Source organism: Micromonospora sp. WMMD975 (assembly GCF_029581215.1).
Classification (GTDB): Bacteria; Actinomycetota; Actinomycetes; order Mycobacteriales; family Micromonosporaceae; genus Micromonospora.
Window position 1 is genome coordinate 1 of the sequence record NZ_CP120739.1, and the last position, 456,176, is coordinate 456,176.

Below are 456,176 nucleotides of genomic sequence, written 5' to 3' on the forward strand. Positions count from 1 at the left end.
CTCAGTTGCCGCTGCGCCACCTGGACCAGGGCGGCGTAGGCGAGCGTCACGCAGACGCCGAGGAAACTCGCGGCGAGGATCGGGACGGTGATCTCGCGCAGGTTGGCCGGGGTGGATATCGGCGGCGTCGGCACGCTTGCGGCGACGAACGCGGCCACCGCGCCAGGCAGGGCGAACGCGGCGCCGCCGGCGGCCCAGGCGCAGACCGTGTCCGTCGCGGCGGCGGCGAGGCGGACCCGGGGCGCGAGCGAGACCAACGCCCCGGCCAGGAAGAGCAGGGTCAGCGCGGCGGCGGTGAGCGCGGGCCGGGCCAGCGCGGCCCCGGCCCCGGCCAGCCCCAGCACGGCCGCGGTCACCGCGTGCGCCACGGCGGCGCGTTCCGTGCCGGTGCTGAGCCCGAGCACCCCGATCGCGACGGCGGTCAGCAGCATCGGCCAGCAGGCCGCCGCCCAGCCCAGCCCGAGGGAGGCCGGCACGGCGAGCGCGGTGAGCGCCGCGCCGACCACCGCGAACTCGCGTCGGATCTCGGGGGGCAGCGCGACCACGGCGGCGACAGTGAGCAGCAGGGCGCTGGCGGCGAGCTGCCAGCCGGTCGACCCGACCGCCCGGGCCAGCTCGGCGTGCCACCCGCTCAGGTCCGCCGACCAGGCCGGCAGCGCCGCCCGGACCGGCGCCAGCCCGGCGCGCAGCGCGCCGCCGGCGACCACCAGGCCGCTCACCGTCAACGCCACCGCGGAGGCGAGCTGCGGGCCCCGGCGGGTCACCTCCGGCATGCCCCGCACGGCGACGCCGGTGAGCGCGATGACGGCGGCGATCAACAGCAGGGACCGGCCGGGCAGGGCCACCGAGGCCACCCGGCCGAGCGCGCCGATGACCGCGAGGGTGACGATGCCGGCGCCCAGGTCCGGCAGGGGCGGCCGGCGCAGCACGAGCGTGCCGGCCAGCGCGGTCAGCGCGGCCAGCAGCAGCACCGTGCCCGCGCCGGCGGCGGCTGCGACGGTGGAGGCGCGCAGCAGGGCGGTGACCGCGTACGCCAGGGCGAGCGCGACCGCCACGCCGTGCAGCAGCCAGGTCGCCTCGCGCAACCACGGCACCGGACGGGCCGGCGCGGCGCTGGCGCCGGCGGGCGGGTCGCCGCCGAGCACCTCGGCGGACTCCTCCGGCGCCGACTCGGGCCGGTCGTCGTCGGCGCCCTGACGACGCGGGACCGTGGCCCTCGGCGTGGTGGGGGGCAGGTCCGACCGGACCGGCCGTTCCAGCATCACCGCGGACCGCGCCAGCGCCAGGTCCAGCACGGCCACCACGGTGAGCACCAGGGCCCAACCGGCGGGGCCGGTGATCCGCTCGTACGCCAGCAGCGGCAGCACCGGTTGGGCGGCGAGCACGGTGGCGAAGCGGGGCGCGCGCAGCCCGGTGCCGTACGCGTACCCGACCGCGACCACGGTGGTGACCAGGAAGATCGCTCCGGCGAACGCGGCGCCGGACGTACCGCCCCCGATCCGGTCGACGGTCCAGGCCGCGTACCCGGCGAGCGGCACCAGCAGCAGCCCGACGGCGGCGATGGTCTCGGCGGTCGAGGTCAGCCCGCGGCGGGCCAGCACCGGCGGGGCGAGCAGCATCAGCACGGTCGCGACGAGCAGCACGGCGAGCCGGGCCAGCGCGTCCATCGAGCTGGTGGCGACCGCCGCGAAGACGACCGCCGCGACGCCGAGCAGCAGCCCGGCGAGCCCGAGCGGGATGTTCTGCACCTCGCGGGAGGACGCCTCGGGCGGGTGCTCCGGGTCGTCCGCGTCGAGCCACTGCGGGCGACCGCGGGGCGGCGACGGGGGAAGGTCCTCCGGAGTGGGCGGCGTGCCCTGCCGGGGCACCCGGGGCGGCGCGCCGGTCGCGGCGGTGGGCGGCCGGCGCCCGGGACGCTTGCGCAGCACCTTACGCGGCCGGGTGGCCTGTTTGATCCGCTCCTCGCCGGCGTGCGCCAGGATGTCGCGCTGGAAGAGCGCGGCCTGCATCTTGGCGGCGATCTGGCGCTGCTCACGGGCGATCTCGGCGTCACGTGCCTTCATCTCGGCGATCGAGCGCTCGATGTCGGCCAGGTGTTCGGCCCACTGGGGCTGCTCCGCGCCGCAGTGCGGGCAGACGGCGGCGGGCTTGATCTCCCGCCCGCACGACGCGCACCTGAAGCTCTCCACGGCAGTCTCCCGTCCGCCCACGCCCCGCACTGTGGACCTCTCAGTGGCAGCATGCCCTGACCGGGCCGGGATTTCGACAGTTGCGGGCGCGTTCCGGACAACAAAAAGAGCCGGCCGGCCGGGTACCTGGTCCCCGGCCGGCCGGCCCGACGTCGATCGGTCAGGGGCGGCCCAGGCCGCGGTACTCCCAGCCGGCCTGCGTCCACAGTGTGGAGTCGAGGCAGTTGCGCCCGTCGACGACCTTGCGACCGTTGGCCAGCTCACCCAGCGCCACCGGGTCGGCGTTGCGGAACTCGGCCCACTCGGTCAGCACGCAGACCAGGTCGGCGCCCTGGACGGCGTCGGTCATGGTCTCCTCGTAGGCCAGGTGGGGCACCGCGCGGCGCGCGTTCTCGATCCCCTGCGGATCGAAGACGTGCACGTCGGCGCCGGCCTTGCCGAGCAGCGCGGCCACCGCGAGGGCGGGCGCGTCGCGTACGTCGTCGGTGTTGGGCTTGAAGGTGGCGCCCAGCACCGCGATCCGGGTGCCGGAGAGGTCCGGGCCGGCAGGCCCGGAGCGGCGGCCGAGCAGTTCGGCGGCGAGCTGCACCACCCGGGTACGCCGGCGCAGGTTGATCAGGTCGACCTCGTGCAGGAAACGCAGCGCCTCACCGGCGCCCAGCTCCTGGGCGCGGGCCTGGAAGGCGCGGATGTCCTTGGGCAGGCACGCGCCGCCGAAGCCGAGCCCGGCCTGGAGGAAGCGGTTGCCGATCCGCGGGTCGTACCCGATGGAACGGGCGAGTTGGGTGACGTCGCCGCCGGCGGCCTCGCAGACCTCGGCCATCGCGTTGATGAAGGAGATCTTGGTGGCCAGGAACGCGTTCGCGGCGACCTTGACCAGCTCGGCGGTGGCGAAGTCGGTGACCACGAGCGGCACCTCGCGGTCCTCGGTCGCGGCCAGGTCGAAGACGCCCTTGTGGGCGGCGAAGAGCATGCCGTTGGCCCACTCGCTCTTGACCCCGACCACGATCCGGTTGGGCCGCAGCACGTCGTCGACGGCGAAGCCCTCCTGGAGGAACTCCGGGCTCCAGGCCACCTCGACCCCGAGGTCGTCCGGGCTGTGCTTGCCGACCAGCTGCTCCACCCACTCGGCGGTGCCCACCGGAACGGTGGACTTGCCGACGATCAGCGCCTTGCGGGTCAGGTGCTGGGCCAGGCTGGTCACCGACGCCTCGACGTACGACAGGTCGGCGCCCATGCCGTCGGCCCGCTGCGGGGTGCCGACGCAGATGAAGTGCACGTCGCCGAAGTCGGCGGTCTCCTGCATGTCGGTGCTGAACCGCAGCCGGCCGGCGGCCAGGTTGCGCCGCAGCAGCTCGTCCAGGCCGGGCTCGTGGATCGGCACCTCACCGGCGTTCAGCTTGGCGATCTTGTCGGCGTCGACGTCGAAGCCGAGCACCTCGTAGCCCAGCTCGGCGTAGCAGATGGCGTACGTCGCACCGAGGTAACCGGTGCCGAGGAAGGTCACCCGGGGTCGGGCCGCGCCGGAGGGCGGGGTCACCGCGGCGATGGCGGGCATCGGCTGGGAGTTCGGGTACGGGATCGTCACGCCTGTCTTCTCCGCTCGCACTGGCGGCGCATCCTCGCGTCGCATTCTGCTGGGGCGCCTGGGCCGGGCACCGAGGGGAACTGATTCTGGTGTGAGGGTAGTGGGTCGGGTGGGCGACGCTCGGGCGCGATCCTACCCGCCGGTAGCTCCGGTCGAAGCCCGGTCGCTATCCTTCAGTCTGCGGCAGTCGGCGGCCCCCGGGCAGCACAGACTGCGCATGATAGCCGTGAAAGGGGGCCGATGTGGCCGCAGAGCAGTCGTTCGACGTCTACCGGTTGCCGGAGGAGCACGAGGCGATCCGGGATGCGGTCCGTGAGGTCTGTGCGGCCAAGGTGGCCCCGCACGCCGCGGAGGCGGACGAGACAAGCGAGTTTCCCAAGGCGTCCTACGACGCCCTGCGCGCGGCCGACTTCCACGCACCGCACGTCCCGGTCGAGTACGGCGGCGCCGGCGCGGACGCGCTTGCCACGGCCATCGTGATCGAGGAGGTGGCCCGCGCCTGCGCCTCGTCGTCGCTGATCCCGGCGGTGAACAAGCTGGGCACCATGCCGCTGCTGCTGGCCGGCTCCGAGGAGCTGAAGCGCAGATACCTGACCCCGGTGGCGGCCGGCGACGCGATGTTCTCCTACTGCCTCTCCGAGCCGGAGGCGGGCAGCGACGCGGCCTCGATGACCACCAGGGCGGTACGCGACGGCGACCACTGGGTGCTCAACGGCGTGAAACGGTGGATCACCAACGCGGGCGTCTCGGAGTACTACACCGTCTTCGCTGTGACCGACCCCACAGCCCGCTCGAAGGGCATCTCCGCCTTCGTGGTGGAGAAGTCCGACCCGGGCGTGAGCTTCGGCGCGCCGGAGAAGAAGCTCGGCATCAAGGGCTCCCCGACCCGCGAGGTCTACCTCGACAACGTCCGCATCCCGGCCGACCGCATCATCGGCGCCGAGGGCAGCGGCTTCGCCACCGCCATGCGGACGCTCGACCACACCCGGGTCACCATCGCCGCCCAGGCGATCGGCATCGCCCAGGGCGCGCTCGACTACGCCAAGGGGTACGTCCAGGAGCGCAAGCAGTTCGGCAAGGCGATCGCCGATTTCCAGGGCATCCAGTTCATGCTCGCCGACATGGGCATGAAGCTGGAGGCGGCGCGGCAGCTCACGTACGCCGCCGCCGGCAAGTCCGAGCGGGGCGACGCGGACCTGACCTACTTCGGCGCGGCGGCCAAGTGCTTCGCCTCGGACGCCGCCATGGAGATCACCACCGACGCGGTCCAACTGCTCGGCGGCTACGGCTACACCCGTGACTACCCGCTCGAGCGGATGATGCGGGACGCCAAGATCACCCAGATCTACGAGGGTACGAACCAGGTGCAGCGGATCGTGATGGCCCGGCAGTTGCTGAAGGGCTGACCGGGCTGTTTTGGGCGGGCGGGCCGGGATTCCCCCGCCCGCCCGGTCGGTTTGTTATGGCGGGCGGGCTGGGATCCCCCCGCCCGCCCGCGCCGGTCAACGAGGGTCGGTGGGGCCGTCCGCTCGGGCGCCGCCGCGCGGGGGAGCGGACCACGGCGACTCGCCGCCGGTCCGGCGAGGCAGGGGTTCGGTGGGGGTGTCCGGATAGGCGAGCGTGAGCGGGGCCGTGTCCGGATCCCTCGGCGGCGCCGGCGGCGGGGACCAGTCGCTTGACGCGGGCGTCGGCTCGACCGGCGCAACGGCCGGGGTCAGCTCCGCCCCGTCCGGCTGCGCTACGGGTCGACTCCGCCACCGCTGGCCGCTGAACACGGCCATCAGCAACAGCATGCCGATCAGGAACAGCGTGCCGTTGTCGAGTGGCTGGCGCAGCGGCAACGGATCACCGAGCAGCTTCAGGTCGCCGGGCACCCGGTCCCGCACGGTGAAGGGCGCGACGAACAGCCAGAGGTAGGGGACCGCGAGCAGCAGCCCCGCCACGAGCGGGCCGAGCGGCGAGAAGCGCAGCGTGCCGAGCAGGCCGAGCAGGATGCCGGCCACGCCGAGATAGACGGCCGGCTCGATCAGGTTAGGGGTGCTGTACGTACCGATCTCCACCCAGCGGTTGACGGTCCGCCCAGATCCGTCCTGACCGAGGGTGACGAGCACCCAGGTGACCGGCGCCACCACCAACCCGGCGAGGAAGCTCCAGAGATGTCGCATCCGCGCACCGTACCGTTTCCGGCATGACAGATCATCCCGCGGTCCCGTCGGGTAAGCCGACCTCGTACTCCCGCGTCACGCTGAGTCGCATCATGACTGCTGTCGATGTCAATCTGTACGGGACCGTGCACGGTGGGGTGCTGATGAAGTTCGTCGACGACGTGGCCGGCGCGTCGGCCGCCCGGCACAGCGGCGGCACCGCGGTCACCGCGTCCATCGACGAGATCGTCTTCTCCGAGCCGGTCCGGGTGGGCGAATTGGTGCACGCACACGCCCAGGTCAACTGGACCGGCAACACGTCGATGGAGGTCGGGGTGCGGGTGGTCGCCGAGCGCTGGGACTCGGCCGAGGACGAGCCGGTGCGGGTCGCCACCGCGTACCTCGTCTTCGTGGGTGTGGACGTCGGTGGCGCGCCCCGCGCGGTGCGCCCGGTGCTGCCGGAGTCACCGGACGACGAGCGCCGCTTCCGGGAGGCGGAGATCCGGCGCGCCCACCGGCTGGCCCGCCGCCGCGCCATCCAGGCCCACCGCGCCGCCTGAGGTGTAAGGCGGGGCCCCCGCCTTACACCCACATGGGGAGGGGGTGGGGGGTGTGGGGTGGGCACGCCCCGCAGGCGGGGGCCGGTGCGGAGAATGGCGGCACCGGGTAGGGCAAGATGGCGCCACGGCCCATGCACAGTGTCGTGCCGGGCCTCAGGGGAGGTTGGAACAGTGGGTGACGTGCTGTGGACGCCGACGGCGGACGTGCGCGAACGGTCCCGGATCGGTGACTATCTGCGCTGGCTGGCCGCGCACCGGGGGCTGGAGTTCGCCGACTACGACGCGCTGTGGCAGTGGTCGGTCACCGACCTGGACGGGTTCTGGTCCTCGATCTGGGACTACTTCCAGGTGCTCGCACACACGCCCCCGACCGCAACGCTGGCCGGGAGGTCCATGCCCGGCGCCCGCTGGTTCCCCGGCGCGACGCTCAACTACGCCGAGAACGTGCTGCGCATGCCGGGTCTCGGCGACGACGACCCGGCGGTGATCGCGCACGGGCAGACCCGCGCGCCGGAGACGCTCACCGCGGCGCAGCTGCGCGAGCGGGTCCGCCGGGTGGCCGCCGGCCTGCGCCGGCTCGGCGTCGGCCCGGGCGACCGGGTCGCCGCGTACGCGCCGAACATCCCGGAGACGTACGTCCTGCTGCTCGCCACCGCCAGCCTGGGCGCGATCTTCTCCTCCTGCGCGCCGGAGTTCGGCACCCGCAGCGTCACCGACCGCTGGCAGCAGATCGAGCCGACGGTGCTGGTCGCGGTCGACGGCTACCGCTACGGTGACAAGCCGGTCGACAGGCGCGCCGAGGTGGCCGCCATCCGGGCCGCGCTGCCGTCGCTGCGGCACACCGTCGGCATCGCGTACCTCGATCCGGACGGCCCGGCCCCCGACGGCGCGCTCGCCTGGGCGGACCTGGCGGCGGAGACCGACGAGCCGTTGGCCTTCACGCCGGTGCCGTTCGACCACCCGCTGTACGTGCTCTACTCCTCCGGCACCACCGGCCTACCGAAGCCGATCGTGCACGGCCACGGCGGCATCCTGCTCGAACACCTGAAGATGCTGGCGTTGCACCACGACCTGGGGCCGGCGGACCGGTTCTTCTGGTTCACCACCACCGGCTGGATGATGTGGAACTTCCTGGTCTCCGGGCCGGCGGTGGGCGCGGCGATCGTGCTGTTCGACGGCAACCCGGGCCACCCGGACCTGGGCGCGTTGTGGCGGCTGGCGGCGGAGACCGGCACCACCTATTTCGGCACGTCGGCCCCGTTCCTGCTGGCGTGCCGCAAGGCCGGGCTGGTGCCGCGGGAGTTCGCCGACCTGTCCGCGCTGCGCGGTCTCGGCTCGACCGGCGCGCCGCTGCCCGCCGAGGGCTTCACCTGGGTGTACGGGAACGTCGGCGACCGTCTCCAACTCCAGTCGCTCTCCGGCGGCACGGATGTCTGCACCGGGTTCGTCGGTGGGGTGCCGCTGCTGCCGGTGCACGCCGGTGAGATCGCCTGCCGGGCGCTGGGCGCGAAGGTGGAGGCCCGCGCCGCCGACGGTTCGGCGGTCATCGGCCAGCTCGGCGAGCTGGTGATCACCGAGCCGATGCCGAGCATGCCGGTGGGGTTCTGGAACGACCCGGACGGCGCCCGCTACCGGGAGGCGTACTTCGAGGTCTATCCCGGGGTGTGGCGGCACGGCGACTGGATCACGGTGAACGAGCGCGGCGGCTGCGTCATCACCGGCCGGTCCGACGCCACGCTGAACCGGGGTGGGGTGCGGCTCGGCACCGCCGAGTTCTACTCCGTGGTGGAGGGCCTCGACGAGGTGGTCGACTCGGTGGTGGTGCACCTGGAGGACGACGAGGGCGGCGCGGGGGAGCTGCTGCTGTTCGTGGTGCTCGCCGACGGCCTGGAGCTGGACGACGAGATGCGGAAGAAGATCTGCCGCGAGCTGCGTACCGCCCTGTCGCCCCGGCACGTGCCGGACGAGATCCACCAGGTCCGCGCCGTGCCGCGCACGCTGAGCGCGAAGAAGCTGGAGGTGCCGGTCAAGAAGATCCTCACCGGCACCCCGGTCGACCGCGCCGCCGCGAAGGGCGCCCTGGCCAACCCGGAGTCCCTCACGGCCTTCGCCACGTTCGCCGAGCGCCGCGCCGCCCCCTGACCTAGGCCAGGGTGTGGGTGGCCTTCTCGGTCGCGGCGCGGGCGTCCAGTCGGGCGCGGTCGAGGTGGGCGCAGGGGACGACGCTGGCGGCGGCGGTCAGTGGGGTCAACAGCCAGTCGACCGGGTCGGGGTGCCGGGTCACGTCGACCAGGAGGCGGTCGCCGGCGGTGAGACCCAGCTCCGCGGCGCGGGCCTCCGCGCGGGCCAGCAGCGCCGCGTCCGCCGCACCACCCGAGGGGTACGGGGTGAAGTGGTCGCCGTGCCCGCGTACCGCCGCGACGAAGTCGGTGCAGCCGGCCGGCACCTGCCGCATCGGCAGCGCGAACGGGTCGAGCGCCAGGGCGTACCGCTCGCCGGCCGGCCACCGGCTCGCCTCGTCGACCCGGTCGACGGCGGTGAACAGCACCTCCACCGGGCCCGGGGTGTCGATCATGGTCAGTTTCGCCGACCAGCAGCCGAGCAGCACCGCGGCGGTCTGCCAGTGCGGCGGCAGCAGCACCCCGGCCGGGTCGCCGGGCGCACAGCCGGCCTCGTCGACGAGCAGATTGGCGGTCTTGGCGACCCAGTTCGCAAGCGTCGCGCCGGAAAGTTCGGTGCGTTCGCCGGTGGCGTCGTCGTACCAGGTCAGCAGCGGTCGGGTGGGGTCGGTCGCGATCGCGTCGGCGAACACCCGGGCAATGTTGTCGGCCATCGGCGCGAACGATACGCGCCCCGGGTACGTACTCGATGACAACGACAAGTCGGCGTACCGTCGGGTCGCAGTCAGCGTGGGACACCCCGTCCGGCGTAGGCTTGCCGACAGTGTTGTTCCCCACAAACGCGCCACCTGAGGAGTCGCCCCGTGACCGCCGGTCGCCCGCCCCGCGTTCTCATCGACGCCACGAGTGTCCCCGCCGATCGCGGCGGCGTCGGTAGATACGTCGACGGCCTGCTCGGCGCGCTCGGCCGGGTCTGCGGCGACGGCGTCGACCTGGCCGTGGTGAGCCTCCGCACCGACCTGGAGCGCTACACCCGGATGCTGCCCGGCGCCGAGATCATCCCCGCGCCGGCGGCGGTGGCGCACCGACCGGCCCGGCTCGCCTGGGAGCAGACCGGCCTGCCGCTGCTGGCCCAGCAGGTCAACGCGGAGGTGCTGCACTCGCCGTTCTACACCTGCCCACTGCGGGCCGGGTGTCCGGTGACGGTCACCGTGCACGACGCGACGTTCTTCACCGAGCCGGAGCACTACGACAAGTCGCGCCGGACGTTCTTCCGCAGCGCGATCAAGACCTCGCTGCGTCGCGCGGCCCGGGTGATCGTGCCGAGCAAGGCCACCCGGGACGAGCTGATCCGGCTGCTGGACGCCGACCCGACCCGGATCGACGTGGCCTATCACGGCGTCGACCAGGCAGCCTTCCACGCGCCGGGCGACGAGGAGAAGGCCCGCGTCCGGGCCCGGCTGGGGCTCGGCGACAACAGCTACGTCGCGTTCCTCGGGGCCAAGGAGCCGCGCAAGAACGTGCCCAACCTGATCCGCGGCTGGGCCCGGGCGGTGGCCGACCGGCCGAACCCGCCGGTGCTCGTGGTGGCCGGCGGCCAGGGGCACGACGACGACATCGATCGCGCGGTGGCCGAGGTCCCGTCGCACCTGCGGCTGCTCCGCCCGGGCTACCTGCGCTACGCCGACCTGCCCGGCTTCCTCGGCGGTGCGCTCGTCGCCGCCTACCCGTCGTACGGCGAGGGCTTCGGGCTGCCGATCCTGGAGGCGATGGCGTGCGCCGCGCCGGTGCTCACCACGCCCCGGCTCTCCCTGCCCGAGGTGGGTGGCGACGCGGTGGCGTACACAAGCGAGGACCCGGACCAGATCGCCACCGACCTGGGCGCCCTGCTCGACGACGAGCAGCGACGGCTCTCCCTGGCGAAGGCCGGGTTCGACCGGGCCAAGGAGTTCACCTGGGAGTCCAGCGCGGAAGTGCACATCGCCGCCTGGCGGCGGGCGCGTTCCTGAGCGTCCGCTGCGGATCCCCGGCGACGGCCGTGGCGGCTCGCCCGCTTCGGGCATGATGTGCTGATGTTCTACGCCGTCATCCCGGCGGGCGGCAGCGGCACAAGGTTGTGGCCGCTGTCCCGCGCGGGCCATCCCAAGTTTCTCCACCCGCTGACCGGCACCACCGCCTCGCTGTTGCAGGCCACGGTCGACCGGTTGGCGCCGTTGACCACACCGGAGCGCACGCTCGTGGTCACCGGGGCCGCGCACGCCGCGGCGGTGGCCCGGCAACTGGCTGGCCTGCCGGAGGAGAACGTCCTGGTGGAGCCGTCGCCGCGGGATTCCTGCGCGGCCATCGCGCTGGCAGCCGCGGTGATCGCCCAGCGTGCCCCGGCCGGGGTGATGGGCTCGTTCGCCGCCGACCACCTGATCGGTGACCCGACCCGTTGGGCCGAGGTGGTGCGGCAGGCGATCCGCGGCGCCGAGCAGGGGCTGCTGATGACGGTGGGCATCACCCCGACCCGGCCGGAGACCGGCTACGGCTACCTGGAGACCGGCGACCCGGTGGACGGCGGGCCGCTGCGTCCGGTACGCGAGTTCAAGGAGAAGCCCGCCGCCGAGGTGGCGGAGGTCTACGTCCGCTCCGGCCGGCATCTCTGGAACGCCGGCATGTTCGTGTGGCGGGTGGACGTCTTCCTGGCCGAGCTGGCCCGTCAGCAACCGGCACTGCACGCCGGGATCACCGCCATCGCGGCGGCCTGGGGCACCCCGGAACAGGACGACGTGCTCGGCACGGTGTGGCCGACGCTGCCGAAGATCTCGGTCGACTACGCGGTGATGGAGGGCGCGGCGACCGCCGGCCGGGTGGCCACCGTGCCGGGCGACTTCGGCTGGAACGACGTCGGCGACTTCCACACCCTCGGTGAGGTGCTGCCGACCGACGACGACGGCAACGTGGTGCTCGGCGGCGACGCGAAGCCGGGCGTGCTGCTGCACGACACCTCCGGGACGGTGGTGGTGCCGCACTCCGGCCGCCTCGTCGCCACGGTCGGCGTGCACGACCTGATCGTGGTGGACACTCCGGATGCCGTGTTCGTCTGTCCCCGGGACCGGGCGCAGGACGTGAAGAAGATCGTCGATCAGCTCAAGGAGCGCGGCGAGGAGGGCCTGATCTGAGGGCCGGTTTCGGCCCGTCGGCCGCCGGTGTGCGACTCAGCCGGCGGCCCGGCGGGCCAGGGCGGACAACGCCGGTGCCACCAGCTGGGCGGTCGCGTCGGCGAGCGGCTCGGGCAGCTCGTCCGGCGGGAACCAACCAAGCGCCTCGGACTCGTCACTGACCCGCTCCGTCGCTCCCGCCGGGGCGAAGACCGCGTACCGGACGTCGTAGTGCAGCGAGCCGCCCTGGCAGGCGACCGGATGGATGTCGACGTCGATCGGGTCGGGATCGAGCGTCAGGCCGGCGATCCCGGACTCCTCGGTGGCCTCGCGCAAGGCGGCTGCCGCAAGCGTCCGGTCGCCGGGCTCGCAGTGCCCGCCGAGCTGCACCCATCGCCGGAACTTGCCGTGCAGGCAGAGCAGCACCCGGTCGCCTGTGGAATCGAGGACCAGCGCGCTCGCGGTGACGTGCCCCGGCCGGTGCGCGCGGCCCATCGCCATCGGCCCGGCGGCCAGCAGCGTCAGGGTCCGGTCCCGGTGCGCGGCGGCGGCCGGGCTGGTCGCCGTCCAGCGGCTCAGCGCCGCGACGGCGTCGGCGTGCAGGTCGGCGTACGCGGTGAGATCAGACACCCCGACACTGTACGAGCGTCGTCTCCGTACCCTGACCCGGTGACCCTGCGACTCGTCGAGTTCCTGGTGGCTGGCAACGAGGCAAGTGACCTGCTGCCGGTCCGTTCGCCGGCGTTGCTGCGGGCCTACGGCGCGCGGCGTGGGTTCTGGACCGTGCTGGACGAGGGGCCGGTGGAGCAGTGCCTGGCGCTGCTGCTGGAGCGCGACGACGGCGAGTGGCTGGAGTACCACGTGCCGGCCGACGCGGGCCGGGAGAACGGCCGCACCGAGGACGGCGAGGCGCTCGCCCACCACGACGGCTGGGTGTACGTCTTCGGCTCGCACTTCGGGTCGAAGGCCGGGCCGCTGCGGCCCCGTCGCGCCTTCGTGGCCCGGTTCCGGGAGGACGACGCGGTGGCCGGGTCGCTCGCCGTGCATGTGGTCCGCAACCGCTTCCGGCTGCACCGGGCGATCAACGACGCGCTCGTCGCCGCCCCGCTGACCCCGCTGCCGCCCGGCGACCGGGTCCGGCAACGGTTCGTGGTGGAGACCGTGGCCCGGGGCGTCGCGCGGGCCAAGGGTTGGGTGAGCCGGCTGGCGGAGGACGACCTGCCCCTCAACGTCGAGGCGGCGGCGTTCACCCCGGCCGGGACGGTGCTGCTCGGGCTGCGTTTCCCGGTGACCGCCGCGGGCGAGCCGATCTACGTCGAGCTGGCCGGGGTGGCGGGGATGTTCGACGACGCCGACGTGGCGAGCTGGCCGCGGGCGCTCGGGGCGTACGCGCTGACCGGGGTGACGCCGGCCGGCGCGTTGGCCGGGTTCCGCGCGATCACGCCGACCGACGACGGCGGCTACGCGGCCGTGATCGGTTCGATCGACGCGCTGGGCAAGGGTTCGGTGCTGCTCGACGACCACCCGCACGGCGGTGAGGTGACGTCCCGGCACGTGCGGTTCCGGCACAGCTGGGGCGCGGACGCCCGGGTGGGCGCCGAGCTGGTGGCGGAGTTGGCGCCGTTCCATCACGTGGAAGGGCTGGCCGAGGTGGCGGGACGCTGCTATTACGTGACCGACGATGACCACCGGGTGGCGCTCTGGATCGGATGAGCGACGGCCGGACGGCACCCCTGCGGAGCGATCCGCAGACCCTCGTGGTGCCGTCCGGCCACGCCCGTCGACCGGCGACCGGGTCGGCATCGCGCCCCGGCGTCGGCGGGCAAGGGAGAGTTTGCCGAACCGGTACGCCCAACGTCGAGGTCTTTCACGTCTCGCTTAAAAATGGAGATTAGTGCCGGCGGGTAAAGTGCGAGGGGTGGCGGGCACCTCCGCCGTCCACCCGGGAGCGATCCATGTTGAAGATCATTTTCTCGCGCGAGGACATCCTGCGGACCCGGGTCGCCCCGGCCGCGGACCCGCTGTGGGAACTGGTTCTCAGCCTGCACCTGCTCCAGGGGCGCAGCCGTGACCCGCTGTCCACGACGTGGCGACGCGGCGTGGCGCGCGGTCTGCGGACCGACACCGGGGCCGAACGCTACCGGCTGCTCCTCGCGCTCAACCCGCCCCGTGGCTACTTTCCCGACTTCCTCACCCCGTCCGCCAGCCGGGACGGTTTCGAGGCCGGGCTGGAAGCGGTCCGCGGCACCCCGCTCGGCATGCTGCGCCGCGACCTGACCGTCCTGGCCGGAGAGACCTCGCTGCCGTCCTCGGCGACCGCGCTCGCCCGGGGTGAGCCCGAGGCGTTGCAGGACCTCACCGACACCATGGCGCGCTACCAGGCGCTCGCGGTCACCCCGTACTGGGCGCGGGTCCAGGCCGCCGTCGAGGCGGACCGGTCACGGCGCGCGCGGGCCATGCTCGACGGTGGCGCCGAGGGGCTGTTGGCCAGCCTGCGACCCACCATGCGGTGGGCCGACGGCGTGCTCGAGGTGCTCGACTACCCGGACACCCGGGAGCTGCACCTGGACGGCCGGGGCCTGCTGCTCGTACCGTCATTCTTCTGCACCGGCAACCCGGTGGCGCTGCTCGACCCGAGCCTGCCCCCGGTGCTGGTCTACCCGGTCGACCGGCTCGGCGGCCTCACCTCCGACACCGGCGGCAGCCGGGACGACGCCGCCGCCCAGCGCGAGGCGCTCGCCGCGCTGCTGGGTCGCACCCGCGCGGCGGTGCTCCAGGTCGCCGACGAGGGCTGCACGACCGGCGAGATGGCCCGGCGGCTGCGCATCTCCGCCGCCGCGGCCAGCCAACACACCTCGGTGCTGCGCAACGCCGGGCTGCTGGTCAGCCACCGGGACCGCAACACCGTGCTGCACACGCTGACGCCGCTGGGCCGCGCCGTCCTCGACGCCTGACCGACGCCGCTCGGCGGGTCACGCGGTCCGGGCGGTTCGCGCTCGGGCGGTCAGAGCGCCAGCGTGGCGCTGGCCGTGCTTCCCGCCGGGGGCGGCAGCAGGACCGACCCGACGCCCTCGGCGGCCAGCGCGGTGCGCAGGCGTTGCAGGTCGGCGCCGAACCGGACCAGGTCCGCCCGGTCGACCGGGGTCGGCGCCGCACCGAGCACCAGGCCGGTGGCGGTGGCCGGCCAGCCGGACACGGTGGCGGTGAATCCGGCGCGTACCTCCTCGTCGGTGACGTGGGTGAAGACGGTGCCGGGGGCGACCGCGTCGGCGACCACGGCGATCGCCCGGTCCACCGCGGCCGGGTCGGCCGGGGCCGGACCGGTCACGTCCGGCAGGGTGGCCGCCGCCCGCAGGCCGGCGGCCCGCGCCTCGGCCGTGCCGAGCGAGAAGAGGTCAAGCGAAGCGTCCCGCACGAGGGTCCGGGCGCCCTCGTCGTCGTCCCGGGTCGCGGTGAGGTAACCACGGACGACGGCGACCGGCACCTGATCGCACTTGCCCTTGATCAGCTCGCCGGCGCCGGCGAGTTCGTCGACCACGGCCATCTGGGTGAGATGGAGCTCGTTGCCGTACGGGTCGACCTCGCCTCGGTGGTCGCGGATCGCCGGCATCCCGGCCACCCCGAGCGCCACGTCGGTGAGCCCGTTGCGCCACGGGCGGCCCATGGTGTCGCTGACGACGACTGCGACGTCGAGGCCGTACCGCTCGCGCAGTGCCGCCCGCAACGCGCGGGCCGAGGCGTCCGGATCCACCGGGAGCAGCACCAGCCGGGTCTTGTCCACGTTCGAGGCGTCGATGCCGGCGGAGGCCATCACGAACCCGTGGTGGGTCTGCACGATCCGGGTCCCGCCCCGGGTGGCGACCACCCGGGCGGTCTCGGTGGCCAGCACGCGGTCCCGCTCGGCGAGGCGTTCCGGGCCGTCCGCCGGCACGTCCACCAGCCGGCCCTCCGCCTTGGAGACGATCTTGCTGGTGACCACCAGCACGTCGCCGTCGCGCAGCCAGGGCGCCGCACCGGCGATCAGCGCCGCCAGATCGTCGCCCTCGGTCACGTGGCCGATGCCCGGCACCGGCAGGATCTCCAGCTTCACATCAACTCCAGCGCGGCGCGCACCATCGCGGCGGTCGCCGCCTCGTCGGTCATCCGCAGCGGCGCCGAGCGGACCACCACGCCCGGCACCGCGGCGCCCTCGTCCTCCTCGGCGACCAGCCAGCCGTCGAGCAGGCCCCCGGCGGAGCGGGCGCCGTAGAGGCCACCCACGCCGGTCGCGCTGCACTCGACCCCGAGCACGGCCAGGCAACGGTCGGCCATCCCGCGTACCGGCGCGCCGCCGATGATCGGCGACACCCCGATCACCGGCGCGGGGCCGCCGACCACCGCGTCACGCAGGCCCGGCACGGCCAGTACCGGCGCGACGCTCACCACCGGGTTGCTCGGCGCGATCAGCACCACGTCCGCGGCGGCGAGCGCCTCGACCACGCCCGGCGCCGGCTTCGCCGCCTCCGCGCCCACGAACACGAACCGCTGCGTCGGTACGTCGGCGCGGTGGCGCACCCACCACTCCTGGAAGTGGATCGCCCGCTGCCCCTGCCCGTCGGAGATGACGGCGTGGGTCTCCAGGCGCTCGTCGGTCGCCGGCAGCAGGCGTACGCCCGGCTGCCAGCGGCTGGCCAGCGCCTCGGTGACCTGGGACAGCGGGTAGCCGGCGTTGAGCATCGTGGTGCGGACCAGATGGGTGGCGAGATCCTTGTCGCCGAGGCCGAACCAGCTCGGCTCCGCGCCGTACGCGGCCAGCTCGGCCTTGACCGTCCAGGTCTCACCCGCCCGGCCCCAGCCACGCTCCGGGTCGGCGCCGCCACCGAGCGTGTAGAGCACACTGTCCAGATCCGGGCAGACCTTCAACCCGTGCAGCAGGAGATCGTCGCCCACGTTGACCACGGCGGTCACCTCGGCGCCCACCTCCCGGGCGTACGCCCGGACGCCGAGCAGGAAGCGGGCGCCCCCGATGCCGCCGGTCAGTACCACGATGCGCATGCCGTCCATCCTTCCGCACGTGCCGCCGTCGATCGCCCGGTGGCCGGAGAGACTAGGCTCACTTCGCCAACTGTCCGCTTTCGTCCCCTGGGGGAGTCCGTGACCAGCCCCGCCGAGCCCGCGTCCGGTGACGCCGCGCAGGCCAGCCAACTGACCAAGCCACTGCGCGAACTGGCCGCGCTCGTCCTGCTCGGCGCGAACGCCGTGCTGCTCTTCGTCGGTCTGCTGCGCCTGCTGGTGCCGGTCGACGACTACAGCACGTTCGGCAGCCGGGCCGGCAGCACCTTCTACGCCTTCGTCGGCCTGGAGGCGACGGTCCTGCCGCTGCTCGCCGTCCTCCTCGCCACGCACATTCGCCCGACGCTGGCGAAGGCGAAACTGATCACCCTGGTGGCGCTGATCGAGTACGGCGTATCCGCCGTGTTCGGGGTGCTGACGTTCCTGATCTGGCTCCTCGGCCGGCTCGCCGACGGTGAGGTGCTCGATGCGTTCCTCGGGCTGCTCACCCGGGCGGCCTGGCTGGCGATCTTCGCGGTCGCCGCGTACGTGGTGTTCAAACTCTGGCGCACGCTCTACTACGTGCCGAAGCCCAAGCCGCAGCCCGGCGTCTACGGCCAGGCCCAGCCCGGGTGGCCGCAGCAGCCCGGCGGCTACCCGGCTCCGGGCGGGTACCCGCCGGCCGGTGTGCCAGCGCAGCCCGGTCACCCGTCGGCGGGCTACCCGCAGGCGGGCGCGCCGCCGCAGCCCGGTTGGCCGCAGGCAGGCCCATACGGCCAGTCGCAGTCGGCGCCGCCGTTCAACACCGCCCCGCCGCACGCCCCGCAGTCGGCCCCGCCGTTCGGCGGTCCGCAGCCCGGTCCGCAGTTCGGCGGCCCGCAGGCCGGTCCGCAGTTCGGCGGTCCGCAGCCCGGTCCGCAGTTCGGCGGCCCGCAGCCCGGCTCGCCGTTCGACGGTCCGCAGTCCGGTGCCCCGTCGGCCGGGTCCCAGCCCGGCAGCCCGTCGGCGGGGTCCCAGCCCGGCTCGACGCCGCCGGCGCCGCCGTTCGGCCAGCCGCCGTCGGCCGACCCGACCCAGGCGATCCCGCGCCAGCCCGGGGAACCGGGCCAGTCGGCGTCCCCGGCCGACGACGAGCGCACCCAGCGCTTCGACCGCGAGGACCCGAACCAGCCCCGATGAGCCGGAGCGAGCGGCGGGCGGCGGCCTTCCCGCCGCTCGCCCGCTGCTGCGCCGTGCGGGGTGTTAAGCGGGGGTCCCTCCTCTACCGAATGCGTTAACAAGGGCCCCCTCCTTACACCTGAGCGGGGTGCATAGGCTGGGGGGATGGGTGATCACGGTGGGCGCGTTCCGAACGGGGCCGAGGTCCGGCGGGCGCTCGGCCGCGCCGCCACCGGGCGGGCGCTCGACATGGGTGAGGCGGCCGCGCTGCTCACCGCGCGGGGCACGGCGCTTGACGAGTTGCTCCGCGTCGCCGGTGACATCCGCGACGCCGGGCTGCGGGAGGCCGGCCGGCCCGGCGTGGTTACCTACTCCAAGAAGGTCTTCGTGCCGCTGACCCGGCTCTGCCGGGACCGCTGCCACTACTGCACGTTCGCCACCGTGCCGCACCGGCTGCCCGCCGCCTACCTAGAACGCGACGAGGTGCTGGCGATCGCCCGCGAGGGCGCCGCGCAGGGCTGCAAGGAGGCGCTGTTCACGCTTGGCGACCGGCCGGAGGAGCGGTGGCCGGCGGCCCGGCGGTGGCTGGACGAGCGGGGGTACGACTCGACGCTCGACTACCTGCGCGCCTGCGCGGTGGCGGTGCTGGAGGAGACCGGCCTGTTGCCGCACCTGAACCCGGGTGTGCTCTCCTGGTCGGAGTTGCAGCGGCTCAAGCCGGTCGCGCCGAGCATGGGCATGATGCTGGAGACCACCGCGACCCGGCTCTGGTCGGAGCCGGGCGGCCCGCACTTCGGCTCACCGGACAAGGAGCCCGCGGTCCGGCTGCGGGTGCTCGACGACGCCGGCCGGGTCGGCGTGCCGTTCACCACAGGCATCCTGATCGGCATCGGCGAGAACCTCACCGAGCGGGTCGACGCGCTCTTCGCGATCCGCCGCGCGATGCGGGAGTACGGCCACCTCCAGGAGGTGATCGTGCAGAACTTCCGCGCCAAGCCGGACACCGCGATGCGCGGCATGCCGGACGCGGAGCTGCACGACCTGGCCGCCACCGTGGCGGTGGCCCGGCTGCTGCTCGGCCCGAAGGCCCGTATCCAGGCGCCGCCGAACCTCATCGCGGGCGAGTACGACCTGCTGCTGCGCGCCGGCATCGACGACTGGGGCGGGGTCTCACCGGTCACGCCCGACCACGTCAACCCGGAGCGACCCTGGCCGCAGTTGGACGAGTTGGCCGCGCGTACCGCGAGCGCCGGGTTCACGCTGCGCGAGCGGTTGACCGTCTACCCGGAGTACGTGCGGGCCGGCGAGCCGTGGCTGGACCCGCGGCTGTTGCCGCACGTCACCGCGCTCGCCGACCCGGCCACCGGGCTGGCGGTGGAGGAGGCCCGTCCGGTGGGGCGGCCCTGGCAGGAGCCGGAGGAGGTCTTCGGCGGCCGGACCGACCTGCACGCCACCATCGACGTCACCGGGCGCACCGAGGACCGGCGGGGCGACTTCGACAGCGTCTACGGCGACTGGTCCGAGGTGGCCAACAAGATCACACGCCCGGTCGGCGTACCCGGAAACGACGGCGCGGACGGCGACCTGCGCGCGGGCCTGCGGCTGGCGGCGGACGACCCGGCCGCGTTGCTGGCGCCGGCGCACGAGGCGAAGGCGCTGGCGTTGTTCGGCGCGGACGGGCCGGCGCTCGACGAGCTGTGCCGGATCGCCGACGACGCGCGCCGGGACGCGGTCGGCGACGACGTGACGTACGTGGTGAACCGGAACATCAACTTCACGAACGTCTGCTACGTGGGCTGCCGGTTCTGTGCGTTCGCGCAGCGGGAGAGCGACGCGGACGCGTTCCGGCTCTCCCTGGAGCAGGTGGCCGACCGGGCGGAGGAGGCGTGGGCGGGCGGCGCCACCGAGGTCTGCCTCCAGGGCGGCATCGATCCGAAGATGCCTGTCACCGGCTACGCCGACATCGTCCGCGCGATCAAGGCACGGGTGCCGGGGATGCACGTGCACGCGTTCTCCCCGATGGAGATCGTCACCGCCGCGGCCAAGGCGGGCGTGCCGGTGCGGGAGTGGCTGAGCCGCCTGCGCGAGGCCGGTCTGGACACCATCCCGGGCACCGCCGCCGAGATCCTCGACGACGACGTGCGCTGGGTGCTCACCAAGGGCAAACTGCCGGCCTCCGCCTGGGTCGAGGTGGTCAGCACGGCCCACGAGCTGGGCATCCGGTCCAGCTCCACGATGATGTACGGCCACGTCGACCATCCCGGCCAGTGGCTGGCCCACTTCCGGGTGCTGGCCGGGGTGCAGGACCGCACCGGTGGTTTCACCGAGTTCGTGGCGCTGCCCTTCGTGCACACCAACGCGCCGATCTACCTGGCCGGGATCGCCCGTCCGGGGCCGACCTGGCGGGAGAACCGGGTGGTGCACGCGATGGCCCGGTTGCTGCTGCACGGCCGGATCGACAACATCCAGTGCTCGTGGGTGAAGCTCGGCGACGCCGGCACGGTGGAGATGTTGCGGTGCGGCTGCAACGACCTCGGCGGCACGCTGATGGAGGAGACCATCTCCCGGATGGCCGGCTCGGGCAACGGTTCGGCGCGTACCGAGGAGCAGTTGCGGGGGATCGCCACGGCGGCCGGGCGGCCGTTCCGCAAGCGGACGACCGCGTACGGTCACGTCGACGCCTGACGTCGAACCTTTTTCCGCCCCGCGCCGTACCTGTGGATGCCGGCGGCGGTTGCGGCGAGGACCGCCGCCGGTGACCCCAGCCCGGGGATCCGGCGGCGTCCGGGTGCCCGGCCCCCGCGGCGCTACGGCGCCGGTCCGGAAAGGTTGCCGATGAGCACTGACGAGACCACCGACGCGCCCAAGCGGCGGACCTGGCCGCGGTTGACGCGCCGGCAGACGCTTACCGCCGCCGCGAGCGCCACGCTCGGCGCGGCTGCCCTCACCGTGCCGGGCCTGTCCGCCGCCCAGAACTCCCCGTCCGCGAGCCGGCGGGACGAGCCGATCGTGGTCCATCTCCGGGACGCCGCCACCGGCACGATGGACGTCTTCGTCGGCACGACCCGGGTCCAGGTACGCGACCGCGGCCTGGCCGACCGTCTGGTGCGCGCCGCCCGTCGCTGATCCCGCTCCCTCCCGGCGCGGGCTCCCGGCGCCGGTCCGACTCACGTCCCCCGACGAAGGTTTGGTCCGCCATGTCCTCTCACCGCGAGGCCCCGGAAATCGCCAAGGATCCGGTCGCCGACAGCTCCGACCTGTACGCGTTCGTCAGCCCGAGCCGACCCGACACGGTCACGTTGATCGCCAACTACGTGCCGGTTCAGCTTCCGTCCGGCGGTCCCAACTTCTTCGAGTTCGGCGACGACGTGCGGTACGAGATCCACGTCGACAACGACGGCGACGGCTACCCGGACGTCACGTACCGCTTCGAGTTCACCACCGAGATCACGAACCAGAACAGCTTTCTCTACAACACCGGCCCGATCGAGTCGCTCGACAGCAAGAACTGGAACCGGCGGCAGTTCTACAAGCTGACCCGGGTGGCGGACGGCCGCGAGCACGTGCTGGCGAACAAGTTGCCCTGCCCGCCGTGCAACGTCGGCCCGCTGTCCACGCCGAACTACCAGAACCTGGTGCGGCAGGCCACGTTCAAGCTGTCCACCGGGGAGAAGGTCTTCGCCGGCCAGCGGGCCGACGGCTTCTTCGTCGACCTGGGCGCGGTGTTCGACCTGGGCACGCTGCGGCCGTTCCAGCAGTTGCACGTGGCCGGCAAGAAGCTGTTCAAGACCGAGGGTGAGCCGGTCAACGCGCTGGACCGGTTGAACGTGCACAGCATCGCCGTCCAGGTGCCGTTGAGCAAGGTCCGCCGCAAGGCCAGCCGGTACGGCTACGCCGACCGCGCGTCCACCATCGGCGTCTGGACCAGCGCGTCCCGCCAGCAGGTCCGGGTGCTCGGGGACCGGGTGTCGGCGGACACCGCCACCGGCCCCTTCGTCCAGGTGTCACGCCTCGGCAACCCGTTGTTCAACGAGGTCATCGTGCCGATGTCCAAGAAGGACCTGTGGAACACGCTGCCGCCGTCGGACGACAAGCGGTTCGCCGGGTTCGTCGAGCGGCCGGAGCTGGCCGCATTGCTGCCGGTGCTCTACCCGGGGGTGTTTCCGAACCTGGAAAAGCTGAACAAGGCGAAGAAGCCGCGTGCCGATCTGGTGGCGATCCTGCTGACCGGCGTACCGGCCGGGCTGATCAACGGCTTCGCCAACACCACCGGCGACACGCAGGCCGACGTGCTGCGGTTGAACACGGCGATCCGACCCAGCGCCAAGCCGGACCGGTTCGGGGTGCTCGGCGGCGACCTGGCCGGTTTCCCGAACGGCCGGCGGGTCGGTGACGACGTGGTGACGATCGCGCTGCGGGCGATCGCCGGACTCACCGTGCCGCTTGTGGACAAGACGTTCAAGCCGGACGCGGCGGCGGCGGCCGTCACGCCGGGTCTGGACGCCACCGACGTGACCGCGCCGTTCCTCGCCGACTTCCCGTTCCTCGGTACGCCGTACGACGGGTTCAACAACCCGCCGGCGAAGAAGTCCTGACGGGGCGCGGGATGCACAACCACCGGCACCACGACCTCGGGCCGTCGTTCAGTGGCAGCGTCATGCTGGACCTCGGTGGCGACTCCGGCGCGCTGATCATCCACACCGGGCGGGACCTGCACGGGCGCGAGATCGAGATCAGCCGTGCGGACCGGGACGGCCCGCGTACCCACTCCGCCGTGCGGGAACGGCATGTCCAGGACGGCGTGTTCCACAGTGCGGTCTACCCGGACCTGGAAGCGGGCGTTTATACCGTCTGGTGGGACGAGGACACGCCGGCCGGCACGATTTCCGTCCCCGGCGGGTCGATCGCCGAGTTCGTCTGGCCGACCAGCTCACCGACCAGAAACGACTGATCGACCGCTCCGTCCACCCTACGCGCCCCGTCCACATGTTGGACGGGGCGCGGTCGACGTTGGCCGGCTCGACGAGCGATACCCGGTCGAGCGCGTTACCCTTTCCCCCACCATTGGTGATCTTGGGGCGACGGCCGGCGGGGGCGCCCGGTCGGCCCGCCGGTGTCGCGCCACGGCAGAAAACTTGGGGCAACTCGCCGGCAGGGGCGTTACTCGTCCGGGGTCTGAATCGATAGGGCAGGTTGCGAGGCTACGGGCGACCGCAGCGGTCGTCCCGGTCGTGTCGGGAGGGCGACTCCATTATCAAGTTTGGCTTGACGGCGCACGCATTACACGCGTGTAATTTGAATGGGGTTGTTCGCACGGAACGCATCAAATCGTGCCCGTACGGACACGCACGCCTTTCGCGTGGGGGGTTGCAGCGGCGAATGACGCCGGTGCGCGACAAGGAGGCAATTGATGGACGGCCAGCTCGAGGTGGCCGACCTGCTCGGGAACGCGCCGGAGTGGCAGGAGCGGGCGCTCTGCTCGCAGACCGACCCGGAGGCGTTCTTTCCCGAGAAGGGCGGCTCGACCCGCGAGGCGAAGCGCATCTGCTCGCGGTGTGAAGTCAAGACGGAATGTCTGGAGTACGCGCTCGGCCACGACGAGCGGTTCGGGATCTGGGGCGGCCTCTCCGAACGGGAGCGGCGCAAGCTCAAGCGGCGCGTCGCCGCCTGACCCGCGTACGGGCCGGGGCGGTGGGGGCCGCCCGGCCCGTGGGTCGACGTGGGTCAGGCCAACTCGTCGGGGTCGACCCCGAGCAGGTTCGCCACCTGCTCGATGATCACGTCGTGCACGAGATCCGCCAGGTCCTCCCGGTCCATCGCGCGGAACTCCAGTGGCCGCCGGTAGAGCACGATGCGCGGCGGCACCTCCTGCCGGCCGGGGCGGCCCGGCAGGAGCCGGGCGAGCGGCACCTCGCCGTCCTCCAGCACGTCCGAGTCGTAGACGTTCAAATCCGGCGGCACGTCCTCGACGGCGAACTCCACCCCGGCCAGCTCCTTGGCGAACCGGCGTTCGAGCGTCTCCACCGTGTCGAGCACCAGGTCGTCGAAGACCTCGGCCTTGGTCCGGGCCAGCGGCACGGTGGCCGGCACCAGCCGCCCGCGCAGCCCTCGACCGTGCCGGTCGCGATGGGTGCGCCGGCCGGAGCCGGGGCGGCGGTTCTGCGGGCTCGTCATGACCGACAGGGTAGCCCGGTGAGCGGGCCCGTTCGCCGTCGCGCGGCCCGCCCGGCGTGCCGGTGCGCCGAGGCGGACAGATTGTGATCACCATGACGGGCGTGTCGTAACGCGAAGCGGTGCGCCGAACCCGGTAATGGGGATACCCTGCCGCACGTGAGGTCACCACGGCGCTGCTCCCGTAACGGCTGCCCCCGGCAAGCGGTCGCCACATTGACCTATGTCTACAACGAGTCGACGGCGGTGGTGGGCCCGCTCGCGGCGTTCGCCGAGCCGCACACGTACGACCTGTGTGAGCAGCACGCCCGCAGCCTGACCGCGCCGCGCGGATGGGACGTGGTGCGGCACGAGGGCGAGTTCGAGCCGCCGCCGCCCACCACTGACGACCTCGTCGCGCTGGCCGAGGCGGTCCGGGAGGCCGCCCGCCCGGCCCCACCCCGTCCGCCCGAGGACGACAAGTCCAAGCCCCCGACCCCCCAGCAGGGCCGCCGGGGCCATCTCCGGGTGATCCCGCCCAACCACTGACGCCCGAGACTTCAGGCCACTTGCGGGGTGGGTCATCCGGGGCTGAGGATGTGGACATGATCCCGCCGACCGTCGACGCGGCCCTCGGGCGGATCCATCTACGTGACCTGTCGACGGATCCGGACCCCGCGCTGCTGCGGCGGGCATACCAGGAGGTTCTCGAGCCCAGCTTCCCGTCTGACCAGCTGGTGAGCTTCGACTCCATCGCCACGTGCGACGCGACGTGGGCCGCCGTCGCCCTGCACGACGGCTCTCCCGTCGGCGTCATCGTGACCGACACCTTCGAGCGGGTGCTGCTGCTGAGCTATCTGGCCGTCCGCCCCGGCCTGCGGGGCAGCGGGGTCGGTGCGGTCCTGCTCGACCACGTGTTGCCGGCCTGGCGGCGGCGCGCCGAAGCCGAGGTGGTGCTCGCCGAGGTCGAGGACCCCCGCGCGCACGCCGCCGGTGACTTCGGCGACCCCGCCGCCCGGCTGCGCTTCTACCAGCGCGCCGGCTTCGGCCTGCTGCCCGTCCCCTTCGTCCAACCACGGGTACGCGACGACGAGCCCCGGGAACGCGGCATGTTCCTCGCCGCCCGTCCCGGCGACGCGGCGGTCCCGCAGGACCTCGTCCGGTCGTTCGTCGTCGACTACTACGAAGACGCCGAAGGGCCGGACGTCCACGACGACCCCGAATTCGCCGCCCTGCTGGCGGCCGTCGAACGGCAGCCGGCCGCGTTCACCCCGCTGCCCCCCGACCGGTACGCGGAGATACCGACCCTCGACGTGGCGACCGAACTGCTCCGCCGGGACTACCCGGCGACCGCCGCCGCGCTCGACCTGTTCGCCACCGACGACCGTGCCGGGGCCGTGCTCGACGCCGTCTGGGCGCGCGTGCTGGCCCGGCTCGCCGCCGGCGAACGGCTGCCCCGACCACGGGTCGCCGTGCTGACCGCGCTGCTCGACGCGTTGTCGGACGACGGGCTGCTCTTCGTCTCGGCGGATCCGGCCGACGAGGGCGTGCTCCAGTGGTGGTTCGCCGGCGAGGACGACCCGTGGGCCGGGTGGTGGCGCACCGACCCGCCGGAGTGGACCGACGACATGCCGCTGACGCACCTGGTCGCGCAGGCCGTCCGGCGGCTGCCCCCGCTGCCACGGGTCGCCCTCGTCCTGGCCGACGTGCTCGGCGTCGCGCCCGCCGAGGCGGCCCCCCTCGTCGGGCGCGACGAACAGGAATACCAGGAACTGGTCGGCGCCGCCCGCGCCGAGGTGGTCGCGCTCATCGACAAGCGACTCGACGGGGAGGAACAGGATGGACGCCTTCCTGCGCTGTGACCGGGTGGTGACACTCACCGCCCGGCTGGCCGACGGCACCATGGCCGCGGACTCGCGGGAACTTGTGGAGATGCATCTGCTGACCTGCCCCTCCTGCCTTCAGCACGTCCGCAAGGCACAACTGGTCCGGAGCAGCCTCGCCGCGCTTCCCGGCCGGCACGTCCCGGAGCACCTGGCCGCCCCGACGCCCGAAGGCACCCCGTCGTGACGTACTACAAGTTTCTCGGCGCGGGCCGGGTCGGGCCCTTCTCCGGCCACGTCTGGTCCACCGACTGGCTGGAGACGACCGAGGTCTCACCGTGCCACCGCGGGCTGTACGCCTGCCGGGTCACGGACCTGCCCTACTGGCTCCACGACGAACTGTGGTCGATCGAGTTCGACGGGCCGGTCACCGTGGTGGGCCGCAAGGTCGTCGGGCGACGTGCCCGACTGTCGGCTCGCGTGTCCGAATGGAACCCCGACACGTCGGCCGCGTTCGCCCGGGCATGCGTGGGCCGGACGGCCGGGCACGCCGCCGCCGAGTGCGGCGACCTCGACGACGGTCACCTGGCCGAGGCGGCCGAACGGCTGCTGGCGTCACCGGCCGGCGGGTCACCCCCCGGCCCCGGCCCGCTCACCGGCCTGCGGGAGCTGGCGCTGCGCCGGCAGGAGACGGCGGCGCGGGCCGGTCGACAACCGGCCGCCCTGGTGTGCGGTTACCTCGCCGACGCGGTCGAGATGGCCAGCACCTACCCGGCCCCCGCGCTCGGTTATGTCGCGGCACGGGCAGCGCAGGCCCGCCGCCCCGAACCGGGCGGTGACCGCCACGACGAGGAACGACGCTGGCAGGCCGACTGGCTGGTGGACCGCCTCCGGCTGACCACAGGCGACTGATCAGCCCCGCAGTGCCTCGGTGAGCCGGTCGATGGTGTCGAGCTCGACCCCGGCGTCCAGGTCCAGCCGTTCCACCACGTCCCCCCAGTAGTCGGTGAAGGGCCCCCTGCGCTGGTACAGCTCATTCGGCCGGGGCCCACGCGGAAAGAGCGCGGCGGCCAGCGCCGGACCGTCCGCGTCGAGGCGCACGACGTCCGGCGCCTCGCCCGCGGTCGGCTCGACCAGAGCCGCCAGAATGTCCGGGAAGGAGCCGTGCCCCGCCCACCCGGGCACCCGGCCCGCCGCCCGGGTCGTCATCTCCTCGTAGAACTGGCTGGTGTACTCGTCCGGAGCGCTGACCACGGGATCGAGCGAGTTGGCCATGCGATGGAACACGAAGGCCCGCTTGACCGCCTGCCCGTACTCCCGCGCGGCGGCGACCGGATCGGCGTCGTGCAACAGGTCGGCAAGCAGCCGGTGCACATACGCCAGCAACTCCGAGTCGACCTCACCCGCCTCCGCCACCCGGCGGATCATCCCGCTCGACAGGCGGCACCGGGCCGCGGCCGACCCGCGGTCACCCGCCGCGTACGCGACCTCCGCCCACTCGAAGTAGAGCCAGGCGACCATCCAGTCGTCGTCGAGGTCGGCGAACTCCGACTCCAACTGCCGGTAGGCCCGCTCGGCGTCGGCGAACCGATTGTCGTACCAGAACGTGTGGGCGATGAACAGCCGCAGGTAGAGCCACGCCCGACGGTAGACCCCCTCGGCTTCCGGCGACCGGCCCGGAGCCTGCCAGCCGTGGCGGACCCCGCAGAGCTCTCCCACCGTACGCAGGGCGTGCCGGGCCTCCGTCCAATGCTCACCCGCCGGCTTGTCCGGACCGGTCGGATAGTTCGCGTGGAAGCGGCGGATCTCGTCGAGCAGATCCCGGTCCATGTCGTTCTGCGCCGCCCGCTGCCAGCTCTCCAGCAGTTGGTGGCAGAACGCGAAGTCGACGTACAGGCCCCACCACCAGAACGCCTCCAGGAACAGCACGACGAACTGCGCCCGGGTCAGGTCCCGATCGCCGGACAACTGGGCGGAGTGGTACATCCATTCGGTCTCGTGCATCTGCCACACGGCGTCCTCGTACTTGAACCAGGACCCGTACGCCGTTTCCGTCTTCGACTCGATCTCGGTGATCTGGCGGTAGTAGTAACCGGCCGCCCGGCTGTGGATGCGCGTCCACCGGTCCGGCGTGAACCGCCGGACCGCCTCGGACATCGCCGGCCGGATGAAGTCGTGCAGGCGGAACCGACCGGCGACCGACAGCGGATCGAGCAGACCGAGCCGCTCGATCTGTCGTACCGCGTTGCTCACCTGCTCCGGACCGGCCGGGGGATCCTCGCTGCCGAGCAGGTCGACGAGCATCGGCACGTCGAAGCTGTTCAACAGCGACGCCACCTCGGCCACCCGCCACACGCTCGGGTTCCGGTCGGGTTGGATCACCTCGCGGACCAGCCGGTCGAGCTGCGGGTCACCGCCGTCGGAGAGGTCGATCAACATCTCCCGCAGGCGGCCCGGGACCAGCGCCTCGTCGAGATGGGCGGTGATGAACTGCCGGACGAGCCGGAGGCCGTACGGATGACCGCCGGTGAACTTCGTGACCGCCTGCGCCAGGCGGATCCCGGCCCGGTCGCCGAAATGGTACGTCAGGTAGGAGTGCGCCTCGGCCACCGTGAACCGCGGAAGTTCCTCGATGAGGTCCGGATCCAGGACCCGGCGGCCGTGCTCGGCATACTCGCGCGGCACCAGCGACAGCACCACCGCGGTGTCCGGCAGGCGTCGGGCGAGCCGTACGAACCACTGTCCCACCGCGTCGTCGATGAGCGTCTCGAATCCGTCGAGAATGAGGATCGCCCGCCGGCCGGCCAGGAAGGCGCGCCAGTCGGCGAGGAAGGCGTCGTCGACGCGTCGCTGGGCCCGACTCAGCCGTTCGATGGCGCTCTCCGCCGGACCCTTCACGTTGACGTCGACCTGGGCGTTGGAGATGGCGCCCCAGGACTTCGCGACGAACGTGTTGTTCATCGTGACGTTCGACGCGCGCGGCACCCCCTCCTTCGCGACGACGAAGGTGCCGAACTGTCCGACCACGTCCTGCACCAGGTCGCCGAGGAACTGCGCCGACTTGTCCAGGAGCAGGGCGGCGACGGCCGGGGTGACCGCGGACCCGTACTGGCCGCTGTAGGCGTCGCTGAGCCCGTACAACTCCGGCGACTCCTGCGGTCGCATCGGCATCAGCACCGCGTCCGGGAACTCCCGGCGGACGGCGTCGCGCAGCAGGGACAGGAACGAGCTCTTGCCCATGCCGTGCCCGCCGACCACCGCGAAGGTCCCCCGGCCGGATTCGCGGATGCCACCCAGCACCGCACGCAACTGATCGCCGCGGTCGATCAGACCGTCGACCACCCGGATGACGGGTTCGGTGGCGACGGCGTCGTCCCGCGCCGGGGCGGGCTCGGGAAGCGCCGTCGACGTGACAGGCGTCCCGGTCGCCCGGATGTCCTCGATCACACCGCCACTCGTGGCGTGGAATGTGCTGTCGCCCTCACCGGAGAGGGCCACCCGGCGGATCCGTCCGCCGAGGCTCGCCGTGAAGCGGTGCCCCAGCCGACGGGGGAGCTGGCCGCCGGTGCCGGCGGAGAGCGACGCGACGGCCGCCACGAAGCTACCGACACCGGCCAGCCAACTGGTCACCTCCACGCCACGCAGACCCCAGACGATCGCGACGATCGCGAGACCGAGCGCCGAAGCGGCGGCGGCCAGGGTACGCAGCTTTCGAGATCTCGAAGAGGGCATGCCGACACTGTGGGACAGGACAACCAGGAAACTCGATCCTGTACTCGGCCCTTTTCCGTCGGGGAAACGGTCAATTGCTGGTCGAAGGCAATGTCCTGTCAGCTATCCGATACACCGCCGGCCGCCCATCACCGGATCACGCCCGGTGGTGGGAGCAATTCGCGACGAGGCGCAGCGGTTCGGTGGTCTCGGTGAGCGAGTTGGGCTCGACGACCAGGCGCGCGGTGACGCTGGCCGGCCCGCCCCGGAAGGCGCCCTGGTCGGCGGGAATGGTCGACGTCCAGGTGCCGGCGGTGCGCTCGTCGGTGCAGGCGCCGATCACGCCGAAGCCGAAGCCGGTGACCGAGGCACGGCGTACCCGCTGGCCGAGGTGGACCTCGATGTACGCCAGGCCGCGCTCGTCGCCGCAGTCGAACCGTCCGCCCACCGTGGCGGTGTGCGCGCGGACGTCGGCGGTGCCGAGCCAGTTGACCGAGATCGTGGGTTCCGAGGCGGCGACGGCGGCACCCGGCGCGAGCCCGACGGTGGCGGCGGTGACGAGCGCGACGAACATACGGGGACTCCTGTCGAGAGGTGGGATTCCGGTCCGGTGCGGGTGCCTCAGCATCCCATCGGCGCACCGGACGCGAGCTGCAAGATCTCGGACAGATCACACTCGTCGCTCTCCGTGTACATCGGTCCGGTGGAATGAACGGTCCGGCCCTCCCATCCGTACCAGGCATCGAACGACACCGACGACGGGAGAGAACGTGAAGGTGCAGCGCAAGCATGTGCTGGCGGCGACCATGGCGGTGGCCGCCAGCGTGGTCGTCTCGGTGGGCACGGGGATGGGTTTCGCGCAGACCGCGCCGGCCGGGCGAGCGGTCTGCGCCGGGTCGGTCACCTTCTCGGCCGAGGGCGGCCCGCCCGCGGCGACAAGTGACAGGTTCCCGGTGGGCACCCGACTGCGGGTGACGAACCTGGACAACGACAAGGCCACGACCGTGACGGTGACCGGGCCGTCGGGCAGTTGCGTGCTGCTCAACGCCGCCGCCATGGACCTGGTACGCGAGCCGGGCAAGAACGTCATCCGCCGCAACGTGGTGGAACGTCTCGACGGCACCGCTCCGGTTCCCGGTGAGGCGCAGCCGGTCGAGACCCGCCCGGGCAACGCCCAGCCGGTCGGCGGCAGCGCCTGCACCGGGGCGATCACGTTCTCCGCCGAGGGCGGGGCCCCGGCCGCCACCAGCGGTCAGTTCCCGGTGGGTACCCGGCTGCGGGTGACCAACCTGGACAACAACCGGGTGGTGACCGTGACGATCACCGGGCCCTCGGGCAGTTGCGTCCTGCTCAACGCGGCGGCCATGGACGCGATCCGCGAGCCGGGCAAGAATCTGGTCCGCCGCAACCTGGTGCAGTTGCTGCGCTGAGACCCGCGCCGGTCGGGGTGAGCCGCTGAAGCCCGCGGCTCACCAGGTGCCGTCGTCGCGCACCCGGGCGGGGGCACGGCCGAGCAGCAGCGTGGTGAGTGCGGCGTCGATGTCGGTGCCGAGGAACCACTCGCCGGCCTGGTCGAGCGCGAAGACCCGGCCCTGCTCGTCGACGGCGAGGATGCTCTCCTGACGCTCGCTGCCCAGCGGGAAGAGGCGGGTGCCCAGGACCGCGCCGAAGTCGGCAAGGGTGTCGGCGCTGTGCGCGACCTTTCGCGGTCGAACTTCGAAACGCGAGATCCAAACCGCCTCACCTGGACCTTGCCGGGCGCTCACCAGCCCGGGAAAGGCGGTGAGCGTCGCGAGGGCGGCCGGGAAGGAAACATGGTCGTGCTGCGTGCCACTGACTTCGGTGACCTTCCGGATCGAGGTGGCAGCCGACACCTCATCCCCGAAGTGCGGTCGCCAGCCGGCGATCACGAGCGCGTCCGCGACCTCGGTGGGGAACCGGTCGCGATCGGGGGGTGTCTGCGGATCCGGGCGCCATTCCTCGGCGTAGGCCAGCTCGGGCCAGGGCAGCACGTCGAAATGCACGAGGAACCGGATGCACGACTCGCAGCGCAGGTCGGACGGACCGCCGGCGGGATCACCCGATTCGCGGACGCGGAAGCACTCGAGTCGGCCCGTGGCCAACAGGCGGCGGGCATCCTCGTCGGACAGCGGCGGGAGCCCTTCGGCGGCGCGGCGGTGGTCGTGTTCGTGCAGCGCGTCGGAGACGACGATCATCTCGGCGTGCCGCTCACCGCCCCGGACCAGGTGGCCGGCGGGTAGAGCGTCCAGGTAGGACCGCACGAGCGGATGGTGCCGCAACTCGACGTCGCCCTTGGCGCCCTGCGCGACGTGCCGCCGGCCGTTCAGGGTGAGGTGTGCCGCGGCGCCGGGGGTGGGCAGCCGGGTCAGCTCGCGGAGCAGTTGCCCGGCCGGATCGACGGTGCGGGGGGCGCGCGGCTCGGTCGGCCGGCGTTGGCGGTACATCTGCTCGACCGCGTCCGCCGGCACCCGGGGCCAGGTGGACACCTCGCCGGTCTCCTTGTCGATGACCGTGGTCGGCAGGTCGCCGGGCAGGGCACGAGCCTCGGTGGACACCGTGGACACGATCACGTAGCCCAGGTCGAACTCCTCGATCACCGCAGTGCAGGGAAAGCCGAGGCGGTCGGAGTCCCGCCGCGCCCACACCGAGGCGATCTGCTCGGCCTGCTGTCGCTCGATCACCACCTGAAATTACCGGACCCCACGGAGTTCGTGGCACCCGGTATGGTCGGCCCTACCCACGGTGACGGGAGGGGTGCGGTGGTGGCCGAGAGTGTGGATCGGGATGCGAACCGTGCACTTCGGGCGCGGTTCGACGAGGTGTACGGGCAATACCAGCGACTCCGGTCCGGTCTGGACGAACTCCAGCGTGAGCTGACCGAGTTGCGGGTGACCGAACGCTCCGCCGACGGTCAGGTCACCGCGGTGGTCGGGGCGCGGGGCGAGCTGATCAGCGTCGAGGTGAGCCCCGGTGTGTTCCACGACCGGGACGCCCGGGCGTTGAGCCGGAAGATCACCGAAACCGTGCTGCGCGCGTCCTCCGCCGCGTCCGACGCCACCCGTGAGCTTGTCTCCGGCTATCTGCCACCCGGCTCGTCGTCGGTCGACTTCCTGCGTACCCATGACTTCGGTGCGTTGCTCGGCCGGGCCGACGCCGTCGCCGCGCGCGGCGAGTGACAGGTGGCCCGGGAGGAGATCTGGCTGGACGCGGACCGGGCCCGGCGCGGTGGCGCCGACCTGGCAGCGACCGGGAGGGCGGTGACCGCGGCCCGGCGCGAGACCGGAGATCCGATCGCCGCGGCGGGCGCGCGGCGCCCGTGGGGACGCGACGACATCGGCGCCGCGTTCGACAAGCAATACCAGGGGTACGCCGAGACGCTGCTGCGGGCGTGGGAACTGCTCGGCCGGTCGCTCGACGGGATCGGCTCCGACGTGGTCCGTTCGGTCACCGCGACCGTGGAGACGGACCTGAGCGCCGCCCGCGATCTCGGGAAGCTCCCGCACCAACGGCACAACCCGCATCGGCCCTGGCGCTGACCGGAGGACCCGCGCGTGAGCATGCTGCCCAGCCCGATCCCACATCCGCTCGACTACTGCCCCTGGGACGTGCCCGGCTGGATCTACGAGGCACTCGACTGGGTGGTCGGCGTGGAGTGGCCGGAGGGCGACGAGCGCGCCGTCTGGGACCTGGCCGACCGGTGGTACGGCGTGGCCGGCGTCCTGGCCGGCCCACGCGACGACGCCACCGCGGCGGCCGGCGAGGTGAAGAGCGGGTACGGCGGGGTCGGGCTGGTGGCCCACGCGTTCGACACGGCCTGGGACAAGGTCGCCGGGGGCGAGGACGCCCCGCTGCACGTCCTCGTGGCCGCCACCGACGAGTTGGGGCGGCTGGTCGACTCCTGCGGTTGCGACATCGAGGGCGCGAAGCTGGAAGCCTGGATCGAGCTGGGCATCCTGGTCGTGGAGCTGCTGTCCCTCGCGGTGGTCACGGCGCTCACACTGGGCGCGGCGTCGCCGGCGGCCGGCGCCGCGGTCGCCGCCACCCGGGTCGCCGTGCAGCAGATCTTCAAACGGCTTGTCGCTCAACTGGCTCGCAAGGCGATCAGGGAAGGGCTGAAAGAGGCGGGCGAACGGGCCGCGAAGGAGGTCGTCAAGAGCGGCGCCCGGGGGCTCGCCCGTAAGGCGGTGCTCGGTGGTCTGATGGAAGCCGGGCAGGAGGCGGGCACCAGTCTGGCGACCCAGGCGTACCAGAACTCCACCGGTCGCCGGGACGGCCTGGACCTGACCGACGTGGGCGCGTCGGGCCTGGGCGGATTCGCCGGTGGCGCCGCCGCGCCCCTCGCCGGCCTGGGGCGGCATGCGAGCGGGCGGTTCGCGCAGATCGGGGAGCGTTTCGGGCGGGAGATGGCAGGCGAGAGCCTCGCCGAGACTGCGGCGGGCCTCGCCACCGGCCAGGGCCCGTCGGTGGAGGATCTGGCCCGCGCCGCCGCCTCCGGGGTGAGCGGATCCGCCACCGGGCAGGCCGACACGGCGCTGCACCACCGGCTCGACGGAAAGCTGGGCGGCCTCACCGCTCCGCCGGTCGGCCTGGACGTGCCGCCCGGCATCGAGGCGGCCGGACTCGCCCCGGCGCAAGTGTCCACCGGACCGTCCCCCGCCCACCCCGGCGATCCGGCCGTCGGTCACCCCCTGGCCGTCACCTCGCCACCGGTGGCCCTGCCGACGGCCGATACCGCGACGCACCACCCCGCCCCGGCCGACCCGACGCGACCGGACCCGGAGGTGATTACCCCAGCGCCGACTGCTGCGGGGGACGCAGGGCCGAGCATCGCGACGGCCAGTCCGGTGCACCTGTCCAACACCGCGAGTCCGACCCTGTCCTCGGTAGCCACCGACGTGCCCGCCGCCGGCACCTCGCTGGCCGGTCCGGCCGACACCCGGGGCGGCTCGGTGACCACGTCCGTCGTGCCCGACACCGGCTCTCCACACCAGTCGGCGTCGGTGCAGGCGCCCGCGGCTCCGACCTCGTCCAGCACATCGGCCGCCGAGGCTTCGCATGCGGCGGCGCCCCCGTCTCCGGACCGGGCTTCGCCGATGACCGGTCCCGTGCAGCCCGGGCCGGTGACCGCCCCATCGGTCCCCGCACCAGTTCCGCCGGGGCCGGCGGTGTCCCCTGATGTACGGAACTTGCCGAATGCTCGCTTCCCGCTTCTGGAGACGTTGGCCCCACAGCACTCGACACCTGCACTACCGGGCGTCTCCAGCCCACTCGACTCGACGCCCCCGAGCTCTCATGCCCAGCAGGAGAGGGCAGCGCGCCTGGCGGCCGACCGGGAAGCCTTCGATCGGCGTCGCTATCGAGGTTATCTGCGATCTCAACGGGACTGGTTCGAGGACCGTCGGCGTCAGACGAGGGCGGACTGGCTCCACGAACGCGCTGCTTATCACGAGGAGCGGGCCAGCGACTGGGCGGCACAGGCTACGGAACTCCGCCGAGCGGGACGCACCCTGGCAGCCGAGCGTTGGCACCGAGAGGCGCATGAGGCCGGCATCGAGGCGTCTGAGTTGCGTGAAGAGGCACGGCACGTCCTCGCCGGGAAGCAGGCACCCGAGCGGGTGATGGTCGAGGACGATCTCGACTTCTATCGGATCAACGACGACGTGGCAGACCTGGCCCTCGGCGCGGTGGAGACGGCCGACCACTCCGCGCTCACCGGCCACGGCCACCCACCGCCGGTCGACCGGTCCCGTCCCTACGGTCGGCGTGGTGGCCTTCGGCCTCCCCTCGCCCTGCACCAGACCGACCTCGAACGGCAGATGCCCCGCAACCCGGACGGCACCGTGCTCCGGACCGCCGACCCCCGGCGCGGTGGGTGGTTCCGACTGGCGAACGACGGCGGGCCGACCGCCGACGCCACCCGGGGCATCAACTGCCTCGACTGCACGCTCTCGCTCTACGACACGTGGATGCACGGCCGGCCGCGGGTTGCCGCGCCGCGTACCTTCGATGGTTACCTGGCGGGCGACGTCCATCGGCCGGTCGGCGGCGAGTTGGACGGACCGCTGCGGGTCGAGGAGACGACCGGCGGGCGTTTCCAGGACCTGTGCGGGCCCGATCGCCCCGGCCGGGACCCGCGGATCCTTGTCGAGAGCGGCTATCGCGACCTGCACGCGCAACTGGCGGCGGGCGGTCACGGCAGCTACGCCTTTCTCATCACCAGCTTCGAGGGCGGCGGTTCGCACGCCTGGGTGGCGCTCAACCAGAACGGCACGGTCCTCTACCTCGATCCGCAGACGGGGGTGGTGGCGGGCCAACCGCTCTACCGCCACCGCGGCGTTCCGCTCGACAGCAACGTGGTGGGCATCGACGCGCTGGTCCTCGGGCCGGACGGCCGGCCGATGCCGCTCGCCGGTCGACCGCCCGGCGCCTACAACGTGCTGCCCGAGCCGCGGCACCGCGCGGCACCGCCACGTCCTCCGGACCCGCTGCCGTACGACGGCGGGCCGCCGCCGGACTTCAACCGTGTCCACCTGCTCGGCGAGTCCACCACTTTCCACCGCCCGGCGGGCATCTCGCCTTCCGGCAGTGCTTCCCCGGGGAGCGTCCCTCCGGGCAGTGTGTCGCCTGGCGGCGTGTCGCCGGGCGAGCCGGAGCCGGATCGGGTCCGCCGGTCGCACCGGGAGGCGCACGCGGCCCGGATCGCCGCCGGGCTCTATGTCCGGGACGCGTTGGCGACGAGTGGCAGCCTGGAGGACGCCTTCGCCGCCGGGGTGACGCCCGTCGAGTTGGCGCAGCACGCCGACGGGCCGACGCTCCGACGGCTCGTACCGGGTTTGGACGAGACCGCCGCCGGTGAGCTGACCGGCCTGCTCGCCGACCCGCGCGTCCAGCGGATGCTCGACCAGAGTTGGGAGGCACCGCCACGGCGGGAGGAACTGCTGGCCGAGACGCTGGTAGGGCAGCTCGCGGAGCGGCCCGACCTGGTCCGGATGATGCTGGCAACTCCGGAACTCGCGAACTCGCTGACCGCCAGGCCGGTGACCCTGCACCACCTGGCCAGCCACCAGAGAGCGATTTCCGTCCTGGAAGACGTCCTGTGCGAGATTCGCGAGCGTGGTGCCGAAGCCATCGTTGCGGCTACCGCGCCTCCTGTCGATCCGACCCCGCTTACCTCAGGACAGGTCAGTGTCAGCAGACGCTTCGAAGGCGAGCGTCCCGAGGCGGTGCAGCCAGGCTTTGAGGCGGCCAGGTCCGCCGACGCTTCGTATCGGCGGCAGTACTTGGACCAGCTTTACCAGCATGCCGCGAAGGCGCAGCGCGAGCTGGACCTGCTCGGACGTGAACTGGCTGAACGGACGTTGAACGGGGCGGATTACGAGCCAAGACCGGGACCGAAGGACCGCGTGAGAGCCGAGGACAAGGTGGCGAAATACGACGGAGATGCTTCCTTACTGAAGGATCTCGCCGCCGGTCGCGTTTCCTACCGCACGTTGGACGACCTCTACACGGGGCTAGCCAGCCTCAGCGCAAACCCGCATGTCGAGGTGGTTGGTTTCGATGACAGGTTCCGTGTCCCACAAGGTAGCGGTTATCGAGACGTGCAGCTCTTGCTGCGGACCTCCACCGGACACATCGGCGAGTTCCGGCTGCATCTGGCCGCTCTCGACCAGGTAGCGGAATGGGAGCACTCCCTGTTCGAAGTGCGGCGCGACCTGGAGGCGATTCCCAAGGGGCAGGGGCGTAGCCTTTCTGTCGAGGAGTCAGCGATTCGGGAGGGCATCGTCCGGCGCCAGCGCGAGTACTTCTGGGCGGCACTTCAATCGGCTCTGAGCGGGGGAGAGACATGACGGAAGTGGCCGACGAGTCCGGCCTCGCCGGCTATTACGACTACTACCGCAACCCCGTGAAGATCGTGCCCACTGCTGAGGGCGGCCTGACCGCATGGCGGCTCGACCGGATGACCGGCGGTTGGCGAGCGGCGAACGACATCATTGACGAGATCATCTTTGCTGTCGGCGGTGAGGTCTTCGTGCGGTCGGCCGATCGGTTTGTCCAGCGTGTCGAACAGGTGCGAGGACGGTATCTGAGGGGCGACGGGCCGGTGTTCGCGCTCTACGAGACCGTGCGGGCCATCGAGGAGCAGGCCGTCGCCGAGCGGCGTGCGTTCACCCCGGAGGAGGCGGCGCTCGTGACTGGCATACGGCGGCGCACCTTCGTGATGTTCGAGGAGCAGCTCCAGCGGGCCGGCGACCCGGGAGCCGACCCCAGCATCGCGACCGCCGTCCCCGGCAGCGACACCGAGCGCGCGTAACGCTCCCGCCTACTCGGGGCACTCGACCCGCCGCACCGACAGGGATGCACCTCCCATCTGACAGGAAAAGCGGAAATCTAGTCAGGAAAGTTTCCTTTTGGGTTCATTTGCTATCAAGTAGCCCGGTCCTCCGAGCCGCTGCGGCGGCGAAAGAGCGGGGCGGCCAGGGCAAGGCACGATTGCTTCCGGTCAGACACTCAGTCGTCCATCTGGTGGGAAGATGCTCCCGATAGGCAGGAACTTTCGCTTGATCGACTTCATTCCGCCGAGGTGGTGGGGTTGAGCGCTTGGGATACCGCCATCTCGCCGAAGTGGAGTCGATCAAGACCTTGGCCACCATCTCGATCATTCGGGGAGTGGTTCCCCGCTGCTGGGCCGGTCGCCCGCTTGAATCTCGGTAGGCAGGCGCCCTCGGCCGGCGGCTGCGTACCAGGTAACCCACCACTATGGAGGCGTGAAAATGGTGCGAACAGGGGCAAGGTGCATCTGTTTGCCCGGTCAGATCTCGAAGCGCCAACGCCAACGCCATCGCCGGCGTGGGACGGCGTGGAACGCGAGGGCGAGCGGGCCACCTGGGCTGACTCCGGTTGGGTGTCGCGGGACACATGTCGAGGGCTCGATGGGCGGGTGTTCGGGAGACCCGGTAGTAACCTGACCGGCGGATCTTCGTCCGGGACGGGAACGGTGAGGTGGAGATGTCGGCGAGGCGGCACGCGGCGCGTTGGGCCACGGTCGGCGTGATGCTGGGCGGCCTGGTGGCCGCCCCGGCGTCCCCGGCGATGGCCGAGGGCGACCGGGTCAGCCTGCGCTCGGCCGGCAAGTTCACCGCCGGCGGTTCGGCGGGCGCGGTGACGATCGGGGTACGCAAGCGCACCGAGGGTTGCGTGCTGCTGCGTACCGCGCTCGGGTTGAGGTTGGACGGCCTGCGGGCGGATCAGGTCCGGGTGGAGGTGGCGACCGGCGGACGCTGGGTGGCGGTGTCGGTCGCCGGGGGTGGTGGCGCCGTCTCGACCGCCCAGGTGGCGCCGGTCGACCGGCCGCTGTGCAAGGGGCGGTCCGCCAACGTGCGCTACCGGGTGACGTTCCTGGCCGGCGCCATCGGCGGACGGCTGGAGCTGGCCGGCGAGGCGAGCGCCGCGAACGGTCAGGTGCTCGGTCGGGCCGGCGGCTCGGCCCGGTTGGTGGGTGCGAAGCGTCCGCCGAGCCCGAGCCCGAGCCCGAGCCCGACCCGCAAGCCCACGCCCAGCGCCGCCGCGTCCACGCCGGCCGAGACGGCCGGTACGTCGGCGGTGGTCGCCGCCGTCGGCCCGGCCACCGACGCCACCGACGCCGCTGCCGACGAATCGTCCTTCGGAGGTTCCCTCATCATGTGGTTCGGTATCGCGCTTGTCGTCGTCGGCGCCGCACTGATCGTCCTGCTGGTGCGTCGCAGCCGGGCGGACCGGACGGACGGCGGCCCGGCCGCCGACGAGTCTCCGGTCCCGCTGCCGCGCGGCAGCACCACCTACCGTTCCGGGACGCCCGGGCCGGCCCCGACGGTGTACGGCGGCGCGACGCCGCCCCGTCCGGCCGGCAACGTGTACGGTGCGCCTCCGGCCCCGCCGGCCGGGGACGCCACGAGCGTCCTGCCCCGGCTGCCGGACTGAGCCGGAACCCGACCGGGGGCGGGGTTACCGTGACCGTGGGTGGTGACGGTGTGACCCGGCCGTCGGGCCGGTCGGCAGGTGTCGAACACATTCCGGTGCCGGGGCCGGTTCGCCGTTAAGATCGCGTGCGCCGGACGGCACCGCCGACCGGTGAGACCGCATACGTGGAAGGAGCCGCGCCGTGGCCCTGGACCCGCAGTTGCTCGAGATCCTCGCCTGCCCGGACACGCACCACGCCCCGCTCGACTACGACCCGCAGGCGCAGACGCTCACCTGCACCGAGTGCGGTCGCGTCTTCGAGGTGCGGGACGACGTCCCGGTGCTGCTCCTGGACGAGGCGCGTGGTGGCCCCGGCGCCGACGACGCGCGCGGCGGGTCGTCCCGGTGATGGACGGTACGGCCGGGGTCAGTGGACACCGGCACGCGGACGAGGCGTTGCTGGACAATCCGGCGCTGCTGGCCGAGCGCGACCCGGGCGGGATGCTGCGGTTCACCGCCTCCGCCGGCGCGCAGGTACGCGAGTCGGCGGCGTTGGCCGCCGAGGCGAACCTGGGCGTGCTCGGTGACGACGGTCGACCGCGGGCGGTGGTCATCGCCGGCATCGGCACCGCCGGGCGTACCGGGGACGTGCTGGCCACGGTCGCCGGACCGCGCTGCCCGGTGCCGGTGATCCCGCACCGCAGCGCCGGCGTGCCGGGCTGGGTGGGTGCGGCCGACGTGGTCATCGCGGTGAGCGCCTCCGGCCGCAGTCCCGAGGCGCTGGGGGCGGCTGAGGCGGCGCACCGGCGTGGGGCCCGGCTGGTCGCGGTCGGCGCGCCGGACTCGCAGCTCCAGTCGGTGGCCGAGCGGGCCCGGGCGCCGTTCGTCCCGGTGCCCCGGCGTGCCCCGGCCCGGGCCAGTCTCTGGGCGCTGACCGTGCCCGTCCTGCTCGCGGCCCGGGCGCTCGGGCTGGTGAAGGTCAACGAGGCGGATCTGGCGGAGACCGCGGCCCGGTTGGACGCCGACGCCGACAGGTGCCGGTCGACCGCCGAGTCCTTCGTCAACCCGGCGAAGTCCCTCGCGCTGGGCCTGGCCGGTTCGGTCCCGATCGTCTGGGGGTCGTCCCCGTTGGCCACCGTCGCGGCCCGCCGGTTCGGTGACACGCTGTCGGCGAACGCCCGCTACCCGGTGGTCAGCGGTGCGCTCGGTGAGGCCGGCCGGGGCCGGGTGGGTCTGCTCGACGGCGTCTTCGGCGGACTGGCGGAGGGCGAGCGGGACATCTTCGCCGATCCGGACGACTCCGACTCCGACTCCGGCGGCATCCGGCTGCGGCTGGTGCTGTTGCGCGACGGCGGGCTCAACGCCGACGACGACACCGACGAGCCGCTGGCGGTGGAGGAGCGCCGCGCGGACGCGGTGCAGACGCTCGCCGAACGGCGCGGGGTGCGCTGCGACGTGGTGACCGCCGAGGGCGGCTCCGCGCTGGAGCGGCTCGCGTCGCTGGTGGCGGTCCCCGACTTCGCCTCGGTCTACCTCGCCCTGGCACACGGGCTGGACCCGATGGCGGTTCCGGCCATCACGGAAATGAAGGAGCTGGCAAACCAGTGAACACGTGCGGCATCGAGCGAGGCGGAGAATGAGCGCCAACGGGGGCACAAAGGCGATCATCGCCGCCCTGGCGGCGAATCTCGGCATCGCCGTCACCAAGTTCGTCGCGTTCCTGCTCACCGGTTCGTCGTCGATGCTGGCCGAGTCGATCCACTCGGTGGCCGACTCCGGCAACCAGGGCCTGCTGCTGATCGGCGGCCGGCGGGCCAAGCGGGAGGCCACCCCGCAGCACCCGTTCGGGTACGGACGGGAGCGCTACATCTACGCGTTCATCGTGTCGATCGTGCTGTTCAGCCTCGGCGGCCTGTTCGCGCTCTACGAGGCATACCACAAGGCGTCCGATCCGCACCCGATCGAGAGTTGGCAGTGGGTGCCGGTGGTGGTGCTGCTCGCCGCGATCGTGATGGAGGGCTTCTCCTTCCGCACCGCCATCCAGGAGTCCAACCAGATCCGGGGCAACCAGACCTGGATCCGGTTCATCCGCCGGGCCAAGGCCCCGGAGCTGCCGGTGGTGCTGTTGGAGGACTTCGGCGCCCTGATCGGTCTGGTCTTCGCGCTCTTCGGTGTGGGCATGACGCTCGTGACCGGCAACGGCATGTGGGATGCCGCCGGCACCGCGATGATCGGTGTGCTGCTGGTGGTCATCGCGATCACGCTGGCGATCGAGACGAAGAGCCTGCTGCTCGGTGAGGGCGCCGAGCGGAGCGAGCTGGCCAAGATCGAGCGGGCGGTCACCGGCGGCCCGGAGGTCGAGCGGATCATCCACATGAAGACGCTCTATCTCGGTCCGGAGGAGCTGATGGTGGCCGCGAAGATCGCGGTGCCGCCCTGCGAGAGCGCCGAGGAGTTGGCCCGGGGCATCAACGCGGTCGAGGCGCGGATCCGCCGCGAGGTGCCGATCGCCCGGGTGATCTATCTGGAGCCGGACATCTACAGCGTGGCGGCGGAGCGGGCGGGCACCGGGCAGGCGGCCGACACCGCCGTGCCGGAGGGTGCGGTCGACGACGCCGGCGCGACCACGCCGCAGGCCGCGGCCGTCGACGAGGTGGCCGGACGGTCCGGTAGCTGAGCGATGGAGTTGCTGCAGGGTCGGATCCGGGACTACGCCTGGGGATCGCATACCGCGATCGCCGAGTTGCAGGGCCGGCCGGCGCCGAGCGACGGGCCGGAGGCCGAGCTGTGGCTGGGGGCCCACCCGGGCGCACCGGCCACGGTCGACCGGGACGGTCGACCGGTGAGCCTCACCGATCTGCTGGTGGCCGAGCCGGAGCACTGGCTGGGCGAGCGGCTGGTGGGCCGGTTCGGCACCCGGCTGCCGTTCCTGCTGAAGGTGCTGGCGGCGGACGCGCCACTGAGCCTTCAGGCGCATCCGGACGCCGAGCAGGCCCGCACCGGGCACGCGGCCGACGCCGGGCAGGTCAACTACGTCGACCCCTATCACAAGCCGGAACTGCTCGTGGCGCTCTCGGAGTTCGACGCGCTCTGCGGCTTCCGCGACCCGGCCGACTCGGCGGCGGCGATCGCCGCGTTCGGCGTACCCGCGTTGGAGCCGGTGGTGGCGGCGTTGCGCACCGGGCCGGCGGGGCTGCGGGAGGCCGTGCGCGCGTTGTTGAGCTGGCCCGCGGCGGAGCGCGCGGGGCTGGTGGCGGCCGTGCTGGCGGGTGCGGTCGCTGGCCCGGCGTCGCCGGACGCCGCGCTGGTGCGCACGCTTGCGGCCGGGTATCCGGCCGATCCGGGCGTGGTGGTGGCGCTGCTGCTGCACCGCGTCCGGCTGTCGCCCGGCGAGGGCATCTGGATGCCGGCCGGGAACCTGCACGCCTACCTGCACGGCACCGGTGTGGAGATCATGGCGGCCAGCGACAACGTGCTGCGCGGCGGGCTGACCCCGAAGCGCGTCGACGTGGACGAACTGCTGCGGGTGTTGCGGTTCGAGGTGCTGGCCGACCCGGTGGTACGGCCGGAGCCGGTGGCGCCCGGGGTGCTGACCTGGCCGGTGCCGGTGGAGGATTTCGCGCTGCACCACGTCACGGTGAGCGCCGGTGCGACGGGGACGCGGCTGACGTTGCCCGGCCCGCGGGTGGTGCTCTGCCGGGCCGGCCGGCTGACCGTGGCCGACGGGGTCGGCGAGGTGACGCTGGACGCGGGGCAGTCGGCGGTCGGTACGGCGGCGGGTGCCGCGCTCACGCTCGCCGGGGACGGTGCGGCGTTCGTGGCCACCTGCGGCCTGCGCTGATCCGCTGATTTAGCGGAAACAACCCGACGCGGCGAGCACTCACTGTTACCTTATGGGTGCGCAGCGTTGTCGCGACGAAGGTCCGGGAACGCGCGGGGAACCAAACCGGGGGGATGCACGGGGCGGCCGAGCCGTGGGCGGAAAGTCCGTTCACGACCGACCGCCCCGTGCGCTGTCGTCTGTCGGCCCGGCCGACCGGGCCCGGGTGAGCCGTCCCACGCGCGTAAGGTGAAAAGCTGCGCAGCACTTCCTTCGACAGGAGCTTCCATGACCAGCACGCTTCCGGCGGCCCCCAGCGGCGCCCGGCCGAGCACCCTCGCCGAGGGCGACTACAAGGTGGCGGATCTGTCGCTCGCCGAGTTCGGGCGCAAGGAGATCCGGCTCGCGGAGCACGAGATGCCGGGCCTGATGGCGATCCGGCGCGAGTTCGCCGAGGCCCAGCCGCTCGCCGGCGCCCGCATCACCGGCTCGCTGCACATGACCGTCCAGACCGCCGTCCTGATCGAGACCCTGATCGCGCTCGGCGCGCAGGTCCGCTGGGCGTCCTGCAACATCTTCTCCACCCAGGACCACGCCGCCGCGGCGATCGTGGTCGGCCCGGAGGGCACCCCGGAGGCCCCGGCCGGCGTTCCGGTCTACGCCTGGAAGGGCGAGACGCTGCCGGAATACTGGTGGTGCACCGAGCAGGTGCTGGCCTGGCCGGACGGGGCGGGCCCCAACATGATCCTCGACGACGGTGGCGACGCCACGCTGCTCGTCCACAAGGGCGCGGAGTTCGAGAAGGCCGGGGCCGTGCCGCCGGTCGAGTCCGCCGACTCCGAGGAGTACGCGGTCATCCTCGACCTGCTGCACCGCTCGCTCGGCGAGGACGACCAGCGCTGGACCCGGATCGCCGCCGGCATCAAGGGCGTCACCGAGGAGACCACCACCGGCGTGCACCGCCTCTACGAGATGCACCGCGCCGGCACGCTGCTCTTCCCGGCCATCAACGTCAACGACTCGGTGACCAAGAGCAAGTTCGACAACAAGTACGGCTGCCGCCACTCGCTCATCGACGGCATCAACCGGGCCACCGACGTGCTGATCGGCGGCAAGATGGCAGTCGTCATGGGCTACGGCGACGTGGGCAAGGGCTGCGCCGAGTCGCTGCGCGGCCAGGGCGCCCGGGTCGTGGTGACCGAGGTCGACCCGATCTGCGCGCTCCAGGCGGCGATGGACGGCTACCAGGTCGCCACGCTGGACGACGTGGTCGAGCAGGCCGACATCTTCATCACCGCGACCGGCTGCTTCGACGTCATCACCAACGAGCACATGGCCCGGATGAAGCACCAGGCCATCGTCGGCAACATCGGCCACTTCGACAACGAGATCGACATGGCCGGCCTGGCGAAGCGCTCCGACGTCACCCGGGAGAACATCAAGCCGCAGGTCGACGTGTGGCGGTTCGACGACGGCCACGCCATCATCGTGCTCTCCGAGGGCCGCCTGCTCAACCTGGGCAACGCCACCGGCCACCCGAGCTTCGTGATGTCGAACTCGTTCGCCAACCAGACCATCGCCCAGATCGAGCTGTTCACCAAGACCGACCAGTACCCCACCGGCGTCTACGTGCTGCCCAAGCACCTGGACGAGAAGGTCGCCCGGCTGCACCTGGGCGCGCTCGGCGCCAAGCTGACCACGCTCACCAAGGAGCAGGCCGCCTACCTGGGCGTCTCCCCGGAGGGCCCGTTCAAGGCCGAGCACTACCGCTACTGAGTTCGCGCTCCCGGGAGGGACCGGGGTCGGCCGCCGCGCGGTCGTCCCGGTCCCTTTCGCGTACGCGGGCCCGACGACGCCGGGTCTCGACGGTGCGGAGGGTGACGTTGCCATGAACAACTTGACGTGGTGGAGGAACGGGAGCAAGGTATGGCTGTCCTAAGTTAACTGAGGCATCCCTCACCTACTGCGGAGTAACCGATGTTCGCCACGTACCTGATCGGCCTGCGGGAGGGCCTGGAAGCGACCCTGGTGGTCAGCATCCTGGTCGCCTTCCTGGTGAAGTCGCAGCGACGTGATCGGCTGCCGCAGGTCTGGGCCGGCGTCGGCCTGGCCGTGGCGCTCTCCGTCGGCTTCGGCTCGCTGATCCAGTACACCTCGACCTCGCTGCTGCGGACCTCCGAGTCGCGCGAGTTCTTCGAGGCGGTCACGTCCGTCGCCGCCGTGGTGTTCGTGACCTGGATGATCTTCTGGATGCGCAAGGCGGCCCGGTCGATCGCGGGCGAGCTGCGCGGCAAGCTCACCGAGGCGCTCGCCGTGGGTTCCCTGGCGGTCGCCGGGATGGCCTTCCTCGCGGTGGTCCGGGAGGGTCTGGAGACCGCGCTGATCTTCTACGCCGCCGCCGAGAGCGTGGCCGGCGGCACCGGGCTGAACTCGCTGCTCGCCCTGGCCGGCGGCATCGTCACCGCCGTGGCGATCGGCTTCGGGCTCTACCGCAGCGCCCTCAAGATCAACCTGAGCCGCTTCTTCACCTGGACCGGCGCGCTGCTGATCCTGGTCGCCGCCGGCATCCTCAAGTACGGGGTGCACGACTTCCAGGAGGCCGGCGTGCTGCCCGGCCTGAACAACCAGGCCTTCGACATCTCCGCCACGCTGGACCCGAACGCCTGGTACGGCGCGCTGCTCGCCGGCATGTTCAACATCACCGCCGCGCCGACCGTGCTGGAGCTGATCGCCTGGGTCGCGTACGCGGTGCCGGTGCTCGTGCTCTTCCTGCGCAAGCCGGCCAAGCCCGCTGCGCCTCCGGCCAAGCCCGCCGTGGCCCCGGAGTCCGCGACGCCGGCCGAGCCCACCGAGGCCGCGGCCACCCCGACCGGGCCGGCCGCCGAGCCCGCCGCCCCGGCCGGGAACGCCTCGGCCGAGCGGTCGCAGCCGGCCGCCACCGCCCCGTCCCCGCGCGCCTGACCCGCCCGTCTCCGAGGAGATTTCGCACCGATGCGTACCACTCGAATCGTCGCGCCCGCCGCCGCCGGGTTGCTGGCCGTCGCCGGACTGGCCGGTTGCGGCGGCGGTGACGACGCCGACGCCACCGCCGGCGGACCGATCGCCGTCACGGCCACCGACAGCGCCTGCGAGGTCGGCAGCACCGAGATCGACGCCGGTCAGGTGACGTTCAAGGTGACGAACAACGGTTCCAAGGTCAACGAGTTCTACGTCTACGCCGCGGGCGACCGGGTGATGGGCGAGGTGGAGAACATCGCCCCCGGGCTCAGCCGTGAGCTGCGGGTCGAGCTGCCCGCCGGGACCTACGAGACCGCCTGCAAGCCGGGGATGAGCGGCCGGGGCATCCGGGGGGCGCTGAAGGTCAGCGGCACCGCCGAGAGCGTCGCGCCCGACGCCGCGCTGACCGAGGCCACCGCCAGCTACCAGCGCTACGTGCGGAGCCAGACCGCCGCGCTGCTGACGAAGACCGAGGAGTTCGTGGCCGCGGTCAAGGCCAACGACGTGGCGAAGGCCAAGGCGCTCTATCCGGTGGCCCGCACCTACTGGGAGCGGATCGAGCCGGTCGCGGAGAGCTTCGGCGACCTCGACCCGAAGATCGACGGTCGCGAGGAGGTGGTCGAGGAGGGCATGGAGTTCACCGGCTTCCACCGGATCGAGAAGGACCTCTGGACCAGCGGCGACGTCAGCAAGGACGGGCCGATCGCCGACCGGCTGCTGGTGGACGTCAAGGCGATCGTGGCCAAGGCCAACGAGGAGAAGCTCACCCCGCTCCAACTCGCCAACGGCGCCAAGGCGCTCCTCGACGAGGTCGCCAGCGGCAAGATCACCGGCGAGGAGGAGCGTTACTCGCACACCGACCTCTGGGACTTCAACGCCAACCTGGAAGGCTCCAAGGCGGCCGTCGGCGCGTTGCGTCCGGCTCTGGAGCAGCGCGCGCCCGACCTGGTCAAGCAGCTCGACAGCGAGTTCGCCGACGTGGAGGCCGCGCTCGGCAAGCACCGGGCCGGCGACGGGTGGAAGCTGCACACCCAGCTCAGCGAGACCGAGCTGAAGGAGCTGTCGGACCGGATCAACGCGCTTGCCGAGCCGGTCAGCAAGATCGCGGCGGCCGTCGCGCGATGACCACCGCGGCCGGCGGTGACGCGACGAGCGAGCCGAGCAACTCCCGGGCCGATCGCCGGGTCTCCCGGCGGCACGCGATGACGCTCGCCGGCGTCGGCGTGGCCGGTGTCGCCGGAGTGGCGACCGGCGCGGGCGCGCTGCTCGCCGGCGACGATCAGGCGTCGGCCACCGGTGCGGCGGCGGGCGCGGTGCCGTTCCTCGGCGAGCACCAGGCCGGCATCACCACCGCAGCCCAGGACCGGCTGCACTTCGTCGCGTTCGACGTGGTCACCAAGGATCGGGACCGGCTGGTCGCGATGCTCCAGGAGTGGACCGCCGCGGCGGCCCGGATGACCGCGGGTAAGGACGCCGGGGTGATCGGCGCGGTCGGTGGCATGCCGGAGGCCCCGCCGGACGACACCGGCGAAGCGCTCGGGCTGCCCCCGTCGCAGCTGACCGTGACCGTGGGCTTCGGCCCGTCGCTGTTCCGCGACGCCCAGGGCCGGGACCGGTTCGGCATCGCCGACCGCCGCCCCGCCGCGCTGGCCGACCTGCCGCACTTCGCCGGTGACGCGCTCAAGCCGGAGCTGTCCGGCGGCGACATCTGCGTCCAGGCCTGCGCCAACGACCCGCAGGTGGCGGTGCACGCCATCCGCAACCTGGCCCGGATCGGCATGGGCGTGGTGAGTGTCCGTTGGTCGCAGCTCGGGTTCGGGCGTACCTCGTCGACGTCGCGGGACCAGGCCACGCCGCGCAACCTGTTCGGCTTCAAGGACGGCACCGCCAACCTCAAGGCGGAGGACGCCGGCCTGCTCCGGGAGCAGCTCTGGGTGCAGCCCGGCGACGGCCCGGACTGGATGACCGGCGGCTCGTACCTGGTCACCCGGAAGATCCGCATGTTGATCGAGACCTGGGACCGCAGCCCGCTGGCCGAGCAGGAGATGATCGTCGGCCGGACCAAGGGGAGCGGCGCCCCGCTGGGCCGGCGCGACGAGTTCGACGAGCCGGACTTCGCCGCGACGGGCGACGACGGCGAGCCGGCCATCGCGGAGAGCGCGCACGTGCGGCTCGCCCACCCGGACCAGAACGGCGGCGCCCGCCTGCTGCGGCGCGGCTACAACTTCGTGGACGGCTCGGACGGGCTGGGCCGGCTCGACGCCGGGCTGTTCTTCATCGCCTACCAGCGGGACCCGCGCAAGCAGTTCGTCCCGATCCAGACGCGGCTGGCCCGCAACGACGCGATGAACGAATACCTGCGGCACGTCTCCAGCGGCCTGTTCGCCTGCCCGCCGGGCGTGCGGGACGCGGCCGACTGGTGGGGGCGCGACCTGTTCTCCTGATCCGGCGGGGGAGAGGGCCGGTCAGAGGTGGCGGGTGGGGCGACCACCGGGGGATCATGGGGGACGACGGGTCCGCAACCGGTGGATCCGTCCGCCGCGGCACGCCACGCTTGTCGGCCACGCCGTCGGCGGTGGTGCGGGGGCGCGCTCGGCGTTACCGTGCCGTGAAGACTCCGACCTCCGAATGAACGGGGATGGAACGATAAACCCCATGAGAGCCCGCGTACTCGTGGTCGACGACGACCCCGCCCTTGCCGAGATGCTCGGCATCGTGTTGCGCAGCGAGGGCTTCGTGCCGTCCTTCGTCGCCGACGGAGAACGGGCATTGGCCGCGTTCCGGGACAGCCGGCCCGATATCGTCCTGCTCGACCTGATGCTGCCCGGCATGAGCGGCATCGACGTGGCCCGCGCGATCCGGGCCGAGTCCGGCATACCCATCGTGATGCTGACCGCCAAGAGCGACACCGTTGACGTGGTGCTGGGGCTGGAGTCCGGCGCCGACGACTACGTGGTCAAGCCGTTCAAGCCCAAGGAGCTGGTGGCCCGGATGCGGGCCCGGCTGCGCCGCGGCGAGGACGTCGCGCCGGAGCTGCTCACCATCGGTCCGCCCGGCAACCAGATCACCATCGACGTGCCGGCGCACACGGTCAGCCGGGACGACGAGGAGGTGAAACTGACCCCACTCGAGTTCGACCTCCTCGTCGCGCTCGCCCGCAAGCCGCGCCAGGTCTTCACCCGCGAGGTGCTGCTGGAGCAGGTCTGGGGCTACCGGCACGCGGCCGACACCCGACTCGTGAACGTGCACGTGCAGCGGTTGCGCGCCAAGATCGAGCCGGACCCGGAGCGACCCGAAATCATCCTCACCGTGCGAGGCGTGGGCTACAAGGCGGGCACCGGATAACCTGGGCAGCACTGTGGTGACCGCCCCGCTGCCCGACCCGCCGACCGCCGAGTCCCGCCGGCTTCCCGCCGCGCGGGCGCTCTGGCGCGCGCTGGCCGGTCGCTCGACGCGGTTCGCCGCCGGCGTACGCCTGGCCTGGCGGCGCTCGCTCCAGGTGCGTGTGGTCACCATCACACTCGTGGCATCGAGCCTGCTCGTGGGCGGATTCGCCTACCTGATCGCCGACAAGATCACCAACATCCTGCTGGAGAACGCCGAGACCGACGTGCGGCTGCGGCTGAACAACGGCAGCGACTACGCGGCCAAGCAGTTCAACCTCTACAGCCAGCCGCAGGAGGCCCAGCTCCAGGACACCATCGACGGCACGGTCAACTACCTGGCCGGAGGGGACCCGGCGCAGACCAGCGGCGTGGTGGTGGCGATCACCGCCGACAACTTCACCGCGTTCATCGAGCCACGGGTGTCCCCGGACGTGCCGGTGCGCCAGGTGATCGGCGACGAGCTGCGGGCCACCGTGGCGTCCGGCAAGGTCGCCCACCAGATCCGCACCGGCACGCTGAACGACGACCGCACCAAATACCTGGTCTACGGCTCGCCGGTGCCCACCAAATTCGGGCAGGTGGAGCTCTACTACCTCGTACCCCTGGCCCGGCAGGACGCCACGGCGGCCGACGCCCGGGCCACCGTGGTCGCCACCGGCGTCGCGCTCGTGCTCCTGCTCGGCCTGCTGGCCGCCCTGGTCACCCGCCTCGTGGTGACCCCGGTCCGGGTCGCCGCGCGCACCGCCCAGCGGCTCTCCGCCGGCCTGCTCGACCAGCGCATGGTCGTCTCCGGCGAGGACGACCTGGCTCTGCTCGCCGCCTCGTTCAACCAGATGGCGACCAATCTGCAACGGCAGATCCTCCGGCTGGAGGAGATGTCCCGGCTGCAACGCCGGTTCACCTCGGACGTCTCGCACGAACTGCGGACGCCGCTGACCACGGTCCGGATGGCGGCCGATCTGATCTTCGCCGAGCGCGACGAGTTCGATCCGGCGGTGGCCCGCAGCGCCGAGCTGCTCCAGGCCGAGCTGGACCGGTTCGAGGAGCTGCTCACCGACCTGCTGGAGATCAGCCGGTTCGACGCCGGCTTCGCGGTGCTGGACAGCGAACCGACCGACCTGGTGCCGGTGGTGCACCGGGTGACCGAGCGGCTGTCCGGGTTGGCCGAGCGGGTCGGCGTGGCCATCGAGCTGGACCTGCCGGGCACCCCGGTGATCGCCGAGGTCGACCCGCGTCGGGTCGAACGGGTGCTGCGCAACCTGGTCGGCAACGCGGTCGAGCACGGTGAGGCCAAGCCGGTGCGGATCAGCCTGGGCATGGACCAGAGCGCGGTGGCGATCACGGTGCGGGACCACGGCGTCGGCCTCAAGCCCGGCGAGGAGAAGCTGGTCTTCAACCGGTTCTGGCGGGCCGACCCGTCCCGGGCCCGGCAGACCGGCGGCACCGGCCTGGGCCTGTCGATCAGCCTGGAGGACGCCCGGTTGCACGGCGGTTGGCTGGAGGCGTGGGGCGCGCCCGGGCAGGGCGCGCAGTTCCGGCTCACCCTGCCGGCCCGGGCCGGCGACCGGCTGACCACCTCGCCGCTGCGGCTCGTGCCGGCCGACGCCGCGCTGCCGTTCGGCCGCCCGCGTGCCGGCGGCCCGCTCGCCATCGGCCCGGGCAGCGGTGCGGGGGCGCTGGCCATCGGCCCGGCCGACGGCCCGGAGCGGGTGGAGGTGGGCCCGTGAGCGCGTGGTGTGCGCGGCGCCGGCTGCTGGCGGTGCTGCTGGCCGGGGTGCTGCTCCCCGCCGGGCTGGCCGGGTGCGGCATCCCCGCCGAGACCGGCGTGCAGATCGACGGCTCGGTGCCCGCCGGCGAGGCCGGTTCGCTCAACGGCCCCCCGGCTTCGCCGCCCGCGCCCACCGACAGCGACGAGCCGGTGCCGTTCATCGAGAACTACCTGCGGGCCGCCGCCGCCGGGGAGCGCGACGACGCGTACACCCGGGCCCGGAGCTTCCTCGCCGCCGAAGCCCGGAACCTGCTGCCCGGCAAGCCACAGACCAGCGAGGTCGAGCTGACCGTGGTCCGACTGCGGGCCAAGCCGGAGAGCACCCCGGCGAACCCCCAGGGCATCTTCACCGTGCGGATCAAGGTGCAGCAGGTCGGTGTGCTGCGCGCCGACGGCTCGCTGGGCCCGCCGGGGGCCACCGAGACCGAGTACGTGTTCCAACTGCGCCGGGCCGAACCGACCGGGACCGGGCTGCTCATCACCAACCTGCCGAACGTGCTGTTGACGAGTGACGCGGCGCTGCGGGAATACTACCGATCGCGCACCGTCTACTTCTGGAACTCGGACCAGACCCGCCTGGTGCCCGACCTGCGCTACCTCCCGTCCTCGGTGTCGGCCGAACGGCGCGTCACCGAGGTGGTGAAGTGGCTGACCGGCGGCCCCTCCGACTGGCTGGCGTTCGGTGTCACCGGGCTGCCGGACGGCACCCGGCCGATCAACAACGCCACCGGCGCGGACTCCCAGTGGGAGGTCAACCTGAGCATGTCCGGGGCCACCGAGGCGCGGCTGGCCCGGCTCGGCACCCAGTTGGCGTGGTCGCTGCCGGAGCTGACCGGCCAGCTCGATCTGAAGATCCAGAACCAGAAACGGTTGACCGTCGACCTGGAGCGGGAACGCGACACGGATCCGGCGTACCCGCGCGGTGCGAACCCCAGCCGGTTCAGCGTCTATGACGGCGTCGTCCACCCGCTCGCCATCGGCACCGAGCGGCGGGACCCGGTGCCGCTGCCGGCGGCCGAGAACCGCAACGTGGTCTCCGCGTCGCTCGCCCGCGCCGACGAACAGGTGCTGGCCGCCATGGTGGTGACCGGGCCGGACCGGAAGGTCCAGCTCAAGGTGGGCACCGGCTCGGCGCCGGTGGCGGTGTTCACCCGCAGCGACCGCACCTACCAGTCGATGAGCCGGCCCACCTGGTTGCGTTCCCTGGACGGCAACCATTCGGCGGGGCTGGTGGCGGCTGACGGCAAGCTCTACCGGTTCGACGGGACGGCCGAGATGAACCTCGTTCCGCTCAACGTCTCCGGGAGCGTGGTGGCGGTCGCCGGCTCCCTCGACGGCCACCGGATCGCGCTCGTCGCCGGTGGGGCCGTCTACGTCGCACCGGTGAGCGTCGAGGGCGGCGTGGTCAGCCTCGGTCCACCCCGCCGGCTGCCGACGCTGCTGACCGGCGTGACGGCGGTCGACTGGATCACGGAGGACCAACTGGTCCTGGCCGGGAACGATGCGGAGCGTCGCTCGGCCATCCATCAGCTCACCATCGACGGCGCCTGGGAATCCACGCTGAAGTCCGAGATCGGTGCGCCGGTGACCCAGCTCGCGGCGTATCCCGGAGGTGGGGACCGGGGGCTGCCGGCGTTCTCCTACATGTGGGAGACGAACGGTGGGGCCTGGCGGAACAACCCGTTCGACTTCGTCACGCCCGAGCAGGTGCTGGACCTGCCGGCGGGCAGCCGGACGGCCAACCCGACCGCGCCCTTCTTCCTCTACTGAGGTCCCCGGTGCCGGGCCTGGGGGGACTCTGGTCCGACCTGAGCGATCTGGTGCTGCCCACCGGCTGTGCCGGCTGCGCGGCGCGCGGCCCGGCCCTGCGGCAGGGCTTCTGCCCGCGCTGCGTCGACGAGTTGGAGTCGCTGCGTCCCGCGCCGACCACGCCGGATCCGGTCCCGCCCGGCCTGCCGCCGTGCGTCGCGCTCGGGCCGTACGGCGGAGCGTTGCGCGAGGGGTTGCTGGCGTACAAGGAACGGGGCCGGCACGGGCTGGCCCGGCCGTTGGGCGCGTTGCTGGCCGAGGTGGTGGCGACGGCGGTGGGGCAACCCGGCCCGGTGACGCTCGTCGCGGTGCCGGACACCGCCCGGGCCGCCCGGTCCCGTTACGGCGACCACCTGGAGCGGCTGGTCCGTCCCGCCGCGGCCCGGCTGCGCGCGGCCGGTTGGCCGGTACGGGTGCTGCGGCCGTTGCGGGCACTGCCCCGGCCGGACTCGGTGGCGTTGGACAGCGTCGGGCGGGCCGCCGCGGCGGAGGCGGCGTTCCGGCTGCGCCGTCCGGCTCCGGCGCCATCGGCCGGGACCGTGGTGCTGCTCGACGACATCGTCACCACCGGCGCCACCCTGGCGGCGGTGAGCCGTAAATTGCGCCGCGCGGGAATGACGCCAAAGGTCGCGGCGGTGCTCGCGGCAACGCAAAAGCGGCGCCGACGGTAACGCTTCGTGTATCCCTTTCACCCCAAGGTGTATGAGCTGTTAAATTTCGCGACCACCTTCGGGCACGGGGGGTGACTGACGACCGAACAGGAGTTAGCGTTTCGGTGTCGGGGGTAGTGAGGATGCACACCTTCCCCGGCATCGGAAGGAGGCGTAGCCGAACACCACCGGTCGACGCCGAGCGGGGCTCACCCCGGGCGCGTCGACCGGAAGATCCGGACCGAACGACCGTCCGAACAAGGGAGGTCACGTGGACATCGTGGTCAAGGGCCGTAACGTCGAAGTGCCGGACCATTACCGGGTGCACGTAGCCGAAAAGCTCGCGAAGATCGAACGCTACGACCACAAGCTCATTCGCGTGGATGTCGAGTTGTTCCACGAGCGCAATCCGCGCCAGGTCGACCACTGCCAGCGGGTGGAGATCACCTGCGTCACGCGGGGCCCGGTGATCCGGGCCGAGGCCTGCACGAACGACTTCTACAGCGCGCTCGACGCCGCCATCGCCAAGCTGGACACCCGCTTCCGCCGGGCGGCCGACCGCCGCCGGGTGCACCGTGGGCGGCACGCTCCGCTCTCGGTGGCCGCCGCGACCGCCGGCCTGCCGGTGGCCGACCTCGACGGGCCCGGCCTCGCGGCGCGCAACGGTCACGGCACGGCCACCGCCGTCGCCGACCGTCCCGACGAGAGCGCCCATGAGGAACCCGACGACCAGCCGTGGCACATCGCCCGGGCGAAGGTCCACCCCGCCGATCCGATGACCGTCGACGACGCGCTGTTCCAGATGGAGCTGGTCGGCCACGACTTCTACCTGTTCCTCGACAAGGAGTCCGGCCGCCCCAGCGTGGTCTACCGCCGGCGCGCGTACGACTACGGCATTCTCACGCTCGACACCTGACCCCTGACCGACGATCCGGGGCCCCCGCGTGCTCGCGGGGGCCCCGCTCAGTCCGGGTCCGAGGCCAGCCGGCCGAAGACCACCGCGTCGGTGCGGGTGCCGGCCGGCCCGGGCATGCGCCCGCGCAGCAGCCCTTCGCGCCGGAAGCCGGCCCGTTCCAGCACCCGCTGTGAGGCGACGTTCTCCAACCGGGTGCCGGCCCAGAGCCGGGCCACCCCGACGCCGAACGCCCAACCGGCGACGAGCCGGACCGCCCGGGTGGCCAGTCCCCGGCCGCGGGTCTCGGGCAGCAGGCTGAAGCCCAGCGTGGCCTGGCCGCCGGCCGGCTCGTCGTACCCCAGGGCGCAGCCGCCGACGAAGGTGCCGGTGACCGCGTCGAGGATCGCCAGGTCGGCGGCGTCACCCACCAGCCAGTATCCGGCCGCGAGCCGGCAGCGGCGCGCGATCGACTCCCGGTCGGGGGCCACCGGCGGCACCCGGTTCGCCACCACCTCCGGCAGCGTGTGCATCCGGTGAAGCGCATCGGCGTCCGCCGGCGCCAGGCAGCGCAGCGTCACCACGCCGTCGGTGAGCCGGCCGCCGGGCAGGTCCGGCAGCAGCCGGGGGGTCGCCCCGGCCGGGTCGCCGGCTACGCGCACCCAGGCCATCAGGTCGTGGCGTACGCCGTCGCGCGGTGTGCTCGCCGCCCGGCGTACCCCCTCGTACCGGTAGCCGCAGGCCAGCGCGACCCGCTGGCTCGGCACGTTCTCCCGGTGGGTGAGCAGTTCCAGCCGGGCCGCGCCGGCGGCGAAGGCCCGCTCGCCCAGCAGCCGGGTGGCCGCGGTGGCCACGCCCTGGCCGCGCGCCGACGGCCCCACCCAGTAGCCGATCTCGTAATGCGCACGGTCCCGCGCGCGCGGGGTCAGCCCGACGCTGCCGAGCATCCGGTCGGTGTCCGGGTCGGCGATCGTGTACGCCGAGCCACCCGCCGCCCAGGCGGCCGGCGCGCCCTCGGTGATCCACCATCTGGCGCTGTCCACGTTGTACGGGTCCGGCAGGTCCGGGAGGAACCGGCGGGTCTCCGGATCGGCGCAGCCGGTCACCATCTCGGGGGCGTCCGCCGGACGGCACGGGCGCAGGCGCACCCCGTACCCCTCGATCGTCTCCGGCGTCATTGCAGGTCCTGCGGCAGCAGGCCGCCGATCCACACGTCCGGGCGCTCGCCGCGGTGCGGGACGCCGCCGCGCAGCGTGCCCTCGACGGTGAAGCCGGCCTTCTCGGCGGCCCGGCGGGAGGCGGTGTTGCCCACGTTTGCCCGCCACTCGACCCGGGCCAGGCCGAGCGTGGTGAAGCCCCAGGCGCAGAGCGCGGCCAGCGCGGCCGGCAGGTAGCCCCGGCCGCGGGCGTGCGGGGCGGTCATGAAGCCGACGTCGGCGACCACCGGGTCGGAGGGAAGGATGCGCAGGTCGATCGAGGCGACGTAGCGGTCGTCCGGGTCGGCCACGGCGAACATCGCGGCGGTACCCCGGGCCCAGGCCGGCCGCACCAGGTCGCGCAGGTAGCCCACGGCATGCTCGCGGTGGTACGGGTGCGGCACCGTGGTCCAGCGGACGGTGTCCTCGTCCCGGCAGGTGGTGACGATCGCGTCGAGGTCGCGTTCCTCGAGCGCGCGCAGCCGCAGCTCGGTGTCGCCCGCGGTGGCGAACAGGACGGGCTGCGGCCGGCCGAAGACCGCCGCGCGGCGGGCCTGGAGCGTGGCCGGGCCGCACGGGACCGGTTCGCCCGGCGCGGCCAGGTCGGCCGGGATCAGCGAGCCGATCCATGCCTCCGGCCGGCCCTCCTCGGACGGGTGGGCCAGGCGCAGCTCTCCGTCGACCCGGAAGCCGGCCCGCAGCGCGACCAGCCGGGAGGCGTGGTTGCCGATCTCGGCCTGCCAGGTGATCCGACGCAGCTTGAGCGCGTCGAACGCCCAGCGGGCGACCGCCCGGGTGGCGCGCACCGCGACGCCCCGCCCGCGGGCCCACGGCGCGGTCCAGTAGCCCACCTCGGCCGAGTCGAGCGCCCGGTCGACGGAGACCAGGCCGCAGGAGCCGAGCAGCTCGCCGGTGCCGGCGTCGCAGACCGCGACCGGCGCCCCGGTGCCGTCCGCCCAGGCGGTCGCGCTGACCGTGGTCACGAACGCGAGGGCGTGTTCGGGCAGGTATGGGCGAGGTACGGTGGTCCAACGCTGGATGTCCGGGTCCTGGCAGGCGCGGTGCACCGCGTCGGCGTCCGCCGCCCGCCAGGGGCGCAGCATCAGCCCGTCCTCGACGATCTCCACAGGCTCCATCCGAGCCATGGTGCCGGATCGTTCGCGGACGGCGTAACCCGATTTGCCGCCGCCGCCCGCGCGGTCGCGGCATTATGTCGGGTTCGCGGGTCCGGACCGCCGCCACCAGTGACCATCACCGCGCCGAAGCGCCTACGATGGTTCGAGACCGTCTAGGGGAGCGTTGATCCGTGTCGATTCTGGAAAAGGTCCTTCGCGCCGGCGAAGGCCGCATGGTGCGTCGGCTGAAGGCCATCGCGGCCGCCGTCAACTCGATCGAGGACGACTACGTCAACCTCGACGACGACGAGCTGCGCGGCATGACCGACCAGTTCAGGGAACGGCTCGCCGACGGCGAGACGCTCGACGACCTGCTGCCCGAGGCGTTCGCGGTGTGCCGCGAGGCCGCCTCCCGGGTGCTCGGCCAGCGGCCCTACGACGTCCAGGTGATGGGCGGCGCGGCGCTGCACTTCGGCAACATCGCCGAGATGAAGACCGGTGAGGGCAAGACGCTCACCTCGGTCATGCCGGTCTACCTGAACGCGCTCGCCGGCAAGGGCGTGCACGTGATCACGGTGAACGACTACCTGGCCGAGCGGGACGCCGCCTGGATGGGCCGGGTGCACGACTTCCTCGGGCTCACCGTCGGGGTGGTGCTGCCCAACCGGCCCGCCACCGAGCACCGCGCGGCCTACGAGTGCGACATCACCTACGGCACCAACAACGAGTTCGGCTTCGACTACCTGCGCGACAACATGGCCTGGTCGAAGGAGGAGCTGGTCCAGCGCGGCCACTTCTTCGCGGTGGTCGACGAGGTCGACTCGATCCTCATCGACGAGGCGCGGACCCCGCTGATCATCTCCGGCCCGGCCGAGCACTCCGCCCGGTGGTACCAGGAGTTCGCGACCGTGGTGGCCCGCCTCCAGCCCGGCACCGACGGCGAGGGCGACTACGAGGTCGACCACGCCAAGCGCACCATCGCGGTCACCGAGCGCGGGGTCGCCCGGGTCGAGGACCGACTCGGCATCGACAACCTCTACGAGTCGGTCAACACGCCGCTTGTCGGTTACCTGAACAACGCGATCAAGGCCAAGGAGCTCTACAAGCGCGACAAGGACTACATCGTCAGCGACGGCGAGGTCCTGATCGTCGACGAGTTCACCGGTCGCATCCTGCACGGCCGCCGCTACAACGAGGGCATGCACCAGGCGATCGAGGCCAAGGAGGGGGTGGAGATCAAGCAGGAGAACCAGACCCTGGCCACCATCACCCTCCAGAACTACTTCCGCCTCTACGAGAAGCTCTCCGGCATGACCGGCACCGCCCAGACCGAGGCGGGCGAGTTCAACAAGGTCTACAAGGTCGGCGTCGTGACCATCCCGACGCACCGGCCGATGGTCCGGATGGACCGGCCCGACGTCATCTACAAGACCGAGAAGGCCAAGTTCAACGCCGTCGTCGAGGACATCGCCGAGCGGCACGAGCAGGGCCAGCCGGTGCTCGTCGGCACCGTCTCGGTGGAAAACTCCGAAATCCTGTCGCACATGCTGCGCCGCCGGGGCATCCCGCACGCCGTGTTGAACGCGAAGTTCCACGCCAAGGAAGCGGAGATCGTCGCCCAGGCCGGGCGCAAGGGCGGGGTCACGGTCGCCACCAACATGGCCGGCCGGGGCACGGACATCCTGCTCGGCGGCAACCCCGAGTTCCTCGCCGCCAACGAGCTCCGCCAGCGCGGCCTCGACCCGGTCGAGCAGCCGGAAGAGTACGCCAAGGCGCTCGAGGAGATCCTGCCGACCTGGAAGCAGGCGTGCGACGCCGAGGCGGAGGAGGTCGCCGCCGTCGGTGGGCTCTACGTGCTCGGCACCGAGCGGCACGAGTCCCGCCGGATCGACAACCAGCTGCGCGGTCGCGCCGGCCGGCAGGGCGACCCGGGCGAGTCCCGCTTCTACCTGTCCCTCCAGGACGAGCTGATGAAGCGCTTCCGGGCCGGCGCGGTCGAGGCCGTGATGGACCGCTTCAACATCCCGGAGGACGTGCCCATCGAGTCGAAGATGGTCACCCGCCAGATCAAGAGCGCCCAGGCCCAGATCGAGGGTCAGAACGCCGAGATCCGGAAGAACGTCCTCAAGTACGACGAGGTGCTCAACAAGCAGCGCCAGGTGGTCTACGCCGAGCGCCTCCGGGTGCTCAACGGCGAGGACCTGTCCGACCAGGTCCGCAACATGATCGACGACGTGGTCGGCGCGTACGTGGTGGGCGCGACGAGCGACGGCTACGCGGAGGACTGGGACCTCGACCAGCTCTGGTCCAGCCTGAAGCAGCTCTACCCGGTCGCCGTCACGGTCGAGGAGTTGGAGGAGGAGGTCGGCTCCCGGGCCGGCCTCGACCAGGACTTCCTGCTCGCCCGCCTCAAGGAGGACGCGAACGCCGCGTACGACCGGCGGGAGGAGCAGCTCGGCGAGGAGGCGGTCCGCCAGCTCGAGCGGATGGTCCTGCTCCAGGTGATCGACCGCAAGTGGCGCGAGCACCTGTACGAGATGGACTACCTCCAGGAGGGCATCAGCCTGCGGGCGTACGCCCAGCGCGACCCGGTGATCGAATACCAGCGCGAGGGCTTCGACATGTTCGCCACCATGATGGACGGCATCAAGGAGGAGACGGTCGGGTTCCTCTACAACCTGGACGTGCAGGTCGAGGAGGCCGAGCCGGAGGCGGAGGAGGTGCAGCTGCTGGACAAGCCGGTGGAGATCCGCGCCAAGGGTCTCAACCGCGCACCGCAGCAGCAGGGCCTGCAATACTCCGCGCCGGCGGTCGACGGGGAGGCCGGTCGTGGCGCCCCGGTGATCGAGCGGGTCGAGCAGCAGGCACCGGCGCTTGGCATCGGCCAGGCCACGCCGGAGCGTCCCGCCGCCTCGACGCCACGCCGGACCCGGGCCGGCGCGGGCGGGTCGAGTGGCCAGGCGGTCGCCGCGGGCACCGCCAGGCGGTCCGCCTCGCCCCAGGTCGACGGCGGCGAGGGCCCGTCCCGTAACGCGCCCTGCCCGTGCGGCTCGGGCCGGAAGTACAAGCGCTGCCACGGTTCACCCAACGGCGGCAACTGACCTTCAGGTACAGCTCGATGGGCCCCGGCTACGGCCGGGGCCCATCGCGCTCCGCGCTCCGCGCTCCGCGCTCCGCGCTCCGCGCCGCTTGTGCGTTGATCAAGGAGTTTGCGTCACCCGCCGCTCACATCCTGACGCAAACTCCTTGATCAACGGAGCGGGGGCGGCCGGTTCCAGTGGTGATCATGAAGTTGGCGGCGGTGTTGATCTCGGATTCCGCCGCCAACCTCATGATCGGCGCGCTCAGGCCTGCTCAGGCGCGCTCAGGCGCGCTCAGGCCTGCTCAGGTCGGCAGTGCTCAGAGGACGTTTAGGACCAGGCAGAACCAGTTGCCCCGGTGGCGCTCCAGGCGCACGGCGACCGCCCAACTGGCGCCGCCGACGCCGACGAACACGGCGGTGGCCTCGACCGCGCCCGCCCGGGGCTCGCAGACCCGCAGACGGCGCAGGTGCAGGGCCGGCCGGGCGGTGCGGCGGCGGACCGGGGTCACCCGGCGCGCCGCCCGGGTCAGCTCGACCGACACCGCGCCGACGGCCTCGGGCAGGCAGAGCGGCCGTAGCTGCCCGGGCGGCCGGAAGCCGTTGACGATCTCCAGGAAGGTGCGGATGAACCGGTGCGCCGCCCGCGCGGCCTCGGGCGTGGCGGCGGGCCCGCCGGGCACCGCCTGAAACGCGGCCTCGGGCGTGGCGGCGGGCCCGCCGGGCACCGCCTGAAACGCGGCCTCGGGCGTGGCGGCGGGCCCGCCGGGCACCGCCTGACCGTGGTGCCGCGGTCCAACCGCGCCGCGGGGGGAGCCGGCAGCGGGTGACGTGCCGGGGAAGCCGGTAGTGGGCGGGGTGCCGCTGGGGGAACCGGTAGTGGGCGGGGTGCCGCCGGGGGAGCCGGTAGTGGGCGGGGTGCCGCCGGGGGAGCAGGTAGGGGACGAGGTGCCGCCGGGTAAGCCGGTAGTAGGTGAGGCGCCGCCGCCGGCGGAACCGGTTGCGGGTGGGGCGGTGCGGGCACCCGGCGGGCCGACGGCGGACCAGCGGGGCCAGCCGGGAGCGCGGTCGGGTGCCCGGTTGGCGGGCCGGTCGGGCTCCCGCCAGCGGGGGTCGACCAGGTCGAGGGCGAGTTGGCCGGCATGGCTCCAGGCGGGCTCGTCGTCGGTGCAGGGCGGGTCGAGCGGCGGGGCGGGCCGGAGGCGGACCGGTGGACGCGGTGCCCGGGGACGGCGGGTGTCAACCATGTCAGCCCTCGAATCCTTGCGTTTGCCTTTGTTTGCCTGCGACAGATGCTCATTTTCGGGCACGACAACTGCGCGAGTCAATGGCCCACGGTCAGCGTGAGGTCACTCCATGTCGCGCTCGCCAAGCGGATTTCCGCGTACCCACTCGGCGGTCTCGGCGTACTTGCGCTCGATGTACTCCTCCAGACGCGCGCGCTCGACCCGCCACTGACCCCGGCCGCCGATCTTGATGGCGGGCAGCTCGCCGCTGCGCACCATGTGGTAGACCTGCGAGTCCGACACGTTCAGCTCGGCAGCGACGTCGGACAGCAGCAGGAACCTCGACTCCACGGTGACTCCCGGGGTTGGTTTCGTTTGCCTCAGTTTGCCACCAGCCGGTGACACCTCCTAAGCCCACTTCGGCGGACACACCGGCGGAACGCTTCTCCTTCCGCGGGGGTCGGTGTATGACGGTCACGGCGTACGGCATGATCGGCGCCCGGAGCCGGCACCCGCCGGCGCGTGGCGGAGAGTGCGGGGAGAGACCGGTGACCGACGAGCTTGTCCGGGTGTACCTGCCGGCGACCGTTCCGATGCTCGCCCGGCTGCGCGACGAGGGCCTGAGCGTCGAGGCGGCGCACGCGGTCACCCCGGAGCTGCGCGAGTGGTACGCCGAGGGTGACGAGGAGGAGTTGGAGTACGTGGCCTTCACCCGGGCCGCCCAGGACGCGCTGCTCCTGCTGCGGGGCGATCCCGCCGCGTCCCGTCGGCGGGTGGTGGTCTCGGCCGACCTGCCCACCCGGGCGATCGGCCGCAACGGCGGCGAACTGGGTTCCAGCGTGGTGCGTCCGGCCGGGCCGGTCTCGGTGACGTCCGTCGCCGCGATCCACGTGGACGGCGCGGAGGCGGCCGAGGACGTGGCCGCCGCCGTCGAGGTGGTGGCCGAGGCGCAGGCCGGTGACCCGGACGCCCAGTTCACCGTGGACGGCGTCGAGGACCACGAGCTGGAGTGGTACGACGTGACCGAGCTGGACCTGCTGCTGCGCGAGGTCGGCTGATGCGGACGCCGGGGACTCAGGCGGCCGGCACGTCCTCGTCCTCGTCGGTGACGGCGCGTGGCCCGAGCGTGCGCCCGAAGGCGATGAGCGTGGTGAGCGCGCCCACGAAGAGCACCCAGATCCCGTTGTCCACCCGGGAGGTGCCGAGGGCGGTCTGCGCCACCTGGTCGGCCTCGCTGAGCGCGGCGGCCAGGTCGAGCAGACCGCGCCCACCGACGCGGATGATCACCTCCGTGAGCAGCAGGAGCAGGCCGGCTCCGGCGCCGGCCACCAGATACGCCGGCCAGCGCAGCGGCGACGCGGCACCGTCCCGGCGTTCCGCCCGGCGGTGCGACCAGGCGAGGTAGAGGTAGGCCACCAGGCCGGCGAGCAACCCGGCGAGCAGCGACTCCGTCCGGGACACCCACTTGGCGGCGTCGAGCACCGACTGCTGGGTGTCGCCGGCTCCGAACAGCTCGGAGAGCGGGTCCCGGGCCTGGCTGAACACCACCACGAAGACCTGCGCGGCGAGCGTGGCGGCGGCGAGACCGGCCACCACCCGCGCCTGGCGCGCGCCGGCCATCGCCCCGCCGATGATCGCGGCCGCCGCCGTGGTGCCGGCGATCGTGTTGGTGGTGGCGTTGTCGGCGTACGTCAGGTTGATCGCCACCGCGGCGGCGAGCCCGGCGAGCAGGCCGGCGCCGACGGTGGCCAGGAAACGCAGCGAGACCCGGCCCAACCGGTTGGTGGCCGCCAGGGCGATCGCGGCGCCGGTGACGAGCGCCGCGGTGATCACGCCGGGGAGCGCGTACGCGGAGAGGCTGATCGCGGTGACCCCGGCCGCGGTCGAGGTGATCGCTTCCCGGGTGGACCAGAGCATGGCCGCCAGCCAGGCGATCGACAGCAGGGCCAGCGGCAACGCGGCCGGCGCGTACTCCGGTCGGCCGACCGACGGCGCGCCCTCGGCCACGGCCTGGTCGCCGTCGGCGGGCGCCGCGACGGCCTCGGGCTGGTCCGGCTCCGCGGCCGTGGAGCTGCCGGGCTGGTTGCTCATCGTCTCCCTTTCGACGGACGCCGGATCTCCCCGCGCCGGGCCGGGCAGGTCACCGGCCACCCAGCGTACGCGGCGCGGCGCGCTCACCCGGGCTGGCGGCCCACCCGCAGCCGCGCCGGGCGGGTGGCAGCAGGGTGCCGAGGGATCGCTCGTCGGGTTGTCCTGTCGCCGAAGTTTCGTCGGTCGTGAAGTGGTTCAGCCGAGGGTCCGGAGACGGGGGTGGCGTCTGTCGTGCGGTGCCGAGCCCGGGGCGCGCGGGCCGCGTGAAACAATTGGCGCAGGTCCCGCCGCCGCGACCGGTCCGCCGCGCGGTGTCCGGGCACCCGGCCGCCCGGCCGGTGCCCGCGGGTCCGGTTTCGCCATCGCCGTCGAGATCGCACAGGAGCCTGTGATGGACGCCGTGTTCTCCGTCCCCGAGCCGCGCAACGAGCCGGTACACACCTACGAGCCCGGCAGCGCCGACCGGGAGCGGCTCCAACGGCGGCTGGCCGAGTTGGCCGCCGAGCGGATCGAGCTGCCGATGACCATCGCCGGCGAGCAGCGGATGGCCGGTGGCGCGTCGATCGACGTGGTTCAGCCGCACAAGCACGCCCACGTGCTCGGCGTCACCGGACACGCCACCCACGACGACGCCCGCGCCGCGGTCGTGGCGGCCAAAGACGCCGCGGCGATGTGGCGGGCGCTGCCGTTCGAGGAGCGGGCCGCGATCTTCCTGCGCGCCGCCGACCTGCTCTCCGGCCCCTGGCGGGACACGCTCAACGCGGCGACCATGCTCGGCCAGTCCAAGACCGCGGTCCAGGCCGAGATCGACGCCGCCTGCGAGTTGATCGACTTCCTCCGGTTCAACGTCCACTTCGCCCGCCGGCTCCTGGCCGAGCAGCCGCTGTCCTCGCCGGGCGTGTGGAACCGCTTCGACCACCGGCCGCTGGAGGGCTTCGTCTACGCGGTCACCCCGTTCAACTTCACCGCGATCGCCGGCAACCTGCCGTCCGCGCCGGCCCTGCTCGGCAACACCGTGGTCTGGAAGCCGGGCCCGACCCAGCAGTTCGCAGCGCACTTCACCATGCGACTGTTCGAGGCAGCCGGCCTGCCCCCCGGCGTGATCAACATGGTCACCGGGCGCGGCGAGAAGGTCTCCGACGTCGTGCTCGCCGACCCGGACCTGGCCGGCATCCACTTCACCGGCTCCACGAAGGTCTTCCAGCAGCTCTGGCGGACCGTCGGCGACAACATCGCCCGCTACCGGGGCTATCCCCGGCTGGTCGGCGAGACCGGCGGCAAGGACTTCGTGGTCGCGCACTCGAGCGCCGACGTGGACGCGCTGCACACCGCGCTGCTGCGGGGCGCCTACGAATACCAGGGGCAGAAGTGCTCGGCCGCCTCGCGGGCGTACGTGCCGCGGTCGATCTGGGAGGGTGGGCTGCGGGACCGGCTCGCCGCGTCCGCGGACGCGCTCACCTACGGCGACGTGACCGACTTCAGCAACTTCGGCGGCGCGGTGATCGACGACCGGGCGTTCGGCCGGCACACCGCCGCGCTGGAGCTGATCAGGGGCGACGACTCCTGCCGGGTCCTGGCCGGCGGCACCGCCGACGACTCGGTCGGATACTTCGTCCGGCCCACGCTCTTCGAGTGCTCGGACGCCGCGCACGAGACGTTCACCACCGAATACTTCGGCCCGATCCTCGGCGTGCACGTCTTCGACGACGCCCGGTTCGACGAGGTGGTCGCCCAGGCCGAGTCGATCGCGCCGTACGCGCTGACCGGGTCGATCTTCGCGACCGACCGCCGGGTGGTCGACCAGGTGGCGGAGAGGATGCGGTACGCGGCCGGCAACTTCTACATCAACGACAAGCCGACCGGCGCGGTGGTCGGGCAGCAGCCGTTCGGCGGCGCCCGGGCCAGCGGCACCAACGACAAGGCGGGCTCCTGGCACAACCTGGTCCGCTGGACGTCGCCGCGGACGATCAAGGAGACGTTCGTGCCGCCCACTGACCACACCTACCCCCACATGGGCTGAGATGTTAGGCGGGGGCCCTTCTTAACAGACGTCTGTTAAGAAGGGCCCCCGCCTTACATCTGTCGTCGGTGCACGGTGCACTTCGGACCGCCTGGGAGTGGCGAAAACGGCAAAACGTGGACGCAGGAGTCGACAAAGTGGCAGCTTAGAGGGCATGGCGGAATCCGGAGTCAACCCGACGGCGGCAGCCCTGCTCGGTCTGCTGCACGACGGCCCGATGACTGGCGGCCAGTTGATGGCCGCTGCCGAGCGCCGGCTGGCGCCGTACTGGTCGATGACCCGCAGCCAGGTCTACCGGGAGCTTCCGGTCCTGGCCGAGAAGGGTCTGGTGCGGCTCGGGAAGCCCGGGCCGCGGATGAGCCAGCCGTACGCGCTCACGGCGGCCGGGAAACGGACATTTTCCCGCTGGTTGGCGGAGAATCCCGGCAAGGACACCATCCGAAACCCGATCGCGTTGCGGATGGCGTTCGGCAGCCTGCACTCGTCCAGCCAGCTCAAGAACCTGTTCGCCTCGGCGAACGAATATCACACCGAGGCGCTGGCGGCGGTCCGGGAGCAGGTCAAGAACGCGAAGAAGGAGGGCGACAACTACGATGCCAGCGCGTTGGAGTTCGCCGTCGCCTACCACCGGGCGGCACTGTCCTGGCTGAAGACCGCGCCGACCGGCTGACCACCTGCGACAAGCCGACGGACGGACGCAGTAGTCTTGTCTGTCGTGACCGCTGCCGATTACGCCGAACAGCTCAAGGAACTCGACGCCACGCTGCGCAACATCGAGGCCGTGCTCGACCTCGACAAGCTGCGCGAGCAGAAGGCCCGCCTGGAGCAGGAGGCCTCCGCGCCCGACCTGTGGGACGACCAGGCCAAGGCGCAGCAGGTGACGTCGCAGCTGTCGTACGTCAACGGCGAGATCAGCAAGCTGGGCGACCTGCGCTCCCGGCTCGACGACGCCGGGGTGCTGCTGGAGCTCGCCCAGGCGGAGTCCGACCCGGGTGCGCTGACCGAGGTCGAGTCGGAGATCACCGGGCTGACCAAGGCCATCCAGGAGATGGAGGTCCGCACGCTGCTCTCCGGCGAGTACGACTCCCGGGAGGCGCTCGTCGCCATCCGGGCCGGCGCCGGTGGCGTGGACGCCGCGGACTTCGCCGAGATGCTGCTGCGGATGTACCTGCGGTGGGCGGAGCGTCACGGCTACCCGACGGAGGTCTACGAGACCTCGTACGCCGAGGAGGCGGGCCTGAAGTCGGCCACCTTCACGGTGAAGGTGCCCTACGCCTTCGGCACGCTGAGCGTGGAGTCCGGCACTCACCGGCTGGTGCGGATCAGCCCGTTCGACAACCAGGGGCGCCGGCAGACCAGTTTCGCCGGCGTCGAGGTGCTGCCGGTGGTGGAGCAGACCGACCACATCGACATTCCCGAGAACGAGATGCGGATCGACGTCTACCGGTCCTCCGGGCCGGGTGGGCAGAGCGTCAACACCACCGACTCGGCGGTCCGGATCACCCACATCCCGACCGGCATCGTGGTCACCTGCCAGAACGAGAAGTCCCAGCTCCAGAACAAGGCGTCCGCGCTGCGGGTGCTCCAGGCCCGGCTGCTGGAGCGCAAGCGGCAGGAGGAGCAGGCCAAGATGGCCGGCCTGAAGACCGACGCCGCCGGCTCGTGGGGCGACCAGATGCGGTCGTACGTGCTGCATCCTTATCAGATGGTGAAGGATCTGCGTACCGAGCAGGAGACGGGCAATCCGTCCTCGGTCTTCGACGGTGAGCTGGACAGTTTCATCGAGGCGGGTATCCGCTGGCGGAAGCAGCAGCAGCTCAGCGCTGACGGTGCGTGATCACGGCCGGACGGAGTGCGTCATCGATCTCGGTCTGACCCGGTAAATCGATGACGCGCGCCGCAACTGGGGGGCGTGGGGCTTGGCTCTGCGGTTACACCGCGTAGACTCTCGACCCGTGATTCAGCTTGAGCAAGTGACGAAGACGTACCCGAAGGCGTCCCGGCCTTCGCTCGACAACGTGTCCGTCTCGATCGAGAAGGGCGAGTTCGTCTTCTTCATCGGTCCATCCGGCTCCGGCAAGTCCACCATCATCAAGTTGCTGCTGCACGAGGTGACGCCCAACAAGGGTCGCGTCGTCGTCAACGGCAAGGACGTCACGTCGATGCGTTCGTGGAAGCGCCCCCACTTCCGGCGTTCCATCGGCTGCGTCTTCCAGGACTTCCGGCTGCTGCCGAACCGCACCGCGTACGAGAACGTGGCGTTCGCGCTCGAGGTGATCGGCAAGACGAAGGCGGTCGCCCGCCGGGTCGTGCCGGAGGTGCTGGAACTGGTCGGTCTCGGCGGCAAGGAGCACCGCTACCCGCACGAGCTCTCCGGTGGCGAGCAGCAGCGCGTCGCGGTGGCGCGGGCGTTCGTGAACCGGCCGCTCATCCTGCTGGCCGACGAGCCGACCGGAAACCTGGACCCGGACACCTCGATCGAGATCATGCGCCTGCTGGACCGGATCAACCGCACCGGCACGACCGTCGTGATGGTCACGCACGACTCCAACATCGTGAACCAGATGCGGCGCCGGGTGATCGAGATCGAGAGCGGCCGCATCGTGCGCGACCAGGCCCGCGGCGTCTACGGCTGAGCCGACCAGGCGACCCGTTGATCCCGACGACGAACACCTCACGCCGGAGAGCCGGAGGAATATCCCGATGCGGATGAAGTACGTCCTGTCCGAGGTACTGGTCGGACTGTGGCGCAACGTCACCATGACGATCGCCATGATCATCACCATGGCGGTGTCGCTGTTCATGCTGGGCGGCAGCGGCCTTCTGTACCAGAAGGTCGGCGACATGAAGGATCTCTACTACGAGAACGTCCAGGTCTCGATCTTCCTGAAGACCGACGTCCAGGAGCAGCAGCGCGCCGACCTGGAAACCAAGCTCAACGCCGACCCGCTGGTCAAGGACGTCACATACGTCAACAAGGACGAGGCGTACAAGCGCTTCCAGCAGATGTACGCCGACGCGCCGGACCTGGTGAACGCCGTCAAGCCCGACCAGCTCCCGGAGTCGTTCCGGCTCACGCTCAACGACCCGCAGCAGTACAAGCAGATCTACGACCAGTACAAGGCCACCGAGGGCATCGACACGATCGTCGACCAGAGCAAGCTGCTCGACAAGGTCTTCGGTGTGCTCACCGGCATCCAGAACGGCGCGCTGGCGCTGGCGATCGTGATGGCCGCCGCCGCGCTGCTGCTGGTGGCGAACACCATCCAGGTGGCCGCGTACAGCAAGCGGCGTGAGGTCGCGGTCATGAAGCTGGTCGGCGCGTCCAACTGGTTCATCCAGGCGCCGTTCGTGCTGGAGGCGGTGGTGGCCGGTCTGATCGGCTCCATCCTCGGTCTGGTCGCGCTGATCGGCGTGAAGACGCTGGCGGCCGGCAGTTCGATGGCGGCCCTGGAGGGGCTGATCACCCCGATCTCCTGGTCCGAGATCTTCCTGACCTTCCCGCTGATGGCCGCCGTCGGTGGCCTGGTCAGCGCGATCACCGCGTGGGTCACGCTCCGCTTCTACCTGCGGGTCTAGTTACCCGTACGGCTCTCCGCAGGCCCTCCCGCGCCGGAATAAACGGCGCGGGAGGGCTCTTGTGGTTCCGGTAGCATGATCTTCGCTCGCCGGTGGTCCGCCGGCGAGTCGATCGGAGAAGGGGGTGGCGCCGGTGCCACGGGAAAAGGGTCGCAAGGTGGTCGCCTCCAACAAGAAGGCGCGTCACGACTACGCCATCCTCGACACGTACGAGGCGGGCATGGCGTTGACCGGCACCGAGGTCAAGTCGCTGCGGGCCGGGCGAGCGTCGCTCGTCGACGCGTTCGCCCAGGAGCGTGACGGCGAGCTCTACCTGCACGGCATGCACGTCCCGGAGTACGCCCAGGGCACCTGGACCAATCATGAGCCCCGGCGTACCCGCAAGCTCCTGCTCAACCGGCTGGAGATCAACCGGCTGCTGGGCAAGCTCAAGGAGAGCGGCCTGACGTTGGTGCCGTTGCAGGTCTACTTCTCCGACGGCTGGGCGAAGGTGGAGATCGGCCTGGCCCGGGGTAAGAAGTCGTACGACAAGCGGCAGGACCTCGCCAAGCGGGACGCCGACCGGGAGATCGCCCGAGCGGCGGGTCGGCGCGGCAAGGGGATGGATGACTGAAAAGTCCGGTTCGTCCGGTTGTCGGCTCGCCGGGCCGGCCTCGGGATGAATTCGGTTGCGGCAGGCGTTAGGCTTGGTGGTGCTGCCGACAGGGGCAGCCCGTCGAGGGGGTGACTGGTTTCGACTTCGTACGCAGCGACAGGGGAAGCGAGCCGAGGAAGCCGACGTCGTCTCGAGAATCGGTCGTCGGAAACCAATAAGCGCCAAGAACAATCGCGCTGACTTCGCTCTCGCCGCCTGAGGCGAGTAGCAAGTCTGTCGGCCTGGGAGCGCCTTCGACCCAGTTAGCCGGCATCAGCTAGAAGGCTGGCCAATCGGACCCGGTCGCGGGGTCCGTGCGGCGAGATCAATCAGCGACTGGGCCCGTCACACCAACTTGCTCGCGTGAGCGGTGGGGCCGAGTAGAGGCATAGCGAGCTGCGCTCGGAGAAGCCCTGACAAACCGGCGAAGGACCCGGGTTCGATTCCCGGCACCTCCACCACCCTGTGCGCCCCGGTCCCTGAGGACCGGGGCGCACAGTCATTCCCACCCGCCCCACGCGCCCCGCTGTCCCCGCGCCTCAGGGCGGGCGGGGCGGGCGAGGGTGGGAACCGGGGCGGGGGGTGGGGCGTCCAATCCGCATGCGCCGATCTGTTGCCCTGTTCGGGCTTCCGCTGCTGGTCCTCTGCGGTTGCGCCGCGCCCGGCGCCGGCACCGCGCCGCCCGCCGGCCCGGAGCAGCCCGCCGCGTTCACCCAACGGGCCGAGGAGGTGGCCGGGCGCTGGCAGCCCGGGCAGCAGTGGCACGACGGGTACGTCCCGCTCCAGGACGCCACCGTGCTCACCGGCGACCCGGGCTTCACCGGCGACACGAAGGTGGCGTTCAGCGCCGGCTGGTATCGGGACCAGGTGAAGATGCCGGCCGCCGTCCCGCCGGACGGGTCTATCCGGTTCCCCGACGGTGAGCTGCGGGTGCCGCTGATCAGCGCCGCCGACGCGTACGCCCAACTGGACCAGGGAGATCCGCCGCCGTGTGACGGCCGGCCCGCTGGACCGCGGATGTCCGGGCCCGGATCGCCGGAGCCGGGCGGGCCGACCGTCGAGCCCGGCCCGGAGGGCCCGGTGTCGACCAGCGCGCCGACGCCCTGCGTCCCGCTCACCGTGACCGCGGTGCGGCTGGGCAGCGCGCCGGTGTGGACCAGCCGGGGTCGGGCCGAGGTGCCGGCGTGGCTGTTCACCGTGGACGAGATGGCCGTACCGGTGGCTCGGCTCGCGGTCGCGCCGCGCGCGGTGGGCGCGGCGCCGAGCGGCGCGGCGGACGGCAAGCCGCTGCCGGGCGGCCTGGTCGCCGCGGAGGGGCTGCGGGCGGTGGCGGGCGACCGCCTCGACTACACCGTCGGTGTCGGGGCCTGCGACAGCGAGCCCACCCCGCTGGTGCTGGAACGACCGGACGTGGTGGTGGTCGGCGCCTCGGTGGTCCGGCCCACCGGTGTCTGCACCCTGCAGCTGAAGATGGCACCGGTGAGCGTCACGCTCGACGCCCCGCTCGGCGACCGCACCGTGCTCGACGTCGGCAGCGGCCTCCCGCTGACCGTCCGCCCCGGCTGAGCCGACCAGGCTGGGCCGCCCGGCTGAGCCGACCAGGCCGGGCTGCCCCGGCTGGGCCGACCAGGCCGGGCCGCCCCGGCTGAGCCGACCAGGCTGAGCCGACCAGGCTGGGCCGCCCCGGCTGAGCCGCATCCGGCTGGACCGCCCCGGGCCGGGTCACAGGATCCGGGGGACCTCGGTGCTGATCGGCGCCGCCAGCACCGTGGGCCGGTCCGCGGCCAGCGCGTCGGCGAGCGCCGTGCCCAGCCGGTCCGGTGACACCACCTCGGCGGCGCAGCCGTAGCCGCGTGCCACCGCGGTCACGTCCAGCCCGGGCAGGTCCAGCGCCGGCACGCCCGGCGTGTGCTTCAGCTCGGCGAACGCCTTGAGGATCGCGTACTGCTGGTTCACCGGGACCACGACGGGCAGCGGCAACCGCAGCCGCGCCGCGGTCCACAGCGCCTGCACCGAGTAGTGGAAGGAGCCGTCGCCGATCACCGCGACCACCGGCCGACCGCGCCCGGTGTCCCGCTCGGCGAGCGCCAGGCCCACCGCCGCCGGCAACCCGAAGCCCAGGCCGCCGCTGGCCATCGTGAAGTACGAACGCGGCCGGTCGATCCGCAGCCGGCGGCGCAACGCGGACAGGTTGGACGGTGACTCCTGCACCAGCACCCCGTCCGCCGGCCAGGCGGCGGCGAGCGCCCCGAAGAGCGTGTCCGCGCTGGGCGGGTCCGTCAGCTCCGGCTCCGGCGGAGGCTCGCGGGGCGGCGGCGTGGGTCGGTCGCTCGGCGGCAGCAGCTCCCGCAGCGCGGCCATGGTCAGCCCGGCGTCACCGAGCAGGCTCTCCCCGACCGGCGCCCGGCCCGCCTCGTCGGGGTCGTCGGTGACGTGCAGCAGCCGGGTGCCCTCGGGTAGAAAGTCGCCCGGCACGTGCGGGTAGTAGCGGAACACCGGCGCGCCGACCACGAGCACGGTGTCGTGTCCGCGCAGCGCCTCCGACAGCGGCCCGATCGCGTACGGCAGGACGCCGCGGAACAGCGGGTGGCGCTCGGGGAAGACGGCCCGCTCCGGCGCCGGGGCGGCCCACACCGGTGCGGCCAGCCGCTCGGCCAGCGTGACGGCCGCCGGCCATGCGCCGGCCCGGTCCACGGCCGCGCCGAGCACCAGCGCCGGGGCGCGGGAAGCGGCGAGCGCGGTGGCGAAGCCGCGCAGCCGGTCCGGGTCCGGCCCGAACCGGGTGGCGACGGTACGCACCTGCGGCGGCGGGCCGGCGACGCGGTCCCAGTCGTCCATCGGCAGGGAGAGGAAGACCGGCCCGGCGGGCGGCTGCACCGCCGTGGCGTACGCCCGCATGAAGGCCGCCGGGATGTCCTGCGCGCGGGTCGGCTCGTGGGCCCACTTGACGTACGGCTGGGGCAGCTCGACCGCCCGGGGGCTGGCCAGGCGGGGCTCGATCAGCAGCATCTCGCGGGTCTGCTGGCCGGCGCTGACGATCAGCGGGGTCCGGTTGTGCCAGGCGGTGACGAGGTTGCCCATGCCGTTGCCGACGCCCGGCGCGGTGTGCAGGTTGACGTGTGCGGGTCGGCCGGTGCCCTGCGCGTAGCCGTCGGCCATGGCGACCGCCGACGCCTCCTGAAGCGCGTGCACGTAGCGGAAGTCGGTCGGGAAGTCGGCGAGGAACGGCTCCTCGGTCGAGCCGGGGTTGCCGAAGACGGTGGTCAGCCCGAGCGCGCGCAGCAGGTCGTGGGTGGCCTCGCGCACCGTCGCCATCGCCGGCTGCCTCCGTCCCGGGCCGCGGTGCCGGAGACGGCTCGGTGCGCCGGCCCCCGACCCACCGAATCTAGCGGGCCGAGGCGGACTTTTCGGGCGCTTCGCTCACGGCAGGGGGAACGGCAGCGTGATGCCGTCCAACGCGGCGTCGCAGCGGCAGTCCCGCTCGGTGGGCAGCGCGGCGACCGCGTCGAGCAGCAGCCCGCGCAGCCGGTCGGTGTTCTCGGCGAAGACGCCGAACACCTCCTCCTGGGTGACCTCCTCGCCCGCCTCGACACCCACGTCCAGGTCGGTGACGAGCGCGATCGAGGTGTAACAGAGCGCCAACTCGCGGGCGAGCACCGCCTCCGGGTGCCCGGTCATGTTGACGACCGTGCCGCCGATCGAGGCGAACCAGCGCGACTCCGCCCGGGTCGAGAAGCGCGGCCCCTCGACCACCACCACCGTCCCGCCGTCCACCGCCGGCACGCCCCGGCCGGCCGCCGCCGACAGCAGCGTCCGCCGCCCGGCCGGGCAGTACGGGTCGGCGAAGGACACGTGCACCGCGCCCCGGTCGTAGTAGGTCTGCGCCCGCCCGCTGGTGCGGTCGATCAACTGGTCCGGCACCACGAACGTGCCCGGCCCCAACTCCGGCCGGAGACCGCCGACCGCGCACGGCGCCAGCACCTGGCGTACGCCGAGGGCGCGCAACGCCCAGAGGTTGGCCCGGTAGGGGATCCGGTGCGGCGGATACCTGTGGTCGCGGCCGTGTCGCGGCAGGAACGCCACCCGTCGCCCGCCCACCTCGGCGACCGTGATCGGATCCGACGGCGCGCCGTACGGAGTGTCCACCACGTGCTCCACGCCGTCGAGCAGGGCGTAGAGACCCGACCCGCCGATCACCGCCAGTTCGGCCTCCGTCGCCATCCGATCCTCCCTCGATCCGTTGCGATCACCCGCCGGTCAGACCTTAGCCAGCGGGCGGGACGCAAGCTATGGTGCGAGACATGGCGTTGACAGCGTGGACGGTCGACGGCGTCAGGCCCGCACGGGCGCACGGCTGACGGGTGTCGGACATGCAGGGTGAGGGGCAGGCGATCGGTGGCCGAGCCATGGAGTCGATGACCGGACGGCTGCTGGTCGCGACCCCCGTGCTCAAGGACCCGAACTTCGACCGTACGGTCGTGCTTCTGGTCGCGCACGAGCCCGGCGGCGCCCTCGGCGTGGTCCTCAACCGGGCCACCGAGGTCGCGGTGGCCGACGTCCTCGGCGACTGGAGCGACCTGGCGCGCGACCCCGCGGTGCTCTTCGAGGGCGGCCCGGTGCAGCCCGACTCCGCCATCTGCCTGGCCCGGATGCGCCACCCGGTCAAACCGGTCCGGGGCTTCCACCGGGTCTCCGGCGCGGTCGGCACCATCGACCTCTCGGTCGACCCGGAGAAGCTGCGGGACGCCGTCGGTGGGATCCGGGTGTTCGCCGGCTACTCCGGCTGGGGTGCCGGGCAGTTGGAGCGGGAGATCGAGGAAGGGTCCTGGTTCGTGCTTGACGCGCTCCCCGGCGACGCCTTCGTCGACCGGCCGGATGATCTCTGGCCGATGGTGCTGCGCCGGCAGGGCGGCATGATGGCGGCGGTGGCCCACTTCCCGCCGGACGTGGCGCTCAACTGACCCGTCGCGGGGGACCCCCGCCAGATGACCATGCCGAGCGGCGTGTGTATAGTTCTTCCCGTGCCCGGGCGACCGGGCCGACCGCAGGGGGCCGTGGCGCAGCTGGTAGCGCACCACACTGGCAGTGTGGGGGTCAGGGGTTCGAGTCCCCTCGGCTCCACCTCGCGTTTATGCAGGTGAACAGGCATCAGTCAGTGACTGGTGCCTGTTTCTTGTGATCTCGTGGTCACGGCCGTGGTCACCCAGCGCCCGACACTGCACTTCGCGCCGGTTGTCAGGGTTCGAGCAAGCAGAGCGGGATCACCGCGATTCCGTCAGCGCGGCGGTACGCCTCAGGCCCGGTGGTGATGACCGCCGCATCGAGTAGATCGTCGCCGAGTTGTCCACGCAGCCAGGTGAGGTGACGGACGTCGTCGTCGCTCACCGACGGAGACAGCTTGACCTCGAGCGCCACGATTCGTTGATCCGCGCGCTGGATGATGAGGTCCACCTCACGCCGGCTGTCCCAGGTGCGTAGGTGATGAACCGTGGCTTCAGCTGCCTGCGCGTAGACCCGCACGCTCAGCGTCACCAGCGACTCGAACAAGGCGCCCAGCAGGGGACCGGGCCGGCGGACGGGCGTGTCCGGCGCTGAATCGTCGAGCAGGGCGGGTACGTCCACACCGAGGAGTCGGGCGGCGAGGGCCGGGTCGGCGAGGTGGTGTTTCGGTGCGGCGCCGAGTCTGCTGAAGGCGCTGCGGCTGGGCAGCCAGCCGGGCACGGGATCGAGCAGCCACAGTTGCGACAGCACGTCGCGGTACACGGTCGTTGTCGTCTTGGCGGGCTTGTTGGTCTCGCCCGGGGTGGCCGCGTCCAGGATGGCGTTGTAGGAACTGGTGGTTGCCGTCGCGGCGGCGTACGCGGCCAGCCACCCGCGCAGGGTGCCGGGGCGGCGTACCAGATGGCCTTGCTCGGGGAAGTCTCGTTCGACGATACGGTTCAGGTAGCCGTCGAGCTGTGCCCTGCGAGCGCGTGGTGGCAGTTGACGGATGGCGGGGAATCCGGATCGCGCGATCTCCTCGGCGTAGTCGACCAGGCTCAGCGCAGTGCCCCCGCTCACGGCCAGCCGCCGTCCGGTAAGCAACTCCCGAAGGCTGACCGTCGGCTCGACCAGGGCCCGCTCGGCAAGGCTCATCGGTCGCATCCGGAGCTGGACGATGCGCCCGGCTCCGGAATGTGTCGGCGCGGAGGTCGGGGTGGCGCTGCCGGTCAACAGGAACCGGGCCGGTGCGGGGTTACGGTCGACGCTGCGCCGCACAAAGTCCCAGACCGCCGGTTCGCGCTGCCACTCGTCGATGAGGACCGGCGCCAGGGCTCGGTCGAGGCGCTGCGGATCGGCGGTGAGCAGTTCCCGCTGTGTCGCGTCGTCCATGGCGAAGACGGTGGCGGCGCGACGCTGGGCCGTCGCAGTCTTCCCGACGCCCTTCGGCCCCTCGAGACTGATGGCAGGCAAACCGCCGAGCAGCTCATCCAGCTCTTGATCGACGGCCCGTAGCTGATATGACAGCATGGCGTAACGCTACCGTAGAAGCATCCCGAAGGCTACCGTTCACACATCTCCTATGCTCCCGTACAGGCACGACTCCGAGACTCCCGACGGCGGGGCCGGCGCCGCCCGGTAGTCGAGGGCTTCGAAGGCTACGTACCAGTCCGCGGCGGTGCTCGGCATTGTGCCGGAGAGAGGTACGATGTTCCGGTGGGTGATAGAGTTGCGCGCTGCGCAGCTACCGGCACGTGTCCGGACATGTCCCCTGCCTACCTCTGGAGTAAGAGTTGACGATCGACCAGCGGACCGAGGCCGGACCTGACGGGCGTACCGTCAACGGCCTGGAACGGGCGCTCGACGTGCTGCTGCTGTTCTCCCGCTCCGGCGTGACGAACCTCGGCGTCTCGGAGATCGGCCGCGAACTCGGCGTCTCCAAGGCCGTGGTGCACCGGATCCTGACCACGCTCTGCGGCCGGCGGCTCGTCACCGTCGACGAGGGGAGCCGGCGGTACGTGCTCGGTCCGGCCGCGCTGGCCCTCGGCCGTGCCTTCCTCGATCGTGTCGACGTGCGCCAGCTCGCCCGCGAGCCGATGCGCCGTCTCAGTGAGCAGACGAAGGAGACCTCGACCCTTTCCATCCGGGTCCGTGACCTGCGTGTCTACCTCGACCAGGTGACGCCGGCGCGGGACGTGAAGATGGAGGTCCAGATCGGCGAGGCGTTTCCGTTGCACGCGGGGAGTTCCTCCAAGGTGTTCCTCGCCTATCTCCCGCAGGCGGAGCGCGAGGCGTACCTGACCTCCGGTCCGCTGCCCGCGCTCACCGACCACACGCTCATCGACGCCAGTCACCTCCGGGACGAGTTGCGCCTGATCCGCGAGCGGGGTTACGCGGTGTCGTTCGGCGAGCGGCAGGCCGGCGCCGGCTCCCTCGCCGCGCCGGTGCTCGACCACGAGGGCAAGCCGGTGGCGGTGATCAGCGTGTGCGGCCCGGTCGAGCGGATCCGCGGCCGGATCGACGAGCTCGCCAAGCCGCTGCTGGTCGAGACCGGGGAACTCTCCGCGCGGCTGGGCTTCGAGGGCTAGACGCCGGTCGTCGCTGGAACGATGATCCGCTCAGGGGAACGGCCAGGCTCGTGCAGTGAGCGCGACCAGCGGCGGCGGGTGAGGCCGCGGGAGCGACGGTCCGGACCACGGCGGACGTCGCGGTAGCCCGCCGGTTCGTGCCGTGTGTCGGGCTACGCCGGCGACGGCTCGGCCCGCGGTGCGGCATCGTCGCCCGGCGTGGTCCGCCCGCGCTCGGCCCAGCGGCGGGCGAGGACGGTGCCGGTGATGAGCTGGAGCTGATGAAAGATGATCAGCGGCAGGATGAGCAGGCCGGCGGCCGGGCCGGAGAAGAGGACCGTCGCCATCGGCAGGCCGGCCGCCGCGCTCTTGGTCGACCCGCAGAACGCGATGGCGATCCTGTCGGGGCGGTCGAAGGGCAGGGTGGCGAGCGTCAGCAGGACGGCGGCGAGCAGCGCGGCCTCGACGACGAGGAGCACCAGCAGGTCGGAGACGCTGACGCGGCTCCAGACGCCGCTGACGACGCTGGCGCTGAACGCGGTGTAGACGACGAGCAGGATCGAACCGCGGTCGACGACGGTGAGCGGTTTCCGGTGTCGTTTCATCCAGCCGCCGAGCCAGGGCTGGACCAGTTGACCGGCGACGAACGGCAGCAGCAACCGGAGCGCGATGTCGGCGAACGCCGCCGGGGAGAGGTGCACGTCGCCGGCGCCGCCCATCATGGCGCCGACGAGTAGCGGGGTCAGCGCGATGCCCGCGACGCTGGAGAAGGACGCGCTGAAGATGGCGGCGGGCACGTTGCCGCCGGCGATCGAGGTGAGCGCGATCGCGCTCTGCACGGTCGACGGCACCGCGCACAGGAACAGCAGCCCCTGGTGGAGTTGAGGGTCGAGGACGCTGGGGGAGAGCAGCCCGAGCAGCAGCCCGTACGCGGGAAAGAGCGCGAAGGTGGTCAGGAGCACGGCGAGATGCAGCCGCCAGTGCGCGGCGCCGGTCCACGCCTCGCGCCGCGAGATGCGGGCGCCGTACAGGAAGAACAGCAGCGCGACGGCGGCGGTGGTCGCCCAGCCGGCGACCGTCGCGACGACGCCGCGGGCCGGTAGCACCGTCGCGACCGCGACCGTCGCGACCATCGCGGCGACGTACGGGTCGACGGGTAGGCGTCGGGGCCGGTTCATCGTCAACCGATCAGCGGTGCGAGTCCGAGGCCGCCGTCGGCGGCGACCACCTGGCCGGTGGTCGCGCCCGACCTCGGCGAACAGAGCATCGCCACGACGGTCGCGACCTCGTCCGGTGAGGTCATCCGACCCAGGGGGATGTTCGCCGCCTCGTCGGCCAACGCGGCCTCGGTCGACCGCCCGGTGGACCTCGCCACCTCCGCGAGATGCGTGCGCCGTCGCGGCGAGTCGACGCTGCCAGGTCGCACCGCGTTGACCCGGACGCCGTGCGCGGCGAACGTCACGGCGAGCAGGGCGGTGAGGTGCTCGACGGCGGCGTTCACCGCGCCCGACTGCGGATTGCCGCCGGACGGTCGGATCGCGGCGACACCAGACATGTTGACGACGCTGCCGCCGTGCTCCCGTAGTGCCGGTAGCGCGGCCATCGCCATGGACCAGTAGCCGTAGGCCTTGGTCTCCACCATTTCCAGCCAGCCACCCAACGTGGGTCCGCGCGCCGGCAGCGAGGCGTTGTTGACGAGGACGTCCAGGCGTCCGTACCGCGCGATCACGCTCTCCACGAGGGGCCGATGCGCCGCCTCGTCACGCAGGTCGGCGCGCAGCGTGTCGTCGTCCTCACCGGCGGCGGCCGGGTTCGGCCGGCCGACCACCATGACGTGGGCGCCTTCGGCGCGCAGGGTCTCGGCGATGGCGCGGCCGATGCCCCGGGTGCCGCCGGTGACAAGTGCCACCCGGCCGGAAAGTTCGAGGTTCATGCCGCCACCCGGGACTCGCGACGGATGATGCCGGTCAGGGTGTCGACCACGGCGGCGTCGCCCGCTACCGCGGCGACGAGTTCCTCCCGGCACCGCTGCGGCTCGCGCACCCCGCCGGCGGCGGCGTCACGGTCGAACTTCGACCTGGCCGCCTCGGCGACCCGGTCGTCGAACGTGGTGCCGAACGGATGGTCCGCGCGGTGCTCGACGACCCGGCCGTCCCGCGACGTCACCCGCACCACGGCGGGCCAGACCTCCCGATCGTCCTCGAGTCGGGCGCTCAACACCTCGTCGCCACGAATGGTGACGTCGTCGAACCTCGCCCGGGTCGCCTCGTCGCGCAGGCCGGCGGCGATGTCGTCCGGCCAGAGGAAGTCGCCGGTGGCGAGCACCCGGGCACAGCAGTACCTGAGGTGCAACGCCGCCTGCGCCGCCGTGTCCGGGAACGCGGACGAGGACCGGGCCAGATCGAGGTGCTCCTGCGGCACGCGCACCTCGACGAGCGCCTGTTGACCGCCGGCCGCGACGACCCGCACGAGGTCCAGCGCGGTGGCGAAGTTGTGTGGCGCGCAGTGGAACTTCTGCGCCGCGTCGCGGATGTGCCACCGGGGCCGCGGATCCGTCGGCGACCCGGCCGTCGCGTGGTGGGCGCGGAGGAAACCGTCCGGAGCCTCGAAGACGTCGGGGGCCGACTGCACGCCGGCGCGGGCCAGCGCGACCGCCTCGAAGCCCGCGCGTACGGCGCTGCCGGCCTGCATGCGGATGGCCGAGTCGGCGCCGCGCGCCTGTCTGGTGAGCCCACCGACCAGGTCACAGGCGATGCCGAAGGCCGCCGCACTCGTCGCCACCGGTAGTCGGCCGATAACGGTGAGCACACCGACCGCGCCGAACGCGCCGCACAGGGCCGCGCTGCGGAAGCCGGCCCGCTGGCTGCTCAACCGGGGAACGCCGTCGTTGAGGGCCCGCCCGACGACCTCCATCGCCTCGTAGCCCGCCGCCACGGCCGTCGCCAGCTCGTGCCAGCGAACCGCCCGCCCGGCCGCCGCCGCGAGCAGCGCGGGCAGGACCGCCGCCCCGGGGTGGGCGAGCGACCGCAACGACGTGTCGGCCCAGTTGTTGGCGCCGGCCGCGACCCCGAGCCCGAACGCGGCCCGGGCCGGTTCGGCCCCGGCCAGCGTCAGCAGCGCGTCGAGGCGGGCGAGCGGCGGACCGTCCGGGACACCGAGGTACGCGTGGGCGATGCGGGTGGACGACGTCGCGTTGCCGCGCAGGGTCACGCCGACACCGTCGACGAGGCGGCCGGTCGTCACGTCGAGCGGCACCTCGTCGGGCGCCGCCCTGATCGCGTCGCACCGCTCGGCGAGAAGGTCCCGCATGGGCACGGCGCTCACCGTTCCGCGCCGCTGTCGGCCACCTCGACGACCATCTCCGTCTCACAGCAGATGTCCAACCCCAGCCCGGCGACCGCGATCGCGGAACGCGAGTGCCGGCCGCGCTCGCCGTACAGATCCATCAGCAGGTCCGAGCATCCGTTGGCGACCTCGGAGGCACGGTTGAATCCGGGTACGGCGTTGACGAAGGCGACCACCTTGAGGATGCGGGTCACCCGGTCGAGGTCGCCGATCGTGCCCTTGAGCGTGGCGAGCAGGGCCAGCGCGTTGTACCGGGTCGCCTGGCCGGCCTCCTCGACGGTGATCGCCTCGGGCACCGGCCCCTTGAACGGGTAGCCGCCGTCCTTGAAGGGGCCGTGGCCGGCGAGGAAGACGAGGTTGCCGGAGCGGGTTGCCCGCACCCGCCGGGTCTTGACCACGGGCAGCTCGGGCAACGTGAACCCCATCGCGCTGATTTTCGCTTCGATCTCCACGGGTCTCCTTCTGGTTACGTACGCGTCGTGGCCGGGGGTCCGGCCGCGAGCATGCTCGTCACCCGCGGCGTGGCGGGGAGGTCGCGGATCCGGCGGGCGACGTCGGCCGCCTCGGGCGACGGCAGCACGCGTGTCGCGTTGAGCATGAACTTGGCTTCGATGTCCTCGGTGGACAGCGGATGGTCGGGGCCGCCCCGGGACGAGTGCACCCGGTGTTCGTGGGTGCGACCGTCGTGGGTCGTCAGGCGTAGCACCGCACTGAACGCGTGCGGGAACTCGTCGTCGCAGATCGGGTCGGCCACCACGGTGACCTTCGCGGCGAGCGCGAGCCGGGCCGGGTCGGTGAGCGCGGCGTCGGTGAAGTCGTCCAGGTAGACGCCGAGGCCGCCGCCGCCGAGCATGGCCGTGGCGATGGCGAACGGTCCGGAGAACTTGGCGTGGTAGCCGGACCGTGGCCGGATCTTCTCCGGCCGTGGCTCGCCGATCGTCCGCAACGGCGCCGCGGCGACACCGAGTTCGGCCGAGACCACGTCGGCGGCCGAGATCCCCTGGGCGCGCAGGGCGAGCGCGCAGTCGATGCCCGGGTGGGTGAAGTGGTTCGACGGGTACGGCTTGTACACCGTCCGCAGCACCTCCCACCGCTCGCCCAGATCCTTCGTGATCTCCTCGGGAAACTGGTCGTCGCCGAGGAACGCCTGGAGGAAGCCGAAACGGCCCTCGATGACGGTGGGCGGTCCGGTGATGCCGGCCGCGGCGTACGTCGCGGCCTCGACGCCGGCGTGCGCGGCCCAGCCGCAGTGGATCCGCTTCACCGTGCCGCCGGTCCGGTTCGCCTCGATCAGACCCGCGCCCATGCTCGCCGCGATGCCGATGGCGTCGCTGATCTGCTTGTCGGAGAGGCCCAGCAACATCGCCGACGCCACGGCCGCGCCGACGGTGCCGCAGATGGAGGTGGCGTGCAGGCCGCGCTCGAAGAAGCTGGAGTTGCGCAGCCGTGGCACGTACGAGGCCAGGCCGAGCCGGTTGCAGACCTCGTCGCCGACCGCGACGGCCGCCAGGAGGCTCGGACCAGAGGACTTCGCCGCCTCGGCGACCGCGAGGGCCGCGGGTACGACCGCCGCGCTCGGGTGGAGCACCGACGGCAGATGCGTGTCGTCGAAGTCGAGCGCGTGGGCCAGAGTCCCGTTGACCAGGGCCGCGGCCGACGCCGGCAGCCGGTCGGCGCCGAACAGCGTGCCGGCCTCGGCGAGCCCGCCGCGGCGGCTCACCACCGCGTGGATCACCTGGGCGGGCTCGGTCGCGCCGTCCGCCTCCCGCGCGGCGAGCGCGTTGCCGACCACGTCCAGCAGTCGACCGACCGCGTCGGTCCGCACCGCCGCCGGCACGTCGTCACGGTGGCTCGCCGCGAACTCGGCGAGCGTCTGGGCGATGGTCGGCTTCATGCGGGGACCACCGCCAGCGGCCGAACCGGCCCGCCGGTCGCGCCGACGACGTTGAGCGGGTTCAGGACCAGGCCGAACTCGGTCACCCCCAGGTCGATCAACGGGGCCAGGTTCATCGTCTCCACGATGTTGACGCCCCGCTCCACGAGGAGCATGGAGTGCACCGGCAGCAGGGCGTGGCCGTCTCCGGCCGGGATGTGCTCGAAGGCGATCGTCTCGGCGCCGACGGCCCGGGGGCGGTGCTCGGCGAGCCAGTGCGCGGCGGCCGGTCCGGGGCCGGGGGCGCCCAACTCCTGACCGGTGAACAACGCCTTGTCGCCCCAGTTCCGCGACCAGCCGGTGCCGACGAGAATCACCTCGCCGGGCTCGATCTCGACCGCGGCGTCCCGCTGCGCGCGTTCGAGATCGTCGACGGTGACCTCGTACCCGGGCGGGAGGCTGGCGACGCCGTGTACGGCGGTGACGTCGAGCAGGACGGCACGTCCCACGTACGGCTCGAACTCGTCGATCCCCAGGTGCGCGAATCCCCTGTTGCTCTGCAACGCGTGTGCCGACTGGCCGCCGTGCACACGTCCGTCCTTGGAGACGTGGGCCAGAGCGTCGACGTGGGTGCCGACGTGGCCGCCGATGACGATGAGTTCGTTGGCCGCCGAGGCACCGTCGCCGCGGACGAGGTCACCGTGGCGGCGCTCGAGCGCCAGCCGGAACGGCGGATGGTTCGGCGACTGTGGCATGCCGACCCGGTACGGATGCGAGAGGTCCACGACCTTCGACTCCCGGAGCATCCGCCATGCGCTTTGTGGGCTCATACGATTCCGTTCACTCGTGGGAAGACCGCCGCCTTGGGCGTGGAACAGTCCGACGCCAACGGGTCACTGAAAGGCTTCTGCATCCACGGAAGTGACTGTTCCTTCCAGGGAAACGGAGTTCCACCGGCGACCGTACCGCACGCCGGCCGGTGGTGGAAGCGTCATCTCATTCGGCAGCCACGGGCCGGCGCGGTGCGAAAGCCCTGCTGCTCACGGCCAAGATTCGACCGTTGACGGCCCCGGGGTCGGGGTCTACTCTTCGGCCAAGTGGAACAGCGTTCTTCGGAAAGGAACGCTGTGGTGTGAGCTGTCTGAGCTGATGAAGACACGCCGCTGTGAAAGCAACACCGGTCGAAGTCAGGAGTGCTTGATGGATCTGGGGCGATTGAGGCTCAGTTCGGTTGCGGACCAGATCGTCCGGTCGTGTGTGGCCGTGGCACCCGGCGAGCAGGTCGCCGTGGTCGCGGACCTGGCCTCGGACTTCGCCGTCGTCGAAGCCCTCACGGCGGCGGTCCTCGCGGCCCGCGGCGAGCCGACCGTCGTGGTCATGCCACCGCGGCAACAGGCGGGGGACAAGGCGACCGCCGTGGTGCGCGCCGCGCTCGCCGGCGCCGACGTCATTCTCGCCCCCACCACCACGGCGCTGGGCTTCAACGAGGAATTCAACGACGCGCTGCAACGCGGCGCACGCGGTCTCGTCCTCACCGGCATCCGCGGCGAGAATCTGGTCGCCGGTGCCGCGCTCGCGAACTACGACGAGGTCAACGCCGTCACCAGCCGGCTGGCCGACCTGGCCGAGGCGGGCGCCACCATGCGGGTCACAAGCGACCACGGCTCCGAACTGACCGCGTCGATCCGGGGCGTACGGGTCGGCCGCGGGGCGTCCTTCGCGCGTGAGCCCGGCCAGGTCTCGGGCTTCCCCAGCGGCGAGTGCTGGCTGACCCCGGCGGAGGGGTCGGCGAACGGCGTCCTCGTCGCGGACGGCAGCGCGCACATGCTGGGCCGGCTGGACCAGCCGCTCGCGGTGCGGTTCGAGAACGGGTGGGCGACGGACGTCACGGGCGGCGCGCAGGCCGCCGACCTCGTGAAGATCATCGATGCTGCCGAGAACGGTCGGCATCTGGGTGAGCTGAGCATCGGCACGAACGCGATGGCGCGCTTCACCGGAAACATCACCGAAGACAAGAAGGGGATCGGCCGGGTGCACTTCGCGCTCGGCCACAGCGTTGTGGGCTCCGGCGGACCACCCAGTCCCATCCACATCGACCTTCTCATCCTGCAGCCCAACGTCTGGATCGACGACACACCTGTCGTCGAGCACGGCCGGGTCTGCGTATAGCGAACATCGACTCCGGGAGTTTCAACATGGCGACGACGACCCCCGCCGTCCAGACTTCGCAGCCCATCCAGATCCGGGATGTCTCCAAGGTCTACGAGGCAGCCGACTCAACCTCAGTGCACGCGCTGGATCGCATCTCGCTCGATGTGCGTCCGGGTGAGTTCGTGGCGATCGTCGGTCCGAGCGGATGCGGCAAGAGCACGTTGCTGCGGATCGTGGCCGGCCTGGACGACGCGACCGACGGCGCTGTCCTCATCGACGGCGTGAACGTCGACAAGCCGACGGCGAACGCCGGCTTCGTCTTCCAGGCCGCCGTGCTGCTGCCGTGGCGATCGGTGCTCGCCAACGTGACACTGCCGTTGGTGGTGAAGCGGAAGGCCGGCCGCGAGGCGACCGAGCGGGCCCGCGGCCTGCTGGAGTCCTTCGGGCTCGGCGGTTTCGAGAACAAGTACCCCGGTGAGCTCTCCGGTGGCATGCAGCAACGCGTCGCCATCGCCCGCGCATTGGTCTCCGACCCGGTCCTGTTGCTGATGGACGAGCCCTTCGGCGCCCTCGACGCGCTCACCCGCGAGCAGCTCAACGTGGACCTGTCCCAGCTCACCCACGAGAGCCGGAAGACAACGCTGTTCGTCACCCACAGCATCTCGGAGGCCGTCCTGCTGGCCGACCGGGTGGTGGTCTTCGGCGCCCGCCCCGGTCGCATCCTGGCCGACATCGAGGTGCCCTTCGACAAGCCACGCACGATGGCGATCACCGAGACTCCCGAGTTCGCCTCGGTCACGGCCCAGGTGCGGCACGTGCTCGTGGACGGATCCGACCTGACCGCATCGACGACTGGAGCGACGTCGTGACCGACATCTCGCTGAACACGAGGAACCCGTCCCTCGCCGACTCGTCGGTGTCGACCCGGTCAAGCAAGGCGCGACGCCGCCGGGAGTTGCTGATCGGGTTCGTACGCACCATCGCGGTGCTCGGCGCCGGCGTGCTGATCTGGCACCTGGTGGTGACCGGGTTCGACGTGAAGCCGATCATCATCCCGAGCCCGGCGGCGGTCTGGGACGCGTGGTGGACCGGGTGGACGACACCGGGTCTGGCCGGCTTCGCCGAGAACGCCCAGGCGACCCTCATCGCCATCGTGCTGGGCTTCACCATCGGCACCATCGTCGGACTGCTGCTCGGGTTCCTCATCTCGCAGGCGCCGGTGATCGACAAGATCCTCTACCCGTACATCGCGATGTTCAACGCGGTGCCCAAGGTGGCCATCGCGCCGCTCTTCGTGTTGTGGTTCGGGTTCGGGCTCGAGTCGAAGGTGTTCCTGACCGTCACCGTGACCTTCTTCCCCATCATGATCAACTCGATGGCCGGCTTCCGGTCGGTCGAGAAGGACAAGCGGGACCTCTTCCGTTCGATCCAGGCCGGCCGGCTGCAGACCTTCCGGATGCTGACCCTCCCGGCCGCCATGCCGTTCCTGTTCGCCGCGTTGGAGGTCGGCATCGTCTACTCCATCATCTCGGCGATCGTCGGCGAGTTCGTCGGCGCCCAACGGGGACTCGGCGTCCAGCTGCTCAACGCCAACAACAACCTCGCCACCGCCGCCGTCTTCGCGATCCTGCTCAACCTCGCGATCCTCGGCCTGATCGCGCTGTACGGGCTGCGGGCGATCCGCAAGCGCGTGTTGTTCTGGGAAGGTGGGCGGTGACCGCCAACGTCATCACCCCCATCCTGGTCGGCGTCGCGCCGGACGTGGACAAGTCCGCGTTCCTCTGGGGCATGCAGGCCGGTCAACGGGTCGACAGTCCCAGCATCATCTGGGCGGTGACCGGCGGCTGGGGCACGCTCGTGATGGACACCGGCTCCGGGACGCCCGAGTGGGTGAGCGCCCACCACCGCCCGTTCCGTCGCACCCCGGAGCAGGAGCCGCTCCGCGCGCTCACCGACGCGGGTGTCGACCCGGCGTCGGTGCGCACCGTGCTGCTCTCCCACCTGCACTACGACCACTGCGCCAACAACAGCCTGTTCAGCGCGGCCCAGTTCGTGGCGCACCGCGCGGAGGTCGCCTACGCGACCGCACCGTACCCGGTGCACGGCGCGGTCTACGAAGCGCCGACCACCGGCCTCACGCCACAGTGGATGGGTGTGGCCGGACGGCTGCGCCTCGTCGACGGGGACGTCGACCTGGCGCCCGGCGTACGGGCGATCCACCTGCCCGGACACGCGCCCGGCATGATGGGCCTCGCCGTGGAGACCCGGACCGGCCGGTACGTCCTCGCGGGCGACCACTGCTCGCTGCGGGAGAACTGGGAAGGCATCGGATCGCACCGGCACATCCCGTCGCGGACCTACGTCGACCTGGGCGACTACTACCGGTCGTACGAGAAGATCGAAGGTCTCGACGCGACCGTGCTTCCGGGCCACGACATCCGGGTCTTCGATCAGAAGTCGTACGGATGACTTCCTACCCGCACCTGCTCGCGCCCGGGCGGATCGGCGCCCTGGACCTGTCCAGCCGGGTGATCATGTCGCCGATGGCGACAAACCTGGCGAACGCCGACGGCACCGTCAGCGAGGACATGATCGCCTACTACGCGCGGCGCGCGCGGTCGCGGCCCGGACTCATCACCGTGGAGATGACGGTCGTCGACGCTCCGCGCGGCAACGCCGGCACGGTGTCGCTGCGGATCGACGGCGACGACGTCATCCCGGCCCTGCACAAGCTCGTCGATGCGGTCGAGTTCTTCGACACGCCGGTGGCGTTGCAGATCGGCCATGCCGGTGGCAACACGACCCTGCGCAAGACCAGAGGCGTCGCGCCCGTCGCACCCAGCGCGACGACGTTTCTCGGCGGTCACACCCTCGCGGTCGAGGCGGATCACGCCACGCTGGAACGGCTGTGCGTCGAGTTCGGCGAGGCGGCGGCCCGCGCCAAACGGGCCGGCTTCTCGGCGGTCAACCTGCACGGCGGGCACACCTACCTGCTCGCCCAGATGCTGTCTCCGCTGCGGAACCGGCGTACCGACGCCTGGGGTGGCGATCTGGACGGCCGGATGCGGTTCGCGACCCGGGTGATCGAGCAGATCCAGTCCCGGGCCGGGGCCGACTTTCCCATCATCTACCGCTTCAGCGCCGACGAGTTCCTCGACGGTGGCCGCGACCTCGAGGAGTCCAAGGAGGTGGCCCGGCGTCTGGAAGCGCTGGGCGTGGCGATGCTCGACATCACCGCCGGGGCCTCCGCGCCGGTCGTGGACACCTCGGCCGGTGCCGAGGGGCGATGGAAGGCCCTGCGGGCGGCCATCGAGCCGATGTCCTTCGCCGAGGGCTGGAAGGCCGGACTCGCGGGCGAGATCCGTGCGGTCGTGTCCATCCCGGTCTCGGCGGTCGGTGTCATCCGGACCCCCACGACTGCCGAAAACCTGCTGGCGACCGGCGTGGCGGACTACGTGACGCTCGGACGTGCCCTCATCGCCGACCCGGACTGGCTGACGCGGGTTCGCCGGGACACCGTCGACCGCATCCGGCCGTGCATCTCCTGCAACGAGTGCAGCCGGGTGCGCCAGGAACTCGACCGGCCGATCCGGTGCGCGGTCAACCCGGAGGTCGGCCGGGAACGGATCCACCTCACGCGTCCGGAACCGGGCGGGAAGATGATCGTGGTGGGCGGGGGCGCCGCCGGGCTGGAGGCGGCCCGCCGGGCGGCGCTCGACGGCTGGCACGCCGAGGTGTGGGAAGCCGGTGACCAGCTGGGCGGGCAGCTCATCTGGGGTGCGATCCCCCCGTTCAAACACCGGCTGGAGAGCCTGCGCCGCTGGCTCGTCGACGAGGCCGGGCGCGCCGGCGCCCTGCTCCGGACCGGGACGACTGCCACCGTCGAGTCCGTCGCGGACGCGGCGCCGGACGCCGTGGTGGTCGCCGTCGGCGTCGACCCGCACACGCCGGACGGCCCGCACTCGATGACCGCGTACGACCTGCTGCGCACCGGAGAGAAGCTGCCACCGGGCCCGGTCGTCGTCGTCGGCGGCGGACCGACCGGGTGCGAGGCGGCCATGCTCCTGGCCGAACGAGGCCACCCGGTGCGGCTGGTGACCCGGTCGATGCGCGCCGGCCTGGCCCAGGGGCTGGAGAACCTGTCCCGATCCGACGTCCGGGCCACGCTCGACGATCTCGGCGTCACCATCGAGGAGTCATGCGTCTGCACGCCGGAACCGGACGGTGTGCTGATCTCCCGGCTCGGCCCGCCGGCCGAGCTGTGGACCGGAAGCGTGGTGTGGGCCGCCGGCGTGCGGTCCAAACCATTCGACGTACAACGGTTGCGCGATCGCCTGCCCCGCCAGGCGGTCGTCGTCAACGCGGGGGACTCTCGGAATCCACGCAACATTCTGCACGCGGTCTCCGACGGCGCGCGTGCCGCTGCCCTGGCCACGGCCGGATTCGGCCGCGACGACGCCGACTGATCGGCGTGAGCTGGCCCGCCACCTCAAAGCCGGGGCCAGAAGCAGACTTCGTACCCGAAAGGAAAAAGCGATGGTACGTAGAGCGAGATGGGCCGTTGTCCCCGTGATCCTCGCACTCACGGTGAGTGCGTGTTCGGAATCGGACGGCGGATCGAGCACCGATGCCGGTGAGAAGCCGGTCATCCAGCAATATCACTGCTCGCCGACCCTGGCGAGCAACTCGTCGGCGATCTTCCTCGGCCCGCAACTCGGCCTGACCGACAAGTTCACCATCAACGTGACGAGTGTGTCCGGAACCGGCGCCTGCGTGCAGGCGCTGTCGACCGGACAGGCCAACGTCTCGTCGCCGGCTCCGGCGGCCCTGGCCACGCCCGTGTCGGAGAACGGCGACATCGGCGTCAAGTACTTCTACGAGCTGGCCCGATCGGACACCTTCAACATCATGGTGAAGCCCGATTCGCCCATCCAGGGCTACCCGGACCTCAAGGGCAAGCGGGTCGGCATCAACGTGGCCGGCGGCGTCGAGCAGTCCTTCGCGATCGGCGCGCTCAAGTCGGTCGGCCTCGCCGCGTCCGACGTCACGTTCATCGCGGTGGGCAACGGGGCGGCGGCGGCCAAGTCGCTCCAGGAAGGAAAGGTCGACGCGATGTCGCAGGTCGACATCCGGTGGGGGACCTTCAAGGCGCAGGGCTTCGAGTTCCGGGACCTGACCGCCTCGGCGCCCAAGTCGCAGACCTTCGGCGCCTCGTACGCCGCAAACACGAAGTGGCTCGAGTCGAACAAGGAACTCGCCGTCGAGTTCGCCCGCATGATCGCCCGGGCCACCATCATGACGATCGTCAACCCGGAGGCCGTGATCAGGAAGTTCTACCAGGTGTACCCCCAGTTCATCACGCCCGGCCTGTCGATCGACAAGCAGATCGAGGCGGACCTTCCGGTGTTGGCGGCCCGCTCCGCGAAGTACGGATTCGACCTGGAGAAGCAGACGCCGGACCTCGGACAGTTCACCGCGGAGCAGTGGGCGGCCGTACTCGAGTTCAACGACCTCACGGTCAAGGACCCGACCGTCATGTACACGAACGACATCGCCGCAGCCATGGGCGACATCGACGTGAAGAAGTGGGTCGAGTACGCCAAGAACTACAAGGACGGATGACAATACCGATGAAACTGACGACTGCTGAGCTCGTTGGCGGCGTGCGTCGGGTGGTGGCCGTCCAGGCCGACGAGTCCCTCGTCGACCTGGCGGCCATGTCGGCCGGGCTCAACCTGGGCCCGGTCGGCTTCCCCCGCGACATGCTCGACCTGATATCGGCCGGACGGACCATGACGTACTTCTTGGATCTGTGCCAGGAAGCGATCGACGCCGGCCGGTCCGACGACTACACCCTCCCGGCCGGCTCGGCCCGCTACCTGGCCCCGATTCCCCGCCCGACGAAGATCGTGTGTGTCAACTCGAACCGCGCCAACTCCAACGTGGAGCTGCTCGAACCGAAATGGGGCGGCGTCTGGCCCCGGCCCCAGTTCTTCCTCAAGGCGCCGAGTGCCGTCATCGGTCACGAGGAGCACATCCTCGTCGAGCCGCAGATGGGACCGGTCCAACCCGAGGGCGAGATGTGCCTGATCATCGGGCGGCAGGCGCGACGCCTGACGAAGGAGAACGCGCTCGACCACGTCGCGGGCGTGTCGCTCCTCGGCGACTACTCGGCGTCGACGTTCGGTCTCCAGGACGGCGTGATCCTGCACATCTCCAGCAAGGACGGCGTCGAGGACTTCATCAACCGGCCCATGGCACGGGCGAAGGGCGTGGACACCTTCTCGCCCATCGGCCCGTGGCTGATCCCGCTCACCGCCCTGCCCGACCTGGGGAGCATCCGGCTCACCACCGACATGGTCGACGCCGACGGCAAGCGGCTGACCATCCAGGACGGCACCATCGGCGAACAGCGGTTCACCCCGGCCGAGGCCCTGGTGACCATCACCGAGTGGATGACGCTGGAGCCGGGCGACGTCGTCGCGCTCGGCGCGGTCAGCAACGTGCCCGGCCGGCACCTGCGCGACAACAACATGGCGGAATACCACAACGGCGCGATCGAGCTGCACGGCTCCGGCATCGGCACGTTGCGCAACCCGATCACCGTCTGCGCGGACGGTGAGTCCACGTCACTTCCGCCGGCGGTCATGCAGAGGAGGCTGCACTCGTGAAACTAGGTACCGTCGACACCCCACAGGGCGCGATCGCCGTGGTCGAGCGCGACGGCGCGTTCCGGCGGCTCGAATCGAGCGTGCTGGAACTGCTCCGGTCCGGACCGGAGGCGCTGGCCGAGGCCGCGAGCCGCGCGACGGAGCCGGTGAGCTTCACCGACGCCGACCTCCTCCCGGTGATCCCCGACCCCGGCAAGATCCTGTGCGTGGGGCGGAACTATCTCGAACACGTCGAGGAACTCGGTAACAAGGTGACCAAGTCACCCGAGATCTTCGTCCGCACCCCGACGACCCTCGCCCGGCCGTACGGCCCGGTCATCAACCCGAAGCTGTCGGACCGGTTCGACTGGGAGGTGGAGCTGGCGGTCGTCGTCGGCAGGGCGGGTCGCCACATCGCGCCCGAGGACGCCTACCACCACGTGGCCGGCTACACGATCTTCAACGACTTCACCGCTCGGGACTACCAGCGCCGGACGACACAGTGGACGCCCGGCAAGAACTTCGACCAGACCGGGCCGCTCGGGCCCTACCTGGTGACCTCCGACGAGATTCCGGACCCGTCCGGCCTCGACATCAGCCTGACCATCGACGGCGAACAGATGCAACACTCCAACACGCGCATGTTGATCCACTCGGTGCCGGCGCTCATCGCCTTCCTGAGTTCCTTCGCGACGCTGCTGCCGGGCGACGTCATCGCCACCGGGACACCCGGCGGCGTGGGCGACGGGCGCGACCCGAAGGTGTTCCTGCGCAGCGGCCAGGTCGTTGTCAGCACCATCGAGGGCCTCGGCGAACTGCGCAACGTGGTCGAGGACGAGGTAGCCGGCTGAGCCGGCGGACCGAACGTCAGGCGAGCGTCGGCCGGGTGAGCCCGCCCGGCCGACGCTCGCCGACACCTGCCAGGTCGGCACGTCGGGCAGATCCAGGAGTACGCCGGTAGCGGGTTGCGTAGACAACCGCGTTGGACCTGGACGTGCCGGCTGATGATGGTCCAGCGTTGGTCAGCGGAGGGCGAAGTCAGGGAATACCTCAGCGGCCGGCGACCACGAGCGCCCAGCAGAGCGCGCCGAAGCCGGCGGTGCTCGCCAGCGTTCGGACCAGGTTCCAGGTGACCCAGGTGGCCTCGAACCGCTGCCGAGCGCCGTCGAGGTCGTCCGCGCCGGCCGCCGCGAGCGCGTCGTTCAGCGGTACGTTGACCGCCGCCGTGATGCCGACCATCACCAGGTGGAGCGCGAGCCCGCCGAGGATCCACGGCAGGGCCGGACGGCCCGCGCCGCGCGCGGCCAGCACCGCCGACAGCGCGGTGAGCGCCGGCGTGCCCAGGAAGATCAACAGAAACCAGCCGTTGACGATGGACACGTTGATCCGCTGCATCGCGTCCACGAACGTCCGGTCGTCCGCGCCCCGCAACGCCGGCATCACGGCGTAGGAGAAGGCGGCGAAGAGCCCGGCCGTCAAGCCGGCCCCGAGAGTGGCCCCGAGCAACGACAGGTGCTGTGTGAGTCGCATGTGCTCATCTCACCGCCGGACGGTGAGACGCCCCATGGTCAGGACGCGCGATTGCATGTGTAATCGTCTCCGTGGACGTCGTCGCCGGCCTGCTCGACGGTCCCCGGGCCCGGGGCGCCTTCCTGCTCCGTTCGATCCTGACCCCGCCGTGGTCGATGCTGATCCGGGACGAGGCACCGCTCACCCTCGTCGCGGTGGTGCGCGGGGACGCCTGGCTCGTGCCCGGGCAGGGCACCGCCGCCCGGCTCGGCACCGGGGACGTGGCGATCGTGCGCGGCCCGGATCCGTACACCGTCGCGGACGATCCGGCCACGCCGCCGCAGGTGGTCGTCCACCCCGGCCAGCGGTGCACCACACCGGACGGGCGCGAGCTGTACGAGATGACGCGGCTGGGCGTACGCACCTGGGGCAACGGCCCGGACGGCCGGACGGTGCTGCTCACCGGCACGTACCCGGTCCGGGGCGCGGTCGGCCGGCGGTTGCTGGACGCGCTGCCGGCGCTCGCCGTCGTCCCGTGCGCGTCCTGGGACTCCCCGCTGGTCCCGCTGCTGGCCACCGAGATCGTCAAGGACGACCTCGGTCAGGAGGCCGTGCTGGACCGTCTGCTGGACCTGCTGCTCATCGCCGCGCTGCGCGAGTGGTTCGCCCGGCCCGGGGCGGCGCCCGCCTGGTACCGGGCGCACGCCGACCCGGTGGTCGGCCGCGCGCTGCGGATGCTGCACCACGATCCCGCCCGCCCGTGGACGGTGGCGTCCCTGGCCGCGGCGACCGGGATCTCCCGGGCGTCGCTCGCCCGGCGCTTCACCGGACTGGTCGGCGAGCCACCCATGTCGTACCTCACCGGGTGGCGGCTGGCGCTCGCGGCCGATCTGCTCCGGGAGCCCGACGCGACCGTCGGCGCGGTCGCCCGCCGGGTCGGCTACGGCAGCTCGTTCGCGCTGAGCGCGGCCTTCAAACGGCGGTACGGCGTGAGCCCCCGGCACCACGTCGACGGCGGCAACCCGCCGGCGGGCCGGTGAGCACCACGGGCGGTCGAGGCAGCCGGAGGCCGCCAGCGGAGAGGCGCGCCGGTCCGGCCGGACCGCGACGTGCGCGGCCCGGCCGGCGGCGTCAGCGGGGACGCCGGGTCTTCGGCAGGTCGAACTGGTCCGCCCGGCGGCAGTCCTTCGGGCCGCCGACCGCGTCCGGGCCGACCCGGTCGAGGGCCTGGCGGGCCCGGTGCCGGCCCAGGTTCCAGGCGTACCACGGATCGGGCTCGTCGAGTTCGTCGGCGATCCAGCTCAGCGTGCACCGGCGCACCGGGTCGGGGAGCCGGGTGAGAGCGGGCGTGGCGTCGGCGGACAGCGCCCGCAGGTACCAGGCGTCGATCTTGCCGGTCTGCTCGTACCGCAGGGTGTTGCGTCGGGCCGCGTAGTCCTCCGGGTTGAGCACCGCGAGGCCGAGCAGCATCGCCACGGCCAGCGCCACCGTGGCGCCGGGGATCCACCGGCCCTGCCACCGCACGCCGGCCGCCAGGATCATCAGGAAGACCGCGCCCAGCATCAGCTCGAACGCCATCACGAAGATCCGCTCGCCGGTGAAGCTGTAGACCTTCTGGTAGGCCCACATGCGGGACAGCGCCGACGCCACGATCACCACACTCAGCGCGCTGAGCAGACCGAGCAGTACGCGCAGCAGGGTGCGCTCGACCGACCGCTCCCGGCCGGCCCAGCGGGTCACGCCGCCGAGCACCGCCACGGTCAGCAGCGTGACGAAGAGCAGCTGCCAGAAACCGCTGCGGGCGTATTCGGCATAGCTGAGCCCGGCGACCTTCTGCACATGCCGCTGGCCGCCGAAGAGCACGGTGAACTGCACCACCACGAAGCCGGCGAAGAGCAGGGTCAACGCCCCGATGGCAGGTGCCCACTCCAGCAAGCCGAGGCGGCGCCGGCCCGGCCGGTCCACGGTGGACAGGTCGGGTGGGGCGGCAAGCGTGTAGACCGCGGCGACCGCGATCAGCCCGCCCACCGCGGCCAGGAACAGCCCGCGGAAGACCGAACCGACCTCGACCTCGGGTACGAGCGCGCCGAGCGCCTCGGCGAACGCCGCGTCGGCCGAGGCGAGCAGGCTGCCGAAGACCACGAGCACCACGAGCGTGGCGACCACCGAGACGGTGACCTTGCGGACGGTGGTCACCTGCGGCGAGGCGGCGACGTGCCGGCGTACCCAGGGCAGGCCACGCAGCGCCGCGAACGGCGTGGCGAGCAGGCCGAACAGGATCGAACGGACCAGCCGGCCGCCGACGATGGCGAGGGTGGCGCAGCCCAGCGCGCCGAGCACGCAGAACGTCACCAGCCACCAGGCGTTGCGGAACGCCGGCACGGCGAGCAGGGCCAGGGCGGCAACCGCCCAGCCGGCGCGGATCAGCCGGTCGGTGCGGGGCAGCTCGGCGGCCCGGGGCCGGACCGCCAGCAGCATCGCGACCGTGAGCGTGAGCCAGCCGAGGAACCAGCCGATGCCGACCCGGCTCAGCGGCACGAAGATCGCGCTGCCGAGCGCGCCGGCCAGCACCGCGAGCGGAACCGCCCGGCCGGTGGCCGGCTTCGGGCCGGGCCACCGGGCGCCGAGGAAGGAGGTGCGGGGCGTCGGCGGTCGGGCCGCCCAGCCCGGCGCCGGCGGGTAGTGCACCCAGGGCCGCGGGTCCGGGTGTCCCGGTCCGGGCACCGGCGGCGCCGCTGCGCCGTGGACGGTCGGAGAGACGTGCCCGGCGGTCACCGGCGGACTGTCCGGCGCGCCCGCCGTCGGCACGGTATGCACGGCGGCGGTCGTCGGGGCGGCCCCAGGGGCGACCGGCCCGGCGCCCGTCGCGGCGGAGACCGTCGGACCGGTCGGGCTCGCGCCGGCCGGGTCCTCCCCGACCGGTGCGGCGTCCGCCGGCTTGGTCGGGCTCGTGCCGGTTCGGCTCTCCACGGCAGGCGCGGCGTCCGCCGGCTTGGTCGGGCTTGCGCCGGTCGGGTTCTCCGCGGCCGGGGCGGCGTCCGCCGGCTTGGTCGGGCTTGCGCTGGTCGGGCTCGCGCTGGTCGGGTTCTCCACGGCCGGGGCGGTCGCCTGGCTGGGCACGCCGGGCGTCGGCGCGCCGCCCGGGACCAGCGGCAGGAACAGCGCGTACCCCTGGGTGCCGGGGGGCACGGTGACCGGGATCGCCCAGCCCTCCGCGCCGGGCCACGGCACCGGGGGCGGTGCGCCCTCCATCGTGGGCAGCACCAGCAGGTACGGCTGGATGGCGGGAGGCGCGTCGCCCGGCGGAGGCCCGTCCGCGGTGGCGGCGCGGGGCGGCTCGGAAGGCTGTTCCGGCTCGGACAAGGCGCACTCCTCGATGACAGGGTGCCGTCACTCTAGGGCCCGCCCGGGGCACCGCGCCGCCCCGGTTGTCCGTTCGGTCGGCCGAGCCTGGCCGGTCATGGCACCGATGGGGATCGAACCATTGCGGTTCCGCGTCCGTACCAACGCCCAGGAGGTCGATCACATGGGCACACGTCGCGCGCTCGTCGCGTTCGCCGCCGTCGCCGCGACGCTGCCGCTCACCGCCGTGCCGGCAAGCGCCCACGGCGCGCCGACCAGCCCGATGAGCCGTGGGGCGGCCTGCGGACCGGAGGGGGGCCGGGCGGAGACGCCCGCCTGCCGGGCCGCGATCGCCGCCGGGGCGGCGGTGCGCGAGTGGGACAACATCCGGGTGGCGCGCATCGACGGGCGGGACCGGGAACGCATCCCGGACGGGGAGCTGTGCAGCGGCGGCCTCTCCGCCTACCGGGGGCTGGACCTGCCCCGGGCCGACTGGCCGGCCACCACGTTGACCGCCGGCGCCCGGCACACCTTCCGCTACCGCACCACGATCCCGCACAAGGGCACGTTCCGGTTCTACGTCACCACCGACTCGTACGCCCCGGACCGGCGACTGACCTGGGCGGACGTCGAGAGCAAGCCGTTCCTGGCGGTCACCGACCCGCCGATCCGCGACGGCGCGTACGAGATGCCGGGGCGGCTGCCGACCGGACGCACCGGGCGGCACCTCATCTACGTCATCTGGCAGAACTCGAACACCCAGGACACCTACTACTCCTGCTCCGACGTCGTCTTCCGGGCGGCCTCGGGCGGCTCCGGGGCACGGGCCACCCGGAAGGCGACACCGGCGACGGGCGCGGCGTCTCCGCGTACCCTCGCCGAGGCGGCGACCGGCGACGAGCCGGGGGTGCCGGTCGCGGCGGTGACCGAGACCGGCCCGCTGTCCCGGCCGCTCGTCATCGGCGCGGCGGCGGTGGTGGTCGCCGCGATGCTCGCCGCGGTGGTCGGCCTGCGCCGGCGACGGGCCGGCGGGCCGCCGCCCGGGCGGCCGTGCGGGGTGCGCAACCACCGCGCCGGGCGGCGCCGGATCTGGTGACGCTCAGCCGAGCAGGCGCTCGATCTCGGCCAGGTCCTCCCCGGCGAGGTCCAGGTCGTCGAGCGCGGCGACGTTGCCCTCCAGTTGGGCGACGCTGCTCGCGCCGATGATCAGGCTGGTCATCCGCGGGTCGCGCAGCGCCCACACCAGGGCGAGCTGGGCCAGGGTCTGCCCCCGCCGCCGGGCCACCTCGGCGAGCGCGCGGACGGTCGCCATCTTCGCCTCGTCCAGGTCGCTCTCGTTGAGGAAGACGCTCGTCCGCACGCGCGAGTCGGCCGGGATGCCGTCCAGGTAACGGTCGGTGAGCAGGCCCTGGGCCAGCGGGCTGAACGCGATGCACCCGGCGCCGACCTGGGCCAGCGTGTCCAGCAGCCCGTCGGACTCGGTCCAGCGGTTGAGCATCGAGTACGACGGTTGGTTGATCAGCAGCGGGGTGCCCAGGTCGCGGAGGATCTCGGCGGCCCGGGCGGTCTGCTCCGAGTTGTAGTTGGAGATGCCGACGTAGAGCGCCCGGCCGGAGCGGACGATCGCGTCGAGCGCGCCCATCGTCTCCTCCAGTGGGGTCTCCGGGTCGAAGCGGTGCGAGTAGAAGACGTCGACGTAATCCAGCCCCATCCGGCGCAGCGACTGGTCCAGCGACGAGATCAGATACTTGCGGGAACCCCACTCGCCGTACGGGCCGGGCCACATCAGGTAGCCGGCCTTGCTGGACACCACGAGCTCGTCCCGGTACGGCTTCAGGTCGGTGGCGAGCAGCCGGCCGAACGCCTCCTCCGCCGCGCCCGGCGGCGGGCCGTAGTTGTTGGCCAGGTCGAAGTGGGTGATGCCGAGGTCGAAGGCGCGGCGGACGATGTCGCGCTGCCCCTCGAACGGCCGGTCCGGCCCGAAGTTGTGCCACAGCCCGAGGGAGATGACGGGCAGCTTGAGCCCACTGCGGCCACTGCGCCGGTAGTGCATCGAGTCGTAACGGTCGTCGCTGGCGAGGTAGGTCACCAGATCATTCTGCCGCCACCGGCGAACGGACGTGTGGTTGCCACCGGCGCGGGTAGCGTCGAGGTCATGCGTTTCGTGCGGCTCGACACCCCCAAGCCCATCTCGAAGATCGGCCTCGGCACATGGCAGTTCGGCTCCCGTGAGTGGGGCTACGGCCCCGACTACGAACGCCGGGCCGCCGAGATCGTGCGGCGGGCGCTCGACCTCGGGGTCACCCTCTTCGACACCGCCGAGATGTATGGCTTCGGCCGCAGCGAACGCATCCTCGGCGCGGCGCTGGGCGGCGACCGGGCCAAGGTCGTGGTGGCCAGCAAGATCTTCCCGCTGCTGCCGGTCGCGCCGGTGGTGCAGCAGCGGGCGGTCGCCTCCGCGGCCCGGCTCGGCGTCGACGGCATCGACCTCTACCAGGTGCACCAGGCCAACCCGGTGGTCGCCGACACCACCACCATGCGCGGTATGCGCTCGTTGCAGGACGTCGGGCTGGTCGGCGAGGTCGGCGTCAGCAACTACGACCTGCGCCGGTGGCGGTTCGCCGAGGCCGCGCTGGGCCGCCGGGTGCTGAGCAACCAGGTCCGCTACAGCATGATCGACCGCGGCCCGGAGGAGGACCTGATCCCGTACGCGGAGCAGGCCGGCCGGATCGTCATCGCGTACAGCCCGCTGGCGCAGGGGTTCCTCTCCGGCCGCTACGACGCCTCGAACCCGCCGGCCGGCGCGGTGCGCCGCGCCAACCCGTACTTCCTGCCGGAGAACCTGGCGCGCGGCGCCCAGCTCATCGCCACGCTGCGCGAGGTGGCCGACGCGCACGACGCCACGCCCAGCCAGATCGCGTTGGCGTACGTGCTGCGGCACCCCAACGTGGTGGCCATCCCCGGCGCGTCCGGGGTGGAGCAGGTGGAACGCAACGCCGCCGCCGCCGAGATCGACCTGACCGACGACGAGTACGCCGCGCTGGTCGCCGCCGCACACGCGTTCCGGCCGGTCACCGGCCTGGCCGCGGTGCCCCGGATGATCCGCGCCCGACTGGGGAAGTGACCACATGGACGACATCACCGCACTGATCCTGGACGACCACGCCGCCTTCCGGCGCGGCTTCGCCCGGCTCGACGACGCCCGCGACCCGGCCGAGATGCTTGCGGTCTGGGAGGCGCTCGCCCTGCACCTGGACATCCACGCCGAGGCGGAGGAGGCGATCCTCTACCCGCACCTGGTGAAGCACGGCGACGACGGCGAGGACGAGACCGCCGACGCCATCGGCGACCACAACAAGATCCGCGACGCGATCGCCGAGGCCAAGCTGCACGAGGTCGGCTCGGACGCCTGGTGGACGGCCGTGGGCAACGCCCGTAGGGAGAACAGCGAACATCTCGCCGAGGAGGAGGACGAGGCGCTGCCCGACTTCCGCCGGCACGCGAGCGCGGAACTGCGGGCCGAGCTGGGGGCGCGCTGGCTCACCTTCTACGGCGAGCACAAGAACGGCCGGGACCTGCCGTTCCGCGACAAGGACCCGCAGCGCTACGTGCGGGACCACCGCTGACGGACTGATCTCCCCGACGCGGGGGAGTCGCCCGGCGGGCGGCGGCGGGACAATGACCTGATGACGGTCCGGGGGGTGTTCGCGCCGCTGGTGCGCGGCAGCACCTGGCGGCGGGCCGTGTTCCTGCTTCTCGGCGGCGTGCTCGCGCTGCCGTACGTGCTGCTGGTGGTGGCGTTCGCGCGACTGCTGACGAGTGCGGGGGTGCCGCGCCCGCTCGGGATCGGGCTGCTGCTTGTCGGCGTCGGGCTGGCCGTGGTGCCGGTGTTCCTGGCCGGCAGCCGGGCGCTGGAGATCGCCGCCGCTCGGGCGCTGCTCGCGGTCGATCTGCCGGAGCCGCTGCCGGGCCACCGCCTCGACCGGGAGACGCGGTTGCGCTCCGCGCTCTGGATCGCCGTGCACCTCGGCACCGGCGTGGCGGTGCTGTTCGCCGCGATCAGCGCGTTCCCGATGGCGCTCGTCTTCGTCGCCGGACTGGTCGGGGTGGACGTCGGCGCGGTGTCGGACGAGCGCGTCGGCCCGTTCGACCCGGCCCGCCCGGTGCCGGCCGGGCTGGCCGGGGTGGCTGTGCTCGTCGCGCTCGGCTACGCGGTGGCCGGGCTGGGCGCGCTCGCCGCCTCGATGGCGCCGGTGCTGCTCGGCCCGGCCCAGGCCGAGCGGATCGCCGCGCTGGAGGCCCGCGCCGTCCGGCTGGCCGAGCGCAACCGGCTGGCCCGGGAACTGCACGACTCGGTGGGGCACGCGCTGACCGTGGCGACGCTCCAGGCCGGCGCCGGGCGGGAGTTGCTCGACACCGACCCGGAGTTCACCAGGCGTGCGCTGCGGGCCATCGAGGAGACCAGCCGGCGGGCCATGGACGACCTCGACCAGGTGCTCGGGCTGCTCCGCGAGACCGACTCCGGGCGGCCGGCCGCGCCCACCGCGCCGCAGCACACCCTGGCCGGGCTGGACGGGCTGGTCGCCGCCGCCCGGGCCGCCGGGCTGGTCGTCGAGTCCCGGGTCGCCGGCCCGCTGGACGCGCTGCCCGCGGTGGTGTCCCGCGAGGGCTACCGGATCGTGCAGGAAGGGCTGACCAACGCGGCCCGACACGGCCGGGGGCCGGTCACGCTGCGGGTCGCCGTACCCCCGGAAGGGTTGGAGATCGAGCTGGTCAACGCCGTGCGCGGCGCGAAACGGGCGACCGGCGGCGGGCGCGGGCTGGACGGCATGCGGGAACGGGTGCTGCTGCTCGGCGGGCGGCTCGTCGCCGGCCCGGCGGGGGAGCGGTGGCGGGTCCACGCCACCCTGCCGGCGTCGCCGGAGGAGAACGGGTGACCATCGACGTGCTGATCGTCGACGACGACGAGCTGATCCGGGTCGGCCTGCGGGCCATCGTCGACGCCCAGCCGGACCTGCGCGTCGTCGGCGAGGCGGCGGACGGCGCGGAGGTGCCGCCGCTGGTGGCCAAGCTGCGACCGCGGGTGGTGCTGATGGACGTGCGGATGCCGGCCATCGACGGCATCCAGGCCACCCGCCGGCTGCTCGCCGCCTCCGCCGACCCGCCGCGCGTGCTCGTGGTCACCACGTTCGCCAACGACGAGTACGTCTACGAGGCGCTGCGCGCCGGCGCGAGCGGCTTCCTCCTCAAGCGGGCCCGCCCGACCGAGGTGGTGGAGGCGATCCGGGTGGTGGCGGCCGGCGAGTCGCTGCTCTTCCCGGCCGCCATCCGGCAGCTCGTCGGCGCGTACGGGCGGAGCGGCGGGGACCGGCTGGACGCGGCCCGGCTGACCGAACGGGAGGGTGAGGTGCTGCGGCTGATGGCGGCCGGCCTGTCCAACCCGGAGATCGCGGCCCGGCTGGTGCTCGGCGTGGAGACGGTCAAGACACACGTCGGGAACGTGCTGGCCAAGCTCGGGGTGCGGGACCGCACCCAGGCGGTGATCGCCGCGTACGAGTCGGGGTTCGTGGTCCCGACCGGCTGAGTCCCCCGGCCGGGGGAGACGCTTCACCCCGCCACGGGAGGGTTGCGGAACGTCGACAGTCGAGGCTCGAACCATGACCGCCACGCTGCTCGTACCGATCCGTCACCGGTCCCGGACCGCGCCGCTCGCCGCCGGCTGGCTCGCGCTCTGGGGCGTACTCGCCCTGATCTCCGCCGGGACCGGCGCCGGCTACCCGTTCGGCGTCCACGACCGGGACCGCCAGGTCAACCTGCTCCGGCTGGTGCCGGTGTCGGTCGGGCCGGCGCTGTTCGCGGCGCTGCTGCTCACCGCCGCGGTCGTCGCGCTGGCCATGGCCGGTCCGGCCGCCCAGCCGGCACGGCCGCTGCGCGCGCTGCTGCTCGGCTACGGCTGGACGGTCGCGTTCGTGCTGGCCGTGGTGGTGCCGGACACCCGGGTGCTGATCACCCTGGGCTACGCGCCGATCCTGCTCGTCGGCGCACCGTTCGGCTGGCCGCCCGTCGACTACGCCGACGTGTTCACCTGGACGCTGCTGTGCAAGACCGCCGCCATGGCGGGCGGGGTGCTGCTCGCCCTGGCGACGCTCGGCTGGCAACGCCGTACCGCCGGGGCCTGTGCCGCCTGCGGTCGCGACGGCGCGGACCGGGGCTGGACCACCCCGGCCGCCGCGGCCCGCTGGGGTCGCTTGGCGGCCTGGACCGCCGCGATCATCCCCACCCTGTACGCGCTCACCCGGCTCGCCTGGGCCGCCGGCATCCCGCTCGGCATCTCCCGCGACTTCCTCGACGAGATGCGGGACACCGGACTGGTCTGGGCGGGCGCCGGGCTGGGCGCCTTCGCGGTGGCCGGTGCGGTGCTCACGCTCGGGCTGGTCCGCCCCTGGGGTGAACGGTTCCCCAGGTGGATGGTCGGCCTGGCCGGCCGACGGGTGCCGGTGTCGCTTGCCGTGGCGCCCGCCACGCTCGTCGCGCTCTCGGTCACCGCGGGCTCCCTCGGACTGGTCACCGCCCCCCGGTTCTGGGAGCTGACCGGCGGGTTCAGCCTGACCACGCTGCCGATGCTGCTCTGGCCGCTCTGGGGTGTGGCGCTCGGCGCGGCCACGTACGCCTACCTGCTGCGCCGCCGCGGCGTGTGCCGGCGCTGCGGGCGTTGACCACCCCCGGTGGTCGGTCCCGGTCACGGGGCGGGACCGACCACCGGGCGGTGCGGAAAAACTGAGCTAGCGTGGGGCGGGTGAGCGTTCACACCCAGATCTCCCCGGCCCCGCCGGCCGACCTGCCCGGCACGCTCGGCGCGCTGCGCGCGGCCGGCCACCACTACCGCACCGTCAAGCAGGAACTCCGCGACAACCTCCTGGCCCGGATGCGCGCCGGCGAGGACCGCTTCCCCGGCATCGTCGGGTACGAGGACACGGTGCTGCCCGAGGTCGAGCGGGCGCTGCTCGCCGGCCACGACATGGTGCTGCTCGGCGAGCGTGGCCAGGGCAAGACCCGGCTGATCCGCTCCCTCGGCGGGCTCCTCGACCAGTGGACCCCGGTGATCCCCGGTTCGGTGCTCAACGAGCATCCGATGCGCCCGCTCACCCCGGCCTCCCGCGCGCTCGTCGACTCCGCCGGTGACGACCTGCCGATCGGCTGGCTGCACCGCTCGATGCGCTACGGCGAGAAGCTCGCCACCCCGGACACGAGCGTCGGCGACCTGATCGGCGACGTCGACCCGGTCCGCCTCGCCCAGGGGCGCACCCTCGGCGACCCGGAGACCATCCACTTCGGCCTGGTGCCGCGCACCAACCGGGGTGTGTTCGCCGTCAACGAGCTGCCCGACCTGGCCGAACGGATCCAGGTGGCGCTGCTCAACGTGCTTGAGGAACGCGACATCCAGGTCCGCGGCTACCAGTTGCGGCTGCCGCTGGACCTGCTGCTCGTCGCCAGCGCCAACCCGGACGACTACACCAACCGCGGCCGGATCATCACCCCGCTGAAGGACCGCTTCGGCGCCGAGATCCGCACCCACTACCCGCTCGACCTGGAGCTGGAGCTGGCGCTGATCCGGCAGGAGGCCGACCTCGTCGCAGGCGTCCCGGAGCACGTGCTGGAGGTGCTCGCCCGGTTCGCCCGCGAGGTGCGGGAGTCGCCGTCGGTGGACCCCCGCTCCGGCGTGTCCGCCCGGTTCGCCATCGCCGCCGCCGAGACCGTGGCCGCCGCCGCGCTGCGCCGTTCCGGCCTGCTCGCCGCCGAGGTGTTGGGCGGGGGCCCCGCCACCTCCGAAAGCGTTAACCGGGGCCCCCGCCTCACACCCGAGGCGCCGGTGGCGCGCGTCGGGGACGCGGTGTCGGTGACCTCGACGCTGCGCGGGAAGGTGGAGTTCGAAAGCGGTGAGGAGGGACGCGAGATCGAGGTCCTCGCGCACCTGCTGCGTACCGCCACGGCCGAGACGTTCCGCACCCGGCTGGCCGGGCTGGACCTGTCCGGCTTCACCGCGCTCGTGGCCGAGGGCGGCGCCGTCGAGACCGGGGAGCTGGTCTCGTCGGCGGAACTGCTGCGCCAGGTCGGCACCGTACCGGGGCTGGCCAAGGTGCTCGACCAGCTCGGTTTCGGCGACGCGCCCAGCCCGGAGGAGGCCGCCGCCGGCATCGAGTTCGTGCTCGAAGGGCTGCACCTGACCCGCCGGCTGGGCAAGGACGTCACCGAGTCCGGGCGCACCGTCTACGGCGGCCGGGGCTGACCGTGGCCGGCAACCGGTTCCGGTACGGGCAGTGGCGCGGCGGCCCCGACCCGCTCGCCCCGCCGTACGACGTGCGCGCCGCGGTGGACGCGGTAGGCGCGGAGGTCCTCAACGGCGGCAGCCTGCGGGAGTCGCTGCGTGACCTGCTGCGGCGCGGCCCGGACGGGCGTGGTGGCCTGGCCGACCTCGCCGCCCGGGCGCGCCGACTGCGTCGGGAGGCGCTGCGCCGGGGCGACCTGGACGGCGCGGTGACCCGGGCCCAGGCGCTGCTCGACCAGGCGCTCGCCGCCGAACGGGACGAGCTGCGGGGCCGCGACGGCGACGACGCCCGGTTCGCCGAGGCGGTGCTGGACAACCTGCCCCGGTCCACCGCGCGGGCGGTGTCGGAGCTGGCCGGGTACGACTGGGCCAGCGCCGAGGCCCGGCAGACCTACCAGCGGATCCTCGACGGGCTGCGTGGCGACGTGCTGGAGCAGCGTTTCGCCGGGCTGCGGGACGCGGCGCGGGCCGCCGGCGACCCGGAGACGCAGCGGCAGCTCGCCGAGATGATGGCCGACCTCAACGCCCTGCTCGCCCGGCACGCCCGCGCGGAGGACACCACCGACGCGTTCGCCGAGTTCATGCGCCGGCACGGCGAGTTCTTCCCGGAACGGCCCCGGAACGTCGAGGAGCTGATCGACGTGCTGGCCCGCCGGGCGGCGGCCGGGGAGCGGCTGATGCGGTCGCTGTCGGACCGGCAACGGGAGGAGTTGGCCGGGCTGATGCGCCAGTCCCTCGGCGACCGGCTCGCCGGTGAGCTGTCCCAGCTCGACGGTCACCTGCGGTCGCTGCGCCCCGACCTGAACTGGCAGCGCGGCGAACGGGTCCGCGGCGACCAGCCGCTCGGCTACGGCGAGGCGGCCGGCGCGCTGGACGAGATCGCCGAACTCGACGAGCTGCTCGACTCCCTCGACCAGGACCAGCCCGGCGCCACCCTGGACGACGTGGACGTCGACGCGGTGACCCGGACGCTGGGCCGCGACGCCGCCGACGACGTCCGCCGCCTGCGCGACCTGGAACGCGAGCTGCGCCGCCAGGGCTGGGTGAGCCGGGACGCGGACGGGCTGACGCTCAGCCCGAAGGCGCTGCGCCGGCTCGCCGGCACCGCGCTGCGGCGGGTCTTCGCCGACCTCACGGCCGGGCCGCGCGGCCAGCACGACCTGCGCTCGGCCGGCGCGGCCGGCGAGGTCAGCGGTGGGTCCCGCCCCTGGGAGTACGGCGACGAGCAGCCCCTGGACGTGGTGCGCACGCTCACCCGCGCGGTCCGCCGCGCCGGCACCGGAGTGCCGGTGCAGCTCGCGGTCGAGGACTTCGAGGTGGTGGAGACCGAGCGGCGGGCGTCCGCGGCGGTGGTGCTCTGCGTCGACCTGTCGTACTCGATGATCTCGCAGGGGCGCTGGGGTCCGATGAAGCAGACCGCGCTGGCCCTGTCACACCTGATGGCCACCCGCTTCCCGCAGGACGCGTTGCAGATCGTCGGCTTCGGGCGGGAGGCGATGCCGTTGACCCAGCAGGAGCTGGCGGCGGCGGAGCCGGACATGCAGCAGGGCACCAACCTCCAGCACGCGTTGCGGCTGGCCGGTCGGCACCTGCGCCGCCACTCCGGCGCCGAGCCGGTGGTGCTGGTGGTCACGGACGGCGAGCCCACCGCGCACCTGGACCCGGAGGACGGGGAGGCGTACTTCAACTGGCCGCCGCTGCCGGAGACCATCGAGGCGACGATCCGGGAGGTGGACCGGCTGACCCGGTACGGGGCCACGCTCAACCTGTTCATGCTCGGCGACGACCCCGGGCTGCGCCGCTTCGTCGACGCGGTGGCCCGCCGATCAGGCGGCCGGATGTTCACCCCCGACCTGGACGACCTGGGCGAGTACGTGGTCTCCGACTACCTGCGCGCCCGCCACGGCCGCCGCTGACCCCGCGCCCCCCGCCGTTCTGGTCTGTGGTTCCATCGCCGGATACCAGAGGTGCCACAACTCCAAGACGAGATGATCCGCTTTCGGCCGCCCGGCACTCCGGCCCGCTCCGGGGCGGAAGGGCGCGCGGTTGAGGTCACAGGTGCCTGCAACGCCCCAACACACCAGTCATCAACCGAGCGGGGGGCGCGAGTGGAGCGCTATGGACGTCTGCGGCCGCCGGAGACGTCCATAGCGCTCCAGTCGTGGGCCGAGTGGGGTGTGGGTGGAGCGTTATGGACGTCTGCGGCGCGCGTGGGGTGCGTAGTGTGCAACCGGTTGGGTTAGATGTCCGGTTCGGGCGTGGTGGGTGACACTCTGGCGGCGGAATCCTGCGGAAGAGCGTTCTGGGTGTCGCTGGACTGGCGTTCACCGGTGGTGTGTTCGCCGGTCCGATCGCCGCCCACGCCGACACCCCCGCCCACGCCGCGATGAGGAAGCCGGTCGCCGTGGCGAGCGCGCAGGGTGAGCAGTCCACCATCACCGTGAACGACGAGCAGACCGCCAACGTGAAGGCGATCATCGCGGCGACGAAGAAGGCCGGCCTGCCCGAGCGGGCCGCGGTCATCTCCATCGCGACGAGCTTGCAGGAGTCGAAGCTGGAGAACCTGGGCCACCTCGGCGACTCCAACGACCACGACTCGCTGGGTCTGTTCCAGCAGCGCCCGTCCTCCGGTTGGGGTAGCGCGGAGCAGATCACCGACCCCGAGTACTCGACGCTGGCGTTCCTGAAGGGTTTGAAGCAGGTCGACGGCTGGCAGGACATGCCGCTGACCGAGGCCGCCCAGACCGTCCAGGTGTCCGCCTACCCGGATGCGTACGCGCAGTGGGAGAAGCAGGCCACCGACCTGGTCACCAAGCACTGGAACAGCTGAGACAACGTGCAGGCCGGCATCCTGGAGCAACGGGGTGCCGGCCTTTCGCTCGTCCGGGTGACGTGGGTGGGGTAGTCGGGGTGCGGGCGGTGGTGGCGAGGGTTGGATGCGGGGATGGACGAGGTGGACGCCGCGGCGCTCCGGCGGGCGTACGACGAGCTGCTCGCGGAGGTGGACGCGGGCGGGTTCGGGCCGCCGCCGGAGGGCGAGCTGAGCGCCGAGCAGATCGTCGCGCACCTCGCCGCCAACGACGAGTTGATGAGCGAGGCGACCGAGGCGGTGCTGGCCGGGTCGCCGTTCGCGTACTACGACCTGGACTCCGTGCACCGCCCGCAGCTCGACGCGTTGGTGTCCGAGTGCGGCGGGCTGGACGGGCTGGCGGTCCTGCTCCGGGCCACGAGCCGGAAACTGTGCTCGTTGGCCGAGCGGCTCGGCCCGGCCGCCGAGACGCCTGTGGAGACGGTGCTGCGCGAGGGCTTCGACCTCGACGTGGACGAATCGTTGCCCTGGGGGCGGGCCATGGACCTGCACATCCGGGTGCACCTGCCGATGCACCTGGCCCAGCTCCGCGCGCTACGTCGCCAGCCCCACCTGGCCTGAGACCGGAACCGGGGCCGAGGGCGCGCGGAAGGTGCGGCGGTAGGCGGTCGGGGACACGCCGACCCGGGTGTGGAAGTGCTGGCGCAGGGCGGCGGTGGTGCCGAAGCCGGCGTCCCGGGCGATCCGGTCGACGCTCAGGTCGGTGGTCTCCAGCAGCACCCGGGCGTGTTCGGTGCGTTGCTGGAGCAGCCACTGCGCCGGGCTGAGCCCGGTCTCGGAGCGGAAGTGCCTGGTGAACGTGCGGACGCTCATCCGGGCGTGCGCGGCCAGCTCGCGCAGCGCGACGGGTTCGTGCAGCCGTCGCCGGGCCCACTCGCGGGTGGCGGCGGTGCCGGCCTGCGCGGCGCGGGGCACCGGCCGTTCGATGTACTGCGCCTGGCCGCCGTCGCGCCACGGCGGTACGACGCAGCGCCGGGCCGCCCGGTTGGCCACCGCGCTGCCGTGGTCGGTCCGGATCACGTGCAGGCAGAGGTCGACGCCGGCGGCCACCCCGGCGGAGGTGAGCACCCGGCCGTCGTCGACGAAGAGCACCTCGGGGTCGAGCCGCACGCCGGGGTGCAGCCGGCGGAAGCGCGACGCGTAGGCCCAGTGGGTGGTGGCCGGCCGGCCGTCGAGCAGGCCGGCGGCGGCGAGCACGAACGCGCCGGTGCAGATGGACATGATGCGGGTGCCCCGGTCGTGGGCGGCGCGCAGCGCGGTCGCCACCTCGGCGGCCACCGTGCCGTCGGTGAGCGGCGGGCCGGCGTGGATGCCGGGGACGATCACCGTGTCGGCGGTTTCCAGCAGGTCGAGCCCGTGGTCGGGGAGCGCCTGGAAGCCGGCGGTGGTGCGCACCGCCCGGCCGTCGGCGGTGCAGGTGGTGACCGCGTACAGCGGGGTCCGGTCCTCGGTGCGGGCAGCGCCTAGGACCTGCGCCGGGGTGCCGAGGTCGAGGGCGACGACGCCGTCCAAGGCGAGGACGGCGACGCGATGCGGTACGAGGGGCATGGCCCGATTATTGCGTACGATGGCTTTCCGGCCACTCGTCCCGCACACCCCGCCGTCCGAGACTCGGTGGGTGAGAAGACTCCATCCGGCCTGGCTCGTCGCCGCGGTCGCCTTCGTGGCCCTGGTCGGCGCCGCCGGCTTCCGCGCCACCCCCGGGGTGCTGCTGCACCCGTTGCACGCCGAGTTCGGCTGGCCGCTCGCCACCATCTCCGCCGCCGTCTCGGTCAATCTGCTGCTCTACGGCCTCACCGCCCCGTTCGCCGCCGCGCTGATGGACCGGTTCGGGATCCGCCGGGTGGTGGCCGGCGCGCTGCTGCTGGTGGCGGCCGGCAGCGGCCTGACCGTGGCGATGACCGAGAGCTGGCAGCTCATCCTCTGCTGGGGGGTGCTGGTCGGGCTGGGCACCGGCTCGATGGCGCTCGCCTTCGTGGCGACGGTCACCGGTCGCTGGTTCGTCCGCCGCCGGGGCCTGGTCACCGGCGTGCTCACCGCCGGCGGGGCCGCCGGGCAGCTCGTGTTCCTTCCGCTGCTCGCGGTGCTGGTGCGTGATCACGGCTGGCGCACGGCGGCACTCGTCGTCGCCGGGGCCGCGCTCACCGTCGTACCCCTGGTGGTGTGGTTGCTGCGCGAGCACCCGGCGGACCTCGGCCTTCCGGCCTACGGCGGGACCGATGTCGTGCCGCCGGACCGGGCGGAGGGCGGCGCGGCGGCCCGGGCGGTCGGCGCGCTCGCCGCCGCCGCGCGGACCCGGCCGTTCTGGCTGCTCGCCGGCGGCTTCGCGATCTGCGGCGCGACCACGAACGGGCTGGTCGGCACGCACTTCGTGCCGGCCGCCCACGACCACGGCATGCCGGAGACGACCGCCGCCGGCCTGCTCGCCCTGGTCGGGCTCTTCGACATCGCCGGTACGGTGGCCTCCGGCTGGCTGACCGACCGGGTGGACAGCCGGCTGCTGCTCGGCGCCTACTACGCGCTGCGCGGGGCGTCGCTGCTGGTGCTGCCGAGCCTGTTCGCCGGCTCGGCCCGGCCGAGCATGCTTGTCTTCATCGTCTTCTACGGGCTGGACTGGGTGGCGACCGTGCCGCCGACCGTGGCGCTGTGTCGGGAGTGGTTCGGCGCGTCCGGCGCGGTGGTGTTCGGCTGGGTGTTCGCCGCGCACCAGGTGGGCGCCGCGGTCGCGGCGACCGGCGCCGGCCTGGTCCGGGACCGGCTCGGCGACTACGCGGTGGCCTGGTACGTGGCCGGCGCGCTGTCGATCGGCGCGGCCGGGCTCTCCCTGCTGCTGCGCCGGCAAGGCGCGGCTACGGCGTTCGTGCTGCCGGTGGCGGCCGGCCGGCGGGCCTGGAGCTATCGGGGCTGACCGGTCAGCCGAGCGCCCACTGCTGTTCGGCGGCGCCGCCGCACGGGGCCTGTTCGAGCTCCCGCCCGGCCTCGGTGCCCGCGTCGTCGACCTGCGCGCACTTGCCGCTGTGCGCGGCGACCAGGAGCACCGGGCCGCCGCCTGTCGGGTTGAGCTTCCACTGCTGGTTGGCCTGCCCGTTGCAGGACCACTGCTGCACGTCGGCGCCGTCGTCGGTGCGCGCCTCGTTGACGTCGAGGCACTTGCCACTTGCCGCGTTCACCAGCAGGTAGGTGTCGGCGGTCACCGGCGTGACCACCCACTGCTGCTCCGGCCCGCCGGTGCAGTCGGCGAGCGCGGCCTGCGCGCCCTCCGGGTCGTCGCCGGTGACGCCGACGCAGCGCCCGGACGGCACGCCGCGGATCACCTTGGGCGTGGCCACCGGGGCAGCCGGCGTGGTCGGCGCCGCGCTCGGTGACGGCGACGGCGCGGCCTCCGTGGTGGGCGGCGGCGCCGCGCTCGACTCGCTCGCCGCCGGGGTGGGCGCGGCCGCCGCCGGCACCACCGGCCGGTCGGCGCCGCCGCCGAGGACGCCAGTGGCGAAGAACACTCCCAGGAGTACGCCGACCAGGGCGATGCCCAGCGCGATCCGCATCAGCGGGTCCCCCGGCAGTCGGACGCCACGTGCGCGCCGGGCGCCGTAGACGGTGCCGGACGGGTCGGACTGCGGCTCGGCCATGGAGGCATCCTGACCCACCGGGCCGCCAAGGGCCAGTCGCCCCGGCGAGCGGGTGGGCCCGGGCACGGGCCGTTTACATCCCACGAATTGTCGGGGCCGGGCGTAAGGTGCTCTCATGCGAGCTGTCCGTGATCATGAACGGGCGGTGGACACGCTGCGGCAGTCCTACGCCGCGGTGCCCGCCGGCGAAACCGTACGGTTGGCGAAACAGACCTCGAACCTCTTCCGCCCGCGATCCGCGCCCCGCACGCCGGGGCTGGACGTGAGCGGGCTCACCGGGGTGCTCGCCGTGGACCCGACGGCCCGCACCGCCGACGTGCAGGGCATGTGCACCTACGAGGACCTGGTCGACGCGACGCTGCCGCACGGGTTGATGCCGCTGGTCGTGCCGCAACTGCGCACCATCACGCTTGGCGGCGCGGTGACCGGGCTGGGCATCGAGTCCACCTCCTTCCGCAACGGCCTGCCCCACGAGTCGGTCCTGGAGATGGACGTCCTCACCGGGGCGGGGGAGCTGATCACCACCCGTCCGCAGGGTGAGCACGCCGACCTGCACCGGGCGTTCCCCAACTCGCTGGGCAGCCTCGGCTACGCCACCCGGCTGCGCATCGAGCTGCAACCGGTCCGCCGGCACGTGGCGCTGCGCAACATCCGGTTCACCCGGCTGGAGGAGCTTGTCGACGCGATCGGCGAGGTGGTCGCCACGGGCTCCTGGGCCGGTGAGCCGGTCGACGCCATGGACGGGGTGATGTTCAGCCCCGGCGAGTCCTACCTGGTGCTCGGCGCGTTCACCGACGAGCCCGAGGGCCGCCCGTCCGACTACACCGGCCAGGAGATCTACTACCGCTCGCTGCGCCGCCGCACCCGCGACGTGCTCACCGCGTACGACTATCTCTGGCGGTGGGACACCGACTGGTTCTGGTGCTCGTCCGCGTTCGGCGTGCAGCATCCGGTCCTCCGGCGGCTCTGGCCGCAGCGCTACCGGCGCAGCGACGTCTACCACCGGATCGTCCGGCTGGAGCACCGGCACCAGGTGGCCGCCCGGGTCGACAGGTGGCGGGGCCGGCCGGCACGCGAGCGGGTGGTGCAGGACGTGGAGATCCCGCTGGCCCGCACGCCCGAGTTCCTGCGTTGGTTCGCGGGCAACGTCAAGATGAACCCGGTGTGGCTCTGCCCGCTGCGGCTGCGTGAGCCGGCCGGCCCGGGATCGGCCCGGGCCTGGCCGTTATATCCGCTCCAACCGGGCGAGACCTATGTGAACATCGGCTTCTGGGGAAGTGTGCCGATCGCGGCGGGCGCCGCCGACGGGGATGTGAACCGGCAGATCGAGCACATGGTGTCGGAGACGGGCGGCCACAAGTCGCTCTACTCCGACGCGTACTACGACCGGGCCGCGTTCGACCGGCTCTACGGCGGGGAGACCTGGCGCGCCGTGAAGGACCGCTACGACCCGGATCACCGACTCACCGGACTGTACGAGAAGGCGGTATCCCGAGCATGAGTCTGACCGACCGAACACCAGGGGCGGCGAGCGCCCCCGCCGGCCCGCCGTCGGGCGGCCGGCGCACCGGACCCACAGTCGCGGACGTGATCCGCGCCGTCACCAGCGGCGACCTGCCGGTTCGGGTCACCGCGTACGACGGCAGCGAGGTGGGCCCGGCCGACGCCGGAATCACCCTGTCGATCCGCACCGAGCGGGGCCTGTCCTACCTGCTCACCGCGCCCGGCGACCTGGGCATGGCGCGGGCCTACGTCAGCGGCGACCTGGGCCTCGACGGCGTGCACCCGGGCGACCCGTACGAGGCGTTGCGGGTGCTCAAGGACGAGATGCCGCTGCGGATGCCGCCGGTGGCCGACGCGCTTGCCCTGGTCCGGGGGCTGGGCTGGGAGCGGCTCCGACCGCCGCCGCCCCCGCCGCAGGAGGCGGCGCCGCGCTGGCGGCGGGTGATGACGGGCCTGCGTCACTCGCGGGTGCGGGACAGCACGGCGATCTCCCACCACTACGACGTGTCGAACGCCTTCTACGAGAAGGTGCTCGGCCCGTCCATGACGTACACCTGCGCGGTCTTCCGCAGCCCGGGTGACACGTTGGAGGAGGCACAGCGGTCCAAGTACGACCTGGTCGCCGGCAAGTTGGCGCTGAAGCCGGGGATGCGGTTGCTCGACGTCGGCTGCGGCTGGGGCGGCATGGTCCGGCACGCGGCCCGGGAATACGGTGTCAAGGCGCTGGGCGTGACGCTGTCCCGGGCGCAGGCGGAGTGGGCGCAGGCCGCGATCGAGCGGGAGGGGCTGGGCGATCTCGCCGAGGTGCGGCACCTCGACTACCGGGACGCGCCGCGTGAGCAGTTCGACGCGATCTCCTCGATCGGGTTGACCGAGCACATCGGGGTGCGCAACTACCCGGCCTACTTCGGCGCGCTGAGGTCCCGGCTCAAGCCGGGCGGGCGGCTGCTCAACCACTGCATCACCCGCGCGGACAACCGCGCCCCGCACCGCTCCGGCGCGTTCATCGACAGGTACGTCTTCCCGGACGGCGAGCTGGCCGGCCCGGGGCGGTTGATCAGCGAGATCCACGACGCCGGGTTCGAGGTGCACCACGAGGAGAACCTGCGCCAGCACTACGCGCTGACGCTCGCCGGCTGGTGCCGCAACCTGGTCGACAACTGGGACTTCTGCGTGAACGAGGTGGGCACGGGCACCGCCCGGGTGTGGGGCCTCTACATGGCCGGCTCCCGGATGGCGTTCGAGCGCAACGGCATCCAGTTGCACCAGGTGCTGGCCACGCAGAACGGCCCGGAGGGGGTCAACGGTTACCCGTTGCGCCCCGACTGGACGCCCTGACCCGTACCGACGAGAGGCCGCGCGGACCGCGCGGCCTCTCGTCGAACCTATTGACAAAGAAGTTTTGTACGTTCAAACTGATTTTGCCATGAGAGATGTCCTGTACCTGGAAGAACGTGAGCAGGCCGAAGTCCTGCTCAAGCCGCAACGCATCGAAGTGCTGCGGCAACTCGCCGAGCCCCGCACCTGCACCGAGGTCGCGGCCCGGCTGGAGCAGACGCCGCAACGCGTCTACTACCACGTCAAGCAGCTGGTCGCGGCCGGGCTGGCCGAGCAGGTCGCCGAACGGCGGGTGCGCGGCATCACCGAAGGCATCTACCAGGCCGTCGCCCGGTCCTACTGGCTCTCCCCCCGGCTGGTCGGCCGGATCGGCGACGGGCGCCGGGTGCGCGACGAGCTGAGCCTCGGCTACCTGCTCGACCTGATGGAAGAGGTCCAGGCCGACATCGCCGCGCTTGATCGCGCCGCCCCCGAACTGCCGTCGATCGGCGTCTCCGGTGAGATCCGGGTGCCCGCCGAGCGACGCCAGGAATTCCTGCACGACCTGCAGACGACGCTGCGGGACCTGTTCACCCGCTACGGCGGCGTCGAGGGAGACGCCTTCAAACTCGCCGTGGCCTGCTACCCGAAAGGTGACAACCATGAGTGAGCCGATGATCGTCCGCGCCCGCCTCGCCGCCGATGTGGCGACCGTCCGCCGGGCCCTGACCGACCCGGCCGAACTACGCGTGTGGCTGGCCGAGCACGCCGAGGTCGACCTGCCCCGGCGGTACGAGTTCTGGGGCCGCTTCACACCCGAGGGCGACGCGCCACACCAGCGACTGCTGCACGCCGACGACAAGACGCTGCGCTTCGCCTGGACGCTCGACGGCGTCGAGACCACCACCGAGATCGAGTTGGCGCCCGACGGCGAGGCCACGCTGCTGACGCTGCGGCAGAGCCACTTCACCTTCGCCGAGGCGATGGACGGCAGCACCATCCGGGGCGTGCTCCAGACGTACTGGGCGCTGTCCATCGCCAACCTCAACGCCCACCTGGAGGGGCGTCCGCTGCTGCCGCGCACCGACTTCACCTCGGCCGACCTGCGCGGCGAGCTGCTGATCGACGCGCCGATGGACAAGGTGTGGACCTCGCTCACCGACTCCGAGCAGGCCAGCGCCTGGTTCGGCTACCCGATCGGCATCGAGCCGTGGGAGGGCGGCCGGTACGCGATGGGCGGCTTCGAGAGCGGCTACGCGGCCAAGGTGCTTGACGTCACCCCGGGCCGGGCCATCTCGATCGACTGGGGACCGACCGGCGTGACCAACTGGGAGCTGGCCGAGTCCGGCGGCCGGACGAAGCTGACGTTCGTGCAGTCCGGCTTCGACGAGGGCAACCCCCCGTACGCGGCGTGGAGTGGCACCGTGGCGGGCCTGGCCGAGCTGCGTCGCTTCCACGAACTCCCCACTTGGCACCCCATCTGGCTCTGAGGGTGTAAGGAGGGGCCCCCGCTTAACGCTTTCGGTATAGGCGGGGGCCCCGCTTAACACCTGCCTCGGGTGGGTAATGGCGGGCGATGTTCTTCATCTTCGGGCTGCGGACCAAGGTCGACCGGTCCGGTGTCGTCAACCAGGTCTGCCGGCACTGCGGCAACCACGCCGCACAGGTGATCACCCGGCGGGTGACCAAGTTCAGCCTCTTCTTCATCCCCCTGATCCCGGTACGCACCCGCTACGCGCAGCAGTGCACGTTCTGCGGCGCCCAGTACGACATCTCCCGCGCCGACGCCGAGCGCCTCCCGGTCGGCTGACCGTGACCAACTTCCTCTGCTGGCTGATCGGCCGGCCGCCGGTCACCCCGCCCGTCGTACCGGTGCACACCGCCACCCGCCCACCGTGCACGCCCGGCCGCCGGCACCGTCGTCGCCGCCGGCCGGTGGCGGGCGCGTCGTCCCCGCGTTCCCCCTGGAACCGCTCCGCCGACCGTTGACCGTCCCAGTGGGTGTTAAGCGGGGCCCCCTCCTCTACCGGAGGCGTTAAGCGGGGGCCCCTCCTTACACTTCAGGGGTGGAAGATCGGCTGGGGGAGATTCGGGGTGGGGGGCCGCCGCGGCGGCACAACGCCCGCACCATCGCCGCGCTGACCGGCAACCCCGGTTGCACCCGGCGGGCCGTGCTGGACAGCGCGGGGGCGGACAAGCCGGCGCTCGCCGAGCGACTCGGCTTCCCGGCCCGGTTCGGGCAGTCCCGCTTCGCGATCACCCGGGGCAACGCCTTCGAGGCGCAGGTCAAGGCGGACGGCGGGGTGGAGCTGTTGCGCCTGGTGGCGGAGCGGCTCGGCGTACCGGTGCCGGCGGGTGCGACCTGGACCGACCTCGGTGGCGACGACGATCGGCCGGAGCGGTCCCGGGTGGCGCTGACCGCCGGCGGTGACGGCCCGGCGTTGTTCGACCATCCGCTGCTCGGGCTGGAGGTGGCCGGCCGGCGGGTGCACCTGGAGCCGGACCTGGTGGCTGCCCGGCTGGGCGGCCGGTTCCACGTCGTGGAGATCAAGTCGTTCCCGGTGATCGACGGGCAGGCCGACCCGGCGAAGGTGGCCGCCGCCGCCATCCAGTCCGCCGTCTACGTGCTGGCGTTGCGCGAGCTGCTCGCCGCCGAGGGACACGACCCGGAGCTGGTCTCGCACGAGGTGGTGCTGATCTGCCCGCGCGACTTCGCCAACCGGCCGGTGGCGAGCCTGCTCGACGTCCGTAGACAACTGCTGGTGCTGCGCCGCCAACTGGCCCGGATGGCCCGCGTCGACGACCTGCTGGCCGCCGTACCGGCCGGTTTCACCGCCGACCCGGCGGCCGACCCGGCCACGCTGGCCGCCGCGCTGCACGAGGTGCCGGCCCGGTACGCCCCGGAGTGCCTGGCCGCCTGCGAGCTTGCCTACTTCTGCCGGCACGAGGCGCGCAACCGGACCGAGGCGTTGGGTCGGCCGGTCCGCGAGGCGCTCGGCGGGGTGGTCGAGGTGGCGGACGTGCTGGCGCTCGCCGACGGCGTACGCGCCCCCGACCCGGAGCAGGCGGAGGCCGCCGCGCTGCTCCGGGCCGCGGCGCGCCTGCGCGCCGAGGCCCGCGCCGGAAACCCCGCGTGAGTACGCGCCGAGACCCGCGCTGGGAACCGCGCGTGAGTACGCCCCGAAGCGCGCGCCGGCCGGCGACCGGGCCTCGTGTCGAGGACTTGCGGTGAGCACGCTGCGCGCGTTGGCCCGGGCGCAGGCGGTCGCCGCCGGGCGGGCGCAGCCGGTGGCCACGGTCCGGCACCTGCACCTGGCCCAGCGGCCCCTGGTGCTGGTGCCGCTGGCGTTGGCCGGTGAGGCGAACGCCCCGCTGGCCGCCCTGGTCGGCGCCGCGCCCGACGAGGCCCGGCTGCTCGTCGTGCCGCAGCCCCGCAACCGCGATCAGCGGTTCGCCTTCGCCGCCGAGCTGGCCGGGGTCGTCCTGCCCTACCTGGACTCGTTCCGTGGCGTGACCGAGGCGGTGGCGGTGGACCGGGGCCGGGACGTCCGCCACCGGTACGTCGACGCCCCGCAGTTGCTGGTGCCCAACCCGGCCGGGGTCACGTTCCTGCGGTTGTTCGGCCGGTCCACCCGGTTCCGCCGCCCGGACGGCGACTATCCGGTGCACCCGTCGGTGCCGCTGCTCGGCCGCTGGCTGACGTTCTTCGCCGAGCGCGCGGAGCACCCCGGCTCGTCGGCGTTGGTGGCGCTGACCGAGGCGCTGACCCTGCACTGGGCGACCGGGCAGAGCGCGGTGGAGGATCTGCACCTGCCGGCGGTGCTCGGCTGGCTCGACCCGCCGCCGGGGTTCACCGGCGCCGAGGCGGCGGCCCGGGCCGAGGATCCGGCATCGTGCCCGCCGGCCGGTCCGGCCACCGACCCGGATTTCGACAACCACCGGCTGGCCCCGGCGATCGAGGCGTACGCCGGGACCGAGGGCGACCCGACCGCTCGCGCCGTGGCGTACGACGAGCTTGTCGGACTGGTGCGCGGGCAGCTCGCGCCCACCTGGGAGCTGATGTGGCGCGGCGTCGGGTTGCTGCGGGCGCTGCCGCCGGGCGCGCGGGTGGCGGGCCGGTGGGCCGGTGACCGGGATGCGTTCTCCGCGTACGCCGAGCACGTGGACGCCGGGGGCGGTCCGCAGCCGCGTCGCGACGGCGCGGTGGTGGCGGCGTCGCGGTTGCAGCGGCTGGAGCGGGCGCTGACCGCGTGGTCGGTGCAGCGGGCGTACGACGATCCGCTGGTGATGGCCGAGCACCGGCTGGCCGGGGAGGCGTTCGTGGGCGAGGTGACGCTCGCCGACCCGAAGCGGGTGGACGACTCCGGTAAGCGGCCGGTGCTGCGCCCGCGGATCCAGGTGGTGACCACCGAGCCGGTGCCGATGCCGGTGGGCGCGACGCTGTGGTCGCCGGCCCGGCCGGGGCAGAAGGCGAAGGTGGTGTTCGTGACCCCGGGCGGCGACGGCAAGACCGAGGTGGTGGTGGAGTTGTCCGGCGGGATGGGGCGCGGGCTGACCGCGCCGCCGGGCAGTGTGCCCGAGGTGGGGGAACGGATCTGCCTGACCAGCCTGTCGGACGGCTTCCTGCCGGGCGGCGCGTTTCCGGCGCCGGAGGAGACACCGTGGACGCACGGCGGGCCGCCGGGCGCGCCGGGTGATCCCGGCGACCCGCCGCCGGCGGAGGCGTGGTCCTGAGCGGATGCCGCTCTTGATCCCTTATGTTCCGGCGTGCAACACGCGGCGTGTCGGACCGCTAACATCCTGCGGACCCGGACCGGAGCCCCCGGTCCGTGCCGGTCCGATCAACGGGGGATTCGTTGAACGTTCATGCCACCCGCCGGTGGGGAGCCGCTCTCCTCGGCGTGGTCACCGTCTCGACCCTGCTGGGCGGCGGTGCCGCCTCGGCCGTCAGCGGCGCCACCCCGGTGCCCGACGGCGTCCACGCCTTCACCGCCAAGATCACCTTCGGTGACCTGCGCGCCTGCACCGGCGCACTCGTCGACCCGAGTTTCGTGGTCACCGCGAAGTCCTGCCTCACCGACGGCAGCACGCCGGCCGCCGCCGGGGCGCCGGCCCGCCCGACCACCGTGCTCGTCGGGCGTACCGACCTGACCTCCACCGCCGGTCACGAGCGCGCCGCCGTCGCCGTCCTCCCGCACCCGGACCGCAACCTGGCGCTGCTCCGGCTCGCCGACCCGATCACCGGCGTCGCCCCGGTCGCGCTCGCCACCACGGCGCCCACCGCGTCGGAGACGCTCACCATCGCCGGCTACGGGCGCACCGCCACCGAGTGGGTGCCGGACCGGCTGCACGCGGCCGACTTCACCGTGCAAGGCGTCGACGCGGCCACCGCCGACGTCACCGGCGCGTCGGCCGGGGCCACCCTCTGCCGGGGCGACGCCGGCGGTCCGGCGTTCCGCACCGTGGGCGGCGCCCCGCAGCTCGCCGCGATCGGCAACACGTCCTGGCAGAAGGGCTGCCTCGGCGAGACCGAGACCCGCGACGGTGCCACCGTCACCCGGGTCGACGACCTGGGCGCGTGGATCCGCGAGCAGACCGCCGACGTGCAGATCTTCGGCCTGACCGCCGCCGGCCAGCTCACCTACGGCGCGATCGACGCGGCGAACGGCGAGCTGCGCGCGAACCGGGTGTCCGCGGCGACGCTCGGCTTCACGCCGACGGCAATGGCCACGCTGAACGCCGACACCATCCTGGTCATCGACAGCGGCGGTCGTCTCCGCCGGGTGGACGTCACCGGCGTCGACCCGTTGACCTTCGACGTGGTCTCGGTGGACCCGGGCTGGTCACCCTTCGTCAACATGACCTACGACGGCTACGGATCGCTGTACTACGTCGACAGTCGGGACGGGGAGCTGATCCGGCGCACGGTGACCACCGCGAAGCCGGCCAGCCGGGACGACCTGACCCGCCCCGTCACGGTCGCCAACAGCGGGTTCACCCAGGTGTCGCTGACCTCGCCGGCCGCCGGACGGGTGCTGGGCCAGGTCGCCACCGGTGAGCTGACGTCCTATCGGATCAACGGCGCGGCCGTGGCCGGCGAGTCGTTCTCCCGCAGTTCGTTGGCGGCGACCGGCTGGGCCGGCTACACCCACGTGCTCTCGCCGGGCGGCGGCTGGTACTTCGCCCGCACCTCGACCGGGGGCCTGGACCGGTTCCGGGACGCCAACCCGGTCGACGGCAGCGGCGCCGACCTGACGAAGTTCAGCACCCCGGTCAGCACCAGCGGGTGGAACCAGGTGCTGCTGTCGGCCCGGCCGTGGACCGGCGTCGTGTCGGTCTTCGGCGCCCGGCCGGACGGCCGGATCTCCTACACCGCGCTCGACCCGGTCACCGGTCAGAAGGTGGCCAGCACGGTCTCCCGGGCCACGCTCGGGTTCACCCCGAAGGCGCTGGCCACGCTCAACTCGGACACCCTGCTCGTCACCGACGGCGCTGCCCTCCACCGGGTCGATGTCACCGGCACCCAGCCGCTGACCTTCACCCGCACCCCCGTCACCGGCTCCAGCAGCGGCTGGAGCCACGACCGCCTGGTGTACGACGGGTTCGGCACCCTGTACGGCATCGCCGGCGGCTCGATCCTGCGCCGCTACACCGTCACCAAGGCGAAGCCGGCCGTCGCCGCCGACCTCGTGGGCGTGGCGGTCTACAACAGCGGGAGCGGCTTCAACCTGCCCACGCTCGCGACCGCCGGCAAGGACCGGATCATCGGCACCACCAACGACAGCAAGCTCGCCATGTACAAGATGGCCACGGGCACCGCGCCGTGGGCCCGGAGTGACCTGGCGGCCAGCGGTTGGGGTGGATTCACCTCGATGTTCTCGCCCGGCAACGGCGCCTACTACCGGCGGGACGCGAACGGCGTGGTGACCGGCTACCTCGACGCCTCGCCGTACGACGGCAGCGGCGCCGACCTGACCGCGTACACGCCGACCGGCACGGCCAGCGGCGGATGGGACGCGATCCTCTCCGCCCGGCCGTACGACTCCTGGCCGGACAGCACCCGCCGCTGGTGACTGGCACTGAAGTCCACTGAGGATGCGGGCCGTCTCCACCTGGTTGAGGCGGCCCGCGTCACGTCCGGTGACCGACACCCCACGACCCTGGCGGCGGCACGCGGTGCTGACTAGGCTTGCGCCGTTCGTCGTCCGCCGTCCGGTCCTCGTCGCCGAGGGCGCACGTCTGGAAGAGAGCCGGAGCGCATCGTTGTCCCCCCGCACGACGTGAGCCTCGCCGCCGCGGCGCCGGCCCGTCCACCGCTCACCGGCCGTGTCGGACTCGTCGCGGCCGTCGTCGTCGTACTCGGGGAGATGGCCTGGCTGGTCGCCGGCCTGCCCGGCGCGGCCCTGGTGAGCGACCTCGGCGCGATGGCGGTGTCGAGCTGGGCGGCGGTGCTCTGCGTCGGCGCGGCCCGCCGGCATCCGGTCAACCTGCGGCGGTTCTGGGCGTTGCTCGCCGTCACCATGATGCTCGCCGCGCTCGGCCGTACGGTGTGGACGGTCGAGCGGCTCGGCGGGATCGAGCTGCCCCACACGCCGCTTGTCGGTGGGCTCTTCACCGCCGGGATCGTCACCGGCACCGCCGCGTTGCTCTTCTCCCGGGCCGGCGGGCGCAGCCTGGTCGGACAGGCCCGTACGCTGCTCGACGGGGTGATCGTCGCGCTGGCCCTCATCCCGGTCGGCTGGGTGGTGGTGTTCCGCGACCTCGCCGACTCCGACGTGTCGGATCCGCTGCGCACGTTCGGGCTGCTCTACCCGATGTTCGACCTGATGCAGCTCACCATCCTGGTGGCGGTCGCCGGGCCGGGCCGCCCGATGTGGCGGGCGCTCACCCTGATCGGCGCGGGCCTGGCCATCCGGGCCGGCGCCGACGCGGTCTACGTCTCCCTGGTCGCGCACGGCAACTACGCGCCGGGGCATCCGGTCGACGTCTGCTGGCCGTTGAGCTACCTGCTGGTCGGCCTGGCCACCGGCCACCCGCCGCCGGGCGGCGGGGAGGGGGAGGACGACGCCGCCGGCGAGTCGCCGCTGCCGCCGTGGTGGCGGGTCGCCTTGCCGTACCTGCCGGTCGGCGGGGCGATCGTGGCCGTGATGCTGTCCCGGCGACCCACCGGGCAGACCCCGCACCTGGTCTTCGTCGGCATGATGGCGCTGCTCGGGGTGCTCGCGCTGCGGCAGGGGCTGGCCGCCAACGAGAACCTGCGGCTGGTCGCCCGGCTGCGCCGGCTGGCCTACTCCGACCAGCTCACCGGCCTGCCCAACCGGCTGACCTTCATCCGGCGGCTGCGCCGCGCGCTGCGCCAGGGCGGCCCGGTCGCCGTGGTGCTGCTCGACCTGGACGGCTTCAAGCAGGTGAACGACCGGTTCGGGCACGCCGCCGGGGACCGGCTGCTCACCACCACCGCGGAGCGCATGCGGGACGCGATCGGCCCGGACGGGATGATCGCTCGGCTCGGCGGCGACGAGTTCGCCGTGCTCGTCGCCGGGGACCGGCCGGTGCCGCCCGAGCGGCTCGCCGTCCGGTTGCTCACCGCCCTGGAACCGCTGCCCGGCGAGGAGGACCTCGGCGTCCACCCGTCGGCGAGCATCGGCATCGCCGAGTACGGCCCGCAGCACAGCTCGCACACCGACCTGCTCCGCGACGCCGACATCGCGATGTACGCGGCGAAGGCGGCCGGCAAGTCCGCGTACCGGACGTGCACGCCGGAGCTGCGCGAGTCGGCGGTCAGCCGGGCCGAGTTGATCGCCGACCTGCGCCGCGCGGTCGACGAGGGTCAACTGCTGATGGAGTTCCAGCCCATCGTCGACCTGGCCACCGGCACGGTACGCAGCGCCGAGGCGTTGGTCCGCTGGCGGCATCCCCGGCTCGGCGTGCTCACCCCGGCGCGGTTCCTGCCGCTGGCCGAGGAGACCGGGCTCATCCTGGCCATCGACCGGTGGGTGATCCACGAGGCGTGCCGGGCCGCCGCGACCTGGCGGGAGCGCGCGCCCGAGGTGACCGTGGCGGTGAACATCGCCGCCGCCCACCTGTGCCGACCCGACCTGATCGCCACGGTCACCGGCGCGATGGGCGCCGCCGGCCTGCCGCCCCGGGCGCTCACGCTCGAACTCACCGAGTCGGCGCTGATCGAGGGCAGCGAGGCGGTGCTCGACCGGCTGGCGCAGCTCCGTGACCTGGGCATCCGCATCGCCATCGACGACTTCGGCACCGGTTACTCCTCGCTGAGCTACCTGCACCGGATCCCCGCCACCGAGCTGAAGATCGACCGTTCCTTCGTGTCCCGGTTGGATGCCGGCGACGCCCGCGCGTATGCCACGGTGGAGATGGTCAACCGGCTGGCCGGCGCGTTCGACCTGGCGGTGGTGGCCGAGGGGGTGGAGACCGGCGCGCAGCACGCGGCGGTCACCGCGATCGGCTGCCGGCAGGGTCAGGGCTGGCGGTACGGCCGTCCGACCGCCCTGCCCGACCTGCTCCCCACGCTTGTCCACGAAAAGATCTCCTCCGGGTGACTTGACCCTCACGCTGCGGGAGGCGGGAGCCTTGGCGGTGGAAGGGAGGGGAATCATGGCGTACACGGTGGGACACGTGGCGCGGGCGGCCCGGGTGACGGTCCGCACGCTGCACCACTACGACGAGATCGGGCTGTTGCGGCCGAGCGGGCGCACGCCGGCGGGCTACCGCCGCTACGACGACGCGGACCTGGACCGCCTTCAGCTCATCCGCTACTACCGCGAGCTGGGTTTCCCGCTGGACGAGATCGCCGGCATCCTGGACGACCCGCACGCCGACCCGGCGGCGCACCTGCGCCGGCAGCACGAGCTGCTGTCCGGGCGGATCGGCAAGCTCCAGGAGATGGTGGCGGCGATCGAACGCGCGATGGAGGCGAGAAAGTTGGACATCAGGTTGACGCCGGAGGAGCGGTTCGAAGTGTTCGGGGACTTCAACCCGGACGACCACGCCGAGGAGGTCCAGCAGCGCTGGGGTGACACGGAGGCGTACCGGCAGTCGCAGGAGCGGGCCAGCCGCTACTCGAAGGAGGACTGGCTGCGCAACAAGGAGGTGAACGAGGACTGGGGGCGGCGGTTCGCCGCGCTGATGGAGTCGGGCGCGCCGGCCGACGGCCCGGAGGCGATGGCGTTGGCCGAGGAGCACCGGCAGCTCATCACCGAGTGGTGGTACGACTGCCCGCTGGAACTCCACACCGGCCTGGCCGACATGTATGTGGCGGACCCGCGGTTCACCGCGTACTTCGAGGCGATCCGGCCCGGGATGGCGGCCTTTCTGAACGAGGCGATCCACGCCAACGCGATCAGCCGGGCCTGACGCCGGCTGGGCGCCCCGAGTCGGTGGCACGACGACCGGCCGGGGGTTCTCAGCCGGACGCCGACCAGGTCACGGCGAGCGTCCGGGTTGTGGCCTCGACCGCCGTGCGGCCAAAGGCCGGTGGAGTGGATGCCGGGACCCAGGCCGCGCACTTGACCAGTCTGCCGAGGGCCGGGGCCGCCCAGGTCGGAGACGTGTGCCTGGGTCACCGCCGGCCCTTCGCCGGCCCTTCGCCGGCCCTTCGCCGGCCCTTCGCCGGCCCGGCTGACCGAGGTGGAGCTGCGCGAGCTTTGCCTACAAACTTGATGGCGCGAATGGATCAGCATGGCGACCGTGCTGCCGCGCCGTTTTGCGGGAGCCGATGGCTGACATGCCGATCCATCTACGCCATCAAGTTTGTAGGCGGCGCGCAGGTCTCCGTCGCCCGTCGTTCGTTGTCGCAGCCGCAGCCGCAGCCGCAGCCGCAGCCGCAGCCGCAGCCGCAGCCGCGCTAGACGAAGACGTCGAGCAGGAGGACGCCGAGGAAACCGACCACCGAGATGATGGTCTCCATCACCGACCAGCTCTTGATGGTCTGCCCGACGGTCAGGCCGAAGTACTCCTTGACCAGCCAGAAGCCGGCGTCGTTGACGTGCGAGAAGAACAGCGACCCGCAGCCGACCGCCAGGGCCAGCAGCGCCACCTCGGGGCCCTGGAGCGTGGCGGCCAACGGCGCGACGATGCCGGCGGCGGTGATCGTGGCGACGGTGGCCGAGCCGGTGGCGACCCGGATGCCGACCGCGACCAGCCAGCCGAGCAGCAGCGGCGACAGGTTGGCGCCCTCGGCGGCGTCGGCGACCAGGTTGCCCACACCGGCGTCGACGAGCACCTGCTTGAAGCCGCCACCGGCGGCCACGATCAGCAGGATGCCGGCGATCGCCGGCAGCGAGCCGCCCAGGAAGCCGGAGACCTGGCTGCGGCTGAAGCCGGTCCGGTAGCCCAGGAAGATCATGGCGAAGATGACGCCGGCGAGCAGGGCGACGATCGGGGTGCCGATGATGTCCAGCGTCTTGCGGCCGGCGGTGCCCTCGTCGAGGGTCAGCTCACCGATGGCCCGCAGCAGCATGAGCGCCACCGGCAGCAGCACGGTGACCACCGCGGCCCAGAGCGCCGGCGCGCGGCGTGAGCGCGGCCCGACCGGCTCGTCGATCGACGCGCCGGGACGGCCGGCGCCAGGGTTGATCAGGTCGTCCTCGGTGACCAGGTCGCCGTCGGCGTCGGCCCGGCCGTCCCCGGGACGGGTCGGGCTGCGATCGGCGGCGACCGCGATGTCGCGGCGGGTGGGCAGCAGCGCCTCCGGCGCGGTGGCCGGCACGTACCGGGCGATGAAGTTGCCGAAGACCGGGCCGGCGATGATCACCGTGGGGATCGCCACCAGCAGGCCGAAGGCGAGGGTCTGACCGAGGTTGGCGCCGAGCGCGTCGATCGCGACAAGCGGGCCCGGGTGCGGCGGCACCAGGCCGTGCAGCACCGACAGGCCGGCCAGCGCCGGGATGCCGATCTTCATCAGCGGCACGTCGACCCGGCGGGACACCAGCAGCACGATCGGCACCAGCAGCACCACGCCGACCTCGAAGAAGAGCGGCAGGCCGATGAGCGCCGCCACACCGGCCATCGCCCAGGGCAACGCGCCGCCGGTGACCCGGGCGACCACCCGTTCGACGATGCCGTCCGCCCCGCCCGACTCGGCCAGCATGCCACCGATCATCGCGCCGAGCGCGATCAGCAGGCCGACCCCGCCGACCGTGGACCCGACCCCGCCGCTGAACGAGGTGACGATCTTGTCGGCGGCGACGCCGGCGACCACGCCCAGCACCGCCGCGCCGAGGATCAGGGCCAGGAACGGGTGCACCTTGCCCCACGCGATGAGCAGCACCACCGCGGCGATGCCGAGCAGCGCGGCGAGGACGAGTTGGGTGTTGCCGGCGTTGGTGAGTGGTTCCGCCGGTGCGGCGAGCAGTGTTACCACGGCGATCACGACCTCTGTTCGGTCAGCGGGGAGGAGCGGTGGGAGGTGGCTCCGGCGGCAGGCTCGGGGCCAACCGTCGCAGCGACGCGAACGTGGGCACGAGCGCGTCGTACAGCTCGGAGAAGAGCGGGAGCAGCGCACCGTACGTGGCGGCGGCGGCCGGGTCGGGGCGGACCGTCTCGTCGATCTGGACCAGGTCGGCGGCGACCTCGATCGAGGGGATCAGACCGAGCGCCTGCATGCCCAGCAGCGCGGCGCCGAAACCGGACCCCTCGTGCCCGGCCGGGAAGCGCACCGGCATGCCGAGCGCGTCGGCGAGGATCTGCCGCCACAGCGGGCTGCGGGCGAAGCCGCCGCTGGCGCGGACCTCGCGTACCTCGTTGCCGGCCGCGCGGACCGACGCCAGGACCAGCGCGAGCTGCTGGCAGACCCCCTCCAGCGCGGCCCGCACCAGATGGGGGCGGCCGTGGCCGTGGGTCAGCCCGACGTACGCGCCGCGGGGCAGCGCGCTCCAGTGCGGGGCACGCTCGGAGAGCAGGTACGGCAGCATGATCAGCCCGCCGGAGCCGACCGGCGCCTGCGCGGCCAGGTCGAGCAGTTCCTCCTCGGCCTGCTCGCCCAGCTCCGGGGCGAGCGCGTCGTGGGCCCACTGGAGCACGATCCCGCCGTTGTTGATCGCGCCGCCGACCACCCAGCGGTCCTCGGTGAGCGCATAGCAGAAGACGCCGCCGAGCGGGTCGACGCCGGGGCGTTCCACCATCACCCGCATCGCGCCGCTGGTGCCGATCGAGCAGGCGACCACGCCGGGCCGCACCGCGCCGAGCCCGAGGTTGGCGAGCGGCCCGTCGCCGGCGCCCACCACGAGCGGGGTGTTCGCCGGCAGGCCGGTGGCCCGAGCCGCCTCGGCGGTCAACCCGGGCAGCACGTGGGTGGTGGGGACGAGCTGGGGCAGCTGCTCCTCGGTGATGCCGGCGATGCGCAGCGCCTCGGTGTCCCAGGCCAGCCGGTGGATGTCCATCAGACCGGTGGCGGAGGCGACCGAGTGGTCGGTGACGAGCGCCTCGGCGAGCCGCCGCAACACGAGGTCCTTGATGCCGACCCAGTGGGAGACCCGCTCGTGCAGCTTCGGCTCCTGCTCGGCGAACCAGACCAGCTTGGGCAGGGGTGCCATCGGGTGCACCGGGGTGCCGGTACGCCGGTGCAGGCCCAGCCCGGACGGCGCGGCCCGGAGCCGCTCGGCCTGCGCGCTGGCTCGGGAGTCGGCCCAGGTGATCGACGGGGTGAGCGGGTTGCCCTCGGCGTCGAGCCCGATCAGGCTGTGCATGGCGGTGCTGAACGACAAGCCGGCGATCGGCGCGCCCAACTCGTCGACGACCGCGCGGATCACGCCGACCACGGCCTCGTAGATGGCGTCCGGGTCCTGCTCGGCCCAGCCCGGGTTCGGCTCCTCAAGCGAGTAGCCGATCGAGTGGCTGGCCAGTTGCCGCCCGTCGGTGTCGAACGCGACCGCCTTGCTGCTCGTGGTGCCGATGTCCACACCCACCACGACGGTCGGGTCGCCCACCGATGCACCTCCACTCGTCACCGGGGGCCGCGTACGCCCCGCCCCTGCGGCTGACGTTACCGACGAGTCGGCCCGCCCGCATGGCGAAGCGACGCCCGGCGGGAAGCGGGTCAATCAGCCGTTCGGTCTAATCGGCGACTTTCGCGTGTCTTTGTACCCCCGCAGTGCCGTTGATAGGGATGAACACCCCGAATGGTGGGCTCGCGCGGCGGAGGAGTCGGCGTGGCGATGACTGATTCGACGGGTTCCACATGGCGTTACCGGTGGGCGCACCGGCAGAACGAGCGGCGGCAGCGGGTCTTCCGTGCGGCCGACGAGGCGTGGCGCCGCCGCGACGACCAACTGCGGCGGCTGCGTACCCTCGCGGTGTCCTTCCACGGCTCGGTCCGGGCCGGCGACGGCCTGCCGATGGAGCTGGCCCCCGGCGAGGTGGTCTTCTGGACGCTGCCCGCCGCGCAACTTGTCGAGGTGCGGCACACTGCCGTGCTCCCGGCCCCCGAACTGCTCGTCGACCCCGACCCGCCGGTGCTGCGCCCACGCCGCCCGGAGGGGGTCAGGGTGGTCGACGCCGGGCTGGCCGTGCTCACCAACCGGCGCCTGGCGCTGCTCGGCGGACGCGGCCGGCGCGACTGGGCGTACGGAAGGATGACCGGGCTGTCCCACGACCCGGCCGCGCCGGTCACCCTGATCCAGGTGCTGGACCGACGGCGTACCTCAGGGTTGCTGCTGCCCACCGGCGCGGTGGCCGACTTCCGGTTCACGCTCACCCTGGCCTTCGCCGACGCGATCGAGCAGCGCCCCGCGGTCGTCGCCGAGCTGGACGAGCTGATCGAGGAACACGCGGAGCTGCGCCCGCAGCGACCGGCCGTGCTCACCCCGGCCCAGGCCAGGATCTCCACGCTGGTGCCCGGTGGCCGGCGGACCATCGCGGTCGGCGTGGCGCTCACGCTTGCCGTGCCGGCGATGCTCGTCGAGTCCGACCCGCCGACGCGGGCCGGGTCGGAGCGGGCCGCCGCCGCCACCCCGGCGACCACCGGCACGCCCCCGCCGCCGGTGGTCGCCCCCGCCGTCCAGGTGCGGCCCAGCACCAGCCCGGCGCCCCGTGGCACCCGGTCCGCGTCGCCGCGCGACGACGACCGGCAGCCCGTCGCCGAGCGGCGCTGCGGCGCCCCGACGAACCCCTTCGGGTACGACTACTGCGGCGGCGACCGGATCCGCAAGCCGGCCGCCGGGGTCTGCGAGTGGTTCGAGTGCGTACCCGGGTTCTGGTCCGGTCGGGGCTGGCTGGTGCAGTGCCGCGACGGCACGATCAGCCGGACCGGCGGGCAGCCCGACGTGTGCGCCGGCCACCAGGGACTGCGCCGCACCGTGTGGAGCTGAGGGGTAAGGCGGGGGCCCCGCTTAACGCTTTTGGTATAGGCGGGGCCCCCGCTTAGCACCCCGGACGCGCAGCGGCAGCAGGCCGGCCAGGACCAGCACGGCGCCGACCGGTAGCAGGTCCAGGTCCACCGCGATCGCCACGAACCCGACCAGCACCAGCACCGGCGCCCACACCGGCAGCAGCCGCGTCGCCGCCGCCCGGCACAGCAGCACCAGCAGGCCCAGCTCGAACAGCACCGGCCCGCCGAACAGCACCACGTCCGGGGTGGCCACCGCGTCGGCGAAGCGCGGGAACAGGTCGCCGAGGATCACCCAGACGAACGCGGCGGCGCCGACCAGGCCGGCCAGCGCGGCCACGTCGTCAAGCGTCCGCAGCCGGGTCGAGCGGGTACGCAGCAGGCCGTGCAGCCCGACGATCAGCGCGGCGAACCCGAGCACGCCGAGCAGGAACTGGCCGTGCCCGATGTTCCACGCCCAGGCGCCCTTGTCGCTGTGCCCGTCCAAGTAATCGACTCGGCGCAGCAGTCCGTAGCCGAGCAGCAGCAGCGCGGCGGTCACCGCGACCGGCCGCAACCATCGGTACGCGGGACCGGTCCGGGAATCGAGGAGGCTCATTGCCTCAGCCTGTCCGTCGTCCGTCCGCGGGACAACCGGGAGTCGCCCGAACGCTCCCGGAGGAAATCAGTCGTGTCCCGTAGGGGTGCTCGGTTAGCGTCCGGCCGTGTCCCGCGCCGTGACAGTGGTCCTGGTCGACGACGCCGGCCGGCCGCTCGGCGCGTTGCCCCCGTTCGAGGTGCCGGACCCGTGGTGGCAGCAGGTCGCGTCGATCGTCGACGGCGTCCGCCGGCGGCACGGCGTCGACGTGGCCGTGCTGCGGCTGCTCGACGCCGATCGTCCGCACCCACCCGGCGGCCACGTCCGCTACCTCGCCCAACTCATCGGGGCGCCGGCCGGGCCGGGAGCGGCGGGCGGCGTACCCCTGGAACCGGCGACCGTGGACCGCGCGCCGCATCCGCTGCGCCAGCCGTGGGCGCAGGTCGGCGGCCCGGCCCGCAGCGTCGCCTGGGCCGTCGACGAGCTGCGCCGCCTCGGCCGCCCGGTGACCGCCGTGGCGCAACAGCGCACCTGGAACCTCTCCGCGATCTGGCGCCTGGACACCCCCGAGGGCCCGGCGTGGCTGAAGCAGCTCCCCACCTTCGCCCCCCACGAGCCCACCGTCCTGACCTGGCTGACCACCCGCTCGCCCCTCCGCGCTCGCCCCGTTGATCAAGGAGTTGGTGTCGGAGCTGATCTTCCAGGGACGCGAACTCCTTGATCACCGAGGAGGGGATCGAGGCCGGGCCGGTGGTGCTGGCTGTGGGTGAGGAAGGGCGGGTGCTCCTGGGGGACGTGCCCGGGGAGGACCTCTACGGGGCGGGGGAAGGGGTGCGGGCGGGGGTCGCGGCGGCGCACCACCGCGTGCAGCTCCGGAGCGTGGGGGCGGTGGACCGGCTGGTCGCGGCGGGCGTACCCGATCTTCGGGGGGTGGGGCTCGGTGCGTGGGTGCGGGAGCGGCTGGCCGGGCACGACGTGACGGTGGCCGCGAGGCTGCTCGATGGGCTCGACAAGCGGCTCCGGCGGCTACGCGACTGCGGCCTGCCGGACACGCTTGTGCACGGCGACCTGCACCCCGGCAACGTGCGCGGCGACGACGCCCGGCGGGTGGTCATCGACTGGGCGGACGCCTTCGTCGGCCACCCCGGCTTCGACATCCTGCGCCTCACCGAAGGTCCCGACGCGCCCGCCGCCGCGCGGCTGGTCGACGAGTGGGCCGACCGGTGGCGGGCCGACGCGCCCGGCTGTCAGCCGCGCCGGGCGGTCGACCTGCTCCGGCCGGTCGCGCCGCTGCGGCTGGCCGCCGTGTACGCGATGTTCCTCGCCGGCATCGAGCCGAGCGAGCACCCCTACCACGTGCACGACGTGCCGGCCGCGTTGGCGCAGGCCGCGGAGTTGGCGCAGGCCGCGGACGCGGCGTGACGCTAGACCCGGCGTACCGGGATCCACAGCTCCGCGTCGGCGGTGCCGCCGCCCTCGGCGATCCGCACCTGCGAGATCTCCGGCCCGGGCCGGATCTCGTACGGATTCGACGGGAACCACTGGGTGAACACGTCCCGCCACAGATACTGCAACGCCTGCGGGAATGCGCCGGAGCTGCGGAAGACCGCCCAGTCGCCGGCCTCCACCGGCAGGCTGTCCAGATCGTCCGGCACCTCGGCGCCGGTCACCACCCCGTGCCAGTAGTCCAACTCGGTGCCTTCCGCCCGGTCACCGGCGAGGTCGTCGCTGACGTTGACGATCCCGCGCGGCTCCTGGTCGGACAGCGCCTCGATCCGGCGTACGGTCTCCGGGTCCACGCTCTTGACGAACGCCACGATGTGCGGGTTCATCCCCTCGTGGACCAGCGGCACCCGGGCCTTGCGGCCGGCGAGCCGGAAAGCGTCCTTGGTCACGATTCGGTAGTCCATGCTGATACTCCCTTCGACGACGAGCCGGAAGGACATCCGGGGCTGGGACCGCAGCACCGACCCGTCGCGCCGCGTCTGCGCCGGGCCGACCCCGTGCACGGCCCGGAACGCGCGGGCGAACGCCTCGTTCGAGCCGTACCCCCAGCGGACCGCCACGTCGAGCAGCGACGCCCGGTCGGCGAGCACGTCGGCGGCGGCCAGGGTGAGCCGGCGGCGGCGCACGTACTCCGACAGCGGCATCCCGGCCAGTGCCGAGAAGAGCCGCCGGAAGTGGTGCTCAGACACGCACGCGATCCGGGCCAGCTCGACCACGTCGAGCGGCTGGTCGAGCCGCTGTTCGAGGTGGTCCATGGCCTGGTTGAGCCGATCCAGCACCCGATGCTCCTTCCTGATGACGCCCTCGACGTTAGGGAGCCGGCGGGCCTCCGACCCGACCTCGCCGGACCCGTTCCGGTCGGCTGGTCCTCGGCTGGCGGCAGTGTCGCATCATGGCATCGTGATCATGCGGAAGCGGCACCACCGGAAAAAGAAGAAGGACCGCGGGTGCGACTGCGACCTGCCCGACTGCGACGGGCCGGGCTGCTGCGACCTGGGGCTCTTCTCGACGCTGCTGACCCTCGGCTCGGTGACCGCCGGCGTGGTGCGGACGCCGGCGGTCGACCGGGCCGGGCGGGCCGCCATCCTCGGCTACCGGCGCTGGCTGTCGCACCGCTGGCCGGGGACCTGCCGCTACACGCCGACGTGCAGCGCGTACGGGCTGGCCGCGGTGGAACGGCACGGGTTGGCGGTGGGCGGCCGGATGGCGGCCGACCGGGTACGCCGCTGCCGCCCCGACGTCCCGCGCGGCACCCACGATCCGCTGCGCTGACCGCGCTCGCCCTGCGTGCCGCGCTGTTCCGCGTGCCGCGCTGGCCCGCGTCCGGCGCTCGCCAGTTCGGGGAAGCGGTGGTATCCCGGTGTCGTTGATGCCGCCGTATCGCCGAGTTGGTGTCGGGCCGGTTCAGGGGAGTGCGGTGGGGCCGCCGAAGACGACCGGGACGCCGGGGGAGTGGAGCACGCTCACCGGCGGCCCGTCCGGCGCGGGCAGGCCGGCGGCGGTGACCAGATCGTCGTCCAGGTGCAGCAGTTCGGCACGGTGCAACGGCCACTGCGGATGCCAGTTCGGCAGGTGCCGGGTGCGTCCGTACGCCCGGGTGTGCAGGCCCCAGCGCGCGGTGAGGAAGTGCTCCAGCGGCGTCGGCTCGGGGATCGGCGGGCCGACGCGCACGGTCATCCGGCTGCTCGCGCCGGCCGGGCCGGGCCAGCGGCGGCGGCAGCGGTAGGTGAGCGTGTCGCCGGCGCGGTCCAAGCGCATCGCCGACCACTTGTAGGGCAGGCGCAGGCCGATCTGGGCGACAAGCACCGGCACCAGCCGGGAGGCGTCGAGCGAGCGGAACACCACCGCCCGCCGGCCGGCGCCGTCGACCGAGTAGAGCCGCACGTTCGTCTCCCAGAACGTGCCGAAGAACGGGACGCCCGGCCCGGAGCCGAACCCCACCCCGACCATCCGGAAGCCGATCAGCCCGACGTAGGTGAGCCCGTCGATCGTGTCCGGGCGGGTGCCGGCGGGCAGCAACGGCGCGACCCGCTCCGGCGGCGTCGCCCAGTGCAGGAACGTCAGGTCGTGCCAGCGCTGCGTCAGCCAGGACCGGCGGATGGCGCGGACCGGCGCGTGCTCGACCGGCTCGATCTCCACCGTGTTCACTCCGGCCGGTGGCAGACCGCCTCGACGTTGTTGCCGTCCGGGTCGCGGACGAACGCGCCGTAGTAGGTGGCGTGGTATTCCGGCCACACCTTCGGCGCGTGCAGCACCTCGGCGCCGGCGTCCACCGCGGCGTCGTGGAACGCGTGCACGGCCGCCCGGTCCGGCGCGGTGAACGCGATGTGCAGCGGTGCCGGGACGGCGTCGGCCGGTGCCGGCTCGACCCAGAAGTCGGGCGCGTCGACGCCGTAACCGATCGGGCCCGGCTCCATGATCCGCCGGCCGCCGAGCGGGGCGAGGACCGCGTCGTAGAAGGCGCCGCTGGCCCCCAGGTCGCGCACCGCTATGGAGAAGTGGTCGAGCACGTCGCCTCCCTTGTGATGGTCAATGCCCGTCAGGCTACGAGCCACCTACGACACTCCTGCGCCGACACCCGGATCTTCACCGGAAGGTCGCGCCGCGTCCGAAAAGGATTGGTCACCGACGGTAGGATGCGGATGACACAGTCCGAATCACGGGGGACACATGTTCGAGCGACTGGGCAGATTCGTCGTCGGCAAGGCCTGGTGGGTGATCGGCGGCTGGCTCCTCGCCGCGATCGCGATCATTGCCACCAGCCCGTCGTTGAGCGACATCACCTCGGCCGACCAGGAGAGCTTCCTGCCACACTCCTACGAGTCGGTGCAGGCCACCGAGCTGGCCAGCAAGGCGTTCCCGCAGGCGGCGACCGCGACCGCCACCATCGTGGTCAAACGCGGCGACGGCAAGCCACTCGCGCCGGCCGACGAGGCGCGCGTCGGGCAGCTCGCCCAGGCGCTCAAGGCCCGCAACATCCCGCAGACCTCCGGCTATCTCACCGGCCCGCAGGCGGTCGCGCCGGACAAGTCGGTGCAGATCATCTCCGTCGGCCTCGACGCCGACGCCCCGGACGATCCGGGCCTGCTCGACGCCGTACGCGACATGCGCGCCGCCCTCGGGCCGGACCTGTCCGGCAGTGGCCTGACCGCTGGAGTGGCCGGCGACGTGGCCAGCTTCGTCGACAACGAGGACACGTTCAACTCGGCGTTCGCGATCGTCGGCGTGGCCACCATCGTCCTCATCATCGGTCTGATCTTGATCATTTTCCGTAGCCCGATCGCCGCGCTGCTTCCGGTGGTGGTGATCGGCGTGGTGATGTCCGTGACCACCGGGCTGGTCGCCGCCGCCGGCAAGGCGTTCGACCTCAACGTCAGCCAGGACCTGCAGACCATCCTGCTGATCGTGCTGTTCGGCATCGGCACCGACTACATCCTGTTCCTGCTGTTCCGCTACCGCGAACGGCTGCGCGCCGGCGACGACAAGCGCACCGCGATGATCGTCACGGTGCAGCGGGTCGGCGAGGTCATCACGTCCGCCGCGGGCGCGGTCATCGTCGCGTTCCTGGTGCTGCTGCTCGCCTCGCTCGGCTTCTTCGGCTCGCTCGGTCCGGCACTCGCCATCGCCGTCGCCGTCATGCTCGTCACCTCGCTGACCCTGATCCCGGCGATCGTGTCGCTGCTCGGCCGGTGGGTGTTCTGGCCGTCGAAGGCGTGGCAGCGGACGCCGAAGGCGAGCCTGTCCCGGCGGCTCGGCACCCTCGTCGGCCGCCGGCCCGCCGTGGTGGCCGCGGCCTCCGGCGTGCTGCTCCTCGCGCTCGCCGCCGGGGTGCTCGGCTACAAGGCCGACTACGACTTCAGCGCCGGCTTCCCGCAGGACACCGAGTCGGCGCGGGCCGCCAAGGACCTCCAGCGCGGCTTCGCGGCCGGCGCGCTCGCGCCCACCGAGGTCTACCTGACCACCGGCAACGGCAGCCCCCTCACCGACCAGCAGGTGAACGACTTCGCCGCCGCGTCGGCGAGCGCGCCGGGCGTGGCCCGGGTGCAGCCGGCGGAACGCAGCACCACCGACCCGAGCGTCGTTCGGATCAACCTGCTGCTCGATGAGAACCCGGTCTCCAACGAGGCGATCAGCCTGGTCCGCGACGAGCTGCGGGACGACCTGCACGCCAAGGCGCCGCAGGGCACGAAGGCACTCGTGGGCGGCCCGACCGCGATCTTCGCCGACATCAACTCGGCGAACAACCGCGACCTGTCGGTGATCCTGCCGGTGGCTGCCGGCCTGATCGCGCTGATCCTCGGGCTGCTGCTGCGCAGCCTCGTCGCACCCGTCTACCTGGTGATCGCGGTGCTGCTCAACTTCGCCGCCACGCTCGGCGCGACCGTCTACGTGTTCCAGGGGCTCCAGGGCAACCCGGGCGTCACGTTCCAGCTGCCGATCATCCTCTACCTGTTCGTGGTGGCGATCGGCACGGACTACAACATCCTGATGATCGCCCGACTACGCGAGGAAGCACGGGAGGGCAACGAACCGCACGAGGCCGCCGCCATCGGCGTGGAACACGCCGGCCCGACCGTCGCCGCGGCCGGGCTGATCCTGGCGGGCACGTTCGGGGTGCTGATGCTCGCGCCGATCTCGTTCCTCCAGCAGATGGGCTTCGCGGTGGCCATCGGGATCGTGCTGTCCGCGTTCGTCATGTCGATGTTCTTCGTGCCGGCGTTGACCGGGTTGATCGGGCACAAGGCGTGGTGGCCGGGCCACGGCGACGAGCGGCGCAACGGCGGCGGTGGCGGCGGTGGGGGTGGTCGGCGCACCGAGCCGGAACCGCTCAGCCGGGCCCCGGTCTGACAGGTGGTCCGCCCCGGCGAGTCAGCTCTCGCCGGGGCGGCATCCCCGTGCTTCAGGCGCGGCCGAGGACGCCGGCGAGCACATCCACCTGGGCCGGGTCGTCGGCGTAGCAGTAGAGGACGAGTTCGTCGGCGCCGAAGTCGCGGTACGCGGCAACGGTGTCCGCGAGTTCGTGCGGATCGGAGATCGGCACGCCCCAGTCGTCGCGGCCGTAGTAGGCGGCGACGGCCGAGCGGGCCGGTGCGAAGGCCGCGCCGAGTGCCACGTTCACCTGACAGACGAGCCGGGGCTGGCCGCCGCGCCCGGCGACGGCCCACTCGTCGTGGACCGTGCGTACCAACCTGCCGGCCCACGCGAGCGGTGCCGCGCAGAGGAAACCGTCACCGTGCCGGGCGACCCGCCGCAGCGCCGCGGGCGCGAACGCGCCGATGAGGACCGGTGGCCCGGCCGGCGTCTCCGGTCGCGGGCCGATGGTCGTGCCCCGGAAGGTCTCGCCGCGCCAGATCCGGCGCAACTCGGTGAGCTGGGCCTCCAGCAGCCGGCCCCGGGCGGCGAGGGGCGTGCCGGCGGCGGCGTGATCGTCCTCCCGGCCGCCGAGGCCGATGCCGAGCGTGAACCGACCGCCGGACATCACGTCCAGCGTGGCGACCTGCTTGGCCAGCAGGGCGGTGGCGCGCAGCGGGCCGAGCAGCACTTCCGTCTGAAGCCGGATCCGCGACGTGGCGCCGGCCAGCACGGACAGCGCGACGAGCGGTTCGGGATTGTGGTAGGCGAGCCGGTCGAGCAGGGCGAGCGTGTCGAACCCGCACGACTCGGCGCGTCGTGCCCAGTCGGTGAGGCGGCGCGGATCGCTGATGGGGAGGCCGAGACCGAGTTCCATGGTTGTGCTCCTGGAGATGGGCAGCGTGCAACGACTGTCGCCCTCTCCTCCCGCACGTGGGGGCGGGTCCCCGGCCCTTACTGCGACACATCTCTTGAGCCGGGAATTGGAGTTCCGGTGCAAAGGCTACCGCGCGCTCGGCCGTCGTCACGTGCTGCTGTTTCGCGCGTTTATTGGCGGTTCGGGGTGTCGTCATCCGGCGAGATCGCCGTTGTGGTTGAGTACGCCCGGTACGCGGTGGCCCACAGCCAGGGAGACGGGATGACCGACGGCATCCGAGAGATCGAGGTCAAGTATCGGGTCACAGAGCCCGCCGCGCTGATCCGGGCGCTCGCCGTCCGAGGAGTCGACCTTTCAGCGGCATCGCACCAGGACGACCAGGCATATGCGGCAAACGGTTGGAGCTACGGGCAGAGCAAGCAGGGCAGGGCCTTCGCCCGGCTGCGTACCCAGAACGGTCGGCATCTGTTCTGCGTCAAGACGCCGCTCGACAACGAACTCGCCTGCCAGGAACACGAGACCGAGGTGCTCGGCCGCCGCGAGATGCACGCGGCGATCCTGGCCATGGGCTTTTACCCGACGGTACGGATCGTGAAGACCCGCCGTACCGCCCGGCTCGACGACATGGTGCTCTGCCTGGACGAGGTGGACGGGCTCGGAGCCTTCTTCGAGATCGAGGTGATGGACAGCAGCGGCCAGCCGGCGCGGCAGGTGCAGGCGGAGTTGGATCGGTTCGCCCGCTCCCTCGGTGTTGAGTTGGAACGCAGCACGGAAAGCTACGACTCACTGATCAGGTCAGCGTCGGCGGTCGCGGTCTGAGCATCCGACACATCGGCGTGGGTTCGCCTTATCTCACCGAGCAGCGCGGCGGCGATCTGGCCCGGGAGTTGCTCTCCGACGTCGTGCACGTGCACCCGGAAGCCGGCCTCATTCAGCTCGGTAGCCACCTGCGCGTACAGGTCACGTTCCTGCCGGCCCACCTCCGGTCCGCCCCGATGAAAGCGGCTGTGAATTCCGCGCTCCGCCGCGCGAGTCCGGGACCGGGTCGGGTCACCGGTGAGGATGATGGTCAGATCAGGGCGATCGGCATGGCGGTTGAGTAGCCAGATGTAGTCGATTTCGACCCGGTCGAGTCGTTGCAGCACCAGCGAGGTGGGCAGGTAGCGGTCGCAGACGACGACCTTCCCGGCCCTGAGGGCTGGCCGGATTTCCGTCTCCAGGTGATGGTAACGATCGGCGGCGACGAGGCACGCGAGCGCCAGGCCGTGGTACTCGTCTGTGCCGTGACGGGCCGTGTGGCCGAGCGCCGAACTGCTCGGTTCCTTCGTTGGGTGCACCGGCCAACCTTCATCGGCGAGGAGCCGGACGAGCAGCGCAGCGATGGTGGTTTTCCCAACTCCGCTCGGACCGTCGACAACGACGAACAGGCCGGTCACGACCGCACCAGCCGATCATGCTGAGCCCGAGCCAGCTCGACCAGCTTTTGCCGAACGTATGCGACCGCTACCTCACCGAACTGGAGGTTGACCGAGAAGTTGAACTCATCCCGCTCCCGCATTGCTTCGTCCAGTCCGTTGTCGGTGAGGTCGACCGCGGCGTAGTCCAGGAGCCGCTCCGGGTCGTAACGGCCGGTAGCGAGCAGCCGGTTCCACTCGGGTGTACCCGGATATGGGCGGAACTCGAAGACGCTGGCCCGGAACCGACCCGGCGCGTCATCGGTGATTTCCCACAACTCGTGGACGTGCCGAACCGTGGCGTCCAACTCCTCGCGGGTCTCGGTCGGCAAGCCGAGAATGAAGTAGCCCTTGACTCCGATGCCGGCCTTCGTGAGTCGGCGTACCACCTGCCGTGTCAAGTCCGGGTTGATCCGCTTGCCGATGTGGTTCAGCACCCGCTCGCTACCGGACTCGATGCCCAGAGCCACCTCGCGGCAGCCGTTAGCCGCCAAGGTCTCGACAAGCGCGTCGTCGGCGCGGGCAAGGACGTTGATCCGGCCGGTCGCGTCCCAGATGTACCGACTGCCCACGTCGACCTCGGTGAAGGCCGCCATGCAGCGGCGGATGAACCGTTCGTAGCCGAGGAAAAGGTCGTCGACGAACCGGAAGGCGGTCACCCCGAAGCTGGCATGCAACTGGTCCATCTCAGCGACGATGTTCATCGGGTCCCGGGTCCGAATGGTCACATCAGGATTCGCGCTGACCGCCGCGCCGCAGAAGGAACAGTCGTATGGGCATCCCCGAGCGCCCACCATTGCCGCTTCCAGAGGACCGCCCGCCGGTTGGTAGGGGTCGGCGGCGAAGAATCGGCGGTCGACGAAGGGCAGCGCGTTGATGTCCGGCGCCAGGTGTCCCATCGAGCCGGGCATGCCGCCCGTCACCGGCGTTCGGAGAATCGGGTCGCGCCACATGACGCCGGGCAGTCGCGACCGGTGGCCGCGGTCGTGCAGCAGCTCCACGACTCGGCTCTCCGCCTCACCCACGACGAGCGCTTCAAGCTGGCGGAACCGATCATCCCCGATGACCGCCTGCGGCATGGCCTTGGCTTGGTGACCGCCCACCATCACGTGGATGGCCGGATCGATCCCCGCGGCGATGCGGGCGCTCAATTCGTAGGTCGGCGCCAGGAGATTGAAGCCCGCCCAGCGTGGTGCCGCTTCGTCGATGATTCCGATGATCTGCTCGATGCCGAGACCCGACGCCTCACCGTCGAGAACCCCCACGTTGAAGCCATCAGCCGCTGCAGCCGTGGCGATGTATCCCATCCCCAGGACCGGCAGCGTGAAGTCATTGACCCGTGGCCGCAAGGCGTAGTCTCGCAGCGGCGCGTTTACCAAGAGCAGATCGAGCGGGGCCCCCGACCGGCTGCCGAGGATCGGTTGTTCACACTGCTCCGACCTGCCGGCATCCGAAAGCGAGCGTGAGGAGGGTGTACGCGCCGAGTTGGTCACCGGTCACCCGCCGCCAATGTGCCGCGAACGTCGAGTCGTCAGCGGGCCAGGCGGTGCCAGGGTCGGCGTGGCGGGCCCAGGTGCGCACGGCCAGGTCGCCGTAGGGATAGAGGGTCCAGTCGTTGCTCCAGTCGGCCACGGCAGCGCCAGCGCTCCACGGCCCAACACCGGGGATGGTCTGAAGCTCCTTGACCAGGACCGATGGGGCAAGGCCCGTCCACTGTTCGGCACGTGCCATGAATGCCTCAGCCGCGTGCCGCAGTGGTCGGCGCTTGAAGGCCATCCCACTCTCAGTGAAATCACCATCGCTCAGAGTTAGCACATGCTCCGGGGATGGGAAAGCGCGGATGTCCGTCTCATCGGATCGTGCGACGGTGGGTCCGAAGCGGTCGCAGAACTCGCGATAAAGCTTCCGTGCCTGCCCAGCTCGAATGACCTGACGGACGATGGCGGTGGCCAGTGCGTCCCAGAGGCTCGGGTTTCGGAGCCTAGCTACGTCACCGAGCTCTGCCAAGGAGGCGTCAAGGACCGTGGCCTGCGACCGGGCCGATAAGGAAAGCCGGAAGACCTCTGTGGCCGGCGTCGGGTCATCTCCCGAGAGCGTTGTCCAGGTCAGTTCCTGCCCATGCGCCTCGACCAGCCAAGACGTTTCGTTGTCCGCGGTCAGGAGGCGCACGTGGCGACCATAGACGGACCGCCACCCCGGGTGGTCGGTCATGAGTGAGTCGAAGCCCACGCCGCCTCCTACCGGCTGACAACTTGGCGATTGTGTCAGCTCGATCAACGACCGGGGTAATGGCTCGCCGGCCCCTGTCATCTGTTTACGCCGCGATTGTCCGGGCGGCGGCGTACGTGTCAGCAGGCAGCGCATGCCCCAGCTCCCAGAGAATCCGCATCGGCCGGTCGCCACTGTGCTCCTGGTACGTCATCGGCCCGGCGTACAGGTACGGCGGCGCGCCCAGGTCGCGGTCACTGACCCGGGTCTCCCGCACGAACAGGTGCACCGTCGACCCCTGCGCGACGTGGTTGACATACCGCCGCCCGGTCGCCGAACCCGCCGAGGTCGTGCTCTGTGACTCCCACTGGAACAGCCGCTCGGTGATGGCCCGGTCCGCGTACATCGTGGTCGGGGAGTAGTGCTCCGCCGACTTCACAAGCGTGACGAAGAAGAGATCGGCCTTTTCCGCAGGCAACCACTTCACCCCCTCACGCAGCGAACCCGGATTCGCCATGCCGAAAGCAGCGCACGCCTCGTTCCGGCTGTAGCGTGCGTGCACCCGCAGCGGCACCCGCTCCGCAGCCGGCCGCTCGGTAACCCGATGAATCCGATCGCGCAGCACAGCCGCGACCTGCCGCAGCTCCGCGCAGCGCGCCGGCTCCGCCCACAGCCGCTTGAGCCGCGCATCGCGCTCGGCCAACGGCACCGCCGGCCCCCAGAGGCTGAAGTGCAGCATGTCCAACAGCCGCCCACCAGCGGGCGATTGACCCGCTGCCACCTGGCAGACGAGGTCCAGCCGATCGACGTCGTCCACGTGCAGCATCCGACCGATGGCCCGACCGAGGTCACGATCATCCGGGCCGCCAAGTGCAGGATCGAGACCGGCGAGGCGGCGCAGTCCCGCCCAGCCGCCAACAGCAGACGACCGGTACACGTCCTCGATCTCCAGGCCGGTTTCCCGCAGGAAGTCGGACAGGCTCACATCACCGAGCTGCCGCAGCTCCGCCGCCAGCGCGTTCTTCGACGTCGGCAGCGCCGATTTCAGGTTGGCGAGCACGATCTCCTTCGCCACCCGGTCCAGCTCGATGTGGCAACCGCTCGGCAGCGACGGGAAGTCCTCGCGTACGGCCGCCTCGACGGCCCGCCGGCTCACCCCGGCCAGCGCCCGCCACCGCATGTCGAAGCGGAAGTTGGCGTGCTGGCCGCCGATGAAGTCGAGCACGGTCAGGCACGGCTTGTCGTCGTCCAGCCGCAGCCCGCGGCCGAGCTGTTGAAGGAAGATCGTGGCGCTCTCGGTGGGCCGCAGCATCAGGATCGTGTCGACCATCGGCAGGTCGACGCCCTCGTTGAACAGGTCGACCGTGAACAGCACCCGCAGCTCACGCTTACGGAACCGGTCGATAAGCGTGTGTCGTTCGCCGCGATCGCGCGTCGATGTCACCGCCGCCGCCGGTACGCCGTGCCTGGTGAACCAGTCGGCCATGAACTCGGCGTGCCCGATGCTGACGCAGAAGCCGAGCGCCCGCATCCGCCCCACGTCGGCGATCCGGTGGACCGCTTGCAGGATGAGCCGCGCCCGGGCGTGGTTGCCGGTGTAGACGCCGTCGAGATCGGCCTTGTCGTAGCCCTGCCCGCGCTTCCACCGCACCCGCGTCAGATCCACCTCGTCGTGCAGCCCGAAATATTGGAACGGCGCCAACAACTGCCGCTCCAACGCCTCCCACAGGTGCAGCTCCACCGACGCGCGACCGTCGAACCACCGGCGCACGTTGCCGCCGTCGCTCCGGTCGGGGGTCGCCGTCAATCCCAGGAGTACGCGCGGCCGAAGCCGCTCCAGCAGCCGCGTGTACGTGGGTGCCTCGGCGTGGTGGAACTCGTCGACGATCACCATGTCGTACGCCTCGGGGTCGATCTCCTGCCGGTGCAGCGACTGGATCGAGGCGAAGATGTGCCGTGCCTGCCGTGGCCGCTCGCCGCCGACCAGCATGTCGCCGAAGCTGCCGTCACCCACGACCTGACGGAACACGGATCGGCTCTGCCGCAGGATCTGCTCCTGGTGCGCGACGAAGAGCAGCGAGTCGACGTGCCCGTCCCGCTGAAGCCGGCGGTAGTCCAACGCCGCCACCACCGTCTTGCCGGTGCCGGTCGCCATCACCACCAGGTTCCGCCAGCGCCCGTGGACCACCCGCTCGGCGTCGAGGTCGTTCAAGATCTCCTGCTGGTACGGGAACGGCCGGACGTCCAGGTTCGCGATCTCGGTTGGTGCCTCGTCGGCGCGCTCCCCGCGCAGCGCGACGCGCAGCCGCTCGGCATCCCTGGCCGGGTCGTACGTCTCGAACGCCGAGTCGTGCCAGTAGTCGGCGAACGTCGCCTCGAAGGTGTCGATGACGTGCGGCTGCTCCAGGTTCGAGATGCGTACGTTCCACTCCACGCCGTCGACGAGCGCGGCCTTCGACAGGTTGGACGAGCCGACGTACGCGGTGGTGGTGCCGTTGTCGCGTCGGAACAGCCACGCCTTGGCGTGCAGGCGGGTGGTCCGCGTCTCGTAGGACACCTTGACCTCGGCGCCCAGCTCGGCGAGCCGATCGAGCGCTCGCTGGTCGGTGGCACCCATGTACGTGGTGGTGATGACCCGGACGCGGCCACCCCGGGCGATGAGATCGGTGATCGCCGGCTCGATGATGCGCAGCCCGTGCCATTTGATGAAGGCGCAGAGCAGGTCGACCGCGTCCGCCGAGGCCATCTCGTGGCTGACCTCGTGCCCGATCCGCGGTTGGTGCCGGCCGTTGACGAGCAGCGCGCCGGTGGACAGCGGCGTGGAGGGGCGGATCGGGAAGACCGGCGTGGCCGGCGGGATGGGTGGGGCGGCGATGGCGTGCAGCAGGCGTTGAGCGTCGGCCACCTGGTCGTCGGTGCTGACGGCACGAGGCTCGGCCTGCGCGATGTGCGCGGCGATGCGGTTCGCCAGGTCCACCTGCCGGGCGAGCTTGCTCTCCCCGCCGCCGACGGCGAGTAGCGCACGTCGCGCGAGGGCGGCGAGGTGGCGGGCGAGTACGTCGTGCGAGTCGGCCGGGTCGAGCTTCTCGTCCTGGACGAGCGAGCGGTCAACGCCCTGGAGCCATTCGGAGAGATGATGCGTTATAAGGCTTTCGTAAATGCCATGCTTAAGCTTCCTCACTGAGCCAAGCTACCAAGTAATGCGAGAGTGGGTAGCAGAGGCATATGGCAAATGTCCGTTTCGGAGTCAATGTGCAGCTATGCGTTGCTTCAGTTGACTCTCTCCTTTGGGGAGCTCATTCGACCGAGGCTCATATTATGTCAATAACCCGACACTAAAAAGTCCCTTGCTCCTTAGGTGATTGATGGCGATACGACGGTCATTCATGGTTGAACCGCGTCATGCCCTGCCGCTTACCAGCAGAAACGGGCAGCCTGGGTGCAACGCTCGCTTGAGGGCTTCTACGGTAGGTAGCGAGGCATTGGCAAATGTCGCGGGTAGACATTGTGCATTCTAAGATCCAGGTCCCGCCAGCAGGACCCTCTGAGGTAAGGTCAGGACAACCTGTGGGAGGTGAAGCGAGTGTTGGTTCCTCGCGTACGACTTCATTCCACTTTGGGTGCCTCCACTCTGCGCGGCTGCGGCGGAAATTCTTGTAGCTTGCTTAGAACCTTCAACCGGAAACGGTCTTCTCAGGCAGAATTCCCGCGTCTCGCAAAATGAGGAGATGAGATTGACCTAAACCTTGCAAAGCGTGCTATCCGCCACTTGGTCGACGTCAAATTGAATAGATATTAGCGTGGGTGGGAGTCCGATCGTGAATACTGATACTGGCGAGAAGCAGCCTCTTGACATGCACACTCGCATGACGAGATCTCGCTTGTACATTCTCATAGATTCCTTCGAAAGTGACTTGAGACGCAATATAGTAAATTACGTTTTAGACCACAATTCTGAAGAGGCTGCCCTGGGCGCGGCGTTCGAGAGGGTTGCAGCACGTCGGGATTCCGGAGATGCGGAATCCACCATGTCGATCGTGGAGTTCCTCCATCTGCAGGAAGCGTATGACCTGCTGAACCAACATCGAGATTCCCTTCCAGCGGAACTCGGCAGGGAGCTTAGAGGAAATGTAAGAAACTTGTCTGACTTGGTCGGAATTCGAAACCGGGTAATGCATTCGCGCCCGCTCTCTCCGGGAGATGCAGAGCGGGCGGTAAGTATCTGTCGGCTGTTTGTTACTCGATATTGGCAGTCAACAAAAGAGACGCTAGACCATCTTGCGGCCGACCCACACTGGGAGCCTTCATTCTCGCTGACTAGTAAAAGCTCGGAGAAGGTTCTCCACAATCTTCCGCTCCCCGAGTATGACGAAACGGGACTTGTGGGAAGAAATTCTGATTGTCAGAAAATAATCAAACTTCTGCTCCGGCGTCGGGAGCCGATAACGACGATCGTAGGCGAAGGGGGAATCGGAAAGACTGCTGTCGCCCTTGAAGTCGCATACAGCATCCTGGACCATACCGATTCACCCTACGAGTGTATACTCTGGACCTCTCTAAAGACAGAAAGGTTAACCGCAGATGGTGTAGTACAAATTGCTGGAGCAGCGCGGGATGTTACGGGAGCTGCGCAGAGCTTAGGTACTGCGATTGACGAAAGTTTTACGGGTGGCATTCGAGAGCTCGCCAGTGCACTCGATGGTATCGACACTCTCCTCATAATCGACAATTTGGAAACGGTCAGCGGTTCTGAAGTCGTTGCTCTATATGACTCTCTTCCTGAGAGTGTGACCTATCTCTTCACTAGCCGGATCGGCGTAGGTCAGTTTGAAAGACGCATACCACTTGAGCCCTTGCAGGGTCGAGACGCCGAGATGCTGTTTCGGAACTTCTCGCGCTCAAGAGGAGTGGATCGACTAGCTGTACTTTCCACAGAGACGGTGGCCGAAGTAGTCTCTAGACTTCGTTACAGCCCTCTTGCGATCAGATGGTATGTGTTATCAGTTGAAGTTGGCCGTCAGCCTCTTGAAGCTCTCGCCAATCAAGAAGAGCTTCTCGCTTTTTGCGTCGAATCTGTATATCGCTCACTCGCTGAGGACCCAAAAATTGTGCTCGCAATGCTATTCGCTTTAGATAGAAGTGCCACATATGACGAGCTGGTGGTTTTTGCGGAAATTAGCCCAGACAGACTTCGACGTGCGGTTCAATATTTGCTAAGCGGTTCGATGGTTTCACTTGAGTCGGATATTGAGAATCCGCTCGTATCGCGTGTGCGACTAACAGAGGCGGCGCGGCAGTTTCTGCGAAAGATCAATCCCCCCAACGGAGAGTTGCTCGACCGGACGGCCAAACAGGAGGCCGATTTTCGTAAGTCCGAAGAGCTCCGTAGGGCCGATGAGCAAACACGGCAACTGGCTCCTAATGTAGTGCGGGTACGCTCCAGCCTCGACGCCCCGACGGCTCACCTATTGCGCCTTGCTCTCTTTGCGTCTCGGCGCGGAAATATTGAACAAGCGTTGGAACACCTCGATAGAGCTCGTACTCTAAACCCTGAGTATTGGGAGGTGGACCGGGTGGAGGCATTTATTCATTCAGCTCGTGGACAGGTCGACCAAGCAACAGCAATGTATCGTTCGGCCTTGCGTAGGGCAGAGAACGAGGAATCTCGCGCGATAGTGTCGCACTTTTTTGCCGGTCACCTCGCCCGGAAGGCGCATGATCCCGATCAGGCGCTTGAATTCGCCAAAAGGGCCCATGAGCACTTTGGTTCTTCGGACACGGGTCAACAGTTAGGAGTAATCTTTGTTTGGTCCCGGAGGTTCCAAGAGGGGCAAGAGCACCTCGAATCCGCGCTTGAACTTGCGACTGGGCGCAGTCGACTAATTACTCTTACAGCTTTGGTCGAGTCCTGGCGCAGGTGGGCTGAGTTCCTGATGGATCATCATCGACAGTTCGCAGACGCGGCCAATAAATCATACGCAGGGTTTAGTCTAGGGATTCGCGAGCTTAGGTCCGGCGTGGTTGATCTGAGGCTTGCGGCCGCTGTTTTAGAGAGCGCGGCAATGTTTATTAAGTCGGTGACTGCCAGTGGGGTCTCGGTCAACGACTACGAGCGGCAACTTAAGGAGGTGCTTGGAACGGTCTCGTCTCAGAAAGTGGTATTCTGCGAAACGGCCCCCTGGAAGTACTTTCCAGGTTATGTGGGTAAGCTCTACCGAAGCAGTGCATTGACAACACAACTCCGCATCGTATGCGAGCCGCTGATGGTTCATATCGACGGCGGTAAGCCAACTAGCCCTGATGTGGATTCAGTTAGGATAGGGAAAGTCTGCCAATGGAAGCAGACGTACGGATTTATCGAGCATGCCGACTATCCGAGTAATGTATTCTTCCCCGCTACGGTTATTGAGGGGTTGCCTGAGCGGGACCAAAGGTACACCCTTGCAGGACAATTCGTCCGCTTCACGGTAGAGGATGCTCGTGCGACCGACCGCGTTCGAGCGAATTGGGTATCTCTGCGCGTAGTTGAAGATTCGGGTTGGCTGTCTGAATAGGGGTCATAAGTAGAGTGCACCGTCTAAGGGCGCCTGTTTTGTTCCGGGCAGGCCTCAGGATAGCTCACTGAATGGTTTCCAGGCCTTCTCTTTCGCTTGCGTCCGGATGGACTCTAACCTCCTACGAAATTCTTCGGCAAGCGTCTGTGACGTCATCAGCAGGGGCACGGCAGCGATGATCATCTTTAACTCCCGTGCCTCGCGAAGCACTGTCCAGCCCTCATCGGAGATTACGTCGACTCCGTAGGCCTTTGCGAGTTGGCCATGCGCCTCGCTGGTCCCGAAGCGTGCCGCGCCCACTGCGACCGCCGCCAGATCAACCTGCCATGGGCCGATGCAGGTGGCATCGAAGTCGCAAAACGTTACCCGGCCCATCGGGCCCCGCAACAGGTTGCCGACGTGGGCATCTCCGTGGACCAGTACCTGTTTTGAACGTTGGTTGAGGGCGGCGACCTGCGGTTCCAAGCGGTCACACCACGCCACGAGGTAGTCGTGGTCCGCAGGACTCAGCCCATCAGCATCCGACAGCCGCCGCCGCGCGTCACCGACCGGGTCCCATTCCGGCAGGGCGAACGGTGGCGTGCCGAGAGCGTGGAACTCCCTCAAGGCCGAACCCAGGTCTCTCGCCGTTGGGGCTGGTTGGCATGGTGGGACGTAGGTCCACACAGTGGCAACCAGTTCACCGACTTCGACTGGTTGCTCGATCTCCGGGGCCAGCCGGATCGTTGGCGCGTCGATCTCGGCAAACCACCGGGCGAGCCGCACGACCTTCGCGACGCGGTCTCGTAGGCGATGTGTGCGGGCGATTCGGATGACAAGGCTGGAGCTCGGTAGGGCAAACACGGCATTGTTCGTCAAGTGCAGCAGCCGAGCATCATCGGCTGGTACGCCAAGACCGGCCGTGATCTCGCGCATCGCCTTGGTCATCGCCTCTTGCGAGAAGCGTCCGCTCATACCGTTGCCGCAGCCCGTGCTTTGAGTACGTGCTCAAACTCGGCAACCGCAGAAAGCCGGCGATGCTGTTTGAGGTCACGGCGCAGATTGACGACTCGGTCGATCACGCGGCGCGAGGTCAGCACTCCGGACTGCTCGACTACGCGCGCACCGACGGCGACGGCCCGCTCGGGCTCATCGGCAAGGAAGAGGGCGCTACACAGTCCGATCTCGTTGAGCACCATGCTTCGCACGTTTGCCGGACCGAGGGCGGCGATTGCACCCTCCACGCTCTGCACGGCCTGTTCGGCATGTGTGCCGGCCTGACGAGCGATGTCGCGGTACACGCGACCGTATTGGGCAAGAAGCTCGCCACGGTCGTAAAACGCCAACCACGCTGGTTCCCGCGCGGGTTCGATGCGCTCGAACTGTTCACTAGTGCCGTGGCCACGAACGTTCAGGGTGTCGGTTGACACGCCGTCCGGCCTGTCGGCCGGGCGGCGTTATGCCGGTCAGGCTGTGGCGGTGGCAGAACTTGTACGTGTGCGGCGGCTGAGTGATCAGGAAGGCCAGCAGCTGCTCAGGATCACTCGCCGGGGAACCGGCTCGGCGATCCGACTGCGACGGGCGATGGTCGTGCTCGCCTCGGCCGGCGGGAACACGGTGCCGGCGATCGCCCGCCTGGTCCAGGCCGATGAGGACACGATCCGGCAGGTCATCCATCGGTTCAACGAGATGGGGATGGCCAGCCTGGACCCTCAGTGGGCGGGTGGCCGTCCCCGCCAGATCAGTCCTGACGAAGAGCAGCTCATCGTCGAGACGGCCAACACCCGCCCCGAAAAGCTGGGGCGGCCGTTCACTCGGTGGAGCATCCGCAAGCTCGCCGACCACCTGCGCGTGCACTCGACTCGGCGAGTCCGGGTGGGGCGGGAACGGCTACGGCAGATCCTGCACCGACACCGGATCAGCTTCCAGCGGACCAAGACGTGGAAGGAGTCCAACGACCCGCAGCGCGATGCCAAACTCGCCCGGATCGAGTACGTCAGTGCCCACTTCCCGCAGCGGGTGTTCGCCTTCGACGAGTTCGGCCCCCTCGTGATCCGCCCACAGGCCGGCACCGGGTGGGCGCCCGCGGGCCATCCGCACCGGCTGCCCGCGAACTACCACAAGCTGCACGGCGTCCGGCAGTTCCACGGCTGCTACTCCGTCGGCGACGACCAACTCTGGGGCGTCGTGCGCCGCCGCAAGAGCGCCGCGAACACTCTGGCCGCGCTCAAGTCGATCCGCGCTGCCCGCCCGGACGGGGCACCGATCTACGTGATCTTGGACAACCTGTCCGCGCACAAAGGCCTCAAGATCCGCACGTGGGCGGCCCGGAACAAGGTCGAACTCTGCTTTACCCCGACCTACGCCTCCTGGGCCAACCCGATCGAGGCCCAGTTCGGGCCGCTGCGCACCTTCGTCATCGCCGGCTCGAACCACCCCAACCACCCCGCCCTGACTCGGCGGTTGCAGGCCTACCTGCGCTGGCGCAACACCAACGCCCGCCACCCCGATGTCCTCGTCGCCCAACGTCGAGAACGCGCCCGCATCCGCAGCGAACGCCAACGACGCTGGGGCCAACCCGCCGTCCGCGCAGCCTGACCCCAACACCGCGAACCTTCGTGGTCAAGGCACTAGCCCGGCCGAGGGTGCCCAAAGCGCCCTGATGGTCCCCGAGCGCGGCGACCGACGCGGCCTCCGCGCCGCAGAGCAGAGCACTGATCGCTGGCGTAGCGCGTGGCCCAAGTTGGGCCTGTGCCAGTTGTAGGGTCGCCAGGGCGTCCCGATTGTGTCGCAGGTGCTGCAACTGCTTGGCCTGCGAGTAGCGGATCAGCGCGGCCAGTGGTCCGTCGTCAACGGTTATCGCAGCCCGCTCAGCGGCAACAAAGTGCCGCTGAGCGTCCGAGTGCCGGCCCGCATCGAGCGCGGTCCAGCCAGCCAACTGACGAGAGGCCGCCACCGCAGCCACCAGGCCGGGTGTCAAGCCGGCCGGGTGGGACCAGCCGAGCATGCGGTACACCGACTCCGCGAACCGCGCGATCTCCCGATAGAGCAGACCGCCACCACTCTCACGGTCCACCGTTCTGTATAGGTCCAGCACGGCGTTCACTCGCGCCACGTCGGCACTACCGATTCGACGAGGTTGGACATCGCCAGTTACGCCAACCAGCCCGGCACCCGCCGCCACAGCGGCGATGCCAGCCAGCAGTGCTCGCCTGCCCCCGTCCGGCCCCACGAGACTCGAATGGGCCGAGGTGTCAACCACGATGTGTGGACCACTGGCGAACCAGAGACGTGCCGGTGGAATCCGGAGCAGTGTCGCCCAGTGCGCCAGCCGGTCCAGGTGCACAAGCGCCGGCCCGTTCTCGATCCGGCTCAACTGCGCCTGCGTGATCCCCAACCACCCCGCCACCACGCTCTGCGGCAGCGGGCTCCGTCCGTGGTACGGGTGATTCCGGTACGCCCGGATCACCCGCCCCAGGTGCCGTCCGACCAGCGCCATCCGCACCGGCTCGTGCTCCCAGAACGACTCCGGCACCACCGGCGGCACGCTGAGTCGATCGCGTTCGGCGGCCTGGCAGGGCGCGCACCGGCCGCTGTCGTTGTCGCGGGCCAGGCGTCCGCCGCAGTGGGGACAGTTCGCGTGTGTCACCGGCAACCTCGCTCCACGCGGGTGGCTGTGTCCGAAATCGAGCCTAACCATTCAAACCGTTCCGTGGCGTGTCGGTATGCATGTCACGCATACCGACGCCGCCGAGCGTGACGGTAACCGCCCGCATACCGAGCGTGCATGCCGTCGACGATCACGAGGACATACGGCCACCGGCCACCAAGGTCGACAGTCGGCGTATGGTCCGGGGCGGGTGCTGGGCTCCGGTGGTGCCGCGTCCCCCGACAGTGGCGGCCCGCCGACCCCGCCCGCCCCGGCGCCACTCCACGACACCCGCCCCGGAGGCGCCCACCGATGCCCGCCGTACCCGCCGACGAACGCACGCCGACCACCGAGACGCGACACACGACCGACGAGGCGGCCGACCGGTTCCGGGCGGCGGTGGAGGACCGCTGCCCGGGGTTGCTGCCGGAACGGGACGTCCCGCTGCTGCACGCCTCCCTGCTCCGGCTGCTCGACGGCGGCGACGACCACGCCGGGCGCTCGGCGTTGCTGCGGGCGCTCGGGTCCGCGTACCGCAGCTTTGGGTTGCGGTCCTGGCACGCGGCGGCCATCGGCGCCGCGTTGCTGGCCTCGCCCGGCGTGCGCTGGCGGCGGGCCTGGCGGCTGGTCGAGCGGACCGCGGCCCGGGTGGGTGACGGCCCGGCCTGGTGGGCGGCCGAGGTGATCGGCCACGACCGCGACGTCGACGGCGTCGCGGCGCTGACGGTACGGCCGTGGCGGCGCCTGCCGTTCCGGGCCGGGCAGGCGGTGCCGGTGTGCACGCCGCGCCGGCCGGGGCGGTGGCGGTGGCTGTCGCCGGCCAACGCGCCGCGTGCGAACGGCACCGTCGAGTTCCACGTCCGCGCGCTGGCCGGCGGGTCCGTGTCCGGCGGTCTGGTCCATGAGGTACGCCCCGGCGAGCTGCTCCACCTCGGGCCGCCCACCGACTCCGGCCTGGAGTTGGTCGACGGCGCCGACGATGTGCTGCTGGTGGCCGGCGGCACCGGGTTGGCGCCGCTGCGCGCCCTGGTGGAACAGGTCGCCGCCACCGCGCACCGCCGACGGGTCACGCTGATCGTCGGCTCGCGCACGTTCGCCGACCTGTACGACGCGATCGCGCTGGACATGCTGCAACAGGCCCACGACTGGCTGACCATCGTGCCGGCGTTCTCCGCCGACCCGGAGGCCGAGCCGGGGGAGCGGGGCACCGCGCTCGACCTGGCCGCCTACCACCACCGTCCCGAACAGCACGTGTACGTGTGCGGGCCGCCGGCCATGCTCGCCGCCGCCCGGCGCTGGTTGCCGATCGCCGGCGTGCCCGCCGACCGTTTGCACCTGCCCACGCTCGGGTGCCGCTGAGGGTCGGACCGCAGCGACGAAAATGCATTCCGCAACTGCACCAGGACAGCGTCCTGATTGGAAGTTCCACCGATTGTGCGGGCGCGGGACACATATCGGCATGGCGACAGGGTGCACCCACCCCGGGGCTGGTGATCAGGGAAGACGCCTCCCTATTCTGGCTCGATAGAGGGATTCATCTATTTCCTGCGGGGGTTGTGGAATGGCTTTTCTTTCCGCGTACCGAATGGTGTTGGCCGCCGTCCTCGGCGGCGTCGTGATCGCTCCCCTCGGTGGCTTTCCCACGCCGGGGGTCGCCGCCGCGAACCGCGAGATGACCGACTACCTCGCGGCCCACCCGGGCGGCGTGCCGGTCGGCGCCAACGAGATCAGCTACGGCGACGGGGCGCTCCTGGTCACGCTGCGCGCGCCCGCCGGCACCTACGCGACGGCCGACTGCCCGCTGGGCTGGTACTGCTTCTACGACCGGCCGGACTTCGGCTATCCCCGGGGCAAGCTCTCCGACTGCGGCCGGCAGAACCTCGCCACCTGGCAGTGGCAGTTCCGGGTGGCGTCCGCGCACTACAACATTCCCAGCGGATCGGTCACGTTCTACTACAACCAGACCGCGTTGTTCACGGTCAGTGCCCGCAGCCGGGTGCTCGCCGACGCCGGGCCCGACCGGGACTGGGCCAACTACGTCAACCGTCCCTGTTAGCCGGCTTCGGGTCGGCGCACGGACTGTCGACGATGGTGTCGGTCCACCGGCTGTCCACGAACAGGTAGTAGGCGAGCGTCTCGTCGCCGGCGCCGATCTTCTCGTGGCTGAGCAACCGGCCGGTCCGCTCGTCGAACTGGAGCGTCTCCCGCTGGCCCTCGCCGTTGTCGGCGCTGAGCGCGTGCCCGTCCCGGCCGGCCCGGTCGGGGTAGCTGCCACCGTCGATGATGCCCTCGGTCTCGGCGAGCAGCCACCGCAGCGCCTCCCGCTGCGCCCGGGACAGGGGCCAGAACTGGTGCATCTCGGCGACCAGTTCCAGCGTGCCGGCCGCGTTGCGCAGCTCCGGCGGCTTCCGCTCCAACAGTTCGGCGACCTGCGCACGCAGCCTGGCCAGGTGCTCCGACGGCGCCGGTGGCGCGCCGGTCAGCTCGCCGCGGCCGAGCGTGGAGACCTTCGGCCGTGACCGACGGCCGTGGTCGACGACCTGGACGGTACGCCGGCCGGTCCTCTCCCGGGTCCACCAGAGCCGCTCCTCCCGAAACCGGTCCAGCCCGTCCGAATGGGGCCTCAGGTCGTCCGGGGACCACACCCGCAGGCAGGTGAAGGCGTACCGGCCCGGGCTCACCGGCGCGAACGACGGCGGGACACGCTCGTCGCCACGGCTCGTCGGCGGCGTCTCGGTCCGAACGGACGGGAGCGCCGGCGGGGTGACGTTCCGGTCCGACGAGCCCTCCGCCGCCACGTACGGCACGAGGCAACCGCCGAGCACGACCAACGCGACGTAGACCATGATCCGACGCCTGCCACCGATCCTGGCCCGGTGCCGTGCCCGCGTACCCGGCGTGTGTCCCGGGCCCGGAGGCAGGTGATAGTCCGGCCCGTCGACCCGCGGCCAGGCCACGTCCGGCGGCCGGGGCGCATCGACAGTTGCGACCGGCGGCCGGGGCGCGTCGACAGTTGCGGCCGGCGGCGTCAGCGTCGGGTGATGCTCCGCGCGGTGGGCGTCCAACGCGGACGCGGCCAGCCGCAGGCACCACGACGGGCCCGCCGGCCCCAGGTTGTCGTACGTGATGGCGACGAGCGCGTGGACGGCCAGCGACAGCCGGTACTGCGTGCGCCACTCCGCTCGCCAGCCGCTCCGCTCGGCGTACGCCGTCCCGGCCTCGTAGGTGAGCCGTACGAGATCGGCCAGTGCCCCCGGCAGTTGGCTCGGCGTGCGCGGATCCGGCCGGACCAGATATCGCAGGAGAGCGTCCGCCTGCTTACGCGGCAGACCGGACGGCCACTGTCCGTCCGGGTCGCGCCGCGGCGCCACCGAGGGAAGAAGCAGCGACAGGAGCAGGACGACCGGGTCGCGGGTCAGCGAGGCGCGACTCTCGTACGACTCCAGGTCGACGAGGACGAACCGGCCCGGGTGGAGCCCACCGTCGACGGACTCCGGGATCAGCACGTTGCCACCATGCAGGTCGCCGTGGGCGAAACCCCGGAGGTAGCGGATGGACAGGTCGCCGAAGAGCCCGCCCGGCTCGGCCAGCCGCAACGGATTCGGCAGCATCTCGCCGTCGATCTCCAGCCAGTCCCGGTCCAGGTCGCCGAACCCGAGCCGGTCCACGGCCGACCGGACCGCCCCCAGCGCCTTCGCCGCCGTCAACTCCCGACGGACGTACGCGCGCACGGTGGTGACGTCGGTGGACGGTCCGTGGTCTCCCGCGGGACGGTTCCAGTCCAGGTGCAGGGAGCTGACCACCTTGCCGAGGGCCTCGACGAGGACATCGTCGTCCTCGATCCGGTCCATCGGGGTCGCCCGGTCACCGCCGTTGGCGACGTCCTGGAAGGAGAGGTGACGACCGTCGCCGACCGGATGCCATCCGACGTGCCGCCCGACCATGTGCCGTTCGGCGAAGCCGCCGCCTTCCCGCTTCGCCAGGGCGTGCCGGTCCGACTCCGGCGGACCATCCGCGTCCGCCGGGTGCACCTTGACCATTTTCTTGTGATCTCCGGTGCGTCCCTGGCCGGTCGGCCTCGCCAGGCTGATCGGAAACAGGTAGGCGTCGGTGTAGCCGCGCAGGGGCGCCGCGTGCGGCAGCACAGCGGCGACGCCGCCTTCGTCCGCCGCCAGTTCCCGTAGCGCCGCCCGCACGCGCGGGTCCTGCGGCAATGATGTCGGCGCGACGTCGAGACCTTCGTCCATCGTGGTCGTTGAGCCTTCTGAGATGAGGGTTGAGTGTCGGCTCAAACTACACTAAGTCCCGCGAAGCGGCTGCTAACTGGTTCATTGGCACAAATGACTATCATCGGTAGGGTAACGACTGCCGAGGGGTGACCTGGGTCGGGAGAGTGACGTGACGGACCGGACTGATTCCCTGCTCAGGCGACGTCAGACCGAGCCGGGCATGATGTCGATGCTCCGGGCCATGTCGGTCTGTTACTCCCGGGCCCAACGCCTCGACGGGCTGCGCACGTCGGTCTCCGCCGGAATCGCCGGCGCCGGCGCGACAGTCGCCTTCACCGGCGTGTCGACCACAGTCGTCACCGCGCTCGGCGCGCTGTGGGCCGTGACCAACGCGCTCGGGCTCGCCTCCTGGTCACGTGGACAGCTCCGACGGGCCGCCACCATCCAGGAGATGTTCGACGTTGATCTCTTCGGCCTGCCGTGGAACGAGGTGGCAGCCGGGGAACGGGTCACCGCCCCCGAGATCAGCCGGCTCGACCGCGCGTTCCGGGGCACCGAGCGCTACCTACGTGACTACTACGAGATCCCCGACCTGCCCGCGCCCTACGACGTGCTCGCCTGCCAGCAGCAGAGCCTCGGCTGGGGTGCCCGGCTGCGCCGCCGCTACGCCCACACCGTGCTCGCCGTCGTGGCGGCCTGGGCGGCGACCGGCGTCGTCTACGGGGTGCTGGCCGACCTGACCGTGGCACACCTGCTGCTCGCCTGGTTCGTGCCGTCGCTCGGCGCGCTGCTGCTCGGCGTCGAGATCTACCGGGGGCAGCGCGACGTCGCCGCCGAACGCGACCGGGCCATGACCATCGCGCAGGGTCACGTCACCTCGGCCGCCCGCAACCCCTCCGCGCGCGCCGGTGACCTGCTCACCGTGGCCCGGCAGGTGCAGGACCTGCTCCTCCGCACCCGCTGCACCCAGCCCCGCGTGCCGAACTGGGTCTTCCGCCGATTCCACGCCGCCGACCGGGTCGACTTCCAGTCCACCATGGCCGGACTCGGCCAGGTGCTCGTCGCGCCGGCGCCCGCAACCCGACTCGACGGGTGAACGGGACCGCATCACACGCCGGTCGCCGGTACCGTCCCTCGGGTGCCGCACACCGAAGACCTGCTGGCCGGATTCACGCCGGCCCAGCCGTACACGAAGGATGTCGTCCTGGGCGCGCCCGCCGCGCCCGGCGTGCACCTGGTGCTCGACGGCGGCGTGGTCGCCTACGTCGGCTACACCGGCAACCTGCGCGCCCGCCTGCGGCAGCACCTCACCGGCAACCGCGACTCGTCGGTGCTGCACGAGCAGGTCGGCCAGCTCCTCGACACGCCGGGCCGGGCCGCGACCCGCGACGACATCGCCGGCTGGCTGGGGCGGTGCGAGGTCCGCTGGCAGGAGAGCGACAATCCCGAGGGTACGAAGGAGGCGCTGGTGCTGGCGTTACGTCCCCGCTTCAACCGCCAGGTGCCGAGGTCGCGCTGACTGATCGGAGATCTACTTCAGTTCACGAAAGACTGAGGGGGTCGGCGGTCGAGCACTGGCTATTCTGAGTGCTCGATCCGTGACTCTGAGGAGTTGGTGATGGCTGGTCGATGGCAAGCGGAACCGGCCGCGACATTCGCCCGGCGGCTCGGGCGGTCCGCCGCCGAGCTGGACATCCCGGATGCGTGACCTCCTGCGGACGGCGTCCGCGCGACCACTGAGCCTGCCCGAGTACGAGGCCGACTTCTACGCCACGGTGGAGACCGTGGACGGCGTGATCCTCAAGACCGAACGGCTTCAGACGTTCCGCGAGCCGGGCAGCCCGAGCTGGGAGGCGTTCGCCGCTGGCCGCTGGGACGAGGCGTTGCGGATCGCCGCCGAGCCCAACCCCGAGCTGGCGCAGTTCTTCGCCCGCCTCGACGGGATGAGGTCCGGGCTGCACCGCCTGCGGATCGTGGAGCTGCCCCTCACGCCGTACCTGATCTGGGAGCTGAACTTCCTCCGCTTCCGCGCCGAGGCGGGGGAGCGGATCGGCGTGCTCGACGTGGAAGCCGTGTCAGACCTTGAGGCGGATCATGGCCGGGTTCCGGAGCTGATGGTGGCCGGCAGCCGCGCCGTCTACGACGTTCGTTACGACGACGCGGGGGTTCCGGTCGGCGCGGAGAAAATCGTCGAACCCGAGATCGTCGAAGTCTGCCGGGCACAGGTCCGCGCGTTGCTCGACCGCGCCGAGCCGTTCGACTCTTTCTTCCGCCGGGAGGTCGACGGCAGAACGCCTGCGGCCGTGCACCAGTAATCAGCGCCATGGCGGGGTGGCGCAAGCCCGCTAACGCTGCTGCGGGCGCGCCTCTCGCAGCGCGTCGACCACCGCCGCCCACCGGCTCGGCGTCATCTCGTCCGGCGCCCGCAGCACCTCCCCGTCGTGCACCACCACCCCCGCCTCTCGCAACAACCGCAGGTTCGGCGCATAGGCGGGATGCGCGGCCAGCGCGGCCTTGACCCGGGGAAACACGTGGACCGGCAGCCCGGTGCCGAGCAGCTCGTTGAGGATGCCCAGGGCCAGCGTGTCGCTCGCCCCCGCGGCCCACTTGTTGAGCGTGTTGAAGGTGGCCGGCACGACCGCGGCGGCGTCGGCCGGCGGGTGTGGCTCGGGGTCGCCGGGGCGACGCCACTCGACCCGTACCTGATGACCGGTCTGGTCGGCGAGCGCGTCGCGGTCGAGCCAGCTCGCGGCGGTCGGGGTGGCGATCAGGCAGACCCGCCAGCCGTCGGCCGCCAGCAGCTCGGCGAGTTCGCCGATCCGCTGGGCCGGGGGAGCGGCACAGACGATGAGGTAGAGCACCGGCGCTTCATCACTCATGCCCGCAGTCTTACCCGGCGCGTGTTAAGAAGGGGCCCCGCCTATACCGAATGCGTTAAGAAGGGCCCCCGCCTTGCACGTGGTGGAGAGTGTGCTGCGCGATGTGCGCGAGGGTGCGCACCGGGGGGTGGTGGTCGACTCGCCGCCCGGCGCCGGCAAGAGCACCCTCGTGGTGCGCGCCGCCGTGGAGACCGCCGCCACCGGTGCGCCGCTGATGATCGTGGCGCAGACCAACGAGCAGGTGGACGACCTGATCGACCGGCTCGGCCGGAAGGCGCCGGAGCTGCGCGTCGGCCGGCTCTCCGCGACCGACTACCAGCCCACCGGGCGGGTGCGGAACCACCCGGCGGTCCGGGTCGCGGCGAAGGTCGCCGACCTGGGCGGGCCGGCGGTCACCATCGGTACGGCGGCGAAGTGGGCCACGGTCACCGAGGGGAGCTGGCCGTGGGCGATCGTGGACGAGGCGTACCAGATGCGCGCGGACGCGCTGCTGCGCGTGGCCGGGCGGTTCGAGCGGGCGCTGTTCGTCGGCGACCCGGGGCAGCTCGATCCGTTCTCCACCGTCGAGACCGCCCGCTGGACCGGCCTGACCTGGGATCCGATGCAGTCGGCGGTGGCCACGCTGCTGCGGCACAACCCGGAGTTGCCGGTGCACCGGCTGCCGGTGTCGTGGCGGCTGCCCGCCTCCGCCGCCCCGGTGGTCTCCGCCGCGTTCTACCCGTTCACCGGGTTCCGCGCCGGCACCGGGCCGGCCGACCGGGCGTTGACGTTCACCGAGACCGGCCCGGGTGACGGCTACGACGCCTCGGTCGAGCTGGCCGCCGCCACCGGCTGGGCGTTGCACGAGCTGCCCGCGCGGCACACCGTGCGTACCGACGCGGAAGCCGCCGCGGCCTGCGCGGAGCTGGCGTTGCGGGTGTTGCGGCGCGGCGCGGTAGCGGTCAGCGAGGCCGCGCCCGGCGGCGCGCCGGTGACCGCGGACCGGATCGCCGTCGGGGCCGCGCACCGCGACCAGGTCGCGGCCATCCGGTCCCGGCTGGGCGCGGCCGGCGCGGGCATCACCGTGGACACCGCCAACCGCCTCCAGGGCCGGGAGTACGACGTGACGATCGTGCTGCACCCGCTCTCCGGGCGGCGCGACGCGACCGCGTTCCACCTGGAGTCGGGGCGGCTGTGCGTGTTGGCGTCCCGGCACCGGCACGCCTGCGTGGTGGTGGCCCGGGCCGGCATCGGTGAGCTGCTCGACGCCTACCCGTCGACCGAGCGTGTGCACCTGGACGTGCCGGTGAAGTTCCCGGACGGCTGGGAGGCCAACCAGACGGTGCTCACCCACCTGGACGCGCACCGGGTCTGAGTACGGACACCTGGGTACGCGCACGGGTCGGAAGCGACGGGCGGGCCGGCCGGGCGGTCCGTTCGGATCTTCCGGCGGGGGCGGGCGGTGGGCAGGATGGCCGGGTGCATCCTTACGACCCGTACCAACAGCAGCCGCCGTATGCCGCGTACTACCCGCCGCAGCCAGAGGAGGACGGGATCAACTGGTCGACGGTCCTCTGGGTCGCGGTGCCGGCGCTGCTGGTGATCCTGTGCTGTGCCGGGTGCGTGGTCTCCGGGTTCGCCGGGGGGTTCATGGAGGGCTTCCAGGAGGGCTACTCGTCGTCGTAGGCCGGCGGGTCGCACCCCGACGGGCGCGGCTGGCGGCGGTGCGTTAGACAGGGATCATGACCGCGAGTGTGCTGACCTGGCTGGGTGGGGCCGTGGTGGCGGTGGCCGCCGGGTTCCTCGCCACGCTGCTGCCCCGGCGCCGGGCCCGGGACCGGAGCCGGCGGGTCGCCTGGTCGTCGGCGCGGGCGGCGATCGACGACGCCGCCGTCAGCCGGGACGCGGCGACCGCGCCGGTGCCCGAGGCGGAGCGGCTGCTGGCCCGCGCCGAGATGCTCGCCGCCGCGCGTGGCGGCGGCGCGGACGCGGCGCGGGAGGCGGCCGAGCACGCCCGCCGCGCCGACGACCTGTGGCGGGCCGGCCGGTGAGGGTACGCCTGGAGGTGCTGCGCTGGTCGCTGCTCGTCGTCGCGGCGGTCGTGCTCGTGGTGTTTTTGGTGGCGCAGCGGCAGAGCGTCGAGGTCAGCTACGGGCAGTCGCCGTCGACCGCCTCGCTGCCCGCGGAGGGTTCCGCCGGGGAGTTGAGCGACGCCACCGTGCCGTCGGTGGCGGAGATGACCGCGATGGTGGCCGCCGATCCGGTGGTCCGCCTGCCCGGCGCGGTCGCGCGCTGGGACGAGGCGCGGGTCCGGGCGGCGGTCGGCGACACCCGGATCCTGGTCGCCCCGCCGGGGCTGGACGAGGCGGAACGCCGGCGGGTGAAGGACGTGGAGAACGCCGAGATCCGGATCGTCGGCACCGAGGTCAGCGGCGGTCTCTACCTGGCCACGTCGGACGACCTGCCGAGCTGGCGGTCACAGTTCGCCACCGGCGACGTCACCAGCCAGATAGTCACGCTGCTCGCCGCGTTGCACAAGCAGCCGACCCCGCCGGACCGCGACGACCTGCGCTGGCGGGACCCCACCGCCGCCGAGTTGGCCCCGGTGACCGCCGCGCTGCGCGCCACCGGCCGGTACGCCGCTCCCGGCGCGACGCTGCCCCGGCTGCCGGAGAAGACCGCGAAGGAAGCCTTCCCCGGCGACGCCTGGTTCGTGGCGCTCCCGATCCAGCCGTACGGGGCGCCGTTGCCCGCGTACGGGCCGGCGCTGCACCGGCTCGCCCCGGACCGGCCGCTCGTGGTGATGTACGGCGGCTGGATCGAATACCACGGCCCGGGCGCGGCGGAGTTCGCCGAGGTGGCCGGCGCGAGTTTCTACGCGCAGTACGCCGGCCGGCTCAGCCGATACGACTATCCGCAGCTCAATGTGCTCGGCGCGTACCTGGCCCGGGTCACCGACGTGCGGTACGCGGGGCTGTTCGACAGGCCGCTGCCGTACCGGCCGTTGGATCCGCTGCGGGTGGCGCTGCCGGCGCTGCCGTGGCTCTTCGCCGGCTGCGTGGCCGGGTTCGTGGTGCTGTCGATCCGCACCGTGCGCGGCGCCGGCCGGGGCCGACCGGGCGATGTCGGGCCGGGCGGCACCCCGGCCCGACTGGCCGGGCTCTCCGCGCTGGCCGTGGAGTTGTCCCTGCTCACCGACGCGCGTACCGACCCGGCGCTGGTGCGGGGCGTCGGCCGGCTGCGGTCCGCCCGGTCCGCGTTCGACGACGGGCTGCCCGACAAGCACGTACGCGGGCTGCTCGCCGGCGCGGAGGCCGAACTGGACCAGGTGGCCCGGGACGTGCGGATGCCCGGCTACCGGCCGGACGTCTACCTGCGGGGGAGGCTGTCATGACCGCGGTCGCGCGCCGGCTGCTCGGCCGGCTGGTCGGCAGCGCGTTCGGTCGGGCGGTGCTCGCCTGCCTGGTGCTGGCCGGTTGGGCGCTCTGGTCCGGTGGCCTCTTCGACGGGCCGGTCGCCCGGCAGGTGCGCGCCTCGTCGGTCTACGCGGCGCCCGGCGTCGACGTGGACCGGGCCGCCGCCGAACGGGTCATCGGCAACCGGCGGCTGGTGGTGCTGATGATGGCGCCGGGGGCCGACCTGCGCGAGGTCTGCGACGACACCGAGCGCGCCACCGGGGGCACGCTGGTGCTGGCGATGAGCCGCGACGACGACGACTGGGACACGTACGGCTGCTCCCGCGTCGGCGGCGACGGCCCGCGTGACATCGGCCGCTCGATGGTGGCGGAGACCGTGATCAGCCAGGGGGCGGACGCGTTCGTGGACCGGCCGGTCGAGGCGCTCAAGGTGATCGTGCTCAACTACGACCGGCTGGTCCGCACCGGCCTGATGCCCGACGGCGGGCGGACCATCAGCCCGTCGCTGCCCCGCTACCTGCTGGCCGGCGGCGCGATCGGTGGCGTGGTGGCCGGCGCGGCGGCGCTCTGGTTGGGTGGCCGGCGAGCCGGTCGGCTGGCCGACGCGCGGCGGGCCGGGCGGGACGCGCGTGCCGACGAGCGGGCCGCGCTGAGTGCCGCCACCGCCGTCCTGGCCCAGCAGATCATCGACCTCGACCGGGCCGGCGGGCCGGGCGGTCGGGCGTACCGGCGGCTGGCCGGCGACTACGTCGGGCTGCTCGACGAGGTGTCCGAGTCCGACGGCGACGCCGTGGGCCGGCTGCGCGAGCGGGTCGAGACGTTGAGCCGGCGGGCCGCCGACCTCGCCGCCGAGCCACCGGCCGCGCGAGCGCCGCGCCAGCGGACCGGCCGGACGGTGGCGAAGACACGCGAACGGGGCCGGCGGTGACCCGCCGACCCCGTCACCGGTGCGTCGTCAGCGACCGGCGCCGACCACCGTGGCGGCCGGCCAGCTGTCGCTGAAGACCTGGGCGGACGTCGCGCTGCGGGCCGCGAAGCCGAACAGCGAGTCGACCCGGGCGGCCTCGGCGGAGCTGGGGTACGGGTTGGTGCAGCCGGTGCCGGCGGAGCCGCCGGACATCAGGATGGCGCAGTTGCCGTTGTAGTTGTCCGGCAGGCCGAGGATGTGGCCGATCTCGTGCGTCATGATGCGCAGCGGGGAGTACTGCTGGGCCTGGTAGTAGTCGATGACCACGCGGCCGTTGCCCAGGCTGGTGCGCTGGGCGTACGACCCGCCGCCGTAGGTGTAGTAGATCATCAGGTTCGACCCGCACTGGGCCATGTTGATGTTGTTGGTGTAGTTGTTCCAGATCGATGCCGCCTGCACCGCGTAGCTGGCGAACGGGCCAGCCTGGCTGGTGTTGTAGCAGACGTTGCGGACCGCGGCGGAGGCCGGTGCCGGGTTGACGGCGACCGCGCCCAGCGCCGTCAGCGTCACGGCCGCGAGGGTGGCGAGGATCCGGGACAGCTTCGGCGTACGCATGGTTCACACTCCTGGGGGATGGGGGGTGTGCGGGAACGCCGACAGCCTATAGATAGGGATCCGTCGATATCAAGTGTTACAAGGAGGGGCCCCCGCTTAACGTCTCCGGTATAGGCGGGGGCCCCGCTTAACACCTCAGGTGGCGGCGTGCGGGTCGGCCGCGTTCAGGGTGGCGACGACCTGGTCGTAGTCGCCGCGCGCCTCCGCGTGGCGGAGGAACTTCACCCGCTCGACGTGGATCTCGGTGGCGTCCGGCTGTGCCTCCAGCAGCGCCACCACCTCGGTCACGAACTCGTCCAGTGGCATGGCGAACTCGCTGCTCTCCTGGCCGGGCAGCAGCCCGGTGCGCACCGCCGGCGGCACCAGCTCGACCACCCGTACGCCGGTTTCGGCGAGCTGGAGCCGGACCGACTCGCTGAGCATGTGGATCGCGGCCTTGGAAGCGTTGTAGCTCGGGGTGACCCGCAGCGGCACGAACCCCAGGCCGGACGAGACGGTGACGATGGTGGCGTCCCCGCGTTGCCGCAGGTGCTCGACGAACGCGCCGATCAGCCGGATCGGACCGAGCACGTTCGTGGTCACCACCTCCTCGGCCGAGGCGAGGAACGTCTCGGGCGAGCGCCAGTCCTCGACCCGCATGACGCCGGCCATCGCCACCAGAACGTTGAGGTCCGGGTGCCGGGCCAGCACCGCCTCCGCCGCCGTGGCGATGCTCGCCGGGTCGGTGGTGTCGATCGGGACCGTGTCCAGGTCGGGGTGGGCCGCGGCGATCTCGTCGAGCAGTTCGGTACGCCGGCCGCCGACGATCACCGTGTTGCCCCGGTCGCGCAGGGCGAGCGCCAGGGCCAGGCCGATCCCGCTCGTGGCGCCCGGGATGAAGATCGTGTTTCCGGAGATGTCCATGTGATCAGCATGGCCCAGCCGCCGTGGTCGGTGCAGAGATCAGCGATCGAGGGATCGCGGATCCCTGGATGACGCGGCCGGACGGCGGATACTCGGACCATGGACCGCGTTGCCCTGGCCGACTTTCTCCGTCGCCGCCGAGAGGCGCTGCGCCCCGGCGACGTGGGGCTGCCGGAGGGTGCCCGACGGCGGGCGCCCGGGCTGCGGCGGGAGGAGGTCGCCGCGCTCGCCGCGATGTCCACCGACTACTACAGCCGGCTGGAGCAGCGGCGCGGCCCACAGCCGAGCCCGAACCTGCTCGCCGGGCTGGCCCGGGCGCTGCGGCTGACCGGCCACGAGCGCGACTACCTGTTCCGGGTCGCCGGGCACAGCCCGCCCGAAGCCGTCGCCACCGCCACCCACGTCGCCCCGGCGCTGCTGCGGGTGCTGGACCGGCTGGCCGACACGCCGGCGCTGATCCTGTCCAACCTGGGTGAGACGCTCGTGCAGAACCCGCTTGCCGCCGCGCTGCTCGGGGACAACTCCGGCCACACCGGGCCGGCCCGCAGCGGGATCTACCGGTGGTTCACCGACCCGGGGGAGCGGCGGCGCTACCCGGCCGAGGACCACGACCGGCAGAGCCGCGCCCAGGTCGCCAACCTCCGCGCCGCGTACGGGTCGATGGGTCCGCGGTCACGCGCCGGTGAACTGGTACGGGTGCTGCGCGCGGCCAGCGCGGAGTTCGCCGAGCTGTGGGAGCGGCACGAGGTGGCCCAGCGCTTCGCCGACCACAAGACGCTCATCCACCCGGAACTCGGCCCGATCGAGCTGGACTGCCAGGTGCTCTTCACCGAGGACCAGTCGCAGGCGCTGCTCGTGCTGACCGCGCCGCCGCGCAGCGAGGGCGCGGAGAAGCTCCGGTTGTTGGCCGTGCTCGGGCACGAACGCTTCCCCGTCTGAGCGGTGCGACGCCCCGTGCGGTGACCCGGGCGTGCGTGCGGTAACCCGGCCGTGCGTGCCACGCCCCGGGGCGTCCCATGCCGCGACCCGGGCACAGGAACGCTATTCACGCCGCCGGGAATCCCCGATTTTGCTGTCAACCTCCCGTCACGCCTGGTGTTCAACTGATCTTTTCCGGTCGATAACGTCGACCCACTGGGCGTCGACGAAGGGCCGACCATGAACGACAACGGACACCCGTTCGATCGCCGGCGACTCCTCGCCGGCGCGGCGGCGGCCTCGGCGGTCACCCTGACCGGCCTGACCGTCGCCTCCACCACCGGCACCGCGGCGGCGGCTCCGGCCCGCACCGGAACGCCGTTGCTCACCCGGGACCGGATCGCCGCCGCCGTGCTGCGCTCACCCGGCGGCTCCGCGTCGGCGGTCGGCGTGCAGGCCGACTTCCACGCCCGGCTCGCCGTGTGGCTGGCGTTCTGGTCGGCGAACTCGCCGCGCACGTGGAGCGCGCCCACGCAGGTGGTCGCCCGGATCGAGCCGGCCGGCGACGCGCTGGTCCTGCACGCGATCCGCTACCGACGCGACGACGAGACGTACGCCGGGTTCGCCGCCGCCCGGCGCGACGCCGCGCACCTGGCCACGCTCGCCAGCCTGCACCACCACTTCCCGAGCGTGCGGGTCCGGCCGGACGGCACGATCCGGGTCGGCGACGGCCCGGCCGGGTTCACCGGCGCGCCGGAGCAGATCGCCTTCGCGGTCGCCGCCTGCCGCGAGCTCTGGGGCGACGCGGCGGCCACCGCCGGGCGCTGGCCGGAGCACGCCGGCCGGGTCCTCGCCCGCGCCGGCCAGCCCGCCGACGCCGCCTCGCACGCCGGCTGGGCGGCCTTCACCCGGACCAGCCTGCGTCGCGGGCTGGGCACCGAATCGTACGAGTGACCGGAGGTAACACGATGGCCCGCAACGAGTTCCGCTTCGTGGTCGACGGCGTCGACCTGACCGCAGACCAGCAGACCCTGATCGCCGGCGAGATCCAGAAGGCCGGCCTGGCCGCCCTGCGTACCGCAAACGCCAAGCTCGTCAACCCGCTCACCCTCGGCCACGGCAACCTGAAGCTGCGCCCCGAGTGGTACGGGCTCTGGGTGCTCGACGGCGTGCTCGCGCAGGATCTCGGCCAGAAGATCAACGACATCGGGTTCTGGATCCAGCGGTGACCGACGTCGCCCCGCCCGCCGGCCCGCCGGAGCGGATGTGCCCGAGCACCCCGGCGTCCAACGCCACCGTGTTCCTCGGCATGATCACTCCGGCGGGCCGGGTGGCCTACGTGACGCCCGCGGTGCCGGCCGAGGTGGCGCTCGCCGGTGTCGACGACTCCGCCGGGCCGATCGAGTCGCGGGTGCGGCTCGCCGGCCCCTGCGTCACCTCGTCCTGCGGTTTCTGGACCGGCTCGCACTGTGGTCTGGGCGCCCGGATGGCCGCCTCGTACGCCGAGACCGCGCCGCCCGCCGAGGAGACGCTGCCGAGGTGCGCGATCCGGCGTACCTGCCGGTGGTTCGCCGAGCAGGGGCCGGCGGCCTGCCCGGCCTGCTCGCACGTGGTCACCGACGCCCGCCTCCCTTGACCGGCCGTTCACACTGGACACAACTCCCGTCACAGACGGATGGAGGACGTCATGCGCTGGCTCATCGTCATTCTCGTCGTCGTGGTAGTCCTGGTAGCCCTGGCGATCTGGCGCCGACTGCGACGCAGTGCGGCGGACCCGGCCGGCCGGGTCCGCGACCTGGCGGCGTCGGCCGAGGCGCGCCGCCGGCTCGACGACCACCGCAACCCGACCGACGGCAGCAACCTGCGCAGCACCGGAGGCGGCAGCCTCTGACGCCCACCGCGGTGTCGGCGGCCCTCGGGTGTCGGACCCGTCGGCTAGCGTCGGGAGGCCATGGAGCCGCGGTCGCGCGAGGAGATGATCGGCCGGGAACACCCGGCGGGGCTGCTGCGCGCCGAGGTGACCCGGGTGATCGACAGCCACGGCGGCCTGGTCCTGGTCACGGGCGAGCCGGGCATCGGCAAGACCACCCTGGTCTCGGCCGCAGCCGGCGAGGCCCGCGGGCGTGGGGCGTTGGTGTTCGGCGCCGCGTGCTGGGACTCCGACACCGCCCCCGACTACTGGCCCTGGTTGCAGGTGCTGCGCCGGTTGGCCCGGTCCACCGACGATCCGCCCGCCGCGCGGGAGGCCGCGGCGGCCGGGCTGGCGGCCCTGCTCGGCGAGCACGGAACCGCCGCGGACGACGCGATCGTCGACCGCGCCGGCCCGCCCGAGGACGGTGAGCGGGCCGAGTTCGTCCGGCACGACGCGGTGACAAGCGCGCTCGTCACCGTCGCCCAGCACCGACCGGTCGTGGTGGTCCTCGATGACCTGCACTGGGCCGACCCGGCGTCGCTGCGGCTGCTCCAGTTCGCCACCCAGCACACCTGGTTCGAGCGGCTGCTGCTGATCGGCACCTACCGCGACGCCGAGGTCGAAGCCGGCGACCACCCGCTGCGGCCACTGTTGCTGCCGTTGACCGCGAAGGCCACCACCGTCACGCTCGCCGGCCTGGACCGCGACGAGGTGGCCGCGCTGATCAGCCGCACCGCCGGCCGGGAGCCCGGCGCGGGCCTCGTCGACGAGGTGCACCGACGCACCGGCGGCAACCCGTTCTTCGTCGAGCAGACCGCGCGGCTCTGGCACACAGGTGGTCTCGCCGACACCATCGCACCCGGCGTACGGGAGGCGGTGCGCCGCCGGCTCGACCAACTGCCCGCCCCGGTGGTCGAAACGCTGACCGTGGCCGCCGTGCTCGGCCGCGAGTTCCACCGGCAGACGCTCGCCGCCTGCGTACCCGGTCCGGCCGCGCAGGTGGACCGGCTGCTCGACCGGGCCGCCGCCGCTCGGCTGGTGCTGGCCCGGGGCGGCGGCCGGTTCGCCTTCGTGCACGACCTGGTCCGGGAGACGCTCTACGACGGGCTGTCCGAGGACGAACGGCGCACCCGGCACGCCGCCGTGGTCCGGGCCGTCGACTCCGACCCGCTCGTGGGCCGGCTCATCCCGGCCGACCTGGCCCGCCACGCCTGGCTCGCCGGCGCGGAGCTGGACCCGGCACGCGCCGGTGACCTGCTGGTGGCCGCCGCGCGGGACGCGAGCGGCCGGCTCGCCGTGGCGGAGTCGGTGCGGCACTTCCGGCGGGCGCTCGACGTCACCGACGAGCCGGTCCGGCGGGTCCGGGTGCTGCTGGAACTGGCCGGGCTGCTGCATCACTCCGGGACACCGGGGGAGGCCGAGCCGCTGCTCGTCGACGCCGCCACGCTGGCCCGAGGGCTCGACGAGCCGGTCCTGCTGGCCCGGGTGGCGCTCACCGTCCACGGCCAGCACGCGGCCACCCGCCGCCGGCTCGACGCCGACGCGCTGGTCCGGGAGGCGTACGCGGGGTTGATCGGCCCGCCCGACCCGGAGCGGTCGACGCCGGCCCTGGTCACCGACCTGATCACCGCCACCGAGACGCTGGCCCGGCACGGCCGCGACGACGAGGCGCTCACCTTCAGCCTGTGGGCCCGCCACGACACCACCTGGGGGCTCGGCACCGCGCCGGAGCGGGCGGTGGTCACTGCGGAGATCCGGGAGGTGGCCCGCCGCGGCGGCGACCGGGAGACCGAGCTGTGGGCCACCTCGCTGCGCTGGGTGGCGCTGCTTGAGCTGGGCGATCCGGGCTACCGGCACGAGTTGAGCGCCTTCGTCACCGGGTGCCGCGCGGGCGACGTGGCCCGGCAGCGGATGGCGGCGGCCGTCGACAGCGGCATCATCGCCGCGTTCCAGGGTGACTTCGCCGCCGCCGAGGCAAGCTATGCCGAGCTGGACGGCTACGGCGAGTGGGAGCACTCCGAACACGCCTTCATGGCACACCACCTGCGCTGGTCGCTGCTGGTGCTGCGGGGGCGGCTCGCCGAGGCTGAGGCGCTGCTCGACCGGCCCGGCCCGGCCAACCACCCGCAGGTGGAGTTGCTCCGGGGGATCACCGCCGCCGAACGTGGCGACGCGGCGACCGTACGCCGGATCATCGGCGGGATCGAGGCCGCCGGGACCGCGTACCCCCGCCCGGTGTCGACGCTGTGGCTTCGGTTGCGGGCCCAGGCGGCGGCGGTGGACGGCGACCCCCGCCGATGCGCCGAGGCGCGGACGGCCCTGGCGCCGCACCGCGGGCGGTGGCTGGTGGCGTTGTTCGGCTGCGACATCGGCGGCCCGGTCGACCTCTGGCTGGCCACCGTGGACGCGGCGGAACGGCGGTGGGACGACGCGGTCGCCGGCTACGCGGCGGCCCGGGACGCCGCCGACCGGCTCGGCGCCCGACCCTGGTCGGTGCTGAGCCGGGCCGGTCTGGTCCGGGCGCTGGTCGGGCGGGGCGGGCCGGGCGACGCGGCGGAGGCGGCCCGGCTGCGGGCCGAGACGGTGGCGCAGGCGCGGGCGCTGGGCATGGCCCAGGTCGTCGAGCGACTGGTCGAGGCGTCCGCGCCGGGCATGGCCCAGGTGGTGGAGCGGCTGGTCGAGGCGTCCGCGCCGGGCGTGGTTCGGGTGGAGCGGCTGGCCGCGGCGCCGGTGGAGCGGCTGGTTGCGGCGACGACGCAGGACCGGCTGGCTGCGGCCGGGCACCAGGTCCACGACGGGACGGGTGGGCAGGCGGGTGCGGGTGGGCCGGAGTTCTGCCTCGACGGGTCGGTGTGGCGGCTCGCCTACGCGGGCGCGGTGGTGCACCTCCCCGACGCGAAGGGCCTGCATGACCTGCGGCTGCTGCTGAGTCGACCGGGTGTGGACGTGCCCGCGGTCGAGCTGCTCGACCCTGCGGCCGGCGTGGAGTTGGTCGCCGCCCGCCGGCTCGGCGCCGACCCGGTGCTCGACGACGAGGCGAAGGCGCGCTACCGGCAGCACCTGCGGCGGCTCGACGACGAGATCGACCGGGCTGCGGCGCGCGACGACACGCGGCGGCTGGCGGCCCTGGACGCCGAACGCGCGGCCCTGCTCGACGAGCTGCGTGCCGCCGCCGGGCTGGCCGGGCGCACCCGTCGACTGGGCGACCAGGCCGAACGGGCGCGTAAGGCGGTGACCGGCCGGATCCGGGACACGCTGCGGCGGATCGAGCAGCGGCACCCGGCGCTCGCCGCCCACCTGCGCGAGTCGGTTACCACCGGTGGCACCTGCCGCTACCTGCCGGCCGAGCCGGTCCCCTGGCAACTCTGACCGCCCGCCCCCACCCAGCGAAGGGGTGGCCGGCGTCTTGATCGACACCATCTCGGCGAGGTGGCGGTAACCAAGCCCGCTCGACCCCGCCACCTCGGCGAAATGGGGTCGATCAAGCGCGGGTTCCCGCCTGTCGGGAGCATGTTCCTGCCGCTTGGACGACTGAAGATCTGGCCGGACAACAAACCCTGGTCGCCCCGCCTCCGCGGCGTTACGCCGAGGTGGCGGCGTCCGCGCCCGGCGGACCCCGCCACCGTAAATAGGTCAGCGGCGGTTGTAGCGGCGCATGGTAAGCGTGCCGAACGCCACCACGAAACCGGCACTCCACAGCAGGAGCCACATCGTGTTCGTGGCGTCCGTGGAGCCGGCCATCACGGCCCGGACCGAGGCGACCAGATGGGTGATCGGATTGACCTTGACGAACGCCTGCAACCAACCCGGCATGGTGGCCGGCTCGACGAACACGTTGCTCAGGAACGTCAGCGGGAACAGCACCATCATGCTGACCCCCATCACCGACTTCTCGCTGCGCAGCACCAGGCCGAAGAACGTCCACACCCAGGAGAACGCGAACGAGAAGATCACCAGCAGGCCGATCCCGGCCAGCACCCCGAGCAGGCCGCCGTCCGGGCGGAACCCGAGCACCAGCCCCACCCCGAGGATGACGACGGCGGCCAGGATGTAGCGCAGCACGTCGCCGAAGATCATGCCGACGAGCGCCGCCGGCCGCCACACCGGCAGGGTACGGATGCGGTCGAAGACGCCCTTCTCGATGTCGTTGTTCAACCCCACCCCGGTGTACATGGTGATCATCACGACGCTCGTGACCATGATGCCGGGCAGGAAGAACTGGAGGTACGCCCGCGGGTTGTCGGCGAGCGCGCCGCCGAACAGGTACGTGAACATCAGCACCATGATGATCGGGAACGCGGTCACGTCGAACAGCTGCTCCGGCACGTGCTTGATCTTCAGTACGGCCCGCCAACCGAACGTCAGCGACGCGGCGAGCGCGCTCGGCCGGGCCGGTCGTTCGGCGGGCGCGAGCACGGTGGCCAGCGCCTCGGTGGAGGGCACGTAGACGGAGGGCGCCGGCCCGGTGGTGGTCACGGTGTCGCTCATCGGGCTGCCTCCAGCTCGTCGTCCCGCTCGTCCGCCTCGACGGCCGGGTGGTCGGTCAGGGCCAGGAACACCTCGTCCAGGCTCGGCTGGCCGAGGGAGAAGTCGTCCACCACGATCCCGGCCCGGGCCAGCTCGCCCAGCGCGCGGGAAGCCTGCTCGCCGGCCTCCAGGTCGGTGCCGTCCTCGCCGACCCGGGCGGTGAGCGCCACCGGGTCGGCCGCGAGCTGCACCGGCACGTTCAACACCGTCCGCAGCACCTGCTCGGCCCGGGACCGCTGCCCGGCGTCCCGCAGTCGCACGTGGACGGTGCCGGAGCCGACCGACGACTTCAACTCGCCCGGGGTGCCCTCCGCGATCACCCGGCCGTGGTCGACCACCGCGATCCGGCCGGCGAGCTGGTCGGCCTCGTCCAGGTACTGCGTGGTCAGCAGCACGGTGGTGCCGTGTGCGACCACCGCCCGGACGATCTCCCACACCTGGTTGCGGCTGCGCGGGTCCAGCCCGGTGGTCGGCTCGTCGAGGAACAGCAGGTCCGGCGTGTTCAGGATGCTCGCCGCGATGTCGATCCGCCGCCGCATCCCGCCGGAATACTTCTTCACCTGCCGGCCCGCCGCCTCGGTCAGCCCGAACGCGGGGAGCAACGCCTCGGCCCGCGCCCGTGCGGCCGGACGGCTCAGCCCGAGCAGCCGGCCCAACAGGACCAGGTTCTCCGCGCCGGTCAGGTCCTCGTCGAGCGAGGCGTACTGGCCGGTCAGGCTCATCCGGGCGCGGACCGCGTCGGCCTCGGCGACGACGTCGTGGCCGAAGACCCGGGCCGTGCCGCCGTCGGGGCGCAGCAGCGTCGCCAGCACGCGCACCGCGGTGGTCTTGCCGGCGCCGTTGGGCCCGAGCATCCCGTACACGGTGCCGGCGGGGACCCGCAGGTCCAGCCCGTCGAGCGCCCGGGTCGAGCCGAACGACCGGACCAGGCCGTCGGCCTCGACGGCCAGGCCGGTGTTCCGGTTACTCATGATCTATACCTCTCTCCGTGGGTGGTTCTCAGCAGGCGTACGGGCGTGCCGCGCGACCCTCGCGCAACGCCAGCCCCCACCAGCTCAGCTCGTCGAGGAGCAGCCGGACGTCCTGCCGGAGCCGTTCCTCGGCGTGCCCGGTGGGCTCGCCGTCGAGCAGGTCGAGGCCGACCGTGTCCCGCACGGTCATCGCGTGCAGCGCGGTGAAGACCGTCCGGAGCTGGTCGACCGCGTGCAGACCGAGGGACCGGCAGCCGTACGACACGAAGCCGACCGGCTTGGCCTGCCACTCGTCGTACGCGACGTCGATCGCCTGTTTCAACGAGGCCGGGAAGCTGTGGTTGTACTCCGGGGTGACCACGACGAACGCCTCCGCCCGCGCCACCTCCCCGGCGAACTCCCGCATCGCCGGCGTGCGCGCGGCGGGCAGTGCGGCCGGGAAGGCGTACCCGGCCAGGTCCAGCTCGTGCACGACGAGCCCGGCGCGGCGACGGGCCTCGGCGGCGAACCAGCGACCGATCCGGTCGCCGACCCGACCTTCCCGGGTGCTGCCGATGATCACGGCGAGCCGCAACGCTGTCATGCCGCCCTCCCTGGCTGCCGGCCTCACCCATCAGGCGCCAGAAGGCCCGCCAGATCCGATCTGGCGGGCCTTCGGTCAGGGGTGGCTGGTTCGATCGGCGGCATGAGCGAGGTACGCATCGTCCGATGGAGCGCCGACGACCTGGCGCTGCTGCGGGCGCTGAACAGCCCCGAGGTGCGGGCGCACACCGGCGGTGCTCCCCGGGCACCAGGGTCGGGGTTTGGCCACCGCCGCGGTGCGCGCGGTGGTCGAGGCCGCCTCGGCGGTTGGCGATCGCCGCCACGCGCACGCCTACCCGTCGGTGGACAACCCGGCGTCGAACGCGGTCTGCCGTAAGGCCGGTTTCACGCTGCTCGGCGAGACGGAGTTCGAATACCCGCCGGGCCACCTGATGCGTTCGAACGACTGGCGGACCGATCTGACGCGCTGACCGGTCAGTGCGCCCCGTCCAGCCGGGTGCGCTGCTCGGCGGTCAGTTCCAGGTCCACCGCGCCCAGGGCCTCGTCCAGTTGGGCCACCGAGGAGAAGCCGACGAGCGGGATCGCCGGCAACTCGCCGCCCATCAGCCAGGCCAGCACGACCTGGTTGACCGTGGCGCCGGTCTCGGCGGCCACCGCGCGCAGCGCCGCCAACCGGGCCGGGGTGCCTGGTAGCGCGTACGCCTCGCTGAGCCGCTCCGGCTTCGCGTACGCGCCCTTGAGCAGCGGTGAGTACGCGACCAGGGTGAGTTGCGGCTCGGCCCGCAGATAGCTGGCCAGGTCGGGGCCGACCCAGCCGACGTCGCCGTCCGGGTCGAGGTCGCTCGGCAGGTCCACCCGCGGCGGCAGGTAGCTGCGGTGATGTTGCAGCACCTCGTATCCGGGCAGGCCGGACGCGGCGGCGAGGGCCCGGGCCCGTTCGACCCGCCAGGCGCGGTGGTTGCTCGCGCCGAGCAGCCCGACCGTGCCCTCGGCGACCAACCCGGCGAAACCCTCGACGGTCTCCCGCAGCGGGACGGTCCGGTCCTCGATGTGCGCGTAGAGCAGGTCGATCCGGTCGACGCCGAGCCGTTCCCGGCTGCGCTCGGCGGACTCGCGGATCACCTTCGCCGACAGCCCCTCCGGGTTGTCCAGGTAGCTGGTGCCGGGGGCGAGCGGACGGGCGCCGAGCTTGGTGGCGAACACGATCTCGTGGCCGACCCCGCGGCTGCGCCGCCAACGGCCGAGCAGTTCCTCGCTCTCCCCGCCCTGCCCGCCGTTGTGCCAGAAGGCGTAGTTGTCCGAGGTGTCGACGAACGTGCCGCCGGCGGCGACGTAGCGGTCGAGGATGGCGTACGAGGTGGCCTCGTCGGTAGCGGTGCCGAACAGCATCGCGCCGAGACTGAGCACGCTCACCTGGCGGCGGGTGGCCGGGTCGGTGCCGATGGTGCGGTAACGCATGGAAGTTCCTCCCCGTCGGAGCGTTTCCGCCACCCTGCCCCTTCGAGCGCGCGCGAAGTCAAACCCCGACCAACGGCCGGTCGACCAGAGAGTCGCCGGAGGTCGAGCGCTGGTAGAGCACCAGGTGCCGGTCCCGCCGGCGGCGCACGAGGCCGGAGCGGAGCAGCACGCCCAGGTGGTAGGAGACGGTGGCCGGCGCCAGGTGGTGCCGCCGGCTCAGCTCACCCGTGGAGCGCGGCACGTCCAGGTCGGCGAGGATGTCGGCCCGGCTCACACCGACCAGGTCGCCGAGGCGTCCCCGGCGGCCGGACGGCGGCGGACCGGCAGCCGGGTAGGTCAGCACGGCGTCCCGGGCGTCGCAGAGCTGCACGGTGACCTGCGGCCAGGCCAACACCGAGGGGGTTACCACGACCTCGGTGTCGGACAGCGTCGTCTCGGTGCGGAACCGGCTCTCGACCGTCAGCGTCCCGGCCGTCCAGTGGATCGTCGGATGCAGGTCGTCGAGCAGGCTACCGACTCCGCCGGCGGCCATCCGGGTGGCCCGCTCGGCCAACTCGGCGTCCAGCAGCGTGCGCACCTGCGGCCACCGGTCGGCCAGGGCCTCCTGCCAGAACCGGCGCAGGCCCGCCGCCACCCGCGTGGCGAGTGCGCCGTCGGCCACCGCGGTCCGCACCGTCGGCGGCACCGGACGGCGGCCGTACCGGGCCGCGACCTGCGCGGCCACCTGCTCGGCCGGAGTGGCCGCGATCGCCGCGAACTGTCTTTCCAGGACGGTCGCCGAGGGGCCCGACTCCGGTTTCGGAGTGAGCAGATCCGGCATGTAGCCGGGCTGGCCGACCGGGGTGAGCAACTGCGCCACCAGCGCCGTGTCCGGGTGGCGCAGCGCGGCGCGGGCGACCGGGCCCGGGTCGCCGTGGACCGGGTGCCCGGACCGGGTCAGGGCGACCCGCATCCAGTGCGTCGCCTCGGCGACCGGCGAGGCGGCCAGCCGGAGGCGGGCCAGGCTGAGGCCGTCCAACCGCGCGACCATCACGCTCGGAGCGTACCGGGGAGCCGGCCGGCGCGGGGGCGCCGTTCGAGCAGGATCGAATCAGTACCCCTCGATGGAGGTGTCGGCTGCAATGGCAGGGCGCACGCCGGCCGGTCGTTCGAGGAGGACCGGGATTCGGCGGGTCGGATCTGACGAGGGCCGGCCCGCCGCGGGGCGCGGAGGAGGGGCCGCGTCGGCCCCTCCTCCGGCACTGCTCAGCTCGGCACGTAGTCGAACGTGTCCGGGTTCGGGCCCTGCCGACCGGCTTCGCCCTTGTCCAGCGCGGTGAGCCGCTCCATCGCGGCGTCGTCGAGCGTGAAGTCGAAGATGCCGGTGTTCTCCTCGATCCGCTTCGGCGTGGTCGACTTCGGAAAGACGATGTCGCCGCGCTGCACGTGCCACCGCAGCACCACCTGGGCCGGGGTTCGACCGACCTGCTCGGCGAGGTCGACCACGGTCGGATCGTCGAGCACCTTGCCCTGCGCGATCGGCGACCACGCCTCGGTGAGGATGTTGTGCGACAGGTCGTACGACCGCACCTCCTCGTTGCCGAAGTAGGGGTGCGCCTCGACCTGGTTGACCGCCGGCACCACGTCCGCCTCGGCGGCCAGCCGCTCCAGGTGCGCCACCTGGAAGTTGGACACGCCGATCGACCTCACCCTGCCGTCGCGCTGAAACTCCTCGAGCACCTTCCAGGTGGAGACGTAGTCGCCGTCGTAGAGCGTGGGCAGCGGCCAGTGGATCAGGAACAGGTCGAGGTAGTCGAACTTCATCTCGCGCAGCGACTGCTCGAACGCCTTCCGGGCGTCGTCCGGGCGGTGGAAGCCGTTGTTGAGCTTGCTGGTGACGAAGACGTCGCCCCGGTCCAGCCCGGAGGCGCGCACCGCCTGCCCCACCTCGGCCTCGTTGCCGTACATCTGCGCGGTGTCGATGTGCCGGTAGCCGATCTCCAGCGCCGTGCCGACCGCCCGGGCGGTGTCCTTGGGGTCGATCTGGAACACCCCGAAGCCGAGCTGCGGGATGGAGTTGCCGTCGTTGAGCGAGATGTCCGGAACGCTGATGCCCATGTCGTGTCTCATCTCCGATCGTTCGGGGGGCCCGGAAGCGCTTCCACGTGGCGGCTCCCGGGCCGTGCCACCCGTTGTACCTACCCGATCGGGGGGCATCCTCACGTCTGAGACGTCCGTCACCCCCAGATCGCCCGCGCCCACTCCGGGTGGTCGACGAACGGATTGCGGTTGCCCTGCCAGCGCTCGTAGATGCGCTGGTTGCGGCGCTGTTCGAAGGCGTCCGGCGGGTCCTGGTCGTGCCAGGCCAGCAGTTTCGTCAGCCGCCCGAGCCGGGGCGTGCTGCCGTTGGCCACCGAGTCGTTCGGCTCCAGGTCCGGCCAGCCGTCGTCGCCCTCGTACCGGATCGCCATGTAGAGGATCATCCGGGCGACGTCGCCCTTCACCGCGTCGCGCGGCTCGAACGAGTCGGCGTCGGTGTAGCAGCCGGGCGCCTGGGCGACCGCGCTGCCGCCGGTGTCGAAGTCCTTGTTGCCGCGCGCCGAGTTGACCGACACGTCCTCCGGTCGCAGGTGGTGCACGTCGGTGCCGGGCCCGGTGGCGGTGCCGAAGTCACCGTGCGACTTGGCCCAGACGTGTTCCCGGTTCCAGTCGTCAGCGCCGCCACCGTTCGCGTTCTTGCTCTGCGAGCGTCCGCTGTAGAGCAGGATGACGTTTGCCGGGTTCGCCGGGTCCTGGTCGGTGTCCTTGAGCGCCTCCCACACCTGGTCGTAGGTGAGCCGGGTCTGCGTCCTGATGATGCTGTGCAGGGCGGTGCGCAGCGCCGGACCGGTCTTGCCGGTCGCCGCCGCGTAGTAGGCGCTCGGTGAGGTGGTGCCGCTCGGGGCCGGGCTCGGCGTGGCGCCGCCGCCCAGGCTCATCGTGGAGGGGTTCTTCAGGCCGCCGTGACTGAAGTAGGCGGTCAGGGTGCCGGTGGCGGTCACCTGCCGGCCCCGCAGGGACGGGTTGGTCAGCAGCCCGAAGTTGCTCCGCCAGGCGGCCGTGACCTGCACGTACAGCATCCGGCCGGTGCTGGTCTCGCCGGCCTGGTCGGCGATCGCGATCGCGGTGTCCGCGGTGTAGCCGGACGTGATCACCGTGGTCGTGGCGGTGGGTTGGCCGATGACCCAGCCGGTGACGGTGGCGGTGCGGCCGTCCTGGGCGGCGAGCGCCTGCGCCACGGTCAGGGTGGCTGCCGCCGACGCCGCGTTGGTCACCACGAGTGGGGTGGTGACGGTGACGGTCAGCACGACCGCCGTGATCAGCCGCCCGGGTCGCGAGCGGGTGATGCTCCTGATATTCATGATCGGCAATATAGTGGGTGTCGGGTGAACTCCGGGAGATCAGGGCGACAACTCTCCGTCCCGACCGGCGTCGAACAGCACCGGCCACGGGCGGGCCGCCGGCGCGATGAGAGCCGGCCCGACCGGCGTCTCCGGCGCGGCGAGCACCTCGGCGGCGAGTCGACCGAACATCGGCGCCGCCGGGTGCGCCGCCCGGCTCGGCCAGGCCGCGGATATCCGCCGGACCAGCGGCGTGCCGGTGAGCGGTCGCCAGGCGATACGCGGCTCCCGGCGCGCCAGCGCCGCCGGCTCGACGGCCACCGCACCGCCGGCCAGGAGCAGCCCGAACAGGAACTCCGGGTTGCGCGCCGGGCGTACCCGGGGCGGGACGAAGCCGTGCTGCCGGCACACGGACAGCAGGTGCTCGTGCCAGCCGGGCGCGGTCGCCGGCGGCGCGGTGACCAGATCCAGCCCGGCCAGGTCGGCCAGCGCCACTTCGCGGGCCCGGACCAGCGGCGACACCCGGGGCAGCATTGCGCCGACCGGCACGTCCACCGGCTCGCCGAACCGCAGCCCGGCCTCCTGGACCGGATGGTGCAGCAGGCCGACGTCGAGCCGTCCCTCCGCCAGCATCCGCCGCTGCTCGGCGCTCGCCAGCTCGTGCAGGTCCAGGTCGAGCCCGGGAGCGCGGGCGGCCAGCCCGTCGAGCAGCGCACGCAACGTCACGGCCGGGGTCTCCGGGGGTACGCCGGCGCGCAGCACCCCGAGCGTGCCCCGGCGCACCTGGTCGGCGAGGTGGCGCAGCCGACGTTCGCCGGCGAGCAGGTCGTCGGCCTCTCCGAGCAGCAACTGCCCGGCGGTGGTGAGGCGGACCTGCCGTTGCGACCTGTCGAACAGGGTGGCGCCCAACTCCTGCTCCAGCCGCCGGATCGACTGGCTCAGCGGCGGTTGCGCCATGCCGAGCGTCTCGGCGGCGCGGCCGAAGTGCAGCTCGCGGGCGACCACCACGAAGTGCCGCAGGTGTCGCAGCAGGTCCACCTGCGCCACCCTAGCTCCGCGCTGGTTACCGTGTCGGGGTGGATGCGGCGGAGCGGGTCGGGGAGATCTTCGAGCGGGCCGGGTTGAGCGGCTGCCTGCACGTCGCCGACGTGGACGACCCGGCGCGCGAGGTGGCGCTGCGGGCCGACGAGCGGATCGTCATCGCGTCCGTCTTCAAGATCCTGCTGGTGCTGGAGTTCGCCCGGCAGGTCGCCGCCGGCCAGCTCGACCCGACCGAGCGGGTGCTCGTCACCGCCGCCGACCGGCTCGGCGGTTGGGGGGTGGCCGGATGCGCCGACGACGTCGAGGTCTCCCTGCGTGACCTCGCGTACTTCGCCATGTCGGTGAGCGACAACACGGCCGCCGACCTGCTGCTGCGTCGGGTCGGCCCGGACGTGCTGCCGATGCTCGCCGCGGAGCTGGACCTGCCGCGTACCCGGCTCGTCGGTGGCCCCCGGCAACTGGTCGAGACGATGCTCGCCGACGTGGGCGCGCGTACCGAGGCGGACTTCGCGCGGATCTTCCCCACCCTGCCGCCGGCGCGGGTCCGGACCATGCGGGTCTTCGACCCGGAGCACACCTCGTCCAGCACCGCCCGGGAGTTGACCCGGCTGCTCGGGCTGGTGTGGCGGGACGAGGCCGGCCCGCCCGCCGCCTGCGCGATGGTGCGGGAGCTGATGGCCCGGCAGCTCTTCTGGACCCGGCTCGCGGCCGGGTTCCCGCCCGGGGTCCGGGTCGCCGGCAAGACGGGCACCCTGCCCGGCCTGCACCTGGAGGCCGGCGTCGCGGAGTATCCCGACGGCCGCCGGTATGCGATCGCGGTGCTGGCGCGCACCGAGCGGCTGAGCACCCGCCGCATCGACGCGGACCTGGCGATGGGGGAGACCGCCCTCGCGGCGGTCGAGTCGCTGCGCTGATTGCCGGCCGGGCGGTCCCGGTTCAACCGCCTCTGAGCTGCGGTGATATCGCACCAGATATCGATCCTTGCGTCGCTTGATCTTGGACGGCGGCGGCGGTCGGGTGGTGGGGTGGGCCTACCGCACCACCGATCCCGAACGGGGAGGACGACCCATGCCCGAGAACCACAAGCCCGGCTACGCCCGCCGCCGCCTCCTGCGCGACACCGCCGTCGGCGCCGCCGCCGTCACCACCGCCGGCCTCGTCGCCGGCGCCCCGGCCCGGGCCGCCACCACCACGACCGCCCCCGCCACCGGGCCCGCCGGCCGACCCCGCCCCGGCGCGGTGAGCTTCCGCTGGTGGGGTACGGCCGGCTGGCGGATCGACATCGGCAACCGGACCGTGCTCGTCGACCCGTACCTGAGCCGCTACGACACCGGCCTGTTCGGCAGCGGCTTCCGCCCGAACACCCGGCTGACCGTGGCCGCCGACGTGGTCGACCGGCTCGCCGACCGGGCCGAGAACATCCTGGTCACCCACACCCACTGGGACCACTTCAACGACGTGCCGCACATCGCCACCCGGACCGGCGCCCGGGTCTTCGGCACGCTCACCGCCTACCACCTGGGGCTGGCGTACGGGGTGCCGTCCGGGCAGCTCGCCCCGGTCAAGGGCGGCGAGGTGCTCGACTTCGACGGCTACACGATCGAGGTGGTCGGCTCGCTGCACAGCCGTAACCCCACCTGGTCGATGGCCTTCCCCGGCGTCCGGGTCAGCCAGCCGCCCCTTCCGCAGACGATCTCCGACCTGCCGGAGGGGGACACGCTCGCCTACCAGATCCGGGTCGACGGCGGGCCGGCCGTGTTCTTCATGGGCGCCAGCGACCTCGACGAACGCAAGCTGACCGGGCTCGCGCCGGACGTCGCGATGATCGCCTCCGCCGCCACCACGTCCGTCGCCGACTACGTGCCCCGGCTGATGGCCGCGCTCGACCACCCGAAGATCGTGGTGCCGGTGCACTGGGACAACTTCGAGACCGAGCTGGTCAACCCGCCGACTGTCGCCGCCACCGACCGCGCCCGCCTCGACGCCCTGATCGCCGAGGTGCGCCGGGTCTCACCGCGCAGCCGCGTGCTGGTACCCGAATACCAAACCGCATACCGGTTCTGAGCCGCGCTCAGTCGGCGGTCAGGTCGCGCAGGGCAAGCACCGACTTCCAGTTGCGCGCCGTCGCCACCACACCCAACCTCTTCTCCAGGTACGCGGTGGTGAACTTCGTCCGCCCGTAGTTGCCGGCCGGGTAGTGCAGGTGCACCTCCCGGCCGGTCACCGCGTATTCCAGGTCCTCGCCGGCCGGCACCGCCAGCTCGCCGACCCGCGCCGGCTCGGGCGCGGCGGACAGGAACGCCACGAGCACCCGGGTCGGGTCGTCCTGACGCCCGGCGTACGGGCTGGCAGCGACCACGGCGGCCAGCTCCCCGCCGTCGCGGACCAGGACCGGCACCCGCAGGCCCAACTCGTCGGCGAGCCGCTTCGCGATGCCCTCGGCCAGGGTCTCGGCGCGGGCCGGCGGGCTGGTGAAGACCACGTTGCCGCTCTGGAGGTAGGTCTTGACGTCGGTGTGCCCGAGGTCGGTGACGACGCGGCGCAGGTCCGCCATCGCCAGCCGGGTGCTGCCGACGTTGACGCCCCGCAGCAGGGCGGCGTAGCGAGCCATGGCCGCCAGCCTAGATCAGGCCGACGCCAACCGGGCGTAGACGTCGCCGGAGCGGCCGGCCGGCCGGTGCGTCTCCAGCAGCCGCACCAGGCCGGCGGCGTCCAGCCACTCGTCGGCGGCGAAGCGCATCGTCTCCACCGGCGAGTAGTTGTAGCGGTAGCCGCCCGCCCGCGCGCCCAGCCGCTCCACGAGATCGAGCGCGGTGAGCGCGGCGTCGTGCGCCGGTGGCAGGTACTCGAAGGAGAGCCCGCGCACCGGCCGGCTCAGCCCGGCCAGCACGTCGACCTCGAAGCCCTCCACGTCGACCTTGCAGAACGCCGGTACGCCGTGCCGGGCGATCAGGTCGTCGAGCGTCACCACCGGCACCTCGACCGAACGGTCCCACCGCACCCCGGCGAAGCTCGGGTCGGCGGTGACCGAGTCGATCCAGGACGACGACATGGTGGACACCGTCGGTGTCGCGGACGACAGCTCCAGCCGGGCCTGCCCGGGCCGGGCGCCGACCGCGGTCGGTTCGATCACGACCCGGGCGTCCCGCCCGAAGGCCAGGCGCAGCACCCGCAGGCAGTCCGGCTGAGGCTCGACCGCGACCACCCGCGCGCCCAGCCGCCGCCAGGTGCGTACCCGCCCGCCGACGTGGGCGCCGATGTCGAAGCCGAGGTCGCCGGGGGAGAGGAACCGGCCGTAGAGGGCCCGGGCGCGCCGGTGTTTGGCCGGCTGACCGTGGTAGATGGCCAGGGACCTGGTGATCCCCCAGGCCCGTGCGAGCACCGTCACGGCGTTCCTAACTGTGAGTCCTGGACTGCGGTCCGAAGGCCCGCAGGAACCGGTCGCGGAACGCCTCCATCGGCCACACCGGGGCGTCCGGGCCGGGGTTGAGGCCGTCCTGCCAGCGCCAGCCGGAGATCTGGTCGAGCACGGCCGGATCCTTCGCCACGATGGTGATCGGCACGTCCTTGCCGGCACCCTCGCCGGTGATCGCCCGGGCCGGCTGGTGGTCGCCGAGGAAGACCAGCACCAGGTCGTCGTCGCCGTACCGCTCCACGTAGGAGACCAGGGTACGCAGTGAGTAGACGATCGAATTCCGGTACGCCCTGCGGGTGCCCTCGTCCGCGCGGTCGGCGTGGTTGGTGCCCTGGAAGACCGACCCGTCGCCGAGGGAGTCCCAGTCGACGAGCTTCGGCACCGGCGTCCACGGGATGTGACTGGAGAGCAGCGGGATCTCGGCCATCACCGGGGCGTGCCCGGGCGTCCGCTCGGCACGCTGGAACGCCTCGAGCGTGAACTGGTCCGGCGGCGAGGAGAAGCTGAACGTCGGCCCCCGGTAGCCGAGGTCGTCTGCGCCGTAGACCTGGTCGGCGGCGAAGAAGTCGGCCTCCGGCCAGGCCCGGGTGAGGGCCGGCATGACGAGCGAGGTGCGCCACCCGGCGCGCTTGAACGCGCCGTTGAGCGTCAGGTGGTCGCTGTGTACCAGGTTGGTGTAGCGGAGCTGGTTGTCGGCCCGGATGCCGGTCATCAGCGTGGCGTGGGCCAGCCAACTGCCCCCGCCCGTGGTGGACGAGGTGAGGAACGCGCTGCGGCTGCCGTAGCCGGCCGCGCCGAGCCGGCGGGTCCCCTCGTCCAGCGCGGCGTCCACCTGAGGGGCCAGCTCCGGGTCCTCCACCGCCACCCGGCCGTAGCTCTCCACGAACGCGACCAGGACGTCCTTGCCGCGCAACCCGGTCAGCAACTGGTCGCCGGGGGTGTTCCGGAACGGGTCGCCGGCGAGTTTGGTACGCAGCCGCTCCTGGTCGTGCAGGCCGGCGTTCACCTGCCGGCCGCGGTCGTACACGCCGGTCGCGACGGTGTCGGCGGCGACCGGCAGCCCCGGCACGATCTGCGCGCCGAGCACGGCGCAGGCGACCCATGCGGCGGCGAGCGCGGCGGCGGCGCGGGCGCTCACCGCCCGATGGCCGGCCACCACCCGGGCGAGCCGCCGCACCGAGATCGTCACCAGCACCGGTACGGCGAGGACCGCGACCACGGCCACCGCCACGGCGCCCACCTCGGCGGCCGACCCGTACGACTCGGACAGGAACTCCGCGCCGGCGGCGAGGAAGGCCCAGTCGGAGATCAGGTCGAAGGGGCGGTCCAGGACGGTGGAGAAGCCCAGATCGGTGATCTTCAGGACGAGGACCAGGCCGAGCAGCACGCCGAGCACCGTGGCCACGATCCGGCGCGGTCTCGGCGGCAGCACCAGGAGCAGGGCGACCGCGACCAGCCCCTCCACCGGGATGCGCAGGAACGCGGCGGGGGTGAGGTCGTTGACGTCGGTCGGCGCGACGAGCGCGACAAGCACGAGCCCGGCGGCCAGCGCGGTGGCCGCCACGGATCGGATCCGGCGGCGCCGGCCCTCCACGTCGGCGGCCTGGCTCGCGGCGGCGTCGGTCGTGGCGGCGTCGGGCGTGGTCGGGGCGTCGCCGGTCGGGTGGTTCGGCTCGGGCGTGGTCGGGGCGTCGCCGGTCACGAGCGTCGCCCGCCGACCTCGGCGCGGCCGACGAGCACGGGGGCGTCGGGCTCCCAGCCGGACCGGCGAGCCGCCGACACGGGAGCGCGCATCGCCGCCGGGCGCACGACCTCCGGACGCACGACCTCCGGACGGGCGGCTGCCGGGCGGGCCGCCGCCGGGCGCGCGACCTCCGGGCGCGCGACCTCCGGGCGCGCGACCTCCAGCCGGGCGACCGCCGGGTGAGCGGTCCCGGCGCGGTGCCGCCACAGCCAGAACACGTCGCGGCCGAACGACTCGACGAGAAGCGCGAGCGCGCCGGCGAGCACCGCGACGGCCAGCGGCGCCGGCAGCACCCCGGCCGCCACCACGGCCAGCGCGATGCCCTGGGTCGCGGCGACGGTCTTGCGCCAGTAGCGGGGTGGCAACGAACCGTGCAGCCAGGGCAGCGCCCAGCCGGCCGCGACGAAGGCGTACCGCATCGCGCCGATCACCAGCACCCACGGTCCCACCTGGCCGGTCACGTACGCGCAGAGCACCAGGACGAGGAAGGAGTCGACCTCCATGTCGAACCGGGCGCCGAGCGCACTCACCGTGCCGGTGCGCCGGGCCACCTGCCCGTCGACCCAGTCGAGGGAGAGCGCGACCGCGGTGAGCCCGACCAGCACCGGAACCGCGATCGGTCGGCTGAACGAGTCGACCACGAGCGCGGTCACGCCGCCGGCCAGCGTCGCCCGGCCCAGCGTCACCCAGTCGGCGGGTCCGAGCCGGTCCGCGCCCGAGCGGCGCCGGCCACGGTCGAGCACGGCGAGCAGCACCATCCCGTAGACGAGGCCGGCGGCCCAGCCCGCCCGGCCCAGGCCGACGGTGCCGGCGAGACCCGCCAGGACGCCCACCTGGAGGATCGTCCCCGCGAATGGATCAGTCCGAACCACTGACACTGTGCCTCCGAGTTGCGCGCCCACGACCCACTGGTCTGTACGAAGAACATGCCCGAACGGTTCGGTCTGATGCCGAAAAGCCACGATCCCCCGCGGGATGCGGCTTCCTTCGTTTGCACGTACCTACGTACTAGCGTAGCTTTGGGTCATGGCGAGCGTGGAGGAACGGTTGGCGGCCCTCGAAGCCCAGGTGGCCCGGCTGGTCGCCGGCCGGGCGACGGCGCCGGACCCGGCGGCCGGCGAGGCCGACCCGGCGGAAGTGTTCTGGGCGCTCGACGGGCTCAAGCGGCGGCTCCCGACCGACAGCGCCGGCGCGGTGCTCTACACCGGCACCGTGCGCACCGCCGACCGGCACTACGACTGGCAGTACGGCGCCGGCGTCGACGACCTGCTCGACGGCGACTGGCCGGCGCTGGCCGGCACGCTCACCGCGCTGGCCCACCCGGTCCGGCTGCGGCTGCTGCGCGAGATCCTCGGCGGTCGGCACGGCACCGCCGAGCTGGCCGACCTCGACGGCCTCGGCACCACCGGGCAACTCCACCACCACCTGCGGCAGCTCGCCGCCGCCGGCTGGCTGCGCAGCGGGGCCCGCGGACACTACGACATCCCAGCCGAGCGGGTGGTGCCGCTGCTCGCCATCCTCACCGCCGCCCGCCGCTGACCGCCCACCCACCCCCGACGGAAGGCAGCACCATGCGTACCCCGACCGTCCTCACCGCCGTCGCCGGCCTCGTCGCGGCGGCCGTCGCCACCGGCCTGATGCCCCGCGCCCCGGAACTCGGCCCGCGACAGACCGGCGACGCCGACCTGGCCGCGACCGTCCGCGCCGCCGTCGACGACCCGCGGGGTTGGCGCGGTCTCGCGGTGGCCTCGATCGAGAGCGGTCGGGTCCGCGTCGCCGGCCTCGGCGACCGGGCGCCCGGTGGGCCGGCCGTCGAGCCGGGCACCCCGTTCGAGATCGGCTCGGTCGGCAAGCCGCTCACCGGCATGCTCCTGGCCCGCCGGGTGGCGGCCGGCGCGGTCCGCCCCGACGACCCACTCCGCACCGTCCTGCCCGAGGTGACCGGCCCGGCCGGCGAGGCCACCCTCGCCGAGCTGGCCAGCCACCGTTCCGGGCTGCCCCGGCTGCCGACCGGCCCGGCCGCGCTGGCCCGGAACTGGTGGGCGTCGGTCACCGCCGGCAACGCGTACGCCGGTGACGACGTGGACCGGGTCGTGGCCGACGCCGCCGGCACCGAGCGGGACGGCGAGCGCGGCACGGTCTCGTACTCCAATCTCGGCCCGTCGCTGCTCGGCCAGGGACTTGCCGCGCAGGCCGGCGTCGGCTACCCGGAGCTGGTCCGGCGCGACGTGCTCGGCCCACTGGGCATGACCGCCACCGTCGTCGCCACCGACCGGGGCCAGCTGCCCGCCGGCCGCGCCGAGGGCGCCACCACCGGTGGCCGGCCCACCGCGGAGTGGCTGGGCGCGGGCTACGCCCCGGCCGGCGTCGGCGTCTGGTCCACCGCCGAGGACCTGGCCCGGCTCACCGCCGCGATGCTCGCCGGCACCGCGCCCGGGGCCGACGCCGCCACCCCCCGCTTCGCCGACGAGGGCGGGCGCCGGATCGGCTACGGCTGGTTCACCAGCCGGTACGGCGACCGGGAGATCGTCTGGCACAACGGCGGCACCGGCGGCTTCCGGGCGTACGTCGGATACGACCGCACCGCCGGCCGGGGGATCGTGGTGCTCGCCAACACTGCCCGCGACGTCGACGCGCTCGGCCTGCGGCTGCTCGGTGTCCGCGGTGACGCGGCGAGCGAGTCGACAGGTCTGCCCCGCTGGATCGGCGCGATCCTGGCGCTGGCGTTCACCTTCCTCGGCGGCCTGTCGCTGTGGAGCACCGCCCGACGCGGGCCGGACCGGCTCACCCTGCTCTCCGCCGCTGTCTGGGCGGTGCTCTACCTCGCCCTCGGCCACCGGCTCGGCGACTGGTCGATCGTGCCCGGCTGGCTCTGGCCGCTGGGAGCGGCGCTGACCGGGGTCGCCGCGGCGCTCGCGGTCCGTCGCTGGCGCGGATTGCCGGCCGTCGCCGGGGCGCCGCCGTGGCGACGGTGGACCGGCGTGGCGCTCTCCGCCGCCTTCGCCACCCTGGCCGCGGTGATCGTCACCTGAGGACCGCCACGGGTCAGGACACCTCGCGGCGGAGGGTACGGATCAGCCCGGCGACCAGCGGCAGGAGCACCCAGACCGCCAACGAGACCCCGAGCCGGCCCCACTGCCCGGCCGTCACGTCCGACCCCAGCAGCGGCTCCATCGTGGAGGTGGTGTCCAGCCAGCGGGCCGGCTCCCGCAGCCCCTCGATCATCGCGGCCAGCACGCTCCACACGGTCGGCAGCAGCAGGTAGGTGACGATCGCCAGCGGCGTGCTCAGCAGCAGCAGACCGAATCCGGCGCCCAGCAGCACGTTCGCCACCTGGAACACCGCCGCGTACGGCAGCATCTGCCAGTCGAACGCCCAGGCGCCGGCCCCACCGGTGGCCTTGGCGGCGAGCGTGCCGGCGGCGGCGACGGCGAGGCTGACCAGCACCGAGCCGAGCGCGGCCAGCACCACCGCGGCGAGCTTGGCGACGATCACCCGCTCCCGGCGTGGCACCAGCGCGAACGTGGTCAGCGCGGTGCGCTGGGACCACTCGCCGGTGATCGAGAGGATGCCCAGCACCGGCAGGAGCAGCCCGACCGGCAGCAGCGACGGCTCGAAGAACGCGGCGAACGTCTGTTCCGGCGCGTCGGTGACGAAGAGCTGCACCACCACGATGGCGACCGCGATCAGCCCGATCGTGATCAGCAGCCAGCGTCCGGCCCGGGTGTCGGCGAGCTTGCGCAGCTCCACCTCGGTCAGCCGGGCCAGCGAGGGGCCGGCGGCGGCCGGCTCGTGCCGCGCCTGGGCGGCGGGGGGAGCGGTGGTGGTGGCGGTGGTCATCGGACGGCCTCCTTGGTCGACGAGCCGGCGGTGAGGGTGAGGAAGAGTTGCTCCAGCCCGCCGGTGCCGGCGGGCCGCAGCTCGGTGAGGACCAGCCCGGCGTCGGCCGCGGCCTGACCGACGGCTCCCGGCTCGGCGCGGACGACGAAGCCGCCGTCGGTGCCGGCGGTGGCCGGCAGCGCGGCCCGGTCCAGGGTGAGGCGCAGGGCGTGCTGGTCCCGGGCGCGGACCAGGGTGCCGGCGCCGGCCAGCAGCTCGTCCTTGCCGCCCTGGGCGACCACCTGGCCGCCGCCGATCACCACCAGCCGGTCGGCCACCGCCTCCACCTCGCGCAACAGGTGCGAGGAGAGCAGCACGGTGCCGCCCCGGTCGGCGTAGTCGCGCAGCAGGCCGCGCATCCAGTAGATGCCCTCCGGGTCGAGGCCGTTGGCCGGCTCGTCCAGGATCAGCACCCGGGGGTCGCCCAGCAGCGCCACCGCCAGGCCGAGCCGCTGCCGCATGCCCAGGGAGTACGCGCCGACCCGCCGCCGCGCGGCGGTGCCGTTCAACCCGACCAGGTCGAGTTTCGCCGCGACCTGCTCCCGGTCCACGCCCATGGTGCGGGCGGCCAGGGTGAGCGTCTCCCGGCCGGTGCGCCCGGCGTGCTGGGCCGAGGCGTCGAGCAGCACGCCGATCTCCCGCCCCGGGTTCGGCAGCTGCCGGTAGGGCCGGCCGGCCACGGTGGCCCCGCCCGAGCTGGGCGGCGTCATTCCGCAGATCATGCGCATCGTGGTGGACTTGCCGGCGCCGTTCGGGCCGAGGAAACCGGTCACGGTGCCCGGTTCGCACCGGAACGTGACGTCCTCGACGGCGACGTGCGGGCCGTACCGTTTGGTCAGGTGGTCGACGTCAATCATGCCGAGAAGCCTGCCGGGGCCGCCCGGCCGTTCGCTGCGGCCGGCGGTCGGTGCCCGTACCGACCTCGGTTCACCGTAGGCGTCGACTTTGGTAGCTGGGCGCCGGTCCGGTCGGCTCCCTAGCATTGGGCAGGTGAGCAGCGCCGTCGCACCCGATCATCCCTGGCTCCTGCCGGGCTCCCTGGTGCCCGCCCGGTCCGCCCGCCGGACCCCGCGGGACTGGTTCGTCGACGGCCTGCTGTTCCTGATCTCGCTGGGCTGGGTGCTCATCGCCCACGAGGACGCGGTCAGCGGCAGCCCGGACTTCGCGTTGAACGCCGGGCCGGACTGGCTGATCGGGGTGGACCTGGTCGCCGGCCTGCTGGCCACCGGCGGGCTCTGGCTGCGCCGCCGCTGGCCGGTGGGGCTGGCGGTGGCCACCGCGCCGCTGACGCTCTTCTCGATCACCGCCGGCGTGGTGCTGCTGGTCGTGCTGTTCACCGTGCTGGTGCACCGGCCGCTGCCGATCGGGCTGGCGCTCGTCGGCTGGAACGTGGTCACCGCGCTGCCCTACGAGACGCTACGCCCCTCCCCGGCGCTGCCGCCCTGGGCTGCCGTGGCCTGGACCGCACTGTTCATCGGCGTCGCGGTGGCCTGGGCGCTGTTCGTCCGGGCCCGCCGCCAGTTGGTGGTGTCGCTGCGCGACCGCGCCGAGCGGGCCGAGGCCGAGCAGCAGCTCCGGCTCGACCAGGCCCGCCGGCTCGAACGCGGCCGGATCGCCCGGGAGATGCACGACGTGCTCGCCCACCGGATCTCGCTGCTCAGCCTGCACGCCGGGGCGCTGGAGTTCCGCCCGGACGCGCCCCCGGAGGAGGTCGCCCGGGCGGCCGGTGTGATCCGCGCCAGCGCGCACGCCGCCCTGCAGGACCTGCGCGAGGTTATCGGGGTGCTGCGGACCGAGGTGCGTGCCGAGGCCACCCCGGAACGGCCGCAGCCGACGCTCGGCGACGTGCCCGCGCTGGTCGCCGAAAGTCGTGACGCCGGGGTACGCGTCAGCGTGGTCGACGAGGTGACCGAACCGGCCGCGGTGCCGGTGGCGATCGGGCGCAGCGCGTACCGGATCGTGCAGGAGGGGCTGACCAACGCCCGCAAGCACGCGCCGGGCGCGGTGGTGACGGTCCGGCTGTCCGGCGCTCCCGGCGACGGGCTCGCGGTCGAGATCAGCAACCCGTGGCCGGTCGGCGGGCCGGTCACGTCGATCCCCGGCACCGGTACCGGGCTGGTCGGGGTCGCCGAGCGCGTCACCCTGGCCGGCGGCCGGCTCGACCACGGACGGGACTCCGACGGCAACTTCCGGCTGACCGCCTGGCTGCCCTGGACGATCCCCTCATGAGTCCGGTGCGGGTGTTGATCGTCGATGACGATCCGCTGGTCCGGGGTGCGCTGTCGATGATCCTCGGCGGCGTTCCCGACCTGGTCGTGGTGGGCGAGGCCGCCGACGGCTCGGAGGTGCCCGCGGCGGTCGCCGCGCACGCCCCGGATGTGGTGCTGATGGACATCCGGATGCCCCGGGTGGACGGGCTGATCGCGACCGAGGCGCTGCGGGCAGCGGCGGACCCGCCCGAGGTGCTGGTGCTGACCACGTTCGACGCCGACGAGCAGGTGCTGCGGGCGTTGCGGGCCGGGGCGAGCGGTTTCCTGCTCAAGGACACCCCGCCGGCCGAGATCGTGGCGGCGGTGCGCCGGGTCGCGGCGGGGGAGGCGACGCTGTCTCCGGCGGTGACCCGCAAGCTGATCGCGCACGTCACCGGCGCCGCGCCGGCACCGGGCCCGGATCCCAAACGGGATCGGGCGATGCGGCTGCTGGACGGGTTGTCCGAGCGGGAACGGGAGGTCGCACTGCTGCTGGGCCGGGGGCGGACCAACGCGGAGATCTCCGCCGAGCTGTTCATGAGCGTGGCGACGGTGAAGGCGTACGTCTCCCGGCTGCTCGCCAAGCTCGACCTGAACAACCGCGTGCAGGTGGCGCTGCTGGTGCAGGACGCCAACCTGCTATGACCCCACCCGCACCCCCACCCGCACCCCCACCCGCACCCCCACCCGCACCCCCACCCGCACCCCCACCCGCACCCCCACCCGCACCCCCACCCGCACCCCCACCCGCACCCCCACCCGCACCCCCACCCGCACCCCCGTCCCACCCCCGCTGCCGGGTTGATCATGAAGTTGGCGGCACCGTTTGTCCGTTTCGTCACCGCTAACATCATGATCGGCGTGGTCGGGTGGAGATCTTGGAAGGAAAGTGCCCCTTGAGGGGCCGGGAGCTTCCAAGATCTGCGACCGGTACGAACGATCCCAGAGGCCGACCTCGTCCGCGGTGATGGTGCTCGGGCCCGAGGAACTGCTCACCGCGGGGCGCGATTGAACTGTCGCCGGTGTCCGGCCGTACCAGTGGGCGAGGATGTGGTGCGGCCGGTCCGCCGCACCGCTGCCGAGCTGCGGGAGGCCTGCCGTGCGAGTTGGTGAGCAGTCGAGGGATCCCATCGACCAGATCCTGGGCGACGTGCCGGTACCGGCGTCGTTGACCCCCGAGGACGTCCGCCTCGCGGTGCGGGCGGTGGTGGTGCACGCCGCCGAGGAATGGCCCGCGGGGCCGAAGTGCCGCAACGACGGGGCGGCGTTCCCGTGCCGGTTGCACCGTTGGGGGCGTCGGGTGCTGGAGACACACGGTCTCAACGAGCGTCAGATCGACGCGCTGATCCGGCACGGCAACCCGTTCGTGCACGTGCCGTTCCCGTTCGTGCTGAGCGGCCCGTCGGCCCGACCCGGCGCTGGCCCGTCGGCCCGACCCGGCGCCGGCCAGGTGGCCCGACCGGGCCCCGGCCAGGCTGCCCGACCCGGCACCGCGCAGGCGGCCCGACCGGGTTCGCCCCAGACTGCCCGGCCGGGCGTGGGTCAGGCGGCCCGGCCGGGCACCGCCGTTCCGGTCGCCGGCCAGGCGCCACGCGGCCCCGTCCCGCGAGTCGCCGCGCCGCCGGTACGGCCCGGACCGCGTCCCGCCGCCGGCCGGCCGGCACCCGCCACTCGCCCGAGCTGGCCCCGGGCGAGTTGACCCCGCCGCTCGACCGGGGTGTTAAGCGGGGCCCCCTCCTATACAAAAGGCGTTAATAGGGGGCCCCGCCTTGTCAGTTGACCCCGCAGTCGGAGGCCGACCAGTCGGTGGTGTTGGCCAGCCCGTCCTGCTTGTTCTCCCGGCGCGAGTCCACGTGCACGTGGTCGCCGTGGTCCGGGTAGCCGGGTCCGAAGATGCCGCTGAAGCCCTGGTCGCGGGCCGACCGGGCGACCTCGCACAGCGTCCGGCTGCGTGAGGTCAGGTCGGCCGCGTCGCCGTACAGGTGCTGGCTGCCGGCGGCGCCGCCGACCTGCCGGTTGCAGGCGACACTGCGGAATCCGCTCGTGACGTAGAGCGGTTTGTCGCCGAGGCTGCGGCGCAGCGCCTCCAGCTTCCACATGGTGCGCAGCGCGTTCGTCCGGGTGGCCGACGACGAGAGCGGACCACCGCTCCACCCGCCCTTGCCGCAGCCGTTGTCCAACTCGGCGTAGCTGAAGTGCTTCGGCGTGCAGTCGTCGTCCTGCAGGGCGTAGATCTTGGCGTACGTCTGCGGGCCGGCGATGCCGTCGACCCGCAGCCCGTACGCGGCCTGGAAGCGCTTGACCGCGGCGGCGGTCTCCGGGCCGTACTGACCGTCGATGTGGACGATGTCGCCGTACCCGGCCCAGCCGGCCACCCGGATCTGGAGCTCGCGGACGTCGGTGCCCGATCGTCCCTGGGTGAGGGTGCGGGGCCAGGTGTAGCAGCCGTCGGCGTGGGCCGGCGGCGCGGCGACGGCGGTCGCGACGGCGGCCCCGGGCAGGGCCAGCGCGAACGCGACGGCCGCCCGCTTCAGGGTGTTGACGCGCACAGGAGCCTCCCGGTGTGAAAGTGGATTCCTCCTCACCGTGACACCCCGTGAGCGCTTTCGTGGCGATAAGCGGAAATTGTTCTCATTCGGCGAGGGCGGGAGGGGCGGGTAACGTCAGCTCCCGGGCCCGGACCGACCCGGGCGGCGACCCTCGCGCGGGGAGGTGGGCGTTGGCACGTGGCGGCGTGTTCTGCGTCGAGGGGCAGTGGCACCGCGACCTCAACGAGCGGGGGTCCGTCCTGCCCACACTCGAACTGCTCGAACGGCTGGGCCGGATCCGCTACATCCACAAGGACGCCGCCACCCGGGACGAGCTGTTCTACTTCCTCGACCGCTGGCTGCTGAAGCAGTACGCGGACCACCGGGTCGGCTTCTTCGCCATGCACGGCGAGCCGAGCCGGCTCTGCCTCACCGACTGGGACTCGGTCGAGCTGTCCGACGTGGCCGAGCGGATGGCCGGTCGCTGCGAGGGGCGGCGTCTCTACTTCGGCAGCTGCTCGGTGCTGCGCGCCTCCGACGCCACGCTCCGCGGCTTCCTCGACGTCACCGGCGCGGCGTTGATCTGTGGCTTCACCCGCGACGTGGACTGGGTCGAGTCGGCCGCCTTCGAGACCGTGCTGCTCGACGTGCTGGCCAACGGGCAGCGGCACAACGCCGCCGAGCTGCGCATGGGCTCCGCGCACTGGGCGCCGCTCGCCGCGTACCTCGGTTTCCGGGTGATCTATGCCAACGGCCGTGCCTGGCGGCCCACCGCCCGCCCGCGCGTGCCCGAGCAGGTCTCCCCGCGCCGGGCCGCCGCCCGTCCGCGCTGAGATTCGCCCGCCGGCCTGGTAGAACCGTGGGATGCCACGCAGCATCGCGCGCAACACCCGGGTCGACCGGGACGCCCTGACCGAGTTCCTCCGCCCCCGGCACCGCGTCGTGCTCATGACCACCCGCGCCGACGGCCGCCCCCAGTCCTCGCCGGTCTCCTGCGGCGTCGACGCGGAGGGACGGCTCGTCATCTCCACCTACCCGGAGCGGGCCAAGGTGACGAACATCCGCCGCGACCCGCGCGTCTCGGCGTGCGTGCTCTCCGACGACTGGGACGGCCCGTGGGTGCAGGTCGACGGCGTGGCCGAGGTGCTCGACCTGCCGGCGGCGGTGGAGCCGCTGGTCGACTACTTCCGCAGCATCTCCGGCGAGCACCCGGACTGGGACGAATACCGGGCCGCCATGGTCGCGCAGGGCAAGTCGCTGATCCGGGTGACGATCGAGTCCTGGGGTCCGATCGCCACCGGTGGGTTCCCGGCCCGGCTGGCCGACTGATCAGTACGCGGCGGTGAACCGCGCGTTGCCGAACCTCGGGCTCTCGATCTCGTCGACGACCGCCACGGCCAGGTCCTCGTAGGTGAGCACCGAGCGGCCCTGCGCGTCGGTCACCGGGTGGTCGGTGCCGGTGCGGTAGTGCCCGGTCCGCTCGCCGGGGTGGAACTCCAGCGGTGGCGGTGAGACGTACGTCCAGGTCACCCCGTCGGCGCTGGAGCGGTAGAACTCCAGGGCGTCGGCCTGACCCTCGGCCGAGTCGCGGTAGTCGGCCGGGAAGTCCGGTTCGTCCAGATAGCGGGTGCCCGCCGGAGTGAGCAGCGTCGCGCCACCGCCGACGTGGATCACCCGGGGCGGGTCGGGCAGGTCGCGCAGCGTGTCGACGAGCGTCCGGGCGGCGTCGCGCCACAACTCGCGCTCACCGCCGCCGATCGCCACCACCAGCACGTCCGCGCCCTCGGCCAGCTCGCGTACGCTCCGCGCCGAGGTCGCGTCGCCGGTCACCGTGCGGACGCCCGGCGGCAGGTAGCCGACCGCCTCCGGCCGGCGGACCGCCGCGGTGACCCGGTGCCCCCGCTCGACGGCCTCGGCGGCGATCCGGGAGCCCGCCGTCCCACCCGCGCCGAACACGACGATGTCGCTCATGTCTCACAGGCTAGGCAGCGGACCGCCGCCCGGGTGCCGTTCCGCCGAACCGGCCGGGGGCGGTCAGTCGACGAGCGCCGAATAGACGAGCTGGCGCAACTGGCTGCGCAGCGGATAGACGCTCGACGGCATGAGCTGGGTGAAGAGCAGCGCGGTGACCTCCTCCACCGGGTCCACCCAGAACGCGGTGCTGGCCATGCCGCCCCAGTAGTACTGGCCGACGCTGCTCGGCACCCGCGCCGGGACCGGGTCCAGCACCACGGCGAAGCCCAGCCCGAAACCGATCCCGTCGAGGACGGTCTCGGCGAAGCCGTCCGGCGAGAACGAGGCGAGGTCCCGGTTGCCGGGCAGGTGGTTGCGGGTCATGAAGCTCAGCGTGCGCGGGCCGAGCAGGCGGACCCCGTCCAGCTCGCCGCCGCGCAGCAGGAACTGGGTGAAACGGTGGTAGTCGGCGGCCGTGGACACCAGCCCGCCGCCGCCGGAGTGCCAGCCCGGCTCCGCCAGCGCGGCCCGGCCGATCTGGTCGGCGCGTACCGCCTGGCCGGTCGCCGGGTGCGGGGTGTAGAGCGCGGCCAGCCGCTTGGCGTCCGCCGCGTCCACCCACCACCTGGTGTCGGTCATCCCGAGCGGACGGAGGATCCGCTCGGAGAAGAAGGCGTCGAGCGACTGGCCGGACACCACCTCGACCAGGCGGCCGAGCACGTCGGTGGAGACGCCGTAGTTCCAGCTCGTGCCGGGCTGGAAGAGCAGCGGCAGCCGGGCCAGGCCGGCGGACGCCGCGGCGAGGTCCGCCCCCGCCGGCACGCCCAGGTCGAAACCGGCCGCCCGGTAGAGGCCGTCGACCACCGAGACCTGGGCGAAGCCGTACGTCAGGCCGGCGGTGTGGGTGAGCAGGTGCCAGATCCGCACCGGCTCGGTCGCCGGCACGGTGTACGGCTTGAGCACCGAACCCTTGTCGTAGACCCGGACGTCGGCGAACTCCGGCAGCCAGCGGCTGATCGGGTCGGTCAGCTCGAACCGGCCCTCCTCCCAGAGCATCATCGCGGCGACCGAGGTGATCGGCTTGGTCATCGAGTAGATCCGCCACAGCGTGTCCGCCTCGACCGGCGTGCCGGCCTCCCGGTCGCGCAGCCCGTACGCCGTGGAGTGGGCGACCTCGCCGCGGCGGGTGACCACGATCTGCCAGCCGGCGAGCCGGCCGTCGTCGACGTAGCGGGCGAAGTGCTCGTCGATCCGCGCCAACCGGGCGGGATCGAAGCCGACACGGCCGGGATCGGTGCTCACTGCGACGCTCACGCAGCGAACCTACCCGCCGGTACGCCTGGTCGGAAGTGTCGGCCACCGGCACTAGGGTCGACGGCATGCCGGAGCCGGTCGAGGACGCCACCTACCGCCAGCAGGACTGGTACGCCGAAGAGTTGGTCGACAGGCACTTCGTGCGGTGCGAGTTCTTCGACGTCGACCTCACCGAGGCGGCCACCCGAGGCGCCGTCTTCACCGAGTGCGTCTTCGGCACCGTGGCGTTCAACGCCTCCCGGCACACCGACTCGGCGTTCACCCGCTGCACGTTCACCCGGTGCAACCTGTTCGAGGCCGAGTTCACCGGCTGCAAGCTGGTCGGCAGCAGCTTCGACAGGTGCGACATGCGCCCGCTGCGGGTCGACCGGGGCGACTGGTCCTTCGTCGCCCTGCCCGGAGCCGACCTGCGCGGGGCGCGGATCACCGACGTGCGGATGCGTGAGGTCGACCTGTCCGGCGCCGACCTGACCGGCGCGGTGCTCACCGGGGTCGACCTGTCCGGCGCCCAACTGCGCGGCGCCAAGCTGACCCGCGCCGACCTGCGCGGCAGCGATTTGTCCGGGCTCGACCCGACCACTGTCGAGCGCGCCGGGGCGCGGGTCGACGTCGAGCAGGCCGTGGCGCTGGCCCACGCACTCGGCTTCCAGGTCGGCTGAGTTCGCCGGGACAGCGGCGTCGCCTCACCGGCTTGCCGCCTCGTCGCCTCACCGGCTTGCCTCGGCGCCCGCCGTCCGCCGCCCGCCGCCCGCCGCCCGCCGTCCGCCGTCCGCAGCCCGCCGCCTCGGCGAGGGGGCGAGGGTTTTCGCCGGACCGACGCGCGGCAGGTGCCGGCCGTCGGGAAAATTGGCCCGCGCCGACGACTTCTCGAAGATCGAGGCGTGTGTCATCCTGCCCTGCGGTGGACCGCGTTGACGGCCGCCGGCTCCGGCAGCCGAGGGAGGGGCGGTGGCTGAGGACGAGATCACGCAGGCCGGGATCCGGGTGGGTGGCTGGCTGCCCGACGTGCCGGTCGAGCCGCCCGCCACGCCGCCGCCGCCCGCCGGCCCGCGTCGCCTGCCCGGAGATCCGGACCTCGCCGCGACCGAACCCGAGCCGACCGAACCCGAGCCGACCCGCTCTCCGCCCGTCGGTCCTGCGCTTGTCGAACCCCCGCTCGTCGGCCCTTCTCCGATCGGACCTCCGCTCGTCGGCCCGGCGGCCGGCGGTGCCGCGTCGAGCGACCCCGGGCGCGGGCTGAGTGGCGGCCCCGGGTCCGGGCTGAGTGGCGGTGCCGGGTCCGGGCTGAGCGGCCCTGGTTCCGGGCACGCTCCGCTGGTCGGGCCGGCTCCGATCGGGCTCGACGTGGTCGGTCCGGCACCCGGCCGGCGGACGCCGGGATCCGGTCGGGCCGTCTCGCGGGAGGCCCCGGCGCGGCCCCGGCCGGCCGGCGGTTACCCGTTCAAGGACGGCGGCGGGCGACCGGCGACACCCGGCCGGCACACCGCCCCGGAGAGCCTCCGGACACGGCTCGTCGGCCTGACCGGCCCGCTCGCGACCCGGCTGCGCGCGGCATCCAGCCGCCTGCCGCGCGGTCGCCGGCCCGCGGCCCGGCCGGCGTCCGGGACCGCGTCCACCCGCGTCGGCGCGGCCCGGGTCCGGCGGCGGCGCCGGCGGGTCCTCCTGGCCACCGCCGCGCTCACCGTCTCGGTGGTGGCGCTTGCCTACTCCGCCCGGTCACCGGCGCCGGAGCATCGTCGGAGCACCGCGCCGGTCGCGGCGCCGACGGTCTCGACGCAGCCGCCGACGGCGGCGCCCCCCACCGTCGTGCCGGTCACCGGCGACCCGGCCCTGCCCGGCGGGCCGCTGCTCAACCTGGACCAGCAGTCGGTGCCGCCGTCGGTGTCGCTCACCCTGCTCGGCACGCGGGACTGGCGGCACTGGGGTGGCAGCGGCGCGGACAGCGTCCAGCGCAAGCAGCGCGGCACCGGCGAGATCGAGGACCCGGGCGGCGAGCGGCTGGAACACAACGCGGGGGTGTCGGGTCTCAGTTGGACCGACGGGACCCCGGTGGCACGGCAGGAGGGCACCCGGGCGGGCGTCTTCCAACGCGGCGCCGGGAAGAGGTTCACGCTCGCCGTGGCCGGCAGCGGAGACCTGCGGACCGTACGCCTGTTCGTCGGCGTCTTCTCGGCCGGGGCGCGGCTCGACGTCTCGCTCTCCGGCGGTGGCGACCCGGCGGTCCGGGAGGTGGCGCTCGCCCGGGGCGACCAGTTCTACCAGTACGTCGTCCACTTCCGGGCACCGCGCGGCGAGCGGCTGCTGATCAGTTGGCGGGCGCTCTCGGTGACCGGCGGGCAGAACGACGGGGTGTCGTTGGAAGCGATCACGGTAAGCTGACCGCCGGCTCAGCTACCTCTTGGTAACGAACTGGAAACGCCCGTCGGTTCACATATGGCGCAAACGGCCGGCCGGTGACAGCGTGAAGCCCGTCGCGCTCCGCCGCTTCCGGCGTCGCCGCGGGACACGAAGCGGAGGGTGTGGTGGGCGAGGAGGACCGTTCGCGAACCGGCCCCGGCTCGCACCGAGAGGGCCGCCCGCGTACCCGGTCCGCGTTGCGCCGGCTGCGGCGCCGGCGGCGGCTGATGCTGGAGGGCCTGGCCGCGTTCCTCTGCCTGGCGGCGCTCGTGGCCTACCTCGGCACCGAGCGGCACGACTCGCCGCGCGAGGAGAACGCGATGCTGCCGGTGGCGCCGACCGGCCGGGTCGGGCTGCCGAGCGAGGGCGACGCCGCGGTCGCCACCCCCGGCCTGCGACCGCGGCAGCGGACGCCGTCGCCGAGCCCGTCACCGTCCACCGCGCCTCCGTCCACGGTGGCCCCACCGACCGTCGAGGTCAGCCGCGCCGAGGTGCCTGCCCTGGTCGACCTCACCGCTGTGGGCGCCGTCGACTGGGTCCAGTGGGGACTGCTCGGCGCCGACCGGACGGTCCGCAAGAAGGGCGGCTCCGGCGAGATCCGGGACGAGGGCGGCCGGGGCAAACGGGTGAGCTACCGCAACAACCCGGAGGAGTACGCCTGGCGGGACGGCGTCCCGGTGGCCTCGGACAGCGGCACCATGTCCGGGGTCTACGCCTGCGACCGGGGCAGCAGCTTCCGGCTGACGGTGGCCGGTAACGGCCAACCGCGCACCGTGCACCTCTACGCGGGGCTCTGGATGGCCCGCGGCCGGCTCGACGTGCGGGTGACCGGTGGCCCGGTGAGCACGATCCGGATGGAGGACCCGCACACCGCGCTCACCGCCGACTTCACCCTCCGGTTCCGGGCGCCACGCGGCGCGAAGCTGCTGGTGAGCTGGACCGTGGAGGAGTCGCTCGGGCAGTGTGGCAACGTCAGCCTCCAGGCCGTGGCGCTGCGCTGACCGCACACGGGGCCGTCGCGCCGGGACAGTTTGTCCGTCGTGGGCCGGGCCGGGCGGCGTACCTTTCCGATGTCCCGTCCCACCATCCTTTGTGGAGGCTTGACCGATGAGCCGCCTCGCGCCCGTCGCCCCCGCCCGCCCTCCCGCCGACGGCGGCGTGTTGCGGGAGATTCCGCTGCCGCCCTACGTGACGGTCGAGGACGTCCAGTTCGCCGTGCGGGCGGTGGTGGTGCACGCGCCCCGGACCTGGTCGGGCGGGACGATCTGCCGCAACGACGCCAGCCCGTACCCGTGCCGGCTGCACCGCTGGGGGCGGCGGGTGCTCGCACTGCGCGGGCTGCCGCCCGCCGAGATCGACGCGCTGGTCGAGCGCGGCGACCCCACCGCCGAGCCGCACCCCTACCGCCCCGGCGCCTGAGCGTCGGTCCGCCGGTCTCAGGGGCGTGGAGTGACCACCCGTTCCGCCGCGCCACGCCCGCCCGCCCCCGGGCGCAGGACCAGCGGCGCGACCAGGGCGGCAAGCGCGCCACCGAGCAGCGGGAAGACGATGAACACCCAGAGCTGGCGCAGCGCGCTGCCGCCCTGGAACAGGGCCGGGCCGAACGACCGCGCCGGGTTGACCGAGGTGCCGTCCAGGGTGAGCCCGACCAGGTGTGCGGCGGCCAGGGCGAGACCGATCGGCACCCCGGCGAACGCGGCGTGTTCGCCGCGACCGGTCACCACCAGCACCACCAGGACGAACAGGAACGTCAGCACCGTCTCCAGCACGGCGGCGCCACCCAGGTTGATGTGCGCGCCGTACCCGTTGGTGCCGAGCGCGCCGGTCTGGTCGACCACGTCACCCCATCGGGTGAGGGCCCAGATCACGAACGCGGCCACCGTCGCGCCGGCGAACTGCGCGATCCAGTACGCCACCGCGCCCAGCGGGGAGATCTTCCCGGAGAGCAGCACGCCGAGCGTCACCGCCGGGTTGATGTGGCTGCCGGAGAGCGGTCCCATCGCGTAGACGAGCGCCAGCATGGTGAAGCCGAAGGCCAGGGCGACGACCACCACACCACCCTGGACCCGGGCGAAGACGGCGCTGCCCACGCCGAAGAAGATCAGCAGCAGCGAGCCGATGAACTCGGCGGCGTACCTGCGTGGGTCGTCCATGGCCCGAGCTTATGGACCGGCCGGCCGGCCGGTGGGAAAACGCCAGTTCACGTCGGCCGCGGCCGATCACGTTGCTCTATTTGACGGATCCACCGGCAGGGGGCACCGTGGGTGGTGAGGGGCCGGTCCGACCGCCCCGCTTCCGTGCGGCGAACGGCGTTTCGTCCGCTTCTGCCGGTCGCGAGCCGACCGCGTGGGCCGAGTCGCCCGCGAATTCTCACCAGCCACGAGGAGTTCCGCCATGCTGACCATGACCGACAACGCCGTTCTGGTGATCCGTGACCTCGCCGCCCAGCAGGACCTGGCCGACGCGGGTGGGCTGCGTATCGCCGCCGACACCGACGCCGGCTCGCTCTCCATCGAGTTGGTGCCGCAGCCCGTGCAGGGCGACCAGGTGGTGGACACCGAGGGGGCGCGGATCTTCCTGGACTCCGACGCCGCCGAGCTGCTCAACGACACCTCCGTCGACGCGGTCGTCGACGACGAGGGCGTCGTCCAGTTCGGTTTCACCGAGCAGGACTGACTCAGCCGGCGCGGCGGGACTCCCCGCCGCGCTGCGGCCGGCCGGCACGCCCCCGCTCCAGGATGTCCTGGTCGGCCCGCCAGGAGCCGCGCGGCTCCCGGTCGGTCCGGGCCAGCGCGGCCAGCACGTACGCCAGGTGGTGCGACGTGCTCCAGGCGATCCAGGAGGACTCCGAACCCGCCCCGGCACCGCGCCGGGCCCGGCGCAGGACCTCGTGGTCGCCCCAGGAGAAGCCGGCGCCGGCCGCCGGCCAGTGCGGCGCGGCCACGAGCGTGCGGCACAGGTCGGCGAAGCGCTCGTCGCCCCGCCCGCCCCGCCGGCACCAACGGTAGATCCACCACGCCCCGCCCGCCGTCCAGCGCAGCGTCGGCAGCCGGTCGCCCGGGGCGTCCGCGCCGCGCGCCGCGCAACCCACGCCGTAGTCGCCGTACCCCAGCCGCAGATCGGCCAGGCGCTGCCAGAGCAGCCAGTCGTAGCGGTCCAGGCGAACCGGCTCGTCGGTCGGGAGTCGGGACAGCGCCGGCGGCATCCCGCCCGCCGCCACGGTCACCGAACGCCAGGCGTGCCGGCGGGCCCACTGGGCCGCGCGCCGCACCCGTGGCTCGGCAATCCGGACGTCGGCCAGGCAGCACACGTCACCCGCGTCCAGCAGCAGGTCACACTGCTCCGGCACCAACCCGGTCGACCGCCACACCCGCTCCACGGCCGTGGTGGCGGCATCCGGGCCGACCCGGTCCGGGCCGGTGCGCAGCCGGATCACCGCCCGCCCCGCCCAGGCCCGGGCCGCCGCCCCGTGGGCCGCCAGCCGCCGGTCACTCTCCGCGAGGCCGATCACCGGCACCACGGGTACGCCCCAGCGCACCGGATCGTGTTCCGGGGCGTCCGGCAGCGCCGACACGTCCACCGCGGGCACGACCCCGGCGGGCAGTCGCCCGAGTGCGTCGACCGTGCCCGGATCGTTCGCGAGGACGTCGACGACCGGTGCGAGCAGCGCGGCGACGGTGTCGTCGAGGTGGGTCAGAGCTTCCAACTCACCCCGCCGGCCGGACAGCACGGGACGGTAGACCGGGTCCGGCGGTCGGCCTTCGGGTGCGAGGACCATACTTCAATGTAGCGGTTCGATTGCTCTGTGTCACCAGCCGCTCGCGCGGACGGCGTGGATGACATTGACACGTCGAGTGTCGCGGTGGTGGCATGGTCGGGCGGGCACGGCCGGGCAGGACGGGCAACCACCACTCCTGAGCCGACCCGTGCCACGGGTCGGCCCGCCTGGAAGGCCAACCCATGACCCCGCAGTCCCGCCTCCGGTCCGCCGCGGCCCTGGCCGCCGCCGCGACCGCGTTGCTCGTCGCCGGTCAACTGCCCGCGCTCGCGGTCGACGACCCACCCGCGCCGGTGACCGGCAACGCCACCCACTTCGACGGACTCGGCTCCCCGTACGGCGGCTGCGGCCTGCCGCAGTCCGAACTGGACGCGCCGGACTTCGTCGCGCTCAACGTCTATGACATGCCCGGCGACTACACGTCCTATCCGGTCCGGCCGCTGCCGCCGGCGCAGGCGGACCGGATCGGGCTGTGGAACAACGGCCTCAACTGCGGCCGGTTCGTCCAGGTGACCATCGGCGACCGCTGCACCGGCACCAACGACGGCGCGCCGGGGCAACCGTTCTGCCGCAACGGATCCTGGGTCGCCGACGGCTACAACGGGGCGACCCTGACCATGGTGGTTGCCGACTCCTGCGGCGACGGCAACGCCTGGTGCCGGGACGACCGCAACCACCTGGACCTGTCCACCGGCTCCCTGAACCGCTTCGCCCGCGACGGCGTCCCGGTCGGTGACCTCTATCCGAACCACTGGAACAACCGCCGGGTCTCCTGGTCGTTCGTGCCGGCGCCCGACTACTCCGGCGACATCCGGATCGCGTTCCTGCGTGGCGCGCAACGCTACTGGCCGGCCATCGCGGTCTCCCACCTGGCCAACGGCATCCACGGGGTGGAGTACCTGTCCGGCGGCGTGTGGCGGGCCGCCACCATGAACAGCGACATGGGTCAGGCGTACGTGCTCGGCGCGGACGGCACCGACTTCCAGATCCGGGTGCGGGACGTCACCGGCGAGCTGATCAACGGCGGCCGGGTGTACCGGTTCTCGCTGCCGTCCTCGTGCGGCGGCACCTGCTCGGCCGCGTACACGCCGGTCGCCTACACCACGTCGGACGGCTCGACGGGGTCGCCGACCGCGTCGCCCAGCCCGACCGTGTCGCCCAGCCCGACCGTGTCGCCGAGCCCGACCATCTCGCCCAGCCCGACGGTTTCGCCGAGCCCGACGCCCACCGGCACGCCCCCGTCCGGTACGGGGTGCGCGGCGACCTGGACGGTCACCGGCGCGTGGGCGGGCGGTTTCCAGGCCGAGGTGACCGTGCGCAACACCGGCACGTCCGCCGCCACCGGATGGAGCAGTGAGGTCGTCTTCGCCGGCGGGCAGCGGTTGGTGAACGCGTGGAACGCCGCCGCGACCCAGACCGGCGCGCGGGTGACCGCCACGAACGCGGCCTGGAACGGCGCCCTACCGGCCGGCGGTTCCACCAGTTGGGGCCTGGTCGCCTCCGGCGACAACCAGGCGCCGTCCGAGCTGCGGTGCACGCTGCAGTGAGAACGGCAGGGCCGGGTACGGAGATCGCTCCGCGCCCGGCCCCCGGCCCTCCGGCCCCCGATCGTCACGTCAGTCGTCGTCGCGATCGTCGCCGTGATCGTGGCCGTGGTCGTCGCTCCGGTCGTCCGTGCCCCGGTCGTCGCGTCCGCTGTGGTCGTCGCGTCCGCCCCGGTCGTCGGCGTCGGGCCGTAGCCGCTCGGCCGCCAGGACCGCGCCGGTGCCCCGGTCGACCTTGACCTCGTGCCGCCATCCGTCCCGGACGACCTTCACGCTCCACGCCGGACGGCCGTGCTCGGTCTCCGCCTCGATCTCGGTGACCCGGCCGCCGCCGGTACGGGCCAGCGCCACCTCGGCGGCCCGCTGCCGGCTCACCGCGCGGCCGGCCGCCGGGGCGGTGCCCGTGCCGTCGTCGTCCCGGCCCTGCCGGGCCGGGTTGTCCTCACCGCTCGTGGCGGCCGGGGCCGACCCGTCGTCGGCCGTCGCCGCACGGGCCGGATTGTCGTCGCCTCTGTTCGTCGACCGGGCCGGATCGTCCTCGGCCCCGTTCGCCGACCGAGCCGGGTTGTCGTCGCCGGGCGCCGTTCCGGCCGAATCGTCGTCACCGACCCGGGCCGGGTCGTCCGCCACCGTCACGGCGGCCGGTGTGGAACGCCCGCTCGACCGGTCCGCCGCGGTCACGCCGAGCGCCACGCCGGTCACCGCCAGCACGGCGACCCCACCGGCCGCCGCGAGCACCAGGGAAGTGCGTCGCATGGTCACCACCTTTCCTCGATTCCTGCCGTCGACGATGCGCGCCGGGCGGTGAGCGTCGCGCTAGCCGAAAGACAAGGCGGGGTTAAGGGCTGCCGGCGGCGGACCGGAGGACACCCCTTCGCGAGGTCGATCATCCACTCCCCGACCGCTGGAGATCTGACCGGTAAACTGACCCAGCTTGCACCCGTTTGGCCGCCTTGATGCCCGCGGTGCTCGGGAGACGTCGGTCGGCCGGACGCCAGTTCGGTGAAGTGGGGGTATCCGACCACCGGCGATGCCACCACTTCACCGAACTGGTGTTGATCATGGCCGAAACGACCGCCGGCCGCCCTTGCGCGCACGAGACCCGGCCGGAGAGTAGACCACCGTGCGGCCGGTTGCCCGTTTTCACGCCTGCGCGGCGTCCCGAAGAGACCAGGTGACTTGGTATGAAAACGCCCCTAGAAGGGCCATTCCGCACCAAGATCTCACCGACCCCGGAAGCACGACGCGCTCCGTCACTCGATAACCGCCCCCGCCCCCACCTGCGTGATCATGAAGTTAGCGGCGCCTAGGGAGAGCTTGAGTTCAAGAGGCGGGGGAGCGGGAACGAGTCAGCCGCAGCGCGACACGGCGGGACGGTCAGTGCGGACGCGCGACGTCCAGCCGGAGCACCACCCGGGCCCCGCCGCCCGCGTTCGTCGACAGCTCCAGCCGGCCGCCGCCCGCGCGGGCGGCCCGCTCGGCGATGTCCAGGCCGAGCCCGGTCGACCCGGCCCGGCTGGCCCCCCGCCGCACCGGGCCGGGCGGCAGCCCCGGGCCGCGGTCGGCCACGGTCAGCGCCGCCTCGTCATCCTCCGCCGTGAGCCGCACCGTGAACGGGGTGCCGTCGGGCGTGTGGGCGAACACGTTGCCCAGCAGCGCGTCCACGGCGGCGGCCAGCTCGTCACCGCCCAGCCGCACCGGCAGCGGGCCGGGAGCGAGGTCGAGCGTCACGACCCGGCCGGTGTCCTCCGCGAGCACCGACCAGAACGTCACCCGTTCGCCGACCACGGCCGCCGCGTCGCAGCTGCCCCCGGCCACCGCCGTGCTGCGCCACCGGGCCTGCCGGATCACGCCGGTCACGGCCCGTTCCAGGCCGTCGACCGCGGCGGTCAGGCGGGCGGCGTCGTCGTGGTCCCGCAACGACTCGGCCTCCAGCCGCAACGCTGTCAACGGGGTACGCAAGCGGTGCGACAGGTCGGCCACCTGCTCGCGTTCCTCGCGCAGCAGCACCTGGATCCGTTCGGCGAGGTGGTTCAACGCGCCGGCGACCTCCCGCAGCTCGGCCGGCCCGGCCGGTTCGACGCGGGCGTCGAGTTCGGCGTTCGCGAGCCGGTGGGAGACGGCGGACAGCGCCGAGATCGGCCGGACCAGGGTGCCGGCCAGCCGGTCGGCGACCACGAGGCCGACAAGCACGAGCAACGCGCCGAGCAGCGCCAGGACCAGCCAGGCGCGGGTCACGCCGGCGGTCAGCTCGGCCGGGGGGACGACGGTACGAATGACGCCGGTCCCCTCCGGGCGACCCTGCACCGCGACGACCACCTCCCGCCCGGCGTCGGACTCGACGGTCAGGCTCTGCCCCCGGGCGGCCAGCGCGACCGCCGGGGTGCGCGGCGCCCGCGCGCCGAGCACGGTTCCGTCGGCGAGGTAGACGCTCACCTCACGGCCGGTGTCGGTGGCGAGCTGGTCCACGGTCAGCCCGACGGTCTCCGGTGCGGCCGTGCCGACGACCGCGACCAGGCGCTGCACGTCGGCGGTGGCCCGGGCGGTCGCGCGGTCCGCGGCGACGGTACGCACCAGCACCGCGAGCGGCACCAGGAACGCGATCATGACGAGCACCCCGACGGCCGCGACCAGGAGGGTCAACCGGCCCCTCACCCGTCGCCCCCCGGCACGTCCAGCCGCACCCCGACGCCGCGCACCGTGTGCAGGTAGCGCGGCGCCTGGGCGCTTTCGCCGAGCTTGCGGCGCAACCAGGACAGGTGTACGTCGACGGTCTTGTCGGCGCCGCCGTACGGGATCCGCCAGACCTCGGTGAGCAACTCCCGTTTGGTGACGACCTGCCCGGGCCGGCCGGCCAGATGATGCAACAGGTCGAATTCGCGGGGGGTCAGCTCCACCGGCGCGCCGTCGAGCGTGACCTGGCGTGCGCGCCTGTCGATCCGCAGCCCGCCGACCACGAGCGCGGTCTCGGTCGCGCCGCCACTCGCGGCGCGTCGCAGCACCGCGCGGACCCGCGCGTCCAGTTGGGCGGCGGTGAACGGCTTCACCAGGTAGTCGTCGGCGCCCGCGTCGAGCAGGCGGACGATCTCGACCTCGTCGTCGCGGGCGGTCGCCACCACGACCGGCACCGCGCTTACCGCGCGCAGCATCCGCAGCAACTCGCCGCCGTCCAGGTCGGGCAGGCCGAGGTCGAGCACGACCAGGTCGGGCCGGTCGTCGAGGGCGTCGCGCAGCCCGTCCAGGGCGGTCGACGCCGCCGCGACGGCGTGCCCGAACTCGCGTAGGGCGCGCAGCAGCGGAGTGCGGATGGTCAGGTCGTCCTCGATGAGCAGCAGGCGCGCCACGCAGGCAGAGTAGCCCCCGTCGGGGACGCCGCCGAGGCTCCTTAACCGGACCTTAGCCTCGCCCGGAGACCCGCCCAACCCGGTCGCGGGGCACACTCGGGGCATGGACCGCCGTACCCTCCTCGCCGTCACGGGCTGGTTGGCCACCACCGTCGCCGCCACGCTCGTCGGGTTGGCCGCCGTCGACCTGGTGGGCGCGGGCATCACCGGTACGGCCGGTGGGGTACGCACCGAGCGGGACGTGGCGCGGGCGCTCGCCGTACCCGATCCGGGTGTGCCGAGCCCGACCGGTGCGAACCCGGCGGCGACGACGGCCGGCCCGCGGTCGGGCGCGCCGGCCGCGACCGGCGCGCGGCGGGACTTCGTGACGCCCGGCGGCAGTGTGCTCGCCGAGTGCGTGCCCGGCGGGGTCCGCGTGGTGACCTGGTCCCCGGCGCCCGGATATCGGACGAAGGACGCCGAGGCGGGGCCGGACGATCACGTCGAGGTGCGCTTCGTGGGCGGCGGTCAGGAGTACGAGCTTCGGCTGCGGTGCCGCGGCCAGGTGCCGACCCGAGACTCGGACGACTGACGTTTTCGCAGCTCACGGCCGTTGACTGTCCTTGATCGGACAGTGCTGTCAGTGGTTGGTGGGTGGTGCGCCGGCATAGCTTCGGAAGCAGGAGAGTGATCGGCGCTGATCGCCTGGCGCACCACGGACGCCTTCCGCCGGCGTCCGGTGGGAGAGGGGACCACGATGTCCAGCCCCAGATCGAGGAGGGGAGCGACCGGCCAGCCCACCCCGAGCGTGCCGGAGGTCGCACGGGTCGACACCGAGATCAACTCGAACGGGGCGGCCGGACTGCCGGCGACCGCCCGCGTCCTGTTCGCCGTGGTCGACGCGAACGGCACGCTGGTCCGCGGCCTCGGCGCCACGTCGGCCACCCGGCTCGCCGCCGGGATGTACCAGGTCGCCTTCGACCAGGACGTCGCCCGGGCCGCGTACGTCGGCACGGTGGGTCCGGCCACCGGCGGCGGGCTCGCCCAGCAGGGGGTGCTCACGGTGGCGCCCCGGGCCGGCATCGCCAACGCGGTCTTCGTCGAGACGCACGCGGCCAGCGGGCACGCGGACCGCCCGTTCCACCTGGCCGTGCTCGCCTGACCCGGCACAACGAGCGCACGGCGCCGCACGACCGTCAGGTCGTAGCGTCGCCGCGCTCTGGCCGTCTCCCACCGTCGCAGCCGTACGGCGGTACGTCAGCGGGGACCTGGCTCGACCGGCCCAGCCCGCGCCGGTCTGTCGACGGCAGTTGCCCGTCCGGAGCGGATCCAAACCTGGCCGGCGTGGGGAATTCCGCCATCCGTCACTCCCGGCGTGGCGGGCACGCGAACGGGGTATGACCGGGCCATGGAGCATTTCACGATCGCGACCGTCGCCGAGAAGAGTCCCGACTTCCGCCGCGTGCTCTGGACCGGGGAGCACACGCAGCTGGTCATCATGACCATCCCGCCGGGCGGCGAGATCGGCGAGGAGGTGCACGAGGGCATCGACCAGATCCTCACCTTCGTCAGCGGCACCGGCGAGGCGCGGGTGGCCGGGGAGAAGCAGGAGGTCGTCGCCGGCGACCTGGTGGTCGTGCCGTCCGGCACGAAGCACAACTTCGTCAACACCGGGCCGAACCCGCTGGTGCTCTACACCGTGTACGGGCCGCCGGAGCACGCCGACGGCGCGGTGCACCGGACGAAGGAGGAGGCGGACGCCGCCGAGGAGGCGGGCAAGGACGAGCCGCCGACGTCCTGACGCGCTCGTGCGCGCTCGTGTTTTCTCGTGTTAAGAAGGGGCCCCTCCTCTACCGAAAGCGTTAAGAAGGGGCCCCTCCTTACACCCGGCGCCGGTGTTGAGGACGACGACGCGCTCGCCGGGGCGGATCCAGCCGCCGGCGCGCAGGTGCCGGGCGGCGGTCAGGCAGGCCGCGCCCTCCGGACACAGCAGCAGCCCCTCCCGGGCGGCGAAGTCGCGCAGGTCGGTGAGGATCTCCGCGTCGTCCACCGCGATCGCGGTGCCGGCGCTGTCCCGGAGCGCGCTCAGGACCAGCTCGTCGCCGAGCGGAGCGGGCACGGTGATGCCGAACGCGACGGTCTTCGCGTCCGCCCACGGGGTGGCCCGCGCCTCGCCGGCCGCGAACGCGCGCACGATCGGCGCGCAGCCGGTGGACTGCACCGCCACCAGCCGGGGCAGCCGGTCGGAGACCCAACCCAGCTCGCGCAGCTCGTGCAGCGCCTTGTGGATGCCGATCAGCCCGACACCGCCACCGGTCGGATAGATGATGACGTCGGGCACCTGCCAGCCGAGCTGCTCGACGATCTCGTACCCCATGGTCTTCTTGCCTTCGAGCCGGTACGGCTCGCGTAGTGTGCCGGCGTCGAAGATCCGTCCGTTCGACCCGGCGATCAGCCCGGCGATCTCCCGGCCGGCGTCGTTGATCAGGCCGTCGACCAGCCGCAGGTCGGCCCCGGCGGCGACGCACTCCTGCCGGCAGATGGTGGGCGCGGCCAACGGCATGGCGATGGTCGCGCCGATGCCGGCCCGGGCCGCGTACGTCGCCCAGGCCGCCCCGGCGTTGCCGTTGGTCGGCATGGCGATCCGCTCGACGCCCAGCTCCCGGGCCCGGCTCACGCCGACCGCCGCGCCCCGGGCCTTGAACGACCCGGTCGGCATCAGCCCCTCGTCCTTGACGATCAGCTCGTCGACCCCGATCTCGTGGCCGTACGCCGGGGCGTGCCACAGCGGCGTCCAGCCCTCGCCGAGCGTGGTGACGAATCGGGGATCGGCCACCGGCAGCAGCTCCCGGTAGCGCCACAGGTCGGCCGGGCGGAGCCCGAACTGCTCCGGGGTCACCGTGGCGGCGACCGTGGCCAGGTCGTAGCGGGCCAGCAGCGGGGAGCCGCACCCGCACAGGTTCTGCAACTTGTCGGCGGGGTGTTCCAGTCCGCAGCGCGGGCACTCCAGGTGCGTCAGGTGCACGGTGGTCCTCAGCTCGCGTCGATGCTCAGCCAGTGCCGGCTGCGCCGGCCCGGCTCGTAGGGGGAGTCGAGGCGCTTCGCCACCACTCCGGGTAGCCCCTGCTCACGGGCGGCCCGCAGGGCGTCCGCGCCGACCCCCGGGAACCACGGCGGAGTCTGCCAGTGCGGGCCGGCGAGCGCCAGCGAGTCGAGCAGCTCGCGGCGTTGCGCGTACGGCACGTCCAGGCTGGTCACGCCCTCCAGCCAGAGCAGGTCGACGGCGAGGAACTGGCCGTCCCGCTTGCTGGGCGGCTTGACCCGCCCGGCCGGGTCGATGCGCACCAGCACGCCGTCGAGCACCACCTCGGTGGGTGCCAGCTCCTCGGCCATCGTCCGCAACCAGGGGTACGCCCCGGTGATCTCCGCGTCGTCGCCGTCGAGCAGCCGCAGTCGGCCGCCGGAGACGTACGCCATCGCCCGCACGCCCGCCCAGCGCGGCTCGTACCCCCAGGCGTCGGCGTCGCGCGGCAGCCGCCGGCCCTCGGCGGGTCGCATCGGGCGGACCAGCTCGGGCATCGGTGTCCAGCCCGCCGGCGCCGGGTCGGTGCGCCGGACCATCCAGTCCCGGCCCCGCCCGCCGGTGGCGAACAGGACGTACCGCCCTTTCGTGCGCCGCCCGTCCAGCACCACGACCACCTCGTCGTCGCGCCACTTCTCCGCGCGGTAGGTGCCGGTGTCGTGCACCGTCATCCGCCCGCCGCCGTACTCCCCGGCGGGGATCTCGCCGTGGAACGTCAGGTATTCCATCGGGTGGTCCTCGGTGTGGACGGCGAGGTGGTTACGGCCCGGGTCGCGGGGCAGGCCGCGCGGCACCGCCCAGGAGGCCAGCACGCCGTCGTGCTCCAGCCGCAGGTCCCAGTGCAGGCTGCGGGCGTGGTGCTGCTGGATGACGAAGCGGGGGGCGCGCCGCGCGGCCCGCTTCCGGGCCGGGGCCCGTTCGGGCACCGGTTCCGGGGTACGCGCGGCGTCCCGCTTGCGCCGGTAGTCCGCCAGCCGGTCCGCCATCCCCGCATTCTCCGTCAGACCCGGCCCGCCCGCCGGAATGCCGGCGACGATCACGGGTAGAACGGTCGGCATGGACCTCGACCAACCCACCCTCCCGCTCCCGGGCGACGTCCGGATCCCGCTGCTCGGTTTCGGCACCTGGCGGGCCACCGGCGAGGACGGTTACCAGGCCGTGCTCGCCGCGCTGGACGCCGGTTACCGGCACCTGGACACCGCCACGATGTACGGCAACGAGAAGGAGGTCGGGCGCGCGGTCGCGGAGAGCGGGCTGCGCCGGGAGGACCTCTTCATCACCACGAAGCTGCCGCCGGACCGGGTGGGCCGGGAGCGGGAGACCATCGAGTCGAGCCTCGCCGCGCTGGGTGTCGAGTATGTCGACCTGTGGCTGGTGCACTGGCCGCCGTCGGCGCCGGGGGACAGCATCCCGCTGTGGCGGGAGATGCTCGCCGCCCGCGACGAGAACCTGGCCCGCGCCGTCGGGGTGAGCAACTACTCGATCGCGCAGCTCGACGAGCTGATCCAGGCCACCGAGGAGACGCCCGCGGTCAACCAGATCCGCTGGAGCCCGTCGCAGTACGACAGGCGGACGCACGTCGCCCACCGGGACCGGGGGGTGGCGCTCGAGGGCTACAGCCCGCTCGCGACGAGCGACCTGTCCGACCCGGTGCTGGTGCGCATCGCCCAGGCGCACGACGTCTCGCCGGCCCAGGTGGTGCTGCGCTGGCACATCGACCACGAGATCGTGGTCATCCCGAAGTCGGTCACGCCGGAGCGGATCCGGGCCAACGCCGACGTGTTCGGGTTCTCGCTGACCGCCGAGGAGATGCGCGACATCGACGCCCTCGCCGGCTGAGCCGGCACATGGTGCGGGGCGCGGTCCGCACGGACCGCGCCCCGCACGTCCCGGTGTCAGCCCCGGGCGCAGGTGGTGCCGTTGAGGGTGAAGCTGCTCGGCGACGAGTAGCTGCCGTTCAGGTTCCCCTGGTAGCCGAAGCTGGTCGACGCGCCGGGGGACAGCGTGCCGTTGTAGTTGAGGTTCCGCGCGGTCACCGCCGAGCCGCTCTGCGTCACGGTGGCGTTCCACGAGCTGGTGATCGTCTGCCCGGAGGGCAGGTTGTAGTTCATCGTCCAGCCGTTGATGGTGCTGTTGCCGGTGTTCTTGACCGTCACGTCGGCGGTGAAGCCGCTGTTCCACGTGTTGGCCTTGTAGGTCACGGTGCAGGCGGCGTTGCCCGACGGCGGCGGCGTGGTCGGCCCGTTAGTGGGCGGCGGGTTGTTGCCGCCGAGGTTGACGCTCTGCGAGAACGAGGTGACCGCCAGCCCGACGCCGCCCTGCCACGGCTCGAAGCCGGCCTGGACGCTGGTCAGGTACCAGTCGTTGGTGATCGCGCCCCGGTTGCGGGTGTCGTTGATGAACGCCATCGCGTCGAAGCTGTAGCTGGAGACGGCGGACGACGACACGTACGAGATGACGTTGTTGGAGCCGTTGCTGCCCCGCCAGACCTCCCAGTTCCGGCCGGCGATGTTGGTGTTGCCGACGGGGGAGCCGATGGGCTGGATCGAGCCCTGCCGGTTGAGCCAGATCATGATCTCCATCTGGTTCACGCCGTCCTTCTTGGGCGACGGGTCGAGCCAGATGTCGTACGCGGCGTCGTAGGTCGCGCCGCCGACGTAGTTGAAGCTGATGCTGCTCGGCGCGCTGCTGATGTTCTTGACCTGGGCCGGCAGGTTCGTGCCGGGGGAGCAGTTGGTGTAGTGGCAGCCGAAGAAGATCGACGGGTAGGAGACCGGCGCTCCGTTGGTCGGCGCGGAGCCGTCCGCCCGGGTGATGGAGAAGCCGGACGAGGTGACGTTGATGCACTGCTGGGCGCTGGTGCCCCAGCGGTTGTTCTGGACCACGTACCGGCCGCCGACCGTGGTCGAGCCGTACTGCTCGCAGATCTGGGTGTCGGCGGAGGCGCTGCCGCCGAGGGCGACGGCGACGACGGTGCCGGCGACCAGAAGACCGGCCGCGGCGAGGGCCCTGAGTGGACGCTGCATGATGCTCCTTGGGTCGGCGCGAGGGGCGCCGGTCGGTCGGTGGGATACGTGCGGGAGCGCTCCCATGGACCGCCATAGATTTACATGTTTGAAACTCCGCCGCAAATGAACCGGTTAAGATGAGGGTTTTACGCGACACGAACGGGCGGGCGAACCAGGGCCGACCGGCACTTCCGCCGCCCGGTTGCGGCGAGTAGTGTCTTGCCTCCGACGCGTTCCGACCCCCCTCCGGAGGCGTACCCCACGATGGGTGGTTCTCCCCTGCGCATCCTCGTCGTCGGCGCCGGCATCGCGGGCCTCGCCGTGGCCCGGGCGCTGCGCCTGGCGGGGTTCCGACCGGACGTCACCGAGCGGCTGCCCCCCACCGAACGCGTCGACACCGGTCTCTACCTTCCCGGCAACGCGGCCCGCGCGATGCGCCGGCTCGACCTGGACGGTCCGCTGCGACCGCTCGGGCAGGTGATCCACCGGCAGCGCTTCCTCGACGCCGACGGAGCGCCGCTGTGCGAGGTGGACCTCGACGCGCTCTGGGCCGGGGTGGGCGAATGCCGGGCCCTGCCCCGCGCCGAACTGCACCGGGTGCTGCTCACCGGCGCCGGCGGGGCCGTCCGGCACGGCGCCGAGGTGAGCACCGTCGAACCGCTGCCCGGCGGCGTCGCGGTCGGCTTCACCGACGGCACCGGCGGGGAGTACGACCTGGTCGTCGGCGCCGACGGGCCGCGCTCCACGGTGCGCGCCCTGGCCGCCCTCGGTGGGCCACCCCGTCCCGCCGGGCAGGTGATCTACCGCGCCGTGGTACGCGGCGGCCCACCGGTCGCCGACTGGACCGCGCTGCTCGGCCAGCGGGCCGGCTTCCTGACGGTGCCGCTCGGCGCCGGCCGGCTCTACTGCTATGCCGACGAGGCCGGCGCCACGGTGCCGGCCGACCCGCGGGCCCGGATGCACGAGCTGTTCGACGGCTACGGCGGGCCGGTGCCCGAGGTGCTCGCCGCGCTGGAGACGGTGCACGCGGAGCGCACCGAGGAGGTCGAGCTGGGGCGCTGGTTCCACGGACGGGTGCTGCTCGTCGGTGACGCCGCTCACGCCACCGCGCCGACCCTCTCGCAGGGGGCGGCGATGGCGTTGGAAGACGCCGTCGTGCTCGCCGAGTCGCTCAAGGCGGCCGGCAGCGTCGAGGCCGCGCTGATCGCGTACGAGAGTCGCCGTCGGCCGCGTACCCGCTGGGTGCGGGACCGGACCCGGGACCGCAACCGCACCCGCGACGTGCCGCCGGCGCTGCGCGACCCGTTACTGCGCGGACGCGGCGGGCGGATCTTCGGGGAGCACTACCGGCTCCTCACCGGCCCGCTGTAGGAGACCGGAGATCGTAGCCGCCCACCCCCGACGGCGGGGTCACCTACCGGGGACTATCCTCCTTGCGGATGACGGCTGCGCCGATGACCAGCGCGCCGAGCGGGACAACCCAGAACCGGAGGCCACTCGTGACCACCGTCGCACCCAAGCCGGTCGTGACCCGGCCCTGGCCGGTCCGCGAGCCGGTCAAGGGGTCGGCCATCGCGCGGCTGCTGCGCACCACGGACGCGAAGCAGATCGGGATCATGTACATGGTCACCGCGTTCGCGTTCTTCATGATCGGTGGCCTGATGGCCCTGATCATGCGTGCCGAGTTGGCGCGACCGGGGCTGCAGTTCCTGTCGCCCGAGCAGTACAACCAGCTCTTCACCATGCACGGCACGATCATGCTGCTGTTCTTCGCGACGCCCATCGTGTTCGCCTTCGCGAACTACGTGGTGCCGCTCCAGATCGGCGCGCCCGACGTGTCGTTCCCCCGGCTCAACGCGTTCGCCTACTGGCTCTACCTCTTCGGTGGCACGCTGGCCGTGGCCGGCTTCGTCAGCCCCGGTGGCGCGGCCGACTTCGGTTGGACGGCCTACACGCCGCTGAGCACCGCCGAGCACTCGCCCGGCGTCGGCGCCAACATGTGGGTCGTCGGCCTGGCCATCTCCGGTCTGGGCACCATCCTCGGCGCGGTCAACCTGATCACCACGATCCTGACCCTGCGCGCCCCCGGCATGACCATGTTCCGGATGCCGATCTTCACCTGGAACATGCTCGTCACCAGCCTGCTGGCGATCCTGGTCTTCCCGCTGCTGGCCGCCGCGCTGTTCGCGCTCGCCGCGGACCGGATCATCGGCGCGCACGTGTACGACCCGGCCACCGGTGGGCCGATGCTGTGGCAGCACCTGTTCTGGTTCTTCGGGCACCCCGAGGTCTACATCGTCGCGCTGCCGTTCTTCGGCATCATCACCGAGATCATCCCGGTCTTCTCCCGCAAGCCGATCTTCGGCTACAAGGGCCTGGTCGCCGCCACCGTCGCCATCGCCGCCCTGTCGATGAGCGTCTGGGCGCACCACATGTTCGCCACCGGCCAGGTGCTGCTGCCGTTCTTCAGCTTCCTGAGCTACCTGATCGCCGTGCCCACCGGCATGAAGTTCTTCAACTGGATCGGCACCATGTGGCGGGGCCAGATCACCTTCGAGACGCCGATGCTGTTCGCCATCGGCTTCCTGGTGACCTTCCTCTTCGGTGGCCTGACCGGGGTGCTGCTGGCCAGCCCGCCGATCGACTTCCACCTGCACGACTCCTACTTCGTGGTGGCGCACTTCCACTACGTGCTGTTCGGCACCATCGTGTTCGCCGTCTTCGCCGGCATCTACTTCTGGTTCCCGAAGATGACCGGCCGGATGCTCGACGAGCGGCTCGGCAAGGTCCACTTCTGGCTGACCATGATCGGCTTCCACACCACGTTCCTGGTGCAGCACTGGCTCGGCGCCGAGGGCATGCCCCGCCGCTACGCCGACTACCAGGCCGACGACGGCTTCACCACGCTGAACATGGTCTCCACCATCGGCGCGTTCATCACCGGCATCTCGACCCTGCCGTTCATCTGGAACTGCTGGAAGTCGTACAAGACCGGCCCGGTGGTCGAGGTCGACGACCCCTGGGGCCACGGCAACTCGCTCGAGTGGGCCACGAGCTGCCCGCCGCCGCTGCGCAACTTCGACCGGATGCCGCGGATCCGCTCCGAGCGGCCGGCCTTCGACCTGAAGTTCCCCGAGCTGGCCGCCGGGCACAGCGTGGCCGGCCCGCCCGAGGGCGGTGCCAAGCCGCTGAGCAGCGAGGTCAATGGTGGCGCCAGCTACCAGGAGGACACCGCGGGCAACCGCGACCAGCGCTGACACCGCTCCGCCCCGAACGACGCGACGGGCGCCGCACCCCTTCCGGGTCGCGGCGCCCGTCGCGTTCTCCCCCGCGGGAGGTAGTGCTTGATCGACTCCATTCCGCCGAGGTGGTGGGGTCGAGCGGTGGGGGATACCGCCACCTCGCCGAAGTGGAGTCGATCATGGTGCAGCAGCGGCGTCTGTTTCCGGTCGGACCTCGGGCGGTCGCAGATCTTGGACTTGGGGCACTTCCGATACCACCCCGAAACCGGCATATCCTGGCGCCATAAGTCCAAGATCGAAGAAGTGGCCGACCCGTACCCGCCCGACTTCCCGGCGGCAACCGCGCGCGGTCAGGAAGGTGGGGCGTGGGTGGTGAGGAACTGGGCCAGGCGGTCGCGTAGGTCGACGTCGCCGCCCGCCTCCGGGACGACCAGGTTCACCCCGTGCGCGGCGGTGGGCGCCAGCACGAGTTGCCGGACGGTGGTGGGCGGAGTGGCGTCGTAGAGCCGTCGGGTCGACTCCGCGAAGCTCGTCTCCAACTCCCCGACCCCGTAGAAGACCGGCGAGGTGATCTTCGGGACGGCCGCGAGGGCGTCGGCGTCGCCGTAGCCGGCGGGCGGGGAGAGCGCGACGACGGCGACCGGCGTGGGGTCGAGGGTCGGCGCGGCGGCCAGCACCGCGCTGCCGCCCATCGACCCGCCCGCCAACACGACCCGGCTGGCACCGTCCGCCCGCAGCGCGTCGGCTGCCGCGGTGACCTGCTGGGCCAGCGACACCCCGTGCGCCCGCGAGCCCTCGGAACCGGCGAAGTCGAAGGCGAGCACCCGGTAGCCCCGGTCGGCCAACTCCCGCCCGTACGGCAGCCACTGGCACACGTCACCCGCGGCCATGTGCGCCAGCACCACGCCGGTGGGGCCGGAGCCGAGGAGGACACCGCCCAGCTCGGCCTGGATCTCGTCGCCGAACACCACCTGTCTGCCGCTGCCGGCCAACGCGGGACAGCCGACGCCGACGCCGAGCCCGGTCGGCTCGGGTGCCGGTGTGGCCTCGACGCAGGCGGCCGACGCCGTGACCAGGGCGAGTGCGACCAGGCGGGACACGATGCGCTGCACGGCGAGTTCCTCCCGAAGGGGCGTCTTGGGAACGCTCCCATCGTCACCCGCACTCCCCACCCAGCGTGGCCCCACCCCCGCACACCGTGTCGAACCTGTGACCAGCGGATGCTGCCGGTCGGTGGAGCGGCTCAGGGGGTGACGGACGCCAGGTCGGGTTCGGAGGTCGCCGCGGACCGGGCGCGGCGGTGGCGCAGCTCGACCGGCAGCACCGCCAGGGCCACCAGGACGCCAACCGCGCCGGTCACCGCGAAGCCCCAGGCCGGCGCGGACGCGTCGATCACCGCGCCGGCGAGCGGCGCGCCCAGGGCGATGCCGACGGTGACGGCGGAACCGTGCAGGCCCATGGCCATGCCCCGGACGCCGGCCGGGACCAGCCGGCTCACCGCGTCCGCGGTGGAGGCGATGGTGGGTGCGCAGAGTGCACCGGTCGGGATCAGCGCGAGGCAGAGCAGCCACCAGTGCGACCCGCCCAGGCCCACCGGGATCGTGGTGAGGCTGAGCGCCGCCATCAGCGCCAGCGGCGGGACCGAGCGACTGACCGCGCCGTAGGCGAAGCCGCCGACCAGGGAGGCGACCGCCCAGGCGGCCAGCACCGCGCCGGTCCAGCCGACCTCACCGCCGGCGCGGAGCACCGCCACCACGGCCACGTCGGTGCCGCCCAGCACCAGGGTGGCGGCCAGGCTGACCGCCAGCACGGCGAGCAGGCGCGGGGTGAGCCACTCCCGGCGGGGCACCGGGCGTTGCGGCCCGGCCGGCTCGTCGGCCGCCCGGGTCGGCGGATCCAGCAGCCAGAAGCAGACGCCGGAGGCGACGATCCCGGCACCCACCGCCCAGAGCGTGAGGCGCGGTGTGACGGCGGTGGCCAGGGCCACCGCGAGGGCCGGGCCGACCATGAACGACAGCTCCACCGACATGGAGTCCAGCGCGTACGCCGGACGGCGTTGCTCCACCGGGACCAGCGCGGCGATCGACTGGCGGACCAACGAGAAGACCGGCAGGGCGAGCAGCCCGGCCAGGAACGCGGTGGGCAGCAGCACCGGGTAGGACAGGGTGGGTGCGGCAGCCCAGAACACGGCCTCGGCGACCGTGGTGAGCAGCAGCACCGGCCGCAGCCCCCGGCGGTCGACCAGCCGGCCCAGCAGCGGGGCGCCGAGCGCGGCGCCGACGGTCGCGGCGGCGCCGACCAGGCCAGCGGCGCCGTAGCCCCGCCCCAGGTCGAGCACCACGTAGAAGGTGAGCGTCACCCCGACCGCGGTCAGCGGGATGCGGGCCAGCACCGACACCAGCAGCAGCGACCGCAGGCCGGGCAGGGCGAGCGCCTCCCGGTAGGGCTTCATGTTCACGACGGCCGTACCTCCCGCGCCATCCTGGGCGTCGGGTACGACAGTGGCAAGTGATTACCCGGTCAAGCGGTCCTGATCACAGGCTCACCCACCATGGTCACCCCGGCGCCGTCGAGCGCGCGCAGCGCCACGTCGAGCGTCTCCGGCGCGACGGCGGCGGTCAGGTCCAGCAGCACGGTGGTGCGGAAACCCTCCCGCGCGGCGTCCAGCGCGGTCGCGCGGACGCAGTGGTCGGTGGCGATGCCGACCACGTCGACCCGGTCCACGTCGTGGCGGCGCAGCCAGTCGGCCAGGCCCTCGCCGTCGGGCGCGTGCCCCTCGAAGCCCGAGTACGCCGCCGCGTGCTCGCCCTTGTGGAAGACCGCCTCCACCCGGCCGGTCTCCAGCTCGGGGTGGAACTCGGAGCCGGACGTGCCGACCACGCAGTGCCGGGGCCACGAGTCGACGAAGTCCGGCGGGTCGCCGAAGTGCGCGCCCGGGTCGATGTGGTAGTCCTTCGTCGCGACCACGTGGTCCCACCGGCCCGGGTCGGCGGCGAGCAGCCGGGAGATGTCGCCGGCCACCCCGGCCCCGCCGCCGACCGCGAGGGAGCCGCCCTCGCAGAAGTCGTTCTGCACGTCCACGATGATCAGGGCGTTAGCCATCTGGTCGATCCTTCCTCAGGTCGCGGGTACGACGGTCAGCGGCACGGCGGGGTCGCCGCCGGAGAGCTTGAGCCCCTCCCACGGGATGGAGATCAGGCACTGCCGCAGGTGCTCCCGGGACTCGTCCAGGGTGGGCAGCGGCACCGGTTCGCCGGACACCACGTACGAGTGTTGGAGCAGCCGGTCGTTGGGCTGCCGGTCGGGCACCCCCTGCGGGACGACGACCTCCTCGGTGGCGGTGCCGGTCGGCTTGTGCCGGCGGACGGCCACCTTCCGGCCGCCGATGGTGGCCTTGTGCTCGGAGCGCTTGACCACCGGCCGCCCCTCCACCTCGACCAGCTTGTAGACCAGCCCGGCGGTGGGCGCGCCGGAGCCGGTCACCACCGCGGTGCCGGCGCCGTACATGTCGACCGGCTCGGCGGCGAGTGCGGCGATCGCGTACTCGTCCAGGTCACCCGAGACGATGATCTTGGTTTCGGTGGCGCCGAGCGAGTCGAGCAGCTCGCGGGACTGCTGGGCGATCACCGCGAGGTCACCGGAGTCGATCCGGACCGCCCGCAGCTCCGGACCCGCCACCGCGATCGCGTTACGGATGCCCTGGGCGATGTCGTACGTGTCGACGAGCAGCGTGGTGTCCTTGCCCAGCGTGGCTACCTGGGACGCGAACGCCGCCCGTTCGTCGTCGTGCAGCAGGGTGAACGCGTGCGCGGCGGTGCCCGCGGTCGGGATGCCGTAGCGCTGCCCGGCGGCCAGGTTGGAGGTGAACCGGAACCCGGCGAGGTAAGCCGACCGCGCGGCGGCCACCGCGGCCTCCTCGTGCGCCCGGCGGGACCCCATCTCGATGAGCGCGCGGCCCCGGGCGGCGGTGACCATCCGGGCCGCCGCCGCGGCGATCGCGCAGTCGTGGTTGAGCACCGACAGCACGAGCGTCTCCAGCACCACGCACTCGGCGAACGTGCCCGACACGGTGAGGATCGGCGAGCCGGGGAAGAACAGCTCGCCCTCGGCGTAGCCGTCGACGTCGCCGGTGAAGCGGTAGTCGGCGAGCCACTGTGCGGCCCGCTCGTCGACCACCCCGGTGCGGCGGAGGTAGTCGATCTCGGCCGGGTCGAACCGGAAGTCGCGGATCATCTCGATCAGCCGGCCGGTGCCGGCGACCACCCCGTAGCGGCGGCCGGCCGGGAGCCGCCGGCTGAACACCTCGAAGACGCAGCGCCGGTCGGCGGTGCCGTCGGAGAGCGCGGCGCTGACCATGGTCAGCTCGTACTGGTCGGTCAACAGCGCGGGGCGAAGGGTGCTCACCACCCCAGCCTAGAGTTCAGGCCGGATCCGTGCCCTCGTGCCCCGGCATCGAGCGCAGCGCGGCCCGCAGCTCGCCGCGTCGGGCGACGCCGAGCTTGCTGTAGACGCGCTGCAGGTGGTTCTCCACGGTGCGGGTGGAGAGATAGAGCCGGGCGGCGATGGCGCGGCTGGTCAGCCCCGCGGCGGCGAGGTGGGCGATCTCCCACTCGCGGTCGCTGAGCGCGGGGCGGAGCAGCCGCAGCGCCGGCGTGGAGATCTCGTCGCAGCGGCGCAGCAGGTCGGCGAGGCGTTCCCGGACCGGCCCGGGCTCGCCGGCGCGGGCGTCCCGCATCCGGTGCAGCGCCATCGCGGTCGCCTCGGCTGCCCAGACGACCAGCTCGCGGTCGGCGAAGCCGTCGGCCACCGCGAGCAGGTCGTCCGGGGAGCCGTGGGACGCGGCCCGGCCGTATCTGGCGACAAGCGGCGGCAACACGCCGTCGACCTGCTCGGAAAGCTCGGCCAGGCGCTGCGCCACCGTGCGCCGGCCGCCGTCGGTGCAGGTCGGCCCCACCGGCGCGGCGGCCTGGTCGAACCGGACCAGGTCGAGCAGGACGAGCAGCTCGTGGCCGGAGAGGCCGTCCTCGCGCAGCCGGTCGGCAAGCGCGCAGAGGTGCTTGGTGGCGCCGGGCAGGTCGCCGGCCGCCGCCTGCGTCGCGCCCCGGGCCTGTTCCAGCCACGGGTAGAGGACGGCCATCCCGGGCGCGTGCGTCCGGTCCGCCTCGGCCATCGCCTCGGTCGCGTGCTCCGCGTCCCCGCACAACGCCGCGGCCTGGGCGCGTTCGGCGTGCGCCAGCCCGGCGTACACCCGGCTGGTGGCGAGCACCGCGCAGGCGCCCAGGCTGGTCTTGAGCGCGTCTCCGCCGCGCCCGCGCAGTCGCGCCGCGTACGCCTGGAGGATGGCCAGGTAGCCGGTGCCGAGCCGGAAGTCGCCGGCGCCGGCCAGGTCGGCGAACTCGTCGGCGACGATCGCGTCGATGCCGGCCAGGTCGCCGGAGAGCGCCAGCCGGGTGCCCCGGGCCAGCTCCATGGCGAGCTGGAGGTAGGGCATGTCGGACCGCCAGCACGCCGCCTCGGCCTGCACCCGGGCGATCGCGGTCGCGCTGCGGTGGTATCGCCCCTGGGCGGCCTGGAGGTGGGCGAGGGTGCAGCGGGCGAGTTCCCGGGCGGCCATCGGGGCGGCCGGGCGGTCCAGCACCTCCTGGGCCAGCCGCACCGCGACGTCGATGTCCATCCGGTGCAACCGCATGATGGCCTCGAAGGCGCGCACCCGGGCCCGGTCCGCGGGGTCGGTCAGCTCCGCGCCGCGGGCGGCGATCTCCTCCACCGTGGACTCGCGGTTGAGCCCCCAGTAGCTGACCATGCCCCGGACGGTCAACCAACGGCTGCGCCGCCGGTCGTCGCGGATCTCCCCGGCGACCTGGTCGAGCACCCGGAGCGCCTCCTCCGGCCGGTCACCGAACATCAGGATGGTGGCGAGTAGCTCCGCCGCGTCCGTGCCGCCGCCGGCCTCCAGCGCGGCCCGGGCCAGCCGGGTGGCAAGCGGCACGTCGTACCGGCCGAACGCCTGCACGGCCGCGTCCAGCAGCAGCTCCACGTTCTGCGCCGTACCCGAGTCGAGCCGCCACACCGCGACCCGGAGCAGGTCGTCCCGACGGCGCTTGCCGACCTGTTCCAGCAACCCGGCCAGGGTGGCCTGGAGCCGGCGGGTGCGGCTGACCGGGCAGTGCCGGCGCATCACCTCGCCGTAGAGCGGGTGGGCCAGGCGGACGTCGAGGCGCCTGTCGTCGCGGACCATGGCGATGAGCCCGCGCTCCTCGGCCACCTCCACGTCGGTCGGCTCGACCGCCTGCTCCAGCAGGTGCAGCCCCAGCGGCTCGCCGAAGGCGACCAGCTCCACCACCGCCCGGACCCCGGGGGTGAGCTGGCCGATCCGGGCGTCGATCAGGTCGGTGAGGCTGGGCGCCAGCTCCAGCCGGCCGGTCCACTTCCAGATCCCGTACGTGCGCCGGAGCTCGTGGTCGGCGGCCAGCACCAGCTCGCGCAGCAGCAGCGGGTTGCCGGCGGAGAGCCGGAACAGCCGGTCGGAGGAGCCGGCGTCGACCGGGCCACCGAGGATCGCGGCGAGCAGCCCGGTGGTCTCGCCACGGTCGAGCGGACCCAACTCGACCAGGTCGGCCAGGTCGTCGGTCCACAGGGCGCGGATCGGCAGCGGGATCTGCTCGCCGTTGCGCAGCGTCCCGATCACCCGGGCGTTCTCCGCGCGGGCGATCAGGTGTACGAGCGCCGCCGAGGGCGGGTCGAGCAGGTGCGCGTCGTCGATGGCCAGCACGATCGGGCGGCCGGCGGCCTGCTCCTGGAGCAGGTCCACACCCCAGCGCAGGATCCCGGCGGGGGAGAGGCCCTGCGGCTGGGCGGCGGGGAGCATCTGGACCAGCCCGCCGAAGGGCAGGGCGGCCGTGGTGGCGCTGGCGGCGACCGACCAGATCGCGTACCGCTCGGGGGAGAGCGCGGCCACCCCCTCCCGCAGCAGGCGACTCTTGCCGACCCCCGCGTCGCCGCTGAACAGCAGCCCTCGGCCGTCCGGGCCGCCGATCGCCGACAACAGACGGTGGAGTTCATCCGTTCGGCCGACGAACTTCCACCTGCTCATCGACGCAGCATATCGATGATGATCCGGTCGTGCGCGGATGGTCACGCAGCGAAGTTGAGTAATTCGCCCGTTATTCGTGAGTAGCAGATGTGTTCGGTGTCGGATGCGCGACACCCGTACGCTTCGGACATCCCTGCCAGGGAAAATCCCCGCGACCGGGTCCGGCCCGGTCGCCTCACCGGGAGGCCGCCTGATGAAGCCGGGTCCGCTCCCTGCGGTCGACGTGCCCGATCCGGGCGGGCGCGCCGACCCACCGCGGTGCGTCCCGCTGCCCATCCGGCTCGGCCTGACCGAACCCGGGCCGGGCGAGCCGCTCGCCGTCGTCGTGGCCGGCCCGGCCAGCGCGGGCCGGCGTGAGCTGATCGCCGGTCTGCTCGGCACGCCGGCCGGGACCCTGGTCGTGCCGAGCGGCAGCCACCTGCTTGTCAACCACGCTTCGGTCGCCACCCGGGCGGCGTACGTGCCGGGCTACCGCCAGCCGCACGCCTACAGCCCCGACCCGCTCGCCGCCGGCCCCGCGCTGGCCCGGCCGCCGCGCCGGGTCGAGCTCAGCCTGCCCGAGGTGCTGCTGCGGCACTTCGCGGTGCTCGACGCGCCGGACACCACCGCCCTCGGCGTGGCCGGTGGCCGGGTGCTGCGGGACGCCGTGGGCCGGGCCGGGGCGTTGCTCTTCGTGATCTCCGCCGACCAGACGTTCAGCGCCGGCGAGCTGCACCTGCTGGCCGAGGTGGCGCACGCCCGGGTCACGGTGTTCTTCGCCGTCACCCCCGGGGTCAGCGGCGGGGTGGCGGCGCCGGACGGCGGGACGGCGGTGGGTACGGGGGTGTCCGTGCCGTCCGTCCGGCTCGGTTCCGCCGGCCGGCTCGGTTCCGCCGGCCGGCTCGACCCGGTGGTGGTCTCCATCGCGGCCCACCGCGCGGCGCTGCTGGCCGCGGTGCCGGCGCTCGCGGCGGCCCAGTGGTTCCCGGCCCGCCCGGCGGGGCTGCCGCACCTGCGCCGGGCGCTTGTCGGCTGGGCCGTGGACGAGGGGCTGCGCCGGGCCGCCGCCCGCCCGCCGGAGCCGCCCGGCACGCACGGCCGGGTGCCGGTGCTGGCCGGCGTCGACCCGGCCGATCTGGGCGACCGGCTGGACCGCCAAACCCGCTCCTGCGCCCAGCGGATCCGCCAGCACCTCGCGCTGGAGCTGGCGAACATCCACCTGCGGGTGGTGCAGGAGATCGTCTTCGGGGTCGGTTGCGCCGGGCTGCCGCAGTTGCTCGACCGTGAGCTGGAGGCGTTGTCGATGCTCGCCACCGCGCAGTGCGACGAGGCGGTCCGGAGCATCCTCGACGACGCCGCCGCCCGCACCTTCGGCGGTCCGCTCGCCGAGGGCGTACGCCGCCGGATCACCCACGCCGTGCGCGGGGGCCTGGCCGACCACCCGGACGGTCGGGAGCTGGACCGGGTACTCCTGGTCACCAGCACGGCCGGGGTCGCCGCGCTGTCCGGCGCCGGGGCCCTGGACGCCCTTGCCGGCCTGCCCGGCGCGGAGCGCGACGAGGTGCTCCCGCCGATCGGCGTGGCGCTCAACGGCGGCTGCTGGCAGCACTGGCGGGCACCCGGCAACGACGACCCGAACGTCGCCCGGTCCTGGGCGCAGCGCGCCCTGCGGGAGGTCGAACTCGACGTGTCCCGCGAGGTGTCCCGCCGCTTCGAGGTGATCCGGCTCTCGCTTGGCGCGGTGCTCGCCGATGCTGTCGACCACGGCATCCTGCTCGCCTGAGCCGGGGGCCGTCGTCGCCGGTCCCGACCCCGTGTCCGCGGTCCCGGCGGGCGATCCCGGCCGCCGCGCCGTTCCGATTCATCGGATCCCCGGATCCGGTGGCACGATGGGGGGCATGGCGGCTCCACAGGTTGCGCCGGTCGAGACGCCGGACACCGACGAGGTGCCGGTCTCCGACCGGCCATGGGTGACGATCGTCTGGGACGATCCGGTCAACCTGATGACGTACGTGACCTGGGTGTTCCAGAAGCTCTTCGGATACAGCCGGGAGAAGGCGGAGCGGCTCATGCTGGACGTGCACCACAAGGGCAAGGCGGTGGTCTCCAGCGGGGCCCGGGAGCGGATGGAGCACGACGCGGCGCAACTGCACGCGTACGGACTGTGGGCGACGGTGGAGAGATCATGAGCATGTTCCGTCGCCGGGGCGACCGCTACGTGGCCAGTTTCGCCGTCGACGAGGTGCGGGTGCTGCGCAAGGTCGCCTCCGAGGTGGTCGGCCTGCTCACCGACGGGTTCGACCACGGCGACCCGGTGGTCGGCCGGCTCTTCCCCGAGGTCTACCCGGACGACGACGCCGGCACCGCCGAGTTCCGCCGCTACACCGAGGGTGACCTGAAGACCGCGAAGATCGACCAGGCCGGCGCGATCCTCGCCGCGCTCCCCGACGGCGACGACGGCGGTGAGGTGCGGCTGGACGCGGAGGCGGCGGAGGCGTGGCTGCGGGCGCTCAACGACGCCCGGCTGGCGATGGGCGTGCGGCTGGAGATCAAGGACGGCACCGACCTGGGTGAGGAGCTCGACGACGCGGTCGCCACCGACCCGGCTTCGTCCCGGGTGTTCCAACTGTCGGTCTACGCCTATCTCGGATATCTCCAGGAGTCCCTGCTCAACGCGCTCATCGACTGAGTGGTGACGGTCGCCACCTCGCCGCTCGCCAGCGCCAGGCGCTAGGCTGGTCGGCGTGCTGAGCATCGACCGGTCGATCATCGACGCGATCGTGGCGCACGCGCGTCGGGACCATCCGGACGAGGCGTGCGGCGTGGTCGCCGGTCCCGTCGGCAGCGACACCCCGACCCGGCACATCCCGATGGACAACGCCGCCCGTTCCATGACCTTCTACGAGTTCGACTCGATGGAGCACCTGCGGGTGTGGCGCGAGATGGACGACCGCGACGAGGAGCCGGTCGTGATCTACCACTCGCACACCGCGACGGAGGCATACCCGTCCCGCACGGACGTCTCCTTCGCCGGCGAGCCGGGCGCGCACTACCTGCTCGTCTCGACCCGTGAGCCCGACGCCGAGGAGATCCGTTCCTTCCGGATCGTCGACGGCGTGGTCACCGAGGAGCCGGTCGAGATCGTGGACGCCGCTGTGGACCCGAACGCCGTCCAGTCCTACATGTTCGGGCAGAGCCCGGCGACGGTCGACTACGAGTGTTCCGGCCGCTGACCCCAGCACCGGCACGCCCTTCCCTTTCCGTCACCCGGCACGACCCTGAACGAGGAGTACGAGACACCATGGCCATCGAGGTTCGCATCCCCACCATCCTGCGCAGCTACACCGGCGGCGCGAAGGTCGTCGAGGGCACCGGCGACACGCTCGCCGACCTGCTCACCGACCTGGACTCCCGGCACGCCGGCCTGCGCGGACGCCTGGTCACCGAGGCCGGCGCGCTGCACCGGTTCGTCAACGTCTACGTCAACGACGAGGACGTCCGCTTCCTCGGCGCGCTCGACGCCAAGCTGAACGACGGCGACAGCGTGACCATCCTGCCCGCCGTGGCGGGTGGCGCGTTCGGCTTCGCCGCGGCAGCGGCGATCGCCTCGCACAGCGCCGCGGCAGCGGCGATCGCGTCGCACGCGGTCTCGGCGCGCGCCACCGTAACCCGCTAGGGGAGGCCCGCCATGGCGCGGTACGACAGCCTGCTCGACGCCTGCGGGGGCACGCCGCTCGTCGGCCTGCCCCGGCTCTCCCCGACGGTGCCCGACGGCGCGCCGCCGGTGCGGCTCTGGGCGAAGCTGGAGGATCGGAACCCGACCGGGAGCATCAAGGACCGCGCGGCGATGTTCATGGTCCGCGCGGCCGAGGAGGCCGGCCGGCTGCGTCCCGGTGACACCATCCTGGAGCCGACGAGCGGCAACACCGGCATCTCGTTGGCCATGGTGGCGAAGCTGCGCGGCTACCGGTTGGTCTGCGTGATGCCGGAGAACGTCTCCACCGAGCGGGTGCAACTGCTCCGGATGTACGGCGCGGAGATCATCTTCTCGCCGGCCGCCGGCGGCTCGAACCAGGCCGTCGCCACCGCGAAGCAGATCGCCGCCGAGCACCCGGACTGGGTGATGCTCTATCAGTACGGCAACGAGGCGAACGCCCGCGCGCACTACGAGACGACCGGGCCGGAGCTGCTGCACGACCTGCCGGGCATCACCCACTTCGTGGCCGGGCTGGGCACCACCGGCACGCTGATGGGCACCGGTCGCTTCCTGCGGGAGAAGGTCGACGACATCCAGATCGTGGCGGCCGAGCCGCGGTACGGCGAGCTGGTCTACGGCCTGCGCAACATCGACGAGGGCTACGTGCCCGAGCTGTACGACGCCGGGGTGCTCTCCCGGCGCTTCTCGGTAGGCACCCGGGACGCCGTGCTGCGCACCCGGCAGCTCGTCGAGGTGGAGGGGATCTTCGCCGGCTTCTCCACCGGCGCGATCCTGCACGCCGCGCTGGCCGTGGCGCACGAGGCGGTCCGTGACGGCCGCCGTGCCGACGTGGCGTTCGTGGTCTGCGACGGCGGCTGGAAATACCTGTCCACCGGCGCGTACGGCGGCACGCTCGCGGACGCCGAGGACGCGCTCGACGGTCAACTCTGGGCCTGACGGCCCGCGGTGGTCCGGCCGGTGGGGACGCCCCCTCCGGCCGGATCGCCGTGTTGTCCCGGATCCGGACGTGTATGGGTGTCACGTTGATGACAACTTCCGGTAGATGATTCTTGCCCGACCGGGCTGCCGCGTAGGCTGCGCAGCGTGGCGAGCGCGTCGATGGTGATCAACGGCGGGGCGGCTGCCGACGCGTCGACTACCCACCGTGAGATCGAGGCAACCGGATGCGACTGACCGTCCTCGGCTGTGCCGGCAGCTTTCCGGGCCCCGAATCACCCTGCTCGGCCTACCTGCTCGAAGCGGAGGGATTCCGCCTCCTGATCGACTTCGGTCCGGGGTCGCTCTCCACGCTCCAGCGTTACGTCGGGTTGCACTCGCCCGACGCCGTGCTCCTCACCCACCTGCACTGCGATCACATGCTCGACGCCGTGTCGTACGTGGTGGTGCGCCGGTACGCCCCGGACGGCCCCTACCCGCCGCTGCCGATGTACGCGCCCTCCGGCGCGCCGGACCGGCTGGCCACCGCGTACGGGCAGGAGGACGCCACGGTCGACGACGTCTACCAGTTCTACGGCCTCCAGCCCGGCACGTTCCCGATCGGCCCGTTCACCGCGACCGTCGACCGGATGAACCACCCCATCGAGACGTACGGGGTGCGGCTGGAGCACGACGGCCGGGTGTTCTGCTACTCGTCGGACACCGCGCCCTGTGAGGCGCTGCTGCGCCTGGCCCAGGGCGCCGACGCCTTCCTCTGCGAGGCCAGCTACCTCGACGGGATGGACAACCCGCCTGACCTGCACCTGACCGGCCGCGAGGCCGGCGAGGCGGCCACCAAGGCGGGGGTGGGCCGGCTGCTGCTCACCCATCTCGTCCCCGCCTGGGGCAGCGAGTCGCACACCGTGGAGTCGGCGGCCGGGGCGTACGCCGGGCCGATCGAGGTGGTCCGGGCCGGCGCCGGCTACGACGTCTGACGACGCGGTCGCGGGCCGGCGGGCACCGGCAGGCGGTGCGATCGGCGTACCACATAGGGTGCAGGCATGGCGCGACCTGACGGGCGGCGGCCCGACCAACTCCGACCGGTGACCCTGACCCGCGGCTGGAGCACCCACCCGGAGGGTTCGGTGCTCGTCGAGTTCGGCGCGACCCGGGTGCTCTGCACGGCGAGCGTCACCGAGGGCGTGCCCCGCTGGCGCAAGGGTTCCGGGCTCGGCTGGGTGACCGCCGAGTACGCGATGCTGCCCCGGGCCACCAACACCCGCTCGGACCGGGAGAGCGTCCGGGGCAAGATCGGCGGCCGGACGCACGAGATCTCCCGGCTGATCGGTCGCAGCCTGCGCGCCTGCGTCGACCTCAAGGCGCTCGGCGAGAACTCGGTCGTGCTCGACTGCGACGTGCTCCAGGCCGACGGCGGCACCCGCACCGCGGCCATCACCGGCGCGTACGTCGCCCTGTACGACGCGGTCACCTGGCTGGCCGAACGCAAGTCGCTCACCGGCCGGGTGGAGAAGGTGATGCACCGCTCGGTGGGCGCGGTGAGCGTCGGGGTGATCGGCGGCGAGCCGATGATCGACCTCTGCTACGCCGAGGACGTGACCGCCGAGGTGGACATGAACGTGGTCTGCACCGGCACCGGTGACTTCGTCGAGGTGCAGGGGACGGGCGAGGCCGGCGTCTTCGCCCGCGACCAGCTCGACGCCCTGCTCGACCTGGGCGTGGCGGGCTGCCTGGAACTGGCCGACGCGCAGCGGAAGGCGCTCAACCTGTGACCGACACCAAGGTGCTCCTGGCCACCCGCAACCGTAAGAAGCTCGTCGAGTTGCAGCGGATCCTGGACGGCGCGCTCGGCGCCCACCGGGTCGCCCTGCTCGGCCTCGACGACGTCGAGGAATATCCGGAGCTGCCGGAGACCGGTCTCACGTTCGGCGAGAACGCGCTGATCAAGGCGCGGGAGGGCTGCCGGCGCACCGGCCTGCCGACGATCGCCGACGACTCCGGCATCGCGGTGGACGCGCTGAACGGCATGCCCGGCGTGTTCAGCGCCCGCTGGTCCGGCCGGCACGGCGACGACCGCGCCAACCTCCAGCTCCTGCTGGACCAGGTGGGCGACGTGCCGGACGAGCATCGCGGCGCCGCGTTCGTGTGCACCGTCGCGTTGGTGCTGCCGGGTGGCAAGGAACACCTGGTCGACGGCCGGCAGCCCGGGCGGCTGCTGCGCGCGCCGCGCGGCGAGGGCGGCTTCGGCTACGACCCGATCTTCCTGGGCGACGGGCAGACCCGCACGAACGCCGAACTGACCCCCGAGGAGAAGGACGCGGTGAGCCACCGCGGCAAGGCCCTGCGCGAGCTGGCCAAGCTGATCGCCAAGGTGCTCCCACCCACCCCTTAACCACCCGCCGCAACCGCCCCGCCCGCCCGCCCGCCGGCCGCGCCCGCCGCGCCCGCCCGGCCCTGATTCACGGAAAGCGTGGCTATTCGCGCGTGGATAGCCACGCTTTCCGTGAATCTGCGCGGGGTCCAGCGCGGGAGGCTCAGCGGAGGGGGCCCAGGTGGTGCTCGATTGCGGTGCGCAGGGCGGGGGTGGCGACGACGGTGCGCGCCGCCTCCATCAGCGGGGCCAGGAAGACGTCCGGGCCTGGGGGGCCGATCGTGTCGCCCAGCACGTCCAGGGCGGCCCGGCCCGCCGGGGACGGCTCCAGCGGCGCGCGGAGCTGGAGCCCGCGTACCGCCGCCAGCAGCTCCACCGCGAGCAGGCTGGTCAGGTTGTCCAGCACGGTACGCAGCTTCCTGGTGGCCGCCCAGCCCATCGAGACGTGGTCCTCCTGCATGCCGCTTGTGGGCAGCGAGTCGACGGAGGCGGGCGCGGCCAGCCGGCGGTTCTCCGCCACGATGCCGGCCGCCGTGTACTGGGCGATCATCAGCCCGGAGTTCACCCCGGCGTCGGGGGAGAGGAACGCGGGCAGGTCCCGGTTGCGGGCGACGTCGAGCAGCCGGTCCACCCGCCGTTCGGCGATCGCGCCCACCTCGGAGGCGGCGATGGCCAGGTAGTCGGCGGCGAAGCCGAGCGGCGCGCCGTGGAAGTTGCCCGTCGACTCGACCCGCCCGTCCGGCAGCACCACCGGGTTGTCCACCACGGACAGCAGCTCCCGGCCGGCCACCACCTCGACGAAGTCGAGCGTGTCCCGGGCCGCGCCGGCCACCTGCGGCGCGCAGCGCATCGAGTACGCGTCCTGCACCGCGTGGGCCAGGTCGTCGCGGTGCGAGTCCATCACGCCCGAGCCCTGGAGCAGCAGGTGGATGTTCGCGGCCGAGGCGGCCTGACCGGGGTGTGGGCGGATGGCGTGCAGTTCGGGCAGGAACGGCCGCTCCGAGCCGAGCATCGCCTCGATCGCGAGCGCCGCGGTGACGTCGGCCATGGCGAACAGGTGCCGCGCGTCCCGGACCGCCAGCAGCAGCATGCCGAGCATGCCGTCGGTGCCGTTGATCAGCGCCAGCCCCTCCTTGGCGGCCAGCTCGATCGGCGTCAGCCCGGCCCGGCGCAGCGCCTCGGCGGCGTCGAGCCGTTCCCCGGCCGGGCCGAGCACCCAGCCCTCGCCGAGTAGCACGAGCGCGCAGTGCGCGAGCGGCGCCAGGTCGCCCGAGGCGCCGAGCGAGCCGTGTTCCGGCACCCACGGGGTGATCTCGTGGTTGAGCAGGTCGACGAGGGCCTCGGCGACGAGCGGGCGGACGCCGGAGCGGCCGAGCGCGAGCGAGCGTACCCGCAGCAGCATCATGGCGCGCACCACCTCGCGGGGCATCGGCGCGCCCACCCCGGCCGCGTGCGAGCGGATCAGCGCGTGCTGCAACTCGGCCCGCCGCTGCGGCGCGACGAACGTGTTGGCGAGCGCCCCGAACCCGGTCGAGACGCCGTACACCGGGCGGCCGGCGGCCTCGATGCCGTCCACGATGGACCGGCTGGTGGCCATGGCCTCGACGGTGGCGGGGTCGAGCACGACCTTGGCGGTGCCGCGGGCGACCGCGAGCACGTCGGCGGGGGAGACCCCGGTGGGCAGGATGGTGACGGTGGTCATCGCGGCACTCCGTTGTGCAGAACCTGGCGGATCAGTGGCACCCCCGGCCGGTAGGCCAGGTGCAGGTGGGTCGGGGCGTCGAGGATGACCAGGTCGGCCCGGGACCCGGGGGTCAGCCGGCCGACGTCGGTGCGGCGCAGCGCCGCCGCACCGCCGGCGGTGGCGGCCCACACCGCCTCCGCCGGGGTCATCCGCATCTCGCGTACGGCGAGCGCGACGCAGAACGGCATCGACGAGGTGTACGACGAGCCGGGGTTGCAGTCGGTCGCCAGCGCCACGGTCACGCCCGCGTCGAGCAGCCGGCGGGCGTCCGGGTAGGGCGACCTGGTGGAGAACTCGGCTCCGGGCAGCAGCGTGGCGACCGTCTCCGCGCCGGCGAGCGCGTCCACGTCGGCGTCGGACAGGTGGGTGCAGTGGTCCACGCTCGCCGCGTCGAGTTCCACTCCGAGCCGCACACCCGGTCCGGGTCCGAGCTGGTTGGCGTGCAGCCGGACGCCCAACCCGGCGGCCTGCCCGCAGGCGAGGATCGCCCGGGCGTGGTCGGCGTCGAACGCGCCACGCTCGCAGAACACGTCGATCCAGCGGGCGTACGGCGCGGCGGCGGCCAGCATCGGCCCGCACACCAGGCCCACGTAGTCGTCCGGGCGGTCGGCGTACTCGGCGGGGACCACGTGTGCGCCCAGGAACGTGGTGTCGTCGGTGAACTCGCCGGCGATCCGCAGCGAGCGGGCCTCGTCGGCGACGGTCAGCCCGTACCCGCTCTTGATCTCGACGGTGGTGGTGCCCTGCCGCAGCATCTCCGCGCGCAGCCGGCCCACGGCGGCACGCAGGTCGTCGTCGGAGGCGGCGCGGGTGGCGCCCACGGTGGTGCGGATGCCGCCGCCGGTGTAGGGCGCGCCGGCCATCCGGGCGGCGAACTCGGCCGCCCGGTCCCCGGCGAAGACCAGGTGGGCGTGGCTGTCCACGAAGCCGGGCAGCACGGCCGCGCCGCCCGCGTCGAGCCGCCGGTCGGCGGCGGGCGCGTAGCGGGCCGGACCGACCCAGGCCACCTGCCCGTCCTCGATCAGCACGGCGGCGTCGCGCCGGACACCCAGCGGGTCGCCGTTGCGGCCGTCGTTGGTGACCAGCTCGCCGATGTTGTCCACCAGCAGGCTGCCGATCATGAGAGCACCGCCGCGATCGCGTCCCGCAACTCGGTGGGGACGTCCACGGTCAGGTGCCGGCCGTCGGCCACCACGGTCCGGCCGTCCACCACCACCTGCGTCACGTCGGCGGCGGTGGCCGCGAAGAACACGCCCACCGGTGGCACCCCGGCGGTGCGGGCGCTGTCCAGGCGTACCGTCACCAGGTCCGCCCGGTCGCCGACGGCGAGCCGGCCGGCGTCGCCCCAGCCGAGCGCGGCGTGGCCGGTGACGGTCGCGGCGGCGAGCAGTTCGGCGGCGTCGAAGTGCCCGCGTTTGCGGGTGCGCAGCCGCTCGTTCAGCTCCACCGCGCGGGCCTCCTCGAACAGGTCGACCACGGCGTGGCTGTCGCTGCCCAGGCTGATCGGGCTGCCCGCCTCGGCGATCCGCCGGGCCGGTCCGATCCCGTCGGCCAGGTCCCGCTCGGTGGTGGGGCAGAGGCAGACGCCGGTGCCGCTGTCGCCGAGCAGCGTGACGTCGGCGGCGGTCGGGTGGGTGGCGTGTACGGCGGTGGTGTGCCGGCCCAGCACGCCGTGGTCGGCGAGCAGGCGGGTCGGGGTGCGGCCGTGCACGGCCCGACAGGCGTCGTTCTCGGCCGGCTGCTCGGAGAGGTGCACGTGCAACGGCAGCCCGTGCCGGTCGGCCCAGCCGGCGACGGTGGCGAGCTGCCCGGCCGGCACCGCGCGCACCGAGTGGATCGCCGCGCCGAGCCGGACGTGCCCGTCGGCCGGGCGGAACGCGTCGACCCGGTCCGCCCAGCGCAGCGCGTCGCCGTCGCCGAACCGGCGCTGCGGCCCGACCAGCTCCGCGCCGTCCACGCCCCCGGTCAGGTAGGCGGCGTCCAGCAGGGTGAGCCGGATCCCGGCGTGCGCGGCGGCCTCCACCAGCGCGGCGGACATCGCGTTCGGGTCGTCGTACGGGGTGCCGCCGGGGCCGTGGTGCAGGTAGTGGAACTCGCCCGCGCAGGTGATCCCGGCGAGCGCCATCTCCGCGTACGCGGCCCGGGCCAGCGCCAGGTAGGAGTCGGGGTCGAGGCGGGCGGCCACCGCGTACATCAGGTCCCGCCAGGACCAGAAGTCGCCCCGACCGGCGTGGGTGCGCCCGCGCAGCGCCCGGTGGAACGCGTGCGAGTGGGCGTTGGCCAGGCCGGGCAGCGTCAGCCCGGGCAGCCGGGTCGCGTCCACCGCCACCCCGGCGGCCGGCGGACCGCCGCCGGTCAGCGGCGTGACCACGGTGAGCCGCCCGTCCGTCGCCTCGATCAGCACGTCCGCTGTCGGCTCGGCGTGGTCGGGCAGCCAGGCGTACTCGGCCAGCCAGCGGGTCAGCGGCATGCCAGCTCCTCCAGCACCCGGGCCAGGGCGGCCACCCCGGCCGCGCAGTCGGCGTCGGTGGCGGACTCGGCCGGGGAGTGCGACACCCCGGTCGGGTTGCGCACGAACAGCATCGCGGTCGGCAGGTGCGCCGCAAGCACCCCGGCGTCGTGCCCGGCACCGGTCGGCAGCACCGGCGCGTCGAGCAGCGTCGCCAGCCGCCGCGCCAGCCCGCCGTCGAACGCGACGAGCGGGGTCGTCGACTCCGGCGTGCAGGTGAGCGCCGTGCCGTCCCGGCGGGCCCGCTCGGTGGCCTTGGCGCGTACCGCCTCGACCAGACCGTACAGCGTCTCCGCCTCGGCGGCCCGCGCGTCCAGCCAACCGGTGACCCGGGACGGGATCGCGTTCGTCGCGTTCGGCTCCACCGACACCCGGCCCACGGTGGCGTGCGCGTCGCGCAGCCGGGCCTCCTTGTTCGCCGCGAGCACGGTGAACGCGAAGGTGAGCATCGGGTCGCGGCGGTCGGCCATCCGGGTCGTACCGGCGTGGTCGCCCTCGCCGGTGACGTCGAACCGCCACCTGCCGTGCGGCCAGATCGCGGACGCCACCGCGACCGGCGCGTCCGCGTCGACGAGCGCGCGGCCCTGCTCGACGTGCAGCTCCACGACGGCCGCGAAGCGGCCGAGCAGGACCGGGTCGGCGCCCGCCGGCCGCTCGCCCAACGCCTCGGCGAAGGTCACCCCGGCCTGGTCGCGCAGCCCGGCCGCGCGGTCGATGTCGATCTCGCCGGTGAGCAGCCTCGACCCCAGGCAGGGTACGCCGAACCGCGCGCCCTCCTCCTCCACGAAGGCGGCCACCACGATCGGCCGGTCCGGGGTGACCAGGGCGGCCCGCAGCTCGTCCACGGCGAGGAACGCGCTGACGATGCCGAGCGGCCCGTCGTACGCCCCGCCGTGCGGCACCGAGTCGAAGTGGCTGCCGGTGAGCACCGCGTCGCCGGCCGCCGGGTCGCCCCACCAGGCGAACAGGTTGCCGTTACCGTCCTCGCTGACCGGCATGCCGCGCCGGTCCGCCTGCTCCCGGAACCAGCCCCGCAGGGCGCGTTCCGGCTCGCTGAGCGCGTACCGCAGGTAGCCGCCGCTGCCGCCGTCCCGCCCGATCGGGGCGATCTCGTCCCACAGCTCCCGGAACCGGTTAGGAAGGGGCCCTTCCGCTACCGAATGCGTTAACAAGGGGCCCCTCCTTGCTCCGCCATCGGGGTGCGGACGCCGGTGCGCGCGGCGACCTCGCGGGCGTCGTCGTAGCCGGCGTCGACGTGCCGGATCACGCCCATCGCCGGGTCGTTGGTGAGCACCCGCTCGATCTTCTGCCCGGCCAGCGCGGAGCCGTCGGCCACGCAGACCTGCCCGGCGTGGATGGACCGGCCGATGCCCACCCCACCGCCGTGGTGGATGGACACCCAGGACGCCCCGCTCGCGGTGTTGACGAGCGCGTTGAGCAGCGGCCAGTCGGCGATCGCGTCGGAGCCGTCGGCCATCGCCTCGGTCTCCCGGTAGGGGCTGGCCACGCTGCCGCAGTCCAGGTGGTCCCGGCCGATCACCACCGGCGCGCTCAACTCGCCCGAGGCGACCATCTCGTTGAACCGCACCCCAGCCTTGTCCCGCTCGCCGTAGCCGAGCCAGCAGATCCGCGCCGGCAGGCCCTGGAACGCCACCCGCTCGCCGGCCATCCGCATCCACCGGGCCAGGGATTCGTTCTCCGGGAACAGGTCGAGGATCGCCCGGTCGGTGGCGGCGATGTCGCGCGGGTCGCCGGAGAGCGCCGCCCACCGGAACGGCCCCTTGCCCGCGCAGAACAGCGGCCGGATGTACGCCGGCACGAAGCCGGGGAAGTCGAACGCCCGCTCGTACCCGCCGAGCTTCGCCTCGCCGCGGATCGAGTTGCCGTAGTCGAAGACCTCCGCGCCCGCGTCGAGGAAACCGACCATCGCCGCCACGTGCTTCGCCATCGACGCCCGCGCCCGGTCGGTGAACTCGGCCGGCTTGGCCACCGCGTAGTCCCGCGCGTCCGCGAGTTCCACCCCCTCCGGCAGGTAGGACAGCGGGTCGTGCGCGCTGGTCTGGTCGGTCACGATGTCGATCTCGACGCCGCGCGCCAGCAGCTCGGGGAAGACGGTGGCCGCGTTGCCCACCACGCCCACGCTGAGCGCCCGCCGGTCCCGCTTCGCGGCCAGTGCGCGGGCGACCGCGTCGTCGAGCGAGTCGGCTATCTCGTCGAGGTAGCGGTCGTGCGCCCGCCGCTCCAGCCGGGACCGATCCACGTCCACGATCAGGCAGACGCCGCCGTTCATGGTGACCGCCAGCGGCTGCGCCCCGCCCATCCCGCCGCACCCGGCGGTGAGGGTGAGGGTACCGGCCAGCGTGCCACCGCTGGATTGCTGCCCGTCGCCGTGGGCGCCGGCGAGCTTTTCGGCGACCGCGGCGAACGTCTCGTAGGTGCCCTGGAGGATGCCCTGGGTGCCGATGTAGATCCACGAGCCGGCGGTCATCTGCCCGTACATGGTCAGGCCCAGCGACTCCAGCCGACGGAACTCCGGCCAGGTGGCCCAGTCACCGACCAGGTTGGAGTTGGCAAGCAGCACCCGCGGCGCCCACTCGTGGGTCCGCATCACCCCGACCGGCCGGCCGGACTGCACCAGCATCGTCTCGTCGTCGCGCAGCTCGGTGAGCGTCCGCACCAGCGCGTGGTAGGACGGCCAGTCCCGGGCCGCCTTCCCGGTGCCGCCGTAGACCACCAGGTCCTCCGGGCGCTCGGCCACCTCCGGGTCGAGGTTGTTCATCAGCATCCGCAGGGCGGCCTCCTGCGGCCACCCCTTCGCGGTGCGTACGGTGCCGCGGGCGGCGCGGACGGGCTGGTGCATCTCGTACTCCTCTCAGCCGAGGAACAACTGGCGGCGGGCGGCGGACGACTCGAACGCCTCGAGCCGGACCTGAGCCTCGGCCGGCGCGGCGTCGCAGATCGCCTGGAGCACCACCATGGCCAGGGTCATCGGGGCGGTGTGCAGGTCGAAGACGAGGTCGGTGCCGACGGCGGCGGGCAGCACCACCTCGGCGTGGTCGGTGGCCGGGCTGACCGGGGAGTCGGTGATCGCCACCACCGTCAGCCCGGCGTCGCGGGCCTCGCGCAGCGCGTCGAGCGTCTCCCGGGGGTAGCGGGGCAGCACGAACGCGAGCAGCGCGGTGGCGCCGGCCGCGACGGCCTGGTCGAGGCGGTCGGCGAGCAGGCTGCCCCCGTCGTCGAGGACCCGCACGTCCGGGTGCACCTTCGCGGCGAAGTACGCGAAGTATGCGGCAAGCGGCGCGGCGGCGCGCAGCCCGAGCACCGGCAGCGGGCGGCTGGCCGCGAGGAGCTTGCCCACCTCGGCGATCCGGTCGGCGTCGGCGAGCTGGGCGGCGAGCCGGTCGAGGTTGTCCATCTCGGCGTGCACCGCCCGTTGCAGCGCGTTCCCGGCGGCGGCCGGCTGGGCGGCGCCTGGCGCGTTCAGCTCCCGCAGCCGGCGGCGCAGCGCGGGGTAGCCGTCGTGCCCGAGCGCCATGGCGAACCGGGTCACCGACGGTTGGCTGACGCCTGCCAGCTCGGCCACCTCGGCCGCGGACAGGTAGGCCGCCGCGCCCGCGTGCCGCACCAGGCAGTGCGCGATGCGCCGCTGGGTCGGGGTGAGCCGGACGCCGTGGAAGAGGTCGAGCAGGCGATCGGCGCTGGAGGCACCGCTTTCATTCACGGAACGACTCTATGCATGAAAACTTTCACCTGGCAAGGCCGGTCGCTTCGGAACTGTTTTCCCTGCTGGGAGCGGCGCGCCCGGACCGGACGGGGAGTGAGCACCCTTTGACCGCTTGTGCAGGGTGACAGGGGTCTATAGCGTGCACCTGTCTTGTCTCGCTTCCACGGGGGTTGCCGTGACTACACGGTCGATGCATGCTGTCCACGTCAGATCGAGTCCCACCCAGGGCGGGCGACTCTCCGAGGCGCGGCAGGCAGATCAACGGCCTCTCGCCCAGGCGGTCGCCGGGTCTTCCGATCAGGTTGAGGCATTCCGCACCGATGGCCGGCAGGCCATGTGGGCGTCCGATGAGCGCATCGGGGCGGGCAACCGCCCCGCCGTGGCGCGAGCGCTCGCCGGGGGACGGGCCGCGTAAGCGGCGGCAGGCCGGGGCCGGCACCGCACCGAGGGTGTCGAAATGCGGCCACCTTTCCTCGTCGCACGGGTCTTTTCGAGACAACGTCAAGAGGTCGGTGACGGTTCTCTCGACGGTTTTTCCTGAATGCCTGAGCGCATGTGAAAGTCACCCGTGGGTGTTCTTCCTGCGCCAAACCTGATTGGAGTGGTAAATGAAAATCGCGCGATGGGCTGTGGCGGCGACGGTGGCCGCCGGCGGTGCCGCGGTGATTGTTCCGGCAACCATGTCGGCGGCGGCGGACACCCCGCCCTCCATTGAGGAGGACTTCAACTACCCGGGCGCCGACAAGATCCTGGCGGACCACGGGATCAAGCTGTTCAGGGGCGACGGCCACATCATGTGGACGGCGACCCGGCCGATCGACGACGACCAGCCGTGCGCCGTGGGTGAGATCCAGGTGGAGCAGATCCCCGACGTCTCCGGGTTCTACCACTGCTTCAAGGTGCTGGGCGCATCCGGCTATCTCACCCTGGAGATCCCGGGGACCTTCGGGATCCGGGCCGGCAACGAGACCGTCGAGGCGACGGCGAAACTGCCGGACGGCGACAAGAAGTTCACCATCCCGCCGAACCGGCCGGTGCCGATCGACCCGGGCGAGGGCGGTAACCTGCCGCAGGCCATCCTGGTCGAGCTTCGGGTGAACTGACCGGGCGATACAAAATGATGGGCCGTCGCCAATTGGTGGCGGCCCATCATTGCGTCCGACCGGGCCTTGTGGACACTGCTGCTGATCGATAGCATTCCGGCTGTCTTGTCTCGCTTCCACGGGGGTTGCTGTGACTGCACAGTCAATGCGGGCTGCGCTTTTCAAAAATCATCGACTGTCACCCGGCTGGGTGCGACGCGTCGCCGTCGCGACGGCGGCGGTGCTTGTCGGATCGTTCATTCAGGCGGCGCCGGCAAGCGCCGAGGACGAGGAATATCCGTGGGACCCGGCGGTGGCCCGGGAGGTGCTCGTCACCTACGTGACCGAGGGCACCCCCTCGGTCAAGCGCGCCGCCGCCGAGATGCTGCTGGCCGACGATGCCGCGATACGTACGTTCCTTGAGGGCGGGGTGGACGAGGCGTGGGCCGCCGACGCGCGTGCCGCGGCGGAGTCGCTCGCCTCGATGGACGGTCCGGCGATGCGGGCCGGCGCACTCCAGGCCCTGGCCGGATCGCCGGCTGACGTCCAGGCGTACGTCGACGGGGGCTGGCGCGCGCCGTGGGCCGCGGACGAGCGGGTACGGGCCTACCGCCTGCTCGAATCCGGCGGGCCGACCATGCGGGCCGCCGCGCAGAAGGCGCTCGACGGCACCCCGGAGCAGCTCACCGAGTTCCTCGCCGAGGGGCGGGACGCGGCGGCGGTCGCGGACGACCGGCTGGCGGCGACCCAGATGCTCACCGGCGGGGCCAACAACTCCGGTCCGGTGCTCGACACGGCAGCCGCCCAGGCACTCCAGGGCTCGGCCGACGACCTGCGGGAGTTCATCACCGCCGGCCAGTTCGTCGCTCGCGCGCGGGACAAGGAACTGGCTTCCATCCGCAGCCTGACCGAGCAGGCGAAGCAGGCCAGCGAGACCACCGCCCGGGAGTCGCTCGCCGCGACGGAGGCATCGAACCGGGCGGCGAACGCGGCCGAGGAGGCCAAGAAGCAGGCCAAGATCGCGGCGGACGAGACCGCCGCGGCGGGCGGGGCCGCGGCCAAGGCGTCGGCCGCCGCCGGTCGGGCCGCCGACGCGGCGGACGGTGCCGCCGACGCCGCTCGGGACGCGGTGAGCGCCTCGAACGCCGCCATGCGGGCGGCGCGGGTGGCGTCCGACGCCGCCCGGAAGGCGACCACCGCCGCCTCCCTGACCGCGCAGGCCGCCGCGCGTGCGCAGCGGGCCGCGGCGGATGCCCGGACGGACGCGGGCAAGGCCGCAGCGGCTCGGCAGGCCGCCCAGCAGGCCCGGGACGCGGCCCGCAAGGCGCGCGAGCTGGATCAGGTGCGGGCACAGCGGGACCGTGCGCTGGCCCAGGCGAAGTCGGCGAGCACCGCGGCGAAGGGCGCGAGCGCCAACGCGGACGCGGCGGCGGCCGAAGCGCGGAAGGCGGGCGCGCAGGCCGGCGTCTCCGAGGCGCAGGCGAAGCGGGCGCGGGACGCGGCGGCGCGGGCGCAGGCGCAGGCGGCTGCGGCGTCGCGAGCGGCGGATCGGGCGTACGCGCTGGCGGTGGCGGCGGCGAAGGCGTCGGATGAGGCGTTCGAGTTCGCGCGGCGGGCGGCGGCGCATGCGGAGGCGGCGGCGGACGCGGCGGAGGCTGCGGCTGCGGCGGCGGGTGACGCGGCGAAGGCGGCGGCGGAGTCGGCGAAGCATGCGGCGGCTGCGGTGGAGGCGGCGAACACGGCGGTGGAGGCGGCGAACAAGGCTGTCGAGTTGGAGCGGCTGGCGCGCGAGGAGGATGACGCGCGGTTGGCGGAGTCCACCGAGCAGGGTGTGTTGGCGGCGCAGGACGCGCAGGCGTTCGAGCAGGCGAAGAACGCCGCCGTGGGTGACGTGGTGGCGTGGAACCGCAAGTTGCTGTGGGACACCGCGGAGGAGGACCGGATCGACCCGGCCACCCGTCAGCTGCTCAGCGAGGCAACCGCGTCGGGTGCCACCACCGCGGTCATGCTCGACCGGGGCCGGCGCGCCGCGATCAACCTGTTGACCAGCGGTGGCGAGCACACCAAGGCGTCGGCGTCGGAGGCGCTGACCGGCGGTGAGGTGGAGCTGCGGTCGTGGTTGACCGATGGCCGTCGGGTCGCGGTGGGTCAGGATGATCGGGCGCGGGTGTGGCATCTGGTCGACACGTTGCCGGACGGGAACGAGAAGACGGCGGCGCAGGCGGCGTTGGCCGGTGACGACGCGGCGGTGCAGGCGTTCCTGCGGACGCGGAACTATGCGGGTAAGTCGACGGTTGATCGGCAGGCGATCTACAAGATTCTGGAGACGTCCGGCCCGACGGTGACGGCGGCGGCGGAGCGGGCGTTGGCGGGGACGGCCGCGGAGCGGCACGAGTTCCTGCGTTCGGGGCAGTATTCGGCCCGTACCTCGGACGAGCGGCTTGAGGTCTACCGGACGATGGATGCCGGTGGGCCGCAGGTGAAGGCGGCCGGGCAGGTGGCTCTGGCGGGGCCGCCGTCGTACATCTCGTATTTCCTGACGGCGGGCCGCTACCAGGCCGCGCAGCGTGATCAGGAGCAGGTCGCGCACGTGGCGGCGGTGCAGACGTTGATCGCGGAGGCGCAGCGGTACGCCCAGTCGGCGGTGTCGGACGCGGCCGAGGCGAATCGGGTCGCGGCGGTGGCGGCAGGTAAGGCGGCGGAGGCGAAGACGTACGCCGACCAGGCGAAGGCGTCGGCGGACAAGGCCGCGGAGTACGCCAACGACGCGAACACCTCGGCGGTCGCGGCGAAGAACTCCGCGGACCAGGCGGCCCAGTCCGCCACCACGGCACGCAACGCCGCGAACTCCGCCCAGGCCAGCGCCAACCAGGCCGCCCAATCCGCCGCCACGGCGGGCGCGGCAGCCAAGCGGGCCCGCCAGGACGCCGCGGGGGCCGCGCAGGCCGCCCGGGACGCCCGGCAGGCGGCGAAGCAGGCCGGCGCCGACGCCGCCGCCGCGAACCAGGCGGCCCGGGAAGCGGAGCAGATCTACAACACCAAGCTGAAGGAGTGGGAGGCCGCCCAGCGGAACACCGCGCCGGGCAGCGCCTGGGACGGCAACGGTACGGCGCTGGAGCAGCACCGGACCTGGAGCTGCATGGTGCAGCCGTCCCAGCTCACCGCGGAGTGCGCGAAGGTCTACGTCGACTTCGCCGACGCGCTCGTCCGGCCCGGGAAGTGCACCACCGCCGGGCTGAACACCGGGCCCGGCTGCGAGATGGTCGACGACATCAAGGAGTTCGTCAAGGACAACCCCGACCTGATCCTCGACGTCGTGCAGCTCGTTCTCGCGGTGTGCGGTCTGGTGCCGGCGTACGGCGAGGCGTGCGACGGGGTGGACGCCGGCATCTCCTTCGCCCGGGGTGACTGGGTGGGCGGTGTGCTCTCCGGTCTCAGTGCGATCCCGATCGCCGGTTGGGTGCCGGCCGGGATCAACATGGGTCGGCTCGGGGACAAGTTCCGCGACGCGTGGCGGGTGTTCGACGAACTCGCCAAGAAGTGCGACAACGTGCCGAACAGTTTCACGCCGGGCACGAAGGTGCTGCTCGCCGACGGCAGTCGTAAGGCCATCGAGCGGCTGCGCGTCGGCGACGAGGTCCGCTCGGCGAACGCGCTCGTCGGCGTCTCGGCGACCGGCCGGGTGATCGAGACCATCAAGGGCTCGGGCACCAAGGTGCTGGCGAAGGTCACCATCGACACCGACGGCGACCGGGGCACCGCGACCGAGACGCTCACGGCCACCTGGAACCACCCGTTCTGGACCACCGACGCCAACGCCTGGGTCAAGGCCGGCGAGCTGAGGCAGGGGCAGTCGCTGCTCACCGCGGACGGGCGCCACGTCGAGGTCGACAAGGTCGAGACCCGTACCGAGCGGACCACCGTCTACAACCTCAACGTCGCGGACCTGCACACCTACTACGTCTTCGCCGGCAACGTCCCGGTGCTCGCCCACAACTGCGGCAAGATCGATCTCGATCACGGGGTCGCGGGCGCACACCCGAAGGACCACGTGGGGAAGACCGACGCCGAGATCACGACGCGTGCCGACACGGACCCGAAGGCCAAGGGTGTGGCGTCCACCCTCAACGGCGACACCTACCAGCAGACCGTGGACGCGGTTGTCGCCGACAACATCGACAAGATCAACAAGTGGGCGGCGAAGTCGCAGTCCGGCGCGGAGATCGAATACACCAAGCGGTTCAGTTACCCTGTGGGCCGGGTCGCGAAGAAGGGTGAGACCACACCCAAGGACGCGTACACGGTCACGCTGGTCCTCAAGCGGATCGACAAGGGCTACCAGGGACACAAGGGCGCCTGGGTGGTGAAGACCATCAAGGCGTTCTAAGCAGAGGACACGGTGGGGGTCTGAGCTCCGTGCGCGAGTGGGACGCGGCACCCGAGGCGGTCGCAAGCGACGTCGTGGCGTCGCTCGGCCGGTGCGACCGGGAGTTGGGCGACTTCGCGACCGGCGTCACGCTCGACTACGACTTCGGGCCGGACAGTGGTCTCTACCCCCACCTGATCCTCAGCACCGAGCAGGACGGGGTGCAGCAGGCGGACATCCGTAAGACGATCCGGATGCCGATCTCGCTGCACCCCTTCCTGAGCAACGAGATCTCCATCCGTCTCACCCTCGGCTTCACCCCGTCCGCGTGCCATGTCACATCGGTCATCGAGGTCCACCTCGACCAGCCGATGGGGACCTTCGCCGCCGGCTCGCACACCCTCCACCGCCGAGCGTCCGAGGGCCTGACGCTCGCGGAGGCGTTACGGGCGGCGGAGGCGCACGTCCGCGACCTCTACCGGGTGGCGACATTCCCGGAAACGCTCGGGCTGCCGCCGCGCGGATGAGCAGCGTGGGCGGACCAGCCGCCGAGCGTCCTCTCGGTAGTATCCGCACGGCGGGCGAGCGGAGGAGTGGGGATGCAGCCGGAAGGTCCGTACAGGTTCACCGAGGTGCTCGGGGAGTGCCAGGTCGGCCGGGGCTGGGCGGCGCTCGACGGGCAGGACCGGCCGGTGACCGTGGCGACGCTCGACGGCGCCGCGGCCGGCGACCAGCGCTGGCGGGAGGCGTTCACCAACGCCGCGAACGTGCTGGCGCAGACGCCCGGCGGCCACCGCTACGTCAACGCCGACTTCACCGCCGACCAGCCCTGGGTGGCGTACCCGTCGGAGGCCACGACCGCCGCCGACCGGCTGTTCCAGTCGCTCGGCATGGACTACCAGCGCATCGCCACCGCCGACATTCTCCCGCCGCCACCGCCGGTCTCGGCGCCGCCGCAGCCGGTCTCCTCCCCGCCGCAGCTGCCGTGGAGCCCACAGCCGTGGGCCATGGCCCCCACGCAGCCGGTTTCCGGTGCGCCGTCGTCAGGTGTGCCGGTGTCGCCCGGCATGCCGGTGCCGGCCGCCCCCGCCCCGGCCACCGCCCCCGATCCGCTGGTGGCGACCGGCGGCCCGCGGATCACCCCGGTCCCGCGTCCGCCGCGCAACCGGACCGGCCTGTGGATCGGCGGCGTGGTCATGGCCGCGGTGCTGGCCGGCGGCGCCGGGCTGCTCGCCGGCCGCGCGCTCGCCGGTGACGGTGAGCCGGCCACCCCTTCGGCCAGCACCTCCCCGGCGCTCTACGAGGCCACGCAGTATTCGTTGAACAAGGCGAAGTTCGACGCTGGCCTGATGCCGCTCGCCGAGCCCTGGCTCGACGACATGGGCGGCTGCGCGATCAACACGGAGAAGAGCGGCCCGGCGCTCGCCGCCGGCGAGAAGCAGCACGTCTTCTGCCGCTATCTGGGCGTGTCGCTGCACTTCGCGGCGTACGAGTCGGCCGAGAAGAAGGAGGCCGCCCGGGCCTTCCGCCAGCAGATGGGCATCATCGGTCGGGCGCTCGCGCCCGGGATGCGGGAGGCCGCGCAGGTCACCGGCGGCACCAGCAACGCCCCCGGCAGCTACGTCGAGTACGCCGGAAACGGCCAGGACGGGCGTCCGGTCTGCGGCATCTGGTGGGGCCGGGACGACAGCGTCGCCGCCATCTACATGGAGACGCCGTGCGGGGCCGGGCTCGGCGGCAACTGGGACGCCCTGCGCGACGTCTGGCACCGCCACAGCTAGAGGCTAACGCGGCCGGGCGCCGTTCGGCGGCGGCACCAGGCAGACGTCACTCCCCTTGGTGACGCCCGCCGCCAGGTCGAAGCGGACCACGCGCGCCCCGCTGAACTGCCGCTCGGTGACCGCCACACCACCGCCGCCGAGCCGGACGATGACGTCCCGGTTCGCCCCGTCCGCCCAGTCGGTGGCCTGGAAGAGCCAGATCCGGGACCGCCCGGCCAGCAGCGTCGACACCGTCCGGTTCGGGCAGCCGCCGGGACCGGCCGCGACCACGTAGGCGTCCGCCGGTGGGCCGTACCAGGCCAGGGCGTTCCAGGAGACGGAGGTGGCGAGCACCAGGTCACCGGGGCGCCGCTGGGCGTCCAGGTGGCGTAGCGCGGTGCGGTAGTCGGCCGCGTTGGCGCCGCCGCCCTGGGCGAAGGCCCGCGCCGGGTGCACCGTGGCCACCACGTCGGTGGCGAGCTGCGGCACGGCCAACGCGAGCAGGAGCAGCGCCCCGACCGCCCACCGGACCCGGCCGGGCAGCCCGGGGCGGGCCACCGGCGGCGCGACGGCCAGGCTGGCCAGCAGCAGGCACGCCGGCACCGCGTAGAGCGCCAACCGGCCGTTGAACGGGTAGACCGAAACGGCCGCGCCGGCCAGCCCGGCCGTCAGCGGCACGAGCAGGACCAGCACCGCCGCGCCGGAGAGCCGGCGGCGGCCCACCGCCGCGCCGAGAACCAGCAGCGGTACGACGACCCACGCCGACCAGGCCACGAACGGCACGGTGGCCAGGCTCCGGTAGGTCGCGGTGAACCAGTCCACGGTGGCCGACAGGTCGGTCAGCGGATGCGCCGGATAGATCGACTTGCCGCGCCAGTAGGCGGCGAGCTGCGCGTCGTCCAGCCCCGGGGCCAGGAGCAGGACATACACCACGAGCACCATCACAGCCCAGGCCGGCGCGGGCGCGACGAACCGCCCCAGCTCCCGCCACCGGGACGCCCAGGTGCGGCCGGCGCGGGTGAGCCCTCGCGCGGCGAGCAGCACGCCGAGCGCGCCGGCGACCGGGATGGACAGCGTGCTGAAGACGGCCGCGACAAGCGACACGGACCAGAACAGGGCCGCGCCGGCCCAGGTCGGGGCGCCCCGGCACAGCAGCAGGGCCAGCCCGACGAGCAGCGTGACGCAGAACGCCTCGGCGCTGTACTGCTTCAGCTCGTTCGAGTAGCCGATCAGGAACGGGGCGACCGCGACCAGCAGCAGCGCCGCCAGGGCGGCAAGCGGCGGCAGGAGCCGCCGGCCGAGCCAGGCCACGAGCGGCAGCAACGCCAGCCCGAACAGCAGCGGTACGAGGCGAAGCGCCCACTCGCCGTCGCCGAGGCTGTCGAGTGCGAGCCGTTCCAGCCACAGCCAGCCGGGCGGCGCGGACTGGCTGAACGCCAACGGCCGCAACAGGTCCAGGTAGCCGCGTTCGCGCAGGTTGTGCGCCACGTACAGCTCGTCGCTCCAGAGGCTGCGCACGTACGCCCACTGCCGGATCCGCAGCCCGGCGCCGAGCACCATGAGCAGGCCGGCGATCGGCCAGTATGGGGACTGGCCCAGCCGGGCCCACCCGCCCGCCAGGCGGGCCACCGGACGCGCCCGGTTCGGCACGGGCAGCGGCGACGCGGGGGAGTACGCCGCGGGGAGGACCGCCGCCGGGGGGCGCGTCACGGACACGGCGAGACGCTACCAAAACACCGTTCGCGTTCAGGTCCCCCGCGTGACCGTACCGGCACCGTCCGGCATCGGCGACCCGACCAGCCGGGCGGCCTCCCGGTGCCGGCGCTCCGGCCGCGGGAGTCCGACCAGGAACTCGGGGAACATGCGGAAGAAGGTCCGGGCGGAGCGCAGTTCCAGGCTGTGCGCCCGGGACCAGCGCAGCGAGTTGGTCGCGCGGGCCCAGTGGTGCGTCCACCGCACGTCGCCGCGTACCGCGACCGCCAGGCCCCGCCGCCAGGCGCGCAGACCCAGCTCGTGGTCCTCGTAGTAGAGGAAGAACCGCTCGTTCCACCCGCCCAGCGCGGCGACGTCGGCGGTCCGGCCGGCGACCGCCGCGCCCATCACCCAGGCGACGTAGCGCGTCTCGCCCGGCGCGACCACCTGCCGGTACGAGGCGTGCAGCCGGGACAGCGGCCAGACGTTCCGGTTGCCGAGCTTGGCGGTGGCGTACGGGAATCCGCGCCCGTTGGCCTGCGGTGTGCCGTCGGTGCCGAGCAGTTGCGGCGCGACCAGCCCGCCGTGGACGTCCAGGTGCCCGGCCAGCACGGGCAGGTCGTCGGCGCGTACCTCCAGGTCCGGGTTGGCGAACAGGACGTAGCGGCCGGTCGCCTCGCGTAGCGCCACGTTGTTGGCGCGGGCGAAGCCGACGTTCGCCGGCAGCCGGATGACCCGTGCGCCCAGCTCGGCGGCGACCGCGGCGGAGTCGTCCGCGGAGGCGTTGTCGACCACCAGCCACTCGTACGGCTGCCGGTCGCGCCAGCAGCGACGCAGCGTCCCGGCCGAGTTGTAGGCGACAGTCACCACGGTCCACTGGTGCGTCATCGGGCCTCCCGGGCGGTGAGAAAGCCGCGCAGCGACGCGAAGCCGAACCGGCTGCCGGCCCACTGTCGGCGGGCGGCCGGCGCCTCGACCAGCCCGCGCCCGACGCCGCGCAGGAACGGCCGCAGCAGGCCCTGCCGGATCCGCCGGGCGGCAAGCGCGACGTGCGCCAGCGCGAGGACCGGCAGCGCGACGAGCAGCAGCGGCCCGGTGAACGTGCGCGCCGCCACCAGCAGCCGGTTACGGGCCAGCAGGTACGCCCGGAACCCGGACAGCCCGTGGTCGCCGGACACGCTGTGCCCACCGGCGTGCGGCAGCACCAGGTCCAGCCCGCGCGTGCGCAGGCCGGCGGCGTAGAGCCGGAACGCCAGGTCGGCGTCCTCGCCCCAGGCGAACAGGTGCCCCCAGAAGCCGTCGAACCGGCGGAACAGCGCGGTCGGGAACACCGCCGCCCCGCCGGACGGGCCGAGCGGGGCCCGGCCGACCGTGGCTGGCCGGTCGATGAAGAGCGACAGCGGGTTCAGGTCGATGCCCACGTACTCGCCGCCGTGCATGGCCAGGCCCACCGCGATCGGGCCGTCCGGGTGCGCGGCGACGGCGGCGCAGATCCGGGCCAGCGCGTCGTCGGGCAGCCACACGTCCGGGTTGAGCAGCAGCACGTGGGACGTGTCGACGGTCGCCACGGCCCGGTTGCAGCCGGCCGCGAAGCCCGGGTTCGACCCGTCGGGCAGGTAGGCGTACCGGCCGGCGGGCAGGTGACCGGCGACGACGTCGGCGCACCCGTCGGCCGGCTGGTGGTCGGCGAAGACGAACCGGACCGGCAGGTCGCCCGCGGCGCGTACCCAGGTGGGCAGCGTCTCGGCGAGCATGCCGGCGGACCGGTAGAGCACGGTCACCACCGTCAGCCCGTCGAACGGCGTCCCGGTCACGTCGTGGTCCTCCCCAGCCGGTGCAGGATCACCAGGCCGGGCACCAGGCTCAACCAGGTCGGATAGATCAGGGGGTACAGCTCGTAGACGCCGAACAGTGCGAAGTAGACGACGAACGCCCGGGCCAGTTGCCCGGCCGGCGCGGCGGAGAACTCGAACCACCGTTCGGTCCCGCCGACCGCCAGGCCGAGCACGGCCAGGAAGACCGCCGCGCCGAGCGGACCCCAGTCGAGCAGCGGGATGGCCACGAAGGTGGCGGTGTTCATCAGGTACGGCTGGCTGAGCTGGGCGGTCAAGCCGTACAGGTCGGCCTTGCCGACGATCGGCTCGACCCGAGAGCCGAGGAACGTCAGCGAGTAGGTGCCGTGCCGGGGCTCCAGGTGCGCCCGCTGCGACCAGACCCGCCCGAACGTCTCGGTGGAGGAACTCAGCGACAGGTCGAGCGACCCGGCGCTGCTGGTCAGCGCGTTGCTGCCGTACCGGGCCCGGAACTCGGTCTCGAACGCGCCGGTGCCGGCCATGGTGCGCTGCCCGCCGAGGAACACCGCCGCGCCGAGCGCCACCGCGCCGATCAGCAGCACCACGGGCGTCCGCGCGGCCAGGAACGCCGCGGCCCGACCCCGGGTACGCCGCACCGACAGCGCGGCGATCAGCGCCGGCGCGATGCCGACGAGCACCGAGTTCTTGCTCGCGCCGAGCGCCGCGCCGACGGTGAAGACCGCGGTCAGCGCGTAGTAGAGCGGCAGCGCCGGCCGGCGTCCGGACAGCGCGCGCAGCAGCGAGACGGCCATGCCGAGCGTCCACGCCTCGGACAGCAGGCCGACGACCAGGTTGGACTGTTCGCGGAGCACCTGCCGGGCGGCGTCCGGGTTGTCGGCGAGCAGCGGCGGCAGGGTGCCGCGGAAGCGGACCGCCGCGGTCACCACCGCCACGCCGAGCAGCACGAACAGGTACGCCCGCATGCGCCGCTCGGACGGCCAGGACAGCTCCGGGCGAGACGGTTTCGGCCGGGGCAGGTCCGGCGGCGGCCGTCCGCCGTCCCGCCGCTCGACCAGCCGCCGCCCGGCCGCCCACGCCAGCAGGAAGACGGTCACGTAACCGGCGAGCACCGGCAGCACCCCGCGACCCGCCCACGAGTCGTACGGGCCGGGCAGCACCCGCACGGCGAGCAGCGCGGCGGTCCACACGGTGGCGCACGCGGCGAGCGCCCACATCCGGGCGCGGGCGGCAACCGACGCGCCGACGGCGAACGCGAGCGTGACCGCCGCCCCCGCGTCCCAGGTCGCCAGCAGCAGGGCCACGCCGAGCGTGAACGGGAGCGCGACCGACCAGAGTCGACGTTCAGCCGGCGGCACGGGAAACCGTCCGGTAGAGGTCGAGCCAGTCGTCCACGCAGCCGGCGAAGGAGTGCCGGGTCGCGTAGTCCCGGGCCAGCTCGCGGCGACGCTCGTCCCACGCCTGCGGCCCGGTGGCCGTGCGCACCGCGGCGGCCATCGCCGCCGGGGTCGGCTCCGCCTGGTACGCGAGCACGCCGTCGCCGGCCGCGGTGACCTCGGCCAGGCCACCCACCCCGGAGTGCACCACCGGTACGCCGAGCGACATCGCCTCCAGCGCGCTGCGCCCGAACGCCTCCACCCGGGACGGCACCAGCAGGCAGTGGATCCGGTGCAGGAAGGGCGCCGCGTCCACCCGCCCGATCAGGTGCAGGTTCGGCCGGGCGGCGAGCGGAAGGTCGCCGGCACCGGCGACCAGGAACTCCACGTCCGGCAGCGCCGCCGCGACGGCCGGCAGCAGGTCCGCACCCTTCTCCCGTTCCAGCCGGCCGAGGAAGCCGACCCGGACCGGCTCGTCCGGCGCGGGCCCGGGCCGGTCGGTCGCCTCCGGCCAGATCGCCGGCAGCGGGTTCGTGATCACCCGCACGTCCCGCACCCGTCCGCGTACCCGCAGCTCCCGGGCCTCGAAGGCGGAAACCGCGACCGTCGCGTGCGGCCGGAGCCGGCGCAACATCAGGTCCGTGGCGATGTTCGCCTGCACGGCCGCCTTCGCCCGCAGCGACCCCGCCGCGTCGCGATACTGCCAGAGGCTGTTGTGCAGCGTCACCACGAGCGGCGTGCGCCGGCCGCGCACGCCCAGTCCGGCGCGGGCGTGCATGGCGGCGGAGAGCAGGTGCGCGCTGACCACGTCCGGCCGCAGTTCGTCGACGAGCGCCCGGATCCGCCGCGCGTAGCCGAGGTCGACCCGCCCGGCGGCGGCGAGCGGCAGCCACCGCACGCCCGCGGTCCGCAGCGCCGCCGCCACCTCGTCGTCGCCGGTGGCGGCGACCACGTCCACGCCCCGGTCGGCGAGCGCCGGCAGCATCTCGGTCAGGAAACGCTCGGCGCCGCCGAGCTGCCGCCGGCCGGACCCGCCCGTGGTGCAGACGAACAGCACCCTCATCGGGCGGCCAGGCCTTCCAGCGCGCCCCGGGCGACCGCCCGGCGGGCGCCGCCGCCCACCGCGGCCCGCGCCAGCACCCCGACGGTGTACGCGGAACAGGCGACGGTGCCCCGCCACCCGGCCAGCTCGCGGCTGGCCCGGATGAACTCCCGGGTCTGCCGGCGGGCGATCTCCTCCGCCGGCCACCGGCGCTTGGCGCTGGCGTCGTCCTCGTGCCTGACCACGGCGTCCGGCAGGTACGCCAGGCGCAGCCCCAGCCGGCGGACCGCCCAGCACAGCCGCAGGTCCTCCGAGTAGAAGAAGGACGACTCGTCGACGCCGCCGATCCGCTCCAGCGTCTCCCGCCGGATCGCCACGAACGGCCCGGAGAGCCAGTCCCCCCGCTCCGGCGGCGCGACGATCCGCAGCCTCGGGGCGACGAGGCTGAGCCCGGTGGCGTGCGCCACGCCGGCGCGAACCGTCAGGAACCGGCCGGCGGCGGTCCGGTCCACGCCGTCCACGTCGAGCACCTTCGGGAACGCGGCACCCACCGCCGGGTCGTCGAGTTCCGCGGCCAGCCGCTCGACCGCGCCGGGGCGTACCTCGATGTCGTTGTTGGACAGCACCACCCGGGAGCGGGTGCTGTGCTGGACGCCGAGGTTCATGCCCCGGGCGTAGCCGAGGTTCGTCTCCGAGCGGACGTAGGTGGCGCCGGTCCCGGCGCACATGGCCCGCAGCGCGTCGGCGATGCCGGCGGCGCTGCCGTTGTCCACCACCACCGTCTCCGCTTCGGCCGGCAGGGACCTGAGACAGGCCCGGGTGCGCTCGAAATCTTCCCAGGTCAACACCACGATTGAGACGTCCACCGCTAGGCCATCCGAGTGACGAGGAGGGGCGTGGCCCGGCGCAGGCGCGCCCGGGTCCGGAGCGCGTACACGACGTAGGCGACCGAGGCGGCGACCGCGGCGCCGAACGCGCCGGCCCACGGGATGAGCAGAACGTACAGCACGACCGACACCGACATGGTGACCAGGGCCACGGCGGTGGTGGCCCGCTCGCCGGCGCGCTTGAGCAGCGCGGCGCTCCACGTCTTGCCGGCCGACAGCGCCAGCGTCCCGGGCAGCAGGAGCAGCCCGAAGACCCAGGCGTGCCGGTAGTCGGGGGAGAGCACGCCGAGCACCGCCAGGCCGGCCACGGCCAGCACGGCGATCGGCGTCGCGCCCCTGACCACCTCGCGGCCGTGGTCGCCGATGGCGTCCGGGTCCCGCTCGGCCAGGATCCGCTGGGCCCGGACCACGGCGCCGGACTGCGCGAACTCCAGCGCCGCCACGGCCAGCGCGAAGACACCGAGCGGGCCCGCGCCGGCGAACCGGGCCACCAGGACCTGACTCAGCCGGTACGTCAGCATCTGCGCACACACCCCGACGTGCAGCCGGCCCACGGCGAGCAGGTCGGCGCGGTAGTCGCCGCGCCCGGCGCTCGCTGTCGGAACCGGACCGGACCGCCGCGCCCAGACCAGCACCGCCACCGCGAGCACGGTCGCGGTGGCGAGCTGCACGCCCAGCCACAGCTCGCTCCAGTCCCCGCCGTCGAGCCGGCGACCCGACCAGAGCAGCGCGTACCCGGCGACCAGCACGGCCCCGCCGGCGGCCCGCACGGCGTAGACGAACCAGAACCGGCGCAGCCGCAGCCCCAGCGCGCCCGCCGTGTTGAAGACGGTGAGCGCGCACCCGGCCGTCACACCGACCGGGTGGCTGCCCAGCCCGGCCAGCGTGGTCAGCAGCGCCGCCGCCAGCGCGGTGAGCCCGAGCGACCCGGCGACGATGCCGACGATCCACAGTCGACCCCGGGACATGATCCAGCCGGCCGGGCGGGACAGCAGGAACGTGTCGACGGACAGACCGCCGAGCGCGCCGCCCACCGTGGCGCTCACCATGTTCGCGGCCAGCTCCCCCCGCTGGGCCGCCGGCAGGGTCACCGAGACCAGCGCGGCGAGCCCGGTCAGGCCGAGGGAGGCCAGATAGAGACGCTCGGGGGAGACGTAGCGTCGTACCACGTCGTCCTCCCCCGGGATGCGATGTCGCCGGCCTGTTCTACCCGACCGGCGCGGCCCGCCGCAATCGGCCGTCGGCCGGCGACCGTCCGCCCGGTAGTCTGCCGCCTCATGGACCTCGCCCGCGTGCTCCGGCGTTCGTGGCCGATCGTGGTGGCGCTGGCGTTGCTCGGTGGCGTCGGCGCGGGCGTGCTCGCCGGGCGTCGCGAACCCGTCTACCGGGCGCAGACCCGGCTGCTCGTCACGTTCGCGGCCGACGGGTCCGCCGCGCCGCAACCCCCGCCGTCCGAGGAGGTGGCCGACCAGCTCATGCAGCGGCGGGTGAAGACGTACGCCACCATGATGAACACGCCGCGGCTGACCCGCCCGGTGATCGACGCGCTGCGGCTGCCGTACCCGCCGGACGACCTGACCGACCGCGTCGTCGCCTGGTCCACCGTGGACACCCTGACCGTCGAGGTGGCCGTGACGGACCGGCGGGCCGACACCGCGGCGGCGATCGCCAACGCGCTCGCCGCCGAGCTGCAACGGATCGCCCGACGCGACCTGCCGCCGGCCGGGCTGGGGCTCAAGGCCCACGTGGCGGTGGTGACGCCCGCTGTCGCGCCGCGTCGGCCGGAGCGGGTGTGGTGGCCGCCGTACGCCGCCGGTGGCGCGCTCGGCGGACTCGCGATCGGCCTCGCCCTGGCCCTGGCCCGGGCGAACGGCCGCGCCGGTACGCCGATCGGCGCCGACGCCCGTGCCGTGTGGACGGCGGCGCGGCCGGCCGTGCGGCGCCGGCCGGTCGGCCCTGCCCCGGACGGCGGCCCTGCCCCGGACGACCCGGCTCAGGACGACCCGGCTCAGGACGACGGGCGGGTGTCCCGTCCGGCGGTGAAGGAACGGCAGGCGTCGTAGTCCGGCAGCAGGCCCGCCGCGCGGGCCTGCGCCAGGCTGGGCGCCGCCGCGTCCCGCGCGGAGAGCAGCGGCGTCGCCGCCGGCCAGTCGATGGCGAGGTCGGCGTCGAGCGGGTGCACGGTGTGCTCGCCCGCCGGGCGGTAGGTGGTGGAGCAGAGATAGCTGAGCGTGGCGTCGTCGGTCAGGGCGCAGAAGCCGTGCCCCAGCCCCTCGGCCAGGTAGACGGCCCGCCGGTCGACGTCGTCCAGGCGTACCGTCTCCCACCGGCCGTAGGTCGGTGAGCCGACCCGGACGTCCACCACCACGTCGAGCACGGCCCCCCGGACACAGGTCACGTACTTCGCCTGGCCGGGCGGGACGTCGGCGAAGTGGACGCCGCGCACCACGCCGCGCGCGGACACCGAGAGGTTGCCCTGCGCCAGCCGCAGCGGGTGTCCGACCGCCTCGGCGAGCCGGTCGAAGCGGTACCACTCGACGAACAACCCGCGCGGGTCGCCGTGCCGCACCGGGGTGACCTCCCAGGCCCCCTCGATGCCGAGCGGCCGGATCCTCACGACCCGCTCCGAGGCGCCGGCGGCTCGGCCAGCAGGCCCAGCAGATAGCTGCCGTAACCGCTGCGGGCCAGCGGAAGCGCCAGGCTCCGCAACCGCTCGTCGTCGATCAACCCGGACCGCCAGACGACCTCCTCGACACAGCCGATCTTCATGCCCTGGCGCTCCTCGATCACCCGGACGAACTCGGCGGCCTGCATCATCGAGGTGAACGTGCCGGTGTCCAGCCACGCGGTGCCCCGGTCGAGCACGGTGACGGTCAGCTCGCCCCACTCCCGGTAGGTCTCGTTCACCGCCGTGATCTCCAACTCACCGCGGGCGCTGGGGGTGAGCTTGCGGGCGATCTCCACCACCCGGTGGTCGTAGAAGTAGAGGCCGGGCACCGCGTACCGGGACCGGGGACGGTCCGGCTTCTCCTCGATCGACAGCACCCGACCGGCCGCGTCGAACTCGACCACGCCGTAGTCCGCCGGGTTCGCGACCGGGTAGGCGAACACCCGCGCGCCGGCCGGGTCGCCGTGCCGCGCGAGCTGGGAGCCGAGCCCGACGCCGTGGAAGATGTTGTCGCCGAGGATCAGCGCGACCGACTCGCCACCGATGAAGTCCGCGCCGAGCAGCAACGCCTGCGCGATGCCCTCCGGGCGGGCCTGCTCGGCGTACACCAGGCGCAGCCCCCACTGGCTGCCGTCACCGAGCAGCCGCTCGAACTGCGTGCGGTCCTCGGGCGTCGTGACGATCAGGATCTCCCGCACCCCGGCCATCACCAGTGTGGACAGTGGGTAGTAGACCATCGGCTTGTCGAACACCGGCATGAGTTGCTTGGAAACGGCCCGGGTGATCGGCCAGAGACGCGACCCGGTGCCGCCGGCGAGAAGGATTCCACGCACTCGCGGAGACTACCGTCGCGTAAGCTCTCACACCCGTGAGGATCCTCGTCACCGGCGCCGGTGGGATGCTCGGGCGGGACCTGGTGACGGTGCTGCGCGCCCGGCCGGACCGGTCCGTCACCGCCGCCACCCGCGCCGACCTCGACGTCACCGACGCGGCGGCGGTGCGGGACGCCGTCGCCGGGCACGACGTGGTGGTCAACGCCGCCGCGTGGACCGATGTGGACGGCGCCGAGACCCGCGAGCGGGACGCCACCGCGGTCAACGGGGACGCGGTCGCGCACCTTGCCCGGGCCTGCGCCGCGACCGCCGCCCGACTCGTGCACGTCTCCACCGACTACGTGTTCGGCGGTGACGCCACCGGGCCGTACCCCGAGGACGCGCCGACCGGCCCGGTCAACGCCTACGGGCGGAGCAAGCTCGCCGGGGAGTGGGCGGTGACCCGGCTGCTGCCCGAGGCCGGCTACGTGGTGCGTACCGCCTGGCTGTACGGCGCCCACGGGCGCAACTTCGTCACCACCGTGCTGCGGCTGGCCGACGAACGCGACCGGATCGACGTGGTCGACGACCAACGCGGGCAGCCGACCTGGTCGTACCGGCTCGCCGAGCGGCTCGTCGCGCTCACCGACGCGGCGCTCGCCGGCGACGCCGCCCCGGGCGTCTACCACAGCACCGCGGCCGGCGAGACGACCTGGTACGGCCTGGCCCGCGCGGTGTTCACCCTCCGGGGCCTCGACCCGGACCGGGTCCGCCCGACCACGAGCGACCGTTTCCCGCGCCCGGCCCCGCGCCCCCGCTACAGCGTGCTGGCCCACGGCCGGTGGGCCGCCGCGAAGCTGCCACCGGCCGGAGACTGGCGCACCGACCTGACCGAGGCGCTCAGCGGCCGGCACCCCGGAACACCTCGGTGACCGTCCGCAACACGATCTTGATGTCGAGCCAGAGCGACCAGTTCTCCACGTAGTAGTTGTCGAACCGCGCCCGGTCCGAGATCGGCGTGTCCCCCCGCAAGCCACTGACCTGCGCGAGGCCGGTCAACCCCACCGGCACCCGGTGCCGCATCGCGTAGGCGGGGTAGGCAACGGAGAACTTCTCCACGAAGTACGGGCGCTCCGGCCGCGGCCCCACCACGCTCATCTCACCGCGCAGGATGTTCCACAACTGGGGCAGTTCGTCGAGCGAGGCGCGACGCATGAACCGCCCGATCGGGCCGATCCGCCGGTCGTGCGCGATCGACCAGGTGGTCCGCGACTCGTGCTCGTCGGCCGGCCGCATCGTTCGGAACTTGACCACCTGGAACGGTCGGCCGTAGCGGCCGACCCGCTCCTGCCGGAAGAAGATCCCCCGACCGCCGTCGAGGAACGTGGCGACCGCGCAGAGCAGCAGCAACGGGCTCAGCAGGACGAGCGCCACCACGGCGAAGACCACGTCGGACGCACGCTTGACCATCCACCGCGGCCCGCTCAACGTGGTGTCACCGATCTTCACGATCGGGATGGCCCCGATGTGGTCCGGGTGCCCGCCCTGCGACCGGGACCCCCACAGGCGCGGCACCGCCCACAGGTCACACCGCGAGCTGGCCGGCCGGAGCAACGCCTCCATCAGCTCCGACTCGGAGCAGTCCGGGTCGGCGATGACGAGCACCTCGCACTCCACCACCGTGACGAGCTTCTCCACGTCGGCGAGCGTGCCGATCAGCGGCAGCGACCCGGGTTTCTGCCGGGACGGGACGTCCACCGCGCCCACGAAACGCAACCCGTACTGCGGGTAGCGCCGCAGCAGCCGGGCCAGCTCGCCGCCGATCGGCCCGCCGCCGACCACTATCGCGTTGTGCTCCACCCAGCGACGCCGGCGGGCCAGCAGGACGATCCGGGTGTTCACCGCCCGCCCCACGACCACCAGGCCGGCGGAGAGCGCGACACCCCGCATGAAGCCGCTGACGTAGAGCACCGAGTCGTGTCGCAGCGCCGCGATGATGGCCACCACCGCGCCGGAGGCCAGCAGCCGGCCGCCGAGGCTTGGCAACTCGTCCAGGATGCTGATGTGCCGGCGCGGCCGGTAGAGCCCGCCGGTGGCGAAGAACCCCACCGTGAGCGCGGCGTTGACGAGCGTCCCCCGCCAGTAGGTCTGGGCCAGCAGCAGCGGGGCGAGCAGCGCCGCGACGTCGATCGGGGCCGTCACCATCCAGGCCCGCAACCGGCGGGTACGCGTCGAGGCCCGGGACCCCGCGTACGGCAGCACCGTGGTCGTGTCCATGCTGCCGGTCACCGCCGCGGCGCCCGTCGACGACGCGGCCGGATGCTCGAACGCCGGTAGGCGTGCCATGGTCGAACCTCCCCCGGGACGCCCCCTACTTCCCGCTGGCCGCGAGGATGTCGGGGACGGAGTCGCGGCGGACCGCCTGGAACAGCGTCCGGGCGCGGGTCGGATCCGGGAACACCACACTCTCACTGCCGACCCGGCCGGTGCCCTTCACCGGGCAGGTGAAGAACGTCAGGTTGCCGCCGCGCAGCCCGCGCATCTCCATCGCCAGGTCCACGAGCGACAGCGACTTGTCGACCGCGACCGAACTGGACGTGGCCCGCACGAACGAGTTGAGTTTGGCCGGGTTGGTCAACACGCCGCCGGACGCCGCCCGGTCCAGGATCGCCTTGATCACCTGCTGCTGGTGCCGGATGCGGGCGAAGTCGCCGTCGGCGAAGGCGTGCCGCTCCCGCGCGTAGTCGAGCGCGGCGGCCCCGTCCATCCGCTGCCGGCCCGGCTCGAACGTGCGCGTGCCGATCAGCGAGTACTTCGTGGTGAAGCCCTTCTCCACGTCGACGTCGACGCCGCCGAGCGCATCGATGATCTCCTTGAAGCCGGCGAAGTCGACCATCGCCACGTTGTCCACCCGCACGCCGCTGAACTTCTCCACGGTCTGCACCATCAACGGCACCCCGCCCCAGGCGTACGCGGCGTTGATCTTCGCGTCGCGGCCACCGCGACCCTCCTTCGACCGCGGCACGGCGGTCCAGGTGTCCCGGGGGATCGAGATGAGCTGGGCGCTCGCGCGGTCCTTCGGCAGGTGGGCCAGGATGATGGTGTCGCTGCGCGAACCGCCGGTGCTCTCCGGATCGCGGGAGTCGCTGCCCAGGATCATGATATTCATCGCGCCCCTGACCTCGACCTGCGGCCGGGACTCCTCGGGGACACCGATGAACGCGTCCACCCGGTCGATCGAACTGTTGACCGACCGGTAGTAGAGACCACCGGCCAGCGCGCCGCCGCCGGCCAGCAGCGCCACCACGAGCAGCGCGATCAGGACGATCCGCCGGCCCCGGCGGCGCCGCGGCGCCGGCTCCTCCACCGGCCCGTCGCCCTCCACATCGGAGGTCTGCGCCGGAGCGTCGGGATCGGCGAACGGGTGGCGATCGGACATGCCGAGGATGCTACTGATTCGCGTTCCCGCGCGGGGACCCTCGTCGCCGTCGCGCGCGCCCGCCGGTCTTAGCTTTCGCTTAGCCAGCTTGTCCGGCGGCCGGGCGGTCCGGCAGCATCGGCTGGCGTGACCGACGGCAGCGCACCCCACCCACCGACCCCCGCCAGCGACGGGACCCCGGCCGGCCACCGGATCCCGCCCCGGACCCGCCGCCGGCTCGTCGCCGCCGGCCTGGCCACGCTCGCCGCCGTGGTCGCGGTCACCCTCGCGGTACGCGGCGGCGCCGCCCCCGCCTGCGCCGCCCCACCCCGGGCCGCCCTCCCGCTCGCCGCCCCACCCGTCGGCGGCGCCACGCACACCGGCAAGGCCACCTTCTACGACTCGAAGGGCGCTGGCGGCAACTGCTCCCGGCCCGCCGCGCCGGCCAACCGGCTGTACGTCGCGCTCGGCCCGAGCGAGTACGCGGCCGGCGCCTCCTGCGGCGGCTTCCTCGACGTCACCGGCCCCCGCGGCAGCGTCCGGGTGCTCGTCATGGACCAGTGCCCGGAGTGCGCCGCCGGCCACCTCGACCTCTCCGCCGAGGCGTTCGCCCGGATCGCCGACCCGGTGCAGGGTGTGGTGAAGGTCAGCTACCGGGCCGTGGTGAACCCGTCGCTACCCGGCCCGCTCACCTTCCGCCTCAAGGAAGGCTCGTCGCAGTGGTGGTTCGCCGTCCTGGTCGGCGACCACGGCAACCCGCTGCGCTCGGTCGAGGTCCGCCAGAACGGCTCGTGGCGCGCGGCGGACCGCCAGGACTACAACTACTGGCTGATCCCGTCGGGCGCCGGCCCCGGCCCGTACTCGATCCGGGTCACCGACGTGTACGGCCACCGCGCGACCGCCACCGGCATCCGGATACGCCCCGGCCAGGTGCAGCGCAGCGCCACCCGGATGTACGGCGCGGGCGCGGCGACCACGACCCGCTCGGCGAAACCGTCCCGCTCCCCGTCACCCCGCCCGCGCCCCAGCGCCAGCGCCTCGGCGTCCCCGTCCCCGTCCCACCCCACCCCGGCGGAGACCGCCGCCCCCCTGGACGCCGCCGCCCCGATCACCCCGTCCACCGTCCCCACCGCATGCGGCTGACCCGCCCGGACGCCAGCTCGGCGAAGTGGCGGTATCCGGCCGGCAAGGATGCCACCACTTCGCCGAACTGGCGTCGATCCTCGTGGAGAACTCGGGGCCCGGCGGGGAAACATCAATAAGGACGGCGGTCGCTCCAGAGGCCATCCGCCTGCCTACCCGTCATCAGGCCGCTCTGCTTCGACGCCGATCCAACTCGCCGCGCACCTCGTACGTCGAAAACGTGTCGCCGGACGCGAAGTCGTCCCGCGACTGACGCAGGTCCGCCAAGGCTTCGTCGTCCAACGACAGGTCGAGCGTCTCGCGCATCAATTCGTACTCGGCTACCGAGATCAGCATTACGTCGGCGTGCCCATCGCGGGTGACCATGACCTGGTCATGCTGGCTGGCGACCCGGTCGGCAATCTCGATGATGCGGGTCGTGGCTTCCGTGAGAGAAACGGACTCCATGCCAGCCATCCTACCGACCGTTCGGATTCTGATCAGCCGTCGGAGGGTTCGGCCGGCATCGGGAGGTCCAGCCACATGAGGATCTCGTCGCGGGAGTCGGTGGAGGAGAGGCGGAGGGCGGCGGGAAGGCGGCCCACCTCGCGGTAGCCGAGGCGGCGGTAGAAACGGTCCAGGCCGAGGCCGTCGCGGACGGTCACGTGCAGCGCCTCCACGCCCATCGCCCGGGCGACTCGCTCGGCCTCGCGCATCAGCGCCGCGCCGTGGCCGCGCCCCTGGGTGTCGGGGCGCACCATGACGCGCTTGAGCACCCGCCAGTGCGTCTTCAGGTGGAACCGGTTGTCGACGATGACGAGGACGGCGACGAGCCGGTCACCCTCGAAGCCGGCGAGCAGCCGGTCCGGCCCGTCGGCGACCTCGGCGAGGGTCGACGCGGCGACCGGGCGCACCTCGGCCGCGGTCACCGGCGCGACGAAGCCGACCGCGCCGCCGGCGTTCGTCGCGTCCACCCAGAGGGCGACGAGCTGTTCGCGCAGCTCGGTGGTGAGGTCGGGGTCGAGTACGAAGCGCAGGTCCACGCCCGCCATCCTGCGGGCAGCGAACCGGTGGCGACCCGCGTTCGTGACGCGGGTGACACCGCTGATGGTGCGGGAGGGGGGTTTCGAACCCCCACGTCCTCTCGGACACGGGCTCCTAAGGCCCGCGCGTCTGCCGTTCCGCCACTCCCGCCGACCCGCTGAGTCTAGAGCGTCGCACCGAGACGGTGTGCAGTCCGGCCCGCTGCGGAATGCGCGATGCCGTCGCCCTTGTTGCGGCCCGCGAAGGTGTCCGTCTGGCTGTGGCAGTTCGGGCAGAGGATCCGCAGGTTGGGCGGCCGGTTGTCGAGGAAGTCGCCGTTGATGTGATCGACGTGCAGCGTCAGCGGCCGGGCGCACCAGACCGGGCCGCACCCGCACTCCTCGCACTGCTCCGGCACACCGATGTCGCCCAGCGCCCACTTGAGGCGGGTGCCGGGCGTGCGCCGTGAGCCGACCGGCAGCCGCAGGAGCAGCTGCGAGGAGGAGGTGCGCCGCACACCACGCTGCCCCTTGTTGTGCGGCTGCCTCGCGAAATGGGAGGTGTCGATGCCGAAGCGTTTGAGCTGCCGGCTGATGTGCGCGTGCGACCCGCCGCTGACCCGCACCCCGAGCAGCCGCATGACCTCGGTGACGTTGCGCGCCCGCGCGGCGGTCGCGGCCAGCAGTTCGGGCGAGCGCGCCGACGGTAACGGCAGCCCCCGACAGGATTAGTCGAGCCCGAGGTCGCGGCGCAGCTTGGCCACGTGGCCGGTGGCCTTGACGTTGTAGAGCGCCCGTTCGATCTTGCCGTCGGGGTCGATCACGAACGTGGAGCGGATCACGCCGGTGACGGTGCGGCCGTACGACTGCTTCTCGCCGTACGCGCCGTACGCGGTCAGCACCGCCCGGTCCTCGTCGGCGACGAGCGGGAACGTGATCGCGTCCCGGTCGCGGAACTTCGCCAGCTTCGCGGGCTTGTCCGGCGAGATGCCCACCACCTCGTAGCCGGCGGCCTGGAGCGAGGCGAGCGAGTCCCGGAAGTCGCATGCCTGCTTCGTGCAGCCGGGCGTCATGGCGGCCGGGTACGCGTACAGGATGACCTTACGGCCGCGCAGGTCGGCCAGGGAGAGCATCCCGCCGTCGTCGGTGGGGAGGGTGAACTCGGGGGCGGCGTCGCCGGGGCTGAGACGGTCGGTCATGGCGGTGACGATACCGCCGCGCCTGCGGCGCTGGCCGGGGGCGACGCGCGGCCGACGGTGATCATTCCCATGCCTTGTTGCAAGGTATTGGCAACAACACCTGACGGGAAATAGGCTCGCCTCCGTGGAAACCCTGGCGATGCACATCTCCAACGGGATCATCGACGGTCCCGTGGCCGCGATCTTCGCGGCCCTCGCGCTCGCCGCGCTCACGTTCTGCGTGCTGCGTGGCCGGGCCGACCTCGACGACCGGCTCGCGCCGATGGCCGGTCTGGTGGCCGCGTTCATCTTCGCGGTGCAGATGCTCAACTTCCCGATCTTCACCGCCGGGGTCAGTGGTCACCTGCTCGGTGGCGCGCTCGCGGCGCTGCTGGTGGGACCCTGGGTGGGCGCGCTCTGCGTGGCCGTGGTGCTCGTGGTGCAGGCCCTGGTCTTCGGCGACGGCGGGGTCGCGATGCTCGGCCTGAACATCACCAACATGGCGATCCTCGGCACCGCCGCCGCCTACCTGCTGATCGCGCTGCTGCTGCGGGTGCTGCCCCGGACCCCCGCCGGCCTGGCGGTCACCGCGTTCGTCTCCGCGCTCGTCAGCGTCGTGGTCGCGTCCCAGGGCTTCGTGCTCGAATACTGGCTGGGCGGCACCACCGACCTCGGCAGCAACCTCGGCGGGCTGGCCGGCACCATGGCCGTCGCCCACCTGCTGATCGGCATCGGCGAGGGCCTGATCACCGCGACCACCGTGGTCACCGTCGCGAAGGTCCGCCCCGATCTGGTGTACGCGCTGCGCGCGCTGAAGAAACCGGCCGCGCCGGTGTCCGCCGTACCGGTCGCCGGAGGTGCCCGATGAGCAAGCGTTCCTGGCCGTTCCTCCTCGGTGGCCTGCTTGTCGCCCTGGTGCTGGCCGGCGTGGTCAGCAACTACGCCTCGTCGCACCCGGACGGGTTGGACTCGTCCCTGCTCAAGGGCTGCACGGTGAACGCCGACGACGAGATCACCGGCGGGAGCTGCCCGGCCCAGCAGGCCCGGGACCACGAGCTGGCGGACAGTCCGCTTGCCGACTACGGCGTACGCGGGATCGGCAACGACTTCCTCTCCACCGGCCTGTCCGGGGTGCTCGGCGTGCTGCTCACGTTCGCGCTCGGCGGCGGCCTGTTCTGGCTGGCCCGCCGCCGCGCCCCCGCGAGCACCACCGGAACCGGCCCGGCGGGCGCCACCGGAACCGGCCCGGCGGAAGACGGCGGAACCAGCCCGGCGGAAGACGGCGGGACCGGCCCGGTGGACGCCGCGACCGGTTCGGCGGCCGGGACGAGCACGTCCCGGTCCACCGGCGACCGCTGAGCCGGGGGCCGACGAATGGGCGCCGGGCACGGGCACGTGCTCTACCGCGAGTCCGGCTCGCCGGTGCACCGCCTCCCGCCGGAGGTGAAGATCACCGCCATGGTGCTGTTCACCGTGGCGGTGGTCGCCACCCCGCGGGAGGCGTACTGGGCGTTCGGCGGTTACGCGCTGCTCGTCGTCGCCGTGGCCGCGCTGGCCCGGGTCGGCCCGCGCTGGCTGCTCGGCCGGGCGTTGATCGAGCTGCCGTTCGTGCTGTTCGCGTTCGCGCTGCCGGTCCTCGGTGCCGGGGAGCGGGTCGAGGTGGCCGGGCTGAGCCTCTCCGTCGACGGGTTGCACGGCGCGTTCAACATCCTGGCCAAGGGCACGCTCGGCGTACTCGCGTCGCTCCTGCTGGCGGCGACCACGACGACCCGTGACCTGATCCTCGGCCTGGACCGGCTGCGGTGCCCGCAGATCCTCACCCAGATCGCCACGTTCATGCTGCGCTACCTGGAGGTGCTGGTCGGGGAGGCCCGGCGGATGCGGGTGGCCCGGGTGTCCCGGGGCGACGACCCGCGTTTCCTCTGGCAACTGCGCGGCTTCGCGGCCGGCGTCGGCGCGCTGTTCCTGCGCGCGTTCGAGCGCGGCGAGCGGGTCTACCTGGCGATGGTCTCCCGGGGCTACACCGGCCGGATGCCGGCGGTGTGGCAGGGGGCGGGCGCGGCCACCGCCGGGCAGTGGGCGGTCGCCGCGACGGTCCCGGTGATCGCGGCCTCCATCGCCGCCGCCGCGCTCGTCCTGCAATGATCGGGTACGTGCAGCAGCCGCCCTCCCTGGACGTCCGTGGCGTCCGGTACGCGTACCCGGACGGTCACCTCGCCCTGCACGGCGTGGACCTGACCGTGCCGCGCGGCGACCGGGTGGCGCTGCTCGGGCCGAACGGCGCCGGCAAGACCACACTGGTGCTGCACCTCAACGGCATCCTCACGCCGACCGAGGGCACGATCGAGGTCGGCGGCCTGACGGTGACCCCCGACCGGGGCACGCTCGCCGAGGTGCGCCGCCGGGTCGGCATCGTCTTCCAGGACCCGGACGACCAGCTCTTCCTGCCCACGGTGGCGGAGGACGTCGCGTTCGGCCCGGCCAACCTGGGGCTGCGGGGGGCGGAGCTGTCCGCCCGGGTCGACGAGGCGCTCGCCGCGGTGGGGATGGCCGAGCACCGGGACCGGGCGCCGCACCACCTGTCGTTCGGGCAGCGGCGCCGGGTGGCGGTGGCGACCGTGCTGGCCATGCGGCCGGAGATCCTGGTGCTCGACGAGCCGTCGTCGAATCTCGACCCGGCCGCCCGGCGGGAGTTGGCGGAGGTGCTGCGCGCGCTGCCGGTGACGCTGCTGATGGTCACCCACGACCTGCCGTACGCGGCGGAGCTGTGCCCCCGCGCGGTGATCCTGGACGGCGGCCGGATCGTCGCCGACGCGCCCACCGCCGAGCTGCTCGCCGACGAGGCGGTGCTGGCCGCGCACCGCCTGGAGCTGCCCTACGGCTTCGCGCCCCGGCCGGCCTGAGCGAAGGGCCGGGTCGCGCGCGCGGCCCGGGCGGCGGTGCGCAGGCGGAGCAGGCCGGCGGCCAGCGCGCCGGCGCCGGTGGCCAGGGCCACGGCGACGAGCACGCGGACCAGGGCCGGTGGGCCGGCTGCCGGGGGCACCGACCGGGACAGCACGGCGAGGTTCGCGATCCCGGCGAACAGGGCCAGGCACGCGCCGGCGAGCGCCAGCGCGAAGTCGGCGGCCGGCCGGCGGGCCAGCGCGTACCCGCCGGCGGCGAGCGCGCCGAGGCCGGTGAGCAGCGTCCACACCTGGCCGGTGACCAGGTCGGTGAGCACGCCGCCGGTGCCGGGGGCGCCGCTGTCGAGCGCCCGGGCGACGGTGAGCGCCACGGCAGCCGCGCCGCCCACGGCGAGCAGTCCGCCCACCGCGCGCAACGCGCGGACGCCGGCGGCCGTGCCGGCGGGCACCACCCCGGCCGCGCCGAGCACCAGGAAACCGAGGGTGACGGCGACCCACCACGGGTACGGGTCGGGCGGCGGCGCCCAGTCCAGCGTGCCGCGTACCTCGGTCGGGGTGTCGCCGGCGCGCAGCGGCACGGTCCAGTCGCGGACCCGCTGCTCGCGGCCGGGGTCGGCGGCGACGGCGGCGGGTGGCCCGTCGCCGCGCCAGAGCGTGCGCTGGTCGTGCCAGCGGTAGGTCGGCCCGTCGTCGATCCGTCGCCAGGCCGGCGCGGCGGCCGGGTCGGCCTCGGCCGGCAGGGTGGTGTCCCCGGCGATGGTGCGGTTCAGCCAGGTGGCGGGGGAGCGGCTGTTCTCGTACACCCCGCCGGGGCCGATCCGCAGGTAGGGCTCGCCGGAGTAGCCGAGCACGGTGACGTCGGCGCCGGTGCGGTTGGTCAGTTCCAGCCGCGCGCCGGCCTCCACCATCCGGGCGGTGAGCCCGGGCCGGTGCGGGGCGACGCCGGTGACGGCGGCCCGGTAGTCGGTGCCGTCGGGGGCGTCCGCACCGTGCGCGGCGGCCGGCGCGGCGAGCGCCAGCAGGGCGGTGGTCGCGGCGGCGGCGACCAGCCCGGCCCGGCGCAGCGGTGCCCGGATCACTTACCGGCCGCCGCCACGGCCGCCTTGATCCCGTCCGGGCTCTTGTCCTGGACCTCGGTGCCGTTGACCTTGATGGTCGGGGTGCCGGTCACGCCGGACCTGCTCGCCTCGTCGGTGACGTGCCCGGTCCACGACGTGTAGGTGCCGTCCCGCACACAGGAGCCGAAGTCGTCCCGGTTCAGCCCGACGCCCGCGCCGATGTCGATCAGCTCGTCGTTGCTGAGCCCGGCGCTGCCCTCCGCCGGCTGCCGGGCGAAGAGCTGGTCGGTGAACTCGCGGAACTTGCCGCCCTCGGCGGCGCAGCCGGAGGCGGCCGACGAGCGGGTGGAGTATTCGGTGGTGGAGAAGCGGTTCAGGAAGGCGACCGGGTGGAACACCACCTTCGCCTTGCCCTCGCTGACGAGCTGGTTGATCGTCTCACCGTTGACCTGCTGGAACTGCTTGCAGACCGGGCACTGGTAGTCCTCGTACAGGTCGATGGTGACCGGGCCGCTGCCCTCGACGATGCCGGTGCCGGCGTCGTTGGCGCCGGGCGGGGCGGTGAAGTCGTCCGACTTCTGGGCGGAGTAGACGGCCCAGCCGATGCCGCCGGCGATGACGAGCACAAGCACCGCGGCGATCGTGGTCCAGAGCGTCCGCTTGCGCCGCTTCTCCCGGGCGATCTGCTCGCGCACCACCCGAGCGGCGTCCCGGCGTCCCTTACGGCTGCTCATCGTCGTCCTCCACGGTTTCGCCCGCCAGCCAACCGTCCACCGAGAACGGGGTGCGGGGCCAGATCAGCAGGAACCCGGCCAGTGCCAGGAACCCCAGGTCCCGGAGGATCTCCGGGAGGTAGCTCGGCGCCTGGCCGGCGCCGAGTTGACCGCCGCTGCCGAAGCACCCGCAGTCGATGGCCAGGCCGCGGGCCCAGGCGGAGGCGATGCCGGTGACGAAGACCACGAGCAGCGCCGCGGAGACGCCGGCGCTCACCCGGGTGGCCAGCCCGGCGAGCAGGAGCAGGCCCAGGGCCAGCTCCACGAACGGCAGCGCCGCCCCGATCACCGTGGCCACGTCGTACGGCATCACCTGGTACGCGTTCACGGCCCGGCCGGAGGCGGCCAGGTCACCGACCTTCGTGGCGCCGGCGACCAGCCAGACGGCGGCCAGCCCGAGGCGGGCCGCGAAGCCCAGCCAGGGGCGCAGGGCCGGCCAGCGCCCGGCCCGGGTGGTGGAGGGGGTCACAGTCATTCGTCGTCCGAGCGCCACGGATGGTTCCCGCTATCCGGCGAGCGTGTCGCCGACGGCGTCGACGAGTTCGTCGCGGGCCCGGGCGACCCGGGAGCGGATGGTGCCCACCGGCACCCCCTCCACGTCGGCCGCCTCGGCGTAGGACAGGCCGAGCAGTTGGGTGAGCACGAACGCGGAGCGTCGTTCGGCGGGCAGCCGGCGGACCAGGTCGGTGGCGCCGAGCTGCCCCGCCGGGTCCGGGTGTGGCCGGTCGGTGGCGGCCTGGGCGGCGAGCCGCTCGTCGAGCCGGCGGCGGCGCACCACCGTACGCAGGTGGTCCGCGCAGGCCCGGCGGGCGATGCCGAGCAGCCAGGTGCGGGCGGTGGAGCGGCCCTCGAAGCCGGGCAGCGCCCGGAACGCCCGCAGGTAGGTCTCCTGGGTCAGGTCGTCGGCAGTGTCCGGGTCGACCAGGGCGGCGGCGAAGCGCCAGACCTCGGCCTGGGTGGCCCGGACGAAGGCGGCCTGGGCGTCCGGGTCGCCGTCCCGGGCGGCCAACGCCCAGGTGGTGGCCGCCTCCCGCGCAGCCGCGGACCCCGCGCGGGGGCGGTCGGTGGCGGTGTCGCGCGGGGCGGGGATCACGACAGACGAGGTTACGCGGCGTACCTGTGTGACACAGGGTCCTTCGGCCCATTCCGTGTTCCGGCACACGCCGGGAACTTTTTCCGCCCGCCGGCCGACCACCCCCGTATGACCTCCGACCAGGTTCGGCGTGGCGCGCGGCGCCGCGCCGATCGGGCATCCGCAATTTTCGGCGGAGGTCGGCTCGCCGGAAACGGCACCGTTCGGGAACCATGGCGGTCATGACTGCTGCCGTACGCCGCCCGCCCGGGGTGCTCGCCGCCCGCTCCGGGACCGTCGCCGGGCTGCTGCTCCTCCTGACCACCCTGCTGCTCGTCCCGGCCGGCCCGGCCAGCGCCCACGCGGTGCTGGTGAGCAGCAGCCCCGCCGCGTCCGCCGTGGTGCCCGAGGCACCCGCCCAGGTGGTGATCACCTTCAGCGAGAGCGTCCGCAAGGTGCCCGACAAGGTGCGGGTGATCGCCCCGGACGGTTCCCGGGCCGACCGGGGGGAGCCGACGTTCCAGGGCGCGGAGGTCACCATTCCGGTGGACCCGTCCGGCGGGCGCGGGACCTACCTGGTGAGCTACCGGGTGATCTCGGCCGACAGCCACCCGGTGTCCGGCGCGTTCACCTACTCGGTCGGGGCGCCGTCGGAGCCGCCGACCGACACCGGCTCGGACAACCGGGCCAACCCGGTGGTCGAGAACGCGGTCAAGGTGGCGAAGTACGTCGGCTACGTCGGGTTGCTGCTGCTGTTCGGTCCGGCCCTGGTGCTGGCCGCGCTCTGGCCGCGCCGGTTGTCCCGGCGCGGGCCGGCGCGGCTGGCCTGGGCCGGGCTCGGCGTGCTGGCGGTCGCCACCGTCGCCGAGCTGTTGCTCCAGGTGCCCTACACCAACGGCGGTGGGCTGTTCGACGTCACCTCCGCCGGCCTCGGCGACGTGCTCGGCAGCGCCTACGGCACCACCCACCTGGTCCGGCTGGGTCTGCTCGCCGCGGCGGCGTTCCTGCTCCGCCCGCTGTTCGCCGGGCCGGTCGGCCGCACCGACGGGATCATCCTGGCCGTCCTGGGCGGGGCGACGCTGTTCACCTGGCCGCTCGCCGGCCACCCGGCCGCCTCGCCGGCGCCCGCGGTCTCCGTGGTGGTGGACGCCATCCACCTGGGCGGCATGGCGGTGTGGCTGGGCGGACTGGTGATGTTGGCGGCCTTCCTGCTGCCGCGGGCCGACGAGCGGGAGCTGGGCGCGATCCTGCCGATCTGGTCCCGCTGGGCCGCGCTGGCGGTGGCCGCGCTGCTGCTCGCCGGCACCGTGCAGGGCCTGATCGAGGTGGCCAGCCCGAAGGCGCTCGTCGACACCACGTACGGGCGGCTGCTGCTCGCCAAGATCGTGCTGTTCGCGCTGGTGATCGGCGTGGCCGCGTACTCCCGGGCGCTGGTGCGGCGGCGGGTCGCCGCCGGCCGGCCGGGTGCGATGCGACGCGCCGTGGTGGCCGAGCTGGTGATCACCGCGGTGGTGCTGGGCGTGTCGGCCACGCTCGTGCAGACCACCCCGGCGCGCACCGCGTCCGCCGACGTGGCGGGCGCGCCGGCCGGCTATTTCTCCACCACGCTGAGCAGCCCGCTCTATTCGCTCCAGGTGGAGGTGGACCCGGCCGAGACCGGCAACAACTCGATCCACCTCTACGCCTACACCACCGACAACCGGCCGCAGCCGGTGCAGGAGTGGAAGGTCACCGCCGCGTTGCCGTCGGCGGGGATCGAACCGATCACGGTGCCGCTGCTGCCACTGAGCGACAACCACGCCACCGGCGAGATCAGCCTGCCGGCCCGGGGTGACTGGCAGCTCCGCTTCACCGTTCGCACGTCCGACATCGACCAGGCCACGGTGACCGCCACCGTGCCGATCAAGTAACGGAAGGTCCCATCTGATGATCCGTCTCCGGCGCCCCGCGACCGCCGCCGCGCTGACTCTCGCCGCCGCCGCGGCCGTGCTCGGCCTGGCCGGGCCGGCCTCCGCGCACGTCACGATCAACCCCAAGGAGGGTACGCAGGGCGGCTACGGCCGGTTCGCCTTCCGGGTGCCGAACGAAAGTGACACGGCGTCGACCGTCAAGGTCGAGGTGACCCTGCCGGACAACGCCCCGGTGGGCTCGGTCTCCACCATGCCGGTGCCGGGCTGGACGGTGGCGGTGGAGAAGCGCAAGGTCGACCCGCCGCTCGAGGTGCACGGCAGCCAGCTCACCGAGGCGGTCTCCAAGCTCACCTACACGGCGGCGGCCAACGGCGGGGTGAAGCCGGGCGAATTCCAGGAGTTCCCGGTGTCGATGGGGCCACTGCCGCAGGTCGACACCATGGTGTTCAAGGTGCTCCAGACCTACTCCGACGGCAACGTCTCGCGGTGGATCGAGGAGCCCGCGCCGGGCGCGGAGGAGCCGGAGAACCCGGCCCCGGTGCTCGCGCTCGCCGCGGCGGCGCCCGCGTCGGCGGGCGCGAGCGCGCCGGCCACCGCTGCCGCCGCCGATGACGACGATGACGACGACGGCGACTCCGGTGCGGGCACCGCGTTCGGGGTGGCCGGTCTGGTCGCCGGCCTGGCCGGCCTGGTCCTCGGCGGGCTGGCCTTCGCCCGTACCCGGCGGGAGCCGACCGCGAAGTCCTGAGTGAAACCCGCACGACCGGCCCGGCGGATCCGTTCCGCCGGGCCGGTCGCGTTCGGTGGGCCGGGTGCGGTGGATGTCCGGCGATCAGGCGATCGGCCTCGGTAAGGTCGGCCGGGTGGTTCGGCTACCGAGAGGAACGACGCGAATGCGTTTCGTGCGCACGATCGCCGGCGTGCTGCTGCTGGCCGCGGGAATTCCGGCACTTCTGGCGGGCGTCGGGCTCCGGCACGTCGCCCGGCACGCCGATCCGGCCGACGGCTTCGCCGCCCGTGCCGGCGGGCTGGAGCTGGCGCTGCGCGGCGAGCTGCGGGGCGGCTGGTTCTCCGGTGTGGTGTGGGCGCTGCTGGCCGGCGGGACGCTGTTGACGGTCCTCGCCGTGGCCCTGCTGCTGCGCCCGCACCGGCCGCGTGAGGTGGTCTTCGTGGTCGAGCCGGAGCAGGTGCCGGTGTTGGCCGGGCGGCTCGGGATCACCTCGCTGCCCGAGCTGGGCCGGCAACCGGGTCCCCGGTCCGCGCGGGAACGGCACCTGGCCGTCGTCGGCGCGCCCCCGGAAACGGCGGGCCCTCCGCGCTGCCGACGCGGAGGGCCACCGTCACCGGGGGATTCGGTGTAGTTGGGGCAATATTACCCTCGAACGTCATCTTTCACGAGGTCTGTACGGTTAACGACCTTCTCAGCGCGCCGGCGGGCCGGCAGCACGACCAGCAACAGCAGGCTCAGCAGCACGTACGCGTTGCGGACGACGAAGTCGACCGGATCATCGGTGTGCACCGTCCCGGTGCCCCAGTCCTGGAACGTCACCACCCCGTACACGATCACCATGCCTGTGCCCACGGCCAGCGCGAACAGGCCACGACGCCGTCTCGTTCCCCGGCCGGCGTCAAGCGCCGCGTCCACGAGCACCACCACCGCCGGGATGAACCAGTACAGGTGGTGCGTCCAGGTGATCGGCGAGATCAGCCCACCCACCAGACCGGTCAGGGTCAGGCCGGTCAGCGCGTCCCCGGCCTGCGCCGCGCGCGCCGCCCGCCACAGGCCGAACCCGGCGACAAGCAACACCAGCAGCAGCCACGGCAACCGGCCCGGCTCCGCCGGCGCGGTGATGCGGCTGAGCAGCCCGAACAGCGACTGGTTGCCGGTGTAGTCGGTGCGGCCCACCCGGTCGGTGGCCCACAGCTCGTGGGTCCAGAACCGCCACGAGTCGCCCGGTGCGACCGCCGCCGCCAGCAGCGTGGCCACAGCCGCGGTCACCGTCGCCACCACCGCCGCCCGCCAGCGCCGGGTCGCCAGCAGATAGAGCACGAAGATCCCCGGGAAGAGCTTGAGCGCCGCCGCCAACCCCACGCCCACCCCGGCCCAGCGACGCCCCTGCGGTACGGCGAACAGCAGGTCGGCGAGGATCAGCACCACCAGCAGCATGTTGATCTGCCCGAGCGTGATCGTCTCGCGGGTGCTCTCCACCGCCAGCACCAGCAGCACCGCGACCGTCAGCCCGAACCCGACCGGCAGGCCGTGCCGCCGCAGCACCGGCCGCACCAGCCAACGGGTGGTCACCACCACGCCGGCGAGCGTCGGCAGCACGAAGGCGGCGATGGCGACCCCGAGCCGCAGGTGCGCGAACGGCGCCAGCAACAGCGCCGCGAACGGCGGATAGGTGAAGTAGAGCGCGCCCTGCACCCGGTCCGGCTGGACGTAGTCGTAGAGCGGGTGACCGGCCGACCACCAGTCCATCGCCCGCATGTAGATCTTCAGGTCGTAGTAGTCGTGTCGCAGCGCGGGCAGATAGAGCGCCGGCAGCAACGCGGCGAGCGCCAGCACGGTGACCACCCGCCGGGCCGTACGACCGCCCGCGTCGTCCTGGCTGACGGCGGGTGGGGCGACGGATTCGGCTGGCACGGGGAAACCCTAGCGGTCCACCCGGTCCACCGGGCCGAGGCGCGGGCGGGTCGGCGGCGCGTAGTCTGTTCCGGTGGCTGATCTTCTCGTCTGGATCGATTGTGAGATGACCGGGCTGGACCTGCGCCGGGACGCCCTGATCGAGGTCGCCGCGCTCGTCACCGACCCCGACCTGAACGTGCTCGGGGACGGCGTGGACGTGGTGATCCACGCCGACGACGCGGCGCTCGACGGCATGCCGGAGATCGTGCGCACCATGCACGCCAAGTCGGGCCTGACCGAGGAGGTGCGCCGCTCCACGGTCACCCTGGCCGAGGCCGAGGACATGGTGCTCGACTATGTCACCAGCCACGTGAAGGATCCGCGCACCGCGCCGCTGTGCGGCAACTCGATCGCCACCGACCGGGGCTTCCTGGCCCGCGACATGACCCGGCTCGACGCCCACCTGCACTACCGGATGATCGACGTCTCCTCCATCAAGGAGCTGTGCCGGCGGTGGTACCCGCGGGTGTACTTCGGTCAGCCGCAGAAGGGCCTGGCCCACCGGGCGCTCGCCGACATCCGGGAGAGCATCCGGGAGTTGGAGTACTACCGGCGGACCCTGTTCGTGCCGCTGCCCGGGCCGGACGTGGAGACCGCCAAGGGGATCGCCGCGCAGCTCTGACCCCCGGGCCGGAACCCGGTGGACGGGCCCGGCCGGGATATGGCTATTATTGGTCCGCGCACCGCCCGGGTCGACCGGAGCGGCGAGCATGGTGGCTGTAGCTCAGTTGGCAGAGCACCGGGTTGTGGTCCCGGTTGTCGTGGGTTCAATTCCCATCAGTCACCCCAGAGAACGAAGCCCCCTCCGGTCGGAGGGGGCTTCGTCGTAGGGGACTGGTAGGGGACGTCAGGCGGTCGGCTCGGCGCTCGGCGTCGCGTCCGCCGGCTCGTACGGCAGGGCGCTGCCCTTCACGTACTCATCCCAGGACATGTTCCAGTCCGTCCAGCCGTTGCCGTTCTTCAGCTTGCGCTCGGTGCCCTTGACCGTGATCGGGTCACCCAGCCGGGTGTTGCTGAACAGCCAGTTGCCGTCCTTCATCGAGACGTTGACGCAGCCGTGCGACACGTTCGTCGTGCCCTGCACGCCCTCCGACCAGGGGGCCGCGTGGATGAACTCGCCGCCCCAGGTGAGCCGCTGGGCGTAGTCGATCTCGGTGCGGTAGCCCTCCTCCGGGCCCAGCTCCTCCATCGTGTCGAAGACCGTGTGCCGCAGCTTCTCGATCACCACCATGGTGCCGCTCGACGACGGGGTGCTCTTCTTGCCGAGGCTCACCAGGATCGTCTTGACCTTCTTGCCGTCCTTGGTGACGGTCATCCGCTTGGTCGCGTTGTCCACGGTCATCACGAACGACGGGCCGATCTTGATGTCGACGGTCAGGTCGGAGCGGCCGTACCAGCCGTCGCCGAGCGGCAGCCCACCCGCCCGCACCGTGTAGGAGACGGTGCTGTTGGCCTTCCAGAAGGTCTTCGGCCGGTAGTGCACCTCGGTCGGGCTGATCCAGTGCCAGATGCCCTCCTGGGCCGGCTTCGCGGTCACCGTCATCCGGCGCTGGAGGTCGTCGCGGTAGTCCTCCGGGATGGCCCGACCGAACTTGACGATCAGCGGCATGCCCACGCCGACGACCTGGTTGTCGCCGAGGAAGCTGCTCACCCGGACCTGCTTGGACGGCTTCGCCATGGTGGTGAACGTGCTGGTGGCGGTGGCCGGCTTGCCGTCGTCGCCGGTGGCGGTCACGGTCGCCGTGTAGGTCTCGGCGTAGGCCAGGGCGGCGGTCGGCTGCCAGCTCTTCCCGTCCGCGGTCATCTCGCCCTCGACCGGCTTGCCGGCGGCGTCCTTCAGCTCGACGGCGGTCTGCTGCGCCTCCGTGGTGGTGAACGTGATCGCGGTGGTGGCCGGCACGTCCTTGGCGTCGGCGGCCGGCTCGCTGATGGTGGCCGCCGCCTTCGGGGCCTTCTCACCACCGTCGCCACCGCCCTGCCAGCTCGACGACTTGTCGCCGCCGCCGGTGCAGGCGGAGGTCAGCGCCATGGCGGCGACGAGCACCGCGGCGGCGAGTGCGCGGCGCCCGCCGCGACGGGCGCTCCCGTCCCGGATCAGTTCGTCCTGGCCAGCTCGCATGTCTTCCTCACAAGTGTGTTGCCGATCCCCATCGTCTGGTCAGACGCGCCGGACCGGCCGCCCGTTGCCGGGAGTGAAGCGGAACACCCCGACGACGATGTAACGATTCTGTTGTCGTCCGGCGCTTCGTTGCGGGGACGTGTCCCGACCGCTGCCCGAGGCAGCGCGTCAGACCACGTTACGCCGCATCAGAACGGTGAGCCCTGACCGCCCTCCGGCACCGGCAGGGCGCTGCCGGCGACGAACTCCTTCCAGGTCATGCTCCACGCCGTCCAGCCGTTGCCCGGCGCCAGCCGCCGCTCGGTGCCCTTGACCGTGATCGGGTCGCCGACCATCGTCCGCCCGAACAGCCAGCGGCCCTCGGCCATCGACACGTTGACGCAGCCGTGCGAGACGTTCCGGCGCCCCTGCACGCCCTCGGACCAGGGCGCCGCGTGGATGTACTCGCCGCCCCAGGTGATCCGCTGGGCGAAGTCGATCTTCGTGACGTACTGGTTGTTCGGGTCCGGCTCGTCGCGGGTGTCGAAGACGGTGGACTCCTTCTTCTCCATCACCACCATCGTGCCGCTGGAGGAGGGGGTGCTCTTCTTGCCCAGGCTCACCGGCAGCGTGCGGATCACCGCGCCGTTCTCCTTGACGGTCATCCGCTTGGTCGCGTTGTCCACCGTCATCTCGAACGCGCGACCGATCTTCGCGGTGGCGCTGCGGTCCAGATTGCCGTAGCGGCCGTTGCTCAGCGGGATCCCGGCCAGCGCCAGCCGGACGGTGAGCGTGGTGCCCGTCTTCCAGTATTCCGGGGCGCGGTAGTAGGCCTGCGTGCCGTTGCCGAGCCAGTGCCAGGCGCCGGGCTGCGGCGGGTCGGTCTGCACGAACATCCGCTTCTGCACCGCGGCCCGGTCCTTCTTCGGGATGCCGGGGGAGAACTCGGCGACCACGGGCATGGCCACCCCGTACGTCTTGCCGCTGAACAGGTAGAGCCCGGAGCCGATCATCGACTTGGGCTTGGCCATCGTGGTGAACGTGCTGGTGTCCTGGTGGGTCGCGCCGCCGGGATCGGTGCCGGTGACCGTGGCGGTGTACTTCGTCGCGTACTTCAGCGGGGCGGACGGCACCCAGCTGGAGCCGTCGCGTCGCATCCGCCCCTTGACGGCCTTGCCGTCGGCGGTGGTGAGCACGACCTTCGACACCGTGCCGCCGCCCGGGATCTTGGCGCTGATCTCGGTGCTGGCTGGCCGGCCGGTCGCCCCGTCGGCCGGACTCACCGAGAGCGCCAGCGCCGGCGCGGAGTCGGACGTGCTCGGCGAGGCGCTCGGATCCGGCGCGGTGGACGAGACGTCACCGACCTGCTGCTGGCCGGGCACGAACGCCGGCTTCTCCTCGTCGCCGCCGCACCCGGTCAGTGTCAGCGTCGCCGTGAGAGCCAGGGCACCCACCATCGCCCCGGCCCGCGCGAACCTACCCATGCCCACCCCTGTCGTAGCGTGCCTGGCGGACATCGTGCCCCATCGACGCTCCAAAGCCGCTCCCCGGACCGTCATGTGAGGGTATTTTGTGTCTTTTTGCCGGTTAAGCTCGACCGAAGGGGTGAGCCCGGTATCGGATTGGAACCCCGTTCAGCGGGCATGCTAAGGTTCTTCCCGTTGTCAGCGAGCGCCGCTAGCTCAACTGGCAGAGCAGCGGACTCTTAATCCGCGGGTTCGGGGTTCGAGTCCCTGGCGGCGCACCAACGAGCAAGGTCCCGATCGGCACCTCCGTGCCCGCCGGGGCCTTTTTCGCGTACCCCCTGGTCGGGTCCGGCCAGGCGTAGCATCGCTTTCGTGATCGAGGAATTCGCCGGTCGGCTGCTGCGCGACCTGGCCCGCCTCGACCCGTGCGTGGCCGTGGTCGAGGTCGGCGAGCAGGACGTCGATGGGCTCACCGACTACAGCCCCGACGGGCATCAGGCCCGCGCCGACCTTGCGGTCTCCGCCCTGCGCGGGTTGGAGAGCATTCCGGGGCGCAGCCCGTTGCGTGCTCATCTCGCCGAACGGCTGCGTGCCCGTGTCGATTTCCACGAGGCCGGGGAAGACCTGCGCGAGTTGCACGTGGCAGCCACCGGCCCGCTCTCGCTCATCCGCCAGGCCGTCGAGGCCGGGGTGCCCGGACGGGACGTCGAGGGCGCGGCCTACGAGGAGGGCTGGGCGCGGGTGGGCGCCCGTCTCGCCGCCATCCCCGCGACCCTGGAGGGGTACGCGGGCAGTCTCCTGCTCGCCGCCGAGCGCGGCCACCTGCCGACCCGGCGTCAGGTGGAACTCGTGGCGCAGCGCTGTCGCGCCTGGACGGACGAGGACGCCGCGCTGGTGGAGCGGTACGGCGGGGGCACCCAACGGGTGTCGTTGCGGGCAGCCGCGAAGGGCGCGCGGGACGCGTACCGGAAACTGGGGGTGACGCTGACCGCGGACCTGGGGCCGCGGGCGCGCGACGACGAGGCGTTCGGGCCGGAGCGGTACGCCCTCTGGGTGCGGACGTTCCTCGCCGACGAACCGGATCTCCGCGAGCTCCACGACTGGGGTTGGGACGAGTTCACCAGGATCGAGGCGGAGCTGGTCGCCGAGGCGAAGGTTCTCGGCGGGAGCGTGCCCGAGGTGATCGAGCGACTCGACCGGCCCGACGCAGTGGGTGTGTTGCCCGGTCGGGCCGCGTTCGGCGCGTGGTTGCAGGAGCTGTTGGAGGCCACCACCGAGCAGTTGGACGGCGTGCACTTCGACATCCCCGCGCCGTTGTGGCGTATCGAGTCCCGGGTCACCGGGTCGGCCGGCACCTCCTACACCGGGCCGTCGCGTGACCTGACGCGCCCCGGCCGGGTCTGGTGGTTCCTGCCCGAGGGCCGGGAGAGTTTTCCCACCTGGTCTGCCTACAGCACCGCCTATCACGAGGGGGTACCCGGTCATCACCTCCAGATGGGCCACGAGGCGTACCAGGGCGCGCTCGGGCCGGAGCTGAACCTGCTCGGTGGGCTCTCCGGCTGCCGGGAGGGCTGGGCACTGTACGCCGAACGGTTCATGGACGAGATCGGCTACTACGAACAGCCGGGCGCCCGCCTCGGGCACCTCCTCATGCAGTTGCTGCGGGCGGCCCGGGTGGTGCTCGACGTCGGCCTGCACCTGCGGCTGCCGATGCCGTCCGGCGACGGCGCGCGGTGGACGCCGGAGGCGGCGCTACGACTGCTGCGCGACAGATGCCATCAGGGGCCGTACGCGTCGGGAGAACTCGCGCGTTATCTGGGCCGGCCAGGGCAGGCGCTGACGTACAAGGTCGGTGAGCGGGTGTGGTTGGCGGGCCGATCCTCGTTCCCCGGCGACCGGCGGGCCTTCCACCGTCGGGCGTTGGAGGTCGGCTCGCGAGGGCTGGAACAGTTGGCCCTGGGGTTGGCCGCGTGAGCGGGCTGGTGACTCGGCGGTCCGGATATGCCAGGCCGCCCGGGGCGGACGCGGTCCAGCCGAGGCCGCGCACCCTTTGATCTGACCGTCAACGCTCGCATCCGAGCGTGATCCCCGGTCGGGGCACGGTGAGGGTTCTCATCTACCTGGCCGGCTGCCTGCACGACGCGGTCGACGATCTGCACCGGCTCCGGCGCCGGCGACGCCGCCGGCGCCGGCCATGTCTTCGACCGCTTCCTCGGCTGGGCCCGCCCAACTCTCCGCGAATGATCGATGAGGACAGTCATTCCCTTCAATGCCACTGAGTTGACTAAATATTGACGAGCAGTAATGTATATGCGGGTTCGGCCCGTCCTGGGTCGATCGACGGCGGGAGTTTCTGATGGGTACGCAACGACGGCGCAAACCACGTCCGACCACGGTGATCGGTGTGGCCGGAAGTCTGGTGGCGGGGTTGTTGACCACCCAGGCCGTCGCCGGTCCGGCGGCGGCCGACACCGGCCTCACCCTGGCGGTGGACGTTTCCGCCGCCCGGCACGCGATCAGCCCCGACATCTACGGCATGAACGGCGGTGATCCCGCGCTCGTCGCCGAACTCGGCACGCCCGTGGCCCGCTGGGGCGGCAATTCGAGCAGCCGCTACAACTTCAAGAATCACACCTACAACACCGGCAGCGACTGGTATTTCGAGAACATCGTGGCCGGGCCGGACAACACGGTCGAGGCGTTCGTCCAGCGCAATCGCGACAGCCGGACGAAGCAGGTGGTCACCGTGCCGTTGATCGGCTGGGTGGCGAAGGACTCGCCCTCGTCGCACCCGTTCGCCTGCGGCTTCCCGGCCACCCGCTTTCCCGAGCAGGACTCGTTCGACCAGTGGGATCCCAACTGTGGCAATGGCCGGCACGCCGACGCGAACCTGGTCGGCGCGGTCCCCTCGGACACCTCGATCCCGGCGGACGCGTCGTTCGCCGGGGAGATGGTGTCGCATCTCGTGAACCAGTTCGGTCCGGCGGCACGCGGCGGGGTGTCGATCTACGAACTCGACAACGAGCCGGTGCTGTGGAACTCCACCCACCGCGACGTGCACCCCGATCCGGTGAGCTACGACGAGTTGGGCGGCAAGGGCACGGCGACCGCCGCGGCCATCAAGGCCGCCGACCCGCGCGCGAAGGTGCTCGGCCCGTCCGGCTGGGGCTACTGCGAGTGGGTGGCCTCCGGCGTGGACGGGTGCGCGCCGGGTGCGGACGCGGCGGCGCACGGCGGGCTCAACCTGTCCCAGTGGTACCTGAAGAACATGCGGGACTTCAGCGACGCCCACGGCGGGAAGCGCTTCCTCGACTACTTCGACCAGCACTACTATCCGCAGATCAGCGGGGGTAAGGACCCGGATTCCAACGCGCTGCGGCTGCGCTCCACCAGGTCATTGTGGGACCCGACGTACCAGGACGAGTCGTGGATCGGCGCCGGCGGGGTGAACGCGCCGCCGTTGCAGTTCATCCGCCAGATGAAGGCGTGGGTCGCGCAGTACTACCCCGGTACGAAGGTCGCCATCACCGAATACAACTGGGGTGCGCTCGATGACATCAACGGCGCGCTAGCGCAGGCCGACGTGCTCGGCATCTTCGGGCGCGAAGGGCTGGACCTGGCCACCATCTGGGGCGAGCCGAAACCGACCGACCCCGGCGCGTACGCGTTCCGGATGTACCGGAACTACGACGGCGCCGGCAGCAGGTTCGGGAACGTGAGCGTGTCGGCGGTCAGCAGCGACCAGGGGAAGCTCGCGGTGTACGCCGCGCAACGCTCGTCCGACAAGGCGCTCACCGTCATGGTGGTCAACAAGACGGGCGAGGACCTGACGTCACGGCTGGCGCTGGCCGGACTCCACGGCAGTGGCAAGGCCCAGCGGTTCACCTACGGTCCGGCCGACCTCACCTCGATCGTCCGCGGCGAGGACCTGCGGGTGACCCGTGGCGGCGTCCGCGCGACGTACCCGGCGAACTCCGTGACGCTGCTCGTCCTGCCCCAGCGCCACCGCTGAGCGTCCCACCGCCGCACGCGCACCAGAACGGTTAGGAAGGGCCCCCTCCTATACACAAAGCGATAGGAGGGGGCCCTTCCTAACCTCCGGCCGGAGCCGGGGTTGCCGCCCGTCAGGCCACCGTGCAGGGGATGCCGTTGAGGGTGAACGCGGTCGGCTCGGCGGTGTTGCCGGTGTGCGTGCCCTGGAAACCGATGTCGACGGTGGCCCCGGGCGCGATCGTGCCGTTGTAGCTGACGTTGCGGGCGCTCACCTGCCCGCTGGAGGGCGAGTAGGTGGCGTTCCAGCCCGAGGTGATGGCCTGGCCGGAGGGCAGGGTGAAGACCAGCGTCCAGCCGTTGATCGTCGAGGTGCCGGTGTTGGTGATGCTGATACTGCTCGTGAAGCCGGAGTTCCAGGTGTTCATCGTGTAGGCGACGCGGGGTCCGGTGCCGCCACCGGGGGTGGGCGAGGTGGTGGGCGAGGTGGTGGGCGTGGGCGATGCGGTGGGGGTGACTGTCGGGCTGGGCGACGAGGTGCCGCCGCTGATGCTGGTCACGAACGTCATCACGCTCCGCGCGGGGAGCGTGACGGTGAGGGAGCCGTTGGACATGGTGAGCGCGCTCTGGGGCGCGACGTTCCGGCTCCCGTCGGTCAGCCAGTTCGAGACACTGCCGGACGCGTTGGTGTTCGACAGGGTGAACTGCTGGCTCACCGACGAGGTGTTCTTGTTGACGGCGACGATGACGACGGTGTTGTCATTCCGGTACGCCGAGACGAAGACGTTCGACGTCGGGTTCGCCGTCGCGTCGATCCGCACGTACCCGGGGCGGACGAACCTGGCGAAGTGCGTCATCATCGCACCGCGCTTGCTGATCTGACCGTCCTCCCGCATCGGGCCGTAGCTGCGCCGGAGGTACCACCAGACGTATGCCTGGAACTCGGCGTCCACCATGGCATGGTGGATGTGCTCGCCCACGTCGAGCGCCTCCGGCCAGGCGTCCCCCGAGTTCGCGTTGCTGTTGGGGTAGTAGACCTCGGTCATCCAGAGGTCCTTGCCCGCGCCCTTCTGCTTGAAGAGGGGATAGGGGAAGTTCGAGTACGAGGTGCCGTAGAGGTGCGCCCCGATGATGTCCACGTTGGCGAGCGCCGCGGAGTCGTTGAGAATCGGGTCCGACATGGACTTGACGTACTGGAAGGACTCGGGCGCCATGACCCTGGTGCTGATCGAGCCGGCGTTCTCCCGCAGGAACCGCACCATCTCGGCCGATGTCCACCACGTCCAGTCGTACGCGTAGTCGGGCTCGTTCTGCACCGAGATGCTGTACAGGTTCACCCCGTTGTTGCGCATGTACGCGGTGAAGTCGTTCAGGTGTTGGGCGTAGGCGGCGTACGAGCTGTACCGGAGGCGCTTCGCGTTGGTCTGGCTGCCGCGGGTGAAGGTCTCGATCATGCTGGCGGGGGGATTCCACGGCGACGCGAAGACCGTCGCGCCGAGTTCCACCGCCCGCTTCGCCGTCGCCAGGTCACGGCTCCAGTCCGACTGGTTCTCGCCGACCGGAATACGCAACATGGAGAAGCCCAGACGGCCCTCGCCGACGCCGAACGCCGTGTCCCGTTGGGCGGCCGTCAGGTCGCCGATCCAGGCCGCGTGGGCCATCGCGCCGAAGCCTCGGATCGTCTGCCGCGTTGCCGACGGATTGATGTTCGCCGCCGCCGCCGAGGCTTCCGTGGCTCCCATGAAGGTCGCGACCGCCGCGACCGGCACGGCGCCCATCGTCGTCAGGACGGTCCTCCGGCTCAGCAGCCTCCGTTCCCCGCTCCCTTGTTGTTGCTGATCGTGCGTCATGTCTCGTCCTCCTGGTTGCTGGTGGTGGTAGAGGCCCGGTCGGGCCCGGCCACGGTGTCGGTGGTGGTCTCGGCGTGTGCCGAGCTACCAGGTCAGCGGCAGGGTGCCGATGAACCGGGTGAGCGCCCCGGCGAGGAGCTGGTCGTCGCGCCGGGAGGGGTGCCAGTCGCAGCCCAGCTTGTCCAGGCCCAGGGCGTTGTCGTCGTAGTAGAGCGAGCGGACCCGGGCGTCGCCCCGGTCGGCGCGGGCCCGGACGATCTGCTGGATCGAGGAGGCGAGCGGCGTGTTGGACAGGTCCGGGTAGGTGAGCACGATGTACGTGTCGGGGCCGTACCGGGCCCGCAGTTTGTCCAGGAAGCCCAGGTACGCGGTGCGGAAGTCGGCGGCGAGCTGGTCGAGGGTGGTCCACCGCTCACCGGCGTTGAGGGCGGTGGAGAAGTCGTTGATGCCCAGGCCGACGACGACAAGTTGCGGCTTCCAGGTGCCCGGGTTCTGCCACGTCGTGCTGTTCCAGAGCGCCTGCAGGTCGGTCTCGTAGTGGGTGCGGAAGTTGTCCGCGCCTCCGCCGTTGTAGTTGCGCACCATGCCCAGGCCGGACCAGGCGATGAGCTGGTAGTCGGCGTTCAGGCTCTGCGCGGTGAGGGCGCCGAAGGTGAGGTCGGCGTTGGAGTTTCGGGTGACCCCGCCGTTGGCGGAGCAGTCGCGGGTCGTCGACATGTTGCCGTAGCCGGCGGTCCACGAGTCACCGATGAACTCGATCTGCCGGCTGCGGGCGGCCGGCTTGGCCAGGATCGCGCCGCCGGGGGCGGCGACGAGACCGCCGAACTCGCCCGCGGCCCACGGGCTCTCCGTCCGTTTGACAAGTCGTACGGTGTGGTCGGCGTCGGCGAGGTTCCGGACCCAGTAGGTGGTCTGCCCGGGGGTGACCAGGGTGGCGACGGTCGTGCCGTCGATCTGCACGGCGTAGTCGTTCTGGCTGTCGTTGAGGACGATCCCGACGCCGGTGCCGCGAAACCGTCCCTCGAAGTAGATGCCGGGCCAGGTGTACTGGACGCTGGTTCCGGCCGCCCTGACCCGCCCGACGGTGCTCGTCTGCGCCAGCGCGCCGGAGGCCGGCGGTGGGGCGGTGGTGGGCGGAGAGCTGGTGGGCGGAGCGCTGGTGGGCGGAGCGCTGGTGGGTGGGGTGCTGGTGAACGAAGTGGTGGGGGTCGGGCGTCCGGTGCACGTGACGCCGTTGAGCGCGAAGTCCGTCGGCACCGGGTTCGACGTGTTGTTCCACGAGCCGCTGAAGCCGAACTGCGTGCCGGCCCCGGTGCCGAGGTTGCCGTTCCAACCGGCGTTGGTGACGGTGACCCGGCCGCCGGACTGGGTCACCGTGCCGTTCCACGACTGCCCGACCACCTGCCCGGCGGTGAACGACCACGTCAACCGCCAACCGGTGAGCGGATCGCCGAGGTTGGTGACGTCGACGTTCGCGCCGAAGCCTCCGGGCCACTGACTGGTCACCGTGTAGGTGACCCGACAGCCGGCGGCGGCCTGCGCGGAGACGGCGGTGGTGAGTGCGCCGGTCGCGGCGACGGCGGCGGTGGTGCACACCGCCACCGCCAACCGCAGTCGGGTACGGGTGCGTGGCATCTGTGGTCCTCCGGACGATGGGACGGCGGTGGCGTTACGCGCCGGCGCAGGTGATGTCGCTCGGCGCCGGTGAGCTGTTGCCGTTGCCGAGGAAGCCGAAGCTCGTCGACCCGCCGGCGTTGAGGGTGCCGTTGTAGGGGGCGTTGCGCACGCTTACCGAGCCGCTGGCGCCGGTGGCCACGCCGTTCCACACGTTGTTGATGCTCTGCCCGCCGGCCAGGGTCATCCGGACCGTCCAGCCGGTGATGGCCGTCGTGCTGCTCACGGTCACCTCGCCCTGGAAACCGCCGGTCCAACTGCTGACGAGCCGGTAGGTGGCGGTGCAGGGTCCCGAGGGGTCCGGCGGCGGGGTCGTGGGCGGCGCGGTGGTGGGCGGCGCGGTGGTCGGGGGTGCGGTGGTGGGCGGTGCCGTGGTGGGGGGTGCGGTGGTGGGCGTGCCGCCGTCCGGGGCGACCGCTCGTCCGGTGGCCGGCGAGATCATGCCGGCGCACAGGCCACGGCCGGCGAGGTCGCTGACGATGCGCGGGATGGCCGCGATGGTGTTGGCCGGCCAGTCGTGCATGAGGATGGACTGGCCGGCCTGGAGCCGCCGGGCGTTCTGCACGATCTGGTCGGTGCTGGCGTTGTTCCAGTCCTGGGAGTCCACATCGGCGTTGATCTCGGTCAGCCCGAACTGGGCCTCGACCGCCCGCAGCGTCCCGTTCGACTCCAGGTACGGCGGCCGGAACAGCTTGGGCGCCGTGCCGGTGGCCTGCTGGATCACCTGCTGGGTCTGGGAGATCTCCGAGGTCATCTGCGCCTGGCTGAGCTGGGTCATGTGGGGGTGCGTCCAGCTGTGGTTGCCGATCCACATCCCGGCGTCCCGCTGGGCCCGGACCAGCGCCTGGTTACCCTGCGCGTTCTGGCCGACGTTGAAGAAGGTCGCCCGTACCCCGGCGGCCTTGAGGGTGTTGATCAGCGTGGTGGTGTTGCCGGGGGTGGGCCCGTCGTCGAAGGTCAGCGCCACGTAGCCGGTGCACGCGGCGGCCATCGAGGGCGCGGCGGTGACGGCCAGGCCGGACGCCACCGCGGTCAGGAGCGCGGCGGTGGTGGCGACCACGGCCGCCGTTCGTCGCACGGGTCGGGTCGGGCTGGTCGAGTCGGTCGCGGCAGTCGTTCGTCCGGGTGGGAAGGATCTCATCGGTGTCGTCTCCGCTGGCGGTCGAGGTGCTGCTCGGCGCCGTGCGGATCGAGTTGCCCGGAGTCGGTCCGCGCCGTGTCCCGTCGAGGCGCGCCGGTGGAAAAAGGCGGCGGGCGACCTCGGCGACGCGCTGGCAGCGATGTCGTGTCGGTGGACACGATGCGCCGGCCGGCAGCTCTCGTCGGCTCTGAACGCACCATGTCGTACGGCCTGTGGGCCAGCCCGGCTCCGATGCGATTATGCCTACACGATTCGGTGATCGTCAATGAGTCGCGTCAGCGCGGGCCACGCTCCGCCCGCGACGACGGAAGGTCAACCGGCCGGCACGCCCGGCGCGAGGAACGCCTCCACCGACGGCCCGTCGCGCCGGCTCCGCACCGGCCCGCTCGGTCGCGCTCGCCAGCACCCCCGCCAGCAGCCGCCGGACGGACCGGTCCCCGACAGAGCACCGGGATCGGCGGCCCCGCGCCCCTACAGTCCCCACCATGACGTGGACGGTGCGATTCGCGACCGGGCTCGCCGTACCGCTGGCGGCCCTGGCGTTCGGGACGGCGAGCGCCGCCGCCGACGACGGCGGCCTCGGCCTGGCCCTGCGACCGGCCCAGGCGGACTACCGCGCCGGCGACCAGGTCCGCCTGGACCTCACCGTCACCAACTCCACCGGGTCGGCGTGCGCGCTGCCCACCAGCGCCGTCGGCACCGCCCAGATCACCGGGGTACGCCGGGACGGGCGCGACCTCACGCCGGTGCTCGCCCGCAGCTTCCACGACGACGGGATCGCCGCCGTCGCCACCGCGGGCCTGGCCACCGTCGAACCCGGCGCGACCGCGACCGTGGCACTGACCGGCGTCCGGCTGCACGACGGCGACGCGCCCGGCGACGTCGTGCTCCGTTCGGTGGCCGCCACCGGAGACGGCGGCGGCCTGGACTCGCTCTGGCCGGTCGGCGCCTCCGGACGGTACGAGGTCACGGCCGGCTACGTGACCCTGCCGGTCACCGGCGTCGCGAACCTCTGCCCGGGCGCCACGGAGCTGCGGACCGCCACGTTCACCGTCAGCGACCGCGGTGCGTCCGGTCGCCGCTGGCTCTGGCCCGCCGCCGGGGCGCTGCTGCTGGTGCTGCTCCTGGCCGCGCTCGTGGTCGTGCTGTGGACGCGCCGGCGGCGGCCGACCGCCGCCGCCGTGGCCCTGCTGCTGGTCGCCGCCGGCGCGCTTGTCGGCGGCGGATCCCGGCCGGCCCGGGCCGACTACACGGTCGACCCGACCGGGGGCGTGCCGATCAAGGGCGTCGACTTTCAGGCCGCGGTCGACGGCTGCCTGAAAGGATTCACCGAGCCGGGCGGGGACCCGTCCGGCGTGCTGCCCCGGCTGAAGGACAGGAAGAGCCCGAAGGTGCGGATCATCCCCACCCCGGGCGGCTCGGGCGCGTTCGAGACCCCGGACAGCGCCGACGGCAAGGGCTCGTCCACTGTCACCTGGAACCCGACCTCCACCGACCCGTACGACGACGGGGTGGCCCGGGACCCGTGCGCCGCGCTCTACCACGAGCTGAACCACGCCGACGACATCTCCCGCGACGCGGTCCCGGCGGGCGAGTGCGGGAGCACCGGGATCCCCACGGCGGAGGTGAAGGCGACGCTCGCGGAGAACCGCTACCGGGCCGCGAAGGGCCTGTCGCCGCGCAAGCAGTACAAGGAAAAGACGCTGCCGAAGAGCCTCGACGAGTGCAAGAAGCCGGCGAAGAAGACGCCGCCGCCGAAGGGGCCGGTGAAGCTCTGCGAGAACGGAGCCGACTGCGGTGGCAGCAACGGCGACCCACACCTGGTCACCTTCGACCGGGTCGCCTACGACTTCCAGGCCGTCGGCGAGTTCACGCTCGTCGCGTCCACCGGCGGCGACCCGCTCGAGGTGCAGGTCCGGCAGGCACCGATGGCCGGCACCCGCACCGCCTCGGTCAACTCCGCGGTGGCGTTCCGGCTCGGCGCCCACCGCGTCGCGCTCACCCTCACCGGCGGCGCCACCCGCGTACACGTCGACGGGACGCCGCTGGCCGCGCCGCCGGACCGCACCGACCTGGCCGGCGGCGGCAGCGTCACCCGCCGCCCCTCCGACACCGGACCCGACGACGGGTACGACGTGACGTGGCCGGACGGGTCCGCGGCGGCGGTGGACCAGATCGGCCGCTACGGCTACCGGGTGCTGGTCCACCTCGCCGACGGCCGGGCCGGGAAGGTACGCGGCCTGCTCGGCGACTTCGACGGTGACCCGGCCGACGACATCGCGCCCGCCGCCGGACCGCCCCTCACCCAGCCCGTGCCCTTCGCCCAGCTCTACCCGGCGTACGCGGACAGTTGGCGGATCACCGCGGACCGCTCGCTGTTCCCCTACGCCGACGGGGAGAACACCGGCACGTTCACCGACCGGAGCTTCCCCGAGCGGGAGGTGACCGCCGCCGACCTCGACCCGGCCCGGCGCGCTACGGCGGAACGGATGTGCCGGTGGGCCGGCGTCACCGCGCCCGGCCCGCTCGCCGAGTGCGTCTTCGACGTCGCCGTCAGCGGGCGTCCCGAATTCGCCGTGGCCGGCGCCACCACCGAACGGGTCGCCCCGCCGGCCGGCACGCCGATCACCGCCGTACCTGTCGCCACCGCCAGCCTGACCCCCGGCGGCGCGCCGCTGACGTTCGCCGGCCGCGCCGGTGACGCCGTCTTCGTCGACGTCACCGCGCCCGGCATCGCCGACCGCTGCTCGCCGTACCTGCTCGTCGACCCGGGCGGCCGGGACATCGCGGGCGGCTGCAACATCAGGGGCGCCGGCTACGTCGACCGCGTCGACCTCACCGCCACCGGCACGTACGCGCTGCGCGTCGCCGCCGCCCCCGGTGACACCGGTCGCGCCGCCGTCCGCGTCTACGTGGCCCGGGACAGCGAGGGCACCCTCGCGCCGAACGGCCCGATGACGACCGCGACGATCGAGCAACCGGGCGCCCGGGCGCGCTACCGGTTCACCGGCCACCAGGGGGACCGGGTCTTCGTCGAGGTGACCGCCAGCACGCTCACCGACCAGTGCTCCCCGCTGGAGCTGCGGGACGCGGACGGACAGTTGCTGAACAGTGGCTGTGTGGTCAACGGTGTCGGCGAGGTCGACGGCACGCTCCTGCCCGCCGACGGCACGTACACCGTGCTCGTCGACCCGGTGGAACGCGGCACCGGCACCGTCACGCTGCGTCTGGTCACCGGCCGGGACCGGGACGGTCCCATCACGGTCGGCGGGCCGCCGGTGGTCGCCGACATCGACCGGCCCGGCGCGGTCACCAGCTACCGGTTCACCGCCGCCGCCGGCACGTCGGTGGCGGTGACCGCGACCGCCTCGACGCTGCCCGACCAGTGCGGCGTGCTGGCGCTGCGCGCCCCCGACGGCAGCACAATCGCCACCGGCTGCGTGGTCAACGGCACCGGCGACATCGCGCCGACAGTGCTGCCGGCGACCGGGGCGTACGCGCTGCTGGTCGACCCGTCCGGGACCGCGACCGGCCAGGTCACGCTCATGGTGCGCTGAGGCCGCCCCTGCCGTCGTGGGCCGGCGCGGGGACTGCTAACGTCTCGTCCCGTTGCCGATGAGCGCCGCTAGCTCAACTGGCAGAGCAGCGGACTCTTAATCCGCGGGTTCGGGGTTCGAGTCCCTGGCGGCGCACAACAAGTAAGGCTCTGACCCGGTGGTTGACGCCGGGTCGGGGCCTTTTTCGTGTACGCAGACAGCCGGTGGGTGCTCGGGAGCCGTTGGACCGTTTCGGTCACGGTAGACGTGATGCCCATGGCGGCCTAACCGGACGTGGTTCCGGTTGGATCGGCGCTGATCATGGTTCGAAGATGCGGGTGGGGCCGGGCGTTCGCGTGGAGTCGGCTCCGCCCTGCTGCCTTGTTGCCCCTAGGCTGACGGCATGAGGGAACCCAGCGCGGACCGGGCCTATGCCACCTCTGACGACCTCGCGGTGTCGGCGGTACTGCCGGAACTGCTGCGGAGCGTGCGGGAGGGCCAGGTCGTCTACCTGAGCGAGCGGGACGAGCCGGTAGCTGCGGTGGTTCCGTTGGAGGTGGCAAGGGCGGGCTTGGCGGCACTCGGAAGGTCCGACGAGGGGACCCGGTGACGGTCCTGCCTGGTAGGCGTTGATGCACCGGCATACGGCAGCGCCGGCGGAGTCGATCCCCGAGGAGATTCGGGCGGACGTGGAGACGCTGTGGCGCTACCACGACATGCATCACGAGTTGCGACCGTGTGACGTGGGGATCGGGCTGGGCAGCCATGACCTCGGTATCGCGGTGATCGCGACGCGGCTGTTCCACCAGGGCCTGTTCCCGTGGATCGTGTTCACCGGTGCCAACGCGCCGACGACGGTGGAGCGGTTCCCGCGCGGCGAGGCGGTGCACTACCGCGAGTACGCGGTCGAGCAGGGCGTGCCGGCGGAGTCGATTCTCGTGGAGCCGCGGGCGACGAACACCGCTGAGAATCTGGAGTTCTCGCGTGCGCTCCTCGCCGAGCGGCAGATCACGGTTCGGTCGGTGCTGATCATGTCGCGGCCGTACCAGCAGCGTCGGGCATATGCCACCTGCAAGCTGATGTGGCCGGAGGTCGACGTGGTGTGCGCGTCGAATCCGTTGGAACTGGACGGCTACGTCCGCAGCATCGGTGACCCGCGGCGAGTGGTGAACATGCTGGTCGGGGACACGCAGCGGATCGAGGTGTACGCCGAGCGCGGTTTCGCGATCCCGCAGGAAATGCCGGACGAGGTATGGGCTGCCTTCGAACGCTTGGTGGCGGCCGGCTACACGAGCCGGCTGATCTGACCACGGCTACCAGCGGGGTTCTCCCGACCGGACGCCCATCCGTTCGCTGAGTTCCACGGCGAGTCGGGGCGGTCTGGGGCGGGTGAGGATGTCCCGGACGAGGTCGCGGGAGAGCCGGTGATAGCGCACCTGGTCAGGGCCGATGACCTCGGCTTCCAAGAGTGCGCCGAGTGCGTCGTCGATGCGGTTCCAGCGGGCGAGCGCTCGTGCGGTCTCGATGGCGTGGCGGACCTGCCGCTCGATGGGCATCGAACCGGTATCGAGGGGCGCGCCGATGGCGATGGCGCGTTGCACGTCGCCGAGTTCCATCGCCACGGTTGTCTTGTGGATCGACACATTGGTGGGCCTGGTCGAGGCGCTGGCCACGGTGCTGAAGGCCAATCCCCGCTGCCGGTGGCTCAACACCACCGTCAAGGAGCGCGGCGAGCATCTGGTCGTCGCCGGGGCTGACGGCAGCACTGTCCTGGCCGCTCATCTGGTCCTCGCTGCCGGTGCCGGGACGACGGGTCTGCTCGCCCCTGCGCTTTCCGAGCAGGTCGACGCCCCTCCGCTGCGGTCCGGGCGAGGCGTGTCGCTGCTTGCCCGCGTCCCGTTCTCGTTGCCCGCTGCCGTGCGAACCCCGAACCGGGGCTTTGCCTGCGGCAGCCACATGGTCCCGCGCGGCGACGGCACCATCTACCTGGGCGCGACGAACCGGCTCTCCACCGAGCCCGACTATGGCCAGCCCGCCACCCTGGACGAGATCGCCACCTTGATCCACGATGCGAGCGCCGCACTCAACACCACCATTTGCGAGGCCGGGCTGGTAGAGGTCCGGGTCGGGCCAAGCTCGGCGCGGACCTCACCGTCGACGGCGAGAAGGCCGTGGTACACGGTGGCAAGCCACTGCGCGGCGCCGAGGTCATCGCCCGAGACCTGCGGACCGGCATCGGGCTCATACTGGCCGGACTTGTCGCCGATGGCGAAACCGTCATCGGCAACGGCACCATGATCGACCGAGGCCACGCGGACCTGACCAGCCGGTTCACCGCCCTCGGCGCCGACATGACCCGCGAGGAGTTCTGACGACAGGGCTTGCTGAGCGAGCACGAAGTCCTCCGCGATGCCGTCCTCGGCGGAGAGGTCGTGCGGCAGGCCACCGCGACCATCGACGCCGTCGAGGCCATCCTGACCTCGTCGGCAACCGATAGCTCCGCCGCGCCTGACCTGCTACGCACACCGCGTCGTCCACACGCTCAGCCCGGCTATCTATTTGAGGTCGCGACTCCATCCTCAAGGTAGACACCGCCACGCCCGATCGCGGCGAGCGCCGCGACAACCCGCCGAGCCAATCTAGGGATCAGCACCTCGCCCAAGCGCTCCGGCTCGACGAACTCGAACCGGTCGAGCTCATCCGGACACAGCCGCATCATTGCAATCTGGTCCGCTGTCACCACCCCGCCGTCGAACACGAACATGAGCCCGCCGTCCCATGGCGGCCTCGCCGGCACCCAGTCGACGCACAGCAGCGCTCCTACAGGCACCGAGAGGCCCAACTCTTCCCGGATCTCGCGCGTGCAGGCTCCGCCGGAGACTCGTCCGGCTCCACCGTTCCGCCGGGAACTTCCCATACGTCTTTGTACGTCGGGTGGACCACCAGCACCCGACCGGCTTGGTCGCGGAGGATCACGCCGGCCGCCGCACGGACCCGCGTCACGCTGGCGATGTAGGAGATGTCAGGTTCGGTCTGCGTCTCGGCCACGCGATCGACCCTACGGGCTCGCCCTTGGCGCATAGCCCCTTATCGAAGGAAGACCGGTGGCGCCCGGTCCGTCGGCTGCCCGCCTCTGCCGGCAACCGCTACTTCGAGCACCGCACCTTCACCACCCCGCGAGACCCGCTACTGCCGCACCACCCGAGAGGCCCTCGTCCGCGTCACCGCGTACCACCTCCCGCGGGATGCCATCTAGGCGGCAGACGAATTGAACCGGGAGAAAACTTCGTGGCCTATCAACCGGGGCCTAACCACTTGCTTCGCGCAGCGCGGCTGGCGCTGCGGTCTCCGTCGGGGTCGGGGCGGCCGATGTCCTGGCAGGAGCTGGCCGACGCGGTCAACGCCTACGCCCACGCTCACACGGGATGCCGCAGCGCCGTGGACGCCCGCTACATCGGCAGGCTCGAACGTGGGGAGCATCGGTGGCCATTTGAGCCATGCCGCACGGCGTTGCAGGAGGTCCTGGGCAAGACGACCAACGCCGACCTGGGGTTCTTCATCATTCAGGGACACGCCCAAGACCCTGAAGTAAGTCCGGAGAAACCGAGACCAGAAGGTACCTGGACATCACCCGCTCCCGGCCCCAGCCCGGCGCGGAGTTCCCGGCCTACGCCCGCCGGCACCGCCTTTTGTGAGCGGCCGTCGGAGCACCCGACGGTCGGCGGTCCAGGCGTAGCACCCCTTCGTGATCGAGGAACTTGCGGGGGAGCGGAGAGGGTCAGGCGGTCCACTCCGGGTCGCGGCCGATGAAGCCCAGCATCCTGGTCTGCGGGTCGCTGTCGTCCTTCACCGGCACGCGCGGGCCATACTGCCCGGACGAGCGGATGATCTCCTCCATCGGCTCCATCCCCGCCAGCAGTTGCGCACAGAAGTCCTGGTCGAGGCGGTCGTCCTGACCGGTGGCGCGGGCCAGGTCCCAGGTGTGCATGAACACGTCGGTGGTGTAAAACTGGTCGATCGCACGGTCCAGCGGCAGTTCGCCGAGGTGCGGGTTCGACAGGCGGCGGTCGGCCGTGGCCGGGTCGTCGAGCAGGGACTGCACGGCGTCGGTGTGGGTCTGCCACGCGCCGACCGGATCGTCGTCGACCGACGGCCCGGCGGGGAGTTGGATGCCGGCGCCGGCGGCCAGGAACGGCGGCAGCCATTCGACCAGGTGGCGTACCACGTCGCGGGCGGTCCAGCCGGCGACCGGCGCGGGCGCGTCCCACGACCGGGTGCCCCGGACCCGGTCGGTGAAGCCGTGGCTGATCTGTCGGTGTCGCTCGGCGGGCCGGTCAGAGAGTGCCATCGGCGAGCATCCCGTCGATCTTGGCGTAGCCCTCGTCGACCCCGACCTCCATGCCGCTGGCGAGCCAGGCGTCGCGGGCCTCGAAGCTGTCCACCAGGGACTGCGCGCGCAGGAGTGTGCGCCCGTCGTCGAGGGGCTCGAACCACAGCGTCTCCAGCGCCACGCCGCCGGGTTGTCCGTCGAAGGTGAACGTCTGGACGATCCGGTCCGGGCGTACGTCGTGGAAGCAGCCGCGGAACGCGTACCGCTGCCCGTCGCGGACGGAGACGTAGCGCCAGGCGCCGCCGGAGCGGGCGTCCCACTCCTCGATGGTGGTGTCCATCCCGTCGGGGCCGACCCAGCGCGCGAACAGCAGTGGATCGGTGTGTGCGCGGAACAGCTGCTCCGGCGTGGCCGTGAACTCCCGGGACATCCGGATGATCGGCACCTTCGGGTCGGCCTCGATGGTGGTTCCGGCGATGGCGCTCATGCCGCGCTTCCCCTCTCGGTCTGGTCGGTCTGGTCCTGGTCCATCTCCGCCAGCACGGCGTCCAGCCGGCGGTAGCGCTCCTCCGCCTGGCGGCGGTAGCGCTCGATCCACTTGTCCATCAGGTCGAAGACCTCCGCTTCCAGCCGCACCGACCGGGGCTGCGGCCCCGCCGGTCGGCTCACCACCCCGGCCTCCTCCAGCACCCTGAGGTGCTTGTAGACCGCCTGGAGTGTCATCGGGTACGGCTCGGCGAGCTGGTTCGCTGTCGCGTCGCCCGCGGTGAGTCGTGCCACGATGTCGCGCCTGGTCGGGTCGGCAAGTGCCGCGAAGACCCGCGACAGCGTGTCCGCCTGCATCGGCGCCTCCCCAGTCTTGAAACCGTCTGGTTGAAACGAACCTACACCCGTTCACCCATCGTGTAAACCGATTGGTTGAAACAGCAGGCGATCGGGTTATCCCTGGCGGGTGGGCCGGATGGTCAGGTCGCCGATCTCGACGTCGTCCGGTTGGTCGATCGCGAAGGCGATCGCCCGGGCGACCGCCGTCGGGTCGATGCCGAGGTCGGCCATGTGTCGCCGGGCCTGCTCGCGCGCCACCGGGTCGGCCGCGGCGTTGTCGATCAGCTCGGTACGCACGTAACCGGGGGAGATCGACGTGGTGCGGAGGACGCCGTCGGTGCTCTCCTGCCGCAGCGCCTCGAGCAGGGTGCGGACCGCGTTCTTCGTCCCGGCGTACACCGCCTGGGTGGGTGTGATCTTGAGCCCGGAGGTCGACACGACGGTGACCAGGTGTCCGCTGCCCTGCCGGCGGAACGTCGGCAGGGCAGCGGCGATGCCGTGCAGGACGCCCCTGACGTTCACGTCGATCATCTCGGACCAGCCCGCGACGTCGAGGTCGGCCACCGGGCCGAGTCGGGCGATTCCGGCGTTGCCGACCAGGACGTCGAGACGGCCGTAACCCGCGACGGCGGTGTCGACGAGCGACGCGAGGTCGTCGGGTTCGGTGACGTCGACGCGGACCGCAGCGGCGGTGCCGCCGGCGGTGGTGATCTCGTCGACCAGGCGGTCCAGCCGCTCGGTGCGGCGGGCGCCCAGCACGACCGTCGCGCCGAGTGCGGCGAGGTGGCGGGCGGTCGCCTCGCCGATGCCGCTGCTGGCGCCGGTGATGGCGACGACCTTGCCGGGAATGGTCATGGCGTGCTCCTCGGTTAGGGTGGACACATGTCCGGTTACCCCGACAAGCCTAGCGGACACGTGTCCGCTTCCGCTCGGAGCGGCGTTCCGCGCCGGGCCGACGCGCAGCTCAACCGGGACCGCATCGTGACGGCGGCCCGGAAGTTGGTGCGCGAGCCCGGCGAGCTGAAGCTCAACGCGGTCGCCAAGGCGTGCGGCATCGGGCAGGGCACGCTGTACCGGCACTTCCCGACCCGTGAGGACCTGCTGGTCGAGGTCTACCGGCAGGAGGTCGACGAGCTGGTCGCCGCCGCCCCGCGGCTGCTGGCGCGACACCCGCCGCTCGACGCGCTCGCGGCCTGGTTCGACCGGGTGGCCGCCTACGCCCGGGTCAAGCGCGACGTGTTCGCCGCCGTGGAGGCGGCCACGTGGCGCGACCTGGCCGCGCACAGCCTCGGGCCGATCGGCGATGCGGTCGAGCTGCTGCTCGCCGCCGGCCGCGCGGCCGGGACCATCCGCGCCGACGCCGAGGCCCCCGACGTCATCGTGCTCATCAGCTGGCTGTCGCGCCTGGACGACGCCGAACTCGACGCCCGCGGGTCACGGCTGCTCGCCATCCTGGTCGACGGGCTCCGGGCACCCGGAACGGGTCAGCCGCGCCGCTTCGGGAGCAACAGCTCCTCGTGATCGAGTTCGCGTTCCAGCACGCGCAGCTCCTCGTCCGGCAGCCGGCCGGAGTCCCGCCAGCGCACCAACTCCTCGCGCTGGGCGTCGATCGTCGTCCGGCGGACCCGCAGCGCCGTCTCGTACTCGGGGGACGTGGGCATCTCGGCCGATCCACTCTGCTGGAGCAGGTCGAGCCGGCCGCGGTAGCGCGCCAGTCGGGCCAGCAGCTGGGTACGGATGGTGTTGACCGCTACCACGCTGTCCGGCTCGTCGGCGGCCACCTCGTCGAGGCGGGCCAGGGCGGCCTCGACCGCCGCCGAGCGGGCCTCGTTGCGTACCCGGGCCTGGTCGGCGGCGTTGGCGCGCAGGCCGAGCATCCGCACGAGCGGCGCGAACGTCATGCCCTGCCCGACAAGCGTCACGAGCACCACCATGAAGGTGCAGAACAGCAGGAGGTCACGGTCGGGGAAGGGCGAGCCGTCGTCGGTGGTGAGGGGCAGCGTGAAGATCGCGGCCAGGCTGATGACGCCGCGCGTGCCCGACCAGCTCAGCGCCACCACCTCGCGGGAGGTCAGCCGCCGGTCGTTGCGGTCGGCGCGGGCGACCTGCCGGGCGCTTCCGGGCTCGCCGGTGTCGCCGGTGTCGTCCTGCTCGGACACGCCACCCAGCCGGGTGTGCAGCGACCGGGGGAGCGACTGGGTCAGCACCAGCCAGGTGGGACGCAGGAGCAGCACCACGCCGACCGACACCGCGACGGCGGTGAGGATCGTCGACGTGTCGTAGTGGCGCAGGCCCCGAACGACCTCGGGTAGCTGCTGACCGATCAGCAGGAAGACGAAGCCTTCGAGGAGGAAGTCGACGAGCCGCCACACCGCGTTGGTCTGGAGCCGGGCGGCCCCGGACCCGAACTGGGGTGTCTGGTGGCCGACGATCAGCCCGGCGACCACCACGGCGAGCACTCCGGAGACGCCCAGTTCCTCGCCCAGCAGATAGGCCACGAACGGTGTCGCGAGCGAGATCGCGTTCGACAGCAGCGGATCGGCGGTGAGCGGTCGCGCCAGCCGCTTCGCCCAGGCGACGGCCGCCCCGACCGCGACCCCACCGGCCGCGGCCAGCACGAACTGCCCGACGGCGGCGTGGAAGGAGAACTGCCCGCCCACGGCGGCGGCCACCGCGACGCTGAGCATCGTCAGGGCGGTGGCGTCGTTCAGCAGCCCCTCGCCCTGGATGATCGTCACCATCTTCGGCGGCAGGTTGACCCGGCGACCCACGGCCAGGGCGGCCACCGGGTCGGGCGGGGCGACGGCGGCGCCGACCGCGACCCCGGCGGCCAGCGTCGCCCCGGCGACGAACAGGTGGAACCCGACGCCGACGACCAGGCCGGTGAGGAGCACCAGCACCACGGAGAGGCTGACCACGATGCGGAGGTTCCGGCGGATGTCCAGCAGCGAGGAGTCGAGCGCGGCGCTGTAGAGCAACGGCGGCAGCACGACCATGAGCACGAGGTCGGGATCGAGGCCGATGTTGGGGCCGGGGAGCAGCGCGTACGCGATGCCGATGAGTGGCAGGAGCGCCGCCGCCGGCAGGCCGGTCCGGCCCGCCACCCACCGGACGGCGACGATCACCGCGACGGCGGCGAGCACGAACAACAATGTCGAGTGGGTGCTCACCTGGTGGCTTCCCCTTGGAGCGGCGCGGGCTGCGGCAGGACGAGCCTACCTGCGTGATCACCTGGACCGCTCGGCGGCGGTCGGGGTGCGACGGAGGCGGGTCGCAACCTGCCGGACATGGCATTGACATATTTCACTGCCCGTCCTAGGGTTCGGCCGAATCGGTTCGACGTCGCGCTGCGGGCGTTCCAGCGGGGCAGCGGTCGGTTCGGATCGTGCCGCGGAGGCGGTCCTCGCCGACGCCACCGGGGCCCGGCTGGTCCTGCCCGGGCAGGCGGGCCAGCGGCGGAGTCCGGGCAACTGAGTCGACCGTGCCGGGTCCGGCGTACGCACCCAGGAGTGGTGCGTGTCGCAGCTCCCCGTACCCGAGCCGGTCCTTTCCCCGATGGCGAAGGAGCCGCAACATGGCAATACGCAGATCCATCTTCGGGCCCGTCGCGGCCGTCGCGATCCTGGTCGCGGCGGTGGCCGGAGCGACAGTGGCCGGCGGGGCGGGCGGGACCGCGTCGGCCGCGACTGTCGACGCGGCCGCGGCGACCGCCGGGTGTGGCAAGGCGCCCACGCTGACGAGCGGCCAACGGTCGATCCAGAGCAGCGGGCAGAACCGCAGCTTCATCCTCCGGATCCCCGACAACTACGACCGGAACCACGCCTACCGGCTGATCTTCGGATTCCACTGGAACGGCGGCACCGCGAACGACGTCGACTCCGGCGGCGCGGACCGGGAGGCATGGTCCTACTACGGGCTGCGGCAGCAGGCGAACAACAGCACGATCTTCGTCGCGCCCCAGGGCAACGGCAACGGCTGGGCCAACCCCGGCGGTCAGGACACCACCTTCGTCGACGACATGATCAGGCTGATCGAGGCGGACCTGTGCGTCGACACGACGCAGCGGTTCGCGCTCGGCTTCAGCTACGGCGGCGGCATGAGCTACGCCCTGGCCTGCGCCCGGGCGAATGTCTTCCGCGCCGTCGCGGTCTACTCCGGCGGGCAGCTCAGCGGGTGCTCCGGCGGTACGCAACCGATCGCCTACATGGGGATCCACGGCATCGGGGACCCGGTGCTCAACATCTCCGCCGGCCGGTCCCTGCGGGACACGTTCGTGCGCGCCAACGGGTGCGCCGCGCAGAACCCGCCCGAGCCGAGGGCCGGCAGTCTGACCCACGTCACCACGACGTACTCCGGTTGCCGTTCCGGCTATCCGGTGGTCTGGGCCGCGTTCGACGGTGGTCACACCCCGGGCCCGGTCGACGGCGGCGGCGACAGCGGCGTCCGGACCTGGACCAAGACCGAGGTGTGGCGGTTCTTCACCCAGTTCGACGGCAGTGGGCCGACGCCGACCGCCAGCCCGACCGCCGGCCCGACCACCCCGCCGCCGGGCGGCACCTCGGCCGTTCGCAACGTTTCCGCCGGCCGGTGCCTGGACGTCAACGGTGCCTCGCAGACCAACGGCGCCGCGGCGATCATCTGGGACTGCCACGGCCAGAGCAACCAGAGCTGGACCGCGACCTCGGCGCAGGAGTTGCGGGTCTTCGGCGGCAAGTGTCTCGACGTCAGCGGCGCCGCCACCGCCAACGGCAGCCCGGTGATCATCTGGGACTGCAACGGGCAGTCCAACCAGAAGTGGCGGCTCAACGCCGACGGCACGATCACCGGGGTCGGTTCGGGACGGTGCCTGGACGTGGCCGGCAACGGTACGGCCAATGGCACGCGAACCCAGATCCAGGACTGCACCGGCGCGGCCAGCCAGCGGTGGGTCCGTTGACGGGCATGTTGTGTGAACGTTAACATGTGATGTCTTAGATATCGATGTAAATCGATTGACTGTGATCGGGAGGCGGATCGATGTTCGGTACAGTAAGTCGTCCACGACGGTCGTGGCGGGCGGTGATGTCGGCTGTGGCAGCATCGGTCCTGGCAGCGAGTGCCGTACTGACCGCGTCCGCCTCCCCGGCCCAGGCGGCGACCGCCATCACCATCAACGGCGGATCCGGCGGACGCGCGTTCGACGGGGTCGGCGCGGTGAGCGGCGGAGGCGGAAACAGCAGACTTCTCATCGACTACCCGGAGCCGCAGCGCAGCGACATCCTCGACTACCTGTTCAAGCCGGGCTACGGCGCGGCGATGCAACTGCTCAAGGCGGAGATCGGTGGCGACACCAACTCCACCTCCGGCGCGGAACCCAGCCACGAGCACACCCGGGGCAGCGTGAACTGCAACCGGGGCTACGAGTGGTGGCTGATGGAGCAGGCCCGGGCACGCAACCCCAACATCGCGCTGGCCGGCCTGGCCTGGGGCGCCCCGGGCTGGATCGGCAACGGCAACTTCTGGTCCACCGACTCGATCAACTACCTGGTGGGCTGGCTGGACTGCGCGGCGACGCACGGGCTGACCATCAACTACCTGGGCGGGTGGAACGAGAAGGGCTACAACACCACCTGGTACAAGAACCTGCGGTCCACGCTCAACTCACGCGGCTACGGCAACGTGAAGATCGTCGCCTCGGACGACTGGGGGTGGGGCGCCGCCGACGACTCCCTGCGTGACCCGGCGTTCGCTGCCGCGGTGCAGGTCTTCGGCAGCCACTACGTCTGCGGCTATCGAGGCGCCCAGAGCAGCTGCCCCAGTTCCGCCAACGCGATCTCGACCGGCAAGCCGTTGTGGGCCAGCGAGAACGGCTCCGACGACTACAACGCCGGCGCGCCGGCCCTCGCCCGGGGCATCAACCGCGGCTACATCGACGGCAAGATGACCGGCTACATCAACTGGCCGGCGATCGCCGCCATCACCCCCAACATCCCCTGGGCGACCACCGGGGTGGCGGTGGCCCAGCAGCCGTGGTCCGGCAACTACTCGATCGGCAAGAGCACCTGGGTGATGGCGCACACCACCCAGTTCACCGCGGCCGGCTGGCGCTACCTCGACTCGTCGAGCGGTTACATCGGCGGCAACCGCAACAACGGCAGCTACGTGTCGCTGAAGTCGACCAACAACAGCGACTACAGCACCATCATCGAGACGCAGGACGCCGGCTCGGCCCAGCAGCTCGACTTCACCGTCACCGGCGGGCTGTCCACCGGCACCGTGCGCGTCTGGGCGACGAACGTCAGGTCGAACAACAGCGCCGACCACTTCGTCCGGGGCAGCGACATCACGCCGAACGGCGGTCGCTTCTCGCTCACCGTCCAACCCGGCTACGTCTACAGCATCACCACCACCACCGGGCAGGGTAAGGGCACGGCGGTCAGCCCGGCCCAGGGCAACCTGAAGCTGCCGTACAGCGACGACTTCGACAGCTACGCCACCGGCCGCGAGGCCAAGTACCTGATGGACCAGCAGGGTTCGTTCGAGATCGCCGGGTGCGGTGGCGGCCGGACCGGGCAGTGCGTCCGCCAGATGTCCGACCAGGCGCCGATCTACTGGACCTCCGGCAAGGCCGAGCCGTTCACCCTGCTCGGTGACCTGACCTGGCGCAACTACACCGTCTCCTCGGACGTGCTGCTGGAGAAGTCCGGCTACGTCCAGTTGATCGGGCGCGGCAACACCTACAACCACCAGGGGCCGCAGAACCTGAACGGCTACTACTTCCGGGTCACCGACGGTGGCGCCTGGTCCATCCGGAGCAACAACACCAGCGGCAACTGGCGCACGCTCGCCAGCGGCAACACGTCGGCGCTCGGCACCGGACGCTGGCACAACCTCTCGTTGAAGGTCAACGGCAGCACCCTCACCGCGGCCGTCGACGGCACCACCGTCGGCACGGTGTCGGACGCCACCTGGGTCGCCGGCCAGATCGGGTACGGCACCGGGCAGGGTGTCACCGCCCAGTTCGACAACCTCTCGATCACGCCGGGCGACGGCTCCAGCAGCCCGACCGGAGAGGTGCGCAGCGCGAGCGCCAACCGCTGCCTCGACGTCAACGGCGTCAGCCAGGCCGACGGCGCGGTCGTGCAGATCTGGGACTGCAACGGCGGACCCAACCAGCAGTGGACGGCCGGCACGAACAACCAGCTCACCGTCTACGGCAACAAGTGCCTCGACGTGCCGGGCACCGCGTCCGGCAGCCGCGCGCGGATCATGAGCTGCAACGGCGGCAGCAACCAGCAGTGGCGGCTCAACGCCGACGGCACCATCGTCGGCGTCGGCTCGGGGCTCTGCCTGGACGTCAACGGCGCGGCCACCGCCAACGGCACCGCGGTCCAGCTCTGGACCTGCAACGGCGGCAGCAACCAGCAGTGGGTACGCGGCTGACCCGCCGCGCGTCGTAGCCCGTACCGTCGCCAGCCCGGCCGCCCGCATCGGCGGCCGGGCTGGCGCGTCCTTCCTACGATGATGGCCATGGATGTGGCGATCGTGACCAACGCGGTCGTGGCCGCAGTCTCGGTGATCACCGTCGGTGTGTCGGCGTTCTTCGCGCTCCGGCAGTTGCGGCTGTCGCAGGGCGCGAACCACACCCTGGTCGCGATCGAGTTGCTCACCCGCGACCGGATGAGTGACGCGTTCCTGGACAGCCAGCAGTATCTGCTCACCGAGCTGAGGACCGCCTGTCCTCCCGGTATGCCGGTGAGTGAGCTGCCCGCCGACGCCCGCAAGCACGTGAACCGGATCGCGCTCTACTACAACGGGTTGGGCCAGATGCTCGCCTTCCAGGTGGTCGAGCCGGCCCTGCTGCTCGGCACGGGCGGATTCCGCGCGCGGGAGGCGTGGGCCGTGCTGGAGCCGTACATCCTCGCCGAGCGCGCGGCGCGCGGTGAGTCGTACCTGTCCAACTTCGAGCATCTCGCGGTGCTGGCGACCGAGACGCCGTGGCCGGTGGCGGTGCGCAAGCTGGGCCTACGTCGGTTCGACCGCTACCCGGCCGACGTGGGTCTACCGCCGGAGCCCGGGCCCGGTCGTCAACCTGGGGTTGACGAAGAGGAGTCGTCAACCTAAGGTTGACGCATGACTGAGATTGAGCCGCTCAAGATGAGCCAACCGGTGCGCCTCGACGAGTTGATCGAGGGCATCAAGAAGGGGCGCACGGACGCGCTCGACCAGCTCGCCGACGCGGTCCTCGTCGCGGACCACCTGGGCGACATCGCCGACCACCTGATCGGCCACTTCGTCGACCAGGCCCGTCGCTCCGGCGCCTCGTGGACGGAGATCGGCCGCAGCATGGGGGTCAGCAAGCAGGCCGCCCAGAAACGCTCCGCCGCCAAGGCGGAGACCGCCGCCGCGCTCGACCCGAACGCCGGGTTCGGCCGGTTCACCACGCGCGCCCGCAACGTCGTGGTCGCCTCGCAGGAGGAGGCGCGGGCGGCCGGCAACGCCGAGATCACCCCCGGGCACGTCGCGCTGGGGCTGCTCGCCGAGCCGGACGGGCTGGCGGCGGCGTTGATCGTGGCCAAGGGCGTACCCCTGGAAATGCTGCGGGAGGCCGTCACCGCGACGTTGCCGGCGAAGGCCGAGGCGGTCCCGGAGCTGATCCCCTACGACGCGCGGGCCAAGAAGGTCCTGGAGCTGACGTTCCGGGAGGCGCTGCGGATGGGCCACAACTACATCGGTACGGAGCACATCCTGCTCGCCCTGCTGGAGGAGGAGGGCGGCGACGGCGTGCTCGGCGGGCTCGGCCTGACGAAGGAGGCGCTGGAGTCCGCGGTGGAGGGCGCGCTGGCCGAGCTGAACCGCAAGCGGGCCTGAAAAACGGGGCCGGGCACACGTCACGGGGGCGCGTGCCCGGCATGCGGGCGTCGTCAGCCGGCGGTCGGGAAGCCGTAGCGGGCGGCGTGCTCCGGGTCGGCCGGGTCGACCTGCCGGATGCCGGCGTCGGCCAAGCGCTTGTTGACCTCGTCGAGGCGGTCCCGGACCAGTCGGGCCTCCTCCTCGGTGACCCGGCCCCGGTGCGGTCGGCCGGCGTGCTCGACCGTGCCGTAGTCGATCTTCTCGGCGGCGCGGCGGGCCTTCGGCGGCTTGACCCGCTCGGCGGTACGCAGCAGCTGCGCCATCGGCACGTCGGTGGCCATCGCGTCGAACTCGCTCGCGGTCAGCACCACCCGGCGCGGCTCACCGAAGCCGTGCCGATCGTGGATCTCCACCACGGCGACGTCCAGCGCCGCGTCGTCGATGCTCTCCACCTCGACCGGGGTGGCGTCCAGCTGCACGGGCCCGGCGACCAGGTCCGGGTGCTCCAGCACGACGACCCGGACCACCTCGTCGTCGGGGGACAGCGCCTGGCCGGTGAAGTCGGAGACGTGGATCGTCTTCTTGCCCATGCGCGGAGCTTCTCCTGTCGTAGGCCGGAATCGGACCACAAGACGCTACCGCACACCTGTGCGAAGGCCCCGTACGCCCGCCACCGGCGTGTGTCGCCCTCCGCGTGTCGTCAGAGGCATTGGAGGCGCCTGTCATGGCGAAACGATATCTGTGTCATCCGGTGGTGAGGCCGCGCCAGGCGGACGTCTCGGCGGGCTGCGCGTTCAGTTCGGCCCAGGAGAGTCGTCGATGGCGGGCCTCGCGGTACTGCGCCTGGACCGGGAAGCGGCCGGCGGAGGCGGCGGCCGGCCAGCTCCGCTCCGGGTCCTGCTGGAATCGGTCATTCGGCTTCTGAGGCATGACCACTACCGTCCCAGAGAAACTTGTCCATGTATGGAAATGAATATGACGGAGGATCGATGTGTTCGGTTCCCCGGTGGTGGGTCAGATCGCGGCGATCGGCAGGCGGACCACGAACCGGCATCCGTCGCTGACGTTCCGCACCTCTACCCGCCCGCCGTGCGCTTCAACCAGCCCGCGCACGATCGCCAGCCCGAGCCCGCCCGAGCCACCCGGCTCGACCGCCGCCGGCGTGCGGGCCGGCTCGCCCCGGAACGCCACGTCGAAGACCCGCGGCAGGTCGTCCTCCGGGATGCCACCGCAGGTGTCCGCCACGGCCAGCCAGGCGGTGTCCACCTCCCGCCCGGCGTCCACCCGCACCGTCCCGTCCACGGGCGTGTACCGGATCGCGTTGAGCAGCAGGTTGCCCACCACCCGGGCCAGTTCCCGCTCGCTGGCGAGCACCGACGGCCAGCCCGCCTCGGGCGCGACCAGCCGGATCCGGCGGGCGGCGGCCAGCGGCGCCGCGCCGGCCAGCGCGTCCGAGACCACGTCGCCGAGCGCCACCGTGGACAGCGTCAGCCGCAGCGCGCCGGCGTTGATCCGGGACAGCTCGAACAGGTCGTCGACGAGCCTCGTCATCCGGTCGGTCTCCACCCGGATCCGGCGGTGGTACTCGGCCACCGTCACCGGGTGGTGGACCACCCCGTCCTCAAGCGCCTCGGCCATCGCCCGCAGCCCGGCGAGCGGGGTGCGCAGGTCGTGCGAGACCCAGGCGACCAGGTCCCGGCGGCCCTTCTCGATCTGCCGCTCCCGGGCACGCGCCTGGTCGGCCCAGACGGCGGCGGCGGCCAGCCGGCGGCCGAACGACCAGCCCACCGCCAGGGTCACCACGGCCGCGGCGGAGACCGTGATCAGCACCACCTGGAGGTCGTGCGGGGAGAGGAACATCGCCTGGGCGACGCCCGCCACCCCGGCGGCCACCGCGGCGACGGTCATCACCAGCAGCACCGAGATGTGCACGGTGATCGACCGGCCGCGCAGCAGCCGCAGCGCCACCGCGCCGGCCATCCCGACCGCGAGCGCGGCGGCCAGCGCCACGCCGAAGATCAGCAGGAGGTCACGCATCGGCCGGCTCGTACCGGTAGCCGACGCCCCAGACGGTGACGATGCGGCGGGGCCGGGCCGGATCGGTCTCGATCTTCTCCCGCAGCCGGCGCACGTGCACGGTCACCGTCGACTGGTCGCCGAAGCTCCAGCCCCAGACCCGTTCCAGCAACTCGGCCCGGCGCAGCGCCCGCGCCGGATGCCGCATCAGGTGCGCCAGCAGGTCGAACTCGCGCAACGTCAGGGTCAGCTCACGGCCGTGCAGGCGAGCCACCCGGGGGCCGGTCTCCACCTCCAGGCCGCCGTCGACGAGCAGCTCCGGCGCGGCGCCGGCCGGCTCGCCGCCGGCCCGGCGCAGCACCGAGCGGACCCGCAGCACCAGCTCCCGCGGGGAGAACGGCTTGCTCAGGTAGTCGTCCGCGCCCAGTTGCAGGCCGAGGACCCGGTCGGCCTCGTCGCCGCGCGCGGTGAGCATCACGATGGGTACGCCGTCCGGCCGCTCCCGCAGCCGCCGACACACCTCCAACCCGTCGAGCACGGGCAGCATCAGGTCCAGCACCACCAGGTGCGGCGGGTGGCGGGCCACGCTGGCCAGGGCGGCGGCCCCGTCGCCGACGTGCTCGACCTCGTAGCCGGCGTGCTCCAGGTAGCGGCAGACCACGTCGGCGACCGTCCGGTCGTCGTCGACCACCAGCACCCGCTGCGCCACACCGCACCTCCCACCCGTGCCGGGAGGCCAGCGTAGCCACGGGCGGGACGGCGATCCATTGCCAGGTTCTTACGGCCGGGAGCGGTCCGGGCCGGTCGGATCGGCGTACGATGATCATGTGCTCGACCGGCGGCTCTCCCTGCACCTGGCGACCCGGTTGGGGCAGTGGCCGGCGGGTCCGGGGTTGCACGTGGTCCGGTCCTACCGCCGCGCCCGCCCGGCCTGGGACGGTCGGCCGCGCCCGGCGGTCGGCGTGACCGCGGGTGACAGCACCGTCCTCTCGGTGCCCCCGCAGCGTGTCGAGGCGGTCCGGGCGCTGGTCCGCGGGCGGCCCCTCGGGGAGTGGCTGCCCGCGCTGCCGGCGACGGTCGGCACGCCGGAACTCACCTGGCACTGCGGTGTCTTCCGCTGGTGCACCCGCCCGGCCCCGCTTCCGGACGTGGGGGAGTGGCTGCCGCCGACGGTGCCCGGCGCCCCGCCCTGGCTGCACCTGTTCGACGCCGACGTGCTCGTGGTCCGGGACGCCGACGGCGCCTACCTCGCCGGTGTGGGGATCAAGCGGCACGACGCGTACGGGCACGAGTTGGCGGTGGGCACGGTCCCGGCGGCGCGGGGACGAGGACTGGCCCGGCGGCTTGTCGCGCAGGCGGCCCGGCGGGTGCTGGACGAGGGGCGGATCCCCACCTACGTGCACAACGCCGGCAACCACGCCTCCGCCCGGGTGGCCGAGGCGGCCGGATTCCCGGACCGGGGCTGGACCTCGTTCGGCGTCTCCCCGCACTGACCGGCGGCGCGGGCGCGGACCGTGGATCCCGGGCCGGATCCACGGTCCGCTGCCTGCTCCCTCCAGGCCCCAACGCTGGTAACGCTAAGTGCATGACCGAAGGCTGTGCAAGGGGGATGGGGCTGTCGTTTTCTAGACTGACCTGCGGATACTTCGAATGGTGCAGTCGTGACGCAGCGTACGGATCAGTCGGTGAGGCCGAGCACCTGCGCCGCCGCGCGACCGTTGGCGTGGCTGGCGCCGAAGGTGGCGACGAAGGCCCGCGCCCCGGCCGGCCGCCACCCGCCCGGCCAACCCATCTCCACCACCGTCACCGGATGCACGGCGGCCAGCGCCTCGACCAGCTCACGCGCCCCGGGCAGCCGGTGCAGGTGCCGCCCGACAAGCACCACCGGTCGCGCCCCGGCGAGCCGGCGCACCTGCGCCGGATCGGTCTCGCCGGCCACCACGCGGGCCTGCTCGACCCCGGGCGCCAGGTGCGGGCCCAACCCCCACGGCACCCGCCCCTCGGCGACCGTCGACGGGGCGTGCACCTGCACCACGAGCGGGATGCCCGGCCCGGAAAGGTCGCCCTCGACGCGGACCGCCCGCAGCGCGGCGGCGTAGCCGAGGCCGTCGACCACCGGAGCCGGTACGCCGGTCGGTCCGGTCCACGCGGCAAACGTGGCGCTCCGGCCGGCGGCCTCCTCCACCCGGGCGCGATCGAGCCGGCCGGCACCGATCGCGGCGACGATCTCGGCGGCGACCAACTCCACCAGGTCGGCGTCGACCCGGGCGCCGATGCAGAGCAGGTCGGCGCCGGCGGCCAACGCGCGTACCGCCGCCGGGCCCACCCCGCCGGCGGCCAGCGCCGCGCCCTGCATCTCCAGCGCGTCGGTGACCACCGCGCCGGTGAAGCCGAACTCGACGCGCAGCAGGTCGTGCAGGACCGCGCGGCTGAACGTGGCCGGACCGTCGCCGGTCAACGCCGGCACCCGGATGTGCGCGGTCATCACCGCCCGGACGCCGGCGTCGACCACCGCGGCGAACGGCGGCAGGTCCCGCTGCCGCAGCACGGCCGGCGACACGTCGACGGTGGGCAGCTCGTGGTGCGAGTCGGCGACCGTGGCGCCGTGCCCGGGGAAGTGCTTGGCGCAGGCGGCCACGCCCGTCGACTGGAGGCCGGTGACCGCGGCGGCCGAGTGGACCGCCACCCGCCCCGGGTCCGCGCCGAACGAGCGGGTGCCGATCACCGGGTTCTCGTCGGCGGTGTTCACGTCGACGGTGGGCGCCAGGTCGAGGGTGACGCCGAGCGCCGCCAGCTCCGCGCCGATCGCCGCGTACACCGCCCGGGTGAGGTCCGGGTCGTCGACCGCGCCGAGCGCGGCGTTGCCCGGGTACGGGCTGCCGGTGGCATGCGCCAGCCGGGTGACGTCCCCGCCCTCCTCGTCGATCGCCACGATCACGTCCGGGCGGCCGGCCCGCAGCGCCGCCGTGGACGCCGCCAGCTGGGCCGGATCGTGGACGTTCGTGCCGAACAGGGTGTGCCCGGCGAGCCCGTCGCCGAGCAGGTCGACCGCCCAGCCCGGCGGGACCGGACCGGGGTACGCGGCAAGCAACGTGCCGAGCGCCAGCCGGCGCAGTCCTGGATCCAGCCCCACTTGTGCCCCTTTCCCTGCCGGATCGTCCGACCTCGGTCGAACCTCGGTGGCCGATACGCTAACGGGCACCCTTCGGCAGGCGTTTCCTGGTGCGGAACCTTACGGAAAATTGAGGACGTTGGCATGAGTGCGACCCGGCTGCCCGGCACCCCCCGACTGTTGCGGGCGCTCAACGACCGCGCGGCGCTGGAGTTGCTGCTCGAGCGCGGGCCGCTGACCCGGGCCCGGATCGGCGAGCTGACCGGGCTGTCCAAGGTCACCGCGTCCCAGCTCGTCGAGCGGCTGGAGGAGCGGGGTCTGGTCGCCCGGGTCGGCGAGCAGGCCGGCGGGCGGGGCCCGAACGCCCAGCTCTACGCGGTGCGTCCGGGCAGCGCGTACGTCGTCGGGGTGGACGTCGGCGCGGAGCGGGTGGTGGCCGCCTGCGCGGACATCACCGGCGTGGTCGCCGGGCGGGTGGAGCAGTCCACGAAGGACACCGACGACCCGGTCGGCGTGGTGCACAACGCCGTCGTGCAGGCGGCCAGCAGCGCCGGCGCGGAGCTGTCCGCGGTCCGGCGCGTCGTGCTCGGCACCCCCGGCCTGGTCGACCCGCAGACCGGCGACATCACGTTCGCGTTCAACCTGCCACGCTGGCACAGCGGCCTGCTCGCCGCGCTCCGCGAGGACCTGGCCACCCCGGTGCTGTTCGAGAACGACGTGAACCTGGCCGCGGTGGCCGAGGCGCAGTCGGGCGCGGCCCAGGGCACCGCCGACTTCGTGCTGGTCTGGGTGGACGCCGGCGTCGGCCTGGCGATCATGCTGGGCGGCCGGTTGCACCACGGCAGCAGCGGCGCGGCCGGCGAGATCGGCTACCTGCCGGTGCCCGGCGTGCCCATCCCGCGCGACGTGTCCCGGCGCGCCAAACCGGCGTTCCAGCAGCTCGCCGGCGCCGACGCGGTGCGCGCGGTGGCCGCCGAGCACGGCTTCGCCACGGCCGACGCGGCCGAGCAGGGCGTCGCGGCGGCCCGGGCCGCCGAGGCCGTGCGGGCCGCCATCGCCGCCGGCGCCGACGGCGGGCCGGTGCTCGACGAGTTGGCCCGCCGGCTGGCCCTCGGCGTGGCCAGCACCTGCGTGGTGCTCGACCCGCCGCTCGTGGTGCTCGCCGGCGCGGTCGGTCGGGCGGGCGGGGCCGCGCTGGCCGAGCGGGTGCAGCGCGAGGTCGCCGCGATCACGCTGGTCCGGCCCCGGGTGGTGACCACGGGCCTGACCGAGGAGCCGATCCTGCGCGGCGCGTTGCGTACCGCGCTCGACGCGGTCCGCGACGAGGTGTTCGGCTCGACGGTCGGCTGACCGCCGCCGCTCCGGCGGTGCCGACGCCCCGCCGCTCCGGCGGTGCCGACGCCCGCCGCTCCGGCGGTGGCGCGGGTCGGCGCGCTCAGATCAGGTCGCGGCGGCGGAACACCGCGAACGCGGCGGCCACCAGCGCGGCCGTCAGACCGAGCAGGACCACCAGACCCGACGGCCAGCCGAGCGTGTACGAGCCGTCGCAGAAGCCGGAGATCCCGGGGCGGCACGCGTTGCCGTCCCAGAACCGCGCCTCACCGGCGAGCCACGCGCCCAGATAGCTGGAGAGCATGAACCGGTCCGGGCGGCCGACCTGGAGGATCTGGAACACCAGTCGCGCGCCCAGCTCCCACACCACCACGTACGCCGCGACCGTGCCGAGCGCCGCCGAGGTGTGCCGACCCAGCGTGGCCATGGCGAACCCGAGCGCCGCGGCCAGCAGCACCAGCACCATGCCGCGCGCCCAGACCGCGCCGAGCGACGCCCAGAACTCGCCGCCCATCCGGCCGGTCAGCCCGGACGCCTGGCCGATCAGCCAGAACGCCCCGAGGTAGGCCACCGACGCCAGCACGGACAGCCCCAGCACGCCGCCCAGCAGCGTGCCGAGCTTCGTGGCGAGCACGGTCCGGCGGCGTGGCCGCCACAGCAGCAGGTTGACCACCCCGCCCGAGTTCAGGTCCGCCCCGATGTAGGACGCGCCGACCAGGAAGCCGAACAGCGCCAGGAACGCGATCAGGAAGTAGAGCAGCGGCTCGGCCTCCTTGCTGAAGACGAAGACGCCGCTGAGATAGTCGGACGCGGTCGGCAACCGGTCGGACTGGGCCGGGTCGATCTGGGCGCAGTCCCGCGGCAGGTAGTCGTTCTCGTCCGGGGCGACCGTGCCCGCCTTGATCCGCAGGCAGCGGTCGAACGTCATCTCCAGCCGGCGCACCTCCTCGGCGGCCTGCGCGTTGGCCCGGCCCAGCTCCACCGGCGTCGGCCGGTGCGACCCGCCGAGCGTGGTCACCACCGTCACCGCGAACGCGGCGGCCAGCAACACCACCATGAGCTGCACGAAGCGCCGGGCGACGAGCCGCTCCAACTCGGCACGGACCAGGTTCACGCGTCCACCTCCCGGCTGTCCCGGGCGTCCAGGTCGATCACACCGTCGTACGCCGGGGCGCCGTCCACCTGCCGCGGCACCGCCACGTGCTCGTGGTCGCCGGTCAGCTCCAGGAAGACGCTCTCCAGATCGGGCCGCAGCGGCACCAGCTCGCGCACCCACAGCCCCTGCTCACCAAGCGTGCGGCTGATCACCTCGGGGTCGACCACGCCGGTCACCACCAGGTGGTCGGGGTTGCCGGTCACCGACAGCCCGGCCCGGCCCAGCAGCTCCGCGGCCTGGTCGAGGTCGGCCACCCGCACCTGCCACTGGTGCTCGTCGAAGCCGGCCAGCACCTCGTGCACCGGCCCGTACGCCACCCGCCGCCCGCGGCTGACGATCGTCACGTGGTCACAGATGAGCTGGATCTCGGCGAGGATGTGGCTGGACAGCAGCACGGTCACCCCGGCCTCGGCGAGCGAGCGGGTCAGGTCGCGCATCTCCCGGATGCCGGCCGGGTCCAGCCCGTTCGCCGGCTCGTCCAGGATCAGCAGCTCCGGGCGCTTGAGCAGGGCCGAGGCGACCGCCAGGCGCTGCTTCATGCCCAGCGAGTAGCCCTTCACCCGCTCCCCGCCCCGGTCCCGCAGGCCGACCCGCTCCAGCACCTCGTCCACCCGGCTGGTGGGCACGCCGCCGGCCAGGGCCAGCAACCGCAGCGTCCGGTGCCCGGTGAAGTTGCCGAAGAACTGCGGGCTCTCCACGATCGCGCCGACCCGCCCGGCCACCTCGGGCAGCTGCTCGGGCGACCGGACGCCCAGCACGTGCATCCAGCCGTGGTCCGGCCGGACCAGCCCGAGCAGGGCACGCAACGTGGTCGTCTTGCCGGAGCCGTTCGGCCCCAGGAACCCGTGCACCTGGCCGGCCTCGACAAGCATGTGGAAGTCGTCGACGGCGACCCGCCGACCGTGGCGCAGGGTCTGGAACGTCTTGCGAAGACCGGCGATCTCGATGACCGCGCTCATCCGCCTTGCTCCCGGCAGGGGTCGGGCATGAGTCGTCCTTCCTCCGGCGGTGACCAACGACACGGCGCCCCACCCTATGGCGGCGCCGCCGCCCGTGGGGGGCGACGGGCCGGTGCGTGGTTGGATGGGGCGGTGACTGGTGACCTGATCCCCGGCGCCGCCGGGGCCCCCGCCCCCTCGACCGTGGACGCGGATCTGGTGGTCAGCCTGGACGGGGTCGGCGTCAGGCGCTCCGGCACCGCGCTGGTGCGCGACGTCGACTGGCGGGTCGAACTGGACGAACGGTGGGTGCTGCTCGGCCCGAACGGCGCCGGCAAGAGCACCCTGCTCAACCTGGCCGCCGGCCGGCTGTACCCGAGCGACGGCGTCGCGCACGTGCTCGGCGAGCGCATCGGCCGCACCGACGTCAACGAGCTGCGTACCCGGATCGGGCTCTCCACCGCCACCCTCGCCGCGCGGATCCCCGCCGACGAGCGCGTCGTCGACGTGGTGGTGACCGCCGCCTGGGCGGTGGTCGGCCGCTTCCGCGAGAGCTACGACCGCACCGACGAGGTGCGTGCCGCCGCGCTGCTGAGCCAGTTCGGGGTCGGCCACCTCGCCGATCGGGCGTACGGCACGCTTTCCGAGGGCGAGCGCAAGCGGGTGCAGATCGCCCGCGCCCTGATGACCGACCCGGAGCTGCTGCTCCTCGACGAACCCGCCGCCGGGCTCGACCTGGGCGGTCGGGAGGACCTGGTCGCCCGGCTCGCCGAGCTGGCGTACGACCCGGACGCGCCGGCCATCGTGCTCGTCACCCACCACGTCGAGGAGATCCCGCCGGGCTTCACCCACGCGCTGCTGCTGCGCGAGGGCGGGGTGGTGGCGCAGGGCCTGCTCGCCGACGTGCTCACCGCCGACAACCTGTCGAAGACGTTCGGCCTGCCGCTCGTCGTCTCGCGGGCCGGCGAACGCTGGACCGCGCGGGCGGGCTGACCGCGTCATGCCGCAGACCCGGATCGCCGTGGTCGGCAGCGCCAACATGGACCTGGTCGGCACCGCCGCCGCGCTGCCCCGGCCGGGCGAGACGGTGCTCGGCAGCGACTTCGTCATGCTGCCCGGCGGCAAGGGCGCCAACCAGGCGGTCGCCGCGGTACGCGCCGGCGCGTCCTGCGTCTTCCTCGGCGCGATCGGCTCGGACTCGTTCGGTGTCACCCTCCGCGCCCGGATCACCGCGGCCGGCGTCGACACCGAGCACCTTCGGGTGGCGTACGGCCCGTCCGGCGTCGCCCTGGTCATGGTGGGCGGCGCGGGGGAGAACGCGATCCTGGTCACCCCCGGCGCGAACGAGGCGTTCCTCGGGCTCACCGAGGACGAGCTGGCCGCCGTACGCGAGGCGGACGTGCTCGTCGCGCAGCTGGAGGTGCCGGTCGAGACGGTGACCGAGGCGGCGCTGGCGGCCCGGTCCGCCGGCACCCGGGTGGTGCTCAACGCGGCGCCGGCCCGGCCGCTGCCGGACGGGCTGCTCGCCGCGACCGATCTGCTGGTGGTCAACGAGCCGGAGGCGCAGGCGCTCACCGGTCGTGGCCGGGACGAACCGGCGGCGCTGCTCGACCTGGTGCCCCGCGCGGTGCTCACGCTCGGCGGCGACGGCGCCTGGTACGTCGACCGCGACCGGGCGGCACAGCACGTGCCGGCGGTGCCGGTGGACGTGGTCGACTCCACCGCGGCCGGGGATGCCTTCACCGCCGCGCTCGCCGTGGCCTGGGGCGAGGGCCGGGACCTGGCCGAGGCGGTGCGCTGGGCGGCGGCGGCCGGGGCGGCCTGCGTCCGCAAGCTCGGCGCGTCCGTGGCGCTCCCACACCGCACCGAGATCGACGCGCTGTTCGGCAGGCGTTGAGCGCGCTGTTCGCCCGGGTGTTAGGCGGGGGCCCCGCTTAACGCCGCTGGTTAAGCGGGGGCCCCGCCTCTACCGAATGCGTTAAGCGGGGCCCCCGCCTTAACCCTCGGCGCGTTCGCCGCGGCGGCGCAGCATGCCGAGGCCGGGGATGCCCGCCACCGCGAGCTTGAGATCACGTGTGACGTCCAGCAGGTCGTGCAGGTCCGGGCCCACCCGGTCCAGGGTGGCCAGGATCGGCAGCACGTCCGAGGTCAGGTGCTCCTTCAACTTCGGCAACTCGTCGACGAGGCGGATCGCCGCGGTCACCTCCTCCGGGCTGAGCTGCTCGACGAAGCGGGCCGCCATCGGCGCGGCCCGGCGCAGCGTCGCCTCGTACGCCGCCAGCAGCTCGCTCGCGGTGCCGGCCGCCGCGTCGGCGGTGGCCACCGTGCCCGCGGCCCGGGTCGCCACCGTGTCCGCCTCGGCCACCACGCCGGCCGCGGCCCGCGCCACCCGATCGGCCTCGCCGACCACCGTGGCCGCGGCTGCGGAGACCCGCTCCGCCTCGCCCACCACGACCGCCGCCGCGGCGGCCACCTCGGTCGCGGTGTCGATCGCGGTGGTGGCGGCGGCGCTGATCACGCCCACCTCGCGCACCGCGGTCTCCGCGTCGGTGAGCACCCGGTCGGTGCGGTCGAGCGTGCCCTCGATCCGGTCGACCACCCCGTCGATCCGCCGGACCAGCGCCTCCACCTCGTCGAGCACGGCGAAGGCGCGGGCGGGCACGGCGGCGAACGCGGCGGCCGAACCGAGGGCCTGGTCCAGCGCGGAACGGGTGAGGCCGACGACGGCGCCGGGCCGGGGAAGTGGGATCGCCATGCCGACAAGTGTGCGTCGCGCCGGCCACCCGTGCCCGGCGGCGCGGCCCGGCCAGGGTCAGCGCGCGGGCCGGGCCACCCGCAGCGCCCACCAGATCAGCGGCGCCTGCATCGGCACCCGCCCGTAGGCGATCGCCCGTTTCACCGGTCGACGCCGACGCCAGTCCCAGGCCATCTGCGCGTTGGCCGGCAGCACCGCGACGAACAACGCCGCCGCGGCCAGGCCGCCACGTCGTCGGGTCGCCGGGTGCGCCACCGCCGCCGCCACGGCCAGCTCGGCGACGCCGGAGGCGTACGTCCAGAAGCGGGCTGGCCCGGGCAGGGCGCGCGGCACGATCGGGTCGTAGAAGCCGGGACGGATGACGTGGGTGACGCCCGCGGTGGCGAGTAGCCCGGCGAGCGCGACGGCCTCGCCTCGGCGGAAGGTCATCGACGGTCCCCCTGCTGTTCGACGGCGCGTTGCACGGCCCGGTAGATCTGCCCGAACCGTAGCGCGTCGGGCGTGCGGACCAGCATCGTCTCCCGCCCGTGTACCTGCACCCACAGCTCGTGCACCCGGTTGCCGCGCTCGTAGGACCGGTCCAGCCACCCGAGCGGCACCTCCAGGAACGGGGTGAGCGCCAGCCCGACCACCACGAACGCGGCCAGGATGATCAGGGCCAGCTTCCAGTTGCCCCGGTCCTGCGCCGCCCAGGCCAGCGAGAGCACGCAGACGAGCGCCACAAGCGGCGGCAGCGACAGCAGCAGGACCAGCACGCCCCGGCCCAGCACCCGGCCCCGGACCGCCGCCGTGGTCCGTCCCCGGGCGTGCCAGACGTACGTGACGTCGGCGAGCGGGACGACCTGTCCGCCGGCGTGGATGGACTGCGAGGTGACCTGTACCGCGTCGTCCCGGTAATAGAGGGTCATGAATCAGCCTAACCACCCGCGCGCCACCCGTGCCGCTGCGTGTTCCACCTGATCGACTCCATTCCGGCGAAGTGGCGGCATCGAAGCGCGTTCGTTCACGCCACCTCGGCGAAGTGGAGTGGATCAAGAGGATCGGTAGGGGCGGTGAGTCGCTCGTGGCATCAGCTCGACAGGGAGCGCGCGGGCATCTCCGACCGGTGGCCCGCGACTGACGGAAGCGCGAATCGCTAGCGTGAGGGGTATGACCGATCAGGAGGCGCGCAACGTCGAGGTGGTCCGGCGCTACCTGCGTACCTTCGTCACGAAGGATCTCACCGAATTGGCCGAGGTGGTCGACGAGGACGTGGAGATCTACGGCTCCGGCACGGCGGTACGCGGCCGTCGCTACCCCGAGGCCGCCGTCTCCTCGCCCGGCCTGACCGTGCTCGACCAGGAGATCGTGGAGATCTTCGCGGCCGAGGACCGGGTGGTGGTCTCGCTGGCGCAGACCTACCGACGGGACGCGACCGGGGCGACCACGGTGCAGAGCGCCTGCAAGATGTACCGGCTGGCCGGCGGCCGGATCGTGCAGTTCTGGGGCGAGCAGGACACCTACGGCCTGCTGCGCGGGCTCGGTCTGCTGCCGGACGAGCCGATCACGTTTTGAGCGGGAGCGGCGGGCACGCGCTCCATGGCCCGCTGCACCGCCCGGTAGATCTGGCCGAAGCGCAGCGCGTCGCGGGTGTGTAGCAGCCGCACCTGACGGCCCTGCCAGGTCGCCCACATCTCCAACTCCCGGCTGCCCCGCACGTACGAGCGGTCCAGGTGTTCGAAGAGCACGTCGGCGAGGGGCCCGACGGCGAGGCCGACCAGCACGGAGGCGCCGACGACGGCGATGGTGACGGTGAGCGAGCGGTGCAGCCAGACGGCGAGCGCGACGCCCAGCACGGCGGCCACCAGCGGCCCGGCCAGCGCGGCACCGATCGCGCCCCGGCCGGCGAGCACCCGCCAGGAGCGGTCACCCCGCCGGTGCCACACCGTGGTCAGCTCGGCCAGCGGGTAGCTGCGGTCGTCGACCCGCAGCGCGGTGGAGGTGACCCGGACCGACCGGTCGTCGTAGTAAGTGATCATGCGTACTCCCCGGGTCGGCTCTCCCACCGCAATATCTACCCCAACGACGCGGGTCGTAAGGTTGGCACGCGACTTCGACGAGGAAGTGAGGGCACCGTGGGCGAGTTCGTCAGGCTGGAAGTGAAGGACGGCGTCGGCACGATCCGGCTGGATCGGCCGCCGATGAACGCGCTCAACACCCAGGTGCAGGAGGAGTTGCGCGCCGCCGCGACGGCGGCCACCGCCGACGCCGGGGTCCGCGCGGTCATCGTGTACGGCGGCGAGAAGGTCTTCGCGGCCGGTGCGGACATCAAGGAGATGGCCGACATGTCCTACGTGGACATGGCGGAGCGGGCCGCCGACCTGTCCGGCGCGCTGGGCGCGATCGCCCGGATTCCCAAGCCGGTCGTCGCCGCGATCACCGGGTACGCGCTCGGCGGCGGGTGCGAGCTGGCGCTCGCCTGCGACTGGCGGATCGTGGCCACCGACGCCAAGCTCGGCCAGCCGGAGATCAAGCTGGGCATCATTCCGGGCGCCGGCGGCACCCAGCGGCTGGCCCGGCTGGTCGGCCCGGCCCGCGCCAAGGACCTGGTGATGACCGGGCGGATGGTCGACGCCGAGGAGGCGTTGCGGATCGGCCTGGCCGACCGGGTGGTCCCGGCCGCGGAGGTCTACGACGCCGCGCTGGCGTACGTGAAGCCGTTCCTGACCGGGCCGGTGCAGGCGCTGCGGGCGGCGAAGGCGGCGGTCGACGGTGGTCTGGACATGGACCTCACCTCCGGCCTGGCCTGGGAGAGCCAGCTCTTCGCGGCGCTGTTCGCCACCGACGACCGGCGGGAGGGCATGGCCGCGTTCGTGGCGAAGCGCAAGCCCGGCTTCACCGGCCGCTGACGCGAGGGCTGTTCACATCTGGCCTACCGGCCAGTAGCGTGTGACTCCGGTCGCGCGACGAAGGGGAGTGGCATGGCGGAACGGGTCGAGGGGCACGGCGGGCAGCTGGCGCTGGCGGCGCTGCGCGCGCACGGCGTACGGGAGATGTTCACGCTCTCCGGCGGGCACGTCTTCCCGCTCTACGACGCCGCGCACTCCGCCGGCTTCCCGCTCTACGACGTCCGGCACGAGCAGACCGCCGTCTTCGCCGCCGAGGCGGTGGCCAAGCTCCAGCGCCGCCCCGGCCTGGCCGTGCTCACCGCCGGCCCCGGCGTCACCAACGGCGTATCCGGCCTGACCAGCGCGTTCTTCAACGCCTCGCCGGTGCTGGTGATGGGCGGGCGGGCCCCGCAGTTCCGCTGGGGCGCCGGCAGCCTCCAGGAGATGGACCACCTCCCGCTCGTCGCCCCGGTCACCAAGCACGCCGAGACGGTGTTCAGCGCCGACGACATCCCGCGGGCGGTCTCCGCGGCGCTCACCACCGCGCTCACCCCGCACCGCGGGCCGGTCTTCCTGGACTTCCCCCTCGAAGCGGTCTTCTCCGTCGGCGACGCCGACCTGCCGGCGGTCACCGCGCCGGCACCGATCGAGCCCGACCCGGACGAGGTCGCGAACGCCGCCGCCCTGATCGCCGGCGCGTCCCGGCCGGTCATCATCGCCGGCTCCGACGTGTACGCCGGTGACGCCGTCGAGGCCCTGCGCGCCGCCGCCGAGGCACTGCGGGTGCCGGTGTTCACCAACGGGATGGGCCGGGGCGCGCTGCCCCCGACGCACCCGCTCGCCTTCGCCAAGGCCCGTCGGATCGCGCTGAAGGGCGCCGACGTGGTCGTGGTGATCGGCACGCCGCTCGACTTCCGGCTCTCCTTCGGCGACTTCGGCGACGCCAAGGTGGTGCACGTGGTGGACGCGCCCAGCCAGCGCGCCGGGCACGTGCAGCCGGCCGCCGCCCCCGCCGGCGACCTGCGACTGATCCTCGGCGCGTTCGCCGAGCACCCCGGCGACCGGGTCGACCACACCGACTGGATCGCCGAGCTGCGCACCGCCGAGGACGCGGCGAAGGCCCGCGACGCCGAGGAGATGGGCGCCGAGACCGACCCGATCCGGCCGGCCCGGATCTACGGCGAGCTGCGCAAGGTGCTCGCCCCGGACGCCGTCACCATCGGCGACGGCGGCGACTTCGTCTCGTACGCCGGAAAGTACCTGGAACCCGCCCAGCCCGGCACCTGGCTCGACCCCGGCCCGTACGGCTGCCTCGGCACCGGCATGGGCTACGCGATGGGCGCCCGGGTCAGCCACCCGGACCGGCAGATCTGCGTGCTGATGGGCGACGGCGCGGCCGGGTTCTCGCTGATGGACGTGGAGTCCCTGGCCCGGCAGAAGCTGCCGGTGGTGATCGTGGTCGGCAACAACGGCATCTGGGGGCTGGAGAAGCACCCGATGCGCGCCATGTACGGCTACGACGTCGCCGCCGACCTTCAGCCCGGCCTGCGCTACGACAGGGTGGTCGAGTCGCTCGGCGGCGCGGGCGAGACGGTGGAGAAGGCCGCCGATCTCGGGCCTGCGCTGGGCCGCGCCTTCGACTCGGGCGTGCCCTATCTGGTCAACGTGCTGACCGACCCGGCCGACGCGTACCCCCGCTCGTCGAACCTGGCCTGACCGCGACGCCGCCGGGCCGCCGACCGGGTGACCGGCGGCGGCTTCGCGGCGCTCAGACCTCGGGGCGGTCCCGGTCGTCCGGGCGGCGCAGCTCCTCCTCACGGCGGCGCAGGTCCTCCTCCCAGCGCCGGAGGCGCTCCTGGTCGTCGTCGCGGGAGCGCTTGTCGAGCGAGGCGAGGAAGTCCGGGTCGTCGTCCGGCGCGAGCGGGCGGCGGGCCGGTGCGGCGGACCCACCGGACGCGGAGCCGGCCGGCCCGGTCGGGCGCTCGCGGCCGGCCACGAACCAGGCGATCGAGCCGACGATCGGGAAGAAGAGGATGACAAACACCCAGACCAACCGGGGCAGCGCCTTGACCTGCCCGTCCTCGGCGGAGAGGCAGCTGATCAGCGCGCCGGCGGCGAGCACGACCTGGGCCAGGAAGAGCAGTACGTAGAGGCGGGCCATGCCCCATGATGGCGCACCGGAAGTGGTCAGTGCACCCTGCCGAGCACGTGCGCCACGCCGAGCAGGGCCAGCCCGACCGCGCCGAGCGCGGTCAGCGGCATCGACAGGCGCGCGAGACGACGCGGGCCGGACCCGGTGGCCCGCCACCAGTCGGCCGCCAGCACGGCCAGCCAGATCACGACCGCGGCCCCGGCCAGCACCGCGTCGACGACGCGGCCGGTGAACGCCGGCCGGAGCTGGAGCAGCAGCACCGCGGTCAGGGTGAGCAGGGTGCGCCGCCAGGCCAGCCGGGTGCGTTCCGGCTGGAGGCCGGGGCCACCGGCGGTCACGTCGTGCCGCCCGGTCCGCGCAGCAGGACGGCCGCGACCAGCAGCAGCGCGCCGACCGCGACGATCAGCGCCAACACGGCCGGGAAGCGGGACGCCGGCAGCTCCTCGCCGAGCCGGATGGCGCGTTCGGTGCGGGCCCAGTGGTCCACCGCCCGGATCGACACGGTCGCGCCGAGCAGCAGCAGCCCGACGGCGAGCGCCTCGCGCAGGTGGGCCAGGGGCAACGGGGGCAGGAACTGCGCGGCGGCCAACCCGCCCGCGACAAGCGCCAGCCCGGTACGCAGCCAGGCCAGGAACGTCCGTTCGTTCGCCAGCGAGAAGCGGTAGTCCGGCGGGGTGCCGACCGAGCGCAGCTCCCGCGGGTCGAACCAGCGCCTGATCGACTCCCACACGACGCCGATTATCCGCTTTGCCCCCGGCCTAGCCTGGACGGGTGACCGATCTTGACGCGCGCGTGCTGCGTGAAACGTACGACAGCCGGATCCGCCCGGAGCTGCCGAACCCGGTGCCCGCCGGGGTGACCATCGAGCGGGACGGCCCGCTGTTCCGCGTCCTCGGCCTGGACCAGCGGGGCTTCCTCACCTACCGGACGCTCGACGGCCTGGCCGGCGCCGAGGTGGACGCGCTCATCGCCCGGCAGGTCGAGTTCTTCCGGGCCCGGGGCGAGGCGGTCGAGTGGAAGCTCGTCGGCCACGACGAGCCGGCCGACCTGGGCGACCGGTTGCGCGCCGCCGGCTTCGTCCCGGAGGACGAGGAGACCGTCGTGGTCGGCCCGGTGGCGCCGCTGGCCGCCGCCGTCCCGGTGCTCCCCGAGGGGGTACGCCTGCGTGAGGTCACCGGCCGGGCCGACCTGGAACGGATCGCCGCCATGGAGCAGGAGGTGTGGCACGAGGACCGCAGTCACCTGGTGATCGGTCTGGAGCGCGAGATCGAGGCCGATCCGCAGTCGATCACGGTCGTGGTGGCGGAGGCCGGGGAGACGGTGGTCAGCGCCGGTTGGGTCCGCTACGAGGGTGACACCGGTTTCGTCAGCCTCTGGGGCGGCTCGACGCTGCCGCGGTGGCGCAAGAAGGGCATCTACCGGGCGCTGGTGGCGTACCGGGCGCGGCTGGCGCAGCAACGCGGCCGGACGCTGGTGCAGGTGGACTGCTCGCCGGACAGCCGGCCCATCCTGGAGCGGCTCGGGCTCGTTGCGGTCACCACCACCACGCCGTACGTCTACACTCCGTGATCATGGACCGGTTGACGGCGGACGAGCAGCTCACCCTCAAGACCGGTGCGTTCGGGGCGGTCTTCCTGGTCTCCAACGCGGTGCCGGGGGTGCTGGGCATGGTGCGGGAGAGCATCGCCGCGTCCGGCGCGCTCGCCGACGTGAGCGGTGTGGTGAAGGAGGCGCTCACCACCGGCCCGCTGCCGCAGTTGCCCCGTGACTCCGAGTTGGAGATCGAGTCGGTGGTGCTGCCCGCGCTGGGCCGGGCGGTGGAGATCCTGCGGGCCAAGTCGCCGGGGGACGTCGAGGCGTACCGGTCGGTGGTGCTGGCGGCGGCGGGCCGGGTGGCGCAGGCGCACCGGGGGGTCGAACCGGCCGAGGCGGCGGCGATCGACAAGATCCGGACGGCCCTGACCGAAGCGGCGTGACGGCGGCCGGGTTACGGTGAGTCGCGTCACTCCGAGGGTCCGGCGAGGCGAACCTACTTGCGGGTAACATCGGCCCGTGGGCAACCGCACAGCAGCCCGTGGTTGACCGATCGTTAAGTAACGCGGGAGGCTGCGCCCGTGACCGGGCGAGTGATCGCTACACCTAAACAGGAGGGTCGTCGAAGCGCGATGAACATCGTCGTACTCGTCAAGCAGGTGCCCGACTCGGGCGCGGACCGCAACCTGCGTGCTGACGACAACACCGTCGACCGCGGCTCGGCGAACAACGTCATCAACGAGATGGACGAGTACGCCATCGAAGAGGCGTTGAAGATCAAGGAAGCGCACGGCGGTGAGGTCACCATCCTGACCATGGGCCCGGACCGGGCGACCGAGTCGATCCGCAAGGCGCTGTCCATGGGGCCGGACAAGGCCGTCCACGTCGTCGACGACGCGCTGCACGGCTCCTGCGCGGTGGCCACCTCGAAGGTGCTCGCCGCCGCCCTCGGGCAGCTCAACGCCGACCTGGTCATCTGCGGCGCCGAGTCCACCGACGGTCGGGTGCAGGTCATGCCGCACATGATCGCCGAGCGGCTGGGTGTGGCCGCGCTGACCGGCGCGCGCAAGCTCACCGTCGACGGGTCCACCCTGACCGCCGAACGGCAGACCGAGGAGGGCTACGAGGTGGTCACCGCCTCGACGCCGGCCGTGGTCTCGGTCTGGGACACCATCAACGAGCCGCGCTACCCCTCCTTCAAGGGCATCATGGCCGCGAAGAAGAAGCCGGTGCAGTCGCTCTCCCTCGGCGACCTGGGCGTGGCCCCGACCGAGGTGGGCCTCGACGGCGCCACGAGCGCGGTGCTGGAGCACACCAAGCGTCCGCCGCGCTCCGGCGGCGAGAAGATCACCGACGAGGGCGAGGGCGGCGTCAAGCTGGTCGAGTTCCTCGCCACCGAGAAGTTCGTGTGAGAGGTCTGGACATGTCTGAGGTTCTCGTCGTCGTCGAAGCCACCCGGGAGTTCGGCGTCAAGAAGGTCACCCTGGAGATGCTCACCCTCGCCCGCGAGCTGGGCGCCCCGAGCGCGGTCGTGCTCGGCGGGGCCGGCGCCGCCGAGGCGCTGAGCGCCAAGCTGGGCGAGTACGGCGCGGAGAAGATCTACGCCGCCGAGGGCGAGGAGATCGACGGCTTCCTGGTGGCCCCGAAGGCCACCGTGGTCGCCGAGTTGGTCAAGCGGGTGCAGCCGGCCGCCGTGCTGCTCGCCTCCTCGCAGGAGGGCAAGGAGATCGCCGCCCGTCTGGCGGTCAAGTTGGACAACGGCATCCTGACCGACGTGGTCGCCCTCGACGCGGACGGCACCGCCACCCAGGTCGCGTTCGCCGGTTCCACCATCGTCAAGTCCAAGGTCACCAAGGGGCTGCCGCTGGTCACCGTCCGGCCGAACTCGCTCAACCCGACCCCGGCCGCGGCCACCCCGGCCGTCGAGCAGCTCACCGTGTCGGTCACCGACGCGGACAAGCTGGCCACGGTCGTCGAGCGGGTCGCCGAGCAGAAGGGCTCCCGCCCCGAGTTGACCGAGGCGTCGATCGTCGTCTCCGGCGGTCGCGGCGTCGGCAACGCGGACAACTTCAAGCTGGTCGAGGAGATGGCCGACCTGCTCGGCGGCGCGGTCGGCGCGTCCCGCGCGGCGGTCGACTCCGGCTTCTACCCGCACCAGTTCCAGGTCGGCCAGACCGGCAAGACCGTGTCTCCGCAGCTCTACGTCGCCCTGGGCATCTCCGGCGCGATCCAGCACCGGGCCGGCATGCAGACCTCGAAGACCATCGTCGCGGTGAACAAGGACGGTGAGGCGCCGATCTTCGAGCTGGCCGACTACGGCGTGGTCGGTGACCTGTTCAAGGTCGTCCCGCAGGCCGCCGAGGAGATCCGCAAGCGTAAGTGACCCTCCGGTCACGAAACGAAGGCCGCCGCCCGGGTCACCGGGCGGCGGCCTTCTCCCACGTGGGGAGCTGATCGGCGGGCCGGGGAGCTGAGCCGGCCCGCCGATCAGCCCGTCAGGGTGCCCCTCAGCAAACTGTCGCCGGAGTGGCGGGCGTTGTTGTCGTACTGCTCGGCGCTGATGTCGACCACCGAGTAGGTGCGCAGGTCCACGTTCGAGGGGATCGGCAGCAGCGCGTCCCCCGAACCGTTGCTCAGCGTACCCACCGAAAGCATCTCCATCGTCTTCGGATCGATCAGCCAGACCTCGTAGTACCCCGGAACGGTGGGGAGATTCGCGACATGCAGATGCAACCGGTTGTCACCGAGCACCCGGGCGTCGCCGGCGGCGTCCCTCGGTGTCGAGCCGAACGCGGAAAGCGGCGCGCTCGCGAGCACCGTCGGCTGCGGCGCCGGCTCATCCGTGTCGGTGCCGAGCACCAAGGCGGTGCCCGCAATCCCGATCACCGCGGCGGCGGTGGCGGTGACCGCGGTGGTCGCCCACCGGGGCCACCGACCTCGGCGCGGACGGGTGGTGGTGGCCGCCGGCCCGTCCGGGTCGCCGGAGCGCGGTGCACGCCGATCGCTCAGCGCGGGCAACTCCTCGGCGGCCCGGACCTCCGCGACGATGTCCGCCCAGAGGTGCTCCGGCGGGTCGGGCAGGTCGGCCAGACCCTGGGTGCCGGCGCCGAGGCCGGCGACGTGCCGGAGCGTGTCCAACTCGCCCCGGCAGTGCCCGCAGGCGCCGAGATGGGTGGCCTCACCGTCCACCGCCTCGCTCTCACCGAGCGCCAGAAAGACCAGCCGGTCGTGGTCCAGGTGCTGCACCGTCCACCTCCCATCTGCGCTTCAGGCTCTGCATGCCACGCCGGATATGGCTCTTGACCGTGCCGAGCGGCACTCCGGTCACGGTCGCGATCTGCTGGTGGGTCAGGTCGTCGTAGAACGCCAGCTCCAGCATCCGACGCTGCTCGTCGGGGAGCCGGGCCAACTCGTCGGCGACCACCAGCCGGTCGACCACCGTGTCGGGGTCGGGGCCGGTGTTCACCGGCTCGGGCAACTGCTTCACCGTCTCGACCACCCGGTTCTCCCGGGCCGCGGCGCGGATCCGGTCGACCACCTTGCGCCGCCCGATGCCGAGCAGCCAGCCGACAAGTGAACCCTTGGCCGGATCGAACGTCTCCCGGCCGAGCCAGGCGGCCACGAACGTCGCCTGGGTCACGTCCTCGGCGTCGCTCCGGTTCGCGAGCGTCGTGGTGGCCAGGTGCAGCACCGCTCGGCCGTATCTGTCGTACGCCTCCCGCAGGGCGGCCTCGTCGCCGTCGCGGAACCGCGTCGCGAGATCGTCCTCGCCCGGCGGCTCGGGGCCCTGCCTCCCCGCCGTCATCGGGCGGCTCGCCTTTCGTGGGGCATGCCGCACTGTAGCTCTCACCGCCCTCGCTCCACTCCGCCGGTGTGACAGGCACGACCCTCGTCACCTCCCCTTCGTCGCCGAGGACCCGGACGGATGCGTCGTACGGCGGAAAAAGAAAACAAATCGCGAGCGCATCCGGTGGCGTCCGGGCCGGCGTAACCCGTTTGCACACCAGGCCTGACGAATCAGTATCAACCACCTGGAGGAAGACAAATGCAGCTCGCCATGTTCCGTCGGGTCGCCGCGGGCGGCGCGGTGGCCGCCCTGACCTTCGCCGGCGTCGGGACCGCCACCATGAGCCCGGCCTACGCCGCCTCGTCCAAGGTCTCCGTGGTCCACGGCATCCCGGACACCCCGGTCGACGTCTACGTCAACGGCGAGAAGACGCTCGACAACTTCAAGCCCGGCGACGTCGCCGGCCCGCTCACCCTGCCCGAGGGGGAGTACGACATCGCCCTGACCAAGCCCGGCGAGGCGATCGACAAGGCGATCCTCACCGTCGACGACGCCGCGGTGCCGGGTGGGGCGAACATCAGCCTCGCCGCCCACCTGAGCGCCGACGGCAAGCCGCAGATCACCCCGTTCGTCAACGACGTGTCCAAGGTGGGTGCCGGCAAGGCCCGGCTGATCGTCCGGCACACCGCCGCCGCCCCGGCGGTCGACGTGCGGGCCGGCGGCAAGCCGGTCTTCGAGGGCCTGACCAACCCGAAGGAGGCCAAGGCCGACGTCACCGCCGGCACCGTCGAGGCGGACGTGGTGCTCGCCGGCACCGACACCGTCGCCATCGGCCCGGCCGACCTGAACCTCAAGGAGGGCACCGCCACCATCGTCTACGCGATCGGCTCCGCCGACGACAAGAACCTGGACCTGGTCGCGCAGACCATCAGCGGGCTGCACTCGGCCCCGGGCGGCGTCCCGAGCGGCACCGGCGGTCAGGCCGGCACCGGCGTGGACACCTGGTGGTACGTGCTGGCGGGCGCCGGCGTACTGCTCCTGGTCGGCGGCGGGGCGCGGGTGGCCACCGCCCGGGCCGGTCGCCGGTGACGGTGCGCAACCGCGGGGCGCTGGCGGCGATGGCCGCCGGCGCCGCCGCGCTCACCGTGGCGACCCTGGTGGCCTGCGGGTCGCAGCCCGCCGACGACGTCGGCGCCGACGAGGCGGCGGCGCTCGCCAGCGGCACGCCCGCCCCGACACCGACGGCGACCACGACGGGAGGCGCGTCGGTGCCGGTGAACGCGGGCACGTTGCCGGCGGGCGGGAAGGCCGTGCCACCGGTACGGCTGCGCATTCCGCCGATCGGGGTCACCGCCACGGTCGACCCGGTCGGCATCAACGAGCGCACCGACGAGTTCGAGGTGCCGCCGAGCGTGGACCAGGTCGGCTGGTACCGCCACGGCCCGGGCCTGGAGGCGGACGCCGGCTCGGTGGTGATCGCCGGGCACGTGGACAGCGCCGAGCAGGGCAAGGGGGCGTTCTTCCGGCTCCGCGAGCTGGACCGGGGGGACATCCTGACCGCCACCGGCTCGGACGGCCGGGACCGCCGCTACCGGGTGGTGGCCCGGGAGGAGTACACGAAGACGAAGATCCCACTGGACCGCTACTTCGCCCGGGACGGCAGCCCGCGCCTGACGTTGATCACCTGCGGCGGGCCGTTCGATCCGAAGACCCGGCACTACCGCGACAACATCGTGGTCACCGCCGTTCCCGCATGAGGCGGCGGACCGCCCGTCCCACCCCGGCGCGGGACGGGCGGTCCGGCCACCGGCCGCCCGCGCGCCGGCCGTTAGGCTGACAGGTGATGGCATACCTGGATCACGCGGCGACGACCCCGATGCTCGACGAGGCACTCGAGGCGTACGTCGCCACCGCCCGCGAGGTGGGCAACGCGTCGTCGCTGCACGCGGCGGGTCGCCGGGCCCGGCGACGGGTGGAGGAGTCCCGTGAGCGGGTGGCCGCCGCGCTCGGCGCCCGTCCCTCCGAGGTGATCTTCACGGGTGGCGGCACGGAGAGCGACAACCTCGCCGTCAAGGGCATCTTCTGGGCCCGTCGCGACGCCCGGGCCGAGCGGATCCGGGTGGTCTCCAGCGCGGTCGAGCACCACGCGGTGCTGGACTCGGTGGACTGGCTGGTCGGGCGCGAGGGCGCGGAGGTCGGCTGGCTGCCGGTGGACGCGGCCGGTCGGCTCGACCCGGAGCGGCTCCGCGCCGAGCTGGCCGCGCACGGCGACCGGGTGGCGGTGGTCACCGCGATGTGGGCCAACAACGAGGTCGGTACCGTCCAGCCGGTGGCCGAGCTGGCCGCGGTCGCCGCCGAGCACGGGGTGCCGTTCCACACCGACGCGATCCAGGCGGTCGGTCAGGTGCCCGTCGACTTCGCCGCGAGCGGGGTCGCCGCGCTCACCGTGACCGGGCACAAGCTGGGCGGCCCGACCGGCGTGGGCGCGCTGCTGCTGGCCCGCGACGTCGCCGCCACCCCGCTGCTGCACGGCGGCGGCCAGGAGCGCGACGTCCGCTCCGGGACGCTCGACACCGCCGGCATCGTCGCGTTCGCGGTCGCCGTCGAGACCGCGGTCAAGGGCCAGCAGGAGTACGCGGCCCGGATCGCCGCGCTCCGCGACGAGTTGGTCGAGCGGGTCCGACGGGCGGTGCCCGAGGTGATCTTCAACGGTGATCCGACGGACCGGCTCCCGGGTAACGCGCACTTCTCCTTCCCCGGCTGCGAGGGGGACGCGCTGCTGCTGCTCCTCGACGCCCAGGGCATCGCCTGCTCGACCGGGTCGGCCTGCTCGGCCGGCGTGGCCCAGCCGTCGCACGTGCTGCTGGCGATGGGCGCGGACGACGACCGGGCCCGCTCGTCGCTGCGCTTCACGCTCGGGCACACGAGCACCGGCGCGGACGTCGACGCGCTCATCGCCGCGCTGCCGGCCGCCGTGGAGCGGGCCCGCCGCGCGGCCGCCCTCCGCACGCCCCGCTGACCCGGATACCCTCGGTGAGGACGAGGGGAGTGGGCCGGTGAGAGTTCTGGCGGCGATGTCGGGCGGGGTGGACTCGGCCGTGGCGGCGGCACGCGCGGTGGAGGCCGGGCACGACGTGACCGGGGTGCACCTGGCGCTGGCCCGCAACCCGCAGACCTACCGCACCGGCGCCCGGGGCTGCTGCACGCTTGAGGACTCCCGGGACGCCCGGCGCGCCGCCGACGTGCTCGGCATCCCGTTCTACGTGTGGGACATGGCCGACCGGTTCCAGGACGACGTGGTGGACGACTTCGTCGCCGAGTACGCCGCCGGGCGTACCCCGAACCCGTGCCTGCGCTGCAACGAGAAGATCAAGTTCGCCGCGGTGCTGGACCGGGCCGTAGCCCTGGGTTTCGACGCCGTGGTGACCGGTCACCACGCCCGGCTCGGCCCGGACGGCCTGCTGCGGCGCAGCGTCGACGAGGCCAAGGACCAGTCGTACGTCCTCGCGGTGCTGACCCGCGCGCAGCTCGACCGGTCGATCTTCCCGCTCGGCGACTCCACCAAGGCCGAGGTGCGCGCGGAGGCCGCCCGGCGCGGCCTCGCCGTGGCCGACAAGCCGGACTCGCACGACATCTGCTTCATCGCCGACGGCGACACCCGCGGCTTCCTGGCCGAGCGGCTCGGCGAGGCCCCGGGCGAGGTGGTGGACGCGCTCACCGGCACGGTCGTGGGCAACCACAGCGGCGCCTACCAGTACACCGTCGGCCAGCGACGCGGGCTGCGCCTGGACCGCCCCGCGCCGGACGGCCGGCCCCGCTACGTGCTCTCCATCACGCCGACGACCAACACTGTGATGGTCGGCCCCGCCGAGGCGCTGGAGGTCTCCTCGGTGCGGGCCACCCGTCCGGTATGGACCGGCGGGCCGCGCCCGGACGGACCGATCGAGTGCGAGGTGCAGTTGCGGGCGCACGGTGACGTGGTGCCGGCCGCGGTCTCGGTGGACGCCGACGGGCTGCACGCCTCGCTGCGCCGCCCGCTCCGCGGCGTCGCCGCCGGCCAGGCGATCGTGGCCTACCGGCCGGACCCGGCCGGCGACGTGGTCCTCGGCTCCGCCACCATCGCCGCTGCCTGACGACGGGCGCGGCGGTCCGCCAGCGGCCTCGTCAGCGAACGGTGTCCCATGCTCAGCGCCCCTGGCCGGACCGGCCGCTCGCTGAACGGACCCCTGGCCACGCTCCCGCCAGAGGGCGCACTGCCGAAAAGCGGGCCCTCGCCGGATGGCGTCCCGCTGGTGGGTGCCTCGCCGGTGGGCGGGCCCGGCCGGAGGTGGCTCCGGCCGGCGTATCGGCTGCCGGACCGTGACCCGCGCCGATCTTCCGGGTGCGAATTTCCGGTGTGGCGGCACGGGCGGAGGGACTCGCTTTCAGGCGCCTAGAAACTTGATGACGTGGATGGGTCACCGCGACGAACGGCGATCGGACTCCCACGGCGAGCGCCTGCCCGGACCTGGGTTGATCACGACGAGTCATTTACGCCATCAAGTTTGTAGGCACTTGATGAGGCATCACGCGCCTATCCGTCACCCACCCCTGACGATGCGCCGCCGTGCCGTGCCTCCGGCCCGCTGACCGCCGCGCCGACCGCTGCGGACGGCACGGTGGATAGGCTTCGGCGGTGACTGATCAGCAGTGGCCCTGGCCGGCCGGGGCGGCGACCGGAATCGGTTCGCTGCCCGGCACCGACATCGCCGAGGCGCAGCGGATCGTTCTCGGCGAGCTGCCCGACCTGCCGCACCTGCCGGAGCTGCCCGCCCGGGGGCCGGGGGCGGACCTCGTCGGCCGCGCCGGCGGCCTGCTCGTCGAACTCCCGGTCGAGCTGTACGCGGCCCGCTGGCGGATCGCCCCGCGCCCCGGCCGGGACCTGCGCCGCGCCCGTGACCTGATGGAACGCGACCTGGACCAGCTCGCCGAGCAGGCCGAGGCGTACGCCGGTCCGGTCAAGATCCAGGCCGCCGGCCCGTTCACCCTGGCCGCCGCGCTGGAGCTGCCGCTCGGTGGTCGGGTGCTGCGCGACCCCGGCGCGGTGCGGGACCTCGCCGGCTCGCTCGGTGAGGGGCTGCGGGGGCACGTGGCGGCGGTGGCCCGGCGGCTGCCCCGCGCCTCGGTGCTGCTCCAGCTCGACGAACCGTCCCTGCCGGCGGTGCTGGCCGGTCGGGTGCCCACCGAAAGCGGCTTCGGCACCCACCGTCCGGTGGAGGCGGAGGTGGCCCGGGGGCTGCTGCGCGGCGTGTTCGACGCGGCCGGCGTTCCTACGCTCGTGCACTGCTGCGCGCCGGACGTGCCGCTGGAGCTGATCCGCTCCGCCGGCGCGGTCGGCGTCGCCCTCGACCTGTCGCTGGTGACCGACCTGGACCCGCTCGGCGAGGCGATCGACGCCGGGTTCGGGCTACTGGCCGGCGCCGCGCCGACGCTGCCGCCCGCGTCCGGTCGGGCACCGACCTCGGCCGAGGTCGCGGATCGGGTCCGCCGCGTCTGGGACCGGCTCGGTTTTCCCCGCCGCCGGTTGGCCGGGCAGGTGGTGGTCACGCCCGCGTGCGGCCTGGCCGGCGCCACCCCGGCGTACGCCCGTGCGGTGCTGGCCGCCTGCCGCGACGCCGGCCGGCGGCTCGCCGAGGAGTGACGTTTTTCCTGTCGTACCCCGGGGGCAGGATGACGGGCATGATCGGACGACTGCGTTCCACCGTGATCGACTGTCCCGACCCGCGCGCGTTGGCGGGTTTCTACGCGGAGCTGCTCGGCCTGCCGCTGATCGAGGAGAGCTCCGAGGGCGACGAATGGGTGGTGCTCGGCGGCCCGCCGGGGCACCAGCCGCGGCTGGCCTTCCAGAAGGCACCAGGTTTGCGTGCCCCGGAGTGGCCCGACCCGGAGCGACCGCAGCAGTTCCATCTGGACGTGACGGTGGACGACATCGAGGCAGCCGAAAAGGCGGCGCTGGCCCTCGGCGCGCGGCGGCTGCCCGGTGGGGAGGAGGGCTTCCGGGTCTACGCCGATCCGGCCGGTCACCCGTTCTGCCTCTGCTGGGACTGAACGCGCGAGGTTCGCCCGGCCGGTGCATGATCACCACCGTGACCTCATCCACCGAACGCCGTGCCGCCGGCTCGCTCTTCGGCCTCGCCTACGGTGACGCTCTGGGCAAGCCGACCGAGTTCCTCACCGTCAGCGAGATCGTCCGGCGCTACGGCCCGGCCGGCCCCCGCGAGCTGGTGGGTGATCCGGCGCTCGTCACCGACGACACCCAGATGGCGCTGGCAGTGGCGTGGGCGCTGCACGACGCGCCCGCGTACACGCCGGAGGCGGTGGAGCCGCTGCTGCGGCAGCGCTTCGTCGACTGGGCGGCCAGCCCGGAGAACAATCGCGCGCCGGGCATGACCTGCCTGCGCGCCTGCGCCGAGCTGAATCGGGGGGTCCGCTGGCAGGAGGCCACGGTCGCCGGGTCGAAGGGCTGCGGCGCGAACATGCGGGTCACCCCGGTCGGGCTGCTCGACGTCGACCTGGACACGCTGGCCGGGCTGGCCCAGCTCCAGGCCGGCCTCACCCACGGGCACCCGACCGGGCTGGCGGCCAGCGAGCTGACCGCGTACGCGATCCGGCTGCTGCGCGACGGCGCGGCACTGCCGGAGCTGCCCGGCCTGCTCACCGCGCGGGCCCGCGCGCAGCGCACGGTCTATCGGGGCGACTGGCTCGATGACCTGTGGCAGCGTCCCGGCGGCACCACGGCAGCCGAGTTCATCGCCCGGGGCTGGGACGACTGCCTGCGGGTGCTCGGCCGGCTGGAGGCGGCGCTGGCCTGCCCCGACGACGGTGGCGACCCGTGCCGGCTCACCGGCGAGGGTTGGGTCGCGGAGGAGGCGCTCGTCACCGCGCTGCTCTGCGTGCTGTGGCATCCGGACGACCCGGTCGGCGCGCTGGCCCGGGGCGCCACCACCGCCGGCGACTCGGACTCCGTCGCGGCGCTGGCCGGCGCGTTCGTCGGGGCGGCGCACGGCATGGCGGCCTGGCCGGCCGGCTGGGCGGGCCGGATCGAGTACGCCGACCAGCTCACCGCGCTCGCCGCCGCGCTCGACTGAGCGGCGTCCCCGGCGTGCGGGATGCCGTCACGCGGTGAGATGGGGAAGCCGGCGGACGCCACGCCACACGTCGGCGTCGCAGTCACCGGCCCGGTCGGCGAAGGCGGTCAACGGCACCGGGATCGGCTCGCTGACGTCCAACCAGCTGTCGTGCTCGGCGTCGGCGTCCCAGCCCCGGGTCGGAATGGACACGTGGTTGTCCCGGTCCGACTTGTCCTGACTGGTGATCTTCAGGACCTCGGCGTCCCGACCGTCGACCCGCAGCACCAGGCAGGGGCGCACCTTCGAGCCGGTGCCGTCGGCGTAGGGCACGTCGGCCCACCAGATCTCCCCGGGACGCGGGACGTCCCGGCCCGGCCGCCCGGCGTCGCGTGGTCGCGGTGGCGCGCCGGTCCGGCCACTGCCGCTCCCGCCGCCGGCACGGCCACCGCGGGGCGTCCTCCCGGGCCGGCTGCCGCCACCGGCGCCCGGTCGCCGGTCACCGGGCCGCCCGCGCCGACCCGTCCGGGCGGGCCGGTCGGCGGACCGACGACGCCACTCGCTCCACAGCCAGCCCGCGGCCACGCAGGCCACGATGACAAGCGCCCAGATCAGCCCGTCGCGCATCCGTACCCCGCCTCTCGTCCGCTTCGGCCCAGCGCCGCCGCCGCGATCGTCGCACGTCCGGCGCCCGCCGGCTCGGCCGGCGCGTCGCACGCCGTCGAGACGCCGGTCGCCTGATCAGAGCCGGTGGCCGGACGGTTGTCACCCCCGACCGCTACGGTTCTCGGGTAGCGCGAGCACGGGAGGTCGACAGCGGTGTCCGAAGACGGCAGCGTGTCCGAAGAAGCGGTTCCCCTGACGATCGACGCCGCCCAACAGGCGGCGGCCGGGGCCGAGCCGACCCCGGAGGCCCGGGAGCGACACGCCACGCTCAGTCAGGAGCTGACCGAGCACCAATACCGCTACTACGTCCTGGACGCGCCGACGATCACCGACGCGGAGTTCGACCGGCAGTTGCGCGAGCTGGAGGCGCTGGAGGCGGAATACCCGGCGTTGCGTACCCCCGACTCGCCCACGCAGCGGGTCGGCGGCACGTTCTCCACCGACTTCACCCCGGTCACCCACGCCCAACGGATGCTCTCGCTCGACAACGCGTTCGCCGACGAGGAGCTGGCCGCCTGGGCCGAGCGGGTCGAGCGGGACGCCGGCGGCCCGGTGCCCTATCTCTGTGAGCTGAAGGTCGACGGGCTGGCCATCAACCTCACCTACGAGAAGGGCCGGCTGGTGCGGGCGGCCACCCGTGGCGACGGGCGCACCGGCGAGGACGTCACGGCGAACGTGCGCAGCATCGAGGGGGTGCCGGCGCGGCTGACCCCGGCCGACGACGTCCCCGAGGTGCCGGAGATGCTCGAGGTGCGCGGCGAGATCTACTTCCCGGTGGCCGCGTTCGCCGACCTCAACGCGAGCCTGGTCGAGCAGGGCAAGGCGCCGTTCGCGAATCCGCGCAACGCCGCCGCCGGCAGCCTCCGTCAGAAGGACCCTCGGGTCACCGCCTCCCGGCCGCTGCGTCTGGTCGTGCACGGCATCGGGGCCCGCGAGGGCTATCGCCCGGCCGCGCAGTCCGAGGCGTACGCCGCGCTCCGCGCGTGGGGGCTGCCGACAAGCGACCGCTGGAAGGTGGTGGACGACCTGGCCGGCGTGGCCGAATACATCGCCTACTACGCCGAGCACCGGCACGACGTCGAGCACGAGATCGACGGCGTGGTGGTCAAGGTCGATCCGGTCTCCATCCAGGGCCGCCTCGGCTCGACCAGCCGCGCGCCACGCTGGGCGATCGCCTTCAAATACCCGCCCGAAGAGGTCAACACCAAGCTGCTCGACATCGACGTCAATGTGGGGCGCACCGGCCGGGTCACCCCGTTCGCCGTCCTGGAGCCGGTCCGGGTGGCCGGTTCCACGGTCGCGCTGGCCACCCTGCACAACGCCCGCGAGGTCGAGCGCAAGGGTGTGCTCATCGGTGACACGGTGGTGCTGCGCAAGGCCGGCGACGTCATCCCCGAGGTTCTCGGCCCGGTGGTCGAGCTGCGTCCGGCCGACGCCCGACCGTTCGTGATGCCGACCACCTGCCCGGCCTGCGGCACGCCGCTCGCGCCGGCCAAGGAGAGCGACGTCGACATCCGCTGCCCCAACTCCCGCAGTTGCCCGGCGCAGCTGCGGGAACGGGTCTTCCACCTGGCCGGCCGCGGCGCCTTCGACATCGAGGTGCTCGGCTACAAGGGCGCCGCCGCGCTGCTCGACGCCGGGATCATCGCCGACGAGGGCGACCTGTTCGGTCTCGACGCCGAGCGGTTGAGCCGGTCGCCGTTCTTCGTCAACAAGGACGGCACGCTCGGCAGCAACGCCACCAAGCTGCTCGACAACCTCGCCGTGGCCAGGGAACGCGAGCTGTGGCGGGTGCTGGTGGCGCTCTCCATCCGGCACGTCGGACCGACCGCGGCCCAGGCGTTGGCCCGGCACTTCCGTTCGGTCACCGCGATCGAGGAGGCCGCGGAGGAGGAGTTGTCCTCGGTGGACGGCGTCGGCCCGACGATCGCCGCGAGCATCAAGGAGTGGTTCGCCGTCGACTGGCACCGCGACGTGGTGCGCAAGTGGGCCGAGGCGGGCGTACGGATGGCCGAGGAGGCGGGCGAGGAGGGGCCGCGACCGCTCGACGGGGTCACCGTGGTGGTCACCGGCACGCTTGCCGGGTTCAGCCGCGACCAGGCCGCGGAGGAGATCCAGAGCCGGGGCGGGAAGGTGACCGGGTCGGTCTCCAAGAAGACCGGCTTCGTGGTGGTCGGCGACAACCCGGGCTCGAAGGCCGACAAGGCGGCCACGCTGAAGCTGCCGATCCTCGACGAGGACGGGTTCCGGGTGCTGCTGGAGTCCGGCCCGGAGGCGGCCCGGGCGGTGGCCCGCGTGGAGGGGTGACCAGCGCCCGCAGCCGGATACCAACTTAATTACGACTGCCACCTATTCGTGACTGTCGCGCCGGGCAAAGCCGGTCGGAGGGCGTTTCATTGGCGTACGGCGCGTGACGACGCGCGCCGGGACCGTTCCCGGGAGGTGCGATGGCGACCGGCGACCCGCGCAACTCCGTCCCGCCGGGGCGGAGCGGGCCGTTCTTCGGCTTCGTCGGCGCGGTCGGCCTTGTCGCCCTGCTCGTCTCGATCGGGCCGCTGGCCGGGCTTCCGGGTCGGCTGACCGAGCTGCCGGTCGCGTTCTGGACGATGGCGGCGCTCGCCGTGGCCTGCGACGCCCGTCCGTTCGTCCCGCCCGGCCGGCGGCAGACCTCGGCGGTGTTCCCCTCCACCTGCTTCACCTTCGCCATCCTGCTCGGCTGGGGGCTCGGCCCGGCGGTGGCGGTGCAGGCCGTGGCCGTGGCCGTCTCCGGTTGGCGGCTCGGCTACGCCGCCTGGCGCACCGCCTTCAACGCCGCCCAGTACGCGTGCGCGCTCGCCGCCGCGTACGCGGTCACCCGGTTCGGCCCGGGCGAGCTGTTCGGCGGCGGTCGGCTGCACTGGACCGACGTGGCGGCGGTGGGCGGCGCCACGGTGGCCTGGTTCCTGGTCAACTACGGCCTGGTCAACACCGCCATCCGGCTGCGGTTCGGGCACCGGTGGTGGCCCGCGGTCCGGCTCGGACTGGCCTACGAGCTGCTCTCCACCGGTTCGCTGCTGTTGCTCGCGCCGGTACTGGTGGCCGCCGCCGCGACCAGCGCGGCGCTGATCCCGCTGGTGTTGGTGCCGCTCTTCGCGGTCTACCGGATGGCCCGGCTCTCCGACGAACGGGAACAGCTCGCCGACCTCGACCCGCTGACCGGGCTGCCGAATCGCAAGGCGCTGCTGACTGAGGTGGCCGAGCAGGTGCACCTGCACGCCGAGCGGGCCGCCCGGGGTGAGCCGGACGCCCACCTGGCCCTGCTGCTGCTCGACCTCGACCGGTTCAAGAACGTCAACGACGCGCTCGGGCACGCGGTCGGTGACCGGCTGCTGGTCGAGGTGAGCGCCCGGCTGATCGACGTCGTCGACGACGGCGAGCTGGTGGCGCGGCTCGGCGGCGACGAGTTCGCCATCGTCGTACCCCGGTTGGCCGGCGTCGGGGCGGCGCGGGAGCGGGCCGACCTGGTGGTTGCCGCGCTCGCCGAGCCGGTGCCGCTGGACGGGCTGCCGCTCGACGTGGGCGGGTCGATAGGCGTCGCGCTCTTCCCCGAGCACGGCGAGGACTTCGCCACCCTGATGCGGCACGCCGACGTCGCCATGTACGACGCCAAGCAGCGCAACGACACCGTCGCGGTGTACGCCCCGGAGTCCGACCACAACTCGGCCGAACGACTGAGCCTCCTGGCCGACCTGCGCCGGGCGCTGGAGTCCCCGTCGCCCGGCGAGCCGGTGGGCGTCCGCGGAGGTGACGGCGCCGCGCTGACGCCGGACCTGCCCACCGCCCGGCCGGCCCACGACGGGCGGGCGGTCCACGACGGGCGGCCGGTCCACGACGGGCGGGCGGTCCATGACGGGCGGGCGGTCCACGACGGGCGGGCGGTCCACGACGGGCGGCCGGTTCGCGAGGGCCCGCCGGTTCGCGATCACGGTCGGGACGGGGTGCGACCCGCCGACGCTCCGGCCCGGTGGCGGTTGCGGTGGCGGCGGGCCCGGGTCGAGGCGCGGACCGACGACGAACTGATCGATCGGATCCTCACCGGCGCCGACCCGATCCGGCGCCGGTCCGCGCGTACCGGCGTTCCCACCGGCCCGGTACGGCCCGGCAGCGAGCCGGCCCCGGTGGCGGCGCCGGTCCCCGACGCCGCATCCGCCCTGGTGGCCGTGCCGGCCGTGGACGCCGCGCCGGCCGTGGACGCCGCGCCGGCCGTGGACGCCGCGCCGGCCGTGGACGCGTCGTCCGCGCCGGGCGCGCACGCCGCGCCCGCCGCCCGAGCGTTCCCCGTCGCCGGTGCGACAGGCGGCGTCGGCGGTGTGACAGGGGATCGCGCGCAGGTGCGCGAGATGGAGGACCCGGGCGAGATCACCATGTACTACCAGCCGCAGATCGCCATCGCGACCGGCGAGGTGGTCGGCGTCGAGGCGCTGCTGCGCTGGCGGCACCCGCGCCGGGGGATGGTCGATCCGGGGGAGTTGATCCAGGTCGCCGAGCAGAGTGCGGTCATGCGGCTGCTCACCCGCCGAGTGGTGGACGACGTGGTGGAGCAGCTCGCCAAGTGGTTCGCGGCCGGGCTCCCACTGCGCGCCGCGCTCAACGTCAGCGTCCGGGACCTGCACACCGGCGAGATCGCCGACCAGATCGCCGACCGGCTCGCCCGGTACGGGTTGCCGCCGGAACGGCTCCAGGTAGAGATCACCGAGGGCGCGCTGATGGCCGACCCCCGGCGGGTGCTCGCAAGCATCACCCAGTTGCACCGGATCGGGGTCGGTATCGCGCTCGACGACTTCGGCACCGGCTACTCGTCGTTGCAGCACCTGCGTCGACTCCCGCTGTCCGAGGTGAAGGTGGACCGGTCGTTCGTGTTGGGGATGGCCGACGACCCGGACGACGCGGCGATCGTCCGCTCGATGATCGAGCTGGCCGGCGCGCTCGGGCTGCGGGTGGTCGCCGAGGGGGTGGAGGACGAGCGCACCTGGCGGCTGCTGCACGCCGCCGGCTGCGACGTGGCGCAGGGTTGGTTCCACGCCCGGCCGATGCCGGCGGAGGAGCTGATCACCTGGCTGTCGCGGTACCGCCCGATCCACCCGGCGCCGGTGGAGGGCGAGGGCCAGGGCGGGCCGGAGGCGGAGGGGGAGTCGAAGGCGTCGACGTGACGGCGGGACAATAGACTCGCTCCGGTCACCACGCGTTATCGTTCACCGTCGTACGCGCGGCCGGCACACCGCAGACGTCTCTCAGACAGCCACGAAGGGGGCACCCGATGGCCGCCATCTCCCGCGAGGAGGTCGCGCACCTCGCGCGACTGTCGCGGCTCGCCGTCACCGAGGAGGAGCTGGACACCTTCGCCGGCCAGCTCGACGTGATCCTCCAGTCGGTCGCGCAGGTCGGCGAGGTCGCCGCGGCGGACATCCCGCCGACGTCCCACTCGGTGCCGCTGACCAACGTGCTCCGCGAGGACGTGGTGACGCCGAGCCTGACCCCGCAGGAGGCGCTGTCGGGTGCGCCCGACGCCGAGGAGCAGCGGTTCCGCGTCCCGCGGATCCTGGACGAGGATGTGGCGTCATGACCGACCTGACGAAGATGACCGCCGTCGAGATCGCCGGCCTGGTGGCGAACGGGGAGACCTCCGCGGTCGACGTCACCCGCGCCCACCTCGACCGGATCGGCGCCGTCGACGACCGGGTGCACGCGTTCCTGCACGTCGACACCGAGGGCGCGCTCGCCGCCGCGCGGGCCGTGGACGAGCGCCGGGCCGCGGGCGAGGAGTTGGGCCCACTCGCAGGCGTGCCGGTCGCCGTCAAGGACGTGCTCACCACCAGGGGCGTGCCGACCACGGTCGGGTCGAAGATCCTGGAGGGCTGGCGCCCGCCGTACGACTCGACGATCGTCGAGCGGCTGCGCGCCGCCGGCACGGTGATGCTCGGCAAGACCAACATGGACGAGTTCGCCATGGGCTCCTCCACCGAATACTCGGCGTACGGGCCGACCCACAACCCGTGGGACCTCGACCGGATCCCGGGCGGCTCCGGCGGTGGCAGCGCCGCGGCGCTCGCCGCGTACGAGGCGCCGCTGTCGATCGGCTCGGACACCGGCGGCTCGATCCGCCAGCCCGGCGCGGTCACCGGCACCGTCGGCGCCAAGCCCACCTACGGCGGCACTTCTCGATACGGGCTCGTCGCGTTCTCCTCGTCGCTCGACACGCCCGGCCCGTGCGCGCGTACCGTGCTCGACGCCGCGCTGCTGCACCAGGTGATCGCCGGCCACGACCCGCGCGACTCCACCTCGATCCCGGCCCCGGTGCCGGACGTGGTGGGCGCGGCGAAGCTGGGCGCGGGCGGTGACCTGACCGGCGTCAAGCTCGGCGTGGTCACCGAGTTCACCGGCGAGGGCGCCGAGCCGGGCGTGATGGCCGCGTTCCGGGAGTCCGTGGAGGCCCTGGCCAAGCTGGGCGCCGAGATCGTCGAGGTGTCCTGCCCGCACTTCTCGTACGCGCTGCCGGCCTACTACCTGATCGCGCCGAGCGAGTGTTCCTCCAACCTGGCCCGGTTCGACGGCGTCCGGTTCGGCCTGCGGGTCGGCGACGACGGCAACCGGTCGCTGGAGGAGGTCATGTCGCTGACTCGCGAGGCCGGCTTCGGGCCCGAGGTGAAGCGCCGCATCATGATCGGCACGTACGCCCTCTCCTCGGGCTACTACGACGCCTACTACGGTCAGGCGCAGAAGGTGCGCACGCTCATCACCCGCGACTTCACCGCCGCGTTCGAGCAGGTGGACGCGCTGATCTCGCCGACCACCCCGTTCGTGGCGTTCCCGATCGGCGCGCGCACCTCGGATCCCTACCAGATGTACCTGGCCGACCTGTTCACCATCCCGACGAACCTGTACGGCGGCCCGGCCATCTCGGTGCCGTGCGGGTTGTCGGACGGGCTCCCGGTCGGCCTGCAGATCATGGCTCCGACCATGGCCGACGACCGGATGTACCGGGTCGCCGCCGCGCTGGAGTCGACGGTCGGCACGTTCACCCCACCGGCACTGTGAGGCAGGAGCAGATGACGACGACACTGCCCGCGTACGACGAGGTCGTCGCGCGCTACGAACCGGTGATCGGCCTGGAGACCCACGTCGAGCTGGGCACGAACACCAAGATGTGGTGCGGCTGCCCGACCGACTTCGGTGGCGAGCCGAACACCCGGGTCTGCCCGGTCTGCCTGGGCCTGCCCGGCTCGCTGCCGGTGGCCAACAAGGCGGCCATCGAGGCGACCATCCGGATCGGGCTGGCGCTGAACTGTTCGATCGCCGAGTGGTGCCGGTTCGCCCGGAAGAACTACTTCTACCCGGACATGCCGAAGAACTTCCAGATCAGCCAGTACGACGAGCCGCTGTGCTTCGACGGTTACCTGGACGTCGAGGTCAACGGCGAGCTGGTGCGGATCGGCATCGAGCGGGTGCACCTGGAGGAGGACACCGGCAAGACGCTGCACGTCGGCGGCGCGACCGGCCGGATCCACGGCGCCACCGAGTCGCTCGTCGACTACAACCGGGCCGGCATCCCCCTGGTGGAGATCGTCACCAAGCCGATCCCCGGCACCGGCGCGCTCGCCCCGGAGATCGCCCGGGCGTACGTGGCGGAGCTGCGCGACGTGGTCCGCTCGCTCGGTGTCTCGGACGTGCGGATGGAGGAGGGCTCGCTGCGCTGCGACGTCAACACCTCGCTGAACCTGCCGGGCGAGGAGTGGGGCACGCGCACCGAGACCAAGAACGTCAACTCGCTGCGCTCGGTGGAGCGGGCGGTCCGGTCGGAGATGCTGCGCCAGGCGTCGGTGCTGGACGCGGGTGGCCGGATCGTCCAGGAGACCCGGCACTTCCACGAGGACACCGGCGACACCACCTCGGGCCGGTCCAAGGAGACCGCCACCGACTACCGCTACTTCCCGGAGCCGGACCTGGTGCCGCTGGCGCCGGACACCGCGTGGGTGGCAGAGCTGAAGGCCGCCCTGCCGGAGCTGCCGCGGCTGCGCCGCAAGCGGATCCAGCAGGAGTGGGGCCTGTCCGACCTGGACATGGAGTCGGTGGTCAACGCCGGTGCGGTCGAGCTGATCGAGGCGACCGTGGCTGCCGGGACCACCCCGGCGGCGGCCCGGAAGTGGTGGCTGGGCGAGCTGTCCCGCCGCGCCAACGAAACGGGCGTGGAGCTGGCCGACGTGGGCGCCACCCCGGCGCAGGTGGCGGAGCTTCAGGGGCTTGTCGACGCCGGCAAGCTCAACGACAAGCTGGCCCGTGCCGTGCTGGAGGGCGTGGTGGCCGGCGAGGGTTCGCCGACCGAGATCATGACGAACCGCAACCTGGAGGTGGTCTCGGACACGGGCGCGCTCACCGCCGCCGTGGACGAGGCGATCGCCGCCAACCCCGAGATCGCCGACAAGATCCGCAGCGGCAAGGTCGCGGCGGCCGGCGCGCTCGTCGGCGCGGTCATGAAGACCACCCGTGGCCAGGCCGACGCGAAGACCGTCCGCGAGCTGATCCTGGAGCGCCTCGGCGCTGCCTGACAAGTGTTAAAAGGGGCCCCCGCCTATGCAGAATGCGTTAAGCGGGGGCCCCGCCTTACCCCCACCCCAACAGGGCGTCAACGGCGACGCCCGGATGGAGTCACCGTGAACGAGCACGTCCTCGACGAGATCCAGCGCCGGGTGCTCTGGCTCGCCACCCGCATCGTCGACGCGGCCAACCACGACCGGGACACCGGCGACGGGGTGAAGGTCGGCGGCCACCAGGCGTCGAGCGCGTCGCTGGTCACCGCGATGACCGCGCTCTGGTTCCAGCACCTGGACGCCGAGGACCGGGTCGCGGTGAAGCCGCATGCCTCCCCGGTGTTCCACGCCATCCAGTATCTGCTCGGCAACCTCGACCGGTCCTACCTGCCGAAGCTGCGCGCCCGCGGCGGCCTCCAGTCGTACCCGTCACGCACCAAGGACCCCGACGAGGTGGACTTCTCCACCGGCTCGGTCGGCCTGGGCGCCGCCGCGCCGCTGTTCGCCGCCGTCACCCGCCGCTACGTCGACGCGCACTTCGGCGCGCGTCCGCACTCCCGGTTCGTCGCGCTGATCGGCGACGCCGAGCTGGACGAGGGCAACATCTGGGAGGCGGTCGCCGACCCGGCCACCACCGGGCTGGGCAACGTGATGTGGCTCGTCGACTTCAACCGGCAGTCGCTGGACCGGGTCGTGCCCGGGGTGCGGATCAACCAGTGGCGCGGCCAGTTCGAGGCGGCCGGCTGGCACGTCGTGGAGGTCAAGTACGGCCGCCGGCTCGCCGAGGCGTACACCCGGCCGGGCGGCGCGGCGCTGCGCGACTGGATCGACCTGATGCCCAACGAGCAGTACCAGTCGCTGTTCGGGCTGGCCGGTCCGGAGCTGCGCACGCAGTTCCTGGACGGCGCGCCGGCCGGGGTGGCCGCGTTCGTCGCCGACATCGGCGACGACGAGCTGGGCCCGCTCGTCACCGACCTGGGCGGGCACGACGCGCAGGCGATGCTCGACGCCTACGCCCAGTGCGACGCGGTCACCGACCGGCCCAGCGTGGTCTTCGCGTACACGGTGAAGGGCTGGGGCCTGCCGATCGCCGGGAACCCGCGCAACCACTCGGCGCTGCTCAGCACCGAACAGGTGGACGCGCTGCGCGCCGCGAACGGCCTGACTCCGGAGACCGAGTGGGACCGCTTCGACCCCGCGTCGGCGGCGGGCATCCGGGCCGGCGAGCGCCGGGAGGCGCTGTCCCGCCCGCCGCGCGAGCGGGCGCTGGGCGTCACCGTTCCGGAAACCACGAGGGTACGCGTCAACAAGCCGGTCTCCACCCAGGAGGTCTTCGGCCGGGTGCTCGTCGACCTGGCCCGGGACCCGCAGGTCGCGCCCTACCTGGTGACCACTGCGCCGGACGTGGCCACCTCGACGAACCTGGCCGGGTTCATCAACAAGACGGGCGTGTTCGCGCCGACCGAGCAACGGTCGTGGACCTCCGACCGGATGCTGCGCTGGACGGAGAGCCCCGCCGGGCAGCACATCGAGCTGGGCATCTCCGAGATGAACCTGTTCCTGCTGCTGGGTCAGCTCGGCCTGTCGTGGGACCTGTCCGGCCAGCCGCTGCTGCCGGTGGGCACGGTCTACGACCCGTTCGTGCTGCGCGGGCTGGACGCGTTCCTCTACGGCACCTACTCGGGCTCCCGGTTCGTGGTGGCCGGCACCCCGTCCGGCATCACGCTGGCCCCCGAGGGCGGCGCGCACCAGTCCACCATCACCGCCTCCGTCGGCCTGGAACTGCCGGGGGTGACGTTCCTGGAGCCCGCGTACGCCGGCAGCCTCGACTGGCTGCTCTGCGACGCGCTCGGTCAGATCGCCGGCGGCGGCGCGCCGGCCGCGACCGCCGCGCCGGCCGAGGACGGGGCGTACTACTTCCGGCTCAGCACCCGGCCGGTGGACCAGGCGCCGTTCGAGGCGGCCCGGGCCCGGCTCGGGGACGCGGTGCTGCGCCGGCAGGTGGTGGCCGGCGCTTACCGGCTGGTCGACGCGCACCAGGCGTACCCCGATCTCGCGGACGCCCCGGTGGTGCAGCTCGCCGCGTCCGGCGCGGTGCTGCCCGAGGTCCTGGCCGCCGCCGCGGAGCTGGCGGAGGAGGGCGTCGCGGCGCACGTGGTGGACGTGACCAGCCTGGACCGGCTCTACCGGGCGTGGCAGCGGACCCTGCGTCAGGGCGTGCGGACCGCGACCGTGCCGAGCGTGCCCGGCGCGCTGCGGTCGGCGTTCGCCGACCGGGTGCCGGTGGTCACCGTGCACGACGCGGCCTCGCACGCGATGGCCTGGCTCGGCTCGGCGGTCGGCGCTCCGGCGGTGCCGCTCGGGGTGGACGAGTTCGGTCAGTCCGGCAGCGTGCGCGAGCTGTACGAGCTGCACGACCTGCTGCCCGGCAGCATCGTCAACGCCGCCCTCGCGGCCTTGGCGCTGCGCTGACCCGCCCGCCCCGCCAGCCTGGCCCGCCCGGCCCACTCCGCCTGCGCAGACCACCGTGCGGCCAGTCCCGGAAAGCGAGAACGCGCCCTTGATCGACTCCATTTCGGCGAAGTGGCGGGGTTGCGGGGCCGAGATACCGCCATCTCGCCGAAGTGGAGTCGATCAAGGGTGAAACCGACCCGGCCGATTCGGGAGCTGGGCCGGGTCGACGCCGGAGTCCTGGTACGCGAGCGGCCTCAGCGGGGGCGGCTGCCGGGCGCCGGGTGGTCCGCCGGGGCCGCGCGGCGCAGATTACGCAGCGCAACCTTGACGTGTGATTACTGAGAGTAAGGACACTGCCTCGGGCGGACGAAGGGTCTTCGGTGCCTTTGCTCTGCAGCCACATCCGCATCATCGCGCTGAGCTGTCTCTATAGAAGCTAACCCATTTATGGTGTCGGGCCGATTGGGTGACGCTGGGTGCCTGCTGCGTGGATGGCTGCAGAGCAAAGGCGCGGACGAGCCCTCCTCCGCTCGAACGCGTATGTTACTCAGGGTGATGGTGTGTGGGGGTCAGCCGGTGGTGGTGGGGGTCGGGCTCGTCGCGTTCGCCGACGGGGACGGCGACGGCGACTCCGGCGCACCCCGGGTGGGCGTCGGGGTGACCGGCACCTCGTCGCCCTTCGCCGGGTCCCGGATCACGTGCCGTTCCAGGTTGACCTGCGACTGCCCGGTGCCGCCCACGGTGATCTCGTCGTACGCCTGGAGCAGCTTCTGCTCGTCGAAGTAGAGCACCGTCATGGTCAGCGGGGTGGGCTTCTCGCCCTCCAGCCCGCGCAGCCCGGCACCGCCGGTCGAGCCCTCCACCATCAGCGTCGTCGGTTGCTCCCCCGGCACCTGCGGCAGCTTCGACACCTGCCGGGCGTGCTTGTGCCCGGAGAGCACCAGCGGCGTGATGCCGGAGAGCGGCCCGGCCGACGCCGGGTCGTGCACGAGCGCGATGTCCACCTTCCGGGGTGACTTCTCGACCGTGGCGGCGAGCTGCTCACCGGCGCCGATGACCTGGTCCGCGACCGCCGCGGTGAGGCCGCTGCCGGCCGGTGAGGTCTCCTTGTCCGGGGTGAACCGGGGGTCCCCGATGCCGGCGATGGTCAGCCCCGCCACGGTCGTGGTCGAGTTGTCGAGCACGACCGCGTTCGGCTGCTGGGCCACCACCGCGGCGGTGCGCGGCGAGTCGTGGTTGCCACGGATGTAGACGTACGGCTTCTTGAGCAGGCCGATCGAGCCGACGTAGGACGCCTCCGGCTCGCTGCCCCAGTCGGTCAGGTCACCGGTGTCGATCACCACGTCGATGCCGAACTGCTCGACCACCGTACGGATCAACTGCCAGCCGGTCGGGTTGAGGTGCATGTCGGAGACGTGCAGCACCCGCGTGGTGCCGGGGGACGGCTGCACCACCGGCAGCGAGGAGACGGTGGTGTAGAGCTTGCTGACGTTGCCGACCAGATGTTGGAGCTGCTCGGCGTACTTGGTGTAGTCGTCGGCGATCCGGCGGGCGTCACCGACGATCGCCGGCGCGTTGACGAGCAGCCCCTCGTACCGCGGCTCCTCGATCGCCTGCGGGCGCACGGTGGCCGCGGCGAGGCCGAGGCTGCCGGCGGTGACGGCGAGGGCCAGCCCGCCGGCCCAGGCGGTGCGCCGGACGTCGCGGAAGACCAGCCCGGCCAGGATCAGGGTGGCCAGCACCGTCGAGGCGAGCGTCTTCAGGCCGAGCCGCATCACCCCGGCGCGGACGTCCTCCACCGCCGACTGGCTGGCCCGGCTGATGCTCGCGGGATCGCCGAGCAGCGCCTCGGTGCGCCCCTGGTCCAGTGAGCCCACCTTGACGGTCAGGTACGCCGGCCCGGTGTGGCTGTCCAGCAGCAGCGCGCCCAGCGGCGGGATGTCGACGGTGGTCCCGCCGTTCAGGGACGGGCTGAGCGTCAGTTCGGCCCGGAACGGGCCGATGTCGGTGCCGACGTGGCCACCGGCGTACGTGCCGACCACGATGCCGCCGAGCGTGACCGCGAGCACGGCCAGCACCACGCCCACCCGGCGCAGGCGGGGGCCGGGCCGCCACGCCGGGAAGCGGCGGGCACGCCCGGTGGCCGGGGACTTCGGGTCTCCGGCGCGCTGCTCTTCGTTCTCCTGGCCGTCCATGCTGAGATTCTGCCTGCCCGTTGGGTGATCTTGGCAAACCTGCCGGAAGTGGATCAGCTCCGGCCCGCGCCGCCGTCGGCGAAGACCAGGCGCAGGAGCCGGTCGTCATCGGCCGCCGGCTTGCCCCGGCCGTCCCGGTTCGAGGTGCTGACCCAGATCGAGCCGTCCGGCGCCGCGGTCGCGGCACGCAGCCGACCGTACCGGCCGGTGAGCAGCTCACGCGGCTGGCCGAGGACGGTCCCGTTGTCGGCCAGCTCGACCAGCCACAGCCGCTGACCGCGCAGGCAGGCGGTGACAAGCAACCGCTCCACCGCGGCCAGGCCGGAGCAGGAGGCGTCACCGGTGCGCCACTGCACGATCGGGTTCACGTAGCGCGCGTCCTCGCCGCGTCCCTCGACCTGCGGCCAGCCGTAGTTGCCGCCCTTGTTGATCTGGTTGATCTCGTCCCAGGTGTTCTGGCCGAACTCCACGGCGTACATCCGCTTGTCCGGCATCCAGGCGAAACCCTGCACGTTGCGGTGCCCCGACGACCACACCGGGGAACCGGCGGTCGGGTTGCCCGGGGCCGGCTTCCCGGCCGGGGTGATCCGCAGGATCTTGCCGCCGAGGCTCTTCGGGTCCTGGGCGTTCTCGGTGCGCCCGGCGTCCCCGGTGCTCGCGTAGAGGAAACCGTCCGGGCCGAAACCCAACCCGCCGCCGTCGTGGTTGCCGGCCTTGGGGATGCCGGTGAGGATCGGCGTCGGCGCCTGGCCGAGTTGCAGCTTGGCGATCCGGTTGTCGTCCTCGGCCGTGTAGTAGACGAACACCGTGCGGTCCCGGGCGTATCCGGGGGACACGGCGATGCCGAGCAGACCGCCCTCACCGCCGGCGGCCACCCCGGGCACCGTCTGCACCGGCCGCACGGCGAGCCCGTCCGGCCCGGACTCCGGGCCGACCTGGAGGATCCGCCCGCTGTCGCGTTCGGTGACGAGCGCCGCGCCGTCGGGCAGGAACGCGATCGCCCACGGCACCGCCAGCCCTTTCGCCAGCACCGTAGCCACGACCTGCTGGTTGGCCCCGCCGGAACTGGCCGCGCCCGACGGCGTCGGCAGGTTGGGCGGCTCGCCGGCCGGGTCCGGCTCGGGCTCGCCGAGGGAGCAGCCGGCAACGGCCAGCAGCAGCGCCGCGCCGGACGCCGCCAGCGCCGTCCGGGGGCGGAGGAAGCGAGGGTACGTCAGACGCGGGCTCACCCGACCCAGCGTAGCCGGACGCGCCGACGGACCGGCGGTGCCGGAGGCCGGTACGTCATCCGGGCGCCTCTCGACGGCGCCGCGCGGTCGGCTGTTCGGCGGTCAGCCGGCCCGCAGGGCGAGCACGGCGACGTCGTCCTCGCGTCGGTCCGCGGCGGCGAGGAGGCGGTCGCAGAGAGCGGCCAGCGGGACCTGCGGTCCGTCGGCGGCGAGCCGCTCGACAAGTTCCGCCTGCCCCTCGTCGATCGGCTGGTCCCGGCGTTCGATCAGCCCGTCGGTGTGCAGCAGCAGCGTGTCGCCCGGCGCGAGGGTCACCGTCCGCCCGGTACGCCGGGGCGGTCGGGCCAGGCCGAGCAGGGGGCCGCGACCCTCCGCCGCCGACACCGTGCCGTCGGCCCGGATCAGCAGCGGCGGCGGGTGCCCGGCGTTGCACCAGCGGACCCGCAGCCCGTCGTCGGCCGGGCGAACCCGGGCCAGCACGGCGGTGGCGACCGTGGGCACCCGCAGCCCGCCGATGGCCCGGTCGAGGTTGGCCACCAGATCCTCGACCGGATCGTCCCGCCCGTACGCGTTGCCGCGGACCAGGTTGCGCAGCTGGCCCATGGTGGCGGCGGCCTCGATGTCGTGGCCGGCGACGTCGCCGATCGCGGCGACCAGCTCGCCGTCGGGCTGGACGAAGGCGTCGTACCAGTCGCCGCCGACCTCAACCCGATCCGCCGCCGGCAGGTACCGGGCGGCCAGCTCGATCCCCGGCACTGTCGGCAGCACCGGCAGCATGCTGTGCTGGAGCACCTCCGCGACGTGCCGCTGCTCGCCGTAGAGCCGGCTGTTGCCGACCGCCTGCCCGGCCCGTACCCCGATGTCCTGCGCGGTCCGGAGGTCGCTCGGGTCGAAGCCGCGCCGGCCCGGCCGGTTGACGAGCGTGACGGTGCCGATCACCCGGTCGCCGACGGCGGTGATCGGCACCGTCAGGTGGGAGCCGATGCCGAGCCGGTCGGCGAGCGGCACCAGCTCCGGACGGGTGGTGCCGCGCGCCACGTCGTCGAGGCCGGCGGTGTCGCGCATCACCGGCCGGCCGGTGCGCACCACCGACCGGATCAGCGACTCCGGACCGAGCCCGGTGGTCAACAACTGGGCGAACAGGTTCAGGTCGGCCTCGCGCCCGGGGTCGCGGTGCGCGCCGGAGACGCCGCGAGGCCGCCCCGCTGGATCGACAAGCGTGATCAGGCACCAGTCGGCGAGCAGCGGAACCATGGCGTGCGCGAGACGATCGACCGCGGTGCCCAGGTCGAGCGTGCCGCCGAGCATCTCGCTCATCCCGGCCAGCATGGCGAGCCGGTCGTGCGCCTCCTCGGCGCGGCGGCGGGCCTGCTCGGCGCCGCGGACCGCGATCCGCAGCCGCAGCTCCGAGGAGCAGGCGGCGGCCAGGTCGGCGAGCGTCCGCAGCTGCTCCTTCGTCCAGGCCCGGGGCTTGCTGTCGATCGCGCAGAGCGAGCCCAGCACCCGCCCGTCCAGGTCGGTGAGCGGCATTCCCGCGTACGCCACCACGCCCAGGTCCTCGATGGCGAGGTTCTGCCGGACCCGGGGGTAGAGGCGGGCGTCGGGCAGCACCATCGGGGCCTCGGTGTCGACGACGTGCTGGCAGAACGAGTGACTGAGCGGGGTCTCCCGGCGAGCCGCCCAGGGCTGCGACAACCCGGTCTCGCCGGGGAAGAACTGGCGGTCCGCGTCGACCAGGGACACCAGCGCGACCGGGACGTCGAGCAGGTCGCCGACCAGCCGGGCAAATCGGTCGAACGCCTCATCGGGCTCCGCGTCGAGGCGGGTCTCGTCGAGGGACCGAAGCCGGGCGGGGTCGGTGAGCGCGGGAATCGGCGCCGCCCTCCGCTCCGGGTCGTCCTGGCTCATCGCCCCCCTGCCCTGCGCCGTCGCGACGCCGGCCGGCGTCCCGCCCCCGATTAAACCCTGTCGCACGTGTGTCCGACCCGCGGCGGGGCGTTCGTCACTGCCTGAACGGCGCCGACCTGCGGGTACGGATATCGTCGACGATCGTGAAGGTATGGATCCCACACCCCGAGGGCCACCGACTGCTCGGTGAGCTGCCACCCGACGTCACCGTGGAAGTGCTCGCGGATCCGGCCCGGCTCCCCTCCCCGCCGGCGGACGTGCGGTTCTGGGTGCCCCCCTTCCTCTCCGGCGCGGACGCCGGAGCGCTCCTGGCCGAGCTGCCGGACGTCGAGGTGGTGCAGCTTCTCTCCGCCGGCGCGGACGCCTGGGTCGAGCGGGTGCCCGAGGGTGTGACGCTCTGCGACGCCCGGGGCGTGCACGACTCGGCCACCGCGGAGTGGGTGGTCACCGCGATCCTGTCCGCGCTGCGCGGGTTCGCGCCGCTGGCCCGCGCCCAGGCCCGCCGGGAATGGGCGTACGACGAGGTGGCCCCGACCGACGAGCTCGCCGGCAAGCGGGTGCTGATCGTCGGCGCCGGCTCGATCGGCGCGGCGGTGCGCGCCCGGCTCGCCCCGTTCGAGGTGAGCTTCACCCTGGTCGCCCGCACGCCGCGCCCGGACGAGCAGGTGCACGGGGTGGCCGAGCTGCCCACCCTGCTTCCCACGGCGGACGTGGTGGTGCTGCTGGTGCCGCTGACCGAGCAGACCCGGGGCCTGGTCGACGAGCGCTTCCTTGCCGCGATGCCGGACGGCGCGCTGCTGGTGAACGCCGCACGGGGGCCGGTGGCCCGCACGCCGGCACTGCTCGCCGAGCTGGCATCGGGACGGCTGCGGGCCGCGCTAGACGTCACCGACCCGGAGCCGCTGCCCGCCGACCACCCCCTCTGGGAGCTGCCGAACGTGCTGCTCACCCCGCACGTAGCCGGGTCGGTGCGGGGCTTGTTGCCGCGTGCGTACCGGCTGGTGGGGGCGCAGTTGCGCCGCTTCGCGGCGGGGGAGGAGCTGGCGAACCGGGTGACCGACGGCTACTGATCGGCGCTGTCGTCGTGGGGTAGCGCCTGGCCGGTGGCGGCGATCAGGCGGGGCAGGTCGGTGGCGCGCACCGCGGGCAGCACCAGTGCCTGACCGTCGTCAAGTCGGGCGATCGCCCGGCCGCGGGGACCGCCGCCCAGCTCGGTCACCCGGTCCCAGGGCACCCGTCGTTGCCCGACGAGGGCACGCAGTCGCAGCTCCCGGGCGTCGGCATCGGTGCCGGCCCGCCACACCCAGATTCCGATCACGAGCGGGACGAGCAGCACCCAGAGCAGCCACCAGCGGGCGGTGGCCAGCGGCAGCGCGCCGATGAAGGCGACGATCGCGGCCACCAGGATGGCCTGGTTGTGGCGGAAGTGGACGGTGTCGGCGCGGCTCACCCTCCGATGATCCCACCCGCCCAGCCGACTCTCCCGCCCGGCCGCCGCACGCCGGTCACGTTGGCGTGTGATGGAGGTCACTAGTGGTGTCGCGTCACCCGTCGCGTCCGGAATCGTTTCTAGGCATGGCCGCATCGGTCCCCGCCGATGCAGCTTGCCCACCCCGGGCAACCCGCACGTCGCACCGCAACCGCACCGCCCCGTGCCCCCTCACGAAGGCGACCGCCGTGCTCGTCATGCCTCCCACCGGTCCCCGCCGGTGGCCCCTCCTGCCCGATTTCGCCGCCTCACTCAGCGGCGCGTTATTCCTGCTGGCAGGCATCGCCGGGCTCGTGCCCGGCCCGGCCGCCGCGGCGCTCGCCGTCGCCGGTGGCTCCGCCCTCGCCTGTGTCCGGCTCGCCTGGCTCGCCGGCGTCCCACCCACGCCGGCAGCCACGCGCCACGAGCGCGCGGTGGGCTGGGCGGGCGGCTCGGCGACCGGGCGGCGGGCGCGCCGGGTGGCGCTGTCCCGGCGGGTCGCCGCGATCCTCGACGCCGCCGTCCTGGTCGCCGGCCTCACGGTCGCGGTGCTGCCGCTGAGCGATCGGGCGCACCGGCTGCCGGTCGCGCTCGTCGGGTTGGGCCTCGCCACGCCGCTCTACGCCACGGCCCTGTTCCGCCTGCCCGGCCGTTCCCGGCTCGCCTGTCGCGAGCGGCTGCGTCGGGCGGTCGACGCGCTCGCTCTCGGCGTCAGCCTGGCCTTCGCCGGCTGGATGCTCCTTCCCGCCGGGCCGGTGCCGCCGGCCGGGCTGGTCGCCAGCGTGGGCGGGGCGGCGACGCTCGCCGTGCTGGTGACGGCCGCGCTCGCCGAACGCCGGCGGCGGCCGGGAGCCGCGCGCTGCCACGCCGGGGCCGGGCTCACGCTCGGCGGGTTGGCGCTGCTCGTGGTGCTGCTGGCGTACGACGCGCCGGACCGCGCCCTGTCGGCCGTCGCGCCGCCGGTGCTGGCCGGCGCGCTGCTCACCGCCGCCGGCGCGCGGCGTACCTCGGCCGGGGAGCGACCGCACCGCGGCGCCGCGCCGGCCGCGTGGCCCCGGCTCACCGCGCCGGCCGGCATCGCCGCCCTGGCCGCCGGCGTGCATCTGGGTACGGTCGGGGAGTTCACCCCGGCGGCCATGGCCCTGGGGTTGTCGATCATTCCGCCGATCATGGTCAGTGAGCTGCTGGCCGCGGCCGACCAGCGGCACCGGGTGGAGCGGCTCGCCGCCAGCGAGGAGTGGCTGCGGCGCCTCGTCGGCGGAGGCGGCGACGCCGGTGAGCCGGCGCCGTTGACCCGGGCCGAGCTGGCGCGGGCGTTGCCCCTGCGCAGCGGCGGCGCGCTGCTCCTGGTGGACCTGCACGACGACCTGGCGCCGGCCGGGCCGGTCCTGGCCGAGGTGGGCCGGCGGCTCCGCGCCGGCTGCGGCGCCCACGACCTGGTCGCCCGCGTCGGCGACGCCGGGTTCGCCGTGCTCACCGACCTCGGGCCGGTGCCGGCGTACGCGCTCGGGCACCGGTTGTTGGCCGCGCTCGCCGAGCCGTACCCCGGTCCGGGCGGCATCATGGTCCACGTGCGGGCCAGCATCGGGCTGGCGGAGACCACCGGCGGCGATCCGGAGGACGTGCTACGCCAGGCCGACCTGGCCCGGCGGCGCGCGGTGCAGCTCGGCCGGGACCGGGTCGAGTGGTACGACGCCTACCTGGAGGAGCAGCTGGTCCGCCGGCTGGACCTGGAGCGGGAGCTGCCCGGCGCGGTGGCCCGGGGTGAGCTGGACCTGGTCTACCAGCCGGTGGTGGCGCTCGCCGACCGGCTGCCGGTGGGCACCGAGGCGCTGCTGCGGTGGCGTAGCCCGGCGTTGGGCACCGTGCTGCCGGCGGAGCTGTTGCCGGTGGCGGCCGACCTCGACCTGCTCGGCGAGGTCGGATGGTGGGTGGTGGACCGGGCCTGCCGGCAGCTCGCCTCCTGGTCGGAGGGGGGCCGGGAGCTGTGGATGGCGGTCAACGTCACGCCGCGGGAGCTGGCCGCGACGGACTTCGTGGCGCGGACGGCGACCGCGCTCGCGGCATACGACGTGCCGCCGGAGCGGCTGGTGGTGGAGGTGGCCGAGCCGGCGGTCGGGCCGGAGCTGCCCACCGTGGTGGCTCGGCTCGCCGGTCTGCGGTCGCTCGGCGTCCGCACCGCGCTCGACGACTTCCGTGCCGAGCACGCCTCGCTCGCCCAGCTCCGCCGGCTGCCGATCGACCTGCTCAAGGTCGGCCCGCACCTGGTCGCGCCGGGCGCCGACGGGCAGCGTCCGCTGATCGACGTGGTGGCGAACCTGGGGAGCCGGCTCGGCGTGGAGTTGGTGGTCGAGGGGCTGGAGTCGGACGGCCAGGTGGCCGGCGCGCGGCGGGCCGGCTGCCGGTACGGCCAGGGCTTCGCGCTGGCCCGGCCGGCGACGGCGGAGCGGGTCGAGGCGTGGTTCGAGGAGTTCCCGTCGCCGTCGCGGTGAGGCGTCGCGGTGAGGCGTCGCGGTGCGGCGGCGCGGTGCGGCGTCGCGGTGAAGCAGTGCGGTGAAGCGGTGCGGCGAGGACGGTTCGCTGAACCGGTTCAGTGGGTGCGGGGTGGTGCGGTGCTGCCGCGCGGTGTGAGGTGGGCGGTCTCGTCCTGCGCGCCTCTCACCTCCGCGCCGGCGATCACGGCGAGGAGTTGCCGGGCGGCGTGCGCGCCGTACGCCGGGATGTCCCGGCCGAGCGCGGTCAGCGGCGGGTGGACGAGCCGGCAGAGCGGCGAGTCGTCCCAGGCCACGATGGACAGGTCGCCGGGGACGGCCAGGCCCATCTCCTGGGCCACGGAGAGCCCGGCAATGGCCATCACGTCGTTGTCGTAGATCACCGCGGTCGGGCGGTTGGCGGAACTGAGCAGCCGGCGGGTGGCCCGCGCGCCCTCCTCGCCCGTGTAGTCGGACCAGACGGTGCTCGCCTCGTCCAGCCCGAGCCGGGCGCACACGTCGGTGAACGCGTCGGTGCGGATCTCGGTGTGCAGCAACGTCGGCAGCCCGCCGACCCGGGCGATCCGCCGGTGCCCGAGCGCGACCAGGTATTCCACCGTCTCGACCAGGGCCGCCGCGTCGTCGGACCAGACGCTTGCCAGGCCGCCGGTGTGTCCGGGGCCGCCGATGACCACGGCGGGCAGTTGCAGCTCCTCCAGCGCGGGCACCCGCCGGTCGTCGGTACGCAGGTCGCAGACGAAGACGCCGTCCACCCGGCGCTCGGCCCACCACCTGCGATAGACCGCGATCTCGGCGTCCTGGTCGGCGACCACCTGGAGGGTCAGCGCGTACGAGCGGGCCGACAGTTCGGCCTCGACGCCGCTGATCAGCTCCATGAAGAACGGCTCGATGCCGAGTATCCGGGCGGGCCGGCACAGCGCCAGCCCGACCGCCTTGGCGGTGGCGCCGGAGAGCGCCCGGGCGGCGCTGCTCGGGCTGAACCCGATCTCGGCGGCGATCGCCAGGATGCGCTGCCGGGTCGCCTCGGAGACGCCGGGTTGCCCGTTCAGCGCGTACGACACCGCGCCCTTGGAGACTCCGGCGCGCCGGGCGACGTCGGCGATGGTCGGCCGCTTCACCGAAGCGTTCCTCCCCTGTTGTCCGGCCCTCGCGGGCGCTTCTCGACCGCCGGGGTGGCCGGCGGGTGTGACGCTACTGCACCGGTGCGCCCCTCCAGGCCGCGGGACTGAACCACACAGTTCGGTACTGGGTGCGGTTCAGTGCTGTTAACCGGCCGTTGACACTGCCAGGGGCGGACCGTACGGTGGCGTCACTTATCCGGTTCAGTCAACGTCTCTCGATATCGGGAGCGTTCCCATTTGGCGCGGAGGATGGCATGAAACGGTCCTGGACGCACTGGGCGCGCACGGCCGCCGTCGGTGCCCTCAGCCTGGTCATGGTCGCCGCATGCAGCGGCAGGAGCACCACCGGCGGCTCGGACGCGGCCGACGGTCAGGTCACCTTGAAGATCAATTTCTGGGGCGACTTCGGCCTCCAGGACCTCAAGACCAAGTACGAGGCCGAGCACAAGAACGTCAAGATCCAGCTCAACTCGGGCGAGTACAACGCCCAGCACGAGGACCTGCAGAAGAAGCTCGTCGCCGGCAACGGCGCGCCGGACATCGCGGCGATCGACGAGGGCTTCATGGTCCAGTTCCGCAGCCAGTCCGACAAGTTCGTCAACCTGCTCGACAAGGGCGCCGGGTCGTACGAGAGCAAGTACCTGCCCTGGAAGTGGAAGCAGTCGCTGTCCGCCGACGGCAAGACGCAGATCGGCCTCGGCACCGACGTGGGTGGCCTGGCCATGTGCTACCGCACCGACCTGTTCTCCGCCGCCGGCCTGCCCACCGATCGCGACCAGGTCTCCGCGCTCTGGCCCACCTGGGACAAGTTCATCGAGGTCGGCCAGCAGTACACCGGCAAGACCAAGAAGAAGTTCCTCGACGCCGGCACCAACCTGTTCAACCCGGTCCTCGGGCAGCAGCAGGTCGGCTTCTACAACGACCAGGAGCAGCTCCAGATGGACGGCGGCCCGAAGGTCGCCTTCGACTACACGGTCAAGGCGGTCGACGCCGGCCTCTCGGCCAACCTGGTCAGCTTCCAGGCCGACTGGGACAAGGGCTTCACCAGCGGAGCGTTCGCCGTGCTGGCCTGCCCGGCGTGGATGCTCGGCCACATCAAGGACACCGCGCCCGGCACCGAGGGCAAGTGGGACATCGCCGCGGTGCCCGGCGGCGGCGGCAACTGGGGCGGCTCGTTCCTCACCATCCCCAAGCAGGGTAAGCACGTCGACGAGGCGTACAAGCTGCTGGAGTGGCTGGTCGCGCCGGAGCAGCAGATCGAGATCTTCAAGAAGGTCGGCAACCTCCCGTCGCAGCCGGCGCTCTACACCGACCCGGCCATCGCCGACTTCAAGAACCCGTTCTTCAACGACGCCCCGGTCGGTCAGATCTTCCCGAAGATGGCGCAGGGCCTCACCCCGCAGTACCTGGGCAAGAAGAACGGCCCCACCCGGGTCGCGGTGGAGAACGTCATCCGGCGGGTGGAGAACAAGTCGCTGAAGTCGGACGCCGCCTGGAACGAGGCGGTCAAGGAAGCCGAGAAGGCGGCCAAGTCCTGACGCCCCACCGGCGCCGGAGCGGGACCTGACCCGCTCCGGCGCCGCCCGCCCACCCGCCTCGGCTCTGGAGTGAACCGATGTCCAGCACCCCTGCCGCGCCCGCGCCGCCGAGCCGCCGACCCGCGCGAGAACGCGATGGGGCCGACGACCGGCGACTGACCTGGCGCAACCGGCTGTACCGCTTCGACATGCGCTACATGCCGTACCTCATGATCGCGCCGTTCTTCCTGCTCTTCCTCGTGTTCGGGCTCTTCCCGCTGCTGTTCAACGCGGTGGTCTCGCTGCGTAACTACCGCCTGGACGACCCGACGTTGCCCTACTGGGCGGGCGCCGAGAACTTCAGCCGGCTCATGGCCGACGAGGACTTCTGGAACGCGCTCTACAACACGTTCGGCATCTTCCTGCTCTCCACCGTGCCGCAGCTGCTGCTCGCGCTGCTTGTCGCCTCGCTGCTCAACCGGAAACTGCGGGCGCAGACGTGGTGGCGGGTCGGCGTGCTGCTGCCGTACGTGACGCCGATCGTGGCCTCCAGCATGGTCTTCAGCGTCTTCTTCTCCCGCGACTTCGGCATGGCCAACTGGGTCCTCGGCCTGCTCGGCATCGGCGGCGCGGACGACCCGATCGACTGGCGGGCCGACAAGCTGCACGCCTGGATCGCCATCGCCACCATGGTCAACTGGAAGTGGATCGGCTACAACGCGCTGCTCTACCTGGCCGCCATGCAGTCCATCCCGCGCGACGTCTACGAGGCCGCCGCCATCGACGGCGCCAACCAGTGGAAGCAGCTCTGGCGGATCACCGTCCCGATGATCCAGCCGATCGTCCTGTTCACCGTGATCCTCTCCACCATCGGCGGGTTGCAGCTGTTCACCGAGCCGATGCTCTTCGACCCGAACGCCCAGGCCGCCACCGGCGGGCCGAACGGTGAGTGGCAGACCATCGCCCAGCTCATCTACAAGGTCGGCTGGAAGGACCTCAACCTCGGCTACGCCGCGGCCATGTCCTGGGCCCTGTTCCTGATCGTCCTGATCGTCGCCGGCCTCAACTACCTGCTGACGAACCGACTCTCGGGAGGTCGTCGGTGACGACACGACGTGTGGTGGCCCGGGCGCCGCAGGACACCCCGGCCGGCCTCTGGACCTACCTGCTGCTCGCGGTCAGCATGCTGTTCGCCGCGTTCCCGCTCTACTGGATGTTCGTCATCGCCACGAGCAACGACGAGGCGCTGGCGAAGCTCCCCCCGGCGATCGTCCCGGGCGACAGGTTCCTGACCAACGTCGACGAGGTCTTCTCCCTCCAGGACGTCTACTTCGCCGCGTCGCTCGTCAACAGCGTCATCGTGTCGACGGTGGTGACCGCCTCGGTGCTGTTCTTCTGTTCACTGGCCGGGTTCGCGTTCGCCAAGCTGCGCTTCAAGGGCAGCAGCGCGCTGATGGTCTTCGTGGTGCTCACGCTCACCGTGCCCAACCAGCTCGGCATCGTCGCGCTCTACATCGTGATGGGCAAGCTCGGCTGGAACGGCACGCTGCTCGCGGTCATCGCCCCCGGCCTCGTCACCGCGTTCGGCGTGTTCTACATGCGGCAGTTCATCGTGAACACCGTCCCGGACGAGCTGGTCGAGGCGGCCCGGGTCGACGGCGCCACGACCATGCGGGTGTACGCCACCATCGTGCTGCCCGCGATCCGCCCCGCCCTCGCCGTGCTCGGCCTGCTCACGTTCGTGGCCACCTGGAACGACTTCCAGTGGCCGCTGATCACGCTCAGCGGCACCGACTTCCCGACCTCCATGGTGGCGGTCTCCGACCTGGCCAGCGGCAACTACGTCATCTACCGTCGGGTGCTGGCCGGCGCGCTCATCGCCACCGTCCCCCTGCTGCTCATGCTGTTCATCGGTGGACGCCAGATCGTCCGCGGAATCATGGAAGGCGCGGTGAAGTCGTGAGCCGTCCCACGCTGCTGCACGAGGGCTGGACGCTGCGGGCCGAGCCCGGCCCGGCGGTGCCACCGGAGATCGCCGGGGCGGCGGTGCCGGCGACCGTCCCCGGATGCGTGCACACCGACCTGCTGGCCGCCGGCCTCATCCCCGACCCGTACCTCGACGACAACGAGAACCGGCTCACCTGGATCGGGCGCACCGACTGGGTCTACCGGACCACGTTCGCCTGGCAACCCGGCGACCGCGCGGACCGGGTGGACCTGGTCTGCGCCGGCCTGGACACGGTCGCCACGGTCACGCTCAACGACGTCGAGGTCGGCCGCACCGAGAACCAGCACCGCGGTTACCGCTTCGACGTCCGGTCGCTGCTGCGCCCCGGCGACAACACCCTGGCCGTACGCTTCGACTCGCCCTACCGCTACGCCGAGGCGCACCGGGACCGGCTCGGCGACCGGCCCAACGCGTACCCGGAGCCGTTCCACTTCATCCGCAAGACCGCCTGCAACTTCGGCTGGGACTGGGGACCGACGGTGGTCACCGCCGGCATCTGGCAGCAGATCGGCCTGCACGCCTGGTCCACCGCCCGGCTCGCGTCGGTCCGGCCGCTCGTCACGGTGGTCGACGGCGCCGGCCGGGTCGAGCTGCACGTCGAGGTCGAGCGGGCCGCCGACGAGCCGCTCACCGTCCGCGCCGCCGTCGCCGGCGTCACCGCCGAGGTCACCGTGCCGGCGGGACAGCGGGCCACCGCGCTGACCCTCACCGTGCCGGACCCCGCGCTGTGGTGGCCGGTCGGGTACGGCGACCAGCCCCTGCACGACCTGGACGTGACCCTGCACGCCGCCGACGGGCGGCACCTGGACGCCGCGTCCCGCCGGATCGGCTTCCGCTCGATCCGCCTCGACACCACGCCCGACGACCACGGCACCCCGTTCACGCTCGTCGTCAACGACGTGCCGGTCTTCGTCAAGGGCGTCAACTGGATCCCCGACGACGCCTTCGGAAACAGGGTCACCCGGGACCGCCTGGCGCAGCGGTTCGGCCAGGCGGTCGACGCCAACGTCAACCTGCTGCGGGTCTGGGGCGGCGGGCGCTACGAGTCGGACGACTTCTACGAACTGGCCGACACGCTCGGGCTGCTGGTGCAGCAGGACTTCCTCTTCGCCTGCGCGGCGTACCCGGAGGAGGAGCCGTTCCGCACCGAGGTCGAGGCGGAGGCCCGGCAGCAGGTGTCCCGGCTCGCCGGGCATCCGTCGCTGGTGCTCTGGACCGGCAACAACGAGAACATCTGGGGCTGGCACGACTGGGACTGGCAGGAACCGCTCGCCGGCCGCACCTGGGGACGGGGCTACTACCTGGAGCTGCTGCCCGCGATCGTCGACGAGCTGGACCCGACCACGCCCTACTGGCCGGGCAGCCCCTGGTCCGGCCGCGACGACCTCCACCCCAACGACCCGGCGCACGGCACCATGCACATCTGGACCGTCTGGAACGACGACGACTACACCAGATACCGCGAGTACGTGCCGCGCTTCGTCGCCGAGTTCGGCTACCAGGGGCCACCCGCGTACGCGACGCTGCGCCGGGCCATCTCCGACGAACCCCTCGCCCACGACTCACCCGGCATGGCCCACCACCAGAAGGCCGCCGACGGGGACCGCAAGCTCCAGCGCGGCCTCGACGCCCACCTGCCGCCGCCCGCCGACTTCGACGACTGGCACTACCTCACCCAGCTCAACCAGGCCCGCGCCATCCAACTCGGCGTCGAACACTTCCGCTCGCACCGACCCGTCTGCATGGGCACCATCGTGTGGCAGCTCAACGACTGCTGGCCGGTCACCTCCTGGGCCGCCGTCGACGGCGACGGCCGACGCAAACCCCTGTGGTACGCGCTGCGCCGCGCCTACGCCGACCGGCTGCTCACCGTGCAACCGCGCGACGGCGGGCTGGCGCTGGTCGCGGTGAACGACACCGCGCAGGCGTGGACCGCGCCGGCCACTGTCACCCGGGTCACCGTCACCGGGGAGCCGAGGGCGAAGACCTCGGTCGACCTCGACGTCCCGGCGTACTCCACGGTGGTGTTGACCTTGCCGGCGGAGCTGGCGCGGCCGGACGAAGGTCGGCGTGAGCTGCTGGTCGCGGAGGCCGGCGACACCGCGGAGCGCGCGCTGTGGTTCTTCGCCGAGGACCGCGACATCGACTGGCCGGCGGCCGAGTGGGACGCGAGCGTCGAGCCGGTCGACGGCGGCCAGCGGATCGTGGTGACCGCCCGCACGGCGTTGCGCGACCTGACGCTGTTCCCCGACCGGCTGGACCCGTCCGCGCAGGTCGACGCGGCGCTGGTGACGTTGCTGCCGGGCGAGAGCACCGTCTTCACGGTGCGCGCGCTCGCGCCGCTGGACGCGGCGGCGCTCACCCACCGCCCGGTGCTGCGCTGCGTGAACATGTAAGGCGGGGCCCCCGCTTAACGCATTCGGTATAGGCGGGGGCCCCTATTAACCGTCGCGTCAGCGTCCGGCCCGCTTCCACGCCCGGTAGAACTCCTTGTACAGGAAGCGCTGTACCGGCGTGCCGGTGGCAGCCATCTGTTTGCCGATCACCCGGGCGCCGATCCACATTCCCGAGACCTTTGGTATGCCCGGCACCGACTCGGCCACGGACGCCACGCCGTTGACGAGTTCCTGCTCTACCGCCGACAACGCGATCTTGCGAAACCCGAGGCGTTCGAGCAGTTGCTTCTTCGCCTCGTCGATGTCCCGTGCCAGGCGTAGATAGTCCTCGTCGGTGACGCACCTGGCGACGGCCGCTCGCAGATCAGCCGCCTTCTGCCGATATTCGCCGATGCGGCTGACGACCAGGTCGACCCACGCGTTGTCGCCCAGCCTACCGGTCTCCGAGGCCTGCCAGAGCCGGCCACCGAGAAGCGGTAGTTCCAGCTCGAGCAGCCGCACCTGATGAGTGTCGCTCTCACTCGCGGCAGTGGCGAGCGACTGGTGGATGCCGCGAATAGCCTTGATGACGTCGAGTACGACTCCCTCGGCCGCGCCCTCGCGGGACAAATCGAAGGTGAGGAGGAAATCTCTTCGGAGGGGGTGTGCCTGGTAGGAAAGGCCGGTGGCATCCGCCCTCGACCGATACTTGAGCCCGCGGGCAAGGGTGGCCGCGACGTAGACCTCCTCCCCAGGCGGGGCCATCGACCGTAGTGGCCCCCGTAGGACGATCGAAGCCGCCCTCGCCCACTCACCGAAAGGATCATCCTCCACACCGTCGGAGGTCGCGATCCGATCGGCGTGATGGCCGGCGACGCGGACGTGTGCGGCCTGGAACGTGGACCACCCGTGGATGCGCCTCGACAGCGAGTTACGGGTGCCGGGCATGGCATCGTCACAGGCGAGTGCCTGCTCGATGAACTGCCCGAGCGCCCGGCTTCCCTGCCAGCTCTGCAGATCCTGAAGAGCGGACTCCTCGGCGGTCCGGGCGGCTTGGCTCTCATCGGCGTCCAGTTGCAGCGGATGGAGCAGCTCGGCCTCTGCCAACGCCCGGAGCAGGAGAGGCTTGGTGCCGAAATCCGCAGCGGTGGGTTGCGCGAGCACCGGATGGGCGACCCACACCCGTTTCATGAAGATCAATGACTGGATCAGCTCGACGAACGCCTGTCGCGCGAACGGATCGCCGGGTTGCCCGTGGCGGTTCTGGGCGGAGACGAAGTCATCGGCACCGATGATCGATGTGACGTCTACGAGGACTTCGGTGTTTCGGTGCGGGAGTTCCGCGCTACCTCCACGAACCACTTGACTGCCTCCGGGCGACCCATGACGGTGCTGGCGAAAGTCGGTTCTGGCTGAGCGAGCGTCTCGATGGACACCGGTAGACGCTTGTTTCCATCGATGTCCGTAGACATTAGACCGACGATCTCACCCAGGCACAAGCCCGCCAAGCCGTCCCAGACCTTCTGCCGCCCGCGGTGGAAGAGGTCGAAGCGCGGTGAGCCCTCGACGAGGTCGGTGAGATCCAGCGCTGTCCGAAGCATGTCGAGCGTCTGTGACGTGGTGCGGGTCTTCAGCCGATATCCGGCCTTGATCATGGCCGACTCGTGACGCGGTGCCTCGGACGTCGAACTGCGTGTCAGGGATGCGACAAGTGCGGGCTCCGGACTGTTGTTGAGCGTGGCGGGTCGACCGTTGACCAGGATCGTGTTGTCGGCTCGGGACGCGTGCACGATCACCGGCGCGCGACCGGTGCCGAGTTCGGGGGCGACGATGAGCGCAGCCACCGGCTCCCGCCGCTCCAGCAGACAGACGACGGAGCAGAACTCGGTGCTCTGCGGTCGGACGAACTCCGCCGTGCCGTCGATCGGATCGATGATCCAGATCCGATCGGGTTCCTCGTCGACGGCGGGCCGCCAACTACCACTACCTGATTCCTCCGCCAGCACGCGGGCCGCAGGATCCAGGGCGCGGATCTTGGCGATGATCATCCGCTCGACTACGAGGTCGGCCTCCGTGAGCAGAGTCTGGTCGGCCTTCTCCCGCACGGCGATTTCCGTGACCCGGGACCGGTAGGCAGCAAGGGTGCTTAGGAGGTCCGTCGCCAGCCCGGACCACAGCTGCTCAAATTTCATCGACACTCCTACCCGCCCCGGTGGGACAAGCCTGCCAACGGAGGCCCCATCCTCCCACCACTTCTCCCGTCTGCGGAAAGGCTCGACCGCGCTCGCCACGGAGGGCTTCGAGAGGACGTCGACACGGTGGTGTGACCCGACGAGAACCGGCGCTGGCGCCAACCAGCCCTGACTCCGTCATCACCGCGAAACCGCATTGTCATCCAGTGCTTCTGCCGACTGTGCGCGGAATTGATTATGGTCACCTGATCAATACCAATGACTGGATGGGAGAACCTTGTTGATGATCGTGCGCTTGATCCGTTCAGGTGTCGCAGCCGCTGCGGCGGCCGGCCTCGCGTTCGCGCTGGTGCTCGCCGGCTCGACCCCGGCGTCTGCCATTTTCGGTGGCACCACCAGCGGGGTGCTCCGCGGCCAGGTCAACATCTGGGCCGACTCCGGAACGAGATACAAATGCACCGGCACCCTGATCGGCCAGCGTTGGGTGCTCACCGCCAAGCACTGCTTCGACGGTGAGGACCCCGACAGGTTCCAGATCTGGACCGGCGACCGCAGACCGAAGTACGGCGAGGGGGTCCCGATCATCGGCTGGGCGCCCAACGACAAGTACGACGTCGCGGTGCTGCATCTGCGGTGGTCCGTGCGCAACGTGAACCTCATCGCGAAGTACAACGCCAACTCGCTCCTGAAGACCGGCATCACCGTCGCGGTGCGGGGCTGGGGTCGGGATCAACCATCCGTGCCCTCGTCGGCGCCGACTCCGTCGCTCCGGGTCTGTTCCCTGTCGGTGGACGGGTCCGCCGTGGACCACATGCGGCTGATCCCCATCGACGGCATTCCGGTGAAGGGAGATTCGGGCGCGGGCGTCTGGGCGGGCGACCGCGTCTATGGGATCTACTACTCGTACGCGCCGGACTATTCCTACGGCTATGCCATTCAGACGTCGGTGGTCGCCGGCTGGATCGAAGGCTTGACGGACATCCCGGGAGTGGGGTGAGGCGAGGTGTCGAGTTCCGGGCTGTCCTGGGATGAGATGGCGGTGGAGACGAGACTGGCGGCGACCGGCTGCACGGGCGTGACGTCGTCCGGCGTGCGAAGGCGTGGCGGTGCGGGCATCCACGGCTTCAGGTTCTGGATAATCTGCTCGTAGAAGTCGTCGATCGCGTGCAACACCGAATCGATGAAGGCACCCCGCCCGCTGCCCCGCTTGGTTCCCGCCGCCGTGCTCTGCGCGACCCGGAATGCCCGCAGCTCACGGGCGGGATCGGTGACCAGCGTGGTGGGCTCGGCGCGGACCTGCCGCAGGAGATCCGTGGCGCCACCGCCCCGGGCGTGCATGACGAACGCCTCGATCCGTACCGTCTCCGGCGCGTCCTTCAGTTGGCGGATGAGCCAGTTCACCCTCGTGGTCGGTCGGCCGGTGCGGGGAGCGTCCACGTCGACGTGGCAGACGATCTGCCCGGCCCGCAGATCGGCGGTGACGTGAAGGTGGCCGACCGCGCCCGGAATCCGGATGCTGCCGGTCAGCGTGCCCGTGGTGACGAGTTGGTTGACGAGCGACTGGGTGCGTACCGCCGGATCGGCGAGGTCACGGCGGCTCAGCGCGGGCGTGACGTCGGTGCCCAACTGCCGGCCGAGGCGCAGGCAGGCGTAGCGGATCAGGGCGTCGAATCGGCCGGCCACCTCCGCCGCGCCGCCGTCGCCGGCCCGCAGCGTTCCCGCCGACACCCCATCTCGTACGGGGACCCAGGCCGGCCCCATGTCGCTGAACTCCAGCGCACCCGAACGGGGGTGCTCCAGGTATCGGATCAGCTCACCCAGGACCCATGCCTGGTCCGGGTCGGCGACGCCGCGGTACTCCTTCTGGATCACCGCCTGGGTCAGGATCTCCGTCCAGGGCAGGTGGAAGAGCGCGACCTTGCGCAGCTTCCGGCGGTCGATAGTGGTCGGATGCTGGCCCGGAACGGGGGCGATCTCGTTGGAGATCGTGATGAGGGCGTCGAAGCCCTGCTCCCGGGCGATGTCCAGGTACGCCTCCAGTTGCTCCGACTTCAGCGCGTTGCTGCCGGTCTTCACCTCGACCAGCGCGGTCCACTGCCGCTGACCCCGCGTGACGCGGACGAGGCCGTCCGGGAAGAGCTGCTGGTTGCCGAGTTTGAACGGCACCTCGATGAACGTCTGCACCGTGCCGGCCGGCGCGCCGAGGGACTGGGTCAGGACCCGCCCGAACTCCCGTACCGCGCTCATCACTGCCAACAGTGCGGACGTCGCCCGGCGTTCCTGCTCCTCCGCGCCATTGATACCGGAGGTGGGGATCAGGCGGGCGGCGAGCCAGGTCTCCTCGGACATGCGATGACTCCTCGTGAAGGCGGTGGTACGAGAAGTTACTCGCGGGCCGGCCCGGAAAGCGGCGTGACCGTTGGCGCGTACGCACGGAAAGAGTTGACCGGTCGGGCGCCGGGCGATCCGGCCGGGCCGGATCGGGCTGCCGGACGGAGACGCCCGCGTCAACGTTTCGGGCCCTGCTGCGGCTTCTGTCCGGTAGCTGACTGCGGGCCGGGCTCTCGCACGATCGGGTGAGCATCGCGTCGGATGGCGCGCCGGGAACATCCCGGTGCCGGGAATCCTTGCCAGTCGCCCATGCGACTACGGTGGACCGGCACGGATTCGTGACCGCCCGCGCACGAGGAGACAGCACCAAGCATGACCCATGACCGGACCGCGACATGACCGAGCGTTATGCGCGGGCTTCCGCGACACCCCGTGACACGCTCGCCATCCCGCTCAGCCTCTCCGAGCTGGAGCAGTATCTGGCCCGAGCCGCCGACCTGCTGCGCGGCAGCATCGATCAGGCGGACTTCAAGGCGTACATCTTCCCGCTGATGTTCTTCAAGCGGATCAGCGACGTCTACACCGAGGAGTACGAGCGGGCCCTGGCGGAGTCGGACGGCGACCACGCGTACGCGTCGTTCCCGGAGAACCACCGCTTCGGCATCCCCACCGGCAGCCTCTGGGAGGACGTGCGCGCCCGCACCGAGAACATCGGACAGGCCCTGGTGACCGCGTTCCGGGCGATAGAGAAGGTCAACCCGGACGTGCTGTACGGCATCTTCGGCAGCGCCGCCTGGACCAACAAGGACAAGCTGCCCGACGCCAAGCTGCGCGATCTCATCGAGCACTTCTCCACGCGGACGCTGAGCAACGCGGTCGTCGCGCCGGACGTGTTCGGGCAGGCGTACGAATATCTCATCAAGCGGTTCGCGGACCAGTCGAACAAGAAGGCCGGCGAGTACTACACCCCGCGCCCGGTGGTGAGACTGCTCGTCGACATCCTCGACCCGCAGGAAGGCGAGACGGTTTACGACCCGGCCTGTGGCACGGGCGGCATGCTCATCGAGGTCATCGAGCACGTGAAGCGCCAGGGCGGCCGACCGCAGACCCTCTGGGGCAAACTCTTCGGCCAGGAGAAGGTGCTTGCCACCTCCGGCCTCGCCAAGATGAACCTCCTCCTGCACGGCGTGCAGGATTTCAGGATCGAGCACGAGGACACGCTGCGTGCGCCGGCCTTCTTCGACGGCGGTCGCCTCACCCAGTTCGACTGCGTCATCGCCAACCCGCCGTTCTCTCTCAAGAACTGGGGCGACGTGGCGTGGGGCACCGACCCGTGGGGCCGCAACCGGCTCGGGGGTGTGCCGCCCAAGGGGTACGCCGACTGGGCGTGGGTCCAGCACATGATCGAATCCGCGGCGCCCGGCACCGGCCGGGTGGCCGTCGTACTCCCGCAGGGTGCGCTGTTTCGCCAGGGCGCCGAGGGGCGCATCCGCGAGTTCGTGCTCAAGGCGGACCTGGTCGAGGCTGTGATCGGCCTCGCGCCGAACCTCTTCTACGGCACCGGCCTGGCCGCGTCCGTGTTGATCCTGCGTCGGCGGAAGGCCGAAGAGCGCGCGGGCCGGGTGCTGTTCGTCAACGGCGAGACGCTGTTCCGGCGTGGCCGTAACCAGAACACGCTCGAACCCGAGCACGCCGACACGCTGCTGCGGACCGTTCAGGAATTCACCGACGCATCCGGCCTGGCGGCGGTCGCCACGCTCGACGACATCAAGGCCAACGGATTCAACCTCAACATCCCGCTGTACGTCGCGCCCGTCGACGACGGCGAGCAACGCACGTTGGAGCAGGCCCTGGCCGACCTCGAAGCGGCCCACGCCGCAGCACGCGAGACACGCGCCGCGCTGGAGGCCGAACTGGCCAAGTGGGGCCTCGGCCCGAAGGAGGTGACGGCATGAGCACCCGCATCACCCAGCGCGAGCTGGAGTCCTACCTGTGGGGCGCGGCCGTCGTGCTGCGCGGCCTCATCGACGCTGGGGACTACAAGCAGTACATCTTTCCGCTGGTCTTCCTCAAGCGGCTCTCCGACGTCTACGACGAGGAGCGCGCCGCCGCTCTGGCCGCCTACGGCGAAGAGGAACTGGCCGACCTGCCGGAGAACCACCGCTTCGCAATCCCCGACGGCGCCCACTGGCAGGACATCCGCGAGGCCGGGACCGACGTCGGCGCGGCGGTCCTGGCCGCCATGCGGGCGATCGAGGCGGCCAACCCGGACACCCTGACCGGCGTGTTCGGCGACGGCGAGTGGGGCAACAAGAGCCTGCTGCCCGACCGGACCGTCAAGGAACTCATCGAGCACTTCTCCACCAAGACGCTCTCGGTGGCGAATCTGCCGGAGGACGAACTCGGTCAGGGGTACGAATACCTGATCAAGAAGTTCGCCGACGACTCCGGGCACACCGCCCAGGAGTTCTACACCAACCGCACGCTCGTGCACCTGATGACGATGATGCTCAAGCCTGAGCCGGGCGAGTCGGTCTACGACCCGACCTGCGGCACCGGGGGCATGCTCATCTCCACCGCCGCCGAGCTGCGCCGCCAGGGCAAGGAGTGGCGAAACCTGAGACTGTACGGGCAGGAACTCAACTACGGGACGTCGGCAATCGCCCGGATGAACCTGTTCCTGCACGGCATCGTCGACGGGGACATCGCGTACGGAGACACGCTCACCAAACCCGCCTTCCTCGACGGCGGCCGGCTGCGCACGTTCGACGTGGTGCTCGCCAACCCGCCCTACTCCATCAAGGCGTGGAACCGGACCGCGTTCACCAACGACCCGTACGGCCGCAACATGTGGGGGGTGCCGCCGCAGGGGCGCGCTGACTACGCGTTCTTCCAGCACATCGCGGCCAGCCTCGATCCGGATAGCGGCCGGGCCGCGATTCTATTTCCTCATGGAGTGCTCTTTCGCCGTGAGGAGGCCGCTCTTCGGAAAAGTTTGGTGAGGTCCGATCTTCTCGAAGCCGTGATCGGGCTCGGAGCCGGACTGTTTTACAACTCACCCATGGAAGCCGTGGTCGTCACGCTGCGCACCACTAAATCTGCGAAGCAGCGCGGCCAGGTGCTCTTTATCAACGCGGTCAACGAGGTCGCTCGTGAACAGGCGCAGTCGTTCCTGTGCGAGCGGCATCAGGAGAAGATCTTTGCCGCGTACGAGACATTCGCTTGCGACGACGGCTTCGCCGCCGTCGCAAGCCTCGACCAGATCGCCAACAGGCAGTACAGCCTGGCGATCCCGCTATACGTTGCCCGCAACGCTACGGCTGATGAGGACTCGCAGAAGAGCGTGACGGAGGCGCTGGCCACGTGGCGAGGTTCAGCTACCGAGGCCGACACGTCGATTGACAGCGTGCTCGCACTGTTGCGGCAGAAGGCGATCCGATGATTCTCAACATGGACAAGAGTAGTTGGAAGCGCGTCACGTTCGGCGATGTGGTCCAGAACCTGAACAGCACTGTCAGGGATGCGAGAGCCGCCGGTATTGACCGCGTGATCGCGATGGAACACCTCGACCCCGGTAAGCTGAAGATCAGTCGGTGGGGCAGCATCGAGGACGGGAGTACGTTCACTCGCCGCGTCAAGCCTGGGCAGACCCTATTCGGTAAGCGCCGGGCTTACCAGCGTAAGGCTGCCTTCGCTGATTTTGACGCCATCACCTCCGGCGACATCCTCGTCTTCGAGGCAGACGCCATGCAACTCCTTCCCGAATTTCTGCCCTTTCTTGTGCAGAGTGATGGCTTCTACGAACATGCCCTGGGAACTTCGGCCGGCTCACTCTCACCGCGGACCAATTGGCGAGATCTAGCCGACTATGAATTCAGCCTTCCTCCCTTGGAGGAACAGCGGCACCTCGCCCGCCTCTTTTGGGCAGTCGAGCGGCATAGGTGCCGGTTGTCAGATTTGGTGCCCTTGCTCACTCGTGGTTACGATGGATGGCTGGTGGATCGGTTATCGAGCTTCCCTACCCGCCTCTTGGGGGAGGTTGTCGAGCTTCAGCAGGGGCGGCCAGTGCCGAGTGAGCTATACGGAAAGGGCGACTTTCCTCTCCTGCGACCTGGTGATATGAGGTCGTCGGGTCGCGTTGAATGGTCTGCATCGTCGGTGCGGATTCCTCAATCTTTTGCAGACAGCTATTCAAGTTGGATTTTGAGGCCGGGTGATCTGGTGATCAACATGACCGCTCAGTCTCTCGAAGGCCGCTTCCTTGGTCGTGTTTGTCGCATGCATGACGTCGCTCTTCTGAATCAGCGCATTGGTCGGCTTTCTTCGCGGCAGGTTAGTAAGGATTATCTTTTCGTCGCACTCCGTTCGCCCGAATTCTGTGAATGGGTAGCTCGTCGAAGCGAAGGCTCCAAGGTGCAGCACATGCATTGGCGGCACATCGAAGACTATCCGCTTCCTTGTCCTGACGATGCGACTCAATGCATGATCGCAAGCGAAGACGAGTCGTGGTCGGTCGCCTCGCGGGCCGTCGAGGCCGAGATGGCAAATGCGGCAAGGCTGCAAGCCAGACTGTCGGCCGAGATTTTCAGGAGGCCCGCGTGATCTTCAATGAGGCGAATACCGTTCGAGACCTCGTGCGGGACCTTGTTGAGTCGCTTGACATTCAATTCGTACCCGGCAAGGAGTTGCCGCGCAGGGAGGAGGAGGTGCTGCTGGAGGGACCCTTTAGGGCGGCGCTGGTCCGCCTGAACCCCGCCATCGAGGCTGACCCGCGACGCGCCGACGAGGTCATCTACCAGCTTCGGGCGATCATCCTGGCCGCCCGCCGTACGCCGAACCCGGTCGTCGCCAACGAGCAGTTCGCCGCCTGGTTGACCGGCCAGAAATCGATGCCGTTCGGCCCGGCCGGTGAGCACGTCACCGTTCGTCTCATCGACTTCGACAACCCGGATCCGAGCGCCAACCAGTGGATCGTCTCGACGGAGGTGACCTACCGGGTCGGGCGGGTCGAGCGCCGCTTCGACCTGGTGCTGTGGTGCAACGGCCTCCCGCTGGTAGTCGGTGAGGCGAAGTCGCCGGTCCGGCCCGCATACTCCTGGATCGACGCGGCGGCGCAGATCGACGAGGACTACGAGGTCAACGTCCCGGCGTTCTTCGTGCCGAACGTGTTCAGCTTCGCCACCGAGGGCAAGGATTTCCGGTACGGCTCGGTCGGTATGCCGGTCGGCCTGTGGGGGCCGTGGCGGGAGGAGACAGACGACGACGCCCCGGCGCGGTCCGGTCTGGCCGTGGTGCGGGAGGCGGTGGAGGGTGTGCTGTCACCGGCGGCGGTGCTGGACTTCCTGCGCTTCTTCACGGTGTTCGCCACCGACAAGAAGCACCGCAAGATAAAGATCATCGCGCGGTTCCAGCAGTTCCAGGCGACGAACCTGATCGTCGAGCGGGTGCTGCACGGGCGGATCAAGCAGGGGCTGATCTGGCACTTCCAGGGTTCGGGCAAGTCGCTGCTCATGGTGTTCACCGCGCAGAAGCTGCGCGCCATGGCGGGGCTGACCAACCCGACCGTGATCATCGTGGTGGACCGGATCGACCTGGACACCCAGATCACCGGCACGTTCAACGCCTCGGACGTGCCGAACCTCGTTTCGACCAACAGCCGCCGGGAGCTTCAGGATCTGCTGAGCACGGGTGCGCGGAAGGTCATCATCACCACCGTGCACAAGTTCGGTGAGGCGCCGGGCGTGCTGGACGCCCGCGACAACATCATCGTCATGGTCGACGAGGCTCACCGTTCCCAGGAGGGCGACTACGGCCGCAAGATGCGCGAGGCTTTGCCGAACGCGTTTCTCTTCGGCCTGACGGGCACTCCGATCAACCGCCGCGACCGCAACACGTTCATGTGGTTCGGGTCCACAAAGGATGAAGGCGGTTATCTGTCGCGCTACTCGTTCCAGGATTCGATCCGGGACGGGGCGACGCTGCCGTTGCACTTCGAGCCGCGCCTGTCGGAGATCCACCTCGACGAGGCCGCGATCGACGCCGCCTTCGCGGAGTTGGCCGAGCAGCACCGGCTCACCGAGGCCGACAAGTCGACGTTGTCCCGGCGGGCCGCCTCGCTGGAGTCGCTGATCAAGTCTCCGGGTCGGGTCCGCCGGATCGCCGAGGACATCGCCGAGCACTTCCGGGCCAAGGTCGAACCGCAGGGGTTCAAGGCGCAGGTGGTCGTCTACGACAAGGAGACGTGCGTCGCCTACAAGGCGGCACTCGACGACATTCTCGGCCCCGACGCCTCCACGGTCGTGATGAGCCGCACCGCTCGCGATCCCGAGGAGTGGAAGGAATACACGCCCGACCGGGATGAGTTGGAGCGCATCACCGCCCGGTTCAACGACCCGGCCGACCCGCTGAAGATCATCATCGTGACGGCGAAGCTGCTCGTCGGCTTCGACGCACCCATCCTCTACGCGCAGTACGTCGACAAGCCGCTCAAGGAGCACAACCTGCTCCAGGCGATCACCCGCACCAACCGCGTCTACCCGCCGAGCAAGACGCACGGCCTGATCGTCGATTATCTGGGCATCTTCGACAACGTCGCCAAGGCGTTCGCCTTCGACGAGAAGAGCGTCCAGCAGGTCATCAGCAACATCGCCGTGCTGAAGAACCAGCTCCGCCCCGCCGTCGAAGCGGCATTGGCCTTCTTCCCCGGCGTCGACCGGACCGTGGGCGGCTATGAAGGGCTCGTCGCCGCGCAGAACGCGATCAGCAGCGACGAGGCCCGCGACGCCTTCGGCGCGGCCTACAGCGTCGTCGCCCAACTCTGGGAAACCCTCAGCCCGGACCCGATCGTCTCGCCCTACGCCACCGACTACCGATGGCTCACCGACGTGTACGAGTCGGTGCGGCCCTCGGACATCGCCGGCCGGCTGGTCTGGCACACCCTCGGTGCCAAGACGCTGGAACTCATCAACGAACACGTCACCGTCGAGGTGCCCCGCACCGACCTCGACACGATCGTGCTCGACGCCCAGGTGATCGAAGACCTGATGACCGGCCGGCGGCCGGACGTCGACCCGGTCGAGGTCGAGAAGTGGATCACCGCTCGCATCGCCAAGCACAAGGGCAACCCGGCCTTCATCGAACTCGGCAAGCGGCTCGCGGCGCTGCGGGAGAAGTATGCCCACGCCCAGCAGGCCAGCCTGGACTTCCTCAAGGAGTTGTTCGCCCTCGCCCGCGACACCGTGGCGGCGGAGAAGGCCGCCGCCCAGATCCCCCGTGAGGACCAGGGCAAGGCGGCGCTCACCGAGCTGTTCCAATCGCTCAAGGGCAACGGAACGCCGGTCATCGCCGAGAAGGTCGTCGAGGAGGTGGACGAGGTCGTGCGGGCGGTGCGCTTCGACGGCTGGCAGGACACCCGGGACGGCGACCGCGAGGTCCAGCAGTCCCTACGCAAGGTGCTCTACATCAAATTCAAGATCCGCGACAACGACGTGTACGAGCGCGCCCTCGGCTACATCCGCGAGTACTACTGAACCCGGGTGCGACGGTCATCGCCCGCCGCACCCGAACTGCTGTCACTGAGCGCGCTTCGCCTGCGCGGTGAAGGCGGTCCAGGCAGCGGGGGCAAAGGTGAGGACCGGACCCACCGGGTCCTTGCTGTCGCGTACGGCGACCAGGCCGGGCAGGTCGTCGGCAACCTCGACACACTCACCGCCGTTGTCTCCGCTGCGGGTGCTCTTGCGCCATCGGGCACCGGTGAAATCAGCCATGGTGAACCTCCTCAACCAGCTTATGGATCAACGTCCTTGATTGTTCCGGATCCAACGCCAACAAGCTGAGGTTCTTCCACACTTTCTCGTACGTCGCGAACTCCTCAGGGCGGTCCAGGTAGAGCGCGCCCGTCAGGGACTCGCTGTAGACGACCGGAGGTTCCGGGGTGGACCGGGTACCCGGCGGAAACTCCAGCAGTACGAAGGCTCCTGCGACCGCGCCGAAGTGCAGGCCGGCGGCGAGAGGAAGGATTCGGATCGAGATACGCTGACGCTCGCTCATGTCGCACAGGTGATGAAGCTGTTCGATCATGGTTGCGCTGTTGCCCACGCCCTTGATCAGCACGGCTTCGGAGAGCACGACCTGAAGCACTGGTGGGGGCGGTAGGCGTCGGGCTAGCAGCTTCTGCCGTTGGAGGCGAGCCTCAACCAGCCGTTCCCGATCTTCTTCGGAAATCTCCAATTGGTGTTGGTAGACAGCCCTCGCGTAACTCCGGGTCTGTAGCAGGCCGGGAACCATGCTGTCGTTGAAGAAGCGAAGCCGGCCGGCGGCCTGTTCCAGGCTCACGTACAGCTCGAACCAGTCGGGGATGGCGTCGCCGTAGGCGTGCCACCAACCCTTCGCCTTCGTCTCGCTCGCCAAGGCGGCCAGTGCGCCGGTCAGTTCCGCGTTCGCGTCGTAGAGCTGGCACATCGCCCGCACATCCACCCCACGCGCCGACCCGAGGCCGCTCTCGATCCGCCACACCTTCTGCCGGCTGCACTCCAACGCCTCGGCCGCCGCGTCGAGCGTCACCCCGGCCTCGGTGCGCAACTGCCGCAGCGCCCGGCCGAGCTGTCGTCGCGGCACCGTGGAACCCATGTCCTCGGCCAACGCCCGCACCTCCGTCCCATTTTGCAACACTCGGAATACCCGCTCCGGAATGCATATCCGTTATGCAGAAATAAGTCAAGAATCGGGGCCGTAGAGCGTTGCGCCAATGCCAATAACGCCAGAGGATGACCAGCGCGAAAGCTCTGTCCTAGCGAAAATCGGAAATGGGAGTGGTGTTCTCGTGTACCTATTCTGGGAATCCCATGGGTGAGCGTTTCGTGGCACACCTGCCGTTCACCGCGTCCGACCTGTCCGCCGCCGGGCACTTCGCCGGCACGCTGGCCCGCTCGGTGAGCTTCCTGTCCGAGGTGGACGCCGGTGAGGTCACCGTCAGCTTCGAGGACGCGCAGGGCGTACGCCATCGGGTCTTCTGCGACCTGCCGCTGCCCGACCGCCGCCGGTGCGCCCGCCGGGTCGACCACGACGGGCCCTGCGCGCCGAGGCCGCCGCGGTGAGCGACGTGGTCGCCTGCCCGGCGTGCGGAGGCGCGGGCTGCCCGCGCTGTCGCCGGCGGGGTCGCCGCCGCGCACAGCTCCTGCTCACCGTCGCCAACCGGGACACCGGCGCGGTCGCCTCCCACCTGGTGACGCCCGCCGACCTCGACCCCCGCGCGAATGCGGCCGGCGACGCGGTGGTCGACCTGACTCCTCGGGTACGCGATCTCGCGTCCGCCGTCGCCGTCGTGCTCGATCCCGAGCCGCTGCGGGTACGCCTGCCGGCGGCCTGGCGGCCCGAACTGCCTGCCACGTACCGGTACGCCCTGGCGGCGGTGGCCCTCGCCGACGCGGCCCGCCGGCCGTGGCGGCTCTGGGTGGGTGGGTCCACCGCCCCGTGCCCGGTGGACCCCGGAGTCCGGCTCGCCCAGCTCTGCCACCTGGCCGACCTGCTCCTGCTCGACCTCGTGGTGACCGTCCGCCGGCAGGGCGACCGTCACGTGTGGACGGTCCGCTACGAGGTACCCGGCTCACCCGTCCGCACCGGGCCGGTGGAGGGCAGCGCCGACCTGACGGCCGCGCTGCTCCGCACCGACGCGCGGGCGGCCCTGGCCGGCCTCACCGATCGAGGGCTCACCGCGCCGGCCGGGCTGCTCGAACCCGGCCCCCGACGGTCCGGTCCGGCGAGCCCGACGTCACCCGGGCCGGTCGGCGAGGTCGCGCGCCGCGTCGTCGCCGAGCTGACCGATGGGCGGCCCGGCGCCCAGGCGGTGTGGCGGGACGGCGGTTGGTGGCACAGCGGCCTGCGGTACGCCGGGTCACCCGGCCGATCGACGGCGCGCGACCGGACGCCCCTGCGCCGGGTCACCGAGCCGCCCGACCCGTCCCGCCTCGGCCGGTCGGGAGTCGGGGCGTCGGACGTCTCGTCCCCGCTCGGCGGGTCGGCCCGCGGCCGGAGCCCCGCGGCGGTGCTTGTCACCGTCACCGACCTGCGGCACCGGGTGGTGCACCTGACCTGGCGAAGTGGCGCCCTGGAGGTCGCCCGCCCGGTGGCCACCACGCCGGACGGCCGGCCGGTGGTGCGGCTACCCGAGCGCTACCGGCTCGGGGAGTGGGCGCGTGTCTTCGGCGTACTCCCGGAGGACCTGGCGGAGGCGGACGGCGGTCACATGATCGACCGCGACCTGCGCGACGGATACGTCAGCCTGCCGTGGGTCGGGGCCGACCCGGTGGGTGAGTACGTGCGCCGGATCGGGGTCGGCCGGCTCGTCGTCACGGCCGCCCGCCCGGAGGTGCCGCCCCTGGTTGACGTTATCCGGCTTGTGCGTGGCCTGGACCTGGCGCTGCACGTCGGGGTGCTCGACCTGCGGCAGCACGCCGGGGACCCGCTGCGCCCGGACGGCCGGTGGTGGTCGGTGGAGGTGCGACCACGTGACGCCCCGGTGCACCCGGACGACCTGCCCACCCGGCCCAGCCTCGCCTCGGCGCTCGACGACTGCCTCACCCACCTGGCCGACGACCTGGGCGAGATGGTGCCGCCCGACCCGGACGAGTCGCTGCCGGTGCCCGGCTGGCCGGCGTGCGAGCCGGCCGCCGACCCGGTGTCCGCGTTGCTCCGGCTCGCCGCCCAGCACGCCGGCCGGGCGGTGACCCTGCGCCTCACCCGCGCCGGCCACACCGTGCACCGCCACGACGGTGGTAAGGAGGGGGCCCCGCTTAACGCATTCGGTATAGGCGGGGGCCCCTATTAACTCAGTTGGGCAGGGCGCAACTCAGTTGGGCAGGGCGGCCAGGCCGGCCAGCAACTCCCACCGCTCGGCGTCGGTGAGCACCGCGTACGCCGGCTCGTCGCGGCGGTCGGTGTCGGCCTCGACCGCCGCGCGCTCCGGCCCGTCGGGCAGCGCGCGGATCTCGTCGGCGGTCAGGTCGGCGGCCCGCCACGCGGCCCGGTGCGCGTCGGCACGATGGTGCCGCAGCGAGCCCAGCCGCGTCACCAGCAGCAGCGCGGGGGAGGCGCCCGCCGGCTCGTACGGCGGGGACATGGCCCGGAACGCCGGCCCGCCGGTGGCCTGACCGTGCGCCAGCACCCGGCCGACCAGGTCCGCGAGCCGCGGCACGATGGTCAGGCCGGGCAACACGCCGGGCAGCAGCGCCCCCCACAGCTCCTCGGCGGCCTCGCCGGTGGCCCGCTGCGCGAACAGCGTCAACTCCCGGCCCAGCTCGGTCAGGTGCCAGGCGCCCTCGTCGTCGCGGACGAAGATGCCCTGCTTCAGCTCTTTTTCCATGCTGCCGGAGGTGTAGACCAGGCCGTCGGCGAGCGCCTCGGCCGGCATCGGCCGGGCCAGTACCCCGGAGAAGAAGCTGTTCTCAGCGCCGAGGTCGCAGCCGCGCTCGGCGTAGAACGCCTCCATCCGGGGGCGGGCCGCCCAGCGGGCGCCCACGTAGACCCGGTCGATCGCCGGTCGGACCAGTCGTGCGTAACTCACCGTCGTCTCCACGTCGCCGGACCCTACCGGCGGCGGGTGTTAAGCGGGGCCCCCGCCTATACCGCAGGCGTTAAGCGGGGGCCCCTCCTTTCACTCCGGGACGCGGCGGTAGGCGCCGTCGCTGGCTGAGGTGGCCATCGAGGCGTACGCGCGCAGCGCGGCCGAGACCGGGCGCTGGCGGTCCGTGGGGGTGTAGGGGCGGTCGCGCTTCTCCTCGGCGACCCGGCGCGCCTCCAACTCGTCGGCGGGCACGTTCAGCTCGATGGAGCGGGCCGGGATGTCGATGACGATCTCGTCGCCGTCGCACACGAGGGCGATCAGCCCGCCGGAGGCGGCCTCGGGGGAGGCGTGTCCGATGGACAGGCCGGAGGTGCCGCCGGAGAACCGGCCGTCGGTGAGCAGCGCGCAGGAACGGCCCAGGCCGCGCCCCTTGAGGAACGAGGTGGGGTAGAGCATCTCCTGCATGCCGGGGCCGCCCTTCGGGCCCTCGTAGCGGATCACCACCACGTCCCCGGCGACGATCTCCTTGGCCAGGATGGCGGTGACCGCGTCGTCCTGCGACTCGTAGACCTTCGCCGGCCCTCGGAAGGTCAGGCACTCCTCGGGCACCCCGGCGGTCTTCACCACGCAGCCGTCCGGCGCCAGGTTGCCGTGCAGGATGGCCAGCCCGCCGTCGGCGCTGTAGGCGTGTTCGCGGTCCCGGATGCAACCGCCGGCGGCGTCGGTGTCGAGCGACGACCAGCGGTTGGTGGTGGAGAACGGCTCGGTGGTGCGCACCCCGCCGGGTGCGGCGTGGAACAGCTCGACCGCCTCGGGGGTGGCCGAGCCGCCCCGGACGTCCCAGTCGGCAAGCCACTGCTGGAGGCTGGGGGAGTGCACGGCGCGCACGTCGCGGTGGAGCAGGCCGGCGCGGTCCATCTCGCCGAGGATGGCCGGGATGCCGCCGGCCCGGTGCACGTCCTCCATGTGGTAGTCGGGCGAGTTGGGGGCGACCTTGGCCAGGCACGGCACCCGCCGGGAGATGGCGTCGATGTCGGCCACGTCGAAGTCCAGCTCCGCCTCGCGGGCGGCGGCGAGCAGGTGCAGCACGGTGTTCGTCGAGCCGCCCATGGCGACGTCGAGCGCGACCGCGTTCTCGAACGCCGGCCGCCCGGCGATCGAGCGGGGCAGCACGGAGGCGTCGTCCTGGTCGTACCAGCGCTTGGCGATCTCGACGGCGGTGCGGCCGGCCTCGACGAAGAGCGACCGGCGCGCGGCGTGGGTGGCGAGCGTCGACCCGTTGCCGGGCAGCGCCAGGCCGATCGCCTCGGTCAGGCAGTTCATCGAGTTGGCGGTGAACATGCCGGAGCAGGAGCCGCAGGTCGGGCAGGCCGAGCGTTCGATCTCGCCGAGCTGGTCGTCGGTGACCGCCTCGTTGGAGGAGGCGATCATGGCGTCGATCAGGTCGATCTTGGAGTGGACGACGCCCTCGACGGCGACCGTCTTGCCGGCCTCCATCGGGCCGCCGGAGACGAAGACGGTCGGGATGTTCAGCCGCAGCGCGGCGAGCAGCATCCCCGGGGTGATCTTGTCGCAGTTGGAGATGCAGACCAGGGCGTCCGCGCAGTGCGCGTTGACCATGTATTCCACCGCGTCGGCGATCAGCTCCCGGCTGGGCAGCGAGTAGAGCATGCCGCCGTGGCCCATGGCGATGCCGTCGTCGACGGCGATCGTGTTGAACTCCCGACCCACGCCGCCGGCGTCGGCCACCGCGTCGGCGACCAGGCCGCCGAGGTCCTTGAGATGGACATGACCTGGTACGAACTGGGTGAAACTGTTCGCGATGGCGACGATCGGCTTGCCGAAGTCGTCGTCGGTCATCCCGGTGGCCCGCCAGAGGGCCCGGGCGCCGGCCATCGTCCGACCATGGGTGGATGTCCTCGACCGCAGCTCAGGCATGGGTACCAGTCTGACACCGCCGGGCCGCCCGTTCCCACCCGCGCGTCCCGTGTCCCAACAGTTGCACACCCGGTGCCCCACGGGAGGCGCGAATCCGGCACAGTTGCACGTGTGCAGTCGTCCCCGGGGATGGTCACCGTCGCGTCGTTGAGCGCTCTCGCCGCGGCCGGCGCCGTCGCGATGCTCGCCGTGTCGGCCCGACGCCGCGGCTGCCCCCGCCGGCAGGCCCACCTGCTGCTCGCCGTCGCCGGTGCGGCCGCCCTGCTCGGCCTGCTCCTCGGCCTCGGCGGCCTGCTCGCCGCCGGCGACCACTGGGCGCACCGGCAGGGGCAGCGTACGGGCTGGGCGACGCTTGTGTCGGTCTCGACCACGCTGGCCGGGCTCGGCCTCGGGGCCGCCCTGCTCCGGCTGCCCGGCGCGGCGGCGACCCGGGCCGCCACCGCCCGACTGCTGCTCGACGGCGTGATCATGGCCACCGCGCTCTGGTTCGTCGGTTGGGTGGCCGTCAGCGCGCCGACCCGACTGCTCGGCGCGGCGGCGCCGGTCGCCTGCCTGCCCATCCTGCTGGCCACCGTCAGCGCGGCGCTCACCGTCGGGCTGACGGTGATCCTGGTGCTCCGGGCGGCCCCGCCGCGCGGCTGGCTGGCCCTGCTCGGCGCGGGGGCGATCGCGGTGACCCTCGGCGGACTGGGCGTGTCGGCCGGGCTCTGCCAGGGCGGCCCGGGCATGCTGGCGGCCGGCGCCGCGGTGGCCGCCGCCGGTCTGCTGGCGGTCGCCGTCGCCGGGCGCCACGCCGATGCGACGCGGTTCGACGTCGACCTGATCCGTCGCGACGGCGAGTACGCCTTCGTGCCGATGTTCGCCATGGCCGCCTCCGCGATGTACCACCTCACCCAGGGCGGCCGGTTCGACGGGTTCGGCATCGTGGCGGGCAGCGCCGAGGGGTTCGCGCTCGTGGCCCGGCAGTATCTGGCTCTCAACGACGTCCGCGGCTACGCCGTCCGGCTGGCCGAGCGGGAGGCGCACTTCCGTGAGCTGGCGCACACCGACCCGCTCACCGGCCTGGCCAACCGGCGCGGGCTGCTGCGTGCCCTGCACCGGTGCGCCGAGACCGGCGTGCCGTGCGTGCTGCTCGGGCTCGACCTGGACGGCTTCAAGAACGTCAACGACATGCGCGGGCACGACGTGGGTGACGCGGTGCTGGCCGAGGTGGGCCGGCGGCTGCGCGGCAACCTGCGCCCGGGTGACCTGGCCGCCCGGCTCGGCGGCGACGAGTTCGCGGTGCTGATGCACGGCTCGGCCGAGCCGGGGCCGGTGGCCGAGCGGCTGCTCGGGGTGCTCGGTCGACCGTACGAGCAGGCGGACGGGCCGGTCTTCCTCTCGGTCAGCATCGGGGTGGCCGGCAGCCCCGGTGACCACGACGTCGAGCTGCTGCTGCGCAACGCGGACCTGGCACTGCGCTACGCGAAGCAGCGCGGCAAGAACCGGATCGAGCGGTACGACGCGACGTACGACCAGTTGCTCAGCCGGCGCACCCGGTTGGAGCACGAGCTGCGTGGCGCGATCGAGCGGAACGAGCTGCGGCTGGTCTTCCAGCCGGTGGCCTCGCTGCCCTCGGTCCGGCCGGTCGGTGCCGAGGCGCTGCTCCGCTGGCACCACCCGGAGCTGGGCAACGTTCGGCCGGACGAGTTCATCCCGCTCGCCGAGGAGTGCGGGATGATCGCCAAGCTCGGCGCCTGGGTGTTGCACCAGGCCTGCTATCAGCTCTCCCGCTGGCTGGCCGACGGGCACGACGTGTGGGTGTCGGTGAACGTCTCGCCGCGCGAGCTGCACGCCCCGGAATACGTGGTCCAGGTCGCCGACGCGCTGCGCGCGCATCACGTACCGCCGCAGCGGTTGGTGCTGGAGGTCACCGAGCACGCGGTCGCCACCGACCTGGACGAGCTGATCCGGCGGCTCACCGCGTTGCGGCTGACCGGCGTACGGATCGCGCTCGACGACTTCGGCGCCGGCTACTCCTCGCTCGGGCAGCTGCGGCGGCTGCCGATCGACATCCTGAAGATCGACCACAGCCTGGTCGCCGAGCACGAGCCGGTCCGGCCGGTCGGCCGCGAGGGGCCGGCCTTCGCCCCGATGGTCGACATCGTCATGCGCCTCGGTCACCAGCTCGGCCTGGAGGTGATCGCCGAGGGGGTGACGAACCCGGCTGAGCTGGCCGCGGTGGTGGCCGCCGGCTGCCGGTTCGGTCAGGGCGCGCTCTTCGGCTGGGGCGTGCCGGCCGAGCACCTGGAGGCGATGCTGGAGGCGGCCACCGCGCCCGGCAACCGGCCCGCCGCGGTCCGGCCGCCGCCGTCGCCCCCACCGGTGCGCGCCCCGTCGCCGCTGCTGCCCAGGCTGCGGAACAATCCGCCCGCTCCGCGCCCGCAGATGGAGGCGTCGCCGCAGGTGGCGCCGGGTGCGGAGGGGGTGCCGGCGGCCGAGGCGCCCACCTCGGCAAACCAGAATGTGGGATCAGTTGACTCATCGCGTGAGATGCGTCAGGCTTAGCCACATGTCGTCGAACCGGTCGCTGCGAGTACTTACCTGAGCGCACTCTCCCACTGAGAGTGCGCTGGCCCCGTGCATCTGCACGTGGGCTTTTTTGTTGCCGTCGGACCATCGCCGGGACGCCCGCGTCCCATCCTGACAACCGCGTCACCCACTCACAGCCGAAGGCCTGAACCGCCATGACGAGACCCACGCCAGAGACCCTCGCCCACTCCGCCCGACGAGCCCGCCCGGGCGCCGGCGCGGCCGGCGACCCCGATCACGCTCCCGCCCCCCGCCCGGGCGCCGCCCCGGCCGGAAACCGGGCCGTCCCGGCCGGCGCGGACACCGCCGCCGCGCCCGTCCGGCAGCCCGCCACCGCGCAGGTCTCCGGCGCCGGCTCGCTCGTGCGGTCGCTGGAGGCGCTCGGCGTCGACGTGGTCTTCGGCATCCCCGGCGGCGCGATCCTGCCGGCGTACGACCCGCTCTACGACTCCACGGTGCGGCACATCCTGGTCCGCCACGAGCAGGGCGCGGGGCACGCGGCCACCGGCTACGCGCAGGCCACCGGCCGGGTCGGCGTGTGCATCGCCACCTCCGGCCCGGGCGCGACGAACCTGGTCACCCCGATCGCCGACGCCTACATGGACTCGGTGCCGATGGTGGCGATCACCGGCCAGGTGGCCCGGCCGTCGATCGGCACGGACGCCTTCCAGGAGGCCGACATCCAGGGCATCACGCTGCCGATCACCAAGCACAACTTCCTGGTGCAGACCGCCGACGAGGTCCCCCGGGTGCTGGCCGAGGCGTTCCACCTGGCCTCGACCGGCCGGCCCGGCCCGGTGCTCGTCGACATCCCCAAGGACGTCCTCCAGGCGGAGGCCACCTTCTCCTGGCCGCCCACGCTCGACCTGCCCGGTTACCGGCCCACCCTGCACCCGCACGGCAAGCAGATCCGGGAGGCGGCCCGGCTGATGGCCGCGGCCCGTCGCCCGGTGCTGTACGTCGGCGGCGGCGTGCTCAAGGCCGGGGCCACCGAGGGGCTGCGCCGGCTGGCCGAGCTGACCGGGATCCCGGTGGTGACCACGCTGATGGCGCTCGGCGCGTTCCCCGACTCGCACCGCCAGCACCTGGGCATGCCCGGCATGCACGGCACCGTCGCCGCGGTCTACGGGCTCCAGAAGGCCGACCTGATCGTGGCGCTCGGCGCCCGCTTCGACGACCGGGTGACCGGCAAGCTGGACTCGTTCGCGCCGGACGCGACAGTGGTGCACGCCGACATCGACCCGGCCGAGATCGGCAAGAACCGGCACGCCGACGTGCCGATCGTGGGCGACGCGCGGCACGTGATCGACGAGTTGATCGCGGCGGTCGTCGCCGAGCGGGCCGCCCACCCCGCGGTCGACCTGGCCGACTGGTGGACCCAACTCGACGACCTGCGCGAGCGTTACCCGCTCGGCTTCGAGGAGCCGGCCGACGGCACGCTCTCCCCGCAGTACGTGATCAAGCGGCTGGGCGAGATCGCCGGCCCGGACGCGGTCTACGTCGCCGGCGTCGGGCAGCACCAGATGTGGGCCAGCCAGTTCATCTCGTACGAGAAGCCGAACACCTGGCTCAACTCCGGTGGCCTGGGCACGATGGGCTACGCCGTGCCGGCGGCGATGGGCGCCAAGGTGGGCCGGCCGGACACCACGGTGTGGGCGGTCGACGGTGACGGCTGCTTCCAGATGACCAACCAGGAGTTGGCCACCTGCGCGCTGGAGGGCATCCCGATCAAGGTCGCCGTGATCAACAACGGCAACCTGGGCATGGTCCGGCAGTGGCAGACCCTGTTCTACGGGGAGCGCTACTCCAACACCGAGCTGGGCACGCACAAGCACCGCATCCCCGATTTCGTCAAGCTCGCCGAGGCGCTCGGCTGCGTGGGGCTGCGCTGCGAGAACGCCGCCGACGTGGACAAGACCATCGAGGCGGCCATGGCGATCAACGACGCGCCCGTGGTCATCGACTTCGTGGTCGGCAAGGACGCGATGGTGTGGCCGATGGTGGCCGCCGGCACCAGCAACGACGAGATCATGTTCGCCCGGGGTGTCCGCCCCGCGTTCGACGAGGACGATATCTGATGACCTTGCACACGCTCTCCGTGCTGGTGGAGAACAAGCCGGGTGTCCTGGCCCGGGTCTCCGGGTTGTTCTCCCGTCGCGGGTTCAATATCGACAGCCTCGCCGTGGGCGAGACCGAGCACCCCGACGTCTCCCGGATCACCATCGTGGTCAACGCCGAGTCCTCGCCGCTGGAGCAGGTGACCAAGCAGCTCAACAAGCTGGTCAACGTGCTCAAGATCGTGGAGCTGGACCCGCAGGTGTCGGTGGCCCGGGAGCTGCTGCTGGTCAAGGTCCGCGCGGACCGCAGCGCCCGCGCCCAGGTGCTGGAGACGGTGAGCCTGTTCCGCGCCCGGGTGGTCGACGTCGCGCCGGACACACTCACCGTCGAGGCCACCGGCACACCGGACAAGCTCGACGCGCTGCTGCGTGACCTGGAGCCGTTCGGCATCAAGGAGATGGTCCAGTCGGGCACGGTGGCCATCGGGCGTGGCTCCCGCGCCATCACCGCCGGCCCGGCGCTGCGCGCCGCCTGATCCGTACCCACCAGTTTTTCGACGGGCCGACGGGCACCGCCGTAGGAAAGGGAAGTCAATGAGCGTTGAGGTTTACTACGACGACGACGCCGACCTGGGCCTGATCCAGGGCCGCAAGGTCGCCGTGATCGGGTACGGCAGCCAGGGCCACGCGCACGCGCTGTCGCTCCGCGACTCCGGCGTCGACGTGGTGATCGGCCTGCCCGCCGGCTCGAAGAGCCGGCCGAAGGCGGAGGAGCAGGGCCTGCGGGTGCTCACCCCGGCCGAGGCGGCGGCCGAGGCCGACGTGATCATGATTCTGGCGCCGGACACCGCCCAGCGTGGCCTCTACACCGAGGCCATCGCGCCGAACCTGGCGCCCGGCAAGGCGATCTTCTTCGGCCACGGCTTCAACATCCGGTACGGCCTGATCAAGCCGCCGGCCGAGGTGGACGTGGCGATGGTCGCCCCGAAGGGCCCGGGTCACCTGGTCCGCCGCCAGTACGTCGACGGCAAGGGCGTGCCCTGCCTGGTCGCCGTCGAGCAGGACGCCAGCGGCAACGCGTTCGGCCTGGCCCTGGCGTACGCCAAGGCGATCGGCGGCACCCGGGCCGGCGCGATCCGGACCACGTTCACCGAGGAGACCGAGACCGACCTCTTCGGCGAGCAGGCGGTGCTCTGCGGCGGCGCGGCGGCGCTCGTGCAGACCGGCTTCGAGGTGCTCACCGAGGCGGGCTACGCCCCCGAGGTGGCCTACTTCGAGTGCCTGCACGAGCTGAAGCTCATCGTCGACCTCATGTACGAGGGCGGCATCGCCCGGATGCGCTACAGCATCTCCGACACCGCCGAGTACGGCGACCTGTCCCGCGGCCCCCGCGTCGTCGACGCCCGGGTCAAGGAGGAGATGCGCAAGATCCTCGGCGAGATCCAGTCCGGCGAGTTCGCCCGCGAGTGGGTGGCCGAGGACGAGGCCGGCCGGCCCAACTTCGCCAAGTGGCGGGCCGAGGGCGCGGCGCACCCGATCGAGGAGACCGGGCAGAAGCTGCGCGCCATGATGAGCTGGGTGGACCGTCCGCTCACCGAGACCGCCTGACCCGACACCCACCGCGCGGCCCGCGACCCGACGCTCTCCCCGGCGTCGGGCCGCGGGCCGCCGTGTGCGCGTGAACGGCGCGGGCCGCGGGCCGTCGCGTGCGCACGTGAACGGCGGATGTCGGGCGTGCGACGGGGCTGTGTGAGGGCACTCACCCCACGGTCCGGGACCCGGAGGGCGGGCCGCGCCCTACCATCCTTGGTGTGGTGCCCTCGCGCGGCACCCGACGGCCATGGCACGGATCGGCGCAGGGCGCAGCGCGGCGTCCCGACGCCCCGGGCCAACCGACACCGAGCGTCTACGAGGACCGATGAATCCTGTCGTACTGATCGCCGAAGAACTCGCCCCCGCCGCCATCGAGGTGCTCGCGCACGACTTCGACGTGCGCCACGTGGACGGCACCGACCGCCCGGCCCTGCTCTCCGCCCTCTCCGAGGCGGACGCGGTGATCGTACGCAGCGCCACCCAGATCGACGCCGAGGCGGTCGCCGCGGCGCCCCGGCTGAAGGTGGTGGCCCGGGCCGGCGTCGGCCTGGACAACGTCGAGGTGCCCGCCGCCACCGCCCGGGGCGTCATGGTGGTGAACGCGCCCACCTCCAACATCGTCTCCGCCGCCGAGCAGGCCGTCGCGCTGCTGCTCGCGGTGGCCCGCAACACCGCGAGCGCCAGCGCCGCGCTGAAGGCCGGCGAGTGGAAGCGGTCGAAGTACACCGGCGTGGAGCTTCAGGGCAAGACCGTCGGCGTGGTCGGCCTGGGCCGCATCGGCGTGCTGTTCGCGTCCCGCATCGCCGCGTTCGGCACCCGGCTGATCGCGTACGACCCGTACATCCAGCCGGCCCGGGCCGCGCAGCTCGGGGTGCGCCTGGTCGGTCTGGAGGAGCTGCTGCGGGAGAGCGACTTCATCTCGATCCACCTGCCGAAGACGCCGGAGACGGTGGGCCTGATCGGCGAGAAGGAGCTGGCGATCGTCAAGCCGGGCGTCCGGATCGTCAACGCCGCCCGGGGTGGGCTGGTCGACGAGCAGGCGCTCGCGGACGCGATCGCCGAGGGCCGGGTCGCCGGCGCCGGCATCGACGTGTACGCCAAGGAGCCCTGCACCTCCTCGCCGCTGTTCGGGTTCGACAACGTGGTGGCCACCCCGCACCTGGGCGCCTCCACGAACGAGGCGCAGGACAAGGCCGGCCTGGCGGTGGCGAAGAGCGTCAAGCTCGCGTTGCAGGGCGAGTTCGTGCCGGACGCGGTGAACGTGCAGGCCGGTGGCGTCGTCGCCGAGGACGTCCGGCCGCTGCTGCCGCTTGCGGAGAAGCTGGGCCGGGCCTTCACCGCCCTGGCCGGCGGGGTGGCCGCGAGCGTCACCGTCGAGGTGCGCGGCGAGATCGCCACCCACGACGTGTCGGTGCTCAAGCTCGCCGCCACCAAGGGACTGTTCAGCTCCGTGGTGGAGGAGCAGGTCACCTACGTCAACGCGCCGCACCTGGCCGCCGAGCGGGGCGTCGAGGTCACGCTCGCCACGCCGGCCGAGACCGCCGACCACCCGAACCTGGTGACCGTACGCGGCGCGCTGCCGGACGGCCGTACCGTCGGGGTTTCCGGCACGGTGACCCACTCCGGCGCCCGCGACGTGCTGAAGCTGACCGAGGTGGACGGTTTCGACGTGGAGATCGGCGCGGAGGGCATCCTGGTCTTCCTGCGTTACGTCGACCGGCCCGGTGTGGTCGGCACGGTCGGCACGCTGCTCGGCGAGGCCGGCGTCAACATCGCCGCGATGCAGGTGGCCCGGCGGGAGGCCGGCGGTGAGACGCTGATGACGCTGACCGTCGACCAGGCGCTCGGCGCGGACCTGCTCACCTCCGCGGCCGACTCGATCGGCGCGGTCGCGGCCAGCGCGGCGGACCTGCGCGACGAGTAGTCCGAACAGGACTGATCGGGGCCCGGCCGGTGCGGCCGGGCCCTTCGTCCCTTCCGGAGGGTCAGGAACGGACGCGGGCCGGTGGCGGGTAGACCGAGCCGTCCTGTGCGTCGAAGAGCATCAGGTCGTGCTCGCCGGCCAGCCGCTCGATGTCCAGCAGGACCTGGTCCGGGCACGTCGGGTGCAGGTTCATCTCGACGTGGTCGGCCGTCGCGTGCAGCGGCGCCACCTCCCACGGGGTGTCCGGGCGGGCCGGACGGTCGGGGTAGCGCGCCGTGATGGCCCGGTAGAAGCCGACCACCCGCGGGTCGGGGTGCTGCTCGCTGTGCCACCCGTCGCGGCACTGCCGCACCGCCGCCCGTACCTGTTCCGGTGTCGCCCCGTCCGGCAGGGCCCACACGCTCAGATCGAAACTCACGGCGGACAGCGTGCCATCCCGGGCCGCGCACGTCACTTCTGCCCCGCCCCGGGGATTCACCTGCTGATTGTCGACACGACACCGGGAGGTCCGGTGTGGAGACTCTTGCGTCGAGTTGCGTCGAATCGCTACCGTACCGGTGCGGTGCATGGCTGAGTCGTTTTTCCGGCCCGTCTTCGGGTGGCGCGGTCGGGCGTGCGGCCGGTCGGCCCGCACCCCTCGATTGCGCAAGCCACGCGCATTCGTCGCTGACCGGCCCCCACGGTCGTTGCCGAGACCGCGGGGGCCGATCGCGGCCGACATCCCGGATGCGAGCGCGGGGCGTTCGGCGACGGGTCAGCGGCGGTGGTGCGCGAAGAGCGCCCGGTAGTCCGAACCGTCGCGGAACCAGGCCAGCCCGGCCGGGCCGGCGGCGTAGAGGGCGGTGGCGTAGGCGTCGGCGACCGCCAGGTCGGGGCCGACCACGGTGGCGGCCACCAGCCGGTCGGTCGGTTCGCCGGTGTGCGGGTCGACGACGTGCCCGCGCCGACCGGTGACGCCGGAGGTGCCGACCGCGCCGGCGGTCATCTCCAGCACCAGCGGCACCCGGCGCGCGTCGGTCGGGTGGTGCACCGCGACCCGCCACGGGCCGCCGTGTGCGGCGTGGCCGCGTACGGTCAGGTCGGCGCCGGTGAGCACGGCATAGTCGTGGATGCCGGCGGCGCGCAACCGGGCCGCGGCCCGCTCCACCGCCCAGCCGCCGAGCAGGCCGCCGGGGTCGAAGCCGCCCGGCACCGCCCAGGCGTCGAACCACCCGTCGGTGGCCGCCCGCATCGCGGCGCAGCGGTCCACCAGGTCGGCCAGCGGCGGGTACGAGTCGGGGCTGATCTCGTCGCGGCGCAGCCGGGACACCAGGCTGTCCGGCTGGTTCGGGCCGTAGGTGAGGTCGACGGCGCGCAGTTCGGCGACGGCGTCCCGGAGCGCCTCGCCGACGCCCCGGTGGCCGAACCAGTCGGGCGCGTTCAGCAGCAACGTGTATTCCGCGGTGGAGGTGCTGACGGTGTGGCGGACGCTGATCCGGTCGTAGGGGGCGGCGCCGTCGCGCTCCACCCGGTGGCTGCGGGCGCCGAGGCGCAGGTCAGGCCGGGGCTGGCGGAACGCGGACTGGTCGACCCAGCGGGCCCGGGGTTGCTCGTCCGCCCAGTGTGCCCGCCGCTGGTCGATCCGCATGACACCCGCCCCCTCGCTGGCCGCCGCCACGTCGCGGCGATGCCGGTCCCGGGCGCCCGTCGACCCGGTGACCTGACCCTAAGCAGTGGAGATGACCGCGTCATGAATGCCGGCTGGGAGCATGCTGTGCATCGTATGTCCCGAATGTTGGACGATTCGTACCGGGAGGCGGGACAGCGACGTACCGTTGCGCAGAACGACGAGGTGAGGAGCGCCAGGTGGCACGCATCGCGGTGGTGGCCGGTGACGGCATCGGTCCCGAGGTGGTCGGGCAGGCCCGCAAGGTCCTCGACGCGGTGCTCCCCGGCATCGAGGCCACCGAGTACGACCTGGGCGCGGCGCGCTGGCACCGCACCGGCGAGGTGCTGCCGGACACCGTCCTCGACGAGCTGGCCGGCCACGACGCCATCCTGCTCGGCGCGGTCGGCGACCCGACCGTGCCGCCGGGCGTGCTGGAGCGCGGCCTGCTGCTCAAGCTCCGCTTCGCCTTCGACCAGTACGTCAACCTGCGCCCGTCCCGGCTCTGGCCCGGCGTGACCGGCCCGCTGGCCGCCGTCAAGCCCGGCGAGGTCGACCTCGTGGTGGTCCGCGAGGGCACCGAGGGGCTGTACGCGGGCGCCGGCGGCAGCCTGCACCGGGACACCCCGGCGGAGGTAGCCACCGAGGAGAGCCTGAACACCCGGCACGGCGTCGAGCGGGTGATCCGGGACGCGTTCGCGCGCGCCGGCCGCCGGGAACGGCGCAAGGTGACGCTCGTGCACAAGACCAACGTGCTCACCCACGCCGGCTCGCTGTGGTCCCGGGCGTTCGCCGCGGTGGCCGCCGAGCACCCGGACGTGACCACCGAATACCAGCACGTCGACGCCGCGGCGATGTTCCTGGTCACCAACCCGTCCCGCTACGACGTGGTGGTGACCGACAACCTCTTCGGTGACATCCTCACCGACATCGCGGCGGCGGTGACCGGCGGCATCGGGCTGGCCGCCAGCGGCTGCATCAACCCGGAGGGGCGTTACCCGTCGATGTTCGAGCCGGTGCACGGCTCCGCGCCGGACATCGCCGGCAAGGGCGTCGCCGACCCGGTGGCCGCCGTGCTCTCCGCCGCGCTGCTGCTCGACCAGCTCGGGCACGCCGACGCCGCCGCGCGGGTCACCGCCGCGGTCGCCGCCGAGCTCGCCGGGCGCACTCCCGGGGCGCCGCTGCGCACCGAGGAGGTCGGCGACCGGCTCGCCGGTCACGCCGTAGCCTGACCGGGCCGATCCTCCCGGCGGCCCGGATCCGGGCCGCCAGACCCGTCTCCGGGCCAGCTCCCTCCAATTGGCATCGTCGATGTGCGGGGGCGGAGCTATCCGCTGAACGACCGTTCGGGGTAAGTTTCTGGCACCAGTGACGTCGGCGTGCGATCCCGCGCGCCGTGGGACCCGCAGGGAGGTCAGCGCGATGAGCGGTGGTGACAAGCTCGATTTCGAGATCCGTCCGAATTCCGCTTCGGTATCCGCCGCCGACCGGGCCGCCCTGCTGGCGAACCCCGGTTTCGGCCGGGTGTTCACCGACCACATGGTCACCGCCCGCTACGCCGAGGGCAAGGGCTGGTACGACGCCCGGGTCGAGGCGCGCGCGCCGATCCCGATGGACCCGGCCACCGCGGCGCTGCACTACGCGCAGGAGATCTTCGAGGGCCTGAAGGCGTACCGGACCGGCGACGGGGCGGTCACCATGTTCCGCCCGGAGGCCAACGCGGCCCGCTTCGTCGCGTCCGCCCGGCGGCTGGCCATGCCGGAGCTGCCGCCCGCGACGTTCGTGGAGTCGCTGCGCCGGCTGGTCGAGATCGACCAGGAGTGGATCCCGGAGGACGAGGACGCCAGCCTCTACCTGCGTCCGTTCATGTTCGCCAGCGAGGTCTTCCTCGGGGTGCGCCCGGCCAACGAATACCTCTACTGCGTCATCGCGTCGCCGGCCGGGGCCTACTTCGCCGGCGGGGTGAAGCCGGTGACGCTCTGGGTCTCGCCGGACTACACCCGGGCGGCGCCCGGCGGCACCGGCGCGGCCAAGTGCGGCGGCAACTACGCCGCCTCGCTGGCGGCCCAGGCCGAGGCGATCGAGGCCGGGTGCGACCAGGTGGTCTTCCTGGACGCGGTGGAGCGGCGGTACGTCGACGAACTGGGCGGCATGAACGTCTTCTTCGTCTACGACGACGGCAGCCTGGTCACGCCGCCGCTGGGCGGCACGATCCTGCCGGGCATCACCCGCGACGCCATCCTGACCCTGGCCGCCGAGGCCGGGCACGCGGTGCACGAACGGCCGGTCTCCTTCGCCGACTGGCAGGCGGACGCGGCGAGCGGGCGGCTGCGTGAGGTCTTCGCCTGCGGCACCGCCGCGGTCATCACCCCGATCGGTGGCGTGCGCTTCCCGGACGGCGAGTTCCTCGTCGGCGGCGGCGAGCCGGGCCGCATCACGATGGCGTTGCGCCAGCAGCTCGTCGACATCCAGCGTGGCCGCGCCGAGGACCGCCACGGCTGGGTCACCCGCGTGCTCTGACGGCCGCTCCGTGGCCGGCGCCGCCCCCGGGCGACGCCGGCCTGACGGTCACTCCAGCAGGTGGGCCGGGAGCGCCCGGAGCTGCTCGTCGGTGACGCCGGCGTGGGCCAGGTAGCCCTCGACCGAGCCGTGGCCGGCGCGCAGCTCGGCGAGGAACAGCTCCATCGCCTCGGCGGGGGAGGCCAGGAACGGCGGTGGTGGCTCCTCCGCGTCCGGCAGGGTGGCCCGCACCCAGGCGCCGAACCGCTCGGACGCCGCGGTGCTCAGCGCGTAGTCGGCGACGATGTCGGCGTCCGGCACGCCGAGCACGGCGAGCGTGAGCGCGCAGACGATGCCGGTGCGGTCCTTGCCGGCGACGCAGTGCACCACCACCGGGGCGTTGGCGCTGTCGGCGATCAGGCCGACCGCCTCGGCCAGCCCCGCGGTGCCGGTGCGGGCCAGGTCGGCGTACCGGTCGGCGAGGTAGCGGGCCAGGCTGACGCCGGAGGACTCGTAGCGCCGGGCGGCCCAGTCCTCGTGCTCGGGGTGGATGTGCCGGTAGGTGAGCCCGTCGTAGGCCGGCACCCGGCCGTCGCGCTCGACCTCGGTGGGGCGGCGCAGGTCGATGACCGTACGGATGCCGAGCGCGGTGAACGCCGCCCGGTCGCTGGAGTCGATGCGGTGCAGGGAGTCGGAACGGTAGAGCCGACGGCGCCGGACGGTGCGCCCGTCACGGGTGCGGTAGCCGCCGACGTCGCGGAAGTTGAACAACGCGGGGAAGGGATTCTCCGGTGCCTCCATCCCTGACACGGTAACGGCCGGCGGCGGCATCGGTGTGCCGCCGCCGGCCGGGGCCGGTGCCGGATCAGGTCCGGGGCGGGCCGTCCGGTGGCAGCGCGGAGTGGTTCTCGCCGTAGTAGCCGCCGAGCTTGTCCCGGTAGGTCGGGTCGGCGTGGTCGGCCTCGTCGTACTCCGGGGCGGCCTTGATCTGGTCCTTGTCCCGGTCGACGAAGACCTTCCGCTCATCGTGGTCGACGTGGCCCACGGTGCCGGCCGGCAGCATGACCTTCCGGCCGAAGATCCACGGGCCGGTGTCGACGACCAGGTAGCTGTCGTCGACGTCGTGGCTGGCGCGGTCGATCTTGCCGATGCCGCCGTCGGTGGCCTCGACCTTGTAACCGGTCAGGTCCGCGCTTGCCACCCCGGCCTCGTCCCGGTAGCGCCACGGGTCGAACGCGCCGCCCGGCGCGCCGCCGGCGACCGCGCCGCGACCGTCGTCGACGACCGGTTCGGTGCCGGCGTGCGTGGCGTGCGGGTCCAGTCTCTCCATCTGCCCACTCCCGTCCCGACGGCGGTGGCCGTCCCTGTGACGCTGTCCTCCGACCGGGGTTACCCATCCGGCCCGGGCGCCAACCCGGAGGTGGCGTCCCGGAATGTGGATTACGACTCCCAAAACCCGGCGGAGGTGGCAGAGTACCGATCGTGACCAGCTCCGTCCTGATCATTAGCAGCTAGCGCGCCGGCCTTTCCCCTCGCCGAGCGCGCCGACCTCCCGCATTCGCGGGGGGTCTTTTTGTTGCTCTCCCCAGGCACGAGAAGAGGACTCCGATGACCTTCCAGGTGTACGACACGACGCTGCGCGACGGCGCCCAGCGCGAAGGGCTCAGCTACTCGGTGGTCGACAAGCTGGCGGTGGCCCGCCTGCTCGACGACCTCGGGGTCGGCTTCATCGAGGGCGGTTGGCCGGGCGCGGTGCCCAAGGACACCGAGTTCTTCCACCGGGCGCGCACCGAGCTGAAGCTGCGGCACGCGATCCTGGTCGCGTTCGGCGCCACCCGCAAGGCCGGCCTGGCGGTCGAGGACGACCCGCAGGTGCGTGGGCTGCTCGACGCGCAGACCCCGGCGGTGGCGCTCGTCGCCAAGGCGGACCTGCGGCACGTCGAGCGGGCGCTGCGCACCACCGCCGAGGAGAACCTCGCGATGGTGCGGGACACCGTGGCCTACCTGGTGTCGCAGGGACGGCGCGTCTTCGTCGACGGCGAGCACACCTTCGACGGCTTCCGGCACGACCCGGGCTACACCGCCGCCGTGGCGGAGGCCGCGCTGGCTGCCGGCGCCGAGCGGTTCGTGCTCTGCGACACCAACGGCGGCATGCTGCCCTCCCAGGTCACCGCCGTGATCGCCGACCTGGTCGGGCGGACCGGGGTCGCGCCGGAGCGGCTCGGCATGCACGCCCAGAACGACACCGCCTGCGCGGTGGCCAACACCATCGCCGCGGTCGAGGCCGGCGTGCGGCACGTGCAGGGCACCGCGAACGGGTACGGCGAGCGCCCCGGCAACGCCGACATCTTCGCGATCGTCGCGAACCTCCAGCTCAAGCTCGGCATGCCCGTCCTACCGGAGGGCTGCCTGGAACAGATGGTGCGGGTCTCGCACGCCATCGCCGAGATCGCCAACATCGCCCCCGACACCCACCAGGCCTACGTCGGGGCCGCCGCCTTCGCCCACAAGGCGGGGCTGCACGCCAGCGCGATCAAGGTCGACCCGTTGCTCTACAACCACGTGGACCCGTCGGTGGTGGGCAACGACATGCGGATCCTGGTGACCGAGATGGCCGGCCGGGCCAGCATCGAGCTCAAGAGTCGCGAGCTCGGGCTGGACCTGGCCGCCCATCCGGACGCCCTGTCCCGGGTCACCGGGCGGGTCAAGGAGCTGGAGGCCGGCGGCTGGTCGTTCGAGGCCGCCGACGCCTCGTTCGAGCTGCTGGTCCGCTCGGAGCTGCCGGACGCCGCGCCGGCCCGGCCGTTCGCGCTGGAGTCGTACCGGGTGCTTGTCGAGCACCGCGAGGACGGCGCGGTGGTCTCCGAGGCGACCGTCAAGATCCGGGTACGCGGCGAGCGGGTGATCGCCACCGCCGAGGGCAACGGCCCGGTCAACGCGCTCGACGAGGCGCTGCGGGTCGGGCTGTCCCGGCACTACCCGGAGCTGCGCGAGTTCGAGCTGGCCGACTACAAGGTGCGCATCCTGGAGGGCAGCCACGGCACCGGCGCGGTGACCCGGGTGCTTGTGGAGACCGCCGGCGTCGGCCGGGACTGGACCACGGTCGGCGTGCACCCCAACGTGGTGGAGGCGAGCTGGCACGCGCTCGTCGACGCGCTCACCTACGGCCTCAGTAAGGCGGGGGCCCCGCTTAACGCCTCCGGTAGAGGAAGGGGCCCCGCTTAACACCCGTCGCCCTCACGCCGCCGGCAGGCGCAGCTCGGCCAGCAGCGCCCGGTGGTCGCTGCCGGGCACCGGCCGGGTGTCGACGGCAAGGACCGCGATGCGCCTGTCGACGAGCACGTGGTCGATGGTGACCGGCGGGATCGGATCCCCGCCGTACGGGCCCCAGGTGCCGGCGAGCCCGGCCCCGACCGCGTCGGCGGCGTCGGTGTAGCCGGTCGCGATCAGACGGCGCATCGTGGCGTGGTCGAGCGTGGCGTTGAAGTCGCCGGCCAGCACGCTGAGCCCGGCGGTCGGGGTGGCCGGCGGCTGGGCGCGCTGGTCGGTCCACCACTTCGGCACCGCGTCGAGGGTGTACGGCGCGCCCGGGTGCGCCGACTCCACCCGCAGGGGCGGCGCTCCCGGCACCGTCACGGTCGCGTACGCCTGGGTGAGGAACCATCGCCGGTGACGCCGGTGACCGGGGTCGCGCAGCGGATGGCGGGCGTACAGGCCGGAGCCGGTGGAGCCGACCTCCGGGCTCAACGACCGGTGCGGCAGCAGGGTGGCCAGGCCGAGCCGGTCCAGGTCGGCGGCGAGTTGCGGGGTGAGTTCCTGCACGGTGAGCACGTCCACCCGCTGCGCGCGGACCAGCGCCACGAGCGCCGCCGGGTCGGCCGATCCCAGCCGCAGGTTCGCGGTGAGCAGCCGCAGCGTCGGGCCGTCGGCCGGCGGCCGGTCGTCGGCGACCGCCCGCGGCGCCACCACGCCGACGAGCGCCAGCGCGGCAAGCGCCGCGACCACCGCGGGCGCGCGGCGTCGCAGCGCGAGCGCCAGCACCGCCGCGACCGGCGCCACGGCGGCGACGTACGGCGTGAACGCGGTCGTCAGCACCAGCGGGCCCCGCTCCAGCCCGGCCAGCCGCAGCACCGCCCAGGCGGCCACCGGCCCGACCGTCGCCCAGCAGGCCACCGTCGCCCACCGGCCGCCCCGGCGTGGGGAATCGTCACGCGTGAACACGACGGTGAGGCTACCGACGAAGGGCCTGCGGGCGCTGCCCGTGAACCAATTTCGTGAATGGTTGAGCGCTACTCGCTCGCAATTTATGTCGAGTTTTTTACGGGCGCTGGACATGCGATATCCACTATTGACCGCCCCATTTTCCGGTGTTAGGTTCCACCTGGTTGAGCCATCTCAACTTGCCGTGTAATACCAGCTCAGCAGCGGTGCGACTGGAATTCGGATACCCGATGATCCGCAATTTCGCGCATCCGCCGTATCGCCACGGTCAACCGAGGGGGATCTGTCATGGCTACATTCTTCAAACGCAAGGCGACGGTGGTGGCGCTTGCTGCGCTGGCCCTTACCGTGGCCGGCGGCGGGATCGCGGTCGCCGCGCAGCCCGAGTCGAGGGCGGACCAGTCGGCCCGGGCGGCCGGGCAGCAGCCGACGGTCAGCGCCGCCGAGAAGCAGGCTGCCCGGACCGCCATGCGGGCCACCCTGGCGCCGCCGGCCTCCGGCCAGGTCGCCTGGGCGGTGGTGTCGTCCACCGGGACGCTGTTGCAGCACTCCGGCAACGTGGTGTCCTCGTTCCGGTTCCCGCTCGGGCCGGGCGTGTGGCCCGGGCAGTACCAGGTGCTGCTCGACTACGACGTGAGCCACAAGGCGTACGTGGCGACGATCGGCACCAACGACTCGGCGAACGTCCCGCCCGCCGGCGAGATCTCCGTGGCGCCGCGCCTGCTGACCCCGAACGCGGTCTTCGTGCAGACCCGCACCTCCGGGGGTTCGCCCTCGCCGCGAGGCTTCCACATCGTGGTCACGAGCTGATCCGCTCCGCCGCGCACCGACCCCCGCCACGGTGGGGGTCGGTGTCGTGTTCCGTCCCGGTCCGGCCCACCCCTCCCCGGTTCGCGTCGTTGCCGCCCGGTCGGGGAACTTCTCCCGGTCCGGCCCGCCCCGGGTGGCAGTGGGGCCGATAATCCGACGTTTGTTCCCGGTCCGGCACGGGAAGCAAGCACCGTGACGGACATCTCGGACACCCTGGCCAGCGTGCCCAGCCCGGTCGATGCGGACGCGAGCGGCGTCGAGCTGGACCAGACCCTCTTCGAGGTCAAACGCGTGATCGTCGGGCAGGATCGACTCGTCGACCGCCTGCTCACCGCCCTGATCGCCGACGGCCACTGTCTGCTGGAGGGCGTACCGGGGGTGGCCAAGACGCTTGCCGCGCAGACGCTCGCCACAGTCGTCGGCGGCACGTTCTCCCGGATCCAGTTCACCCCCGACCTGGTCCCGTCGGACATCGTCGGCACCCGGATCTACCGGGCGTCCACCGAGGCGTTCGACGTGGAGCTGGGGCCGATCATGGCGAACCTGGTGCTCGCCGACGAGATCAACCGGGCCCCGGCCAAGGTGCAGTCGGCGCTGCTGGAGGCGATGGCCGAACGGCAGGTCTCCATCGCCGGGCGGAGCTGGCCCGTGCCCGACCCGTTCCTGGTGCTGGCCACCCAGAACCCGATCGAGTCGGAGGGCGTCTACCAGCTACCCGAGGCGCAACGCGACAGGTTCCTGATGAAGGTCGTGGTCGACTACCCGAGCGACGCCGACGAACTGGCCATCCTCTACCGGATGAGCGCCGAGCGCCCCACCGCGCGGCCGGTGCTCGACCCGGCCCGGCTGCGCGAACTCCAACGCCGCGCCGCCGACGTCTTCGTCCACCACGCGCTCGCCGAATACGTGGTCCGCCTCATCCTCGCCACCCGCGACCCGGGACGCTTCGGCCTGCCCGACGTCGCGCCGCTGCTGGCGTACGGGGCCAGTCCCCGGGCCACGCTCGGCCTGGTGGCCGCCGCCCGCGCGCAGGCGCTGATCCGCGGACGGGACTACGTGCTGCCGGAGGACATCCGGGAACTGGCGGTGGACGTGCTGGCCCATCGGCTGGTGCTCTCCTTCGACGCGGTGGCCGACGGCGTCTCCGGCGAGGAGGTGGTGCGCCGCCTGGTCGAGGCCGTGCCCCCGCCCCGGCTGGTGACGGGGCCTGCGGCGTCGACGCCGGACCTGGCGGCGGCATGACCCGCCGGGCCGTCCCCACGCCCGCCCGGCCCGATCCGGTCGCGCCCGCCCGGCCCGGCTCGGTCGCGTCCACCCGACCCGATCCGGCCGCGTACGCCGGAGCTGTTCCCGGTTGGGCCGGCACCCGCCGCGACGACCTCGGCGGCGCCGATCCGCGGCTCGCCGACCTCGCCCCCGACGAGCGGCTGCGCCGGTTGGAGCTGACGGTGACCCGGCGGCTCGACGGCCTGCTGCACGGCCGCTACCGGGGCCTGCTGCCCGGGCCCGGCAGCGAGGCGGCGGGCAGCCGCGAATACCGCCCCGGCGAGGACGAGGTACGCCGGATGGACTGGGCGGTCACCGCCCGGACCACGGTCCCGCACGTGCGGGAGGTCGACGCCGACCGGGAGCTGACCACCTGGCTGCTCGTCGACGCCAGCCCGAGCATGGAGTACGGCACGTCCACCCTGGACAAGCGGGAACTGGCGGTGGCGGCGGTGGCCTGCGTCGGCTTCCTCACCGCCGGAGTGGGCAACCGGCTCGGCGCCCAGGTGCTCACCCCGGACGGGCTGCGCCGGTTCCCGGCCCGCAGCGGGCGTACCCATCTGCTCGGCCTGCTCCGCGCGTTGCTCGGCGCCCCGCGTACCGGCGATCGGCCGGAGCCGGGCGCAACGGGCCGGGCCGGCGACCGTGGCGGGACCGCGGCCCCGGGCCTGGCCGACGGCCTGGCCGGGCTCCAGCGGGTGGCCACCCGGCGGGGGCTGGTGGTGGTCGTCTCCGACTTCCTCGACGAGCTGCCCGACGACCCGGACGCGGCGCCGCCCTGGGCGGTCGCGTTGCGCCGGCTGGGAGCGCGGCACCAGGTGCTCGCCGTGGAGGTGACCGACCCGCGCGAGCTGGAGCTGCCCGACGTGGGGCTGATCACCCTGGTCGACCCGGAGAGCGGGCGCCACCGCGAGGTGTGGACCGGTGACCCGGCGCTGCGCGAGCGGTACGCGCGGGCCGCCGCCGCCCAGCGCGAACAGGTGCGCCGTACCCTGCGGCGGGCCGGCGCGACCCACCTGGCGCTGCGCACCGACCGGGACTGGTGCGCGGACGTCGTCCGGCACGTGCACGAGCAGCGCCGGCTGGCCACCGTGCCGGCCGCCGCCCGTGGAGGTGCCGCGTGAGCTGGCAGTCGCCCGCCCGCCTCTGGCTGCTGCTCGCGGTCGCCGCGCTCGTCGCCGGCTACCTGGTGCTCCAGCGCCGGCAGAGCCGGTACGCGGTCCGCTTCACCAACCTGCGCCTGCTGGACCGGGTGGCGCCGCGCCGGCCGGCGTGGCGGCGGCACGTCCCGGCGGGACTCTTCCTGGCCATGCTGGCGCTGCTCGTGGTCGGATTCGCCCGGCCCGAAGCGGAGGTGCGGGTGCCCCGGGAACGGGCCACCGTGATGGTCGCGGTGGACGTCTCCACCTCGATGCTCGCGAGCGACGTGGACCCGGACCGGCTGACCGCCGCCAAGGAAGCCGGCCGGAAGTTCGTCGACGGGTTGCCGGACGAGTTCAACGTGGGCCTGGTGGCGTTCGCCGGCAGCGCCGCGGTGCTGGTGCCGCCGAGCACCGACCGCGAGGCCCTGCACGAGGGGATCGAGCGGCTCGCCGAGGGGATCACCGGCGTGCAGGGCACCGCCATCGGCGAGGCGATCAGCACCTCGCTGGGCGCGGTGAAGAGCCTGGACGCCTCGGCCGCGAAGAATCCGCCGCCGGCCCGGATCATCATCCTGTCGGACGGCGCGAACACCTCCGGGGCGGACCCGATGGAGGCAGCCGACCAGGCGGTGGCGGCGAAGGTCCCGGTGCACACCATCTCGTTCGGCACGCCCGGCGGATCGGTGGACCGGGGTGGCCGGGCGATCCAGGTGCCGGTGGACGGGCAGACGCTCAAGGCGGTCGCGGAGGCGACCGGCGGCGGCTTCCACGAGGCGTCGACGAGCCGCGAGCTGAAGGACGTCTACGAGGACATCGGCACCTCGGTCGGCTACCGCACGCAACGGCAGGACATCTCAGCCCGCTTCATCGGCTTCGGGCTGGTCCTGGCCATGGGCGCCGCCGCCGGATCGCTGCGGTGGTTCTCCCGACTGCCCTGACCGCACACCCGGGGCGGACGACCCACGACAACTGAGGAGCCAGGCATGGCAGTGCAGACCGGACTCGGCGAGCCGCGCGGCCCGTGGTTCGTCTCGCCCGAGCTGGGCCCGGACGGGCGCGGCTGGTCCGACGTACCCGGATCGGGCGGGCCGGCGGGACGACCGAGCTGGCGCGGCCGGTTGCTCAGCGTGGCGGCGGTGGTGGCGCTCTCCACCGTCTCCGGCGCGGCGGCCGGCACCTGGGCGGCCGACCGGGGCGCGCCGGGCCCGTCGGCGGCGGCCGCCGCGCCGGTGCCGGCCGAGCTGGTCACCGCCGCCGGAAAGACGGTGCCGGGGGTGGTCTCGGTGACGGTCGGGGGACGGTCCGGCGCGGGGGCGTCCGGTTCCGGCTTCGCCATCGACAACGAGCAGCACATCGTCACCAACGACCACATCCTGGCCCGGGGCGGCTCCGGCCCGGTCACGGTGGAGACCTCGGACGGGCGGCGGTTCACCGCCGAGGTGGTGGGCCGGGCGCCGGACAGTGACCTGGCGGTGCTCAAGGTGCCCGCGTCGGCCGGGCTGCCACCGCTGCCGCTGGCCAAGGCGAACGCGACCCGGGTGGGTGAGCCGGTGCTCGCGGTCGGTTCCCCGCTGGGGCTCTCCGGCACGGTCACCGCCGGCATCGTCAGCGCGCTCAACCGGCAGGTCCGGATCGGCAACGGCAGGCACACCGCGGTGCAGACCGACGCCCCCATCAACCCGGGCAACTCCGGCGGGCCGCTGGTGAACGCGCGCGGTGAGGTGGTCGGGGTGAACACCGCCATCGCCACCATCGACGGGACCGGCTCGATCGGCATCGGCTTCGCCATCCCGATCGACCAGGTGCAGCACACCGCCGACACCATCATCGGCCGGGGCGGCTGACCTGCGCCGACAAGCCGGAACTGTCGGATATCCGGCCTGGGAGCATCGGACCATGGAAATATTACGCTGAGTATGGATACTGGCGGAGGTGGAGCAAGCTGTCATCGCGGCCCTCCTGCTGGTGGGCCTGGTCATCGGCGCCGGAGTCGGCGCGTCGTACGCCCGCGCCAAGCGTGGCTGGAAGGACTATCAGACGGTCCGGACCAGCGTGCCGGGCGCGCGGCGCAACGCGTGGGCCGCGATCCGGGGCGTGGCCGTCAAGGCCGCCGTGATCGCCCTGCTGCTGGTCGGCGCCGCCGCGTACGCGGCGTCCGGCTCCGGCGAGGAACGGGCCAGTCCCACCCCGACCGCCACCACGAGTCACCGTCCGGGACGCTAGCCTCGGGGCGTGGACGACGGACTGCGGGTGACCGACCGGCTCGTGGTGCCGGCCGCCGAGCTGCGGGAGCGGTTCTCCCGGTCCTCCGGGCCGGGCGGGCAGGGCGTCAACACCACCGACTCGCGGGTGGAGCTGAGCTTCGACCTGGCCGGCTCGCCGAGCGTGCCGGAGGCGCTGCGGGAACGGGCCCTGGGCCGGCTCGCCGGCCGGCTCGTCGACGGCGTGCTGACGGTGGCCGCGAGCGAGCACCGCGCGCAACTGGCCAACCGGGAGGCGGCCCGGGAGCGGATGGCCGCGCTGCTGCGCGAGGCGGTCGCCCCGCCGCCGAAGGCACGCCGGCCGACCCGACCGTCCCGGGGCGCCAAGGAGCGCCGCCTCGCTGAGAAGAAGCGCCAGTCCCAGCGCAAGCGTGACCGCCGGGTGGACGGCGACTGACCGTGTCGATCCTCGCGCCCGAGTGGACCCGACATCGGGGCCGCCCGGAGGGTTGAGTCGCGGGCGTCGAAGCGCTTCAATGCGTACGGGAGCGTCAGGGCCGTCACCGTTGATCCGTCACGTGACAGGAGTCCCCACCGCATGTCCCGAAACCGCCTGCGCGCCGCGCTGACCGCGCTCGCCGCGCTGCTGCCCGTCCTCGGCCTCGGCCTCGCCCTCACCTCCGCCACCGTGCCGGCCGCCGCGGCCGTCGCCCCGATCCGTGTCATGCCGCTCGGCGACTCCATCACCGGATCGCCCGGCTGCTGGCGCGCCGTGCTCTGGAACCGCCTCCAGTCCACCGGCTACACCGACGTCGACTTCGTCGGCACGCTCGGCCCGCAGGGCTGCGGCACGCCCTACGACGGCGACAACGAGGGCCACGGCGGCTACCTGGCGACGAACATCGCCAACCAGAACCTGCTGCCCGGCTGGCTCGCCGCCACCCACCCGGACGTGGTGCTGATGCACCTCGGCACCAACGACGTGTGGAGCAACATCGCGCCGAGCACGATCCTGGCCGCGTACTCGAAGTTGGTGGACCAGATGCGGGCCGCCAACCCGGCCACCACCGTGCTGGTCGCAAAGATCATCCCGATGAACCCGGCGAGCTGCGCCGAGTGCGGGCAGCGGACCGTCGCGCTCAACGCCGCCATCGACGGCTGGGCGGCGGGGAAGACCACCGCCGCCTCGCCGATCGTGGTGGTGGACCAGTGGACCGGCTTCAGCACCGCCACCGACACGTACGACGGGGTGCACCCCAACGCCGCCGGTGACCAGAAGATGTCCGACAGGTGGTATCCGGCGCTGACCGCCGCGCTGCGCCGGCCGAGCCCGACGCCCACCGGTCCGCCGAACCCGACCGACAGCCCGTCGCCCACGCTCACCCCGTCACCGACCTGGAGCCCGACCGGCCCACCGCACCCGACCGACTACCCGTCCCCGACCCGCACCATGGGCGGCTGCACAGCCACCTGGCGCACCGTGGGGCAGTGGCCGGGCGGCTTCCAGGCCGAGGTGACCGTCCGCAACACCGGCGGGGTGGCGATCCCGTCCTGGGTGGTCCGCTTCTCGTTCCCCGGCGACCAGCAGCTCAACCAGGCATGGAATGCCCAGGTGGCGCAGAGTGGGGCGGCGGTGGTCGCCCGCAGCGCGAGCTACAACGGCGCGCTCGCCCCGGGCGCCGAGGCGACGTTCGGCTTCCTGGCCACCGGCGCGGTCCCCAACCCGCCGCCGACGCCGGTCTGCACCCTCGGCTGACCGCGCGCGTCCGGCCGGCTCCGCCTCGGCGGGGTCGGTCGGCTCGGTCTCGGCGGGGTCGGTCGGACGGGCGTCAGGTCTGATCGGACCGGTCCAGCGCGGCCAGCAGGCGGGCCCGCAACACGGCGGCCCGCTCGGCGAACCCGCGCTGGGCGGTGGCGTACTCGGCCCGGCCCTCCGGCGTCTCCACCTGCACCGGCGGGTGGCCCAGGTCGGCCAGATCGTAGGGGCTCGCCCGCATGTCCAGGGTCCGGATCTCCCGGGCCAGCGCGAACGCGTCCGCCACCAGCTCCGACGGCACCAGCGGGGAGAGCTTGTACGACCACTTGTAGAGGTCCATATTGGCGTGCAGACAGCCCGGCTGCTCCAACTCGTGCTGGCGCTCCCGGGTCGGCTGGAGCACATTGAGCGGCCGGGCCGGCGCGGTGAAGAAGCGGAACGCGTCGAAGTGGCTGCACCGGACGCCCCGCTCCTCGACCACCGCCGCGGTCGCCTCCGGACCCAGCCGCAGCGGCCAGGCGTTGTGCCGCACCTGCTCCTGGTTCTGCCGGTAGACCATCGCCCACTCGTGCATGCCGAAGCAGCCGAACTGCGCCGGCCGGCCGGCGGTGGCGGCCAGCAGCGTACGGATCCAGCCGATCGACTCGGCGCGACGTGCGCGTACCCGATCGGTGTCGAGGGTGAGCCCGGCGGCGCCGGCGGTGTAGTCCGGGCCGAACTCCGCCGGGTCGGCGTCGCGCAGCGTCACGCCCGCGCCCGGATGCCAGCGGCGTAGCTGGGCCGGGCGATGCGAGTAGTAGGTGAAGAGGAAGTCCTCCACCGGGTGCCGTCCGCCGGTGCGGCGGCGGGCCAGGTGCGGCGCCAGCCAGGCGTCCGCCCGCCGCTCGTGGTCGCGCCGGCGGGCCCGCCAGTCGGCCGCGTCGAGCACGGCGGGGGCGAGGGCGGCGGTCACGAACCCAGGGTACGCACCGCCGCCCGGCCCCCGATCAGTCCACGTCCACCCGCACACCGGCGGAGAACACGCCGCTACGCAGCTCCAACTGCTTCGGCGGCTGCGTCCCGGGCACGGTGAACACGAGCGGCAGCAGCACCCGCCGGCCGGCGGCCACCGGTTGGGCGAACACGTCCCGGCCCAGGTTCGCGACCCGGGTGGCGTCCTCGTCGGCGGCCACCCAGTTGCCGCTCGGCAGGTACGCGCGCTGCAACTGCCCGTGCCACGTCTGCTGCTCGGACGTGACGTTGCGCACGCCGACCGTGGCCAGGCAGGGCCGCCCGCCGCCCGGAGCGGTCGGCACGACACCCGTGCCGCAGCTCATCCGGTAGACGGTGAACTCGAACGCGGTCTCCCGCAGCGACACGCCCATCGTCCCGGTGACGCTGCTGCCCACCCACGCGCCGCTCGTCGGCTGTTTGGTGGTGTCCATCGCCGAGACCCGCTGCGTGGCGCTCCACGCCGCCGCGCCCACCACGCCGGCCAGCACCGCCGCCGCCAGGCCCACCGCCACCCAGACCGGCGGCCGACGGCGGCGGGACGCGGGCGTGGGAAGCGCCGGGCGCGGGTAGACGGTGCCCCGGTCGGCCGGACCGCCCACCCGGGCACCGACCGCGTCGGTCGGGCCGGTCGGGCCTGCGCCGGTCGGGCCTGCGCCGGACGTGGCGGCGGTGGCCGTCGCCGGGCCGGTGCGCTGCCGGCGTCGCCGGACCGCCCACCAGATCGCCCCGCCGGCCAGCACCAGCAACGCGGTGAGCGCGGCCAGCAGCACCGGCGGGCGGCGCCAGGCCGGGGCCGCCGCTTGTGGCGCGGTCGGTGCCGTGGCCGCGCCCACCCAGGTCGCCGTGGCGCAGTCGTACGGGCGGGTGCCGTCGGTGCCGTAGACGCAGGCGGGAGCCGTGACCGCGGTGTCCGGACCGGTCACCGCCAGCGCGGTGTGCAGCGTGGTGGTGCTCCGCGCCGGCAGCCGCAGTCGCCAGACGATCGCGCCGCCGCCGCTCACCCCGCCCGTGCCGGTGGCCCGCCCGCCGCCGGTCACCGTGGTTGCCCGGGCGCCGCCCGGCATCTCCTGCCGGACCATCGTCTCGACCATGCCCGTACCGGCGTTGCGGACCTCGATCCGGTAACCCGGCGCCGGGGTGCCGGCCGCGCCGACGGCCACGCTCACCGGCGGCATCGACGGTTGCACCGGCGCCGGGCCGGTGGTCGGCACCGCCGGGGGCACCGCCGGCACGCCGGTCGGGATCGGGGTGGCCGCCGCGGCGGGCCGGGCGGGTGCGGCCACCACGGCCGGTGGTGGAGCCGACGGGACGGGCGCGGCGGTCGCCCGGAGCGCCGCCGGGGTCAGCGCCGGCACGGCGGCGATGACGCCGAGGCAGTTCACCAGCACTGCCAGGGTCCTGTGGTGTCGTCTCGATGCAGGCATACCAACGAACCTCCGGTCCCGAAGCTATGGGCCGGGGCCTGCCGGGCGGGTACGAAGCCGCCATTCCCGCCCGGGCCGGCGGGATCCGGCGTACCCTCGCGCCCTTTTCCGATCGTGCCGGGCGTCACCCGCCGGTGTCCGACGGCAGGCCCGCCGGGCGGGGATAGATTGGCCGGGTGCGTATCGCTCGTTTCGCTCATGCCAAGGGAATGTCGTTCGGGGTCGTCGAGGGCGAGATGGAGGCCGGGCCGCAGGGCCTGACCATCGCCGAGATCGAGGGCCACCCGTTCGGGCAGATCCAGTTCTCCGGCGCCCGCTGGGCGCTCTCCGACGTACGGCTGCTCTCGCCGATCCTGCCCAGCAAGGTGGTGTGTGTCGGCCGCAACTATGCCGAGCACGCCGCCGAGCACGGCAGCGAGGTGCCGAAGGAGCCGCTGCTCTTCCTCAAGCCGTCCACGTCGGTGATCGGCCCGCGGGACGCGATCCGGTTGCCGATCTTCTCGAAGCAGGTCGAGCACGAGGCGGAGCTCGCCGTGGTGATCGGCGCTCCCGGCGCGCGCCGCGCCGACCGGGCCGCCGCCGAGCGGGCCATCTTCGGTTACACCTGCGCCAACGACGTGACCGCGCGGGATCTCCAGCGCTCGGACGGGCAGTGGACCCGGGCCAAGGGCTTCGACTCGTTCTGCCCGATCGGGCCGTGGATCACCACCGGGTTGGACGTCCGTGACCTGGAGGTGCGCTGCGAGGTGGGTCGCAACCCGGAGGAGATGGAGGTACGCCAGCTCGGCCGCACCAAGGACATGGTCTTCGACGTGCCCGGCCTGGTGTCGTACATCTCTCACGTGATGACGCTGCTTCCCGGCGACGTGGTCCTCACCGGCACGCCGGCGGGGGTTAGCCCGCTCACCGAGGGGGATACGGTGACGGTGCGGATCGAGGGGATCGGGGAGCTCAGCAACCCGGTGGTTCCGGTCGCCTGATCCGGTCCGATGGCCCCGTTTTCGCAGCTCAGGTGCGGTTCGGGAGGTTGGATTTGGCCTGTCGGCACGGGAAGGGTAAAGTTCACTCCCGGCGCCGCAAGGGGCCAATGGGGTATGGGGTAATTGGCAGCCCGACTGATTCTGGTTCAGTTAGTCTAGGTTCGAGTCCTGGTACCCCAGCGCAGCCGCGGGTTCGTGAGGATCCCGGCCGCTGGATTCTGGCAGTTGCCGCTGCCGGAGTGCACGAAAGTTCTGGCCCCGTCGTCTAGTGGCCCAGGACGCCGCCCTCTCAAGGCGGTAGCGCCGGTTCGAATCCGGTCGGGGCTACAGCACCGCCAGCCCGTCCCGTTTTCCGGGGCGGGCTGTTCTGTTTGTCCGTGGTGCCGGGGGTGACCCCCCACGGCGGCGCTGAAGCTGGTGCCGCTAGACTACTGCCGCACCGCCCGCGAGGGTTGGTGAAGCAGGAAAAGTGCCTGGCCCCGTCGTCTAGTGGCCCAGGACGCCGCCCTCTCAAGGCGGTAGCGCCGGTTCGAATCCGGTCGGGGCTACGTATCGGACGGCCCGTCTCGCTCCGCGAGGCGGGCCGTCCGCCTCCCCCGCTCTCCCCACCCCCCCGGGGCCCCGCCCCCCGCCGCGTTGATCATGAAGTTGGCGGCATTTTTGATCTCCCTGACTGCCGCCAACTTCATGATCAACGCGGCGGGGGGCGGGGGTGGGGCGGGGTGTGGGTGGGTCAGAGGCCGGAGAGGCGTTGGCCGGCTCGGACCACGGCCATGGCGTGGCGTTCGCCGGGGCGGCGGCCGAGGCGCTCGATCGGGCCCGAGATGCTGACCGCGGCGATCACCCGGCCCGTCCGGTCCCGGATCGGGGCCGAGACGCTCGCCACACCGGCCTCCCGCTCGGCCACGCTCTGGGCCCAGCCGCGCCGGCGCACCTCGGCGAGGGTGCGGCCGGTGAACTTGGACCGGGGGAGCAGCGGCATGACCGCCTCCGGTGGCTCCCAGGCGAGCAGGATCTGCGCCGCCGAACCCGCCGTCATCGGCAGCACCGAGCCGACGGGCACGGTGTCCCGCAGGCCGCTGGCACGCTCGGCGGCGGCCACGCAGATGCGCTCGTCGGCGCGGCGCAGGTAGAGCTGGGCGCTCTCCCCGGTGGCGTCGCGCAGCGCGGAGAGCAGGGGCTCGGCCGCGGTGAGCAGCACGTCCGGCGCCGCGTTGGCCAGCTCGCCCAGGCGTGGGCCCGGGCGCCATCGGCCCTGCGTGTCCCGGACAAGCATCCGGTGGATCTCCAGCGCCTGCGCCAACCGGTGTGCGGTGGCTCGGGGCAGCTTGGTGCGTTCAACGAGTTCGGCCAGGCTGGCGCCGTCGACACAGGCGGCCAGGATGACCACCGCCTTGTCGAGAACGCCGACACCGCTCATACTGTGTCCCACAAGCCGAAATTTACCTCCCAGAATTTAGGATGTCCAGATGGTGGGAGTCACTCAACCGAGGACCCTGGCCGAGAAGGTCTGGGACGCACACGTGGTCCGCGCCGCCGACGGCGAGCCGGACCTGCTCTTCATCGACCTGCACCTGCTGCACGAGGTCACCAGCCCGCAGGCGTTCGACGGCCTGCGCCTGGCCGGCCGCGGCGTCCGCCGGACCGACCTGACGATCGCGACCGAGGACCACAACACCCCGACCGGGTACGACGACCCGGCGTTCCGCGCCCGACGCGGCGACCTGCTCACGATCGCGGACCCCACCTCCCGCACCCAGATCGAGACGCTGCGCCGCAACTGCGCCGAGTTCGGCGTACGGCTGCACCCGCTGGGCGACGAGAACCAGGGGATCGTGCACGTCATCGGCCCGCAGCTCGGTCTCACCCAGCCGGGCATGACGATCGTCTGCGGCGACTCGCACACCGCCACCCACGGCGCGTTCGGCGCGCTCGCGTTCGGCATCGGCACCAGCGAGGTCGAGCACGTGCTCGCCACCCAGACGCTGCCGCAGGCCCGGCCGAAGACCATGGCGGTCAACGTCGTCGGCGAGCTGGCGCCCGGCGTCACCGCCAAGGACCTGGTGCTCGCGCTGATCGCGCAGGTGGGCACCGGCGGCGGGCGCGGCCACATCGTCGAGTACCGGGGCGAGGCGATCCGCGACCTCTCCATGGAGGGGCGGATGACGATCGCCAACATGTCCATCGAGTGGGGCGCCAAGGCCGGCATGATCGCGCCGGACGAGACCACGTTCGCGTACCTGAAGGGGCGGCCCAACGCGCCCCAGGGCGCCGACTGGGACGCGGCGCTCGAACACTGGCGGACGCTGCCCACCGACGAGGGGGCGACGTTCGACACCGAGGTCACGCTGGACGCGAGTCGGATCACCCCGTTCGTCACCTGGGGCACCAACCCCGGTCAGGGCGTGCCGCTGGGCGCGACCGTGCCGGACCCGGAGGAGTTCCTCACCGAGCCGGAGCGGGTCGCCGCCCGCCGGGCGCTGGAATACATGGACCTCACCCCGGGCACGCCGCTGCGTGACCTCGCCGTGGACGTGGTCTTCGTCGGCTCCTGCACCAACGGGCGGCTGGAGGACCTGCGGGCCGCCGCCGACGTGCTGCGCGGTCGCCGGGTCGCCGACGGCGTACGCATGCTCGTGGTCCCCGGCTCCGCCGCGGTCCGGGAGGCGGCCGAGATCGAAGGGCTGGACCAGGTGTTCACCGACGCGGGCGCCGAGTGGCGGTTCGCCGGCTGCTCGATGTGCCTCGGCATGAACCCCGACACGCTGAAGCCGGGTGAGCGCTCGGCCTCGACCTCCAACCGAAACTTCGAGGGCCGCCAGGGCCGGGGCGGGCGTACCCATCTGGTGTCCCCGCCGGTCGCCGCCGCCACCGCCGTGGTCGGCCGGCTGGCCGCCCCCGCCGACCTGTAGAAGGGCAGCCGAGATGGACAAGTTCACCGCACACACCGGCACCGCCGTGCCGCTGCGCCGGTCCAACGTGGACACCGATCAGATCATCCCCGCGGTGTACCTCAAGCGGGTGACCCGGACGGGTTTCGCCGACGGGCTCTTCAACGCGTGGCGGGAGGACCCGTCATTCGTGCTCAACAACCCCGCCTATTCGGGAGCGTCGATTCTCGTCGCCGGTCCCGAGTTCGGCACCGGCTCGTCCCGCGAGCACGCCGTCTGGGCGCTGCGGGACTGGGGCTTCCGGGCGGTGATCTCGCCCCGCTTCGGTGACATCTTCCGGGGCAACGCCCTGAAGGAAGGTCTCCTTCCGGTGGAGCTGGAATTGAAAGCTGTCGAGGAATTGTGGGATCTGGTGGAGTCCGAACCGACCACTCCCATCACGGTCGACCTCACCGCCCGCGAGGTCCACGCCGGTGACGCCACCTGGACCTTCCCGCTCGACGACCACAGCCGGTGGCGGCTGATGGAGGGCTTGGACGACATTGGACTCACCCTCCGCCACGAGGCGGAGATCGGCGCGTACGAGGCCACCCGACCGGCGTTCCTGCCCTCGATCGCCTGACCGCGGACCCCATTTCGCCCCCACCGGCCCGCCGGTGGGGGCGAATCCGTTGCGACACAAGGGGTTTTTTCCACCGAATGTTTGTGTCCAGGCAGCACAGGGCATACGGTGCGCGCAGAATGGCTCGCGTCGAGTCAGTTGCACAATCGGGAGGAAGTCGTGAACAAGGCCGAGCTCATCGAGGCGCTCGCCGTTCGCCTGGGGGACCGGAAAACGGCGACGGCCGCGCTCGACGCGGTTCTCGCTGAGGTCCAGGCGGCGGTCACCAAGGGCGAGAAGGTGGCGATCACCGGTTTCGGAGCGTTCGAGAAGCGCGTTCGGGGGGCCCGAACAGCTCGCAACCCGCGGACCGGCGAGGCGGTGAAGGTCAAGAAGACCTCCGTCCCGACCTTCCGGGCGGGTGCGGGCTTCAAGGAGATGGTGGCCAGCGGCAAGGTTCCGAAGGACACCAGCGCCGCGAAGAAGACCACCGGAGCCGCCAAGACCACGGCGGCGAAGAAGACCACGGCGGCGAAGACCACCGGGGCCGCCAAGAAGACCACGGCGGCGAAGGCCACCAAGACCACCGCGAGCAAGAAGGCCGCGCCGGCCAAGAAGACCGCCGCGACCAAGACGGCCGCGGCGGCGAAGAAGACGACCGCGGCGAAGTCCGCCACGGCCAAGAAGACGACCGCGGCCAAGAAGACGACCGCGGCCAAGAAGACGACCGCGGCGAAGTCCGCAACCGCCAAGAAGACCACGGCGGCGAAGAAGGCGCCCGCGAAGAAGGCGCCGGCCAAGAAGGCCGCCAGCCGACGCTGACCGGACGGCCCACCCGAGGGCGCCCACCGTTCGCGGTGGGCGCCCTCGTGCGTGGGTACGCGTTGACCGGCCGCCGCACCGGCCCGCAGAATCGCCGTGCCGAATCCCCCGCCGGTCACGAGAAGAGGCGCCCGTGCGGCACCGTCACCTCTCCACCCTCACGCTCGCCCTGGGCGTCGCGGTTCTGCTGGACGTGCTGCGGGTCTGGCTCCCGTCGGTCATCACCCTCTTCGGCCGGGCCGCCGAAACTCCCGCCGAGATGTTGGGCGCCTTCGCGCTCGGCTGGTTCGTGCTCGCCCTGGCCGCGCCCACCCTCGTACGCCGGCTCGGCGCCCGCCCGGTCGGCCTCGCCGCGGCCGGCGTGCTCGCCGCCGCCCGGCTGGCGCTGACCGCCGGACCGGGCGGCGCGGCGCAGCTCTGGCTCGCGTGTGTCGGGCTGCTCGCCGGCCTGGTCTGGCTCGCCGCCACCGCGGCGCTTGTGGACCGGCCGGTTCCCGGGCTGGCGCTCGGCCTGGCCGGACAGGCAACCGGGCACGCCCTGCTCGGCACCGAGGATCTGGTCTGGCGCGGCGGGACGAGCGGCTGGACCCTGAGCTGCCTGCTGGTGCTGTCGTTCCTGGCCGCCACCGCGCTGGGGTCGTGGCAACGGCCCGGGACACCGGCGTCGTCCGGGTCCGACCCGGCACCGCCGCCGTCGACGGACGGGCGTCGGGCGTGGTTGCTGTGCGGTCCGGCGCTGTTGCTGGCCAACCAGATCGCGCTCGCCCCGGCGGTATGGGCCGCCGCCTCGGGCACCGGCTCGTCCGGCTTTCCCGGCCTGTCCCACGCGCCTGGCGGCGCCGCGCCGTTCGGCGCGTTCGCAGTCGCGCTGTTCCTGCTGGCCGCCCTGTACCGGCCACCGGCCCGGCTGGCGCGGGTGCTCTGGCCGGTCGCCGTGTTCGCCGGGGCGGTGCTGTTCGCGGCCGGGCGGCTCGTGCCGGCGTACCTGCTCACCGCCGCCGGACTCGGGGGCTGCCTGGCGCTCAGCGACGCGGCCGGGGCCGGCGACCAGGTCACGGGAGCGCGGGCGGCGCAGCGGCGCGGTCGCGCGGCGGTCGTCGGGATGGTGGTCTTCGCGGTGGCCACGGTGGTCTACTACGCCGCCTACGACCTGGGGTACCCCAACGGGTGGGTACCGATCGTCACGGCGGTCCTCGTCGTTCTGGTGGCGCTGGCCGGGCCGCCCTGGTCGCCGGTGGCGCTGCCCGAGCCGGCCCGGCGGTGGAGCACCTTCGCGCTGGTGCTGCTGACCGCGTTCGGGCCGCTGTTCCATCGCCCGCCGCCACCCGCGCCGCGACCGGTGAGCCCACCGGCCGTGATCCGGGTGGCCGCGTACAACATCCGGATGGGTTTCGGCCTGGACGGCCGGTTGGACCTCGACGCGGTGGCCCGGGTGCTGCGCGGGGCGGACGTGGTGCTGCTCAGCGAGGTCGACCGGGGCTGGTGGCTCAACGGCGGCCACGACACGCTGGCGCTGTTGGCGGCCCGGCTGCGGATGCCGTACGTCTTCGCGCCCGCCGCCGACCCGCTCTGGGGCGACGCGGTGCTCAGCCGCTTTCCGGCGCGCTCCGCCCGGAGCCGCGCGCTGGCCGGGCACGGCGCACCGACCGGCGCGCAGGCCCTCGGCGTCACGCTCGACCTCGGCGGTCGCGAGCTGGCCGTGGTCGCCACCCACCTGCAACCGCCACCCGGTCGGGACCCGGTGGAGCAGGCCCGGGAGGTGGCCGCGTTCGCCCGCGGGTACGCGGCCGGCCGGCCGCTGGTGCTCGGCGGCGACCTGAACACCGAGCCGGACGATGCGGCGTTCGCCGAGTTCACCCGCGCCGGCCTGGCGGACGCGCTGGCCGCGGCCCGGCCGCTGTGGACCAGCCCGGCGGACGAGCCGCGCACCCAGATCGACCACGTCTTCGTCTCGCCGGGCCTGACGACCGGCGAGGCGGGCGCCCCGCGCACCGAGGCCAGCGACCACCTCCCGGTCCGGGTCACGGTGGCGCTGCCCGGCCCGCCTGCGCGTTAGGCGGGGGCCCCGCTTAACCGGCGGGGTTAAGCGGGGGCCCCGCCTATACCGAATGCGTTAAGCGGGGCCCCCGCCTTACAACCGGTCGGGGGTGAGGAGGCGGTCGCCGGTGAACGCGAGCAGCCAGCCGCCGCCCTTGGCGGTGGTGAAGTCGTCGGCGCGGCCGGTGAGCCGTTCCAGCGCGCCCGGAATCACCTTGCCCTGGCTGCACACCGCCACCGACTCGGCGGCGTCGGCCAACGCGGTCAGCCGCGCGGCGGCGGCAAGCGCGCACTCCGCGGCCTGCTGGCCCGGCTTCGGCTCGTCCAGGTCGCCGCAGACCTCGATCGGCAGGTCCAGCCGGGCCGCCGCCGGATCCAGCGTCTGCACGCACCGGCGGGCCGACGCGGAGAGCAGGCGCGCCGGGCGGACCAGGGCCACCAGCGGGACCAGCGCCCGGGCCTGCGCCCAGCCCTCGGCATCGAGCGGCCGGCCGTCGTCCGGACCGGACCAGGTGCCCCGCCTGCCGGCGTGCGCGTGCCGGACCAGCAGCACCGTCGCGGTGACCGGCGGCAGCGCCGCGAACGCGCCGATCACCTCGGCGTCGTGCGGGTAGCTGACCCGGCGGGCCGCGGCGTCGACCGGGAACCAGGCCACCTCGTCCACCTCGGTGTCGGGCTGGAAGCCACCGCTGCCGACGGCCCGCATCGACCACCAGTCGACCGCCTTGGCGCGGCCCTCGCTGCGGTAGCGGACCGTGGGCAGCCGCACCTGCGGCACCGCCCGGACGTCGGTCTCCTCGGCCACCTCCCGCACGGCGGCCACAAGCGGGTGCTCGCCGGCGTCCAACTTGCCCTTCGGCAGCGACCAGTCGCCGTACCGGGGCCGGTGCACCAGGCAGATCTCGACGCCGGTGGGACCCGGGCGCCAGACGACCCCGCCCGCCGCCCGGATCCGCACCGGCTCGTCATCGCTCATCGGATCACCGTATGCCGCCCGACCCGTTCAGTCCGCCCGGCCGCCGACGCGGCGCAGCAGCAGGTCCTGGAGGTGGGTGAGCGGCTCGTCGCCGGTACGTCGGCGCCAGGTGCCGTCCGGGGCCAGTTCGAACGCGTCCACCTCCGGGTCGAACGCGGCGGTGAGCACGTGGTCCAGTTCGGCCCGGGCCACCGGGTCGCTCACCTGCACCAGCGCCTCCACCCGGCGGTCCAGGTTGCGGTGCATCAGGTCGGCCGAGCCCATCCAGAACTCCGCGTCGCCGCTGTTGCCGAATCGGAAGATGCGCGAGTGTTCCAGGAACCGTCCGAGGATGGAACGGACCCGGATGTTCTCCGACAGCCCCGGCACGCCCGGACGGAGCGTGCACATGCCCCGGATCAGCAGGTCCACGTGCACCCCGGCCCGGGACGCCCGGTAGAGCGCGTCGGTGATCTCCTCGTCGACGAGCGCGTTCACCTTGAACTGCACCAGACCCGGCATGCCCAGCCGGACGTGTTCGATCTCCCGGTCGATCCGTTCGATCAGGCCGCTGCGGATGCCCTGCGGCGCGACCAGCAGTCGCCGGAAGGCGGTCTGCCGGCTGTAGCCGGTGAGCACGTTGAACAGGTCGGTCAGGTCGGCCCCGATCTCCGGGTCGGCGGTGAGCATCCCGAAGTCCTCGTAGAGCCGGGCCGTCTTCGGGTGGTAGTTGCCGGTGCCGATGTGGCAGTAGCGCCGGATCTGGTTGCCCTCCTGCCGCACCACGAGCGCGGTCTTGCAGTGCGTCTTCAGACCCACCAGGCCGTAGACCACGTGGCAGCCGGCCCGCTCCAGTGTGCGCGCCCACCCGATGTTGGCGACCTCGTCGAAGCGTGCCTTCAACTCGACGAGCACCACCACCTGCTTGCCGGCGGCGGCGGCGTCGACGAGCGCGTCCACGATCGGGGAGTCGCCGCTGGTGCGGTAGAGCGTCTGCTTGATGGCGAGCACGTTCGGGTCGCCCGCGGCCTGCTCGACGAAGCGTTGCACGCTCGTCGCGAACGAGTGGTAGGGGTGGTGCACGAGCACGTCGCCGTCGCGCAGGGTGGCGAAGACGCTGCGTGGCACCTCGCCCTCGGTGAGGCGGGGGTGGGTGGCCGGCACGAACGGCCGGTCCTTCAGGTCGGGGCGGTCGGCCTCGCCGTACACCTGCCAGAGCGCGGAGAGGTCGAGCAGGCCGCGGACCCGCAGCACGTCCTGGTCGTCCACGTCCAGCTCGCGGACGAGCAGCTCAAGCATGTGGTCGGAGATGGAGGCGGCCACCTCCAGCCGCACCGGCGGGCCGAACCGGCGCCGGGCCAGCTCCCGTTCGAGGGCCTGGAGCAGGTCCTCGTCGCGGTCCTCGTCGACCTCCACCTCGGCGTTGCGGGTGACCCGGAACAGGTGGCACTCGACCACCTGCATGCCGGAGAAGAGTTGGCCGAGGTGGACCGAGATGAGGTCCTCCACGGGCAGGAACCGGACGCCGGGCCGGTCCCGGGCGACCCGGACGAACCGGGGCACGTTGTTCGGCACCTTGACCCGGGCGAACAACTCCGAGCCGCCGTCCGGGTCGCGTACCGAGACGGCCAGGTTCAGCGACCGGCCGGAGATGTAGGGGAAGGGGTGCGCCGGGTCGACCGCGAGCGGGGTGAGCACCGGGAAGATGTGCTCCCGGAACCAGGTGCGCAGCCGCTCCCGCTCGGCGTCGTCCAGGTCGCTCCAGCGCAGGATGCGCACGTCTTCCTCGGCGAGCTTGGGCAGCACGTCGTCGACGAAGCAGGCGGCGTGCCGGGTGACCAGGTCGGCGGCCTTCTCGGTGATCAGTTCGAGCTGGGTGCGCAGCGGCAGCCGGTCGCCGCCGCGCACCGGCAGGCCGGCGGAGAGCCGTCGCTTCAGCCCGGCCACCCGGACCATGTAGAACTCGTCCAGGTTGCCGGCGAAGATGGCCAGGAACTTGGCCCGCTCCAGCAGCGGCGTCCGGAGGTCCTCGGCGAGCGCCAGCACCCGCGCGTTGAAGTCGAGCCAGGACAGCTCCCGGTTGAGGAAGCGGTCCTCCGGCAGTGGCTCCGCGGGCGGTGGTTCGTCGTCCGGGCCGGCGACCGGGCCGGGCCCCTCGACCGGGTCGAGGGGATCGTCCAGCCCGCTGGCGCCGGCGGCGTCCGGGTCGGCGTCGAGGCGTTCCTCGGGCGGGCGGGTGGGCCGGAATCGCCCGTCCGGGCCGCGCGTCGGGCGGCCGTTGCGGGGCGCGTCGGGGTCGAGGAGGGGCGGCGGTGGGTCGGCGGGCTCGCGAGGGGTGCTCACCTCTTCATGATTCCCTGACGAGGGTGAACAGAAAATGAACTCCGGCCAGGTCGGTCAGGCCATTGTCGGCAGGGTCACCCGGATGATCTCGCCGGCGGCGTCCCGCTCCACCCGCACCCGCTGCCCGAGCCGCAGCAGGCGCAGCCCGGAGGCGTCGAAGGCGCGGGCCGGGAAGGCCAGCTCGGTCCCGTCGTCGAGCAGCAGCACCCCGCTGCGGGTCGACGCGTCGAAGGTGGCCACCGTGCCCTGCATGCCAGCACCGTACCGGACCGGGACGTCACGCCGGGCCAGCAGCGCGCCCGTGCGCGGACCCACCCCGAGCCCGACGGCGGTGGCCAGGTCGGCCGCGGTGTCCACGTCCCGGCGCAGGCTGGGCCAGTCGCCGACCAGCGGCAGCGCCCCGCTCGCCGCGTGCGCGGCAGCCGATCCGGGCCCGAACCGGGGCGCCAGCGGCACCCCGGCCGGCGCGGCCAGCAACACGGTGCCGTCGCCCGGGGCGTCGGCCGCGAACCCGCGTACCCCCTCGGCCGCGCGCAGCGCCGCGGCCAGCTCGGCCGGGCGCAGCGCGGGCAGGTCCGCGGTGACGCCGGCCACCGCGGCGCGCGGCCCGGCCACCTCCGCGCCGTGCCGGAAGGCCGCGTTGAGCCCGGCCGCCGGGTCGGTCGCGACCCGGGCGCCCGCCGTGGTCACCGCCGCGGTCACCCGCGGGTCGTCGGTGACCACGAGCACCCGACCGACCGCCGGACACGCGAGCGCCGCGCCGACCGTGTCGGCCGCCAGGGCCAGCGCCAGTTCCTCATGGGGTACGCCGGGCAGCGCGCCCCGCAGGCGGCTCTTCGCCGCCCCGAGGCGCTTCACCGGCATCACCACGGTCCAGCTCGGCTCAGGCACGGTGACCATCCTGCCAGCGGGGGCGGTGGCACCCGCACTGGCCGGACCGGGGGCGAGCAGGCATGATTCTCTCCCGGGGCGCGTGGGGCGGAACGAGGAGGCAGGGTGGCACCGCGGAGGCTGGGATTCTGGCAACGGTTCGCCGTGGTGCTGGTGAAGCCGGTGTTGACCGTCTGGACCCGGCGCACCTGGCGGGGCATGGAGCACCTGCGGCGCGACGGCGGCATCATCATCGTGCCCAACCACATCTCGCACGCCGACCCGCTGGTCTCCGCGCACTTCATCCACGACGCCGGGCGCTGGCCGCAGTTCCTCGGCAAGGCAAGCGTGTTCCGGGTGCCGGTGGTCGGCTGGATCCTGCACCGGTGCAAGCAGATCCCGGTCGAGCGGGGCAGCGTCGAGGCGGTCAAGTCGCTGGACAAGCTGATCGCCGCGCTGGACGAGGGAGGCGCCGTGGTGATCTACCCGGAGGGCACCACCACCCGGGAGCCGGACCTGTGGCCGATGAAGGGCAAGACCGGCGCGGCCCGGCTGGCGCTGGCCACCGGCGCCCCGGTGATCCCGGTGGCCATGGTCGGACCGGAGCGGATGTTCGACCCTCGCACGGCCCGGATCGGGCTGCGCCCGCGTACCCCGGTGACGGTGGTCGCCGGGCCGCCTGTCGACCTGGGCCGGTGGGCCGGCGCCACGCCGACCCGGGCGATCCTGGAGGAGATGACGGACACCATCATGCTGCGGATCCGGGATCTGGTCGCGGAGATCCGCGGCGGCACACCACCGCCGCTCTGGCAGCGGCCGGCCCGCACCGGCACGCCGGAGGTCGCCGAATGAGCGGGCACGTCGCGGTGCTCGGCGCGGGGTCCTGGGGGACCGCGTTCGCCAAGATCCTCGCCGACGCCGGGCGGGACGTGACCGTGCTGGCCCGCCGCGCCGCGGTGGCGGAGGCGATCCGGACCGGGCGGCACAACCCGGAGTACCTGCCGGACGTGCGCCTGCCCGAGCGGGTCACCGCCACCGGCGACGCCGCCGAGGCGATCGAGGGCGCCGAGGTGGTGGTGCTCTCGGTGCCGTCGCAGACGCTGCGCGGCAACCTCGCCGAGTGGACGCCCCACCTGGCGCCCGACGCCACGCTCGTGTCCCTGATGAAGGGCATCGAGCTGGGCACCACCAAGCGGATGAGTCAGGTGATCGTGGAGACGGCCGGGGTGCCGGCCGACCGCGTGGTCGTCGTCTCCGGACCGAACCTGGCCCCGGAGATCGCCGCCGAGCAGCCGGCCGCCACCGTGGTCGCCGGCACCGACAGCCGGCGTACGGCGCTGGTCCAGGCGTCGATCCGGACGCCCTACCTCCGCCCGTACACCAACGACGACGTGATCGGCTGCGAGCTGGGCGGGGCGGTGAAGAACGTGATCGCGCTGTCGTACGGCATCGCCACCGCGATGGGCTTCGGCGACAACACCCGGGCCATGCTGATGACCCGCGGCCTGGCCGAGACCGCCCGCCTGGGCGTGGCGCTCGGCGCCGACCCGATCACCTTCGCCGGGCTGGCCGGCATGGGCGACCTGGTCGCCTCCTGCTCCTCGCCGCTGGCCCGCAACCGCACCTTCGGCGAGCACCTGGGCCGGGGCGAGACGCTGGAGCAGGCTCAGGCGGCCACCAGGCAGACCGCCGAGGGCGTGAAGAGCTGCCTGGCCATCCGGGACCTGGCCCGGGCGCACGGGGTGGAGATGCCGATCACCGAGCAGATCGAGCGGATCTGCCACGAGGGGATGGACCCGCGCCTGGCCGTGGACGCGCTGATGAGCCGCACCGCCAAGCCGGAGTCGTACGAGTGAGTGCCGACTGGGGAGACGGCACCCGCAGCGTGCACGCCGGGCTGCCCGAGCCCGCGCCCGGCCGGCCGTTCCTGCCCGGCCCGGTCTTCGCCGCGCCCTACCACCTGGACCCGTGGCGCGGGCCGGCGGCGGCCCCCGACGGGTACGGGCGGCCGGACAACCCGACCCGCCGGCTCCTGGAGGCGGCGATCGGCGAGTTGGAGGGCGGCGACTGCCGGGTCTTCGCCAGCGGCCAGGCGGCCATCACCGGGCTGCTGCTGACCGTGCTGCGCCCCGGTGACACCGTGTTGCTCCCCGCCGACGGCTACTTCCCGGTGCGGGCGTTCGCCACCGACACGCTGGAGCGCGTCGGGGTGCGCGTCGGCTTCGTGCCGACCGCCGGGCCGTACCCGTCGTTCGACGGCGTCCGGCTGGTGTTGCTGGAGACGCCGGCGAACCCCGGGCTCGACGTCGCCGACGTGCCGGCGCTGGCCACCGCGGCACACGCCGCGGGCACGCTGCTGGCGGTCGACAACACCACCGCGACGCCGCTCGGCCAGCGTCCGCTGGACCTCGGCGCGGACGTGGTGGTCGCGTCCGGCACGAAGGCGCTCACCGGCCACTCCGACCTGCTGCTCGGCTACGTGGCCACGCGCGAGGTCGCGCTGCGCGACGCGGTGACCGCCTGGCGGACCACCACCGGCGGGGTGCCAGGCGCGTTCGACTGCTGGCTGGCCCACCGTTCGCTGGCCACCGTCGACCTGCGGCTGGCGCGGCAGAGCGCCAACGCCGAGGCCCTGGCCGGGTTGCTCGCCGGCCGGCCGGACGTCACCGGCCTGCGCTGGCCGGGGCGGCCGGCGGACCCGGCGTACCCGGTGGCGTCGGCGCAGATGCGGCGGATGCCCGGCGTGCTCTCCTTCGACCTGGGCGACGCCGACCGGGTGGCCCGCTTCCTCGACGCGTCCCGCCTGGTGGCCGCCGCCACCTCCTTCGGCGGGCTGCACACCACGGCCGACCGGCGGGCCCAGTGGGGCGACGACACCGCCCCCGGTTTCGTCCGGCTCTCCTGCGGCATCGAGGACAGCGCCGACCTGGTCGCCGACGTGGCCGCCGCGCTCGACGCCGCCACGGGCTGACGCCGGGCCGCGCGCTCCGCTATCGTGACGGGCAGCCACGGCCCGTGCGGCCCCGACCCGAGGAGGTGAGTCCGATCCACAAGCAGAGGACCGGCGCTCCCTCCGAGTCCGTGTCGCCCCGGGGCTGAGGCGACGCCGGGGGCGCCGTCGAGCGTTCCCCGAAAGGCTTGCCATGGCATCCACCGTGTTCACCCCCGACCGTCCCGCCCTCGTCCGCCGGCTGCGCGCCGCCGGTTGCGTCTTCGCCGAGGACGAGGCGGACCTGCTGATCGCCGCCGCCGACTCGGCGCGGGCACTGACCTTCCTCGTCGACCGCCGCGTCGCCGGCCTGCCGTTGGAGCACCTGCTCGGGTGGGCCGAGTTCTGCGGGCGGCGGGTCGTCGTCCACCCCGGCGTCTTCGTCCCGCGCGGGCGTACCGCGCTGCTCGTCGACGCGGCGGTGGCGGTCGCCGGGCCGGCGCCGGCGGTGCTCGACCTGTGCTGCGGCTCCGGCGCCGCCGCGCTGGTGCTGCACGAGCGGCTGGCGCCCCGCTGGCTGGCCGCCGCCGACATCGACCCGGTGGCGGTGGCCTGCGCCCGGCGCAACCTCGACCCGCTGGGCGTGCCGGTCTACCAGGGCGACCTGTTCGACGCGGTGCCCGCCGACCGGCGGGGCCGGCTGGACCTGGTGGTGGCGAACGCCCCGTACGTGCCGAGCGGCGCGGTGGCGACGCTGCCGGCCGAGGCGCGGCTGCACGAGGCCCCGGTGGCACTCGACGGCGGCGCGGACGGGCTGGCGGTGCTGCGTCGGGTGGCCGCCGGCGCGGCCGAGTGGCTGGCCCCGGGCGGGCACCTGGCGGTCGAGGTGAGCGTCGAGCAGGCCCCGACGCTCTGCGCGGTGCTCCGCGCCGCCGGGCTCGATCCGACCGTGGTGCGCGACGAGGAGCGGGAGGCCACCGCCGTGACCGCGCGTCGTCCCGGCTGATCTCCGCGTGGCGGGTGGACCCGCCGGGAACTAACCTCAGGTCAGGCTCGGCGGGGAGGTGGCGGCGGTGGGCAGCGCAGAGGTGCCGGTGGTGGTGGGGCTGGACAACGGCGGCACGAGCAACAACGCCACCGTGCTGACGGTCGACGGCCGGTTCCTGGTGGACGGGCTGCTGGAGATCCCGAGCGAGGTCGGCGCCGGCCCGGAGGCGGCGATCGAGGCCCTCGCGCGGGCGTTCGACGGCGTGCTCGCACACACCGGGGTGCCCCGGGAGCTGGTGCGCGCGGTCGGCCTGGACACGCCCGGCCCGGCGAGCGCCACCGGGGTGATCTCCTCGCGCGGGTCGACGAACTTCGCCCAGCCGGCCTGGCGGGGCTACGACGTGCGCGGCGCGTTGGAGCGGCGGCTCGGCCTGCCGGTGGTGTACGCCAACGACGGCAACGCCGCCGCCCTCTACGCCCACCACGTGCACTTCGGCGCGGACGCGAAGGCACGCTCGTCGGTGTCCGCGATCGTCGGCACCGGCCTGGGTGGGGGCGTGGTGGAGAGCGGTCGGGTGGTCGGCGGCGCGGCCGGCATGGCGGGGGAGTTCGGGCACGTGCACATCCCGCTGGACGGGCTGCTCGAACCGGGGCAGCCGGTGCCGGTCTGTGCCTGCGGCTTCGCCGGTGACGCGGAGAGCGTCGCCTCGCTCACCGCCATCCGGCGCAACCTGTTGCCCTACTGGCTGGCCCGGTATCCCGACCATCCGCTGGCCGCGGAGGACCCCGCCCGGGCCGCGAAGCTGCTGCGCGACCACGGCGAGCGGGGCGACCCGCTGGCCCGCCAGGTGTTCGGCCAGCAGGCCCGGGCGCTGGGGCGGTTGTTCACCATCGCGGCCAACTTCACCGACCCGCACGCGTACTTCGTCGGCGGGGGCGTGGTGGAGGCGGCGCCGGAGTTCCGCGACTGGTTCCTCGCCACCGTCGCGGAGCACACCGTGCTCCGCGACGAGCAGCGCGCGCTCGCCACCTTCGCCCTGGTCCCCGACCGCGACATGGCCGGCGCCCGTGGCGTCGCCATCGCCGCCCTCGACCGGATGAAAGGCGGGGCCCCCGCTTAACGCCTTTGGTAGAGGCGGGGGCCCCGCTTAACACGCGCCGAGCGCGCCGAGCGCGTCGGCCGGCGCGGTCAGGGGCGTGGGGGCGCGGCGGTGAAGGCGGTCCAGGCGGTTGGTGGGAACACCAGCACCGGGCCGGCCGGGTCCTTGGAGTCGCGAACCGCGACCGATCCGGGCCACGGCGCCATCTCGACGCAGGCGCCCTCGTCGCCGCTGTGGCTGCTCTTGCGCCAGCCGGCCGGCGCCGGGGGGTGAGGGCGGTTGGTGTCGTTCATGCGGTCACCTCTCGTTCAGCAGACGGAGGAGCTGGTCCCGACTGGCCGCCGGGCTCAGCGCCACGGTCCGCAGGTGCTCCATGATCTTGGTGCAGGTACGCAGGTCGCCCGGCCGGTCGAGGATCATCTGCCCGGCGACGGTCTCCACCGAGGCGATGATCGGGTCCTCGGGGTCGGCGAACTCCAGGATGTGCAGCGATCCCCGGGTGCCCCGGTGGTACCCGGCGGCCAGCGGGATCACCTGGACGGTGATGTTCGGCAGCTTGGTCATCTTCAGCAGGTGGTGGAGCTGGTCGGACATCACCTGGTGGCTGCCGACCGGGCGCAGCAACGCGCCCTCGTCGATGATGGCGTCGAGGATCGGTGGGTCCTCGCCGGAGATCCGCTGCTGGCGGTCCAGCCGTAGCTGGACGCGTTGTTCCACCTGCTCGTCGCTGAGCGTGTGGGGGCCGCCGCGCATCACCCCGCGGATGTAGTCGGCGGTCTGCAGCAGGCCCGGCACCACCGACGGCTCGAAGTTCGCGATGCCGGTGGCCTCGGCCTCCAGTGCGATGAAGTCGATGGTGCGCCGGTCCAGCAGGTACGAGTAGGAGACCCACCAGCCGGGCTGACGGGCGTCCTTGGCCAGTTGCACGGCCGCGGCGATCTCGTCGGGCTCCACGCCGTAGCAGGTGAGTAACGCGCGCACGGTGGCCGGGCTGACCAGTGTCTGTGCGTTCTCGTAGCGGGACAGCGTGCTCCGGGTGCTGTTGATCTCGTTGGCTGCGGTTTCCAGGGTGAGGCCGGCGGTCTCACGGTGGGTCCGCAGGAGGATGCCGAGCCGTCGGGCCCGGGCGGTCTTCGGCGCCATGCATCGATGGTCGCACATCCGCTGGGAAAACGGGCATGAGAGAAAGCCGATGAGAGTTGCATTCACGGCTGTCCAACTGTCAATCTGTGATGGCGTCCTCACCACCGGTTGTCGTGGCGACGGTGGTGGTGAGCGACCGGAGGGGATGGGGCGCGCGACGATCGGGTTTTACTCCCCCACGACCCGATCGTCGCGTGCCCGTACCGGTCCGCCGAGACGGGAAGGGATTCGCGATGACGGTGACGGCCCGCCGCTCGGGGGACGGAGGTGGCCGGACATGACACCGACCCGGTTCCTCGTGGTCCTCACCGACGTGCGTCCGACGAACGGTCACGCGCGCGACGAACGCAACAGTCCGGAGCGCCGCCGGCAGGTCGTGGGCGCGAGCAGCCGGGAGGCGGCCGACCGGATCGCCGGCGCGTTCATGGCGCTGGGCATGGTGCGGGCCGGCCGGCAACGGGTCAAGGTCATCGCGGTCGGTCGCCGGCCCCGGTACCCGTCCATCTGAACCACACCGGGCCCGACCCTGGAAAACGCGGCGACAGGGTCGGGGAGAGCCGGGCGGCCGGTGGCAGGTCCCGCCACCGGCCGCCCGCGCTGGTTCGCACCGTTACTCCCCGTATAAGGTCTCTTGACCGTTTGCCACGTGCCGCCGCGTCTCGCCGGGTATCGGCCACCGGCTTCGACGACGCACAGTAAGGTCAACCGGGTGAGCGCCACCGGCGAGCACGGCCAGCCGCAGCCGCGACCGATGAGGTGACCATGACCACCCCAGGCAAGACCCGTGTGGCGATCGTCTTCGGCGGCCGCAGCCCCGAGCACGGCATCTCCTGCGTCAGCGCCGGCAGCGTGCTGGCCGCCCTCGACCCGGACGAGTTCGAGGTCGTCCCGGTCGGCATCACCCGGAAGGGCCAGTGGGTGCTCGCCGACGGCGACCCGGCCCGGCTCGCCATCGCCGACCGCAGCCTGCCCGAGATCACCGCCGGCTCCGGCGCCGAACTCGTGCTGCGCGCCGACCCGGCCGTCGGCGGCCTGATGGTGCTCGACCCGGCCCAGGGCCCGGTGGCCCTGGGCGACGTGGACGTGGTCTTCCCGGTGCTGCACGGCGCGTACGGCGAGGACGGCACGATCCAGGGCATGCTGGAGATGGCGGACATCCCCTACGTCGGGGCGAACGTGTTCGCATCGGCGGCGGCCATGGACAAGGAGTTCACCAAGAAGCTCTGCGCCGCCGAGGGCATCCCGGTCGGCCCGTACGCGGTGCTGCGCGCCGGGATGTCGCTGAGCGAGGAGGACAAGGCGCGTCTCGGGCTGCCGGTCTTCGTCAAACCGTCCCGGGCCGGCTCCTCGTTCGGCATCACCAAGGTCGACGACTGGGCGCACCTCGACGCCGCGCTCGCCACCGCCCGGGAGATCGACAGCAAGGTGCTCGTCGAGGGCGCCGTGGTGGGCCGCGAGATCGAGTGCGGCGTGCTGGAGGGCGAGGCCGGCGGCGCGCCCGAGTCCTCGGTGCTCGCCGAGGTGCGGATGATCGGCGACCGCGACTGGTACGACTTCGAGGCCAAGTACATCTTCGCCGACGAGGTGACCGAGTACGACGTCCCGGCGGACCTGCCCGAGGCGGTGACCCGGCAGGTGCGCGACTACGCCGCCCGGGCCTTCACCGCGCTCGACTGCTCCGGCCTGGCCCGGGTCGACTTCTTCGTCACCCCGGAGCTGGAGGTCTTTCTCAACGAGATCAACACGATGCCGGGCTTCACTCCGACGTCGATGTTCCCGCGCATGTGGGCGGCGAGCGGGCTGGAATACCCGAAGCTCGTCAACCGCCTCATCCGGACCGCCCTGCACCGCCGCGCCGGCCGCTGACGGCCGGCGCGGGCGTCAGGCGGAGCAGCCCGAGGGGGCCGTCTTCGCCGAGGGCACCGCGCTGACGATCGCGTCGGAGATCGGGGCCACCCACTGCAACGGCTGATCGTAGGTCTTCGGCACCCGCACCTGGACCGGGGTCTCCCGATCGACGGCGGTCAGCACCGTGGCGTCGGCTTCCTGCACCGGGTGCCAGCAGACCTTGTTGACGGTCCACACCTCGTCGGTGTCCGGGAAGCAACTGGCGGGCAGGTCGCCGCCGGCCGTGGGCGACGGGCAGGGCTTGACCGGCGCGCCACCACCGCAGGCCACGGTGAGCGCCGGGTCGCCGTACGCCGCGTTCTGCTCCGGGCCCGCGGTCACCGGGCGCTGCCCCAGCTCACGCACGGTGTCGGGCAACTGCGACACCAGCGCGCGGCAGAGGACGGCCGGGCGTTGGGCCAGCGCCGGGGCGGGCATCTCGACGGGCGCGCTCGACTGCACCCGGGGGCTGGCCGACGCGCTCGACGCGGCGTCCGGGGACTCCGGGGCGAGCTTGGCGAACGTGAAGCCGGCCACCGCCACGGTCACCGGCACCGCCACCAGGGTGGCCCAGAGCGCGGCGCGGCGGGTGCCGTGGTCCCGGCGCGGGTTGGTTTCCGTCTCTTCCACTTACAGCCGCACCACCGAACACGTGAGGGTGCGGGTGATGCCGGGCACCATCTGCACCTTGCTGACGATGAGTTTGCCCAGCTCGTCGACCGTGTTCGCCTCGGTGAGCACGACCACGTCGTAGGGCCCGGTGACGGCGTCGACCCGCACCACGCCGGCCAGGTCCGCGATCAGACCGGCCACGTCACGGGCCCGACCGACCTCGGTCTGGATGAGGATGTACGCCTGTACCACGACTCGACCTCCGTCCGTCGCCGCCTGGGGCGGCCCGAAGGGTGAAACTACCGTACCGAGCGGGCGTGATCCCTATCGGTCGCCTGGTGAGCGCGGTGAGCGGGCGCACGTCGGTGCGGGGACAGGGGTGGGTCGTGCGGGATGACGGAGCGGGACGAGGGGACGGCATGACAGTCGCGGGTGTCGGAGAGTTCGGGCTGATCGACCGGGTCACCGCCCGGTTGTCGTACGGGGAGAGCTGCCTGCTCGGCCCCGGGGACGACGCCGCGCTGGTGGCGGCACCGGACCGGCGGGTGGTCGCCTCCACCGACGTGTTGGTGGAGGGCCGGCACTTCCGGCGGGACTGGTCGGGCGCGCGGGACGTGGGGCATCGGGCGGCGGCGGCCAACCTCGCCGACGTCGCCGCCATGGGCGCCGCCCCGACCGCGCTGCTGGTGGCGCTCTGCATGCCGGCCGAGCTGGACCCGGCGTGGGCCGAGGAACTGGCCGACGGGCTGGGCGCGGAGGCGGGTCTGGTCGGCGCGAGCGTGGTCGGCGGGGACATGTCGGCGAGCCCGACGCTCACCATCGCGGTGACCGCTCTCGGGGACCTGGCCGGCCGTCCACCGGTGGTCCGTTCCGGGGCGCGGCCGGGCGACGTGGTGGCGCTCGCCGGGCGTACCGGCTGGGCGGCGGCCGGCTACACGGTGCTGTCCCGGGGCTTCCGCACGCCCCGGCTGCTGGTCGAGGCGTTCCGCCGCCCGGAGGTGCCGTACGCCGCCGGGCCGGCCGCCGCGGAGGCCGGCGCCACCGCCATGATCGACGTGTCGGACGGGCTGCTCGCCGACCTTGGGCACGTGGCGGCGGCCAGCGGGGTCGCGATCGACCTGAGCCGGGACGCGTTCGAGGTGCCCCGGCAGATGCGCGACGCGGCGCAGGCGCTCGGCGTCGACCCGTACTCCTGGATCCTGGGCGGTGGCGACGACCACGCCCTGGCCGCGACGTTCCCGGTGGGTACGGCGTTGCCGGCGGGCTGGCGCCCGGTCGGGCGGGTGGGCGCAGGCGTCGGCGTCACCGTCGACGGCGCCGGGTACGACGGCCCGCGCGGCTGGGAGCACTTCCGCAGAGCGGAATGACCAGCTCGGCCGCAGAGCGGAATGACCAGCACTTCCGCAGAGCGGAATGACCGGCTCGGCCGCAGAGCGGAATGACCGGCTCGGCCGCAGAGCGGAATGACCGGCTCGGCCGCAGAGCGGAACGAGCGCAGTGATCTGCGTCCGACCTCGGCGGCCGGGGCCGGACGGGTGCCGGAACCGGTCGTAGCCTGGCAACGTGAGTGAGATCGAGATCCGGGAGCGGCCCTTCGACGCGCCCGAGTCGCAGGCGCTGATCCGGGCGGCGCTTGCGGACCTGGGTGAGCGGTACGGCGGCAGCGGCGACGACACGCCCGTCGAGCCGGCGGAGTTCGTCGCGCCGGTGGGCGCCTTCCTCGTCGCCTACGTCGACGGGCGGCCGGTGGGCTGCGGCGGCTGGCGCAGCTACGGCGCGGACGGGGAGACGGCCGAGCTGAAGCGGATGTACACCGCGCCCGCCGCCCGGGGCCGGGGGGTGGCCCGGTCGGTGCTCGCGGCGGTCGAGCGGTCCGCCCGCGACTCCGGCCGCAAGCGGATCGTGCTGGAGTGCGGCGACCGGCAGCCCGAGGCGATCGCCATGTACACCTCGTCCGGCTACGAGCGGATCCCGAACTTCGGTTTCTACCAGGACGAGCCGGGTTGCCTGTCGTTCGGCCGTACCCTCTGAGGGCCCGCGACCGGCTGACGGCCCGCGACCGGCTGACGGCCCGCGACCGGCGTCAGCCGACGGTGATGCGGATCTCTCCGGCGGCCCGGCGGGCGGCGACCGCCGCCTCGTCCGGCGTCGCGCCCCAGGCCATCAGGTGCCCGCTGCGGTGCGCCGAGGAGCGCATCTCGGGGACGGTCTGCCCGACTTTCGTGTCGACCCGTACGTCGAGCACGCCCGGCACCCGCAGCGCGTCGCGCCGGCCGTCCACCGCGGTCACCCGGCCGGGTGGGGCGACGAGGAACTCGATCGCCGCCGCGCCGGTCGGCCGGGTCGGCAGCGACGGTCGTTCGCCGCGCAGCACCCGCAGGTACGCCTCGATGACGTCCCGCTCGTAGGCGATCGAGATGAGCGCGGTGATCATGTCGCCGGGCATCCGGGCGGCGCACTCGACGAGCGTGGGTACGCCGTCGACCAGGATCCACTCGCTGTGCAGCATGCCGCTGCGGAAACCGGCCGCCGTGGCGAGGCGGGTCGCCGCCGCCCGCAGCGCGTCGTGGTCGGACGGGGGTAGCGCGGACGGCACGGTGTGGCCGGTCTCCACCGGGTGCCGGCCGCCGGCGATCCGCTTGTCGGTCACGTTGGCGAAGAGCACGTCCCCGTCGGCGACCAGCAGCTCGACGCTGTGTTCGGAGCCGACAAGCAGTTCCTCGACGAGCACGCCGGTGGGCAGCCCCCGGTCGGTGGCCTCGGTGGGCGCCGGCGGGTCGGCGCTCGCCGCCCAGCGGTCCGGCAACTCGCCCGGGTCGGTGATCAGCTGCACGCCGAGGCTGCCCGAGCGGCGGGTGGGCTTGAGCACGCACCGGCCGTCGTGCGCGTGGGCGAACCGGGCCGCCCGCGCCGGGTCGTCGACCAGCTCGTAGGCGGGGTTCGCCAGGCCGATCTCGTCGGCCAGCAGCCGCATCCGGTGCTTGTCGGAGAAGACGTCGGCGGCGGCCACCCCGGCGCCTGGTAGGCCGAGCCGGTCGGCCAGCCGGGCGGTGGCGCCCACCGCGTACTCCAGGCCGGGCAGGACCAGCCGGGCGGCGGCCAGGCCGGGCTCCCGGGCGAGCAGGGCGTCGACGTCCAGGCCGGTCTGGTATTCCACCGCCACCAACCGGCCGACCAGGGGCAGGTCTTCGGCGAACCGGGCCAGGTCGCGGCGGCGGATCACGTCCGGTTCCTCGACGAGCACCACGCTGCCGGCCGGCAGTTCCTCGTCGAACCACCGCAGCGAACCGAGCGACGCGCCGACCACCACCAGTTGCTCGCGACCCAGATCGAGGTCCACCGGTCGTTCCTCCCACGGCTCGCGCCAGAACCGGGCGGCCGGCGCAGCAGCACCCTAACCGGCCCGGACCAGCGGGTCGCCGTACGGTTGGTCAGCCGTCGTCGCGGGTCGGACGGCGCGGGACGACAGCCAGAAGCCGCCCGGGGTCACCCGGGCGGCTTCTGGCGATGTCACGGGGGGCGGGTCGTGATCGTGACCCGCGCGCCGGGTCAGGCGCGGGCGACCTTGCCGGCCTTGATGCACGAGGTGCAGACCTGAAGCTTCTTGGTGGTGCCGCCACCGGCCGGGGTGCGCACCGACTGGATGTTCGGGTTCCAGCGGCGGTTGGTCTTCTTCTTGGACCAGGGCACGTTGTGGCCGAAGCCCGGCCCCTTGCCACAGACGTCGCACACGCTAGCCACGGGATACTCCTGGGATTGATACGTTCATGAGGTCGCCGGCAGGCGCTGCACGGACAACCTGGCCAGGTTACCCGATGCCGGGTGGCCCCGGCCAACCCGCCCCCGAGCGCGCCGGACCGGGCGCGTGTCGGTGCGCGCCAGTAGGCTTCCCGACGTGCTGGACACCCTCGACGCCGCCGCGGTGCGCCGCTGGTGCACGAGCGGGCTGGCCGCCCTCCAGCGGCACCAGGGCGAGATCGACGACCTCAACGTCTACCCGGTGCCGGACGGCGACACCGGCACCAACCTGGTGCTCACGCTCACCTCGGCCCAGCAGGCCCTCGCCATGGACCTGGAGACGCTCCCCGACGGCGGGCACACCCCGCACGGGCACGCGCTGCGGCTGATGGCCCAGGGCGCGCTGCTCGGCGCGCGGGGCAACTCCGGGGTGATCCTCTCGCAGATCCTTCGCGGCCTCGCCGACGCGCTGGCACCCGCGCCCGCGGTCCGGGGCCGCCAGCTCGCCGGGGCGCTGGCCGCCGCCGCCACCGCCGCCTACGCCGCGGTCGCCCGGCCGGTCGAGGGCACACTGCTCAGCGTGGTCGCCGCGGCGGCCGACGCGGCCCAGCGGGCGCAGAGCGACGACCTGCCCGCGGTGGCCCGCGCGGCGGCCGTCGCGGCGACCCGGGCGCTGGCCCGCACCCCGGAGCAACTGCCCGAGCTGGCCCGCGCCGGCGTGGTCGACGCCGGCGGGCGCGGGCTCTGCCTGCTGCTCGACGCGCTTGTCGAGACGGTCACCGGGGAGAGCCCGCCGCCCGCGCCGCCCCCGCTCCGCCGGCCCGGGACGGCCGCGCGGGAGACCGGCTCCGAAGGGTACGCCTACGAGGTGCAATACCTGCTCGACGCCACCGACGAGGCGGTGGCGCGGCTGCGCGCCGAGTTGTCCGCGCTCGGTGACTCCCTGGTGGTCGTCGGCGACGGCTCCGGCACCTGGAACGTGCACGTGCACGTCAACGACGTCGGCGCCGCCGTCGAGGCGGGCGTGGTCGCCGGCCGGCCGCACCGGATCGGCGTGACCCGCTTCGCCGACCAGACCGCCCCGACGCGGGCGGTGGTGCGGCCCGACGGCCGGGCCGCCGTGGTGGTGGCGACCGGCGCCGGCATCGCCGGGTTGTTCGCCGCCGAGGGCGCCGTGGTGGTGCCGGCCAACCCGTCCACCGGCGAGCTGCTCGACGCGATCCAGGCCACCGGCGCGGCCCGGGTGGTGGTGCTGCCCAACGACCCGAACACGCAGTCGGTGGCGAGCGCGGCGGCGAAGGAGGCACACGGCCTCGGCGTGAAGGTCAGCGTGGTGCCCACCCGTTCCCCGGTGCAGGCCCTCGCGGCGCTGGCGGTGCGCGACCCGGAGCGACGCTTCGAGGACGACGTGATCGCGATGGCGGAGGCCGCCGGCGCCTGCCGTTACGCCGAGGTCTGCCACGCCGCCCGGGAGGCGCTCACCGTCGCCGGCCCGTGCCGGCCGGGCGACGTGCTGGCCCTGGTGGAGGGCGAGGTGCACCTGATCGGGCAGGATCTGACCGACACCTGCACCGCGGTGGTCGACCGGATGCTCGGCGGCGGCGGCGAGCTGGTCACGCTGCTCTGCGGGGCGGACGCCCCGGCCGGGCTGGCCGACCGCGTCCGCGCCCATGTCGAGCGCTCCTGGCCGTTCGTGGAGGTGCAGGCGTACGAGGGCGGCCAGCCGCACTATCCGCTCCTGCTGGGGGTCGAATGACGAGCGAACCGGCCACGGTGGACACGCCGTTGAAGAAGCTGGTCGGGGAGAAGACCGCCAAGGCGCTCGCCGCCCACCTCGACCTGCACACCGCCGGCGACCTGATCTACCACTTCCCGCGCCGCTACGACGAGCGCGGCGAGCACACCGACATCCGCTCGCTTGACGTGGGGGAGCAGGTCACCGTGCTGGCGCAGGTGCAGCGCACCGCGGTCCGCCCGATGCGCCAGCGGCGCGGCAACCTGCTGGAGGTCACCGTCGGCGACGGCTCCGGCGGCATGCTCACCTGCACCTTCTTCGGCAACCAGGCGTGGCGGGAGCGGGAGCTGCGTCCGGGCCGGTGGGGGCTGTTCGCCGGCAAGGTGACCGAGTTCCGGGGCAAGCGGCAGCTCAACGGCCCGGAATACGTCCTGCTCGGTGAGGGTGGCGACGGCGAGGCGGCGGCCAACGAGGAGGTCGAGGAGTTCGCCGGCGCGCTGATCCCGGTCTACCCGGCCGCCGCCGCGGTGCCGACGTGGGTGATCGCCCGCTGCGTACGGGTGGTGCTCGACACGTTCACCCCGCCGGACGACCCGTTGCCGGCCACCGTGCGGGCCACCCGCAACCTGGCCGGCATCGACGTCGCGTTGCGGGAGATCCACCGGCCGTCCAGCAAGGAGGCGCTCTACCGGGCCCGCCGCCGGCTCAAGTGGGACGAGGCGTTCGCCGTGCAGCTCACCCTGGTGCAGCGTAAGCACCGGGCGGCGGCGTGGCCGGCGCGGTCCCGGCCGGCGAGGGCGGGCGGCCTGCTCGACGCGTTCGACGCGCGGCTGCCGTACGAGTTGACCTCCGGCCAGCAGACGGTCGGGCGGGAGATCGCCGCCGACCTGGCCACCGCGCACCCGATGCACCGGTTGTTGCAGGGCGAGGTGGGTTCCGGCAAGACGGTGGTGGCGTTGCGCGCCATGCTCCAGGTGGTCGACGCGGGCGGTCAGGCCGCGCTGCTCGCCCCGACCGAGGTGCTCGCCGCCCAGCACCACCGGGGCATCCTCGACCTGCTCGGCCCGCTCGGCCGGGCCGGTGAGCTGGGCGCCGCCGACGACGCCACCCGGGTGGAGCTGGTCACCGGTTCGCTCGGCGCGGCGGCCCGGCGGCGGGCCCTGGCCGAGGTGGCGGAGGGCCGGGCCGGCATCGTGCTCGGCACGCACGCCCTGCTCTACGAGGGGGTCGACTTCGCCGACCTGGGCCTGGTGGTGGTGGACGAGCAGCACCGGTTCGGCGTGGAGCAGCGGGACGCGCTGCGCGCCAAGGCCGACCAGCCGCCGCACGTGCTGGTGATGACCGCCACCCCGATCCCGCGTACGGTCGCCATGACCGTCTACGGCGACCTGGAGACGTCCACCCTGTCCCAGTTGCCGCAGGGCCGTTCGCCGATCGCCTCGCACGTGGTTCCGGCCGCCGAGAAGCCGGCCTTCCTCGACCGGGCCTGGCGCCGGTTGCGCGAGGAGGTCGCCAAGGGCCACCAGGCGTACGTGGTGTGTCCCCGGATCGGTGAGGGTCCGGTCTCCGACGAGGAGCCGCCGCGGGAGGACGACAACGGTCGACGCCCGCCGCTGGCGGTGACCGAGGTGGCGCCGCTGCTCGCCGAGGGGCCGCTGCACGGGCTGCGGATCGGGGTGCTGCACGGGCGGCTGCCGGCCGACGAGAAGGACGCGGTGATGCGCGCGTACGCCGCCGGCGACCTGGACGTGCTTGTCGCGACCACGGTGGTCGAGGTGGGTGTCAACGTGCCGAACGCGACCGTGATGATCGTGCTGGACGCGGACCGGTTCGGCGTGTCCCAGCTGCACCAGTTGCGTGGGCGGGTGGGCCGTGGTTCGGCTGCCGGCCTCTGCCTGCTCGTCACCGAGGCGGCCGAGGGTTCGTCGGCCCGGGAGCGGCTGGACGCGGTGGCCTCCACCACCGACGGGTTCAAGCTGGCGGAGCTCGACCTGGAGCAGCGTCGCGAGGGGGACGTGCTGGGCGCGACCCAGTCCGGCCGGCGCTCGCACCTGCGGCTGCTGTCGCTGCGACGCGACACCGACCTGATCCGGGACGCCCGGGCCGAGGCGATCACCCTGGTCGGGGAGGACCCGGAGCTGGCCCGGCACCCGGCGTTGGCGGCGTCGGTCGCCGCGTTGGTCGACGAGGAGCGCGCCGAATACCTGGAGAAGGGCTGACTGCCAGCCTGATCCACACCAGTTCGGCGAGGTGGGGGTATCCCGCGTGGTGTGATCCCGCCACCTCGGCGTACTGGCGTGGATCAAGCGGCGGGGGCGCGCCGACCGGGTGGTCGACGCGCCCCCGCGGGCGACGCTCGTGGCTCAGGCGGTGAAGCTGATCCGGCGGCGGCGGGCCACCACGTACAGCACGGCGCCGGCGGCCAGCAGCAGCGTGGCGCCACCGGCGATGGCGCCCGCGGCCGGGCCGGTCACGGGCAGGCCGCCACCCTGGCCGGAGCAGTCCTCCGGCTGGGTGTACGGGATGGTCTCGGCGTCCTCGGCCACGTCGTACCGCACGGTGACCTTGAGGCCCTTGTGGGCGTCGAACTCGACCGAGGCGGTCTTGCCCGGCTCGGAGACGAGCTTCTTGGTGACGCCCTTCTCGGTGGTGAGCGTGGCGGTGAAGGGCGCCCCCTCCGCCGGGTTCTCCACGATGAAGGTCATCGAGTCGCAGTCCTGGTCCAGCTTGAAGATCGGCTCCGCCGGCTCGGCCGGGGTGGACGGGCTCGGCGGCACGGAGGCGGACGGCGTCGGGGTGGGCTCGGGCGACTCCGGCGACGGCGACACGCTGGGCGACGGCGAGGCGCTCGGCGACGGCGAGGCCGCCGACGGCGACGGCGACGGGCTCTCCACCACCTCGCACTTGCGGCTGGGCCGGGCCACGACGGTGCGCTCACCGTCGTGGGACTGGCGGCCCCGGTCCCAGTGCGCGCCCACGGTCAGCTTCAGCTCGGGGATGGCGCCGGCGAAGGTGTGGGTCTGGGTGCCGGTCAGGGGCCCGTCGCCCTGCTTCTTCAGCTCCGCGCCCACGGCCAGGTCGCCGGTGATCTCGCCGGGCACGGTGGACTCGAGCTTGGTGATCTTGCCGGAGATGTCGCGCTCGCTGCTGATCACCGACCAGGTGACGGTGACCATGCCGTCCTTGGTGGCGCAGTAGCTGCCGGACGGCTCGGGGTGGTGGGCCGCGGCCGGGGCGGCGACGGTGGCCACACCCGCGAGGCCGATCAGCGCGCCGGCGGTGAGGGCGGAGGCACGCCGAAGGTGGAGACGGTTCACGTCTTCTCCTGAGGAGGGGAGGATGGGAGGGGGCGGCGGCGGACGGGCCGAAATCGCGCGTCCGCACGGCAACCGGGGCAGACCCTAGCGAGATCGACACGGCGGGCGTTACCGCGATCGACGGGTCGTAAAGGGTCCGTTATAAATCTGAGATCATTGATATACGCCGGGTCACAGCTCATTGCTCCGGGTGGTCGACCCGCCCGTTCCCGGCGTCGCGTAGCGTCGGGGGATGCGCAGGGACCACCGGTGACCCGGATCGTGGCCGGCACGCTCGGCGGGCGGCGGATCGCCGCGCCGCCCGGCGCCGGCACCCGGCCGACCTCGGACCGGGTGCGGGAGGCGCTGTTCAGCGCCGTACAGGCCGATCTAGACCTGGACGGGGCGCGCTTCGCCGACCTGTACGCCGGCTCCGGCGCGGTCGGTCTGGAGGCGCTGTCCCGGGGCGCGGCGCACGTGCTGCTGGTCGAGTCGGACGCCCGGGCCGCCCGGGTGATCCGGGAGAACATCGCCGCGCTGCGGGCCGCTCCGGCCGCCCGCCTGGTCACCGGCAAGGTGGCCGGGGTGCTCGCGGCCGGGCCGGACGGTGGGGCGTACGACGTGGTCTTCGCCGATCCGCCGTACGCGGCGCCGGACGCGGAGCTCACCGCGATTCTCGCCGCGCTCGTCGACGGCGGCTGGCTCGCGCCGGACGCGCTCGTGATCGTGGAACGGTCCCGGCGCACCGGCCCGGTCGGCTGGGTGGAGGGCATCACTCCGGAGCGCAGTCGCCGCTACGGCGAGACCACCCTTTGGTACGGTCGCCGATCATGAGACGCGCGGTCTGCCCGGGCTCGTTCGACCCGGTAACCAACGGTCACCTCGACATCGTCGGCCGGGCCAGCCGGCTGTTCGACGAGGTGATCGTCGGAGTGCTGGTCAACCAGTCGAAGCAGGGGTTGTTCACCGTCGAGGAGCGGATCAAGATGCTCCGCGAGGTGACCGCCTCGTACGACAACGTCCGGGTGGAGTCGTTCCGCGGCCTGCTCGTCGACTTCTGCCGCGACCAGCAGGCGAGCGTGCTGATCAAGGGCCTGCGTGCGGTCAGCGACTTCGACTACGAGTTGCAGATGGCCCAGATGAACGTCGGCCTGGCCGGGGTGGAGACGCTCTTCATGCCGACCAACCCGCTCTACTCGTTCCTCTCCTCCAGCCTGGTCAAGGACGTGGCCAAGTGGGGCGGCGACATCTCCGCCCACGTGCCGGACCTGGTCCGTGAGCAACTCGTGGCCCGGCTGCGCCCCTGACCCGCGAGCGCGTGAAGGGCGGCGACGCGCCGGCCGGGGGCGGGTGGGACGGGAGTGGTCGGCGCGCGACATGATGTGTGCAGCGCCGAAACCGGGCGCAGGCCGCATCATGGAGGGCGGCCGACGAGGACAGGAGTGAGGTACCGGTGGACCCGCTCGATCGCATCGACGAACTGATCGCCATGGTGGAGCAGGCCCGCTCCGTCCCGATGTCGCGCAACAACTGCATGGTCGACCGTGGCGAGATGATCGCCGCGCTCGACGAGATGCGCGCCGAGCTCCCCGCCGACCTGCGCCGGGCCGCCGCGTTGCTGGAGGAGCGGGACAAGATCATGGAGGCCGGCAAGCGCGAGGCCGACCGGATCATCAGCGAGGGTGAGGCGGAACACGCCCGGCTGGTGTCGGTGAACGAGATCACCGTCTCGGCCGAGCACGAGGGCGCCCGGATCATCGGCGAGGCGCGGGCCGAGGCACAGCGCCTCCGCGAGGAGGTCGACGACTACGTCGACACCGCGCTCGCCAATTTCGAGCAGTTCCTCACCCGGGCGTTGGCCTCGATAGAGCGTGGCCGCGACAAGATGCACGCGCTGCGCGAGATCGGCACCTTCGGTGGGGACGAGGCCGACCGCCCGCTACCCTTCTGAGCGGCGCGCGGGCCGGTCGCCGACAGCCGGCTGCCGCCGGACCAGGGCGGGTGTGCCCCCGGTTCGACGGTCCGCCCGTCTCCCAGGTAACCTTTTTTGTCGGCCTCTCACCGGCCGGAGTCTGACTATGCCCAAACATTCGCCTCGCCAACTCGACCCCAGGGCGCCGCTGGTCCTCGACACGAGGGACCTGCCGCGTCGCCCTGGCGCGTTGCGTGAGCTCCGGCGGGTCGTGACGGCACCGGCGGACCTCGGCGTGGAGTTGATCGGCGTGCCGGAGGGCGCGGACCTCGACCTCGACCTGAGGTTGCAGTCGGTGTCCGAGGGCGTGCTCGTCTCCGGGACCGTCACCGGTCCCGTCAAGGGCGAGTGCGGCCGTTGCCTGCGCGAGATCGACGACTCGGTGGCCGTGAACGTCCAGGAGCTGTACGCGTACGAGGACAGCACCACGGACGAGACGACCGACGAGGACGAGGTGGGCCGGATGCAGGGCGATCTGATCGACCTGGAGCCGGCGGTGCGGGACGCGGTGGTGCTCGCGCTGCCGACCAACCCGCTCTGCCGGCAGGACTGCCCAGGACTGTGCCCCGAGTGTGGGGTGCACTGGGACGATCTGCCCGCCGACCACAGTCACCAGCAGATCGACCCGCGTTGGGCGGGCCTGTCGCAACTGACCCGTACAGAGGAGTAGGAACCGTGGCCGTCCCCAAGCGCAAGATGTCGCGCAGCAACACCCGCGCCCGCCGGGCGAACTGGAAGGCCTCGGTGGTGGCGACCGTTGCCTGCCCGCAGTGCAAGTCGCCGAAGCTGCCGCACGCCGCCTGCTCCGTCTGCGGCACGTACAACGGCCGCCAGGTCCTCGAGGTCTGACCTGGACGCCGAGTGACGCCCCCGACCACTTCTCGGGTGGCGCGCGCACCACGGCTGAAGCCCGGTGCCCCGGCTCCCTCCACCGCCGGTCGTTCCGTGACCGGCGGGCCGTCGGAGCCGGGCACCGCGCGGATCGCCGTCGACCTCCTCGGCGGGGACGATGCTCCCGCCGTCGTGGTTGACGGCGCTCTGCGGGCGGTGCGCACCGACCCTGACCTGCGCCTGCTGCTCGTCGGCCCGACCGAGGTCGCCGACGGGCTGATCGGCGTGCTCGACTCGGCGCAACGCGCCCGGGTCACGGTCCGCCCGGTGCGGGCCGCCGTCGGCATGGCCGACGACCCGACCGCCGCACGCGGCGAGAGCACGGTACGCACGGCGGTGCAGGCGGTCCACGACGGGCTCGCCGACGCCGTGGTCTCCGCCGGCTCGACCGGCGCCACCGTCACCGCCGCCGCGCTCGGCCTCGGTCGCTGGCCCGGGATACGCCGACCCGCTCTCGTCGCCACGCTGCCCGCCGTCGCGGGCCCGGTGGTGCTGCTGGACGTCGGTGGCACGCTCGAACCCGGCCCCGCCACGCTGGCCCGGCACGCCGTCCTCGGCGCCGCCTACGCGGCCGTGGCGCACGCCGTCACCGCGCCCCGGGTGGGGCTGCTCTCCGTCGGCCACGAGGCGGGCAAGGGCGACCGGTTGCGCCGTGCCGCCGACCCCGCGCTGGCCGCCGTGCCGCTGCCCTGCGGGGGACGCTACGTCGGCCTGGTCGAGGGGTACGACATCTCCCTGGGCGCCCGCGCCGACGTGGTGGTGACCGACGGGTTCACCGGAAACGTCCTGTTGAAGGCGATCGAGGGCGCGTACGCGATGGCCGGCGGGCCCCCGGCGAACGGCGGTGTGCCGCGCGCGGCGGCCCTGCTCGGGGTGGCCGGCACCGTGGTGGTGTGCCACGGCGCGGCCGGCCCGGAGGACGTCGCCTCGGGTATCGCGCTCGCCGCCCACCTCTGGCGTCGCGACGCCGCCGGCACCGTCCGCGCGCTGCTCGCCGAGATCCCGCACGATCCCGCACCTGACCGCAACGACACCGAGGTAGCACCATGACCAACGAGAAGCGGCGGCGTGCTCCCGTCGGCCACCTGGAGACGGCGTTCGGGGTGTCGCTCGACCCGGAGCTGCTGGAGCGCGCGCTCACCCACCGTTCGTACGCGTACGAGAACGGGGGCCTGCCCACGAACGAGCGGCTGGAGTTCCTGGGCGACTCGGTCCTCGGCGTGGTGATCACCACCGCGCTCTTCCACAACCACCCGGACCTGCCCGAGGGACAGTTGGCGAAGCTGCGGGCCAGCGTGGTCAACATGCGCGCGCTCGCCGACGTGGCGCGCGGCCTGGGCCCGGACGGGCTCGGCGCGTACCTGCTGCTGGGCAAGGGCGAGGAGGCCACCGGCGGGCGGGACAAGGCGAGCATCCTCGCCGACACGCTGGAGGCGCTGCTCGGTGCCATCTACCTCCAGTACGGCCTGGACACCGCCGCCATCGTGATCCACCGGCTCTTCGACCCGCTGATGGCGGAGTCGGCGGGCCGGGGCGCGGCGCTGGACTGGAAGACCAGCCTCCAGGAGTTGACCGCCGCGCTGGGGCTGGGCGTGCCGGAATACCGGATCGAGGGCACCGGGCCGGACCACCTCAAGACGTTCACCGCCTGGGTCGTGGTGGCCGGTAACCGCTACGGCGGCGCGGAGGGGCGCAGCAAGAAGGAGGCCGAGCAGCGGGCCGCCGAGTCGGCGTGGCGGATGCTCACCGAGCAGGCGGAGGCCGCCGCGCGGGCCGAGGCCGGGACCGCGCCGGAGGATCCGGCGGCGACCGCTCCGGACGTGACCGCTCCGGACGCGGCGGCTCCGGAGGACGCGGAGGCGGGCGCCGGCCGTGCCTGAGCTGCCCGAGGTGGAGACCGTCCGGCAGGGACTGGCCCAGTGGGTCGTCGACCGGCGGATCACCGCCGTCGAGGTGCGCCACCCCCGGGCGGTACGCCGGCACGCGCCGGGCGGCGCGCACTTCGCCGACGTGCTCGCCGGTCGGACGATCACGGACGTACGCCGCCGGGGCAAGTACCTGTGGCTGCCGCTGGACAGCGGGGATGCGGTGATCGGCCACCTGGGCATGTCCGGCCAGCTGCTGCTCCAACCGGTCGGCGCGGCCGACGAGCTGCATCTGCGGGTCCGGTTCCGGTTCGCCGACGACGGGCCGGAGCTGCGTTTCGTGGACCAGCGCACGTTCGGCGGGCTGTCGGTCTCCGCGGGCGGGGCGGATCTGCCGGTCGAGATCGCGCACATCGCCCGGGACCCGATGGACCCGGAGTTCTCCGACGAGGCGTTCGTGGCCGCGCTGCGCCGCAAGCGCACCGAGATCAAACGTGCGCTGCTCGACCAGACGTTGATCTCCGGGGTGGGCAACATCTACGCCGACGAGGCGCTGTGGCGGGCGAAGCTGCACGGCGTACGGCCGGCCGACGGGTTGACCCGCCCGGCGGCGCTGCGCCTGCTCGGCCACGTGCGGGACGTGCTCGGCGAGGCGATCAAGCAGGGCGGCACCAGCTTCGACGAGCTGTACGTCAACGTCAACGGCGAGAGCGGCTACTTCGACCGGTCGCTCAACGCGTACGGCCGGGAGGGGGAGCCCTGCCCGCGCTGCGGCGCCCCGATCCGGCGCGAGGCGTTCATGAACCGTTCCTCCTACAGTTGCCCGCGCTGCCAGCCGCGTCCCCGGGGCGCCCTCCGGGGATGACCCCGAGCCGCCTCGGGGTTGCGCCGGTGTGCTGCGCCGTCCGGTCCCCGGCGGCGCGCCGGAACGTACCCTGAATCGCCCTTTTTCGGTGATCGGTGCGGCCGGTTCCGGCCGCCCGGTAGGGCCAGCCCTATCGGGGAGGAGCCGGGGCCGTTCCCCGATGTCCGGCCCCCGCCGGATGCCTAGCGTCTCCAGCGTCGGCACGGGGCCGACGGCTGAAGGGGGACCCCGGATATGGGCAGGCGACCGGTGACCGTGCGGTTGGCGCGGTGGAGTGCGGAGCATCCCTGGCGGGCCATCGCGCTGTGGGTGGTGTTCGTCGCGGTGTGCTTCGTCGGCGGCAGCGCCGCCGGGCTGAGGGAGGCCAGCAACGCGGACCAGGCGATCGGTGAGTTCGGACGGGCCGAGCTGATCGTCGACAGCGGCGACTTCCACCACCAGGCCACCGAGAACGTGCTGATCACCGCCCGGTCGGGGACGCTCGACCCGGCCGCCGCGAAGGCCGTCGCGCAGGACGCGGCGGATCGGTTGCGGCAGGTCGAGGGCGTGGCCTCGGTGGGTACGCCGGTGTCGTCGCGGGACGGGACCGCGCTGTTGCTGCCGATCACCATGTCCGGCGACCCGGAGACCGCCGCGGACCGGGTGCAGCCGCTGCGGGACGCCACCGCGACGGTGCAGCAGGCCCACCCCGAGCTGCGGGTGGAGGAGGTCGGCGGCCCGTCCATCGACAAGGCGCTCGACGAGACCCTCGGCAACGACTTCAAGCGGGCCGAGCTGCTCAGCCTGCCGGTGACGCTCGCGATCCTGATCATCGCGTTCGGGGCGCTGATCGCCGCCGGCGTGCCGGTGCTCCTCGCGCTCTCCTCGGTGGCCGCCGCGATGGGCCTCTCCACGCTCGCCTCACACCTGGTGCCGGCCACCGACACCACGGCAAGCGTCATCCTGCTGATCGGCATGGCGGTCGGCGTGGACTACTCGCTGTTCTACGTGCGGCGTGAGCGTGAGGAACGGGCCAAGGGCCGGTCCGGCCTGGATGCGGTGGAGATCGCGGCGGAGACCTCCGGGCACGCCGTGGTGGTCTCCGGCACCGCCGTGATCATCTCGATGGGCGGTCTGCTGCTCGCCCAGGACGCGATCTTCTCGTCGCTCGCCGTCGGCTCGATCCTGGTGGTCGCGGTGGCGGTGATCGGCTCGCTGACCGTGCTGCCGGCGTTGCTGGCGAAGCTGGGCCGCTGGGTCGACCGGCCCCGGGTGCCGTTGCTGTGGCGGCTCACCGCCGCGCGCGGCGGCCGGCCCGGGCAGCCCGCCCGCCCCCGGTTCTGGCCGGCCGTGCTCCGGCCCGCGCTGCGCGCTCCGGTGGCCACCCTGGTGATCTCGGTCGGGCTGCTGCTCGCCCTGGCCGCGCCCGCGCTCGGCATGAAGCTCAAGTTCCCCGGCACCGAGGACGTGCCGCGCACCACGGCGGCCATGCAGGCGTACGACCGGCTCGCCGCGGCCTTCCCGAGCAACGGTGGCACCAGCCACACGGTGGCCGTGCGGGCCCCCGCGGACCAGGCCGACCGGGTGCGGGCCGCGCTCACCGGCCTGGCCGGCCGGGCCGCCGCCGACCCGCTCTTCGCGCCGGCCGAGGGGGACGGCCCGGAGATCCAGGTGTCGGACGACCGGCGGGTGTCGGTGCTGGAGATGGCCACCCCGTACGCCAGCCGCTCGGACGAGGCGTCCCGGTCCCTGCACGAACTGCGCGACGACCTGGTCCCGGCCGCGCTCGGGAGCATCCCGGGCGTGGAGTACGCGGTCGGCGGCGGGGTGGCCGCCAGCGAGGACTACGCCGACCACATCTGGGCGAAGCTGCCGGTGGTCGCGGCGTTCGTGCTGGCGTTGACGTTCCTGGTGATGGCGTGGACGTTCCGGTCGGTGGTGGTGGCGCTCACCTCGATCCTGCTGAACCTGCTCTCCGCCGGCGCCGCGTACGGGCTGCTGGTGCTGGTGTTCCAGAGCCACTGGGCGGAGGGGCTGCTCGGGTTCACCTCGATGGACGCGATCGTCGCCTGGCTGCCGCTGTTCCTGTTCGTGGTGCTGTTCGGGCTCTCCATGGACTACCACGTCTTCGTGGTCAGCCGGATCCGCGAGGCGGTCGATCGGGGCGTGCCCAACCGGGACGCGGTGGCGTACGGCATCACGTCCTCGGCCGGCGTGGTCACGAGCGCGGCCATCGTGATGGTCGGGGTCTTCTCGATCTTCGCCACGCTCAGCATGATCGACTTCAAGCAGCTCGGCATCGGCCTGGCGGCGGCGATCCTGCTGGACGCCACGATCATCCGGGCGGTGGTGCTGCCCTCGGTGATGACCCTGCTCGGCGACGCGAACTGGTGGGCGCCGCGCTTCCTGCGCCGCCGCTCGACCACCCCGCCGCCCGAGCCGCCCCCCGCCCCGGCGCCGGAGCTGGTCGCCGTCCCCTGACCGTGGGGGCCGGGCCGTCGGCGGTCCGGCCCCCACCCGGCCTCACGGCAGCGGGCAGGGTTCCCGCCAGGCGTCCAGCCGCCGGTCCTTGCGGATCGAGGCGAAGCCGTAGCCGACCGTGGTGACGCAGAACGCGGCCGGCTCGCCCGCGTACTCGACGTGGAAGACCGGCTTGTGGGCGTCGGCGAACGGCAGCAGCTTCGCGCACACGCGGCGGCGTACGCACTCCTGGTTGACCCCGAAGTCGAAGTCGGGAGCCAGCGCGGCCACCTGCGCCACGTCGTCGACCAGGCCGGGGGAAAGGTCGAACTGCCGGGCCAGCCCGGCCAGCCGGCGGTTGAACAACAGTTGCTCGTCGAAGCCCAGCGGGAAGCCGGAGCGGTACCGATAGCCGTCCACGTCGGACAACGCCGCCGCGCCGAAGCCCTTGCCCCGGCAGAGCCGGAACCGGTCGGCAAGCACCGGCGCCAGCAAGTCCCAGCGCCGGACGTCGAGCCACCGGCTCCCCGGTCGGCCCGGCACGGCCGCGCCGCGCACCGCGGCCGGGAAACGGGCGGCATCGGGGTCGCCGGTCGCGGACGTGCCGGCCCGGACGAGACAGACCAGCCGACGGCCGCGTGCGCGGAGCGAGGCGGTCTCTGCGGAGGTGGTCCGGACCGGATCGAGCAGGAAGACGTCGGCGTCGACCGCGACGTCCACCGGACCGGTGAGCTGCCACTGCCACTTCCAGCGGGTCGACAACGCGGTCGGCCAGGAGGTGGGCGCGCCGGGCGGCACGGTGACCTGCTTTCCGCAGGCGGGCATCGGGGCGACGAGCAGCGCGGTCAACGCCAGCGCCACGCCCCGGCGCGGCCCGCGTCGGCGGACGCGGGCCGGCCGGGAACGCGGCACGGCGTACGCCGGCCGGATCCGCATCGACCGCTCCCCGGACGCGGGCGGCCCGACGCCGCCCCCGACCGGTCAACGAGCGCCGGCCCGGTCACGACGCGCCGGTCAGCGGGGCGTGCCGAAGTCCTGCGTCCAGTACGGCCCGTTGCTGCGCGCCACGCCCACCCCGATCTGGGTGAAACCGCAGTTCAGGATGTTGGCCCGGTGCCCCTCGGAGTTCATCCAGGCGTCCATCACCGAGGCCGGGCTCTGCTGGTTCCAGGCGACGTTCTCGCCGTACGCCCGCCAGGCGTAACCGACCCGGTCGAGCCGCTGGCCGACGTTGCTGCCGTCGCTGCCGTCGTGCGTCATCTTCTTGTGGTCGGCCTGGTCCTGGCTGTGCCGCTGGGCGGCGAGCGTCAGCTTGGTGTCGACGCTCAGCGCCTTGCATCCGGCCTTGGCCCGCTCCTGGTTCACCAGGTCGACGACCTGCTGAAGCTCGGCGCTGAGCCCGCCCGAGGAGGAGGTGGTCCGCGCGGCGGTGCTGCTCGGCGTGCTGTCCCGCTCGCGCTGCCGCGACGGGGCGGTGGTCCGGCTCGGCTTCGGCGCGATCTTCTTCGTCGGGCTCGGCTTCGGCTTGACGGTGGTCGGCACGGCCGACGGGCTGGCCGATTCGGGGACGAGCGCGTCGGCGGGGGGCGCGCTCCCGGTCTGCTCCGGTCCGTCCGGGGCGACGGCCAGCGGCGCGTCGGCGGCGGTGCGTTCGGCCGGACCGTCGCCGTCGGGCAGCAGCACAGCACCCACTCCCAGGCTCACCGCGAGGGTCGCCACGGCGGCGGCCCCGCCGATCACGAGCGGACGGGACAGCCTCCGCTTCTGGCGGTGCCGGCTGTCGTCGACGGGGACGTCGGTCGCCGGCTGCCAGGCTGCCTCGGGCCGGTCCCAGCCGCCGGTCGGCTGCTCCTCGCCGTTCCAGCGGTCCCGCCCCGGCTGCCCGGCGCCGACCGGCTCGAACGGCGCCGGGTGGCCGTACGCCGGTTGCCCGGCGCCGTATCCGGGCTGGGCGTGGCCGTATCCGGCCTGCGCGGCGTCGTACCCCGGCTGCGGGTGGCCGTGTCCCGGCCACGCGGCGGTCCGGTCGTGGTCCGGCCACGCGGCGGTCCGGTCGTGGTCCGGCCACGCTTCGGTCGGGCGGGCGTCGGGCGCCGGGCCGTAGCCGTACCCGCCGGTGTCGCCGTACCGACCGGTGTCGCCGTGTCCGCCGGTGTCGCCGTACCGGCCGGGCCGGGGAGCGGGCGGGTGGGCCGGCTCGTCCCCGAAGAGGTACGACGACTGCGGCTCGGGCCGGCCGGTGGGCCACGCCGGACCGTTGTCGGTCGGGGACGGCTCGGGGCGCCGGGAGGCGTCGTCCGGGTCGATCGGGTCGGTCCAGCGGTACACGCCTGTCCCCTCCACGGGTCGGTGGTAAGCCCGGGTGACGCTACGGGCGCGGTCGAAGCTGCGGCAACGTGGCTAAGAAAGAGTTAAGGCGAAGCAGACGGAAGGGTGAGGTGATCGCGTAATCCCGGGCGTACAGTGAAGGCGTCCGGACAGAGCGTGTCCGTGCCCTTGTGGCAGCCCCCCGACGAGTGGCCCGGCCGACGTGGAGATGATCTACGGCCTGCGTCAACTTGACGAACGAGGGGGGTTCGGCTCAATATGTAGGTGTCGCCAGTCGCGCCCAGCCACGCCCTGATATCCCGGGAATGGCAGCCGCGAACATCATGGGCGCGCGTTGGCCGGCCTTTCCGGCAGCGCATATCGAGGAGTTCAGCATGGCGAAGGCCCTCTACGGCCACGTAGGTGCAGCGTCCGACCGGCGTCTGCTCGACGAGGTCACCCGACTGCGTGCCAGGGTTCAGGCACTGGAGTTCGAGATCACGCGTCTGCGCGCCGAGAACGATCGGCTCGCGGCGGCAGCGGCGGAGGCCGACGACCTCCTCCGTCTCGCCGAGCCCGCGCTGACCTGAGTTCCGGTCGCCGGAAAACTGAATCGCACCACACCGAAAAGCGCGCCGACACTTCAGTGCCGGCGCGCAGCCATGTGCGTACCCGTTCTGCCGCCGACCGCAATTATCGATCTTGTCGGTGGCCCCGGGAATTGCGTCCGGAAATTGTGATCTTGCGATTTCGGCAAGCGACGGCGGCGGTGCGCGACGCAGGCCGGGTGGGTCGCGTGCCGCCGGGGTCCCGGTCCCGGGTTAGTCTGCGGGTTCACCAGGTCCGCGCAGCCGGCGACGGTACGGCGGCCACCGGACGAGGATCGAGAAGGTGCATCTCAAGAGCCTGACGGTCAAGGGCTTCAAGTCCTTCGCCTCCGCCACGACGCTGAAGCTGGAGCCCGGGATCACCTGCGTGGTGGGCCCGAACGGCTCCGGCAAGTCGAACGTCGTCGACGCCATCGCCTGGGTGCTCGGCGAGCAGGGCGCCAAGGCGCTGCGCGGCGGCAAGATGGAGGACGTCATCTTCGCCGGCACCGCCGGGCGGGCGCCGCTGGGCCGGGCCGAGGTCACCCTCACCATCGACAACACCGACGGCGCGCTGCCGATCGAGTACACCGAGGTCTCCATCACCCGCCGGATGTTCCGCTCCGGCGAGAGCGAGTACGAGATCAACGGCGACTCCTGCCGCCTGCTCGACATCCAGGAGCTGCTCTCCGACTCGGGCATCGGCCGGGAGATGCACATCATCGTCGGGCAGGGCCGGCTCGACGGCATGCTGCACGCCAAGCCGGAGGACCGGCGGTCGTTCATCGAGGAGGCGGCGGGCGTCCTGAAGCACCGCAAGCGCAAGGAGAAGGCGCTGCGGAAACTCGACGCGATGCAGGTCAACCTCAACCGCCTCACCGACCTGACCGCCGAGCTGCGCCGCCAGCTCAAGCCGCTGGGCCGGCAGGCCGAGGTGGCCCGGCGCGCCGCCGCCATCCAGGCCAACCTGCGCGACGCCCGGCTCCGGCTGCTCGCCGACGACCTGCACACGCTGCGGACCACGTTGGACAAGGAGATCGCCGACGAGACCGCGCTGCGCGACCGGCGCGAGCAGATCGAAGGTGAGCACGGCGAGGTCCAGGGTCGCCTCGGCGAGTTGGAAGCGGCCCTGGCCGAGGACGCGCCGCTGCTCGCGGCGGCGCAGGACACCTGGTACCGCCTCTCCGCGTTGCAGGAACGGTTCCGCTCCATCGAGCAGCTCGCCCGCGAGCGGCTGCGCCACCTCAGCGCCACCGGCGACGACGAACGCCCCGGCCGTGACCCCGAGCAGTTGGAGGCGGAGTCGCGGCGGGTCCGCGAGCAGGAGGAGGAACTGCGCGCCGCGCTCACTGAGGACCAGGTCCGGCTCGCCGAGGCGGTCGAGCACCGGCAGGAGCTGGAACGGCAGCTCGCCGCCGCGGAGCGGGAGCTGGTGACGGCCGCCAAGGCCATCGCCGACCGGCGCGAAGGGCTGGCCCGGCTGACCGGCCAGGTCAACTCCGCCCGGGCCCGCACCACGAGCGCGGGCGAGGAGATCGAACGGCTCGCCGCCGCGCACACCGACGCACTCGGTCGCGCCGACAAGGCGCAGGCCGACCTGGACGCGGTGGCCGAGCAGTCCACCGAGGCCGACCGGGACAACGCCGACCTGGACGCCCGGCACGCCGAGGCGGTGGCCGTGCACGAGCAGGCCCAGGCGGCGGTACGCAGCCTGACCGACGGCGAGCGCGCCGCCGAGAAGGACGCCGCCACCTGGAAGGCCCGCGAGGAGGCGCTCGCCATGGGCCTGCGCCGCAAGGACGGCGCGGGCGCGCTGCTGTCCCGCGCCGACCAGGTGCCCGGCCTGCTCGGCAGCCTCGCCGGTCTGCTCACCGTCGCCCCCGGCGACGAGGCGGCACTCGCCGCCGCGTTGGGCGGGCTCGCCGACGCGGTGGCGGTCACCGGCGTGGACGAGGCGGTCGAGGCGATGCGACTGCTCAAGATCACCGATGCCGGGCGGGCCGGGCTGCTTGTCGGCAGCCCCGCCGGGCCGGGCATGGACGGTGCCGCCGACGCGCTGCGGCCGAAGCTGCCGGAGAGCGCCCGGTGGGCGCCGGACCTGGTGGAGTGCGCCGCCGGTATCCGTCCCGCCGTGCATCGCGCGCTGCGCGACGTGGCGCTCGTCGACGATCTCGCCGCCGCGGCCGAGCTGGTCGCCGCGAACCCGGAACTGCGCGCCGTCACCCCGGACGGTGACGTGGTCGGTGCGTACGCGGCGGCCGGCGGATCGACCAGGGCGCCCAGCTTCATCGAGGTGCAGGCCGCGGTCGAGGAGGCCCGGACCAACCGGGCCACCGCCGAGCACGCCGCCGCCGAGCTGCGCGAGCAACTGGCCGAGGCACGGGCCGAGGTGACGAGCGCCAAGGAGGCGGTGCAGCACGCCGCCGCCGCCAAGCGGGAGGCCGAGAGCCACCGCAACGCCGCCGCCCGCCGCCTCGCCGAACTGGGCGCGGCGGCCCGGTCGGCCCGGGCGGAGACCGACCGGCTCGGCGAGTCCCGGGCCCGCGCCGAGGCGGCCCGGGCCCGTGACCTGGAGGCACTCGCCGAGTTGGAGGAACGGCTGCGGCTGGCCGAGGTCACCCCGATCGACGCCGAACCGTCCACCGAGGAACGCGACCAGCTCGCCGCCATGGTGCCGCCGGCCCGGCAGAACGAGATGGAGGTCCGGCTCGCGGTGCGTACCGCCGAGGAACGGGTGGCGTCGATCGCCGGCCGGGCCGACTCGCTGGCCCGGCAGGCGACCGCGGAGCGGGCCGCGCGGGAACGCGCGGCGGCCCGGCGCGCGGCCCGCACCCGCGGCGCCCAGATCGCGCGCGCCGTGGTCGGCGGCGCCCGGGAGGCGCTCACCCGGCTCACCGTCTCGATCGCCCGGGCCGAGGAGCACCGCGACGCGGTGGCCCGCGAGCGCGCCGCCCGCGAGGCCGAGCTGTCCGAGGTACGCGGCGCGGCCAAGCGACTCGCCGCCGAGCTGGAACGGCTCACCAGCCAGGTCCACCGGGACGAGGTGGCCCGCGCCGAGCAGCGGCTGCGCATCGAGCAGTTGGAGGCCAAGGCCGCCGAGGACTTCGGCCTGGACGTGGCCACGCTCGTCGCCGAGTACGGCCCGGACCAGCTCGTCCCGCCCACCGACGCGGACGTCGCGCTCGCCGAGTCCGACGGCCGTCCGGTGCCCGAGCCGGTCCGCTACGAACGGCCGGTGCAGGAGAAGCGGGCCGCCAAGGCGGAGCGGGAGCTGGCCCTGCTCGGCAAGGTGAACCCGCTCGCGCTCGAGGAGTTCGCCGCGCTTGAGGAGCGCTTCAAGTTCCTCTCCGAGCAGTTGGAAGACCTGAAGGCCACCCGGCGGGACCTGCTCACCGTGGTCAAGGACGTGGACGAGCGGATCCTGGAGGTCTTCGCCAGCGCGTTCGAGGACACGGCGCGGGAGTTCGAGCAGGTCTTCACCGTGCTCTTCCCCGGCGGGGAGGGCCGGCTCGTGCTCACCGAACCGGAGGATCTGCTCACCACAGGCGTCGAGGTCGAGGCCCGGCCGCCGGGCAAGAAGATCAAGCGGCTCTCGCTGCTCTCCGGCGGCGAGCGGTCGCTGACCGCGGTGGCCATGCTGGTGGCGATCTTCCGCGCCCGGCCCAGCCCGTTCTACATCATGGACGAGGTGGAGGCGGCGCTCGACGACGTGAACCTGGGCCGCCTGATCACCCTGCTGGCACAGTTGCGGGAGAAGAGCCAGCTCATCGTGATCACGCACCAGAAGCGGACCATGGAGATCGCCGACGCGCTCTACGGCGTGACCATGCGCAGCGGCGTGACGCAGGTGATCAGCCAGCGGCTCAACCGGGCCGAGGACGACGGGCAGGAGACAGACGAGTGAGTCGGGAACGCGCCACGGCGCTCCTGGTGGACTTCGACGGCGTGCTGCGCCGCTGGGACCCGGCGGTGGCCGCCGGCGTCGAGCGGGAGTACGGGTTGACCGAGGGCGTCCTCGGTGAGATCGCGATGTCCTGGGGGCTGCTCCAGCCGGTGCTCGTCGGGCAGATGAGCCACGCCGCGTGGATGGCGAGCGTGGCCGACGCGCTGACCCCGTCGGTCGGCGACCCGGCCCGGGCCCGCGCCGCGGTCGACCAGTGGCAGCGCTACCGCGGCGAGGTCGACCCGGACGTGCTCGCGTTCGTCCGTGAGGCGCGGGCCGCCGGCATCCGGGTCGGGCTGGGCACCAACGCCACCGACCTGCTCGACGCCGACCTGGCCGGGCTGGGCCTGACCGACGAGCTGGACGTGGTGGTCAACTCCTCCGCCGTCGGCGTGCACAAGCCGGCGAAGGAATACTTCCAGGTCGCCTGCGCGGCGCTCGACACCCCGCCGGCCCGGGTGCTCTTCGTCGACGACGAGGACCGCGCGGTGGCCGGCGCCCGCGTCGCCGGCCTCTCCGCACACCGGTGGAGCGGGCCGGCCGACCTGCGCTATCTGCGGGCCGCGCTGGCGTACTGAGCCGGTGGCCGCGCCTCAGTCCGGGGCGGGGCTGGGCGGCGTTTTGCCGTGCAGGGCGTCGGTGAGTCGTTGGGCCAGGTCGTCCGGGAGGCTGCCTTTCCCGTCGAGCACCGTTCCGACATAGCCGCGCAGCACCCGGCTGAAGTTGACGTACTGCGGCGAGACCGGCCGGAGCCGGGCGGTCTTGATCGCTTCCAGCAACAGCGGAAGGTACGGGTACTCGTTCTGGATGTCCACGTCCTCGTAGACGACGGCCCGGGTCGCGGCGAAGCCGCCCTTCTCGAAGAGCGTCCGCTGGCTCTGCTCCCCGGTGAGATATTCGATCAGCAACTGGGCCGCCCGGGGCTGTCCGGTCTGCCGGGCGATCGCCAGGTTCTGGCCACCCAGCACGCTCGGCCCGGGCAGGGCCGCGACGCCGACCTTCTTCGCCGCCTCCGTCATCGCCGTCGTGTCCTTCGAGGCGGCCGACGACGGTCCCGACGTCGCGTCGTCACCTGTCAACTTGCGGTACGCGACCGGCCAGTTGCGCATGAACGCGACATGCCCGTCCGCGAACGTCTGCCGGCTCTGTTCCTCGGTCTGCTGCCCGCGCTCCTCGCCGAACGCCACGGACGGCCCGGCGTCGGACGGGGTGAGCGGCTTCAGCGCGGCGGCCAGCCGCTTGGGGTCGATCGAGGCGTTCCCCTGGTCGTCGACGCGTAGGTCGCCGCCGTGCGCCCAGAGGGCCTCCAACGCGTTGACGGTCAACCCCTCGTAGTCGCCGAGCTGGCCGGCGTAGCCGGCGGTGAGCCCGGGCGTCCTCGGGAGCAGCCGGGCCGACTCGGCCTCGATCTCCGGCCAGTCGAACGGGGGTTTCAGCCCGAGGCCCTTGCGGTAGTAGAGCAGCCCGGCGTCGGTGTTGAACGGCAACGCCCACAGCCGGTCCCGGTAGCGGCAGGTGCGCAGCGGCTGCTTGAGGAACACCTCGTCCGGCCGGTCGGCCAGCCCGCCCTCGTCGATCGGGCGCAGGAGGTCCTTCTCGGCGAACGCCGCGGTCCAGGTGACGTCGAGATTGAACACGTCGATTTCCGTGCCGTCGTCCTTCCCGTTCTTCTCGCCACGGTTGACCATCTCGGCGTACTGGGCGTCCGCCGTCTCGGACAGGGAGATCATCTTGGCCTGGTTGCCAGGGTTCGCCGTGTTCCAGAGGTCGATGAGGAACTGCCGCTGCTGGCCCTCGCTGTCGTCTCGGCCGGTGAGGATCAGCAGGTCACCCGGCTCCGGGCTCCTGGGCCCGGCGACCCGCCAGACCAGGACGGACGTCAGCGCGGCCACCAGCGCGCCGCTCATCAACCCGAGCCCGAACGCCCACCACCAGCGTCGCCGGTCGTTCCGTGGCGTCGAGCCGGTGCTCGGCGTCCGTGGCATCAGTCCACTCCCTTCCACAGCGCGATGAACAACCCGTCAAGCGTCGCGTCGAGGCGGTCGGTCCGGGTGTCGTAGCAGTCCCCGCCGGTGCCCTGCGCGAGGCGGTCGAGCGGCGAGCGGGCGCAGGTCGCGTCCGCCACCGCGAGGACGTAGAGCCGCACGTCGGAGAGTTCCGCCACGGTGGGCGCTCGCTGTCCGCTGGTGTCCCTGCCGTCGGTGACCACCACGAGCGCGCGCAACGCCTCGCCGCCGCCGTCCCGGAGTTGGGCCGCACCCTGCTGGATGGCCCGGTGCAGCGGGGTGTCGCCGGCGGGCCGGATCCGCGCGACCTCGGCACCCAGGCTGCCGGCGCCCGCAGCCTTCTTCGGACCGATCGGCACGATCTGCCGGGCGTTGGCGGCCACGGTGGAGAAGGTCAGGAGGCCGAACTCGTCCCGTTCGCCGACCCGCTCCAGCGACCGTTCGACCCCGTCCACGGCCACCCGGAACCGGCTGCGGCGTCGGTCCTCGCTCGGCTCGCGCATCGAGCCGGACGCGTCAAGCGCGACAAGCACTCGCCCCGGCCGGTGCGCGCGCCGGTAGACCTCCCGCACCCGGTCCTGCTCGCCGGCGTTGAGCTCGCTCAGGTCCCGAACCTTGCCGAAGGGCCAGTCGAACATCGCGCCGTGGGTGCGGTCCAGGGGCGTGTTGGCGGACACGCCCAGCGGACGCAGGCCGACCCGGAGCAGCGCCTGTTGGCCCTCCTCCTCGTCGGACAGCCACCGGGCGAAGCTCGACGCCCCGGCCCGGACGGCGGGGCTCTGCACCGCGTCCGGCCAGTGGAGCCGGGTGACCGAGCGGAAGAGCACGTGTGAGTCGGACGGATAGAACGCCTGCAACCGTTCGGGCGCCGGCGGCGTCTGCTGGGCCGGGCAACCGGCGCCCAACGGCCGGCCCTGGTTGTAGCGCACCAGATCCTGCTCGGTGAGGATCACGGCCGGTGCGTCGACCCCCGCGGTGGCGACCGGGGCGGCCACCGCCCGGATTCGCTGCCGGCAGAGCACGGCCAGGTCGTCACCGATCGGGTACGCGCCGGAGTCCAGCGCCCGGTCCACCCACAGCTCGACGTCCTGCCGGGCCGCCGACGGGGACGCCAGCTTCCGCTCGCCGCCGTAGAGCGCGTGGGTGGCCAGGCGGGCGGGTGTCGACACGGCCGGATCTCCGCGTACCACGCCGCTGCCGTCGGCGAAGCGGTGGAACAGCTCCAGCCAGGTTCTACCCATCCGGCGATCGCCGTCGACGGCGCCACCGGCAGCGACCTGAGCCTGCGGTACGCCGAGCACCACCGGCGACGCGGCGATCTCGTCGGTGTCCTCGATCAGGTTCGCATCGACCTGACCCAGCCGGTCCACGTCGTTCTTCGATTCCGGCAGCCACAGGTCCGGGTGCGGCCCGACGTCCTCAAGGTAGGAGTGACCCGGCTGGCCGGGCGGGGTCCAGTTCGCGCCGATGCCGGCCCGCACGTCGTCGGCCGCCGCGGGATAGAGGTAGAGCCGGGCCAGCGGGCAGCCCCGGTGCTGCCGTGCCGACCACTGCTCGAACGCGTCCGCCACCTCACGGTAGGAATCGAGGCTCGTGGCCGAGGTGGCCACCCGTACCATCGGCGGTTGGAAGCAGCCGGCTTCGGCGGCCCCGACCGGGCCGGCGTGGCCGACGGCGCCGCAGAGGAGCGCCCAGAGCGCGAGGGCCGGCACCACGAGCCGGCGTGGCAGCGAGCCGCGGCGGCCCGTCACCACGGCGGCCAGGCGTGCGAGCAGCCCGGGTCGGCGGCCCGGCGGTGGGGGCGGCGGCACCCGACCCGCCCACGCCACCCGGATCACCCCCTCCTTCCGGTAGACCGAGAGCGTGGGCCGCTGCCGGATGCGCGCCTCAGCGACCCGGTCGGTGACGTACTGGTGCAGTTCGTCGGTGTCGATGACCCCGTCGCCGTTGCGGTCGGCCCGGCCGGTGCGCAGCCCCTCGACCACCGCCCGGGTGAACACGCCCTGCCCGTCCCGCTCGAAGCTGAGCTCGGTGCCCGCGCAGGCAGTGATCACCACGTGGCCGCGCGCCTGAAACGGCACGGTCAGGTCGGTGGCGCGTGCGCCCCGGGCGCGTGCGTCGTGGGCGAAGGCGCCGCTGTAGCAGCAGTCGAGCAGCACGACGATCTGCTTCGCCCGGCTGTCCGCCATCTGGTGCCGGATGTCGGCGGCCGACAACGCGGTCGCCCGGATCAGGTGGCTGTCGTGTTCCGAGTCGCGTGCGGCGAAGAACAGGTCACCGCGGGCGTCCTTCAGCCCGTGCGCCGAGACGTGCAGGAGCAGCAGGTCGTCGGGCTTGGCTTTGTGGAAGAAGACGGCGACGGCCCGGCCGATGTCGTGGACGGTGCGGTTACGTGACACGCGAACGTCGTCGAAGGCGCCGATGGCCGGGTTCTCCAGCACCTCGCGGAGGGAGTCCGCGTCCGCCACGGCGCCGGGGAGGGAAGCGAAGTGAGGATCCGTGTACGCCTCGTTCGCGATGATCAGCGCGCGTCTCATCGTTCCGGTGGGAACACCCGGTCGATGAACGCCTCGATCAGCCGGCGCTGCTCGTCGGGGGTGGCGTTCTCCAGGACCAGCTCGTTGTCGCCGATGCGCACCTCGACCCGGCCGCGACCGCGCCGCCGCTGCCAGTCCCCGACGACACGGAGCACTTCGACGACGAGGTCCGCCTGGGCGGTCAGGGCGGCGAGCAGCGTGCCCAGCTCGACGAGTTCGCCGCCCCGGGCGCCGTCCGGCGCGACCGCGGTCGACGTCGCTGGGTGGACCGAACGGACGCCGTCGAGCTGGTGCAACTCCCGGTGCAGGCGGCGGGTGGCTTCCTCGGTCGAGTCGTTGTCGTCGTCGAAGGTGACGAACCGAATCACCACTGTGTCCATTAATCGAAGATTATCAGCCGCCCGCCAACCGGCGGTGACCTTGCGTGCACAGTGGTGGGTACGCGCCGACCTGGCGGTCCGTGGTCACACCCCGGCCGCCGGCGGGTCAGGTGGGGCGGATCAGGAGCCGGTGACGCCGTCGATGCGTTCCCGGATCAGGTCGGCGTGGCCGTTGTGCCGGGCGTACTCCTCGATCATGTGCACGTAGACCCAGCGCAGGCTGATCTCACGGGTGCCTCCGTCGCGCCGGGTGTGCGGGAACGTGTGCTCAAGCGGAAGGTCGGCCACTGCCCGGTCGGCCGCCTCGATCTCCTCGACCAGGGTGGCGAACGCCTGGGCCGGGTCGGCGTCGGCGATGTCGTTGAGGTCGGCGTCCGGGTCCTTGTCGTAGTCGTACATGTCGGGCAGCTCGTGGCCGGCCGCGCGGACGCGGAACCACCAGCGCTCCACGTCGGCCATGTGCCGCACCAGCCCGAGCAGGGTCAGCCCGGACGGCTCGACGCTGCGGGTGCGCAGTTGCTCGGCGGTCAGCCCGGCACACTTGTGCCGCAGCGTGTCACGGTGGGTGTCCAACCACCCTTGCAGCATGGCGCGCTCGTCGGCGACGAAGGGCTCGTGGCGGCGGTCGACGTCGGGTGCTCTCCAGATCATGGCCGCAGATGTTAAGCGGGGGCCCCTTTACAACGCTATGCGTTAACCGGGGGCCCCTCCTTACACCCTCAGGGGACGACGACGACCGGCCAGCGGCCGGTGCGGACCAGGCGGGTGGCGACCGAGCCGACCAGCCTGTGGCCGGCCTGCTCGGAGGAGCCGACCACCACCAGGTCGGCCCGGTGCTCGTCGGCGGCCCGGCACAGCTCGGCGTACGCGTCGCCGCGCCGGCACAGGAACGTCACCGGCAGGTCCAGCTCCTCGGCCCCGCGCCGGCACTCGGCCCGCAGCTCGTCGGCCAGCTCGTCGTGGGTCTGCTGCACCGCGCCGGCCACGATCCCGCTGTACGGGGGCGGCGAGCTGACGAACACCACCACCAGTCCGGAGCCCTGCCGGCGGGCCAGCCCGGCGGCGTAGGCGGCGGCCCGCAGCGAGGTGCGGGTGCCGTCCACGCCGACGAGCACCACCCGGGGCCCGTCGGTGCCCCGCTCGAACGGCAACGGCCGGGCCTGCGGGCCGTACCGCTCACGCTCCGGCGCGTCCATCGCCTCAGTCCCGCCGTCCGGTCCGGATCACCACCGCGTCGTTGCCGGCGGCGACTGTCGACTCCCGCTCGACCTCGGCGGAGACCGGGTCGCGGTTGGTGCGGCGCAGCGGCACCTCCCGGATCAGCACCACGGCGATCAGGGCGAGCAGCCCGAACGGGGCGGCGGCCAGGAAGATGTCACCGGCGCCGTGCCCGTACGCGGACTCCACCACGGCGCGGATCGGCGCGGGCAGCGCGTGCACGTCCGGCAGCGCGCCGCCGCCACCCGAGCTGGCCGCCGGTACGCCCAGCCGGCTCAGTCCGTCGGCCAGGTAGCCGGTCACCCGGTGGCCGAGCAGCGCGCCGAGCGCGCTCACGCCGACCGCGCCGCCGAGGCTGCGGAAGAAGGCCACGACCGAGCTGGCCGCGCCGAGCTCGTGCGTGCCGACGGTGTTCTGCACGGCCAGCACCAGGTTCTGCATGGTCATGCCGAGGCCGAGGCCGATGAGCGCCATGAAGATCGCGAGCCGCCAGTACGGGGTGTCCTGGCGCATGCTGCCCATCAGCGCGAAGCCGGCGGTGAGCAGCGTCGAGCCGGTCACCAGCCAACGCTTCCACCGGCCGGTGCTGGTGATGATGCGGCCGACCACGGTGGAGGCGACGAGCAGGCCGCCGATCATCGGTAGCGTCATCAGGCCGGCCATGGTCGGGCTCTCGCCGCGGCTGATCTGGAAGTACTGCCCGAGGAAGACGGAGGCGCCGAACATGCCGACGCCGACCGCGATGCTGGCGAGCACGGCGAGTGTGATGGTGCGGTTGCGGAACAGCCGCGGCGGGATCATCGGCTCGGTGGCCCGCTGCTCGACCCGGACGGCGAGCGCCCCGAGCAGGATCGCGCCGGTCACCATGGCCGCGCTGGTCCAGGAGATCCAGTCGTACTTGTCGCCGGCCAGGGTGATCCAGATGAGCAGCACCGAGACGGCGGCGGTGATCAGGGTGGCGCCCCACCAGTCGATGGTCACCTTGCGCTTGACCACGGGCAGGTGCAGCGTCCGCTGGAGCACGATCAGGGCGAGCACGGCGAACGGCACGCCGACGTAGAAGCACCAGCGCCAGCCGAGCCAGTCGGTGTCCACGATCACGCCGCCGATCAGCGGGCCGCCGATGGTGCCGACGGCCATCACCGCGCCGAGGTAGCCGCTGTACCGGCCGCGCTCGCGCGGAACGATCATCGTCGCCATGATCACCTGGGCGAGGGCGGTGAGGCCGCCCGCGCCGACGCCCTGCACCACCCGGCAGGCGATCAGCTCGCCCGTCGTCTGGGCCTGCCCGGCCAGCACCGAGCCCAGCACGAAGACCACCAGGGCGAGCTGGACCAGGATCTTCTTGCTGGTCAGGTCCGCGAGCTTGCCCCAGATCGGGGTGGTCGCGGTGGTCGCCAGCAGGGTCGAGGTGACGACCCAGGTGTACGCGGACTGGGTGCCGTGCAGGTCGGTGATGATCCGCGGCAGCGCGTTCGAGACGACCGTGGAGGAGAGGATCGCGACGAACATGCCCAGCAGCAGGCCGGAGAGCGCCTCCAGGATCTGCCGGTGGGACATGTCGACGGCGGTCGCCCGGGTGGGCGCGGTCGCCTGGGTCATCGTGGAGTGCCTCCGAAGGGGGAAGGTGGAGCGTTGCCTCGGGCAACCGTATGGTTTGGTTGCCCAAAGCAACAACCGCGAGTGGCGCGCGTCCTATTCCCGCCGGCGCAGGTCAGAACGTCTCGTTGAACCGGTGCATCAGCCGGGCGAAGTCCGCCACGTCCTGTTTCGGCCAGTCTTCGAGCGAACGCCGGATCTGGCCCAGCCGGGCCGCCCGCGCCCCGTCGAACCGCCGGGTGCCCTCGTCGGTGAGGCTGAGCTGGGCGGCCCGCCGGTCGGTCGGGTCCGGGTCGCGCCGGACCAGGCCCAGCGCCTCCAGGCCGCCGATCTGCCGGCTCAGCGTGCCCTTGCCGATGCCCAGCTTCACGGCCAGGTCGGTGAGCCGGATCTGCCCGGAGCGGCGCAGCCACAGCAGCAGCCCGTAGGCGTTCGGCTCCAGGTTCGGGTGGACCTCGCGGGCGATCTCCCAGGACAGCGCCCGGCCGCGACGCAACAGCGCGGTCAGTTCGTCTTCCACGGCGCGCAGCGGCTCGTCCACGGACCGAGGATAGTCATTCTCCGTCGGTGAGCTGCTGGCGCGCCACCGGCCGCAGCTCGCCCCCGCTCGTGGTGCCCTCGATCACCACGGCGGCCGACCGGCCCCGGTGGGTGAGCGTGGCCACCGCGTTGCCGAAGTAGGGACCGGCCAGCTTCCGCCACCGCACCAGCGGCCGGCGTACGCCGGCCGACCGGGCCAGCGCCCGGGTCGCGCCGGCCGGACCCGGGTTCCAGCCGAGCGTCATCAGCGGACGGATCGCGGCCGGCACCTGGTTGTGGATCGGCGAGCAGGTGAGCTGATGCACGGGCGTGCGGACACCCCGGTCGGCGAACCGGGCCCGGGCCACGTACGAGTGGTGCACGTCGCCGGAGAGCACGCTGATCGACGCCGGGCGCGGATACGCCGGCCCGGCGCCCACCCGGGCGCCGGTGCGCGCCGCGCCGCCGCTGCCCAGCCGGGCGAACAGTTCGCCGAGCGCGTCGAAGGAGCGCCGGAACGCCGCCCAGTGCTCCAGGTCCAGGGCGCGGCGCAACCGCTCGGCCAGCCCGGCCACCCAGGGCCGGTCGGAGTCGGCCAGGCGCTCGTTCCACGCCTCCACGTGGTGGATGCCCGGCGGCATCAGCCACGGCAGCGAGGTGCCCACCACCAGGTGGTCGTAGGCGCCGTGCGCCTGGTCCAGGAACCAGGACCACTCGCCCGGCGGCAGCATCGCCCGGTGGCCCGGCAGCAGCACCCGGCTGGACCGGTTGTCCAGCATGACCAGG

408 protein-coding genes, 8 tRNA genes, 1 other RNA gene and 6 pseudogenes (1 of these 423 running past the window's edge) are annotated in these 456,176 nt (G+C 72.7%); 248 read left to right on the top strand and 175 right to left on the bottom strand.

Annotated features, from left to right (window positions below; translation table 11 throughout):
• Both O7613_RS00005 and O7613_RS00010 read right to left on the bottom strand, forming a co-directional pair.
• Positions 1 to 2,189 (bottom strand): annotated as a pseudogene (locus O7613_RS00005) (permease); the annotation flags it as partial.
• 160 nt (positions 2,190 to 2,349) lie between these two features.
• Positions 2,350 to 3,777: a UDP-glucose/GDP-mannose dehydrogenase family protein gene (locus O7613_RS00010; protein ID WP_281584876.1), complete on the bottom strand. Its 1,428-nt coding sequence runs from the start codon at positions 3,775 to 3,777 to the stop codon at positions 2,350 to 2,352.
• Between the two features lie 242 nt (positions 3,778 to 4,019).
• On the opposite strand from O7613_RS00010, the gene O7613_RS00015 reads away from it, so the two are divergent.
• Entirely contained in the window at positions 4,020 to 5,183 is a 1,164-nt protein-coding gene (locus O7613_RS00015) for an acyl-CoA dehydrogenase family protein (RefSeq protein WP_282291294.1), read from the top strand.
• A 96-nt stretch (positions 5,184 to 5,279) separates the two neighbouring features.
• On the opposite strand, the gene O7613_RS00020 is transcribed toward O7613_RS00015, so the two are convergent.
• The gene (locus O7613_RS00020; protein WP_282291295.1) at positions 5,280 to 5,942 is read right to left on the bottom strand and encodes a hypothetical protein; all 663 of its coding nucleotides are present in this window, start codon (positions 5,940 to 5,942) and stop codon (positions 5,280 to 5,282) included.
• Between the two features lie 23 nt (positions 5,943 to 5,965).
• Here O7613_RS00020 and O7613_RS00025 point away from each other — a divergent pair, with 23 nt between their 5' ends.
• Both O7613_RS00025 and O7613_RS00030 read left to right on the top strand, forming a co-directional pair.
• On the top strand, positions 5,966 to 6,481 hold the full coding sequence (locus O7613_RS00025) for an acyl-CoA thioesterase (RefSeq protein ID WP_282291296.1): 516 nt from the start codon (positions 5,966 to 5,968) through the stop codon (positions 6,479 to 6,481).
• Between the two features lie 171 nt (positions 6,482 to 6,652).
• Positions 6,653 to 8,623 (top strand): acetoacetate--CoA ligase, encoded by a 1,971-nt coding sequence (locus O7613_RS00030; RefSeq protein ID WP_282291297.1) that lies wholly within the window; start codon positions 6,653 to 6,655, stop codon positions 8,621 to 8,623.
• Position 8,624: 1 nt separating this feature from the next.
• Here O7613_RS00030 and O7613_RS00035 read toward each other — a convergent pair whose 3' ends face one another.
• Complete coding sequence (locus O7613_RS00035; protein WP_282291299.1) at positions 8,625 to 9,314, bottom strand: TIGR03089 family protein; 690 nt, start codon at positions 9,312 to 9,314, stop codon at positions 8,625 to 8,627.
• Between the two features lie 150 nt (positions 9,315 to 9,464).
• On the opposite strand from O7613_RS00035, the gene O7613_RS00040 reads away from it, so the two are divergent.
• Both O7613_RS00040 and O7613_RS00045 read left to right on the top strand, forming a co-directional pair.
• Positions 9,465 to 10,610, top strand: coding sequence for a glycosyltransferase family 1 protein (locus O7613_RS00040; RefSeq protein WP_281584868.1), 1,146 nt, complete (start codon positions 9,465 to 9,467; stop codon positions 10,608 to 10,610).
• 63 nt (positions 10,611 to 10,673) lie between these two features.
• Positions 10,674 to 11,765 (top strand): sugar phosphate nucleotidyltransferase, encoded by a 1,092-nt coding sequence (locus O7613_RS00045; protein WP_281584867.1) that lies wholly within the window; start codon positions 10,674 to 10,676, stop codon positions 11,763 to 11,765.
• Positions 11,766 to 11,801: 36 nt separating this feature from the next.
• On the opposite strand, the gene O7613_RS00050 is transcribed toward O7613_RS00045, so the two are convergent.
• A complete protein-coding gene (locus tag O7613_RS00050) occupies positions 11,802 to 12,374 on the bottom strand; it encodes an NUDIX hydrolase (protein ID WP_282291301.1) in 573 nt (190 codons plus the stop codon).
• Between the two features lie 39 nt (positions 12,375 to 12,413).
• Between O7613_RS00050 and O7613_RS00055 the strand changes: the two genes are divergently transcribed.
• Entirely contained in the window at positions 12,414 to 13,457 is a 1,044-nt protein-coding gene (locus O7613_RS00055) for a hypothetical protein (RefSeq protein WP_282291303.1), read from the top strand.
• Positions 13,458 to 13,699: 242 nt separating this feature from the next.
• A complete protein-coding gene (locus tag O7613_RS00060; RefSeq protein WP_281584864.1) occupies positions 13,700 to 14,698 on the top strand; it encodes a winged helix-turn-helix domain-containing protein in 999 nt (332 codons plus the stop codon).
• Positions 14,699 to 14,748: 50 nt separating this feature from the next.
• Here O7613_RS00060 and O7613_RS00065 read toward each other — a convergent pair whose 3' ends face one another.
• Positions 14,749 to 15,834, bottom strand: coding sequence for a coenzyme F420-0:L-glutamate ligase (locus tag O7613_RS00065; protein ID WP_281584863.1), 1,086 nt, complete (start codon positions 15,832 to 15,834; stop codon positions 14,749 to 14,751).
• On the bottom strand, positions 15,831 to 16,778 hold the full coding sequence (gene cofD, locus O7613_RS00070) for a 2-phospho-L-lactate transferase (RefSeq protein ID WP_281584862.1): 948 nt from the start codon (positions 16,776 to 16,778) through the stop codon (positions 15,831 to 15,833). Before cofD ends, O7613_RS00065 begins: the two co-directional genes overlap by 4 nt.
• A 99-nt stretch (positions 16,779 to 16,877) precedes the next feature.
• On the opposite strand from cofD, the gene O7613_RS00075 reads away from it, so the two are divergent.
• The 6 genes from O7613_RS00075 to O7613_RS00100 all read left to right on the top strand — a co-directional run bounded on the left by O7613_RS00075 (position 16,878) and on the right by O7613_RS00100 (position 23,604).
• Positions 16,878 to 17,954, top strand: a complete 1,077-nt coding sequence (locus O7613_RS00075) for a hypothetical protein (RefSeq protein WP_282291305.1) — start codon at positions 16,878 to 16,880, stop codon at positions 17,952 to 17,954.
• A 144-nt stretch (positions 17,955 to 18,098) separates the two neighbouring features.
• Positions 18,099 to 20,618 (top strand): bifunctional FO biosynthesis protein CofGH, encoded by a 2,520-nt coding sequence (locus O7613_RS00080; protein ID WP_282291307.1) that lies wholly within the window; start codon positions 18,099 to 18,101, stop codon positions 20,616 to 20,618.
• 150 nt (positions 20,619 to 20,768) lie between these two features.
• Positions 20,769 to 21,059, top strand: coding sequence for a hypothetical protein (locus O7613_RS00085; protein ID WP_282286905.1), 291 nt, complete (start codon positions 20,769 to 20,771; stop codon positions 21,057 to 21,059).
• Between the two features lie 71 nt (positions 21,060 to 21,130).
• Positions 21,131 to 22,528 (top strand): DUF4331 domain-containing protein, encoded by a 1,398-nt coding sequence (locus O7613_RS00090; protein WP_282291309.1) that lies wholly within the window; start codon positions 21,131 to 21,133, stop codon positions 22,526 to 22,528.
• Between the two features lie 11 nt (positions 22,529 to 22,539).
• Positions 22,540 to 22,884, top strand: a complete 345-nt coding sequence (locus tag O7613_RS00095; protein WP_281584857.1) for a phospholipase — start codon at positions 22,540 to 22,542, stop codon at positions 22,882 to 22,884.
• Positions 22,885 to 23,343: 459 nt separating this feature from the next.
• Entirely contained in the window at positions 23,344 to 23,604 is a 261-nt protein-coding gene (locus O7613_RS00100; protein WP_013284161.1) for a WhiB family transcriptional regulator, read from the top strand.
• Between the two features lie 53 nt (positions 23,605 to 23,657).
• On the opposite strand, the gene O7613_RS00105 is transcribed toward O7613_RS00100, so the two are convergent.
• Entirely contained in the window at positions 23,658 to 24,107 is a 450-nt protein-coding gene (locus O7613_RS00105) for a metallopeptidase family protein (RefSeq protein ID WP_018787548.1), read from the bottom strand.
• A 156-nt stretch (positions 24,108 to 24,263) separates the two neighbouring features.
• Here O7613_RS00105 and O7613_RS00110 point away from each other — a divergent pair, with 156 nt between their 5' ends.
• Genes O7613_RS00110 through O7613_RS00125 form a run of 4 tightly spaced genes read left to right on the top strand, consistent with a single transcriptional unit; the run spans position 24,264 to position 26,818 of the window.
• The gene (locus O7613_RS00110) at positions 24,264 to 24,632 is read left to right on the top strand and encodes a DUF3499 domain-containing protein (RefSeq protein WP_281584856.1); all 369 of its coding nucleotides are present in this window, start codon (positions 24,264 to 24,266) and stop codon (positions 24,630 to 24,632) included.
• A 56-nt stretch (positions 24,633 to 24,688) separates the two neighbouring features.
• Positions 24,689 to 25,945 carry a GNAT family N-acetyltransferase gene (locus tag O7613_RS00115; protein ID WP_282291310.1) on the top strand — a complete coding sequence of 419 codons (1,257 nt, stop codon included), beginning with the start codon at positions 24,689 to 24,691 and terminating at the stop codon, positions 25,943 to 25,945.
• Entirely contained in the window at positions 25,923 to 26,153 is a 231-nt protein-coding gene (locus tag O7613_RS00120; RefSeq protein WP_282291311.1) for a zf-HC2 domain-containing protein, read from the top strand. The genes O7613_RS00115 and O7613_RS00120 overlap by 23 nt, the downstream gene beginning before the upstream one ends.
• Positions 26,150 to 26,818 carry a hypothetical protein gene (locus tag O7613_RS00125; protein ID WP_282291312.1) on the top strand — a complete coding sequence of 223 codons (669 nt, stop codon included), beginning with the start codon at positions 26,150 to 26,152 and terminating at the stop codon, positions 26,816 to 26,818. The genes O7613_RS00120 and O7613_RS00125 overlap by 4 nt, the downstream gene beginning before the upstream one ends.
• On the opposite strand, the gene O7613_RS00130 is transcribed toward O7613_RS00125, so the two are convergent.
• Positions 26,819 to 29,638: a hypothetical protein gene (locus O7613_RS00130; protein ID WP_282291313.1), complete on the bottom strand. Its 2,820-nt coding sequence runs from the start codon at positions 29,636 to 29,638 to the stop codon at positions 26,819 to 26,821.
• Positions 29,639 to 29,774: 136 nt separating this feature from the next.
• Positions 29,775 to 30,191, bottom strand: a complete 417-nt coding sequence (locus O7613_RS00135; RefSeq protein ID WP_281584851.1) for a hypothetical protein — start codon at positions 30,189 to 30,191, stop codon at positions 29,775 to 29,777.
• A 202-nt stretch (positions 30,192 to 30,393) separates the two neighbouring features.
• On the opposite strand from O7613_RS00135, the gene O7613_RS00140 reads away from it, so the two are divergent.
• Positions 30,394 to 31,047 carry a hypothetical protein gene (locus O7613_RS00140; RefSeq protein ID WP_281584850.1) on the top strand — a complete coding sequence of 218 codons (654 nt, stop codon included), beginning with the start codon at positions 30,394 to 30,396 and terminating at the stop codon, positions 31,045 to 31,047.
• 39 nt (positions 31,048 to 31,086) lie between these two features.
• On the opposite strand, the gene O7613_RS00145 is transcribed toward O7613_RS00140, so the two are convergent.
• Positions 31,087 to 32,319 (bottom strand): SUKH-3 domain-containing protein, encoded by a 1,233-nt coding sequence (locus tag O7613_RS00145; protein ID WP_282291314.1) that lies wholly within the window; start codon positions 32,317 to 32,319, stop codon positions 31,087 to 31,089.
• Positions 32,320 to 32,400: 81 nt separating this feature from the next.
• Between O7613_RS00145 and O7613_RS00150 the strand changes: the two genes are divergently transcribed.
• From O7613_RS00150 to raiA, 18 genes are all read left to right on the top strand, one after another.
• A complete protein-coding gene (locus tag O7613_RS00150) occupies positions 32,401 to 32,814 on the top strand; it encodes a YbaB/EbfC family nucleoid-associated protein (protein WP_282291315.1) in 414 nt (137 codons plus the stop codon).
• A gap of 3 nt (positions 32,815 to 32,817) precedes the next feature.
• The gene (locus O7613_RS00155; protein ID WP_281584847.1) at positions 32,818 to 33,174 is read left to right on the top strand and encodes a hypothetical protein; all 357 of its coding nucleotides are present in this window, start codon (positions 32,818 to 32,820) and stop codon (positions 33,172 to 33,174) included.
• Positions 33,175 to 33,195: 21 nt separating this feature from the next.
• The gene (locus tag O7613_RS00160) at positions 33,196 to 37,485 is read left to right on the top strand and encodes a toxin glutamine deamidase domain-containing protein (protein ID WP_282294660.1); all 4,290 of its coding nucleotides are present in this window, start codon (positions 33,196 to 33,198) and stop codon (positions 37,483 to 37,485) included.
• Positions 37,482 to 37,949: a hypothetical protein gene (locus tag O7613_RS00165; RefSeq protein WP_282291317.1), complete on the top strand. Its 468-nt coding sequence runs from the start codon at positions 37,482 to 37,484 to the stop codon at positions 37,947 to 37,949. The genes O7613_RS00160 and O7613_RS00165 overlap by 4 nt, the downstream gene beginning before the upstream one ends.
• Before the next feature lie 695 nt (positions 37,950 to 38,644).
• Complete coding sequence (locus O7613_RS00170) at positions 38,645 to 39,595, top strand: hypothetical protein (RefSeq protein WP_282291319.1); 951 nt, start codon at positions 38,645 to 38,647, stop codon at positions 39,593 to 39,595.
• Positions 39,596 to 39,776: 181 nt separating this feature from the next.
• Positions 39,777 to 39,983, top strand: a complete 207-nt coding sequence (locus O7613_RS00175) for a Trm112 family protein (RefSeq protein ID WP_281584844.1) — start codon at positions 39,777 to 39,779, stop codon at positions 39,981 to 39,983.
• Positions 39,980 to 41,182, top strand: coding sequence for an SIS domain-containing protein (locus tag O7613_RS00180; RefSeq protein ID WP_282291321.1), 1,203 nt, complete (start codon positions 39,980 to 39,982; stop codon positions 41,180 to 41,182). The genes O7613_RS00175 and O7613_RS00180 overlap by 4 nt, the downstream gene beginning before the upstream one ends.
• A 28-nt stretch (positions 41,183 to 41,210) precedes the next feature.
• The gene (locus tag O7613_RS00185) at positions 41,211 to 42,251 is read left to right on the top strand and encodes a cation diffusion facilitator family transporter (RefSeq protein WP_282291322.1); all 1,041 of its coding nucleotides are present in this window, start codon (positions 41,211 to 41,213) and stop codon (positions 42,249 to 42,251) included.
• 3 nt (positions 42,252 to 42,254) lie between these two features.
• Positions 42,255 to 43,415, top strand: a complete 1,161-nt coding sequence (gene manA / locus O7613_RS00190) for a mannose-6-phosphate isomerase, class I (protein ID WP_282291324.1) — start codon at positions 42,255 to 42,257, stop codon at positions 43,413 to 43,415.
• 267 nt (positions 43,416 to 43,682) lie between these two features.
• A complete protein-coding gene (ahcY, locus tag O7613_RS00195) occupies positions 43,683 to 45,170 on the top strand; it encodes an adenosylhomocysteinase (RefSeq protein WP_282291325.1) in 1,488 nt (495 codons plus the stop codon).
• A gap of 201 nt (positions 45,171 to 45,371) precedes the next feature.
• Positions 45,372 to 46,355: an iron uptake transporter permease EfeU gene (efeU, locus tag O7613_RS00200; RefSeq protein WP_282291326.1), complete on the top strand. Its 984-nt coding sequence runs from the start codon at positions 45,372 to 45,374 to the stop codon at positions 46,353 to 46,355.
• Positions 46,356 to 46,385: 30 nt separating this feature from the next.
• Entirely contained in the window at positions 46,386 to 47,516 is a 1,131-nt protein-coding gene (gene efeO / locus O7613_RS00205; RefSeq protein WP_282291328.1) for an iron uptake system protein EfeO, read from the top strand.
• Entirely contained in the window at positions 47,513 to 48,835 is a 1,323-nt protein-coding gene (gene efeB / locus O7613_RS00210; protein WP_282291330.1) for an iron uptake transporter deferrochelatase/peroxidase subunit, read from the top strand. Before efeO ends, efeB begins: the two co-directional genes overlap by 4 nt.
• A gap of 211 nt (positions 48,836 to 49,046) precedes the next feature.
• On the top strand, positions 49,047 to 49,736 hold the full coding sequence (mtrA, locus tag O7613_RS00215) for an MtrAB system response regulator MtrA (protein ID WP_281584836.1): 690 nt from the start codon (positions 49,047 to 49,049) through the stop codon (positions 49,734 to 49,736).
• 13 nt (positions 49,737 to 49,749) lie between these two features.
• Positions 49,750 to 51,504 carry an MtrAB system histidine kinase MtrB gene (gene mtrB, locus O7613_RS00220; protein WP_281584835.1) on the top strand — a complete coding sequence of 585 codons (1,755 nt, stop codon included), beginning with the start codon at positions 49,750 to 49,752 and terminating at the stop codon, positions 51,502 to 51,504.
• Complete coding sequence (locus tag O7613_RS00225) at positions 51,501 to 53,315, top strand: LpqB family beta-propeller domain-containing protein (RefSeq protein WP_281584834.1); 1,815 nt, start codon at positions 51,501 to 51,503, stop codon at positions 53,313 to 53,315. The genes mtrB and O7613_RS00225 overlap by 4 nt, the downstream gene beginning before the upstream one ends.
• An 8-nt stretch (positions 53,316 to 53,323) precedes the next feature.
• Positions 53,324 to 54,025: a phosphoribosyltransferase family protein gene (locus tag O7613_RS00230; protein WP_282291332.1), complete on the top strand. Its 702-nt coding sequence runs from the start codon at positions 53,324 to 53,326 to the stop codon at positions 54,023 to 54,025.
• Positions 54,026 to 54,275: 250 nt separating this feature from the next.
• Positions 54,276 to 54,920, top strand: a complete 645-nt coding sequence (gene raiA / locus O7613_RS00235; protein WP_281584832.1) for a ribosome-associated translation inhibitor RaiA — start codon at positions 54,276 to 54,278, stop codon at positions 54,918 to 54,920.
• A gap of 47 nt (positions 54,921 to 54,967) precedes the next feature.
• On the opposite strand, the gene O7613_RS00240 is transcribed toward raiA, so the two are convergent.
• Both O7613_RS00240 and O7613_RS00245 read right to left on the bottom strand, forming a co-directional pair.
• On the bottom strand, positions 54,968 to 56,074 hold the full coding sequence (locus tag O7613_RS00240; RefSeq protein WP_282291334.1) for a GNAT family N-acetyltransferase: 1,107 nt from the start codon (positions 56,072 to 56,074) through the stop codon (positions 54,968 to 54,970).
• Positions 56,071 to 57,228: a GNAT family N-acetyltransferase gene (locus O7613_RS00245; RefSeq protein WP_282291336.1), complete on the bottom strand. Its 1,158-nt coding sequence runs from the start codon at positions 57,226 to 57,228 to the stop codon at positions 56,071 to 56,073. Before O7613_RS00245 ends, O7613_RS00240 begins: the two co-directional genes overlap by 4 nt.
• A 170-nt stretch (positions 57,229 to 57,398) precedes the next feature.
• Between O7613_RS00245 and secA the strand changes: the two genes are divergently transcribed.
• Positions 57,399 to 60,308, top strand: a complete 2,910-nt coding sequence (gene secA / locus O7613_RS00250) for a preprotein translocase subunit SecA (RefSeq protein WP_281584829.1) — start codon at positions 57,399 to 57,401, stop codon at positions 60,306 to 60,308.
• 298 nt (positions 60,309 to 60,606) lie between these two features.
• Here the strand turns inward: secA and O7613_RS00255 are convergent, their stop codons facing one another.
• Positions 60,607 to 61,059 (bottom strand): Rv3235 family protein, encoded by a 453-nt coding sequence (locus tag O7613_RS00255; RefSeq protein ID WP_282291338.1) that lies wholly within the window; start codon positions 61,057 to 61,059, stop codon positions 60,607 to 60,609.
• A 576-nt stretch (positions 61,060 to 61,635) separates the two neighbouring features.
• On the bottom strand, positions 61,636 to 61,863 hold the full coding sequence (locus O7613_RS00260) for a helix-turn-helix domain-containing protein (protein ID WP_281584827.1): 228 nt from the start codon (positions 61,861 to 61,863) through the stop codon (positions 61,636 to 61,638).
• 197 nt (positions 61,864 to 62,060) lie between these two features.
• Here O7613_RS00260 and O7613_RS00265 point away from each other — a divergent pair, with 197 nt between their 5' ends.
• Positions 62,061 to 62,570 (top strand): hypothetical protein, encoded by a 510-nt coding sequence (locus tag O7613_RS00265; RefSeq protein ID WP_281584826.1) that lies wholly within the window; start codon positions 62,061 to 62,063, stop codon positions 62,568 to 62,570.
• Positions 62,571 to 62,586: 16 nt separating this feature from the next.
• On the opposite strand, the gene O7613_RS00270 is transcribed toward O7613_RS00265, so the two are convergent.
• The gene (locus O7613_RS00270) at positions 62,587 to 63,603 is read right to left on the bottom strand and encodes a hypothetical protein (RefSeq protein ID WP_282291340.1); all 1,017 of its coding nucleotides are present in this window, start codon (positions 63,601 to 63,603) and stop codon (positions 62,587 to 62,589) included.
• Between the two features lie 391 nt (positions 63,604 to 63,994).
• Here O7613_RS00270 and pruA point away from each other — a divergent pair, with 391 nt between their 5' ends.
• From pruA to O7613_RS00310, 8 genes are all read left to right on the top strand, one after another.
• Entirely contained in the window at positions 63,995 to 65,623 is a 1,629-nt protein-coding gene (gene pruA, locus O7613_RS00275) for an L-glutamate gamma-semialdehyde dehydrogenase (protein ID WP_282291342.1), read from the top strand.
• A 154-nt stretch (positions 65,624 to 65,777) separates the two neighbouring features.
• Entirely contained in the window at positions 65,778 to 66,293 is a 516-nt protein-coding gene (locus O7613_RS00280) for a PadR family transcriptional regulator (protein WP_282291343.1), read from the top strand.
• Positions 66,294 to 66,338: 45 nt separating this feature from the next.
• Complete coding sequence (prfB, locus tag O7613_RS00285) at positions 66,339 to 67,460, top strand: peptide chain release factor 2 (protein WP_282291345.1); 1,122 nt, start codon at positions 66,339 to 66,341, stop codon at positions 67,458 to 67,460.
• Positions 67,461 to 67,578: 118 nt separating this feature from the next.
• A complete protein-coding gene (ftsE, locus tag O7613_RS00290; RefSeq protein WP_013284225.1) occupies positions 67,579 to 68,259 on the top strand; it encodes a cell division ATP-binding protein FtsE in 681 nt (226 codons plus the stop codon).
• A gap of 67 nt (positions 68,260 to 68,326) precedes the next feature.
• Positions 68,327 to 69,202, top strand: a complete 876-nt coding sequence (ftsX, locus tag O7613_RS00295) for a permease-like cell division protein FtsX (RefSeq protein ID WP_282291347.1) — start codon at positions 68,327 to 68,329, stop codon at positions 69,200 to 69,202.
• 133 nt (positions 69,203 to 69,335) lie between these two features.
• A complete protein-coding gene (gene smpB / locus O7613_RS00300) occupies positions 69,336 to 69,815 on the top strand; it encodes an SsrA-binding protein SmpB (RefSeq protein WP_281584820.1) in 480 nt (159 codons plus the stop codon).
• A 106-nt stretch (positions 69,816 to 69,921) separates the two neighbouring features.
• Positions 69,922 to 70,297: a transfer-messenger RNA gene (ssrA, locus tag O7613_RS00305) on the top strand.
• A gap of 139 nt (positions 70,298 to 70,436) precedes the next feature.
• Positions 70,437 to 71,402: a hypothetical protein gene (locus O7613_RS00310; protein ID WP_282291349.1), complete on the top strand. Its 966-nt coding sequence runs from the start codon at positions 70,437 to 70,439 to the stop codon at positions 71,400 to 71,402.
• Between the two features lie 156 nt (positions 71,403 to 71,558).
• Here O7613_RS00310 and mdlC read toward each other — a convergent pair whose 3' ends face one another.
• The gene (gene mdlC / locus O7613_RS00315; protein ID WP_282291351.1) at positions 71,559 to 73,151 is read right to left on the bottom strand and encodes a benzoylformate decarboxylase; all 1,593 of its coding nucleotides are present in this window, start codon (positions 73,149 to 73,151) and stop codon (positions 71,559 to 71,561) included.
• A 105-nt stretch (positions 73,152 to 73,256) separates the two neighbouring features.
• Positions 73,257 to 74,057 carry an S-methyl-5'-thioadenosine phosphorylase gene (locus O7613_RS00320; protein WP_282291352.1) on the bottom strand — a complete coding sequence of 267 codons (801 nt, stop codon included), beginning with the start codon at positions 74,055 to 74,057 and terminating at the stop codon, positions 73,257 to 73,259.
• Between the two features lie 149 nt (positions 74,058 to 74,206).
• Here O7613_RS00320 and O7613_RS00325 point away from each other — a divergent pair, with 149 nt between their 5' ends.
• Together O7613_RS00325 and O7613_RS00330 are read left to right on the top strand one after the other, a co-directional pair.
• Positions 74,207 to 74,797: a YqgE/AlgH family protein gene (locus O7613_RS00325; RefSeq protein ID WP_281590486.1), complete on the top strand. Its 591-nt coding sequence runs from the start codon at positions 74,207 to 74,209 to the stop codon at positions 74,795 to 74,797.
• An 87-nt stretch (positions 74,798 to 74,884) separates the two neighbouring features.
• Positions 74,885 to 74,957: transfer RNA gene (locus tag O7613_RS00330), tRNA-Ala, on the top strand.
• Between the two features lie 114 nt (positions 74,958 to 75,071).
• Here the strand turns inward: O7613_RS00330 and O7613_RS00335 are convergent.
• Positions 75,072 to 76,346: a DUF4143 domain-containing protein gene (locus O7613_RS00335; RefSeq protein WP_282291353.1), complete on the bottom strand. Its 1,275-nt coding sequence runs from the start codon at positions 76,344 to 76,346 to the stop codon at positions 75,072 to 75,074.
• 263 nt (positions 76,347 to 76,609) lie between these two features.
• Here O7613_RS00335 and O7613_RS00340 point away from each other — a divergent pair, with 263 nt between their 5' ends.
• Positions 76,610 to 77,404 carry an IclR family transcriptional regulator gene (locus O7613_RS00340; RefSeq protein WP_281584809.1) on the top strand — a complete coding sequence of 265 codons (795 nt, stop codon included), beginning with the start codon at positions 76,610 to 76,612 and terminating at the stop codon, positions 77,402 to 77,404.
• Positions 77,405 to 77,556: 152 nt separating this feature from the next.
• Here the strand turns inward: O7613_RS00340 and O7613_RS00345 are convergent, their stop codons facing one another.
• Genes O7613_RS00345 through O7613_RS00370 form a run of 6 tightly spaced genes read right to left on the bottom strand, consistent with a single transcriptional unit; the run spans position 77,557 to position 83,431 of the window.
• Positions 77,557 to 78,561, bottom strand: coding sequence for a bile acid:sodium symporter family protein (locus O7613_RS00345; protein WP_282291356.1), 1,005 nt, complete (start codon positions 78,559 to 78,561; stop codon positions 77,557 to 77,559).
• 2 nt (positions 78,562 to 78,563) lie between these two features.
• Entirely contained in the window at positions 78,564 to 79,316 is a 753-nt protein-coding gene (locus tag O7613_RS00350; RefSeq protein ID WP_281584807.1) for an SDR family oxidoreductase, read from the bottom strand.
• Positions 79,313 to 80,692, bottom strand: a complete 1,380-nt coding sequence (locus O7613_RS00355; protein ID WP_282294435.1) for an MmgE/PrpD family protein — start codon at positions 80,690 to 80,692, stop codon at positions 79,313 to 79,315. Before O7613_RS00355 ends, O7613_RS00350 begins: the two co-directional genes overlap by 4 nt.
• An 11-nt stretch (positions 80,693 to 80,703) precedes the next feature.
• Positions 80,704 to 81,180 (bottom strand): RidA family protein, encoded by a 477-nt coding sequence (locus O7613_RS00360; RefSeq protein ID WP_281584805.1) that lies wholly within the window; start codon positions 81,178 to 81,180, stop codon positions 80,704 to 80,706.
• A 14-nt stretch (positions 81,181 to 81,194) separates the two neighbouring features.
• Positions 81,195 to 82,622 (bottom strand): MmgE/PrpD family protein, encoded by a 1,428-nt coding sequence (locus tag O7613_RS00365; RefSeq protein ID WP_282291358.1) that lies wholly within the window; start codon positions 82,620 to 82,622, stop codon positions 81,195 to 81,197.
• On the bottom strand, positions 82,619 to 83,431 hold the full coding sequence (locus O7613_RS00370; RefSeq protein ID WP_348775396.1) for a cyclase family protein: 813 nt from the start codon (positions 83,429 to 83,431) through the stop codon (positions 82,619 to 82,621). Before O7613_RS00370 ends, O7613_RS00365 begins: the two co-directional genes overlap by 4 nt.
• Before the next feature lie 319 nt (positions 83,432 to 83,750).
• On the opposite strand from O7613_RS00370, the gene O7613_RS00375 reads away from it, so the two are divergent.
• Genes O7613_RS00375 through O7613_RS00410 form a run of 8 tightly spaced genes read left to right on the top strand, consistent with a single transcriptional unit; the run spans position 83,751 to position 92,253 of the window.
• Positions 83,751 to 84,770, top strand: a complete 1,020-nt coding sequence (locus tag O7613_RS00375; protein WP_281584802.1) for an aminopeptidase — start codon at positions 83,751 to 83,753, stop codon at positions 84,768 to 84,770.
• A 26-nt stretch (positions 84,771 to 84,796) separates the two neighbouring features.
• The gene (locus O7613_RS00380) at positions 84,797 to 85,621 is read left to right on the top strand and encodes an ABC transporter ATP-binding protein (protein WP_282291360.1); all 825 of its coding nucleotides are present in this window, start codon (positions 84,797 to 84,799) and stop codon (positions 85,619 to 85,621) included.
• Positions 85,618 to 86,469: an ABC transporter permease gene (locus O7613_RS00385; protein WP_281584800.1), complete on the top strand. Its 852-nt coding sequence runs from the start codon at positions 85,618 to 85,620 to the stop codon at positions 86,467 to 86,469. Before O7613_RS00380 ends, O7613_RS00385 begins: the two co-directional genes overlap by 4 nt.
• Complete coding sequence (locus O7613_RS00390; protein ID WP_281584799.1) at positions 86,466 to 87,221, top strand: N-acyl homoserine lactonase family protein; 756 nt, start codon at positions 86,466 to 86,468, stop codon at positions 87,219 to 87,221. Before O7613_RS00385 ends, O7613_RS00390 begins: the two co-directional genes overlap by 4 nt.
• Positions 87,218 to 89,218, top strand: a complete 2,001-nt coding sequence (locus O7613_RS00395; RefSeq protein ID WP_282291361.1) for an NADH:flavin oxidoreductase — start codon at positions 87,218 to 87,220, stop codon at positions 89,216 to 89,218. Before O7613_RS00390 ends, O7613_RS00395 begins: the two co-directional genes overlap by 4 nt.
• Entirely contained in the window at positions 89,169 to 90,374 is a 1,206-nt protein-coding gene (locus O7613_RS00400; protein WP_282291362.1) for an ABC transporter substrate-binding protein, read from the top strand. The genes O7613_RS00395 and O7613_RS00400 overlap by 50 nt, the downstream gene beginning before the upstream one ends.
• 8 nt (positions 90,375 to 90,382) lie before the next feature.
• Positions 90,383 to 91,423: a fumarylacetoacetate hydrolase family protein gene (locus tag O7613_RS00405; RefSeq protein WP_282291363.1), complete on the top strand. Its 1,041-nt coding sequence runs from the start codon at positions 90,383 to 90,385 to the stop codon at positions 91,421 to 91,423.
• Positions 91,420 to 92,253: a fumarylacetoacetate hydrolase family protein gene (locus tag O7613_RS00410; protein ID WP_282291364.1), complete on the top strand. Its 834-nt coding sequence runs from the start codon at positions 91,420 to 91,422 to the stop codon at positions 92,251 to 92,253. Before O7613_RS00405 ends, O7613_RS00410 begins: the two co-directional genes overlap by 4 nt.
• A 199-nt stretch (positions 92,254 to 92,452) precedes the next feature.
• Here the strand turns inward: O7613_RS00410 and O7613_RS00415 are convergent, their stop codons facing one another.
• On the bottom strand, positions 92,453 to 92,932 hold the full coding sequence (locus O7613_RS00415; protein WP_281584791.1) for an anthrone oxygenase family protein: 480 nt from the start codon (positions 92,930 to 92,932) through the stop codon (positions 92,453 to 92,455).
• Between the two features lie 71 nt (positions 92,933 to 93,003).
• On the opposite strand from O7613_RS00415, the gene O7613_RS00420 reads away from it, so the two are divergent.
• Positions 93,004 to 93,951 (top strand): AraC family transcriptional regulator, encoded by a 948-nt coding sequence (locus O7613_RS00420; protein ID WP_282291365.1) that lies wholly within the window; start codon positions 93,004 to 93,006, stop codon positions 93,949 to 93,951.
• 91 nt (positions 93,952 to 94,042) lie between these two features.
• Here O7613_RS00420 and O7613_RS00425 read toward each other — a convergent pair whose 3' ends face one another.
• Entirely contained in the window at positions 94,043 to 96,274 is a 2,232-nt protein-coding gene (locus O7613_RS00425; protein WP_282291367.1) for a DUF4153 domain-containing protein, read from the bottom strand.
• A gap of 163 nt (positions 96,275 to 96,437) precedes the next feature.
• Here O7613_RS00425 and O7613_RS00430 point away from each other — a divergent pair, with 163 nt between their 5' ends.
• Positions 96,438 to 97,349, top strand: coding sequence for a lytic polysaccharide monooxygenase (locus tag O7613_RS00430; protein WP_282291369.1), 912 nt, complete (start codon positions 96,438 to 96,440; stop codon positions 97,347 to 97,349).
• Between the two features lie 3 nt (positions 97,350 to 97,352).
• Here O7613_RS00430 and mgrA read toward each other — a convergent pair whose 3' ends face one another.
• Positions 97,353 to 98,342, bottom strand: a complete 990-nt coding sequence (gene mgrA / locus O7613_RS00435) for an L-glyceraldehyde 3-phosphate reductase (RefSeq protein ID WP_282291371.1) — start codon at positions 98,340 to 98,342, stop codon at positions 97,353 to 97,355.
• A gap of 66 nt (positions 98,343 to 98,408) precedes the next feature.
• Between mgrA and O7613_RS00440 the strand changes: the two genes are divergently transcribed.
• From O7613_RS00440 to O7613_RS00480, 9 genes are all read left to right on the top strand, one after another.
• Positions 98,409 to 99,377 carry an aldo/keto reductase gene (locus O7613_RS00440; protein ID WP_281584786.1) on the top strand — a complete coding sequence of 323 codons (969 nt, stop codon included), beginning with the start codon at positions 98,409 to 98,411 and terminating at the stop codon, positions 99,375 to 99,377.
• A gap of 4 nt (positions 99,378 to 99,381) precedes the next feature.
• Positions 99,382 to 99,879: a hemerythrin domain-containing protein gene (locus O7613_RS00445; protein ID WP_282291374.1), complete on the top strand. Its 498-nt coding sequence runs from the start codon at positions 99,382 to 99,384 to the stop codon at positions 99,877 to 99,879.
• A 60-nt stretch (positions 99,880 to 99,939) separates the two neighbouring features.
• Positions 99,940 to 101,190: a histidine kinase gene (locus O7613_RS00450; protein WP_282291376.1), complete on the top strand. Its 1,251-nt coding sequence runs from the start codon at positions 99,940 to 99,942 to the stop codon at positions 101,188 to 101,190.
• Positions 101,187 to 101,837 (top strand): response regulator transcription factor, encoded by a 651-nt coding sequence (locus O7613_RS00455; RefSeq protein WP_281584783.1) that lies wholly within the window; start codon positions 101,187 to 101,189, stop codon positions 101,835 to 101,837. The genes O7613_RS00450 and O7613_RS00455 overlap by 4 nt, the downstream gene beginning before the upstream one ends.
• A gap of 73 nt (positions 101,838 to 101,910) precedes the next feature.
• Positions 101,911 to 102,969 (top strand): hypothetical protein, encoded by a 1,059-nt coding sequence (locus O7613_RS00460; RefSeq protein ID WP_281584782.1) that lies wholly within the window; start codon positions 101,911 to 101,913, stop codon positions 102,967 to 102,969.
• Positions 102,970 to 103,040: 71 nt separating this feature from the next.
• The gene (locus O7613_RS00465; protein WP_282291378.1) at positions 103,041 to 104,540 is read left to right on the top strand and encodes a sigma 54-interacting transcriptional regulator; all 1,500 of its coding nucleotides are present in this window, start codon (positions 103,041 to 103,043) and stop codon (positions 104,538 to 104,540) included.
• A gap of 2 nt (positions 104,541 to 104,542) precedes the next feature.
• Positions 104,543 to 106,495: a VWA domain-containing protein gene (locus tag O7613_RS00470; RefSeq protein ID WP_282291380.1), complete on the top strand. Its 1,953-nt coding sequence runs from the start codon at positions 104,543 to 104,545 to the stop codon at positions 106,493 to 106,495.
• A gap of 368 nt (positions 106,496 to 106,863) precedes the next feature.
• Positions 106,864 to 107,409, top strand: a complete 546-nt coding sequence (locus tag O7613_RS00475) for a hypothetical protein (protein ID WP_348651341.1) — start codon at positions 106,864 to 106,866, stop codon at positions 107,407 to 107,409.
• Positions 107,410 to 107,532: 123 nt separating this feature from the next.
• The gene (locus tag O7613_RS00480) at positions 107,533 to 108,009 is read left to right on the top strand and encodes a hypothetical protein (protein WP_281590485.1); all 477 of its coding nucleotides are present in this window, start codon (positions 107,533 to 107,535) and stop codon (positions 108,007 to 108,009) included.
• Here O7613_RS00480 and O7613_RS00485 read toward each other — a convergent pair.
• On the bottom strand, positions 107,983 to 108,996 hold the full coding sequence (locus O7613_RS00485; protein WP_282291382.1) for a helix-turn-helix domain-containing protein: 1,014 nt from the start codon (positions 108,994 to 108,996) through the stop codon (positions 107,983 to 107,985). The two genes, O7613_RS00480 and O7613_RS00485, sit on opposite strands and share 27 nt — an antisense overlap.
• Positions 108,997 to 109,015: 19 nt before the next feature.
• On the opposite strand from O7613_RS00485, the gene O7613_RS00490 reads away from it, so the two are divergent.
• Entirely contained in the window at positions 109,016 to 110,356 is a 1,341-nt protein-coding gene (locus O7613_RS00490) for an MFS transporter (RefSeq protein WP_282291384.1), read from the top strand.
• A 4-nt stretch (positions 110,357 to 110,360) separates the two neighbouring features.
• Here the strand turns inward: O7613_RS00490 and O7613_RS00495 are convergent, their stop codons facing one another.
• Positions 110,361 to 111,074 carry an RICIN domain-containing protein gene (locus O7613_RS00495; RefSeq protein WP_282291385.1) on the bottom strand — a complete coding sequence of 238 codons (714 nt, stop codon included), beginning with the start codon at positions 111,072 to 111,074 and terminating at the stop codon, positions 110,361 to 110,363.
• 115 nt (positions 111,075 to 111,189) lie between these two features.
• Between O7613_RS00495 and O7613_RS00500 the strand changes: the two genes are divergently transcribed.
• The 10 genes from O7613_RS00500 (at position 111,190) to O7613_RS00545 (ending at position 124,274) form a co-directional block, all read left to right on the top strand.
• Positions 111,190 to 112,575 carry an FAD-binding oxidoreductase gene (locus tag O7613_RS00500; protein WP_282291387.1) on the top strand — a complete coding sequence of 462 codons (1,386 nt, stop codon included), beginning with the start codon at positions 111,190 to 111,192 and terminating at the stop codon, positions 112,573 to 112,575.
• On the top strand, positions 112,572 to 113,915 hold the full coding sequence (locus O7613_RS00505; protein WP_281584774.1) for a class I SAM-dependent methyltransferase: 1,344 nt from the start codon (positions 112,572 to 112,574) through the stop codon (positions 113,913 to 113,915). The genes O7613_RS00500 and O7613_RS00505 overlap by 4 nt, the downstream gene beginning before the upstream one ends.
• Before the next feature lie 88 nt (positions 113,916 to 114,003).
• Positions 114,004 to 114,564, top strand: a complete 561-nt coding sequence (locus O7613_RS00510) for a helix-turn-helix domain-containing protein (RefSeq protein WP_281584773.1) — start codon at positions 114,004 to 114,006, stop codon at positions 114,562 to 114,564.
• Complete coding sequence (locus O7613_RS00515; protein ID WP_281584772.1) at positions 114,557 to 115,384, top strand: SRPBCC family protein; 828 nt, start codon at positions 114,557 to 114,559, stop codon at positions 115,382 to 115,384. The genes O7613_RS00510 and O7613_RS00515 overlap by 8 nt, the downstream gene beginning before the upstream one ends.
• Before the next feature lie 86 nt (positions 115,385 to 115,470).
• Complete coding sequence (locus tag O7613_RS00520; RefSeq protein ID WP_282291389.1) at positions 115,471 to 115,704, top strand: zinc-ribbon domain-containing protein; 234 nt, start codon at positions 115,471 to 115,473, stop codon at positions 115,702 to 115,704.
• 256 nt (positions 115,705 to 115,960) lie between these two features.
• Positions 115,961 to 117,031: a hypothetical protein gene (locus tag O7613_RS00525; protein WP_282291391.1), complete on the top strand. Its 1,071-nt coding sequence runs from the start codon at positions 115,961 to 115,963 to the stop codon at positions 117,029 to 117,031.
• 91 nt (positions 117,032 to 117,122) lie between these two features.
• On the top strand, positions 117,123 to 118,628 hold the full coding sequence (locus O7613_RS00530; RefSeq protein ID WP_282291392.1) for a hypothetical protein: 1,506 nt from the start codon (positions 117,123 to 117,125) through the stop codon (positions 118,626 to 118,628).
• A gap of 122 nt (positions 118,629 to 118,750) precedes the next feature.
• The gene (locus O7613_RS00535; protein WP_282291394.1) at positions 118,751 to 120,967 is read left to right on the top strand and encodes a S1 family peptidase; all 2,217 of its coding nucleotides are present in this window, start codon (positions 118,751 to 118,753) and stop codon (positions 120,965 to 120,967) included.
• Positions 120,968 to 121,174: 207 nt separating this feature from the next.
• Complete coding sequence (locus O7613_RS00540; protein WP_282291396.1) at positions 121,175 to 123,460, top strand: EAL domain-containing protein; 2,286 nt, start codon at positions 121,175 to 121,177, stop codon at positions 123,458 to 123,460.
• Between the two features lie 55 nt (positions 123,461 to 123,515).
• Positions 123,516 to 124,274: a MerR family transcriptional regulator gene (locus O7613_RS00545; RefSeq protein ID WP_282291398.1), complete on the top strand. Its 759-nt coding sequence runs from the start codon at positions 123,516 to 123,518 to the stop codon at positions 124,272 to 124,274.
• A gap of 490 nt (positions 124,275 to 124,764) precedes the next feature.
• On the opposite strand, the gene O7613_RS00550 is transcribed toward O7613_RS00545, so the two are convergent.
• Together O7613_RS00550 and O7613_RS00555 are read right to left on the bottom strand one after the other, a co-directional pair.
• Positions 124,765 to 126,282 carry an SLC13 family permease gene (locus O7613_RS00550; RefSeq protein ID WP_281590484.1) on the bottom strand — a complete coding sequence of 506 codons (1,518 nt, stop codon included), beginning with the start codon at positions 126,280 to 126,282 and terminating at the stop codon, positions 124,765 to 124,767.
• 22 nt (positions 126,283 to 126,304) lie between these two features.
• Positions 126,305 to 127,846, bottom strand: coding sequence for a gluconokinase (locus tag O7613_RS00555; RefSeq protein WP_282291399.1), 1,542 nt, complete (start codon positions 127,844 to 127,846; stop codon positions 126,305 to 126,307).
• A gap of 222 nt (positions 127,847 to 128,068) precedes the next feature.
• Between O7613_RS00555 and O7613_RS00560 the strand changes: the two genes are divergently transcribed.
• Complete coding sequence (locus O7613_RS00560; protein ID WP_282291401.1) at positions 128,069 to 129,226, top strand: hypothetical protein; 1,158 nt, start codon at positions 128,069 to 128,071, stop codon at positions 129,224 to 129,226.
• A 21-nt stretch (positions 129,227 to 129,247) separates the two neighbouring features.
• On the opposite strand, the gene O7613_RS00565 is transcribed toward O7613_RS00560, so the two are convergent.
• On the bottom strand, positions 129,248 to 129,841 hold the full coding sequence (locus O7613_RS00565; protein ID WP_282291402.1) for a hypothetical protein: 594 nt from the start codon (positions 129,839 to 129,841) through the stop codon (positions 129,248 to 129,250).
• Positions 129,842 to 129,947: 106 nt separating this feature from the next.
• On the opposite strand from O7613_RS00565, the gene O7613_RS00570 reads away from it, so the two are divergent.
• Both O7613_RS00570 and O7613_RS00575 read left to right on the top strand, forming a co-directional pair.
• On the top strand, positions 129,948 to 130,541 hold the full coding sequence (locus O7613_RS00570) for a hypothetical protein (RefSeq protein ID WP_282291404.1): 594 nt from the start codon (positions 129,948 to 129,950) through the stop codon (positions 130,539 to 130,541).
• The gene (locus O7613_RS00575; RefSeq protein ID WP_282291406.1) at positions 130,538 to 131,242 is read left to right on the top strand and encodes an aminoglycoside phosphotransferase family protein; all 705 of its coding nucleotides are present in this window, start codon (positions 130,538 to 130,540) and stop codon (positions 131,240 to 131,242) included. The genes O7613_RS00570 and O7613_RS00575 overlap by 4 nt, the downstream gene beginning before the upstream one ends.
• Positions 131,243 to 131,244: 2 nt before the next feature.
• Here the strand turns inward: O7613_RS00575 and O7613_RS00580 are convergent, their stop codons facing one another.
• Entirely contained in the window at positions 131,245 to 132,105 is an 861-nt protein-coding gene (locus tag O7613_RS00580; protein ID WP_282291408.1) for an AraC family transcriptional regulator, read from the bottom strand.
• Between the two features lie 127 nt (positions 132,106 to 132,232).
• Between O7613_RS00580 and yidD the strand changes: the two genes are divergently transcribed.
• Complete coding sequence (yidD, locus tag O7613_RS00585; RefSeq protein ID WP_281590482.1) at positions 132,233 to 132,598, top strand: membrane protein insertion efficiency factor YidD; 366 nt, start codon at positions 132,233 to 132,235, stop codon at positions 132,596 to 132,598.
• Positions 132,599 to 132,730: 132 nt separating this feature from the next.
• On the opposite strand, the gene O7613_RS00590 is transcribed toward yidD, so the two are convergent.
• Together O7613_RS00590 and O7613_RS00595 are read right to left on the bottom strand one after the other, a co-directional pair.
• Positions 132,731 to 133,465: a DUF2071 domain-containing protein gene (locus O7613_RS00590; RefSeq protein WP_282291409.1), complete on the bottom strand. Its 735-nt coding sequence runs from the start codon at positions 133,463 to 133,465 to the stop codon at positions 132,731 to 132,733.
• Between the two features lie 5 nt (positions 133,466 to 133,470).
• Positions 133,471 to 133,836, bottom strand: coding sequence for a VOC family protein (locus tag O7613_RS00595; protein ID WP_282291411.1), 366 nt, complete (start codon positions 133,834 to 133,836; stop codon positions 133,471 to 133,473).
• A 160-nt stretch (positions 133,837 to 133,996) separates the two neighbouring features.
• On the opposite strand from O7613_RS00595, the gene O7613_RS00600 reads away from it, so the two are divergent.
• Positions 133,997 to 136,174: an MMPL family transporter gene (locus O7613_RS00600; RefSeq protein ID WP_282291413.1), complete on the top strand. Its 2,178-nt coding sequence runs from the start codon at positions 133,997 to 133,999 to the stop codon at positions 136,172 to 136,174.
• A gap of 52 nt (positions 136,175 to 136,226) precedes the next feature.
• Here the strand turns inward: O7613_RS00600 and O7613_RS00605 are convergent, their stop codons facing one another.
• Positions 136,227 to 137,054, bottom strand: coding sequence for an LLM class flavin-dependent oxidoreductase (locus O7613_RS00605; RefSeq protein WP_282291415.1), 828 nt, complete (start codon positions 137,052 to 137,054; stop codon positions 136,227 to 136,229).
• Between the two features lie 261 nt (positions 137,055 to 137,315).
• Here O7613_RS00605 and O7613_RS00610 point away from each other — a divergent pair, with 261 nt between their 5' ends.
• On the top strand, positions 137,316 to 137,873 hold the full coding sequence (locus O7613_RS00610) for a CYTH domain-containing protein (RefSeq protein WP_281584756.1): 558 nt from the start codon (positions 137,316 to 137,318) through the stop codon (positions 137,871 to 137,873).
• Here the strand turns inward: O7613_RS00610 and tmk are convergent.
• From tmk to O7613_RS00630, 4 genes are all read right to left on the bottom strand, one after another.
• Complete coding sequence (gene tmk, locus O7613_RS00615) at positions 137,831 to 138,490, bottom strand: dTMP kinase (protein ID WP_282291419.1); 660 nt, start codon at positions 138,488 to 138,490, stop codon at positions 137,831 to 137,833. The genes O7613_RS00610 and tmk overlap by 43 nt on opposite strands.
• Positions 138,487 to 140,001 (bottom strand): radical SAM protein, encoded by a 1,515-nt coding sequence (locus tag O7613_RS00620; protein ID WP_281584754.1) that lies wholly within the window; start codon positions 139,999 to 140,001, stop codon positions 138,487 to 138,489. The genes tmk and O7613_RS00620 overlap by 4 nt, the downstream gene beginning before the upstream one ends.
• Positions 139,934 to 140,677 (bottom strand): hypothetical protein, encoded by a 744-nt coding sequence (locus O7613_RS00625; protein WP_282291421.1) that lies wholly within the window; start codon positions 140,675 to 140,677, stop codon positions 139,934 to 139,936. The genes O7613_RS00620 and O7613_RS00625 overlap by 68 nt, the downstream gene beginning before the upstream one ends.
• Before the next feature lie 145 nt (positions 140,678 to 140,822).
• The gene (locus tag O7613_RS00630; RefSeq protein ID WP_282291422.1) at positions 140,823 to 143,897 is read right to left on the bottom strand and encodes a DEAD/DEAH box helicase; all 3,075 of its coding nucleotides are present in this window, start codon (positions 143,895 to 143,897) and stop codon (positions 140,823 to 140,825) included.
• An 847-nt stretch (positions 143,898 to 144,744) separates the two neighbouring features.
• Here O7613_RS00630 and O7613_RS00635 point away from each other — a divergent pair.
• Positions 144,745 to 147,270: a hypothetical protein gene (locus O7613_RS00635; RefSeq protein WP_282291423.1), complete on the top strand. Its 2,526-nt coding sequence runs from the start codon at positions 144,745 to 144,747 to the stop codon at positions 147,268 to 147,270.
• Between the two features lie 54 nt (positions 147,271 to 147,324).
• On the opposite strand, the gene O7613_RS00640 is transcribed toward O7613_RS00635, so the two are convergent.
• Complete coding sequence (locus O7613_RS00640) at positions 147,325 to 148,224, bottom strand: aminoglycoside phosphotransferase family protein (protein WP_282291425.1); 900 nt, start codon at positions 148,222 to 148,224, stop codon at positions 147,325 to 147,327.
• A pseudogene (locus O7613_RS00645) lies at positions 148,221 to 148,631 on the bottom strand (XRE family transcriptional regulator); the annotation flags it as partial. The pseudogene O7613_RS00645 and the gene O7613_RS00640, both read right to left, overlap by 4 nt.
• A gap of 97 nt (positions 148,632 to 148,728) precedes the next feature.
• On the opposite strand from O7613_RS00645, the gene O7613_RS00650 reads away from it, so the two are divergent.
• The 3 genes from O7613_RS00650 (at position 148,729) to O7613_RS00665 (ending at position 152,954) form a co-directional block, all read left to right on the top strand.
• Entirely contained in the window at positions 148,729 to 149,847 is a 1,119-nt protein-coding gene (locus O7613_RS00650) for an IS630 family transposase (protein ID WP_282291427.1), read from the top strand.
• 1,363 nt (positions 149,848 to 151,210) lie between these two features.
• On the top strand, positions 151,211 to 152,257 hold the full coding sequence (locus O7613_RS00660) for an FAD-binding oxidoreductase (RefSeq protein WP_282291428.1): 1,047 nt from the start codon (positions 151,211 to 151,213) through the stop codon (positions 152,255 to 152,257).
• A gap of 202 nt (positions 152,258 to 152,459) precedes the next feature.
• Positions 152,460 to 152,954, top strand: a complete 495-nt coding sequence (locus O7613_RS00665) for a hypothetical protein (RefSeq protein ID WP_282291430.1) — start codon at positions 152,460 to 152,462, stop codon at positions 152,952 to 152,954.
• On the opposite strand, the gene O7613_RS00670 is transcribed toward O7613_RS00665, so the two are convergent.
• Positions 152,938 to 155,145, bottom strand: a complete 2,208-nt coding sequence (locus O7613_RS00670; protein ID WP_282291431.1) for a hypothetical protein — start codon at positions 155,143 to 155,145, stop codon at positions 152,938 to 152,940. The genes O7613_RS00665 and O7613_RS00670 overlap by 17 nt on opposite strands.
• Before the next feature lie 151 nt (positions 155,146 to 155,296).
• On the opposite strand from O7613_RS00670, the gene O7613_RS00675 reads away from it, so the two are divergent.
• From O7613_RS00675 to O7613_RS00685, 3 genes are all read left to right on the top strand, one after another.
• The gene (locus O7613_RS00675; RefSeq protein WP_282291434.1) at positions 155,297 to 156,223 is read left to right on the top strand and encodes an S-4TM family putative pore-forming effector; all 927 of its coding nucleotides are present in this window, start codon (positions 155,297 to 155,299) and stop codon (positions 156,221 to 156,223) included.
• A 42-nt stretch (positions 156,224 to 156,265) separates the two neighbouring features.
• Positions 156,266 to 156,646, top strand: a complete 381-nt coding sequence (locus O7613_RS00680) for a hypothetical protein (protein WP_282291436.1) — start codon at positions 156,266 to 156,268, stop codon at positions 156,644 to 156,646.
• 181 nt (positions 156,647 to 156,827) lie between these two features.
• Positions 156,828 to 157,442 (top strand): DUF6879 family protein, encoded by a 615-nt coding sequence (locus tag O7613_RS00685; protein ID WP_282291437.1) that lies wholly within the window; start codon positions 156,828 to 156,830, stop codon positions 157,440 to 157,442.
• Positions 157,443 to 157,472: 30 nt separating this feature from the next.
• On the opposite strand, the gene O7613_RS00690 is transcribed toward O7613_RS00685, so the two are convergent.
• Positions 157,473 to 158,006: a flavoprotein gene (locus O7613_RS00690; protein WP_282291439.1), complete on the bottom strand. Its 534-nt coding sequence runs from the start codon at positions 158,004 to 158,006 to the stop codon at positions 157,473 to 157,475.
• Positions 158,007 to 158,097: 91 nt separating this feature from the next.
• Here O7613_RS00690 and O7613_RS00695 point away from each other — a divergent pair, with 91 nt between their 5' ends.
• The 5 genes from O7613_RS00695 to O7613_RS00715 all read left to right on the top strand — a co-directional run bounded on the left by O7613_RS00695 (position 158,098) and on the right by O7613_RS00715 (position 162,329).
• Positions 158,098 to 159,360 carry an AAA family ATPase gene (locus O7613_RS00695; RefSeq protein WP_282291441.1) on the top strand — a complete coding sequence of 421 codons (1,263 nt, stop codon included), beginning with the start codon at positions 158,098 to 158,100 and terminating at the stop codon, positions 159,358 to 159,360.
• A gap of 104 nt (positions 159,361 to 159,464) precedes the next feature.
• On the top strand, positions 159,465 to 159,671 hold the full coding sequence (locus tag O7613_RS00700; protein ID WP_281584726.1) for a hypothetical protein: 207 nt from the start codon (positions 159,465 to 159,467) through the stop codon (positions 159,669 to 159,671).
• 56 nt (positions 159,672 to 159,727) lie between these two features.
• Entirely contained in the window at positions 159,728 to 160,036 is a 309-nt protein-coding gene (locus O7613_RS00705; protein WP_282291444.1) for a DUF6403 family protein, read from the top strand.
• Positions 160,033 to 161,379, top strand: a complete 1,347-nt coding sequence (locus O7613_RS00710) for a hypothetical protein (protein WP_281584724.1) — start codon at positions 160,033 to 160,035, stop codon at positions 161,377 to 161,379. Before O7613_RS00705 ends, O7613_RS00710 begins: the two co-directional genes overlap by 4 nt.
• A complete protein-coding gene (locus tag O7613_RS00715) occupies positions 161,376 to 162,329 on the top strand; it encodes a hypothetical protein (protein ID WP_282291446.1) in 954 nt (317 codons plus the stop codon). Before O7613_RS00710 ends, O7613_RS00715 begins: the two co-directional genes overlap by 4 nt.
• Positions 162,330 to 162,356: 27 nt before the next feature.
• Here O7613_RS00715 and O7613_RS00720 read toward each other — a convergent pair whose 3' ends face one another.
• The gene (locus O7613_RS00720; RefSeq protein ID WP_281584722.1) at positions 162,357 to 162,923 is read right to left on the bottom strand and encodes a snapalysin family zinc-dependent metalloprotease; all 567 of its coding nucleotides are present in this window, start codon (positions 162,921 to 162,923) and stop codon (positions 162,357 to 162,359) included.
• A gap of 135 nt (positions 162,924 to 163,058) precedes the next feature.
• On the bottom strand, positions 163,059 to 163,826 hold the full coding sequence (locus tag O7613_RS00725; RefSeq protein ID WP_281584721.1) for an SDR family NAD(P)-dependent oxidoreductase: 768 nt from the start codon (positions 163,824 to 163,826) through the stop codon (positions 163,059 to 163,061).
• A gap of 99 nt (positions 163,827 to 163,925) precedes the next feature.
• Between O7613_RS00725 and O7613_RS00730 the strand changes: the two genes are divergently transcribed.
• The 6 genes from O7613_RS00730 to O7613_RS00755 all read left to right on the top strand — a co-directional run bounded on the left by O7613_RS00730 (position 163,926) and on the right by O7613_RS00755 (position 170,025).
• The gene (locus tag O7613_RS00730; protein WP_282291448.1) at positions 163,926 to 164,765 is read left to right on the top strand and encodes a helix-turn-helix transcriptional regulator; all 840 of its coding nucleotides are present in this window, start codon (positions 163,926 to 163,928) and stop codon (positions 164,763 to 164,765) included.
• Between the two features lie 219 nt (positions 164,766 to 164,984).
• Positions 164,985 to 165,698 (top strand): hypothetical protein, encoded by a 714-nt coding sequence (locus O7613_RS00735; RefSeq protein WP_282291450.1) that lies wholly within the window; start codon positions 164,985 to 164,987, stop codon positions 165,696 to 165,698.
• A gap of 14 nt (positions 165,699 to 165,712) precedes the next feature.
• Positions 165,713 to 165,973, top strand: coding sequence for a hypothetical protein (locus O7613_RS00740; RefSeq protein ID WP_281584718.1), 261 nt, complete (start codon positions 165,713 to 165,715; stop codon positions 165,971 to 165,973).
• Positions 165,970 to 166,380, top strand: coding sequence for a hypothetical protein (locus O7613_RS00745; protein WP_281584717.1), 411 nt, complete (start codon positions 165,970 to 165,972; stop codon positions 166,378 to 166,380). Before O7613_RS00740 ends, O7613_RS00745 begins: the two co-directional genes overlap by 4 nt.
• Before the next feature lie 51 nt (positions 166,381 to 166,431).
• Positions 166,432 to 166,635 carry a hypothetical protein gene (locus tag O7613_RS00750; protein ID WP_281584716.1) on the top strand — a complete coding sequence of 68 codons (204 nt, stop codon included), beginning with the start codon at positions 166,432 to 166,434 and terminating at the stop codon, positions 166,633 to 166,635.
• A gap of 60 nt (positions 166,636 to 166,695) precedes the next feature.
• Entirely contained in the window at positions 166,696 to 170,025 is a 3,330-nt protein-coding gene (locus tag O7613_RS00755) for an AAA family ATPase (protein ID WP_282291453.1), read from the top strand.
• Between the two features lie 264 nt (positions 170,026 to 170,289).
• Here the strand turns inward: O7613_RS00755 and O7613_RS00760 are convergent, their stop codons facing one another.
• The 3 genes from O7613_RS00760 to O7613_RS00770 are packed head-to-tail and all read right to left on the bottom strand — an operon-like array spanning position 170,290 to position 172,737.
• The gene (locus O7613_RS00760) at positions 170,290 to 171,144 is read right to left on the bottom strand and encodes an ABC transporter permease (protein ID WP_282291455.1); all 855 of its coding nucleotides are present in this window, start codon (positions 171,142 to 171,144) and stop codon (positions 170,290 to 170,292) included.
• Positions 171,141 to 172,154, bottom strand: a complete 1,014-nt coding sequence (locus tag O7613_RS00765) for an ATP-binding cassette domain-containing protein (protein ID WP_282291457.1) — start codon at positions 172,152 to 172,154, stop codon at positions 171,141 to 171,143. The genes O7613_RS00760 and O7613_RS00765 overlap by 4 nt, the downstream gene beginning before the upstream one ends.
• A 28-nt stretch (positions 172,155 to 172,182) precedes the next feature.
• The gene (locus tag O7613_RS00770; protein ID WP_282291459.1) at positions 172,183 to 172,737 is read right to left on the bottom strand and encodes an NAD(P)H-dependent oxidoreductase; all 555 of its coding nucleotides are present in this window, start codon (positions 172,735 to 172,737) and stop codon (positions 172,183 to 172,185) included.
• 220 nt (positions 172,738 to 172,957) lie between these two features.
• Between O7613_RS00770 and O7613_RS00775 the strand changes: the two genes are divergently transcribed.
• The gene (locus O7613_RS00775; protein ID WP_282291461.1) at positions 172,958 to 173,167 is read left to right on the top strand and encodes a hypothetical protein; all 210 of its coding nucleotides are present in this window, start codon (positions 172,958 to 172,960) and stop codon (positions 173,165 to 173,167) included.
• Between the two features lie 4 nt (positions 173,168 to 173,171).
• On the opposite strand, the gene O7613_RS00780 is transcribed toward O7613_RS00775, so the two are convergent.
• The 5 genes from O7613_RS00780 to O7613_RS00800 all read right to left on the bottom strand — a co-directional run bounded on the left by O7613_RS00780 (position 173,172) and on the right by O7613_RS00800 (position 178,552).
• Entirely contained in the window at positions 173,172 to 174,155 is a 984-nt protein-coding gene (locus tag O7613_RS00780) for an aldo/keto reductase (protein ID WP_282291462.1), read from the bottom strand.
• 58 nt (positions 174,156 to 174,213) lie between these two features.
• Entirely contained in the window at positions 174,214 to 175,185 is a 972-nt protein-coding gene (locus tag O7613_RS00785; RefSeq protein WP_282294440.1) for a DUF5937 family protein, read from the bottom strand.
• A gap of 215 nt (positions 175,186 to 175,400) precedes the next feature.
• Entirely contained in the window at positions 175,401 to 176,252 is an 852-nt protein-coding gene (locus tag O7613_RS00790; protein WP_282294442.1) for an aldo/keto reductase, read from the bottom strand.
• Positions 176,253 to 176,371: 119 nt separating this feature from the next.
• Positions 176,372 to 177,535 (bottom strand): endonuclease, encoded by a 1,164-nt coding sequence (locus tag O7613_RS00795; protein WP_282291464.1) that lies wholly within the window; start codon positions 177,533 to 177,535, stop codon positions 176,372 to 176,374.
• Between the two features lie 39 nt (positions 177,536 to 177,574).
• Positions 177,575 to 178,552, bottom strand: coding sequence for a LysR substrate-binding domain-containing protein (locus O7613_RS00800; RefSeq protein WP_282291465.1), 978 nt, complete (start codon positions 178,550 to 178,552; stop codon positions 177,575 to 177,577).
• 38 nt (positions 178,553 to 178,590) lie between these two features.
• Here O7613_RS00800 and O7613_RS00805 point away from each other — a divergent pair, with 38 nt between their 5' ends.
• Entirely contained in the window at positions 178,591 to 179,469 is an 879-nt protein-coding gene (locus tag O7613_RS00805) for a serine hydrolase (protein ID WP_282291466.1), read from the top strand.
• Between the two features lie 154 nt (positions 179,470 to 179,623).
• The gene (locus tag O7613_RS00810; RefSeq protein WP_282291467.1) at positions 179,624 to 180,619 is read left to right on the top strand and encodes an MBL fold metallo-hydrolase; all 996 of its coding nucleotides are present in this window, start codon (positions 179,624 to 179,626) and stop codon (positions 180,617 to 180,619) included.
• 7 nt (positions 180,620 to 180,626) lie between these two features.
• Here O7613_RS00810 and O7613_RS00815 read toward each other — a convergent pair whose 3' ends face one another.
• From O7613_RS00815 to O7613_RS00830, 4 genes are read right to left on the bottom strand one after another with little or no spacing between them, the layout of a single operon-like run.
• Positions 180,627 to 181,166, bottom strand: coding sequence for a DUF1697 domain-containing protein (locus tag O7613_RS00815; RefSeq protein WP_281584706.1), 540 nt, complete (start codon positions 181,164 to 181,166; stop codon positions 180,627 to 180,629).
• 15 nt (positions 181,167 to 181,181) lie between these two features.
• Entirely contained in the window at positions 181,182 to 181,943 is a 762-nt protein-coding gene (locus tag O7613_RS00820; protein WP_282291468.1) for an FkbM family methyltransferase, read from the bottom strand.
• 7 nt (positions 181,944 to 181,950) lie between these two features.
• Positions 181,951 to 183,672 (bottom strand): sulfatase, encoded by a 1,722-nt coding sequence (locus tag O7613_RS00825; RefSeq protein ID WP_348775397.1) that lies wholly within the window; start codon positions 183,670 to 183,672, stop codon positions 181,951 to 181,953.
• A complete protein-coding gene (locus O7613_RS00830) occupies positions 183,669 to 184,547 on the bottom strand; it encodes a CDP-alcohol phosphatidyltransferase family protein (RefSeq protein ID WP_282291469.1) in 879 nt (292 codons plus the stop codon). The genes O7613_RS00825 and O7613_RS00830 overlap by 4 nt, the downstream gene beginning before the upstream one ends.
• A gap of 193 nt (positions 184,548 to 184,740) precedes the next feature.
• On the opposite strand from O7613_RS00830, the gene O7613_RS00835 reads away from it, so the two are divergent.
• Both O7613_RS00835 and O7613_RS00840 read left to right on the top strand, forming a co-directional pair.
• Positions 184,741 to 185,253, top strand: coding sequence for a helix-turn-helix domain-containing protein (locus tag O7613_RS00835; RefSeq protein WP_281584702.1), 513 nt, complete (start codon positions 184,741 to 184,743; stop codon positions 185,251 to 185,253).
• Between the two features lie 32 nt (positions 185,254 to 185,285).
• The gene (locus O7613_RS00840) at positions 185,286 to 186,746 is read left to right on the top strand and encodes a serine hydrolase domain-containing protein (RefSeq protein WP_281584701.1); all 1,461 of its coding nucleotides are present in this window, start codon (positions 185,286 to 185,288) and stop codon (positions 186,744 to 186,746) included.
• 13 nt (positions 186,747 to 186,759) lie between these two features.
• Here the strand turns inward: O7613_RS00840 and O7613_RS00845 are convergent, their stop codons facing one another.
• On the bottom strand, positions 186,760 to 187,554 hold the full coding sequence (locus tag O7613_RS00845; RefSeq protein ID WP_282291471.1) for an ABC transporter permease: 795 nt from the start codon (positions 187,552 to 187,554) through the stop codon (positions 186,760 to 186,762).
• Complete coding sequence (locus O7613_RS00850) at positions 187,551 to 188,450, bottom strand: ATP-binding cassette domain-containing protein (RefSeq protein WP_281584699.1); 900 nt, start codon at positions 188,448 to 188,450, stop codon at positions 187,551 to 187,553. Before O7613_RS00850 ends, O7613_RS00845 begins: the two co-directional genes overlap by 4 nt.
• Before the next feature lie 133 nt (positions 188,451 to 188,583).
• On the opposite strand from O7613_RS00850, the gene O7613_RS00855 reads away from it, so the two are divergent.
• Entirely contained in the window at positions 188,584 to 189,822 is a 1,239-nt protein-coding gene (locus O7613_RS00855) for a histidine kinase (protein WP_282291473.1), read from the top strand.
• Complete coding sequence (locus O7613_RS00860) at positions 189,819 to 190,487, top strand: response regulator transcription factor (protein ID WP_281584697.1); 669 nt, start codon at positions 189,819 to 189,821, stop codon at positions 190,485 to 190,487. The genes O7613_RS00855 and O7613_RS00860 overlap by 4 nt, the downstream gene beginning before the upstream one ends.
• On the opposite strand, the gene O7613_RS00865 is transcribed toward O7613_RS00860, so the two are convergent.
• Entirely contained in the window at positions 190,482 to 190,619 is a 138-nt protein-coding gene (locus O7613_RS00865; protein WP_282291475.1) for a hypothetical protein, read from the bottom strand. The genes O7613_RS00860 and O7613_RS00865 overlap by 6 nt on opposite strands.
• Before the next feature lie 322 nt (positions 190,620 to 190,941).
• On the opposite strand from O7613_RS00865, the gene O7613_RS00870 reads away from it, so the two are divergent.
• Positions 190,942 to 191,541, top strand: a complete 600-nt coding sequence (locus O7613_RS00870) for a hypothetical protein (protein ID WP_282291477.1) — start codon at positions 190,942 to 190,944, stop codon at positions 191,539 to 191,541.
• A gap of 73 nt (positions 191,542 to 191,614) precedes the next feature.
• Here the strand turns inward: O7613_RS00870 and O7613_RS00875 are convergent, their stop codons facing one another.
• Entirely contained in the window at positions 191,615 to 192,391 is a 777-nt protein-coding gene (locus O7613_RS00875) for a D-Ala-D-Ala carboxypeptidase family metallohydrolase (protein WP_282291479.1), read from the bottom strand.
• A gap of 170 nt (positions 192,392 to 192,561) precedes the next feature.
• Here O7613_RS00875 and O7613_RS00880 point away from each other — a divergent pair, with 170 nt between their 5' ends.
• Both O7613_RS00880 and O7613_RS00885 read left to right on the top strand, forming a co-directional pair.
• Positions 192,562 to 193,203 carry a hypothetical protein gene (locus tag O7613_RS00880; protein ID WP_281584694.1) on the top strand — a complete coding sequence of 214 codons (642 nt, stop codon included), beginning with the start codon at positions 192,562 to 192,564 and terminating at the stop codon, positions 193,201 to 193,203.
• A gap of 31 nt (positions 193,204 to 193,234) precedes the next feature.
• Positions 193,235 to 193,699: a PPOX class F420-dependent oxidoreductase gene (locus O7613_RS00885; RefSeq protein WP_281584693.1), complete on the top strand. Its 465-nt coding sequence runs from the start codon at positions 193,235 to 193,237 to the stop codon at positions 193,697 to 193,699.
• On the opposite strand, the gene O7613_RS00890 is transcribed toward O7613_RS00885, so the two are convergent.
• Positions 193,700 to 194,341: an NAD(P)H-binding protein gene (locus O7613_RS00890; protein ID WP_281584692.1), complete on the bottom strand. Its 642-nt coding sequence runs from the start codon at positions 194,339 to 194,341 to the stop codon at positions 193,700 to 193,702.
• A gap of 63 nt (positions 194,342 to 194,404) precedes the next feature.
• Positions 194,405 to 195,637, bottom strand: coding sequence for a serine hydrolase domain-containing protein (locus O7613_RS00895; protein WP_281584691.1), 1,233 nt, complete (start codon positions 195,635 to 195,637; stop codon positions 194,405 to 194,407).
• Positions 195,638 to 195,702: 65 nt separating this feature from the next.
• On the opposite strand from O7613_RS00895, the gene O7613_RS00900 reads away from it, so the two are divergent.
• The 4 genes from O7613_RS00900 to O7613_RS00915 all read left to right on the top strand — a co-directional run bounded on the left by O7613_RS00900 (position 195,703) and on the right by O7613_RS00915 (position 199,453).
• Positions 195,703 to 196,296, top strand: coding sequence for a pentapeptide repeat-containing protein (locus O7613_RS00900; RefSeq protein WP_281584690.1), 594 nt, complete (start codon positions 195,703 to 195,705; stop codon positions 196,294 to 196,296).
• A gap of 289 nt (positions 196,297 to 196,585) precedes the next feature.
• The gene (locus O7613_RS00905; RefSeq protein WP_282291483.1) at positions 196,586 to 198,016 is read left to right on the top strand and encodes a hypothetical protein; all 1,431 of its coding nucleotides are present in this window, start codon (positions 196,586 to 196,588) and stop codon (positions 198,014 to 198,016) included.
• 143 nt (positions 198,017 to 198,159) lie between these two features.
• Complete coding sequence (locus O7613_RS00910) at positions 198,160 to 199,035, top strand: hypothetical protein (protein ID WP_281584688.1); 876 nt, start codon at positions 198,160 to 198,162, stop codon at positions 199,033 to 199,035.
• A 106-nt stretch (positions 199,036 to 199,141) separates the two neighbouring features.
• Entirely contained in the window at positions 199,142 to 199,453 is a 312-nt protein-coding gene (locus tag O7613_RS00915) for a hypothetical protein (RefSeq protein ID WP_281584687.1), read from the top strand.
• A 17-nt stretch (positions 199,454 to 199,470) separates the two neighbouring features.
• Here O7613_RS00915 and O7613_RS00920 read toward each other — a convergent pair whose 3' ends face one another.
• Positions 199,471 to 200,187, bottom strand: coding sequence for an aquaporin (locus tag O7613_RS00920; RefSeq protein WP_281584686.1), 717 nt, complete (start codon positions 200,185 to 200,187; stop codon positions 199,471 to 199,473).
• 241 nt (positions 200,188 to 200,428) lie between these two features.
• On the opposite strand from O7613_RS00920, the gene O7613_RS00925 reads away from it, so the two are divergent.
• A complete protein-coding gene (locus O7613_RS00925; protein ID WP_281584685.1) occupies positions 200,429 to 200,710 on the top strand; it encodes an iron-sulfur cluster biosynthesis family protein in 282 nt (93 codons plus the stop codon).
• Between the two features lies 1 nt (position 200,711).
• On the opposite strand, the gene O7613_RS00930 is transcribed toward O7613_RS00925, so the two are convergent.
• Entirely contained in the window at positions 200,712 to 201,812 is a 1,101-nt protein-coding gene (locus tag O7613_RS00930) for a hypothetical protein (RefSeq protein ID WP_282291484.1), read from the bottom strand.
• A gap of 182 nt (positions 201,813 to 201,994) precedes the next feature.
• On the opposite strand from O7613_RS00930, the gene O7613_RS00935 reads away from it, so the two are divergent.
• Positions 201,995 to 203,359 (top strand): cellulose binding domain-containing protein, encoded by a 1,365-nt coding sequence (locus tag O7613_RS00935; RefSeq protein WP_282291485.1) that lies wholly within the window; start codon positions 201,995 to 201,997, stop codon positions 203,357 to 203,359.
• A 69-nt stretch (positions 203,360 to 203,428) separates the two neighbouring features.
• On the opposite strand, the gene O7613_RS00940 is transcribed toward O7613_RS00935, so the two are convergent.
• The 3 genes from O7613_RS00940 to O7613_RS00950 all read right to left on the bottom strand — a co-directional run bounded on the left by O7613_RS00940 (position 203,429) and on the right by O7613_RS00950 (position 206,700).
• Positions 203,429 to 204,112, bottom strand: a complete 684-nt coding sequence (locus O7613_RS00940) for a PepSY domain-containing protein (RefSeq protein ID WP_282291487.1) — start codon at positions 204,110 to 204,112, stop codon at positions 203,429 to 203,431.
• Positions 204,113 to 204,733: 621 nt separating this feature from the next.
• Positions 204,734 to 206,011 carry a HAMP domain-containing sensor histidine kinase gene (locus tag O7613_RS00945; RefSeq protein ID WP_282291489.1) on the bottom strand — a complete coding sequence of 426 codons (1,278 nt, stop codon included), beginning with the start codon at positions 206,009 to 206,011 and terminating at the stop codon, positions 204,734 to 204,736.
• A complete protein-coding gene (locus O7613_RS00950) occupies positions 206,008 to 206,700 on the bottom strand; it encodes a response regulator transcription factor (RefSeq protein WP_282291491.1) in 693 nt (230 codons plus the stop codon). Before O7613_RS00950 ends, O7613_RS00945 begins: the two co-directional genes overlap by 4 nt.
• Positions 206,701 to 206,803: 103 nt before the next feature.
• Here O7613_RS00950 and O7613_RS00955 point away from each other — a divergent pair, with 103 nt between their 5' ends.
• The 3 genes from O7613_RS00955 to O7613_RS00965 all read left to right on the top strand — a co-directional run bounded on the left by O7613_RS00955 (position 206,804) and on the right by O7613_RS00965 (position 208,480).
• Positions 206,804 to 207,271 (top strand): septum formation initiator, encoded by a 468-nt coding sequence (locus O7613_RS00955; protein WP_281584679.1) that lies wholly within the window; start codon positions 206,804 to 206,806, stop codon positions 207,269 to 207,271.
• 165 nt (positions 207,272 to 207,436) lie between these two features.
• Positions 207,437 to 207,841 carry a hypothetical protein gene (locus tag O7613_RS00960; RefSeq protein WP_281584678.1) on the top strand — a complete coding sequence of 135 codons (405 nt, stop codon included), beginning with the start codon at positions 207,437 to 207,439 and terminating at the stop codon, positions 207,839 to 207,841.
• A 246-nt stretch (positions 207,842 to 208,087) separates the two neighbouring features.
• The gene (locus O7613_RS00965; protein WP_281584677.1) at positions 208,088 to 208,480 is read left to right on the top strand and encodes a cupin domain-containing protein; all 393 of its coding nucleotides are present in this window, start codon (positions 208,088 to 208,090) and stop codon (positions 208,478 to 208,480) included.
• Positions 208,481 to 208,510: 30 nt separating this feature from the next.
• Here O7613_RS00965 and O7613_RS00970 read toward each other — a convergent pair whose 3' ends face one another.
• Both O7613_RS00970 and O7613_RS00975 read right to left on the bottom strand, forming a co-directional pair.
• Entirely contained in the window at positions 208,511 to 209,704 is a 1,194-nt protein-coding gene (locus tag O7613_RS00970; RefSeq protein WP_282291493.1) for a threonine synthase, read from the bottom strand.
• An 8-nt stretch (positions 209,705 to 209,712) separates the two neighbouring features.
• Positions 209,713 to 210,747, bottom strand: coding sequence for a DNA polymerase ligase N-terminal domain-containing protein (locus O7613_RS00975; RefSeq protein ID WP_282291495.1), 1,035 nt, complete (start codon positions 210,745 to 210,747; stop codon positions 209,713 to 209,715).
• A gap of 70 nt (positions 210,748 to 210,817) precedes the next feature.
• Here O7613_RS00975 and O7613_RS00980 point away from each other — a divergent pair, with 70 nt between their 5' ends.
• Positions 210,818 to 211,600, top strand: a complete 783-nt coding sequence (locus tag O7613_RS00980; protein WP_282291497.1) for an aldo/keto reductase — start codon at positions 210,818 to 210,820, stop codon at positions 211,598 to 211,600.
• A 56-nt stretch (positions 211,601 to 211,656) separates the two neighbouring features.
• Here O7613_RS00980 and O7613_RS00985 read toward each other — a convergent pair whose 3' ends face one another.
• Positions 211,657 to 212,787 carry a cellulose binding domain-containing protein gene (locus O7613_RS00985; protein WP_281584673.1) on the bottom strand — a complete coding sequence of 377 codons (1,131 nt, stop codon included), beginning with the start codon at positions 212,785 to 212,787 and terminating at the stop codon, positions 211,657 to 211,659.
• 246 nt (positions 212,788 to 213,033) lie between these two features.
• On the opposite strand from O7613_RS00985, the gene O7613_RS00990 reads away from it, so the two are divergent.
• Entirely contained in the window at positions 213,034 to 214,140 is a 1,107-nt protein-coding gene (locus O7613_RS00990; RefSeq protein WP_282291499.1) for an FAD-dependent monooxygenase, read from the top strand.
• Between the two features lie 128 nt (positions 214,141 to 214,268).
• Positions 214,269 to 216,026 (top strand): cytochrome c oxidase subunit I, encoded by a 1,758-nt coding sequence (gene ctaD / locus O7613_RS00995; protein ID WP_281584671.1) that lies wholly within the window; start codon positions 214,269 to 214,271, stop codon positions 216,024 to 216,026.
• Positions 216,027 to 216,361: 335 nt separating this feature from the next.
• On the opposite strand, the gene O7613_RS01000 is transcribed toward ctaD, so the two are convergent.
• The 5 genes from O7613_RS01000 to O7613_RS01020 form a co-directional block, all read right to left on the bottom strand.
• Entirely contained in the window at positions 216,362 to 217,123 is a 762-nt protein-coding gene (locus O7613_RS01000; RefSeq protein ID WP_282291501.1) for an alpha/beta hydrolase, read from the bottom strand.
• A 131-nt stretch (positions 217,124 to 217,254) separates the two neighbouring features.
• Positions 217,255 to 218,463: an MFS transporter gene (locus O7613_RS01005; protein ID WP_282294445.1), complete on the bottom strand. Its 1,209-nt coding sequence runs from the start codon at positions 218,461 to 218,463 to the stop codon at positions 217,255 to 217,257.
• Positions 218,464 to 218,531: 68 nt separating this feature from the next.
• Positions 218,532 to 219,113, bottom strand: a complete 582-nt coding sequence (locus tag O7613_RS01010; protein WP_281584669.1) for an isochorismatase family protein — start codon at positions 219,111 to 219,113, stop codon at positions 218,532 to 218,534.
• Positions 219,114 to 219,128: 15 nt separating this feature from the next.
• Entirely contained in the window at positions 219,129 to 220,415 is a 1,287-nt protein-coding gene (locus O7613_RS01015; RefSeq protein ID WP_282291504.1) for a nicotinate phosphoribosyltransferase, read from the bottom strand.
• A 16-nt stretch (positions 220,416 to 220,431) separates the two neighbouring features.
• The gene (locus O7613_RS01020) at positions 220,432 to 223,104 is read right to left on the bottom strand and encodes a LuxR family transcriptional regulator (RefSeq protein ID WP_282291506.1); all 2,673 of its coding nucleotides are present in this window, start codon (positions 223,102 to 223,104) and stop codon (positions 220,432 to 220,434) included.
• Positions 223,105 to 223,297: 193 nt separating this feature from the next.
• Here O7613_RS01020 and O7613_RS01025 point away from each other — a divergent pair, with 193 nt between their 5' ends.
• The 9 genes from O7613_RS01025 (at position 223,298) to rdgB (ending at position 230,126) form a co-directional block, all read left to right on the top strand.
• Positions 223,298 to 224,866: a hypothetical protein gene (locus tag O7613_RS01025; protein ID WP_282291508.1), complete on the top strand. Its 1,569-nt coding sequence runs from the start codon at positions 223,298 to 223,300 to the stop codon at positions 224,864 to 224,866.
• A 115-nt stretch (positions 224,867 to 224,981) separates the two neighbouring features.
• Positions 224,982 to 225,272 carry an ATP-dependent Clp protease adapter ClpS gene (clpS, locus tag O7613_RS01030; RefSeq protein WP_281584665.1) on the top strand — a complete coding sequence of 97 codons (291 nt, stop codon included), beginning with the start codon at positions 224,982 to 224,984 and terminating at the stop codon, positions 225,270 to 225,272.
• Positions 225,269 to 225,772 (top strand): DUF2017 domain-containing protein, encoded by a 504-nt coding sequence (locus O7613_RS01035; RefSeq protein ID WP_281584664.1) that lies wholly within the window; start codon positions 225,269 to 225,271, stop codon positions 225,770 to 225,772. Before clpS ends, O7613_RS01035 begins: the two co-directional genes overlap by 4 nt.
• Positions 225,773 to 225,827: 55 nt before the next feature.
• On the top strand, positions 225,828 to 226,316 hold the full coding sequence (locus tag O7613_RS01040) for a M67 family metallopeptidase (protein ID WP_281584663.1): 489 nt from the start codon (positions 225,828 to 225,830) through the stop codon (positions 226,314 to 226,316).
• Positions 226,317 to 226,384: 68 nt separating this feature from the next.
• Positions 226,385 to 226,759: a MoaD/ThiS family protein gene (locus O7613_RS01045; RefSeq protein WP_281584662.1), complete on the top strand. Its 375-nt coding sequence runs from the start codon at positions 226,385 to 226,387 to the stop codon at positions 226,757 to 226,759.
• A 12-nt stretch (positions 226,760 to 226,771) separates the two neighbouring features.
• Positions 226,772 to 227,737, top strand: coding sequence for a pyridoxal-phosphate dependent enzyme (locus tag O7613_RS01050; RefSeq protein WP_281584661.1), 966 nt, complete (start codon positions 226,772 to 226,774; stop codon positions 227,735 to 227,737).
• A 227-nt stretch (positions 227,738 to 227,964) separates the two neighbouring features.
• Positions 227,965 to 228,711, top strand: coding sequence for an MBL fold metallo-hydrolase (locus O7613_RS01055; RefSeq protein WP_281584660.1), 747 nt, complete (start codon positions 227,965 to 227,967; stop codon positions 228,709 to 228,711).
• Positions 228,712 to 228,777: 66 nt separating this feature from the next.
• On the top strand, positions 228,778 to 229,506 hold the full coding sequence (gene rph, locus O7613_RS01060; protein WP_282291510.1) for a ribonuclease PH: 729 nt from the start codon (positions 228,778 to 228,780) through the stop codon (positions 229,504 to 229,506).
• Positions 229,503 to 230,126 (top strand): RdgB/HAM1 family non-canonical purine NTP pyrophosphatase, encoded by a 624-nt coding sequence (gene rdgB, locus O7613_RS01065; RefSeq protein ID WP_281584658.1) that lies wholly within the window; start codon positions 229,503 to 229,505, stop codon positions 230,124 to 230,126. Before rph ends, rdgB begins: the two co-directional genes overlap by 4 nt.
• Positions 230,127 to 230,268: 142 nt before the next feature.
• Here the strand turns inward: rdgB and hutH are convergent, their stop codons facing one another.
• The 6 genes from hutH to O7613_RS01095 are packed head-to-tail and all read right to left on the bottom strand — an operon-like array spanning position 230,269 to position 238,079.
• A complete protein-coding gene (gene hutH / locus O7613_RS01070) occupies positions 230,269 to 231,807 on the bottom strand; it encodes a histidine ammonia-lyase (RefSeq protein ID WP_282291512.1) in 1,539 nt (512 codons plus the stop codon).
• Positions 231,804 to 232,967: an imidazolonepropionase gene (gene hutI / locus O7613_RS01075; RefSeq protein ID WP_282294447.1), complete on the bottom strand. Its 1,164-nt coding sequence runs from the start codon at positions 232,965 to 232,967 to the stop codon at positions 231,804 to 231,806. The genes hutH and hutI overlap by 4 nt, the downstream gene beginning before the upstream one ends.
• Positions 232,967 to 234,313 carry a formimidoylglutamate deiminase gene (locus O7613_RS01080; RefSeq protein WP_282294448.1) on the bottom strand — a complete coding sequence of 449 codons (1,347 nt, stop codon included), beginning with the start codon at positions 234,311 to 234,313 and terminating at the stop codon, positions 232,967 to 232,969. The genes hutI and O7613_RS01080 overlap by 1 nt, the downstream gene beginning before the upstream one ends.
• Entirely contained in the window at positions 234,310 to 235,530 is a 1,221-nt protein-coding gene (locus O7613_RS01085; RefSeq protein ID WP_282291513.1) for an allantoate amidohydrolase, read from the bottom strand. The genes O7613_RS01080 and O7613_RS01085 overlap by 4 nt, the downstream gene beginning before the upstream one ends.
• The gene (hutU, locus tag O7613_RS01090; RefSeq protein ID WP_282291514.1) at positions 235,524 to 237,218 is read right to left on the bottom strand and encodes a urocanate hydratase; all 1,695 of its coding nucleotides are present in this window, start codon (positions 237,216 to 237,218) and stop codon (positions 235,524 to 235,526) included. Before hutU ends, O7613_RS01085 begins: the two co-directional genes overlap by 7 nt.
• Positions 237,219 to 237,230: 12 nt before the next feature.
• Positions 237,231 to 238,079 (bottom strand): MurR/RpiR family transcriptional regulator, encoded by an 849-nt coding sequence (locus O7613_RS01095; protein ID WP_282291515.1) that lies wholly within the window; start codon positions 238,077 to 238,079, stop codon positions 237,231 to 237,233.
• Between the two features lie 611 nt (positions 238,080 to 238,690).
• Between O7613_RS01095 and O7613_RS01100 the strand changes: the two genes are divergently transcribed.
• From O7613_RS01100 to O7613_RS01115, 4 genes are all read left to right on the top strand, one after another.
• Entirely contained in the window at positions 238,691 to 239,185 is a 495-nt protein-coding gene (locus O7613_RS01100) for a hypothetical protein (protein ID WP_282291517.1), read from the top strand.
• A gap of 190 nt (positions 239,186 to 239,375) precedes the next feature.
• Positions 239,376 to 243,551: a polymorphic toxin-type HINT domain-containing protein gene (locus O7613_RS01105; protein ID WP_282291519.1), complete on the top strand. Its 4,176-nt coding sequence runs from the start codon at positions 239,376 to 239,378 to the stop codon at positions 243,549 to 243,551.
• A gap of 29 nt (positions 243,552 to 243,580) precedes the next feature.
• Positions 243,581 to 244,057, top strand: a complete 477-nt coding sequence (locus tag O7613_RS01110; RefSeq protein WP_282291521.1) for a hypothetical protein — start codon at positions 243,581 to 243,583, stop codon at positions 244,055 to 244,057.
• A gap of 72 nt (positions 244,058 to 244,129) precedes the next feature.
• Positions 244,130 to 245,311: a hypothetical protein gene (locus tag O7613_RS01115; protein WP_282291522.1), complete on the top strand. Its 1,182-nt coding sequence runs from the start codon at positions 244,130 to 244,132 to the stop codon at positions 245,309 to 245,311.
• 3 nt (positions 245,312 to 245,314) lie between these two features.
• Here the strand turns inward: O7613_RS01115 and O7613_RS01120 are convergent, their stop codons facing one another.
• The 7 genes from O7613_RS01120 to O7613_RS01150 are packed head-to-tail and all read right to left on the bottom strand — an operon-like array spanning position 245,315 to position 253,267.
• Positions 245,315 to 247,006: a glycosyltransferase family 39 protein gene (locus O7613_RS01120; protein ID WP_282291524.1), complete on the bottom strand. Its 1,692-nt coding sequence runs from the start codon at positions 247,004 to 247,006 to the stop codon at positions 245,315 to 245,317.
• Positions 247,007 to 247,036: 30 nt separating this feature from the next.
• Positions 247,037 to 247,870, bottom strand: a complete 834-nt coding sequence (locus tag O7613_RS01125; protein WP_282291526.1) for a glycosyltransferase — start codon at positions 247,868 to 247,870, stop codon at positions 247,037 to 247,039.
• Entirely contained in the window at positions 247,867 to 248,796 is a 930-nt protein-coding gene (locus O7613_RS01130; RefSeq protein ID WP_282291528.1) for a glycosyltransferase, read from the bottom strand. The genes O7613_RS01125 and O7613_RS01130 overlap by 4 nt, the downstream gene beginning before the upstream one ends.
• On the bottom strand, positions 248,793 to 250,151 hold the full coding sequence (locus O7613_RS01135; RefSeq protein WP_282291529.1) for a hypothetical protein: 1,359 nt from the start codon (positions 250,149 to 250,151) through the stop codon (positions 248,793 to 248,795). The genes O7613_RS01130 and O7613_RS01135 overlap by 4 nt, the downstream gene beginning before the upstream one ends.
• Complete coding sequence (locus tag O7613_RS01140) at positions 250,138 to 251,232, bottom strand: glycosyltransferase family 4 protein (protein ID WP_282291530.1); 1,095 nt, start codon at positions 251,230 to 251,232, stop codon at positions 250,138 to 250,140. The genes O7613_RS01135 and O7613_RS01140 overlap by 14 nt, the downstream gene beginning before the upstream one ends.
• Positions 251,229 to 252,077 carry a glycosyltransferase family 2 protein gene (locus tag O7613_RS01145; protein WP_282291531.1) on the bottom strand — a complete coding sequence of 283 codons (849 nt, stop codon included), beginning with the start codon at positions 252,075 to 252,077 and terminating at the stop codon, positions 251,229 to 251,231. Before O7613_RS01145 ends, O7613_RS01140 begins: the two co-directional genes overlap by 4 nt.
• Positions 252,078 to 252,079: 2 nt before the next feature.
• Positions 252,080 to 253,267 carry a hypothetical protein gene (locus tag O7613_RS01150; protein ID WP_282291532.1) on the bottom strand — a complete coding sequence of 396 codons (1,188 nt, stop codon included), beginning with the start codon at positions 253,265 to 253,267 and terminating at the stop codon, positions 252,080 to 252,082.
• A gap of 108 nt (positions 253,268 to 253,375) precedes the next feature.
• Between O7613_RS01150 and O7613_RS01155 the strand changes: the two genes are divergently transcribed.
• Positions 253,376 to 254,161: a lipopolysaccharide biosynthesis protein gene (locus tag O7613_RS01155; protein ID WP_282291533.1), complete on the top strand. Its 786-nt coding sequence runs from the start codon at positions 253,376 to 253,378 to the stop codon at positions 254,159 to 254,161.
• On the opposite strand, the gene O7613_RS01160 is transcribed toward O7613_RS01155, so the two are convergent.
• Entirely contained in the window at positions 254,107 to 254,715 is a 609-nt protein-coding gene (locus O7613_RS01160; RefSeq protein WP_281584641.1) for a dTDP-4-dehydrorhamnose 3,5-epimerase family protein, read from the bottom strand. The genes O7613_RS01155 and O7613_RS01160 overlap by 55 nt on opposite strands.
• Positions 254,712 to 255,599: a glucose-1-phosphate thymidylyltransferase RfbA gene (gene rfbA, locus O7613_RS01165; protein WP_282291534.1), complete on the bottom strand. Its 888-nt coding sequence runs from the start codon at positions 255,597 to 255,599 to the stop codon at positions 254,712 to 254,714. The genes O7613_RS01160 and rfbA overlap by 4 nt, the downstream gene beginning before the upstream one ends.
• Before the next feature lie 35 nt (positions 255,600 to 255,634).
• Here rfbA and rfbD point away from each other — a divergent pair, with 35 nt between their 5' ends.
• Entirely contained in the window at positions 255,635 to 256,510 is an 876-nt protein-coding gene (rfbD, locus tag O7613_RS01170) for a dTDP-4-dehydrorhamnose reductase (RefSeq protein WP_282291535.1), read from the top strand.
• On the opposite strand, the gene O7613_RS01175 is transcribed toward rfbD, so the two are convergent.
• On the bottom strand, positions 256,479 to 257,924 hold the full coding sequence (locus tag O7613_RS01175) for a sugar transferase (protein ID WP_282291537.1): 1,446 nt from the start codon (positions 257,922 to 257,924) through the stop codon (positions 256,479 to 256,481). The genes rfbD and O7613_RS01175 overlap by 32 nt on opposite strands.
• A gap of 25 nt (positions 257,925 to 257,949) precedes the next feature.
• Positions 257,950 to 259,017 (bottom strand): LCP family protein, encoded by a 1,068-nt coding sequence (locus O7613_RS01180; RefSeq protein WP_282291539.1) that lies wholly within the window; start codon positions 259,015 to 259,017, stop codon positions 257,950 to 257,952.
• Positions 259,018 to 259,143: 126 nt separating this feature from the next.
• On the opposite strand from O7613_RS01180, the gene O7613_RS01185 reads away from it, so the two are divergent.
• Positions 259,144 to 260,139 (top strand): expansin EXLX1 family cellulose-binding protein, encoded by a 996-nt coding sequence (locus O7613_RS01185; protein ID WP_282291541.1) that lies wholly within the window; start codon positions 259,144 to 259,146, stop codon positions 260,137 to 260,139.
• Between the two features lie 162 nt (positions 260,140 to 260,301).
• On the opposite strand, the gene O7613_RS01190 is transcribed toward O7613_RS01185, so the two are convergent.
• The 5 genes from O7613_RS01190 to bcp all read right to left on the bottom strand — a co-directional run bounded on the left by O7613_RS01190 (position 260,302) and on the right by bcp (position 262,339).
• Positions 260,302 to 260,586, bottom strand: coding sequence for a type II toxin-antitoxin system Phd/YefM family antitoxin (locus O7613_RS01190; protein ID WP_348775409.1), 285 nt, complete (start codon positions 260,584 to 260,586; stop codon positions 260,302 to 260,304).
• Between the two features lie 32 nt (positions 260,587 to 260,618).
• The gene (locus tag O7613_RS01195) at positions 260,619 to 261,161 is read right to left on the bottom strand and encodes a GNAT family N-acetyltransferase (RefSeq protein ID WP_282291544.1); all 543 of its coding nucleotides are present in this window, start codon (positions 261,159 to 261,161) and stop codon (positions 260,619 to 260,621) included.
• A 65-nt stretch (positions 261,162 to 261,226) separates the two neighbouring features.
• Positions 261,227 to 261,312: transfer RNA gene (locus tag O7613_RS01200), tRNA-Leu, on the bottom strand.
• Between the two features lie 13 nt (positions 261,313 to 261,325).
• The gene (locus tag O7613_RS01205; RefSeq protein ID WP_282291546.1) at positions 261,326 to 261,781 is read right to left on the bottom strand and encodes an HNH endonuclease signature motif containing protein; all 456 of its coding nucleotides are present in this window, start codon (positions 261,779 to 261,781) and stop codon (positions 261,326 to 261,328) included.
• Positions 261,782 to 261,868: 87 nt separating this feature from the next.
• A complete protein-coding gene (gene bcp / locus O7613_RS01210; RefSeq protein WP_282291548.1) occupies positions 261,869 to 262,339 on the bottom strand; it encodes a thioredoxin-dependent thiol peroxidase in 471 nt (156 codons plus the stop codon).
• Positions 262,340 to 262,463: 124 nt separating this feature from the next.
• Between bcp and O7613_RS01215 the strand changes: the two genes are divergently transcribed.
• From O7613_RS01215 to O7613_RS01230, 4 genes are read left to right on the top strand one after another with little or no spacing between them, the layout of a single operon-like run.
• Positions 262,464 to 263,186: an energy-coupling factor ABC transporter permease gene (locus O7613_RS01215; RefSeq protein WP_281584633.1), complete on the top strand. Its 723-nt coding sequence runs from the start codon at positions 262,464 to 262,466 to the stop codon at positions 263,184 to 263,186.
• Entirely contained in the window at positions 263,183 to 263,677 is a 495-nt protein-coding gene (locus O7613_RS01220; RefSeq protein ID WP_282291550.1) for a PDGLE domain-containing protein, read from the top strand. Before O7613_RS01215 ends, O7613_RS01220 begins: the two co-directional genes overlap by 4 nt.
• A 15-nt stretch (positions 263,678 to 263,692) precedes the next feature.
• Positions 263,693 to 264,463, top strand: a complete 771-nt coding sequence (gene cbiQ, locus O7613_RS01225; protein ID WP_282291552.1) for a cobalt ECF transporter T component CbiQ — start codon at positions 263,693 to 263,695, stop codon at positions 264,461 to 264,463.
• Entirely contained in the window at positions 264,460 to 265,221 is a 762-nt protein-coding gene (locus O7613_RS01230; RefSeq protein WP_281584630.1) for an ABC transporter ATP-binding protein, read from the top strand. Before cbiQ ends, O7613_RS01230 begins: the two co-directional genes overlap by 4 nt.
• On the opposite strand, the gene O7613_RS01235 is transcribed toward O7613_RS01230, so the two are convergent.
• Genes O7613_RS01235 through O7613_RS01250 form a run of 4 tightly spaced genes read right to left on the bottom strand, consistent with a single transcriptional unit; the run spans position 265,194 to position 268,145 of the window.
• Positions 265,194 to 266,300 carry a hypothetical protein gene (locus O7613_RS01235; protein WP_282291554.1) on the bottom strand — a complete coding sequence of 369 codons (1,107 nt, stop codon included), beginning with the start codon at positions 266,298 to 266,300 and terminating at the stop codon, positions 265,194 to 265,196. The genes O7613_RS01230 and O7613_RS01235 overlap by 28 nt on opposite strands.
• The gene (locus tag O7613_RS01240) at positions 266,297 to 267,013 is read right to left on the bottom strand and encodes a thioredoxin domain-containing protein (protein WP_281584628.1); all 717 of its coding nucleotides are present in this window, start codon (positions 267,011 to 267,013) and stop codon (positions 266,297 to 266,299) included. The genes O7613_RS01235 and O7613_RS01240 overlap by 4 nt, the downstream gene beginning before the upstream one ends.
• The gene (locus O7613_RS01245; protein ID WP_282291557.1) at positions 267,000 to 267,527 is read right to left on the bottom strand and encodes a MauE/DoxX family redox-associated membrane protein; all 528 of its coding nucleotides are present in this window, start codon (positions 267,525 to 267,527) and stop codon (positions 267,000 to 267,002) included. Before O7613_RS01245 ends, O7613_RS01240 begins: the two co-directional genes overlap by 14 nt.
• Positions 267,528 to 267,557: 30 nt before the next feature.
• Positions 267,558 to 268,145 carry a sigma-70 family RNA polymerase sigma factor gene (locus O7613_RS01250; protein ID WP_281584626.1) on the bottom strand — a complete coding sequence of 196 codons (588 nt, stop codon included), beginning with the start codon at positions 268,143 to 268,145 and terminating at the stop codon, positions 267,558 to 267,560.
• A 212-nt stretch (positions 268,146 to 268,357) separates the two neighbouring features.
• On the opposite strand from O7613_RS01250, the gene O7613_RS01255 reads away from it, so the two are divergent.
• From O7613_RS01255 to O7613_RS01265, 3 genes and pseudogenes are all read left to right on the top strand, one after another.
• Positions 268,358 to 270,034, top strand: a complete 1,677-nt coding sequence (locus O7613_RS01255) for a copper resistance protein CopC (RefSeq protein ID WP_281584625.1) — start codon at positions 268,358 to 268,360, stop codon at positions 270,032 to 270,034.
• A 16-nt stretch (positions 270,035 to 270,050) separates the two neighbouring features.
• A complete protein-coding gene (locus O7613_RS01260) occupies positions 270,051 to 270,782 on the top strand; it encodes a YcnI family protein (protein WP_282291559.1) in 732 nt (243 codons plus the stop codon).
• A 145-nt stretch (positions 270,783 to 270,927) separates the two neighbouring features.
• A pseudogene (locus O7613_RS01265) lies at positions 270,928 to 271,272 on the top strand (hypothetical protein); the annotation flags it as partial.
• Positions 271,273 to 271,406: 134 nt separating this feature from the next.
• Here O7613_RS01265 and O7613_RS01270 read toward each other — a convergent pair.
• On the bottom strand, positions 271,407 to 272,678 hold the full coding sequence (locus tag O7613_RS01270; RefSeq protein ID WP_282291561.1) for a glycosyltransferase family 87 protein: 1,272 nt from the start codon (positions 272,676 to 272,678) through the stop codon (positions 271,407 to 271,409).
• Positions 272,679 to 272,751: 73 nt separating this feature from the next.
• On the opposite strand from O7613_RS01270, the gene orn reads away from it, so the two are divergent.
• Together orn and O7613_RS01280 are read left to right on the top strand one after the other, a co-directional pair.
• Entirely contained in the window at positions 272,752 to 273,342 is a 591-nt protein-coding gene (gene orn, locus O7613_RS01275; RefSeq protein ID WP_091063613.1) for an oligoribonuclease, read from the top strand.
• Positions 273,343 to 273,433: 91 nt separating this feature from the next.
• Positions 273,434 to 273,509: transfer RNA gene (locus O7613_RS01280), tRNA-His, on the top strand.
• A 58-nt stretch (positions 273,510 to 273,567) separates the two neighbouring features.
• Here the strand turns inward: O7613_RS01280 and O7613_RS01285 are convergent.
• Together O7613_RS01285 and O7613_RS01290 are read right to left on the bottom strand one after the other, a co-directional pair.
• Positions 273,568 to 274,839 carry an Ig-like domain-containing protein gene (locus O7613_RS01285; RefSeq protein ID WP_282291565.1) on the bottom strand — a complete coding sequence of 424 codons (1,272 nt, stop codon included), beginning with the start codon at positions 274,837 to 274,839 and terminating at the stop codon, positions 273,568 to 273,570.
• A gap of 188 nt (positions 274,840 to 275,027) precedes the next feature.
• Complete coding sequence (locus O7613_RS01290; protein ID WP_281584621.1) at positions 275,028 to 276,302, bottom strand: Ig-like domain-containing protein; 1,275 nt, start codon at positions 276,300 to 276,302, stop codon at positions 275,028 to 275,030.
• 187 nt (positions 276,303 to 276,489) lie between these two features.
• On the opposite strand from O7613_RS01290, the gene O7613_RS01295 reads away from it, so the two are divergent.
• The 3 genes from O7613_RS01295 (at position 276,490) to O7613_RS01305 (ending at position 280,296) form a co-directional block, all read left to right on the top strand.
• Positions 276,490 to 276,565, top strand: a tRNA-Lys gene (locus O7613_RS01295).
• 91 nt (positions 276,566 to 276,656) lie between these two features.
• Entirely contained in the window at positions 276,657 to 278,258 is a 1,602-nt protein-coding gene (locus tag O7613_RS01300) for a DUF885 domain-containing protein (protein ID WP_282291567.1), read from the top strand.
• A gap of 382 nt (positions 278,259 to 278,640) precedes the next feature.
• A complete protein-coding gene (locus O7613_RS01305) occupies positions 278,641 to 280,296 on the top strand; it encodes a glycoside hydrolase family 44 protein (protein ID WP_282291569.1) in 1,656 nt (551 codons plus the stop codon).
• Positions 280,297 to 280,408: 112 nt separating this feature from the next.
• Here O7613_RS01305 and O7613_RS01310 read toward each other — a convergent pair whose 3' ends face one another.
• The 3 genes from O7613_RS01310 to O7613_RS01320 form a co-directional block, all read right to left on the bottom strand.
• Complete coding sequence (locus O7613_RS01310) at positions 280,409 to 282,052, bottom strand: cellulose binding domain-containing protein (RefSeq protein WP_282291570.1); 1,644 nt, start codon at positions 282,050 to 282,052, stop codon at positions 280,409 to 280,411.
• A 156-nt stretch (positions 282,053 to 282,208) separates the two neighbouring features.
• On the bottom strand, positions 282,209 to 283,759 hold the full coding sequence (locus O7613_RS01315; RefSeq protein ID WP_282291572.1) for a cellulose binding domain-containing protein: 1,551 nt from the start codon (positions 283,757 to 283,759) through the stop codon (positions 282,209 to 282,211).
• Positions 283,760 to 283,793: 34 nt separating this feature from the next.
• On the bottom strand, positions 283,794 to 284,858 hold the full coding sequence (locus tag O7613_RS01320) for a polysaccharide deacetylase family protein (protein ID WP_282291573.1): 1,065 nt from the start codon (positions 284,856 to 284,858) through the stop codon (positions 283,794 to 283,796).
• Positions 284,859 to 285,424: 566 nt separating this feature from the next.
• Here O7613_RS01320 and O7613_RS01325 point away from each other — a divergent pair.
• The 4 genes from O7613_RS01325 (at position 285,425) to O7613_RS01340 (ending at position 289,782) form a co-directional block, all read left to right on the top strand.
• Positions 285,425 to 288,496 carry a VWD domain-containing protein gene (locus O7613_RS01325; RefSeq protein WP_282291575.1) on the top strand — a complete coding sequence of 1,024 codons (3,072 nt, stop codon included), beginning with the start codon at positions 285,425 to 285,427 and terminating at the stop codon, positions 288,494 to 288,496.
• 62 nt (positions 288,497 to 288,558) lie between these two features.
• Positions 288,559 to 288,631, top strand: a tRNA-Lys gene (locus tag O7613_RS01330).
• 247 nt (positions 288,632 to 288,878) lie between these two features.
• Positions 288,879 to 289,085 (top strand): hypothetical protein, encoded by a 207-nt coding sequence (locus tag O7613_RS01335; protein WP_282291577.1) that lies wholly within the window; start codon positions 288,879 to 288,881, stop codon positions 289,083 to 289,085.
• A 22-nt stretch (positions 289,086 to 289,107) separates the two neighbouring features.
• Positions 289,108 to 289,782 (top strand): YdcF family protein, encoded by a 675-nt coding sequence (locus O7613_RS01340; protein WP_282291579.1) that lies wholly within the window; start codon positions 289,108 to 289,110, stop codon positions 289,780 to 289,782.
• Positions 289,783 to 289,788: 6 nt separating this feature from the next.
• On the opposite strand, the pseudogene O7613_RS01345 reads toward O7613_RS01340, so the two are convergent.
• A pseudogene (locus O7613_RS01345) lies at positions 289,789 to 290,127 on the bottom strand (XRE family transcriptional regulator); the annotation flags it as partial.
• Between O7613_RS01345 and O7613_RS01350 the strand changes: the two are divergent.
• Positions 290,063 to 290,593 (top strand): annotated as a pseudogene (locus tag O7613_RS01350) (FAD-dependent oxidoreductase); the annotation flags it as partial. The pseudogenes O7613_RS01345 and O7613_RS01350 overlap by 65 nt on opposite strands.
• A 53-nt stretch (positions 290,594 to 290,646) precedes the next feature.
• On the top strand, positions 290,647 to 290,847 hold the full coding sequence (locus tag O7613_RS01355; RefSeq protein ID WP_282291580.1) for a hypothetical protein: 201 nt from the start codon (positions 290,647 to 290,649) through the stop codon (positions 290,845 to 290,847).
• A 179-nt stretch (positions 290,848 to 291,026) separates the two neighbouring features.
• Here O7613_RS01355 and O7613_RS01360 read toward each other — a convergent pair whose 3' ends face one another.
• From O7613_RS01360 to O7613_RS01380, 5 genes are all read right to left on the bottom strand, one after another.
• Positions 291,027 to 291,239 (bottom strand): hypothetical protein, encoded by a 213-nt coding sequence (locus O7613_RS01360; RefSeq protein ID WP_282291581.1) that lies wholly within the window; start codon positions 291,237 to 291,239, stop codon positions 291,027 to 291,029.
• A gap of 1,014 nt (positions 291,240 to 292,253) precedes the next feature.
• The gene (locus O7613_RS01365; RefSeq protein WP_282291582.1) at positions 292,254 to 292,823 is read right to left on the bottom strand and encodes a TIGR03086 family metal-binding protein; all 570 of its coding nucleotides are present in this window, start codon (positions 292,821 to 292,823) and stop codon (positions 292,254 to 292,256) included.
• Positions 292,810 to 293,292, bottom strand: coding sequence for an SRPBCC family protein (locus O7613_RS01370; protein WP_282291584.1), 483 nt, complete (start codon positions 293,290 to 293,292; stop codon positions 292,810 to 292,812). Before O7613_RS01370 ends, O7613_RS01365 begins: the two co-directional genes overlap by 14 nt.
• Entirely contained in the window at positions 293,289 to 293,648 is a 360-nt protein-coding gene (locus tag O7613_RS01375; protein ID WP_281584601.1) for a metalloregulator ArsR/SmtB family transcription factor, read from the bottom strand. The genes O7613_RS01370 and O7613_RS01375 overlap by 4 nt, the downstream gene beginning before the upstream one ends.
• 96 nt (positions 293,649 to 293,744) lie before the next feature.
• Positions 293,745 to 294,485, bottom strand: coding sequence for an SDR family oxidoreductase (locus O7613_RS01380; RefSeq protein ID WP_282291587.1), 741 nt, complete (start codon positions 294,483 to 294,485; stop codon positions 293,745 to 293,747).
• Between the two features lie 60 nt (positions 294,486 to 294,545).
• Here O7613_RS01380 and O7613_RS01385 point away from each other — a divergent pair, with 60 nt between their 5' ends.
• Complete coding sequence (locus O7613_RS01385; protein ID WP_282291589.1) at positions 294,546 to 295,151, top strand: TetR/AcrR family transcriptional regulator; 606 nt, start codon at positions 294,546 to 294,548, stop codon at positions 295,149 to 295,151.
• Here O7613_RS01385 and O7613_RS01390 read toward each other — a convergent pair.
• Positions 295,115 to 296,800, bottom strand: coding sequence for a cation:proton antiporter (locus O7613_RS01390; protein WP_282291591.1), 1,686 nt, complete (start codon positions 296,798 to 296,800; stop codon positions 295,115 to 295,117). The two genes, O7613_RS01385 and O7613_RS01390, sit on opposite strands and share 37 nt — an antisense overlap.
• Before the next feature lie 404 nt (positions 296,801 to 297,204).
• Between O7613_RS01390 and O7613_RS01395 the strand changes: the two genes are divergently transcribed.
• From O7613_RS01395 to O7613_RS01410, 4 genes are all read left to right on the top strand, one after another.
• Positions 297,205 to 298,566 (top strand): ricin-type beta-trefoil lectin domain protein, encoded by a 1,362-nt coding sequence (locus tag O7613_RS01395; protein ID WP_282291593.1) that lies wholly within the window; start codon positions 297,205 to 297,207, stop codon positions 298,564 to 298,566.
• 125 nt (positions 298,567 to 298,691) lie between these two features.
• A complete protein-coding gene (locus tag O7613_RS01400; protein ID WP_281584596.1) occupies positions 298,692 to 301,052 on the top strand; it encodes a ricin-type beta-trefoil lectin domain protein in 2,361 nt (786 codons plus the stop codon).
• Between the two features lie 87 nt (positions 301,053 to 301,139).
• The gene (locus O7613_RS01405) at positions 301,140 to 301,733 is read left to right on the top strand and encodes a hypothetical protein (RefSeq protein ID WP_282291595.1); all 594 of its coding nucleotides are present in this window, start codon (positions 301,140 to 301,142) and stop codon (positions 301,731 to 301,733) included.
• A 9-nt stretch (positions 301,734 to 301,742) separates the two neighbouring features.
• The gene (locus tag O7613_RS01410) at positions 301,743 to 302,480 is read left to right on the top strand and encodes a Clp protease N-terminal domain-containing protein (protein WP_282291596.1); all 738 of its coding nucleotides are present in this window, start codon (positions 301,743 to 301,745) and stop codon (positions 302,478 to 302,480) included.
• 53 nt (positions 302,481 to 302,533) lie between these two features.
• On the opposite strand, the gene O7613_RS01415 is transcribed toward O7613_RS01410, so the two are convergent.
• The 4 genes from O7613_RS01415 to O7613_RS01430 all read right to left on the bottom strand — a co-directional run bounded on the left by O7613_RS01415 (position 302,534) and on the right by O7613_RS01430 (position 305,187).
• Positions 302,534 to 303,052, bottom strand: a complete 519-nt coding sequence (locus tag O7613_RS01415) for a hypothetical protein (RefSeq protein ID WP_282291598.1) — start codon at positions 303,050 to 303,052, stop codon at positions 302,534 to 302,536.
• 154 nt (positions 303,053 to 303,206) lie between these two features.
• On the bottom strand, positions 303,207 to 303,392 hold the full coding sequence (locus O7613_RS01420) for a DNA repair protein (RefSeq protein WP_281584591.1): 186 nt from the start codon (positions 303,390 to 303,392) through the stop codon (positions 303,207 to 303,209).
• An 84-nt stretch (positions 303,393 to 303,476) separates the two neighbouring features.
• The gene (locus tag O7613_RS01425; protein ID WP_281584590.1) at positions 303,477 to 304,499 is read right to left on the bottom strand and encodes a HAMP domain-containing sensor histidine kinase; all 1,023 of its coding nucleotides are present in this window, start codon (positions 304,497 to 304,499) and stop codon (positions 303,477 to 303,479) included.
• On the bottom strand, positions 304,492 to 305,187 hold the full coding sequence (locus O7613_RS01430) for a response regulator transcription factor (RefSeq protein ID WP_281584589.1): 696 nt from the start codon (positions 305,185 to 305,187) through the stop codon (positions 304,492 to 304,494). The genes O7613_RS01425 and O7613_RS01430 overlap by 8 nt, the downstream gene beginning before the upstream one ends.
• Before the next feature lie 118 nt (positions 305,188 to 305,305).
• Here O7613_RS01430 and O7613_RS01435 point away from each other — a divergent pair, with 118 nt between their 5' ends.
• The gene (locus O7613_RS01435) at positions 305,306 to 305,971 is read left to right on the top strand and encodes a GNAT family N-acetyltransferase (RefSeq protein ID WP_281584588.1); all 666 of its coding nucleotides are present in this window, start codon (positions 305,306 to 305,308) and stop codon (positions 305,969 to 305,971) included.
• A gap of 185 nt (positions 305,972 to 306,156) precedes the next feature.
• Here the strand turns inward: O7613_RS01435 and O7613_RS01440 are convergent, their stop codons facing one another.
• On the bottom strand, positions 306,157 to 307,611 hold the full coding sequence (locus tag O7613_RS01440; protein WP_282291601.1) for a glycoside hydrolase family 3 N-terminal domain-containing protein: 1,455 nt from the start codon (positions 307,609 to 307,611) through the stop codon (positions 306,157 to 306,159).
• A 123-nt stretch (positions 307,612 to 307,734) separates the two neighbouring features.
• On the opposite strand from O7613_RS01440, the gene O7613_RS01445 reads away from it, so the two are divergent.
• Complete coding sequence (locus O7613_RS01445; protein ID WP_281584586.1) at positions 307,735 to 308,940, top strand: ROK family transcriptional regulator; 1,206 nt, start codon at positions 307,735 to 307,737, stop codon at positions 308,938 to 308,940.
• An 85-nt stretch (positions 308,941 to 309,025) separates the two neighbouring features.
• On the opposite strand, the gene O7613_RS01450 is transcribed toward O7613_RS01445, so the two are convergent.
• Positions 309,026 to 310,036, bottom strand: coding sequence for an ABC transporter permease subunit (locus O7613_RS01450; protein ID WP_281584585.1), 1,011 nt, complete (start codon positions 310,034 to 310,036; stop codon positions 309,026 to 309,028).
• Entirely contained in the window at positions 310,033 to 311,037 is a 1,005-nt protein-coding gene (locus O7613_RS01455) for an ATP-binding cassette domain-containing protein (protein WP_282291603.1), read from the bottom strand. Before O7613_RS01455 ends, O7613_RS01450 begins: the two co-directional genes overlap by 4 nt.
• Positions 311,038 to 311,064: 27 nt before the next feature.
• On the opposite strand from O7613_RS01455, the gene O7613_RS01460 reads away from it, so the two are divergent.
• Together O7613_RS01460 and O7613_RS01465 are read left to right on the top strand one after the other, a co-directional pair.
• On the top strand, positions 311,065 to 312,009 hold the full coding sequence (locus O7613_RS01460) for an ABC transporter ATP-binding protein (protein ID WP_282291605.1): 945 nt from the start codon (positions 311,065 to 311,067) through the stop codon (positions 312,007 to 312,009).
• A gap of 7 nt (positions 312,010 to 312,016) precedes the next feature.
• Positions 312,017 to 312,913 (top strand): ribokinase, encoded by an 897-nt coding sequence (locus O7613_RS01465; protein ID WP_282291607.1) that lies wholly within the window; start codon positions 312,017 to 312,019, stop codon positions 312,911 to 312,913.
• Positions 312,914 to 313,012: 99 nt separating this feature from the next.
• On the opposite strand, the gene O7613_RS01470 is transcribed toward O7613_RS01465, so the two are convergent.
• From O7613_RS01470 to O7613_RS01480, 3 genes are read right to left on the bottom strand one after another with little or no spacing between them, the layout of a single operon-like run.
• Positions 313,013 to 313,771 carry a hypothetical protein gene (locus O7613_RS01470; RefSeq protein ID WP_281584581.1) on the bottom strand — a complete coding sequence of 253 codons (759 nt, stop codon included), beginning with the start codon at positions 313,769 to 313,771 and terminating at the stop codon, positions 313,013 to 313,015.
• Positions 313,772 to 313,828: 57 nt separating this feature from the next.
• On the bottom strand, positions 313,829 to 314,200 hold the full coding sequence (locus tag O7613_RS01475) for a hypothetical protein (RefSeq protein ID WP_282291610.1): 372 nt from the start codon (positions 314,198 to 314,200) through the stop codon (positions 313,829 to 313,831).
• Entirely contained in the window at positions 314,197 to 314,679 is a 483-nt protein-coding gene (locus O7613_RS01480; RefSeq protein WP_281584579.1) for a DUF6232 family protein, read from the bottom strand. The genes O7613_RS01475 and O7613_RS01480 overlap by 4 nt, the downstream gene beginning before the upstream one ends.
• Before the next feature lie 241 nt (positions 314,680 to 314,920).
• Between O7613_RS01480 and O7613_RS01485 the strand changes: the two genes are divergently transcribed.
• Positions 314,921 to 315,325 (top strand): nuclear transport factor 2 family protein, encoded by a 405-nt coding sequence (locus O7613_RS01485; protein ID WP_281584578.1) that lies wholly within the window; start codon positions 314,921 to 314,923, stop codon positions 315,323 to 315,325.
• Here O7613_RS01485 and O7613_RS01490 read toward each other — a convergent pair.
• Positions 315,271 to 315,789 (bottom strand): DUF6232 family protein, encoded by a 519-nt coding sequence (locus O7613_RS01490; RefSeq protein ID WP_282291612.1) that lies wholly within the window; start codon positions 315,787 to 315,789, stop codon positions 315,271 to 315,273. The two genes, O7613_RS01485 and O7613_RS01490, sit on opposite strands and share 55 nt — an antisense overlap.
• A 96-nt stretch (positions 315,790 to 315,885) precedes the next feature.
• On the opposite strand from O7613_RS01490, the gene O7613_RS01495 reads away from it, so the two are divergent.
• Both O7613_RS01495 and O7613_RS01500 read left to right on the top strand, forming a co-directional pair.
• On the top strand, positions 315,886 to 316,659 hold the full coding sequence (locus tag O7613_RS01495; protein WP_282291615.1) for an enoyl-CoA hydratase-related protein: 774 nt from the start codon (positions 315,886 to 315,888) through the stop codon (positions 316,657 to 316,659).
• 72 nt (positions 316,660 to 316,731) lie between these two features.
• The gene (locus tag O7613_RS01500; protein ID WP_282291616.1) at positions 316,732 to 318,354 is read left to right on the top strand and encodes an acetolactate synthase; all 1,623 of its coding nucleotides are present in this window, start codon (positions 316,732 to 316,734) and stop codon (positions 318,352 to 318,354) included.
• Positions 318,355 to 318,406: 52 nt separating this feature from the next.
• On the opposite strand, the gene O7613_RS01505 is transcribed toward O7613_RS01500, so the two are convergent.
• The 3 genes from O7613_RS01505 to O7613_RS01515 are packed head-to-tail and all read right to left on the bottom strand — an operon-like array spanning position 318,407 to position 319,520.
• Entirely contained in the window at positions 318,407 to 318,799 is a 393-nt protein-coding gene (locus tag O7613_RS01505; RefSeq protein WP_281584574.1) for a PLD nuclease N-terminal domain-containing protein, read from the bottom strand.
• Between the two features lie 26 nt (positions 318,800 to 318,825).
• A complete protein-coding gene (locus O7613_RS01510) occupies positions 318,826 to 319,128 on the bottom strand; it encodes a DUF202 domain-containing protein (RefSeq protein WP_281584573.1) in 303 nt (100 codons plus the stop codon).
• Positions 319,125 to 319,520, bottom strand: coding sequence for a DUF202 domain-containing protein (locus tag O7613_RS01515; protein ID WP_281584572.1), 396 nt, complete (start codon positions 319,518 to 319,520; stop codon positions 319,125 to 319,127). Before O7613_RS01515 ends, O7613_RS01510 begins: the two co-directional genes overlap by 4 nt.
• A 41-nt stretch (positions 319,521 to 319,561) precedes the next feature.
• Between O7613_RS01515 and O7613_RS01520 the strand changes: the two genes are divergently transcribed.
• From O7613_RS01520 to O7613_RS01535, 4 genes are all read left to right on the top strand, one after another.
• A complete protein-coding gene (locus tag O7613_RS01520; RefSeq protein WP_282291618.1) occupies positions 319,562 to 320,359 on the top strand; it encodes a GNAT family N-acetyltransferase in 798 nt (265 codons plus the stop codon).
• Between the two features lie 2 nt (positions 320,360 to 320,361).
• Positions 320,362 to 320,766 carry a hypothetical protein gene (locus tag O7613_RS01525; RefSeq protein ID WP_282291619.1) on the top strand — a complete coding sequence of 135 codons (405 nt, stop codon included), beginning with the start codon at positions 320,362 to 320,364 and terminating at the stop codon, positions 320,764 to 320,766.
• 189 nt (positions 320,767 to 320,955) lie between these two features.
• Complete coding sequence (locus O7613_RS01530) at positions 320,956 to 321,735, top strand: electron transfer flavoprotein subunit beta/FixA family protein (RefSeq protein WP_282291621.1); 780 nt, start codon at positions 320,956 to 320,958, stop codon at positions 321,733 to 321,735.
• Between the two features lie 11 nt (positions 321,736 to 321,746).
• On the top strand, positions 321,747 to 322,706 hold the full coding sequence (locus tag O7613_RS01535; protein WP_281584568.1) for an electron transfer flavoprotein subunit alpha/FixB family protein: 960 nt from the start codon (positions 321,747 to 321,749) through the stop codon (positions 322,704 to 322,706).
• Between the two features lie 104 nt (positions 322,707 to 322,810).
• On the opposite strand, the gene O7613_RS01540 is transcribed toward O7613_RS01535, so the two are convergent.
• Both O7613_RS01540 and O7613_RS01545 read right to left on the bottom strand, forming a co-directional pair.
• Positions 322,811 to 323,569 (bottom strand): anti-sigma factor, encoded by a 759-nt coding sequence (locus tag O7613_RS01540; protein WP_282291624.1) that lies wholly within the window; start codon positions 323,567 to 323,569, stop codon positions 322,811 to 322,813.
• Positions 323,523 to 324,128 carry a sigma-70 family RNA polymerase sigma factor gene (locus O7613_RS01545; protein ID WP_282291625.1) on the bottom strand — a complete coding sequence of 202 codons (606 nt, stop codon included), beginning with the start codon at positions 324,126 to 324,128 and terminating at the stop codon, positions 323,523 to 323,525. The genes O7613_RS01540 and O7613_RS01545 overlap by 47 nt, the downstream gene beginning before the upstream one ends.
• Before the next feature lie 240 nt (positions 324,129 to 324,368).
• Here O7613_RS01545 and O7613_RS01550 point away from each other — a divergent pair, with 240 nt between their 5' ends.
• From O7613_RS01550 to O7613_RS01580, 7 genes are all read left to right on the top strand, one after another.
• A complete protein-coding gene (locus O7613_RS01550; protein ID WP_282291627.1) occupies positions 324,369 to 325,199 on the top strand; it encodes a DUF4397 domain-containing protein in 831 nt (276 codons plus the stop codon).
• Positions 325,196 to 325,867, top strand: a complete 672-nt coding sequence (locus O7613_RS01555; protein ID WP_281584564.1) for a class F sortase — start codon at positions 325,196 to 325,198, stop codon at positions 325,865 to 325,867. Before O7613_RS01550 ends, O7613_RS01555 begins: the two co-directional genes overlap by 4 nt.
• 86 nt (positions 325,868 to 325,953) lie before the next feature.
• Positions 325,954 to 327,129 carry a cysteine desulfurase family protein gene (locus tag O7613_RS01560; protein ID WP_281584563.1) on the top strand — a complete coding sequence of 392 codons (1,176 nt, stop codon included), beginning with the start codon at positions 325,954 to 325,956 and terminating at the stop codon, positions 327,127 to 327,129.
• Between the two features lie 37 nt (positions 327,130 to 327,166).
• Positions 327,167 to 328,243, top strand: a complete 1,077-nt coding sequence (mnmA, locus tag O7613_RS01565) for a tRNA 2-thiouridine(34) synthase MnmA (RefSeq protein WP_282291630.1) — start codon at positions 327,167 to 327,169, stop codon at positions 328,241 to 328,243.
• A 542-nt stretch (positions 328,244 to 328,785) separates the two neighbouring features.
• Entirely contained in the window at positions 328,786 to 329,790 is a 1,005-nt protein-coding gene (locus O7613_RS01570; RefSeq protein ID WP_282291631.1) for a methionine synthase, read from the top strand.
• Positions 329,791 to 329,828: 38 nt separating this feature from the next.
• The gene (locus tag O7613_RS01575; protein ID WP_281584560.1) at positions 329,829 to 330,197 is read left to right on the top strand and encodes a VOC family protein; all 369 of its coding nucleotides are present in this window, start codon (positions 329,829 to 329,831) and stop codon (positions 330,195 to 330,197) included.
• Positions 330,198 to 330,226: 29 nt separating this feature from the next.
• Positions 330,227 to 331,237 carry an ADP-ribosylglycohydrolase family protein gene (locus O7613_RS01580; RefSeq protein ID WP_282294449.1) on the top strand — a complete coding sequence of 337 codons (1,011 nt, stop codon included), beginning with the start codon at positions 330,227 to 330,229 and terminating at the stop codon, positions 331,235 to 331,237.
• A gap of 27 nt (positions 331,238 to 331,264) precedes the next feature.
• On the opposite strand, the gene O7613_RS01585 is transcribed toward O7613_RS01580, so the two are convergent.
• Positions 331,265 to 331,843 carry a type II toxin-antitoxin system PemK/MazF family toxin gene (locus O7613_RS01585; RefSeq protein ID WP_282291633.1) on the bottom strand — a complete coding sequence of 193 codons (579 nt, stop codon included), beginning with the start codon at positions 331,841 to 331,843 and terminating at the stop codon, positions 331,265 to 331,267.
• Between the two features lie 210 nt (positions 331,844 to 332,053).
• On the opposite strand from O7613_RS01585, the gene ligA reads away from it, so the two are divergent.
• The 6 genes from ligA to O7613_RS01615 all read left to right on the top strand — a co-directional run bounded on the left by ligA (position 332,054) and on the right by O7613_RS01615 (position 342,918).
• Positions 332,054 to 334,189, top strand: a complete 2,136-nt coding sequence (gene ligA, locus O7613_RS01590; RefSeq protein ID WP_282291636.1) for an NAD-dependent DNA ligase LigA — start codon at positions 332,054 to 332,056, stop codon at positions 334,187 to 334,189.
• Between the two features lie 140 nt (positions 334,190 to 334,329).
• The gene (locus O7613_RS01595; protein ID WP_282291637.1) at positions 334,330 to 337,071 is read left to right on the top strand and encodes an EAL domain-containing protein; all 2,742 of its coding nucleotides are present in this window, start codon (positions 334,330 to 334,332) and stop codon (positions 337,069 to 337,071) included.
• Positions 337,072 to 337,178: 107 nt separating this feature from the next.
• Positions 337,179 to 337,484: an Asp-tRNA(Asn)/Glu-tRNA(Gln) amidotransferase subunit GatC gene (gatC, locus tag O7613_RS01600; protein ID WP_091063838.1), complete on the top strand. Its 306-nt coding sequence runs from the start codon at positions 337,179 to 337,181 to the stop codon at positions 337,482 to 337,484.
• Positions 337,481 to 338,956, top strand: coding sequence for an Asp-tRNA(Asn)/Glu-tRNA(Gln) amidotransferase subunit GatA (gene gatA, locus O7613_RS01605; RefSeq protein ID WP_281584556.1), 1,476 nt, complete (start codon positions 337,481 to 337,483; stop codon positions 338,954 to 338,956). Before gatC ends, gatA begins: the two co-directional genes overlap by 4 nt.
• A gap of 11 nt (positions 338,957 to 338,967) precedes the next feature.
• Positions 338,968 to 340,464, top strand: a complete 1,497-nt coding sequence (gene gatB / locus O7613_RS01610) for an Asp-tRNA(Asn)/Glu-tRNA(Gln) amidotransferase subunit GatB (protein ID WP_281584555.1) — start codon at positions 338,968 to 338,970, stop codon at positions 340,462 to 340,464.
• Positions 340,465 to 340,569: 105 nt separating this feature from the next.
• Entirely contained in the window at positions 340,570 to 342,918 is a 2,349-nt protein-coding gene (locus O7613_RS01615; RefSeq protein WP_282291641.1) for a pyruvate dehydrogenase, read from the top strand.
• A gap of 551 nt (positions 342,919 to 343,469) precedes the next feature.
• On the opposite strand, the gene O7613_RS01620 is transcribed toward O7613_RS01615, so the two are convergent.
• The 3 genes from O7613_RS01620 to O7613_RS01630 form a co-directional block, all read right to left on the bottom strand.
• The gene (locus O7613_RS01620) at positions 343,470 to 345,095 is read right to left on the bottom strand and encodes a metallophosphoesterase (protein WP_282291643.1); all 1,626 of its coding nucleotides are present in this window, start codon (positions 345,093 to 345,095) and stop codon (positions 343,470 to 343,472) included.
• A 53-nt stretch (positions 345,096 to 345,148) separates the two neighbouring features.
• Complete coding sequence (locus O7613_RS01625) at positions 345,149 to 346,324, bottom strand: PQQ-dependent sugar dehydrogenase (RefSeq protein WP_281584552.1); 1,176 nt, start codon at positions 346,322 to 346,324, stop codon at positions 345,149 to 345,151.
• Between the two features lie 102 nt (positions 346,325 to 346,426).
• Positions 346,427 to 348,232 (bottom strand): SpoIIE family protein phosphatase, encoded by a 1,806-nt coding sequence (locus O7613_RS01630; RefSeq protein WP_282291644.1) that lies wholly within the window; start codon positions 348,230 to 348,232, stop codon positions 346,427 to 346,429.
• A 143-nt stretch (positions 348,233 to 348,375) separates the two neighbouring features.
• Here O7613_RS01630 and O7613_RS01635 point away from each other — a divergent pair, with 143 nt between their 5' ends.
• Entirely contained in the window at positions 348,376 to 349,302 is a 927-nt protein-coding gene (locus O7613_RS01635) for a 2-hydroxyacid dehydrogenase (RefSeq protein ID WP_282291645.1), read from the top strand.
• On the opposite strand, the gene O7613_RS01640 is transcribed toward O7613_RS01635, so the two are convergent.
• Complete coding sequence (locus tag O7613_RS01640; RefSeq protein ID WP_282291646.1) at positions 349,296 to 349,682, bottom strand: PH domain-containing protein; 387 nt, start codon at positions 349,680 to 349,682, stop codon at positions 349,296 to 349,298. The genes O7613_RS01635 and O7613_RS01640 overlap by 7 nt on opposite strands.
• A gap of 236 nt (positions 349,683 to 349,918) precedes the next feature.
• Here O7613_RS01640 and O7613_RS01645 point away from each other — a divergent pair, with 236 nt between their 5' ends.
• A complete protein-coding gene (locus O7613_RS01645; protein WP_282294450.1) occupies positions 349,919 to 352,192 on the top strand; it encodes a GGDEF domain-containing phosphodiesterase in 2,274 nt (757 codons plus the stop codon).
• A 98-nt stretch (positions 352,193 to 352,290) separates the two neighbouring features.
• On the opposite strand, the gene O7613_RS01650 is transcribed toward O7613_RS01645, so the two are convergent.
• On the bottom strand, positions 352,291 to 353,310 hold the full coding sequence (locus O7613_RS01650; RefSeq protein WP_282291647.1) for a LacI family DNA-binding transcriptional regulator: 1,020 nt from the start codon (positions 353,308 to 353,310) through the stop codon (positions 352,291 to 352,293).
• Between the two features lie 257 nt (positions 353,311 to 353,567).
• Between O7613_RS01650 and O7613_RS01655 the strand changes: the two genes are divergently transcribed.
• The 4 genes from O7613_RS01655 (at position 353,568) to O7613_RS01670 (ending at position 359,234) form a co-directional block, all read left to right on the top strand.
• Positions 353,568 to 354,851 carry an extracellular solute-binding protein gene (locus O7613_RS01655; RefSeq protein ID WP_281584547.1) on the top strand — a complete coding sequence of 428 codons (1,284 nt, stop codon included), beginning with the start codon at positions 353,568 to 353,570 and terminating at the stop codon, positions 354,849 to 354,851.
• 77 nt (positions 354,852 to 354,928) lie between these two features.
• Positions 354,929 to 355,936, top strand: coding sequence for a sugar ABC transporter permease (locus O7613_RS01660; protein WP_282291648.1), 1,008 nt, complete (start codon positions 354,929 to 354,931; stop codon positions 355,934 to 355,936).
• On the top strand, positions 355,933 to 356,793 hold the full coding sequence (locus tag O7613_RS01665) for a carbohydrate ABC transporter permease (RefSeq protein ID WP_282291649.1): 861 nt from the start codon (positions 355,933 to 355,935) through the stop codon (positions 356,791 to 356,793). Before O7613_RS01660 ends, O7613_RS01665 begins: the two co-directional genes overlap by 4 nt.
• A complete protein-coding gene (locus O7613_RS01670) occupies positions 356,790 to 359,234 on the top strand; it encodes a glycoside hydrolase family 2 protein (protein WP_282291671.1) in 2,445 nt (814 codons plus the stop codon). The genes O7613_RS01665 and O7613_RS01670 overlap by 4 nt, the downstream gene beginning before the upstream one ends.
• A 57-nt stretch (positions 359,235 to 359,291) precedes the next feature.
• Here the strand turns inward: O7613_RS01670 and O7613_RS01675 are convergent, their stop codons facing one another.
• Both O7613_RS01675 and O7613_RS01680 read right to left on the bottom strand, forming a co-directional pair.
• A complete protein-coding gene (locus tag O7613_RS01675; protein WP_282291673.1) occupies positions 359,292 to 360,575 on the bottom strand; it encodes a hypothetical protein in 1,284 nt (427 codons plus the stop codon).
• On the bottom strand, positions 360,521 to 361,405 hold the full coding sequence (locus tag O7613_RS01680; protein ID WP_282291675.1) for an inositol monophosphatase family protein: 885 nt from the start codon (positions 361,403 to 361,405) through the stop codon (positions 360,521 to 360,523). Before O7613_RS01680 ends, O7613_RS01675 begins: the two co-directional genes overlap by 55 nt.
• Positions 361,406 to 361,688: 283 nt before the next feature.
• On the opposite strand from O7613_RS01680, the gene O7613_RS01685 reads away from it, so the two are divergent.
• Positions 361,689 to 362,402, top strand: coding sequence for a trypsin-like serine protease (locus O7613_RS01685; protein WP_282291677.1), 714 nt, complete (start codon positions 361,689 to 361,691; stop codon positions 362,400 to 362,402).
• On the opposite strand, the gene O7613_RS01690 is transcribed toward O7613_RS01685, so the two are convergent.
• Entirely contained in the window at positions 362,342 to 363,754 is a 1,413-nt protein-coding gene (locus O7613_RS01690; protein WP_282291679.1) for a stress response protein, read from the bottom strand. The two genes, O7613_RS01685 and O7613_RS01690, sit on opposite strands and share 61 nt — an antisense overlap.
• 377 nt (positions 363,755 to 364,131) lie before the next feature.
• Between O7613_RS01690 and O7613_RS01695 the strand changes: the two genes are divergently transcribed.
• The 4 genes from O7613_RS01695 to O7613_RS01710 are packed head-to-tail and all read left to right on the top strand — an operon-like array spanning position 364,132 to position 371,265.
• Complete coding sequence (locus tag O7613_RS01695) at positions 364,132 to 365,691, top strand: class I SAM-dependent DNA methyltransferase (RefSeq protein WP_282291681.1); 1,560 nt, start codon at positions 364,132 to 364,134, stop codon at positions 365,689 to 365,691.
• Positions 365,688 to 367,178, top strand: coding sequence for a class I SAM-dependent DNA methyltransferase (locus O7613_RS01700; RefSeq protein WP_282291683.1), 1,491 nt, complete (start codon positions 365,688 to 365,690; stop codon positions 367,176 to 367,178). The genes O7613_RS01695 and O7613_RS01700 overlap by 4 nt, the downstream gene beginning before the upstream one ends.
• Positions 367,175 to 368,338, top strand: a complete 1,164-nt coding sequence (locus O7613_RS01705; RefSeq protein WP_282291684.1) for a hypothetical protein — start codon at positions 367,175 to 367,177, stop codon at positions 368,336 to 368,338. The genes O7613_RS01700 and O7613_RS01705 overlap by 4 nt, the downstream gene beginning before the upstream one ends.
• Positions 368,335 to 371,265: a type I restriction endonuclease subunit R gene (locus tag O7613_RS01710; protein ID WP_282291686.1), complete on the top strand. Its 2,931-nt coding sequence runs from the start codon at positions 368,335 to 368,337 to the stop codon at positions 371,263 to 371,265. Before O7613_RS01705 ends, O7613_RS01710 begins: the two co-directional genes overlap by 4 nt.
• 42 nt (positions 371,266 to 371,307) lie before the next feature.
• On the opposite strand, the gene O7613_RS01715 is transcribed toward O7613_RS01710, so the two are convergent.
• Together O7613_RS01715 and O7613_RS01720 are read right to left on the bottom strand one after the other, a co-directional pair.
• On the bottom strand, positions 371,308 to 371,502 hold the full coding sequence (locus O7613_RS01715; protein WP_282291688.1) for a DUF397 domain-containing protein: 195 nt from the start codon (positions 371,500 to 371,502) through the stop codon (positions 371,308 to 371,310).
• Entirely contained in the window at positions 371,495 to 372,376 is an 882-nt protein-coding gene (locus O7613_RS01720; RefSeq protein ID WP_282291690.1) for a helix-turn-helix transcriptional regulator, read from the bottom strand. The genes O7613_RS01715 and O7613_RS01720 overlap by 8 nt, the downstream gene beginning before the upstream one ends.
• A 203-nt stretch (positions 372,377 to 372,579) precedes the next feature.
• On the opposite strand from O7613_RS01720, the gene O7613_RS01725 reads away from it, so the two are divergent.
• Both O7613_RS01725 and O7613_RS01730 read left to right on the top strand, forming a co-directional pair.
• The gene (locus O7613_RS01725) at positions 372,580 to 372,831 is read left to right on the top strand and encodes a hypothetical protein (protein ID WP_282291691.1); all 252 of its coding nucleotides are present in this window, start codon (positions 372,580 to 372,582) and stop codon (positions 372,829 to 372,831) included.
• Positions 372,828 to 374,561: a hypothetical protein gene (locus O7613_RS01730; protein WP_282291693.1), complete on the top strand. Its 1,734-nt coding sequence runs from the start codon at positions 372,828 to 372,830 to the stop codon at positions 374,559 to 374,561. The genes O7613_RS01725 and O7613_RS01730 overlap by 4 nt, the downstream gene beginning before the upstream one ends.
• Positions 374,562 to 374,582: 21 nt before the next feature.
• Here the strand turns inward: O7613_RS01730 and O7613_RS01735 are convergent, their stop codons facing one another.
• Positions 374,583 to 375,296, bottom strand: a complete 714-nt coding sequence (locus O7613_RS01735; RefSeq protein ID WP_282291694.1) for a hypothetical protein — start codon at positions 375,294 to 375,296, stop codon at positions 374,583 to 374,585.
• A gap of 90 nt (positions 375,297 to 375,386) precedes the next feature.
• Complete coding sequence (gene ilvD, locus O7613_RS01740) at positions 375,387 to 377,234, bottom strand: dihydroxy-acid dehydratase (protein WP_282291695.1); 1,848 nt, start codon at positions 377,232 to 377,234, stop codon at positions 375,387 to 375,389.
• A gap of 111 nt (positions 377,235 to 377,345) precedes the next feature.
• Between ilvD and O7613_RS01745 the strand changes: the two genes are divergently transcribed.
• The 5 genes from O7613_RS01745 (at position 377,346) to serA (ending at position 385,379) form a co-directional block, all read left to right on the top strand.
• Positions 377,346 to 379,781 (top strand): bifunctional diguanylate cyclase/phosphodiesterase, encoded by a 2,436-nt coding sequence (locus tag O7613_RS01745; RefSeq protein WP_282291696.1) that lies wholly within the window; start codon positions 377,346 to 377,348, stop codon positions 379,779 to 379,781.
• A gap of 179 nt (positions 379,782 to 379,960) precedes the next feature.
• Positions 379,961 to 381,883 carry an acetolactate synthase large subunit gene (locus O7613_RS01750; protein WP_282291697.1) on the top strand — a complete coding sequence of 641 codons (1,923 nt, stop codon included), beginning with the start codon at positions 379,961 to 379,963 and terminating at the stop codon, positions 381,881 to 381,883.
• Positions 381,883 to 382,398, top strand: coding sequence for an acetolactate synthase small subunit (gene ilvN / locus O7613_RS01755; protein WP_281584530.1), 516 nt, complete (start codon positions 381,883 to 381,885; stop codon positions 382,396 to 382,398). Before O7613_RS01750 ends, ilvN begins: the two co-directional genes overlap by 1 nt.
• 58 nt (positions 382,399 to 382,456) lie before the next feature.
• Positions 382,457 to 383,470: a ketol-acid reductoisomerase gene (gene ilvC / locus O7613_RS01760; protein WP_281584529.1), complete on the top strand. Its 1,014-nt coding sequence runs from the start codon at positions 382,457 to 382,459 to the stop codon at positions 383,468 to 383,470.
• Positions 383,471 to 383,780: 310 nt separating this feature from the next.
• Positions 383,781 to 385,379 (top strand): phosphoglycerate dehydrogenase, encoded by a 1,599-nt coding sequence (serA, locus tag O7613_RS01765; protein ID WP_282291699.1) that lies wholly within the window; start codon positions 383,781 to 383,783, stop codon positions 385,377 to 385,379.
• A 61-nt stretch (positions 385,380 to 385,440) separates the two neighbouring features.
• On the opposite strand, the gene O7613_RS01770 is transcribed toward serA, so the two are convergent.
• Both O7613_RS01770 and O7613_RS01775 read right to left on the bottom strand, forming a co-directional pair.
• Complete coding sequence (locus O7613_RS01770) at positions 385,441 to 385,797, bottom strand: hypothetical protein (protein ID WP_281584527.1); 357 nt, start codon at positions 385,795 to 385,797, stop codon at positions 385,441 to 385,443.
• Between the two features lie 336 nt (positions 385,798 to 386,133).
• On the bottom strand, positions 386,134 to 387,006 hold the full coding sequence (locus tag O7613_RS01775) for an FAD:protein FMN transferase (RefSeq protein WP_282291701.1): 873 nt from the start codon (positions 387,004 to 387,006) through the stop codon (positions 386,134 to 386,136).
• Between the two features lie 218 nt (positions 387,007 to 387,224).
• On the opposite strand from O7613_RS01775, the gene O7613_RS01780 reads away from it, so the two are divergent.
• Together O7613_RS01780 and O7613_RS01785 are read left to right on the top strand one after the other, a co-directional pair.
• On the top strand, positions 387,225 to 388,256 hold the full coding sequence (locus O7613_RS01780) for a 3-isopropylmalate dehydrogenase (RefSeq protein WP_281584525.1): 1,032 nt from the start codon (positions 387,225 to 387,227) through the stop codon (positions 388,254 to 388,256).
• A gap of 190 nt (positions 388,257 to 388,446) precedes the next feature.
• Positions 388,447 to 389,544 (top strand): branched-chain amino acid aminotransferase, encoded by a 1,098-nt coding sequence (locus O7613_RS01785; RefSeq protein ID WP_282291702.1) that lies wholly within the window; start codon positions 388,447 to 388,449, stop codon positions 389,542 to 389,544.
• A 48-nt stretch (positions 389,545 to 389,592) separates the two neighbouring features.
• Here the strand turns inward: O7613_RS01785 and O7613_RS01790 are convergent, their stop codons facing one another.
• Both O7613_RS01790 and O7613_RS01795 read right to left on the bottom strand, forming a co-directional pair.
• Positions 389,593 to 390,324, bottom strand: a complete 732-nt coding sequence (locus O7613_RS01790) for a tyrosine-protein phosphatase (RefSeq protein WP_282291703.1) — start codon at positions 390,322 to 390,324, stop codon at positions 389,593 to 389,595.
• Between the two features lie 64 nt (positions 390,325 to 390,388).
• Positions 390,389 to 390,853, bottom strand: coding sequence for a PRC-barrel domain containing protein (locus O7613_RS01795; RefSeq protein WP_282291704.1), 465 nt, complete (start codon positions 390,851 to 390,853; stop codon positions 390,389 to 390,391).
• 278 nt (positions 390,854 to 391,131) lie between these two features.
• Between O7613_RS01795 and cimA the strand changes: the two genes are divergently transcribed.
• On the top strand, positions 391,132 to 392,748 hold the full coding sequence (gene cimA / locus O7613_RS01800; RefSeq protein WP_281584521.1) for a citramalate synthase: 1,617 nt from the start codon (positions 391,132 to 391,134) through the stop codon (positions 392,746 to 392,748).
• A gap of 12 nt (positions 392,749 to 392,760) precedes the next feature.
• Here the strand turns inward: cimA and O7613_RS01805 are convergent, their stop codons facing one another.
• Positions 392,761 to 393,696 (bottom strand): endonuclease/exonuclease/phosphatase family protein, encoded by a 936-nt coding sequence (locus tag O7613_RS01805; RefSeq protein ID WP_282294452.1) that lies wholly within the window; start codon positions 393,694 to 393,696, stop codon positions 392,761 to 392,763.
• A 336-nt stretch (positions 393,697 to 394,032) separates the two neighbouring features.
• Between O7613_RS01805 and O7613_RS01810 the strand changes: the two genes are divergently transcribed.
• The 8 genes from O7613_RS01810 to O7613_RS01845 all read left to right on the top strand — a co-directional run bounded on the left by O7613_RS01810 (position 394,033) and on the right by O7613_RS01845 (position 400,919).
• On the top strand, positions 394,033 to 394,554 hold the full coding sequence (locus O7613_RS01810; protein ID WP_282291705.1) for a hypothetical protein: 522 nt from the start codon (positions 394,033 to 394,035) through the stop codon (positions 394,552 to 394,554).
• A gap of 192 nt (positions 394,555 to 394,746) precedes the next feature.
• The gene (locus O7613_RS01815; protein WP_282291707.1) at positions 394,747 to 395,796 is read left to right on the top strand and encodes a MoxR family ATPase; all 1,050 of its coding nucleotides are present in this window, start codon (positions 394,747 to 394,749) and stop codon (positions 395,794 to 395,796) included.
• Positions 395,793 to 396,944 (top strand): DUF58 domain-containing protein, encoded by a 1,152-nt coding sequence (locus O7613_RS01820; RefSeq protein ID WP_282291710.1) that lies wholly within the window; start codon positions 395,793 to 395,795, stop codon positions 396,942 to 396,944. The genes O7613_RS01815 and O7613_RS01820 overlap by 4 nt, the downstream gene beginning before the upstream one ends.
• Entirely contained in the window at positions 396,941 to 397,900 is a 960-nt protein-coding gene (locus O7613_RS01825) for a VWA domain-containing protein (RefSeq protein ID WP_281584517.1), read from the top strand. Before O7613_RS01820 ends, O7613_RS01825 begins: the two co-directional genes overlap by 4 nt.
• Positions 397,901 to 397,945: 45 nt before the next feature.
• Positions 397,946 to 398,806 carry a trypsin-like peptidase domain-containing protein gene (locus O7613_RS01830; protein ID WP_281584516.1) on the top strand — a complete coding sequence of 287 codons (861 nt, stop codon included), beginning with the start codon at positions 397,946 to 397,948 and terminating at the stop codon, positions 398,804 to 398,806.
• Positions 398,807 to 398,894: 88 nt separating this feature from the next.
• Positions 398,895 to 399,185 (top strand): hypothetical protein, encoded by a 291-nt coding sequence (locus O7613_RS01835; protein WP_281584515.1) that lies wholly within the window; start codon positions 398,895 to 398,897, stop codon positions 399,183 to 399,185.
• 9 nt (positions 399,186 to 399,194) lie between these two features.
• Positions 399,195 to 399,620, top strand: a complete 426-nt coding sequence (gene arfB, locus O7613_RS01840; RefSeq protein WP_281584514.1) for an alternative ribosome rescue aminoacyl-tRNA hydrolase ArfB — start codon at positions 399,195 to 399,197, stop codon at positions 399,618 to 399,620.
• A gap of 141 nt (positions 399,621 to 399,761) precedes the next feature.
• Positions 399,762 to 400,919, top strand: coding sequence for a cellulose binding domain-containing protein (locus O7613_RS01845; RefSeq protein ID WP_282291712.1), 1,158 nt, complete (start codon positions 399,762 to 399,764; stop codon positions 400,917 to 400,919).
• 73 nt (positions 400,920 to 400,992) lie between these two features.
• On the opposite strand, the gene O7613_RS01850 is transcribed toward O7613_RS01845, so the two are convergent.
• Together O7613_RS01850 and O7613_RS01855 are read right to left on the bottom strand one after the other, a co-directional pair.
• The gene (locus O7613_RS01850; protein ID WP_282291713.1) at positions 400,993 to 401,871 is read right to left on the bottom strand and encodes a 3-methyladenine DNA glycosylase; all 879 of its coding nucleotides are present in this window, start codon (positions 401,869 to 401,871) and stop codon (positions 400,993 to 400,995) included.
• A gap of 34 nt (positions 401,872 to 401,905) precedes the next feature.
• Complete coding sequence (locus tag O7613_RS01855) at positions 401,906 to 403,336, bottom strand: hypothetical protein (RefSeq protein ID WP_282291714.1); 1,431 nt, start codon at positions 403,334 to 403,336, stop codon at positions 401,906 to 401,908.
• A 176-nt stretch (positions 403,337 to 403,512) separates the two neighbouring features.
• Here O7613_RS01855 and O7613_RS01860 point away from each other — a divergent pair, with 176 nt between their 5' ends.
• The 4 genes from O7613_RS01860 (at position 403,513) to O7613_RS01875 (ending at position 404,864) form a co-directional block, all read left to right on the top strand.
• Positions 403,513 to 404,316, top strand: a complete 804-nt coding sequence (locus O7613_RS01860) for a fumarylacetoacetate hydrolase family protein (RefSeq protein WP_281584510.1) — start codon at positions 403,513 to 403,515, stop codon at positions 404,314 to 404,316.
• 108 nt (positions 404,317 to 404,424) lie between these two features.
• Positions 404,425 to 404,496, top strand: a tRNA-Gln gene (locus O7613_RS01865).
• A gap of 74 nt (positions 404,497 to 404,570) precedes the next feature.
• Positions 404,571 to 404,643: transfer RNA gene (locus tag O7613_RS01870), tRNA-Glu, on the top strand.
• Between the two features lie 148 nt (positions 404,644 to 404,791).
• Positions 404,792 to 404,864: transfer RNA gene (locus O7613_RS01875), tRNA-Glu, on the top strand.
• Positions 404,865 to 405,049: 185 nt separating this feature from the next.
• Here O7613_RS01875 and O7613_RS01880 read toward each other — a convergent pair.
• Positions 405,050 to 405,736, bottom strand: a complete 687-nt coding sequence (locus O7613_RS01880; RefSeq protein ID WP_281584509.1) for an IclR family transcriptional regulator — start codon at positions 405,734 to 405,736, stop codon at positions 405,050 to 405,052.
• 49 nt (positions 405,737 to 405,785) lie between these two features.
• On the opposite strand from O7613_RS01880, the gene leuC reads away from it, so the two are divergent.
• The 4 genes from leuC (at position 405,786) to O7613_RS01900 (ending at position 410,686) form a co-directional block, all read left to right on the top strand.
• Positions 405,786 to 407,228: a 3-isopropylmalate dehydratase large subunit gene (gene leuC / locus O7613_RS01885; RefSeq protein ID WP_281584508.1), complete on the top strand. Its 1,443-nt coding sequence runs from the start codon at positions 405,786 to 405,788 to the stop codon at positions 407,226 to 407,228.
• Between the two features lie 13 nt (positions 407,229 to 407,241).
• A complete protein-coding gene (gene leuD / locus O7613_RS01890; RefSeq protein ID WP_281584507.1) occupies positions 407,242 to 407,829 on the top strand; it encodes a 3-isopropylmalate dehydratase small subunit in 588 nt (195 codons plus the stop codon).
• 159 nt (positions 407,830 to 407,988) lie between these two features.
• Entirely contained in the window at positions 407,989 to 408,630 is a 642-nt protein-coding gene (locus O7613_RS01895) for an HU family DNA-binding protein (protein ID WP_348775410.1), read from the top strand.
• A 133-nt stretch (positions 408,631 to 408,763) separates the two neighbouring features.
• On the top strand, positions 408,764 to 410,686 hold the full coding sequence (locus O7613_RS01900) for an endonuclease/exonuclease/phosphatase family protein (RefSeq protein WP_282291716.1): 1,923 nt from the start codon (positions 408,764 to 408,766) through the stop codon (positions 410,684 to 410,686).
• A gap of 75 nt (positions 410,687 to 410,761) precedes the next feature.
• Here the strand turns inward: O7613_RS01900 and O7613_RS01905 are convergent, their stop codons facing one another.
• The 4 genes and pseudogenes from O7613_RS01905 to cofC form a co-directional block, all read right to left on the bottom strand.
• Positions 410,762 to 411,643 carry an NUDIX hydrolase gene (locus O7613_RS01905; protein ID WP_282291718.1) on the bottom strand — a complete coding sequence of 294 codons (882 nt, stop codon included), beginning with the start codon at positions 411,641 to 411,643 and terminating at the stop codon, positions 410,762 to 410,764.
• A gap of 27 nt (positions 411,644 to 411,670) precedes the next feature.
• Positions 411,671 to 413,965, bottom strand: a complete 2,295-nt coding sequence (locus O7613_RS01910) for an RNA degradosome polyphosphate kinase (protein WP_281584504.1) — start codon at positions 413,963 to 413,965, stop codon at positions 411,671 to 411,673.
• Positions 413,966 to 414,019: 54 nt separating this feature from the next.
• Positions 414,020 to 414,217: a cold-shock protein gene (locus O7613_RS01915; RefSeq protein ID WP_281590460.1), complete on the bottom strand. Its 198-nt coding sequence runs from the start codon at positions 414,215 to 414,217 to the stop codon at positions 414,020 to 414,022.
• Positions 414,218 to 414,256: 39 nt separating this feature from the next.
• Positions 414,257 to 414,865 (bottom strand): annotated as a pseudogene (cofC, locus tag O7613_RS01920) (2-phospho-L-lactate guanylyltransferase); the annotation flags it as partial.
• Between the two features lie 96 nt (positions 414,866 to 414,961).
• Here cofC and O7613_RS01925 point away from each other — a divergent pair.
• From O7613_RS01925 to O7613_RS01945, 5 genes are all read left to right on the top strand, one after another.
• Complete coding sequence (locus O7613_RS01925; RefSeq protein WP_281584503.1) at positions 414,962 to 415,687, top strand: lysophospholipid acyltransferase family protein; 726 nt, start codon at positions 414,962 to 414,964, stop codon at positions 415,685 to 415,687.
• Positions 415,684 to 416,691, top strand: coding sequence for an NAD(P)H-dependent glycerol-3-phosphate dehydrogenase (locus tag O7613_RS01930; RefSeq protein ID WP_281584502.1), 1,008 nt, complete (start codon positions 415,684 to 415,686; stop codon positions 416,689 to 416,691). The genes O7613_RS01925 and O7613_RS01930 overlap by 4 nt, the downstream gene beginning before the upstream one ends.
• Positions 416,688 to 417,806, top strand: coding sequence for a cystathionine gamma-lyase (locus O7613_RS01935; RefSeq protein WP_282291719.1), 1,119 nt, complete (start codon positions 416,688 to 416,690; stop codon positions 417,804 to 417,806). The genes O7613_RS01930 and O7613_RS01935 overlap by 4 nt, the downstream gene beginning before the upstream one ends.
• Positions 417,807 to 417,978: 172 nt before the next feature.
• On the top strand, positions 417,979 to 418,770 hold the full coding sequence (locus O7613_RS01940) for a putative protein N(5)-glutamine methyltransferase (protein ID WP_282291720.1): 792 nt from the start codon (positions 417,979 to 417,981) through the stop codon (positions 418,768 to 418,770).
• 67 nt (positions 418,771 to 418,837) lie between these two features.
• A complete protein-coding gene (locus O7613_RS01945; RefSeq protein ID WP_282291721.1) occupies positions 418,838 to 419,872 on the top strand; it encodes an ROK family protein in 1,035 nt (344 codons plus the stop codon).
• Positions 419,873 to 419,940: 68 nt separating this feature from the next.
• Here O7613_RS01945 and O7613_RS01950 read toward each other — a convergent pair whose 3' ends face one another.
• Together O7613_RS01950 and O7613_RS01955 are read right to left on the bottom strand one after the other, a co-directional pair.
• Positions 419,941 to 420,144, bottom strand: coding sequence for a DUF397 domain-containing protein (locus O7613_RS01950; protein ID WP_281584498.1), 204 nt, complete (start codon positions 420,142 to 420,144; stop codon positions 419,941 to 419,943).
• A 4-nt stretch (positions 420,145 to 420,148) separates the two neighbouring features.
• The gene (locus O7613_RS01955) at positions 420,149 to 420,994 is read right to left on the bottom strand and encodes a helix-turn-helix transcriptional regulator (RefSeq protein ID WP_282291722.1); all 846 of its coding nucleotides are present in this window, start codon (positions 420,992 to 420,994) and stop codon (positions 420,149 to 420,151) included.
• 277 nt (positions 420,995 to 421,271) lie between these two features.
• Between O7613_RS01955 and O7613_RS01960 the strand changes: the two genes are divergently transcribed.
• The gene (locus O7613_RS01960; RefSeq protein ID WP_281584496.1) at positions 421,272 to 421,502 is read left to right on the top strand and encodes a hypothetical protein; all 231 of its coding nucleotides are present in this window, start codon (positions 421,272 to 421,274) and stop codon (positions 421,500 to 421,502) included.
• A 254-nt stretch (positions 421,503 to 421,756) separates the two neighbouring features.
• Positions 421,757 to 422,860 (top strand): D-alanine--D-alanine ligase family protein, encoded by a 1,104-nt coding sequence (locus O7613_RS01965; protein WP_281584495.1) that lies wholly within the window; start codon positions 421,757 to 421,759, stop codon positions 422,858 to 422,860.
• 15 nt (positions 422,861 to 422,875) lie between these two features.
• Here O7613_RS01965 and O7613_RS01970 read toward each other — a convergent pair whose 3' ends face one another.
• Complete coding sequence (locus tag O7613_RS01970) at positions 422,876 to 423,511, bottom strand: DUF3515 family protein (RefSeq protein ID WP_282291724.1); 636 nt, start codon at positions 423,509 to 423,511, stop codon at positions 422,876 to 422,878.
• Positions 423,512 to 423,745, bottom strand: a complete 234-nt coding sequence (locus tag O7613_RS01975; RefSeq protein ID WP_013284547.1) for an Lrp/AsnC ligand binding domain-containing protein — start codon at positions 423,743 to 423,745, stop codon at positions 423,512 to 423,514.
• A 167-nt stretch (positions 423,746 to 423,912) separates the two neighbouring features.
• Here O7613_RS01975 and O7613_RS01980 point away from each other — a divergent pair, with 167 nt between their 5' ends.
• Both O7613_RS01980 and O7613_RS01985 read left to right on the top strand, forming a co-directional pair.
• A complete protein-coding gene (locus O7613_RS01980; RefSeq protein WP_282291726.1) occupies positions 423,913 to 424,860 on the top strand; it encodes a thiamine-phosphate kinase in 948 nt (315 codons plus the stop codon).
• A gap of 196 nt (positions 424,861 to 425,056) precedes the next feature.
• Positions 425,057 to 425,524 (top strand): GNAT family N-acetyltransferase, encoded by a 468-nt coding sequence (locus tag O7613_RS01985; RefSeq protein WP_282291728.1) that lies wholly within the window; start codon positions 425,057 to 425,059, stop codon positions 425,522 to 425,524.
• 52 nt (positions 425,525 to 425,576) lie between these two features.
• Here O7613_RS01985 and O7613_RS01990 read toward each other — a convergent pair whose 3' ends face one another.
• Together O7613_RS01990 and rpmB are read right to left on the bottom strand one after the other, a co-directional pair.
• The gene (locus tag O7613_RS01990) at positions 425,577 to 426,833 is read right to left on the bottom strand and encodes an ATP-grasp domain-containing protein (RefSeq protein ID WP_282291730.1); all 1,257 of its coding nucleotides are present in this window, start codon (positions 426,831 to 426,833) and stop codon (positions 425,577 to 425,579) included.
• A 209-nt stretch (positions 426,834 to 427,042) separates the two neighbouring features.
• Complete coding sequence (gene rpmB / locus O7613_RS01995; RefSeq protein ID WP_091064024.1) at positions 427,043 to 427,234, bottom strand: 50S ribosomal protein L28; 192 nt, start codon at positions 427,232 to 427,234, stop codon at positions 427,043 to 427,045.
• Positions 427,235 to 427,388: 154 nt separating this feature from the next.
• Between rpmB and O7613_RS02000 the strand changes: the two genes are divergently transcribed.
• Positions 427,389 to 428,987, top strand: a complete 1,599-nt coding sequence (locus O7613_RS02000) for a DAK2 domain-containing protein (protein WP_282291733.1) — start codon at positions 427,389 to 427,391, stop codon at positions 428,985 to 428,987.
• Positions 428,984 to 431,185: an ATP-dependent DNA helicase RecG gene (gene recG, locus O7613_RS02005; protein WP_282291734.1), complete on the top strand. Its 2,202-nt coding sequence runs from the start codon at positions 428,984 to 428,986 to the stop codon at positions 431,183 to 431,185. Before O7613_RS02000 ends, recG begins: the two co-directional genes overlap by 4 nt.
• Positions 431,186 to 431,329: 144 nt before the next feature.
• On the opposite strand, the gene O7613_RS02010 is transcribed toward recG, so the two are convergent.
• A complete protein-coding gene (locus O7613_RS02010; RefSeq protein ID WP_282291736.1) occupies positions 431,330 to 432,283 on the bottom strand; it encodes a cell wall anchor protein in 954 nt (317 codons plus the stop codon).
• 249 nt (positions 432,284 to 432,532) lie between these two features.
• Between O7613_RS02010 and rsmD the strand changes: the two genes are divergently transcribed.
• The 9 genes from rsmD to O7613_RS02055 all read left to right on the top strand — a co-directional run bounded on the left by rsmD (position 432,533) and on the right by O7613_RS02055 (position 440,315).
• A complete protein-coding gene (rsmD, locus tag O7613_RS02015; RefSeq protein ID WP_282291738.1) occupies positions 432,533 to 433,096 on the top strand; it encodes a 16S rRNA (guanine(966)-N(2))-methyltransferase RsmD in 564 nt (187 codons plus the stop codon).
• Positions 433,093 to 433,569, top strand: a complete 477-nt coding sequence (coaD, locus tag O7613_RS02020; RefSeq protein ID WP_281584486.1) for a pantetheine-phosphate adenylyltransferase — start codon at positions 433,093 to 433,095, stop codon at positions 433,567 to 433,569. The genes rsmD and coaD overlap by 4 nt, the downstream gene beginning before the upstream one ends.
• A 146-nt stretch (positions 433,570 to 433,715) precedes the next feature.
• Positions 433,716 to 434,213: a hypothetical protein gene (locus tag O7613_RS02025; RefSeq protein WP_281584485.1), complete on the top strand. Its 498-nt coding sequence runs from the start codon at positions 433,716 to 433,718 to the stop codon at positions 434,211 to 434,213.
• A gap of 127 nt (positions 434,214 to 434,340) precedes the next feature.
• Positions 434,341 to 434,904 carry a YceD family protein gene (locus O7613_RS02030; RefSeq protein WP_281584484.1) on the top strand — a complete coding sequence of 188 codons (564 nt, stop codon included), beginning with the start codon at positions 434,341 to 434,343 and terminating at the stop codon, positions 434,902 to 434,904.
• Between the two features lie 5 nt (positions 434,905 to 434,909).
• A complete protein-coding gene (gene rpmF / locus O7613_RS02035; RefSeq protein WP_089156974.1) occupies positions 434,910 to 435,083 on the top strand; it encodes a 50S ribosomal protein L32 in 174 nt (57 codons plus the stop codon).
• 96 nt (positions 435,084 to 435,179) lie between these two features.
• Positions 435,180 to 436,175, top strand: coding sequence for a phosphate acyltransferase PlsX (locus O7613_RS02040; RefSeq protein ID WP_281584483.1), 996 nt, complete (start codon positions 435,180 to 435,182; stop codon positions 436,173 to 436,175).
• Entirely contained in the window at positions 436,172 to 437,005 is an 834-nt protein-coding gene (rnc, locus tag O7613_RS02045; protein ID WP_282291740.1) for a ribonuclease III, read from the top strand. The genes O7613_RS02040 and rnc overlap by 4 nt, the downstream gene beginning before the upstream one ends.
• Positions 436,998 to 437,855, top strand: a complete 858-nt coding sequence (gene mutM, locus O7613_RS02050; RefSeq protein ID WP_282291742.1) for a bifunctional DNA-formamidopyrimidine glycosylase/DNA-(apurinic or apyrimidinic site) lyase — start codon at positions 436,998 to 437,000, stop codon at positions 437,853 to 437,855. Before rnc ends, mutM begins: the two co-directional genes overlap by 8 nt.
• A gap of 234 nt (positions 437,856 to 438,089) precedes the next feature.
• Complete coding sequence (locus O7613_RS02055) at positions 438,090 to 440,315, top strand: MMPL family transporter (RefSeq protein ID WP_281584480.1); 2,226 nt, start codon at positions 438,090 to 438,092, stop codon at positions 440,313 to 440,315.
• A 42-nt stretch (positions 440,316 to 440,357) separates the two neighbouring features.
• On the opposite strand, the gene O7613_RS02060 is transcribed toward O7613_RS02055, so the two are convergent.
• Both O7613_RS02060 and O7613_RS02065 read right to left on the bottom strand, forming a co-directional pair.
• Complete coding sequence (locus O7613_RS02060; protein WP_281584479.1) at positions 440,358 to 441,230, bottom strand: endo alpha-1,4 polygalactosaminidase; 873 nt, start codon at positions 441,228 to 441,230, stop codon at positions 440,358 to 440,360.
• Between the two features lie 78 nt (positions 441,231 to 441,308).
• Positions 441,309 to 442,622, bottom strand: coding sequence for a CAP domain-containing protein (locus O7613_RS02065; RefSeq protein ID WP_282291744.1), 1,314 nt, complete (start codon positions 442,620 to 442,622; stop codon positions 441,309 to 441,311).
• Between the two features lie 374 nt (positions 442,623 to 442,996).
• Between O7613_RS02065 and O7613_RS02070 the strand changes: the two genes are divergently transcribed.
• The 3 genes from O7613_RS02070 (at position 442,997) to O7613_RS02080 (ending at position 447,709) form a co-directional block, all read left to right on the top strand.
• A complete protein-coding gene (locus O7613_RS02070) occupies positions 442,997 to 443,191 on the top strand; it encodes a hypothetical protein (protein ID WP_107156252.1) in 195 nt (64 codons plus the stop codon).
• Positions 443,192 to 443,492: 301 nt separating this feature from the next.
• A complete protein-coding gene (gene smc / locus O7613_RS02075; RefSeq protein WP_282291745.1) occupies positions 443,493 to 447,092 on the top strand; it encodes a chromosome segregation protein SMC in 3,600 nt (1,199 codons plus the stop codon).
• Positions 447,089 to 447,709, top strand: coding sequence for an HAD-IA family hydrolase (locus O7613_RS02080; protein WP_281584476.1), 621 nt, complete (start codon positions 447,089 to 447,091; stop codon positions 447,707 to 447,709). Before smc ends, O7613_RS02080 begins: the two co-directional genes overlap by 4 nt.
• 15 nt (positions 447,710 to 447,724) lie before the next feature.
• Here the strand turns inward: O7613_RS02080 and O7613_RS02085 are convergent, their stop codons facing one another.
• The 8 genes from O7613_RS02085 to O7613_RS02120 form a co-directional block, all read right to left on the bottom strand.
• Positions 447,725 to 449,116 (bottom strand): extracellular solute-binding protein, encoded by a 1,392-nt coding sequence (locus tag O7613_RS02085; RefSeq protein WP_282291747.1) that lies wholly within the window; start codon positions 449,114 to 449,116, stop codon positions 447,725 to 447,727.
• Positions 449,116 to 451,674: a caspase family protein gene (locus O7613_RS02090; protein ID WP_282291749.1), complete on the bottom strand. Its 2,559-nt coding sequence runs from the start codon at positions 451,672 to 451,674 to the stop codon at positions 449,116 to 449,118. The genes O7613_RS02085 and O7613_RS02090 overlap by 1 nt, the downstream gene beginning before the upstream one ends.
• Positions 451,671 to 452,054, bottom strand: a complete 384-nt coding sequence (locus tag O7613_RS02095) for a hypothetical protein (protein ID WP_282291751.1) — start codon at positions 452,052 to 452,054, stop codon at positions 451,671 to 451,673. The genes O7613_RS02090 and O7613_RS02095 overlap by 4 nt, the downstream gene beginning before the upstream one ends.
• 120 nt (positions 452,055 to 452,174) lie before the next feature.
• Complete coding sequence (locus tag O7613_RS02100; RefSeq protein WP_282291753.1) at positions 452,175 to 452,705, bottom strand: DinB family protein; 531 nt, start codon at positions 452,703 to 452,705, stop codon at positions 452,175 to 452,177.
• A gap of 68 nt (positions 452,706 to 452,773) precedes the next feature.
• Positions 452,774 to 453,250 (bottom strand): universal stress protein, encoded by a 477-nt coding sequence (locus O7613_RS02105; RefSeq protein ID WP_282291755.1) that lies wholly within the window; start codon positions 453,248 to 453,250, stop codon positions 452,774 to 452,776.
• Positions 453,251 to 453,254: 4 nt separating this feature from the next.
• Positions 453,255 to 454,874: an MDR family MFS transporter gene (locus O7613_RS02110; protein ID WP_282291756.1), complete on the bottom strand. Its 1,620-nt coding sequence runs from the start codon at positions 454,872 to 454,874 to the stop codon at positions 453,255 to 453,257.
• Positions 454,875 to 454,986: 112 nt separating this feature from the next.
• Positions 454,987 to 455,412, bottom strand: coding sequence for a MarR family transcriptional regulator (locus O7613_RS02115; protein ID WP_282291758.1), 426 nt, complete (start codon positions 455,410 to 455,412; stop codon positions 454,987 to 454,989).
• Between the two features lie 13 nt (positions 455,413 to 455,425).
• On the bottom strand, positions 455,426 to 456,176 hold the 3' portion of the coding sequence (locus tag O7613_RS02120; RefSeq protein ID WP_282291759.1) for an alkaline phosphatase D family protein. Its footprint extends 962 nt past the window's final position; the window shows 751 of its 1,713 coding nt (coding positions 963-1,713); its start codon lies beyond the right edge, outside the window; the stop codon is at positions 455,426 to 455,428.

Excerpts from the sequence above, each read along its gene's own strand:
- O7613_RS00020 (WP_282291295.1), bottom strand. The coding sequence starts at position 5,942 with ATGCGACATCTCTGGAGCTTCCTCGCCGGGTTGGTGGTGGCGCCGGTC.
- O7613_RS00025 (WP_282291296.1), top strand. The coding sequence starts at position 5,966 with ATGACAGATCATCCCGCGGTCCCGTCGGGTAAGCCGACCTCGTACTCC.
- O7613_RS00035 (WP_282291299.1), bottom strand. The coding sequence starts at position 9,314 with ATGGCCGACAACATTGCCCGGGTGTTCGCCGACGCGATCGCGACCGAC.
- O7613_RS00045 (WP_281584867.1), top strand. The coding sequence starts at position 10,674 with ATGTTCTACGCCGTCATCCCGGCGGGCGGCAGCGGCACAAGGTTGTGG.
- O7613_RS00060 (WP_281584864.1), top strand. The coding sequence starts at position 13,700 with ATGTTGAAGATCATTTTCTCGCGCGAGGACATCCTGCGGACCCGGGTC.
- cofD (WP_281584862.1), bottom strand. The coding sequence starts at position 16,778 with ATGCGCATCGTGGTACTGACCGGCGGCATCGGGGGCGCCCGCTTCCTG.
- O7613_RS00080 (WP_282291307.1), top strand. The coding sequence starts at position 18,099 with ATGGGTGATCACGGTGGGCGCGTTCCGAACGGGGCCGAGGTCCGGCGG.
- O7613_RS00085 (WP_282286905.1), top strand. The coding sequence starts at position 20,769 with ATGAGCACTGACGAGACCACCGACGCGCCCAAGCGGCGGACCTGGCCG.
- O7613_RS00090 (WP_282291309.1), top strand. The coding sequence starts at position 21,131 with ATGTCCTCTCACCGCGAGGCCCCGGAAATCGCCAAGGATCCGGTCGCC.
- O7613_RS00095 (WP_281584857.1), top strand. The coding sequence starts at position 22,540 with ATGCACAACCACCGGCACCACGACCTCGGGCCGTCGTTCAGTGGCAGC.
- O7613_RS00100 (WP_013284161.1), top strand. The coding sequence starts at position 23,344 with ATGGACGGCCAGCTCGAGGTGGCCGACCTGCTCGGGAACGCGCCGGAG.
- O7613_RS00105 (WP_018787548.1), bottom strand. The coding sequence starts at position 24,107 with ATGACGAGCCCGCAGAACCGCCGCCCCGGCTCCGGCCGGCGCACCCAT.
- O7613_RS00115 (WP_282291310.1), top strand. The coding sequence starts at position 24,689 with ATGATCCCGCCGACCGTCGACGCGGCCCTCGGGCGGATCCATCTACGT.
- O7613_RS00120 (WP_282291311.1), top strand. The coding sequence starts at position 25,923 with ATGGACGCCTTCCTGCGCTGTGACCGGGTGGTGACACTCACCGCCCGG.
- O7613_RS00130 (WP_282291313.1), bottom strand. The coding sequence starts at position 29,638 with ATGCCCTCTTCGAGATCTCGAAAGCTGCGTACCCTGGCCGCCGCCGCT.
- O7613_RS00135 (WP_281584851.1), bottom strand. The coding sequence starts at position 30,191 with ATGTTCGTCGCGCTCGTCACCGCCGCCACCGTCGGGCTCGCGCCGGGT.
- O7613_RS00160 (WP_282294660.1), top strand. The coding sequence starts at position 33,196 with ATGCTGCCCAGCCCGATCCCACATCCGCTCGACTACTGCCCCTGGGAC.
- O7613_RS00165 (WP_282291317.1), top strand. The coding sequence starts at position 37,482 with ATGACGGAAGTGGCCGACGAGTCCGGCCTCGCCGGCTATTACGACTAC.
- O7613_RS00170 (WP_282291319.1), top strand. The coding sequence starts at position 38,645 with ATGTCGGCGAGGCGGCACGCGGCGCGTTGGGCCACGGTCGGCGTGATG.
- O7613_RS00185 (WP_282291322.1), top strand. The coding sequence starts at position 41,211 with ATGAGCGCCAACGGGGGCACAAAGGCGATCATCGCCGCCCTGGCGGCG.
- manA (WP_282291324.1), top strand. The coding sequence starts at position 42,255 with ATGGAGTTGCTGCAGGGTCGGATCCGGGACTACGCCTGGGGATCGCAT.
- ahcY (WP_282291325.1), top strand. The coding sequence starts at position 43,683 with ATGACCAGCACGCTTCCGGCGGCCCCCAGCGGCGCCCGGCCGAGCACC.
- efeU (WP_282291326.1), top strand. The coding sequence starts at position 45,372 with ATGTTCGCCACGTACCTGATCGGCCTGCGGGAGGGCCTGGAAGCGACC.
- efeO (WP_282291328.1), top strand. The coding sequence starts at position 46,386 with ATGCGTACCACTCGAATCGTCGCGCCCGCCGCCGCCGGGTTGCTGGCC.
- efeB (WP_282291330.1), top strand. The coding sequence starts at position 47,513 with ATGACCACCGCGGCCGGCGGTGACGCGACGAGCGAGCCGAGCAACTCC.
- mtrA (WP_281584836.1), top strand. The coding sequence starts at position 49,047 with ATGAGAGCCCGCGTACTCGTGGTCGACGACGACCCCGCCCTTGCCGAG.
- O7613_RS00240 (WP_282291334.1), bottom strand. The coding sequence starts at position 56,074 with ATGACGCCGGAGACGATCGAGGGGTACGGGGTGCGCCTGCGCCCGTGC.
- O7613_RS00245 (WP_282291336.1), bottom strand. The coding sequence starts at position 57,228 with ATGGAGCCTGTGGAGATCGTCGAGGACGGGCTGATGCTGCGCCCCTGG.
- O7613_RS00270 (WP_282291340.1), bottom strand. The coding sequence starts at position 63,603 with ATGAGCAACCAGCCCGGCAGCTCCACGGCCGCGGAGCCGGACCAGCCC.
- pruA (WP_282291342.1), top strand. The coding sequence starts at position 63,995 with ATGGACGCCGTGTTCTCCGTCCCCGAGCCGCGCAACGAGCCGGTACAC.
- O7613_RS00280 (WP_282291343.1), top strand. The coding sequence starts at position 65,778 with ATGGCGGAATCCGGAGTCAACCCGACGGCGGCAGCCCTGCTCGGTCTG.
- ftsX (WP_282291347.1), top strand. The coding sequence starts at position 68,327 with ATGCGGATGAAGTACGTCCTGTCCGAGGTACTGGTCGGACTGTGGCGC.
- O7613_RS00310 (WP_282291349.1), top strand. The coding sequence starts at position 70,437 with ATGCGCCGATCTGTTGCCCTGTTCGGGCTTCCGCTGCTGGTCCTCTGC.
- mdlC (WP_282291351.1), bottom strand. The coding sequence starts at position 73,151 with ATGGCGACGGTGCGCGAGGCCACCCACGACCTGCTGCGCGCGCTCGGG.
- O7613_RS00320 (WP_282291352.1), bottom strand. The coding sequence starts at position 74,057 with ATGGCGACGGAGGCCGAACTGGCGGTGATCGGCGGGTCGGGTCTCTAC.
- O7613_RS00325 (WP_281590486.1), top strand. The coding sequence starts at position 74,207 with ATGCAGGGTGAGGGGCAGGCGATCGGTGGCCGAGCCATGGAGTCGATG.
- O7613_RS00335 (WP_282291353.1), bottom strand. The coding sequence starts at position 76,346 with ATGCTGTCATATCAGCTACGGGCCGTCGATCAAGAGCTGGATGAGCTG.
- O7613_RS00345 (WP_282291356.1), bottom strand. The coding sequence starts at position 78,561 with ATGAACCGGCCCCGACGCCTACCCGTCGACCCGTACGTCGCCGCGATG.
- O7613_RS00350 (WP_281584807.1), bottom strand. The coding sequence starts at position 79,316 with ATGAACCTCGAACTTTCCGGCCGGGTGGCACTTGTCACCGGCGGCACC.
- O7613_RS00355 (WP_282294435.1), bottom strand. The coding sequence starts at position 80,692 with ATGCGGGACCTTCTCGCCGAGCGGTGCGACGCGATCAGGGCGGCGCCC.
- O7613_RS00365 (WP_282291358.1), bottom strand. The coding sequence starts at position 82,622 with ATGAAGCCGACCATCGCCCAGACGCTCGCCGAGTTCGCGGCGAGCCAC.
- O7613_RS00370 (WP_348775396.1), bottom strand. The coding sequence starts at position 83,431 with ATGAGCCCACAAAGCGCATGGCGGATGCTCCGGGAGTCGAAGGTCGTG.
- O7613_RS00375 (WP_281584802.1), top strand. The coding sequence starts at position 83,751 with ATGAAGACACGCCGCTGTGAAAGCAACACCGGTCGAAGTCAGGAGTGC.
- O7613_RS00380 (WP_282291360.1), top strand. The coding sequence starts at position 84,797 with ATGGCGACGACGACCCCCGCCGTCCAGACTTCGCAGCCCATCCAGATC.
- O7613_RS00395 (WP_282291361.1), top strand. The coding sequence starts at position 87,218 with ATGACTTCCTACCCGCACCTGCTCGCGCCCGGGCGGATCGGCGCCCTG.
- O7613_RS00405 (WP_282291363.1), top strand. The coding sequence starts at position 90,383 with ATGAAACTGACGACTGCTGAGCTCGTTGGCGGCGTGCGTCGGGTGGTG.
- O7613_RS00415 (WP_281584791.1), bottom strand. The coding sequence starts at position 92,932 with ATGCGACTCACACAGCACCTGTCGTTGCTCGGGGCCACTCTCGGGGCC.
- O7613_RS00430 (WP_282291369.1), top strand. The coding sequence starts at position 96,438 with ATGGGCACACGTCGCGCGCTCGTCGCGTTCGCCGCCGTCGCCGCGACG.
- O7613_RS00440 (WP_281584786.1), top strand. The coding sequence starts at position 98,409 with ATGCGTTTCGTGCGGCTCGACACCCCCAAGCCCATCTCGAAGATCGGC.
- O7613_RS00445 (WP_282291374.1), top strand. The coding sequence starts at position 99,382 with ATGGACGACATCACCGCACTGATCCTGGACGACCACGCCGCCTTCCGG.
- O7613_RS00450 (WP_282291376.1), top strand. The coding sequence starts at position 99,940 with ATGACGGTCCGGGGGGTGTTCGCGCCGCTGGTGCGCGGCAGCACCTGG.
- O7613_RS00460 (WP_281584782.1), top strand. The coding sequence starts at position 101,911 with ATGACCGCCACGCTGCTCGTACCGATCCGTCACCGGTCCCGGACCGCG.
- O7613_RS00485 (WP_282291382.1), bottom strand. The coding sequence starts at position 108,996 with ATGCCCCTCGTACCGCATCGCGTCGCCGTCCTCGCCTTGGACGGCGTC.
- O7613_RS00490 (WP_282291384.1), top strand. The coding sequence starts at position 109,016 with ATGGCTTTCCGGCCACTCGTCCCGCACACCCCGCCGTCCGAGACTCGG.
- O7613_RS00495 (WP_282291385.1), bottom strand. The coding sequence starts at position 111,074 with ATGGCCGAGCCGCAGTCCGACCCGTCCGGCACCGTCTACGGCGCCCGG.
- O7613_RS00500 (WP_282291387.1), top strand. The coding sequence starts at position 111,190 with ATGCGAGCTGTCCGTGATCATGAACGGGCGGTGGACACGCTGCGGCAG.
- O7613_RS00505 (WP_281584774.1), top strand. The coding sequence starts at position 112,572 with ATGAGTCTGACCGACCGAACACCAGGGGCGGCGAGCGCCCCCGCCGGC.
- O7613_RS00510 (WP_281584773.1), top strand. The coding sequence starts at position 114,004 with ATGAGAGATGTCCTGTACCTGGAAGAACGTGAGCAGGCCGAAGTCCTG.
- O7613_RS00515 (WP_281584772.1), top strand. The coding sequence starts at position 114,557 with ATGAGTGAGCCGATGATCGTCCGCGCCCGCCTCGCCGCCGATGTGGCG.
- O7613_RS00520 (WP_282291389.1), top strand. The coding sequence starts at position 115,471 with ATGTTCTTCATCTTCGGGCTGCGGACCAAGGTCGACCGGTCCGGTGTC.
- O7613_RS00545 (WP_282291398.1), top strand. The coding sequence starts at position 123,516 with ATGGCGTACACGGTGGGACACGTGGCGCGGGCGGCCCGGGTGACGGTC.
- O7613_RS00565 (WP_282291402.1), bottom strand. The coding sequence starts at position 129,841 with ATGAGCCTCCTCGATTCCCGGACCGGTCCCGCGTACCGATGGTTGCGG.
- yidD (WP_281590482.1), top strand. The coding sequence starts at position 132,233 with ATGCGGAAGCGGCACCACCGGAAAAAGAAGAAGGACCGCGGGTGCGAC.
- O7613_RS00600 (WP_282291413.1), top strand. The coding sequence starts at position 133,997 with ATGTTCGAGCGACTGGGCAGATTCGTCGTCGGCAAGGCCTGGTGGGTG.
- O7613_RS00605 (WP_282291415.1), bottom strand. The coding sequence starts at position 137,054 with ATGGAACTCGGTCTCGGCCTCCCCATCAGCGATCCGCGCCGCCTCACC.
- O7613_RS00610 (WP_281584756.1), top strand. The coding sequence starts at position 137,316 with ATGACCGACGGCATCCGAGAGATCGAGGTCAAGTATCGGGTCACAGAG.
- O7613_RS00635 (WP_282291423.1), top strand. The coding sequence starts at position 144,745 with ATGTCGATCGTGGAGTTCCTCCATCTGCAGGAAGCGTATGACCTGCTG.
- O7613_RS00640 (WP_282291425.1), bottom strand. The coding sequence starts at position 148,224 with ATGAGCGGACGCTTCTCGCAAGAGGCGATGACCAAGGCGATGCGCGAG.
- O7613_RS00660 (WP_282291428.1), top strand. The coding sequence starts at position 151,211 with ATGCCCGCCGTACCCGCCGACGAACGCACGCCGACCACCGAGACGCGA.
- O7613_RS00665 (WP_282291430.1), top strand. The coding sequence starts at position 152,460 with ATGGCTTTTCTTTCCGCGTACCGAATGGTGTTGGCCGCCGTCCTCGGC.
- O7613_RS00670 (WP_282291431.1), bottom strand. The coding sequence starts at position 155,145 with ATGGACGAAGGTCTCGACGTCGCGCCGACATCATTGCCGCAGGACCCG.
- O7613_RS00685 (WP_282291437.1), top strand. The coding sequence starts at position 156,828 with ATGCGTGACCTCCTGCGGACGGCGTCCGCGCGACCACTGAGCCTGCCC.
- O7613_RS00690 (WP_282291439.1), bottom strand. The coding sequence starts at position 158,006 with ATGAGTGATGAAGCGCCGGTGCTCTACCTCATCGTCTGTGCCGCTCCC.
- O7613_RS00705 (WP_282291444.1), top strand. The coding sequence starts at position 159,728 with ATGACCGCGAGTGTGCTGACCTGGCTGGGTGGGGCCGTGGTGGCGGTG.
- O7613_RS00715 (WP_282291446.1), top strand. The coding sequence starts at position 161,376 with ATGACCGCGGTCGCGCGCCGGCTGCTCGGCCGGCTGGTCGGCAGCGCG.
- O7613_RS00720 (WP_281584722.1), bottom strand. The coding sequence starts at position 162,923 with ATGCGTACGCCGAAGCTGTCCCGGATCCTCGCCACCCTCGCGGCCGTG.
- O7613_RS00725 (WP_281584721.1), bottom strand. The coding sequence starts at position 163,826 with ATGGACATCTCCGGAAACACGATCTTCATCCCGGGCGCCACGAGCGGG.
- O7613_RS00730 (WP_282291448.1), top strand. The coding sequence starts at position 163,926 with ATGGACCGCGTTGCCCTGGCCGACTTTCTCCGTCGCCGCCGAGAGGCG.
- O7613_RS00735 (WP_282291450.1), top strand. The coding sequence starts at position 164,985 with ATGAACGACAACGGACACCCGTTCGATCGCCGGCGACTCCTCGCCGGC.
- O7613_RS00740 (WP_281584718.1), top strand. The coding sequence starts at position 165,713 with ATGGCCCGCAACGAGTTCCGCTTCGTGGTCGACGGCGTCGACCTGACC.
- O7613_RS00750 (WP_281584716.1), top strand. The coding sequence starts at position 166,432 with ATGCGCTGGCTCATCGTCATTCTCGTCGTCGTGGTAGTCCTGGTAGCC.
- O7613_RS00755 (WP_282291453.1), top strand. The coding sequence starts at position 166,696 with ATGGAGCCGCGGTCGCGCGAGGAGATGATCGGCCGGGAACACCCGGCG.
- O7613_RS00760 (WP_282291455.1), bottom strand. The coding sequence starts at position 171,144 with ATGAGCGACACCGTGACCACCACCGGGCCGGCGCCCTCCGTCTACGTG.
- O7613_RS00765 (WP_282291457.1), bottom strand. The coding sequence starts at position 172,154 with ATGAGTAACCGGAACACCGGCCTGGCCGTCGAGGCCGACGGCCTGGTC.
- O7613_RS00770 (WP_282291459.1), bottom strand. The coding sequence starts at position 172,737 with ATGACAGCGTTGCGGCTCGCCGTGATCATCGGCAGCACCCGGGAAGGT.
- O7613_RS00780 (WP_282291462.1), bottom strand. The coding sequence starts at position 174,155 with ATGCGTTACCGCACCATCGGCACCGACCCGGCCACCCGCCGCCAGGTG.
- O7613_RS00785 (WP_282294440.1), bottom strand. The coding sequence starts at position 175,185 with ATGGTCGCGCGGTTGGACGGCCTCAGCCTGGCCCGCCTCCGGCTGGCC.
- O7613_RS00790 (WP_282294442.1), bottom strand. The coding sequence starts at position 176,252 with ATGGGCATCAGCGTTCCGGACATCTCGCTCAACGACGGCAACTCCATC.
- O7613_RS00795 (WP_282291464.1), bottom strand. The coding sequence starts at position 177,535 with ATGAATATCAGGAGCATCACCCGCTCGCGACCCGGGCGGCTGATCACG.
- O7613_RS00810 (WP_282291467.1), top strand. The coding sequence starts at position 179,624 with ATGCCCGAGAACCACAAGCCCGGCTACGCCCGCCGCCGCCTCCTGCGC.
- O7613_RS00815 (WP_281584706.1), bottom strand. The coding sequence starts at position 181,166 with ATGGCTCGCTACGCCGCCCTGCTGCGGGGCGTCAACGTCGGCAGCACC.
- O7613_RS00835 (WP_281584702.1), top strand. The coding sequence starts at position 184,741 with ATGGCGAGCGTGGAGGAACGGTTGGCGGCCCTCGAAGCCCAGGTGGCC.
- O7613_RS00840 (WP_281584701.1), top strand. The coding sequence starts at position 185,286 with ATGCGTACCCCGACCGTCCTCACCGCCGTCGCCGGCCTCGTCGCGGCG.
- O7613_RS00845 (WP_282291471.1), bottom strand. The coding sequence starts at position 187,554 with ATGACCACCGCCACCACCACCGCTCCCCCCGCCGCCCAGGCGCGGCAC.
- O7613_RS00850 (WP_281584699.1), bottom strand. The coding sequence starts at position 188,450 with ATGATTGACGTCGACCACCTGACCAAACGGTACGGCCCGCACGTCGCC.
- O7613_RS00860 (WP_281584697.1), top strand. The coding sequence starts at position 189,819 with ATGAGTCCGGTGCGGGTGTTGATCGTCGATGACGATCCGCTGGTCCGG.
- O7613_RS00885 (WP_281584693.1), top strand. The coding sequence starts at position 193,235 with ATGCCACGCAGCATCGCGCGCAACACCCGGGTCGACCGGGACGCCCTG.
- O7613_RS00890 (WP_281584692.1), bottom strand. The coding sequence starts at position 194,341 with ATGAGCGACATCGTCGTGTTCGGCGCGGGTGGGACGGCGGGCTCCCGG.
- O7613_RS00900 (WP_281584690.1), top strand. The coding sequence starts at position 195,703 with ATGCCGGAGCCGGTCGAGGACGCCACCTACCGCCAGCAGGACTGGTAC.
- O7613_RS00915 (WP_281584687.1), top strand. The coding sequence starts at position 199,142 with ATGAGCCGCCTCGCGCCCGTCGCCCCCGCCCGCCCTCCCGCCGACGGC.
- O7613_RS00920 (WP_281584686.1), bottom strand. The coding sequence starts at position 200,187 with ATGGACGACCCACGCAGGTACGCCGCCGAGTTCATCGGCTCGCTGCTG.
- O7613_RS00925 (WP_281584685.1), top strand. The coding sequence starts at position 200,429 with ATGCTGACCATGACCGACAACGCCGTTCTGGTGATCCGTGACCTCGCC.
- O7613_RS00930 (WP_282291484.1), bottom strand. The coding sequence starts at position 201,812 with ATGGTCCTCGCACCCGAAGGCCGACCGCCGGACCCGGTCTACCGTCCC.
- O7613_RS00935 (WP_282291485.1), top strand. The coding sequence starts at position 201,995 with ATGACCCCGCAGTCCCGCCTCCGGTCCGCCGCGGCCCTGGCCGCCGCC.
- O7613_RS00940 (WP_282291487.1), bottom strand. The coding sequence starts at position 204,112 with ATGCGACGCACTTCCCTGGTGCTCGCGGCGGCCGGTGGGGTCGCCGTG.
- O7613_RS00955 (WP_281584679.1), top strand. The coding sequence starts at position 206,804 with ATGGACCGCCGTACCCTCCTCGCCGTCACGGGCTGGTTGGCCACCACC.
- O7613_RS00960 (WP_281584678.1), top strand. The coding sequence starts at position 207,437 with ATGTCCAGCCCCAGATCGAGGAGGGGAGCGACCGGCCAGCCCACCCCG.
- O7613_RS00965 (WP_281584677.1), top strand. The coding sequence starts at position 208,088 with ATGGAGCATTTCACGATCGCGACCGTCGCCGAGAAGAGTCCCGACTTC.
- O7613_RS00975 (WP_282291495.1), bottom strand. The coding sequence starts at position 210,747 with ATGGCGGACCGGCTGGCGGACTACCGGCGCAAGCGGGACGCCGCGCGT.
- O7613_RS00980 (WP_282291497.1), top strand. The coding sequence starts at position 210,818 with ATGGACCTCGACCAACCCACCCTCCCGCTCCCGGGCGACGTCCGGATC.
- O7613_RS00985 (WP_281584673.1), bottom strand. The coding sequence starts at position 212,787 with ATGCAGCGTCCACTCAGGGCCCTCGCCGCGGCCGGTCTTCTGGTCGCC.
- O7613_RS00990 (WP_282291499.1), top strand. The coding sequence starts at position 213,034 with ATGGGTGGTTCTCCCCTGCGCATCCTCGTCGTCGGCGCCGGCATCGCG.
- O7613_RS01005 (WP_282294445.1), bottom strand. The coding sequence starts at position 218,463 with ATGAAGCCCTACCGGGAGGCGCTCGCCCTGCCCGGCCTGCGGTCGCTG.
- O7613_RS01010 (WP_281584669.1), bottom strand. The coding sequence starts at position 219,113 with ATGGCTAACGCCCTGATCATCGTGGACGTGCAGAACGACTTCTGCGAG.
- O7613_RS01020 (WP_282291506.1), bottom strand. The coding sequence starts at position 223,104 with ATGAGCAGGTGGAAGTTCGTCGGCCGAACGGATGAACTCCACCGTCTG.
- O7613_RS01025 (WP_282291508.1), top strand. The coding sequence starts at position 223,298 with ATGAAGCCGGGTCCGCTCCCTGCGGTCGACGTGCCCGATCCGGGCGGG.
- clpS (WP_281584665.1), top strand. The coding sequence starts at position 224,982 with ATGGCGGCTCCACAGGTTGCGCCGGTCGAGACGCCGGACACCGACGAG.
- O7613_RS01035 (WP_281584664.1), top strand. The coding sequence starts at position 225,269 with ATGAGCATGTTCCGTCGCCGGGGCGACCGCTACGTGGCCAGTTTCGCC.
- O7613_RS01045 (WP_281584662.1), top strand. The coding sequence starts at position 226,385 with ATGGCCATCGAGGTTCGCATCCCCACCATCCTGCGCAGCTACACCGGC.
- O7613_RS01050 (WP_281584661.1), top strand. The coding sequence starts at position 226,772 with ATGGCGCGGTACGACAGCCTGCTCGACGCCTGCGGGGGCACGCCGCTC.
- O7613_RS01055 (WP_281584660.1), top strand. The coding sequence starts at position 227,965 with ATGCGACTGACCGTCCTCGGCTGTGCCGGCAGCTTTCCGGGCCCCGAA.
- rph (WP_282291510.1), top strand. The coding sequence starts at position 228,778 with ATGGCGCGACCTGACGGGCGGCGGCCCGACCAACTCCGACCGGTGACC.
- hutH (WP_282291512.1), bottom strand. The coding sequence starts at position 231,807 with ATGACCACCGTCACCATCCTGCCCACCGGGGTCTCCCCCGCCGACGTG.
- hutU (WP_282291514.1), bottom strand. The coding sequence starts at position 237,218 with ATGCACCAGCCCGTCCGCGCCGCCCGCGGCACCGTACGCACCGCGAAG.
- O7613_RS01100 (WP_282291517.1), top strand. The coding sequence starts at position 238,691 with ATGAAAATCGCGCGATGGGCTGTGGCGGCGACGGTGGCCGCCGGCGGT.
- O7613_RS01115 (WP_282291522.1), top strand. The coding sequence starts at position 244,130 with ATGCAGCCGGAAGGTCCGTACAGGTTCACCGAGGTGCTCGGGGAGTGC.
- O7613_RS01125 (WP_282291526.1), bottom strand. The coding sequence starts at position 247,870 with ATGACGCACCAGTGGACCGTGGTGACTGTCGCCTACAACTCGGCCGGG.
- O7613_RS01140 (WP_282291530.1), bottom strand. The coding sequence starts at position 251,232 with ATGAGGGTGCTGTTCGTCTGCACCACGGGCGGGTCCGGCCGGCGGCAG.
- O7613_RS01155 (WP_282291533.1), top strand. The coding sequence starts at position 253,376 with ATGGACCTCGCCCGCGTGCTCCGGCGTTCGTGGCCGATCGTGGTGGCG.
- O7613_RS01175 (WP_282291537.1), bottom strand. The coding sequence starts at position 257,924 with ATGGCACGCCTACCGGCGTTCGAGCATCCGGCCGCGTCGTCGACGGGC.
- O7613_RS01180 (WP_282291539.1), bottom strand. The coding sequence starts at position 259,017 with ATGTCCGATCGCCACCCGTTCGCCGATCCCGACGCTCCGGCGCAGACC.
- O7613_RS01190 (WP_348775409.1), bottom strand. The coding sequence starts at position 260,586 with ATGGAGTCCGTTTCTCTCACGGAAGCCACGACCCGCATCATCGAGATT.
- O7613_RS01205 (WP_282291546.1), bottom strand. The coding sequence starts at position 261,781 with ATGCGGCTGCTCGGGGTGCGGGTCAGCGGCGGGTCGCACGCGCACATC.
- bcp (WP_282291548.1), bottom strand. The coding sequence starts at position 262,339 with ATGACCGACCGTCTCAGCCCCGGCGACGCCGCCCCCGAGTTCACCCTC.
- O7613_RS01220 (WP_282291550.1), top strand. The coding sequence starts at position 263,183 with ATGAGCAAGCGTTCCTGGCCGTTCCTCCTCGGTGGCCTGCTTGTCGCC.
- cbiQ (WP_282291552.1), top strand. The coding sequence starts at position 263,693 with ATGGGCGCCGGGCACGGGCACGTGCTCTACCGCGAGTCCGGCTCGCCG.
- O7613_RS01230 (WP_281584630.1), top strand. The coding sequence starts at position 264,460 with ATGATCGGGTACGTGCAGCAGCCGCCCTCCCTGGACGTCCGTGGCGTC.
- O7613_RS01240 (WP_281584628.1), bottom strand. The coding sequence starts at position 267,013 with ATGAGCAGCCGTAAGGGACGCCGGGACGCCGCTCGGGTGGTGCGCGAG.
- O7613_RS01245 (WP_282291557.1), bottom strand. The coding sequence starts at position 267,527 with ATGACTGTGACCCCCTCCACCACCCGGGCCGGGCGCTGGCCGGCCCTG.
- O7613_RS01255 (WP_281584625.1), top strand. The coding sequence starts at position 268,358 with ATGGCGGTCATGACTGCTGCCGTACGCCGCCCGCCCGGGGTGCTCGCC.
- O7613_RS01260 (WP_282291559.1), top strand. The coding sequence starts at position 270,051 with ATGATCCGTCTCCGGCGCCCCGCGACCGCCGCCGCGCTGACTCTCGCC.
- O7613_RS01285 (WP_282291565.1), bottom strand. The coding sequence starts at position 274,839 with ATGCGAGCTGGCCAGGACGAACTGATCCGGGACGGGAGCGCCCGTCGC.
- O7613_RS01290 (WP_281584621.1), bottom strand. The coding sequence starts at position 276,302 with ATGGGTAGGTTCGCGCGGGCCGGGGCGATGGTGGGTGCCCTGGCTCTC.
- O7613_RS01305 (WP_282291569.1), top strand. The coding sequence starts at position 278,641 with ATGGGTACGCAACGACGGCGCAAACCACGTCCGACCACGGTGATCGGT.
- O7613_RS01310 (WP_282291570.1), bottom strand. The coding sequence starts at position 282,052 with ATGGGCGCCGTGCCGGTCGCGGCGGTCGCGACCTTCATGGGAGCCACG.
- O7613_RS01315 (WP_282291572.1), bottom strand. The coding sequence starts at position 283,759 with ATGCCACGCACCCGTACCCGACTGCGGTTGGCGGTGGCGGTGTGCACC.
- O7613_RS01325 (WP_282291575.1), top strand. The coding sequence starts at position 285,425 with ATGACGTGGACGGTGCGATTCGCGACCGGGCTCGCCGTACCGCTGGCG.
- O7613_RS01335 (WP_282291577.1), top strand. The coding sequence starts at position 288,879 with ATGAGGGAACCCAGCGCGGACCGGGCCTATGCCACCTCTGACGACCTC.
- O7613_RS01340 (WP_282291579.1), top strand. The coding sequence starts at position 289,108 with ATGCACCGGCATACGGCAGCGCCGGCGGAGTCGATCCCCGAGGAGATT.
- O7613_RS01360 (WP_282291581.1), bottom strand. The coding sequence starts at position 291,239 with ATGTTCGTGTTCGACGGCGGGGTGGTGACAGCGGACCAGATTGCAATG.
- O7613_RS01365 (WP_282291582.1), bottom strand. The coding sequence starts at position 292,823 with ATGGCACTCTCTGACCGGCCCGCCGAGCGACACCGACAGATCAGCCAC.
- O7613_RS01370 (WP_282291584.1), bottom strand. The coding sequence starts at position 293,292 with ATGAGCGCCATCGCCGGAACCACCATCGAGGCCGACCCGAAGGTGCCG.
- O7613_RS01375 (WP_281584601.1), bottom strand. The coding sequence starts at position 293,648 with ATGCAGGCGGACACGCTGTCGCGGGTCTTCGCGGCACTTGCCGACCCG.
- O7613_RS01380 (WP_282291587.1), bottom strand. The coding sequence starts at position 294,485 with ATGACCATTCCCGGCAAGGTCGTCGCCATCACCGGCGCCAGCAGCGGC.
- O7613_RS01395 (WP_282291593.1), top strand. The coding sequence starts at position 297,205 with ATGGCAATACGCAGATCCATCTTCGGGCCCGTCGCGGCCGTCGCGATC.
- O7613_RS01400 (WP_281584596.1), top strand. The coding sequence starts at position 298,692 with ATGTCGGCTGTGGCAGCATCGGTCCTGGCAGCGAGTGCCGTACTGACC.
- O7613_RS01405 (WP_282291595.1), top strand. The coding sequence starts at position 301,140 with ATGGATGTGGCGATCGTGACCAACGCGGTCGTGGCCGCAGTCTCGGTG.
- O7613_RS01410 (WP_282291596.1), top strand. The coding sequence starts at position 301,743 with ATGACTGAGATTGAGCCGCTCAAGATGAGCCAACCGGTGCGCCTCGAC.
- O7613_RS01415 (WP_282291598.1), bottom strand. The coding sequence starts at position 303,052 with ATGGGCAAGAAGACGATCCACGTCTCCGACTTCACCGGCCAGGCGCTG.
- O7613_RS01420 (WP_281584591.1), bottom strand. The coding sequence starts at position 303,392 with ATGCCTCAGAAGCCGAATGACCGATTCCAGCAGGACCCGGAGCGGAGC.
- O7613_RS01425 (WP_281584590.1), bottom strand. The coding sequence starts at position 304,499 with ATGCGTGACCTCCTGCTGATCTTCGGCGTGGCGCTGGCCGCCGCGCTC.
- O7613_RS01445 (WP_281584586.1), top strand. The coding sequence starts at position 307,735 with ATGAGTGCGACCCGGCTGCCCGGCACCCCCCGACTGTTGCGGGCGCTC.
- O7613_RS01455 (WP_282291603.1), bottom strand. The coding sequence starts at position 311,037 with ATGAGCGCGGTCATCGAGATCGCCGGTCTTCGCAAGACGTTCCAGACC.
- O7613_RS01460 (WP_282291605.1), top strand. The coding sequence starts at position 311,065 with ATGAGTCGTCCTTCCTCCGGCGGTGACCAACGACACGGCGCCCCACCC.
- O7613_RS01465 (WP_282291607.1), top strand. The coding sequence starts at position 312,017 with ATGCCGCAGACCCGGATCGCCGTGGTCGGCAGCGCCAACATGGACCTG.
- O7613_RS01470 (WP_281584581.1), bottom strand. The coding sequence starts at position 313,771 with ATGGCGATCCCACTTCCCCGGCCCGGCGCCGTCGTCGGCCTCACCCGT.
- O7613_RS01475 (WP_282291610.1), bottom strand. The coding sequence starts at position 314,200 with ATGACCTTCCGCCGAGGCGAGGCCGTCGCGCTCGCCGGGCTACTCGCC.
- O7613_RS01480 (WP_281584579.1), bottom strand. The coding sequence starts at position 314,679 with ATGACCCTCTATTACCGGGACGACGCGGTACAGGTCACCTCGCAGTCC.
- O7613_RS01485 (WP_281584578.1), top strand. The coding sequence starts at position 314,921 with ATGACCGATCAGGAGGCGCGCAACGTCGAGGTGGTCCGGCGCTACCTG.
- O7613_RS01490 (WP_282291612.1), bottom strand. The coding sequence starts at position 315,789 with ATGATCACTTACTACGACGACCGGTCGGTCCGGGTCACCTCCACCGCG.
- O7613_RS01500 (WP_282291616.1), top strand. The coding sequence starts at position 316,732 with ATGGCGGAACGGGTCGAGGGGCACGGCGGGCAGCTGGCGCTGGCGGCG.
- O7613_RS01505 (WP_281584574.1), bottom strand. The coding sequence starts at position 318,799 with ATGGCCCGCCTCTACGTACTGCTCTTCCTGGCCCAGGTCGTGCTCGCC.
- O7613_RS01525 (WP_282291619.1), top strand. The coding sequence starts at position 320,362 with ATGGACCGGTTGACGGCGGACGAGCAGCTCACCCTCAAGACCGGTGCG.
- O7613_RS01530 (WP_282291621.1), top strand. The coding sequence starts at position 320,956 with ATGAACATCGTCGTACTCGTCAAGCAGGTGCCCGACTCGGGCGCGGAC.
- O7613_RS01535 (WP_281584568.1), top strand. The coding sequence starts at position 321,747 with ATGTCTGAGGTTCTCGTCGTCGTCGAAGCCACCCGGGAGTTCGGCGTC.
- O7613_RS01545 (WP_282291625.1), bottom strand. The coding sequence starts at position 324,128 with ATGACGGCGGGGAGGCAGGGCCCCGAGCCGCCGGGCGAGGACGATCTC.
- O7613_RS01550 (WP_282291627.1), top strand. The coding sequence starts at position 324,369 with ATGCAGCTCGCCATGTTCCGTCGGGTCGCCGCGGGCGGCGCGGTGGCC.
- O7613_RS01560 (WP_281584563.1), top strand. The coding sequence starts at position 325,954 with ATGGCATACCTGGATCACGCGGCGACGACCCCGATGCTCGACGAGGCA.
- O7613_RS01575 (WP_281584560.1), top strand. The coding sequence starts at position 329,829 with ATGATCGGACGACTGCGTTCCACCGTGATCGACTGTCCCGACCCGCGC.
- O7613_RS01585 (WP_282291633.1), bottom strand. The coding sequence starts at position 331,843 with ATGCGCGACGGGCTGATCTGGGCGCTTGTCATCGTGGCCTGCGTGGCC.
- O7613_RS01595 (WP_282291637.1), top strand. The coding sequence starts at position 334,330 with ATGGCGACCGGCGACCCGCGCAACTCCGTCCCGCCGGGGCGGAGCGGG.
- gatC (WP_091063838.1), top strand. The coding sequence starts at position 337,179 with ATGGCCGCCATCTCCCGCGAGGAGGTCGCGCACCTCGCGCGACTGTCG.
- gatA (WP_281584556.1), top strand. The coding sequence starts at position 337,481 with ATGACCGACCTGACGAAGATGACCGCCGTCGAGATCGCCGGCCTGGTG.
- gatB (WP_281584555.1), top strand. The coding sequence starts at position 338,968 with ATGACGACGACACTGCCCGCGTACGACGAGGTCGTCGCGCGCTACGAA.
- O7613_RS01620 (WP_282291643.1), bottom strand. The coding sequence starts at position 345,095 with ATGGACGGCCAGGAGAACGAAGAGCAGCGCGCCGGAGACCCGAAGTCC.
- O7613_RS01630 (WP_282291644.1), bottom strand. The coding sequence starts at position 348,232 with ATGAGCCAGGACGACCCGGAGCGGAGGGCGGCGCCGATTCCCGCGCTC.
- O7613_RS01645 (WP_282294450.1), top strand. The coding sequence starts at position 349,919 with ATGCCTCCCACCGGTCCCCGCCGGTGGCCCCTCCTGCCCGATTTCGCC.
- O7613_RS01655 (WP_281584547.1), top strand. The coding sequence starts at position 353,568 with ATGAAACGGTCCTGGACGCACTGGGCGCGCACGGCCGCCGTCGGTGCC.
- O7613_RS01660 (WP_282291648.1), top strand. The coding sequence starts at position 354,929 with ATGTCCAGCACCCCTGCCGCGCCCGCGCCGCCGAGCCGCCGACCCGCG.
- O7613_RS01680 (WP_282291675.1), bottom strand. The coding sequence starts at position 361,405 with ATGAAATTTGAGCAGCTGTGGTCCGGGCTGGCGACGGACCTCCTAAGC.
- O7613_RS01685 (WP_282291677.1), top strand. The coding sequence starts at position 361,689 with ATGATCGTGCGCTTGATCCGTTCAGGTGTCGCAGCCGCTGCGGCGGCC.
- O7613_RS01690 (WP_282291679.1), bottom strand. The coding sequence starts at position 363,754 with ATGTCCGAGGAGACCTGGCTCGCCGCCCGCCTGATCCCCACCTCCGGT.
- O7613_RS01695 (WP_282291681.1), top strand. The coding sequence starts at position 364,132 with ATGACCGAGCGTTATGCGCGGGCTTCCGCGACACCCCGTGACACGCTC.
- O7613_RS01700 (WP_282291683.1), top strand. The coding sequence starts at position 365,688 with ATGAGCACCCGCATCACCCAGCGCGAGCTGGAGTCCTACCTGTGGGGC.
- O7613_RS01705 (WP_282291684.1), top strand. The coding sequence starts at position 367,175 with ATGATTCTCAACATGGACAAGAGTAGTTGGAAGCGCGTCACGTTCGGC.
- O7613_RS01715 (WP_282291688.1), bottom strand. The coding sequence starts at position 371,502 with ATGGCTGATTTCACCGGTGCCCGATGGCGCAAGAGCACCCGCAGCGGA.
- O7613_RS01725 (WP_282291691.1), top strand. The coding sequence starts at position 372,580 with ATGGGTGAGCGTTTCGTGGCACACCTGCCGTTCACCGCGTCCGACCTG.
- ilvD (WP_282291695.1), bottom strand. The coding sequence starts at position 377,234 with ATGCCTGAGCTGCGGTCGAGGACATCCACCCATGGTCGGACGATGGCC.
- O7613_RS01750 (WP_282291697.1), top strand. The coding sequence starts at position 379,961 with ATGACGAGACCCACGCCAGAGACCCTCGCCCACTCCGCCCGACGAGCC.
- ilvN (WP_281584530.1), top strand. The coding sequence starts at position 381,883 with ATGACCTTGCACACGCTCTCCGTGCTGGTGGAGAACAAGCCGGGTGTC.
- ilvC (WP_281584529.1), top strand. The coding sequence starts at position 382,457 with ATGAGCGTTGAGGTTTACTACGACGACGACGCCGACCTGGGCCTGATC.
- serA (WP_282291699.1), top strand. The coding sequence starts at position 383,781 with ATGAATCCTGTCGTACTGATCGCCGAAGAACTCGCCCCCGCCGCCATC.
- O7613_RS01775 (WP_282291701.1), bottom strand. The coding sequence starts at position 387,006 with ATGCGGATCGACCAGCGGCGGGCACACTGGGCGGACGAGCAACCCCGG.
- O7613_RS01785 (WP_282291702.1), top strand. The coding sequence starts at position 388,447 with ATGAGCGGTGGTGACAAGCTCGATTTCGAGATCCGTCCGAATTCCGCT.
- O7613_RS01790 (WP_282291703.1), bottom strand. The coding sequence starts at position 390,324 with ATGGAGGCACCGGAGAATCCCTTCCCCGCGTTGTTCAACTTCCGCGAC.
- O7613_RS01795 (WP_282291704.1), bottom strand. The coding sequence starts at position 390,853 with ATGGAGAGACTGGACCCGCACGCCACGCACGCCGGCACCGAACCGGTC.
- cimA (WP_281584521.1), top strand. The coding sequence starts at position 391,132 with ATGACCTTCCAGGTGTACGACACGACGCTGCGCGACGGCGCCCAGCGC.
- O7613_RS01810 (WP_282291705.1), top strand. The coding sequence starts at position 394,033 with ATGGCTACATTCTTCAAACGCAAGGCGACGGTGGTGGCGCTTGCTGCG.
- O7613_RS01820 (WP_282291710.1), top strand. The coding sequence starts at position 395,793 with ATGACCCGCCGGGCCGTCCCCACGCCCGCCCGGCCCGATCCGGTCGCG.
- O7613_RS01830 (WP_281584516.1), top strand. The coding sequence starts at position 397,946 with ATGGCAGTGCAGACCGGACTCGGCGAGCCGCGCGGCCCGTGGTTCGTC.
- O7613_RS01845 (WP_282291712.1), top strand. The coding sequence starts at position 399,762 with ATGTCCCGAAACCGCCTGCGCGCCGCGCTGACCGCGCTCGCCGCGCTG.
- O7613_RS01855 (WP_282291714.1), bottom strand. The coding sequence starts at position 403,336 with ATGCCTGCATCGAGACGACACCACAGGACCCTGGCAGTGCTGGTGAAC.
- O7613_RS01880 (WP_281584509.1), bottom strand. The coding sequence starts at position 405,736 with ATGAGCGGTGTCGGCGTTCTCGACAAGGCGGTGGTCATCCTGGCCGCC.
- leuC (WP_281584508.1), top strand. The coding sequence starts at position 405,786 with ATGGTGGGAGTCACTCAACCGAGGACCCTGGCCGAGAAGGTCTGGGAC.
- leuD (WP_281584507.1), top strand. The coding sequence starts at position 407,242 with ATGGACAAGTTCACCGCACACACCGGCACCGCCGTGCCGCTGCGCCGG.
- O7613_RS01905 (WP_282291718.1), bottom strand. The coding sequence starts at position 411,643 with ATGAGCGATGACGAGCCGGTGCGGATCCGGGCGGCGGGCGGGGTCGTC.
- O7613_RS01915 (WP_281590460.1), bottom strand. The coding sequence starts at position 414,217 with ATGCAGGGCACGGTGGCCACCTTCGACGCGTCGACCCGCAGCGGGGTG.
- O7613_RS01930 (WP_281584502.1), top strand. The coding sequence starts at position 415,684 with ATGAGCGGGCACGTCGCGGTGCTCGGCGCGGGGTCCTGGGGGACCGCG.
- O7613_RS01940 (WP_282291720.1), top strand. The coding sequence starts at position 417,979 with ATGGCATCCACCGTGTTCACCCCCGACCGTCCCGCCCTCGTCCGCCGG.
- O7613_RS01950 (WP_281584498.1), bottom strand. The coding sequence starts at position 420,144 with ATGAACGACACCAACCGCCCTCACCCCCCGGCGCCGGCCGGCTGGCGC.
- O7613_RS01955 (WP_282291722.1), bottom strand. The coding sequence starts at position 420,994 with ATGGCGCCGAAGACCGCCCGGGCCCGACGGCTCGGCATCCTCCTGCGG.
- O7613_RS01960 (WP_281584496.1), top strand. The coding sequence starts at position 421,272 with ATGACACCGACCCGGTTCCTCGTGGTCCTCACCGACGTGCGTCCGACG.
- O7613_RS01965 (WP_281584495.1), top strand. The coding sequence starts at position 421,757 with ATGACCACCCCAGGCAAGACCCGTGTGGCGATCGTCTTCGGCGGCCGC.
- O7613_RS01980 (WP_282291726.1), top strand. The coding sequence starts at position 423,913 with ATGACAGTCGCGGGTGTCGGAGAGTTCGGGCTGATCGACCGGGTCACC.
- recG (WP_282291734.1), top strand. The coding sequence starts at position 428,984 with ATGACGAGCGAACCGGCCACGGTGGACACGCCGTTGAAGAAGCTGGTC.
- coaD (WP_281584486.1), top strand. The coding sequence starts at position 433,093 with ATGAGACGCGCGGTCTGCCCGGGCTCGTTCGACCCGGTAACCAACGGT.
- O7613_RS02030 (WP_281584484.1), top strand. The coding sequence starts at position 434,341 with ATGCCCAAACATTCGCCTCGCCAACTCGACCCCAGGGCGCCGCTGGTC.
- rnc (WP_282291740.1), top strand. The coding sequence starts at position 436,172 with ATGACCAACGAGAAGCGGCGGCGTGCTCCCGTCGGCCACCTGGAGACG.
- O7613_RS02055 (WP_281584480.1), top strand. The coding sequence starts at position 438,090 with ATGGGCAGGCGACCGGTGACCGTGCGGTTGGCGCGGTGGAGTGCGGAG.
- O7613_RS02060 (WP_281584479.1), bottom strand. The coding sequence starts at position 441,230 with ATGCGGATCCGGCCGGCGTACGCCGTGCCGCGTTCCCGGCCGGCCCGC.
- O7613_RS02070 (WP_107156252.1), top strand. The coding sequence starts at position 442,997 with ATGGCGAAGGCCCTCTACGGCCACGTAGGTGCAGCGTCCGACCGGCGT.
- O7613_RS02085 (WP_282291747.1), bottom strand. The coding sequence starts at position 449,116 with ATGCCACGGACGCCGAGCACCGGCTCGACGCCACGGAACGACCGGCGA.
- O7613_RS02090 (WP_282291749.1), bottom strand. The coding sequence starts at position 451,674 with ATGAGACGCGCGCTGATCATCGCGAACGAGGCGTACACGGATCCTCAC.
- O7613_RS02095 (WP_282291751.1), bottom strand. The coding sequence starts at position 452,054 with ATGGACACAGTGGTGATTCGGTTCGTCACCTTCGACGACGACAACGAC.
- O7613_RS02100 (WP_282291753.1), bottom strand. The coding sequence starts at position 452,705 with ATGATCTGGAGAGCACCCGACGTCGACCGCCGCCACGAGCCCTTCGTC.
- O7613_RS02105 (WP_282291755.1), bottom strand. The coding sequence starts at position 453,250 with ATGGACGCGCCGGAGCGTGAGCGGTACGGCCCGCAGGCCCGGCCGTTG.
- O7613_RS02110 (WP_282291756.1), bottom strand. The coding sequence starts at position 454,874 with ATGACCCAGGCGACCGCGCCCACCCGGGCGACCGCCGTCGACATGTCC.